Origin of the sequence: Agrococcus sp. SL85 (assembly GCF_026625845.1) — a bacterium.
Classification (GTDB): domain Bacteria; phylum Actinomycetota; class Actinomycetes; order Actinomycetales; family Microbacteriaceae; genus Agrococcus.
Window position 1 is genome coordinate 2347941 of sequence record NZ_CP113066.1, and the last position, 357423, is coordinate 2705363.

At 74.7% G+C, this 357423-nt stretch carries 328 protein-coding genes, 4 tRNA genes, 1 rRNA gene and 26 pseudogenes (1 of these 359 cut by a window edge); 155 read left to right on the plus strand and 204 right to left on the minus strand.

The genetic code is table 11. The annotated features are described in order from the left end of the window. Nucleotides 1–540, minus strand: partial view of a PAC2 family protein gene (locus OVA14_RS11660; protein ID WP_267504009.1) — the 5' portion only. Its footprint begins 489 nt before the window's first position; the window shows 540 of its 1029 coding nt (coding positions 1–540); it begins with the start codon at nucleotides 538–540; its stop codon lies beyond the left edge, outside the window. A gap of 83 nt (nucleotides 541–623) precedes the next feature. On the opposite strand from OVA14_RS11660, the gene OVA14_RS11665 reads away from it, so the two are divergent. The 12 genes and pseudogenes from OVA14_RS11665 (at nucleotide 624) to OVA14_RS11710 (ending at nucleotide 11407) form a co-directional block, all read left to right on the plus strand. Next, complete coding sequence (locus tag OVA14_RS11665) at nucleotides 624–1310, plus strand: HAD family hydrolase (RefSeq protein ID WP_267504010.1); 687 nt, start codon at nucleotides 624–626, stop codon at nucleotides 1308–1310. A 13-nt stretch (nucleotides 1311–1323) separates the two neighbouring features. After that, nucleotides 1324–2325 (plus strand): tRNA (adenine-N1)-methyltransferase, encoded by a 1002-nt coding sequence (locus tag OVA14_RS11670; protein WP_420710591.1) that lies wholly within the window; start codon nucleotides 1324–1326, stop codon nucleotides 2323–2325. Between the two features lie 33 nt (nucleotides 2326–2358). Next, on the plus strand, nucleotides 2359–3351 hold the full coding sequence (locus OVA14_RS11675) for an FKBP-type peptidyl-prolyl cis-trans isomerase (protein ID WP_267504011.1): 993 nt from the start codon (nucleotides 2359–2361) through the stop codon (nucleotides 3349–3351). A gap of 10 nt (nucleotides 3352–3361) precedes the next feature. Beyond that, entirely contained in the window at nucleotides 3362–4390 is a 1029-nt protein-coding gene (locus tag OVA14_RS11680) for a helix-turn-helix transcriptional regulator (RefSeq protein WP_267504012.1), read from the plus strand. Then, nucleotides 4387–4755, plus strand: a pseudogene (locus tag OVA14_RS13950) (WYL domain-containing protein); the annotation flags it as partial. The gene OVA14_RS11680 and the pseudogene OVA14_RS13950, both read left to right, overlap by 4 nt. A 79-nt stretch (nucleotides 4756–4834) precedes the next feature. After that, nucleotides 4835–5329, plus strand: a complete 495-nt coding sequence (locus OVA14_RS11685) for a WYL domain-containing protein (RefSeq protein WP_267504013.1) — start codon at nucleotides 4835–4837, stop codon at nucleotides 5327–5329. Nucleotides 5330–5427: 98 nt separating this feature from the next. Then, nucleotides 5428–5640: a twin-arginine translocase TatA/TatE family subunit gene (locus tag OVA14_RS11690; protein ID WP_267504014.1), complete on the plus strand. Its 213-nt coding sequence runs from the start codon at nucleotides 5428–5430 to the stop codon at nucleotides 5638–5640. Nucleotides 5641–5643: 3 nt separating this feature from the next. Further along, entirely contained in the window at nucleotides 5644–6435 is a 792-nt protein-coding gene (tatC, locus tag OVA14_RS11695) for a twin-arginine translocase subunit TatC (RefSeq protein WP_267504015.1), read from the plus strand. 56 nt (nucleotides 6436–6491) lie between these two features. Beyond that, nucleotides 6492–8876 (plus strand): DEAD/DEAH box helicase, encoded by a 2385-nt coding sequence (locus tag OVA14_RS11700; protein WP_267505586.1) that lies wholly within the window; start codon nucleotides 6492–6494, stop codon nucleotides 8874–8876. 251 nt (nucleotides 8877–9127) lie between these two features. Further along, a pseudogene (locus OVA14_RS13955) lies at nucleotides 9128–9631 on the plus strand (apolipoprotein N-acyltransferase); the annotation flags it as partial. Then, complete coding sequence (locus OVA14_RS11705) at nucleotides 9538–10686, plus strand: apolipoprotein N-acyltransferase (protein ID WP_267504016.1); 1149 nt, start codon at nucleotides 9538–9540, stop codon at nucleotides 10684–10686. The pseudogene OVA14_RS13955 and the gene OVA14_RS11705, both read left to right, overlap by 94 nt. Continuing rightward, nucleotides 10679–11407, plus strand: coding sequence for a glycosyltransferase (locus OVA14_RS11710; RefSeq protein WP_267504017.1), 729 nt, complete (start codon nucleotides 10679–10681; stop codon nucleotides 11405–11407). Before OVA14_RS11705 ends, OVA14_RS11710 begins: the two co-directional genes overlap by 8 nt. Nucleotides 11408–11458: 51 nt before the next feature. Here the strand turns inward: OVA14_RS11710 and OVA14_RS11715 are convergent, their stop codons facing one another. The 3 genes and pseudogenes from OVA14_RS11715 to OVA14_RS11725 all read right to left on the minus strand — a co-directional run bounded on the left by OVA14_RS11715 (nucleotide 11459) and on the right by OVA14_RS11725 (nucleotide 14048). Beyond that, a complete protein-coding gene (locus tag OVA14_RS11715; RefSeq protein ID WP_267504018.1) occupies nucleotides 11459–12208 on the minus strand; it encodes a glycerophosphodiester phosphodiesterase family protein in 750 nt (249 codons plus the stop codon). Nucleotides 12209–12543: 335 nt separating this feature from the next. Continuing rightward, nucleotides 12544–13479: pseudogene (locus tag OVA14_RS11720) on the minus strand (SPFH domain-containing protein); the annotation flags it as partial. Nucleotides 13480–13589: 110 nt separating this feature from the next. Next, nucleotides 13590–14048: an NfeD family protein gene (locus OVA14_RS11725; RefSeq protein WP_267504020.1), complete on the minus strand. Its 459-nt coding sequence runs from the start codon at nucleotides 14046–14048 to the stop codon at nucleotides 13590–13592. A gap of 99 nt (nucleotides 14049–14147) precedes the next feature. On the opposite strand from OVA14_RS11725, the gene OVA14_RS11730 reads away from it, so the two are divergent. From OVA14_RS11730 to OVA14_RS11745, 4 genes are read left to right on the plus strand one after another with little or no spacing between them, the layout of a single operon-like run. Further along, on the plus strand, nucleotides 14148–14936 hold the full coding sequence (locus OVA14_RS11730) for an SDR family oxidoreductase (RefSeq protein WP_267504021.1): 789 nt from the start codon (nucleotides 14148–14150) through the stop codon (nucleotides 14934–14936). Continuing rightward, the gene (locus tag OVA14_RS11735) at nucleotides 14936–16942 is read left to right on the plus strand and encodes an alpha/beta hydrolase family protein (RefSeq protein ID WP_267504022.1); all 2007 of its coding nucleotides are present in this window, start codon (nucleotides 14936–14938) and stop codon (nucleotides 16940–16942) included. The genes OVA14_RS11730 and OVA14_RS11735 overlap by 1 nt, the downstream gene beginning before the upstream one ends. Before the next feature lie 7 nt (nucleotides 16943–16949). Then, nucleotides 16950–17984: an NUDIX domain-containing protein gene (locus tag OVA14_RS11740; RefSeq protein WP_267504023.1), complete on the plus strand. Its 1035-nt coding sequence runs from the start codon at nucleotides 16950–16952 to the stop codon at nucleotides 17982–17984. Between the two features lie 26 nt (nucleotides 17985–18010). Then, nucleotides 18011–18412, plus strand: coding sequence for a VOC family protein (locus OVA14_RS11745; protein ID WP_267504024.1), 402 nt, complete (start codon nucleotides 18011–18013; stop codon nucleotides 18410–18412). On the opposite strand, the gene OVA14_RS11750 is transcribed toward OVA14_RS11745, so the two are convergent. The 3 genes from OVA14_RS11750 to OVA14_RS11760 form a co-directional block, all read right to left on the minus strand. Beyond that, nucleotides 18409–19530 carry a hypothetical protein gene (locus tag OVA14_RS11750; protein WP_267504025.1) on the minus strand — a complete coding sequence of 374 codons (1122 nt, stop codon included), beginning with the start codon at nucleotides 19528–19530 and terminating at the stop codon, nucleotides 18409–18411. The two genes, OVA14_RS11745 and OVA14_RS11750, sit on opposite strands and share 4 nt — an antisense overlap. A 36-nt stretch (nucleotides 19531–19566) precedes the next feature. Beyond that, nucleotides 19567–20508: a diacylglycerol/lipid kinase family protein gene (locus OVA14_RS11755; RefSeq protein ID WP_267504026.1), complete on the minus strand. Its 942-nt coding sequence runs from the start codon at nucleotides 20506–20508 to the stop codon at nucleotides 19567–19569. A 100-nt stretch (nucleotides 20509–20608) separates the two neighbouring features. Continuing rightward, nucleotides 20609–21718: a DNA glycosylase AlkZ-like family protein gene (locus OVA14_RS11760; RefSeq protein WP_267504027.1), complete on the minus strand. Its 1110-nt coding sequence runs from the start codon at nucleotides 21716–21718 to the stop codon at nucleotides 20609–20611. Nucleotides 21719–21806: 88 nt separating this feature from the next. Here OVA14_RS11760 and OVA14_RS11765 point away from each other — a divergent pair, with 88 nt between their 5' ends. Both OVA14_RS11765 and OVA14_RS11770 read left to right on the plus strand, forming a co-directional pair. Next, nucleotides 21807–22865, plus strand: a complete 1059-nt coding sequence (locus tag OVA14_RS11765) for a trans-sulfuration enzyme family protein (protein WP_267504028.1) — start codon at nucleotides 21807–21809, stop codon at nucleotides 22863–22865. A gap of 140 nt (nucleotides 22866–23005) precedes the next feature. Continuing rightward, nucleotides 23006–25378: an excinuclease ABC subunit UvrA gene (locus OVA14_RS11770; protein ID WP_267504029.1), complete on the plus strand. Its 2373-nt coding sequence runs from the start codon at nucleotides 23006–23008 to the stop codon at nucleotides 25376–25378. Between the two features lie 121 nt (nucleotides 25379–25499). On the opposite strand, the gene OVA14_RS11775 is transcribed toward OVA14_RS11770, so the two are convergent. Beyond that, nucleotides 25500–25754 carry a hypothetical protein gene (locus tag OVA14_RS11775; protein ID WP_267504030.1) on the minus strand — a complete coding sequence of 85 codons (255 nt, stop codon included), beginning with the start codon at nucleotides 25752–25754 and terminating at the stop codon, nucleotides 25500–25502. 101 nt (nucleotides 25755–25855) lie between these two features. Between OVA14_RS11775 and OVA14_RS11780 the strand changes: the two genes are divergently transcribed. After that, nucleotides 25856–26392 carry a MarR family winged helix-turn-helix transcriptional regulator gene (locus tag OVA14_RS11780; protein ID WP_267504031.1) on the plus strand — a complete coding sequence of 179 codons (537 nt, stop codon included), beginning with the start codon at nucleotides 25856–25858 and terminating at the stop codon, nucleotides 26390–26392. A 442-nt stretch (nucleotides 26393–26834) separates the two neighbouring features. On the opposite strand, the gene OVA14_RS11785 is transcribed toward OVA14_RS11780, so the two are convergent. Next, complete coding sequence (locus OVA14_RS11785) at nucleotides 26835–27749, minus strand: DMT family transporter (protein WP_267505587.1); 915 nt, start codon at nucleotides 27747–27749, stop codon at nucleotides 26835–26837. A 90-nt stretch (nucleotides 27750–27839) separates the two neighbouring features. Here OVA14_RS11785 and OVA14_RS11790 point away from each other — a divergent pair, with 90 nt between their 5' ends. From OVA14_RS11790 to OVA14_RS11800, 3 genes are all read left to right on the plus strand, one after another. Then, nucleotides 27840–28301 carry an Lrp/AsnC family transcriptional regulator gene (locus OVA14_RS11790; protein WP_267504032.1) on the plus strand — a complete coding sequence of 154 codons (462 nt, stop codon included), beginning with the start codon at nucleotides 27840–27842 and terminating at the stop codon, nucleotides 28299–28301. A gap of 167 nt (nucleotides 28302–28468) precedes the next feature. Next, a complete protein-coding gene (locus OVA14_RS11795) occupies nucleotides 28469–28933 on the plus strand; it encodes a cupredoxin domain-containing protein (RefSeq protein ID WP_267504033.1) in 465 nt (154 codons plus the stop codon). 29 nt (nucleotides 28934–28962) lie between these two features. Beyond that, nucleotides 28963–29112, plus strand: a complete 150-nt coding sequence (locus tag OVA14_RS11800; protein ID WP_267504034.1) for a hypothetical protein — start codon at nucleotides 28963–28965, stop codon at nucleotides 29110–29112. A gap of 65 nt (nucleotides 29113–29177) precedes the next feature. On the opposite strand, the gene OVA14_RS11805 is transcribed toward OVA14_RS11800, so the two are convergent. Next, nucleotides 29178–31148: a BCCT family transporter gene (locus OVA14_RS11805; RefSeq protein ID WP_267504035.1), complete on the minus strand. Its 1971-nt coding sequence runs from the start codon at nucleotides 31146–31148 to the stop codon at nucleotides 29178–29180. A 137-nt stretch (nucleotides 31149–31285) separates the two neighbouring features. Here OVA14_RS11805 and OVA14_RS11810 point away from each other — a divergent pair, with 137 nt between their 5' ends. The 3 genes and pseudogenes from OVA14_RS11810 to OVA14_RS11820 all read left to right on the plus strand — a co-directional run bounded on the left by OVA14_RS11810 (nucleotide 31286) and on the right by OVA14_RS11820 (nucleotide 33782). Next, the gene (locus OVA14_RS11810) at nucleotides 31286–32092 is read left to right on the plus strand and encodes a phosphatase PAP2 family protein (RefSeq protein WP_267504036.1); all 807 of its coding nucleotides are present in this window, start codon (nucleotides 31286–31288) and stop codon (nucleotides 32090–32092) included. 237 nt (nucleotides 32093–32329) lie between these two features. Then, a pseudogene (locus OVA14_RS13960) lies at nucleotides 32330–33025 on the plus strand (serine/threonine-protein kinase); the annotation flags it as partial. Nucleotides 33026–33266: 241 nt separating this feature from the next. Then, a complete protein-coding gene (locus OVA14_RS11820) occupies nucleotides 33267–33782 on the plus strand; it encodes a hypothetical protein (RefSeq protein ID WP_267504038.1) in 516 nt (171 codons plus the stop codon). A gap of 26 nt (nucleotides 33783–33808) precedes the next feature. Here the strand turns inward: OVA14_RS11820 and OVA14_RS11825 are convergent, their stop codons facing one another. Further along, a complete protein-coding gene (locus tag OVA14_RS11825; RefSeq protein WP_267504039.1) occupies nucleotides 33809–34576 on the minus strand; it encodes a DinB family protein in 768 nt (255 codons plus the stop codon). Then, complete coding sequence (locus OVA14_RS11830) at nucleotides 34573–34980, minus strand: nitroreductase/quinone reductase family protein (protein WP_267504040.1); 408 nt, start codon at nucleotides 34978–34980, stop codon at nucleotides 34573–34575. The genes OVA14_RS11825 and OVA14_RS11830 overlap by 4 nt, the downstream gene beginning before the upstream one ends. A gap of 73 nt (nucleotides 34981–35053) precedes the next feature. On the opposite strand from OVA14_RS11830, the gene OVA14_RS11835 reads away from it, so the two are divergent. The 6 genes from OVA14_RS11835 (at nucleotide 35054) to OVA14_RS11860 (ending at nucleotide 38148) form a co-directional block, all read left to right on the plus strand. Next, entirely contained in the window at nucleotides 35054–35338 is a 285-nt protein-coding gene (locus tag OVA14_RS11835; RefSeq protein ID WP_267504041.1) for an ArsR/SmtB family transcription factor, read from the plus strand. Next, nucleotides 35335–35733, plus strand: a complete 399-nt coding sequence (locus OVA14_RS11840; protein ID WP_267504042.1) for a VOC family protein — start codon at nucleotides 35335–35337, stop codon at nucleotides 35731–35733. The genes OVA14_RS11835 and OVA14_RS11840 overlap by 4 nt, the downstream gene beginning before the upstream one ends. Nucleotides 35734–35922: 189 nt before the next feature. Continuing rightward, nucleotides 35923–36288 (plus strand): glutaminase, encoded by a 366-nt coding sequence (locus OVA14_RS11845; RefSeq protein ID WP_267504043.1) that lies wholly within the window; start codon nucleotides 35923–35925, stop codon nucleotides 36286–36288. A gap of 65 nt (nucleotides 36289–36353) precedes the next feature. Further along, a complete protein-coding gene (locus OVA14_RS11850) occupies nucleotides 36354–36836 on the plus strand; it encodes a pyridoxamine 5'-phosphate oxidase family protein (RefSeq protein WP_267504044.1) in 483 nt (160 codons plus the stop codon). Beyond that, nucleotides 36833–37252: an SRPBCC family protein gene (locus OVA14_RS11855; protein ID WP_267505588.1), complete on the plus strand. Its 420-nt coding sequence runs from the start codon at nucleotides 36833–36835 to the stop codon at nucleotides 37250–37252. The genes OVA14_RS11850 and OVA14_RS11855 overlap by 4 nt, the downstream gene beginning before the upstream one ends. 77 nt (nucleotides 37253–37329) lie before the next feature. Next, on the plus strand, nucleotides 37330–38148 hold the full coding sequence (locus OVA14_RS11860) for a DUF4184 family protein (RefSeq protein WP_267504045.1): 819 nt from the start codon (nucleotides 37330–37332) through the stop codon (nucleotides 38146–38148). 849 nt (nucleotides 38149–38997) lie between these two features. On the opposite strand, the gene OVA14_RS11865 is transcribed toward OVA14_RS11860, so the two are convergent. After that, nucleotides 38998–39666: a DsbA family protein gene (locus OVA14_RS11865; RefSeq protein ID WP_267504046.1), complete on the minus strand. Its 669-nt coding sequence runs from the start codon at nucleotides 39664–39666 to the stop codon at nucleotides 38998–39000. A gap of 60 nt (nucleotides 39667–39726) precedes the next feature. Here OVA14_RS11865 and OVA14_RS11870 point away from each other — a divergent pair, with 60 nt between their 5' ends. Both OVA14_RS11870 and OVA14_RS11875 read left to right on the plus strand, forming a co-directional pair. Then, on the plus strand, nucleotides 39727–40011 hold the full coding sequence (locus OVA14_RS11870) for a DUF1905 domain-containing protein (protein WP_267504047.1): 285 nt from the start codon (nucleotides 39727–39729) through the stop codon (nucleotides 40009–40011). A 68-nt stretch (nucleotides 40012–40079) separates the two neighbouring features. Next, a complete protein-coding gene (locus tag OVA14_RS11875; protein WP_267504048.1) occupies nucleotides 40080–42278 on the plus strand; it encodes a protealysin inhibitor emfourin in 2199 nt (732 codons plus the stop codon). On the opposite strand, the gene OVA14_RS13555 is transcribed toward OVA14_RS11875, so the two are convergent. After that, on the minus strand, nucleotides 42275–43285 hold the full coding sequence (locus tag OVA14_RS13555) for a thiamine pyrophosphate-dependent enzyme (RefSeq protein WP_324288063.1): 1011 nt from the start codon (nucleotides 43283–43285) through the stop codon (nucleotides 42275–42277). The two genes, OVA14_RS11875 and OVA14_RS13555, sit on opposite strands and share 4 nt — an antisense overlap. Before the next feature lie 291 nt (nucleotides 43286–43576). Between OVA14_RS13555 and OVA14_RS13560 the strand changes: the two genes are divergently transcribed. Further along, nucleotides 43577–43735: a hypothetical protein gene (locus OVA14_RS13560; protein WP_324288067.1), complete on the plus strand. Its 159-nt coding sequence runs from the start codon at nucleotides 43577–43579 to the stop codon at nucleotides 43733–43735. Here OVA14_RS13560 and OVA14_RS13565 read toward each other — a convergent pair. Then, nucleotides 43696–43881 (minus strand): annotated as a pseudogene (locus OVA14_RS13565) (thiamine pyrophosphate-binding protein); the annotation flags it as partial. The gene OVA14_RS13560 and the pseudogene OVA14_RS13565 overlap by 40 nt on opposite strands. 227 nt (nucleotides 43882–44108) lie before the next feature. Further along, a complete protein-coding gene (locus tag OVA14_RS11885; protein ID WP_267504049.1) occupies nucleotides 44109–45263 on the minus strand; it encodes an ATP-binding protein in 1155 nt (384 codons plus the stop codon). Nucleotides 45264–45343: 80 nt separating this feature from the next. Between OVA14_RS11885 and OVA14_RS11890 the strand changes: the two genes are divergently transcribed. Together OVA14_RS11890 and OVA14_RS11895 are read left to right on the plus strand one after the other, a co-directional pair. Next, nucleotides 45344–46090: a lysoplasmalogenase family protein gene (locus tag OVA14_RS11890; protein ID WP_267504050.1), complete on the plus strand. Its 747-nt coding sequence runs from the start codon at nucleotides 45344–45346 to the stop codon at nucleotides 46088–46090. Nucleotides 46091–46179: 89 nt separating this feature from the next. Next, nucleotides 46180–47019: an aspartate/glutamate racemase family protein gene (locus tag OVA14_RS11895; protein WP_267504051.1), complete on the plus strand. Its 840-nt coding sequence runs from the start codon at nucleotides 46180–46182 to the stop codon at nucleotides 47017–47019. Here OVA14_RS11895 and OVA14_RS11900 read toward each other — a convergent pair. After that, nucleotides 46912–47808, minus strand: coding sequence for a LysR family transcriptional regulator (locus OVA14_RS11900; protein WP_267504052.1), 897 nt, complete (start codon nucleotides 47806–47808; stop codon nucleotides 46912–46914). The two genes, OVA14_RS11895 and OVA14_RS11900, sit on opposite strands and share 108 nt — an antisense overlap. Before the next feature lie 80 nt (nucleotides 47809–47888). Between OVA14_RS11900 and OVA14_RS11905 the strand changes: the two genes are divergently transcribed. Next, entirely contained in the window at nucleotides 47889–48182 is a 294-nt protein-coding gene (locus tag OVA14_RS11905; protein WP_267504053.1) for a GNAT family N-acetyltransferase, read from the plus strand. A gap of 10 nt (nucleotides 48183–48192) precedes the next feature. Here the strand turns inward: OVA14_RS11905 and dhaM are convergent, their stop codons facing one another. Genes dhaM through dhaK form a run of 3 tightly spaced genes read right to left on the minus strand, consistent with a single transcriptional unit; the run spans nucleotide 48193 to nucleotide 50503 of the window. Further along, the gene (gene dhaM / locus OVA14_RS11910) at nucleotides 48193–48867 is read right to left on the minus strand and encodes a dihydroxyacetone kinase phosphoryl donor subunit DhaM (protein WP_267504054.1); all 675 of its coding nucleotides are present in this window, start codon (nucleotides 48865–48867) and stop codon (nucleotides 48193–48195) included. Then, entirely contained in the window at nucleotides 48864–49502 is a 639-nt protein-coding gene (dhaL, locus tag OVA14_RS11915) for a dihydroxyacetone kinase subunit DhaL (protein ID WP_267504055.1), read from the minus strand. The genes dhaM and dhaL overlap by 4 nt, the downstream gene beginning before the upstream one ends. Continuing rightward, complete coding sequence (dhaK, locus tag OVA14_RS11920; protein ID WP_267505589.1) at nucleotides 49499–50503, minus strand: dihydroxyacetone kinase subunit DhaK; 1005 nt, start codon at nucleotides 50501–50503, stop codon at nucleotides 49499–49501. The genes dhaL and dhaK overlap by 4 nt, the downstream gene beginning before the upstream one ends. A 267-nt stretch (nucleotides 50504–50770) precedes the next feature. Here dhaK and OVA14_RS11925 point away from each other — a divergent pair, with 267 nt between their 5' ends. Beyond that, nucleotides 50771–51505, plus strand: coding sequence for an MIP/aquaporin family protein (locus OVA14_RS11925; RefSeq protein ID WP_420710662.1), 735 nt, complete (start codon nucleotides 50771–50773; stop codon nucleotides 51503–51505). A 126-nt stretch (nucleotides 51506–51631) separates the two neighbouring features. Further along, nucleotides 51632–53143 carry a glycerol kinase GlpK gene (gene glpK / locus OVA14_RS11930; protein WP_267504057.1) on the plus strand — a complete coding sequence of 504 codons (1512 nt, stop codon included), beginning with the start codon at nucleotides 51632–51634 and terminating at the stop codon, nucleotides 53141–53143. Nucleotides 53144–53202: 59 nt separating this feature from the next. Here glpK and OVA14_RS11935 read toward each other — a convergent pair whose 3' ends face one another. Together OVA14_RS11935 and trpD are read right to left on the minus strand one after the other, a co-directional pair. Further along, on the minus strand, nucleotides 53203–54210 hold the full coding sequence (locus OVA14_RS11935; RefSeq protein ID WP_267504058.1) for a hypothetical protein: 1008 nt from the start codon (nucleotides 54208–54210) through the stop codon (nucleotides 53203–53205). 8 nt (nucleotides 54211–54218) lie between these two features. Then, entirely contained in the window at nucleotides 54219–55271 is a 1053-nt protein-coding gene (gene trpD / locus OVA14_RS11940) for an anthranilate phosphoribosyltransferase (RefSeq protein ID WP_267504059.1), read from the minus strand. Nucleotides 55272–55340: 69 nt separating this feature from the next. Here trpD and OVA14_RS11945 point away from each other — a divergent pair, with 69 nt between their 5' ends. The 5 genes from OVA14_RS11945 (at nucleotide 55341) to OVA14_RS11965 (ending at nucleotide 60715) form a co-directional block, all read left to right on the plus strand. Beyond that, nucleotides 55341–55985 carry a cytochrome c oxidase subunit 3 gene (locus OVA14_RS11945; RefSeq protein WP_267504060.1) on the plus strand — a complete coding sequence of 215 codons (645 nt, stop codon included), beginning with the start codon at nucleotides 55341–55343 and terminating at the stop codon, nucleotides 55983–55985. Nucleotides 55986–55994: 9 nt separating this feature from the next. Then, complete coding sequence (locus OVA14_RS11950; RefSeq protein WP_420710663.1) at nucleotides 55995–56807, plus strand: c-type cytochrome; 813 nt, start codon at nucleotides 55995–55997, stop codon at nucleotides 56805–56807. A gap of 2 nt (nucleotides 56808–56809) precedes the next feature. Beyond that, nucleotides 56810–57940, plus strand: coding sequence for a Rieske 2Fe-2S domain-containing protein (locus OVA14_RS11955; protein ID WP_420710592.1), 1131 nt, complete (start codon nucleotides 56810–56812; stop codon nucleotides 57938–57940). Beyond that, nucleotides 57937–59529: a cytochrome b gene (locus OVA14_RS11960; RefSeq protein ID WP_267504062.1), complete on the plus strand. Its 1593-nt coding sequence runs from the start codon at nucleotides 57937–57939 to the stop codon at nucleotides 59527–59529. The genes OVA14_RS11955 and OVA14_RS11960 overlap by 4 nt, the downstream gene beginning before the upstream one ends. Nucleotides 59530–59671: 142 nt before the next feature. Further along, nucleotides 59672–60715, plus strand: a complete 1044-nt coding sequence (locus OVA14_RS11965; protein ID WP_267504063.1) for an LLM class flavin-dependent oxidoreductase — start codon at nucleotides 59672–59674, stop codon at nucleotides 60713–60715. Here OVA14_RS11965 and OVA14_RS11970 read toward each other — a convergent pair. Continuing rightward, nucleotides 60712–61905 (minus strand): phosphotransferase family protein, encoded by a 1194-nt coding sequence (locus tag OVA14_RS11970; RefSeq protein WP_267504064.1) that lies wholly within the window; start codon nucleotides 61903–61905, stop codon nucleotides 60712–60714. The two genes, OVA14_RS11965 and OVA14_RS11970, sit on opposite strands and share 4 nt — an antisense overlap. Before the next feature lie 72 nt (nucleotides 61906–61977). Here OVA14_RS11970 and OVA14_RS11975 point away from each other — a divergent pair, with 72 nt between their 5' ends. Continuing rightward, a complete protein-coding gene (locus tag OVA14_RS11975; protein WP_267504065.1) occupies nucleotides 61978–63042 on the plus strand; it encodes an FUSC family protein in 1065 nt (354 codons plus the stop codon). Here OVA14_RS11975 and OVA14_RS11980 read toward each other — a convergent pair. Then, nucleotides 63000–63515: a hypothetical protein gene (locus OVA14_RS11980; protein WP_267504066.1), complete on the minus strand. Its 516-nt coding sequence runs from the start codon at nucleotides 63513–63515 to the stop codon at nucleotides 63000–63002. The two genes, OVA14_RS11975 and OVA14_RS11980, sit on opposite strands and share 43 nt — an antisense overlap. 35 nt (nucleotides 63516–63550) lie before the next feature. Between OVA14_RS11980 and OVA14_RS11985 the strand changes: the two genes are divergently transcribed. Then, entirely contained in the window at nucleotides 63551–64015 is a 465-nt protein-coding gene (locus OVA14_RS11985) for a phosphohydrolase (protein ID WP_267504067.1), read from the plus strand. Between the two features lie 10 nt (nucleotides 64016–64025). Here the strand turns inward: OVA14_RS11985 and OVA14_RS11990 are convergent, their stop codons facing one another. From OVA14_RS11990 to OVA14_RS12000, 3 genes are read right to left on the minus strand one after another with little or no spacing between them, the layout of a single operon-like run. Continuing rightward, nucleotides 64026–65156, minus strand: coding sequence for a lipid II:glycine glycyltransferase FemX (locus OVA14_RS11990; protein ID WP_267504068.1), 1131 nt, complete (start codon nucleotides 65154–65156; stop codon nucleotides 64026–64028). A gap of 7 nt (nucleotides 65157–65163) precedes the next feature. Further along, entirely contained in the window at nucleotides 65164–66222 is a 1059-nt protein-coding gene (locus tag OVA14_RS11995) for a lipid II:glycine glycyltransferase FemX (RefSeq protein ID WP_267504069.1), read from the minus strand. Next, nucleotides 66219–68117 carry a peptidoglycan bridge formation glycyltransferase FemA/FemB family protein gene (locus tag OVA14_RS12000; protein ID WP_267504070.1) on the minus strand — a complete coding sequence of 633 codons (1899 nt, stop codon included), beginning with the start codon at nucleotides 68115–68117 and terminating at the stop codon, nucleotides 66219–66221. Before OVA14_RS12000 ends, OVA14_RS11995 begins: the two co-directional genes overlap by 4 nt. A 133-nt stretch (nucleotides 68118–68250) precedes the next feature. Here OVA14_RS12000 and OVA14_RS12005 point away from each other — a divergent pair, with 133 nt between their 5' ends. From OVA14_RS12005 to OVA14_RS12085, 18 genes are all read left to right on the plus strand, one after another. Then, a complete protein-coding gene (locus OVA14_RS12005) occupies nucleotides 68251–68712 on the plus strand; it encodes a hypothetical protein (protein WP_267504071.1) in 462 nt (153 codons plus the stop codon). A gap of 2 nt (nucleotides 68713–68714) precedes the next feature. Continuing rightward, entirely contained in the window at nucleotides 68715–68915 is a 201-nt protein-coding gene (locus OVA14_RS12010; protein WP_267504072.1) for a helix-turn-helix transcriptional regulator, read from the plus strand. Nucleotides 68916–68987: 72 nt separating this feature from the next. Continuing rightward, entirely contained in the window at nucleotides 68988–69917 is a 930-nt protein-coding gene (locus tag OVA14_RS12015) for a DMT family transporter (protein ID WP_267504073.1), read from the plus strand. An 87-nt stretch (nucleotides 69918–70004) separates the two neighbouring features. Continuing rightward, on the plus strand, nucleotides 70005–70898 hold the full coding sequence (locus OVA14_RS12020) for an SDR family oxidoreductase (RefSeq protein ID WP_267504074.1): 894 nt from the start codon (nucleotides 70005–70007) through the stop codon (nucleotides 70896–70898). Further along, nucleotides 70898–71155, plus strand: a complete 258-nt coding sequence (locus OVA14_RS12025; RefSeq protein WP_267504075.1) for a DUF7218 family protein — start codon at nucleotides 70898–70900, stop codon at nucleotides 71153–71155. Before OVA14_RS12020 ends, OVA14_RS12025 begins: the two co-directional genes overlap by 1 nt. 158 nt (nucleotides 71156–71313) lie before the next feature. Continuing rightward, the gene (locus OVA14_RS12030; RefSeq protein WP_267504076.1) at nucleotides 71314–72504 is read left to right on the plus strand and encodes a MalY/PatB family protein; all 1191 of its coding nucleotides are present in this window, start codon (nucleotides 71314–71316) and stop codon (nucleotides 72502–72504) included. After that, nucleotides 72501–73829, plus strand: coding sequence for an O-acetylhomoserine aminocarboxypropyltransferase/cysteine synthase family protein (locus OVA14_RS12035; protein WP_267504077.1), 1329 nt, complete (start codon nucleotides 72501–72503; stop codon nucleotides 73827–73829). The genes OVA14_RS12030 and OVA14_RS12035 overlap by 4 nt, the downstream gene beginning before the upstream one ends. Then, entirely contained in the window at nucleotides 73826–74734 is a 909-nt protein-coding gene (locus OVA14_RS12040) for a methylenetetrahydrofolate reductase (RefSeq protein ID WP_267504078.1), read from the plus strand. The genes OVA14_RS12035 and OVA14_RS12040 overlap by 4 nt, the downstream gene beginning before the upstream one ends. Before the next feature lie 24 nt (nucleotides 74735–74758). Next, nucleotides 74759–77038 carry a 5-methyltetrahydropteroyltriglutamate--homocysteine S-methyltransferase gene (gene metE / locus OVA14_RS12045; RefSeq protein WP_267504079.1) on the plus strand — a complete coding sequence of 760 codons (2280 nt, stop codon included), beginning with the start codon at nucleotides 74759–74761 and terminating at the stop codon, nucleotides 77036–77038. A gap of 216 nt (nucleotides 77039–77254) precedes the next feature. Next, nucleotides 77255–78925: a TIGR04028 family ABC transporter substrate-binding protein gene (locus tag OVA14_RS12050; RefSeq protein ID WP_267504080.1), complete on the plus strand. Its 1671-nt coding sequence runs from the start codon at nucleotides 77255–77257 to the stop codon at nucleotides 78923–78925. Nucleotides 78926–78933: 8 nt separating this feature from the next. Continuing rightward, on the plus strand, nucleotides 78934–79956 hold the full coding sequence (locus OVA14_RS12055; RefSeq protein WP_267504081.1) for an ABC transporter permease: 1023 nt from the start codon (nucleotides 78934–78936) through the stop codon (nucleotides 79954–79956). Then, nucleotides 79953–80801 carry an ABC transporter permease gene (locus OVA14_RS12060; RefSeq protein WP_267504082.1) on the plus strand — a complete coding sequence of 283 codons (849 nt, stop codon included), beginning with the start codon at nucleotides 79953–79955 and terminating at the stop codon, nucleotides 80799–80801. Before OVA14_RS12055 ends, OVA14_RS12060 begins: the two co-directional genes overlap by 4 nt. After that, nucleotides 80798–82165 (plus strand): ATP-binding cassette domain-containing protein, encoded by a 1368-nt coding sequence (locus tag OVA14_RS12065; protein ID WP_324288010.1) that lies wholly within the window; start codon nucleotides 80798–80800, stop codon nucleotides 82163–82165. Before OVA14_RS12060 ends, OVA14_RS12065 begins: the two co-directional genes overlap by 4 nt. After that, entirely contained in the window at nucleotides 82047–82523 is a 477-nt protein-coding gene (locus OVA14_RS13570) for an ABC transporter ATP-binding protein (protein WP_324288011.1), read from the plus strand. The genes OVA14_RS12065 and OVA14_RS13570 overlap by 119 nt, the downstream gene beginning before the upstream one ends. After that, nucleotides 82523–83554, plus strand: a complete 1032-nt coding sequence (locus OVA14_RS12070; RefSeq protein ID WP_267504083.1) for an LLM class flavin-dependent oxidoreductase — start codon at nucleotides 82523–82525, stop codon at nucleotides 83552–83554. Before OVA14_RS13570 ends, OVA14_RS12070 begins: the two co-directional genes overlap by 1 nt. Next, nucleotides 83544–84173, plus strand: coding sequence for a CMD domain protein (locus tag OVA14_RS12075; RefSeq protein ID WP_267504084.1), 630 nt, complete (start codon nucleotides 83544–83546; stop codon nucleotides 84171–84173). The genes OVA14_RS12070 and OVA14_RS12075 overlap by 11 nt, the downstream gene beginning before the upstream one ends. After that, entirely contained in the window at nucleotides 84170–84769 is a 600-nt protein-coding gene (locus OVA14_RS12080; protein WP_267504085.1) for an alkylhydroperoxidase domain protein, read from the plus strand. The genes OVA14_RS12075 and OVA14_RS12080 overlap by 4 nt, the downstream gene beginning before the upstream one ends. After that, on the plus strand, nucleotides 84766–85452 hold the full coding sequence (locus tag OVA14_RS12085; protein WP_267504086.1) for a VOC family protein: 687 nt from the start codon (nucleotides 84766–84768) through the stop codon (nucleotides 85450–85452). The genes OVA14_RS12080 and OVA14_RS12085 overlap by 4 nt, the downstream gene beginning before the upstream one ends. A gap of 95 nt (nucleotides 85453–85547) precedes the next feature. On the opposite strand, the gene OVA14_RS12090 is transcribed toward OVA14_RS12085, so the two are convergent. Next, nucleotides 85548–85934, minus strand: a complete 387-nt coding sequence (locus tag OVA14_RS12090; RefSeq protein ID WP_267504087.1) for an HNH endonuclease signature motif containing protein — start codon at nucleotides 85932–85934, stop codon at nucleotides 85548–85550. Nucleotides 85935–87178: 1244 nt separating this feature from the next. Here OVA14_RS12090 and OVA14_RS12095 point away from each other — a divergent pair. The 3 genes from OVA14_RS12095 to OVA14_RS12105 all read left to right on the plus strand — a co-directional run bounded on the left by OVA14_RS12095 (nucleotide 87179) and on the right by OVA14_RS12105 (nucleotide 89791). Further along, nucleotides 87179–88330 (plus strand): NAD(P)/FAD-dependent oxidoreductase, encoded by a 1152-nt coding sequence (locus OVA14_RS12095; protein WP_267504088.1) that lies wholly within the window; start codon nucleotides 87179–87181, stop codon nucleotides 88328–88330. 133 nt (nucleotides 88331–88463) lie between these two features. After that, nucleotides 88464–88970: a hypothetical protein gene (locus tag OVA14_RS12100; protein WP_267504089.1), complete on the plus strand. Its 507-nt coding sequence runs from the start codon at nucleotides 88464–88466 to the stop codon at nucleotides 88968–88970. A gap of 56 nt (nucleotides 88971–89026) precedes the next feature. Continuing rightward, on the plus strand, nucleotides 89027–89791 hold the full coding sequence (locus tag OVA14_RS12105; RefSeq protein WP_267504090.1) for a hypothetical protein: 765 nt from the start codon (nucleotides 89027–89029) through the stop codon (nucleotides 89789–89791). Between the two features lie 19 nt (nucleotides 89792–89810). Here the strand turns inward: OVA14_RS12105 and OVA14_RS12110 are convergent, their stop codons facing one another. The 3 genes from OVA14_RS12110 to OVA14_RS12120 are packed head-to-tail and all read right to left on the minus strand — an operon-like array spanning nucleotide 89811 to nucleotide 92617. Then, nucleotides 89811–90233: a VOC family protein gene (locus tag OVA14_RS12110; RefSeq protein WP_267504091.1), complete on the minus strand. Its 423-nt coding sequence runs from the start codon at nucleotides 90231–90233 to the stop codon at nucleotides 89811–89813. Between the two features lie 41 nt (nucleotides 90234–90274). Next, entirely contained in the window at nucleotides 90275–91963 is a 1689-nt protein-coding gene (locus tag OVA14_RS12115) for an ABC1 kinase family protein (protein ID WP_267504092.1), read from the minus strand. A gap of 51 nt (nucleotides 91964–92014) precedes the next feature. After that, nucleotides 92015–92617, minus strand: a complete 603-nt coding sequence (locus tag OVA14_RS12120; RefSeq protein ID WP_267504093.1) for a PadR family transcriptional regulator — start codon at nucleotides 92615–92617, stop codon at nucleotides 92015–92017. Nucleotides 92618–92789: 172 nt separating this feature from the next. Here OVA14_RS12120 and OVA14_RS12125 point away from each other — a divergent pair, with 172 nt between their 5' ends. Then, a complete protein-coding gene (locus tag OVA14_RS12125; RefSeq protein WP_267504094.1) occupies nucleotides 92790–93332 on the plus strand; it encodes a metallophosphoesterase family protein in 543 nt (180 codons plus the stop codon). On the opposite strand, the gene OVA14_RS12130 is transcribed toward OVA14_RS12125, so the two are convergent. Continuing rightward, on the minus strand, nucleotides 93329–94378 hold the full coding sequence (locus OVA14_RS12130; RefSeq protein ID WP_267504095.1) for a nitronate monooxygenase: 1050 nt from the start codon (nucleotides 94376–94378) through the stop codon (nucleotides 93329–93331). The two genes, OVA14_RS12125 and OVA14_RS12130, sit on opposite strands and share 4 nt — an antisense overlap. Nucleotides 94379–94589: 211 nt before the next feature. Here OVA14_RS12130 and OVA14_RS12135 point away from each other — a divergent pair, with 211 nt between their 5' ends. Next, nucleotides 94590–94919, plus strand: coding sequence for a hypothetical protein (locus tag OVA14_RS12135; RefSeq protein ID WP_267504096.1), 330 nt, complete (start codon nucleotides 94590–94592; stop codon nucleotides 94917–94919). A 38-nt stretch (nucleotides 94920–94957) separates the two neighbouring features. Here the strand turns inward: OVA14_RS12135 and OVA14_RS12140 are convergent, their stop codons facing one another. After that, entirely contained in the window at nucleotides 94958–95323 is a 366-nt protein-coding gene (locus OVA14_RS12140; RefSeq protein ID WP_267504097.1) for an ArsR/SmtB family transcription factor, read from the minus strand. A gap of 119 nt (nucleotides 95324–95442) precedes the next feature. Between OVA14_RS12140 and OVA14_RS12145 the strand changes: the two genes are divergently transcribed. From OVA14_RS12145 to OVA14_RS12165, 5 genes are read left to right on the plus strand one after another with little or no spacing between them, the layout of a single operon-like run. After that, on the plus strand, nucleotides 95443–96738 hold the full coding sequence (locus OVA14_RS12145; protein ID WP_267504098.1) for an NAD(P)-binding domain-containing protein: 1296 nt from the start codon (nucleotides 95443–95445) through the stop codon (nucleotides 96736–96738). Nucleotides 96739–96796: 58 nt separating this feature from the next. Beyond that, complete coding sequence (trxB, locus tag OVA14_RS12150) at nucleotides 96797–97777, plus strand: thioredoxin-disulfide reductase (protein WP_267504099.1); 981 nt, start codon at nucleotides 96797–96799, stop codon at nucleotides 97775–97777. Beyond that, nucleotides 97774–98859, plus strand: coding sequence for an ACR3 family arsenite efflux transporter (arsB, locus tag OVA14_RS12155; protein WP_267504100.1), 1086 nt, complete (start codon nucleotides 97774–97776; stop codon nucleotides 98857–98859). Before trxB ends, arsB begins: the two co-directional genes overlap by 4 nt. Continuing rightward, on the plus strand, nucleotides 98856–99824 hold the full coding sequence (locus tag OVA14_RS12160; protein ID WP_267504101.1) for a metalloregulator ArsR/SmtB family transcription factor: 969 nt from the start codon (nucleotides 98856–98858) through the stop codon (nucleotides 99822–99824). Before arsB ends, OVA14_RS12160 begins: the two co-directional genes overlap by 4 nt. A 25-nt stretch (nucleotides 99825–99849) precedes the next feature. Then, nucleotides 99850–100260 carry an arsenate reductase ArsC gene (locus OVA14_RS12165; protein ID WP_267504102.1) on the plus strand — a complete coding sequence of 137 codons (411 nt, stop codon included), beginning with the start codon at nucleotides 99850–99852 and terminating at the stop codon, nucleotides 100258–100260. Nucleotides 100261–100329: 69 nt separating this feature from the next. Here the strand turns inward: OVA14_RS12165 and OVA14_RS12170 are convergent, their stop codons facing one another. After that, nucleotides 100330–101850, minus strand: coding sequence for a SulP family inorganic anion transporter (locus OVA14_RS12170; RefSeq protein WP_267504103.1), 1521 nt, complete (start codon nucleotides 101848–101850; stop codon nucleotides 100330–100332). Nucleotides 101851–102015: 165 nt separating this feature from the next. Between OVA14_RS12170 and OVA14_RS12175 the strand changes: the two genes are divergently transcribed. Then, the gene (locus tag OVA14_RS12175; RefSeq protein WP_267504104.1) at nucleotides 102016–102387 is read left to right on the plus strand and encodes a MerR family transcriptional regulator; all 372 of its coding nucleotides are present in this window, start codon (nucleotides 102016–102018) and stop codon (nucleotides 102385–102387) included. Here OVA14_RS12175 and OVA14_RS12180 read toward each other — a convergent pair. Then, nucleotides 102384–103844 (minus strand): dihydrolipoyl dehydrogenase family protein, encoded by a 1461-nt coding sequence (locus OVA14_RS12180; RefSeq protein ID WP_267504105.1) that lies wholly within the window; start codon nucleotides 103842–103844, stop codon nucleotides 102384–102386. The genes OVA14_RS12175 and OVA14_RS12180 overlap by 4 nt on opposite strands. A gap of 149 nt (nucleotides 103845–103993) precedes the next feature. On the opposite strand from OVA14_RS12180, the gene OVA14_RS12185 reads away from it, so the two are divergent. The 5 genes from OVA14_RS12185 to OVA14_RS12205 are packed head-to-tail and all read left to right on the plus strand — an operon-like array spanning nucleotide 103994 to nucleotide 106721. Continuing rightward, complete coding sequence (locus OVA14_RS12185) at nucleotides 103994–104155, plus strand: hypothetical protein (protein ID WP_267504106.1); 162 nt, start codon at nucleotides 103994–103996, stop codon at nucleotides 104153–104155. Next, on the plus strand, nucleotides 104155–105813 hold the full coding sequence (locus OVA14_RS12190) for an FAD-dependent oxidoreductase (protein ID WP_267504107.1): 1659 nt from the start codon (nucleotides 104155–104157) through the stop codon (nucleotides 105811–105813). Before OVA14_RS12185 ends, OVA14_RS12190 begins: the two co-directional genes overlap by 1 nt. Then, a complete protein-coding gene (locus tag OVA14_RS12195; protein ID WP_267504108.1) occupies nucleotides 105810–106085 on the plus strand; it encodes a metal-sensitive transcriptional regulator in 276 nt (91 codons plus the stop codon). The genes OVA14_RS12190 and OVA14_RS12195 overlap by 4 nt, the downstream gene beginning before the upstream one ends. Nucleotides 106086–106095: 10 nt before the next feature. Then, entirely contained in the window at nucleotides 106096–106476 is a 381-nt protein-coding gene (locus OVA14_RS12200) for a rhodanese-like domain-containing protein (RefSeq protein WP_267504109.1), read from the plus strand. Beyond that, nucleotides 106473–106721 carry a YgaP-like transmembrane domain gene (locus OVA14_RS12205; RefSeq protein WP_267504110.1) on the plus strand — a complete coding sequence of 83 codons (249 nt, stop codon included), beginning with the start codon at nucleotides 106473–106475 and terminating at the stop codon, nucleotides 106719–106721. Before OVA14_RS12200 ends, OVA14_RS12205 begins: the two co-directional genes overlap by 4 nt. Before the next feature lie 36 nt (nucleotides 106722–106757). Here the strand turns inward: OVA14_RS12205 and OVA14_RS12210 are convergent, their stop codons facing one another. Further along, the gene (locus tag OVA14_RS12210) at nucleotides 106758–107429 is read right to left on the minus strand and encodes an HAD-IA family hydrolase (protein WP_267504111.1); all 672 of its coding nucleotides are present in this window, start codon (nucleotides 107427–107429) and stop codon (nucleotides 106758–106760) included. Between the two features lie 111 nt (nucleotides 107430–107540). Between OVA14_RS12210 and OVA14_RS12215 the strand changes: the two genes are divergently transcribed. Further along, complete coding sequence (locus OVA14_RS12215; protein ID WP_267504112.1) at nucleotides 107541–107921, plus strand: hypothetical protein; 381 nt, start codon at nucleotides 107541–107543, stop codon at nucleotides 107919–107921. A gap of 6 nt (nucleotides 107922–107927) precedes the next feature. On the opposite strand, the gene OVA14_RS12220 is transcribed toward OVA14_RS12215, so the two are convergent. Further along, entirely contained in the window at nucleotides 107928–108125 is a 198-nt protein-coding gene (locus OVA14_RS12220; protein WP_267504113.1) for a three-helix bundle dimerization domain-containing protein, read from the minus strand. A 163-nt stretch (nucleotides 108126–108288) separates the two neighbouring features. Between OVA14_RS12220 and OVA14_RS12225 the strand changes: the two are divergent. After that, nucleotides 108289–108876 (plus strand): annotated as a pseudogene (locus tag OVA14_RS12225) (haloacid dehalogenase-like hydrolase); the annotation flags it as partial. Between the two features lie 31 nt (nucleotides 108877–108907). On the opposite strand, the gene OVA14_RS12230 reads toward OVA14_RS12225, so the two are convergent. The 4 genes from OVA14_RS12230 to OVA14_RS12245 all read right to left on the minus strand — a co-directional run bounded on the left by OVA14_RS12230 (nucleotide 108908) and on the right by OVA14_RS12245 (nucleotide 113813). Beyond that, complete coding sequence (locus OVA14_RS12230) at nucleotides 108908–109903, minus strand: aminotransferase class V-fold PLP-dependent enzyme (RefSeq protein WP_324288012.1); 996 nt, start codon at nucleotides 109901–109903, stop codon at nucleotides 108908–108910. Between the two features lie 300 nt (nucleotides 109904–110203). After that, nucleotides 110204–110959, minus strand: a complete 756-nt coding sequence (locus OVA14_RS12235) for a gamma-glutamyl-gamma-aminobutyrate hydrolase family protein (protein WP_267504114.1) — start codon at nucleotides 110957–110959, stop codon at nucleotides 110204–110206. Between the two features lie 105 nt (nucleotides 110960–111064). Beyond that, nucleotides 111065–112156: a PQQ-dependent sugar dehydrogenase gene (locus OVA14_RS12240; RefSeq protein ID WP_267504115.1), complete on the minus strand. Its 1092-nt coding sequence runs from the start codon at nucleotides 112154–112156 to the stop codon at nucleotides 111065–111067. Nucleotides 112157–112280: 124 nt separating this feature from the next. Beyond that, nucleotides 112281–113813, minus strand: coding sequence for an amino acid permease (locus tag OVA14_RS12245; protein ID WP_267504116.1), 1533 nt, complete (start codon nucleotides 113811–113813; stop codon nucleotides 112281–112283). 229 nt (nucleotides 113814–114042) lie between these two features. On the opposite strand from OVA14_RS12245, the gene OVA14_RS12250 reads away from it, so the two are divergent. The 5 genes from OVA14_RS12250 to OVA14_RS12270 all read left to right on the plus strand — a co-directional run bounded on the left by OVA14_RS12250 (nucleotide 114043) and on the right by OVA14_RS12270 (nucleotide 119605). Beyond that, nucleotides 114043–114921 (plus strand): LysR family transcriptional regulator, encoded by an 879-nt coding sequence (locus OVA14_RS12250; protein WP_267504117.1) that lies wholly within the window; start codon nucleotides 114043–114045, stop codon nucleotides 114919–114921. A 143-nt stretch (nucleotides 114922–115064) separates the two neighbouring features. Beyond that, nucleotides 115065–116363, plus strand: coding sequence for an aspartate aminotransferase family protein (locus tag OVA14_RS12255; RefSeq protein WP_267504118.1), 1299 nt, complete (start codon nucleotides 115065–115067; stop codon nucleotides 116361–116363). Further along, entirely contained in the window at nucleotides 116360–117844 is a 1485-nt protein-coding gene (locus OVA14_RS12260) for an NAD-dependent succinate-semialdehyde dehydrogenase (RefSeq protein ID WP_267504119.1), read from the plus strand. The genes OVA14_RS12255 and OVA14_RS12260 overlap by 4 nt, the downstream gene beginning before the upstream one ends. A gap of 115 nt (nucleotides 117845–117959) precedes the next feature. Then, nucleotides 117960–118628, plus strand: coding sequence for a response regulator transcription factor (locus OVA14_RS12265; protein WP_267504120.1), 669 nt, complete (start codon nucleotides 117960–117962; stop codon nucleotides 118626–118628). Next, nucleotides 118625–119605, plus strand: coding sequence for a sensor histidine kinase (locus tag OVA14_RS12270; protein WP_267504121.1), 981 nt, complete (start codon nucleotides 118625–118627; stop codon nucleotides 119603–119605). The genes OVA14_RS12265 and OVA14_RS12270 overlap by 4 nt, the downstream gene beginning before the upstream one ends. On the opposite strand, the gene OVA14_RS12275 is transcribed toward OVA14_RS12270, so the two are convergent. The 3 genes from OVA14_RS12275 to OVA14_RS12285 are packed head-to-tail and all read right to left on the minus strand — an operon-like array spanning nucleotide 119602 to nucleotide 122454. Further along, nucleotides 119602–120456 (minus strand): FAD:protein FMN transferase, encoded by an 855-nt coding sequence (locus OVA14_RS12275; protein WP_267504122.1) that lies wholly within the window; start codon nucleotides 120454–120456, stop codon nucleotides 119602–119604. The genes OVA14_RS12270 and OVA14_RS12275 overlap by 4 nt on opposite strands. Further along, nucleotides 120453–120983: an FMN-binding protein gene (locus OVA14_RS12280; RefSeq protein WP_267504123.1), complete on the minus strand. Its 531-nt coding sequence runs from the start codon at nucleotides 120981–120983 to the stop codon at nucleotides 120453–120455. Before OVA14_RS12280 ends, OVA14_RS12275 begins: the two co-directional genes overlap by 4 nt. Before the next feature lie 16 nt (nucleotides 120984–120999). After that, entirely contained in the window at nucleotides 121000–122454 is a 1455-nt protein-coding gene (locus tag OVA14_RS12285) for a ferredoxin reductase family protein (protein WP_267504124.1), read from the minus strand. A 125-nt stretch (nucleotides 122455–122579) separates the two neighbouring features. On the opposite strand from OVA14_RS12285, the gene OVA14_RS12290 reads away from it, so the two are divergent. Further along, entirely contained in the window at nucleotides 122580–123296 is a 717-nt protein-coding gene (locus tag OVA14_RS12290; protein WP_267504125.1) for a VIT1/CCC1 transporter family protein, read from the plus strand. Here OVA14_RS12290 and OVA14_RS12295 read toward each other — a convergent pair. The 5 genes from OVA14_RS12295 to OVA14_RS12315 form a co-directional block, all read right to left on the minus strand. Further along, nucleotides 123293–124813: a sensor histidine kinase gene (locus tag OVA14_RS12295; protein WP_267504126.1), complete on the minus strand. Its 1521-nt coding sequence runs from the start codon at nucleotides 124811–124813 to the stop codon at nucleotides 123293–123295. The two genes, OVA14_RS12290 and OVA14_RS12295, sit on opposite strands and share 4 nt — an antisense overlap. Nucleotides 124814–124965: 152 nt before the next feature. After that, on the minus strand, nucleotides 124966–126039 hold the full coding sequence (locus OVA14_RS12300) for an ABC transporter ATP-binding protein (RefSeq protein ID WP_267504127.1): 1074 nt from the start codon (nucleotides 126037–126039) through the stop codon (nucleotides 124966–124968). 39 nt (nucleotides 126040–126078) lie between these two features. After that, entirely contained in the window at nucleotides 126079–127425 is a 1347-nt protein-coding gene (locus tag OVA14_RS12305) for an ABC transporter substrate-binding protein (RefSeq protein ID WP_267504128.1), read from the minus strand. A 65-nt stretch (nucleotides 127426–127490) separates the two neighbouring features. Then, a complete protein-coding gene (locus OVA14_RS12310) occupies nucleotides 127491–128360 on the minus strand; it encodes a carbohydrate ABC transporter permease (protein ID WP_267504129.1) in 870 nt (289 codons plus the stop codon). Next, nucleotides 128357–129256 carry a carbohydrate ABC transporter permease gene (locus tag OVA14_RS12315; RefSeq protein ID WP_267504130.1) on the minus strand — a complete coding sequence of 300 codons (900 nt, stop codon included), beginning with the start codon at nucleotides 129254–129256 and terminating at the stop codon, nucleotides 128357–128359. Before OVA14_RS12315 ends, OVA14_RS12310 begins: the two co-directional genes overlap by 4 nt. A gap of 224 nt (nucleotides 129257–129480) precedes the next feature. On the opposite strand from OVA14_RS12315, the pseudogene OVA14_RS12320 reads away from it, so the two are divergent. Then, nucleotides 129481–130900, plus strand: a pseudogene (locus OVA14_RS12320) (dihydrolipoyl dehydrogenase family protein). A 12-nt stretch (nucleotides 130901–130912) separates the two neighbouring features. On the opposite strand, the gene OVA14_RS12325 reads toward OVA14_RS12320, so the two are convergent. Beyond that, nucleotides 130913–131632, minus strand: coding sequence for a Type 1 glutamine amidotransferase-like domain-containing protein (locus tag OVA14_RS12325; protein ID WP_267504131.1), 720 nt, complete (start codon nucleotides 131630–131632; stop codon nucleotides 130913–130915). 65 nt (nucleotides 131633–131697) lie between these two features. Beyond that, on the minus strand, nucleotides 131698–132174 hold the full coding sequence (locus tag OVA14_RS12330) for a MarR family winged helix-turn-helix transcriptional regulator (RefSeq protein WP_267504132.1): 477 nt from the start codon (nucleotides 132172–132174) through the stop codon (nucleotides 131698–131700). Nucleotides 132175–132255: 81 nt separating this feature from the next. On the opposite strand from OVA14_RS12330, the pseudogene OVA14_RS12335 reads away from it, so the two are divergent. After that, nucleotides 132256–133287, plus strand: a pseudogene (locus tag OVA14_RS12335) (MMPL family transporter); the annotation flags it as partial. 20 nt (nucleotides 133288–133307) lie between these two features. Further along, nucleotides 133308–134405: an MMPL family transporter gene (locus OVA14_RS12340; protein WP_267504133.1), complete on the plus strand. Its 1098-nt coding sequence runs from the start codon at nucleotides 133308–133310 to the stop codon at nucleotides 134403–134405. Between the two features lie 845 nt (nucleotides 134406–135250). On the opposite strand, the pseudogene OVA14_RS13575 reads toward OVA14_RS12340, so the two are convergent. Next, nucleotides 135251–136273: pseudogene (locus tag OVA14_RS13575) on the minus strand (nucleotide disphospho-sugar-binding domain-containing protein); the annotation flags it as partial. Between the two features lie 230 nt (nucleotides 136274–136503). Between OVA14_RS13575 and OVA14_RS12345 the strand changes: the two are divergent. Continuing rightward, nucleotides 136504–137526, plus strand: coding sequence for a TerC family protein (locus OVA14_RS12345; protein WP_267504134.1), 1023 nt, complete (start codon nucleotides 136504–136506; stop codon nucleotides 137524–137526). Nucleotides 137527–137552: 26 nt separating this feature from the next. On the opposite strand, the gene OVA14_RS13580 is transcribed toward OVA14_RS12345, so the two are convergent. The 5 genes and pseudogenes from OVA14_RS13580 to OVA14_RS12365 form a co-directional block, all read right to left on the minus strand. Further along, nucleotides 137553–138020 carry a homocysteine S-methyltransferase family protein gene (locus OVA14_RS13580; RefSeq protein WP_324288064.1) on the minus strand — a complete coding sequence of 156 codons (468 nt, stop codon included), beginning with the start codon at nucleotides 138018–138020 and terminating at the stop codon, nucleotides 137553–137555. Nucleotides 138021–138081: 61 nt separating this feature from the next. Next, nucleotides 138082–138465, minus strand: a pseudogene (locus OVA14_RS13585) (homocysteine S-methyltransferase family protein); the annotation flags it as partial. A gap of 129 nt (nucleotides 138466–138594) precedes the next feature. Next, the gene (locus OVA14_RS12355; protein ID WP_267504135.1) at nucleotides 138595–139041 is read right to left on the minus strand and encodes a hypothetical protein; all 447 of its coding nucleotides are present in this window, start codon (nucleotides 139039–139041) and stop codon (nucleotides 138595–138597) included. A gap of 84 nt (nucleotides 139042–139125) precedes the next feature. Then, nucleotides 139126–139815 carry a class I SAM-dependent methyltransferase gene (locus tag OVA14_RS12360; RefSeq protein ID WP_267504136.1) on the minus strand — a complete coding sequence of 230 codons (690 nt, stop codon included), beginning with the start codon at nucleotides 139813–139815 and terminating at the stop codon, nucleotides 139126–139128. Continuing rightward, nucleotides 139812–141281 (minus strand): dihydrolipoyl dehydrogenase family protein, encoded by a 1470-nt coding sequence (locus OVA14_RS12365; protein WP_267504137.1) that lies wholly within the window; start codon nucleotides 141279–141281, stop codon nucleotides 139812–139814. The genes OVA14_RS12360 and OVA14_RS12365 overlap by 4 nt, the downstream gene beginning before the upstream one ends. A 296-nt stretch (nucleotides 141282–141577) precedes the next feature. Here OVA14_RS12365 and OVA14_RS12370 point away from each other — a divergent pair, with 296 nt between their 5' ends. Beyond that, complete coding sequence (locus tag OVA14_RS12370; protein WP_267504138.1) at nucleotides 141578–142255, plus strand: pentapeptide repeat-containing protein; 678 nt, start codon at nucleotides 141578–141580, stop codon at nucleotides 142253–142255. Between the two features lie 15 nt (nucleotides 142256–142270). Here the strand turns inward: OVA14_RS12370 and OVA14_RS12375 are convergent, their stop codons facing one another. The 3 genes from OVA14_RS12375 to OVA14_RS12385 form a co-directional block, all read right to left on the minus strand. Beyond that, a complete protein-coding gene (locus OVA14_RS12375; protein ID WP_267504139.1) occupies nucleotides 142271–142492 on the minus strand; it encodes a hypothetical protein in 222 nt (73 codons plus the stop codon). Nucleotides 142493–142573: 81 nt separating this feature from the next. After that, nucleotides 142574–142649: transfer RNA gene (locus OVA14_RS12380), tRNA-Ala, on the minus strand. 55 nt (nucleotides 142650–142704) lie between these two features. Next, entirely contained in the window at nucleotides 142705–144045 is a 1341-nt protein-coding gene (locus OVA14_RS12385) for a YibE/F family protein (protein WP_267504140.1), read from the minus strand. A gap of 157 nt (nucleotides 144046–144202) precedes the next feature. Here OVA14_RS12385 and OVA14_RS12390 point away from each other — a divergent pair, with 157 nt between their 5' ends. Both OVA14_RS12390 and OVA14_RS12395 read left to right on the plus strand, forming a co-directional pair. Continuing rightward, the gene (locus tag OVA14_RS12390; protein WP_267504141.1) at nucleotides 144203–145555 is read left to right on the plus strand and encodes a TrkH family potassium uptake protein; all 1353 of its coding nucleotides are present in this window, start codon (nucleotides 144203–144205) and stop codon (nucleotides 145553–145555) included. Beyond that, entirely contained in the window at nucleotides 145548–146255 is a 708-nt protein-coding gene (locus OVA14_RS12395; protein WP_267504142.1) for a potassium channel family protein, read from the plus strand. Before OVA14_RS12390 ends, OVA14_RS12395 begins: the two co-directional genes overlap by 8 nt. A 134-nt stretch (nucleotides 146256–146389) precedes the next feature. On the opposite strand, the gene OVA14_RS12400 is transcribed toward OVA14_RS12395, so the two are convergent. From OVA14_RS12400 to pdhA, 8 genes and pseudogenes are all read right to left on the minus strand, one after another. Beyond that, complete coding sequence (locus tag OVA14_RS12400) at nucleotides 146390–147559, minus strand: acyl-CoA dehydrogenase family protein (RefSeq protein WP_267505591.1); 1170 nt, start codon at nucleotides 147557–147559, stop codon at nucleotides 146390–146392. 59 nt (nucleotides 147560–147618) lie between these two features. Then, nucleotides 147619–148486 (minus strand): annotated as a pseudogene (locus tag OVA14_RS12405) (HpcH/HpaI aldolase/citrate lyase family protein). A gap of 23 nt (nucleotides 148487–148509) precedes the next feature. Continuing rightward, nucleotides 148510–149040, minus strand: a complete 531-nt coding sequence (locus tag OVA14_RS12410) for a MaoC family dehydratase (protein ID WP_267504143.1) — start codon at nucleotides 149038–149040, stop codon at nucleotides 148510–148512. After that, nucleotides 149037–151022 (minus strand): acetyl/propionyl/methylcrotonyl-CoA carboxylase subunit alpha, encoded by a 1986-nt coding sequence (locus tag OVA14_RS12415; protein WP_267504144.1) that lies wholly within the window; start codon nucleotides 151020–151022, stop codon nucleotides 149037–149039. The genes OVA14_RS12410 and OVA14_RS12415 overlap by 4 nt, the downstream gene beginning before the upstream one ends. Nucleotides 151023–151027: 5 nt before the next feature. Next, nucleotides 151028–152635: a carboxyl transferase domain-containing protein gene (locus OVA14_RS12420; protein WP_267505592.1), complete on the minus strand. Its 1608-nt coding sequence runs from the start codon at nucleotides 152633–152635 to the stop codon at nucleotides 151028–151030. Nucleotides 152636–152715: 80 nt separating this feature from the next. Then, nucleotides 152716–154014, minus strand: coding sequence for a dihydrolipoamide acetyltransferase family protein (locus tag OVA14_RS12425; protein ID WP_267504145.1), 1299 nt, complete (start codon nucleotides 154012–154014; stop codon nucleotides 152716–152718). Beyond that, entirely contained in the window at nucleotides 154011–155024 is a 1014-nt protein-coding gene (locus OVA14_RS12430) for an alpha-ketoacid dehydrogenase subunit beta (RefSeq protein WP_267504146.1), read from the minus strand. Before OVA14_RS12430 ends, OVA14_RS12425 begins: the two co-directional genes overlap by 4 nt. After that, complete coding sequence (gene pdhA, locus OVA14_RS12435) at nucleotides 155021–156133, minus strand: pyruvate dehydrogenase (acetyl-transferring) E1 component subunit alpha (RefSeq protein WP_420710664.1); 1113 nt, start codon at nucleotides 156131–156133, stop codon at nucleotides 155021–155023. The genes OVA14_RS12430 and pdhA overlap by 4 nt, the downstream gene beginning before the upstream one ends. 186 nt (nucleotides 156134–156319) lie before the next feature. Between pdhA and OVA14_RS12440 the strand changes: the two genes are divergently transcribed. After that, nucleotides 156320–156799, plus strand: coding sequence for an Lrp/AsnC family transcriptional regulator (locus OVA14_RS12440; RefSeq protein WP_267504148.1), 480 nt, complete (start codon nucleotides 156320–156322; stop codon nucleotides 156797–156799). A 19-nt stretch (nucleotides 156800–156818) separates the two neighbouring features. On the opposite strand, the gene OVA14_RS12445 is transcribed toward OVA14_RS12440, so the two are convergent. Further along, entirely contained in the window at nucleotides 156819–157724 is a 906-nt protein-coding gene (locus OVA14_RS12445) for a bifunctional methylenetetrahydrofolate dehydrogenase/methenyltetrahydrofolate cyclohydrolase (RefSeq protein WP_267504149.1), read from the minus strand. Next, entirely contained in the window at nucleotides 157721–158302 is a 582-nt protein-coding gene (locus tag OVA14_RS12450) for a cyclodeaminase/cyclohydrolase family protein (protein ID WP_267504150.1), read from the minus strand. Before OVA14_RS12450 ends, OVA14_RS12445 begins: the two co-directional genes overlap by 4 nt. Nucleotides 158303–158573: 271 nt before the next feature. On the opposite strand from OVA14_RS12450, the gene OVA14_RS12455 reads away from it, so the two are divergent. After that, complete coding sequence (locus tag OVA14_RS12455) at nucleotides 158574–159281, plus strand: VOC family protein (RefSeq protein ID WP_267504151.1); 708 nt, start codon at nucleotides 158574–158576, stop codon at nucleotides 159279–159281. Between the two features lie 24 nt (nucleotides 159282–159305). On the opposite strand, the gene rsfS is transcribed toward OVA14_RS12455, so the two are convergent. The 9 genes from rsfS to rplU all read right to left on the minus strand — a co-directional run bounded on the left by rsfS (nucleotide 159306) and on the right by rplU (nucleotide 165986). Then, nucleotides 159306–159692: a ribosome silencing factor gene (gene rsfS / locus OVA14_RS12460; RefSeq protein WP_267504152.1), complete on the minus strand. Its 387-nt coding sequence runs from the start codon at nucleotides 159690–159692 to the stop codon at nucleotides 159306–159308. A gap of 31 nt (nucleotides 159693–159723) precedes the next feature. Beyond that, nucleotides 159724–160896 (minus strand): hypothetical protein, encoded by a 1173-nt coding sequence (locus OVA14_RS12465; protein WP_267504153.1) that lies wholly within the window; start codon nucleotides 160894–160896, stop codon nucleotides 159724–159726. Then, complete coding sequence (gene nadD, locus OVA14_RS12470; RefSeq protein WP_420710593.1) at nucleotides 160893–161489, minus strand: nicotinate-nucleotide adenylyltransferase; 597 nt, start codon at nucleotides 161487–161489, stop codon at nucleotides 160893–160895. The genes OVA14_RS12465 and nadD overlap by 4 nt, the downstream gene beginning before the upstream one ends. Nucleotides 161490–161494: 5 nt before the next feature. Continuing rightward, nucleotides 161495–161677, minus strand: a complete 183-nt coding sequence (locus OVA14_RS12475) for a hypothetical protein (RefSeq protein WP_267505606.1) — start codon at nucleotides 161675–161677, stop codon at nucleotides 161495–161497. Between the two features lie 9 nt (nucleotides 161678–161686). Continuing rightward, nucleotides 161687–162961 (minus strand): glutamate-5-semialdehyde dehydrogenase, encoded by a 1275-nt coding sequence (locus OVA14_RS12480; RefSeq protein WP_267504154.1) that lies wholly within the window; start codon nucleotides 162959–162961, stop codon nucleotides 161687–161689. 55 nt (nucleotides 162962–163016) lie between these two features. Continuing rightward, nucleotides 163017–163796, minus strand: coding sequence for a glutamate 5-kinase (proB, locus tag OVA14_RS12485; protein ID WP_267504155.1), 780 nt, complete (start codon nucleotides 163794–163796; stop codon nucleotides 163017–163019). Further along, nucleotides 163793–165331 (minus strand): GTPase ObgE, encoded by a 1539-nt coding sequence (obgE, locus tag OVA14_RS12490; RefSeq protein ID WP_267504156.1) that lies wholly within the window; start codon nucleotides 165329–165331, stop codon nucleotides 163793–163795. Before obgE ends, proB begins: the two co-directional genes overlap by 4 nt. A gap of 77 nt (nucleotides 165332–165408) precedes the next feature. Beyond that, nucleotides 165409–165663: a 50S ribosomal protein L27 gene (rpmA, locus tag OVA14_RS12495; RefSeq protein WP_267504157.1), complete on the minus strand. Its 255-nt coding sequence runs from the start codon at nucleotides 165661–165663 to the stop codon at nucleotides 165409–165411. Nucleotides 165664–165677: 14 nt separating this feature from the next. Continuing rightward, nucleotides 165678–165986 (minus strand): 50S ribosomal protein L21, encoded by a 309-nt coding sequence (gene rplU, locus OVA14_RS12500; protein ID WP_188717795.1) that lies wholly within the window; start codon nucleotides 165984–165986, stop codon nucleotides 165678–165680. A gap of 155 nt (nucleotides 165987–166141) precedes the next feature. Between rplU and OVA14_RS12505 the strand changes: the two genes are divergently transcribed. Continuing rightward, complete coding sequence (locus OVA14_RS12505; RefSeq protein WP_267504158.1) at nucleotides 166142–166408, plus strand: DUF4031 domain-containing protein; 267 nt, start codon at nucleotides 166142–166144, stop codon at nucleotides 166406–166408. Nucleotides 166409–166442: 34 nt separating this feature from the next. On the opposite strand, the gene OVA14_RS12510 is transcribed toward OVA14_RS12505, so the two are convergent. Then, nucleotides 166443–169025 (minus strand): ribonuclease E/G, encoded by a 2583-nt coding sequence (locus OVA14_RS12510; RefSeq protein ID WP_267504159.1) that lies wholly within the window; start codon nucleotides 169023–169025, stop codon nucleotides 166443–166445. Nucleotides 169026–169279: 254 nt separating this feature from the next. Further along, a complete protein-coding gene (gene leuE / locus OVA14_RS12515; protein ID WP_267504160.1) occupies nucleotides 169280–169963 on the minus strand; it encodes a leucine efflux protein LeuE in 684 nt (227 codons plus the stop codon). Between the two features lie 102 nt (nucleotides 169964–170065). Here leuE and OVA14_RS12520 point away from each other — a divergent pair, with 102 nt between their 5' ends. Further along, nucleotides 170066–170734: a vitamin K epoxide reductase family protein gene (locus OVA14_RS12520; protein WP_267504161.1), complete on the plus strand. Its 669-nt coding sequence runs from the start codon at nucleotides 170066–170068 to the stop codon at nucleotides 170732–170734. Nucleotides 170735–170809: 75 nt separating this feature from the next. Here the strand turns inward: OVA14_RS12520 and ndk are convergent, their stop codons facing one another. The 7 genes from ndk to OVA14_RS12555 form a co-directional block, all read right to left on the minus strand. Further along, complete coding sequence (gene ndk, locus OVA14_RS12525) at nucleotides 170810–171220, minus strand: nucleoside-diphosphate kinase (protein ID WP_267504162.1); 411 nt, start codon at nucleotides 171218–171220, stop codon at nucleotides 170810–170812. A 71-nt stretch (nucleotides 171221–171291) separates the two neighbouring features. Then, on the minus strand, nucleotides 171292–171684 hold the full coding sequence (locus OVA14_RS12530) for a DUF4233 domain-containing protein (protein WP_267504163.1): 393 nt from the start codon (nucleotides 171682–171684) through the stop codon (nucleotides 171292–171294). Beyond that, nucleotides 171681–173156, minus strand: coding sequence for a bifunctional folylpolyglutamate synthase/dihydrofolate synthase (locus tag OVA14_RS12535; RefSeq protein WP_267504164.1), 1476 nt, complete (start codon nucleotides 173154–173156; stop codon nucleotides 171681–171683). The genes OVA14_RS12530 and OVA14_RS12535 overlap by 4 nt, the downstream gene beginning before the upstream one ends. Further along, entirely contained in the window at nucleotides 173153–176464 is a 3312-nt protein-coding gene (gene ileS / locus OVA14_RS12540) for an isoleucine--tRNA ligase (protein WP_420710594.1), read from the minus strand. The genes OVA14_RS12535 and ileS overlap by 4 nt, the downstream gene beginning before the upstream one ends. A 261-nt stretch (nucleotides 176465–176725) precedes the next feature. Continuing rightward, nucleotides 176726–177370 (minus strand): hypothetical protein, encoded by a 645-nt coding sequence (locus tag OVA14_RS12545; protein ID WP_267504166.1) that lies wholly within the window; start codon nucleotides 177368–177370, stop codon nucleotides 176726–176728. 189 nt (nucleotides 177371–177559) lie between these two features. After that, complete coding sequence (locus OVA14_RS12550; protein WP_267504167.1) at nucleotides 177560–178264, minus strand: LuxR C-terminal-related transcriptional regulator; 705 nt, start codon at nucleotides 178262–178264, stop codon at nucleotides 177560–177562. After that, nucleotides 178252–179598, minus strand: a complete 1347-nt coding sequence (locus OVA14_RS12555; protein ID WP_267504168.1) for a sensor histidine kinase — start codon at nucleotides 179596–179598, stop codon at nucleotides 178252–178254. The genes OVA14_RS12550 and OVA14_RS12555 overlap by 13 nt, the downstream gene beginning before the upstream one ends. A gap of 131 nt (nucleotides 179599–179729) precedes the next feature. Here OVA14_RS12555 and OVA14_RS12560 point away from each other — a divergent pair, with 131 nt between their 5' ends. Further along, nucleotides 179730–180209 (plus strand): hypothetical protein, encoded by a 480-nt coding sequence (locus tag OVA14_RS12560; RefSeq protein WP_267504169.1) that lies wholly within the window; start codon nucleotides 179730–179732, stop codon nucleotides 180207–180209. Next, nucleotides 180209–181048 (plus strand): aminotransferase class IV, encoded by an 840-nt coding sequence (locus OVA14_RS12565; protein ID WP_267504170.1) that lies wholly within the window; start codon nucleotides 180209–180211, stop codon nucleotides 181046–181048. The genes OVA14_RS12560 and OVA14_RS12565 overlap by 1 nt, the downstream gene beginning before the upstream one ends. Nucleotides 181049–181063: 15 nt before the next feature. Here the strand turns inward: OVA14_RS12565 and OVA14_RS12570 are convergent, their stop codons facing one another. After that, nucleotides 181064–181663, minus strand: a complete 600-nt coding sequence (locus OVA14_RS12570) for a TetR family transcriptional regulator (RefSeq protein ID WP_267504171.1) — start codon at nucleotides 181661–181663, stop codon at nucleotides 181064–181066. 81 nt (nucleotides 181664–181744) lie between these two features. On the opposite strand from OVA14_RS12570, the gene OVA14_RS12575 reads away from it, so the two are divergent. The 4 genes from OVA14_RS12575 (at nucleotide 181745) to OVA14_RS12590 (ending at nucleotide 186353) form a co-directional block, all read left to right on the plus strand. After that, a complete protein-coding gene (locus tag OVA14_RS12575; RefSeq protein ID WP_267504172.1) occupies nucleotides 181745–183088 on the plus strand; it encodes an MFS transporter in 1344 nt (447 codons plus the stop codon). 141 nt (nucleotides 183089–183229) lie between these two features. Then, nucleotides 183230–183568, plus strand: a complete 339-nt coding sequence (locus OVA14_RS12580) for a hypothetical protein (RefSeq protein WP_267504173.1) — start codon at nucleotides 183230–183232, stop codon at nucleotides 183566–183568. Further along, complete coding sequence (valS, locus tag OVA14_RS12585; protein WP_267504174.1) at nucleotides 183565–186123, plus strand: valine--tRNA ligase; 2559 nt, start codon at nucleotides 183565–183567, stop codon at nucleotides 186121–186123. Before OVA14_RS12580 ends, valS begins: the two co-directional genes overlap by 4 nt. Then, nucleotides 186123–186353: a hypothetical protein gene (locus OVA14_RS12590; RefSeq protein WP_267504175.1), complete on the plus strand. Its 231-nt coding sequence runs from the start codon at nucleotides 186123–186125 to the stop codon at nucleotides 186351–186353. Before valS ends, OVA14_RS12590 begins: the two co-directional genes overlap by 1 nt. Before the next feature lie 256 nt (nucleotides 186354–186609). On the opposite strand, the gene OVA14_RS12595 is transcribed toward OVA14_RS12590, so the two are convergent. Next, nucleotides 186610–187227: an ArsR/SmtB family transcription factor gene (locus tag OVA14_RS12595; protein WP_267504176.1), complete on the minus strand. Its 618-nt coding sequence runs from the start codon at nucleotides 187225–187227 to the stop codon at nucleotides 186610–186612. A 92-nt stretch (nucleotides 187228–187319) separates the two neighbouring features. Then, nucleotides 187320–188114 carry a methyltransferase domain-containing protein gene (locus OVA14_RS12600; RefSeq protein ID WP_267504177.1) on the minus strand — a complete coding sequence of 265 codons (795 nt, stop codon included), beginning with the start codon at nucleotides 188112–188114 and terminating at the stop codon, nucleotides 187320–187322. Nucleotides 188115–188199: 85 nt separating this feature from the next. Here OVA14_RS12600 and OVA14_RS12605 point away from each other — a divergent pair, with 85 nt between their 5' ends. Next, a complete protein-coding gene (locus OVA14_RS12605) occupies nucleotides 188200–190239 on the plus strand; it encodes a M3 family metallopeptidase (RefSeq protein WP_267504178.1) in 2040 nt (679 codons plus the stop codon). A gap of 48 nt (nucleotides 190240–190287) precedes the next feature. Here the strand turns inward: OVA14_RS12605 and OVA14_RS12610 are convergent, their stop codons facing one another. The 4 genes from OVA14_RS12610 to clpX form a co-directional block, all read right to left on the minus strand. Next, on the minus strand, nucleotides 190288–192318 hold the full coding sequence (locus tag OVA14_RS12610; RefSeq protein WP_267504179.1) for an iron ABC transporter permease: 2031 nt from the start codon (nucleotides 192316–192318) through the stop codon (nucleotides 190288–190290). Beyond that, nucleotides 192315–193304 (minus strand): iron-siderophore ABC transporter substrate-binding protein, encoded by a 990-nt coding sequence (locus OVA14_RS12615; protein WP_267504180.1) that lies wholly within the window; start codon nucleotides 193302–193304, stop codon nucleotides 192315–192317. Before OVA14_RS12615 ends, OVA14_RS12610 begins: the two co-directional genes overlap by 4 nt. Nucleotides 193305–193363: 59 nt before the next feature. Next, nucleotides 193364–194179, minus strand: coding sequence for an ABC transporter ATP-binding protein (locus OVA14_RS12620; protein ID WP_267504181.1), 816 nt, complete (start codon nucleotides 194177–194179; stop codon nucleotides 193364–193366). 69 nt (nucleotides 194180–194248) lie between these two features. Further along, nucleotides 194249–195526, minus strand: a complete 1278-nt coding sequence (gene clpX, locus OVA14_RS12625) for an ATP-dependent Clp protease ATP-binding subunit ClpX (RefSeq protein ID WP_267504182.1) — start codon at nucleotides 195524–195526, stop codon at nucleotides 194249–194251. A 119-nt stretch (nucleotides 195527–195645) separates the two neighbouring features. Here clpX and OVA14_RS12630 point away from each other — a divergent pair, with 119 nt between their 5' ends. Further along, nucleotides 195646–196269: a copper resistance CopC family protein gene (locus OVA14_RS12630; RefSeq protein ID WP_267504183.1), complete on the plus strand. Its 624-nt coding sequence runs from the start codon at nucleotides 195646–195648 to the stop codon at nucleotides 196267–196269. Between the two features lie 76 nt (nucleotides 196270–196345). Here OVA14_RS12630 and OVA14_RS12635 read toward each other — a convergent pair whose 3' ends face one another. From OVA14_RS12635 to tig, 3 genes are all read right to left on the minus strand, one after another. Continuing rightward, complete coding sequence (locus tag OVA14_RS12635; protein WP_267504184.1) at nucleotides 196346–197011, minus strand: ATP-dependent Clp protease proteolytic subunit; 666 nt, start codon at nucleotides 197009–197011, stop codon at nucleotides 196346–196348. Further along, nucleotides 197011–197622, minus strand: a complete 612-nt coding sequence (locus OVA14_RS12640) for an ATP-dependent Clp protease proteolytic subunit (RefSeq protein ID WP_267504185.1) — start codon at nucleotides 197620–197622, stop codon at nucleotides 197011–197013. The genes OVA14_RS12635 and OVA14_RS12640 overlap by 1 nt, the downstream gene beginning before the upstream one ends. Nucleotides 197623–197804: 182 nt before the next feature. Next, nucleotides 197805–199154 carry a trigger factor gene (gene tig, locus OVA14_RS12645; protein ID WP_267504186.1) on the minus strand — a complete coding sequence of 450 codons (1350 nt, stop codon included), beginning with the start codon at nucleotides 199152–199154 and terminating at the stop codon, nucleotides 197805–197807. A gap of 268 nt (nucleotides 199155–199422) precedes the next feature. Here tig and sigK point away from each other — a divergent pair, with 268 nt between their 5' ends. From sigK to OVA14_RS12660, 3 genes are all read left to right on the plus strand, one after another. Further along, nucleotides 199423–200016 carry an ECF RNA polymerase sigma factor SigK gene (gene sigK / locus OVA14_RS12650; RefSeq protein ID WP_420710595.1) on the plus strand — a complete coding sequence of 198 codons (594 nt, stop codon included), beginning with the start codon at nucleotides 199423–199425 and terminating at the stop codon, nucleotides 200014–200016. Continuing rightward, nucleotides 200013–200834: an anti-sigma factor gene (locus OVA14_RS12655; RefSeq protein ID WP_267504188.1), complete on the plus strand. Its 822-nt coding sequence runs from the start codon at nucleotides 200013–200015 to the stop codon at nucleotides 200832–200834. The genes sigK and OVA14_RS12655 overlap by 4 nt, the downstream gene beginning before the upstream one ends. Nucleotides 200835–200939: 105 nt before the next feature. Beyond that, on the plus strand, nucleotides 200940–201848 hold the full coding sequence (locus OVA14_RS12660) for a DMT family transporter (protein WP_267504189.1): 909 nt from the start codon (nucleotides 200940–200942) through the stop codon (nucleotides 201846–201848). On the opposite strand, the gene OVA14_RS12665 is transcribed toward OVA14_RS12660, so the two are convergent. Both OVA14_RS12665 and OVA14_RS12670 read right to left on the minus strand, forming a co-directional pair. Beyond that, nucleotides 201845–202855: an aldo/keto reductase gene (locus OVA14_RS12665; RefSeq protein ID WP_267505594.1), complete on the minus strand. Its 1011-nt coding sequence runs from the start codon at nucleotides 202853–202855 to the stop codon at nucleotides 201845–201847. The two genes, OVA14_RS12660 and OVA14_RS12665, sit on opposite strands and share 4 nt — an antisense overlap. A gap of 77 nt (nucleotides 202856–202932) precedes the next feature. Next, nucleotides 202933–203568, minus strand: a complete 636-nt coding sequence (locus tag OVA14_RS12670; RefSeq protein ID WP_267504190.1) for a TetR/AcrR family transcriptional regulator — start codon at nucleotides 203566–203568, stop codon at nucleotides 202933–202935. Nucleotides 203569–203754: 186 nt separating this feature from the next. On the opposite strand from OVA14_RS12670, the gene OVA14_RS12675 reads away from it, so the two are divergent. The 6 genes from OVA14_RS12675 to OVA14_RS12700 all read left to right on the plus strand — a co-directional run bounded on the left by OVA14_RS12675 (nucleotide 203755) and on the right by OVA14_RS12700 (nucleotide 211514). Beyond that, nucleotides 203755–205413 carry an ABC transporter substrate-binding protein gene (locus tag OVA14_RS12675; RefSeq protein WP_267504191.1) on the plus strand — a complete coding sequence of 553 codons (1659 nt, stop codon included), beginning with the start codon at nucleotides 203755–203757 and terminating at the stop codon, nucleotides 205411–205413. 104 nt (nucleotides 205414–205517) lie between these two features. After that, entirely contained in the window at nucleotides 205518–206342 is an 825-nt protein-coding gene (locus OVA14_RS12680; RefSeq protein WP_267504192.1) for an ABC transporter ATP-binding protein, read from the plus strand. Then, a complete protein-coding gene (locus OVA14_RS12685; protein WP_267504193.1) occupies nucleotides 206339–207145 on the plus strand; it encodes an ABC transporter ATP-binding protein in 807 nt (268 codons plus the stop codon). The genes OVA14_RS12680 and OVA14_RS12685 overlap by 4 nt, the downstream gene beginning before the upstream one ends. Further along, a complete protein-coding gene (locus OVA14_RS12690) occupies nucleotides 207142–208221 on the plus strand; it encodes an ABC transporter permease (protein ID WP_267504194.1) in 1080 nt (359 codons plus the stop codon). Before OVA14_RS12685 ends, OVA14_RS12690 begins: the two co-directional genes overlap by 4 nt. Before the next feature lie 3 nt (nucleotides 208222–208224). After that, complete coding sequence (locus OVA14_RS12695; protein ID WP_267504195.1) at nucleotides 208225–209262, plus strand: ABC transporter permease; 1038 nt, start codon at nucleotides 208225–208227, stop codon at nucleotides 209260–209262. Beyond that, nucleotides 209259–211514, plus strand: coding sequence for a glycoside hydrolase family 3 N-terminal domain-containing protein (locus OVA14_RS12700; RefSeq protein WP_267504196.1), 2256 nt, complete (start codon nucleotides 209259–209261; stop codon nucleotides 211512–211514). The genes OVA14_RS12695 and OVA14_RS12700 overlap by 4 nt, the downstream gene beginning before the upstream one ends. A 145-nt stretch (nucleotides 211515–211659) precedes the next feature. On the opposite strand, the gene OVA14_RS12705 is transcribed toward OVA14_RS12700, so the two are convergent. Both OVA14_RS12705 and OVA14_RS12710 read right to left on the minus strand, forming a co-directional pair. Further along, nucleotides 211660–211734 (minus strand) — tRNA-Pro (locus OVA14_RS12705). A gap of 345 nt (nucleotides 211735–212079) precedes the next feature. Further along, nucleotides 212080–213864 carry a cytochrome c biogenesis protein DipZ gene (locus tag OVA14_RS12710; protein WP_267504197.1) on the minus strand — a complete coding sequence of 595 codons (1785 nt, stop codon included), beginning with the start codon at nucleotides 213862–213864 and terminating at the stop codon, nucleotides 212080–212082. A gap of 227 nt (nucleotides 213865–214091) precedes the next feature. On the opposite strand from OVA14_RS12710, the gene OVA14_RS12715 reads away from it, so the two are divergent. The 4 genes from OVA14_RS12715 to OVA14_RS12730 all read left to right on the plus strand — a co-directional run bounded on the left by OVA14_RS12715 (nucleotide 214092) and on the right by OVA14_RS12730 (nucleotide 218700). Then, on the plus strand, nucleotides 214092–214769 hold the full coding sequence (locus OVA14_RS12715) for a fasciclin domain-containing protein (RefSeq protein WP_267504198.1): 678 nt from the start codon (nucleotides 214092–214094) through the stop codon (nucleotides 214767–214769). 200 nt (nucleotides 214770–214969) lie between these two features. Further along, complete coding sequence (locus tag OVA14_RS12720; protein ID WP_267505595.1) at nucleotides 214970–217441, plus strand: DUF222 domain-containing protein; 2472 nt, start codon at nucleotides 214970–214972, stop codon at nucleotides 217439–217441. Between the two features lie 423 nt (nucleotides 217442–217864). Further along, nucleotides 217865–218503, plus strand: a complete 639-nt coding sequence (locus tag OVA14_RS12725; protein ID WP_267504199.1) for a rolling circle replication-associated protein — start codon at nucleotides 217865–217867, stop codon at nucleotides 218501–218503. After that, nucleotides 218479–218700: a hypothetical protein gene (locus OVA14_RS12730; protein WP_267504200.1), complete on the plus strand. Its 222-nt coding sequence runs from the start codon at nucleotides 218479–218481 to the stop codon at nucleotides 218698–218700. Before OVA14_RS12725 ends, OVA14_RS12730 begins: the two co-directional genes overlap by 25 nt. On the opposite strand, the gene OVA14_RS12735 is transcribed toward OVA14_RS12730, so the two are convergent. Next, entirely contained in the window at nucleotides 218697–220100 is a 1404-nt protein-coding gene (locus tag OVA14_RS12735) for a recombinase family protein (protein WP_267504201.1), read from the minus strand. The genes OVA14_RS12730 and OVA14_RS12735 overlap by 4 nt on opposite strands. Before the next feature lie 26 nt (nucleotides 220101–220126). Here OVA14_RS12735 and OVA14_RS13965 point away from each other — a divergent pair. The 4 genes and pseudogenes from OVA14_RS13965 to OVA14_RS12755 form a co-directional block, all read left to right on the plus strand. Then, a pseudogene (locus OVA14_RS13965) lies at nucleotides 220127–220255 on the plus strand (HNH endonuclease); the annotation flags it as partial. 176 nt (nucleotides 220256–220431) lie between these two features. Beyond that, nucleotides 220432–221106: an SDR family oxidoreductase gene (locus OVA14_RS12745; RefSeq protein ID WP_267504202.1), complete on the plus strand. Its 675-nt coding sequence runs from the start codon at nucleotides 220432–220434 to the stop codon at nucleotides 221104–221106. Nucleotides 221107–221163: 57 nt separating this feature from the next. Continuing rightward, nucleotides 221164–221652 carry a hypothetical protein gene (locus OVA14_RS12750; RefSeq protein ID WP_267504203.1) on the plus strand — a complete coding sequence of 163 codons (489 nt, stop codon included), beginning with the start codon at nucleotides 221164–221166 and terminating at the stop codon, nucleotides 221650–221652. Next, a complete protein-coding gene (locus tag OVA14_RS12755) occupies nucleotides 221649–222335 on the plus strand; it encodes a TetR family transcriptional regulator (protein WP_267504204.1) in 687 nt (228 codons plus the stop codon). Before OVA14_RS12750 ends, OVA14_RS12755 begins: the two co-directional genes overlap by 4 nt. Here OVA14_RS12755 and OVA14_RS12760 read toward each other — a convergent pair. Together OVA14_RS12760 and OVA14_RS12765 are read right to left on the minus strand one after the other, a co-directional pair. Further along, the gene (locus OVA14_RS12760; RefSeq protein WP_267504205.1) at nucleotides 222332–223729 is read right to left on the minus strand and encodes a GH1 family beta-glucosidase; all 1398 of its coding nucleotides are present in this window, start codon (nucleotides 223727–223729) and stop codon (nucleotides 222332–222334) included. The two genes, OVA14_RS12755 and OVA14_RS12760, sit on opposite strands and share 4 nt — an antisense overlap. Before the next feature lie 38 nt (nucleotides 223730–223767). Then, nucleotides 223768–223841: transfer RNA gene (locus OVA14_RS12765), tRNA-Gly, on the minus strand. Between the two features lie 87 nt (nucleotides 223842–223928). Here OVA14_RS12765 and OVA14_RS12770 point away from each other — a divergent pair. Further along, a complete protein-coding gene (locus tag OVA14_RS12770) occupies nucleotides 223929–224591 on the plus strand; it encodes a hypothetical protein (protein WP_267504206.1) in 663 nt (220 codons plus the stop codon). A 16-nt stretch (nucleotides 224592–224607) separates the two neighbouring features. Here the strand turns inward: OVA14_RS12770 and OVA14_RS12775 are convergent, their stop codons facing one another. From OVA14_RS12775 to OVA14_RS12785, 3 genes are read right to left on the minus strand one after another with little or no spacing between them, the layout of a single operon-like run. Beyond that, complete coding sequence (locus tag OVA14_RS12775) at nucleotides 224608–225606, minus strand: Fpg/Nei family DNA glycosylase (protein WP_267504207.1); 999 nt, start codon at nucleotides 225604–225606, stop codon at nucleotides 224608–224610. Next, complete coding sequence (locus OVA14_RS12780; protein WP_267504208.1) at nucleotides 225606–226091, minus strand: ribose-5-phosphate isomerase; 486 nt, start codon at nucleotides 226089–226091, stop codon at nucleotides 225606–225608. Before OVA14_RS12780 ends, OVA14_RS12775 begins: the two co-directional genes overlap by 1 nt. After that, nucleotides 226091–226723: a DsbA family protein gene (locus tag OVA14_RS12785; RefSeq protein ID WP_267504209.1), complete on the minus strand. Its 633-nt coding sequence runs from the start codon at nucleotides 226721–226723 to the stop codon at nucleotides 226091–226093. Before OVA14_RS12785 ends, OVA14_RS12780 begins: the two co-directional genes overlap by 1 nt. Nucleotides 226724–226812: 89 nt before the next feature. Here OVA14_RS12785 and pepN point away from each other — a divergent pair, with 89 nt between their 5' ends. The 4 genes and pseudogenes from pepN to OVA14_RS12805 all read left to right on the plus strand — a co-directional run bounded on the left by pepN (nucleotide 226813) and on the right by OVA14_RS12805 (nucleotide 232378). After that, nucleotides 226813–229350 (plus strand): aminopeptidase N, encoded by a 2538-nt coding sequence (pepN, locus tag OVA14_RS12790; protein WP_267504210.1) that lies wholly within the window; start codon nucleotides 226813–226815, stop codon nucleotides 229348–229350. Nucleotides 229351–229361: 11 nt separating this feature from the next. After that, on the plus strand, nucleotides 229362–230309 hold the full coding sequence (locus OVA14_RS12795) for a mechanosensitive ion channel family protein (RefSeq protein ID WP_267504211.1): 948 nt from the start codon (nucleotides 229362–229364) through the stop codon (nucleotides 230307–230309). 20 nt (nucleotides 230310–230329) lie between these two features. Then, complete coding sequence (locus OVA14_RS12800) at nucleotides 230330–230692, plus strand: globin (protein ID WP_324288066.1); 363 nt, start codon at nucleotides 230330–230332, stop codon at nucleotides 230690–230692. Nucleotides 230693–230714: 22 nt separating this feature from the next. Beyond that, nucleotides 230715–232378: pseudogene (locus tag OVA14_RS12805) on the plus strand (FAD-binding dehydrogenase). 47 nt (nucleotides 232379–232425) lie between these two features. Here the strand turns inward: OVA14_RS12805 and OVA14_RS12810 are convergent. The 5 genes and pseudogenes from OVA14_RS12810 to OVA14_RS12830 form a co-directional block, all read right to left on the minus strand. Next, nucleotides 232426–232848: a cytochrome c oxidase subunit 4 gene (locus tag OVA14_RS12810; protein ID WP_267504213.1), complete on the minus strand. Its 423-nt coding sequence runs from the start codon at nucleotides 232846–232848 to the stop codon at nucleotides 232426–232428. A gap of 1 nt (nucleotide 232849) precedes the next feature. After that, nucleotides 232850–234575 (minus strand): annotated as a pseudogene (gene ctaD, locus OVA14_RS12815) (cytochrome c oxidase subunit I). Further along, complete coding sequence (gene coxB / locus OVA14_RS12820) at nucleotides 234575–235474, minus strand: cytochrome c oxidase subunit II (RefSeq protein WP_267504214.1); 900 nt, start codon at nucleotides 235472–235474, stop codon at nucleotides 234575–234577. The pseudogene ctaD and the gene coxB overlap by 1 nt, the downstream one beginning before the upstream one ends. Nucleotides 235475–235708: 234 nt before the next feature. After that, complete coding sequence (locus OVA14_RS12825) at nucleotides 235709–236050, minus strand: HesB/IscA family protein (protein ID WP_267504215.1); 342 nt, start codon at nucleotides 236048–236050, stop codon at nucleotides 235709–235711. A gap of 70 nt (nucleotides 236051–236120) precedes the next feature. Next, nucleotides 236121–237533: a M20/M25/M40 family metallo-hydrolase gene (locus OVA14_RS12830; protein ID WP_267504216.1), complete on the minus strand. Its 1413-nt coding sequence runs from the start codon at nucleotides 237531–237533 to the stop codon at nucleotides 236121–236123. Nucleotides 237534–237614: 81 nt separating this feature from the next. Here OVA14_RS12830 and OVA14_RS12835 point away from each other — a divergent pair, with 81 nt between their 5' ends. Further along, nucleotides 237615–238175: a DUF3043 domain-containing protein gene (locus tag OVA14_RS12835; RefSeq protein WP_267504217.1), complete on the plus strand. Its 561-nt coding sequence runs from the start codon at nucleotides 237615–237617 to the stop codon at nucleotides 238173–238175. Between the two features lie 33 nt (nucleotides 238176–238208). Here OVA14_RS12835 and OVA14_RS12840 read toward each other — a convergent pair whose 3' ends face one another. From OVA14_RS12840 to OVA14_RS12955, 24 genes and pseudogenes are all read right to left on the minus strand, one after another. Then, the gene (locus OVA14_RS12840) at nucleotides 238209–239231 is read right to left on the minus strand and encodes a quinone-dependent dihydroorotate dehydrogenase (protein ID WP_267504218.1); all 1023 of its coding nucleotides are present in this window, start codon (nucleotides 239229–239231) and stop codon (nucleotides 238209–238211) included. After that, nucleotides 239228–239695, minus strand: coding sequence for a transcriptional regulator NrdR (gene nrdR / locus OVA14_RS12845; protein ID WP_267504219.1), 468 nt, complete (start codon nucleotides 239693–239695; stop codon nucleotides 239228–239230). The genes OVA14_RS12840 and nrdR overlap by 4 nt, the downstream gene beginning before the upstream one ends. Continuing rightward, nucleotides 239695–241005 carry a histidinol dehydrogenase gene (gene hisD / locus OVA14_RS12850; protein WP_267504220.1) on the minus strand — a complete coding sequence of 437 codons (1311 nt, stop codon included), beginning with the start codon at nucleotides 241003–241005 and terminating at the stop codon, nucleotides 239695–239697. Before hisD ends, nrdR begins: the two co-directional genes overlap by 1 nt. Nucleotides 241006–241159: 154 nt before the next feature. Further along, nucleotides 241160–244669, minus strand: a complete 3510-nt coding sequence (gene dnaE, locus OVA14_RS12855; RefSeq protein WP_267504221.1) for a DNA polymerase III subunit alpha — start codon at nucleotides 244667–244669, stop codon at nucleotides 241160–241162. 67 nt (nucleotides 244670–244736) lie between these two features. Further along, a complete protein-coding gene (locus OVA14_RS12860) occupies nucleotides 244737–245657 on the minus strand; it encodes an RluA family pseudouridine synthase (RefSeq protein WP_267504222.1) in 921 nt (306 codons plus the stop codon). Between the two features lie 27 nt (nucleotides 245658–245684). Further along, complete coding sequence (lspA, locus tag OVA14_RS12865) at nucleotides 245685–246218, minus strand: signal peptidase II (RefSeq protein ID WP_267504223.1); 534 nt, start codon at nucleotides 246216–246218, stop codon at nucleotides 245685–245687. 142 nt (nucleotides 246219–246360) lie between these two features. Continuing rightward, nucleotides 246361–247032 (minus strand): DivIVA domain-containing protein, encoded by a 672-nt coding sequence (locus OVA14_RS13590; RefSeq protein WP_324288013.1) that lies wholly within the window; start codon nucleotides 247030–247032, stop codon nucleotides 246361–246363. Between the two features lie 143 nt (nucleotides 247033–247175). Continuing rightward, complete coding sequence (locus OVA14_RS12875) at nucleotides 247176–247487, minus strand: YggT family protein (RefSeq protein ID WP_267504224.1); 312 nt, start codon at nucleotides 247485–247487, stop codon at nucleotides 247176–247178. 5 nt (nucleotides 247488–247492) lie between these two features. Continuing rightward, complete coding sequence (locus OVA14_RS12880; RefSeq protein WP_267504225.1) at nucleotides 247493–247957, minus strand: cell division protein SepF; 465 nt, start codon at nucleotides 247955–247957, stop codon at nucleotides 247493–247495. Nucleotides 247958–247986: 29 nt separating this feature from the next. Then, nucleotides 247987–248661 carry a YggS family pyridoxal phosphate-dependent enzyme gene (locus tag OVA14_RS12885; RefSeq protein WP_267504226.1) on the minus strand — a complete coding sequence of 225 codons (675 nt, stop codon included), beginning with the start codon at nucleotides 248659–248661 and terminating at the stop codon, nucleotides 247987–247989. Nucleotides 248662–248682: 21 nt separating this feature from the next. Further along, nucleotides 248683–249852, minus strand: coding sequence for a cell division protein FtsZ (ftsZ, locus tag OVA14_RS12890; RefSeq protein WP_267504227.1), 1170 nt, complete (start codon nucleotides 249850–249852; stop codon nucleotides 248683–248685). 157 nt (nucleotides 249853–250009) lie between these two features. Next, a complete protein-coding gene (locus OVA14_RS12895) occupies nucleotides 250010–251185 on the minus strand; it encodes an FtsQ-type POTRA domain-containing protein (RefSeq protein WP_267504228.1) in 1176 nt (391 codons plus the stop codon). Continuing rightward, the gene (gene murC, locus OVA14_RS12900; protein ID WP_267504229.1) at nucleotides 251182–252582 is read right to left on the minus strand and encodes a UDP-N-acetylmuramate--L-alanine ligase; all 1401 of its coding nucleotides are present in this window, start codon (nucleotides 252580–252582) and stop codon (nucleotides 251182–251184) included. Before murC ends, OVA14_RS12895 begins: the two co-directional genes overlap by 4 nt. Further along, nucleotides 252579–253664: a UDP-N-acetylglucosamine--N-acetylmuramyl-(pentapeptide) pyrophosphoryl-undecaprenol N-acetylglucosamine transferase gene (locus OVA14_RS12905; RefSeq protein ID WP_267505596.1), complete on the minus strand. Its 1086-nt coding sequence runs from the start codon at nucleotides 253662–253664 to the stop codon at nucleotides 252579–252581. Before OVA14_RS12905 ends, murC begins: the two co-directional genes overlap by 4 nt. Further along, on the minus strand, nucleotides 253664–254920 hold the full coding sequence (gene ftsW, locus OVA14_RS12910) for a putative lipid II flippase FtsW (protein WP_267504230.1): 1257 nt from the start codon (nucleotides 254918–254920) through the stop codon (nucleotides 253664–253666). Before ftsW ends, OVA14_RS12905 begins: the two co-directional genes overlap by 1 nt. Beyond that, nucleotides 254889–256383 (minus strand): annotated as a pseudogene (gene murD, locus OVA14_RS12915) (UDP-N-acetylmuramoyl-L-alanine--D-glutamate ligase). The gene ftsW and the pseudogene murD overlap by 32 nt, the downstream one beginning before the upstream one ends. 10 nt (nucleotides 256384–256393) lie before the next feature. Continuing rightward, on the minus strand, nucleotides 256394–257482 hold the full coding sequence (gene mraY / locus OVA14_RS12920) for a phospho-N-acetylmuramoyl-pentapeptide-transferase (RefSeq protein WP_267504231.1): 1089 nt from the start codon (nucleotides 257480–257482) through the stop codon (nucleotides 256394–256396). A 204-nt stretch (nucleotides 257483–257686) separates the two neighbouring features. Then, nucleotides 257687–258886, minus strand: a pseudogene (locus OVA14_RS12925) (UDP-N-acetylmuramoyl-tripeptide--D-alanyl-D-alanine ligase); the annotation flags it as partial. Next, nucleotides 258886–260421, minus strand: coding sequence for a Mur ligase family protein (locus OVA14_RS12930; protein ID WP_267504232.1), 1536 nt, complete (start codon nucleotides 260419–260421; stop codon nucleotides 258886–258888). The gene OVA14_RS12930 and the pseudogene OVA14_RS12925, both read right to left, overlap by 1 nt. A gap of 19 nt (nucleotides 260422–260440) precedes the next feature. Further along, nucleotides 260441–262243 carry a peptidoglycan D,D-transpeptidase FtsI family protein gene (locus OVA14_RS12935; RefSeq protein ID WP_267504233.1) on the minus strand — a complete coding sequence of 601 codons (1803 nt, stop codon included), beginning with the start codon at nucleotides 262241–262243 and terminating at the stop codon, nucleotides 260441–260443. Nucleotides 262244–262339: 96 nt separating this feature from the next. Further along, nucleotides 262340–262981, minus strand: coding sequence for a hypothetical protein (locus tag OVA14_RS12940; protein WP_267504234.1), 642 nt, complete (start codon nucleotides 262979–262981; stop codon nucleotides 262340–262342). After that, on the minus strand, nucleotides 262978–263973 hold the full coding sequence (rsmH, locus tag OVA14_RS12945; protein ID WP_267504235.1) for a 16S rRNA (cytosine(1402)-N(4))-methyltransferase RsmH: 996 nt from the start codon (nucleotides 263971–263973) through the stop codon (nucleotides 262978–262980). The genes OVA14_RS12940 and rsmH overlap by 4 nt, the downstream gene beginning before the upstream one ends. A 96-nt stretch (nucleotides 263974–264069) precedes the next feature. Further along, nucleotides 264070–264501 carry a division/cell wall cluster transcriptional repressor MraZ gene (gene mraZ, locus OVA14_RS12950; protein WP_267504236.1) on the minus strand — a complete coding sequence of 144 codons (432 nt, stop codon included), beginning with the start codon at nucleotides 264499–264501 and terminating at the stop codon, nucleotides 264070–264072. Between the two features lie 443 nt (nucleotides 264502–264944). Further along, nucleotides 264945–265328: a DUF3040 domain-containing protein gene (locus OVA14_RS12955; protein WP_267504237.1), complete on the minus strand. Its 384-nt coding sequence runs from the start codon at nucleotides 265326–265328 to the stop codon at nucleotides 264945–264947. 73 nt (nucleotides 265329–265401) lie between these two features. Between OVA14_RS12955 and OVA14_RS12960 the strand changes: the two genes are divergently transcribed. After that, nucleotides 265402–266514 (plus strand): polyprenyl synthetase family protein, encoded by a 1113-nt coding sequence (locus OVA14_RS12960; RefSeq protein ID WP_267504238.1) that lies wholly within the window; start codon nucleotides 265402–265404, stop codon nucleotides 266512–266514. A gap of 26 nt (nucleotides 266515–266540) precedes the next feature. Here the strand turns inward: OVA14_RS12960 and OVA14_RS12965 are convergent, their stop codons facing one another. Next, the gene (locus tag OVA14_RS12965) at nucleotides 266541–266873 is read right to left on the minus strand and encodes an Rv2175c family DNA-binding protein (protein ID WP_267504239.1); all 333 of its coding nucleotides are present in this window, start codon (nucleotides 266871–266873) and stop codon (nucleotides 266541–266543) included. Nucleotides 266874–266970: 97 nt separating this feature from the next. On the opposite strand from OVA14_RS12965, the gene pknB reads away from it, so the two are divergent. Beyond that, nucleotides 266971–268905 (plus strand): Stk1 family PASTA domain-containing Ser/Thr kinase, encoded by a 1935-nt coding sequence (gene pknB / locus OVA14_RS12970; RefSeq protein WP_267504240.1) that lies wholly within the window; start codon nucleotides 266971–266973, stop codon nucleotides 268903–268905. 53 nt (nucleotides 268906–268958) lie between these two features. On the opposite strand, the pseudogene OVA14_RS12975 reads toward pknB, so the two are convergent. Both OVA14_RS12975 and OVA14_RS12980 read right to left on the minus strand, forming a co-directional pair. After that, nucleotides 268959–270319, minus strand: a pseudogene (locus OVA14_RS12975) (class II 3-deoxy-7-phosphoheptulonate synthase). Nucleotides 270320–270423: 104 nt separating this feature from the next. Beyond that, nucleotides 270424–271140 (minus strand): lysophospholipid acyltransferase family protein, encoded by a 717-nt coding sequence (locus OVA14_RS12980; RefSeq protein ID WP_267504241.1) that lies wholly within the window; start codon nucleotides 271138–271140, stop codon nucleotides 270424–270426. A 140-nt stretch (nucleotides 271141–271280) separates the two neighbouring features. Here OVA14_RS12980 and OVA14_RS12985 point away from each other — a divergent pair, with 140 nt between their 5' ends. Beyond that, the gene (locus OVA14_RS12985; protein WP_267504242.1) at nucleotides 271281–273116 is read left to right on the plus strand and encodes an AMP-dependent synthetase/ligase; all 1836 of its coding nucleotides are present in this window, start codon (nucleotides 271281–271283) and stop codon (nucleotides 273114–273116) included. A 33-nt stretch (nucleotides 273117–273149) separates the two neighbouring features. Continuing rightward, nucleotides 273150–273989 (plus strand): class I SAM-dependent methyltransferase, encoded by an 840-nt coding sequence (locus OVA14_RS12990; protein WP_267504243.1) that lies wholly within the window; start codon nucleotides 273150–273152, stop codon nucleotides 273987–273989. Between the two features lie 13 nt (nucleotides 273990–274002). Here the strand turns inward: OVA14_RS12990 and OVA14_RS12995 are convergent, their stop codons facing one another. After that, a complete protein-coding gene (locus OVA14_RS12995; protein WP_267504244.1) occupies nucleotides 274003–274494 on the minus strand; it encodes a peptide deformylase in 492 nt (163 codons plus the stop codon). After that, nucleotides 274491–277895, minus strand: a complete 3405-nt coding sequence (locus tag OVA14_RS13000; RefSeq protein WP_267504245.1) for a pyruvate carboxylase — start codon at nucleotides 277893–277895, stop codon at nucleotides 274491–274493. The genes OVA14_RS12995 and OVA14_RS13000 overlap by 4 nt, the downstream gene beginning before the upstream one ends. A gap of 63 nt (nucleotides 277896–277958) precedes the next feature. Here OVA14_RS13000 and OVA14_RS13005 point away from each other — a divergent pair, with 63 nt between their 5' ends. Continuing rightward, nucleotides 277959–278861, plus strand: a complete 903-nt coding sequence (locus OVA14_RS13005) for a ParA family protein (protein WP_267504246.1) — start codon at nucleotides 277959–277961, stop codon at nucleotides 278859–278861. Between the two features lie 78 nt (nucleotides 278862–278939). Here OVA14_RS13005 and OVA14_RS13010 read toward each other — a convergent pair whose 3' ends face one another. The 5 genes from OVA14_RS13010 to OVA14_RS13030 form a co-directional block, all read right to left on the minus strand. Then, nucleotides 278940–279515 carry a MerR family transcriptional regulator gene (locus OVA14_RS13010; protein WP_267504247.1) on the minus strand — a complete coding sequence of 192 codons (576 nt, stop codon included), beginning with the start codon at nucleotides 279513–279515 and terminating at the stop codon, nucleotides 278940–278942. Nucleotides 279516–279688: 173 nt separating this feature from the next. After that, a complete protein-coding gene (locus OVA14_RS13015) occupies nucleotides 279689–280372 on the minus strand; it encodes a MerR family transcriptional regulator (protein WP_267504248.1) in 684 nt (227 codons plus the stop codon). Then, nucleotides 280369–280818 carry an FHA domain-containing protein gene (locus OVA14_RS13020; RefSeq protein ID WP_267504249.1) on the minus strand — a complete coding sequence of 150 codons (450 nt, stop codon included), beginning with the start codon at nucleotides 280816–280818 and terminating at the stop codon, nucleotides 280369–280371. Before OVA14_RS13020 ends, OVA14_RS13015 begins: the two co-directional genes overlap by 4 nt. A gap of 144 nt (nucleotides 280819–280962) precedes the next feature. Further along, the gene (locus tag OVA14_RS13025; RefSeq protein ID WP_267504250.1) at nucleotides 280963–281277 is read right to left on the minus strand and encodes an AzlD domain-containing protein; all 315 of its coding nucleotides are present in this window, start codon (nucleotides 281275–281277) and stop codon (nucleotides 280963–280965) included. After that, a complete protein-coding gene (locus tag OVA14_RS13030) occupies nucleotides 281274–282029 on the minus strand; it encodes an AzlC family ABC transporter permease (RefSeq protein ID WP_267504251.1) in 756 nt (251 codons plus the stop codon). Before OVA14_RS13030 ends, OVA14_RS13025 begins: the two co-directional genes overlap by 4 nt. Nucleotides 282030–282110: 81 nt before the next feature. Between OVA14_RS13030 and OVA14_RS13035 the strand changes: the two genes are divergently transcribed. The 3 genes from OVA14_RS13035 to OVA14_RS13045 are packed head-to-tail and all read left to right on the plus strand — an operon-like array spanning nucleotide 282111 to nucleotide 284628. Then, the gene (locus OVA14_RS13035) at nucleotides 282111–282758 is read left to right on the plus strand and encodes a DNA-3-methyladenine glycosylase I (RefSeq protein WP_267504252.1); all 648 of its coding nucleotides are present in this window, start codon (nucleotides 282111–282113) and stop codon (nucleotides 282756–282758) included. 5 nt (nucleotides 282759–282763) lie between these two features. Next, nucleotides 282764–283489, plus strand: a complete 726-nt coding sequence (locus tag OVA14_RS13040) for a glutamine amidotransferase-related protein (protein ID WP_267505597.1) — start codon at nucleotides 282764–282766, stop codon at nucleotides 283487–283489. Continuing rightward, entirely contained in the window at nucleotides 283486–284628 is a 1143-nt protein-coding gene (locus OVA14_RS13045; RefSeq protein ID WP_267504253.1) for a glycerate kinase, read from the plus strand. Before OVA14_RS13040 ends, OVA14_RS13045 begins: the two co-directional genes overlap by 4 nt. A gap of 570 nt (nucleotides 284629–285198) precedes the next feature. Here OVA14_RS13045 and OVA14_RS13050 read toward each other — a convergent pair. Further along, nucleotides 285199–286203 carry an LLM class flavin-dependent oxidoreductase gene (locus tag OVA14_RS13050; protein ID WP_267504254.1) on the minus strand — a complete coding sequence of 335 codons (1005 nt, stop codon included), beginning with the start codon at nucleotides 286201–286203 and terminating at the stop codon, nucleotides 285199–285201. A gap of 61 nt (nucleotides 286204–286264) precedes the next feature. Beyond that, nucleotides 286265–287440 carry an acetyl-CoA C-acyltransferase gene (locus tag OVA14_RS13055; RefSeq protein WP_267504255.1) on the minus strand — a complete coding sequence of 392 codons (1176 nt, stop codon included), beginning with the start codon at nucleotides 287438–287440 and terminating at the stop codon, nucleotides 286265–286267. 182 nt (nucleotides 287441–287622) lie between these two features. Between OVA14_RS13055 and OVA14_RS13060 the strand changes: the two genes are divergently transcribed. Next, on the plus strand, nucleotides 287623–287754 hold the full coding sequence (locus OVA14_RS13060; protein ID WP_267504256.1) for a hypothetical protein: 132 nt from the start codon (nucleotides 287623–287625) through the stop codon (nucleotides 287752–287754). Nucleotides 287755–287821: 67 nt separating this feature from the next. Here the strand turns inward: OVA14_RS13060 and OVA14_RS13065 are convergent, their stop codons facing one another. Further along, nucleotides 287822–288400, minus strand: a complete 579-nt coding sequence (locus OVA14_RS13065; RefSeq protein WP_324288014.1) for a VOC family protein — start codon at nucleotides 288398–288400, stop codon at nucleotides 287822–287824. Between the two features lie 210 nt (nucleotides 288401–288610). On the opposite strand from OVA14_RS13065, the gene OVA14_RS13070 reads away from it, so the two are divergent. The 3 genes from OVA14_RS13070 (at nucleotide 288611) to OVA14_RS13080 (ending at nucleotide 291538) form a co-directional block, all read left to right on the plus strand. Then, complete coding sequence (locus OVA14_RS13070; RefSeq protein WP_267504257.1) at nucleotides 288611–289801, plus strand: hypothetical protein; 1191 nt, start codon at nucleotides 288611–288613, stop codon at nucleotides 289799–289801. 165 nt (nucleotides 289802–289966) lie between these two features. After that, the gene (locus OVA14_RS13075) at nucleotides 289967–291181 is read left to right on the plus strand and encodes a hypothetical protein (protein ID WP_267504258.1); all 1215 of its coding nucleotides are present in this window, start codon (nucleotides 289967–289969) and stop codon (nucleotides 291179–291181) included. Nucleotides 291182–291283: 102 nt separating this feature from the next. Beyond that, nucleotides 291284–291538 carry a glutaredoxin domain-containing protein gene (locus OVA14_RS13080; RefSeq protein ID WP_267504259.1) on the plus strand — a complete coding sequence of 85 codons (255 nt, stop codon included), beginning with the start codon at nucleotides 291284–291286 and terminating at the stop codon, nucleotides 291536–291538. A gap of 12 nt (nucleotides 291539–291550) precedes the next feature. On the opposite strand, the gene OVA14_RS13085 is transcribed toward OVA14_RS13080, so the two are convergent. From OVA14_RS13085 to OVA14_RS13090, 3 genes are read right to left on the minus strand one after another with little or no spacing between them, the layout of a single operon-like run. Continuing rightward, nucleotides 291551–292279: a hypothetical protein gene (locus tag OVA14_RS13085; RefSeq protein ID WP_267504260.1), complete on the minus strand. Its 729-nt coding sequence runs from the start codon at nucleotides 292277–292279 to the stop codon at nucleotides 291551–291553. Then, entirely contained in the window at nucleotides 292266–292415 is a 150-nt protein-coding gene (locus OVA14_RS13970) for a hypothetical protein (RefSeq protein ID WP_420710596.1), read from the minus strand. The genes OVA14_RS13085 and OVA14_RS13970 overlap by 14 nt, the downstream gene beginning before the upstream one ends. Beyond that, the gene (locus OVA14_RS13090) at nucleotides 292381–292788 is read right to left on the minus strand and encodes a sigma-70 family RNA polymerase sigma factor (RefSeq protein WP_267504261.1); all 408 of its coding nucleotides are present in this window, start codon (nucleotides 292786–292788) and stop codon (nucleotides 292381–292383) included. The genes OVA14_RS13970 and OVA14_RS13090 overlap by 35 nt, the downstream gene beginning before the upstream one ends. 214 nt (nucleotides 292789–293002) lie before the next feature. Here OVA14_RS13090 and OVA14_RS13095 point away from each other — a divergent pair, with 214 nt between their 5' ends. Then, nucleotides 293003–293878: a CHRD domain-containing protein gene (locus OVA14_RS13095; protein WP_267504262.1), complete on the plus strand. Its 876-nt coding sequence runs from the start codon at nucleotides 293003–293005 to the stop codon at nucleotides 293876–293878. On the opposite strand, the gene OVA14_RS13100 is transcribed toward OVA14_RS13095, so the two are convergent. Next, nucleotides 293766–295586, minus strand: a complete 1821-nt coding sequence (locus OVA14_RS13100; RefSeq protein WP_267504263.1) for an MMPL family transporter — start codon at nucleotides 295584–295586, stop codon at nucleotides 293766–293768. The two genes, OVA14_RS13095 and OVA14_RS13100, sit on opposite strands and share 113 nt — an antisense overlap. Before the next feature lie 842 nt (nucleotides 295587–296428). Here OVA14_RS13100 and OVA14_RS13105 point away from each other — a divergent pair. Continuing rightward, a complete protein-coding gene (locus OVA14_RS13105; RefSeq protein WP_267504264.1) occupies nucleotides 296429–297004 on the plus strand; it encodes a TetR/AcrR family transcriptional regulator in 576 nt (191 codons plus the stop codon). Nucleotides 297005–297038: 34 nt separating this feature from the next. Here the strand turns inward: OVA14_RS13105 and OVA14_RS13110 are convergent, their stop codons facing one another. After that, on the minus strand, nucleotides 297039–297920 hold the full coding sequence (locus OVA14_RS13110; RefSeq protein WP_267504265.1) for a sensor histidine kinase: 882 nt from the start codon (nucleotides 297918–297920) through the stop codon (nucleotides 297039–297041). Between the two features lie 1178 nt (nucleotides 297921–299098). Here OVA14_RS13110 and OVA14_RS13115 point away from each other — a divergent pair. Then, nucleotides 299099–300262, plus strand: a complete 1164-nt coding sequence (locus tag OVA14_RS13115; RefSeq protein ID WP_267504266.1) for an SLC13 family permease — start codon at nucleotides 299099–299101, stop codon at nucleotides 300260–300262. Nucleotides 300263–300281: 19 nt separating this feature from the next. Here OVA14_RS13115 and speB read toward each other — a convergent pair whose 3' ends face one another. From speB to OVA14_RS13135, 5 genes and pseudogenes are all read right to left on the minus strand, one after another. Next, nucleotides 300282–301256 carry an agmatinase gene (gene speB, locus OVA14_RS13120; protein WP_267504267.1) on the minus strand — a complete coding sequence of 325 codons (975 nt, stop codon included), beginning with the start codon at nucleotides 301254–301256 and terminating at the stop codon, nucleotides 300282–300284. Beyond that, nucleotides 301253–302077: a thiamine pyrophosphate-dependent enzyme gene (locus OVA14_RS13595; RefSeq protein ID WP_324288015.1), complete on the minus strand. Its 825-nt coding sequence runs from the start codon at nucleotides 302075–302077 to the stop codon at nucleotides 301253–301255. Before OVA14_RS13595 ends, speB begins: the two co-directional genes overlap by 4 nt. Nucleotides 302078–302637: 560 nt before the next feature. Further along, nucleotides 302638–302898 (minus strand): annotated as a pseudogene (locus OVA14_RS13600) (thiamine pyrophosphate-binding protein); the annotation flags it as partial. Further along, nucleotides 302895–304569: pseudogene (locus OVA14_RS13130) on the minus strand (amidohydrolase). The pseudogenes OVA14_RS13130 and OVA14_RS13600, both read right to left, overlap by 4 nt. Then, entirely contained in the window at nucleotides 304566–305891 is a 1326-nt protein-coding gene (locus OVA14_RS13135) for an MFS transporter (protein ID WP_267504268.1), read from the minus strand. The pseudogene OVA14_RS13130 and the gene OVA14_RS13135 overlap by 4 nt, the downstream one beginning before the upstream one ends. A gap of 218 nt (nucleotides 305892–306109) precedes the next feature. Here OVA14_RS13135 and OVA14_RS13140 point away from each other — a divergent pair, with 218 nt between their 5' ends. Further along, nucleotides 306110–307003 (plus strand): Lrp/AsnC family transcriptional regulator, encoded by an 894-nt coding sequence (locus tag OVA14_RS13140; RefSeq protein WP_267504269.1) that lies wholly within the window; start codon nucleotides 306110–306112, stop codon nucleotides 307001–307003. Between the two features lie 146 nt (nucleotides 307004–307149). Here OVA14_RS13140 and OVA14_RS13605 read toward each other — a convergent pair whose 3' ends face one another. From OVA14_RS13605 to OVA14_RS13175, 8 genes and pseudogenes are all read right to left on the minus strand, one after another. After that, entirely contained in the window at nucleotides 307150–307458 is a 309-nt protein-coding gene (locus OVA14_RS13605) for a zinc-binding dehydrogenase (protein WP_324288016.1), read from the minus strand. A gap of 398 nt (nucleotides 307459–307856) precedes the next feature. Next, a pseudogene (locus tag OVA14_RS13610) lies at nucleotides 307857–308129 on the minus strand (alcohol dehydrogenase catalytic domain-containing protein); the annotation flags it as partial. A 62-nt stretch (nucleotides 308130–308191) separates the two neighbouring features. Continuing rightward, complete coding sequence (locus tag OVA14_RS13150) at nucleotides 308192–308602, minus strand: hypothetical protein (RefSeq protein WP_267504270.1); 411 nt, start codon at nucleotides 308600–308602, stop codon at nucleotides 308192–308194. A gap of 31 nt (nucleotides 308603–308633) precedes the next feature. Next, a complete protein-coding gene (locus OVA14_RS13155) occupies nucleotides 308634–309056 on the minus strand; it encodes an organic hydroperoxide resistance protein (RefSeq protein WP_267504271.1) in 423 nt (140 codons plus the stop codon). Nucleotides 309057–309134: 78 nt separating this feature from the next. Continuing rightward, on the minus strand, nucleotides 309135–309281 hold the full coding sequence (locus OVA14_RS13160; protein WP_267504272.1) for a hypothetical protein: 147 nt from the start codon (nucleotides 309279–309281) through the stop codon (nucleotides 309135–309137). A gap of 85 nt (nucleotides 309282–309366) precedes the next feature. Beyond that, nucleotides 309367–309624, minus strand: a pseudogene (locus OVA14_RS13165) (MarR family winged helix-turn-helix transcriptional regulator); the annotation flags it as partial. Nucleotides 309625–309670: 46 nt separating this feature from the next. Beyond that, the gene (locus OVA14_RS13170; RefSeq protein ID WP_267504273.1) at nucleotides 309671–311119 is read right to left on the minus strand and encodes a cryptochrome/photolyase family protein; all 1449 of its coding nucleotides are present in this window, start codon (nucleotides 311117–311119) and stop codon (nucleotides 309671–309673) included. Beyond that, entirely contained in the window at nucleotides 311116–311298 is a 183-nt protein-coding gene (locus OVA14_RS13175) for a DUF2256 domain-containing protein (protein WP_267504274.1), read from the minus strand. Before OVA14_RS13175 ends, OVA14_RS13170 begins: the two co-directional genes overlap by 4 nt. 207 nt (nucleotides 311299–311505) lie before the next feature. Between OVA14_RS13175 and OVA14_RS13180 the strand changes: the two genes are divergently transcribed. Together OVA14_RS13180 and OVA14_RS13185 are read left to right on the plus strand one after the other, a co-directional pair. Then, nucleotides 311506–312012 (plus strand): hypothetical protein, encoded by a 507-nt coding sequence (locus OVA14_RS13180; RefSeq protein ID WP_267504275.1) that lies wholly within the window; start codon nucleotides 311506–311508, stop codon nucleotides 312010–312012. A gap of 272 nt (nucleotides 312013–312284) precedes the next feature. Further along, nucleotides 312285–312551: a hypothetical protein gene (locus OVA14_RS13185; protein ID WP_267504276.1), complete on the plus strand. Its 267-nt coding sequence runs from the start codon at nucleotides 312285–312287 to the stop codon at nucleotides 312549–312551. A gap of 62 nt (nucleotides 312552–312613) precedes the next feature. Here the strand turns inward: OVA14_RS13185 and OVA14_RS13190 are convergent. The 15 genes and pseudogenes from OVA14_RS13190 to OVA14_RS13260 form a co-directional block, all read right to left on the minus strand. Then, a tRNA-Pro gene (locus OVA14_RS13190) sits at nucleotides 312614–312690 on the minus strand. A 161-nt stretch (nucleotides 312691–312851) separates the two neighbouring features. Then, the gene (locus tag OVA14_RS13195) at nucleotides 312852–314342 is read right to left on the minus strand and encodes a S10 family peptidase (protein WP_267504277.1); all 1491 of its coding nucleotides are present in this window, start codon (nucleotides 314340–314342) and stop codon (nucleotides 312852–312854) included. 10 nt (nucleotides 314343–314352) lie between these two features. Then, complete coding sequence (locus OVA14_RS13200) at nucleotides 314353–315189, minus strand: 4'-phosphopantetheinyl transferase superfamily protein (protein WP_267504278.1); 837 nt, start codon at nucleotides 315187–315189, stop codon at nucleotides 314353–314355. Between the two features lie 8 nt (nucleotides 315190–315197). Then, the gene (locus tag OVA14_RS13205) at nucleotides 315198–315998 is read right to left on the minus strand and encodes an ABC transporter permease (RefSeq protein ID WP_267504279.1); all 801 of its coding nucleotides are present in this window, start codon (nucleotides 315996–315998) and stop codon (nucleotides 315198–315200) included. Further along, nucleotides 315995–316978 carry an ATP-binding cassette domain-containing protein gene (locus tag OVA14_RS13210; RefSeq protein ID WP_267504280.1) on the minus strand — a complete coding sequence of 328 codons (984 nt, stop codon included), beginning with the start codon at nucleotides 316976–316978 and terminating at the stop codon, nucleotides 315995–315997. The genes OVA14_RS13205 and OVA14_RS13210 overlap by 4 nt, the downstream gene beginning before the upstream one ends. Next, entirely contained in the window at nucleotides 316975–317184 is a 210-nt protein-coding gene (locus OVA14_RS13215; RefSeq protein ID WP_267504281.1) for an MbtH family protein, read from the minus strand. The genes OVA14_RS13210 and OVA14_RS13215 overlap by 4 nt, the downstream gene beginning before the upstream one ends. A gap of 73 nt (nucleotides 317185–317257) precedes the next feature. Beyond that, on the minus strand, nucleotides 317258–317644 hold the full coding sequence (locus tag OVA14_RS13220; protein WP_267505607.1) for a hypothetical protein: 387 nt from the start codon (nucleotides 317642–317644) through the stop codon (nucleotides 317258–317260). Between the two features lie 3 nt (nucleotides 317645–317647). Beyond that, nucleotides 317648–318310, minus strand: a pseudogene (locus OVA14_RS13225) (thioesterase domain-containing protein); the annotation flags it as partial. 91 nt (nucleotides 318311–318401) lie between these two features. Further along, nucleotides 318402–324620: pseudogene (locus OVA14_RS13230) on the minus strand (amino acid adenylation domain-containing protein); the annotation flags it as partial. 163 nt (nucleotides 324621–324783) lie between these two features. Then, nucleotides 324784–327615: pseudogene (locus OVA14_RS13235) on the minus strand (amino acid adenylation domain-containing protein); the annotation flags it as partial. Nucleotides 327616–327894: 279 nt separating this feature from the next. Beyond that, the gene (locus OVA14_RS13240) at nucleotides 327895–329091 is read right to left on the minus strand and encodes an acetyl-CoA C-acetyltransferase (RefSeq protein WP_267504282.1); all 1197 of its coding nucleotides are present in this window, start codon (nucleotides 329089–329091) and stop codon (nucleotides 327895–327897) included. A gap of 3 nt (nucleotides 329092–329094) precedes the next feature. Next, the gene (locus OVA14_RS13245; RefSeq protein ID WP_324288017.1) at nucleotides 329095–329976 is read right to left on the minus strand and encodes an amidohydrolase family protein; all 882 of its coding nucleotides are present in this window, start codon (nucleotides 329974–329976) and stop codon (nucleotides 329095–329097) included. Between the two features lie 375 nt (nucleotides 329977–330351). After that, entirely contained in the window at nucleotides 330352–330843 is a 492-nt protein-coding gene (locus OVA14_RS13250; protein WP_267504283.1) for an FBP domain-containing protein, read from the minus strand. Nucleotides 330844–331025: 182 nt separating this feature from the next. Next, entirely contained in the window at nucleotides 331026–332480 is a 1455-nt protein-coding gene (locus OVA14_RS13255) for a glyceraldehyde-3-phosphate dehydrogenase (protein WP_267504284.1), read from the minus strand. A gap of 127 nt (nucleotides 332481–332607) precedes the next feature. Beyond that, nucleotides 332608–333405, minus strand: coding sequence for a siderophore-interacting protein (locus OVA14_RS13260; protein ID WP_267504285.1), 798 nt, complete (start codon nucleotides 333403–333405; stop codon nucleotides 332608–332610). 207 nt (nucleotides 333406–333612) lie between these two features. On the opposite strand from OVA14_RS13260, the gene OVA14_RS13265 reads away from it, so the two are divergent. Next, on the plus strand, nucleotides 333613–334884 hold the full coding sequence (locus OVA14_RS13265) for an MFS transporter (RefSeq protein WP_267504286.1): 1272 nt from the start codon (nucleotides 333613–333615) through the stop codon (nucleotides 334882–334884). Here OVA14_RS13265 and OVA14_RS13270 read toward each other — a convergent pair. After that, nucleotides 334881–335195, minus strand: a complete 315-nt coding sequence (locus tag OVA14_RS13270) for a MarR family winged helix-turn-helix transcriptional regulator (RefSeq protein WP_267504287.1) — start codon at nucleotides 335193–335195, stop codon at nucleotides 334881–334883. The genes OVA14_RS13265 and OVA14_RS13270 overlap by 4 nt on opposite strands. Further along, nucleotides 335192–335632 (minus strand): hypothetical protein, encoded by a 441-nt coding sequence (locus tag OVA14_RS13275; RefSeq protein WP_267504288.1) that lies wholly within the window; start codon nucleotides 335630–335632, stop codon nucleotides 335192–335194. The genes OVA14_RS13270 and OVA14_RS13275 overlap by 4 nt, the downstream gene beginning before the upstream one ends. Before the next feature lie 76 nt (nucleotides 335633–335708). On the opposite strand from OVA14_RS13275, the gene OVA14_RS13280 reads away from it, so the two are divergent. The 3 genes from OVA14_RS13280 (at nucleotide 335709) to OVA14_RS13290 (ending at nucleotide 338310) form a co-directional block, all read left to right on the plus strand. Then, nucleotides 335709–336326, plus strand: coding sequence for a GyrI-like domain-containing protein (locus OVA14_RS13280; RefSeq protein ID WP_267504289.1), 618 nt, complete (start codon nucleotides 335709–335711; stop codon nucleotides 336324–336326). Between the two features lie 137 nt (nucleotides 336327–336463). Next, entirely contained in the window at nucleotides 336464–337315 is an 852-nt protein-coding gene (gene pdxY, locus OVA14_RS13285) for a pyridoxal kinase PdxY (protein ID WP_267504290.1), read from the plus strand. Between the two features lie 8 nt (nucleotides 337316–337323). Next, nucleotides 337324–338310, plus strand: coding sequence for a (p)ppGpp synthetase (locus tag OVA14_RS13290; protein WP_267504291.1), 987 nt, complete (start codon nucleotides 337324–337326; stop codon nucleotides 338308–338310). Between the two features lie 85 nt (nucleotides 338311–338395). Here OVA14_RS13290 and der read toward each other — a convergent pair whose 3' ends face one another. From der to OVA14_RS13325, 7 genes and pseudogenes are all read right to left on the minus strand, one after another. Further along, entirely contained in the window at nucleotides 338396–339940 is a 1545-nt protein-coding gene (gene der, locus OVA14_RS13295; protein ID WP_267504292.1) for a ribosome biogenesis GTPase Der, read from the minus strand. Then, the gene (gene cmk / locus OVA14_RS13300; RefSeq protein WP_267504293.1) at nucleotides 339933–340598 is read right to left on the minus strand and encodes a (d)CMP kinase; all 666 of its coding nucleotides are present in this window, start codon (nucleotides 340596–340598) and stop codon (nucleotides 339933–339935) included. The genes der and cmk overlap by 8 nt, the downstream gene beginning before the upstream one ends. Then, nucleotides 340595–341676 (minus strand): annotated as a pseudogene (locus OVA14_RS13305) (prephenate dehydrogenase). The gene cmk and the pseudogene OVA14_RS13305 overlap by 4 nt, the downstream one beginning before the upstream one ends. A gap of 35 nt (nucleotides 341677–341711) precedes the next feature. Beyond that, complete coding sequence (locus tag OVA14_RS13310; RefSeq protein WP_420710597.1) at nucleotides 341712–342464, minus strand: pseudouridine synthase; 753 nt, start codon at nucleotides 342462–342464, stop codon at nucleotides 341712–341714. A gap of 30 nt (nucleotides 342465–342494) precedes the next feature. Further along, nucleotides 342495–343103 (minus strand): SMC-Scp complex subunit ScpB, encoded by a 609-nt coding sequence (gene scpB / locus OVA14_RS13315; RefSeq protein ID WP_267504294.1) that lies wholly within the window; start codon nucleotides 343101–343103, stop codon nucleotides 342495–342497. Continuing rightward, nucleotides 343096–343989, minus strand: a complete 894-nt coding sequence (locus OVA14_RS13320) for a segregation and condensation protein A (protein WP_420710598.1) — start codon at nucleotides 343987–343989, stop codon at nucleotides 343096–343098. Before OVA14_RS13320 ends, scpB begins: the two co-directional genes overlap by 8 nt. Beyond that, the gene (locus tag OVA14_RS13325; protein WP_267505600.1) at nucleotides 343973–344821 is read right to left on the minus strand and encodes a ParA family protein; all 849 of its coding nucleotides are present in this window, start codon (nucleotides 344819–344821) and stop codon (nucleotides 343973–343975) included. The genes OVA14_RS13320 and OVA14_RS13325 overlap by 17 nt, the downstream gene beginning before the upstream one ends. Nucleotides 344822–344970: 149 nt before the next feature. On the opposite strand from OVA14_RS13325, the gene OVA14_RS13330 reads away from it, so the two are divergent. Beyond that, nucleotides 344971–345453: a GNAT family N-acetyltransferase gene (locus OVA14_RS13330; RefSeq protein WP_267504295.1), complete on the plus strand. Its 483-nt coding sequence runs from the start codon at nucleotides 344971–344973 to the stop codon at nucleotides 345451–345453. 14 nt (nucleotides 345454–345467) lie between these two features. On the opposite strand, the gene xerD is transcribed toward OVA14_RS13330, so the two are convergent. The 4 genes from xerD to OVA14_RS13615 all read right to left on the minus strand — a co-directional run bounded on the left by xerD (nucleotide 345468) and on the right by OVA14_RS13615 (nucleotide 349330). Next, on the minus strand, nucleotides 345468–346379 hold the full coding sequence (gene xerD, locus OVA14_RS13335; RefSeq protein WP_267504296.1) for a site-specific tyrosine recombinase XerD: 912 nt from the start codon (nucleotides 346377–346379) through the stop codon (nucleotides 345468–345470). Between the two features lie 58 nt (nucleotides 346380–346437). Then, entirely contained in the window at nucleotides 346438–347064 is a 627-nt protein-coding gene (locus OVA14_RS13340) for an NUDIX domain-containing protein (protein ID WP_267504297.1), read from the minus strand. Next, entirely contained in the window at nucleotides 347064–348701 is a 1638-nt protein-coding gene (locus tag OVA14_RS13345; protein ID WP_267505601.1) for a CTP synthase, read from the minus strand. The genes OVA14_RS13340 and OVA14_RS13345 overlap by 1 nt, the downstream gene beginning before the upstream one ends. A gap of 92 nt (nucleotides 348702–348793) precedes the next feature. Further along, nucleotides 348794–349330: a hypothetical protein gene (locus OVA14_RS13615; protein WP_324288018.1), complete on the minus strand. Its 537-nt coding sequence runs from the start codon at nucleotides 349328–349330 to the stop codon at nucleotides 348794–348796. A gap of 43 nt (nucleotides 349331–349373) precedes the next feature. Between OVA14_RS13615 and OVA14_RS13620 the strand changes: the two genes are divergently transcribed. Beyond that, nucleotides 349374–350225 carry a hypothetical protein gene (locus tag OVA14_RS13620; RefSeq protein WP_324288019.1) on the plus strand — a complete coding sequence of 284 codons (852 nt, stop codon included), beginning with the start codon at nucleotides 349374–349376 and terminating at the stop codon, nucleotides 350223–350225. 291 nt (nucleotides 350226–350516) lie between these two features. Here the strand turns inward: OVA14_RS13620 and OVA14_RS13355 are convergent, their stop codons facing one another. The 5 genes and pseudogenes from OVA14_RS13355 to OVA14_RS13370 form a co-directional block, all read right to left on the minus strand. After that, nucleotides 350517–351434 carry an NAD kinase gene (locus OVA14_RS13355; RefSeq protein WP_267504298.1) on the minus strand — a complete coding sequence of 306 codons (918 nt, stop codon included), beginning with the start codon at nucleotides 351432–351434 and terminating at the stop codon, nucleotides 350517–350519. Continuing rightward, on the minus strand, nucleotides 351431–352018 hold the full coding sequence (locus tag OVA14_RS13360; protein ID WP_420710666.1) for a TlyA family RNA methyltransferase: 588 nt from the start codon (nucleotides 352016–352018) through the stop codon (nucleotides 351431–351433). Before OVA14_RS13360 ends, OVA14_RS13355 begins: the two co-directional genes overlap by 4 nt. Nucleotides 352019–352130: 112 nt before the next feature. Further along, nucleotides 352131–352220, minus strand: a pseudogene (locus OVA14_RS13975) (S4 domain-containing protein); the annotation flags it as partial. Further along, on the minus strand, nucleotides 352213–352374 hold the full coding sequence (locus OVA14_RS13365) for a hypothetical protein (protein WP_267504299.1): 162 nt from the start codon (nucleotides 352372–352374) through the stop codon (nucleotides 352213–352215). The pseudogene OVA14_RS13975 and the gene OVA14_RS13365, both read right to left, overlap by 8 nt. After that, complete coding sequence (locus tag OVA14_RS13370; RefSeq protein WP_267504300.1) at nucleotides 352371–353360, minus strand: NAD-dependent epimerase/dehydratase family protein; 990 nt, start codon at nucleotides 353358–353360, stop codon at nucleotides 352371–352373. Before OVA14_RS13370 ends, OVA14_RS13365 begins: the two co-directional genes overlap by 4 nt. A 72-nt stretch (nucleotides 353361–353432) precedes the next feature. Between OVA14_RS13370 and OVA14_RS13375 the strand changes: the two genes are divergently transcribed. Continuing rightward, nucleotides 353433–354149, plus strand: a complete 717-nt coding sequence (locus OVA14_RS13375) for a phosphotransferase (protein WP_267504301.1) — start codon at nucleotides 353433–353435, stop codon at nucleotides 354147–354149. On the opposite strand, the gene OVA14_RS13380 is transcribed toward OVA14_RS13375, so the two are convergent. The 3 genes from OVA14_RS13380 to rrf form a co-directional block, all read right to left on the minus strand. Then, the gene (locus OVA14_RS13380; protein ID WP_267504302.1) at nucleotides 354146–355183 is read right to left on the minus strand and encodes an HAD-IIA family hydrolase; all 1038 of its coding nucleotides are present in this window, start codon (nucleotides 355181–355183) and stop codon (nucleotides 354146–354148) included. The two genes, OVA14_RS13375 and OVA14_RS13380, sit on opposite strands and share 4 nt — an antisense overlap. Further along, nucleotides 355183–357165 carry a primosomal protein gene (locus tag OVA14_RS13385; RefSeq protein WP_267504303.1) on the minus strand — a complete coding sequence of 661 codons (1983 nt, stop codon included), beginning with the start codon at nucleotides 357163–357165 and terminating at the stop codon, nucleotides 355183–355185. Before OVA14_RS13385 ends, OVA14_RS13380 begins: the two co-directional genes overlap by 1 nt. A gap of 127 nt (nucleotides 357166–357292) precedes the next feature. Beyond that, nucleotides 357293–357409: ribosomal RNA gene (gene rrf, locus OVA14_RS13390) — 5S ribosomal RNA — on the minus strand. Between the last annotated feature and the right edge of the window lie 14 nt (nucleotides 357410–357423).

Consider the following 357423-nt stretch of genomic DNA (forward strand, 5'->3'; position numbering starts at 1 on the left):
CATGATGCCCGTGGGGCCCTCGTACTCGCTCTGCAGCACGCCGAGGCGCGACTGCAGCTCGCGGGAGTCGCTCGTCATCGCGGTCGCGATGGGGCGCGTGTGCGGCACGTCGGCGAGCATCGCGCCGACGAACACGATCGCCTCGACCTCGCAGCCCTGCGCGATCTCGAGGAACTCCGCGGCGTACTGCGTCCAGTTGCGGCTGGGCTCGGCGCCGACGAGCGCGAAGAGCTCGCCCTCGTTGCCCGTGGAGACCTCGAGGCCCGCGTCGGCGGCGAGCGGCTGCCTCGCCGAGGGTCGGGTCGGCGCGTAGGCGACGGTCGTGGGCCACTGGAGGGCGCGCGTGCCGTCGTCGAGCGTGCGGATGACGGGACGGTGCGTGGCGAAGTCGACGTACTCGTCGGGCTCGATCTCGTCGAAGGGCTCGAGCCCGCACGCCTCGATGAGCCGCCGCACGGCGCCGCTCGCAGCGTCGCCCGCGTCGGTCCATCCCTCGAAGGCGACGACCATGATGCGTCCCTCGATGGGTCCTCGTGCCACGCGCGGCCCCTCCCTCTGCGTCGAACCGCCACTCTACGCGCCGGGGCCGCGGCGCCCGCGTCGCGCGCCGGTAGGCTGTCGCGGTGACCTCGCCTGCCGCCGTGCTCTTCGACCTCGACGGCACCCTCATCGACACCGAGCCGCTCTGGATGGCCGCCGAGGACCGCCTCGCCGCCGAGCACGGCATCGACTGGACCGCCGACGACCAGGCGGCGCTCGTCGGCGTCGACCTGTGGGACGGCGCGCGCACCTTCATCGCCAGGGGCGTGCCCATGGAGGCCGACGCGATCGTCGCGCGCCTCGTGGGCGAGGTGCTCGAGGGCCTCGGCGGCGACCTGCCCGCGCGGCCCGGGGCGATCGAGCTGCTCGCGAGCCTCCGCGCCGCCGGCGTGCCCGTCGCGCTCGTGACGATGTCGACGCGGGCGATCGTCGACCGCGTCGAGGCGACGCTCGCCGCGCGCCTGGGCATCGCGCCCTTCGACGCGACCGTCGCCGGCGACGACTGCGAGCGCGGGAAGCCCGACCCCGAGCCCTACGAGCGCGCGCTCGCGCTCCTGGGCGTGGAGGCCTCCCGCGCCGTCGCGGTCGAGGACTCCTTCACCGGCGCCCGCAGCGCGCTCGCAGCGGGCCTCACGACCATCGGCGTGCCGCACGCCGTCGACGTCTCGCAGCTGCCGGGCGTCGTCCACTGGCCGAGCCTCGCGGGGCGCACCCCCGCCGACCTTCAGGCCGCGATCGAGGAGCGAGACGCGTTGGGAGCACGAGCATGATGGGCCGAGACGCATGATGGGCAGGACCGGCCCCTTCCAGTGGGGCGACGTGGTGCAGCTCACCGGCCCGAAGCAGCGGATGCACACGATCGTGCTCACCGAGGGCAAGCAGTTCCACACGCAGCACGGCGCGCTCGCGCACGAGGCCTTCGTCGGCCTCGACGACGGCTCGATCGTGACCGTGGGGGAGCACCCCCACCTCGCGATCCGCCCGCTGCTGCACGACTACGTCATGTCGATGCCGCGCGGCGCCGCGATCATCTACCCGAAGGACGCCGCCCACATCGTCGGCTTCGCCGACATCCACCCCGACCTGACGGTCGTGGAGGCGGGCGTCGGCTCCGGCGCGCTGTCGCTCTGGCTCCTGCGCGCTCTGCACGGCACGGGCCGGCTGGTCTCGTTCGAGCGGCGCGAGGAGTTCCGCGACGTCGCCGAGGCGAACGTCACGGGCTTCTTCGGCGAGCGCCCGGGCAACTGGACGACGGTGCTCGGCGACCTCGTCGAGGAGCTGCCGCAGCACGTCGGCGCAGGCGAGGCCGACCGCGTGCTGCTCGACATGCTCGCGCCGTGGGAGTGCGTGGACGCGACGGCGGAGGCGCTGCGCCCCGGCGGCCTCGTGCTCTGCTACGTCGCCACCGTCACGCAGCTGAGCCGCGTCGTCGAGGCGATCCGCGCGGACGGCCGCTTCACGGCGCCGAAGTCGCAGGAGACGCTCGTGCGCGGCTGGCACGTGGAGGGCCTCGCCGTGCGCCCCGACCACCGGATGGTCGCGCACACGGGCTTCCTCATGACCGCGCGCCGCGTCGCCGACGGCGTCGACGTGCCGTCGTTCCGCCGCCGCGCCGCGAAGGCCGACTTCGCCGACGCCGACGTCGAGGCCTGGACCCCCGGCGCGCTCGGGGACCGCGCGACGAGCGACAAGCGCGCCCGCCGCGCCGCCCGCGACGCCCGCCGCCAGGCCGCCGCGATCACCGGCGCGGACGGCCGGGAGGCCGACGCCCCGCAGGTAGACTGACCGCCAGTCACCCCGACCCCGAAAGGCTCCGTCGTGCGCTCTCGCCACCTCTCGATCGCCGCGCTGCTCGTCGCAGCCGCGTCGCTCACCGCCTGTGCCCAGGGCACGCCCGCGCTCGACGGCACGATCGACGGGTGCACGCCGACGCTCGCGCCCGGCGCCGCGACGAGCCAGGTGACGGTCGAGCAGACGGAGGGCGCCCCGGGCGTCTCGTTCGAGACCCCGCTCGTGAGCGAGGGCTCGCAGGCGCGCGTCACGGGCGGCGAGGGCGACCGCGCGCGCGACGGCGACATCGTCGACGCCGACTACGTCGTCCACTCCGGCAAGACGGGCGAGCTCATCTCGTCCTCGTTCCAGGAGGCGGGCCAGACGCTCCCCGCCGCCAACGCGCTGCGGCTCACCGCGGGCGGCGAGTCGGTGCTCGGCGACGCAGCGTCCTGCGCAGCCCTTGGCGGCCAGGTGGTGCTGACGACGACGATCGCCGACCTCTTCGGCCCGACGGCGGCCTCCGAGGAGCTCGACATCGCACCGGCCGACACCGCGGTCGTCGTGCTCGAGATCACGGGCGTGCACCCGGGCCGGGCCGAGGGCACGCCCCAGCCGGGCGCCCAGGGCATGCCGGCGATCGCGCTCGCGCCCGACGGCCGCCCCGGCGTCACCTTCCCGGGCGGCGCCGCCCCGGAGGAGCTGCGCGTCGTGCAGAGCATCCAGGGCACGGGCGAGGACGTGCAGGAGGGCGACCGCCTGCTGCTGCACTACACCGGCATCGTGTGGGAGACCGAGGAGGTCTTCGACTCCTCGTGGGAGAACGGCGCCCCCGCCGAGTTCACGATCGACGACGCGAGCCTCATCCCGGGCTTCGTGGACGCGGTCGTGGGCCAGCCGATCGGCAGCCAGGTCGTGGTCTCGATCCCGCAGGAGCTCGGCTACGACGACCCGGCCTCGCGCCCCGCGTCGATCGGCGAGGGCCAGCACCTGCTGTTCGTCATCGACATCCTCGACCGGCTCGAGCCCGCCGCGGGCTGAGCGGGCGACCATGGCGAGGATCGAGGCGGAGGAGCGGCAGTTCTCGCTCCTGCTCGCCCTCGTCGACACCCGCACGGGGTTCACGAAGCAGGAGCTCTTCGAGCGCGTCGCGGGCTACCAGGGCCAGCGCCCGGGCGACGCCCTCGAGCGGATGTTCGAGCGCGACAAGGACGCCCTGCGCGAGCTGGGCATCGTCATCGACGTCACCGCGCCCGCGGGCGACGACTCCAACCACGACGCCCGCTACCGGGTGCTCGACGGCACCCTCGGCAGCCCCGCCGAGCTGCAGTTCGACGCCGAGGAGCGCGACCTGCTCGACCTCGCGCTGCGCGTGTGGCACGAGGGCGGCCTCACCGACGAGGCGCAGCGCGCGGCCCTGAAGCTGCGCGCCGACCCGGAGTTCCGCGGCGGCCTGCCGCTCGAGCGCATGCCGGGCCGCACCGCGGACCACGCGCCCACGGCGGCCCTCGTGCAGGCCCGCCAGCGGCCGCGCGAGGCGCCCTTCGCGGCGCTGAAGCGGGCGGCCGACCGGGGCCGCGAGGTCGTCTTCGACTACCTGAAGCCCGGTGAGCGCACGCCGCGCACCCGCACCGTGCAGCCCTGGGCGACGGTGCTCTTCCGCGGCCGCTGGATGCTCGTGGGCCACGACCTCGGCGCCGAGGACGCGCGCACCTTCCTCATGCAGCGCATCGTCTCGCCCGTGCGCGACCGCGCGGCCCGCACGCCCTTCGCGGTGCCCGCCGACGCGGCCTCGACCGCGCTCGCGAAGCTCGAGGAGATCTGGGCGGGCGCGACCGTCGCGCTCCGCGCCGTGCCGGGCTCGGACGCCGACATCCGCCTGCGGCACCGGCCCGGCACGATCGAGGAGGACGGCCTGCTCGTCATCCACCACGCCGACCGGCACGTCGTGGCCGACGAGCTCGCGGGCTTCGGCGCCGACGTGCACGTCGTGCGGCCGGAGGCCATGCAGGCGCTCGTGCGCTCGCGGCTCGAGCGCATCCGCGACGCCCACGCGCCCGCGGAGGAGGGGGCCGCATGAGCGCCCGCCGCGCCGAGGGCGGGCTGGGCCTGCTGCTCTCGCTCATCCAGTACGCCACGGCCTCCGGCTCGGTGCCGGTCTCCGAGGCGGCCGCGCACTTCGGGGTCGACGAGGGGCGCATCCGCGATGCGGTGCAGCGCATCTTCATGTCGGGCGTGCCCGACGGCGCGGGAGACTTCGTGCGCTTCGACATCGACGTCGACGCCTTCGAGGAGCAGGACCTCATCTCGGTCACGATGCGGCCCGCCTTCGAGGACGAGACGGTGCGGCTCTCGCCGCGCGAGGCGAGCGCGCTCATCGCGGGGCTCACGCTCGTCGCCGGCTACACCGATGCCGCGCCCGAGCGCGTCGAGGCGCTCCGCGCCAAGCTGCGCCGGGCCGCATCGCAGGGCGCCGACACCGTCGCCGTCGACGCGCCCGCCGCGCCGCGCGTCGCGCAGGCTCGTGCGCGACGCGATCCGCGGCAGCCAGGTGCTCGCGCTCGACTACCGGAAGCCCGGCGAGCCGAGCGCACGCAGGCTCGTCGCCCCCACCCGCCTCGAGCTGCGCGACGGCCAGGTCTTCCTCGAGGGGGTCGACCTCGGCCGCGGGGCGCTCCGCACCTACCGGCTCGACCGCATCGAGGCTGCGACCGCGACGACCGAGGCGTGGCCCGCGGCGCTGCCCGCGCGCGAGCGCACCGTCGCCGGCACCGCGCAGGTCGTCGCGACGCGCGCAGCCGCGGCGATGCTCGCCGACTACGCGACCTCGGAGCCCGTCTCGGTCGACGGCGAGCGCGTGCGGCTCGAGATCGAGGTGTGGAGCGAGGCGAGCGTGCTGCGCGCCGTGGCAGCCTGCGGCGGCGACGCCGAGGTCGTCGCGCCGGCGAGCCTGCGCGCGGCGATGCGCCGCTTCGCGCTCGACGCGCTCGGCGAGGGCGACGCGGCCGCCTCCGCCTGACCCGGGCGGCCGGCGAGCCTCGCGGCATCCGGTCGACGCGCGCGGCGCGGTACGATGGAGGCCGTTGACGACGGCTCGACGACTGGGGGAGAACGATCATGGGCGGTTTCTGGGCCAACGCGGGTGCGCACTGGTGGATCATCCTCATCATCGTGATCCTCGTCTTCGGCGCAGCGAAGCTCCCCGCGCTCGCGCGCAGCGTCGGCCAGTCGGTCAACATCCTCAAGCGCGAGGTCAAGAGCGGCAAGGACGGCGAGCCGACCGACACCGACGCCGACGGCACCACCACCTCCTCCACCGACCGGAAGTAGCGGATGGCCCGCGCAGGGCGCACCGCGAACCCCGAGGGCCGGATGGTCCTCACCGGCCATCTCCGCGAGTTCAAGCGCCGCTTCTACATCGCCGGCGCCGCCCTCGTGGTCGCCGCGATCGGCGGCTTCTTCCTCGCCGCCCCCGTGCTGCAGCTGCTGAGCTCGCCGCTCGACGAGCTGCGCGCGCAGGGCCTCGAGGTCGAGCTGAACATCACGAACGTCACGCAGTCGTTCGACATGCAGATGCGCATCGGCTTCATGCTCGGCATCATCATGTCGAGCCCCATCTGGATCTGGCAGCTGCTCGCGTTCGTCGTGCCGGCGCTCCGCACGGTCGAGCGCCGCTACGTCTTCGGCTTCATCGGCGCAGCCGCGCCGCTGTTCGTCATCGGCTGCGCGACCGGCTGGTTCGTGCTGCCCCGCATCATCCGCCTGTTCGTCGGCTTCGCGCCCGACGGCTTCACGGCCTTCCTCGGCGCCTCCGACTACTGGGACTTCTCGTTCAAGCTCGTCTTCGCCGTCGGCGTCGCCTACGTGCTGCCGGTCGTCGTCGTCTTCCTCGCCCTCGCGGGCATCGTGAGCGGGAAGCAGATCCTCGCGGGCTGGCGCTGGGCGGTGCTCACGGCGACGCTGTTCGGCGCGTTCGTGACGCCCGCGGGCGAGGTGCTCTCGATGTTCGTGATCGCCGTGCCGATGGTGGTGCTGTACTTCGCGGCCGCCGCGGTCGCGCTCGTCGTCGACCGGCGCAGGGCCAAGCGCGATGCGGCGCTCTCGGCCGAGGCGGCCGCCGCGTGAGCGAGGCGCGCGCGGGCGACGACGTCGGCATCGCGACCGAGGCCTTCGCCCGATCGATGCCGTTCGGCCTCGACCCCTTCCAGCGGCAGGCGTGCCTCGCGCTCGAGGACGGCTCGAGCGTGCTCGTCGCCGCGCCGACCGGAGCGGGGAAGACCGTGGTCGCCGAGTTCGCGATCAGCCTGACGATGCAGGCGCCCACGGGCCGCGTCTTCTACACGACGCCCATGAAGGCGCTCTCGAACCAGAAGCACCGCGAGCTCGTCGAGGCCTACGGCGCGGGCAGCGTCGGCCTCCTCACGGGCGACACGAGCCTCAACGGCGACGCCCGGATCGTCGTGATGACGACCGAGGTGCTGCGGAACATGCTCTACGAGGGCCGGCGCCTCGACGACCTCGAGTTCGTCGTGATGGACGAGGTGCACTACCTCGCCGACCGCTTCCGCGGGCCGGTGTGGGAGGAGGTCATCATCCACCTCCCGAAGCACGTGCGGCTCGTCGCGCTCTCGGCCACCGTCTCGAACGCCGAGGAGTTCGGCGCCTGGCTCGACGCCGTGCGCGGCGGCACGCGGGTCATCGTGAGCGAGCACCGGCCCGTGCCGCTCGACGCGCACGTGCTCATCCGCGGCCGCCTCGTGCCGCTCTTCGAGTCGCGCGCGGCCGAGGAGGCGCACCGCCCGAGCGCCGAGCTCGTCGACCTCGCGCGCGGCTCCGACCTCGCCGACTCCGCCTCCTACGGGCACCGCGACCGCGGCGGCCACAACCGCCATCGGGATCGCCGCCCGCATCGCGGCGGGCGGCGCCCGCAGCAGCCTCGCGGCGGCATGGGGCAGCGCACCGACCGCGCCGAGGTCATCCGGATGCTCGAGGACCGCTCGATGCTGCCGATGATCGGCTTCATCTTCAGCCGCAAGGGCTGCGACGACGCGGTGCGCCAGGTGGTGGCGAGCGGCATCAGCCTCACGACCGCGGAGGACCGCGCCGAGATCCGCGCGATCGTCGACGAGCGCTGCCGCCTGCTCGACGACGCCGACCTGGCCGTCCTCGGCTTCTTCGAGTGGCTCGCCGGCCTCGAGCGCGGCGTCGCGGCCCACCACGCGGGCCTCCTGCCGGTCTTCAAGGAGGTGGTGGAGGAGCTGTTCCGCGCCCGCCTGCTCAAGGTCGTCTTCGCGACCGAGACGCTCGCGCTCGGCATCAACATGCCCGCGCGCACGGTCGTGCTGGAGCAGCTCGAGAAGTTCAACGGCGAGGCGCGCGTGCGCATCACGCCGGGCGAGTACACGCAGCTCACCGGCCGCGCCGGTCGCCGCGGCATCGACACCGAGGGCCACGCGGTCGTCGTGTGGAGCGGCAAGCACCAGCCGCAGGAGGTCGCCTCGCTCGCCTCGCGCCGCACCTACCCGCTGCAGTCGGCGTTCCGCCCGACCTACAACATGGCCGTGAACCTCGTCGACCGGCTCGGCGTCGCAGGCACGCGCGAGGTGCTCGAGACCTCGTTCGCGCAGTTCCAGGCCGACCGCTCCGTCGTGCAGCTCGCCCGCCGCGTCGTCGACCAGCGCGCGAGCCTCGAGGGGTTCCAGGCCTCGATGACGTGCCACCTGGGCGACTTCGCCGAGTACGCGGCCTTCCGCCGCGAGGTGAGCGACCTCGAGCGCGACGCGCAGCGGCAGGGCCTCTCGCACGCCGACCGCGACCGCGTGCAGCGCGAGCTCGGCGGCGTCCGCGCCGCGATGCGCACGCACCCCTGCCACGCCTGCCCCGACCGCGAGGCCCACGCCCGCTGGGGAGAGCGCTACTGGCGGCTGCGGCGAGAGATCGAGAAGGCGGAGCGGCAGATCGACCGCCGCACGGGCCAGATCGCGCAGCAGTTCGACCGCATCGCCGGCGTGCTGCGCGAGCTCGGCTACCTCGAGGACGTCGACGGCCGCGCGCGCGTGACGCCCGCGGGCGAGGCGCTGCGCCGCATCTACGGCGAGCGCGACCTGCTCGTCGCCGAGTCGCTGCGCCAGGGCCTCTGGACCGGCCTCGACGCGCCCGCGCTCGCCGCGCTCGCGTGCGCGCTCGTGTTCGAGGGCCGCCGCGACGACGGCATGCTGCCCGAGCGCATGCTCCCGAAGGGCCCGTTCCTCGAGGCCCTCGACCGCACGCAGACGCTCTGGGCGACGCTCGACGACCTCGAGCAGGCGCACCGGATGCCCGGCACCGAGCCGCTGCAGACGGGCCTCACGCTCGCGATGCACCGCTGGGCGCGCGGCACCCCGCTCGACGGCGTGCTGCGCGACACCGGGCTGGCCGCCGGCGACTTCGTGCGCTGGGCGAAGCAGACGATCGACGTGCTCGACCAGATCTCGGCCGTCGCGCCCAAGCGGCTCGCGCGCACCGCCGACGAGGCGGTCGAGCGCATCCGCCGCGGCGTCGTCGAGGCCTCGGGATCCGCGCTGTGAGCGGCGTCGACGAGCGCGCCGACGAGCCGCGCCCCGACGCCGCGGTGCCGCATCCCGCCAACCCGGAGTCCCTCGCCGCCGAGCCCGCGCCCGAGGAGGACCCGGCGCTCGACGAGTCGGCGCCCTCGGTCGCGGAGCGCTCGGCCGCGGCGCCGCCGGCCCCGGCTGCGCCGTCCGAGCGGGTGGCGGCCGCCGCGCCCGCCGCCCGCCGCCGCGCCCCGCGGGTCCGCTCGCGCGGCCCGCTGCCGCTCGTGCTCTCGTGGGCGGCGGCGCTCGCCGGCGGCGCCCTGCTGCCGCTCGCCTTCCAGCCGCTCGACTGGTGGCCGCTGCTGTTCCCCGCGGTGGGCCTCGCCCTCGTCGCGCTCCGCGGCCGCACGCTGCCGCAGGCCTTCTGGCTCGGCCTGACCACGGGCGGCCTCTTCTTCGTGGTCCACATCCAGTGGATCACCGTCTACCTCGGCCCCGTCCCGCTCATCGCGCTCACCGCCTGGATGGCGGTGTGGTGGGGCCTCGGCGCGCTGCTGCTCGCCCTGGCCTGGCGGTGGGCCGATCCGCGGCTGCAGGGCTCGCTCGGCGCGTTCCTCGGCATGCCGCTGCTGCTCGGCGCGCTCTGGACGCTCCGCGAGTCGCTCTCGGCGGCCGTCCCCTGGGGCGGCTTCGCGTGGGGCAGGCTCGCGCACTCGCAGGCCTCGAGCCCCTTCGCCGACACGACGAGCTGGGTGGGCTTCGCGGGCCTCACCTTCCTGCTCGCGGCCGCCTCGGCGCTGCTCGTGCAGCTCGTGCTGCACCACCGCACGCTCGTGCGCCGGCGGATCACGATCGGCGGCGCCGCGCTCATCGCGCTCGTCGCGATCCCCGCGTTCCCCGTGGTCGAGGACGGCTCGCTCCGCGTCGGCGCGGTGCAGGGGGACAGCGAGGCCGGCCTCCTCGCCGCCTCCGAGCCGGGCGACATCCTGCGCGCGCACCTGGCCGCCACCGCGGCGCTCGAGGGCGAGGAGGCCTCGACGTGCTCGTGTGGCCAGAGAACGCGGCCGAGTGGTTCGCCGACGAGGATCCGGGCACGAGCGCCGTGCTCGAGCAGGTGGCGGACGCCTTCGGCGCGCCGCTCATTACCGGCACCGTCACGCGCGAGGGGGACGGCCCCGAGTACGACCGCGACGCCGACGACACGTACAACAGCCTCCTGCTCGTGGCCCCGGGGGAGGGGGCGGTCGCCGAGTACCGGAAGCGCCATCCTGTGCCCTTCGCCGAGTACCTGCCGGCGCGGCCCTTCTTCGCCCCGATCCTCGACGCCCTCGGCTTCCTCGACCTCATCCCGCGCGACTACTCGATCGACCCCACGAGCGCCAACGCCTTCGACCTCGCCGACGGCGGCGGCCCCGACGTCGTCGCGGGCCTCGCGATCTGCTTCGACATCATCGACGACCGGCTCGCGCGCGAGATGGTGCTCGACCACGGCGCCCGCATCATCCTCGCGCCCACGAACAACGCCGACTTCGGCGAGGGCTCGGCCGAGAACGTGCAGCAGCTCGCGATCGCACGGCTGCGCGCGGTCGAGGCGGGCCGAGCGCTCGTCAACGTCTCGACCGTCGGCACGAGCGCGATGGTGCTGCCGGACGGCTCGTTCGTCGAGCGCCTGCCGCAGTACGAGCCGGGCACGATGCTCGCCGACCTGCCGCTCTCGGCGACCGTCACCCCGGGCATCCGTGTGGGAGGCTGGATCGAGTGGGCGCTGTGCATCGGCGGCGTCCTGGGGCTCGCCGCCGCCGGCGCGCTCCGGATGCGGACGCGAAGGAGCGGGGATGCCTGACGTCATGATCGTCGTGCCCACGTACGACGAGATCGAGGGCCTCGAGCGCACGGTCGGTCGGCTGCGGCAGTCGGTGCCGCACGCGGAGCTCGTCATCGTCGACGACGGCAGCCCCGACGGCACGGGCGACCTGGCCGACCGGCTCGCGAAGGCCGACGCGGGCACCCTCGTGATCCACCGCACCGAGCGCGGCTACCGCTCGGCCGTCATCGAGGGCATGCGCTTCGCGATGGCGCGCGGCGCGACGCGCGTCGTCGTCACCGACGCCGACGGCTCCTACGACGCCGACGACCTGCCCGAGCTCCTCGAGGTCTCGGCGACCGGCGTCGACCTCATCATCGGCTCGCGCTTCGTCGAGGGCAGCGACGTGCGCAACATGGGCCCGAGGCGCAGCCTCTCCGCGCGCCTCGGCAACGCCTACGCCCGCGCGATGCTCGGCACCCAGGTGCACGACCTCACCTCGAGCCTGCGCGTCTACCGCACGCGCGTGCTCGAGCAGGTCGACCTCGACGCCATCCACGTCGACGCCTACGCCTTCCAGATCGCGATGGCCGTGCGCGTCGCGCAGGCGGGCGGCACGATCGCCGAGGTGCCCGTGCGCTTCGTCGAGCGGGCGGTGGGCGCCTCCAAGATGCGGGTGGGCGAGGAGCTCGGCACGCTCGCGGCGGTCACCCGCTGGGGCCTCCGCGGCGTCCGCGCCGTGCCGCGCGCGCCCCGCTGACCGGGCCTCGGGCGGCACCGCCGTCCTGCGCGGCGTCCTGCCGACGCGGCCTCAGCGGGCCGCGACGAGCGGCACGGCCACGTCGCAGCGGTCGGTCACCAGTCCGTCGACGCCCAGGTCGAGCAGCTCCCGCATCTCGGCCGCCTCGTTGACGGTCCACACGTGCACCTCCACGCCCGCCGCGTGGAGCGCGGCGACGCTGCGCGCGGTCACGAGCTCGACGCCCGCGGCGCGGCGCGGCACCTGCACGGCGACGACGTCCGAGAGCACCCGCGCGAGGAGCGCTCGCAGCCCCGCGCGCTGCGCCGCGAGCGCGCGCAGCACGATGCCCTGCGAGGCGCTCGTCGCCACCTCGGGCAGCAGCGCCCGCGCGCGCCGACGGCGGCGCTCCGAGAACGAGGTGAGCAGCACCCGGTCGACGGCCCTCGCCTCGACGATCGCGCGGACCGCGGGCACGACGGCCGCGTCCGACTTCAGGTCGATGTTCCAGCGCGCGTCGGGGAGCGCGAGGAGCGCCTCGCGGAGCTCCGGCACCGTCTCGCCGTGCCCGAGGTCGACGCCCAGGAGGTCCTTGCGCAGCGTCGTGCCGATGGCGACGTCGGTCCCCGCCACGCGGTCGAGCGTCGCGTCGTGCGCGAGCACGGCGACGCCGTCTGCCGTCGCGTGCACGTCGGTCTCGAGGTAGGTCGCGCCCGCGTCCATGGCGTGCACGAAGGCGAGCATCGAGTTCTCCGGCGCGGCGACGGCGAGCCCCCGGTGTGCGAGCACACGCGGGGGCCGGCCGGTCAGGTACTGCGTCACGCGTGCCGCGGTCCGCCCTGCTGGTCGTCCTGGCCGGGCTCCTGGCCCGGCTGCTGGGGCGGCAGCGGCGGCTCGACGTGCGGCGCCTCGGCGCGCGCCTCGCGGGCGGCGTCCAGCGCCTCGCCGAGGTCGGCGTCCGGCGTCTCGGCCGCGAGCGAGGTGGCGGACGACACCTGGTCGACCTGCCCGGCGCCCTGCGGGTCGATGCCGCTCGCCTCGAGCGTCTCGGCGATCGACGGCACCTCGACGTCCGAGACCGAGTCGGCCTGGAAGGTCTCGTCGAGGATCGACGGCTCGCTCTCGCGCTCCTTCTCCTTCGGCTTCCGGAACGGCACGTCGGCGCGGCCCTCGAAGAAGCCGCGACCCACGCCCTGCAGGGCGTCCGTGAGCTCCGAGGGGATGATCCAGAGCTTGTTCGCGTCGCCCTCGGCGAGCTTCGGCAGCGTCTGGAGGTACTGGTAGGCCAGCAGCTTGTCGTCGGCGTCGCCCTCGTGGATGGCGGCGAAGACGCGCTCGATGGCCTCCGACTCGCCCTTCGCGAGCAGCACCTGGGCCTCGGCGTCACCCTTGGCGCGCAGCACCTGGGCCTTCGCCTGGCCCTCGGCGCGCAGGATCTCCGACTGGCGGAGGCCCTCCGCCTCGAGGATCTGCGACTGCTTCGAGCCCTCCGCCGTGAGGATCGCCGCGCGGCGGTCGCGCTCGGCGCGCATCTGCTTCTCCATCGAGTCCTGGATGGAGTGGGGCGGGTCGATCGCCTTGAGCTCGACGCGGCCGACGCGCAGGCCCCACTTGCCCGTGGCCTGGTCGAGGACCGTGCGCAGCTGGCCGTTGATGTTGTCGCGGCTCGTCAGCGCCTCCTCGAGGTTCATGCCGCCGACGACGTTGCGGAGCGTCGTGGTGGTGAGCTGCTCGACGGCCGAGAGGTAGTCGGCGATCTCGTACGTCGCGGCGCGCGCGTCGGTCACCTGGAAGTAGACGACCGTGTCGATCGAGACGACGAGGTTGTCCTCGGTGATGACGGGCTGCGGCGGGAACGAGCGCACCTGCTCGCGCATGTCGACGTGGTACGCGACGCGGTCGATGAACGGCACGAGGAAGTTGAGGCCCGGCTGGAGCACCTTGTGGAAGCGTCCGAGCCGCTCGACGACGCCCGTGAAGCCCTGCTTGATGATCCGGATCGACCGGAACAGCGTGACGAGGACGAACAGGACGACGAGGGCGACGAGGACGAGCAGGAACGCTCCGAGGATGAATCCTCCGTCGATCGGCATGGGACACGGCTCCTTCGAGTCGGCGGGACGCCCGCCGCCGGCATCTTCGGCGAGGGCGGTGCTGGTGCTGCCACGCTAGCGGGCGAGCCTGGATGCCCGCCCGCGCGCCGTCAGCGCTCGGCCGGGACGATGACGGCCGTGGCGCCCTCGATCGCGGTGACGACGATCCGCTCGCCCACGTCGGGGTCGCGCGGGCGCACCGCGGGGGAGAGGCGGGCGGTCCAGACGTCGCCGTTCGAGAGCGTCACCTCGCCGGCGCCGCGCTCGAACATGCGCGTGACCTCGCCGGCCATGCCGATGAGCGCCTCGACGCCCTGCTTCGCGACCTCGCCGGACTGGTGGAGCCGCTGCAGCAGCTTCGGCCGCACGAGGAACAGCAGCAGCAGCGCGGCGGCCGCGGCGACGAGCACCTGCACCCACCACTCGAGGCCCGTGATGCTCGCGACGAGGCCGACGACGGAGGCCATGCCGATCATGAGGAACGTGAACTCCAGCGTCACCATCTCGATGATGAAGCACACGAGGGCCACGACGAGCCACACGACCCATGCGTACTGGAGGATGTCCACGGCCTCATCCTAGGCGGCGTCCCTGCGCGGGGGCCCGAGCGCCACGGGCTCGGCGCACGCGCGCCCGAGTAGGGTCGTGGCGACAGACAAGGAGACATCGTGTCGAACCCCGCCGCCGGCCCTCTCGAGCCCGGCTCCCTCACCGGCCGCACCGCCCTCGTGACGGGCTCCAGCCGCGGCATCGGCGCCGCGACGGCGCTCCTCCTCGCCCGCGCCGGCGCGGACGTCGTCATCAACTACCGGGCGAAGGCCCCGCGCGCCGACAAGGTCGTCGCGAGCGCGAAGGAGCTGGGCGTCGGTGCGATCGCCGTGCAGGCCGACCTCACGGACGCCGGCAGCGTCGCCGCGATGTTCGCCGCGGCCGAGGAGGCCTTCGGCTCGCTCGACCTGCTCGTCATGAACGCCTCCGGCGGCATGGAGTCCGGCATGGGCGAGGACTACGCGATGCGGCTGAACCGCGACGCGCAGGTGGGCCTGCTCGACGCGGCGCTGCCGCACCTCGCCGACGGCGCGCGCGTCGTCTTCGTCACGAGCCACCAGGCGCACTTCATCCGCTCGACGCCGACGATGCCGGAGTACGAGGCCGTCGCGCTCTCGAAGCGCGCCGGCGAGGACGCGCTCCGCGAGCGCATCCCCGCGCTCGAGGCGCGGGGCATCGAGCTCGTCGTCGTCTCGGGCGACATGATCGAGGGCACCATCACCGCGACCCTCCTCGAGCGCGCGAACCCCGGCGCGATCGCGAGCCGCCGCGAGGACGCCGGTCGCCTGTACGACGTCGAGGAGTTCGCCTCCGAGGTCGCGCTCGCGGCCGTCGAGCCCGTGCCCGCCGACCGCACGCGCCTCGTCGGCGACGTGAGCGGGTTCGGCGAGGCCGAGGGCGTCGCCTGATGCGCGCCGAGGACATCGAGCGCCTCGTCGCCCTCTCGCGCCCCGCCGTCCACCCCTCGGGCGCGTGGGCGATCGTGGCGACGAGCCGGCCGAGCCTCCGCGCCAACCGAACGGTGGGGCAGCTGTGGCGCGTCTCGCTCGACGACGGCACCCGCACGCGACTCACGGGCGGCGTCGCCGACCGCGACCCGCAGCTCACGCCCGACGGCAGCACCGTGGTCTTCCTGCGCGACGACGCGAAGGGCAGGGCGCAGGCCTGGGCCATGCGCGTCGACGGCGGCGAGCCCGTGCAGGCGACGGATGCGCCCGGCGGCGTGCGCGAGGTCGCGATCTCGCCCGAGGGCGACCGCATCGCGTTCACCGCCCGCGTCGTCGAGCCCGGGCGCTACGGCTCGGTCGAGGGCGTCGCGCCCGCGCAGGAGCCGGCGCGCCTCATCACGCGCAACCGCAACCTCGCGAACGGCGTCGGCAGCCTCGTGGGCCGCCGCACGCACCTGTTCGTCGCGCCCCTGCCGGCGCTCGACGCCGAGCCGCGCTACGACCGGGCCGCGCACCCGCACGACGGCGCGGGCGCCTCGGACGACGCGGCGCGCGCGCCCGAGGCCATCCAGCTGACGCACGGCGACTTCGACCACGGCGGGCCGGCGTTCACGCCCGACGGCCGCCGCGTCGTCGCGATCACGGCGCGCCACGACACGCGCGACGACGACCTCCGCAGCGCCGTCGTCGAGCTCGAGGCCGACGTCGCGGGCGGCGAGCCGCACATCGTGGTCTCCTCGCGCGCCGACCTCTCGATCGCCGAGGCGCGCCCCACGCCCGACGGCGGCTACGTGCTGCTCGCCCAGCAGGTGGGTCCGGACGGCCGCGACTTCGTCGCCCGCAACACGCAGCTGTTCGTCGTCGAGCACGCGGGCGCCCACCCCGAGGAGGTCACGGACGCGGAGTCCGTCGACCTCGGCGAGGTCGGCAGCCACACGACCGTCGTCGACGACGGCGTGCTCGTGCAGGAGCGCCGCCGCGGGCGCGTGCGCCTCGTACACGTCACGGGCGGCGGCTCGCGCGAGCTCATCGGCGGCGACCTCGAGGTCATCGGCCACGGCGTCGGCGAGGGCCGCACGGTCGCCTCGGTCGCGACGCCGACGTCCTTCGGCGAGCTCGCCGTGCTCGACGACCGCGGCCTCACGATCCTCACCGACTTCGGGGCGCCGCTCGCCGAGGCCGGCATCGTGCTGCCCGAGGAGCGCGAGGTCGTCGGCCGCGACGGCGCGAAGGTGCACGGCTGGGTGTGGCTGCCGGAGGGCGAGGGCCCGCACCCGGTGCTCCTCAACATCCACGGCGGCCCCTTCGCGCAGTACGGCGTGCACGTCTTCGACGAGGCGCAGGTGGCGGTCGCCGCCGGCTACGCGGTCGTGCAGTGCAACCCGCGCGGCTCGGCGGGCTACGGCCGCGCGCACGGCGTCGCGATCCGGCAGCGCATGGGCACCGTCGACATGCACGACGTGCTCGACTTCCTCGACGGCGCGCTCGACGCGCACCCCGAGCTCGACCGCGAGCGCCTCGGCATCATGGGCGGCTCGTACGGCGGCTACCTGACGGCGTGGACGATCGCGCACGACCACCGCTTCGCGGCGGCGCTCGTCGAGCGCGGCTTCCTCGACCCGGAGTCGTTCCAGGGCACGAGCGACATCGGCTGGTTCTTCGGCGGCGAGTACACGGGCACCGACCCCGAGCTCGTGCGCTCGCAGAGCCCCATGGCGCACGTGGGCCAGGTGACGACCCCGACCCTCGTCGTGCACTCCGAGCAGGACTGGCGCTGCCCGCCCGAGCAGGCGCAGCGGTACTGGGCGGCGCTGAAGCGCCAGGGCGTCGAGACGGCGCTGCTGCTCTTCCCGGGCGAGGACCACGAGCTGACCCGGTCCGGGCAGCCGCGGCACCGCGTCGAGCGCTTCGAGCACGTGCTGCGCTGGTGGGGGAAGCACCTGCCGACCGCGAAGAACCACGGCTGAGGCTCGCGTGAGCGACGACGCGCGCCCGGGCGGCATCCGCCGCTCGGCGCGCGTCGTCTGCGTCGACCCGGCCGGCGCGACGCTGCTGCTGCTCCACGAGTGGAGCGGCCGCGGCGCGCCCGCGCGGTGGCTGACCGTCGGCGGCGGCATCGACGCGGGCGAGACCGAGCGCGAGGCGGCCCTCCGCGAGCTGCGGGAGGAGACCGGGCGGGCACCCGATCCGTCCGAGCTGATCGGCCCCGTGCGGCACGTGCGGCAGCCGACGCCGCCCGGGCACCGCTACGACGCGCTCGACATGACCGCCTTCGTGTGGCGCACGCCCCGCTTCGCGGCCGACGCCTCCGGCCGCGAGCCCGGCGAGACCGCCTCGATCCGCGACGAGCGCTGGTGGACCGCGGACGAGATCGCCGCGAGCGCCGATCCCTTCGACGCCGAGGACGCGCTGGGCACCCTCGCGCTCGTCGCGGGCGGCGAGCCCGCGCAGGGCGAGCGGGTGCGCGTGCGCGCCTCGAAGTGGGACGGCACCCCGCACTGGACCTACGACGCGGTCGCCCTCGGCAGCGACGCGGAGGGCGTGTGGCTGGGCGTCGACGGGCCCACCACGCGCTTCTGGAAGCCCGGGGTCGACGCGTTCCTGGGCGACGAGCGCAAGGTCATGCTCGTGCCGCGGCGCCCGCTCGCGATGCTCGAGGGCACCTGGGCGCTCGTCCACTGGCTCGTGGGCGGCGAGCTGGCGCTGTACATCGACGTCTGCACGCCGCCGGAGCTCGTGCGGCGCCCCGAGGGCTGGGTGCTCGACTACTGCGACCTCGACCTCGACGTGGTGCGTCGCCCTCGCGGCGTGCCGTGGATCGACGACGAGGACGAGTTCGCCGAGCACGCGGCGCGGATGGCGTACCCGGCCTGGGTGCGCGAGCGCGTGCGCGCGACCGCCGACGCCCTGCTCGCGGGCGCGCAGATGCGCACGGCGCCCGGCGAGTACGCTCGCGAGCACTGGCACCGGCGCCTCGACGCGCTCGTGCCGCCCGCCGCCGGCGCCTGACCCCGGCCCGACGCCCGGAGGCCCCCATGCCCGTCGTCCAGATCGCGCAGCGCGCGACCGACCTCGACCGGGCGCAGGCGTTCTACGCGCGGCTCCTCGGCAGCGGGCCCGCCGCCCGGTTCGACCCGCCGGGGCTCCTCTTCTTCGACGTCGACGGCGTGCGCCTCCTCCTCGACGCCAACGCGCCGAGCGCCCTCGTGTACCTCGGCGTCGACGACCTCGACGCCCGCGTCGCCGAGCTCGAGGGGGAGGGCGTCACGATCACCACCCCGCCCCACACGATCTTCGAGCACCAGGACGCCACGCTCGGTCCTGCGGGCTCGGCCGAGCGCATGGCCTTCCTGCTCGACAGCGAGGGCAACACGATCGCGCTCGTCGAGCAGCGCCCCGGCGACCAGCTCGCGCCGGGCGCCGCCCGCGGGGCCTAGGCCTCCGCGGCCAGGGCCGCCTCGAGCCGCTCGCGGCCCGGACCGTGCGGGAGCGCGGCGACCGCGGCGCGCACCTCCCGGTCGATCGCCTCGGCCGCGGAGGCCTCGATGAGCCCGTCGGCCGCGAGCATCCGCGCCGCGCCCGCGTAGGTGCCGAAGGTCTCGACGCCCTGGCGCGCGAGCGCCGCGCGCTCGGCCTCCGGCAGGCCGACGACGTCGTGGATGAGCACGCGGGCCATGAAGCGCGGGTCGCGCTCCCGCATCGCCGCGCCCACCTGCGCGTCCGCCTGGCCGGAGTCGCCCAGGAAGACCTTCCGGCACTCCGGGAACAGCAGCCGCTCGCGCTCGAAGTTCTGCAGCTTGCGCGCGGCGATGCTCGCCTTCGTGAAGAGGTTGAGGAACGAGCCGCCCAGCACGGTGTGCTTCGGCATCCCGAGGTCCTCGAGGCCGTCGCGCGTGTACTGCTCGATGATGCCGCGCGGTCCGCCGGGCCTCGCGGTGACGAACGTGAGGTCGCCCGCGCGCCACGGGTCGCCGGAGCGGCCCCGGTCGAGCGCGTGGAGCAGCGCGACGACGCCGGGGTACACCGTGCCGCGCGGCCAGCGGTCGTCGTGGAGCATGGAGCGCACGGTGTCGTCGATGTCGCAGAGGATGCGCAGCTCGAGGTGCTCGGCGCGCTGGGCCTGCGCGCGGATGTGCTCGAGCACGGCGTCGCGGTCGGTCGGCAGCAGGTGCTCGAACACGATGTGCTCCAGGTCGTGCTGGTCGCCGGAGGCGTTCAGCAGGTACTTCAGGTCGCGGAACGCCTCGCCCGTGCGGGAGCGGAGCGCGTCGCGGATGGCGCGCGAGGCGCTCGGCGTCGGCGGCAGGCCCCGCATCGCGTGGAGGAGGCGCGCGACGGTCTCGGCGCGCAGCTCGTCGATGCGGTCGCGCGTGAGGAGGTCGAGCAGCGCGCGCCGCTGCCGGCGGCGCAGCGGCAGCGTGAGCCAGCGCCCGGCGATGCCGCGGACGAGCGCGTCGAGGTCGGCCTCGGCGAGCACGGCGTCGAGGTGGCCGCGGGGCACGCGGTGGAGCCGCTCGAGCGCCTCGTCGGCCGTGATGGGGGTGCGCTCGGGCACGCGGGGTCCTCTCGTCGGGGCGGTGGCGGGCCGCGGTCAGCGCGCCCCGACGATCCTGCCCGGCGCCCCTGGGCGGCCGCCGGGCAGCCGCACGAGCAGCGCACCCGGCACCGCAGCGGCGTCGATCGCGAGCGCGCGTCCCGCGGCGTCCCCGTCGATCTGCACGGGCAGCGGCTCGGTGCCCGCCGGGGCGAGCCGCGCGCGCAGCACCGCGCGGGCGCCGAGCGCGCCCGCCGCGCGCCCGATGCCGGCGCCGGAGGCCGCGATCCGCGCCCAGTCGAGGGCGCGCCTCGGCGCGACGGCCACGACGTGCAGCCGGCCGTCGGCGAGGCTCGTGCCCGGCACGACGCGGAGGCCCGCCGGCAGCCGCGCCGCGTTGTGGAGCAGCACGCTCCACGCCTCGGTGGTCGCGGCCGCGCCGTCGAGACGGGCGCGCACGCGGAACCCGGGCAGGGCGAGGCGGTGGAGGCCCGCCCCGACGTAGGCGGGCCAGCCCAGGCGCCGCTTCCGCCGCAGCGAGGCGGCCTCGATCGCGAGCGCGTCGTGGCCGACGCCCACGACGACCAGGAAGCGCTGCTCGTCGATGCGCCCGTCCGTGCGCGTGAGCCGCACGAGGCCGAGGTCGATGGGGGAGGGGCCGCCGCCGACGGCGACGGCCACCGCGGCCGAGGCGCCGAGCGGCAGCCCGAGGTTGCGGGCGAAGAGGTTCGCGGTGCCGCGCGGCACGATGCCGAGCGGCACGCCCGTGCCCGCGAGCGCCTCCGCGATCGCCCGCACCGTGCCGTCGCCGCCGATCGCGACGACGGCGTCGGTGCCGCCCTGCAGCGCCTCTCGGGCCTGCGCGCCGCCGGGCTGCGCGACGGTCGTGCGCACCACCTCGGCCTCGTCGCCCCGCGCCGCGACGGCGCGCAGCACCACATCGACGGCACCGTCGAAGCCCCGGGCGGTCGGGTTGCCGATGACGGTCACGCGGGCCACGGGGCCAGGCTAGCCGCGCACGCGGCGCGCTCCGCCCCCGCGGATCCCGTCGCGCTCGGGGCGTCGCGGCTCAGGGCGTCGCGGCTCAGGGCATCGCGGCTCAGGGCATCGCGAGCCGGAGGCCCTGGAAGGCGGCGAGCACGTCGAGCTCGTCGCGCACGGCGTCGACGAGCCGCGCATCCGCCTCGACGTCCCAGTGGAGCGCGGCGACCAGGAGCACGCCGCGGTCGCGCTCCGCCCTCGCGTCGACCTTGCCGACCAGCCGGTCGCCGTCGAGCACCGGGAGCGCGTGGATGCCCCAGCGCCGCTTCGCAGCGGGCGTGTACTGCTCGAGCGCGTACGCGTAGTCCCACAGGGCGGCCATCCGCCGCCGGTCGGCGATGAGCCGGTCGAGCGGCGAGAGCACGGCGACCCTGCCGGCGAAGCCCTCGGCGCTCGCCGCGGGGTCCAGCCGCCAGGTGCCGCTGAGGCCCTCGACCCGCGCGGGCACGCCGGCCTCGCCGAGGTGCGTGGGCCGGGCGAGGCCGCACGCGCGGAGCCAGCGCTCGCGCCACGTGCGGCGCGCGTCCTCGAGCGTCGCGGGCTCGACGTGCGGCAGCACGCGCTCGGCGAGGTCCCACACGCGCGCTTGGCCGAGCCGCTCGACGACGACGGCCTCGCCGCGGATCTGCAGCAGCTCCAGCAGCATCGCGACGTCGCGCCCGGTGTTCCAGCCGCTCGAGCGGTACGGCGCGTCGACGGTGTCGAGCACGTCGCCCTGCGGGAGCGGGCCGTCCTGCCGCAGCTGCTCGAGCACCCGCTGCCGGAAGCCCTCGTTGGCCTCAAGCCAGGCCGCGGTCGTGGGGTGGATGGCGTCGTCGGCGCGGCCGATGGGCAGCAGCCAGGGGAGATCGGCGGAGGCGCGCACCCCGATCGACCACGCCTCCATCGGGTGCCGGTGCGGCCCCAGGTGCTCGACGAGCGACTGCTCGACCTCCACGCCGCGTCGCACGTCGTCGGCGACGAGGCCGCGGATGCGCGTGAGCGCCACGTGCTCGGCGCTCGGGCAGACGATGTCGGTGGCGTTCAGCGGCAGGAGCGTGAGCGCGGCGACCACCTCGGGCAGGTCGCCCGCCTCCCGCTCGCCGTCGCCGGCGTCGAGCAGCTGGGCGCGCACGGCGATGCGGCGCGCCTCCTCGCGGCTGAGGGTGCGGACGGTCTCGCTCGGCATGCGGCCAGCGTAGGCGCGGCCGCCGTCGTGCGTCGGGGCGTGACGCGCCCGCGCCGGCCCGGCATCCCGCGCCTGGCAGGATCGCAGCATGGCCCACGCGCAGCACCTCCGCCCCGAGACGATCGCCGTGAGCGCGGGCCGGCCGCCGCGCGTCCCCGACGGCCCCATGAGCCAGCCGCCCGTGTTCGCCTCCGCCTTCGTCGGCGGCGGCGAGGTCGGCTACGCCCGCACCTCGAACCCCAGCTGGAGCGCGCTCGAGGAGGCGCTCGGCGCGCTCGACCAGGGCGAGGCGGTGGCGTTCGCGAGCGGCATGGCCGCGGTCGCCGCCGTGCTCTCGCTCGTGCCGCACGGCGGCGCGGTCGTCGTGCCCCGCCACGCCTACCAGGGCTCGCTCACGCTCCTGGACGCCGAGGCCGCGACGGGCCGCGTCGCGGTGCGACGCGTCGACGTCGAGGACACCGCTGCGGTCATCGCGGCCCTCGACGGCGCCGCGCTCGCATGGCTCGAGTCGCCCACGAACCCCGCGCTCGAGCGCGCCGACATCCCCGCGATCGTCGAGGCCGCGCGCTCCCAGGGCGTGCTCGTCGCGGTCGACAGCACCTTCGCGACGCCGCTGCGGCTGCAGCCGCTCGCGCTCGGCGCAGACCTCGCCGTGCACTCGGCCACGAAGCTCATCTCCGGACACTCCGACGTCATCCTCGGCGCCGTCGTCGCGCGCGATGCCGGGGTGCTGCAGCGCATCCGCACGCACCGCACCCTGCACGGCGCGATCCCGGGGCCCATGGAGGCGTTCCTCGTGCTCCGGGGCCTCCGCACCCTCGCCGTGCGCCTCGAGCGCGCCGAGTCGAACGCGCGCGAGCTCGCCCGCCGCCTCGCCGCGCACCCCGCGGTGCGCGAGGTGCGCGATCCCGGCTTCGGCACCGTGCTCGCGCTGGTGCTCGACGACGCGGCCGCCGCCGACGCGGCCGTCGCGAAGGTGGCGCTGTGGCTGCACGCGACGAGCCTCGGCGGCGTCGAGTCGACGCTCGAGCGCCGCCGCCGCTGGGCGACCGAGGCGCCGACCATCCCCGAGGGGCTCATCCGCCTCTCGGTCGGCATCGAGCACGTCGAGGACCTCGCCGACGACCTGCTGGCTGCGCTGGGCTGATCGCAGGCTGCGCGCTGGGCCGATCGCAGGCTCCGCGCCGGGCCGATCCGCCGCCGGCGCCGACGCCGGGGGAGGGGAGCGCCCGTCACCGGCGTGTGGTTGCATCGGATCCTCGCACCACGACGCCGGACGGAGACCGCATGAGCGCGACCGAGGACCACGCCGCCGACCGCCACGACCGCATCCGGGTGCAGGGCGCCCGCGAGCACAACCTCAAGGACATCTCGCTCGAGCTCCCGAAGCGCCGCCTGACGGTGTTCACGGGCGTCTCCGGCTCCGGCAAGTCCTCGCTCGTCTTCGGCACGATCGCCGCCGAGTCGCAGCGCATGATCAACGAGACCTACAGCACCTTCGTGCAGGGATTCATGCCGACGATGGCGCGTCCCGACGTCGACCTGCTCGAGGGGCTCACGACCGCGATCATCGTCGACCAGGAGCGCATGGGCGCGAACGCGCGCTCGACCGTCGGCACCGTCACCGACGCGAACGCGATGCTGCGCATGCTCTTCTCCCGCCTCGGCACGCCGCACGTCGGCTCTCCCAACGCCTACTCGTTCAACGTGCCGTCGGTCTCCGGCAAGGGCGCCGTGACGATGGAGCGGGGCGGCCGCACCACGAAGGAGCGCGCCGAGTTCAGCGTGCTCGGCGGCATGTGCCCGCGCTGCGAGGGCATGGGCGCCGTCACCGACATCGACCTCGCGCAGCTCGTCGACGAGTCGAAGAGCCTCGCGGAGGGCGCCATCACCGTGCCCGGGTACACGGCCGAGGGCTGGTACGTGCGGATCTTCGGCGCCGTCGTGCCGCTCGACGTGCCCGTGCGCGACTTCAGCGCGAAGCAGCGCGAGGACTTCCTGTACGGCGCCAGCCGCAAGGTGCGGCTCGAGAGCATCAGCATGACCTACGAGGGCCTCGTGCCCAAGGTGCAGAAGTCGATGCTGCAGAAGGACCGCGAGTCGATGCAGCCGCACATCCGCGCCTTCGTCGACCGCGCCGTCACGTTCCAGCGCTGCCCCGAGTGCGACGGCACCCGGCTGGCAGCGCACGCGCGCGAGTCGCGCATCGCCGGCATCTCGATCGCCGACGCCTGCCGCATGCAGATCGACGAGCTGGCCGCCTGGGTCGCCGGCCTCGACGAGCCCTCGGTCGCGCCGCTGCTGCAGGGGCTCCGGCACCTGCTCGACGCGTTCGTCTCGATCGGCCTCGGCTACCTCTCGCTCGAGCGGCCCTCCGGCACGCTCTCCGGCGGCGAGGCGCAGCGCACGAAGATGATCCGGCACCTCGGCTCCTCGCTCACCGACGTCACGTACGTCTTCGACGAGCCGACCGTCGGCCTCCACCCGCACGACATCCAGCGCATGAACCGCCTCCTCGAGCAGCTGCGCGACAAGGGCAACACCGTGCTCGTCGTCGAGCACAAGCCCGAGACGATCGCGATCGCCGACCACGTCGTCGACCTGGGACCGCGCGCCGGCACCGAGGGCGGCGAGATCTGCTTCGAGGGCACCGTCGAGGCGCTGCGCACGAGCGGCACCCTCACCGGGCAGCACCTCGACGACCGCGCGGGGCTCAAGGAGGCCGTGCGCGAGCCCTCCGGCTGGCTCGAGGTGCGCGGCGCCTCCGGCAACAACCTGCAGGACGTCGACGTCGACATCCCGCTGGGCGTGCTCTGCGTCGTCACGGGCGTCGCGGGCTCGGGCAAGAGCTCGCTCATCCACGGCGAGGTCGCGCCGCGCGAGGGCGTCGTCGCGATCGACCAGGGTGCGATCCGCGGCTCGCGCCGCTCGAACCCGGCCACCTACACGGGCCTGCTCGAGCCCATCCGCAAGGCCTTCGCGAAGGCGAACGGCGTGAAGCCGGCGCTCTTCAGCGCCAACTCCGAGGGCGCGTGCCCCGTCTGCAACGGCGCGGGCGTCATCGTCACCGACCTCGGCTTCATGGACACCGTCTCGACGCCCTGCGACGAGTGCGAGGGCAAGCGCTTCCAGGCCGCGGTGCTCGAGCACCACCTGGGCGGCAAGGACATCAGCCAGGTGCTCGACATGAGCGTGGCGCAGGCGGCGGGCTTCTTCGCCGAGGGCGAGGCGGCGCTGCCCGCGGCGCGCGCGATCCTCGACCGGATGGTCGACGTCGGCCTGGGGTACGTGACGCTCGGCCAGCCGCTCAACACGCTCTCCGGCGGCGAGCGGCAGCGCCTGAAGCTCGCGACGCACCTGGGGGAGCGCGGCGGCGTCTACGTGCTCGACGAGCCCACGACCGGGCTGCACCTCGCCGACGTCGCGAACCTGCTGGGGCTGCTCGACCGGCTCGTCGCCTCCGGCAAGTCGGTCATCGTCATCGAGCACCACCAGGCGGTCATGGCGCACGCCGACTGGATCGTCGACCTCGGCCCCGGCGCCGGCAACGACGGCGGCCACGTCGTCTTCACGGGCACGCCGCAGCAGCTGGTGGCCGAGCGAGGCACGCTCACCGGGGAGCACCTCGCCGCCTACGTGGGGGCGGAGGCCCGGCCCTAGATCCGGGGGAGCGGCGGCGCGAGCGAGATCACGTGCGCGCCGGCCTCGATCCAGGGGCGGGCGCGGCCGATTGCGGGGATGGGGATCCGTGCCGGAGCGCTCGCCGGCGCAGGGGCCGCGCTCACGCGCGGCGGAAGGCGGCGCGGGCCGCCTGCAGCGAGCCGTGGCGGCCGAGCGAGGCGCCCTCGCCGTCCACCGCGACGTACTCCTCGAAGGTGCGCTCGACGAAGCCGAGGAAGGCGGTGCCCTCGTCGGTGGTGCGGGTGGCGACCCAGAGGTCCTCGCCGGGCGTGGCCCAGACGATGTCGGCGACCGCGTCGGTGTCGACGGCGGCGTTCTCGATGGTGGTGGAGCTCGGGACCATCAGTTGCGTCATGGCAAGTCCCTTTCGACCGTGTTGATTAGTTCGACGATCGAAATGTACTACGACCTATCCACCTGTGGCAAACTGGGACGGTCGTCGTACAAGGAGCGGACATGACCACGGAGACGCAGGCGCGGGCATCGAGCGGGTACTGGTACCCGGAGCACGGCCAGCCCTCGAGCGTGGACGTGCTCAACCTGCTGCGCCGCTACCGCTCCTCGGAGGCCGCGATGCGCGCCAGGACGCGCTCGTCCATGGCGATGGGCGAGACCGACCTGCTGGCGCTGCGTCTGCTCATGCAGGCCCAGCGACGGGGCGAGGTCATGCGCCAGCGCGATCTCGCGACGGCGCTCGGCCTCGCGTCGCCCTCCGTGACGGCCCTCGTCGATCGGCTCGTCAAGAGCGGGCACGTGCGGCGCGAGCCGCACCCGGAGGATCGCCGAGCGACGATCGTCGTGCCGACGACCGACAGCGACCACGAGGTCCGGGCGACGCTCGGTGCGATGCACCGGCGCATGATCGACATCGTCGATCGACTGACCGACGACGAGCGCCGCGCCGTGGCGATCTTCCTCGAGCAGATGGCGGAGGCCGTCGACCGGATCGACGAGCACGACGAGCCCGCGACCGGGCCCATCCTCGTCGACTGAGCTCGACAGCCCGGCGCGGCATCGCGCCCTCCGGCTGCTCCGCAGTCCGCCGATAATGCGCATTATGTCGGTTCAAGGCTGCGCGCCACCTCCTCGGGCCCGGGAAGGCCCGTACCGACCAGAGGGTCAGCACGCTCCAGGCGCGGTCGGCGGCGATGCGCGCGAGCGCGTCGAGCTCCGCGTGCGCCAGCCCCGTGCGCTCGAGCGGATCCGTCCTGGTCGAGGCGTCGTCGGCGCGGTCGCGTCCCACCGCGACGACGTCGCTCCCGTCCGTCACGGCCGCGCAGCACGGCAGCCCGCGGCCCCCGACGCCCGATCGCTGCTCCTCGAACGCGGATCGTGCCTCTGCCGGCGGGAGCTCCCACGTCGTCTCGCGCGCGTCATCGCACCATCCCCCGCCGACCGTCGAGCGAGGCGGCGAGGTCGTGCACGCGCGGCCGGGTCATGGCCGAACGGTGCCCCCGTCCTCCGAGCGGCGTCCGAGCAGGCTGTAGGCGACGACGCCGCCGACGACGAGCGCCAGTGCGGCCACGGTCGCCGGCGTGATCGCCTCGCCGAAGACCGGGATCGCCACGAGCGTCGTGACCACGGGGCTCAGCGCGCCCCACGTCGCCGCCGTGCCGCCGAGCAGGCGCACCGCGGTCGCATAGGCGACGGTCGAGACGATCCCCGTGCCGATGCCCTGCAGGGCGCCGAAGAGCACGATGTCGTGGAGCGCCGCCTCCCCGCGCAGCAGGTTCGACGGCAGCGCGCCCGTCACGCCCAGCGCGAGCGCGACGAGCACCGAGGGCAGGCTGAGCACGAGGACGACGCTCGGCATGTCGAGCCGGGTGCCCCGCAGGCCCAGCGTGTAGATCGCCCAGAGCGCTCCACCGACGAGCAGCACGAGCACGCCCGCGCCCGCGGCGGCCGATCCCGTGAGCGCCGCGGTGCAGGCCGCGCCGACGCCGATGGTGGCGAGCGCGACCGCGCGACCCCGGCCGGGGCGCTCCCCGCGCCAGGCCAGGAGGATGATCGCGGCGAAGAGCGGCGCCGTGCCCGGCAGCAGGATGCCCACGAGCGCCGCCGAGGTGAGCTGCGCGCCGAGCGCCGAGACGAGGAAGTGCGGCAGCCCGCCCACGACGAGCAGCGCGAGCACCGCGCGAGGCTCGCGCCGGATGCCGTCGCGGAGCCGGCCGAGCATCGGCAGCAGGAGCAGCGCCGGCACGCCGAAGCGCAGCAGCGACGCGTCGACCATCGTGAGGCTCGATGCCCCGATCCCCCGCATCGTCAGCGCGAACGACGCCCACAGCGCCACCGTCGCAGCCATCGCGAGCACGCCGAGGAGCACGCGGCGGCGCGGCGGTGCGGCGATCATGAGGTCCACGCACGCAACGCTAGGGAGCATCGCGTGGCATCCGATTGCGATTCCTGCTCATCGAGCGGGATTCCTTGGCAGGATGTGCTCATGCAGCTCGACGCCATCGACCGCCGCATCCTGCTCGAGCTCCAGCAGGACGGCCGCATCAGCAACCAGGACCTCGCCGACCGCGTCGGCCTCTCCCCCTCGCCGTGCCTCCGCCGGGTGCGGGCGCTCGAGGCGGCCGGCATCATCGACCGCTACGCCGCGGTGCTCTCGGCCGAGGCCGTCGGCCTCCCCATCGTCGCGTTCGCGCGGCTCACCCTCGACTCCCACTCCCCCGCCGCGGTCGACGAGATCGAGGCGCGGCTGCGCGCGATCCCGGAGGTCACCGAGGCGTACCTGCTCGCGGGCGATGACGACTACCTCGTCAAGGTCGCGATCGCCTCCTTCACCGCCTACGAGGACCTGCTGCGCCGCGAGCTGCGCGCCATCCCGCACCTCTCATCGATCACGACCACCTTCGCGTTCGGCGTCACGAAGCGCCCCTCGCCGCTGCCGATCCCCTAGCCCGCGGCACTCGCGCGCCGCCTCCGCCCAGCGCCCCGGCCTGCGCGCAGGCCATCCGCGAGGCCGTCCGCCACGAACCCCTCCGGGACGCGCTCCCTGGTGCCTCGCACCCGCGCGGCGTAGCGTCCCAACCCGACGGCACCGACGCCGCACCCGAGGAGGTCACCATGGCTCGCATCACCACCACCGCGCTCGCGCTGGGCGCAGCGCTGCTGCTCACCGCCTGCAGCAGCGGCGCAGCACCCGACGCGTCGTCCCCCGCCGGCGAGGCGCCGCCCGCCGCGACGAGCGACGCGGGCACGGGCAGCGGCACGGAGGCCGAGGCGGGCGCGATGGCGCTCATGGCGGTCGTCGGCAGCGCCGACGACCCCGAGGCCTACGAGATCTCGATCACCGACGCCGACGGGCAGCCCGTCACCTCGGTGCCCGCGGGCGACTACGAGCTCACCTTCGTCGACGAGTCGACGATGCACAACTTCCACATCATGGGCCCGGGCGGCGTCGACATCGCCACCGACGTCGCCGGCAGCGACACCTCGACCGTGCAGGTGACGCTCGAGCCCGGCACCTACGACTACCTCTGCGACCCGCACCCGACGTCGATGGTGGGCACGCTCGAGGTCACCGGCTAGGCACAGCGAGGATCGCTACCGTGGGAGGCATGCACCGCATCGCCGCAGCCGCCGCAGACCACGCCGTCGCCCTCGACGAGCCCATGAACCTCGTCATCCTCGGCGCGACGGGCCTCGCGACCATCGCCTTCCTCGCGCTGGTCGGCGCCTTCGCCGCGTCGCTCCGCGACCGGGGCTGACCCGCACGACGTCAGCGGCCCCGGCACCCCTCGAGGGTGTCGGGGCCGCTGGCGTCTCGGCGCTCTCAGGCGCGCGGGCCCTGCTCGCCCTGACGCTCGTCGTCGCCACCGGCGAGCCGCTCGTCGCCGTCGGCCTGCTCCAGGTCGACGGCGGCCTGCGACGCCGCGAACTCCGGCGTGTCGAAGACCTCGCCCGCGATCGGATCCTGCGCGACCTGCTCCTCGTCGACCGTCGCGACGCCGTCCGGCCCGAGCTCCACGGCCCCCGCGGGCACCTCGTGCAGCGCGACGAGGAACTCGCCCGAGGGCACCGCTGCGGGCGCGGGCTGCTCACGGCGCGAGAGGCCTGCGAACGTCGTCGAGATCTCCCGGCGCCAGCCGCCCCGGCGACCGTCGGCCGCCGGCTCCGCGTCGGTCGCCGGCGCGGCCCCGCCGAGCGCGAGCGCGCCGTTCGAGGCGATGCGCGCGCGCATGTAGCGCGGCGCGCTCGCGACCTCGAAGTGGAACGCCCGCAGCAGCGAGATGCACGCGAGCGCCATGATGATCGAGAACGGCACCGCCGTCGCGATCGACGCGGTCTGCAGCGCCGTGAGCGCCTCCGAGCCGCCGACGATGAGCAGCACGCCCGCGGCACCCGCGGCGACGACGACCCAGAGAACGCGCGTGAGGCGCGGCGTCTCGGTCGCCCCGCCCGTGGCGAGGATGTCGACCACGAGCGCGCCGGAGTCGGCGGAGGTCACGAAGAAGAAGACGATGATGAGGATCGCGAGCACGCTCGTCACCGCGGCGGCCGGGTAGGTCTCGAGCAGGTGGAACAGCGAGGTGTTCGTGTCGACGGCGCCGTCCACGAGCATGTCGCCCTCGGTGAGCTGCCGCAGGATCGCGGCGTCGCCGAAGATCGAGAACCACAGGATGCCGATCACCGTGGGCGCGAGCAGCACGCCGAAGACGAACTGGCGGATCGTGCGGCCGCGCGAGATGCGCGCGATGAACATGCCGACGAAGGGCGCCCAGCTCATCCACCAGCCCCAGTAGAAGATGGTCCAGCCGCCGGCCCAGCCGTCGGTCGCGAGCGGCCACGTCTCGAGCGCGATGCCGGGCAGCGACGCGATGTAGGAGCCGGTGTTCGCCACGATCGACTGCAGGATCACGAGCGTCGGACCCAGCAGCAGCACGAAGAGCGCGAGGAGCCCCGCGAGCGACATGTTGATGTTCGAGAGCCACTTCAGGCCGCGGTCGAGGCCCGTGATGACCGACAGCGTCGCGAGGCCCGTGACGACCGCGATGAGGACGATCGCGAGCGTCGGGGTCTGCTCGAACCAGCCGAGGAAGTCGAGGCCCGCCATGATCTGCTGCACGCCGAGGCCGAGCGAGGTGGCGACGCCGAACATCGTGCCGACGATCGCGACGACGTCGACGACGTGCCCCATCCAGCCCTCGACGCGCTCGCGGCCGAGCATCGGCTCGAGCAGCCAGCGGATCGACAGCGGACGCCCGCGGCGGAAGGTCATGTAGGCGAGACCGAGGCCCACGACCACGTAGATCGCCCAGGCGTGCAGGCCCCAGTGGTAGAGCGTGAGGTCCATCGCGAGCCGCCCAGCGGCCGTCGTGCCCGGCTCGACCCCGGCGTTCTCGGGCGGCGTCGTCATGTGCGAGAGCGGCTCGGCCACCGAGTAGAAGACGAGGCCGATGCCCATGCCGGCCGAGAACAGCATCGTGAACCACGACACGGTCGAGAACTCCGGCTCCTCGTCGTCGCGGCCGAGGCGGATGCTGCCGATGCGCGAGAGCCCGACGTACAGGGCGAAGACGACGAAGGCGGAGGCCGCGAGCACGTACCACCAGCCGACGCCGTTCGTGATGGCCGTGTTCAGCACCGTGAACGCATCGCCCCCGGTCTGGGCGTACACGATCGCGAACGCCGTGAGCGCGACGATGAGCAGGATCGCGGGGATGAACACCGGCTTGCTCAGCTGCCGCCAGACCTCGGCGGGCGCCCAGTCGCGCTGGAGCTGGGATGGGGCGCGTTCGGACATGCGGGACCTCCGCGCGAGCGGCCCGGGCTCTCGCGCTGCTGCTGGTGCGGACGTTCGGGCCGCCCACCAGGCTAGGGCGGCGTGCTGGAAGGGCGCTGGCGGGGTACAGCGCAGCCGTCGCCGCCTACAGTGTCCCCATGCATCCCTCCGACGCGCGCTCCGAGCGGCCGGTGCCGACGGACCGGCCCGATGCACGCCGCGCGGGCCTCGCGCGGCGCCTGCTCGTCGAGGAGCGCGCGGTGCCGCGCGCCGAGCGACGCGCGCTGCTGGCCCTCGCCGCCACGAGCGCGCTGCTCGGCGCCGCCCTGTTCACCACGATGCTCGTGGGCGTCCGCACCGGCGGCGGCGCGGCGCTGCTCGACCAGCCGGTCATGGACTGGTTCCTCACCCTCCGCGACGCGCAGGAGACCTCCGCCATGGCGGTGCTCGCGTGGATCTTCGGCCCCGTGGGCATGCCGATCGTCGTGCTCGTCGCAGGCGTCGGCTGGGCGCTGCTCGCCACCCACCTCTGGCGGCCGCTGCTGCTGTGGTTCGGCATGGCGCTTGGCGTCGCCACCGCGCTCATCCTCGCCCCGATCGTGCAGCACCCTCGGCCTCCGGTCGAGGACATGCTGCTGCACGTCGACCGCACCTTCTCGTTCCCCTCGGGCCATGTGCTCGGCGCTGCCGACTTCCTGCTCATCTCGGCGTTCCTGCTGGCCTCGCGGCTGCGCTCGCCGTGGGCGCGGGCGGGCCTGTTCGCGCTCGCCGTCGTGGGCATCGTCGTGCAGATCTACAGCCGGCTCTACCTCGGCTACCACTGGCTCACCGACGTGCTGGGATCGGTGGGCATCTCGCTCATGATCCTGGGCCTCGTGATCGCGGTCGACACGTGGCGCACGGTGCGCGTCGAGGGCGAGCCGGTCACGGGGCCGCTCTCGATGCCGCAGCGCGACGGCACCTGAGGCGCAGCCCGCGGCCTGCGGCGGAGGACGTCAGGCGCACGGCTCCCAGTGCGCTCGCCGGGAGGCCTGCGAGGATGCGGGGGTTCGGGGATGCGAGGTCCGCCCTGCGACGCCGCGCGACCGGGCTCCGGCCGCGCCCAGCACCGGGAGGACGGCATGCACGCACACGGGGCCATCGGCCCGGGCACGATGCTCGCGGACCGCTACCGGATGGGCGAGGTCGTGGGCTCCGGCGGCATGGCGAGCGTCTACCGCGCCGTCGACGAGGTGCTCGGCCGCGAGGTCGCCGTCAAGGTGCTGGCCGGCGGCAGCGCCGACCCGGCCGCGGCCGAGCGTGAGCGGGCGGAGCTGCAGCTGCTGGCGACGCTCGACCACCGCGCGCTCGTGACGCTCTACGACGCCGTCGAGGCGCACGTCGAGGGCCGCCCCGTCACCTGCCTCGTCATGGAGCTCGTCGACGGCCCGTCGCTCGCGAGCCGGCTCGCCGCCGTCCCGGAGAGCAGCCCGCCCATCGCCGCGGAGGACGCGCGCTGGCTCGCGCGCGACCTCGCCGAGGCGCTCGCGGTCGTCCACGCCCGCGGCGTCGTGCACCGCGACGTCAAGCCCGCGAACATCCTGCTCGCCCCCTCCCCCGCCCCCGGGCGGGAGTTCGGCGCCAAGCTCGCCGACTTCGGCATCGCCGCGCTCGTCGACGGCACGCGGCTGACGGCGACCGGCACGGTGCTTGGCAGCGCCGGCTACCTGAGCCCGGAGCAGACGACGGGCGATCGCGTCGGGCCCGCCTCGGACGTCTACTCGCTGGGCCTCGTGGTGCTCGAGGCGCTCACCGGGCGGCAGGAGTACGGCGGGCCGCTCATGGAGGCCGTCTCGGCGCGCCTCGTGCGCGACCCGGTCATCCCCGTCTCGCTCGGCGCCCCCTGGACGACGCTGCTCGCGGCCATGACCGCGAGGGACCCCGCGGCGCGGCCCTCGGCGGCGGAGGTCGCCGCGAGCCTCGACGGAGCGACCGGACCGCTGCCCGGGGCGTCGGCGATCGCCGCGGGCCCGACCGAGGACGCGACGGCGCCGATCTCTGCGGGCGAGGCTCGCGGCGGCCGGCGCCGCAGCGGGTGCGCCGGCGCTCGGCGCGGCCGCGGCTCCCGAGCCCGAGCCCGCGACCGCGCGGCTCACTGCGGTGGACGACCCAGGCGCCGCCGCCGCCCCCGTCCCCGCGGACGCCGGTCGGCCCGCACCGCGCCGCCGCCGCGCGGCGCTCGTCGTCGCGGCCGTCGCGGTGGCCGCCGTCGCCGCGGGCGGCGCCGCGGTGGCGATGACGGGCATGGGCGCCCGGACGCCCGAGGCCGACGCCGAGCAGAGCCAGCAGGCCCCCGCGCCCACGGTGTCGCCGCCCGCGGCCGAGACCGGCGTCGCCGACGAGGGCACGACGGGCGTCGGCGCCGTGGTGACGACGCCCGAACCGGCATCGACCCCGACGCCCTCCGCCGATCCCTCCCCCACCGCGAGCACCGAGCCGGTCGAACCCGCCCCGACGGCGCCGGTCGAGCCGGCTCCCGTCGAGCCGGCACCCGAGGAGCCGGCGCCCGAGGAGCCGGCACCCGAGGAGCCGGCCCCGACCCAGCCCGCGCCGGAGCAGCCGGCCCCCGAGCCCGCCCCGACCCCGGGCACGGGCGGCGCGACCCCGGCACCGTAGCCGCGGCGCGGCGTGGCGCCCGCGCGCTAGTCCACGGAGCCCCGCTCGGGCCGGGCCTCGAGGACCGCGAGGTCGCGCTCGGCGTAGCGGTGGTGCTCCCACTCCTCCTCGAGGATCGTGTGGAGGCAGCTGCGCACGGTCTCCGGGTGCTCGGGCGCCCACGGATTCGCACGCGGCTCGTCGAGGAGCGCGGGCGTCGCCGTCGCGAGCAGCGCGTCGACCATCGCGACGCGGTCGGCGCGCACCTCGAGCACGCGCGCCCAGCTCGGCGCCGCCTCCGAGAAGACCCCGGTGTCGTTGCCGTCGGCGGCGTACTCCTCGTTGGGCTGCCCGATGGGGTGGAAGGGCGCGTCGACGCGCAGGATCCCGCGGCGCAGCCAGGTGTCGGTCGCCATGACGAGGTGGCGGATCGTCTGCGCGAGGGACCACTCGCCGTCGACCCGCTCGTCGACCGCACCCGCCGGCATCCGCTCGGCGCGCGCGATCGTCGCCGCCCACGTGCGCTGCGCGGCGGCCCAGCACGCCTGGAGGTCCTCGAGGTCGTGGGCCCTGCGGAGCCGGCGTCCCGGATAGCGGGCGTCGAGCGCGGCGTCGACGAGCGGCGCGACGTCGACGCCGTTGACGAGCAGCACGCTCTCGCCGTCGAGCAGCCAGGGCGCGTCGAGGTCGGCGCCTGCCAGCTCGACGCCGCGCATCACGACGTCGGAGAGGTCGGCGCGCACGAAGCGGGCGCCGCGCAGCGAGACGTCGACGAAGGCGTCGCCCGCGAGATCCTCGCCGCGGTGCTCGGTCACGACGGCCGCCGCTCGAGCGCGACGACGGGGATCGTGCGCGCGGTCCGTGCCTCGTAGCCCGCGAAGGCGGGGCTCGTGGCGAGGAACCGCGCCCACGCCGCATCGCGCTCGACCCCCGCGAGCACCCGCGCGCGCACCGGCACCTCCCCCGCGTCGGGCGTCTCGATCCGGGTGTCGGGGTTGGCTCGGAGGTTGTGGAACCAGGTGGGATGCTCGGGCGCGCCCGCCTTGGAGGCCGCGACGAGCCACGTGTCCTGGCCGTCGCGCAGGCCCATCGCGGGCGCGACGCGCTCGGCGCCGCTGCGCGCGCCGACGTGGTGCAGCAGCACGAGGCTGCGGCCGAAGCCGCGCACCTGCCCGCCGTTCGCCCGGAACTGCTCGATCACGTCCTCGTCGAAGCCCATGCGCCCTCCCGGCACCGACGCTAGTGGAGCGAGGCCCTTGACATGCAAGTGTTTGCTTGCCTATCGTCACGGCATGGCCGACGTGTACCGCGCGCTCGACGACGAGACGAGGCGCATGCTCCTCGACGAGCTCGCGGCGCGCGACGACCAGACCCTGTTCGAGCTCTGCGGCGCGCTCGCGATGCGCCACGGGCTCAGCAGCTCGCGCCAGGCGATCTCGCAGCACCTCGCGGTGCTCGAGGAGGCCGGGCTCGTCACCACCCGGCGGCACGGCCGCACCAAGCTCCACCGATTCGACCCCGGCCCGCTCGCGCAGATCGCCGAGCGGTGGCCCAGCCCCAGGAGGGACCGACCATGAGGATCCGGCTCACGAGCGTCTTCGTCGACGACCAGCGCGCGGCGCTCGCCTTCTACACCGAGGCCCTCGGCTTCCAGGTGCAGCACGACATCCCGCTCGGCGACGACGCGTGGCTCACGGTCGTGAGCCCCGAGGACCCCGAGGGGCCCGCGCTGCTGCTCGAGCCCTCGAGCCACCCGGCCGTCGGCCCCTACCGCGCGGCGCTCGCGCAGGACGGCATCCCCGCCGTCCAGTTCGAGGTCGCCGACCTGGCGGCCGAGCACGCGCGGCTCGCCGCGCGCGGCGTCGCCTTCACGCAGCCGCCGACGGACATCGGGATGGCGTGGGTCGCGGTGCTCGACGACACCTGCGGCAACCTCGTGCAGCTCCTGCAGCCGAAGGCCGTGCCCGCCTGAGCGAGTGAGCGCGGCAGCGCCCGTACGATGCCGTCGTGACCGATCCCGCCGACGCCGCCGCGATCGAGCGGGCCCGCGCCGCGCTCGTCGCCACGGCCGAGCGCCTCGCCGCCGCGGGCGCGCGGGAGGAGGCGCTCGCCGAGGCTCGTCGAGCCGCGGCCCGTGCTCGGCGTGCGGCGCGCCCCTCGGATGCGACGGCTGGGCAGCGCATGGCGCCTCGGCGCGCTGCTGCTCGACCGCGAGGGCCGGCCATGGCGCACGGGGCTCTCGACGCGCGTCGCCGAGCCCGGCAGGCCCCAGCACCTCTCGAGCTCTGCCGAGGAGCGTCGTGCCCTCCGGGCGGCGGCGCTGCGGGGCGGCTTCGCGATGGGCGAGACGGTGAACCACGGCGTCGCCCCCATCGCCGTCGACGGTTCGCTCGTCGGCGGCGACGGCCCGCTGCGCATCGTCGGCGGCGAGGCCAGGGTGCACTGGGGCACCGACGCCCCCGTGCCGCTCGAGCGCTACCTCGACGACCTGGGCGACCTGCTGCTGCACCCGCCGCAGGGCGCGTAGCGGGCCATCGGCGCCTGACAGCCGCCGCGCACCTCGCGGTCAGGCGGCGGTGCGAGCGTCGGGGCATGACCGATCACGACGACCAGCTCGAGACCATCGCCGACATCATGCGCGCGACCCGCATCGCCTCGCTCGCCTACCGCTCCCTCGAGGGCAGCCTCGTCTCCACGCCCATGGGCACCCAGGACTTCGAGGATCCGGGCACGGTCTGGTTCCTCACCGAGCGCTCGAGCGCGAAGGTCGACGCGATCGCGGCCGACCCGCGCGTCAACGTGCACTACGCGAGCAAGGAGGGCTGGGTCTCGCTCGCGGGCACCGCGCGCTTCAGCGACGACCGGGCGAAGCTGCACGAGCTGTGGGACGCCTCCGCGAGCGCATGGATGCCGGGCGGTCCCGACGACCCCGAGAGCGGGCTGCTCGAGGTGACCGGCACGAGCGCGGAGTACTGGGACTCCCCCGGCGCGGTCGCGGTCGCGATCCAGCTCGCGAAGGGCCTGCTCACCCGCGAGCAGCCGGAGCCCGGCGACAACGACGTGGTGCCCCTCTGAGGCGCGCGCCTCGACCCTCGGGGCGCGGGTCCCCCGGCGCGACCGCGCGCGCCCGGGGCCCGCGGCCTCCTGGGGACGCCTGGGAGCGCTTCGCGCGGCCCGCGCTCTGGCCGTCGTGGGCACCCCACATCGCGGCGGTGCGGTGCCGCGACGACCGGATCCGCGTCGGAGCGCATGGCCATGTGCGCGCGGTGGGCGGCCTCCTCGCGCGCTTCCGCGTGGACGCGGTCGACGAGCCCGCCATGCGCTGGAGCTGGACCGTGCGCGCGGCGGGCCTGCGCGTGCGGCTCGAGCATGGCGTCGACGCGGCGGGCGAGGGCAGCGAGGCGTGGGCGCGCATCCTGGCGCCCCGACCGCTCGCGCTGCTCTACGCGCCCATCGCGGCCCTCGCGCTCCGGCGGCTCGTCGCGACCTAGGCCATCCGGCCGGGTGCGGGCCCGCCATCGCGGGCTGCGGCAGGACAGCACGGCGCCTGGCACGGCAGGATGGCAGCGTGCCCTTCACGCTCGCCCACGCCGCCGCGGTGCTGCCGCTGCTCCGGCGCCCGTGGAGCGCTCCCGCGCTCGTCGCCGGCGCGATGGCGCCGGACATCCCCTATTCCCTCGCCGCGCTCGGCATCCCGGTGGGGGCGCAGTCCTGGTACGCGCCGCTCCTGAACGCGACGACGAGCCACAGCCCGCTCGGCGCGCTGGCCGTCTCGCTGCCGCTCGGCCTCGCCCTCGCCGCGCTCCTCATCGCGGCGGGCGCACCGCTCCGCGCGGCGCTGCCCGCCAGCACGTCACCGCTGCGCCTCCCGCGCCGGCGCCCGCTGTCCGCGCTCTCGTGGGTCGTGCTCTCCTGCGCCGTCGGCATCGCGACGCACCTGCTCTGGGACGGCCTCGCGCACGGCGACGGCTGGCTCGCCGAGCTCGCACCAGGCCTCCGCGAGCCGGCGATCGGCGACCTCAGCGGGTCGCGGCTGCTGCAGCACGCGAGCACGGCCCTCGGCCTCGGGGCCCTCGCCTGGTGGCTCCGGGCGCATCGCGATCGGCTGCCGCTCGCGCAGCACCCGCGCGAGGCGCGGCGCGCCGCCCTCGGGCTGGGCGCGCTCGTCGCGGTCGCGGGCGTCGGCGCCGTGGCCGCGGCGATCCCCGTCGTCGAGGCGGCGGACGGCATCGCGGGGCGCGATGCGCTCGAGACCGCCCTCGCCGCCGCTGCGAAGGGCGCGGGGATCGCCGCGCTGCTCGCGACCGCCACCGCCCTCGCCGCCTGGTGGGCCGGCCGGGCAGCCCGGGCCGTCCGTGCCGTCCGCCGCGTGCGTCGGCGACCCTAGGGCCCCTCGCCGAGCGCATCGCAGCGCGCCACCGCCCACGCGAGCAGCGCGTCGCGCTGCGGCTCGGGCGAGGGCAGGAGCAGGCTCGAGCGGCGTCCCCGCGAGGCTCGGCGCGGATCCGCAGCAGCGTGCCCTGCGTGTCCTCGGCGACGGCGTGGAGGTCGCAGCGCCCCGGCTCGGACGGCAGCTCGACGACCGTCGGCGCCGCGCCGCCTTCCAGGTCGAGCCCGATCGGCCGCCTCGCCGCTCGGCCGCCGTCCGGGCCGACCGGCGCGAGCAGCGTCGTGGCGCCGACGTCGAGCAGGCGACCGAGGCGGCCCTCGCCCGCGACGGGTGCCACCCCGAGGCGCAGCGTGGCCTCGCCCGCGCCCGCGGCAGGGATCTCGGGCTCCGACCACCGCACCGCGGCGACGCGGTCGGCGAACGCCCGCGCGTCGCACGCGGCGTCGTCGAGGCCCTCGAGCTGCGCGAGCGGATCCTCCGGGGCGCGCTCGACCCTGGTGCCGTCGGCGAGGTCGAGCACGGCGACGTGCTCGATCGGCGAGCGCTCGCACGTGGGCGCGAACAGCGCGAGCGCGGCCGCGACCGCCGTCGCGCCCCGCCGTCGTGCCCGCACGCGCCATCCTGGCACCGGCACGTGCCCGCCCTACTCGCTCGCGCCGCGTGGGCGCGATGGGGAGTTCTCCCCATCGCGGCGCACGGCCCTGGGTGCGTACGGTGAGATCGCTGGACGAGCGGCGTCGCGTACGCGCCGCTCGGGACTTCGCCCCCGGTGCCCGGACCTCCCCTCCGCGGCATCGGGGGCGTCCTCTTCCCCGCCGCGGACCGGTGCCGGCCGGGCCTCTCGCGCTACTGGCCGAGCGCGGCGGCGATCGCCGCCTCGAGGTCCTCGAGCCGCTGCAGCTCGACCTGCTCGCCGTCGACGTAGAAGGTCGGCGTGGACTGCACGCCGAGCGCGAGGCCGGCGTTCGCGTCGAGCGCGACGCGCTCGAGCGTCGCGTCGTCGGCCACGGCGGCGTCGTAGGCGACGAGGTCGAGGCCGAGCTCCGACGCGTAGCTGCGGAAGGCGGCAGTGGCGTCGGCACCGCCCGACCAGTCGGCCTGCCGCTCGAAGAGCAGGTCGTGCATCGGCGCGAACGCGCCCTGCTGGGCCGCGGCCTCCGCGGCGAGCGCGGCGGGCACGGCATCGGGGTGGCTCGGCAGCGGGAAGTGCCGCACGGCGAAGGTCACCCGGCCCTCGTAGCGCTCCATGAGGTCGTCGACCACGGGATGGAAGGAGCCGCACGCGGGGCACTCGTAGTCGAGGAACTCGACCACCACCGGCGCCTCCGGCCCCGCGTCCGCGAGCACGTGCGTCGAGGCGTCGACGAGCTCGGGCGCGGGGCCGCTCGTCGTCGCCGCGCTCGGCAGCGCGGGCGTCGCGGCCTCCCAGGGCCGCACCACCAGCAGCGCGACCGCGACGACGAGCACCGCCGCCCCGAGGACGGCGAGCAGGGAGCGGAGCGCGGAGCGAGGCATGCGGCAAGGCTATCGACGAGCGGACGGCGGACCGGGCGGCGCCGGAGCTAGGGTTGCGGCGTGGAGCTCGAGTTCGACGCCGTCGCCATCGAGTGGCGCGGCCCCGCGCCGTTCGTCTTCGTGCCGCTGCCGGAGGACGAGGCGCAGGTCGTCGCCGAGAGCGCGCGCGAGCTCACCTACGGCTGGGGCGTCATCCCGGTGAGCGCGCGCATCGGCGGCACCGAGTTCACGACCTCGCTGTTCCCCCGCGACGGCGGCTACCTCCTGCCCGTGAAGGTCGCCGTGCAACGGGCCGAGGGCGTCGGCGTCGGCGACGCCGTGCACGCGCTGCTGCGCCTCGGCTGAGGCCGGGGCCGGGCGGACCGTCGGCGGCCGCGGGTAGCATCGGCCACCCCTGGAGGACGGAGGCCGGCATGGGCGTGGGCATGGGGATGGGCGAGCGGATGGGTGACGTCGCCGCACGGGTGGCACGGACGGGCGAGCGCGCCCTGCACCGGCTCGCGAGGCCGGCGGCGTTCGCGCTCGCACCCGTGCTGCTGCGCCAGGCGCGGGGGCTGCGCTCGGGGCTCGTGTGGCTGCCGGAGCCGAAGGGCCCCCGGCACGGGCTCGTCGATCCGGTGGGCGTGGCCGAGGTCTCCGCGCCGCTGCGGCTGCTCGCGATCGGCGACTCCACCGCCACGGGCGTGGGCGTCGACCGCCTCGAGGACGGCCTCGTCGTGCAGACCGCCGCCCGGCTCGCCGACGCGCAGCGGCGTCCCGTGGCCTGGCGGATCGAGGGGCTCGAGGGCTCGACCGCCGCGCAGGTGCTCGAGCGGCACCTGCCCGCGGTCGACGGCGAGCACGACGCGATCCTCGTGCTCGTGGGCGCGAACGACGCCCTCCAGCTCGTGCCGCGCGGGCGCTTCGACCGCGCGGTCCGCGCGCTCGTCGCGGGCCTCCGCCCGCACCTCGCGCCCGGCGGCGTCATCGCGCTCGCCGGCGCGCCCCAGATCGACACGTTCGTCTGGCTGCCGGAGCCCATCCGCTCGCTCATGGGCGGGCACGCCCGCAGCCTCGACGACGCGCTGCAGCGCATCGCCTCCTCCGAGCCGGGCGTCCGGCACCTGCCGACGCCCGCGATCGTCGATCCCGAGCAGCACGCGGCCGACGGCTTCCACCCCTCCGCATCGGGCTACTCCGCCTGGTCGGGCGTCGTGGCGCCCCGGCTCTCGCAGTCGCTCGACCGCGCCGCCGCCGCGCTGCGCCACGGCATCGTGCCGCCGTTCCTGCTCGAGCGGATCGTCGCGGCCGACACGGGCGCGTCGGTCGTCGCGCAGCGCACCCTCGGGCTCGACCGCGACGTGCGGGCAGAGCGCTCGGCGCCGGGCCGCGCGGGCCTGCGCGCCGCGGCCCCCGCCCGCGTGCCGGGCGAGCCGCCCGCTCCCGACCGGGTCGTGAGCGACGCACGCGGCACGACCGCGCTGCCCGGCGAGGTCGTGCGGCGCGAGGGCGACGCCCCCACGGGCGACGACGCCGCGGACGCGGCCTTCGACGGCCTCGGCGCCTCCTGGCGCATGCTCTTCGAGGCGTTCGCGCGCGACTCGCTCGACGGCGCGGGCATGCCGCTGCTCGCGACCGTCCACTACGGGCAGCGCTACGACAACGCGTTCTGGGACGGCGAGCGGATGGTCTTCGGCGACGGCGACGGCGAGGTGTTCGCGGGCTTCACGCGCGCGATCGACGTGATCGGGCACGAGCTCGGCCACGGTCTGATCTCGTCGACCGCCGACCTCGTCTACCGCGATCAGCCCGGTGCGCTCAACGAGTCGATCGCCGATGTGCTCGGGGCGCTCGTCAAGCAGCACGCGCTGGGCCAGACCGCCGAGGAGGCCGACTGGCTCATCGGCGCCGGCGTCTTCACCGAGCGCGTGCAGGGGCGCGCGCTGCGGTCGATGGCCGAGCCCGGCAGCGCCTACGACGACCCCGTGCTCGGGCGCGACCCGCAGCCCGGCCACATGCGCGACCTCGTCGTGACCACCGACGACCTCGGCGGCGTGCACATCAACTCGGGCATCCCCAACCGCGCCTTCCACCTCGTCGCGACGACGATCGGCGGCGAGGCCTGGGGCGCACCCGGGCTGCTCTGGATGGACGCGCTCACGGGCGGCCTCTCCCCCACCGCCGACTTCGCGGCCTTCGCCGCCGCGACGACCGAGGCCGCGATCGCGCGCTACGGCGAGGGCTCGACCGAGGCGGCCGCCGTCGCGGAGGCCTGGGTCGCGGTCGGCGTCGTCGACGGAGCGGCGGCCGCGGCCGAGCCCGCCGAGACGGGCGACACGGTGCGCGTCGCGCGCTCGGGCGGCATGCTCGGCCGGACGCGCGCCGCAGTCCTCACGGCCCGGGCGATCCCCGGCGACGACCTCGAGCACCTCGACCGGCTCGTGCTCTCGGGCGAGCTCGAGGGGCTCGACGCCGAGGCGCCGGTGCCCGACGCGCCCCTCTGGCGCGTGACGGTCGAGACCCGCTGCGACGTCACGGTCGCCGAGCCGCTGCTGTCCGAGGAGGTGCTCGCGCTCTTCCGGCGGCTGCTGGAGCTGGGCGAGGCGCCGGCCGCCGAGGGGCCCGGCAGCTAGTCGATCGCGGCGGCGGCTGCGCGGATCGCGGCCTCCCGGATCTCGACGATGTAGGGCGCCACGACCTCGCGCGAGACCCTGCAGTCGGCGACGAAGACGCCCTCGGCGCCCGTCGCGAGCCACGCCTCGAGCAGCGCGAGGTCGTCGAGCCGCTCGATCACCGCGCCCTCCGCGCCGAGCGCGCGCCCGAGCGCGGCGAAGTCGGCCTGCTCGATGAGCATGGGCTCCTCCGCGACGCCGCGCACCGCGTACTGGTGCACCTCGGCGCCGTAGGCCGCGTCGTTGCACACCACGATCACGCCGCGCCGCACCGACCGCACGACGGTGTCGAGGTCGGCGAGGCCCATGAGCGCGCCGCCGTCGCCCGTGACGAGGACCGTCGTCGTCTCCGGCCGCGCGACGGCGGCGCCGACGGCGCTCGGCAGCCCGAGGCCGATCGTCTGGAACGCGGTGCCGACCATGACCAGCCGCTCGGGGTCGGCGACGGAGAGGTAGGTGGGCGCCCATCCGATGAAGTGCCCGCCGTCCTGCACGACGACGCGGTCCGCGGGCAGGACGCGCTCGAGCGCGCGGAAGAGGCTCCGCGGGTCGAGCCGGGCGTCGCCCGCCACGGCGTCGCCGTCGGGTCGCTCGTCGTGGATGCCGGTGACGTCGGCGAGGCCCGCCCCTGCCCACCCGGCGCCGGGCCGCGCCGGGCGCCGGGCGCCGAGCGACGCGAGCAGCGCCTCGGCCGCGAGGCGCGCATCGGCACGGAGGTGGGCGTCGACGCGCGGGTTCGTCGGCGCCGGCGCGACATCGACCTGGGCGACGTGCGCATCGTCGCCGAAGGCGTCGCCGAAGCGCGTCTGGAAGGCGTTGAGCCCCGCGCCGACGACGAGCACGACGTCGGCGCCCTCGATCGCCGCGGCGGCGCGGTCGGAGGCGAAGCCGCCGCAGATGCCGAGGTGGGCCGCGCGGTCGTCGAAGACGCCGGAGCCGAGGGCGCTCGATGCGGTGCGGGCGCCCAGCCTGCGCGGCGAGGCGACGGAGCGGCGCCGCGGCGCCCGCGAGGTGCGCGCCGCGGCCCGCGATGACGAGCGGGCGCTCGGCGGCCAGCAGGCGCGCGGCGAGCCTCGTCCACCGCGCTCGCCTCCGGGGCCTCGGGCTCCGGCAGCGCGACGGGCGCGGGCGTCGCCTCGGCGCCCGCCTCGGCGTGGGCGAGGTCGTACGGCAGCGCGAGCACGACGGGCGTGCGGTCGGCGAGCGCGGTGCGCACGGCCCGGGCTGCGTCGGCGGCCGGGTGCTCGGCCGAGACGACGATGGTGGGCGCTCCCGCGCCCGCGGCGATCGCCGCCTGGTCGACGTCGAAGGGCCGCATGCCCGTCGAGGGCCGGTCGCCCACCACGAGCACGAGCGGGATGCGCGCGATCGCGGCCTCGGCCAGCGGCGTCACCGCGTTCGTGAAGCCGGCACCGTAGGTGACGCTCGCGACGCCGAGGCGGCCGCTCGCGCGGTGGTAGGCGTCGGCCGCCGCGACGGCGCCCGCCTCGTGGCGGACCGCCGTGAGGCGCATGGCGCCGCGGCGCACGACGGCGTCGAGGAACCAGGCGTTGCCGTTGCCCATGAGGGCGAAGACGTCGTCGGCGTGGCGCTCGAGCTCGGCGGCGACGGCGGCGGAGACGGAGGTGGGGTGCAGCACGGCGGTGCCTCTCACGGATGGGGAGGCACGGCGGATCACGCGGAGCCTCGTCAGACGGGTCCATGTGTGTCCAGCGACGTGCGCGTCGGCCCCATTTGTCGAGGCCCGGCGCCGCCCTCGGCGCCTGACGAGGCGATGCTAGCGGACGCGCGTCACTCGCGGAACGTCTCGCGCGCCGCGGTCGGCAGCCCCAGCTGGGCGTCGTGCGGATGCGCGCGCAGGTGCTCGCGCATGCGCGGGATCGCGAAGTCGACGAGGCCGCGCGCCGGCGCGACGACGATGCCCGCGTCGAGCAGGCGCGCGCGCTGCCGACCGGCGACGCCGGGCTGCGCGCCCATCCGCTGCGCCACCCGTCCGGTGGCCGCCGGGCCGTCGTCCTCGGCCATGGCGGCGAGGTAGTCGCGGTCGCGGGCCGAGAGGCCCCGGAGGGCGGGCACGATCACGCTCTCCCCCATGGCCTCGTGCGCGATGGCGACGGCGGCCTCGACGGCGGCGAGGTCGATCGCCGGGGCCTGCGCGTCGTGCTCCCACGCGCGCGCGCCGATCGACTGCACGAGGAAGGGGTAGCCCTCGCTCGCCCGCGCGGCGCGCTCGAGCGCCGCGTCGTCGATCGTGCGGCCCCTCGAGCGGATGGGCTCGGCGAGCGCGGCGCGCGCCTCGGCGAGCGTCAGGGTGTCGAGCCGGACCTGCTGGGCGCGGCGGAAGAACGTGAGCCCCTCGGCGTCGAGCGCCGCGGCGACGGCGGCGGGCACGCCCGCGGCGACGATCGCGGTGCGGCGGTCCTCGCGCATGAGGTGCTGTACCGCGACGGCGATGCGCCGCAGCTCGTCGAGCGCCTCGCGCGAGACCTCGTCGAGCGAGACGAGGAGGCCCGCGCCCCGGGCCTCGGCGAGCTCGACGAGCCGGGCGAGCATGCTCTCGAGCCGCGGCTCGCGCGGGTAGCGCTGCACGACCTGCGTCGTGGCGCCGCCGAGCTGCGGCAGGGTGACGCCCGTGAGCTCGCGCCCCACGGCCTCAGGATCGGCCGCCTGGAGGAGCTCCGGGAGCCGATCGTGCTCGAGGGCGTCGACGAGCCCGGCGTGGAGCGTGCCGTGCACGACCGTCCAGCCGCGCTCGCGGGCCTCGTCCTCGACGGCGTTCAGCAGCACCGTCTTGCCGACGCCGCGCATGCCCGTCACGAGCGCCGCCCGGAAGGGCGACCATGCACCGAGCCCCAGCACCTCGCGCCACTCGTCGAGCAGCGCGTCGCGCCCGGCGAGCATCGGCGGCGAGATGCCGAAGCCGGGCCGGAAGGGGTTGTCGTGCACGGGCCCACTGTGCCAGCGGGCACCCACGCCGCGGCGAGGCGCGCCGCCGCCCGCCGCCGCCTCGGTGCAGGATGGAGCGCATGGCGACGATCCCGGCGACGACGACGAGGCTGCCCCGCGCGCTGCGCGTCGCGCTCCTCGTGGTCGCTGCCGCGCTCGCCGTCAACCTCGTGTGCGCGACGCTCGTCGCCCTCGACCTGGGCGATCCGGACGCGCTCGACCTCGCCCGTCGCGGCCTCATGTGGCTGCTCGTGCCGCCCATCGTCGTGGCCCTCGTGCTGCTCGGCGCCCTGCGTCACGCGGTCGGCCGGTGGCACGTGGCGGCAGCGGGCCTCTGCGCGCTCGGCGACGGCCTGGGCGCCGCCTCCGGCCAGACCGTCGTGCTCCTCGCGTGCTTCCTCGCCGGCCACGTCGCCTACGCGCTCGCGCTGTGGCCGACGCGCCGGCGCTCGCTCGCCTGGGGCCCGGGCTCGATCGCCTACGCGATCGTCGGGCTCATCGCCGCCGGCATCATCGCGGCGGGCGCCGGGCCCCTCGCGATCCCGGTGATCGCGTACGCGCTCGTGCTCGCAGGCGTCGCGGCGCTCGCCGCCATCGACACCGCGGGCTTCCTCGGCGGCCTGCTGTTCCTCGCGAGCGACCTCATCCTGGGGCTCGGCCTCTTCGTGCTCGAGATCCCGGATCCGCTGCGGTCGATCGCGGTGCTCGTGGCCTACGCGGGCGCGCAGGCGCTCCTCGCCGTGAGCCTCGTCCGGCGGCTGCGGCTGGGCGATCCGGCCGCCCCGATCCCGCAGCCCGCGCCGAGCCGCACGACCTCGACCTCCTGACCGCAGCACGCCGCGCCATAGGCAGTGTCTATGTGTTCGAATGCGAAGACAGGCTGGCGTGATGGCGCCTCCAATGCTTCGCTGGAGCCATGGACCTGCCTGACAGCCCTCCCGCGCCCGTCGTCGGCCTGCTCGGCGGCATGAGCTGGCACTCGACCGCGCACTACTACCGCGCCGTCAACGAGCGCGTCGCCGCCGCCCGCGGCGGCCACGCCTCCGCCCGGCTGCTGCTCGCGAGCCTCGACTTCGCCGAGGTGCGCGCCCTGCAGGTCGCGGGCGACTGGGCGGGGGCGGGCGCGCTGCTCGCGCGCGAGGCCGTCGCGCTCGAGCGGGCGGGCGCCGGCTGCGTCGCCATCGCGACGAACCTCATGCACAAGGTCGCGCCCGCCGTGGCCGCGGCGCTCGAGGTGCCCCTCGTGCACATCGCCGACGCGGTCGCCCACGAGGCGCGGCGAGCGCCGGCGCGCGCGGGCGGCGCGCGCACGCTCGGCATCGTCGGCACCCGCTGGGTGATGGCGGAGCCCTTCTACGCCGAGCGGCTCGCGGCCCACGGCATCCGGGCCGTCGCGCCGGACGCCGGCACGCAGCAGGAGCTCGACCGCATCGTCTTCGACGAGCTCACCCAGGGCGTGGTGACGGAGCGCTCCCGCGCGGCCTTCCGCGCTGCCTTCGCGGACCTCGTCGCCGCGGGCGCCGACGCGATCGTGCTCGCCTGCACCGAGATCATGCTGCTCGTCGACGAGGGCGACAGCGCGGTGCCGCTCATCGACTCGTGCGCCGCGCACGCCGACGCGCTCGCGCGCATCGCCCTCGGCGAGCGCTCAGGCGAAGCGCTCGCGCCAGGTGCCGCTGAGGGCCTCCAGCACGGCGGCGATCGCGGGGACGCGCTCGGCGCCCTGGCGGTGGCGCAGGGAGACCGCGCGGCCTGAGCCGTCGGCGAGCGGCGCCACCACGACGTCCTCGCGCGTGTGCACCCGCAGCGCCATCGCGGGCAGCAGGGTCACCGAGCCGGTCGCCGCCACGAAGGACTGCGCGGCCACGAAGTCGTCGGTCTCGAACTGGATGCTCGGCGCGAAGCCGGCCGCGCCCGCGAGCGACTCCAGGTGGGTGCGGCAGCGCACGCAGCCCGCGACCCAGTCCTCGTCGGCGAGCGCCTCGAGCGCGATGGGCCCGCCCGTCGCGAGCGCGTGGTCGTGCGGCAGGACGATGCTCGAGGGGTCGTCGCCCAGCAGGATGCGCGCGAGCTGCACCTCGTCGTGCAGCTCGTCGTACTCGAACGCGACCGCGACGTCCGCGTCGCCCGAGAGCACCGCGGCGATCGCCTCCGGAGGCTCGAGCTCGACGACGCGCGCGGTCATGCCCGGCACGGCGCGCCGCGCGGCGGCGATCGAGCGCGGCACGAAGTCGGCGAGCGCCGAGGGGAAGGCGGCGATCGTCACGCGGCCCGCGCCCTCGGCGAGCGAGGCGAGCTCGGCCTCGGCCGAGCCGATGAGCCCGGCGATCGCGTCGGCGTGCCGCAGGAGCCGCTCCCCTGCCTCGGTGAGCGTGACGCCGGTCGACGAGCGCAGCAGCAGCGCCTGCCCCACCTCGTCCTCCAGCAGGCGGATGTGCTGGCTCACGGCGGGCTGCGTCCAGCCGAGCGCGCGGGCGCCGCCCGAGACGGAGCCCTCGCGGGCGACCGTGCGGAAGATGAGGATGCGACGCGGGTCGAGCTGCATGGCATCCAGCATGCCGCACGGGATGCGAGAAGCCCACGCTATGGCCAGCGCGCTCAGCCGGCGGGGCTAGCCTTGCGCCCATGACCGAGCAGCAGAGCGAGCAGATCCGGATCGTCGACGCCCCGGCGGCGCAGCGCTTCGAGGCGCGCGTCGACGGCGCCCTCGCGGGCTTCGCCGACTACCGCGACGCCGACGGCGTCCGCACCTTCCCGCACACCGAGATCGACCCCGCGTTCGGCGGCCGCGGCATCGGCTCGCAGCTGGTCGACGAGGCGCTCCGCACGACGGTCGCAGCGGGCCTGCGGATCCGACCGCTGTGCTCGTTCGTGCGCGCGCGCGTCGACGCCGACGAGTTCGCCCCGCACGTCGTCTGAGGCGAGCGGCTCAGACGCCTTCGCCGAAGCCCTCCCGCGCGAGCGCGTCGATCGCAGCGATCGCCTCCGCGGCCTGCGGTCCCGTCGAGGCGAAGCTCGCGGTGGCCCCCTGCTCGAGGCCGAGCGCGAGCACGCGCAGCATGCTCGTGGCGTCGACGCCGTTCACGGTCGTCGCGGCGTCGAACGCGGCAGCCGTGCGCACGAGCTCGGCCGCGGGCCGCGCATGGAGGCCGTGGGGGTTCTCGAGCCGCACGTCGAGCCGCACCGCGCCGTCGGCCGCGCCCGCCGCTGCCTCGGGCACCTCGGCCTCCGGCCTGCCCGCGGCCTCCGCCGCCGCGAGCACCGCCTGCAGGTCGCGCCCGAGCTCGGCCGCGACGGCGGCCGCGACCGCGCCCTCCGCGATCGGCGCGTCGGCGATCCGCACCCGGTCCGGGTGCTCGGCGAGGTCGAGCGCGGTCTCGGCCGTCATGACCGCGGAGCCCAGGTCGCACAGCACGACGACGCCGTCGCCGGAGTCCGCCTCGGCGAGCCCCGCGACCACGAGGTCGAAGCTCGTGCCGATGCCGCCGTCGTCGGTGCCGCCCGCCGTCGCGATCGTGACGCCGTGCGCCATCTGGCCGGCCAGCTCGGCGACGCCGTCGGCGAGCAGCCGCGAGTGCGAGACGACGAGCAGCCCGACGGTCACGCGGCGACCGCCGCGGCGCGCAGGATGAGCGCGGTCGACTCGCTGCCGGGGTCGCGATGGCCCTGCGCGCGCTCGCCGAGGTAGGAGGCGCGGCCCTTGTGGGCGATGAGCGGCTCGGTGGCGGCGGCGCCGGCCTCCGCGGCGCTCGCCGCGGCGTCGAGCACGACCTCCACGTCCTCCCCCGCGGCGGCCGCGGCGGTCACGGCCGGGGTCCAGGCATCGACCATCGTCTTGTCGCCCGGCTCCGCCTTGCCGCGCGCGACGATCCCGTCGCGCGCGGCCGTGAGCACCTCGACGAGCGCGGCGGCGTCGAGCGAGGCCCGGTCGCCCGCCGCCATCGAGGCCTTGAGGAAGGCGGTGCCGTAGAGCGGCCCGGCCGCTCCGCCGACGGTCGAGATGAGCGTCGTGGCGACGAGCTTCAGCACCGCGCCCGGCGTCGCGTCGGCGTCGAGGCCGTCGAGCTTGCCGAGCACGGCCTGGAAGCCGCGATCGAGGTTCTCGCCGTGGTCGCCGTCGCCGATCGCGCGGTCGAGCGCGGTGAGCTCGGCCTTCCGTGCTGCGACGCCCTCCGCGACGGCCTCGATCCAGCGTCGCGCCCAGCCCCCGTCGAGGCCGCCGCCCGACCCGCCGCTCATCGCCCCCACCGCAGGGCAGCGGTCTGCACGGGCTCGTCGTAGAGGCCGAGCAGCTCGTCGTCCACCTGCAGCAGCGTGAGCGAGACGCCCTGCATCTCGAGGCTCGTCACGTAGGAGCCGACCAGCGAGCGCGCCACCTCGATGCCGTGCTCGCCGAGCACCTCGGCCGCGCGGCGGTAGACGATGTAGAGCTCCGACTGCGGCGTGCCGCCCATGCCGTTCACGAGCAGCACCACGCGGTCGCCGCGCTGGAACGGCAGGTCCTCGAGGATGGGCTGGATGAGGCGGTCGACGATGCGGTCGGCAGGCTCGAGCGCGATGCGCTCGCGGCCGGGCTCGCCGTGGATGCCGATGCCGATCTCGACCTCGTCGTCGCCGAGCACGAAGCTCGGCTCGCCCGCGTGGGGCACGGTGCACGGCGAGAGCGCCATGCCCATCGAGCGCACGCGCGCGTTGACGGTGCGCGCGACCTCGGCGACGCGGTCGAGCGAGTCGCCGCGCTGCGCGGCGGCGCCCGCGAGCTTCTCGACGAGCAGCGTGCCGGCCACGCCGCGGCGGCCCGCGGTGTAGAGCGAGTCCTTCACCGCGACGTCGTCGTCGACCACGACGGTCTGCACCTCGATGCCCTCCGCGAGGGCGAGGTCGGCGGCGGTCTCGAAGTTCAGCACGTCGCCCGTGTAGTTCTTCACGATGTGGAGGACGCCCGCCCCGCCGTCGACCTGCTTCGTCGCCTCGAGGATCGGGTCGGGCGTCGGCGAGGTGAACATGGCCCCGGGCACCGCGGCGTCGAGCATGCCGAAGCCGACGTAGCCCGCGTGGAGCGGCTCGTGGCCCGAGCCGCCGCCGGAGACGAGGCCGACCTTGCCGGAGACCGGCGCGTCCTTGCGCACGACGACGAACGGCGGGTCGACGACCACGCGGACCAGGTCGGCGTGCGCGGCGGCGAAGCCCGCGACGCCTTCGTCGACGGTCTTCGCGGGGTCGTTGATGAGCTTCTTCACGGTGCGCCTCTCCATCGATCGGTCCGGCGCCCGCGGCGCCGGTACGGGGGTGGTCCGTGGGCCTCACGCTACGCCCGCCGACCTGGACGCACCACGCCCGGGAATCGGTTTTCGAGCGATCCGTCACCTTGTGCGCCGCCGATGACTATCGTGAGCGCTACCTGCCCGAGCGGGCAGTACGGGCGACGGTGCCCGTGGACGAGAAAGCAGGGACCTGTGGACAAGGACCTCGGTCTGATTTTCCTGTCGGAGACGGTCGGCACGGCCATGCTCGTGCTGCTCGGCTGCGGCGTGGTCGCGAACGTCGTGCTCAAGGGCAACAAGGGCTTCGGCGGCGGCTTCCTGATGATCAACTTCGGCTGGGGCCTCGCGGTCTTCGCGGGCGTCATCGTGTCCGCCTACTCGGGCGCGCACCTGAACCCCGCCGTGACCTTCGGCCTCATGGCCAACGCGCTCAGCTCGGGCGCCGAGTACGACTGGGCAGCGCTGCCCGTCTACCTCGGCGCGCAGTTCATCGGCGCCTTCCTCGGCGCCGTGCTCTGCTGGCTGGCCTACAAGCAGCACTTCGACATCGAGGAGGACCCGGGCGCGAAGCTCGGCACCTTCTCGACGGGCCCCGGCATCCGCTCGACCGGCTGGAACCTCGTGACGGAGATCATCGGCACCTTCGTGCTCGTGTTCGTCGTCATCGGCTTCGGCGTGCAGAACGGCGACGCCGAGGCCACCATCCCGGCGGGCCTCGCCTCGCTCGGTGCGCTGCCCGTCGCCCTCCTCGTCGTCGGCATCGGCGCCTCGCTCGGCGGGCCCACCGGCTACGCCATCAACCCGGCCCGCGACCTCGGCCCCCGCATCGCGCACGCGCTGCTGCCCATCAAGGGCAAGGGCTCGAGCGACTGGTCGTACGCCTGGATCCCGGTCGCGGGCCCCATCATCGGCGGCGTGCTCGCGGGCCTGCTGGCCCCGGTGCTCATCGCCGGCGTCAGCGGCTTCGCCGCGGTCTGATGCACAGGAGGGGGTCCCGCGGGGCCCCCTCCGCCGCGTCCGACGGGCGCGCACGCCGCGCACAGGTGCGCGCGCCACACTCTCCCCACACCTCCAGCCACTGCACACCGACACGAAGGAGTTCCGGTGACCGACTACGTCATCGCCATCGACCAGGGCACGACCTCCACGCGAGCGATCCTGTTCGACCACTCGGGCAGCATCGTCTCGACCGGCCAGCTCGAGCACGAGCAGATCTTCCCCCAGGCGGGCTGGGTCGAGCACGACCCCAAGGAGATCTGGAACAACACGCGCGAGGTCATCGGCCAGGCGCTCTCGAAGGCCAACGTCACCCGCCACAACGTGCAGGCCATCGGCATCACGAACCAGCGCGAGACCGCGGTGGTCTGGAACAAGCGGACGGGCGAGCCCGTCTACAACGCCATCGTCTGGCAGGACACCCGCACCCAGAAGATCGTCGACCGCCTCGCGGACGGCGACGTCGAGCGCTACAAGGCCAAGGTCGGCCTGCCGCTCGCGACCTACTTCTCGGGCACGAAGATCGTCTGGATCCTCGAGAACGTCGAGGGCGCGCGCGAGGCCGCGGAGGCCGGCGACCTGCTCTTCGGCACGACCGACTGCTGGGTGCTGTGGAACCTCACGGGCGGCGTCAACGGCGGCGTGCACGCCACCGACGTCACGAACGCCTCGCGCACCCTCTTCATGGACCTCGAGTCGCTCGAGTGGGACGACGCGATCCTCGCCGACTTCGGCGTGCCGCGCTCGATGCTGCCCGAGATCAAGGCCTCCTCGGGCGAGTTCGGCGTGGCCTCCTCCGAGTCGCTGCTGCGCGAGACCCCCATCACCGGCATCCTCGGCGACCAGCAGGCCGCGACCTTCGGCCAGGCCGCGTTCGACGCCGGCGAGGCCAAGAACACCTACGGCACGGGCAACTTCCTCATCTTCAACACGGGCGAGGAGATCGTCCACTCGAAGAACGGCCTGCTCACGACCGTCGGCTACAAGATCGGCGACGAGCCCACCCACTACGCGCTCGAGGGATCGATCGCCGTGACGGGCTCGCTCATCCAGTGGCTGCGCGACAACCTCGGGCTCATCCCCGACGCGCCCTCGGTGGAGCAGCTGGCGAAGAGCGTCGACGACAACGGCGGCGCGTACTTCGTGCCCGCGTTCTCGGGCCTCTTCGCGCCGTACTGGCGCCCCGACGCCCGCGGCGCGCTCGTCGGCCTCACGCGCTACGTCAACAAGGGCCACATCGCCCGCGCCGCGCTCGAGGCGACCGCGTTCCAGACGGCCGAGGTCGTCGACGCGGTCAACGCCGACTCCGGGGTCGACCTCACGGAGCTCAAGGTCGACGGCGGCATGATCGCCAACGACACGCTCATGCAGTTCCAGGCGGACATCCTGCAGGTGCCCGTGGTGCGCCCGGTCGTCGCCGAGACGACGGCGCTCGGGGCCGCCTACGCCGCGGGCCTCGCCGTCGGCTTCTGGGGCTCGCTCGACGAGCTGCGCCAGCAGTGGCAGGAGGATCGCCGCTGGGAGCCGCAGATGGAGCACGACGCGCGCGACCGGACGTACCGCAACTGGAAGAAGGCGGTGCAGAAGACCCTCGATTGGGTGGACGACGACGTCGACTGATCGTCGGACGACGACGACGACGGGGGCGGCCGGCCGGCCGCCCCCGTCGTCGCGCCGGCTCAGAGCGAGGCGCGGAACTCGCCGTTCTGCACCCAGATGAGGGCGGCGGTGAGCGCGACGAGCACGAGCGTGAGCCGGGCGGTCGCGATCGCGAGCACGATCGACGCCCACCAGTCGTCGTCGGACGAGATCCGGCCGTGCGCCGTCGGCTGCTTCGCGGCGATCGCGAGCACGATCGCGAAGGGATCGAGGCCGAGCAGCACGGTCACGACCGCGTAGCGCAGCCGCTGCCGGTCGCCCTCGCGGCCCGGGCGCTCGGAGACCGCGTCGTCCGGTCCTGGGCCGTCGGACGCCGGCGGCTCGGCCACGTTCGCGACCGGCAGCAGGGCGCGCATCCAGCCGTCGAGCCACCAGGCCAGCAGGACGAGCCCGAGCGCGAGGGCGATGAGCACCCAGCGCGTGAGCGCCTCGTCGGTCGCCGAGCCCTGCTCCGCCCAGGCGTCGACCGCGAGCTGCTCGCGCAGCTGCGGCAGGAGGCGCGAGAAGAAGGCGGCCCCGGCCATGGCGTAGCCGACGACCACGACGAGGATCGTGAGCGGATGCCGCATCCGCACGAGCAGCCACGCCACGAGCAGGGCGCCGAACGTCGCGAACTCGACGGCGTCGAGCATCCCGTAGGTCGTGGGGCCGACGAGCGGCGTCGCGACCATGAGCACCATCGCGGCCGTGCCCACCGCGTGGAGCACGACGCAGTAGGCGGCGCCGAGCCGGTAGGAGCGCGAGGCCGGTGCGACGAACGCCGCGAGCAGCAGCAGCGCGACGCCGATGGCGCGCAGGGTGATGCCGGGGCCGAGCGCAGGCGGCCGGTGCAGCAGCAGCGGCAGCAGGTAGGCCGCCGCGAGCCCGCCGATCCCGAGCGCTGCGAGCAGCAGCGAGCGCGCGGTGCGGTCGGCCCAGCGCAGCGGCCAGGTGTGCCACACCTCGTCGCCCGACCAGGTGGTGCGGCGCTCGACGCGCGGCAGCCGCGGCGCGTCGAGCGCGCGCGCCCGGTCTGCCTCGGCGCCCATGGTCGGACTCAGCGCGCCGCGGCGCGCCACGCCTCGAGCGTCCGGGCCGCGGCGCCGGAGTCGATCGCCTCGGTCGCGGTCGCGAGGCCCTCCGCCAGCCGCTCGACGAGCGGGCGGTCCTGCTGGCGCGGGTCGGCGTCGAGCCGCCACGCCACCAGCGCGGCCGCGGCGTTCAGCAGCACGATGTCGCGCACCGGCCCCGCCTCGCCGTCGAGCGTGCGGCGCAGCACCTCCGCGTTGTGCTGGGCGGAGCCGCCTCGGAGGTCCTCGAGGCGCGCCCGGGGGATGCCGAGCTCGCGCGGGTCGATGTCGTGCTCGACGACGTCGCCGCGCGCGACCTCCCACAGCTCCGAGTGGCCCGTGGTGGTCAGCTCGTCGAGCCCGTCCTCGCCGCGCACGACGACCGCGGTGCCGCCGCGCGTCGCGACGACGCCGACGAACTGCTCGACGACGCGCTTGTCGGCGACGCCCATGAGCGACACCTCGGGGCGCGCGGGGTTCACGAGCGGGCCCAGGTGGTTGAAGACCGTCGGCACGCCGAGCTGCTGGCGCACCGGCCCCGCGTGCCGGAAGCCGGGGTGGAAGCGCAGCGCCCAGGCGAAGGCGATGCCCGCCTCCTCCAGCACGCGGCGGACGCGCGCGGGATCCTCGTCCTCGGACACGACGCCGAGCACCGAGAGCACGTCCGACGCGCCCGAGCTCGACGACACGGCACGATTGCCGTGCTTCAGCACCGGCACGCCCGTCGAGGCCACGACGATGCTCGCGGTCGTCGAGATGTTGACCGTGTGCTGGCGGTCGCCGCCCGTGCCGACGATGTCGAGCACCTGCGTGTCGCCGGGCAGCGGCACCGCGGCGTCGAGGATCGCGTCGCGGAAGCCGATGAGCTCCTCGACCGCGGTGCCCTTGGCGCGCAGCGCCATCAGGAAGCCGCCGATCTGCGCCTCCGTGGCGCGCCCCGCGACGATCTCGGCCATCGCCCAGTCGGCCTGGCGGATGGCGAGATCGGTGCCCTCGAGCAGCGTCTCGAGCACGACAGGCCAGGTCAGGAGGCGATCCATGGCTCCAGCCTATCTTCGGCCGCCACGCTGGCCCGTACGGTCCTCCCGGGCGCCTCGATTGTCACTAGGATGGGAGTCGTGTCCACTACTGCGCTCCCCACGACGTCGTCGGCGCCGATGATCCGACGACCGAACACCGTCGCCGTCGGCACCATCGTCTGGCTCGGCAGCGAGGTGATGTTCTTCGCGGGCCTCTTCGCGATCTACTTCACCCTCCGCTCCATGTCGGGCGACCTCTTCGCGACGGAGGCGGAGCGCCTGAACGTGCTCTTCGCCACGGTCAACACGATCATCCTCGTCGCCTCGAGCTTCACGTGCCAGGCGGGCGCGAACGCCGCCGAGCACCTGCAGGCCTTCCGCACGGGCGGCCGGCTCCAGGTGGCCAAGTGGGGCATGGTCGAGTGGTTCTACCTGACGTACGCGATGGGCGCGGTCTTCGTCACCCTCCAGGTCTTCGAGTACGTCGTGCTCGTGCAGGAGGGCGTCACCCTCTCGTCGAACTCGTACGGCTCGGCGTTCTACATGACGACCGGCTTCCACGGCCTGCACGTGACGGGCGGCCTCTTCGCCTTCCTGTTCGTGATCGGCCGCGCGTACGCGGTGAAGCGGTTCGGGCACAAGGAGGCGACGAGCGCGCACGTCATCTCCTACTACTGGCACTTCGTCGACGTGGTCTGGATCGGCCTGTACCTCGTCATCTACTGGCTCAAGTAAGCGTTGGGACTGAGGAACTTGGCATCTCGCAAGAAGACCGGTCGCAGGCACCCGCTCGCGAGCGCGGCCCTGCTCATCATCGGACTCGTCGCCGCAGGCGGCGCGTCCGTCGCGGTGGGCTCGGTGGCGAACGCGGAGCCGGCGCCCGCGGCGCAGACCCAGGTGAGCACGCAGGAGGGCGCTGAGCTCTTCCGCGCGAACTGCGCCTCGTGCCACGGCGTCGACGCCGAGGGCACCGAGAACGGCGTCAGCCTCATCGGCGTCGGCGCGGCCTCCGTCGACTTCCAGGTCATGACGGGCCGCATGCCCATGGCCTACTCGGGCCCGCAGGCGCTGCAGCGCGAGCCGATGTTCACGCAGGAGCAGTCGGACGCCATGGGCGCCTACATCGCCTCGCTCGCCCCCGGCCCGGCCGTGCCGACCGAGGAGCAGCTCGACACCTCCCTCGTCGACGAGGAGGGCGTCGCGACCGGCGCCGAGCTCTTCCGCATCAACTGCGCCATGTGCCACAACGTGGCCGGCGCCGGCGGTGCGCTCACCGAGGGCAAGTTCGCGCCCCACCTGCGGAACATCGACGCCGCGCACATCTACGAGGCGATGCTGACGGGCCCGCAGAACATGCCCGTCTTCAACGACCAGAACATCTCCCCCGACGAGAAGCGCGAGATCATCGCGTACCTCCACTACCTCGACGAGAACCCCTCGGTCGGCGGATTCGACCTGGGCTCGCTCGGCCCCGTGTCGGAGGGCCTGTTCATCTGGATCTTCGGCCTCGGCGGCATCGTCGCGGTCACGGTCTGGCTCACCTCGAAGCCCAACTGAGCATGACGGACAACGAGAGGAACGGCATGTCGGCCGAAGGACAGTCGGCTCCGCAGGAGTCGCACGAGGTCGTGCTCGCGGACCGCGGCGCCGCGATCGTGCAGCGGGACGCGTTCGAGAACCCGGGCCTGCCGCCGCACCGCCCGCGCCAGACCGACCTGCACCCCGAGAAGGCGGACCGCGCCGAGCGCACGGTCGTCTGGTGGTTCATCGGCTCGATGGTCGGCGCCGTCGTCGCGATCGCGGCGTACATCATGGTGCCGATCGTGCCGGGCGACATGGCCTCGGTGCGCTTCAACAACCTCTTCCTCGGCCTCGGCATCGCGCTGTCGCTGCTCGGCATCGGCTTCGGCGCGATGCACTGGGCGCGTCAGCTCATGAGCGACCACGAGCTCGTCGAGGAGCGCCACCTCACCCGCGGCTCGGAGCAGAGCCGCGCCCGCGCAGTCGAGATCTTCAAGCTCGGCGACGAGGAGTCGGGCTTCACGCGCCGCTCCATGATCCGCAACACGCTCATCGGCGCGGTGGCGCTCATGCCGCTGCCCGCAGTCGTGCTCTTCCGCGACCTCGCCCCGGCGCAGGACGCGGTGGAGGCCATCGCCCACACGTCGTGGCGCCCCGGCACCCGCCTGGCGCTCGACCCGACGGGCACGCCCATCAAGGCCGACGACGTCACGATCGGCTCGGCCTTCCACGTGATCCCCGAGACGCTCGAGCACGGCGAGGACTACCTCAACCAGAAGGCCCTCGCCTCCGTCCTGCTCGTACGCCTCCCGCTCGACCGCCTCAACGAGCAGCCCGACCGTGCCGGATGGTCGTACGACGGCATCGTCGCCTACTCGAAGATCTGCACGCACGTCGGCTGCCCCGTGGCGCTGTACGAGCAGCAGACCCACCACCTCCTGTGCCCCTGCCACCAGTCGACGTTCGACGTGACCAACCACGCGAAGGTCGTGTTCGGACCCGCGAAGCGGCCCCTGCCGCAGCTGCCGATCGCGGTGGACGACGAGGGCTACCTGATCGCGCAGCGCGACTTCACGGAGCCGATCGGCGCGTCGTTCATGGAGCGACTGCACCACATCGACCCCGACCACGTCCCGCTGTCGTCCGCTGAGACGGAGAACCGCGCATGACCGCCGCAGACACGCAGCGTCCGTCCTTCACCTCGAAGGCATCGAACTACCTCGACGAGCGCACGAGCCTCTCGACCATGGTGTCGACGCTCGGCCGGAAGATCTTCCCCGACCACTGGTCGTTCATGCTCGGCGAGGTCGCCCTCTACTCGTTCGTCGTGATCCTGCTCTCGGGCACGTTCCTGACGTTCTTCTTCGACCCGTCGATGACGGAGGTCCACTACGAGGGCTCGTACGTGCCCCTCAAGGGCATCCAGATGTCGGTCGCGTACCACTCGGCGCTCGACATCTCGTTCGACATCCGCGGCGGCCTGCTCATGCGCCAGATCCACCACTGGGCGGCGCTGCTGTTCGTGGCCGCGATCGGCCTGCACATGCTGCGCGTCTTCTTCACGGGCGCGTTCCGCAAGCCGCGCGAGCTCAACTGGGTCATCGGCTTCCTGCTCTTCATCCTCGCGATGGCCGAGGGCTTCACGGGCTACTCGCTCCCCGACGACCTGCTCTCGGGCAACGGCCTCGCGATCATCAACGGCATGATCAAGGGCATCCCGGTCATCGGCACCTGGACCTCGTACCTGCTCTTCGGCGGCCTCTTCCCGGGCCACGAGATCATCCCGAGGCTCTTCGTGCTGCACATCATGCTGCTGCCCGCGATCCTCATCGTGCTGCTGGGCCTGCACATGGTGCTCATGGTCGTGAACAAGCACACGCAGTTCGCCGGCCCCGGCCGCACGAACGACAACGTCGTGGGCGTCCCGGTCATGCCGGCGTTCGCGGCGAAGGCGGGCTCGTTCTTCTTCATCGTGTTCGGCGTGATCGCGCTCATCGCGGCGACCTTCACGATCAACCCGATCTGGAACTACGGCCCCTACGACCCGTCCCCGGTCTCGGCCGGCACGCAGCCCGACTGGTACATCGGCTTCGCCGACGGCGCCCTGCGCCTCGCGCCGGGCCTCGAGTCGGAGATCCTCGGCATCACGCTGTCGTGGAACATCCTCCTGCCGATGGCGGTGCTGGGCCTGTTCATCGTGCTCGTCATGTTCTACCCCTTCATCGAGGCGTGGATCACGGGCGACAAGCGCGAGCACCACATCGCCGAGCGCCCGCGCAACAACCCGACGCGCACGGCGATCGGTGCGGCCGGCGTGACCTTCTACGCGGTCATGTGGGCGGCGGCGTCGACCGACCTCATCGCGACGCACTTCCACCTCAACATGTTCCAGGTGCTGTGGTCGCTGCAGGCGCTCCTCATCATCGGCCCGTTCATCGCCTACTGGCTCACGAAGCGCATCGCCATCGGCCTGCAGAAGAAGGACCGCGAGATCCTGCTGCACGGCTACGAGTCGGGCAACATCCGCCGGCTCCCGGGCGGCGCGTACATCGAGGTGCACGAGCCCCTCGGCGAGTACGAGTCGTGGCGCCTGAAGTCGTTCGAGGCCTACGAGCCGGTGATGGTCCGCCCCAACCAGGACGGCAAGATCACCGCGGGCGTCCGCGCCCGCGCCGCGCTCACGCGCTGGTTCTTCGAGGACCGCGTGCAGCCGGTCACGAAGGGCGAGCTGGAGGCCTCGCACAGCGAGCACCACTGATCGTCCGCGATCGACGCAGGGCCCGGGGACTCCCCCGGGCCCTGCTCGCGTCCCGGGGCGCTGGGTGCCGGGGCGCGCCTCCGCCCGGTGCGGAATGCCGGGCGCCCGACCGCGGTTGAGGCAGGCGGAGAGGAACCCACCCATGAGCCAGCTCGCCTTCGGCGTCCACACGTTCGCCTCGGTGCCTGAGGCCGACGGCCGCCCGCTGCCCCACGCGCAGGTGCTGCGCGACGTCGTCGCGGAGGGCGTCGCCGCCGACGCCGCCGGGCTCGCGTTCTTCGGCGTGGGCGAGCACCACCGCGAGGACTTCGCGGCGAGCGCGCCCGAGATCGTGCTCGGCGGGCTCGCGACGGCGACCGAGCGCATCCGGCTCGGCACGGCCGTGACGGTGCTCTCGTCGAACGACCCCGTGCGCGTGTTCGAGCAGTCCTCGACGCTCGACGGCATCTCGGGGGGCCGCGCGGAGCTCATCGTGGGCCGCGGCTCGTTCGTGGAGTCGTTCCCGCTCTTCGGCTACCGGCTCGAGGACTACGAGGCGCTCTTCGACGAGCGCCTCGAGCTGCTCGCCGCGCTCGTGCGCGAGGAGCCCGTGACGTGGTCGGGCCGCCTCCGCAGCCCCCTGCAGGACCAGGCGGTCCACCCGCGCTCGCACGCGGCCGAGCACGGCGGCCGCATGCCCGTGTGGGTGGGCGTGGGCGGCACGCCGGCCTCGGTGCTGCGCACCGCGACCCACGGCTTCGACCTCATGCTCGCGATCATCGGCGGCAGCCCCGCGCAGTTCGCGCCGTTCGCGGGCCTCTACCGGCAGGCGATGGCCGAGCTGCACCCCGGCACGACCGGCCGCGTGGGCATGCACTCCCCCGGCCTCGTCGCCGAGACCGACGCCGAGGCGCGGGCGCTGCTGGAGCCGCACTGGATGCGCTTCCGCAACCGCATCGGCCGGGAGCGCGGCTGGGGCGACGCGACCGCGCGCGAGTTCGAGGCCGCTGCGGCTGAGCACGGCGCGATCTTCGTCGGCAGCCCCGACACGGTCGCGCAGAAGGTCGTGTGGGCCGTCGAGACGCTGGGCATCGAGCGCTTCGACCTCAAGTACGACTCCGGCACGTCGCACGAGGACAACCTCCGCTCGATCCGCCTCTTCGGCGAGGAGGTCGTGCCGCGCGTGCGCGCGCTCCTGGGCCGCTAGCGAGCCCGCGCGACCGGTGCGCCGCTCAGGCGAGCACCGCGGCGGCGCGCTCGAGGAGCCGCTGCGCGACCGCCGCGCCCCGCTCGTCGCCGCGGCCCGCGCTCGCGAGCGCGTGCCCGAGCAGGTGCGTCGCGGCGATCGCGGCCGTGCGCCCGTCGCCCCGCCAGGCCGCCTGCAGGCTCGTCGGCGAAGGCGGCGAGCGCTGCCGCCGCGGCCTCCGAGCCGGAGCGCTCGGCCGCCGAGACGACCACGTGCCCGAAGAGCGCGCCCGCGTCGTCGGCGGGATCGCCGCGGCCCGCGGTGTCGATGTCGAGGATGCCCGTGATGCGGGAGGGGTCGGCCGCGTCGACGAAGATCTGCCCGAGGTGGAGGTCGCCGTGGATCGTGACGGGACCCGGCACCGCGGTGGCCGCGTAGCGGCGCCGCACGACCTCGGCGAGCCTCGCCGTCTCGCGCGCGAACAGCGGCGAGGTCTCCTCCATGCGCTCCGCGTACCACTCGACGCGGCGCGCGAGCGACTCGCGGGCCGCGACCTGCACGGGCACGCTCGCGATGTGCCGCGCGAGCTCCTCGAGGCCCTGCGCGAAGCGGGGGCGGTCGATGCGGTCGAAGACGTCGATCGCGGGCACGCCCGGCAGCTCCTCGAGCAGCACGAGCCCGGCGTCCGAGAACCCGAGCGAGCGGGGCACCGGCACGCCCGCGGCGCGGAAGCGCTCGTGCAGGTCGTGGATCGTGGCGGCGAGCGTCGGGTGCACGACCTTCGCGAACCAGCTGCGCTCGCCCGTGTCGACCCGCAGCACCGCGCGCTTGCCCGGTCGGTATGCCTCCATGCGCAGGCGGGCGCCCTCGGCCTCGATGCCGAACTTGCCCAGCACGACGCCCGCGGCCTCCGGGTAGGAGACGGCCGGCAGCGAGGGCAGCGCCGGGTCCTGCGGGTACGCCCACGCCGTCAGCCGACGGCCGGAGGCGTCGACGAGCTCGACGGTGTGCTCGTCGACGGGCGCGCTCGGCGAGGTGTTCACGTAGATCGTCACGCGCTCGACGTCGCCCTCGGCCGTGCGGACGCTGCACGCGTAGCCGACGATGAAGCCCTCGTTGACGGGCTCGGCGTCCTTCTGCGCGAAGTCGACGAGCTCCCGCCCGCTCTCGGCGACGAGCCGCATGAGCACGGCGGCGGCGTTGTCCAGCACGGTCACATCATGCACGCTCGCGGCTGGGAGCGGCAGCGGCGCGCGAGCGCGTGCGCGGCATAGGCTGACCGCATGCGATGGCTGGGCCTGCTCCTCACCGAGCAGCAGGTGTCGTGGCTGCAGGTGCTGAAGACCTCCGTCGCGATCGTCGTCGCCTGGTTCGCCTCGCAGCTGCTGCTGGGCGTGCCCATGCCGATCTTCGCCGCGATCGCCGCGCTGCTGGTCGTCGCGCCGAGCGTCAACCAGTCGCTCGGCAAGGGCCTCGAGCGCTCCGCCGGCGTGCTGGGCGGCGTCGTGCTCGCATGGATCGCAGGCCTCGTCGAGGCGCCCCTCGGGCTCCAGGGCGGCGAGCTCGTCGTGCTCGTCGTCGTCGTCGCCGCCGTCGTGCTCGCGCGCCTGCTGCGGCTCGCGCCGATGGCCGCGAACCAGGTGCCCATCAGCGCCATGATCATGCTCGCGCTCGGCGCGGGCAGCGGCCCGGAGTACGGCCTCGAGCGCATCGTCGAGACCCTCATCGGCGCCGTGTGCGCCCTCGTCGTCAACGTCGCGATCGTGCCGCCCGTGCAGCACGAGCCCGCGGAGCGCTCGCTGCGCGACCTCGCGCACGCGATCGCCGACGCCTTCGACCGCGTCGCCGGCGCGCTCACCGGCCGGCCCGAGGACAGCACGCGGCTGCTCGCCGACGCCCGCGGGCTGCGGACCCGCATCCAGGCGGCGCGGGCGTCGATGGACGCGCTCGAGGACTCCCTGCGGCTCAACCCCCGCGGCCGATCGCTCGTCGCGCGCATCGAGCGCGACGAGCGCCTGCTGCTGGCGCTCTCGGTGCTCTCGAACCGCGTCATCGGCATGTCGCGCTCGATCGCCGATCACCCCGACCTCGACCTCGCCGGCGAGCCGACCGTCGAGCGCATCGGCGAGGAGTCGCGGCGCATCGCGCACGAGGTGCGCGCGCTCGTCGACCGCCACGCGCACGCCGACGGCCGCACCTCGACGATGCCGACGCTCGACGGCCCGATGCTCACGAGCCCCATCGTCGTGCCCGCGCCGCACCCCGAGCACTGGGTGCTCATCGGGGCGCTGCTCGAGGACCTGCGTCAGGCGAGGGAGTCGCTCGAGGCGGGCGACGGCGGCGAGTAGGGCGCGAGCCACTGCAGCTGCCAGAACTCGTCGGCCGAGAGCTCGAACGAGTGGGTGTCCTTCGAGACGGCGCGCCGCACCTCGTCGGGGTCGAGCGCGGGGCGCGCGAGGATCGTGACGGCGCTCTGGCGCAGCAGCGCGGAGCGGCCGAAGTGGATCGCGATGATGTCGGGCGTCGCGGGCGTGTCGGAGACGACGTAGGCGCTCGCGAGGAGCCGCGAGCGGCCGTGCATGCGCCACGAGAAGTGCCGCCCCGCCCAGGCCGCCTCGGCCTCGACCTCGCGATCGCCCTTGTCGGGCCGGTGGTACTCGTAGACCTCGCGGAGCTGCAGCGGCGAGGGCTGCACGAGCTCGAACGTGACGCGCGGGTTCTTGCGCTCCGCGCTCATCCAGTACGGGAAGGTCGTCGCGCGGATCGCCCAGGTGCCGCGCAGCAGCCGGGCGAGCTCGGCGGGATCGGCGACGCGTGACATGGGCCAAGGATAGCCACCCCGGCTACGCTCGCGTCATGGCGCACGACGACCTCGAGCGGGCGATCGTGCTCGCAGCCCGCGCGTACGACGGTCGCGTCGACCGCCAGGGCGACCCCTACGTCGCCCACGCGATCCGCGTCATGCACGCCGTCGAGGGCGACGACGCCAAGGCCGTCGCGATCCTGCACGACGTCTTCGAGTGGGGGCGCATCTCGCTGCGCGAGTTCACGGGCGCGAAGCTGCCGAAGCGCGTCGTCGACGCGGTCGACGCGCTGACGAAGCGCGAGGGCGAGACGCTCGCGGAGCACGCCGAGCGCGTCCGCGCGAGCGAGCTCGCCGTGCGCGTCAAGCGCGCCGACCTCGTCGACAACGCGCTCGAGAGCAGGCTCGACCGGCTGCCCTCGAAGGGCCAGCGGGAGCGCCTCGTGGGGATGTACCGCGAGACGGCCGAGCTGCTCGGCTGGAGCCTCGACGAGCTCTGCGGCCGCGAGGTGCGCTGAGCGCGGCGCGCTACCAGATGCCCCACGGCCGGCGGCGGACGCGGCGCTCGATCGGCAGCAGCAGGCGCAGGAAGAGCGCGTAGCGACGCTCGTCGAGCACGAGGTCGTGGCTCGGCAGGTGGTCGACGATGGGGCCGAACAGCCGCTTGAAGATGCCCGGGCCGTGCATGCGGTGCGTCTCGTCGTCGGCGCGCCACGAGGGCGGCGTCGCGTAGGTGTCGTACACCTCGCGGCCCTCGTGCTCCTTGAACCACTGCATCGCCGTCCAGCGGATGAGGTGCGCGCCGCCGCGGATGGCCCGGTCGGGCACCGAGCCGCCGTCCTTCGCGAGCGCGTAGCGGCCGAAGCCGATCATGAAGGCGGAGGCCTGCGGGCCCTCGTGGGCGCCGTCGTAGCCGAACCAGAAGTGGCCCTGGCCGCGCTCGCACAGCTCCGACCAGAGCTGGTGGTAGTAGGCGTAGGGCTTCATGGTGTCGACGCCCTTGCCGCCCGCGACGGTCTGCATGAGCGCGTACATCTGCTCGTACGTCGCCTCCGAGTGCTCGACCTTCTCGACCCGGTAGCCGTGCTTCTCGGCGTTGCGGATGTGGTTGCGCAGCTTCTTGTTGAAGCCCGCGAAGATCTCCTCGACCGTGGGCGTCAGGTCGACGAGCACGGTGTGGACGTTCTGCTGGATCGTGTTGGCCGCGCGGAACCCGGCCTCGGCGAGCGCGGCGCGGCCCTCCTCGGTGTCGAGCACGTAGGGCTCGACCTTCACGGCGTAGACGCCGCGCGCCTCGGTGCCGCGCGCGCGGCGGATGGCGTCGGCGATGCCGGCCAGGTCGTCGAGGGCAGCGCCGGGGCCGAGCGGCAGGTACCAGAAGCGGCCGGCGAGGCTGCGGTGCTCGAGCGCGAGCACGAAGACGCGCTCGACGGGCTCGTCGGGCTCCGGCTCGCCCTCGGGCGGGTCCTCGACGCCGCGCTCGAGGACGAGGAAGCGCGGGATGAGCCGCTCGGTGGCCTTGAGGCGCGCGTAGGCGACGCCCTGCGTCCACTGCCCGCCGTCGGGGTTGTGCTGCACGAGGTCGTCCCACTCGGCGAGCTCGTGCTGCGCGGCGCGTCGGAGGCTCCAGGGGCGATCCGCGGTCGTCTGCTCGGTCATGGCTCCCCTAGCGCAGCGCGTCGGTGCCGGGCTTCAGGCGCCACTCGATGCGGCGGACGAGCCGCTCCCACAGCCGGTGGCGCACGGGGCGCAGCACGATGTCGAACGAGGGCAGGTAGCTCACGACCGGCCCGAACTTCTTCTTGAACTGGCCGACGCCGTGGTACCAGTGCGTCGTGTCGTCCATGAGCTCCGGCCTAGGCGTGCCGCACAGGTCGAAGGCCGCCTTGCCGTCGGCGGCGGCGTCCTGCATCGCGCGCCACAGCAGCAGCGCGGCGCCGCCGGCGATCGAGCGCACGGGGCGCGAGCCGCCGTCCTTGTAGACGGCGGTGCGGCCCGCGAGGGTGACGAAGATCGCGGCCTGCGCGTCGGCCGAGTCGTCGTCGTAGCCGAAGTAGAAGCGGCCGTTGCCGGTCTTGGCGAACTCCGTCCAGAACAGCCGGTAGTAGGCGTACTCGCGCATCGCGGCGACGCCCTTGCCGCCGTTGATCGTCTTCAGCAGCTCGTAGAAGCGCACCATGTCGGCCTCGGTGGCGTCGGCCGCCTCGATCCGCTCGACCCGGTAGCCCTTGTTCTCGGCACCCCGGATCGACGAGCGGAGCTTCTTCTGGAAGTCCATGATGAGGTCGTCGCCGCGCGTGAGGTCGAGCACGACCGTGTGCGTCAGCAGCTGCATGTCGCGGCTGCGCACGGCGCCCGTCGCCTCCATGCGCGCGACGAGCTCGGGGCTCCGCAGCAGGTGCGGCTCGACCTTGATGGCGAGGAGGCCCTCCTGCGCGAGGCCGAAGGCGCGGATCGCCGCGACCATGCCCTCGAGGTCGTCGCAGGTCGGGCCGAGCGGCACGTACCAGTAGCGGCCGAGCCAGACCGTGCCCTCGTGGGCGAGCGCGTAGACGGTCTCGGCGCCCTCGACGACGAGGAAGCGCGGCTCGAGCCGGTCGTAGCGCTTGATGGCGGCCATCGCGCGCGCGCCGGTCATGATGCCGCCGTCGGGGTTCGTCTCGATGAGCTCGTCCCAGCGGGCGATCTCGTCGTCGGTCGCGAAGCGGACGCTCGTGGCGGTCATCGGAGGGTGTCCGGTCCCTTGCGGATGCGCCACTCGACGCGGCGCACGAGGCCCTCCCACACGCGGTGGCGCAGGGGCCGCAGCACGAGGTCGAACGACGGCAGGAAGTCGGTGATCGGGCCGAAGCGCAGCTTGAACTGCGCGAGGCCGTGGAAGGGGTGCGTCTCGTCGTCGGCGCGGTCCTTCGGAGGCGTGCCGGCGAGGTCGAAGGCGAGCTTGCCCTCGGCGATCGCGTCCTGCATCGCCGTCCACAGCAGCAGCGCGGAGCCGCCGTTGATCTGCCGGTCGGGGCGCGAGCCGCCGTCCTTGTAGACGACGGTGCGGCCCGCGGTCGTGACGAAGATGCCCGCCTGCGGACGGCCGGTGTCGTCGTCGTAGCCGAAGTAGAAGCGGCCCGTGCCGGCCTCGGCGAACGCGCCCCAGAAGGCGTCGTAGTAGGCGCGCTCGCGCATGCCCGCCATGCCCTTGCCGCCCGCGACGGTGAGCATCATCGCGTGCATCGCGTCGAAGGTCTCCTGCGTGGGCTCCGGGCGCTCGACCCGGTAGCCCTTCTTCAGCGCCCCGCGCACCTGGCGGCGGATCATCTGCGAGAACGAGGCGAAGAGCGCCTCCTCCCCCTGCTCGAGGTCGAGCACGACCGTGTGCGTCATGACCTGCATGTCGCGGCTGCGCTCGAGGCCCAGCGCGACGAGCTCGTCGATGCGCTCGGGGCTCGACTCGAGGTGCGGCTCGACCTTCACGACGAGCACGTCGCGCTCGGCCGCGGCGAAGGCGCGGAGGCCCTCGACGACCGCTGCCATGTCGGTCGCGGTCGGGCCCATGGGCGCGTACCAGTAGCGCCCCATCGAGACCCGGCCCTCGAGCAGGAGCACGTGGATGCGCTCGGCGCCCTCGGCGGCCGGCGCGTCGATGACGAGGAAGACGGGCTCCAGCCCGTCGAAGCGCTTCGTCGCGGCGAAGGCGCTCGACTGCACCATGTGCCCGCCGTCGGGGTTCGACTCGATGAGCGCGTCCCAGCGCGCGATCTCGTCGGGCGTGGCACGGCGCACCTGGGCTGCGTGGGGCATGGGACCTCTCGGCGGGGCGGTTCGGCGGGCGGCTGCGGAGCGCGACCAGCCTACGACGCGGCCTGCGGGGGCGCCGTCGCCTCGCCGCGGAGGTCGCGCACGAGGAGCGTCGCCCCGACGATCGCGGCGGGGGTCGCGACGACGGCGAGGCCCGGCACGAGCAGCAGCAGGTAGGCCGCGACCCCGAAGCCGAGCGAGCGCCACGGCCGCGAGCGCAGCAGCGCCCGGCGCTCCGCGAGCGTCAGGCCGCGCGCGTCGCCCGCGAGCCCCGTGAGGCTCGCGGGCGAGCGCACGGCCGCCGAGCGTCGCGCCGACGACGAGGCCGAGCGCGGCGCCGACGAGGGGCACGAGGCCCGCGACGAAGACCACGAGCGCGGTGCCGAGCGCCATCCCGAGCAGGACCACGGCATCCCGCAGGCCCGCGCCGAGCCCTGCCCAGAAGCCGCGGTCCGCGCCCGCGGGCGCGGCGCCGAGCCGCTCGTCGACGCGCGCGCGGATGCGCTCGTAGAAGGGCTCGCCGACGGCGAGCGTGATCGCGGCGAAGGTGAGCACGCACAGCACGACCGTGCCGACGAGGATGCCGAGGCCGATCGCGAAGCGGACGGCGCCCGACCAGAGCGCGTCCCAGCCGCTCGCCCACGGGCTGAGCGCCGTCGCCCAGCCGTCGACGTTGAGCGCGACCACGACGACGAGGGCGAGCATCGCGGCTCCCACGATGAGCGCCGGCACGGCGCCGAGCGCCATGAGGCCGGGATCGCGCGCCCAGGTGCCGAAGCCGCGCAGCAGCAGGCGGGCGCCGGCGACGAGCTCGGAGAGGCGTTCGCGCATGCGGCCATGCTGGCACCCGCCGCTGGACGGGCGCCGCGGCGGGCTTGCGCCGCCCCGCCGAGATGTGTCAAGGTCGCTTGACATGTCAAGCACGCTTGACGCAGTTCCCACGACGACGGGCACGGAGGACGAGATGGGCGCAGCGACGACGGACCGCCGGACGCGATGGGGCCGCGTGCGCGGCACGGCCGGCATGCCCGCCCTGGCGATCGCGATCCCCGTGGGGCTGCTGCTGGGCGCCGCCGGTGGCGCGGTCGCCGCCGCCATGATCGACGCGCCCTCCCCGATGCTCGTCGGGCTCGCCGTCGGCGCATCGATGGGGGTCCCGTTCGTCGCCCTCGTGTGGGCGCTGCTCGTCGACCGCGAGAGCCTGCGCGGCGTCGTCGACCGCCCGGAGGAGTCCGTCGAGGGCGCCTGGTACGACCGCGCGGCGCAGGGCGCGTTCTCCGACACGATCCTCGTCGTCGGCCTCGCCACCGCGGCGCTCGCCGTCACCGGGCTCCGCATCGACGTCGTCGTCGCGCTCGTGGGGGTGCTGCTGGTCGCCATGGCCAGCTGCGGCATCCGCTACCTCGTCGCGCGCCGGCGGGGCTGAGCGTGGAGAACGCGCTGCCCTCGCTCCGCCGGGAGCGCGGCTGGTCGCAGCAGCGGCTCGCGGACGAGCTCGGCGTCTCGCGCCAGACCGTCATCTCGATCGAGCGCGGCCGCTTCGACCCGAGCCTGCCGCTCGCGTTCCGGATCGCGCGGGCCTTCGGCACCTCGATCGAGGCCGTCTTCGTGCCGGACGACGCGAGCTGACGACGCGGGCCGACGACGCGACCGGACCGGCGACCCCGTGCCGGCATCGCGGCGCGACCTAGGATCGGAGGCGTGCCGCACGTCGCCTCCGCCGCCGGCACCGCCGCGCGCCCGAGGCACGCGATCGCGGTGCTCCTGGCCGCGGTGCTGTGGGGCACCACCGGCACCGTCGCCCACTTCGCGCCCGAGGGCTCCTCGCCGCTCGCGATCGGCCTCGCCACCTTCGGCGTCGGCGGCGTCGTGCTCGCGGCGCTCTCGGCGCGGCGCGTGCTCGCGGTGCTGCGCCGCCGCGACCAGCTCGGCTGGGTGCTCGCGGGCGCCGTCGGCGTCGTGCTCTACCCCGCGTGCTACTACCCGTCGATGGCGCTCGCCGGCGTCGCGGTGGGCAACGTCGTGGCGCTCGGGTCCGGGCCGATCTTCGCCGCGCTCCTCGAGTGGGCCGTGGAGCGGCGCCGCCCGGGGCGCCGCTGGTCGATCGCGACCGCCGTCGCCGTCGTCGGCATCGCGCTGCTCGCGGCGGGCGGCCACGGCGGCGCCGCCGAGGATCCGGGAGCGGCGCCCCTCGGGGTCCTGCTCGCGCTCGTCGCGGGCTTCGGCTACGCGCTCTACTCGTTCGCCGGCGCCCGCCTGATCCGCGGCGGCTCGACCGCGAGCGGCTCGATGGGCGCGCTCTTCCTCGTCGGCGGCGTCGCGTGCCTCGTCGGCCTCGCGACCGTCGGGCTCGGGCCGCTCGCCTCCCCCGCCGGCGCGCTGACGATCGCCTACCTCGGCCTCGTGCCCATGGCGCTCTCGTACGTGCTCTTCGGCTACGCGCTGCGCGCCCTCGCCTCGACGACCGCGACGACGATCGCCCTCGCGGAGCCCGTCGTCGCGACGCTCCTGGCGGTCGCCATCGTCGGCGAGCGGCCGAACGCGGTCGGCTGGCTGGGCCTCGTCGTGGTCGCGGTCGGCATCGGCCTGCTCGCGATCCGGCGACGCGCGCGCCCCGCCCCGGCGGCCTGAGCCCCGTCGCGCCCCGACGTACCGGCTCCCAGGGTCCGGGCGTAGCGTCCGTGGGGTACAGATCGACGACCTGAGGAGCGGACCCCGATGACGCACCACGACCGGACGCACGATCCCGCCGGCGCACCCCCGAGCGGCCCCTTCCCCGCGCAGCAGCAGCCCGCGCAGCCCGGCCTCACCGCCCCGATGGACCCGCGGCCCGACCACGGCGAATCGAGCTGGCGGGGCTCCGGCCGGCTCGTCGGCCGCCGCGCCCTCATCACGGGCGGCGACAGCGGCATCGGCCGTGCCGTCGCGGTGGCCTACGCGCGAGAGGGCGCCGACGTCGCGATCGTCCACCTGCCCGAGGAGGCGGAGGACGCCGCCGAGGTGCGGAGGCTCGTCGAGGCCGAGGGGCGCGCCTTCCACGCGATGGCGATCGACCTGCAGGACGAGCAGGGCTGCGTCGACGCGGTCGCGGGCGCCATCGACGCGCTCGGCGGCCTCGACGTCGTCGTCAGCAACGCGGCGTACCAGCGGCAGCGCGGCGGCATCGAGACCTTCGAGGTGGCGGAGGTGGAGCGCGTGCTGCGCACGAACCTCATCGCCGCCATCGTGCTCGCGCGCGAGGCCGTGCCGCACCTCGCCCCCGGCTCGTCGTTCATCACGACGACGTCGATCCAGGCGCAGGATCCCGCCCCGGGCCTCCTCGACTACGCGATGACGAAGGCGGCGCAGGTCGCCTTCACCGAGGCGCTCGCGAAGGAGCTGGGGCCCAAGGGCATCCGCGTGAACGCCGTCGCCCCGGGCCCCATCTGGACCCCGCTGATCCCCGCGACCGGCTTCCCGGACGAGAAGGTCGCCGAGTTCGGCCAGGACACCCCGCTCGGCAGGGCCGGCCAGCCGGCCGAGCTCGCGGGCGCCTACGTCTACCTCGCGAGCGAGGAGGCCTCGTACGTCTCGGGCGCGGTCGTGCCCGTCACCGGAGGGAGGGGGTTCTGATGCCGAACCCGAGCATCAAGGACGAGGAGCTCTACCGGAAGCTCCGCGAGGAGGGGAGCTCGGCGGAGAAGGCGGCCCGCATCGCCAACGCGGCCGCGCGCGACGGCCGGAAGGCCGTGGGCGAGCGCGGCGGCGACGCCGAGCCCTACGAGGACCGCACCGTCGCGCAGCTCAGGGCACGGGCGAAGGAGCTCGGCATGACGGGGTACTCGGACCTGCGCAAGGACGAGCTCATCGATCGCCTCAGGAACCACTGAGCTGGGCCCTGCGGGGCCGAGCACGCGCTCGGCGCGGAGGCTCGGCAGCCCTGACGCCGCAGCGTTGCGAAGTGTGAAGCGGGCGGCTGTCGCTCGCCCTCGGCGCGCTGTCATCCTTGCCCGACCCGAGCCGACCGGCCCGGGCCGAGGGGAGACGCATGGCCGACCGATGTCGCGAGCAGCACGCGTTCGACGCGATCCGGCGGGACGACCTCGAGCGGCCGTCGAGCCGCAAGTGGAGCCTGCACCCCGGCACGATCGGGGCGTGGGTGGCCGAGATGGACTTCGGCACGGCACCCGCCGTGCGCGAGGCCCTGCAGCGCGCGGTCGTCGACGACGTGCTCGGCTACCTCTCCCCCGCGACCGCCGCCGACCTCGCCGAGGCGACCGCGCTCCACCAGGCGCGCGAGCACGGCTGGGCGATCGACCCCGAGCGCGTGCACGCGGTCTCGGACGTCATGGCAGCGCTCGGCGTCGCCGTCGAGGAGTACACGCCCGAGGGCTCGGCCGTCATCGTGCCGACCCCGGCCTACATGCCCTTCCTCACCTACCTCGAGCGGCTCGGCCGCCCCGTGGTGCAGGTGCCCGGCGTCGTCGTCGGCGGCCGCTGGCAGCACGACCTCGACGGGATCGACCGCGCCTTCGCCGCCGGCGCCCGCACGCTCGTGCTCTGCAACCCCCACAACCCCACGGGCACCGTGCTGCCGCGCGAGGAGCTGCGCGCGATCAGCGAGATCGTCGAGCGCCACGGCGGCCGCGTCTTCGCCGACGAGATCCACGCGGCCATCCGCTACGACGGCCGCGCGCACGTGCCCTACGCCTCCGTCTCGGCGGCCGCCGCGGGCCACGCGATCACGGGAACGAGCGCCTCGAAGGCCTGGAACATCCCGGGCCTGAAGGCCGCGCAGCTCATCACCTCGAACGAGGCCGACGAGGCCGTGTACCGGCGCTTCGGCTTCGCCGTCGTCCACGGCGCCTCGACGCTCGGCGTCATCGCCTCGGCCGCCGCCTACCGCGACGGCGGCCACTGGCTCGCGGGCACCGTGCGCTACCTGCAGGGCAACCGCGACCTGCTCGCGAGCCTCCTCGCAGCGCGCCTGCCGCAGGTCGCGTGGCGCCCGCCGGAGGCCACCTACCTCGCCTGGCTCGACCTCGCCGCGCTCGGCATCGACGGCAGCCCGGCCGAGCTCCTGCGCGAGCGCGCGGGCGTCACCCTCACCGACGGCGCGCTCTGCGGCGCCGGCTCCGAGCGGCACGTGCGGCTCGTGTTCGCGACCCCCGCGCCCGTGCTCGCGGAGGCCGTCGACCGGCTCGCCGACGCGCTCGCCCCGGCGGGAGCCGCGCGGTGACCGCCGTCGGGACCGTGGCCCCCGCCCGGACGCTCGGCTTCGAGACCCGCCAGGTGCACGCCGGCGCGATCCTCGACGCCGAGGCCGGCGCGCGCGTCACGCCCATCTACCAGAGCGCCGGCTACGTCTTCGACTCCTTCGACGACGGCGCCCTCCGCTTCGCCGGGCGCTCGGCGCAGCGCGCCTACTCGCGCAACGACAACCCCACGAACGTCGTCGCCGCGCGCCGCATCGCCGACCTCGAGGGCGGCCTCGACGGCGTGCTCGTGGCGAGCGGCCAGGCCGCCATCGCAGCCGCGCTCGGCGGGCTCGCCCAGGCGGGCGACCGCATCCTCGCCGCCGACCGGCTCTACGAGGGCACGCGCGAGATGGTGCGCGGGCTGCTGCGCCGCCAGGGCCTCGCCTTCGACACCCTCCCGATCGACAGCGACGAGGAGGCGTGGGTCGCCGCAGTGCGGCCCGAGACGCGCGCGATCTACGCGGAGTCGATCGCCAACCCGCTCGGCGAGGTCGCCGACCTCGACCTGCTCGGCCGCGTCTCTGCTCGCACGGGCGTGCCGCTCGTCGTCGACAACACCGTCGCCACCCCCTACCTGAACCGGCCGATCGAGCACGGCGCCGCCGTCGTCATCCACTCCACCTCGAAGTGGCTCGGCGGCCACGGCTCCGTCATCGGCGGCGCGATCGTCGACGGCGGCTTCGACTGGGACGCCGAGCGGTTCCCGCACCTGCACGCGCCCCGGCCGCACGGCGCACCCAGCTGGGTCGAGGCGTTCGGCCGCGGCGCCTACGGCGCGTACCTGCGCTCGGTCGTCGTGCTCGAGCAGGGCCCGACGATGCCGCCGACGAGCACCTTCCTGCTGCTGCACGGCATCGAGACGCTCTCGCTCCGCATGGAGCGGCACGTCGCCAACGCGCACGCCGTCATCGACGCGCTCGCCGGCCACCCCGCCATCGCGCGCATCCACCACCCCTCGCTCGACGCGGCGAGGGCGGAGGTCGTGGCACGGCTGCTGCCCGACGGCGCCGGCAGCGTCGTCTCCCTCGACCTCGCGGGGGGCCGCGACGCCGCCCGCGCCTTCCTCGACCGGCTGGAGCTCGTGAGCCAGATGACCCACATCGGCGACGTCCGCACGCTCGCGATCCACACCGGGAGCACCATCCACGGCAAGCTCGACGAGGAGGAGCGGCTCGCGCTCGGCGTCACGCCCGGCCTCGTGCGGCTCTCGATCGGCATCGAGCGGGCCGACGACATCGTCGCCGACCTGCTGCAGGCGCTCGACGCCCTGTCCGCAGGCACGCCGGGGACGGAGGCCGCAGCATGAGCATCCGCTACTCCTTCGAGCTCTTCCCGCCCCGCGACGAGGCCTCGGCCGCGCGCGTGCAGGCGGCGGTCGACGCCTTCGTCGGCCTCGCCCCCGAGTTCGTCTCCGTCACCTTCGGCGCAGGCGGCTCGTCGACGCACCACTCGCTCGCGGTGCTGCAGCGCCTCCTCGACGGCGGCCAGAGCCCCATGGCGCACCTGACGTGCGTGGGCCTCGAGGTGCACGAGACGGCCCGGCTCGTGCGGCAGTTCCTCGACGCCGGCATCACGAAGTTCCTGGCCCTCCGCGGCGACGAGCCCAAGGACCCCGCGCACCGGCCCCGCACGACGCTGTCGTCCGCGGCCGAGCTCGTGCAGCTCATCGAGCGCGTCGAGAAGGAGCGCGTGCCCTACGCCGAGGTGCCGCTGCCGGGCCTGCGCTCGGTGGCGCTCGCGGAGCGCCGCGCCGCGGTCGAGATCGCGGTCGCCGCGTTCCCCAACGGCCACCCGGGCTCGGGCATCCACCGCAGCGACGTCGACGCCCTGCTCGCCAAGCAGGCGGCCGGCGCGACGATGGCGATCACGCAGCTGTTCTTCGACCCGTACGACTACGTGCGCTTCGTCGAGCTCGCCCGCACGAAGGGCGTCACGATCCCGATCGTGCCGGGCATCGTGATCCCCACGTCGCTCCGCCGCCTCGTCCGCTCGGCCGAGCTCGCGGGCGAGGGCCTCCCGCAGGTGCTCGCCGACCGGCTCGAGCAGGCGAGCCCCGCGGATGCCGTGCGCATCGGCGTCGACGCGGCCGTCGCGCAGATCGCCGCGCTCGAGGAGGCCGAGGCCCCCTCGGTGCACCTCTACACCTTCAACGACCACCGCCCCGCCGTCGAGGTCCTCACGCGGCTCGGCGCCCTCACCCCCGCCGCCTGAGCGCGGACGACCCCAAGGAGCAGCATGTCCACCACCGGTTCCCACCCGGCCGGCCCCTTCCCGGGCGGCACGATCCTCGGCTATCCGCGCATCGGGCGGCGACGCGAGCTGAAGCGCGCCCTCGAGGCGCACTGGCGCGGCGCGATCGACGACGCCGGCTTCCACGAGGCCGCGCGCGCCAACCGCGTCGCCGACCTGCAGCGCCTCGTCGCGCTCGGCCTCGACGCGACCGACGCCTCGATCCCCGTCGAGGCCGCGCACTACGACCACGTGCTCGACGCGACGATCACCTTCGGCGCCGTGCCGCCGCGCCTCCGCGGCCGCGTGCCCGCGGGCCTCGCGGGCGAGTGGCTGCTCGCGCGCGGCGCAGGCGACGACGCCCCGCTCGAGATGACCAAGTGGCTCGACTCGAACTACCACTACCTCGTGCCGGAGCTCGACGCCGAGACCGCCTTCTCGCTCGCCGACACCCGCATCGTCGACCGCTTCGTCGAGGCGGGCGAGGCCGGCGTGCACGGCCGCCCCGTCGTCGTGGGCCCCGCGACCTACCTCGCGCTGTCGAAGGCCACCGGCGTCCGCCCGATCGAGCTCGCCGACCGGCTCGTGCCCGCCTACGCCGCGCTCGGGGAGGCGCTCGCGGCCGCGGGTGCCACCTGGGTGCAGGTCGACGAGCCCGCACTCGTTGCCGACCTCGAGGACGTGACGCTCGCGGAGCTGCAGGCCGTCGCGCGCCGCGGCGCCGAGGCGCTCCGGGCCGCGGGCCTGCGGGTGCTGCTGCACGTGGGCCACGGCGACAGCGCCGGGCGCGTCGAGCCGCTCGCCGAGGTCGTCGACGCGATCGCCGTCGACCTCGTGCGCGGCTCCGCCCCCGCGGGCGACGGCGCGCTCGTCGCCGGCGTCGTGCACGGCCGCAACGTCTGGCGCACCGACCTCGACGCCGCGCTCGACACGCTGCGCTGGCTCGCCGAGCGCCGCCCCGTCTCGGTCGGCACCTCCACGAGCCTCCAGCACGTGCCGCACGACCTCGCCGCCGAGACCTCGCTCGAGCCCCGTCTCGTCTCCTGGCTCGCCTTCGCCGACCAGAAGGTCGAGGAGGTCGTCGCCCTGGCCGCCGCGCTCCGAGGCTCGGTCGACGAGGCGCGCTTCGCCGACTCCCGCGCCGCGCTCGCCGACCGCGCCTCGGCGCCGGGCGTGCGCGACGGCGCCGTGCGCGACCGCCTCGCGGCGCTGCCCGAGGACGCTCGCGAGCGCGCCCCCTACGCCGAGCGCGACGCGCAGCAGCGCGCCTCGCTCGAGCTGCCGCCGCTGCCGACCACGACGATCGGCTCGTTCCCGCAGACGGGCGACATCCGCGTCGCCCGCGCCCGCCACGCGCGCGGCGAGCTCGACGACGCCGGCTACCGCGAGGTGCTGCGCGCCGAGGTGCGCCGCGTCGTCGTGCTGCAGGAGGAGCTGGGCCTCGACGTGCTCGTGCACGGCGAGCCCGAGCGCAACGACATGGTGCAGTACTTCGCCGAGCACTTCGACGGCTTCGCCGCCACCGAGCACGGGTGGGTGCAGTCCTATGGCTCGCGCGCCACGCGCCCCTCGATCCTCTGGGGCGACGTGTCGCGGCCGGAGGCCTTCACGGTCGAGTGGATCGCATACGCGCAGTCGCTCACCGACAAGGTCGTGAAGGGCATGCTCACGGGCCCCGTGACGATCCTCGCCTGGTCGTTCGTGCGCGACGACCAGCCGCTCGACCGCACGGCCGACCAGGTGGCGCTCGCGCTCGCCGACGAGATCGCCGACCTGGAGGCCGCGGGCATCCGCATCGTGCAGGTCGACGAGCCGGCGCTGCGCGAGCTGCTGCCGCTGCGCCGCGAGGCGCGCCCGGCGTACCTCGAGTGGTCGGTGGGCGCGTTCCGCCTCGCGACCGCGGGCGCGGCGCCGGCCACGCAGATCCACACGCACCTCTGCTACTCGGAGTTCAACACCGTCGTCGCCGCGATCGACGGCCTCGACGCCGACGTGACGAGCATCGAGGCCGCGCGCTCGAAGATGGAGATCGTCGAGGCGCTGCAGGCGCACGCCTACGGCCGCGGCATCGGCCCGGGCGTCTACGACATCCACTCGCCCCGCGTGCCGGGCGCCGAGGAGCTCGACGAGCTGCTCGCCACGGCGACGGCCGGCATCCCCGAGCCGCTGCTGTGGGTGAACCCCGACTGCGGGCTCAAGACGCGCGGCTACGACGAGACGGTCGAGAGCCTCCGGAACCTCGTGGAGGCGGCGGAGCGCGCGCGGGCGGCGGTCGCCGTGCGCTGACGCGCGATCCCGGGCGGCGCCCGTCGACTGCGGTCGGCGGGCGCCGCTCGCGTCCCGGGGGTCTCGAGACGCGAGCCGCCTCCGGCGGCGCGCTCCTCGACCAGCGGGAGGGGCGGCGAGCGTCGTGTGTGACGCAGCGTTGCGGCGCGGTGTGCGGGCCGAGCGGCGATCGGCTTTGCTTGTGGCAGCACCAAGCATCGCTTATGGAGGTCCCGCATGGTCCACATCCCCTCGCCCGCGGAGCGACGCGGCCGCCGCACCGCGCTCGTCGGCGCCGTCGTCACCGCCCTCGCGCTCTCGGCCTGCTCCGCGGGCAACGCCGCGGCTCCGCAGGCCTCCGGCGACGGCCCCGTCACCGGCGGCACGCTCACCTACCTCGAGCACCAGGCATACACCTCGCTGTACCCGCCGAGCGCGGGCTTCTACCCGAACGGCGCGCTCGTCAACAACCTCACCGCGCGCCTGCTCCACCAGGACCCGGAGACGCTCGAGCTCGAGCCCTGGATCGCGACCGCGCTGCCCGAGGTCAACGAGGACGCCACCGAGTACACCTTCGACATCCGCACCGACGTGACCTACTCCGACGGCACCCCGCTGACCGCCGAGAACGTCGTCGCCAACCTCGACCTCTTCGGGCAGGGCGACACCGACCGCGCCCTCATCGTCTCCGAGGCCATCAACAGCTACGAGGGCGGCGAGGTCGTCGACGACGACACCGTGCGCTTCACCTTCAGCGCCCCCTCGCCCGGCTTCGCGCAGGCGGTCTCGACCATCAACTCGGGCCTCCTCGCCGACGCGAGCCTCGAGCTCGACGCCGAGGGCTTCGGGCCGGGCAACGCGACCGAGGTCATCGGCGCGGGCCCGTTCGTCGTCGAGTCGGAGGAGGTGGGCACCTCGATCCGCCTCGCCGCCCGCGAGGACTACGCGTGGGCGCCCGCCTCGGTCCCCAACCAGGGCCGCCCCTACGTCGACGCCGTCGACATCGTCATCGCTCCCGAGGACAGCGTGCGGATCGGTGCGCTCACCGCCGGCCAGGCCGACATCGCGCGCCAGGTCGAGCCGCAGAACGAGCAGGAGGTCGCGGCCGCCGGCCTCGAGATCGTCTCGGCGCAGACGAACGGCGTGAACAACGGCCTGAGCCTCCGCTTCGACCACCCGCTGCTGCAGGACATCCGCGTGCGCGAGGCGCTCATCGCGGGGATCGACCGCGAGGCGATCGTCTCGTCGATCTTCTCCGACCACTACCCGCTCGCCACCTCGTCGCTGTCGCGGACCGCGCTCGGCTACGTCGACCAGGGCGACGCCTACCGGTACGACCCGGAGGCCGCGAACGCCCTGCTCGACGAGGCCGGCTGGGAGCTCGGCGGCGACGGCATCCGCACCCGCGACGGCGAGCGCCTGCACCTCGTCGTCAACGAGGCGCTCCCGCAGCCCCGCTCCCGCGACGTCATCACGCTCGTCGCGCAGCAGCTGCGCGAGATCGGCGTCGAGCTCGAGCTCTTCCAGGGCGACCAGGCCGCGCAGACCGCCGCGAGCGCCGACGTCGACCAGATCCAGATCTACCACTCGATGGTCGGCCGGGCGGACTTCGACGTGATCAAGAGCCAGTTCTCGATCCAGAACCGCAACACGCTCCGCAACGTCGACGACGCGGGCGCGCCGATCGACGCGCAGCTCGAGGACCTGCTGCAGGCCGTCGCCTCCGAGCCGACGACCGAGGGCAGGCAGGAGGCCTCCGCCGCCGTGCAGGCCCACCTGACCGAGCAGGCCTACGTGCTGCCGTTCTTCGAGGAGCCGCAGGTCTACGGCGTGCAGCCGCGCGTGCACGGCTTCCTCACCGAGTCGGTGGGCCGCCCCTCGCTCGCGGCCGTCTGGCTCGAGGGCTGAGGCGGGAGGTGAGCATGCGCACCGCGATCCGACCTGCGCAGGGCGCCGCGTCGCAGCCCGCAGCGCCCCGCCGACGCCCCGCCGCGCCCGCGGCCGCCCGGTACGCGCTCCGTCGCGTCGGGCAGGCCCTCCTCGTGGTCGCCGCGACGTTCGTGCTCGCCTTCCTCCTGCTGCACGCGCTGCCGGGCGACGCCATCGTCGCCCGGTACGCGAGCCCGGAGCTCGGGCTGAGCGCCGAGCAGCTCGACGCCCTCCGCGTCGCCTACGGCGCCGACCAGCCCTGGTGGGTGCAGCTGGCCATCTCGGCCCGCGGCTTCCTCACGGGCGACCTCGGCACCTCGCTGCAGAGCGGCGCGGAGGTCTCGACCCTCATCGCCGCCTCGCTGCCGCCGACGCTCGCGCTCGCCGGCCTCGGCTTCGTGCTCGCGGCGCTGCTCGCCGTCGGCATCGCGGCAGCGGCGACCTTCGCGGGTGCCGAGTGGGTGCGGCGGGCGTTCCGCTCGCTGCCGCCGCTGTTCGTCTCGATCCCGGTGTTCTGGATCGGCATCGTGCTGCTGCAGGTGGTCTCGTTCCGGCTGGGGCTCATCCCGGTGATCGGCGCGACCCCCGCCGAGGCCCTCGTGCTGCCGGTCGTCACCATCGCGATCCCGATCGCCGCGCCGCTCGCACAGGTGCTCGTCCGCGCGATCGACGACACGCTCGCCGAGCCCTTCGTGGCCGTCGCCCGTGCCCGCGGAGCCTCCCCCTCGTGGCTGCTGACGCGCGAGGTGGCCCGCAACGCGCTGCTGCCCACGCTCACGATCGCGGGCGTGCTCTTCGGCGAGCTCATCGCCGGCGCCGTCGTGACCGAGACGGTCTTCGCCCGCTCCGGGCTCGGCCGCCTCACCGCCGAGGCCGTCGCGGCGCGCGACATCCCCGTCCTCCAGGCCGTGGTCGTCATCTCGGCCGTCGCCTTCGTCGTCATCAACCTCGCGGTCGACCTCCTCGCCCCGGCGATCGATCCGCGCCTGCGGAAGGAGGTGCGGGCATGAGCGCCGTCACGAGCCTCCTGCTCCCCCGTCGCGCGGAGGCCGCAGCACGGCCGAGGCCGCGCGCGACCCTCGTCGTCTCGATCCTCGTGCTCGCCGTCGCGCTGGCGTGGGCGTTCCTGCCGTGGCTCTTCACGGCGCAGGACCCGCTCGCGGGCATCGCCGCCGAGGCGCTGCAGGCGCCGAGCGCCGCGCATCCCTTCGGCACCGACGCCACGGGCCGCGACCTGCTCGCCCGCGTCATCTTCGGCGCCGGCAACTCGCTCGCGGGCACCGCGATCGCCGTGCTCGTGGGCCTCGTCGTCGGCACCGCCGTCGGCGTGCTCGCCGGCTCCACGGGCGGCGTCGTCGAGGAGGCGCTCATGCGCGTCGTCGACGTGCTGCTCGCCATCCCGGGCCTCCTGCTCGCGCTCTCGGTGATCGTGCTGCTGGGCTTCGGCGTCACGAACGCCGCGATCGCCGTGGGCGTCACGTCGATCGCCGTCTTCGCGCGCCTCGCGCGCTCGCAGGTGGTGCGCGTGCGCCGGAGCGCCTACGTGGAGGCCGCGTTCAGCTCGGGCGGCACCTTCCTCGCGGTGCTCGGCCGCCACGTGCTGCCGAACTCGCTCGGCGCCGTGCTCGCCCTCGCCGCGCTGCAGTTCGGCAGCGCGATCCTCGCCATCTCGACCCTCGGCTTCCTCGGCTACGGCGCGCCGCCGCCCACGCCGGCGTGGGGCCTGCTCATCGCCGAGAGCCGCGACTACGTGGGCTCGGCCTGGTGGCTGACGACCTTGCCGGGCCTCGTCGTCGCCGCCGTCGTCCTCGCCGCGAACCGCGTCGCGGCCGCCATCAGGGAGGCAACCGCATGACCGCTCCGCTGCTCCGCGTCGACGGCCTCGCCGTCTCGTACGCCGCAGGCCGCCGCCTGGCCGCCCGCCGCACCGCCGTCGAGGGCGTCTCGCTCGAGCTCGACCGCGGCGAGGTGCTCGCGCTCGTCGGCGAGTCGGGCTCCGGCAAGACCACGATCGGCCAGTCGATCATCGGCCTGCTCCCCGAGGGCGGCCGCGTCGACGCCGGCGCCATCGAGCTGCAGGTCGCCGGCAAGCCGCTCGACCTCACGAGGCTGCCCGCGCGCGCCGTGCAGGAGCTGCGCGGCCGGCGCATCGCGCTCGTGCCGCAGGATCCCGGCACCTCGCTCAACCCCGTGCAGACGATCGGGGCGTCGGTCGCCGCCCCGCTCAGGATCCACCGCTGGGGCACACAGGAGGCCATCCGCCGCCGCGTGATCGAGCTGCTCGACCGCGTCGGCCTCGACGACCCCGAGCGCCGCGCCCGCCAGCACCCGCACGAGCTCTCGGGCGGCATGCGGCAGCGCGCGCTCATCGCCGCCGCGATCGCGCTCGAGCCCGACCTCATCGTCGCCGACGAGCCCACGAGCGCCCTCGACGTCACCGTGCAGCGTCGCATCCTCGACCTGCTCGACGAGCTGCGCGCGGAACTGGGCTCCAGCGTCCTGCTCATCACGCACGATCTCGCCGTCGCGGCCGAGCGCGCCGATCGCATCGCGGTGCTGCGCCAGGGCGCGCTCGAGGAGGCCGGTCCCGCCCGCGAAGTGCTGCGCACCCCCGCCGCCGCGTACACGCGCGAGCTGCTCGCCGACGCGCCCGCGCTGCAGGACGTCGCGCCGCGGCCAGCGCGGCCGGAGGCAGCGCCGCTCGTCGTCGTCGACGGCCTCGTGCACGAGTACGGCCGCGGCCGCACGGCCTTCCGCGCCGTGGACGAGGTCGGATTCCGGATCGAGGCGGGCACGACGCACGCGCTCGTGGGCGAGTCGGGCTCCGGCAAGACCACGATCGGCCGCGCCGTCGCGGCGCTCCACGCGCCCGCCGCGGGCACGATCCGGATCGGTGGGCGCGACGTGCTCGCCGCGGGGCGGGACCGCAGCATCCGCCGCGTCGTGCAGCTCGTCTCGCAGGACCCCTACGCCTCGCTCGACCCGCGCCGCACGATCGCGCAGACGATCGGCGAGCCGCTGCGCAACTGGCGACCCTCGGAGGGCGGCGTGCGGGACCGCCGCGAGGCTCGCCCGCCGCGTCGGCGTCGCGCTCGACCAGGTGGCGCTGCCCGCCGAGCTCGCCGACCGGCTCCCCTGCGAGCTCTCGGGCGGCCAGCGGCAGCGCGTCGCCATCGCCCGGGCGCTCATCATCGAGCCGCAGGTGGTGGTGCTCGATGAGGCCGTCTCGGCGCTCGACGTCACCGTGCAGTCGCAGATCCTCGACCTGCTCGAGTCGCTGCAGCGCGACCTCGGCCTCACCTACCTCTTCATCACCCACGACCTCGCGGTCGTACGACGAATCGCCGACGCCGTCACGGTGCTCCGCCGCGGCGAGGCCGTGGAGTCCGGCTCGGCCGAGCAGGTGCTCACGGCGCCCACCCACCCCTACACCCGCGCGCTGCTCGACGCCGTGCCCGCGCCGCAGTGGCTCCGGGAGGCCCTCGACCGGCCGGAGGCCCTGCGCCAGCCGGATCCCCCACGACCCGCCCGCCCCCTCGACCTGCCCATCCGTCCCGCGAACCTGGAGGTGGCCTGATGGCCCCCACGATCGGCTTCTTCACACGCCTGCTCGACGACGCCTCGGCGCCCGAGCGCTACCGCGCGGCACTCGACCACATCGCGCTCGCCGAGCGGCTCGGCTTCCGCTCCGCGTGGGTCGCGCAGCATCACCTCGACGGCCGCGAGGGCGGTCTGCCCTCGCCGTTCGTGCTGCTCGCCGCCGCCGCGGCCCGCACGAGCAGCATCCGCCTCGGCACCGCCATCCTCACGCTCGCGCACGAGCAGGCGGCCAGGGCGGCGGAGGACGCGGCGGTGCTCGACGCGATCGCCGGCGGCCGGGTGGAGCTCGGCCTCGGCACCGGCGGCAGCCCGCGCACGCTGAGCGCGTTCGGCGAGGACCCGGGCCAGCGCCGCGCGATCTACGACGCGAAGCTGCACCGCCTCCGCACGCTCCTCGACGGCTCGGCCGACGAGGTGCTCTACCCGCCCGCGACGGGGCTCGCCGACCGGCTCTGGCAGGCGACGTTCTCGCCCGAGGGCGCCGGTCTCATCGGCGCCGCGGGCGACGGCCTCATGCTCTCGCGCATCCAGCCGCCGTTCCCGGCGCTCGCCGAGGGCGAGCGGCCGCGGCGCGTGTGGGAGGTGCAGCGGGCGCTCGTCGACGAGTACCGGGCGGCGCTGCCCGAGGGGGTCGCGCCGCGCATCCTCGCCTCCCGCACCGTGGTCGTCGTCGACGACGAGGCCACCGCGCGGCGCGTGGCCGCCGCGGCGGCCCACGCCCTCGAGGCACAGGTCGCGGGCCTCGGGATCGCCCTGCCCGAGGAGCTGCCGCTCGAGCGGCTCCTGGAGCTCGCCGAGACCGTCGTCGGCACGCCCAGCCAGGTGATCGCCGCCCTCGAGCGCGATCGCGTCGCCCACGAGGCGAGCGAGGTCAGCATCCAGGCGCACTCCATCGACCCGCCCGCCCACGTCGTGGCGCGATCGCTCGAGCTCTTCGCGACCGAGGTCGCGCCCGCGCTCGGCTGGCGCGTCGAGCGCGCCGACGAGGAGGCCCGCCGTGCCGCGTGACGTCATCGACCACCTCGCGGGCGTCGAGCCCGGCGCGGCGCTCGACCGTGCACGCAGGGCACGCTCGGATGCGCGGGAGCACGCCCAGCAGAGCTTCCTGGCGCTGCTCGAGCCCGCCGAGCCCGGTGGGCTGGCGCTCGCCGACCGGTACGCCGTCGCGGCCTACGTCGCGCTGCTGCACGACGAGGAGGGCGCGCCGTCGCGTGCCGCCGCGTTCTACGTCGAGCTGCTGGAGGACGAGGCCGAGGCGCCGCTCGTCGCCGCGGTGCGGGAGTCCGCGGAGGCCGGCCGCGCCCGCGGGCCGTACGGCACCTACCGCGAGCCGCTGCTCGCCGCCGAGTCGGAGCCGGGGCCCGTGGCGCGCATCGAGCGCGGCGTCATCCCCGAGCGCCTCGCCGCGGCGCTCGAGCATGCCCACCTGCTCGTGCTGCACCCGCGCGACGCGCGGCCCGAGTCGCTCCGCGCGCTCGTCGACGCGGGCTGGGAGGCCGACGCGATCGTCTCGCTCAGCCAGCTCGTGGCCTTCCTCGCCTTCCAGCTGCGGCTCGTGCACGGGCTGCGCGTGCTGGGGGCGACACCCGCCGCATCCGATGCCGAGCTCGAGGAGGCCCGAGCATGACCGCGATCACCGACCACCCGCACCTCCGCCGCCCCGAGGCGTTCACGCAGGAGGGCCTCGGCTGGGTGCCCTGGGTGCCGCCGGTGCCGGAGGCCGAGCTCACGGACGTGCAGCGCGAGGCGCTCGTGGAGCCCGCGCGCGCCGCGAACCCCTACTTCCGGCTGCTCGCGCGCGACCCGGAGGCGCTGCGCGCCCGCACGCGCACCGACCTCGACATCTTCGGCAACGAGGACGGCGGCCTGCCGCGCTGGGAGCGCGAGCTCGCGGCCGCGGCGTCGTCGCGCCGCACGGGCTGCGTGTTCTGCGCCTCGGTGCACGCCCGTGCCGCATCGCGGCTCTCGGGTCGGCGGGGCGATGTGCAGCGGCTGCTCGACGAGGGCGTCGGCGCGCGCGTCGACGAGCGCTTCGACGCGATCGTCGACGCCTCGGCCGCTCTGGCCGAGGCTCCCGCAGCCTTCACGGCGGAGCACGTGGTGCGGCTGCGCACCGCGGGGCTCGACGACGCCGCGATCCTCGACGCGATCAGCGGTGCCGCGTTCTTCACCTGGGCCAACCGCCTCATGCTCTCGCTCGGCGAGCCGGAGGTCGTGCGATGAGCGTCGAGGTGCCGCTGCGGTCGACGGTCGTCTCGGGCCTCGACCACGTGGTCCTCGCGGGGCCCGACCTCGCGGCCGCGATCGACCACGTGGAGGCGCTCACGGGCGTGCGGGCCGCTCCCGGCGGCCGCCACCCGCGGGGCACGGCGAACGCGCTCATCGCGTTCACGCGCGGCGGCCGTCGCGTGCGGCAGTACCTCGAGGTCATCGGGCCGGATGCGGAGGCGGGCTGGACCGCCGACCGCGTCGACACGTTCGGCATCGACCGTCTTGAGGGCCCGCGCGTCGTGACCTTCTCGGCGCGGCCGACCGACATCGAGGCCGCCGTCGCGGCGGCGCGTGCCGCGGGCGTGCCGTTCCAAGACGTCGAGCCGCTCTCGCGCCGGACGCCCGACGGGCGCGAGCTCGCCTGGCGGCTCGCGCGGCCGGAGGACGGCGAGACGCATCCGCCGTTCCTCATCGACTGGGGCGCGACGCCGCATCCGGGCCTCGAGCGCCTGCCGACGCTCGAGCTCGTGTCCCTGCGCCGCCTCGTGCCGGACGTCGAGGCCGAGTCCGCGCGGCTGCGCGCGCTCGGCGTGGCGGTGGGCACAGGCGACGAGGCCGTGGAGGTCGTCGCGGCCGAGGAAGCCGGCTTCGAGCTCGACGTGCGGGTGGGCGACTGCCGGATCCGCCTGCGCTGAGCCGCGCGGCGCGCGCTCTGTCGCCGGACGCGGCCGCGCCGCGGCGAATCGACCTCCGTCGGCCACGCCACGAGCGCGGCGCGCGGCGGCAGCGCTCACACCGCGAGCGGCTCGCGCGCCAGATGCCGTCGAGGTGGTGGCGCGAGGGCACGGTGCACGCGCCAGCCGCTCCCCTGCCGACTGACCCGCAATCGTCCGCTGTGGACCTCGTGATGGCAGCGGGTGCAGAGCAGCAGGCCGTTCGCCACGTCGGTCGCACCGCCTGCCTGCCACGACTGCACGTGGTGCGCCTCGCACCAGGCGGGCGGCGCCGAGCATCCGGGACCGCGGCAGGCGCCGTCGCGCAGGGCGATCGCGCGCCGCTGAGCGGCGGAGAACAGCCGCGCGGCGCGGCCGAGCTCGAGCACGTGGCCGTCGGGATCGAGCGCCGCGACCTGCACGTGGCCGTCGCAGAGGATGCGGGCGGCGACGGCGGCGGGCACCACGTCGCCGGTGCCCTCGAGCCGCGCCCAGGCTCCGGGATCGCCCGCGGCGGCGCGCTCCAGCCTGCGCGGCGGGCACGGTGATGACAAGGGTGGGCGCGGCGCCGCCGATGCGGGGCGCGTCGCCGGAGCGGGCGTGGGCCTCGACGATGGCGAGCAGCACGTCGGCCTGCACCTGGACGCGCGTGCGGTCGTCGCTCTCGTCCGGATCGTCGGGGTCGTGCGCGAAGGAGGGCGTGCGGGGCGCGGTGTGGGCATCGAGCACGGCCTGCAGCGCGGCGCCCTGCTCGGGCGTGCAGACGAGGCGGCCGATCGCCATGCCGTCGGCGCGGCGGCCGAGCCGGAACGAGCGCTCGGCCCGCTGCTCCTCGTGGCGGGGCTCCACTCCATCGGGGTCGAGCGCCGCGAGCCACGCACGTGCCTGCACGCCGAGCTCCTCGGGCGGGAGCGGCGGGGCGTCCTCGGCAGCGACACCGACCTCCGGATCGACGCCCGTCGCCGCGTCGACGAGATGGCGCTCGGCGGCCGCGCGCCCCTCAGGCGCGACGCGGTCGCCGCCCTGCTCGAGCGGCACGGCGATGGCGCGCGCCTGCGCGAGCGAGACGAGCGCGCCGTCGAGCGCGGCGCCCAGCATCGGCAGCCGAGCGGGCACCGGTGCACCGCTCAGCGCGACGCGCCCTCGCGTGGCCTCCGACACCGCGAGCAGGTCGCGCGCCTGGCGCGCGGTGACGCCGAGCTCGTGCCGCAGCGCCTCAGCGGTGGAGCGGTAGCCGATCGAGCGCGCGAGCGAGGTGCCCGCTGCACGCGGCGGCGTGGCCTCGAGCGCTCCCGCCACGCGGATGGCGGCCGCATCCGCCGCTCGCACGAGCTCGCCCACGGCCGCGACCGCGGCCCAGCGCTCCGCATCCGCAGCGCTGCCGAAGCCTTCGAGCAGCGCATCGACCGCCTCGCGCACGGCGCCGATCCGGTCGCGCAGCACGGAGGCCGAGCCGCTGGTAGGAGGGGCCGATGCGGCGGGCATCACGGACGTGCGCGCGGCATCCTCCGCCGCTCCCACCACCTGCGTCCCGACCACTCGATCCCCCTTCGGATGCCCCGAACCTATGCCCGGCCACTGACATCGAAGACGCGCTCCGAAGTCCGCTCCACAGCACCGATCCAGCGCAGTCGGCGCGCCCGATCCGGTGCGCGCCGCATGCCACGACGGAGCACGGATCGTGGTCGGAGCGGGAGCGGAGCGCAGCATGCCGGAGTCGGACGTCGTCATCGTCCGAGGCGGCCTGCACGGCGCCGCGCTCGCCTTCGAGCTCGCGAGCAGCGGGCGGGCCGTGACGCTCCTCGCGCGCCGCGAGCTGGCCTCCGGCGCCTCCGGCGGCCTCGGCCTCCGCGGCGTGCGGACCACCGACCGCGACGTGCGCGAGCTGCCGCTCATGCGCCTCGCCCACGACATCTGGCCCACGCTCGACGCGGTGCTCGGCGCGCCCGGCAGCCCCGTCGACGCAGGCTTCCGCCGCACGGGCAGCGTCTGCCTCTTCGACCGCGACGAGGCCGCCGACCCGCGCACGATGGCGCGCATCCGGACGATGGCCGCGGTGCAGACCGCCCACAGCATCCCCGCCGAGGTCATCGACGCCGAGGCGCTGCGCGCGATCGAACCGGGCCTCGCCGACGTCGTGGCCGGCGCCATCGCCACGCCGCTCGACGACACCGGCGACCACACCCGCGCCACCCTCGCCTACGCTGCGGCCGCCCGCCGCGCGGGCGCGACGATCCTCGAGGGCACCGAGGTCACCTCCCTCGCCGACCGCGCCGCCACCACGTCCGACGAGGTGGTGCACCGCGCCCGCATCGCGGTCGTCGTGCTCGCCAACGCCTATGCACCCGCGCTGCTCGAGGCCGCGTTCGGCCTCCGCCTGCCGGTGTGGCGCATCTACCCGCAGATGACGCCGGTGCGCGCCGCCGACGGCTTCGCGTTCCGCGGCCTCGTCAACCACGTGAGCCGCATCTTCTCGGCCAAGACCATCGACGGCGGCCTCGTGATGCTGAGCGGCGGCCGCTCCGGCGAGTGGGACGAGGCTGCGGATGCCGGCACCGCCCCGGCCTCGGTGGCTGCCGCGAGCGTGGCCGGCGCGGCCGAGCTCGCGCCCTCGCTGCATGGGGCGGAGGCCGTGGTGACGGATGCGAGCCGCCCGGAGTCGGTGTCGGTCGACGGCATCCCGATCATCGACCGCGTGCTCGGCACCGAGGGCGTGCTCTTCGCCACCGGCTGGTCCGGGCACGGCTTCGCGATCACCCCGGCCGTGGCGCGGCTGCTCGCCGAGTGGGTGCGCTCGAGCGCGCGCCCGCCGCTCCTCGCGCCGTTCGCGCTCGCGCGGCTGAGTGCGCCAGCGGGCTGAGCGTGCTCGCCGCGCTCGGCATCGTCCAGAGCAGCGGGATCACCCGTGTACGGTCATGCCACTGGATGGGTGCTGGCGATCGATCTCGCTCAGATCGAGAGCCTGCCGAGTCGCCAGAACGAAGAAGAGGGGCATGCTCGGTACGCAAACGTTCGATGGCCGAGAATGGTTCGAGATCCCGGGCTCGCGTCTTCAGTCGTCCAATTGGACGCAGGTCTTCATGGTGATGCCGATCGCATTGCTGAGCGTCCTCGCCGTGGTCTTCACGATGGGGTCGGGCTCCTGGTTGCCCTTCCTGGCGATCATGTCGGTCGTCACGCCCGCGGCCATCGTGATGCTCGTCCTGAACTGGCGATGCAGGCTGCTCGCGCGCAGCGACGCGCTGTTGGTGGTGGGCCGCCTGCGCAGCTTCGTGGTGGAGCGGGAGGAGATCCAGCGGTTCGCGGCGCATCGCGGCTTGGATTGGCCCAATCTGCTGTTCGCAGGCGCCTGGATGGGATGGGCTCCGACCTTCACGTCGCTCTCCGTCGAGCTGAAGTCTGGCGACGTCATCCGGTTGCGCTCGCATGCGGGGCTGGCCAGGCCCGCTACTCGACTCGTCGAGAACTTGAACGACTGGCTCAGCGCGCCCGCGCCTTGACTCGGCAGCTCGCACGGCACGAGCCCGCTCCCAGCCGTCGGCCGCACACTGAGCGCATGCCCCGCTTCCGCACAGCCGCCCTCGCCGCCGCGGCGCTCCTGCTGAGCGGATGCGCAGCAGCCTCCGGAGGCTCGATCTCGGCCGCGTGCGCGGCACCGATCCTCCACCTGACGAGCGAGGAGCCGCCGCTCGTCGTGGCGGGCGATGCCGTCGCGCTGCGCATCGACAACCTCTCGACCGAGTGCCGCGACACGGGCACGTACGGCGTCACGCCCGCCCCCGCGCCGACGCGCGTCGAGCCGGTGCGCTGGCTCCAGGACGACATCGACGTCGAGATCGGCGGCGTCGAGACGAACGACCACGGGGCACCGATCGCCTTCGACGTGGTCGTGCCGGCCGAGGCGCGCCCCGGGTTCGCCACGATCGACCTCGACCACGCGCAGGTGGCCGTGATCGTCGGCGACCCGCAGACGGGCTGGGACCGCTCGTTCTGGCCCGAGCCCTCGATCTCGCTCGCCTCTCCGCACCTGGAGGAGCCGATGATCCCGGGGGTCACGGTCGACTTCCTCGTCCACCACCTGCCCGTGCACGCGCCCGACGATTCGGTGCCCTGGGACCCCATGGACCCACCCCTGGTGCTCGCCGAGCCGGTCCCGATCCTGTGGATGCAGGACGGCGTCGAGGTGCCGCTGCGAGACGTGCCGCCGTGGCCTGAGCCGGACAGCTGGTGGACCGTCGCCGTGCCGCCCGAGGCGATCCCCGGCGAGGCCCGCATCGTCCTCGGTGACAGCGAGATCCGGATCGTCGTCGACGAGCCATGACCGCTCGACGCCGCGCGCCTCACCCCAGCCGCTGCGCGAGCTCGACGAGGATCCCGCCCGGCCCGCGCACGTAGCAGAGCCGCCACACATCCTCGTGCTGCCGCACCTCGCCGTGCAGCGCTCCGACGGCGGCGAGCGTCTCGTCGAGGTCGTCGACGACGAGCGCGAGGTGCCGGATGCCGCGCTCGGTCGCCGGAAGGCCCTCCGCCGAGCCGGTCGCGTCGGGCGCGAGGTACCGGCTCAGCTCCACCTGGCTGCCGTCGGGCGCGGCGAGCATCGCGATCTCGGCGCGCATGCCCGGCACCGCGATCACCGAGGAGGCCCACTCCCCCTCGACCTCCTGCCTGCCGACGAGCTCGAGGCCGACCGCTTCGAAGAACGCGATGCCCGCGTCGAGGTCGTCGAGGACGATGCCGGTGCGGTCGATCCGCTGCACTCCCATGCGGCCAGCAGGCTCGCCCCGCCGGCGGATCGGTACCCCGGTCAGCGCCCGCGCGGCCCGAGCAGCCCTGCGAGCACCGCGTGCGCGAGCGGCAGCGCCGAGGCCGCGAGCAGCCAGCCGCCGAGCACGGGATCGGTGCCGCGCAGCACGGCGCCCGCCACGAGCAGCCCCGCGAAGAGCACGGCCGACACGACGCGGCCCGATGCTCGCTCGAGCCGCGCGACGCGACGCTCGAGCGCGGGGCTCTGCACCTGCAGCCGCCCCTGCTCGAGGCGGGTGAGCGCCGAGTCGAGCCGGCGCGGCAGCCGCGCGAGCACGCTCGCGGTCGCGACGACCTCGTCGACGGCGGCGCGCGCGATGCCGCTGCGCTCGTCGCGCAGCAGGCGCCCCGCGTAGGGCTCCACCGCATCCCACAGGTTGAACTGCGGATCGAGCGCGCTGCACACGCCCGAGGTGAGGCTCATCGCCCGGATGACGAGCAGGAAGTCCTCGGGCAGCTGGAACGGCATCGAGCGCATGAGGTCGCCGAACTCGGACGCGAACTGTCGGAACTCGCGCGGGTCGACCTCGCGCAGCTCGGCGAAGCCCATGCCGCCGAAGCGCGCGAAGGCCTGCGTCATGGCCCGCTCGAGCTCGGTCGTGTCGGCCGTGGGCAGCAGCGCGCCCACCTCCTGGATGGCGGCGACGAGCCCCGAGCCGTCGCGCGCCGCAGCCGCGACGAGCAGCGAGCGCAGGCCCGAGCGGGTGCTCGGCGGCACGTCGCCCATCATCCCGAAGTCGATGAAGGTCAGCCGCCACGGGCGCTCGTCGCCCGTCTCGGAGGGCGTCACGAAGAGGTTGCCGGGGTGCGGATCGGCGTGGAACGTGCCGTGCACGAAGACCTGGTCGAACATGACGGCCGCGAAGGCGTGGGCGACCTCGGAGGGATCGATGCCCGCTGCGCGCAGGGCCTCGAGGTCGGTGATCTTGATGGCCGCGACGTCCGCGAGCGTCAGCACGCGGCGCGTCGTGCGCTCCCACACCACTTCGGGCGCGAGCACGCGGTCGTCGCGCGCGAAGTCGGCGGCGAAGCGCTCGGCGCTCGCGGCCTCGTGCAGGTAGTCGATCTCCTCGAGGCTCGTCGCCGCGAACTCCTCGACGAGGGCGGGCGCGTCGACGCGGTCGGCGACGAGGCGCACGCGGCGCAGCCAGCCGCCCACGCGGCGGAGCGCCGCGAGGTCGACGGCGACGATGCGGTCGATGCCGGGCCGCTGCACCTTCACGACGGCATCGGCGATGCCCGTCTCGGCCGCGTCGCGCTCCAGCAGGCGGGCCCGATGCGCCTGCCCCAGCGAGGCCGCAGCGATGGGCTCCTCCTCGATCCACGCGTAGGCGCGCTCGAGCGGCATGCCGAGCTCGGCCTCGGCGAGCGCGCGCACCTGGTCGAACGGCACGGGCGGCACCTCGTCCTGCAAGCCTTCGAGCTCCTTGGTGATCTCCGGCGGCAGCACGTCGAGCCGCGAGGAGAGGAACTGCCCCACCTTGATCATGAGGCCGCCGAGGTCGGCGGCGAGCGCATGGAAGCGGCGGGCCAGGCGCGTGAGCCTCGCGCTGCGGCCCCGCGCCCCGAGGGCGGCGAGGCCGAGGCGCGGCAGCGCGACCTCGAACCACCAGAGCACCGCGAGGTGCCGCGCGGCGAAGCGGATAATGCGTCGGTAGCGGGCGCGGTCGAGCCGCTCGTGCTCGTTCATGCCCACCACCTCCGCCTCCGCCGCGCGGCGGCGGGCGTCGGCGGCACCCGGTCAGTCCTGCGCGAGGATCGCGTAGAGCCTACGGCGCGCGGCTTCGAGCACCTCGACCGCCTCCTGCACCTGCGCCTGGGTGCCGGTGCGGCCCACCTGCGCGGCCGCCTGGGCGAGGTCGATGCCGGCCTTGGGCAGCGCGCCCAGGGGCGACGGACGGCGCTGCTCGCCCTGCGAGAGCCACGGCGCGTGCCGGTCGGCGGCATCGGCCGCCTCGGCGCGGCCGCCCTCGGTGAGCGCGTAGGTCTTGCGGCCGTCGGCCTCGCTCGCGGTGATGAGCCCCTCGTCGGCGAGCAGCTGGAGCGTGGGGTAGACCGAGCCGGGGCTCGGCTTCCAGGCGCCGCCGCTGCGCTCCTCGATCTGCTGGATGATCTGGTAGCCGTGCATGGGACGCTCGGCGAGGAGCGCAAGCACCGCGGCGCGCACGTCGCCGCGCCCCATGCGGCCGCCGCCGCGGCGCTGGTCGGAGCGCGGGTCGAAGGCGGAGCGGAGGTGCTCCATCGCCTCCCACATGTGGCCGCCGGGGCCGCCCGGCCCGCCGAAGCCGCGACCGAAGTCGCCGCCGAAGCCGTTCCCCGTCTCGTGCCCGGTGCTGCCCTGCATGATCGACCTCCTCGTTCGCCGACTGTCGGCGATGCTCGACGATATATCGCCCACCCTCGGCGCGACAGCGGTGCGGGCTGTGGATCCGCCGAGCGTCGGTCGCGTCGCCGCGTCCCGGGCCGGTGCGCGGCGATGCTCGGGCGTCGGCCGGCCAGGGCGCCCGCCCGGCAGGATGGAGCCCGTGCCCACCCGACTGCTGCTGCTCAGCGACACCCACCTGCCCGTGCGCGCGAAGGCGCTCCAGGAGCAGGTCTGGCGGCTCGTCGACGAGGCGGACGTCGTGGTCCACGCGGGCGACTGGGTCGACGAGGCCACCCTCGACGCGCTCGAGGCGCGCGCGGCCCGGCTCGTGGGCGTCGCCGGCAACAACGACGGCCCGGCCCTGCACGCGCGCCTCGGCGACGTCGCGCGCGTCGAGCTCGAGGGCCTGCGGATCGCGGTCGTGCACGAGACCGGCGCCGCCGCGGGCCGCGAGGGGCGCTGCGACGCGCGCTTCGGGCCCGGCGCCGCGGCGCCCGTCGACGTGCTCGTCTTCGGCCACTCCCACATCCCGTGGGACTCGACGACGCCGCAGGGCCTCCGGCTGCTGAACCCGGGCTCCCCCACCGACCGGCGCCGCCAGCCGGTCGGCACGGTCATGACCGCCCTGGTCGACGACGAGACGCTGCGCGACGTGGCGCTCGTGCCGACGCCGCGGGACGCCGCGCGGCGCTAGTCGCGGGCGCCCGGCTCGTCGCCGTCGGGCGCGAGCGCGGCGAGGATCGCGGCGACCGGGGCGGCGCGCGACTCGCGCCAGCCCTCCCCCGCCCACAGGTGCAGGCGCTCGAGGTCGCCGGCCGCGGCGGCGGCCTGCCGCATCGGCCGCGTGAGGTGATGGAGCGCCGGGTAGCCCGAGGGCGCGGCGGCGTCGTGGCGGGCCACGAAGCCGTTCACGAGGGCGCGCGCCGGCCTGCCCGTGAACGCGCGCGTGAGCGCCGTGCGGTCGAAGGAGGGGTCGACGAGCGCGGCGCGGTGGGCTGCGGCCGTGCCCGCCTCGTCGGCGAGCAGCACCGCCGTGCCCACCTGCACCGCCTCGGCGCCCGCCGCGAGCAGCGCCCGCACCTGCTCGCGGCGCACGACGCCGCCGGCGGCGACGATCGGCAGCCGCGTCGCCGCGCGCACCTCGGCCACGAGCTCGCCGAGCGGCACCGCGGGCGGCAGCGCGCCCTGCGCCCAGACGCCCGAGTGGCCGCCCGCCGCCGCGCCCTGCACGACGAGCGCGTCGACGCCCGCCGCCTCGGCAACGATCGCCTCGTCGACCCCGGTGACGGTCTGCAGCACCGCGATGCCCGCACCGCGCAGCAGCCCGAGGTCGTGCGGATCGGGCAGCCCGAAGGTGCAGGACACCACGGGCACCTGCTCCGCGACGACGAGCGCGAGCTTGTCGTCCCACGCGTCGTCGTCCTCGCGCAGCGGCGGCGGCGCGGCATCGGTCGCGGCGCGCGCATCGTCGGCGATGCGCGCCGCGTAGGCGTCGTAGGCCGCTCGCGAGATCGGATGCGGCTGCGGCACGAACAGGTTGACGCCGAACGCTCGAGCGCCCTCGGCGCGCACCGCGGCGATCTGCCGGGCGAGCGCCTCCGGCGCCAGGTACCCGCCTGCGAGCTGCGCGAAGGCGCCCGCGCGGGCGGCGCCGGCCACGAGGCGCGGCGTCGAGGGGCCGCCCGCCATCGGTGCGACGAGCACGGGGCCCAGCCGGTCGAGCGGTGCGGGCAGCGCCACGGAGATCCCTCCTGCGCCCGGGCAGGGCCGAGCGTCCTCCGCCACGCTAGCCGCGGCGCGACCTCCCCGACCCCGCTCAGGGATCCTCCGGATGCTCATGGTCGGGCGTCCGTGCAGACTGGGCCCGAGGCCCGCAGCACCGGGGCTCCGGAGTCCGCGGATCCGGCCGACGCGGCATCCAGCACCGTGAGGCCGACCGGAGGACCTCATGGTGGACTGCCTCGACACGCTCGGCAGCTCGCTGCTCACCCAGGCTCAGCGCGCGCCCGGCCCCACGCACACCGTCGTGCGCGGCGGCGGCGAGCGCAGCCTGCAGCAGTCGGTCGTCGCGCTCGCGGACGGCCAGTCGATGTCGTGCGACCGCGCCGTCTGCGAGGCGACGCTCGTCGTGCTGCGCGGCGCCGTGGAGCTGCGCGGCGCGGATCGGATGTGGGACGCCGGCGAGGGCGACCTCGTCGACCTGCCCGGCGAGGGCTGGCGCGCGACCGCCTGCACCGACTCCGTCGTGCTCGTCACCTGGCTCGAGGCCACGGCCGCCTGAAGGCGGTCGGACGTTCCAGCGCCGAGAGCTCGGGAGCGTCAGAGCGCGCGCAGCGATGCTGCGGCGGCATCGAGCGCGGGGCGGACGACCGAGTAGTAGGCCCAGCGGCCGCGCTGCTCGCGCTCGACGAGGCCCGCCTCGGCGAGGATGCGCATGTGGTGCGAGACCGTGCCCTGGCTGAGGCCCACGGGTCCGGTGAGGTCGCAGACGCACGCCTCGCCGCCCTCGCCCGCGGCGATGAGCGAGAGCAGGCGCACGCGGGTCGCGTCGCCGAGCGCCTTCCAGGTGCGCGCGAGGGCCTCCGCGGCCTCGGCGGGGAGGCCCTCGGCCTGGCCGCTCGTGCAGCACGCGCCAGCAGGATCAGCGCACGCGGCCGCGGCGAGGGAAGCGGTGGCGGTCTCCATGCTGCCAGTCTGCCAGACGCATTGACAGATGTCGATGCATCGAACATGATCGATGCATCGAGCGCCGTCGATGCATCGGGGCGCCGATGCATCCGACCCTCCCACCGCCAGGAGCATCCGTGACCGCTCTCCCCGTCATCGTCATCGGCGCAGGCCCGCAGGGGCTCGCCGCGGCAGCCCACCTGCTCGAGCGCGGCATCGAGCCGCTCGTGCTGGAGCGCGGTGCCGCCGCGGGCGCTGCCGTGGCCGAGTGGGGCCACGTGCGGCTGTTCTCGGCCTGGGACGAGCTCGTCGACCCCGCGAGCCGGCGCCTGCTGGCGGCCGCGGGCGTCGCGGTGCCGACCTCCGGCTACCCGAAGGGCGCCGCCTGGGTGCGCGACTACCTCGAGCCGCTCGCCGCAGCGCTCGGCGACCGGGTGCGCCTGCGCCACGAGGCGATCGCGGTGACGCGCGCCGGCCGCGACAAGGTCGTCGACGCCGGCAGGGCCGAGGCGCCCTTCGTCGTCCACGCCGTCGACGGGGAGGGCCGCGAGCACCGCCTGCTCGCGCGCGCAGTGCTCGACGCCTCCGGCACGTGGGCGCAGCCCGGCCCCGCGGGCGCCGACGGCGCGCCCGCGCTCGGCGAGCGCGCCGCCGCCGCCGCAGGGCTCGTGGGCTGCCGCATCCCCGCCGACGTCGAGCACCTCGCGGGCCGCCACGTGGCCGTCGTGGGCGCCGGCCACTCCGCGGTGCACGCGGTGCTGCGCCTCGCCGAGCTCGCGGAGCGCGCGCCGGGCACCCGCGTCTCGTGGCTCCTGCGTCGCGCCTCGGCCGAGGGCGCGCTCGGCGGGGGCGAGGCAGATGCTCTGCCGCAGCGCGCCGCGCTCGGCACCCGCACGCGCCGCGCGATCGAGCGGGGGCTCGTCGAGGTCGTCACCGGCTTCCGCACCGCCGAAGTCGCGATCGTCGGCGACCAGGCGGAGGTCGTCGCCGACGACGGCCGCCGGATCGGGCCCGTCGCCCACGTGCTGGCCCTCACGGGCTTCCGCCCCGACACGGCGCTGCTCGCCGGCGTCCGCGTGGCGCTCGACCCCTCGCTCGACGCGGTCGCGGGCCTCGCGGCCGAGATCGACCCGAACGTGCACTCCTGCGGCACCGTCGCCGCGACGGGCGTCGCCGAGCTCGCGCTCCCCGAGCCCGATCTCTTCGTGCTCGGCGCCAAGAGCTACGGCCGCGCGCCGACCTTCCTGGCGCTCACCGGCTACGAGCAGGTGCGGAGCGTCGTCGCGCATCTCGCGGGCGACCACGAGGCCGCCGCCCGGAACGAGCTCGTGCTGCCGGAGACGGGCGTCTGCGGCGGCGCGGGCGACTTCGGCGGCGGCTGCTGCGCGGCGCCCGCGGGCGCGCCGCAGGCGACGGCGACCGCCGCGCCGTAGCCCTCGGTCACCCGCGCACCGGCTTGGCCATTGCATCGACTTCTGTCAATATAGATACATGTCGAAGCAGAGCGAGCAGCTCCTCATCCTCGGTTCCGGCCCCGCCGGCTGGACCGCGGCGATCTACGCGGCGCGCGCGGGCCTCAGCCCCATCGTGATCGCCGGTTCGGTCACCGCGGGCGGATCCCTCATGACGACCACGGAGGTCGAGAACTTCCCCGGCTTCGTCGACGGCGTGCAGGGCCCCGAGCTCATGGCGTCCATGCGCGCGCAGGCCGAGCGCTTCGGCGCGCAGATCCTCCTCGACGACGCGGTCGAGGTCGCCCTCGCCGAGCACGTGAAGCGCGTCCGCACGGGGAACGGCCTCGAGCTCGAGGCTCCCGCGGTGATCCTCGCCACCGGCTCCGCCTATCGTCGCCTCGGCGCGCCCGGGGAGGAGCGGCTGAGCGGCCACGGCGTCTCCTGGTGCGCCACGTGCGATGGCTTCTTCTTCCGCGAGCGCGAGGTCGTGGTCGTGGGCGGCGGCGACTCCGCCATGGAGGAGGCGCTCTTCCTGACGCGCTTCGCTTCGAAGGTGACGGTGGTGCACCGCCGCGACGAGTTCCGCGCCTCCCGCATCATGGCGCAGCGCGTGCTGGAGCACCCCTCGATCGAGGTGGTGTGGAGCAGCGAGGTCCTGGAGTTCGTGGGCGAGGCGAAGCTCCGAGCAGTGCGGGTGCGCGACACGACGAACGGCGACGAGCGGGAGATCCCCGCCGACGGGGCGTTCATCGCCATCGGCCACGACCCTCGGTCGGAGCTCGTCCGCGGACAGGTGGCGCTCGATGCCGAGGGCTACGTGCTCGTCGAGCACCCGTCAACCCGCACGAGCCTGCCCGGCGTCTTCGCGGCGGGCGACCTGGTCGATCGCACCTATCGGCAGGCCATCACCGCGGCGGGCACCGGATGCGCCGCCGCGCAGGACGCCCAGCACCACCTCGCGAGCCTGCCCGAGCGCAGCGTCGAGCACCGCGCCGAGCCGGTCGGAGCGGCGGCATGAGCGCCGATCCGGCACGCCTGTCGGCGCTCGATCGATGGCTGCCGCTGTCGATCGCCGCAGCGATGGCCGCGGGCCTCGCGCTCGGCGCCCTCGTGCCCGCGCTCGGACCGCTGCTCACCGGCCTCGAGGTCGGCGGCATCTCGCTGCCCATCGCCGTGGGCCTCCTGGTGATGATGTACCCCGTGCTCGCGAAGGTGCGCTACGACCGCGTCGCGGCCGTCGCAGGCGACCGCAGGCTGCTGCTGGCCTCGCTGGTGCTGAACTGGGTCGTGGGCCCCGCGCTCATGTTCGCGCTCGCCTGGCTGCTGCTGCCCGACCTGCCCGAGTACCGCACGGGCCTCATCGTCGTCGGACTCGCGCGCTGCATCGCGATGGTCGTGATCTGGAACGACCTCGCCTGCGGCGACCGCGAGGCCGCAGCCGTGCTCGTCGCGCTCAACTCCGCGTTCCAGGTCGTCGCGTTCGCGCTGCTGGGGTGGTTCTACCTCGCGGTGCTGCCGGGCTGGCTGGGGCTCGCGGAGCAGTCGCTCGACGTGTCGATGGGCGAGATCGCGGGCAACGTGCTCGTCTTCCTCGGCATCCCGCTCGTTGCGGGCCTCGCCTCGCGCTGGGTCGGGGAACGTGCTCGCGGGCGCGAGTGGTACGAGTCGCGCTTCCTGCCCGCCGTCGGCCCATGGGCGCTGTACGGTCTGCTCGCCACCATCGTGCTGCTCTTCGCGCTGCAGGGCGAGCGCGTGCTCGCCCAGCCGCTCGACGTCGCCCGCATCGCGCTGCCGCTGCTCCTCTACTTCGCCATCATGTGGCTCGCGGGGCTCGCGCTCGGGCGCTGGCTCCGCATGGGCTACGCCCGCTCGGCGACCCTCGCCTTCACGGCGGCGGGCAACAACTTCGAGCTCGCGATCGCAGTCGCCATCGGCACGTTCGGCGTCGCCTCCGGCGAGGCGCTCGCGGGCGTCGTGGGCCCGCTCATCGAGGTGCCCGTGCTCGTCGGCCTGGTCTGGGTCTCGCTGCGGCTCGGCCGCGCCTGGTTCGCGGACGCGCCGCCGACCGCCGCGCGCGAGCTCCGGGGGGCGGATCGATGAGCGTCGAGCCCGAGGCCTGCGCCCCGACCGCATCGCACGCGATCGGCGAGCGCGCCGCGACCGCGATCGCCGCCACCCTCAAGGCGCTCGCCGATCCGCTGCGGCTGCGGATGCTCTCGGCGATCGCGACCGATCCTCGTGGTGAATCGTGCGTGTGCGACCTGGCGGCGCTCGCCGAGGTCTCGCAGCCCACCGTCTCGCACCACCTGAAGGTGCTGCGCTCCGCCGGGGTGCTGGATGCCGAGCGTCGCGGGACCTGGGTCTGGTACTCCGTCGCCCCGGCCCTCCTCCCGGCCGTCCGCACGCTGCTCGAATCCTTCGGCCCCGCCGCCGCGGCCCCTCGGGCGCGCGCCTACGGCGGCCTCGAGGACGTCGACGGCGCCCTCACGCAGCTCGCCGATGCCCTCGCGCTCCGGAACCCGGCCCTGCGGCCGGAGCTCGTCGCCTCGATCGTCCGGGAGTCGTATGCCGGGCTCGCGCGAGGGGCCCGCGTCACCGCGCACCTGGTGCCGCTCACGGAGCGCTTCGCGCGCCAGCGGCTCGCCGACCTGCAGCGCGAGCGCAGCGGTGCCCGCCCGCAGGTGCTCTTCGTCTGCGTCGCGAACGCCGGGCGCTCCCAGCTCGCCGCCGCGCTCGTGCAGCAGCGCTCGGGAGGCCGGATCGTCGCGCGCTCCGCGGGCTCGAACCCTGGCGACGCCGTGCACGAGGGCGTCCTGCCCCTGCTGGAGGCGATCGATTCCGACGCAGCTGCCGCCGCGTACCCGAAGCCGATCACCGACGACGCCGTGCGCGCTGCCGACGTCGTCGTCACGATGGGGTGCGGCGACGTCTGCCCCGTGCTCCCCGGCGTCCGCTACGAGGACTGGGCGGTCGGCGACCCGGCCCTGGCCTCCCCGGAGGGCCTCGCAGCGATCCGCGACGACATCGAGGCGCGCGTCGAGCGACTCGTCGCCTCCCTCACCTGACCCCTCCACACGATCGGAGCCCACCATGCCCACCACCCCCACCGTCCTGTTCGTCTGCGTGCACAACGCGGGCCGCTCGCAGATGGCCGCCGGCTTCGCCCAGGCGCTCTCGGGCGGCGCCGTCGAGGTGCTCTCGGCGGGCAGCGCCCCCAAGGACGCCATCAACCCCGTCGCGATCGAGGCGATGGCGGAGCTCGGCATCGACATCGCCGGCAACCAGCCCAAGGTGCTCACGGTCGAGGCCGTGCGCGAGTCGGATGCGGTCATCACCATGGGCTGCGGCGACGCGTGCCCGATCTTCCCCGGCAAGCGCTACGAGGACTGGGAGCTCGAGGACCCGGCCGGCAAGGACATCGAGACCGTGCGCCGCGTGCGCGACGAGATCAAGGGCCGCGTCGAGGCGCTGCTCGCCGAGCTGCTGCCGGAGCGCGGCTAGGCACGGCGGAGGGCGGGCGGCCGGTCGGTCGCCCGCCCTCGTGCGTGCGGCGCGTCGTGGATCGCGGCGTCAGTGCCCCGCGCCGAGGTTGCCGGCGAGGCGCTCGCGCATGCGCACGCTCGCGTCGTTGAGGCCGCGCAGCTCGACCCGCGTGCCGAGGCGGGCGTACTTCGTCTCGATGGCGTCGAGCGCCGCCACGGTCGACGCGTCCCAGATGTGCGAGCGGCCGAGGTCGATCACGACGCGGTCGGGGTCGTCGGCGTACGCGAACTGCGTCGTGAGGTCGTTCGACGAGGCGAAGAAGAGCTCGCCCTCCACGGTGTAGCGGGCGGTCGCGGCGCCGTCCTCCTCGACCAGCTCGCGGGCGACGGTCGCGAAGCGCGCGACGCGGCGCGCGAAGAGCACCATCGCGGTCACGACCCCGACGCCCACGCCGATCGCGAGGTTGTGGGTCGCGACGACCACGACGACGGTGACGACCATGACGACCGTCTCGCCGAGCGGCATGCGACGGAGCGTCGCGGGCGCGACGCTGTGCCAGTCGAAGGTGCCGACCGAGACCATGATCATGACCGCCACGAGCGCAGCCATGGGGATGAGGGCCACGACGTCGCCGAGCACGACGACGAGCAGCAGCAGGCAGACGCCCGCGAGGAAGGTCGAGACGCGCGATCGTGCGCCCGAGGCCTTCACGTTGATCATCGTCTGGCCGATCATGGCGCAGCCGCCCATGCCCCCGAAGAGGCCCGAGAGCACGTTGGCGACGCCCTGCCCCCACGACTCGCGGGTCTTGCTGGAGCGCGTGTCGGTGACGTCGTCGACGAGCTTCGCGGTCATGAGCGACTCGAGGAGGCCCACGAGCGCCATGGCGAGCGCCGTGGGGCCGATGATGCCGAGCGTCTCGAGCGTGAGCGGCACGGCCGGCACGAAGAGCTCGGGGAGGCTGCGGGGCAGCTCGCCCTCGTCGCCGACGTTCGGCACGGCGGCGAGGCCGAACGCGAGCACCACGCCCGTGAGCACGACGATGGCGACGAGCGGAGCCGGCACGACGCGGGTGAGGCGCGGGAGCAGCACGAGGATCGCGAGCCCCGCAGCGACGAGCGGGTAGACGAGCCAGGGCACGCCCAGGAGGTGCGGCACCTGCGCCATGAAGATGAGGATCGCGAGCGCGTTCACGAAGCCGACCATGACGCTGCGCGGGATGAAGCGCATGAGCTTGGCCACGCCGAGCAGGCCGAGCACCACCTGCAGCACGCCCGCGAGCAGGACGGTGGCGATGAAGTAGTCGAAGCCGTGGTCGCGCATGACGGGCGCGATCACGAGCGCGACGGCGCCCGTCGCGGCGGAGATCATGGCGGGGCGGCCGCCCAGGAACGCGATCGAGACGGCCATGACGAACGACGAGAAGAGGCCGACGCGCGGGTCGACCCCGGCGATGATCGAGAACGAGATGGCCTCGGGGATGAGCGCGAGCGCGACGACGAGCCCGGCGAGGGCCTCGCGCGTGAGCAGCCGCGGGCTGCGCAGGACGGCGCGCACCGAGGACTCGTCGATCGTGCGCCGCACGGGCGCGGCGGTGTGCTGGGACATGGGTCTCCTGTCGGGAGGGCGGGCCGCGCGGACGCACCGAGGCGGCAGAGGAGGCGAGCGCGTCGTCGCGCGGGGTCGGTCGCGCCTCGGCCAGGATGGTCGGCGGGCGCGAGCCCGATGCAGCGATACTACCCTGACGTGAGGGGAGAGTTGACGAGGATGGCCATGACCGACCGCACGATGCACATCGGCGAGCTCGCCGAACGGGTGGGGCTCTCGCTGCGGAGCCTGCGCCACTGGGACGAGGTGGGCCTCGTGCCGCCCTCCGGCCGCACCGACGGCGGCTTCCGCCTCTACACGGAGGCCGACGAGGCGCGCGTGCGCGTGCTCATGCGGATGAAGCCGCTGCGCTTCACCCTCGAGGAGATGAGCGAGCTCGCGCGGGCGCTCGACGCCTCCCCCGCCGATCCCCTCGCGGCGATGCCCGCCGATCGCGCCGCCTGGTTCCGCGTCGAGGCGCTCGCGCGTCGCGAGCGCGTGGCCCGCGACCTCGCCGACGCGGATGCGACCGTCGCGCTCCTCGGGGGCGGCTCCTAGCGGAGCACGGCCGGCTCGTCGCGCTCGGCGAGCGCCGCCCGCGCCGCGAGCCCCACGATCGCGGTGTAGCTGGGGTAGGCGAAGCGCACCCGCGCGAGCGTCGCGACGTCGATGCCCGCCGCCATGGCGGTCGTGACCGACTGGATCACCTCGATCGCGTTCTCCCCCACCGCGTGGGCGCCGAGGACGAGCGCGCGCCTGCCGTCGACGACAAGCTTCAGGAAGCCGCGCGCGCGGTCGTCGATGACGGCGCGGTCGAGCTGCGCGTAGTCGACGGTCGCGACGACGCAGCGCGGGTCGCGCTCGCGCGCCTCGGCCTCGGTGAGCCCGACGCCCGCGTAGTCGGGGTCGGTGAAGCCGCCCGCGGGCAGCAGCAGGTGGCCGGTGCGGCGCGCCTGGCCGAGCACCGCGTGCTCCGCCGCCGCCTCGCCCTCCGACTGCGCCGCCTGCACGAGCATGTCGCGGCCGTTCGCGTCGCCGACCGCGTAGATGTGCGGCACGGCGCTGCGGAGGTCGCCATCGACCGGGATCGCAGAGCGCTCGAGCGCGATGCCCGCGCGGTCGAGGCCCAGGTCGACGACGTCCGGCGGCCAGCCGGTCGCCATGATGACGGCATCGAAGCGCTCGGCGACGGGCGCGCCGCCGGCGTCCCGCCACGCGAGCTCGATGCCGTCGCCCGCGCGCTCGAGGCGGTCGACGCCCGCGATCCCCGTGCGCACCGTCACGCCGGCGTCGCGGAACGCGGCCGTCACGGCCTCCGAGATCGCGGCGTCGGAGGGCATGAGGATGCGCGGCGCGACGTCGAGCAGCGTGACGCGGGAGCCGAACGCGTCGAGCACCGTCGCGAGCTGCGCGCCCGTGTTGCCGCCGCCGATGATGGCCGCGCGCGCGGGCAGGGACGGCAGGTGCAGCACCTCGTCGGGCATGGTGGCGAGCTCGGCGCCCGGCACCGGCAGGCGCCTGGCCCGCCCACCCACGCAGACGAGGATCGCCTCGGCGCGGATGCGCCGGCCGCTGTCGAGCACGAGCGTGCGCGCGTCCTCGAAGCGCGCCCTGCCCTCCTCGACGAGCGCGACGCCCGCCGCGGCGAAGCGCTCCGCCTCCCGCTTCACGGCCCGCACCCGGTCGACCCGGCCGTGCACGCGCTCGACGACCGTCGGCCAGTCGACCGCGACGCCCTCGACGGCCACGCCGTGCTCGCCCGCGGTGCGCGCGTCGCGCACGAGGCGCGCGGCCTTCGCGAGCACGCGCGTGGGCACGCAGCCGCTGTTGACGCACGTGCCGCCGAGGTGCGCGGCCTCGAGCACCACGACCGAGGCGCCGAGCTCCGCGGCGCGGAGCGCCGCGGCCGTGCCCGCGGGCCCCGCGCCGATCACGGCGACGTCGAAGGCCTCGGGCTCCGCGGACGCGTCCGGCGCCCGCCCGCCGCGGCCTCCTCCAGCATCCGTCGCGTCCACGATCGCTCCTGCCCGCGACCGCGCCTCGGCCGCCCTGGTCGCATCGAACACGGCGGAGGTCGGCGGCGGCTCGGAGGCGGCTGAGGGCTCACTTGCGCGCGGATACCCCCGGGGGTATCTTGAAGGCTTACGACGAGAGGATCCCCACCATGTGCCGTGCCGTCCGCTGCTCCACCTGCGGCAAGACCACCTGGGCCGGCTGCGGCCAGCACGTCGCCGACGTGCGGCGCACCGTGCCCGCGGGTCAGTGGTGCTCGGGCCACGAGGCGGAGCCCAAGCAGGGCTTCCTCGCGCGCCTCCTGGGCCGCTGATGCGCGTCGTCATCGTGGGCGGCGTCGCCGCCGGCATGTCGGCCGCCACGCGCCTGCGGCGCCTCGACGAGCGCGCCGAGATCGTCGTGGTCGAGCGGGGCGAGCACGTCTCCTTCGCCAACTGCGGGCTGCCGTACCACCTGGGCGGCGTGATCGAGCACCGCGACGCACTGCTGCTGCAGACGCCGGAGTCGCTCGCGGCGCGCTTCCGCATCGACGTGCGCGTGCGCACGGAGGCCGTGGCCATCGACCGGGAGGCCCGCGCGCTCGCCGTCGTCGACCTCGCCACGGGCGAGCGCTCCTGGCTCCCCTACGACCGGCTCGTGCTCGCCACGGGCGCCGACGCCATGCCCCCGCTCCCGGGCGGCGGCACCCCCGTGCACCAGCTGCGCACGATCGCCGACATGGACGCCGTCCTCGCGGTGCTCGAGGCGGCGCCCGAGGGCGCGCCCGTGCTCGTGGTCGGCGCCGGCTTCATCGGCCTCGAGGCGGTCGAGAACCTCGTGGCCCGCGGCCAGCGGGTGACCCTCGTCTCGCGCGGCGACCGGCCGCTCTCTCGCCTCGACCTCGCGCTCTCCGAGGCCGTCTCGGACGCCCTCGAGCGCCACGGCGTCGAGCTGCTGCTCGGCACCGTCGTCGACGAGGTCGTCGCGGGCGGCGCCCGGCTGTCCGACGGCCGCACCCTCGACGCGGCGCTCGTGCTCGACGCCCGGGGCGTGCGCCCCGCCGCGCGGCTCGCCGCGGACGCCGGTCTCGCGCTGGGGCCTCGCGGCGGCATCGCGGTGGACGCCTCCCATGCCACGAGCGACCCCGCGATCCTCGCGGTCGGCGACGCCGTCGAGCAGCGCGACGCCGTCGACGGCGCACCCGCGCTCGTCGCGATGGCGGGCCTCGCCAACCGGGGCGGCCGCGAGGCGGCCGACGCCATCGCGGGCCTGCCCGTGGCGGCGGCGCCCGCGCTCGGCACCGCGATCGTGCAGGTCTTCGACCGCACGGTCGCCATGACGGGCTGGAGCCCCGAGCACGCTGCCGCCCAGGGCCGCCCGCACCGCGTCGTGCGCACCCACCCCGCGCACCACGCCGGCTACTACCCGGGCGCCGAGCAGATGTCGATCGTGCTCGTCGTCGACGAGGCCGACGACCGCATCCTCGGCGCGCAGATCGTCGGCGGCGCGGGCGTCGACCGTCGCATCGACGTGCTCGCGGTCGCGATGCGCGCCGGCCTCACCGCCTCGTCGCTCGTCGACCTCGAGCTCGCCTACGCGCCGCAGTTCGGCTCGGCGAAGGATCCCGTGAACCTGCTCGGCATGGTCGCGCAGAACCGCGCCTCCGGCGTCGCCGCGGCGATCGCCTGGCACGACGTCGAGGCCGCCGTCGCGGCGGGCGCCGTCGTCGTCGACGTGCGCACCGAGGCGGAGCACGACCGGGGCGCGATCCCCGGCTCCACGAGCATCCCCGTCGACGCGCTGCGCGAGCGGCTCGACGAGCTGCGGGGCCGCGAGGTGATCGTCCACTGCCAGGTGGGCCAGCGCGCCCACGTGGCGCAGCGCATCCTCGCCCAGCACGGCGTGGCGGCGCGGAACCTCGACGGCGGCTGGCTCACCTGGCGGGCCGGCGACCGCGCGCGCAGGCGCGCCCGAGCACTGGAGCACGCATGATCCCCACCGCCGCCACCCCGGATGCGCAGCGGCGCATCGCCAACCGCCTGAAGCGCGCCCGCGGGCAGCTCGACGCCGTGATCGCCGCCGTGGAGGCGGGCGGCGAGTGCCGCGACGTCGTCACGCAGCTCGCGGCGACGTCCAAGGCGCTCGACCGGGCGGGGTTCGCGATCGTCGCGAGCGCGATGGAGCACTGCGTCGCCGACGACGACGAGCGCACCCGCGACGAGCAGCTCGCCGAGCTCGAGAAGCTCTTCCTCTCCCTCAGCTAGGAGCATCCCCATGCATGCACGCGCCCGATCCCGCGCCGCCCTCGTCCGCCTCGCCGCCGTCGCGGTGCTCGCACTCGCCCTCGCGGGCTGCACGAGCGCGCCGGAGCCCGTGGAGGTGCCCGCCGACGCCGTCGTCATCGACGTCCGGACCGCCGCCGAGCACGCGCAGGGCCACCTGGCAGGCGCGACGCTGCTCGACGTCTCGAACGGCGACCTCGAGGCGGCCATCCCGAGCCTCGACCCCGACGCTGCGACCTTCGTCTACTGCCGCTCCGGCAGCCGCTCGGCCAGCGCCGCAGCGATGCTGCGCGAGGCCGGCTTCACCGACGTGACCGACCTCGGCTCCCTCGACGAGGCCGCCGCCGCGACCGGCATCGCGATCGAGCGATGACGGATCCCGTCGTCGGGAGCGGCCATCGCAGGCACCGGCCCCGGATCCGCTGCGCGGCGGGCACGGGCGAGCGGATCGCGCAGGCGGCCGTAGGCGTGCTCGTCGCGGCGTTCGCCCTCAGCCCCTCCACGGCTCCGACTGCGGCCGTCGTCGCAGGCATCGCGGCCGCCGTGCTGCTCGTCGGCGCCTGGCGGGGCTGGTGCCCCGGCTCGCTCGCGGCGCGCTGGGCGGGCCGAGCGCGCTGATCGTGCTGCCTGACCCGACGGCCTGACCGGACGGCCTCAGCCCAGGCGCACGCGGAGGCCCCCGTCGTCCGGCAGGGCGCGGAGCCCGCGGAGGTCCGGGAGCACCGCGTGGGCGCGGCCGAGCGCCTCCGCGGGGTGCGAGGTGGCCACCCCGAGCGTCGTCGCGCCCGCCGCGAGGCCCGCGTCGACACCGGCGGGCGCGTCCTCCACGACGAGGCACCGCGCGGCGTCCACGCCGAGCCTCGCCGCCGCCAGCAGGTAGCCCTGCGGATCGGGCTTGCCGCGGTCGACGTCCTCCGCCGCTACCAGGACGCGCGGCACCGGCAGGCCCGCCGCCGCGAGCCGCGCCTCCATGACCGCGCGTCGCCCGGAGGTCACGGCCGCCCACGCGTCCTCAGGCAGGCCGTGGAGCAGCGCGGCGACGCCGGGGAGCGCCGCAGCGTCGCCCGCCTCGGCGTCCTCGATCGCCTCGACGTCGCGGAGCGCCGCCCCGCGCCGCTCCGGGGGCACGAGCTCGGCGATCGTGTCGTCGCTGCGGCGGCCGTGCGAGACCGCGAGGATGCTGGCGGGGTCGATCCCCCACTGCCCGCCCCAGGCGCGCCAGATGCGCTCCACGGCCGCCGTCGAGTCGACGAGCGTGCCGTCGATGTCGAACAGGATCGCCGCGACCTCGATCGTGCCCGTGCCGTGCTCCGTGCGCTCCGCCATGGCACCACCGTGGCACAGGGCGAATCGTGCGCGCAGCGCGCGGCGCGGATCGTGCGCGCAGCGCAGAGCGTGGACCCGGAGCGCGTCAGCGGTCGCTCCTACGGTGGCCGCATGACGATCCGCCCCGCCGAGTGGGATGTGCTGCACCCGCTCGACGGGCACCGCATCGCGATCGTCCGCCTCGTCGCGCTCGGTCCGCGGCGCGAGCCCTACTACCGCGCCGTGACGCCCGAGGCCGACCGGGCCGAGCGTCGGCTCATCGGGTACTGGGCGAGCGTCGACCACGCGCACGACGGCGTGCTCGCGCTCTACGAGCGCGCGTCGGGCCGCTCGACCTCCGGGGGCGGCCGTGCCCCCGCGCGCCCGCTCGTGCCGCAGAAGCCCCCGCCGTGCGCGGGCCCGGCCGTCGCCCAGCGACCGACAGGGGCAGCCCCGCCCGAGCAGCGGCACGGCTACGCCGCACGGCCGCTGCGGCACGCCGCGCGGGCGTGAGCGCCCTCAGCCGCGCTTCAGGCGACGCTTCGTCGCGCGCTCGGTGAGCACGAGCAGGAAGTCCTGCACGGGGCTCTCGGCGATCGCCGCGAGCTCCTCGCGCGCGATCCGCTCCACCTCGGCCGGCGATGCCTCGGGCTTCGCGGCCGTCAGCTTCGCGACCACCTGCGACACGATCTCCTCGTGGTCCGCGATGCCGCTCATGGCGCGATCATCGCACGCCATCGCCCCGACGCGCCCACGGGCGTCCGGCGCCAAGCCGCGCGCCGTGCTCGCGCCGCGCGTCCGGCGCGCCAGGCTGGGCCCGTGATGGACGCGGTGCTCGACCTCGACGGCGTGCTCTCGACGCGCGACACGGTCGCGACCCTCCTGGTGGAGGCCGCGCGCCGGCAGCCGCGGCGGGCGACCGGCAGCCTGCCGCAGGCTCGTGCGCTGGGTGCTCGCGGGCGGCGACGTCGCGCGGCACGCTGCGGCCTCCCGCGCGGTCGCCGCGGCGATGCTGCGCGGCATGTCCGAGGCGGAGTACGAGGCGCTCGCACGCGAGGTCGGCACCCGGATGGGGCGCACGGCGGCGCGCGCATCGATGGTGAAGATCGCGCGGGAGCTCGCGGCCGAGGGCGCCCACGTCGTGGTCGCGACGGGGTCCGAGCACCGGCTCGCCCGCGCGTTCCTCGACTCGGCGGGCGTGCCCCGCGACCTGCTGCTCGCCTCCACGCTCGCGTGGGGTCCCGGCGGCCCCGCCTTCGACCGCCACATCCGCGGCGCGAGCAAGCTCGAGGCGCTGGTGCGGGCCGGGATCGACGTGGGCGCGCGCCGCTTCTGGACGGACTCCGCCGACGACCTGCCCACGGCCGGAGCGGCGGCCGGGCTGGTGCTCGTCGCCCCCTCGCGCCGCTCCGAGGCGGCCTACCTCGCCGCCGGCCTGCCCCACGAGCTCCTCGAGGGCCGAGGCTGACCGCGCGGCCCCGCCAGGCGCGTGGCGCCGCTCAGAGCACCGCGTCGAGCCCGGCCAGGAGGCGGTCGACCTCGGCGTCGTCGGTGTAGGCGGCGAGGCCGATGCGCAGACCGCCCGGCGCGCCCGTGGCGAGCGCCCGGAAGGGCTCCTGCGCGTAGAACGAGCCGGCCGGCACGAGCAGGTCGTGCGCGAGGAGCGCCCGGTAGGCGTCCGCGGCGTCGACGCGGGTCGGCGTGAGGAACAGGGTGGGCGTGCGCCTGGCGGCGATCGAGTGCAGCACGAGGCGGTCGCCCAGTGCGCGGAGGCCCTCCTCGACGCGGCCGCGGAGTCGCAGCTCGTGCGCGTGGATGCGCGCGTGCGCGTCGAGGATGCGCTCGCGCCGCGAGCCTCCCCGCGCGCCGAGCCCCGCGAGGAAGTCGACCGCCGCGGTGACGCCCGCGAGCAGCTCGTACGGCAGCGTGCCGAGCTCGAAGCGCTCCGGCACCGCGTCGGTGGAGGGCGCGAGCTTGTCGGGGCGGATCGTCTCGAGCAGGGCCGGGTCGGCGACGAGCGCGGCGCAGTGCGGGCCGAAGAGCTTGTACGGCGAGAGCACGAGGAGGTCGGCGCCGAGCGCCGCGAGGTCGATCGCGGCGTGCGCGGCCAGGTGCACGGCGTCGACGTGGACGAGCGCCCCCACCGCGTGCGCGCGGGCCGCGATGCGCGCGACGTCCGGCATCGTGCCCAGCAGGTTCGATGCGCCCGCGACCGCCACGAGCCGCGTGCGCTCGGTGACGACGTCGTCGAGCGCCGTCAGGTCGAGGTCGGCGGTCGCCGGGTCGAGCCGGAGCCAGCGCACCGTCGCCCCCGAGGCCTCGGCCGCCTGGATCCACGGCCGCACGTTGGCGTCGTGGTCGAGCTCGGTGACGACGACCTCGTCGCCCGGCCCCCAGGGCCGGCCGCCCGTGCCCTTCGCGAGCGCCCGCGAGAGGTCGTAGGTGAGCTGCGTGGCCGAGCGGCCGTGCACGACGCCCCGCGGATCGCCGCCCACGAGGTCGGCGACGGCGGCCCGGTAGGCCGCGACCGCCTCGTCGGCGTTCCGCTCGCTGCGCGCCCCGTGCCGCGGTTCGAGAGCGGGGCGGTGAGCGTGCGGGCGATCGCCTCGGCGACGACCGCGGGCGTCTGCGTGCCGCCCGGGCCGTCGAAGTGCGCGATGCCGGAGGCGAGCGAGGGGAAGGCCGCGCGGACGGCGGCGACGTCGTAGGCGGCGGTCGCGTGGGCGGCGCTCTCGGGGGCGGCGGTGTCGTGGGGCATGGGGGTCCTCTCGGCTCGCGGGCGGGCTCTCCGGACGCTACTGCGCTGCGCGCCGCTCCGCGATCGCGGCGCGCAGCAGGGCGAAGGGCGCGGCCCGGCGCGCGTCGCGACCGTCGTCGGCGCTCGCGGGGCGGGAGACCTCCGGGTGCCACTGCACGCCCAGCAGCCAGCCGCCGCGCTCGGCGCGCACGGCCTCCACGAGCCCGTCGTCGCCGGTCGCGACGGGCACGAGGCCCTCGGCGAGGTCGCGGATGCCCTGGTGGTGGGCGGAGGCGACCACGGGCCGACCGGTGCCGTACGCGTCGGCGAGCGCGTCGCCCTCGGCGACCGCGACCTCGTGCCAGGAGAAGAGGCCCTCCTCCCCCGCGTCGTCGCCCGGAGCACGCTTGTGGGCGACCTCGGTGGGCGCGAGGTCCTCGTGCAGCGTGCCGCCGAGGCCGACGTTGACGACCTGCAGGCCGCGGCACACCGCGAGCAGGGGCGTCGCCGTCGCGCGGGCGTGCTCGAGCACCCGGAGGTCGAGGTCGTCCTGCTCGGGGTTCACGTCGTAGACGGGCGCCGCGGCGTCGCCGCCGTAGCGCGCGGGATCGACGTCGCCGCCGCCGGGCAGCACGAAGCCGTCGAAGCGACCGAGGTCGGCGTCGTCGGCGCCGATGACCTCGACCCGCACGCCGGGCGCCTCGGTGAGCGCGACGATCGCCTGCAGCAGGCCGTCCGCGAGCGCGACGCGGGGATCGGCGCCCTCGAGCGGCGAGAGGCGGGCGGGGATGCCGATGACGGCGTGCTGCTGCATGGTGCTCCTCGGTGACGGCGGACGCGGCGACCGCGCTCCGAGCATCCCGCATCGCGCGCGTCGCGCGGCGCACGCGCCGGCGCGGCGAGGACCGGCGTCGGCGGCCTACGGCAGCGGCACCCGAAGGATGCGGTCGTCGCCCTCGCGCGGCTGCCCGCGGCCGTCGGTGTTGTTCGTGAGCGCCCAGAGCGCGCCGTCGGGGGCGACGACGACGTCGCGCATCCGCCCCTGCCCCGTCAGCAGGTCGGAGGCGGCGCCCAGGTCGGCGAGCGGCACCGACCGCAATCGCGCGCCGCGCAGGTTGGCGATGACGACCGCGTCGCCCGCGACCGCGATGCCGCTGGGGCTCGCCTCCGCGGGCGACCACTGCTGCACGGGGTCGACGAAGCCCTCCTCGCCGGCGATCCCCTCGACGACCGGCCAGCCGTAGTTCGCGCCCGGCTCGATGACGTTGAGCTCGTCCCAGGTGTCCTGCCCGAACTCGCTCGCGAGCATCGTGCCGTCCGCCGTCCACGCGATGCCCTGGGGGTTCCGGTGGCCGAGGCTCCACACGGGCGAGCCTGCGAACGGGTTGTCGGCGGGCACCGAGCCGTCGGGCGCGATGCGGAGGATCTTGCCCGCGAGCGAGGCCGGATCCTGCGCGAGCGCCGGGTCGGCGGCGTCGCCCGTGGTCGCGTAGAGCATGCCGTCCGGCCCGATGGCGATGCGGCCGCCGTCATGGTTGCCGGCGGCGGGGATGCCGTCGAGGATCGTCGTCGCGCCGCCGAGCGCGAGGCCGCCCGTCGAGCCCTCGAGCGCGTAGCGGTCGATGCGGTTGCCGGCGTCGGTCGTGAGGTAGGCCAGCAGCGCGCCGTCGGCGACCGCGATGCCGAGGAGGCCGCCCTCGCCCCGCGCGGCGACGTCGGCGACGACGCCGACCTCGCGGATCGCGCCGTCGTCGGCCACCTCGAGGATCCGCGCCGAGTCGCGCTCGCTCACGAGCGCGACGCCGTCGACGAAGGCGATCGACCAGGGGGCGTCGAGGCCCTCGGCGATCGTCGCGACCGCCTCCGGTCCGTCGCCGGGCGTCGCCGCGGCCGTCTGGCGGGCCGGGGGCGGCGCGGAGGGGGTGCCCGCCGAGCAGCCGACGAGCAGCGCGGCGGTGGCGAGCGACGCGACGAGCGGCGCCGCGACGGCGGGAGGGCGACGGGAGGGCATGTGCCGAGCATCCCAGTGCCTGCCGAGCGGCGGCCGAGCGCGCGGCCGAACCGCCCCCGAGCGCGGCCGAGCGCGCGGGAGGGCGCGGAGCCGCAGCCCCGCGCCCTCCCGCGCGCCCCGCCGGCTACTGGTGCTCGGCGCGTCCGGCCGCGCCGGCCCCCTCCTCGGCGCGCGCCGGATCGGCGGCGTCGCCGCCCCGGATGCCTGCGGCGGCGAGGTTGCGGCGCACGATGGGCCAGAACAGCACGAGCGCGCCCGCGGCGATGCAGCTCGTGAGCACCTGCGTGCGGCCGCTCTCGGTCGTGAGCATGATGCCGACGATGCCGATCGCGCCGAGGATCACGACGATGTTGAGCCACGGGAAGAGCCACACCTTCAGCGTGAGCGCCTCGCGCTCCTCGGGGGTCATGCGCAGGCGCAGGCGCCACTGGGTCACGGCGATGAACACGTAGACGAACAGCGCCACGAGGCCCGTGGAGTTCATGATGAACTCGTAGATGCCCGAGCCCGGCGCCAGGAAGTTCACGACGGTGGCGACGAGGCCGCCGACGGTGGAGGCGACGACCGCGAGCACGGGCACGCCGCGGCTGCTGCGCTTCGCGACCGCCCTGGGGGCGAGCCGCTGCTCGGCGAGCGCCGCGAACATGCGCGAGGCCGAGTACGTGCCCGAGTTCAGCACCGAGATGACCGCGGTGAAGATGACGAGCGACATGATCGTCTCGGCGCCAGGCACGCCGAAGAGGTCGAAGACGTAGCTGAAGGGCGCGATAACGTCCGGCGAGGGCAGCTCGTCCCACGGCACGATCGTCACGATGATGAGCACCGCGCCGACGTAGAAGAGCATGACGCGCCAGATGACGGTGTGCGCCGCCTGCTTGACGCCCTTGGCGGGGTCCTCCGACTCGGCCGCGGCCATGACGGCGATCTCGGTGCCGAAGTAGGAGAAGAGCACGAGCGCGACGCTCGAGAGGACGACGCCGAAGCCGTTCGGCATGAAGCCGCCGTGCGACCAGAGGTTGTCGACCGAGAGCGTCGCGTCGGGCCACAGGCCCAGCACGAAGAGCACGCCGGCGGCGAGGAAGACGACGATCGCGACGACCTTGATGCTCGCGAGCCAGAACTCCGTCTCGCCGAACGAGCGCAGCGAGATGAGGTTCGTGGTGACGAAGATGGCGAGCAGGATGAGCGAACCCGCCCAGGCGGGCAGCGCCGGGAACCAGCTGTTCAGCATCCCGCCGCCGACGACCGCCTCGTAGGCGATGACGCCCACCCAGAAGTACCAGTAGAGCCAGCCGACGACGTACGCGGCCCAGTTGCCGAGGCCGACGCGGGCGTACTCCATGAACGAGCCCACGGCGGGGCGCGCAGCCGCCATCTCGCCCAGCATGCGCATGGCGAGGAAGACCAGCAGGCCGCCGATGAGGTACGAGAGCGTCGCCGCGGGGCCCGTCGTCGCGATGATGTTGGCCGAGCCGACGAAGAGGCTCGCGCCGATGATGCCGCCGAGCGTGATCATCGTCACGTGGCGGGAGCGCAGCTTCTTGCCCGCGCCCGCCTCGGCGGCTGCGCCCTCGGCGGCCGCCCCCTGGGGCGGCTCGGTCGTGGCGGGGCGGTCGGCGCGGGCGCGGCGCCCGCCGATGCCGGGGATGCGTGCCATGGCAGCGCTCCTTCGTCCGTGGGTGCTGCCGCGCGGGCGTCGCGCGACGCCTGCCGACACTACGCGCCGGGCCATGCGCCCGCGCGCGGCGCCCGGGCGGCGCCCGCGACCGGTGGTCGTCGGGGATCGTGACGGATCGCGCCCCCGCCTACTGTGGTGCTGACGGATCCGCGCGGCCGCCGCGCCGCGCGTCAGGGCGCAGCCCGGATGGCCACGAGACGGAGGCGCGATGCTCGACCTGCACCGGCTGACGCTGCTGCGCGAGGTGTGGCTGCACGGCGGCATCACGGCCGCGGCGCGTGCGCTCTCCTACAGCCACTCGGCCATCTCGCAGCAGCTCGCGCAGCTCGAGCGCGAGACCGGCACGCAGCTGCTCGAGCGCGTCGGGCGCACCGCGCGCCTCACGCCCGTCGGGGTCGAGCTCGTGCGCAACACCGAGGCGATCCTCGCCGCGGTCGAGCGGGCGGAGGCCGACCTCGCGACCGCGCACGAGCGCGCGCAGGGCGTCGTGACGCTCGCGGCCTTCGCGTCGATCAGCCGCATCGCCCTGCCGGGGGTGCTCGCGCGCCTGCGCGAGGAGTACCCGGGCCTCGACGTGCGCATCCGCCTGTCGACGCCCGAGGAGGCCGCGGCGCAGCTCGTGAGCCACCAGGTCGACGCGGTGCTCACCGACGCCTTCCCCGGCACCGCCGACAGCCTGGGCTCGGGGGTGCGGTCGTGGCTGCTCGCCCGCGACCCCATCCGCTGCTACCTGCCCGAGGGCGTCGACCCGGGCGACCTCGAGCAGCTGCGCGCGGTGCCGTGGGTCATGGAGCCCGCCTCGGCCGCGTCGACCCAGTGGGCGCTGCGCGTGTGCCGCGAGCTGGGCGTCGAGCCGCGGATCGCGCACGAGTCGTCGGACGTGCTGTTCCACCTGCGGATGGTCGAGGGCGGCCTCGCCGCCGCCTTCCTGCCGGACACCGTCGTGCGGGAGGCCGGCGCCTCGCTGCGGCCGAGCGACGTGCTGCCCGCCGATCAGCACCGCAGCATCCTGTTCGTCGCGCGGGCGGGCGCCCATCGGCACCCCGCGCTCGAGGCGCTGCGGCACGCGGTGGAGCGCGAGCTCTAGCGTCAGGGAGCCTCCCGCTGATGCGTCAGCAGAAGCGACGAGCAACGGTCAGGAAGCGTCGCTTCCTCTGACGCGACGCGCGGCCTAGCGTGGCAGCCAGCGGTGCCTGGGCACCGCGACGCATCGTCACGAAGGAGTCTCCGATGACCGTCACCGACGCCACGCGCGCCGCCGCCCCCGGCCGCCTGCTCGACGCGCCCGCCCTGTGGCCCGCGCAGGCGCACACCCCGACGGTCATCGGCCGCCAGCTCGTCATCGAGCGCGGCGAGGGCGCCTACGTCGTCACCGCCGACGGCCGCCGCCTCTTCGACGGCACCGCGGGCCTCTGGCACGCCAACGTCGGCCACGCGCACCCCGAGCTCGCGCGCGCCGCGTTCGAGCAGATGCAGCGGCTCGAGACCTACCACCAGTTCGCGCGCTACACGAACGATCGCGCCCTCGCGCTCGGCGAGCGCCTCGCGGGCATCTCGCCCATCGCGCGGCCCAAGGTGCTGCTGAGCTCGGGCGGCTCGGACGCCGTCGACCTCGCGTGCAAGATCGCGCGCCGCCACTGGCAGCGCGAGGGACGCTCCGAGAAGACCGTCATCCTCAGCCGCGAGTTCTCGTACCACGGCCTCCACGCCTACGGCACGAGCATCGCCGGCCTCGACTTCAACCGCGAGGGCTACGGCACCGACTCCCTCGTGCCCGAGACCGCGCGCGTGCCGCTGCACGACCTCGACGCGCTCGAGGCGACGATCGCCGAGATCGGCGCCGAGCGCATCGCCGCCTTCGTCACCGAGCCCGTGCAGGGCACGGGCGGCGTCAACCCGCCGCGACCGGGCTACTTCGAGCGCCTCCAGCGCATCCTCCGCGAGCACGACATCCTGCTCGTGCTCGACGAGGTCATCACGGGCTTCGGCCGCACCGGCACGATGTTCGCCGCCGAGCGCTACGGCATCGAGCCCGACCTGCTCACCTTCGCGAAGGGCGTCACCTCCGGCTACGCGCCGCTCGGCGGCGTGCTCGCCGCGCCCCGCATCTGGGAGCCCTTCTTCATCGACGCGGCCGAGACGCCCGTGCTGCGCTGGGGCGCCACGTACTCCGGGCACGCGACGGCCTCGGCGGTCGCGCTCGCGCACCTCGACATCCTCGAGCGCGACGCGCTCGTGCCGCGCGTCGCCGCGCTCGAGCGCGTGCTCGAGCTCGAGCTCGCGGGCCTCGCCGCGCGCCGCCCCGAGGTCGTGGAGGTGCGCTCGGCCGGGCTCCTCGGCGGCGTCTCGCTCGTCGACGGGCTGCCCGCCGAGCGCGTGACCGACGCGCTCGTCGAGCTGGGCTTCATCTCGCGGCCGCTGCGAGGCAACACGCTGCAGCTCAGCCCGCCCTTCATCGTCGACGACGCCGAGATCGTCTCGTTCGTCGCCGCCATCGAGCACGCGATCGCCGAGGAGGCCGCACGATGACCACGACCGCCCCGCAGCAGGCGCTCGTCGCCGCCGATCCCGAGCGCGTCGCGAACGCCGATCGCACGATCGCACGCATGGCGCTCCCCGCCGAGGGCCTCGCCGTCGAGGACCCCTCGACGGGCGAGCGGATCGCGACGATCGTCGACGTCGACGTCGACGGAGCGCTCGAGGCCGTCGCCGTCGCCGACGCCGCTGGCCGCGCCTGGGCCCGCACGACCCCGCGGCAGCGCGCCGACGTGCTCCACGCCTGGTACGCGATGCTCATCGACCGCGCCGACGAGCTCGCGCACCTCATCGTGCGCGAGATGGGCAAGCCGCTCGCCGAGGCGCGCGCCGAGGTGCAGTACGCCGCCGACTTCGTGCGCTGGTACGCCGAGGAGGCCGTGCGGCCCCGGGGCGACTACCGCGACGCCCCCGGCGGCGGCGCCCAGATCGTGACCCGCCGCTCCCCCGTCGGCCTCTCGGTGCTCATCACGCCCTGGAACTTCCCGCTCGCGATGGCCACGCGCAAGATCGCCCCGGCGATCGCGGCCGGCAACGCCGCGATCGTGAAGCCCGCGACGCTGACGCCGCTCACGACGCTGCTCGCGGTCGAGCTCGGCCGCCGCGCAGGCATCCCGGAGGAGCTCGTGCACGTCGTCACGACCTCCCGCTCCTCCGCCTTCAGCGAGGCGGTGCTGCGGGATCCGCGCGTGCGCAAGGTGTCGTTCACGGGCTCGACGCCCGTGGGCCGCACGCTGCTCGCGCTCGCCTCCGAGCAGGTGCTGCGCGCCTCGATGGAGCTGGGCGGCAACGCGCCGCTGCTCGTCTTCGACGACGCCGACCTCGAGCGCGCCGTCGAGGGCACGCTCGCGGCGAAGCTGCGCAACGGCGGCCAGTCGTGCGTGGGCGCCAACCGCATCTACGTGCAGGACGGGATCGCCGACGCCTTCGTCGAAGCGCTCGCCGAGCGGCTCGCCGGCATCCGCGTGGGCTCCGGCTTCGGGGAGGGCGTGCAGCTCGGACCGCTCATCGACGACCGCGCCGTGCGCTCGATGGCGGCGCTCACCGAGGACGCCGTCGCGCGCGGCGCCGAGCTGCGCACGGGCGGCTCGGCGATCGCCGGCGCGGGCCACTGGTTCCAGCCGACGCTGCTCGACCGCGTGCCGTCGGACTCGCGGATCGCGCAGACCGAGATCTTCGGCCCCATCGCGGCGGTGCAGCGCTTCTCGACCCAGGCCGAGGCGATCGCCCGCGCGAACGACACCGAGCTCGGGCTCGCGGGCTACGTCTTCACCGAGTCGCTCGACCGCGCGCTCGACGTCGCCGACCGCCTCGAGACCGGCATCGTCGGCATCAACCAGGGTGTGCCCTCGAACGCCGCGGCGCCCTTCGGCGGCATCAAGGCCTCCGGCATGGGCCGTGAGGGCGGCGCCGAGGGGCTCGAGGAGTACGAGAGCATCCGCTACTACAGCATCGCCCGCCGCCGCACGCGCTGAGGACGGCGTCGCTCGGGTCGCGCGTCCGGCGCGCGCCCGGCGACGTCTCGGGCGCGCCCTGCGCGCGCCCGGCCCGCGCGCGCCACAATCGGAGCATGCACCCGGGAGCCGCACCGTGACGAGCCCCTCGCGCGCGCCGAGACTGCTCTACGTCGAGGACGACGCCGAGATCGCGGCGATGACCTGCGAGGTGCTCGGCGAGCACTACGCGGTCGACCACGTGGTCGACGTGCGCGGCGCGCGCGAGCGGATCGCCGCCGACCGCTACGACCTCGTGCTCGCCGACCGCCGGCTGCCCGACGGCGACGGCCTCGACGTCGTCGCCGCGCTCCGGCGCGCCCGCATCACGACGCCGGTGCTGCTGCTCACGGCGCTCGACGCCGTGCGCGACCGCGTCGCGGGCCTCGACGCCGGCGCGAACGACTACCTCGCCAAGCCCTTCGACTTCGACGAGCTGCTCGCGCGGCTGCGCGCGCTGCGGCGCGGGTTCGCCGCGGGCGCCGAGCGCCGCGAGCTCGGCAGCTGGACCTTCGTGGCCGACCCCGCGGCGCTCTACGGCCCCGACGGCAGCCGGGTGCCGCTCACGGCGACCGAGGCCGCGCTGCTCTCGCTGCTCGCCGAGAGCCCCGACCACGTCTTCTCGCGCGACGAGATCCTCGCCTCGGTGCTGCGCGGCCAGTCGACCGGCTCGGTCGACGCGCTCGTGCACTACGTGCGGCGGAAGGCCGATCCCGGCATCGTCGACACCGTGCGCGGCCGCGGCTACCGGATCGGGGCGCCGTGAGCGCCGCGCCCGACCCCGACGAGCGTCGCGTGCGGCAGGCGGCGCTGCGCGTCGGCCTCTGGATCGCCGCGGCCTCCGCGGCCGCGATCGCCGTCGGCGTCGCCGTGCTGCTCGCCGCGGTGCTGGGGCGCTCGCGGCCCGAGCGGCACGAGGGCGGGCCCGTGCCCGACGGCGACCGCGTCGTCGTCGACGTCGACGACCTCGTGCCCGTCGTGCTGCTGCTGGCGCTCGCGGGCGTCGTCCTGCTCGCAGGCATCGCGGTGCTCGCCGCGCGGCGCGCCGTGCGCCCGCTCGCGGAGGCGCTGCGAGGGCAGCGCGCGTTCGTCTCCGATGCGAGCCACGAGCTGCGCACGCCGCTCACCGCGCTCTCGAGCCGCATCCAGATCGTCGAGCGCCGGCACGCGCGCGGCGAGCCGATCGACGAGCCGCTCGGGCGGCTGCGGCACGACGCCGCCGTCATGGACGACGTGCTCACCGACCTGCTGCTCGCGGCCGAGGGCGCCGGGGCTGCCGAGCGCAGCGCGGCCGTCGGCGCGGCGATGCGGGAGGCCGCGGCGCTGCTCGAGCCGCTCGGCGAGCCGCGCGGCGTCGCGATCGCGCTGCGCGACGAGGCCGGCGGGGCCGAGGTGCCGCTCGCGCCCGCGACCCTCTCGCGCGTGCTCGTCGCGCTCCTCGACAACGCCATCCAGCACGCACCCGACGGCTCGACCGTGACGCTCGCGGCGGCGATCGAGCACGACGGGATCGTGCTCCGCGTCGTCGATCGCGGCCGGGGGATCCCCGAGGCCGACCGGGAGCGGATCTTCGAGCGCTTCGCGCGCAGCGGCGAGCACGGCCGACGGCGCGGCTTCGGCATCGGGCTCGCGCTCGTGCGCCAGGCCGTGGAGCGCGCGGGCGGCGACGTGCGCGTCGAGGCGAGCTCGGCGGACGGCACGACCTTCCGCGTCGTCCTGCCCGCGGCGCACGCGCGCCGCTAGGCCGCCGCGGCCCCGACGACCTCGGCGGGCCCGCTCCACCGCCGCACGCGGCCCTCGGGCGCGACGACCAGGCCGCAGCGCGTGCTCGCCTCGGCGATCCAGCCCAGGTCGTCGGCACCCGCGACGACGGCCGCGGTCGCCCAGGCGTCCGCCTCGGTCAGCCCGTCGGCGACGACCGTCGCGGCGAGCGCTCCCCGGGCTGCCAGGCCCGTGCGGGGATCGATGATGTGCGCGCCGCGCTCGGCGGTGCCCGAGGTCGCGACGGCGCCGTCGACGACGTCGACGACGGCGAGGAGGCCGGCCCCGGCAGGTGCGCCGCCGCCCTGCCCCTCGGGGCGCCGCGGGTCGGCGATCCCGATGCGCCACGACCAGTCGGCCCCGGCCGCGGTCGCGAGCTGCAGGTCGCCGCCCGCGCCCATCCCCGCGGCGATCGCGCCGGGCGCCTCCAGCAGCGGCACGAGGCGCTCGCGCACGGCGCGCTCCACGGCCCAGCCCTTCGCGATGCCGGTCGGGTCGAAGGCGAGCGGATCACCGGGGCCGCGCCAGCCGGCGCTCACGAGGCCGCCCGTCGCGCGCTCGAGGGCGGCGCTCCGGGTCGCGAGCTCCCTCACGAGCGGGTGCGCGTCCTCGAGCCGCAGGCGACCGTCCGCGATCCGCCGCACCTCGGAGTCGTCGCGGTAGGTCGACGCGAGCCGGTCGATGAGGCGCATCTCCTCGACGGCGGCGTCGATCGCGCGCTCGACCGCGGGCACGAGCCGCGGCGCGGCCTCGGGCTCGAGGTGCACGTGGACGCTCAGCACCGTGCCCATCACCTGCTCGACGCGCACCACCCGGTGCGTCGGCAGGGTCATGCCCGGGCCTCGTCGAGCGCGCTCTGGAGCGACTGCTCGTAGCCGCGGCTCGTGAAGGTGGCGCCCGAGACCATCTGGACGTCGTCGCCCTGCGCCTCGAGCGTCGCGGCGACGAGCCGCGGCACCGCGAACTCGTTGATCTGACGATCGCGCGAGTTCGCGTCGGGGTAGGTCGGCACGTCGACGGCCGTGATGGTGCCGCCGCAGACGGTGATCGCCACCTGCACGGGGCCGTAGCGCGTCTGCACCGCGTCGCCCGTGTAGGTGCCGTCGGCGAGGCCTGATCCGGCTGCCGCGCCCGACGCGTCGCTCGAGGGTGCCGCCTGGCCTGTGCCGTCCTGGGCGGTGCCGGAGGCCGAGCCGGAGCCCGTGCCCGAGCTCGTGCCGGTGCCCGACGACGCGCTCGCGTCCGCCGCGCCGCCCTGGTCTGCGAGCACCTGCACCGCCTCGCCGGTGGAGGTGCGGTACCCCAGCAGCAGGACGAGCCCGGTCGCGGTGGCCAGCAGGCTGTAGATGATGCGCTTCATGGCGTGCTCCTCGGTCTCAGCTCGTGAAGGACTCGGCGTGGATGCGGGCGGGCGCGGCGCCCGCGCGCAGCAGGTCGGCGCGCAGTGCCGCGGACCAGTCGTCGGGGCCGCAGAGGAAGACGTCGACGTCGGCGAGGTCGCCCGCGATCGCGCGCAGCAGCGCCGCGCCGTCCCAGGCGCCCCAGTCGCTCGCGACCCACGACGAGCCGGCGCGGCTGCGCGGCCCGTCGAGCGGCACGTGGCGGAGGCCCCGGCGCTCGACGAGCTCGCGCACGTGCTCGGCGCCCACGGCCTCCTCGGGCGTGCGATCGCGCGTGACGAGCACCGCCTCGCCGGGCTCGAAGGCCTCGTCGTCGAGGATCGAGAGCAGCGGCGCGACGCCCGCACCCGCCCCGACCAGCAGCATGCGGCGGCCCTGCCGCGCATCCCCCGTCATGCGGCCCATCGGACCCTCGACGAGCACGCGCGTGCCGGGGCGGAGCGAGCGCAGCCGGCGGCTGCCGTCGCCCACGACGCGCGCGGCGATGACGAGCTCGCCCCTGCGGGGCGAGACCGCGAGCGAATAGGGGTTGCCGCGGGTCCATCCCGGGCCGTCGAGGAAGCGCCACACCAGGAACTGGCCCGCCCGCGCCCCGAGCCGCTCGATGGCGCGGCCGCCGATGCGCACGCGCACGCCGCGAGCGCCGTCGTCCTCGACCGCGACGACGCGCAGGTCGTGGCGCAGCGAGCGCCCGATGGGCAGCGCGATCCGCCACACGAGCACCGCGGCTGCGGTCGCGAGCCACAGCGCCCACCAGTAGCCGGCGGCGAGCGGCGTCGCGAGGTCGGTGCCCGTCCAGAGCATGTGCGGGATGGCGAGGGCCACGCCGAGGTAGCCGTAGAGGTGCAGCAGGTGCCAGGACTCGTAGCGCAGCCGCCGCCGGGCGCGGCGGGCCGAGGTCACCATGACGAGCACGAGCAGCAGCGTGCCCGCGGTCGCGAGCAGCATGCCGGGGTAGCCCCACACGAGCTCCCACAGCTGCACGAGGGGCTGGAGGCCGCTGTCGGCGGCGTAGCCGAGCACGAGGAGCACGATGTGCGCGACGAGCAGCCAGAACGACCACATGCCGACGACGCGGTGCATCCGCACCATGCCGGCGTGGCCGAGGCCGCGCTCGAAGAGCGGCACCCGCGCCATGAGGAGCACCTGGAGCAGCAGCAGGTTGGCCGAGACCAGTCCCGTGAGCCGACCGAGCGAGTCGAGGGTGCCCGCGGGGGCGCGCAGCAGCTCCTGCACGCCGCCGCCCGCGGACCAGAGCGTGGCGACGAGCGTGCTCGTGACCCAGATGACCGCGATCGCCGCGAGCCGCCACGCCTCGCGACGGCGGTCGGGGGCGGTGCGGACGACGGGGGCGGGCGCCGCGGTCGGGGCCGCGCCGACGGCGCCGACGGCGGGCGCCGGGCCCGTGCGCTGCTGGCTGAGGATGTCCATGCCGCCGAGGCTCGGGCATCGCCGCCAAGACGATCCCAAGATTCCGGATGCCTGGGCGAGCGCTTGGCAGACGCATAGGCGCGCACCGCTCGCCCGGCTGACGGGCCGCGTGCTTGGATCGCCCCATGGACGCTCCCACCCAGGCGATGGAGCCGCACGACGGCGCGGTGCTCGGCAGGCTCAACTGGCTGCGGGCGGGGGTGCTCGGCGCCAACGACGGCATCGTCTCGGTGGCGGCGGTGCTCGTGGGCGTCGCGGGCGTCACGGTCGAGACGGGGCCGCTGCTGACGGCCGGCGCGGCGGCGCTCGCGGGCGGCGCGATCTCGATGGCGCTCGGCGAGTACGTCTCGGTGAGCTCGCAGCGCGACAGCGAGCGCGCGCTCATCGCGCTCGAGCGTCGCGAGCTCGAGGAGGATCCGGAGGGCGAGCTCGCGGAGCTCGAGGGACTATGGCGCGAGCGCGGCCTCGACGCCGACGCGGCCGCGCTCGTGGCCCGTCAGATGACGGAGCACGATGCGCTCGCCGCGCACCTCTCGCTCGAGCTCGGCATCGACGAGCAGACGGTCACGAGCCCCTGGCAGGCGGCGTGGGCCTCGTTCCTCGCGTTCCTGACGGGCGGCGCCCTGCCGTTCGCGACCATCCTGCTGAGCCCGCACGACCTCCGCGTGGTCGTCGGCGTCGCGGTCGTGCTGCTCGCGCTCGCGCTCACGGGTGCGCTCGGGGCGCGGCTGGGCCGGGCGCCGTGGCGCAGGCCCACGGTGCGGGTCGTCATCGGCGGCGCCATCGCCCTCGCCGTCACCTACGGGCTGGGCGCCGCGCTCGGCGTCTCGGGGCTCGGCTAGCCCGCCGCGTCCGGCTCGTCGCCCGCGGGCAGCAGCACGGTCGCGGCCGTGCCGATGTCGACCTCCGACGTCAGCTCGATCGAGCCGCCGTGCGCGCGCGCCGCCGCGAGCGCCACCGAGAGACCCAGCCCGAGGCCCTCGATCTCCTGCCGGCGCGCGTTCGAGGCCCGGTAGGCCCGCTCGAAGACGAGCTCGAGCTCGTCGGCGGGGATGCCCATGCCCTGGTCCTCCACCCGCAGCACCGCCGCGGCCTCGTCGGCGCACGCCGAGACGCGGACGGGGGCCACGCCGCTGCACGCGAGCGCGTTGCGCAGCAGCGCCTCGAGGATCCTGGTGGCGAGCCGCGGGTCGAGGTCGGCCTCCGCGCCCTCGTGCACCGCGACGCGCACGCGCTCCTCGGCGCGCAGCCGCGCGGGCAGCCGCTCGACCGCGCCGGCCACCACGGCCCGGAGCCGCACGCGCTCGCGCCGCGCCTCCGGCACAGGGCCGGCCGCGGCGAGGAAGCGCTCGGCGAGGTCCTCGAGCCGCTCGCCGCTGCGGGTCATCGCACCGAGAGCGCGCTCGACGGCCGGCGGCAGCGCCTCGTCCTGCAGCAGCTCGAGGTTGCCGATGAGCGCCGTGAGCGGCGTCCGCAGCTCGTGGCTGAGCGTCGTGAGGGAGGCCTCGCGCGCACGGGCCTCGCGCACCAGCTCGGTCACGTCGTGGCCGACGAGCAGCGCGCCGAGCGGCTCGCCGTCGTCGTCGTGCACGGGCCTGCCGTTCGTGAGGATCGCCCGCCGCTCCCCCGGCGGGCCGATCCAGACGAGCGCGTCGCGCACGGCCTCGCCCGCCACGACGCGGAAGAGGGGCTGCTCGGACTGCGGCAGCGGCCGGAGGTCGGGATCCCGGAACAGCTCCGCAGATGCCTCTGGCCCGCCCTGCAGGCGGGCGATCGCAGCCTGCTCGAGCGCGGCGGCGTTGGTGACGATGGGGCGCAGCTCGTCGTCGACGAGCGCGATGGCGCTCGGCGCCTCCTCGACGATGGAGCGCAGGATGGTGGCGGTGCGGCGCCCCTCTCGCCCGGCGGCCGCCACGGCGGCCTCGGCGGCGCGCAGCCGTCGCTCGCGGAGCGCGAGCATCCCCACACCGCCGACGAGCACGGCGGAGACGGCCACGAGGTCGACCCACGCACCGAGCGTCGCGGGCATGCGGTCGAGCAGCGCCGGCGGCAGCCAGAGCGTGAGGAGGCCGCCCGCCGCCGCGGCGACGGCGCCGACGGGGCCGAGTCGCAGCACGAGCATCGCCGCCGGGAAGACGAGCAGCGCGAGCGCGGCGGTGATCCCGCCGTCGTGCACGAGCACGCCCGCGGCGGCGAGGTCGAGGGCGCCGATCGCGACGACCCACAGCGGGTGGATGCGGCGCCAGGGCAGCAGCGCGGCGCCGAGCAGCGCCGCGACGGCCAGGCCCCCGCCCAGATCGCCCCGGCGTCGAGGCCGCCGTCGACGAGCGCGATCGCCACGACGACGAGCGCGGCGCACAGCATGAAGGGCCCCTGCCAGGCGAGCACGCCGATGCGCTGCACGCGCGCGTCGGCCAGCGGATCCACGTTCCACACGCTAGCGGCGCGGCCGCGGATCGCGGCGAGGCCACAGCGGCTTCCCGGAAACCGCGCACCCAGCGGCGCGGGCAGCTAGCGCACGCGCCGCCCGGACTCCGGGTCGAAGGCGATGACCGAACCGGGCCGGATCGCGAAGGCGAGCGCGTCGCCGCGCGCCGGGCGGGCGCCCTTGGGCAGGCGCGCGGTCCAGCGGCCGCCGGGGCCGGGCCCGTAGACGTAGGTGTCGGAGCCCAGCTCCTCCACGAGCTCGACCTCGATGCGCACGAGGTGCGGATCCTCGGGGGCTCCGGGCACGACGTCGAGGTCCTCGGGGCGCACGCCGAAGGTGAGGCGCTCCCCCTCGTGGCCCTCGGCGCGGAACGGCAGCAGCACCTCCGCCGCCCTCGCGCCCTCGGCGTCCGACCAGGTGCCCTCGACGAGGTTCATCTGCGGGGAGCCGATGAAGCCGGCGACGAAGAGCGTCTCGGGCTCGTCGTAGAGCTCGCGCGGCGTGCCCACCTGCTCGATGCGGCCCTGGTGCATGACGACCACGCGGTCGCCCATCGTCATCGCCTCCGTCTGGTCGTGCGTGACGTAGACGGTCGTGACGTCGAGCTGACGCTGCAGCGCCGCGATCTGGCCGCGGGTCTGCACCCGGAGCTTCGCGTCGAGGTTCGAGAGCGGCTCGTCCATGAGGAAGACCGAGGGGCGGCGCACGATCGCGCGCCCCATGGCCACGCGCTGGCGCTGGCCGCCGGAGAGCTCGCGGGGCTTCCGGTCGAGGAGGCCGTCGAGCTCGAGCAGCTCGGCGGCCTCCGCGACGCGACGCCGCCGCTCCGGGGCCGGCACCTTCGCGTTCCGCAGCGAGAACTCGATGTTGCCGGCCACCGTCATGTGCGGGTACAGCGCGTAGGACTGGAACACCATGGCCACGTCGCGCTCGCCGCCGTCGACGCCGGTCACGTCGCGGCCGCCGAACTCGATCGTCCCGGACTCTGGGAACTCGAGGCCCGCGAGCGCGCGCAGCGTCGTCGACTTGCCGCACCCGGAGGGCCCGACGAGCACGAGCAGCTCGCCGTGGCGGATCTCGAGGTCGATCGCGTCGATCGACGGCTTCGAGGCCCCGGGGTAGGTGAGCGTGACGCCCTGGAGTGCGACGTCGACCATGGTCGTCCTGCTTCCTGCTTCGGTGGTGTCGGGTCCGGATCAGCCCTCGAGCTGTGCGCGGAGCCCGTTCTCGTAGAGGCCCTCGAGCTCGGTCTGGAGCTCGGCGAGCGCGGCGGGCACGTCGGCATCCGTCGTGAGGATGCGCTGGAGCGCCGTGGCGAGGGCGAGGTCGCCGCCGGGGAGGAAGACGCGCATCCAGTCCTGCGTGCGCGTGCGGGTCTCGAGCTGCTCGACCGCGACCTGGAAGTTCGCGTCCTCGGCGTAGAGCGCCGACGCATCGGCGTCGGAGCGCACCGGCATGTAGCCGGTCTGCGACGAGAAGGTCACCGTGCTCTCGGCGCTCGTGAGGAAGTCGGCGAGCATGGCCGCGGCGAGCTGCTCCTCGGGGCTCGACGTGGCCGAGATGGCGACGCCGGCGCCGCCCGTGGGCACGACGAGCTCCTGCTCGACCGGGCCGCCGGGCAGCATCGCGACGCCCACCTCGAAGCCGGCCGTCTCGGTGATGCCGCCGAGCGAGCCGGTGGAGCCGATGAACTGGCTCGTGGCGCCCGCGGCGAAGTCGTCGGCGGGCGAGCCGCTCGAGACGTTCGCCCAGCCCTCCTGCACGGCGTCCTGCGCGAACTGCACGGCCGCGACGGTCTCGTCGCTCGTCACCGCGCTCGCGTCCCACTCGTCCGACCAGCCGCCGCCGTAGCCCCAGACGAGGTTGTTGAGCACCCACGCCGGGTAGTCCTCGGCGGGCGGGAACGAGAACGCGGTGTCGGTGACGCCCGCGTCGATGAGCGCCTGCGAGCTCGCCGCGACCTCCGCCCACGTGGTCGGCGCCTCCGTGATGCCTGCCTCGGCGTACTGGTCGGCGTTGTAGTAGAAGATCGTCGTCGAGCGCGCGTACGGCACGGCGTAGTGGGCGTCCTCGTACAGGTAGTCGTCGAAGAGCGTCGCGTTGTAGGTCGAGGCGTCGCCGCCCGCGGCCGCGAAGGCCTCGTCGAGCGGCAGCAGCGAGCCGTTCACGTGGTTCGTGAACCACGTGGCGTCCGACATGACGACGAGGTCGCCCACGTCGCCGGAGGTCTGCGCGGTCTGGAAGCGCTGCGAGACCTCCTCGTAGTTGGCACCCGCGGTCACGATCTCGACCTCGATGCCGGTCTCGGCGGTGAACGCGTCGACGAGCTCCTGCTCGATCTCCTGCGAGCCGCCGGGGTGGTTCGTCCAGAAGGTGATCGACTCGGCCGGCTCGACGGCGGCCCAGTCGGTCTCGGCGGCGGCCTCGGGGCCGGAGGCGCCGACGGCCGGGCCGCAGGCCGTCAGGCCGAGCGCGACCGCGCCGAGCGCGGCGAGGGTGGTCGTGGCGCGCGTGGTGCGCGCGCCGGCGGTGGGCTGGGACATGGTGCTCCTCGAGGGTGCGGGGTGGGTGGACGTGCGGGTCGGTGGGTCTGCGGAGGGCGCGGCCGTCACTTGACAGCGCCCTGGGTGAGGCCGCTCACGATGAAGCGCTGCAGCGCGGCGAACACGATGAGCACGGGCAGGATCACGAGCACGGCGCCGGCCATGAGGTAGCCGTAGCTGCCGGTCTGGCCCTCGATCGACTGCAGCAGGTTGAGGCCCACGGGGAGCGTCATCGTCTCGACGGAGTCGGTGATGATGAGCGGCCACATGAAGCTGTTCCACTCCCCCACGATCGTCACGAGCGCGACGGTCGCGATCGTCGGCGCCGAGACCGGCACGACGATCCGCCAGAGCCGCTTCGCGTGCCCGGCGTGGTCGAGCGCGGCGGCCTCGAGCAGGTCCTTCGGCAGCGTCTTGAACTGCTGCCGCAGCAGGAACGTGCCGAAGGCCGTGCCGAGGCCCGGGAGGATGATCCCCCAGAGCGTGTTGCGGCCTCCGAGCGCCGAGATCGTCAGGTAGTTCGGCAGCAGCGCGGCCTCCGGCGGCACCATGAGCGCCACGAGGATCGCGAGGAACACGACGTGCTTGCCGCGGAAGTCGACGAAGACGAGCGCGTACGCGGTGGTGATCGCGAGCGCGACCTTGATGGCCGAGGCCACGATCGTGACGATGAGGCTGTTGCGCAGCACGGTGAGCAGGGGCACGGTGTCGGCGACCTGCGCGTAGTTGTCGGTCGTGGGCGCCTGCGGCAGCAGCGTGGGCGTCATCGTGATGATCTCGCCCGGCGGCTTGAACGACGCGATCGCCATCCAGACGAGCGGCAGCACGATGATCGCCGTCGCGAGGAGGATCGGCAGGTAGCCGCCGAGGACCGTGGCGAGGAGGTTGCGACGGCTGAAGGCCTGCCGCCACTCGGAGACGTGGGTCGCGCTCATGCGTAGTGCACCCGCTTCTCGACGTACCGCATCTGGAACGCGGTGATGGCGAAGAGCACGACGAAGAGCACGACCGAGATCGCGGCGGCGTAGCCGGCGTCCTGGTACGGCCCGAAGCCCTGCAGGTACAGCTCGAACACGATCGTGTTCGTGCCGTTCCCCGACGGCGTCATGATCTTGAGGATGTCGAAGGCCTGCATCGAGCTGAGGATCGTCGTGACGGTGAGGAAGAACACCGTGGGCGACAGCAGCGGCAGGGTCAGCCGGAAGAAGCGCGTGAGCGTGCCGGCGCGGTCGATGCGCGCCGCCTCGATGAGGTCGCTCGGGATCGACTGGAGGCCCGCGAGGAAGACGACGGCGCAGAAGCCGAGGTGCTTCCAGACGTAGACCACGATCACCATGACGAGCGCGAGGTCGGCATCGAGGTACCACTCGGGCGAGCGCGCGCCGAGCGCGCGGAGCACGTGGCCGAGCACGCCCAGCTGCGGGTCGAAGATGAAGTTCCACACCATCCCGACCCCGACGCCCGAGAGCACGTAGGGCGCGAAGATCGCCGTGCGGCCGGCGGTGACCCCGGGGATGCGGTGGTTGAGCGCGAGCGCCACCAGGAGGCCCAGCACCATCGAGGCGACGACCGTGATGACGGTGAACGTGATCGTCACGCGCCACATCTCGGCACCCTGCGGCGAGGTGAACAGCCGCGCGTAGTTGTCGATGCCGGCGCTCGTGGCGGTCGTCGCCCCCATGCGCCAGTCGAGCGTCGAGTAGAAGGCGTTGCTCAGCAGCGGGTAGTAGACGAACGCGGCGATGAGCAGGAGGTTCGGCCCCGCGAAGGCGAGGAAGACCAGCGCGTCGCGGCGCAGCGTGCGTCGTCGGTGCGGGTTGGCGGTGGGCACCCGCCGAGGCTGTCGGGCCGGCCTGAACCGGACTTGGCCCCTCGGGGGCACCGGGGTGTGCGGGAGGTGAACCGGAGGTGCTCGGGTGGGCCAGGGGGCGCTCGGGCGCGATCAGGCACGGTGTCCTCACCCGTCGAGATCGGCGCTCGATCCTCATCCATCGCCTCGGCGGAGCGGGGCGCGCGCTCGGGCGACGTCCCGGTCGGATGGACGATGATGGCGGCATGAGCGCGACCGAGCAGGACCAGCACGACTTCGACCTCATCGTCATCGGCGGCGGCGCCGTGGGCGAGAACGTGGCCGACTACGCGACGAAGCGCGGCCTCCGCGTCGCGATCGTCGAGGAGGCGCTCGTCGGCGGCGAGTGCTCGTACTGGGCGTGCATGCCGTCGAAGGCGCTGCTGCGCTCCGGCCACGCGCTGCGCGCCGCGCAGCGGCTCCCCGGCGCGCGCGAGGCGATCACCGGCTCCCTCGACGCCACCGCCGTGCTCCGGCGCCGCGACGGCTTCACGAGCAGCTGGGACGACAGCGGCCAGGTCGAGTGGGTGCGCTCCGCGGGCATCGAGCTCATCCGCGGCCGCGCGCGCATCGTCGGCCGCGGCCGCGTGGAGGTCGACGGCCGCACGTGGACGGCGCGCGCCGTCGCGATCGCCACGGGCTCCGTGCCGCAGCCTGCCCGACGTGCCGGGGCTCGCGGATGCCTCGCCGTGGGGCACGCGCGAGGCGACCGCCGCCGAGGAGGTGCCGGCGCGCCTCGTCGTGCTCGGCGGCGGCGTCGCGGGTGTCGAGCTCGCCACCGCCTACGCCTCGCTCGGCGCGCAGGTGACGCTGCTGGCCCGCAGCGGCCTGCTCGGCCGCGAGGAGGCCTTCGCGGGCGAGCTAGTCGCCGCGGCCCTCGCCGACGAGGGCGTCGACGTGCGCCTCGGCACCTCCCCCGCCCGCGTCGACCGCGGCGACGACGGCATCGTCTCGGTCGAGCTCGAGGACGGCTCGCGCATCGAGGCCGAGGAGCTGCTCGTCGCCGCCGGCCGCACGCCCGCGCTCCACGACCTCGGGCTCGAGACCGTCGACCTCGACCCCGACGCGCTCGAGGTCGACGACACCATGCTCGTCGCCGGCACCGACTGGCTCTCCGCCGTCGGCGACGCGAGCGGGCGCATCCAGCTCACCCACCAGGGCAAGTACCAGGCGCGCGCGGCGGGCGAGGCGATCGCCGCGCGGCTCCAGGGGCTGCCCGTGCGCGACGAGCCGTGGGGCGACCACGTGGCGACCGCCGACCACGGAGCCGTGCCGCGCGTGGTGTTCACGGACCCGGAGGTCGCGGCCGTCGGCCGCACGGAGGCGGAGGCGCGGAAGGCCGGCCTCGCCGTGCGCACCGTCGAGCACGACCTCGGCGCCGTGGCGGGCTCGAGCCTGCAGGCCGACGGCTACGAGGGCCGCGCGAAGCTCGTCGTCGACGAGGCGCGCGGCGTGCTCGTGGGCGCGACCTTCGTCGGCCAGGACGTCGCCGAGCTCGTGCACGCCGCGACGATCGCGATCGTCGGCGAGGTGGCGATCGCCCGCCTGTGGCACGCGGTGCCCGCCTACCCGACGATGAGCGAGGTCTGGCTGCGCCTGCTCGAGGCGTACGGCCGCCCCGACTGAGCCGCGGCCCGGCTACGCGCCCGTCGCCTCCCGCTCCCCGCGTGCCTCGACCCCGCCGTCCGGGCCGAAGCGCAGCCAGCGGCCGGCCGAGACGACGACCGGCTCGGCATCGGGATCCCGGATCACGAGCGCCGACGCGTCGTCGAGGAACCACGTCGTGGCGCCACTGCGCGCCGCGCCGCGCGCCGCCCGCTCCTCGGCGCCCTCCGGCATCCAGTCGGCGCCGAGGTGCCCGAGGAAGACCCAGTCGAACAGCGGCGCCGCCGGCTCGACCGGATCGAGGCCGAACATGTCGAGCTCCTCCTGGTCGTCGAAGCTCTCGCCCCAGCCGGGCAGGGCGCGCGTGAAGATCATCGAGCCGGCGCTCCAGCCCACGTAGACCTTCTCGTCGAGCAGCTCCTGCAGGAGCGGCGCGAGGCCGGTCGCCGCCCAGGCGTGCGCGAGCCACACGTTGCTGCCGCCGTAGCCGAGGATCACGTCGGCCGAGCGCAGCCGCGACGCGACGAGCTCCTGCGGTCCGGCGTAGAGCGATGCGACGTCGAACTCGGCCCAGCCGAGCGCGCGCAGCGACTCGAGGTGCTCGACGAGCGTCGAGCTGTCGCCGGGGAACCCGAGGATCGCGTCGATCACCACGACGATGCGGGATTCGGCGATCGGCCGGCCGAGGAGGTCGACGAGGGCGTCCAGCACGACCGGCTCCGACAGGCCGTTCGAGGTCAGGAGCATCCGCATGCGCGCAGGCTAGCGGCAGCGCTCGTGGCACGCCCTCGACCGCGCGGCTGCAGCGGGCTGGACCGCTAGTCGTCGGCGAGGTGCCGGTCGTAGGTGCGCAGCACCGCGCGGAGGTAGCGCGCGATCGCGGCGCGCTCCCCCGGCTCGAAGTCGTCGAGCGCGCGGTCGATCTCGAGCACGAGCGGCATGAGCTTGCTCGCGGCGCGTGCGATCGAGGCGGGCGCGGCCACCACGAGCACGCTGCGCCGATCGCGCGGGTTGGGCTCGCGGTGCGCGTGCCCGGCGTCGACGAGCCGGTCGATCACGACGGTCGTCGACGCGGTCGAGATCGCGAGCCGCCGGCTCAGCTCGCCCGGCGGCAGCGGCCCGTCGGCGATGAGGTGCTCCATGGCCGCGAGGTCGGTGGCGTTGACGCCCAGCTCGGCGCGCATCGCGTGCTCGAAGGCGGTGCCCGACTGCAGCAGCTCGCGCAGCAGCCGGGTCGGCTCGGCGACCGCGTCGGCGACGTCGAAGCCGCCCGCGTGGTCCCCCGATCCGTCCATGCCGCCACCCTACCGCGCGAAGTGTCGACTGTGTAGTATCTCGTCTATCTAGTTACTTGGCCATCGAGCAGAGGAGTCGCGATGCGCGCGATCATCGGATGGATCACCGGGGCCCGCACCTCCTGGACGGTGCTCGTCGCCTTCGTCCTCGCCGCTGGCGCGCTCTTCGCGCTCGGCTCGGGCAGCGAGACCGAGTCGGCCCCCGCGGCGGGACTGCCCGCGAGCGCGGAGTCGGAGCAGGTGGCGGCGCTGCTCGACGAGTTCCCGGACGCCGACGCCACCTCGGCGCTCCTCGTCTTCGACCGCGAGGGCGCCGAGCTCAGCGAGGCCGACCTCGCCACCATCCAGGCCAACGCCTTCGGCCCGCTCGCCGAGCTCTCGCGCGACGGCCAGGTGCCGCCGCCCCAGGTCTCCGAGGACGGCACCGTGGCGCTCGTCGTCGTGCCGCTGGACCCCGAGCCCGACGTCGAGGCGCAGTCGGCGCGCGCCGAGGAGCTGCGCGAGGCCGCGCGCACCGACCTCGACGGCGTGCGCGCCTCCCTCACGGGCCCCGAGGGCTTCGAGACCGACATCGCCGCGGTCTTCGAGGGCGCCGACGTCTCGCTGCTGCTGACGACCGTCGCGGTCGTCGCGGTGCTGCTGCTCATCACCTACCGCAGCCCGTTCCTGTGGCTCGTGCCCCTCGTCGTCATCGGCGTCGCCGACGCGCTCGCGGGCATCGTCGCGCGCCGCGTGGCCGAGGCGGCGGGCGTCGTGCTCGACGCCTCCGTCACGGGCATCCTCTCGGTGCTGGTCTTCGGCGCCGGCACCAACTACGCGCTGCTGCTCATCGCCCGCTACCGCGACGAGCTGCGGGTGCACGAGGACCGCAGGGAGGCGATGCGCGTCGCGCTGCGCGGCTCCGGCCCCGCGATCATCGCCAGCGGCTCGACCGTCGCGCTCGCCCTCGCCACGCTGCTGCTCGCCGAGCTCGGCGGCAACCGCGCGCTCGGCCTCGCCTGCGCCGTCGGCGTCGTGCTCGCCATGGTCATCGCGCTCACGGTGCTGCCCGCGGCGCTCCTGCTGTTCGGCCGCGGGCTCTTCTGGCCCTACGTGCCGAAGGTGGGCAGCGAGGGCACCGTGCAGCGCAGCGCGTGGGGCAGGCTCGGCCGCGCCGTCGCGCGCCGCCCCTCGTGGTGGTCGGCGCGGGCGTGCTCGCGCTCGCGGCCATGGCGAGCGGCGCGCTCTTCCTGCAGACGGGCCTCTCGCAGAACGACCGCTTCCTCGAGAAGCCGGAGGCCGTGGTGGGCCAGGAGGTGCTCGCCGAGGCCTTCTCCGCCGGCGCCACCTCGCCCACGACCGTCGTCGTCCCCGCCGACGAGGCGCAGGAGGCGGCGGAGGCGATCGCCGACGTCGAGGGCGTCGACGCCGTGCAGCCCGGGCCCACCACCGACGACCTCGCCCAGCTGCAGGTCACGCTCGACGCCGAGGCCGAGAGCAGCGCCGCGTTCACGACCATCGAGCGGCTGCGCGCTGCGCTCGACGACGTCGGCTCCGGCGAGGGGCTCGTGGGCGGGCTCGACGCCCGCTCGCTCGACACCGCGCAGGCGCAGGCGCGCGACCAGGCGCTCATCATCCCGCTCATCCTCGTGCTCGTGCTGCTCGTGCTCGTCGTGCTGCTGCGGGCGATCGTGGCACCGCTGCTGCTGCTCGTGGCGGTCGTGGCGAGCTTCTTCTCGGCGATCGGTGCGAGCTGGTGGCTCTTCCAGACGCCGTGGTTCGACTTTCCGGCGATCGACACGAACGTGCTGCTGTTCAGCTTCCTGTTCCTCGTCGCGCTCGGCGTCGACTACTCGATCTTCCTCGTGACGCGGGCGAACGAGGAGTCGGCAGCGCACGGCACGCGCGAGGGCATGGTGCGCGCGCTCTCGGCCACGGGCGCCGTGATCACGAGCGCCGGCATCCTGCTCGCCGCGGTCTTCGCGGTGCTCGGCGTGCTCCCGCTCATCACGCTCACCCAGATCGGCATCATCGTCTGCGTCGGCGTCCTCATCGACACGCTGCTCGTGCGCACCGTGATCGTGCCGGCCTCGGCCTTCCTCACCGGCGACGCGTTCTGGTGGCCGCGGCGCCTGCCCGCCCGCGGCGACGCGGCGGACGGCGGATCGGGCGAGCACGATGGCGGAGCCGAGGAGGCGCCGGCCGTCGCGACGACGCGGCGCCAGCTGCGCGCCGCGCGACGATCCGGCTAGGCGATCGGCGGCGAGGGTCGCGACGGCGGCCCTCGCCGCGCCTCACAGCAGCGGCGAGCGCATGGCGCTGAGCGCGGCGAGCGGGCGGGCGGCGCCGCGCGCCGCCGCCTCGTGCTCTGCGAGCCTGCAGGGCCGAGGCCATCGCGGCGATGCCCGCGGCGGCGGCCGCGGCTCGCTCCCCCAGCGCGGGCTCCGCGCGTCGCAGCCGGCGCTCGACGAGTGCGGCGACGTCGGCGACGAGCGGCTCGAGCCTCGCCCGGGCGGCGGCGGCGAGCGCGGGGTCGTCCGCCGCGATCCGCCGCCGGCGTGCGGCGAGCGCCTCCGCCGTCGGGTCGAGGGCAGGCATCGAGACCAGCGCGAGCACGGCGGGCAGCAGGGGCTCATGGCCCTCGACGAGGCGCTGCGCAGCGTCGGCGTCGAGGCTCGGCAGCGCGCTGCCGAGCAGCGCCTCGTCGCGCCCGCGAAAGTGGTGGAAGAAGGTGCGACGACTCACGCCCGCGCACTCGCAGACGGCGGCGACCGTGACCGCGGCGGCGCCGCGCTCCTCGGCGAGCCTCGAGGGCCGCGACCTCGAGCGCCGCGCGCGTCGCCCGACCGCGGGCGTTCGGGGCCGGTCGGCGGTCGGAGGCCGAGGGCGCGCTCACTGCGCGCCCTCGAGGCGACGCTCGAGCCAGCGCGCGGCCGCGCCCGTGCCGTCCTCCGCCCGGATGCGACGGCCGAGCGCCGCGGCGCGCTCGCGCATCCCCACGTCGCGCAGCGCTGCCGCCATGGCCTCCCCGAGGCCCTCGGCGGTGAGCGCAGACGCCCGCGGCGCGGGCGGGGCCACGCCGAGGCTCGCTCGCCCGCCTCGCCCAGAACGGCTGCTCGGCGCCGAAGGGCACGATGACCGCCGGCACCCCGGCCGCGAGCGCCGCGGCCGTCGTGCCCGCGCCGCCGTGGTGCACGGAGGCCGCGGCCCGCGGCAGCACGAGGCCGTGTGGCGCCGCGTCGACGGCGAGCACCGCCCGGCCGTCGCCGGGCTCGTGCGCCGTGGCCGGGTCGATGAGCAGCAGCCGCGCGCCAGCCGCCGCGGCGGCCCGCTCCACCGTGCGCCGCAGCGCCCAGGGATCGCCGGCGGCCATGCTGCCGAAGCCGGCGACGACGGTCGGGCCCTCGTCGAGGAACGCGGCGACCGGCTCGGGCAGGGAGCCCTCGGGCTCCGGCAGGAACCAGTAGCCGGTCGCGACGCGCTCACCGCCGGCGCCCGAGCGCAGCGGCACGACGTGCGGGCTGAGGCCGTAGAGCGCGCCGCGATCGGCCGGCGCGACCCTCCGCACCCCGAGCGCCCGCATCGCCGCCGCGCGCGGGGCGCGCAGGAGCGCGGCGATCGCGACGTCGCCGATGGCCCCGCCGACCAGGTTCAGGACGCCGCCCGGCCCTGCGGGCAGCGCGGCGAGCAGCGGTGCCGGGTAGGCGCGGGAGGGCGCGGCGATCGGCTGCAGCTCGGCGGCGATCCAGGGCACGCCGAGGGCGGTCGCGACGGGCCGGCCGATCGAGGAGCCCCCGATGCCGCCGAGCACCGCGTCGACGCCCGCGAGGTGCTGCCGCGCCTGCGCCGCCCAGCCGGGCACGCGCTCCAGCACGGCCCGGCCCGCCTCGCGGAGGCCACCCATCCGCGCCCCCTGCGCCTCGAGCGCGATGGCGCGCACGGTCGCCGCATCCGGGCCGGCGAGCGGCAGCGTCGCCGCGCCGACGCGTTCGAAGAGCCACGCGAGGTCATGCGGCGCGACGGCCCGCACCTCGTGGCCGCGGGCGATGAGCGCCGAGGCGAGCGCGGCGTAGGGCTGCACCCCGCCCCGGGTGTCCTGGGTGACCATGCCGAGCCGCATCCGGATCCTCTCTTTGCACTGTGTGCAATATCGTACCGCGGGACGTCGCGCCGCTCCCCCGTGTCGTTGACGAGCGGCGGCGGCGTTCCGTACCCTGGATGCAAGGAGGGGAGTAGTCCCCCGGCATCCGTCGTCACTCCGTGCCCGCCATCGGGCTCCGGCGGGTGCGGGACCGCCACGGCGGCCCCCGGTCGAGACCTCCAGTTGCAGCAGCCGACTGGAGGCTTCCCATGGACGTACCCGTCTACGCCTGGCTCGCGGTGCTCGCCGTCATCGTGGCGATGCTCGCGATCGATCTCTTCGCCCACCGCAGGGCGCACGTCATCGGCGTGCGCGAGGCCCTCGTGTGGTCGATCGTCTGGGTGCTCTCGGGCATCAGCTTCGGCCTCGTCGTCTGGTCGACGTGGGGCGCCGAGGCGGGCCAGCAGTACTTCGCCGGCTACGTCATCGAGAAGTCGCTCGCGGTCGACAACGTGTTCGTCTGGGCCATCATCTTCGCGGCCTTCGCGGTGCCCCGCGAGTACCAGCACCGCGTGCTCTTCCTCGGCGTGCTGGGCGCGCTCGTGTTCCGCGGCATCTTCATCGCGGCGGGCGCGGCGCTCATCGAGAGCTACTCGTGGATCCTCTACGTCTTCGCCGCGTTCCTCATCCTCACGGGCATCCAGATGCTGCGCACGAGGAACGAGCACGCGCACCCCGAGCGCTCGCGCGTGCTGCGCCTGTTCAAGCGCTTCGTGCCCATGACGGACGCCTACTTCGGGCAGCGCTTCCTCGTGCGGCGGGCGGGCGTCGTCCTGGCGACGCCGCTGCTCGCGGTGCTCGTGCTCGTCGAGGTGACCGACATCGTCTTCGCGGTCGACTCGATCCCGGCGATCTTCGCGGTCACGTCGGAGCCGTTCCTCGTGTTCACGGCCAACGCGTTCGCGATCCTGGGCCTGCGCGCGATGTACTTCCTGCTCGCCGACCTCATCCACCGCTTCGTCTACCTGAAGGTGGGGCTCGCGATCGTGCTCGTGTGGGTGGGCGTGAAGATGGCCCTGCTCGACGTGCTCTACATCCCCACGCTCGTCTCGCTCGCGGTGGTCGCGACGGTCATCGCGGCCTCGATCGCCGCCTCCCTCCTCCGCACCCGCGGCCAGGGGCGGCGCGAGGTGGTCGCGGAGCCGGCGGGCGCCTACCGCGTGGCATCCGACGAGGAGGTGGCTGAGCTCGAGCCGCTCCTGCGGCGCGGGCGGGCGCTCGCGCGGCGCTGACGGCCGTCTCTCGGCCGCCGGGCGCCTCAGCCGGCGGCGCCCTCGAGCGACCGGGCGATGCGTCGGATGGCGTCCGGGCCCACGCGGCAGCAGCCGCCCACGAAGCGCGCCCCGGCCGCGACCCACGCGGCCGGGAGCGCCTCGTCGAACCCGGGCGCGCCCACCCAGCGGCGCGCCCGGGCGTCCCACGCCTCACCGGCGTTGGGGTACGCGACGGCGGGCGCGCCGCTCGCGGCGACGACGGCGCGCACGGCCGGCAGCGCATCCGCGGGCGCGCAGCAGTTCACGCCCGTCGCGACGATGGCGCGGGAGCCTGCCGCGAGCGCGAACGCCTCGGCGGCGGGCCGGCCGTCGCGCAGCCGGTCGCCGTCGACGGTGCACGAGAGCCAGGCGGGGAGGCCGAGCTCCTCGGCCAGGTCCACGAGCACCGCCGCCTCGTCGAGGTCGGGGATCGTCTCGATCGCGAGGAGGTCGGGCCCCGCGGAGGCGAGCAGGCTCCATGCGCGGGCCGTGGAAGTCGCGCAGCGCTCCCCTGCTGAGGCCGTACCGGCCGCGGTACTCGGCGCCGTCGGCGAGCACTGCGCCGTAGGGGCCGACCGAGGCGGCGACGAGGCGCGGCACGGGCTCGCGCTCGGCGGCCGCGAGCTCGTCGCGCACCTCGCGCGCGAGCGCGACGCTGCGGCGGATGAGCCGCTCGGCCTCGGCTCGGGCCATGCCCGCGCGCGCGAAGCCCTCGACGCTCGCCTGGTAGCTCGCGGCCGTGGCGACGTGCGCGCCCGCCGCGAAGTAGGCGCGGTGCACCGCGGCGATCTCGTCGGGCGCATCGCGGAGCAGCCGCGCCGTCCAGAGCGCATCGGTGAGGGCGTGGCCGCGGTCGGCGAGGGCGTTCGAGAGCCCGCCGTCGAGCACGACGACCTGCGACTTCCCGGGAGGCAGCATCCGCCCATCCTCGCGGATCCGGCATGGCGGCAGCGGCGAGCGCGCGCCGACCGCGCGGTGCTCGCGCGAGGCGCGGTGCGCTCCCGGTGCGCGGCGCCACCGCGAAGCGCGGCTCGCGGCGCCGCCGCGTCAGGGCGCGGGCGCGACGATCGCGCCCTGGCAGCTCCGCCGCACCTCGGCGGCCGCGGCCCGGCTCGGGCTCCCCCACTCCTCCACGCGGGCATCCCAGTACTCGTCGTAGGCGGCGACCTCGAGGGTGTACGACTGCGGCAGCTCGCCCACGAGCTCGAGGTGCTCGAGCGCGATGGCGACGGAGGCGTCGTCGTCGCTGCGGCCGAGGAAGTGGTACCAGCTGCACTGCCAGGACTGCAGCGCGAGCGCATCCGGGTAGGACGACTCGAACATGCCGGCGGGCTCGGCGACGTGCGCGGCCGGCACCTCGGGCGGACAGGCGTAGCCGACGGGCAGCGGATCGGGGATGCCCTCGACGGCGATCGGGAAGTACGCCTGCAGCTCTGCCGCCGTGATCGCGCGCGGCAGGGCCTCGCCGCGGGCGGCGAGCACCGATCCTGGCATCGCGGGCCTCCGCCGTCAACGAAGCGGAACGCCCTTCAGCGTCACGCTGCTCGGCTGCTGGGGCGCGCGGCTCCGCCGCCCGCGTCAGCGCACGCTGCCTGCGACGACCACGATGTGGCTGCCGCGCAGCTCGCGCCGCCGCACGTCGACGGCATCCCGCTCGAGCAGCCGCCAGGGGCGGGCGGCGAGGTCGGCGCCGCCGATCGCGCACGCGAGGCGCGCGAGCGGCGAGAGCAGCCGCGCGGCGCCCGTCGGCGGCTGCATGTCGACGATGCACGCGCGGGCGCCGGGGCGCAGCACCGCGCACGCCGCGCGCCACGCCGCGTCCGGATCGTCGACGACGCTCATGGCGTAGGTCGCGATGACCGCGTCGAAGCCTCGCTCCTCCGGTGCCGAGGCGGCCGAGTCCCCGCCGTGCGCAGCCCGGTCCGCAGCAGGCGCGAGCGCGCGGGCGTCGAGGGCCGTGACGTCGGCCTGCACGAGCGTCACCGAGCGCCAGCCGTGGCGCGCGACGCGGCGCCGCGCGACCGCGAGCATGCTCGCGCTGCGGTCGACGGCCACGACCCGGCCGGTCGGCCCCACGCGCTCGACGAGCCCCGGCAGGTTGAGCCCGGTGCCGCAGCCGAGGTCGAGCACGGCGTCGCCCTCGCGCAGCCCGAGCATGTCGATGCCCGCCTCGCGTCCCGCGCGGTAGACGGGCTCGCCCGAGACCGCGTCGTACCAGGCGGCGCCCCACCCGTAGATGCCGCCGCGCGGCCGGGCGCGCCCGCTCATCGGCCGCGTCGGGCGGCGAGCCCGCGCAGCATCCGGATCGCCGCGGCCGGCGCGCCGCGGCCGAGGCGGTGGCGCACGTCGTCGATCGCCGCGTTCCACAGCGCATCGCTGTAGGTGGGGTAGGGATGCGTCGCGGCCGTGAGATCGCCGGTCGTGAGGCCCGCCTGCACCGCGAGCGCGAGCTCGCCCATCGTCTCCCCCGCCCGGGGCCCCACGATCGTGCCGCCGAGGATGCGCCCGCGGCGGTCGACGACGATGCGCGTGCTGCCGCTCGTCTCCCCGTCGGCGATCGCGCGGTCGGTGTCGGCGTGCAGCTGCTCGAGCACCCGATGGCGCCGCGGGTCGACGCCCTCGGGCTGCACGCCGATCGATGCGACCTCGGGGGCGGTGAACGTGACGCGCGGGGTGCGCGCGGCGTCGAACGCGCGCCGCAGGCCGAGCACCGCGTTCGTGGCGGCGACGCTGCCGCTGACGCCCGCGGTGTGCGTGTAGCGCGGCAGCCCGGCCACCTCGCCGGCCGCCCAGATGCCGGGCGCGCTCGTGCGCAGGGACGCGTCGACGACGATCGAGCCGGCGGCGTCCGTGCGCACGCCCGCCGCCTCGAGCGCGAGGGCGGCGGGCCGCGACGCCCGGCCGACGGCGGCGAGCAGCACGTCGAAGGGCACGGCCTCGCCGTCGTCGAGCACGAGCTCGCCCGCGGTGCCGTCGTGCGATCGCACCGCGGTCGCTGCGCGGCCGAGCCGGAGGTCGACGCCGTCGGCGCGGAGCGCGTCGGCCACGATGCCGCTCGCGACGGCGTCCTCCTTGGGCAGCAGCCGCTCGCCGCGGTGCACGATCGTCACCTGCGCGCCGAGCCGCGCCATCGCCTGGCCGAGCTCGCACCCCACCGGTCCCCCGCCGACGATCACGAGCCGCTCGGGCAGGCGCTCGAGCTCCCACAGGTCGTCGCTCGTGCGGATCCGCACGTCGTCGGCACCGTCGATCCGGAGCGGCGCGGGCGAGGCGCCGGTGGCGACGATCGCCCGGCGGAACCGCACCTCCTGGCCGCCGACGTCGAGGCTGCGGGCCGAGGTGAAGCGCGCCTCGCCCATGCGCACGGCCACGCCGGAGCGCTCGAGCGTCGGCGCCGCGTCGTGCGGCTCGATCGCGGCGATCGCGGCGCGCACCGCGGTCATCGCCGCGGCGAAGCGCGCGTCGCGTGACACCGCGCCCGACGCCGGATCGGCGGCATCGTGGGCCGCTGGCCGGTCCGCCGCCCGGCCGGCCGCGTCGTGCGCGCGCTCGCGCCGCGCGGCCGCGATGAGGGCCTTCGAGGGCACGCAGCCCGTCCACAGGCAGTCGCCGCCCAGCCGGTGCCGCTCCACGAGCAGCACGCTCGCGCCGAGCCCCGCCGCCGTCGTGGCGGCGATGAGCCCTGCGCTGCCGCCGCCGATCACGACGAGGTCCCACGTCTTCGGTGCGGACATCTGCGACTCCTCACGCCCCTGCAATGCTCGTCAGCCAGCGGCGGATGCGAGTGCCCCACGGGCCCGCGGCGCGCGCCGCGCGACGAGTGCGTCCAGCGTAGGCGGGGCATCCATGGGAACCGCCTCCGCGCGCGGTGCTCTCCGCCGAGGCCGACCTCCTCCTGCAGCGCCTCGGAGGCCGATGCGGCGGTCGTCGAGCTGGCGGTCGTGCGCGGAGAGGCCTTCCGGCGAGGTCCATCGCAGGGCACGAGCGATCGCCGCCCATGCCGCGCCGGATCGCCTGACAGGCTGGGCGCATGGCGAGGGATCGGGCGGCGAAGGATCGGGGCGTCGCGGCGCCCGTCATCGACGAGCTGCGCCTCGTCGACCTGACCGACCACGACGGCAGCCCGCTCGAGGCGCACGGCTTCCACGAGGCGCTGCGCTTCCGCGACCTCGACTCGACCGGCGCCGACCTCGCGGGCCTCGTGCTCAGCGAGTGCGAGGTGCGCGGCTGGCGCGCGCACGAGGCCGTGCTGCGCGGCGCGCGGCTCCAGGAGACGATCCTCGAGCGCGTCGACGCGCCCGCGCTCTCGGCGCCCCGCAGCACGTGGCGCGACGTGCGCGTGACCGGCTCGCGGTTCGGCTCGGCCGAGCTCTACGACGCCGACCTCGCGGAGGTCGTCGTGGCCGACAGCCGGCTCGGCTGGGTCAACCTGCGCGCCGCGCGGCTCGGCGACGTGCTCGTGCGCGACTGCACGATCGAGGAGCTCGACCTCACGGGCGCCGCGCTCGAGCGCGTGCGCTTCGAGGGCACGACCGTCGAGACGCTCACGGTGACGGATGCGCGCCTGCAGGACGTCGATCTGCGGGGCCTCGAGGTGCGCCGCATCGACGGGCTCGACGGCCTCCGCGGCGCCACCGTCGACGACCACCAGGTGACGCTGCTCGCGCCGCTGCTCGCGGCGCACCTGGGCTTGCGGATCGAGCAGTAGGCGCGGGTCGGGGCCTCAGCGGTCCGTGCGCTCGGCATCCTCCGCGAGCGCGGTCGCATCGGCCTCCGTCCGCGGGTGGCCCGGACGCAGCGAGAGGATCGCTGCAGCGATCGCCAGCAGCGCGAGCACCGGCATGATCGCGGTGGTTCGCTCGGATGCGCCGAGGTTCGTGTCGAGCAGGGTCGCGACGGCGAGGATGGCAGCGACGCCGCCGAGGACGAAGGCAAGGGAGCGCATGATTGAACGCTATCGGAATCGCGCTCCGGGAACCGGCTCCGAGAACGGCAGAAGCCCCGTCCTCTCGGACGGGGCTTCTCGTGGTGGATCTGGGGGGACTCGAACCCCCGACCCCCTGCATGCCATGCAGGTGCGCTACCAGCTGCGCCACAGACCCTTGCTCGTGCTCCTCGGAGCAACCTGAACAGCATACGACATCCCGCGGCCGGTTGTCACATCGAGCGCGCCGCGGCCTCCGGCTCGGGCTCCTCGGCCCCCTCGGGCCCCGGCACGACGAGCGCCGCGATCGCCGTGGTGGCGGGGATCGCGAGCACGAGGCCGACGGAGCCGACCAGCGTGCGCACGATCTCCTCCACCACCTCGCCGGTCGTCAGCTGGATGCCGAGCGGCGCATCCGTGAGCGAGAGCACCATGAGCAGCGGCAGCGCCGCGCCCACGTACGCGAAGGCGATCGTGTAGACGGTGGAGGCGATGTGGTCGCGGCCGATGCGCATCGCGCGCGCGAAGAGCTCGCGGCGCGTCGCGGCCGGCGCGACGGCGCGCAGCTCCCACACGGCCGAGGCCTGCGTGATCGTGACGTCGTTGAGCACGCCCATGCCCGCGAGCACGAGGCCGCAGATGAAGAGGTCCGAGAGGTCGACGCCCGTCTGCGACAGCAGCAGCCGCGACTCCTCCCCCGCCGTGCCGAGGATGCGCGCGCCGTCGGTCGCGACGACCGCGAGCGCCGCCGTGAGCGCGAGGCCGATGAGCGTGCCGAGGAGCGCCGTCGTGGTGCGGGCCGTGAGCCCGTGCGCCACGTAGAGCACGACGAACATGATGATCGAGGCGGTCACGAGCGCCACGGGGAGCGCCGGGCGCCCCGAGAGGATCGCCGGCAGCGCGAAGCCCCAGATCGTCGCGAAGGCGCCGGCGAGGCCCACGATCGCCGCGAGGCCGCGCCAGCGCGCCACGAGCAGCACTGCCAGCACGAAGCCCGCCGCGAGGAGGCCGAGCGGCAGCTCGCGCGCGAAGTCGACGAACACGTACGACGAGCCGTAGCCGGCGGCCTCGGGCACGTCGAACACCTGCAGGCGGTCGCCCGCGCCCACCTCCGCCAGCGCCTCGGGCGGGATGACGACCTCGACGAGGCTGCCGTCGTCGAGCGTCGCGGCCGCGAGGCCCGAGGCCTCGTCGGCGGGGCCGATCGCGGTGGCCTGCAGCACGCTCGCGCCCTCGCCGAGGAACGGCAGCCGATCCGGCATCGAGCCAGCCTGCGGCCACAGCGCCACGAGCCCGCCGAGCGTCGCGAGGAGCAGCGGCGCGAGCACGAACCAGAGGATGCGCCGGGTGCGGGCGCTCGCCCGCCCGTCGGCGACGACGCCGCCGGCGCCGTGCGCGTGCCCGCGCAGGTGCGCATGGGCCCGCCGCCGCCCGGGCGCGTGCGCGGGCCCGGGCCCGAGCGCGAGCTCGTCGTCGGAAGCCGCGGCGTCCCACGGCTCCACCTCGCGGGGCCGCCAGAGCCTGCGGCTCTCGCCTGCCTCGAGCGGCTCGTCGTCGTCGCTGTGGCGTGCCACGTGCTCCCCCGTCGCGTGCGGATCCGCGCCCCGGGCGGGCGCGGCGCGGCCAGGCTATCCGCGCCCCGGAGCAGCGCCGCGCGCCCCCGCCGCGGGTCGCGCGAGCCCGGGCAGGCGCTCCCGCCGCGGCGGCGTATGCTCGACGCTCGTGCAGGCGATGCGACGGCCCCGGGGCGACCTCCTCGCGCTCCTGCGGCGGCAGCATCCCGCGCGCCGCATCTTCGCGGGCTTCGTCGTGCTCAACCTCGTCGGCTGGGGCCTGCTCATGCTGCCGATCTCGCGCGTGGGCGAGGGCGCCGCCACCTGGATCGAGGCGCTCTTCACCGCCGTCTCGGCCGCGTGCGTGACCGGGCTCACGGTCGTCGACACCGAGACCTACTGGACGCCCTTCGGCCACGTCGTCATCGCCGGCCTCATCCAGCTCGGCGGCCTCGGCGTCATGGTCTTCGCGAGCCTCATCGGCCTGCTCGTGCTGCGGCGGCTCTCGGTGGGCGCGCGCATCGGCGCCGCGCAGGAGGCCCACACGGGCCTCGGCGACGTGCGCGTGGTCGTGCGCTCCATCCTCCGCATCGCCCTCATCGTCGAGGGCATCGTGGCCCTCGCGCTGACGCTGCGCTTCCTCGCCCGCGGCGAGGAGCTCGGCCACGCCCTCTGGCTCGGCGCGTTCCACGCGATCTCCAGCTACAACAACGCCGGCTTCGCGCTCTTCAGCGACAACATGATGGGCTTCGTCGACGACCCGTTCATCCTGCTGCCGCTCGCCTTCGCGACGATCGTCGGCGGCCTGGGCCTGCCCGTGATCGTGCAGCTGCTGCGCCACTGGCGCACGCCGCGGCGCTGGACGATGCACGTGTGGATCGTGCTCGTCGGCACGGGGCTGCTGCTCGTGGGCGGCACGCTCGCCATCGCGGTGCTCGAGTGGGCGAACCCCGGCACGCTCGGCCCGCAGTCCACGGGCACGCGCGTGCTCGAGGCCTTCTTCCACTCGGTGCAGACCCGCACCGCGGGCTTCAACGCGCTCGACATCGGGCAGATGCGGCCCGAGACGTGGCTCGTGATGGATGCGCTCATGCTCATCGGCGGCGGCCCCGCCGGCACCGCGGGCGGCATCAAGATCACGACCTTCGCGGTGCTCGGCGCCATCATCCTCGCGGAGGTGCGCGGCGACCCGACGGTCACGATGTTCGGCAAGCGCCTCTCGCGCGCCGTGCACCGCGAGGCGATCACCGTCTCGCTGCTCGCGGTGGGCGTCGTCGCGGTCGCGACGTTCTCGATCATGCTGCTCACGGAGCTCGACCTCGACCGGGTCGTCTTCGAGGTCGTCTCGGCCTTCGGCACCGTCGGGCTCTCCACCGGCATCACCGCGACCATCGGCACCCCGAGCCAGCTGATCCTCGTGGCGCTCATGTTCCTCGGCCGCGTCGGCACCGTCACGGTCGCCACCACGCTCGCCCTCCGCCCCCGCACGCTCGCGTACGAGCTGCCGAAGGAAAGGCCCATCATTGGCTAGGCTGCGCAACCCCTTCGACCCGGCCTCGCTCGCCGGCTCCGCCCGCTCCGTCGCCGTCATCGGCCTCGGCCGCTTCGGCACCTCGCTCGCGGTCGAGCTCATGGCCTACGGCACCGAGGTGCTCGGCATCGACGGCGAGGAGCGCGCGCAGGAGCTCAACGGGCAGCTCACGCACGTCGTCGCGGGCGATGCGACGCGGCCCGAGCTGCTCGAGCAGCTCGGCATCGGCGACTTCGACCGCGTCGTCGTGGCGATCGGCAGCGACGTGACGGCGAGCATCCTCGTCACGAGCCAGCTGCTGCGGCTGGGCGTGCGCGACATCTGGGCGAAGGCCGTCAGCGAGCAGCACGCGACGATCCTCGACCAGCTGGGCGTGCAGCACGTCGTGCGCCCGGAGGCCGACATGGGCCGCCGCGTCGCCCACATGGTGCAGGGCTCGCTCGAGGACTACATCGAGATCGAGACCGGCTACGCCGCGATGAAGATCCCCGCCCCGCTCGACCTGCTCGCCGTGCCGCTGCGCGAGCTCGGCATCCACCGCTACGGCGTCTCGATCGTCGCGATCAAGCGCGGCGGCGACTGGATCCAGGCCAACCAGGAGACCCGATTCGAGCGCGGCGACATCGTGCTCGTCGCGGGCCCCACGACGAAGCTCGAGGCGTTCGCCGCGCGCAAGGCCGCGAAGCAGCCGGAGGCCTAGCCGCCCGGGCCGCCGGGCGCACGGATCGGCCGCGACGATCCGTGCCCCGAGAGGCCGGCCCAGCAGGGCCGTCCCAGCAGGGCAGTCCCAGGAGGGCCGTCCGGATCGTCGCGGCCGATGCGCCGCGCGGTGCGCTACGCGCCGAACGACTTCTCGAAGCCGAGGCTGCGCGCGATGATCGCGAGCTGCACCTCGGTCGACCCCTCGCCGAGCGTGAGGATGCGGCAGTCGCGCAGGTGGCGCGCGACGACGTTCTCGTTCATGAAGCCGGCCCCGCCCCAGATCTGGGTGGCGTCGTTCGCGTTCGCGACCGCGGCCTCCGAGCCGATGAGCTTCGCGAGCGAGGCCTGCTCGGTGAACGGCATGCCGGCGTCGATGCGGCGGGCCGCGTCGTGCATGACGGCGCGGGCGGCGGCCACGCGCGAGCGCATGCGGGCGATCGTGAAGGCGATGTGCTGGTTGTCGCCGATCGGACGGCCGAAGACGACGCGCTCCTTGGCGCGCAGGATCGCCTGCTCGAGGCAGCCCTGCGCGGCGCCGACGCACAGCGCCGCGAACGCGACGCGACCCTCGTCGAGCACCGACAGGAAGTTCGAGAAGCCCTTGCCCCGCGCGCCGAGGAGGTTGCCCTCGGGCACCCGCACGCCGTCGAGCACGAGCGGGTGCGTGTCGGAGGTGTGCCAGCCGATCTTGTCGTAGGCGGGCAGCACCGTGAAGCCCTCGATGGGCGTCGGGACGATGATCGTCGACAGCTCGGGCTTCGTCGTGCCGTCGCGGCCCTCCTTGTGGCCCGTGACCGCCGTGACGGTGACGAGCGACGTGATGGGCGTGCCGGAGTTGGTGATGTACTGCTTCGTGCCGTCGATGCGCCACCAGCCGTCCTCGAGCACGGCGCGCGTCTGCGTCGCGCCCGCGTCGGAGCCGGCCTGCGCCTCGGTGAGGCCGAAGCCTGCGAGGGCCTCGCCGCGCGCGAGCGCCGGGAGGTAGGTGCGCTTCTGCTCCTCGGTGCCGAAGCGGAGGATCGGCATCGCGCCGAGTCCGAGGCCGGCCTCGAGCGTCACGGCGATCGACTGGTCGACGCGAGCGAGCTGCTCGACGGCGACGCACAGCGCCATGTAGTCCTTGCCCTGGCCGCCGTACTCGGTGGGGATCGGCAGGCCGAACAGGCCCATGCGGCCCATCTCGGCGATGATCTCCATCGGCAGCCGGCGCGCGGTGTCGTACTCGTAGCTCGCGGGCGCGACGACCTCGTCGGCGAAGCGGCGCACGGTGCGGGCGAGCTCCTGGTGCTCGGCGCTGAGCATCTCGGTGCCGTCGACGATGTCGTCGGCGCGCTCGGTGACGGGGGTGACCTCGGTGGCGGTCATGCGGTGCTCCCATTCGTGGTGGTGGCTTCGGTGGTGGCCGCCTCGTGGGCGGCGGTGCCGGGGGCGGCGCTCGCGACGACGCTCCTGGCGTGCCGGAGGATCGGTTCGTCGACCATGCGTCCCTCGAACGAGAAGACGCCGGGGGTCGCCTCGGCGGCGGCGAGGATGCGCCGCGCCTCGTCGAGCTGCGCCGCGGTGGGCGCGAACGCGCGCCGGTAGGGCGCGACGTGGCTGGGGTGGATGGCGGCCTTCGCGCCGAAGCCGCTCGCGGCCGCGTCGGCTGCCTCGGCCTCCGCGCCCTCGAGGTCGGCGATGTCGGCGCGGATCGCGTCGATCGCCGTGCGGTCGAAGGCGCCGGCGGCGAGCAGCACGCGGCTGCGGGCGTGCATCGCGACATCGCGGTAGGCGCCCGTCGCGTCCCGGCTCGCGGTGCCGCCGAGCGAGGCCACGAGGTCCTCGGCGCCCCACATGAGGCCGACGACGGCCGGATGCGCGGCGAGGGACTCCGCGGCGAGCACGCCGCGGGCGGTCTCGACGAGCGCGACGACCCGTGCACCGCGCACGGCCTGCGCGACCGCATCGACCTGCTCGGCCGACTCGGCCTTCGCGAGCATGACGGTGCGGAAGGGCGAGCGCGCGACCGCCTCGAGGTCGGCCTCGAAGTGCGCCGTGCCCGCGGCGTTCACGCGCACGATCGTGCGGGCGGGCGCGAGGCTCGGCGGCGGCGACCGCCTCGCGGGCGGCCTGCTTCGCGCCCTCGCCGACGGCGTCCTCGAGATCGAGGATCACGGCGTCGGCGCGGTCGGCGGCCTTGCCGAAGCGGTCGGGCCGGTCGCCGGGGCAGAACAGCAGGGCGGGGCCCATGCCGAGCGCCTCGCGGCCGGCGCTCATGCCCCGGCCTCCGACGCCTGCTCCGCGGCCGTCTCCGGGTTCGCGCGCATGAGCACCTGCCGCACGGCCTTCGCCACGACCTCGCCGTGCTGGTTGCGGGCGAGGTGCTCGAAGGTCGCGATGCCCTGGCCGGGCCGCGAGCGCGAGGCGCGCGCCTCGACGACGCGCGTCTCGGCGTAGATCGTGTCGCCGTGGCGCACGGGCGCGGGGAACGCCACCTCGCTGAAGCCGAGGTTCGCGACGATCGTGCCGAGCGTGAGCTGCGAGACCGAGAGCCCGATGAGGGTCGAGAGCGTGTGCATCGAGTTCACGAGCGGCTCGCCGAACTCGGTCGTCTCGCTCCAGGCGCGGTCGAGGTGCAGCGGCTGCGTGTTCATCGTGAGCGTCGTGAACAGCACGTTGTCGGCCTCGGTCATCGTGCGGCCCGGGCGGTGGTCGTAGACGACGCCCGTCTCGAGCTCGTCGAACCACAGGCCGCGCTGCACGATGCGCCGCTCGGCGCCTGCCGGACCCTGCGCGTCGCTCATGCCGCCTCCTCGGTCGGGGTCACCGTCGCGAGCTCCTGCCCGCGCTGCACCTGCTCGCCGGCGCCCGCGCGCACGTGCACGACGCCCGCGACGGGCGCGCGCAGCACGTGCTCCATCTTCATCGCCTCGACGCTCACGATCGCCTGGCCCTCGGCGACCTCCGCGCCGTCCTCGACGTGGAGGGCGACGACGGTGCCGGGCATCGGCGAGGCGAGGGTGGGCTCGGCGGGCCCGCGTCCGCGGCGCGCGCGGGCGGGCGGCTCGACGAGCACGTCGCCGTCGCGCGTCCACACCCACGTGCCCTCGAGGGCGACGAGCAGGGGGCGCTCGAGCTGGAGGCGCTCCCAGCGCTGCACCGCGCCGTCGGCGCGGCGCACCTCGATGTCGACGTCCTGGGCCTCGGCGTGCCGGTCGACCGGCGCGCCCGCGGCGCGCACCCGCACCGAGGCGACGCCGTCGCCGTCGGCGAAGCGCGCGACCCGGCCCACCGCGCCGCCGATCCGCCAGCCGTCGTCGTGCCACGGGCCGAGGCGCATCGGCAGGCGCCGCTGCGGCGCCGAGGCGGCGACGGCGAGCGCCTCGCCCATCGCGCCCGCGCCGCTGGCAGCGATGCGCGCGCCCTCGCGGTCGATGAAGCCCGTGTCGAGCTCGCCCACCCGCACCGTCGGCTCGGCGAGCAGCGCGCGCAGGAAGCCGCGATTCGTGGTGACGCCGAACAGGTGCGCGTCGCGGAGCGCGGCGCGCAGGCGGTCGATGGCCTGCTCGCGCGTCGCGCCGTGCGCGATGACCTTCGCGATCATGGGGTCGTAGCTGGAGCCGACGACCGTGCCCACCTCGACGCCCGCGTCGATGCGGACGCCCTCGCCCCAGCCCCAGCCGAGGTCGAGCACCGTGCCGCCCGTGGGCAGGAAGCCCGCGGCGGGGTCCTCGGCGTAGAGCCGCGCCTCGACCGCGTGGCCCGAGAGCACGACGTCCTCCTGCGCGATGGCGAGCGGCTCCCCCGCCGCGATGCGCAGCTGCTCGGCCACGAGGTCGACGCCCGTGACCATCTCGGTCACCGGGTGCTCCACCTGCAGGCGCGTGTTCATCTCCATGAAGAAGGGCTCGTCGGGGCGGTCGCCCGCGACGATGAACTCCACCGTGCCGGCGCCCACGTAGCCCACGGAGCGGGCGGTCTCGACGGCCGCCTGCCCGATCGCGGCGCGCTGCGCCTCGGTGAGCAGCGGACTCGGCGCCTCCTCGATGACCTTCTGGTGGCGGCGCTGCAGCGAGCACTCGCGCTCGCCCAGGTGGATGACGTGCCCGTGCGCGTCGGCGAGCACCTGCACCTCGATGTGGCGCGGGCTCGTGACGAAGCGCTCGATGAAGAGGGTGTCGTCGCCGAAGGCCGCGGCGGCCTCGCGGCGGGCCGCGGCGAGCGCGGCGGGCAGCTCGGCGGCGTCGTCGACGCGGTGCATGCCCTTGCCGCCGCCACCCGCGGCGGGCTTGATGAGCACGGGGAAGCCGACGCGCTCGGCGCCCGCGATGAGCGCCGCGTCGTCGAGGCCGGGCTCCGCGATGCCGGGCACGGTCGCGACGCCGCGCGACTCGACCGCGTGGCGGGCCGAGATCTTGTCGCCCATCGTCTCGATCGCGCTCGCGGGCGGGCCGACGAAGGCGATGCCGGCCTCCTCGCAGGCGCGCGCGAACGCGGCGTTCTCGCTGAGGAAGCCGTAGCCGGGGTGGATCGCCTCCGCGCCGGTCTCGCGGGCCGCGGCGATGATGCGCTCGATCGACAGGTAGGTGTCGCGGAGCGGCCCGGCGCCGAGGTCGACGACCTCGTCGCAGTGCGCGGGGTGCGGCGAGGGGTCGTCGGCGGCGCGCACGCCGACGACGCCGATGCCGAGCTCGCGCAGCGTCTGCGCGATCCGTATCGCGATCTCGCCGCGGTTGGCGATGAGCACCCGCGAGAAGGGGCGGGCGGGGGCGAGGGGCTCGTGCACGGCGCTCACATCCGGAAGACGCCGAGGCGCGGCTCGGGCATCGGCACGGCGGTGACGACGTCGAGCGCCATGCCGAGGATGCGCCGGGTGTCGGCGGGGTCGATGATGCCGTCGTCCCAGAGTCGGGCCGAGGCGTAGTAGGGGTTGCCCTTGCGCTCGTACTGCTCGCGCACGGGCGCCTCGAAGGCGTCCTGCTCCTCGGCCGACCAGGAGCGCCCCGCGGCCTCGAGCTGCTCGCGCTTCACGGTCGAGAGCACGGAGGCCGCCTGCGGCCCGCCCATGACGCTCACGCGCGCGTTGGGCCACAGCCACAGGAAGCGGGGGTCGTAGGCGCGCCCGCACATCGAGTAGGTGCCTGCGCCGAAGGAGCCGCCGACGACGACGGTGAGCTTGGGCACGCGCGTCGTGGCGACGGCCGTGACCATCTTCGCGCCGTGTTTGGCGATGCCGCCGCGCTCGGCCTCCGAGCCCACCATGAAGCCCGTGATGTTCTGCAGGAAGACGAGCGGCACGCCGCGCTGGTCGCACAGCTCGATGAAGTGCGCGCCCTTCATGGCCGACTCCGAGAAGAGCACGCCGTTGTTCGCGACGATGCCGACCGTGTGGCCGTGGATCTCGGCGAAGCCCGTGACGAGCGTGTCGCCGTAGCCGGCCTTGAACTCGTGGAAGCGGCTGCCGTCGACGACGCGGGCGATGATCTCGCGGGCGTCGTAGGGGGTCTGGAGGTCGGGCGGGATCGCGTCGTACAGCGTGCCGGGGTCGACGGCGGGCGCGCGCTCGTCGGCGGCCGGGTCCAGCAGCGGTGCGTACGCCGTCCAGCCGAAGGTGCCGAGCGCGACGGGCGCTGCCGCGACCCCGGGCTCGGGAGGCAGCGAGGCGACCATGTCGCGCACGATCTCGAGCGCGTGCGCGTCGTCGTCGGCCAGGTGGTCGACGACGCCCGAGACCTCGGCGTGGAGGGCCCCGCCGCCGAGCGACTCGGCGTCGATCACCTCGCCCGTGGCGGCCTTCACGAGCGGCGGGCCGCCGAGGAAGATGGTGCCCTGCTCGCGCACGATGACGGTCTCGTCGCTCATCGCCGGCACGTACGCGCCGCCCGCGGTCGACGAGCCCATGACGGCCGCGAGCTGCGGGATGCCGAGCGCCGACATCTGCGCCTGGTTGAAGAAGATGCGGCCGAAGTGCTCGCGGTCGGGGAAGACCTCGTCCTGCATCGGCAGGAACGCGCCACCCGAGTCGACGAGCGCGATGCAGGGCAGGCGGTTCTCGCGCGCCACCTGCTGCGCGCGCAGGTGCTTCTTGACCGTGAGCGGGTAGTAGGTGCCGCCCTTCACGGTCGCGTCGTTCGCGATGACGCACACGGGCCGGCCGTGGACGAGCCCGATGCCGGCGACGACGCCGGCGCTCGGCGCATCCTGGCCGTCGTCGCCGTAGACGCCCCACGCGGCGAGCGGCGCGAGCTCCAGGAACGGGCTCCCGGCGTCGAGCAGCGCATCGATGCGGTCGCGGGCGAGCAGTTTGCCGCGAGCGACGTGCCGTTCGCGGGCGGCCTCGGGCCCGCCGAGCGCGACGTGCGCGAGGCGATCCCGCAGCTCGCCGACGAGCGCCTCCATCGCCGCGCGGTTGGTGCGCGCCTGCTCGGAGGCCGGCTCGACGGCCGTGGTGAGGGTGTGGGAGGGCAGCGCCATGCGTCCTACCGCGCCAGGGCGAGGGACGGGCGCTCGAGCACGGCGGCGATGTCGGCGAGGAAGCCCGCCGCCTCGCGGCCGTCGAGCACGCGGTGGTCGAACGACACCGTGACGGTGCACACGTCGCGGAGCGCGATCTGCCCCTCGTGCTCCCACGGGAGGCGACGGATGGCGCCGAGCGCGATGATCGCCGACTCCCCCGGGTTCAGGATCGGGATGCCGCCGTCGACGCCGAAGACGCCCACGTTCGAGATCGTGATGTTCGAGGAGGTGAGCTCCGCCATCGACAGCGAGCCCTCGCGGGCGCGCACGGCGCGGTCGCGGATCTCGGCCGTGAGGCGCACGGCGTCCATCGTCTCCGCCTCGTCGATCGACGCGACGACGAGGCCGCGGTCGGTCGAGACGGCGATGCCGAGGTTGACGTGCGCGAAGCGCTCGAGCTCGTTCGTGTCGGCGTGGAAGGCTGCCGTGACGTCGGGCCAGCGCTTCGCGGCCAGCAGGATCGCACGGCTCGCGAGGGCGAGGAACGAGGCGTCGCCCGACTTCGCGAGCGCGAGCGTCTCGGTCACGTCGACCTGGTGGAAGGTGGCGGCGTGCGGCACGGTGAGCGCCGACTGCGTCATCGCGGCAGCCGTGTGCTTGCGGAGGCCCGTGACCTTCTCGCGCGTCGACGCGGGTGCGGCGGCCGGCGCGGCGGCGCCGTGGCCGTCGAGGTCCGCGCGCGTGACGAGGCCGCCGTCGCCGGAGGCGCGCACGGACTGCAGGTCGATGCCGCGGTCCTTCGCGAGCTTCCGCACCGGCGGCATCGCGCGGTTGGGGCCGCGGCGCTCTGCGCGCACGAAGGGCTCGACGTCCCAGCTGCGCGCGGCGCGCTGGGGCTTGCCGCCGTGCACCGTGATCGAGCCGACGAGCACCTGCACCTTCTCGGGCTCGGCCTCGGCGGGCGCAGGCTCGGCGGGCGCCTCGGGTGCGGGGGCCACCTCGTTCGCCTCCGGCGTCGCGACGGGCCCGGCCTCGGGCGAGGGCGCGGGCTCGTCGGCGGGCGCAGGCGAGGGCGCCGCACCCGCGCCGTCGACGTCGAACTCGATGAGCGGGGCGCCGACTGCGACGGTCTCGCCCTCGCCCGCGTGCAGCTTCGAGATGACGCCCGCGTAGGGGCTCGGCAGCTCGACGACGGCCTTCGCCGTCTCGATGTCGGCGAGCGGCTGGTTGAGCTCGACGGTGTCGCCCTCGGCGACGCGCCAGGCGACGACCTCGCTCTCGGTGAGGCCCTCGCCGAGGTCCGGCAGCAGGAACGTCTTCATCGTGCGCCCTCCAGGACGAGGCCGGTGCGCGAGCTCCGGCGGCCGAGCGTGCGGTCGACGGCGTCGAGCAGCCGGTCGAGGCTCGGCAGGTAGTCGTGCTCCACGGCCGACGGCGGGTAGGGGGTGTCGTAGCCCGTGACGCGCTCGGGCGCGGCCTCGAGGCTCGAGAAGGCGCGCTCGGCGACCGAGGCGATGAGCTCGGAGGAGACCGAGACCTCGCCGGGCGCCTCGTGCGCGACGACCAGGCGGCCCGTGCGGCGGACCGACTCGACGACGGTGTCGACGTCGAGCGGCGAGATCGAGCGCAGGTCGATGACCTCCACCTCGATGCCCTCGTCGGCGGCGGCGATCGCGGCGCGCATCGCGGTCTCGACCGTGGGGCCGTAGGCGGCGATCGTCACGTCGCGGCCCTGCGCCACGATGCTCGCGGTCTCGAGGTCGCGCACGATCGTGCGGTCGACCTCGCCCTTCGTGTAGTACTTGCCCTTCGGCTCGAAGAACAGCACGGGGTCGTCGCTCGCGATCGCGGCGCGGAGCGTCGAGTACGCCTCCTGCGGCGTCGAGGCGGTGACGACGCGGAGGCCGGCCGTGTGCGCGAAGTACGCCTCGGGCGACTCGGAGTGGTGCTCGACCGAGCCGATCGCGCCGCCGTAGGGCACGCGGATCGTGAGCGGCACCGAGACGCGGCCCTGCGAGCGGTAGCGCAGCTTGGCGACCTGCGCGACGATCTGGTCGAACGCGGGGTAGATGAAGCCGTCGAACTGGATCTCGGCGACCACCCGGAAGCCGCGGTAGCTCATGCCCACGGCCGTGCCGATGATGGCCGACTCTGCGAGCGGGGCGTCGATGACGCGCTGCGTGCCGAAGCGGTCCTGCAGGCCGTCGGTGACGCGGAAGACGCCGCCGAGCTGGCCGATGTCCTCGCCCATCAGCAGCACGCGGTCGTCGCCCTCGAGGGCGTCGGCGAGCGCGGCGTTGACGGCCTTCGCGAGCGTGAGGGTCTCGGTCATCGGTGGCCCTCCTGGGCGATGCTCGCGACGAACGCGGCGTGCTCGGCGCGCTGGCGCTCCACCCGCTTCGTCGGCTCGGCGTAGACGTGGTCGAAGATGCTGTCTGCGGTCGGCGGCTCGGCGTGCTCCGCCGCGTGGCGCAGCGCCTTCGCGAGCTCGTCGGCGCGGATCTTCGCCTCGGCGCGCACGGCCTCCATGTTGGCGCCCATGCGCTCGAGCGCGCGCTCGACGCGGTCGATCGGGTCCTTGGCGATCCACGCCTCGACCTCGGCCTCGTCGCGGTAGCGCTTGGGGTCGTCGGTCGTCGTGTGCGGGCCGCGGCGGTAGGTGACGGCCTCGATGAAGGTGGGGCCGCCGCCCGAGCGGGCGCGGTCGAAGGCGATGCGGGCGGCGGCGTGCATCGCGAGCACGTCGTTGCCGTCGACGCGCATCGAGGGGATGCCGAAGCCGGTGGGGCGCAGCGCCAGCGGCGTGCCCGACTGCACGGCGACGGGCTCCGAGATGGCGTACTGGTTGTTCTGGCAGAGGAAGACGACGGGCGCCTGGAAGGCCGCGGCCCACACGAGCGCCTCGTTCACGTCGCCCTCGCTCGTCGCGCCGTCGCCGAAGCAGGCGAGCGCCACGTCGTCCGAGCCGTCGAGCTTCGAGGCCATGGCGAAGCCCGTCGCGTGCAGCGACTGCGCGCCGATGATGATCTGGGCGGGCGCCATACGCATCGCCTGCGGGTCCCAGCCCGCGTGCGCGTAGGCCTTCCAGACCCGCGCGAACTCGGCGAGGTCGGCGCCCTTCAGCAGCGCGAAGCCGTGCTCGCGGTACGAGCCGAAGACCCAGTCGTCGTCGCGGAGCGCGCGGGCGGTGCCGACCTGCGCGGCCTCCTGGCCGAGCAGCGGCGGCCAGAGCACGAGGTGGCCCTGGCGCGTGAGGGCGAAGGCCTCGGTGTCGAGGCGGCGCACGCGCACCATGTCGACATAGAGGTTCGTGAGGGCCGTCTCGTCGACGTCGCCGAGGTGCGGGTCGAGGACCTCGCTGGTCAGCCTGGAGCCGTCCAGGTCGAGCACGCGCAGCGGCTCGTCGAGCCCCAGCGCGAGCTGCGGGTCGGGTGCGGGCATCGTGAGCGACACGGTCGAACCTCCTCGTTCGAAGCGCCTCGTGGGCGCCGGCCTGACCTCGGGCGCGGTCGCCCCCGGGGTCGTGGTGCGACGCTACCCCCGGTTCGCACCTCGCGCAATCTGCGACACTCCGGCTGAGCGGCGCGCGCATTCCCCACCGCCGCCACCTGCGCTAGATTGCGCAGCATGCGCATCGTCGATGACACCGACCGTCGGATCCTGCTCGACCTCACCGAGCGCCCGCGCGCGACCAACGCCGCGATCGCCGAGCGGCTCGGGCTCGCGCGCAACACGGTGCAGAACCGCGTCGCGGCGCTCGAGGCCTCGGAGGCCCTGCAGGGCTTCGACCGCCGCTTCCACGCGGCGGCGCTCGGCTACCCGCTCACGGTCTTCATGGCCACGCACGTCGACCAGCCGCGCATCGACCACGTCGTCGAGCAGCTGAAGCAGATCCCGGAGGTCGTGCAGGCCTTCGGCCTCTCCGGCCAGGCCGACGTGCTCGTGCGCGCCGTGTGCCGCGACGCCGAGGACCTCTACCGCATCAACAAGCTCGTGCTCGCGTGCGACGGCGTCGAGCGCACCGAGACCTGGCTCTCGATGGGCGAGCTCATCCCGTTCCGGCTCGCGCCCGTGCTCGAGCGCGACCTCGCCGAGAAGGGCCGCTAGCGGATCGCCGGCGGCCGCGCTAGGCCTCGCGGGTGGCCGCGAGCCGCACGAGGTTGCGCATCGCCATCGCGATCGTCAGCGGGCCGACGCGCGGCACGTAGACCGACGCGCGCTCGAGGATCGACTCGTCGAAGTTCTCGACCTCGGCGACGTTGACGCAGATCGCACCCTCGCGGATCTCATCCGCCCGCACCAGCTCGAAGCTGCTCGAGGGCACGCCCGTGATGACGACGTCCGCCTGCGCGAGCGCCTCCGCGCGCGTGACGCCGCTCTCGCGCACGTCGTGCGCGCGGCGGCCGATCGCGGGCTCGAAGACCACGGATCCCGTGAGGTCGAGCGAGTGCACGCGCGCGCCGTCGTTCGCGAGCATCGCCGAGAGCGGCCGGCCCACGATGTCGGAGCGGTTGATGACGCACGCGGTGACGCCCTGCAGGGGCGCCTCCTCCCCCGTGCCGCGCATGCCCGCCTCGTGGAGCAGCTTCAGGATCGCGAGGGGCGTGCACGGCAGGATCGCGCGCTGCGTCTGCTCGTCGTCGACGTAGCGCCGGTTCTCGTAGAGCAGGCGGCTCCAGTAGGAGTGCATGCCCTCGACGTCCTTCCGCGGGTCGACGAGCTCGCGCAGCCAGCGGTCCTCGGCGCGCGAGGCGAGCGGGTAGTAAAGGAAGATGCCGTCGACCTCGGGGTCGAGGTTGGCCTGCGCGATCGCCGCGACGACCTCGGCGGGCGCGACCTGCCGCACCGCCATGTCGATGCCCATGGCGCTCGCGCCGCGGGTCGCGTAGTGCGCATAGGTGGCGGCGGGGCCCTCCTCCTGGCTCAGCAGGCCCACCACCCGCGGGGCGCGGCCGCGCGCCTCGACGCTCGCGCGCACCTCCGCGCGGTACTGCTTCGCCACGGTCGACGGGTCGAGCACGGTCGCGGTCACGCTGCCTCCTCCAGTGCGGCGACGAGCGCGTCCCTGCGCGCCCGGAGCCCGGCGGCCGCCGGGGCGTCGCCGCGCTCGAGCGCGACGAGGTTGATGTCGGCGGTGCGCACCGCTGCGCGGGCGGCGCCCGCGACGAGGTCGGCGCCCGCGTGCACGTCGCTCACGATCGAGCGCTTCACGAGCGGCTCGACCTCGGCGGCGAGGCGCAGCGCGTCGACGAGCGCCTCGACGAGCGCGAGCGGTGTGCCCGTGGCGTCGACCGAGGCCGCCTGGATGGCCGCGGTGCGCGCAGCGCGCTCGGCCTCGTCGCCCCGCGGCAGCCCGTAGGCGGCCATGACGGCCCGGAAGTCGACGACGTCGGCGTCGGCGGCGGGCACGACGCGCTCGAGGATCGCCTCGCCGCGAGCTCGATGCGCGTCGAGCGCGGCGTCGTCGGTGACCGCGATCGCCATGAGCACGAGGCCCACGCCGAAGGCACCGGAGATGGCGGCGACGGAGCCGCCGCCGGGGGTCGGCGCCGCCGAGGCGGTGCGGCGCAGCAGCTCGTCGGCCGGGGCCGTCCACAGACTCTCGCTCACGTGATCCGATCCTACCGGCGGGCCGCGCCGCGGCAGGGCCTGCGGCGGAATGCGCCTGCGCCGCGCGCGTTGCACCGCGTGGAGGCACCCATGCACACGATCGACCAGCTGCCCGACGCGACCGCGATGGGTCCCGTCATGCTCCGCACGGCCGCGCTCTCGCGGCTCGTCCCCTGGTACACCGCGGGCGTGGGCCTCGAGGTCGTCGCCGAGCGCGGCGACGGCGGCCGGCGCCTCGTGGAGCCTCGGGGTCGGCGGCCGGGCGCTCGTCGTGCTCGAGGAGGCGCCGGAGCTCCGCGGCCCGGACCCGTCCCAGGCAGGCCTGTTCCACACCGCGATCCTCTACCCCACGCAGGCCGCGCTCGCCGCGGCGATCGTGCGGATGTCGCAGCAGCCGGGCCTGCGCTTCGCCGGCACGGGCGACCACGCCGTCTCGGAGGCCTTCTACTTCGCCGATCCCGACGGCAACGGCGTCGAGCTCTACGCCGACCGGCCGCGCGAGACCTGGACCTGGGCGGACGGCCACGTGCACATGACCACCGAGCACATCGACCCCAACGCCTTCGTGCAGCGACACCTCGAGCGCGGCGCCTTCGGCGTGCCGCAGACCGCGCCCGTCGGCGCGACCGTGGGCCACGTGCACCTCCAGGTGGGCGACGTCGCCACCGCCCGCGACTTCTACGTCGACGCGCTCGGCTTCGCCGAGACCGCGAGCCTCGGCGGCTCGGCGCTCTTCGTGAGCGCGGGCGGCTACCACCACCACATGGCGATGAACGTGTGGAACTCGCGCGGCGCGGGCCGCCGGGTCGACTCGCTCGGCCTCGGCCGCGTCGAGATCGCCGTGCCGGACGCCGAGGCGCTGGGCTCGGCGCGCGAGCGGCTCACCGCGCGCGGCGTCACCGTCGCGGACGACGGCAGGGCGCTGCGCTTCGAGGACCCTTGGGCGAACGTCATCACGCTCACACCCGCGATCGCGTAGGGCGCCGCGCGAGCACGCTGCCGCTCAGGCCTCCGCGGCCTCCTGGCCGTGCTCGGGCACCTGCAGGTCGACGACCGGCGCGTCGCGCCAGAGGCGCTCGAGCGAGTAGTACGTGCGCTCCTCCTCGTGGAAGACGTGCACGACGATGTCGCTGAAGTCGAGCAGCACCCAGCGGCCGTCGGCGCGGCCCTCGCGGCGCAGCGGCTTCGCGCCGTCGAGGATCAGCTGGTCCTCGATCTCGCGCGCGATCGCGCTCACCTGGCGCTCGTTGCGCCCCGTGGCGAGCACGAAGACGTCGGTCAGCGGCAGCTGGCCGGAGACGTCGAGGCCGACGAGCTCGGTGGCGAGCGCCTTGTCGGCGGCTCGGGCTGCGGCGCGCGCGAGCGCGATGGACCTCTCGTCGGCGCTCATGGGCCGACCTCCTTGGTGCTGGGCACGTGGATCAGAGCCAGCCCTGGGTCAGGGCGAGGGCGAGGAAGCCGCCCACGGCTGCGACGAAGGCGCCGGCGCCGACGCCGATGGCGATCGGCCAGGCGTTCGTGGAGCGCTTCGTCGGGGCGATCTGCACGCGTGCGTTGGCGTACGAGGACACCGCGCGCGATGCGCGCACGGGGGCGTTCTCGGAGCTGGCGACCTCGCCGTCGGCGACCTCGCCGTCGACGTCGTTGCCGTCGATCGTCGCGCGGCCGCGTCCGGAGGTCGCGAAGCCCTCGGGCACGTCGATCGAGCCGGTCACGAGCACGCCGTCGTCGCCCTCGAGCGCGAACTCGGGCGCGTCGGCGCCCGCGGGCAGCACGAGCGCGTTCGCGGTGAAGGCACCCGTCGAGGAGCCGCCGGAGCCGGCGACGCCCTGCTCGCGCAGGTCGGCGATGTGGTGCTCGGAGGTGTCGGGCACGACGTTGACGATGACGGGGAGGCGCTGCGACTGGCCGCGCGAGGGGCCCGTCGGCGTCGGCTCCTCGGCCGGCTCGGCCTCGGCCGCGCGGCGGTCCTCGAGCTGGGCGGGCGTCGACTCCGCGACGCGGAGCGCGGAGACGCGGGGACCCGCGACCTGGACCTCGTCGATCTCGAGGCTGTCGATCTCGAGGTCGTCGACGGTGTCGAGCCCCTGGACGTCGTCGATGGGGACGCTCGAGCGGCGGGCCGACGAGGGCGCGGGCACCGAGCGCTCGGGCTGCAGCTCGGCCTCGATGACCTCGACGCCGGCCGCGGGGGTGTCGTCGCTCGCGGACTCGAGCTCGACGGCGTCGATCGCCACGGTCTCCTCGACCGGCGCAGCGGGGGCGGCGGGCTCGGCGGCGCGGCCGCGGCGGCCGAAGAAGCGGCCGGCGGGCTTGGGCGCGGGAGGCTCCTCGACGACCGGCTCGGCCGCGGGCTCGGCGGCCGCCGCCGGCGCCTCGGGGGCGGTGTCGATCGCCTCGAGCAGCTCGGCCTCGGCCGCGGGCACGCTCGGGGTGGAGTGGCGGCCCTCGCGGGCGGGCTCGTCGGACAGCCGTCGCTGCGCCTCCTCGTCCGGGACGGGCGGCGTGCCGCCGGTCTGGGCGAGCTCGGCAGCGCGCTCGAGCTCACGGAGCTGCCGTCGCGTGAGCGGGCGGCCCTCGTTCGCATCGGTCATGCTGTCTGTCTCCGGTAGAGGTCGTGCTTGCTGATGTACTGCACCACGCCGTCGGGCACCAGGTACCAGACCGGGTAGCCCGCGCTGACGCGCGTTCGGCAATCGGTCGAGGATATCGCAAGTGCGGGGATCTCGAGGAGCGAGACGCGGTCCGAAGGGAACCCTGAGGCGGAGAGCTGGTGGCCAGGCCGCGTCACCGCGACGAAGTGCGCGAGGCTCCAGAGCTCGTCGGCGTCCTTCCACTCGACGATCGACGCGAAGGCGTCGGCGCCCGTGATGAAGAAGAGCTCCGCGTCGGGATGCGCGGCGCGCATGTCGCGGAGCGTGTCGATCGTGTAGGTCGGGCCGTCGCGCTCGACGTCGGCGCGACTCACGCGGAACCGCGGGTTCGAGGCGGTCGCGATCACCGTCATGAGGTAGCGGTGCTCGCTCGGCGAGGCGTCGCGCTTCTGGTACGGCTGGCCCGTCGGCACGAAGACGACCTCGTCGAGGCCGAAGTGCTGCGCGACCTCGCTGGCGGCCACGAGGTGGCCGTGGTGGATCGGGTCGAAGGTGCCGCCCATGATGCCCAGGCGGCGGGGGCGCTGCGCCACGCGCGTCAGACGTTGTCCGTGGAGCCCGTCTGGCCCCCGGCGCCGCGGTTGCTGACGTCGCGGTAGGCCCGCAGGACGATGGCCGAGACCAGGAACACGGCCACGGCGATGCCGCCGGCGATGAACGGCGCGGGGCCCGTCTCGTGGTGGCCAGCCTCGGCGGCGGCGAGGAGCAGCGTGAGCGTCATGGGTCCAGCCTATCGCGGCGCCGAGGGCGAGGGCCGCACCTGGCCCGTGCCGCGCACGATCCACTTCGTGCTCGTGAGCTCGGGCAGACCCATGGGGCCGCGCGCGTGCGCCTTCTGGGTCGAGATGCCCACCTCGGCGCCGAAGCCGAACTCGCCGCCGTCGGTGAAGCGGGTGGAGGCGTTGTGCATGACGACCGCGGAGTCGACCTCGGCGAGGAAGCGCTCGGCGGCGGCCGCGTCGCCCGTGATGATCGTGTCGGTGTGGTGGGTGCCGAAGCGGTTGATGTGCTCGATCGCCGCATCGAGGTCGTCGACGACGCCGATCGCCACGTCCATCGAGAGGTGCTCGGTCGACCACCCGGCCTCGCCGAGCGGCTCGGCGCGCTCGACGCCCGGCAGCGGTGCGTCGGCGTGGATCGTGACGCCCGCCGCCGCGAGCGCGCCCGCGAGCGCCGGCACGGCCTCCGCGGCGACGTCGCGGTGCACGAGGAGCGTCTCGAGCGAGTTGCACACGCTCGTGCGCTGCGTCTTGGCGTTGAGCGCGATCTCGACCGCCATCGCGAGGTCGGCGGCGCGGTCGACGAAGGCGTGGACGACGCCCGCGCCCGTCTCGATCACCGGCACCGTCGACTCCGTCACGACGCGGTCGATGAGCGCCGCGCTCCCCCGCGGCACGAGGAGGTCGACGAGGCCGCGGGCGCGCATGAGCCGGCCGGCGCCGTCGCGCCCGAAGGGGTCGATCGTCTGCACCGCGAGGCGCGGCAGGCCCGCGCCCTCCATCGCGTCCTGCATGGCGGCGACGAGCACGGCGTTCGTGCGCTCGGCCGCCGAGCCGCCGCGGAGCACCGCGGCGTTGCCGGAGCCGAGCGCGATGCACGCGAGGTCGACCGTGACGTTGGGGCGCGCCTCGTAGATGACGCCGATGACGCCGAAGGGCACGCGCACCTCGGTGAGCTCGAGGCCGTTGGGCAGCGTGCGCTCGCGCAGCACCTCGCCGATCGGGTCGGGCAGCGCCGCGAGGTCGCGGGCGGCTGCGGCGAGGCCCGCGATGCGGTCGCGGTCGAGCAGCAGGCGGTCGAGGAGGCCGCTCGCGAGGCCCGCCGCGCGGCCGCGCTCGAGGTCCTCGGCGTTCGCGGCGAGGATCGCGTCGGCCGCGCCCTCGATCGCCGTCGCGATGGCCTCGATCGCCGCGTGGCGCTGCGGCGCCGGGACCGTGCCGAGGGCGCGGGATGCGCGCTGCGCGTCGTGCAGGAGGTCGTCGAGGCGGTCACGGGCTTCGGCCATGCTCCGATCCTAGGCGCGCGCATGTGCACCGACCGCGACGCGGCGGCCCGTGCGGCTACCTGCCGGCGGTCGGGTTCGGCTCGAACTCGGTGCCGAGGCGCTCCCCCGCGAGCAGCCTGCCGAGCAGCGGGGTGGCCGTGAGCGTCACGCGCACGCCGGCGTCGGCCGCGAGGCGCGCGGCGTCGACCTTCGTCGCGGCGCCGCCCGAGCCCACGTGCGAGCCGGAGGCGCCCAGCCGCACCCCGTCGAGCGGGTCGCCGAACGCGACGCGCTCGATGGGCGCCGAGCCCGGCTCGTCCGGCGGCGCCGTGCGCAGCGAGGCGATGTCCGAGAGCAGGATCAGGCGATCGGCGCCCACGAGGCGCGCGACGAGCGCCGCGAGCCGGTCGTTGTCGCCGAAGCGGATCTCGTGGGTCGCGACCGTGTCGTTCTCGTTGACGATGGGCAGCATCCGCAGCTCGAGCAGCCGCTCGATCGCGTTGCGCGCGTTCGCGCGGTGCGCGTCCATCTCCATGTCGGAGGCGGTGAGCAGGATCTGCGCCGCGACCACCTCGTGCCGCGTGAGGCTGCGCTGGTAGCGGTTCATGAGGACGTTCTGCCCCACGGCAGCCGCCGCCTGCTGCAGCGGCAGATCGACCGGGCGCTCGTCGAGGCCGAGGAACGGCATGCCGGTCGCGATCGCGCCCGAGGAGACGAGGATGACCTGGCCGTGCGCGTGCAGGCGCGCCAGCGCGTCGACCAGGGGCTCGATCTGCGCGCGACGCTCGCCGGAGATCGACGAGGAGCCGACCTTGACGACGATCCGCTCGCCCGCCGCAGGGTCGACCGCGCTCACGAGGGCTGGCCCTCCTCGTAGCGCTGCACCTCGAAGCCCTCGTCGTCGGTCCACAGGCCCGCGTCGCGCTCGCTGCCGAGCTCGTCGCGCGCGGCCTGCTTCGCATCCATGCGCTCGTGGTACTGCTCGCGGCGCTCCGCGGTCGTGCGGCGCACGTTGCGGTCCAGGCGCGGGTCGGTGCCGCGGTTGCCGACGAGCTCGGCCGCCGAGGCGATGGTGGGCTCCCAGTCGAAGACGATGCCCGCGCCCGGGCCGATCACGACGGTCGCGCCCGCGACGGCGCCGGCCTTGAGCAGCGCCTCCTCGGTGCCGAGCTTCGCGAGGCGGTCGGCGAGGTAGCCGACGGCCTCGTCGTTGCGGAAGTCGGTCTGCGCCACCCAGCGCTCGGGCTTCGCGCCGAGGATGCGGTAGACGGGACCCTCGTGGCTGCCCTCGACCTTGACGGTGAAGCCGGCGTCGTCGATCGCGCGCGGTCGCAGCACGATGCGCTCGGGCTCGGCCTCGACGGCCTTCGCCGCGCGGTCCCGCTCGACGATGTCGGCGAGCGCGAAGGAGAGCTCCCGCAGGCCCCGGTGCGCGATCGTCGAGATCTCGAAGACGCGGAAGCCCATGCCCTCGATCTCCTCGCGCACGAACTCCGCGAGCTCGAGCGCCTCCGGCACGTCGACCTTGTTGAGCGCGACGAGCTGCTGGCGCTCGAGCAGCGGCGTCTGGCCCTCGGGCACGGGGTAGGCGGCGAGCTCGGCGAGGATGACCCTGAGGTCCGAGACCGGGTCGCGGTTCGGCTCGAGCGTCGCGCAGTCGATGACGTGCAGGAGCGCCGAGCACCGCTCGACGTGGCGCAGGAACTCGAGGCCGAGGCCCTTGCCCTCGCTCGCGCCCTCGATGAGGCCGGGCACGTCGGCGATCGTGTAGCGGGTCTGGCCCGACTCGACGACGCCGAGGTTGGGGTGGAGGGTCGTGAAGGGGTAGTCGGCGATCTTCGGCCGCGCGGCGCTCATCGCCGCGACGAGGCTCGACTTGCCGGCGCTCGGGAAGCCCACGAGCGCGACGTCGGCGACGGTCTTCAGCTCGAGCGTGACGTCGCCCTCGAAGCCGGGCGTGCCGAGCAGCGCGAAGCCGGGCGCGCGGCGCTTCTGGTTCGACAGCGCCGCGTTGCCGAGCCCGCCCTGGCCGCCCTCGGCGACCACGAGCCGCATGCCCGCGTGCGCGAGGTCGGCGAGCACCTCGCCGTCGGCCGCGGTCACGACCGTGCCGACCGGCACGGGCAGCTCGAGCGCGGCGCCCGTCGTGCCCGAGCGGTGGTCGCCCATGCCCGGCTGCCCGTTCTCGCTCGCGCGGTGCGGTGCGCGGTGGTAGCCGAGCAGCGTCGTGACCTGCGGGTCGGCGACGAGCACGATGTCGCCGCCGTCGCCGCCGTTGCCGCCGTCGGGGCCCGCCAGGGGCTTGAACTTCTCGCGGCGCACGGAGACGCAGCCGTGGCCGCCGTGCCCTGCGCGCAGGTGCAGGGTGACGCGGTCGACGAAGGTTGCCACGGATGTCTCCTCAGGGAATGCGAGAGCGGGGCGAGCCGAAGCCCGCCCCGCTCATCGGAAGTGCTGGATCGCCAGGCCTACTGGGCCGCGACGATGTTGACGACCTTGCGGCCGCCCTTCTGGCCGAACTCCACGGCGCCCGCCTCGAGGGCGAACAGCGTGTCGTCGCCGCCACGGCCGACGCCGGCGCCGGGGTGGAAGTGCGTGCCGCGCTGGCGGACGAGGATCTCGCCGGCCTTGACGACCTGGCCGCCGAAGCGCTTCACGCCGAGGCGCTGCGCGTTCGAGTCACGGCCGTTGCGGGTGGACGATGCGCCCTTCTTGTGTGCCATGTCTGGTCAGCCCCTTACTTGATCTCGGTGACCTTGAGGCGCGTGAGCTCCGAGCGGTGGCCCATGCGGCGCTTGTAGCCGGTCTTGTTGCGGTAGTGCTGGATGCGGATCTTCGGGCCGCGGAGGTCGGTCACGACCTCGGCGGTCACGGTCACCTTGGCGAGCGCGTCGGCGTCCGAGGTCACCTTGTCGCCGTCGACGAGCAGCACGGGGGCGAGCTCGACGTTGCCCTTGTCATCAGCTGCGATGCGGTCGACGACGAGCACCGAGCCGACCTCGACCTTCTCCTGCCGGCCGCCGGCGCGCACGATTGCGTACACCACGTCTGGATCCTCACTGTTGGAACGACTCCCGACCGAGGCCGGGACGAAGCTTGTGGCGCGCGCGGAATCGCGACTGGCGCCAACCGACAACATTACATGCGCCGCGCGCTCCCGGTCAACACGGCGCGTGCCGTGTCGCGGGTAGCGTCGGGGGCATGGCGATCCTCGTCGACGACCCCCTCTGGCCGAACCACGGCACGATGTGGGCGCACCTCGTGAGCGACGCCTCCCTCGCCGAGCTGCACGCCTTCGCGCGCCGCGCGGGCATCCCCGAGCGCGGCTTCGACCACGACCACTACGACGTGCCCGAGGCGCGCATCGACGAGCTCGTCGCCCTCGGGGCCGAGCGCGTGCCGCCGAAGGACCTCGTGCGACGGCTCATCGCGAGCGGACTGCGCGTGAAGGAGCGGGACCGGCCGTAGCCGATCCCGCTCCCCCGCTGCGGACGGACGGCGCCTAGGCCTCGTCGGGCTTGGCGGTGATGACGCCGGACGACGCGCGGCGCGAGCGGCGCGCGGCGCGGCCCGTGCCGGCCTCGGGAGCCTTGAGGGCGTCGAGCGCGCCGCCGAGCAGCCCGTCGAGCTCCTCGGGGGTGGCGCGGCGGTCCTCGGTCTCGCCGGAGGCGGCCACCGGGATGTCGAGGATCGTCACGACCGGCTCGGCCTTCGCCTCCTCGACCACCGCCTCGACGGCGGCGGGGCGCGGCTCCACGATGCCCGAGACGGGCGCAGGCTCGGCGCCCGCGTGGTCGGCCGCGGCGTGCTCGCCGTGCTCATCGGGAGCCTTGCCGCGACCCGCCGAGGCGATCTGCGACAGGCCCTTGCGCATGTCGTCGGTGATCGCGTGCGTGCCGCCGTGGCTCTGCTGCTGGTGGCTCTGCGCCTGCTGGCCGCCCTGCTGGCCCTGCTGCGCCTGCTGCTGCTGGTCGCCGCCCTTGCCGCGACCGCGGCGCCGGCCGCCGCCCGATCCCTGCTCGCCCTGCTGCTGCCGCTGCGGCTTCGAGATCGGCTCGTGGTGCACGATGATGCCGCGGCCCGCGCAGACCTCGCACGCCTCCGAGTACGACTCGAGGAGCCCAAGGCCCAGCTTCTTGCGGGTCATCTGCACGAGGCCGAGGCTCGTGACCTCCGCCACCTGGTGCTTCGTGCGGTCGCGCGAGAGGCACTCGACGAGGCGGCGCAGCACGAGGTCGCGGTTCGACTCGAGCACCATGTCGATGAAGTCGATGACGATGATGCCGCCGATGTCGCGCAGGCGCAGCTGCCGCACGATCTCCTCGGCCGCCTCGAGGTTGTTCTTGGTGACGGTCTCCTCGAGGTTGCCGCCGGCGCCGACGAAGCGGCCCGTGTTGACGTCGACGACCGTCATCGCCTCGGTGCGGTCGATGATGAGCGAGCCGCCGGAGGGCAGCCACACCTTGCGGTCGAGCGCCTTGTCGATCTGCTCCGCGATGCGGAAGTGCGAGAAGGGGTCGTCGGTGCCCTCGTAGGCCTCGACGCGGTCGAGCAGGTCGGGCGCGATGGCCTCGAGGTACTCGCGGATCGTCGTGAGGGCCTCGGAGCCCTGGATGACGAGCTTGTGGAAGTCCTCGTTGAAGACGTCGCGGACGATCTTCACGAGCAGGTCGGGCTCGGCGTGCAGGCGCTGCGGGGCGCTGCCCGACTGCCGCTGCTGCTGGATGCGCTCCCACTGGCGGGTGAGGCGCTCGACGTCGCGCGTGAGCTGCTCCTCGGTGGCGCCCTCGGCCGCGGTGCGCACGATGACGCCCACGCCCTCCGGCAGCACCTGCTTGAGGATCTTCTTCAGGCGCGCGCGCTCGGTGTCGGGGAGCTTGCGCGAGATGCCGTTCATCGAGCCGCCGGGCACCGACACGAGGTAGCGGCCGGGCAGCGAGATCTGGCTCGTGAGGCGCGCGCCCTTGTGGCCCACCGGGTCCTTCGTGACCTGCACGAGCACGGTGTCGCCGGGCTTCAGCGCGAGCTCGATCTTGCGGGGCTGGCCCTCGAGCTCGGCGGCGTCCCAGTCGACCTCGCCCGAGTAGAGCACCGCGTTGCGGCCCTTGCCGATGTCGACGAACGCCGCCTCCATGCTGGGCAGCACGTTCTGCACGCGGCCGAGGTAGACGTTGCCGATGAGGCTCGACTCCGACGACTTCGCGACGTAGTGCTCGACGAGCACGCCGTCCTCGAGCACGGCGAGCTGCACGCGGTCGTGCTTCGAGCGCACGATCATCTGGCGCTCGACGGCCTCGCGGCGGGCGAGGAACTCGGTCTCGGTGACGACGGTGCGACGGCGTCCGGCGTCGCGGCCCTCGCGGCGGCGCTGGCGCTTCGCCTCGAGGCGCGTGGAGCCCTTGATGCGCTGCGGCTCGGTGATGAGCGGCTTCTCGTCCTCGGCCTCGCGGCCGCGGCCCGTGCGCGAGGATCGCGAGCGCGAGCGGCGCGAGCGCCGGTTCGAGGGCTCGTCGTCCTCCTCCTCGTCCTCGTCGTCGCCGTCGATCGCGGGGAGCGACGGGAGCACCGAGAGGTCGGGCGCGTGGAAGAGCAGGCCGAAGGGGCCCGCGGGCGCCTCGGGCATGGCGAGCGCCGCCTGCAGCGCGGCGTCCGCGTCGGAGCGCGGCTCGGCGCCGGCGTCCTGGGGCTCGGCCTCGGTGGCGGACGCGGCGTCGGCGTGGCCGGGGTCGACGAGGCCGGGCTCGTGGCCCGGCTCGGCGTCGCCCGCGGGCAGCGCGGCCTCGCGCTCGGCCGGCCGCGCCTCGGCGGCCGCGTCGGCGACGGGCTGCGGCGCTGCTGCCGCCCCGTCCACGGCCAGCGGCGCGGCGGCCGCCTCGCCCGTCTCGCGCTGGGCGGGCTGCGCGTCGCCGGGGGCCTCGGAGGCCCGCCGGCGCGAGGCAGTGGCTCGCTTGCGGCGCGGCTTCGCGGGTGCCCCCGCCCCGGCGTCGTCGGCCGCGTCGGTCGTCGTCGCCTCGAGCTGGAGGTCCAGCTGGTCGGCCTGGTCTGCTGCGGTGCCCTCGGGGAGGGTCGAGTCGTTGTCCACCATCGCTGGCGTGCTCCTGTCGCGACCGGCGCCGCCGGTCGGAATCTCTCGTCGCGGCCCGGGACGCGCCCGGCGCGAAGCTTCCTGTCATCCCCTCTCGGGGATGGCCCGGGCGAGGCGTTCGCCGCCCGGAAAAACCTGTGCGTGCGCCCGTCGGGCGCGCTAGCGGGGAGTCTACCCCACGGGCGCTCCGTGCGCGCAGGAACGGACGCGGAGTCCGGGAGCGGGCACGCGCCGCGCACCGCTCGGGCCTGCGCTCAGGGGAGCACGACGCGCACGGCGAGCGCGACGAAGGCCGCCGCGGCGAGGAGCGTGCCCGCGATCGCGAGCCTGCCGTGCGGCTGCACCCGCCGCCCGATGCGCGAGCCGACGAGCACGAGGAGCGTGAGGTAGGCGGCCGAGACGACCTCGAGGATCAGCATGAGGGTCACGAGGTCGCCGAGCGGCGTCGGCGAGGCGGGGTCGATGAACTGCACGAAGAACGAGGCGAGGAACAGGATCGCCTTCGGGTTCAGGAGGCTCGTGACGAGCGCCGTGCGGTAGGGCGAGAGCCGCGGGCTCGCGATGATCGGGTTCGGCGTCGTCGGCGGCTGCAGCGGGCTCTCGGTCGGATCCGGCTCGGCGCGGCGGTCGCGCCGGGCGCGGATGCGCGCGAGCGCGCTGCGCACGAGCCCGAGCGCGAGCCACAGCAGGTAGAGCGCGCCCGCCGAGACGAGGACCGTGTAGACGACGGGGTTGGCCGCGAGCGCCTGCGCCGAGAGCACGGCGAGCACCATGAGCACGGCGTCGCCCGTGAAGACGCCGAGCATCGCGCGGAAGCCCGCCCGGGTGCCGGCGCGGAGCGCCGTCGTCGCCACGTACAGGCTGTTGGCCCCGGGCAGCAGCACGATCACGACGACCCCGGCGGTGAAGGCGGCGAGCGTCGCGAGGTCGAAGCTCATCGCCGTCCCCTCGGTCGTGCCCGGCGCGGCTCATGGCAGATCCAGGGCGCGCGCGCCCGTGCCCGCCGCCGGGCGCCTGGCAGGATGTGCGCAGGAGGTCCCATGAGCACCCGCACCGCATCCCGCGCCGACGCCCCGGCCGCACCTGAGCGCCCCGACCCCGCGGCGGCGCACATCGCAGCGCCGCGCTGGCTCGGCGCGGTGCTCGTCGTCACGGGCATCATCGGCCTCATCGGCGCCTTCGCGCTCTCGGTCGAGCGCATCCACCTGCTGCAGTTCCCGGAGGAGCAGCTCTCCTGCGACGTCAACCCGTTCCTCTCGTGCTCGGGCGCGATGGAGTCGGAGCAGGGCCGCATCTTCGGCTTCCCCAACCCGTTCATCGGCCTCATGGCCTTCCCTGCCTCCATCATCATGGGTGCGCTCGCCCTCGGCGGCACGCGCCTGCCGCGCTGGGTGTGGACGGCCTTCTCGGTCGGCGTGCTCGGCGGCATGGTGCTCGTGCTGTGGCTCTTCGCGCAGTCGGTCTTCGTGCTCGGCTTCGTGTGCCCGTGGTGCTTCCTCGTCTGGATGACGATGTACGCGATGTCGTTCCCGCTGTGGACCTGGGCGATCGGCGCAGGCGCGATCCCGGCGCCGGCCGGTCTGCGGCGCGCGGCGGCGCGGCTCTCGTCGTGGGGCTGGGTGCTCTCGCTCGGGCTCGCGGTCGCCGTGGTGCTGACGATCATGCTCGCGCTGCCGGGCATCCCCCGCTTCCTGCTCGGCGGGCTCTAGCCCCGAGCACGACGACGCCCCGGGCCGCTCGGCCCGGGGCGTCGTGCATGCGGTCGCGGCGGGCGCGACCCGGGATCAGGCGAACCAGAGCGCGAGCTCGCGCGCGGCGGACTCCTCGGAGTCGGAGCCGTGCACGAGGTTCTGCTGCACGGGCAGGCCCCAGTCGCGGCCGAGGTCGCCGCGGATCGTGCCGGGCGCCGCGGTCGTCGGGTCGGTGGTGCCGGCGAGCGAGCGGAAGCCCTCGATGACGCGGTCGCCCTCGAGGCGGATCGCGACGGAGGGCCCCGAGAGCATGAACTCGACGAGCGGCTCGAAGAAGGGCTTGCCGCGGTGCTCGGCGTAGTGCTCCTCGAGCAGCGCCCGCTCGGGCGTCACGAGCCGCAGGTCGGCGATCGCGTAGCCCTTGGCCTCGATGCGGGCGAGGATCTGGCCGGTCAGCTGGCGGCGGACGCCGTCGGGCTTGATGAGGACGAGGGTGCTCTGCATGGCTCCCAGCCTACCGACGGGCGAGGCCCCCGCCGTGCCCCGCGAGGGCTGGCGGGGGCCTCGTGCGGAGGTCACTCCCCCGGGGCTCCGCGGGGGTCGAGGCCGGCGGCGCGGCGCTGGCGCTCGATCTGCCGCGCCTTCGAGAAGCAGTAGATCCAGAGCGCGACGAGCGCGGCGGCGACGACGCCCCAGACGGGCTCGAAGACCGTGAGCGCCGCGACGAGCACCTGCACGCCGAGGCTCGGGATCCAGCCCCACGGGCGCGAGAGCAGGGGCATCGTGCCGATGAGCAGCACCATGACCGCGAGGAAGGCGACGGGAGCGGGCCAGTCGCGCGTCACGCCCCAGGTGGCGAGCGCGCCGAAGGCGAGCCCCGCGGCCTGGAGGCCGTGGGTGATGCGCAGCAGCGCCTCCATGGCGCCGCGCTTCGGACGCGCGCGGCGCGGGCGCGGAGCCTCGGTCATCGCTCCTCCTCGTCGGTGATGCGGATGGTGGCCGCCTGGCGGCGCGCGTCGGGCCGCTGCAGCCAGCCGGCCTCGCGCGCATGGGCGAGCACGTCGCCGAGCAGCGTGATGGAGCCCGTGACGACCACGGCGCCGCCGCGGTCGGAGGCCGCGTCGCGCGCCGCCTCGACGGCCGTGCCGAGGTCGGGCTCGACGAGCACGCGCTCGGCGCCCAGCACCTCGACGGCGACCGCCGCGAGCTCGTCGGCGTCGACGGCGCGCTCCGACGTCGACTGGGTCACGACGACCTCGTCGACGACGGGCTCGAGCGCGCGGAGCACGCCCGCGGCGTCCTTGCCCGCGAGCACGCCGAGCACGAGCGTCACGCGCTCGAGCCCGAAGAACTCGCCGAGCGCGACGCGCAGCGCCTCGGCTCCGTGCGGGTTGTGGGCGGCGTCGACGACGACGAGCGGGTGCGCGCCGATCGCCTCGAGGCGGCCGGGCGAGGTGGCCGCGCCGAGGCCCGCGGCGAGCACCTCGCCGGTCATCGGCTGGCGGCCGCCGCCGAGGAAGGCCTCGACGGCGACCATCGCGAGCGCGGCGTTCCTGCCCTGGTGGGCGCCCATGAGCGGCACGAGCTGGTCGATGTACTCGGCGGCGAGGCCGTGGACCGTCACCAGCTGGCCGCCGACGGCGACCGCGTGCGACTCCAGCGCGAAGTCGCGGCCCTCGACGAGCAGCGTCGCGCCGACCTCGTTGGCGCGCGCCTCGAGCACCGCGAGCGCCTCGGGGGCCTGCGCGGCGGAGACCGCGATCGCCTCGGGCTTGATGATGCCCGCCTTCTCGCGCGCGATCGCCTCGACGGTCGAGCCGAGGCGGTTCGTGTGGTCGAGCGCGATCGGCGTGATGACGGCGACGTCGCCGTCGGCGACGTTCGTGGAGTCCCAGGTGCCCCCCATGCCCACCTCGAGCACGGCCACGTCGACGGGGGCGTCCGCCATGACGGCGAGCGCGAGCACCGTGAAGGCCTCGAAGAACGTCAGCCGCCGCTCCCCCGCCGCCTCGAGCTCGGCGTCGACCATCGCGAGGAACGGCTCGATGTCCTCGTAGCCGCGAGCGAAGGCCTCGTCGGTCACGGGCTCGCCGTCGATCATGATGCGCTCGGTGACGCGCTCGAGGTGCGGGCTCGTCAGCAGGCCCGTGCGCAGGCCGTGGGCGCGCAGCAGCGCGTCGACCATGCGGGCCGTGGAGCCCTTGCCGTTCGTGCCCGTGAGGTGCACGACGCGGAACGAGCGCTGCGGGTCGCCGAGCAGCTCGACGGCGCGGCGCGTCGCGGCGATGCGCGGCTCGACGGCCTGCTCGCCCGCGCGCTCGAGCAGCGCCTCGTAGGCGGCCTGCGCGGCCTCGCGGTCCTCGAGCGAGTCGAGGATGCGGTCGTCGACGTCGCGCCCGGCGTCCTCGGGCAGCGCCGGGGGCAGCTGGTCGTCGCTCATGCCTGCACCTCCTCGGCCACGGCGCGCTCGAGGCGGATCGACAGCGGCGAGCCGTCGCCGACGCGGTGCGCGGTGCCGGCGTCGGCGAGCTCGCCCGCCGCGTCGTCCACCCGCTCCACCTGCACGTCGAGCGCGAGCGTCTCGCCGGCGACGAGCGCGGCGTTCGCCTCGATGGCGGCGACGCCGTGGGCGTCGGAGCCGAGCACGAGGCGGATGCGGTCGCTCACGTCGAGCCCCGCGTCCTTGCGCGCGGCCTGCACGGCGCGCACGACGTCGCGCGCGAGGCCCTCGGCCTCGAGCTCGGGCGTCGTGGCGGTGTCGAGCACCACGAACCCGCCGCCGGGCAGGAAGCCCACGGCCGCGGCCTCGTCGGCGACCTCGAGCGCGAGCTCGTACTCGCCGGGCTCGAGCGCGATGCCGCCTGCCACGACGACGTCGCCGTCGATCGACCAGTCGCCCGCGCGGGCGGCCTGGATGGCCGTCTGCACGCCCTTGCCGATGCGCGGGCCCGCGGCACGGGCGTTGACCTGCAGGCGCCGGCTGATGCCGTAGCGCTCGAGCGCGTCGGGCCCCGCGGCCTCGAGCACGGCCTCGCGCACGTTCAGCTCGTCCTGGAGCACGCCCGCGAAGGGTGCGACGTCGACCTCGCCGACGACCGTGAGGCGCGGCAGCGGCAGGCGCACGCGCTTGCGCGCCTGCTTGCGGAGCGCGTTGCCGACGCTCGCGATGGCGCGCACCGCGTCCATCTGCGCGACGAGCGCGGGGTCCTCCGGCAGCGCCGCGGCCTCGGGCCAGTCGGTGAGGTGCACCGAGCGCTCGCCCGTGAGGCCCTTCCACACCTCCTCGGCGACGAGCGGCGAGAGCGGCGCGGCGATGCGCGTCAGCGTCTCGAGCACCGTCCAGAGGGTGTCGAAGGCCTCGGAGCCGCTGCCGTCCTCGGCCACGCCCTCCCAGAAGCGGTCGCGCGAGCGGCGCACGTACCAGTTCGTGAGCACGTCGAGGAACTCGCGCACGGCGAGCGTCGCGCCCGTCGCGTCGAGGCGCTCGAGGCTCGCCCCGGCGGTCTCGACCGTGTCGCGGAGCTTCGCGAGGATGTAGCGGTCGAGCACGTCGGTCGACGCCGTCGAGCGCTTCGCGAGGTACGGCTGGCCGCCCTGCGCGCGGTTGGCGTAGGTGGCGAAGAAGTACCAGGTCGACCACAGCGGCAGGTGGAACTGGCGCAGCGCCTCGCGGATGCCCTCCTCCGAGACGACGAAGTTGCCGCCCCGCAGGATCGAGCCCTGCAGCAGGTTCCAGCGCACCGCATCCGAGCCGTAGGCGTCGAACGACTCGTTGACGTCGGGGTAGTTGCGGCGCGACTTGGAGGCCTTGAAGCCGTCGTCGCCCAGGATGATGCCGTGGCTGATGACGTTCCGGAACGCCGGGCGGCCGAAGAGCGCCACCGAGAGCACGTGCAGCACGTAGAACCAGCCGCGCGTCTGCCCGATGTACTCGACGATGTAGTCGGCGGGGCTGTGGGTCTCGAACCAGCGGGTCGCCTCGAACGGGTAGTGCACCTGCGCGAAGGGCATCGAGCCGGAGTCGAACCACACGTCGAGCACGTCGGGGATGCGGCGCATGGTGCTGCGCCCCGACGGGTCGTCGGGGTTCGGGCGGGTCAGCTCGTCGATCGCCGGCCGGTGCAGGTCGGTGGGGCGCACGCCGAAGTCGCGCTCGAGCTCGTCGAGCGAGCCGTACACGTCGGTGCGCGGGAACTCCGGGTCGTCCGAGACCCACACGGGGATGGGGCTGCCCCAGTAGCGGTTGCGGCTGATCGACCAGTCGCGCGCGCCCTCGAGCCACTTGCCGAACTGGCCGTGCTTGACGTTCTCGGGCACCCAGGTGATCTGCTCGTTCGCGGCGAGCAGGTCGTCCTTGATGGCGGTGACGCGCACGAACCAGCTCGAGACCGCCTTGTAGATGAGCGGGTTCCGGCAGCGCCAGCAGTGCGGGTAGGAGTGCACGTAGCTGGCCTGGCGGAGCACGCGGCCCGCCTCCTTGAGCATGCGCGAGAGCGGCTTGTTCGCCTCGAAGACCTGCTGGCCCGCGACGGGCGGCACCGAGGAGAGGAAGCGGCCGCCGTCGTCGACGGAGAGGATCGTGGGGATGCCCGCGGCGCTCGTGATGCGCTGGTCGTCCTCGCCGTAGGCGGGCGCCTGGTGCACGATGCCCGTGCCGTCGCCCGTGGAGACGTAGTCGTCGACGAGGATGCGGAAGGCGCGCTCGGTGCCCCACTGCTCCGCGTCGGCGAAGAAGTCGAAGATCGGCTCGTACTCGACGTCGGCGAGCTCGGCGCCGACGACCGTGCGCTCGATCGCCGCGGTCGCGGCCGCGGCGTCCTCGTAGCCGAGGTCCTTCGCGTGGGCGCCGACGAGCGGCTCGGCGAGCAGGAACGCGCCCTCGCCCGCGGTGGTGCCGGCGGGGCCGGCGGGCACGACCGCGTAGGGGATCTCGGACCCGACCGCGAGCGCCAGGTTCGTCGGCAGCGTCCAGGGCGTCGTCGTCCAGGCGAGCGCCTCGACGCCGACGAGCCCGAGCGCCTCCGCGCGCTCGCCGCGCATCGGGAAGGTGACGGTGAGCGTCGTGTCCTGGCGATCCTGGTAGACGTCGTCGTCCATGCGCAGCTCGTGGTTCGAGAGCGGCGTCTCGTCGCGCCAGCAGTACGGCAGCACGCGGTGGCCCTCGTAGGCGAGGCCCTTGTCGTGGAGCGTCTTGAACGCCCACATCACCGACTCCATGTAGTCGAGGTCGAGGGTCTTGTAGCCGCCCTCGAAGTCGACCCAGCGGGCCTGGCGGGTGACGTAGGCCTCCCACTCGTCCATGTAGCGCAGCACCGACTCGCGCGCCTTGCCGTTGAAGACGTCGACGCCCATGGCCTCGATCTCGGCCTTCTCGGTGATGCCGAGCTGCTGCATTGCCTCGAGCTCGGCGGGCAGGCCGTGGGTGTCCCAGCCGAACACGCGGGGCACCTGCTTGCCGCGCATGGTCTGGAAGCGCGGGAAGACGTCCTTGGCGTAGCCGGTGAGGAGGTGGCCGTAGTGCGGCAGGCCGTTGGCGAAGGGCGGGCCGTCGTAGAAGACCCACTCCTGGCAGCCCTCGCGGCGCTCGAGCGAGGCGCGGAAGGTGTCGTCGCCCTTCCAGAAGGCGAGGATGCCGCGCTCGATCGCGGGCAGGTCGGGGCTCGCGACGACGGGGGCGTCGCTCGAGAGGGGGTAGCGCCGGGGGGAATCGACGCTGCGCTGCTGGTCGGTCACGCGGGTCTCCTGCATCCATCTGCCTGCCCAGGGGCCTGGGCGTCTCGGATGCGGGGACGCTCTCGCGCGGTACCACCCCGCTTGCGTCCGCCCCGTCGGGGCGGACGCCGCTTCGTGCTCGGGCGATGACGGGCCTGAACCGTTCGGATCTAGTGAGCCGCAGCCCTCGCGGTGCTGCTGCCGTTCTGCCGACCGCTCCCCGGTGATGGCCGGATCGATGCGTGTGCCTCGATGCTACCGCGCCGGGCGGGCCCGGATCGAGCCCGCCCGGAAGGCTCAGCGACCGCGGAGCACGACGCTGCCCGCGCTCGCCTCGACGTCGATCGTCGAGGCGGCGGCGGGGTCCTCGTCGACGAGGATGCGGGCGCTCCCCGCCGAGACGTCCTCCGTGACCGCGTAGTCGCCGTCGGGCACGTCGAGCTCGATGCTGCCCGCGCTCGCGCTCGCGCGGATCGATGCGGGCTGCGCGCCGACGAGGGCGCCCGTCGTGCGGCCCGCGCTCACGTCGACGACCACGGCGCCCGCCACCTCGAGGTCCAGGCGCGCCTCGCCCGCCGCGACCGCGAGGTCGAGCGACGCGGCGGAGCCGGCGATGTCGAGCTGGCCGCCGTGCAGGTCGAGGGCCACGTCGCCCCAGGCGCCGTCGACGTCGAGGCTGCCGGCCCGCACCTCCGCCGCGAGGGCGGGCTGCGAGCGCTCGAGCGACGCGGGGAGCGTGAGCACCGCCTGCTGCTGCGCCGAGCGGCGCTCCCAGTCGCCCCAGCCCCAGCCGCGGCCGCCGAGCCCGAGGTCGCCGCCGAGCCAGCCGTCGCGCTCGTCCTCGACCACCAGGGCGGCGCCGTCGCGCTCGAGGCGCCACGGGGCGAGCGGCCCGCCGGAGCTCGTGACCTCCAGGGTCGCCTCGTCGACGTCGCCGAACACGACCTCGACGTCGGCGGCCGAGCCTCGCGATGCGCACCTCGTCGACGCCGTCGGCGCCCGCGCTCCACGAGCCGGCGGTCGAGCCGTGCGCGGCGATGCCGCGGAGCGCCCCGCCGCCGACGGCGAGCACGGCGCCGATCGCGCCGAGGACGATGAGCAGGATGCTGATCCAGCGTCCGGGTCGTGCGGTCATCGGATGCCTCCGTCGGTGCGCGGCGCCGGGGGCGCCGGGGGGTGGCTGCTGCGCGCGTCGGGCGCGTCGAGGTGGGCGAGCACGGCGAGCACGCGGCGGTTGCCGGCCTCGGGCTCGAGCTCGAGCTTCTGGAACACCGCCGAGATGTGCTTCTCGACGCTGCCCTCGCTGATGAAGAGCCGGCCCGCGATCGCCTGGTTGGCGGCGCCCTCGGCCATGAGCGCGAGCACCTGGCGCTCGCGGGGCGTCAGCCGCTCCATGCGGCCGTCGCGGCGGCGGCGCGTCAGCAGCTGGCTGACGACCTCCGGGTCGAGCACCGTGCCGCCCTCGGCGACCTGCCGCACCGCCTGCAGGAAGTCGGCGACGTCGGCCACGCGATCCTTGAGGAGGTAGCCGAAGCCGGCCGGTCCGCTCGCGATGAGGTCGGCGGCATAGCGCTCCTCGACGTACTGCGAGAGCACGAGCACGCGGGGGCGCTCGCCCCGCGCGCGGATGCCGATGGCGGCGAGGATGCCCTCGTCGGTGCGGGTGGGCGGCATGCGCACGTCGAGCACCGCGAGGTCGGGGTCGTGGGCGGCGATCGCGGCCTCGAGCGCCGTCGCGTCGGGCAGCTGGGCGACGACCTCGTGGCCGGCGTCGGCGAGCAGCCGCGCGAGCCCCTCGCGCAGCAGCACGGAGTCCTCGCAGATCAGGATGCGCACGGCAGCTCCACCTCGATCGCGGTCGGTCCCCCGGCGGGGCTCGTGAGGGTCAGCGTGCCGCCGGCGCCCGCGACGCGGTGCGCGAGGCCGTCGATGCCGCCGCCGCCCTGCCGGACGGCGCCGCCGATGCCGTCGTCCTCGACGCGCGCCCAGAGGACGGCGCGGCCGTCGGGGCCGGTGCGCGTGCGGATGGCGACGCGGATGCGCGAGGCGCGCGCGTGCTTCTGCGCGTTCGTGATCGACTCGGCGATCGCGAAGTAGGCGGCCGTCTCGGCCTCGCGGGCGCAGCGGCGGTCGATGCGGGCGTCGACCTCCACGGGCACGGTGCTGCGCGCGGCGAGCGCCGAGACGGCGGCGTCGAGGCCGCGGTCGTCGAGCACCGCGACGTGGATGCCGCGCGCGAGCTGGCGGAGCTCGGTGACGGCCGACTTCGAGGAGGCGTGGGCCTCGTCGATGAGGGCGCGCGCCGCGGCCGGGTCGGAGTCGATCTTGTCGCGCGCCATGCCCAGCTGCATCGCGATCGACACGAGCCGCGGCTGCACGCCGTCGTGGAGGTCGCGCTCGATGCGCGTGCGGTCGAGGTCCGCGGCGCGCACGGCGCCCTCGCGCTGCTCGCGGCTCTCGCGCGCCTCGCGCTCGAGGCGCTCGCGCTTGTCGGGCACGAGGAGCGAGGTGGTGATGCCGCGATGCGCGTAGGCGAGGCCGATGGTGCCGCCGACGCCGCCGAGCAGCGCGAGCGCGCCCACGAGCGGAGCCCACTCGACGGGCACCGAGAGGCCCACCCACGGCACGGCGATCGTGTCGGCCGCGCCGAGCGCCGCGAGGGCGAGCGGGCCGCCGAGGCCTGCGAGCCCGAGGAGCGAGAGCACGAAGGAGCCGAGCAGGCTCGCGAGCGCGAAGCTCAGCACGGCGCGCCAGTGCTGGCCGTCGGCGACGACGCGCAGCAGCGTGTGGGGCACGCGCAGCCAGTCGGTGCGCGGCGAGCGCCGCAGCACCGCCGGCGGCACGGGCTCGCCGTAGAGGCCCGCGACGCGCTCGCGCTCGAACCAGGCCACCGCGAAGACGCCGAGCACGGCGAGCCCGAGCAGCACGAGCCCGACGAGCACGACGAGGGTCCCGACGCCCGCCGCGACGAGCACCGCGAGGCCGATGAGGATCGGCAGGCCGACCGCGCCGAGCACGGCGAGGTGGGCGATCGTCGCCGCGATCGGGGCGAAGGAGCGGCGGCCGCGGGCGGCGGGCGGTGCCGCGACGGGCGGCGACGAGGCCGGCGCCGAGGACGCCTGCGCCGAGGGTGCGTGCGCCGCCGGGGGCCGCGCCGTGGAGGAGGTCATGCCTCCACGGTAGGCGCGCTGCGGCGCCCCGGCCCCGAGGGTCTCCGGAAGGCCTCCGGGGGCTATCCCCCACCGGCGCGGCCCGCGTCGGCGCCGGGCCCCGCCATAGGCGCCGGCGGTACCCTCCCGGCATGACCGACACGCGACTCCGCACCGCCGCCGCCGGCCTCGCCCTGGCCCTCGGGCTCACGCTCTCGGGCTGCGGCCTCCTCCCGCAGCCCGCCCCCGCCCCGACCGCCTCCGAGGCCGCGCCCGCCGAGTCCGGCGCGCCCGGCACGCAGGCCGAGCAGTGCGCGCGCGTGCTGGCGCAGGTGCAGGCGATCGGCGACGACGTCGGCCGCCTCGGCGAGATGGTCACGACCGACCCCCTCGGCGCGCTCGGCCTGCTCTCGAGCATCTCGGAGCGCGTCGGCGGCCTGCAGGCGCAGGTCACCGACCCGGCGCTGCTCGAGCGCATCGGCGAGATCCAGAGCGGCTGGGACGCCCTCGTCGCCGACGCGCAGGAGTCGCTCGGCTCCGGCGACACGGGCGGCCTCCAGCGGGCCGCCGACCAGGTGACGGCGCTCGGCCAGCAGATCGCCGACCTCCAGCAGTTCTGCGCGGGCTCGTGATGCCCGCTCCGCTCCTGGCGCTCCTCGACGGCACGCTCGCCGACATCGCGAGCCCCCTCGTGCGCGCCGACGACCTCGGCATCGTGCGCGGCGACGGCGTCTTCGATGCGACGCTCGTGCGCCGCGGCGTCGTCCGCGACCGCGAGGCGCACCTCGACCGCCTCGAGCGCTCCGCCGAGATCCTGCAGCTGCCCGCGCCCGACCGCGCGGGCTTCGGGCGGGCGATCGATGCGCTCGTCGCCGCGTGGGACTTCGGCGCGGCGCCGGAGGCGCTCATCCGCCTCGTGCTCACGCGCGGCCCCGAGGGCGGCGGCGAGCCGACGGCCTTCGCGATGATGCTGCCGCTCGCCGCCTCCGCGGTGCGCGAGCGCGAGACGGGCGTCGCGGTGACGCTGCTCGGGCGCGGGCACGACGGCGACGAGGTCGCCTCGATGCCGTGGCTGCTGCCGGGCGCGAAGAGCCTGTCGTACTCGATCAACATGGCGGCGAAGCGCCACGCGGTCGCGCACGGCTTCGACGACGTGGTGTTCGTCGCGCCGTCCGGCCAGCTGCTCGAGGGCCCCACGTCGACGCTCGTCGTCGATCGCGGCGGCCGGCTCGCGACGCCGCCGCAGGACGGCATCCTCGCCTCCATCACGCTCGACCACCTCATGCGCGAGGCTCCCGCGGCGGGCCTCGAGGTGGCGTTCGAGCCCATGGTGCCCGCCGACCTCCGCGCCGCCGACGGCGCGTGGCTGCTCTCGTCGGGGCGCCTCCTCGCCGCCGTCACCTCGGTCGACGGGGCGCCGCTGCCGCGCTCGCCGCTCGACGCCGCGCTGCGCCGCGTGCTCGACGTCTAGGCGGCCGACGGCCGGTCAGGCCGCCGCGAAGGGCCCGAGGGCGGCGCGCACCGCATCGTCGGCGAGCCCGCGATCCGGCGCGGCGGCCCAGGCGACGACCGCGGCGGCCGCGGCGGCCACGAGCGCCACGGGCGCCACGGCCGCGCCCGCCGACTCCGGCAGCGCGTCGCGCTCGAGCGCGAGCCGCAGCGCCGCGCGCGCGACGAGCGGCTGGAGCCTCGCGGGCGCCGCATCGCGGAGCGCCTCGGCGGCGCCCATCGCGACCGCGTCGCGCAGCGCGGCGGGCGGGGCGGCGCCCCAGGGCGCGACCGCGTCCGCGAGCGCCGCGGCGAGCGCGCGGACGGCGTCGCCGGGCGCCGCGTCGAGCGCCTCGCCCGCGCGCGCGATGGCCGCGTCGAGCTCGGCCCACAGCGCGTCGGCCTTCGAGCCGCAGTAGGCGAAGAAGGTGCCGCGCGAGACGCCGGCGCGGCGGGCGATCTCGTCGACGCTCACGGCCTCGAAGCCGCGCTCGAGGAAGAGCTCGAGGGCCGCCTCGTGGATCGTCGCGGCGCTCGACGCGCGCGGCCTGCCCGGCCCGCGGGCTCCCGCGGCCCTCGGGGCGCTCGACGATGCCATGGGAATCCTTCCTGCGGGGCTATTGTTGCACCCGGTATCGCAAACCCGGCCGCCGTGGGCGGCCCACTCCAGGAGCCTCCCGTGACCACCACCATGCCCGCGCAGCCGCGCACGAGCACCCGACGCGTCGCGGCAGCCGCCACCGTCGGCACCGCGCTCGAATCGTACGACTTCTACACGTACTCCTACTTCGCCGCGTTCTTCGCCGGCCCGTTCTTCTTCAGCGCCCTGGGCGAGACGGGCGCGCTCCTCGCGTCCTTCGCGACCATCGGCATCGCCTTCGTCGTGCGCCCTATCGGCGCCGTGCTCTTCGGCCACCTCGGCGACCGCATCGGCCGCCGCCGCACGCTCCTCATCACGATCGCGCTCATGGGCGTCGCGACAGGGCTCGTGGGCCTGCTGCCGACGGGCCAGGAGTGGGTCGCGCTCAGCGCCGTCGTGCTCGTGCTGCTGCGCATCGCGCAGGGCCTCTCGCTCGGCGGCGAGTGGGGCGGCGCCGTGCTGCTCGCGACCGAGCACGCCGACGCGCGCCGCCGGCCGTTCTTCGCCTCGCTGCCGCAGCTGGGCTCCCCCATCGGCTCGGTCGCCGCGGGCGGCCTGATGCTCGCGATGTTCTTCGGCCTCGGCCCGGAGGCGATGGCCGCGTGGGGCTGGCGCGTGCCGTTCCTGCTCGCCATCCCGCTCATCGCGGTCTCGCTGTACCTGCGCTGGTCGATCGACGAGACGCCCGTGTTCCGGGAGATCGCCGCCAAGGGCGAGCGCTCGCGCATGCCCGTGCTCGACGCGATCCGCTCGCAGCCGACCGCGTTCGGCGTGGCGATCCTCGTCGCGCTGCTCGGCATCGGCTCCTACTCGCTCATGAACACCTACACGATGGGCTACGGCGTCACGCGGCTCGGCTTCGACGAGATGCAGCTGCTCACCGCCGCCACGATCGGCGGCCTGCTGCAGTTCGTCGCCGTGCCCGCGTTCGGCTGGCTCGCCACGCGCATCGGCTCGGCGCGGGTCGTCGCGCTCGGCGCCGTCGGCACGCTGCTCATCGCGTTCCCCATCTACTGGCTGCTCGGCTCGGCGACCTTCGCGGTGCTCGTGGCGCTCATGGTCGTCGGAGGCATCCTGCCGACCGCGTCGTGGGCGGCGCTCGGCGGCACGATGCAGGAGCTCTTCCGCGGACGCCACGCCTACTCGGCGCTCTCGGTCGCGTACGCGATCGCCGCGGTCGTCTCGGGCTTCATCCCGACGGTCACCGAGGCGCTCGGCACCGCGACCGACGGCGCCTGGTGGCACCCCGGCCTCGTGCTCGCCGTGCTCTCGGCGCTCACCCTCGTGGGCGCGATCGCCGCGGGCCGGATGCGCCGCCTCGGCGACGAGGACGCCGACGCCGCACAGGCGGCCGAGCCCGAGACGGTCCCCCAGCCCGCCTGACCCCACCCTCCTCGTCTCCTGCATCGCAGGCTCAGCGGCGAGCGGGCGCGATGGTCGCGCCTGCTCGCCGCTGAGCCTGCGAAGGGGGAACGGGGTGCCGGGTTCGGTCGGGGGCCGGGCGCGGCAGGTACCGTGAGCGGCATGGCGCGACGACCGAACCCCATGCCGATCTGGCTGCCCGTCGTGGCGGCGCTCTGCTTCGGCGCCGCCGCGCTGCTGCAGGAGGACGCGCTCAGCCGCACGCTGCTCGGCATCGCCGCGGCGCTCTTCCTCGTCACCGCGGCGCTGCAGGCTCGCGATGCGCCGCTCGCGCGGCTCGCGCCGCTGACCGCGCGCGCGGCGGCGCCCGGCGGCGGCGCCCGAGCCCGTCGGGCCGGCGCCGATCGGCCTAGACTGGCCTGCACGACAACCAGGCATCAGCCGGACGGACCGGCGCAGACACGATGCCGCGCACACGGAGCAGGGAGCGAGACGCCATGAGCGCCATGCCGGAGAAGCCCGCCCTCGAGGGGCTCGAGGAGAAGTGGGGCACCCGCTGGGAGGAGACCGGCACCTACCGGTTCGACGCCGCAGGGCGCACCCGCGACGAGATCTACTCGATCGACACCCCGCCGCCCACCGCCTCCGGCTCCCTCCACGTCGGCCACGTGTTCTCCTACACGCACACCGACGTCGTCGCGCGCTTCCAGCGCATGCGCGGCAAGCACGTCTTCTACCCGATGGGCTGGGACGACAACGGCCTCCCCACCGAGCGCCGCGTGCAGAACTACTACGGCGTGCGCGTCGACCCGACGCTGCCCTACGACCCGGCCTTCACGCCCCCGCAGGAGGGCGGCGACGGCAAGAGCGCGAAGGCGGCCGACCAGCTGCCCATCTCGCGCCGCAACTTCATCGAGCTCTGCGAGCGCCTCACCGAGGAGGACGAGGAGAAGTTCGAGCACCTGTGGCGCACGCTCGGCCTCTCGGTCGACTGGTCGCAGACCTACCGCACGATCTCGGACGACGCGCGCCGCACCTCGCAGCTCGCGTTCCTGCGCAACCTCGAGCGCGGCGAGGCCTACCAGGCCGATGCCCCCACGCTCTGGGACGTCACCTTCCGCACCGCCGTCGCCCAGGCGGAGCTCGAGGACCGCGAGCAGCCGGGCGCCTACAGCACCCTGCTCTTCTCGAGCCAGGACGGCGACCTGCGCATCGACACGACGCGCCCGGAGCTCCTGCCCTCATGCGTCGCCGTGGTCGCGCACCCCGACGACGAGCGCTACCGCCACCTGTTCGGCACGACCGTGACGACGCCGGTCTTCGGCGTCGAGGTGCCCTTCGTGGCGCACGAGCTCGCCCAGCCCGACAAGGGCACGGGCGTCGCGATGATCTGCACCTTCGGCGACGTCACCGACGTCACCTGGTGGCGCGAGCTCGACCTGCCGAACCGCTCGGTGATCGGCTTCGACGGCCGCTTCCAGGCGGAGGCCCCCGAGGCGCTCGCGAGCGAGGCCGCGCAGGCCGCCTACGCCGAGCTCGCCGGCAAGACGGTGTTCAGCGCCAAGAAGGCCATGCTCGAGCTCCTGGAGGCCGCCGGACGCCTCGTGGGCGAGCAGCGCGCCATCACGCACCCCGTGAAGTTCTTCGAGAAGGGCGACAAGCCGCTCGAGATCGTCTCGACCCGCCAGTGGTACGTCCGCAACGGCGGCCGCGACCAGGCGCTCCGCGAGCGGCTCGTCGCGCTCGGCCGGCAGGTGGAGTGGCACCCCGAGCACATGCGCACGCGCTACGAGAACTGGGTGAACGGCCTCAACGGCGACTGGCTCATCTCACGCCAGCGCTTCTTCGGCGTGCCGATCCCCGTCTGGTACGCGCTCGACGAGGAGGGCCTGCCCGACCACTCCCGCGTGCTGCTGCCGCGCCACGAGCAGCTGCCGCTCGACCCCTCGAGCGACGTGCCCGACGGCTACGACGAGTCGCAGCGCGGCGCGCCGGGCGGCTTCGCGGGCGAGGTCGACGTCATGGACACCTGGGCGACCTCGTCGCTCACCCCGCAGCTGGCGGGCCGGTGGGCCGACGGCCAGGACCTGTGGTCGCTGCTGACGCCCTTCGACCTGCGCCCCCAGGGCCAGGACATCATCCGCACCTGGCTCTTCTCGACGATGCTGCGCTCGGCCTTCGAGGACGACCGCGCGCCGTGGGCGCACGCGGGCATCTCGGGCTGGATCCTCGACCCCGACCGCAAGAAGATGTCGAAGTCGAAGGGCAACGTCGTCACGCCGCAGGGCATGCTCGACGAGCACGGCTCGGACGGCGTGCGGTACTGGGCGGCCTCCTCGCGCCTCGGCGTCGATGCCACGCTCGACCCGCAGAACCCGAAGATGATCAAGATCGGGCGCCGCCTCGCGATGAAGGTGCTGAACGCAGCCCGCTTCGTGCTCTCGATGGAGGGCGCGCCGGGCGCGGTCACGCAGCGGCTCGACCAGGAGATGCTCGCCGAGCTCGCCGACGTCGTGCGCGTCGCGACCCGCTCCTTCGAGGCCTACGACCACGCGAAGGCGCTCGAGGCCACCGAGAGCTTCTTCTGGACCTTCTGCGACGACTACCTCGAGCTCGTCAAGGAGCGCGCCTACTCGGGCGAGCCCGAGGCGCGCGGCTCTGCGATCGCGGCGCTCCGCACGGCGATCGACGTGCAGCTGCGCCTGCTCGCGCCCTTCCTGCCGTTCGCCACGGAGGAGGTGTGGTCGTGGTCGCACGAGGGCTCGATCCACGTGGCTCCGTGGCCGACGGCCGACGAGCTGGGCGCCGAGCACGGCGCCACGGGCATGCTCGGCGCGGTGGGCCAGGCGCTCATCGGCATCCGCCGCGCGAAGACCGACGCGAAGGCGAGCCAGAAGACGCCCGTGGCATCCGCGGTCGTCGGCGTGCCCGCGGCGCTCCGCGAGCACCTCGAGGCCGCCTCCGACGACCTGCGCGCCGTCGGCCGCATCGCGAGCCTCCGCATCGAGGAGGCCGACGAGCTCGTGGTCCGCGACATCGTGCTCGCGGAGGCCTGATGCGGATCGGCACGCGCTGGCCCGTCGGCGGCGAGGCGCCCGCCTCGCTGCCGGTGGACATGCGGGCCGCCGTCGACGACGAGGAGCGCACGCTCGTCGAGCTCGGCGCCGACACCTCGGCGTGGCGCTGGACGCTCACGTGGCTCGAGGGGCTCCCGGTGGTCGAGCTCGACGACGGCACGACTATCCGGCTCGACGGCGACGACGTCGTCGTCACGCGCGAGGGCTGAGCCCGGACGACATGAGGCCCCCAGGCGCGATGCCTGGGGGCCTGCCTCCTTGCACAGAGGGGTCTGGGGGTCTCGTGACGGGTGCGGCTGCGCCGCGCCCTCCTCGAGCGACGAGCGTCAGCGCATCGAGCGCATGAGCAGCTGCGCCTCGGCGTACGTGTCGCGCACGACGGCGATGGGCATGGTCACGGGGTGCTCGGTCTTCGGCATGGGGTCCTCCTGGGTCGTGCCGGCGGGGCCGGCGGTCTGCGCCCGATCAGTCGATCGGGAAGGCGTGGAACTGGATCTGGATGCGGTGGGCGGTGGCGCCCTCCGCGGCGGGCGCCGCCTCCGCCTCGGCGAGCCGCTCGCGGATGAGCGCCTCGACGTCGCGGGTCAGGGTCCGCAGCTGCGCGGGGGTCAGGGATGCCGAGCGGGACGAGACGCGCGCCGCGTCGAGCGTGGGCTCGTCGTAGCGGTCCTCGCCGCCGACCACGAAGGCCGTGAGGAGCGCGCTGTCGTGCGCCGTCCACGCGCCGAGCACCGTCGCCGATGCCGCGCGGCCCTCGGGAGCCTCGGCGAGCTCCTTCGTCCACACCTCGACCTCGTCGATCGAGCGGCGCCACCAGCGCTCCCGCGCGGTGCCGCGGTCGACGTCCTCGGCGATGTAGCCCTTCGCCTCCAGCTGCCGCAGGTGGTAGCTGGTGGATCCCGTCGACTCCCCCAGCGCCGCCGCGAGCGAGGACGCGGTCTGCGGCCCACGGGTCGTGAGCACGTGCAGGATCCGCACCCGCAGCGGGTGCGCGAGGGCCTTGAGTGATTCGAGGTCGACGCTCGTCGGGAGCGGACCTGTGCTGGCCGCGCCGTCGGAGACGTCGACGGCGGCGTCGAGCATGCGTCCAGCATACTCTTTGCAAAGATCCCTTTGCAAGGCTTCTGCGCGTCGGAGACGGACCCCTCGCTGCGGCGTCGCGGCGAGGAGGCGGCTCAGCCGCGCGCGAGGATCCAGCCGTGCAGCATCGCCATCCAGCCGTCCTCGTCGTCGCGCCACGCGGCCCACGCGTCCGAGATCGCCTGGCGCTCGGCCGCGTCGGCGAGCCCGTGGCGCTCGGTGCCGTCGACGAAGGCCGAGCGCAGCGCGCGCTCCACCCACTGCCCGCCCCAGAACGCGCGGCCTGCCGCCGACTCGAAGCACCAGGTCTCGACGTCGGACTCGACGCTCGCGAAGCCCGCGGCGCGCGCCCACGCCTTCAGCCTCGCCCCGGCGTCGCCGTCGCCGCCGTTCGCCGCCTGCAGCGCCACCATGATCGAGCGCCAGCGCGCGAGCGGCGGCGTGAGCGGATGGATGGTCGTCGCCGAGTAGACGACGTCGCGCGCCGCGACGAGGTCGCCGATCCCGCGCCAGGCCGCGAGCGCCGCGACCGGGTCGCCCAGGTGCTGCAGCACCTGGTGCGCGTGCACGACGTCCCACCGCTCCCCCGGCGTCGGCGCGTACGCGTCGCCCACGCGGAACGACACGTTCCCGACGCCCGCGTGCGCCGCGGCGGCACGCGCCGCCTCCACCACCTCGGCGCTCGCGTCGATGCCGACGACGACGCCTGCGTCGCCGACGCGCCGCGCGAGGTCGATCGTGATCGAGCCGGGGCCGCAGCCGACGTCGAGGATCCGCATGCCCGGCGACAGGAGCGGCGAGAGGTAGGCGGCCGAGTTCGCGACGGTGCGGGCCGCATGCGCGGCGACGACGCTCGCGTGGTGGCCGTGGGAGTAGGTGGCCCCGGTCATGCGCGCAGTCTACGGCGGCGCGCGGTGCGCTCCCCGCGCGCCCTCGCGCCCAGGTGCGCCTCGGGCCGCGGCCTAGGGTGGTGCCATGACCAACCCCTTCCTCGCGCCGAGCGCGCTCCCGTACCAGCTCCCGCCCTTCGCCGACATCCGCGACGAGCACTACGAGGAGGCCCTCGAGGCCGGCTTCGCGGAGCAGGCCGAGGAGCTGCGCGCCATCGTCGAGCAGGAGGCAGCGCCGACGTTCGAGAACACGATCGAGCCGCTCGAGCGCAGCGGGCAGACGCTCTCGCGCGTCGCGCACGTCTTCTTCAGCATGACCTCCACCGACTCGACGCCCTTCCTCGAGGAGCTCGAGGAGCGCTACGCGCCGCGGTTCGCCGCGCACGAGGACTCGATCGTGCTCGACCCGCGGCTCTACGCGCGCGTCGCCGCGCTCCACGGCGCGCCCGAGGCCGCCTGGACCGACGAGCAGCGCTACCTCGTCGAGCGCCGGCACACCGAGATGACGGTCGCCGGCGCGGGCCTCGACGACGAGGCGCGCGAGCGGCTGAAGGCGCTCAACCAGCAGATCGCCACCCTCACGACCCGCTTCGACAAGCAGCTGCAGGCCGACACCAACGACCTCGCGGTCGTCGTCGACGACGTCGCCGAGCTCGACGGCCTCTCGGCGGGCGAGGTCGCGGCGGCCGAGCAGGCCGCCGCCGACCGCGGGCTCGAGGGCAAGCACCTCGTCACGCTGCCGCTGTTCTCGGGCCACCCGTGGCTCGCCTCGCTCACGAACCGCGACCTCCGCCGACGCATCATGGAGGCATCGCTCGCGCGCGGCACGCGCGGCAACGCGCACGACAACCGCGCGACGGTGCTCGAGCTCACGGCGCTGCGCGCCGAGCGCGCCGCGCTGCTCGGCTTCGCCACCCACGCGCACGCGATCACCGCCGATGAGACGGCCGGCGACCCCGAGCGCGTCATGGCGATGCTCACGCGCCTCGCGAAGCCCGCGGCGGCGAACGCTGCAGCGGAGGCCGCGGCGCTCCAGGCGCAGATCGACGCCGCGGGCGGCGGCTACGAGCTCGCCGCGTGGGACTGGGACTACTGGACCGAGAAGGAGCGCACCGCGCGCTACGACGTCGACACGGCGGCCCTCCGCCCCTACTTCGAGGCCGAGCGCGTGCTGCAGGACGGCGTCTTCCACGCCGCCACGCAGGTCTACGGCATCACCTTCGCCGAGCGCACGGACCTCGTCGGCTACCACCCGGACGTGCGCGTGTTCGAGGTGCGCGACGAGGACGGCTCGGAGGTGGGGCTCTACCTGCTCGACCTCTACACGCGCGACTCGAAGCGCGGCGGCGCGTGGATGAACCCGCTCATCCAGCAGAACCGCCTGCTCGGCCACCCCACGGTCGTCATGAACAACCTCAACGTGCCGAAGCCGCCCGCGGGTACCCCGACGCTGCTGACGTTCGACGAGACGAACACGCTGTTCCACGAGTTCGGCCACGCGCTCCACGGCCTGTTCGCGCAGGTGACGTACCCCTCGCTCGGCGGCACGAACGTGTTCCGCGACTTCGTCGAGTTCCCGAGCCAGGTGAACGAGATGTGGATGCTGTGGCCCGGCATCGTCGAGCACTACGCGCGCCACATCGAGACGGGCGAGCCGCTGCCCGCCGACGTCATCGAGCGCCTCCAGGCCTCCGAGTCGTTCAACCAGGGCCACGACACGAGCGAGTACCTCGCCGCGGCGCTGCTCGACCAGGCCTGGCACGCGCGCACGGCGGGCGACGAGGTCGCCGACGTCGCCGCCTTCGAGCGCGAGGCGCTCGAGCGCGTGGGCCTGCTGCTCGAGACGGTGCCGACGCGCTACTCGACGGGCTACTTCCAGCACGTCTTCTCGGGCGGCTACTCCGCCGGCTACTACTCCTACATCTGGTCGGAGGTCATGGACGCCGACACGGTCGAGTGGTTCAAGCAGCAGCCCTCGATCCGCGAGGCGGGCCAGCGCTTCCGGGAGCGCCTGCTCGGGGTCGGCGGCTCGAAGGACCCGCTGGCGGCGTACCGCGACTTCCGCGGCCAGGACGCCGAGCTCCAGCCGCTGCTCGAGCGCCGCGGCCTCGCCGACGCACGGTAGGCGACGGTCGTTCGAGGGCCCCGGGGCGCTGCCCCGGGGCCCTCGTCGTCAGCGGGCGCGGCCCGCCTGCCGCACGAGCCAGATGAAGTACGGGATGCCGACGAGCGCCGTCATGATGCCCGCGGGCAGCTGTGCCGGCGCGATGAGCGTGCGGCCCAGCGTGTCGGCGAGCAGCGTGAGCGTGCCGCCGAGCATCGCGGCGAGCGGCAGCAGCACCCGGTGCCGCGCGCCGACGATCGCGCGCGCCGCGTGCGGCGCGACGAGCCCCACGAAGGCGACCACGCCGATCGCGGCGACCGCGGTCGAGGTCAGCACGATCGCCAGCACGAGCGTCACCGCCTGCACCGGCTGCAGCCGGACCCCGAGCAGCCGCGGCGTCGACTCGTCGAGCTGCACGAGGTCGAGGTCGCGGTGCATCCAGACGAGCATCACGATCGCGACCGCGATGGCGATCGCGACCGGGATCGTGTCGTCGAGGTTCCGCCCGTAGGTGGAGCCCGCGAGCCACACGATCGCCTTCGCGCCGTTCCAGGGGTCAGTGACGACGATGAGCAGGCTCGTGATCGCGGCGGTCGCGGCCGAGAGCGCGAGGCCCGTGAGCACGAGCCGCAGCGTGCCGAGCCGGCGCACCCCGACGAGCAGGAGCACGGCGGCGCCGACGACCGCGCCGCCGAGCAGCGCGCCCGAGGCGATCGCCCAGGAGCCCGCCGCGCTCGCGATCGTGATGACGCTCACGGCGCCGACGCCCGCGCCGCCCGCGACGCCGAGCAGGTACGGCTCGGCGAGCGCGTTGCGCGCCACCGCCTGCACGAGCGCGCCCGCGAGCGCGAGCGCGATGCCCGCGAGCACGGCCGCGACCACCCGGGGCGTCCGGGTGTCGAGCGTCACCCGCACCGCATCGCCCGCCCGGCCCGCGAGCCAGTTGGCGACGTCGCCGAGCAGCAGCATCCGGTCGCCCAGCAGCACCGCCCCGATCGTGAGCGCCACGAGCACGACCGCCGCGATGGCGATCGGCGGCCAGCTGCGGCGCGCGAGCGTGCGCTCCCCGAGCACCGTCATGGTCTCGGTCTCGTCCGCGCCCGCGAGCGTGCGGGCGAGGACGACGATGCAGGCCGCGCCGATGAGGCTCGTGACGACGCCGGTCGGCACGTCGAGCGCGCCGATGCCGCCGAGCACCGCGCGCAGCAGCACGTCGGAGCCGACGACGAGCACGGCGCCCGTGAGCGCTGCGAGCGGGATCGCCGCGACGTGCCGCGTCGTGCCCCGCATGCGCGCGGTGATGAGCCGCACGACGATGGGTGCGGCGAGGCCCACGAAGCCGATCGGGCCGGCGATCGCGACCGCCGAGGCCGCGAGGGCGACGGAGGCGACGAGCGTGCCGACCCGGAGCCTGCCGACGGCGACGCCGAGCGCGGTCGCGGTGTCCTCGCCGAGCGCGAGCACGTCGAGCCTGCGGCCGAGCAGCAGCAGCGCCACGAGGCCGAGCAGCACGATCGGCGCGACCTGCGCGACCGTCTGCATGCCGTTCTGCGAGAGGCGTCCCACGCCCCACGCGAAGAGGCCGGAGGTCTCCTCCTGGTTGAGGATGATCGTGACAGTGACGACCGACTGCAGCGCGAGCGCGAGCGCCGTGCCGACGAGCACCATCTGCGTCGTCGAGCCGCGGCCGCGTCCGATCGCGACGACGACGAGCGCGGCCGCGAGGCCGCCGACGAACGCGAGGCCCGCGCCGCCGATGCCGGGCAGCGAGATGCCGAGCACGGCCGCGAGCGCGACCGCGAGGCCCGCGCCGCCGTTCACCGCGAGCGTGTCGGGCGAGGCGAGCGGGTTGCCCGTCAGGGTCTGCATCGCGTAGCCGGCCGCGCCGAGCGCGAGCCCGACCACGAGGGCCGCGGCGATGCGCGGCAGCCGCGAGTCGAGGATGATCGCCTCGTCGCCGCCGTGCCCGCCGAGCCAGGCGAGCAGCTCCTGCACCCCGAGCTGCGTCGTGCCCTGCGTGACGTGCCACGCCGAGAGCCCGACCAGCACGACGAGGAGGGCCGCGCCGAGCGCGAGCCCTCCCTGTCGCACCGAGGTCACGGCGTGGGCGCGAGCGCGTCCACGACGGCGTCGGCGTACGCCGCCATCGACTGGACGCCGCCGAACAGCCAGATGCCGTCGGGCAGGCGGTGCACGCGGCCGGCCTCGACCGCGGGCAGGCCGGTCCAGATCGCGTTGTCGGCGAGCTCCTGCGTGAAGACGTCGCGGTCGCCGACCGTCATGTAGACGATGTGCGCGTCGTCGGGCAGCGCCGTGAGGCCCTCGACGTCGGTCTGGCCGAGGCCGTACTGCGGGTCGCCCTCGCCCGACCAGGCGTTCTCGAAGCCGATCTCCTCGAAGATCGCGGGCAGCAGCGCGCCGTCGGCGTAGGGGCGGATCTCGACCTGGCCGCCGTTCTCGTAGCCGTCCATCTGCGCGAGCATCGTGCCGGTGAGGCCCGCATCCTCGACGCGCGCCGCGACCTCGTCGAGGTGCGCGCGGAAGTCGGTGATCGCCGTCTCGGCGGCGTCGGCGCGGCCCGTGGCCTCGCCGACCATGCGGAGGTCGCCCTCCATGGTGTCGATCGGGGCGCTCGCGTCGGCGGCGGCGAGCGCCATCACGGGCGCGATCGACTCGAGGTCGGCGAGGGCCTCCTCGCCGAAGCCCGCCACGCCGATGATGAGGTCGGGCGCGAGCGCCGCGATCGCGTCGACCGAGGGCTCGCCGCGGAGGCCCACGTCGGTGGGCTCGCCCTCGAGCGGCGCGCCGGTGCCCGACCAGTCGGCGTAGCCGGCGACGTCGGCGACGCCCACGGGCTCGATGCCGACGGTCTGGAGGTGCTCGACCACGACCCACTCGAGCGCGACGACGTCCTCGACGCCGGCGGGGATCTCGACCTCGACGCCGCGGGCGTCGGTGATCGTGACGGCCTCGCCCGCGGGCGCCGCGGACTCGGACTCGGCGGGCGCCTCGGTCGTGCCGCAGGCCGCGAGCGCGAGCGCGGTGACGACCGCGGCTCCGGCGAGCAGGGTTCGCTTGGTGGGCATGGGGGTTCCTTCCTGGGGCGTCCGGGCGCGACGGAGCGCTCGGACCTCGGAGCTGCGCGTCAGGCGACGCGCGAGACGACGGGCTCGCGGCGCCGCGTGCGCCGGGGCCGGATGCGGAGGCCGTCGGCCGCGGGCTCGACGACGACGTCGACCTCGTAGGCCTGGCTGAGCCGCTCGGGCGTGAGGACCTCCTCGGGGGTGCCGTCCGCGACGATGCGGCCGCCGACGAGGAGCACGACGCGGTCGGCGACCTCGGCCGCCTGCTCGAGGTCGTGGAGCACGATGCCCACGGCGACGCCCTGCGCGGCGAGGTCGTGCACGATCTCGAGGATCTCGAGCTGGTAGCGGAGGTCGAGGTAGGTCGTGGGCTCGTCGAGCAGCACGACGCCGGTCTCCTGCGCGAGGCAGGTCGCGAGCCACACGCGCTGGCGCTGGCCGCCGGAGAGCTGCGACACCGCGCGGTCGGCGAGCCCGTCGACGCCCGTCGCGGCCATGGCCCGGTCGATGGCGGCCTCGCCCTCGGCGTCGGCCGCGCGGAAGCGGCCGCGGTGCGCGAAGCGCCCGTAGGCGACGACCTCGCGCACGGTGACGCCCGAGGGGTCGGGGTGGGACTGCGACAGCAGCGCGATGCGGCGGGCGAGCTCGCGCTCGCCGAGCCCCGCGGTCTCGGCGCCGTCGGCGAAGACGACCCGGCCGGAGGCGGGGCGGTGCAGCGCCGTCAGGCCCCGCAGCAGCGTCGACTTGCCCGAGCCGTTCGGCCCCACGAGGGCCGTGACCGAGCCCGGGGCCAGCGCGATCGACGCGCCGTGCACGACGCGCGTGCGGCCGTGGTCGAGGCTCACGTCGGTCGCGTGCAGCGCGAGGGTGGAGGTCACAGAGGTAAGGCTAGCCTTACCTACCTCCTCCGCGCAATCCGGGCGGACCGCCGCCCGACGGGGCGCAGCTCAGGCGGAGAGCTCCTGGATGTCGTCGGCGGTGAGGATGACGGGCGACTCGGCACCCGAGACCGACTCCTTCGTCACGATGACCCGCTCGACGCCCTCGCGCGAGGGCACCTCGAACATGACGGGCGCGAGCACCGTCTCGAGGATCGCGCGCAGGCCGCGAGCGCCGGTCTTCCGCTCGACCGCGAGGTCGGCGATCGCCTCGAGCGCCTCGTGCTCGAAGTCGAGCTTGACGCCGTCGATCTCGAAGATGCGCTGGTACTGCTTCACGAGCGCGTTGCGCGGCTCGGAGAGGATCTCGACGAGCGCGGGGCGATCGAGCGGCGAGACCGTGGCGATGACCGGCAGGCGGCCGATGAACTCGGGGATGAGGCCGAACTTGTGGAGGTCCTCGGGCAGCACGTCCTCGAAGACGTCGAGGTCGGGCTTCAGCGAGGCGATCGGGGCGCCGAAGCCGATGCCGCGCTTGCCCGCGCGGTTGGCCACGATGTCCTCGAGGCCCGCGAAGGCCCCGGCGACGATGAAGAGCACGTTCGAGGTGTCGATCTGGATGAACTCGGAGTTCGGGTGCTTGCGCCCGCCCTGGGGCGGCACCGACGCGACCGTGCCCTCGAGGATCTTCAGCAGCGCCTGCTGCACGCCCTCGCCCGAGACGTCGCGCGTGATCGAGGGGTTCTCGGCCTTCCGCGCGACCTTGTCGATCTCGTCGATGAAGATGATGCCGGTCTCGGCGCGCTTGACGTCGTAGTCGGCCGCCTGGATGAGCTTGAGGAGGATGTTCTCGACGTCCTCGCCCACGTAGCCGGCCTCCGTGAGGGCGGTCGCGTCGGCGACGGCGAAGGGCACGTTGAGCTGCTTCGCGAGGGTCGAGGCGAGGTACGACTTGCCGCAGCCCGTGGGCCCCACCATGAGGATGTTCGACTTCTGGATCTCGACGCCGTCGGCGGCGCGGTCGGCGGGCTCGAGCTGCTGGGCGGCCGCGATGCGCTTGTAGTGGTTGTACACGGCGACGGCGAGCGAGCGCTTGGCGCTCTCCTGCCCCACGACGTACTCCTCGAGGAAGTCGAAGATCTCGCGCGGCTTGGGCAGCGTGAAGCCCTCCTGCGGCGCGGCCTCGCCGGCCTCGGCCATCCGCTCCTCGATGATCTCGTTGCAGAGTTCGACGCACTCGTCGCAGATGTAGACCGCGGGACCCGCGATCAGCTGCTGCACCTGCTTCTGGCTCTTGCCGCAGAAGGAGCACTTGAGCAGGTCGCCGCTCTCCCCCAGTCGTGCCATGGCAGCCCTCCAGACCTCGAGGACGCGGGGTCGCGCCCGTGCGAAGAAGCCTAGACCGAGCCGCCGACAGGACGGGCGGGCACGCCGCGAGCCACAGGATCGCTCGATAGCCTGGCCTCATGCAGCTCGCCGTCGCGGCGGCCCTCGTCGCCGTCCTCCTCCCCGCCCACGCCTCCGTCATCGGCTCGACGCCCGCCGAGGGCGACGCGCTCGCCGCGCAGCCCGGCACCGTCAGCGTCACGATGAACGAGGAGATCCTCGACGTGCCCGGCGGCGGCTCGAACGCGCTCCAGGTCACCGACGCCTCCGGCGCCTTCTACGGCGACGGCTGCGCGAGCGTCGAGGGCGACACCGTCTCGATGCCGGTCGAGCTCGGCGCCCCGGGCGAGTACGAGCTCACCTACCAGGTCGTCTCGGCCGACGGGCACCCCGTCTCCGACACCATCGCCTTCACCTACGAGGGCGAGGCCGGGCCTGCGGGCCTCGCCGAGGCGCCCGTGTGCGGCGAGGCCGCGGCCACCGAGCCGGCGGAGGCGACCGAGACCGAGGCGGCGGCCGAGCCCGCTCCCCCGGGCGCGACCTCCGACGACGCGCCCGCGGCGACCGACGCCGCCGACCCCGCAGCGCAGGGCGCCGACGAGGGCGGCGCCTTCCCCTTCATCGCCGTCGGCGTGCTCGCGATGCTCGCGGTGCTCGCCCTCATCGCCTACACCGTCAACAAGGGCCGCCGCCGCGAGCGCTGAGCGCCCGCCCGCGCCCCGCGCGCACGACGGAGGCCCGCACCCCCGAGGGGATGCGGGCCTCCGTCGTCGTCGCGGCTCAGCCGAGCAGCTGCGGCGCCGACTTGCGGCTCGAGAGCACCTGGTCGATGAGGCCGTAGTCGAGGGCCTCCTGCGCCGAGAGGAAGGTGTCGCGCTCGATGTCCTTCGACACCTGCTCGACCCCCTTCTTCGAGTGGTTCGACAGCGTCTGCTCGAGCCACTCGCGCATCCGCAGCACCTCGCGCGCCTGGATCTCGATGTCCGAGGCCTGGCCGCGCGCGGCGTCCGAGGTCGCCGGCTGGTGGATGAGGATGCGCGCGTTCGGCAGCGCGAGGCGCTTGCCGGGCTCGCCCGCCGCGAGCAGCACCGCAGCGGCCGAGGCCGCCTGGCCGAGGCACACGGTCTGCACCGCGGGACGGATGTACTGCATCGTGTCGTAGATCGCCGTCATGGCCGTGAACGAGCCGCCGGGCGAGTTGATGTACATGACGATGTCGCGGTCCGGATCCTGGCTCTCGAGCACGAGGAGCTGGGCCATGATGTCGTCCGCCGAGGCGTCGTCCACCTGCACGCCGAGGAAGATGATGCGGTCCTCGAAGAGCTTCGCGTACGGGTCCTGGCGCTTGAAGCCGTAGGCCGTGCGCTCCTCGAAGCTCGGCAGGATGTAGCGCGAGCCGGGCATCTGCAGGGCGCTGCCGCCCGCCTGGAACGTGGGGGTCTCCATCAGTGCTGCTCCTCGCCTGCCGTGCCGTCCTGGTCCGTGCCGCCGCCGCCCGTCACGTCGGTCGCCGACTCGCGGACGTGGTCGACGAAGCCGTACTCGAGCGCCTCCTGCGCCGTGAACCAGCGGTCGCGGTCGCCGTCGGCGTTCACCTGCTCGACCGACTTGCCGGTGCGGGAGGCCGTGATCTCGGCGAGGCGCTTCTTCATGTCGAGGATGAGCTGCGCCTGCGTCTGGATGTCGCTCGACGTGCCGCCGAAGCCGCCGTGGGGCTGGTGCAGCAGCACGCGCGCGTTCGGCGTGATGTAGCGCTTGCCCTCGGTGCCCGCGGTCAGCAGGAGCTGGCCCATCGAGGCCGCCATGCCGATGCCGACGGTGACGATGTCGTTCGGCACGAACTGCATCGTGTCATAGATCGCCATGCCGGCCGTGATCGAGCCGCCGGGCGAGTTGATGTAGAGGTAGATGTCCTTGTTCGGGTCCTCGGCGGCGAGCAGGAGGATCTTGGCGCAGATCTCGTTCGCGTTCTCGTCGCGGACCTCCTCGCCGAGCCAGATGATGCGATCGCGCAGGAGCCGGTCGAAGACCGACGGCGCGAAGACGGGTTCAGCCACTGGTGGCCTCCTTCTCTCGGTTCGTCCCGAGCCTATGCGAGCGCGAGGGCCGCCCGCGGCGCTGTTCGCCGCAGGCGGAGGCCCGCGTCGCGGTCGCCCCGCGGGCCCTGCGCGGGCTCGCGCGGCGGGCGTGCGGAAGGGGGCCGGGCGCGATGCCCGACCCCCTCAGCGCGATGCGACGATCAGTCCTGCTGCTGCGCGGCGAGCTTCGCCTCGGCGTCGCGGACGGCGGCCTCGATGTCGTCCTCGTCGGCCTCGTCCTTCGGGAGGAAGTCGCTCAGGTCGACCGCCTCGCCCTTGTCGTCGACGACCGTGACCCGGCCGAGCAGCGTCGAGAGCGTCTTGCCGCGGAGGATGTCGGCGAGCAGCTGCGGGAGCTGGCCGTTGGCCTCGAGCGCGTTGACGAGCTCCTGCGGCGCCATGCCGTACTGCGCGGCCTGCTGCACGATGATCTGCGTCAGCTCCTGCTGCGTGACCTCGAGGCCCTCCTCCTCCGCGAAGCGGTCGAAGAGCATCTGCTGCTTGAGGAGCTTCTGCGTCTCCTCGCGGACCTCGGCGCCGTGCTCCTCGTCGCCCGCGCGGTTCTCGGCCTCGAGGTGCCGGGTGACCTCGTCCTCGACGACGCCCGAGGGCACCTCGATCTCGGCGGCCTCGATGAGCTCGTCCTGCAGCTTCTGGCGGGCCTGCTCGGCCTGGCCGAGGCGGCCGGAGCGCGCGACGGACTCGGCGAGGTCGGCCTTCAGCTCGTCGATCGTGTCGAACTGGCTGGCCATCTGCGCGAAGTCGTCGTCGGCCTCGGGGAGCTCGCGCTCCTTGACCGACTGCACGACGACCGTGACCTCGGCGTCCTTGCCGGCGTGGTCGCCGCCGACGAGCGTCGAGGTGAAGGTGGTCTCCTCGCCCGCGGTGAGCGACTCGACGGCCTCGTCGATGCCGTCGATGAGCTCGCCCGAGCCGACCTCGTAGGAGATGCCGTTCGCGGTGTCGACGGGCTCGCCGTCGATCGCGGCCGTGAGGTCGAGCTGCACGAAGTCGCCCTTCGCGGCGGGGCGCTCGACGGTGACGAGCGTGCCGAAGCGCGCGCGGAGCTCGTCGAGCTCCTTGGCGACGGCCTCGTCGTCGACCGCGATCGCGTCGACGGTGATGGTGCGGCCCTCGACCGAGGGGAGCTCGAAGTCGGGGCGCACGTCGACCTCGATCTCGAGGACGAGGTCGCCGGACCAGTCCTTGATCTCGGGCCACGCGGTGACGTCGGCCGTCGGACGGCCGAGCGGGCGGATGCCGGACTCGGCGACGCCCTGGCGGTAGAAGTCGTCGATGCGCGACGAGACGGCCTGGTTGAGGATCTCCTCGCGGCCGACGCGCTGGTCGATGATCGCCGCGGGGACCTTGCCCTTGCGGAAGCCGGGGACGCTGATCTGCTCGGCGACCGCCTTGTACGCCTCGTCCAGCGCGGGACGCAGCTCCTCGGGCTCGACCGCGATGGTGAGCTTCGTGCGCGTGTTCTCGATCTTGTCGACCGTGGTCTTCACGGGATGGTCTCCTGGATTCGTCGATGTGCGGGGCAGAGCCCTCGCGCGCCTCGGACGGCGCACGGCCGGCGCGCGGGCGCGCGGCATCCGCCGTCAGAGGGCGGACCACCGCCCGAGTCTACCGGCTCGCCGCTCCGACGCCCCAATCCGCGCTCCAGGACGACCCGACCCCGCCTCCTGGGACGGCTCGCGTGCGCGGACGCGGCGCTCGCGCGGCGCGATCGCCTCCTCGACCAATCCGTCGGGGCGAAGGTGCCGAACCACCGGCATGACCTCCGCAGCCCTGCTCCGCGGGCCTGCGATACTCAGGACCGTGGACGTCGACATCGAGCAGTGCCTCACGCGCGCTGCGCAGGGCGACCAGCGTGCCTTCGCGGAGCTCTACGACGCGACCTCGTCGCGCGTGTTCGGCCTCGTGCTGCGCATCCTGGTGGATCGCGCGCAGGCCGAGGAGGTCGCCCAGGAGGTCTTCTTGGAGGCCTGGCGCAACGCGCGTCGCTTCGACCCGGAGCGCGGCGCGGCCATGAGCTGGCTGCTGCAGATCGCGCACGCCCGTGCCGTCGACCGCGTCCGCGCCTCGCAGGCGCAGCGCGATCGCGACCAGCGCATCGGCGAGCGCGACCTCGCGGTGCCCGTGGACGACGTGTCCGAGCGCGCGGAGATCTCGCTCGACGCGGCCCGCGCCCGGCAGGCGCTCGAGGCGCTGCCCGCCGCGCAGCGGCAGGCGATCGAGCTCGCCTACTTCGGCGGGTTGACGCAGACGGAGATCGCCGAGCGACTCGGGGCGCCGCTCGGCACGGTGAAGACGAGGCTGCGGGACGGGATGATCCGTCTCCGCGGGATCCTGGGGGTGACGGCATGAGCAACGACGACCAGCAGTCGATCGACGACCTCGCCGCGGCCTACGCGCTCGACGCGCTCGACGCGGCAGACCGCATCCGGTTCGAGGCCCAGGCCTCGCCGGAGGCGCGCGCCGAGGCCGAGGCGCTGCGCGAGACTGCGTCGCGGCTCGCGAGCGACGAGGCCACGCCCTCGCCGTTCCTGCGCGCGAGCGTGCTCGACGCGATCCAGCGCACCCCGCAGCTGCCCGCCGAGGACGCCCGGGTCACGGCGCTGCACCCCGGCGGCTCGCCGCTCGAGGACGACGAGCGCCACGAGCGCGCGGTCGGCGGCGCTCCCGACGAGGTCGAGGTGCCCGCGGTCGCGAGCGTCGGCCCCGCCGAGCGCCGCGCCCGCGCGCGCTGGAGCCCGATCCGCACCGTGGTCGCGGTGGCGGCCGCGGCGGTCGTGATCGCCGGCGGCGTGGCCGTCGGCACCTCGCTCGGCCGCGACGACGAGGCCGCCGCCGTGCAGGCGATCGAGGCCGCGCCCGACGCGGAGCGGGCCGAGGTGGCGATGGCCGACGGCACCGTCGCGACGGTCGTGTGGGCGGCGAGCGAAGGCCGCTCGGCCGTGCTCTTCGAGGGACTCGGCGACGCGCCCGAGGGCAGCGTCTACCAGGCCTGGTACATCGACGGCGCCGGCCCGCACAGCGCCGGCACCTTCTCGGCCGAGGGCGCGAGCACGGCGTTCGTGCTCGAGGGCGAGCTCGACCAGGGTGCCGTCGTGGGCATCACGGTGGAGCCGGCGGGCGGCTCGGAGCAGCCGACGACCGAGCCCATCCTCGCCGTCGAGACCTGAACCCCGACCAGCGCCTCCGCGCGAGGCCCGGACCGCAGGCACCGCCAGGGGCCGGCGCGCGACGCGTGCCGGCCCCTGGCACGTCGCCTGCCATGATCGGAGCCGATGCCTGACGCCTCCGCCGCCCGCCTCGGCCCTGCCGCGATCGCGGTCGCCTCGGTCGGGCTCGTGATCACCTGGAGCTCGGGCTTCGTCGGCGCCGAGCTCGCGCACCGGGCGGACGGCGAGCCCATCACGGTGCTCGCATGGCGCTTCGTCGTGCTCGCCGGCATCCTCGTCGCCGCCATGCTCGTGCTCCGGCGGCCCTGGCCCGGCCGCGCGAGCTGGCTGCGCCAGGGTGCCATCGGCCTCCTGAGCCAGGCCTGCTACCTGCTCGCGGTCTTCGAGGGCGTGCGGCTCGGGGTCGACGGCGGCACGGCCGCGCTCATCGCGGCCCTGCAGCCGCTGCTCGTCGCCACGGTCGCCGGACGGCTGCTCGGCGAGCGCGCGTCGCGGTGGACCTGGCTGGGCATGGCGCTCGGGCTCGCGGGCGTGGCCCTCGTCGTCTCGAGCCGGCTCGGCACGAGCGCGGCGCCGTGGTGGGCGTACCTCGTGCCCTTCGCGGGCGTGCTGTGCCTGGGCACCGGTACGGTGCTGCAGCGCCGCTGGGCCGCGCAGGACGACCTGCTCCAGACCGTGACCGTGCAATCGCTCGTCGCCGGCGCCGCGCTCATGCTCGTCGCCCTCCTGCGCGGGCACGCCGCTCCCCCGGCGACGCCCGAGCAGTGGGGTGCCGTGCTGTGGCTCGTGGTGCTCGCGAGCATCGGCGGCTACGGGCTCTACGTCACCGTCACGCGCTCGCACGGCGCGACCTTCGTCTCGACGCTGCTCTACCTCACCCCGCCGACGACGATGCTCTGGGTGCTGCTCGTCTTCGGCGTGCCGCTGCCGCCGCTCGGGCTCGCGGGCCTCGCGGTGGCGGGGCTCGGCGTGGCGATCGTGCTGCTCGCCAGGCGCGCGCGCCCGAGCGCCTAGGCCCGCGCGAGCGCGGCGTCGATCGCGTCGAGCTCGCCCTGCTCGAGCGGGCCGGCCGCGAGCGCCGCGACGTTCGCCTCCAGCTGCTCGACGCTGCTCGCTCCGACGATCGCCGAGGTGACGCGCTCGTCGCGCAGCACCCACGCGAGCGCGAGCTGCGCGAGGCTCTGCCCGCGGCCCTTCGCGATCGCGTCGAGGTCGCGCGCGATCGCCACCGTCGCCTCCGTCACGTCGCCCTCGGAGAGGTACCGCGAGTGCGTCGCGCGGGACCCCTCGGGCACGCCGTCGAGGTAGCGGTCGGTCAGGAGGCCCTGCGCGAGCGGCGAGAAGACGACCATGCCCATCCCCAGCCGGCCGACGGTGTGGAGCAGCCCGTGCTCGACGTGGCGGTCGAGCATCGAGTAGCGCGGCTGGTGCAGCAGCAGGCTGCCGCCCGCGTCGGCGATCGCGGCCGCCGCCGCGTCGGTCTGCTCGGCCGAGTAGTTGGAGATCGCGGCGTAGCGGGCGCGGCCGGAGCGCACGATGTCGGCGAGCGCCCCCATCGTCTCCTCGATGGGCGTCTCGGGGTCGGGCCGGTGGTGGTAGAAGACGTCGACGTGGTCGAGGCCCATGCGGGCGAGGCTCCGGTCGAGCGACGAGAACAGGTACTTGCGCGAGCCGCCGTCGCCGTAGGGGCCCGGCCACATGTCGTAGCCGGCCTTCGACGAGATCACCAGCTCGTCGCGGTAGCGGCCGAGGTCGCGCGCGAGGTGCTCGCCGAAGCACTCCTCGGCGGCGCCGTAGGGCGGGCCGTAGTTGTTGGCGAGGTCGAAGTGCGTGATGCCGAGGTCGAAGGCGCGGCGCAGGATGCCGCGCTGGCGATCCATCGTCGTCGTCTGCCCGAAGTTCTGCCACAGCCCCAGCGACAGCGCCGGCAGCCGGATGCCGCTGCGGCCCGCGCGGCGGTAGACGGCGCCTGCGGCGTCGTAGCGGCCGGCGTCGGCGACGTAGCGCTCCTCGATCACGATCCCCTCGATCCCGGGCGCGTCCGCGCGCCCGACCGCGAACCTACCGCGATCCGGTCGCGGCCCGGGCAGGGTCGACGTCAGCCCGCGAGGGCCGAGGGCCGGGGCGCGAGCACCGCGGCGACGATCGCCTCGATCGCGAACTCGGTGGCGCCCGCGAGGTCGACGTCGCGGGGCGAGAGCAGCCACTGCACCTGGAGGCCGTCCATGACGGCGAGGATCGCGGCCGCTGCGTGGTCGACGGCGCCGGGCTGCTCGACCCCCCGCTCGGCGCACACGCGGCGGAAGGCCGCGTCGATCTCGAGGCGCAGGGTGCGGTAGCGCCCCTCGAAGTACTCGCGCCCCGGGTTGTCGTCGGTCACCGACTCGGCGGAGAGCACCGCGTAGGCCTGCACGATGCCCGCGCGATCGGCGTTCGCGATCGCGGTCGAGACGAGGTGGCGGAAGAGCTCGATGCCGTCGGGCATGTGCTGCCCCTCGAAGTCGGCGACGTCGGTGCGGTCGCGGTGCTCGAGCACCGCGAGCAGCAGCTGGTCCTTCGAGCCGAAGTGGTGCAGGATCCCCGCGTGCGTCATGCCGACCTGGTCGGCGATGTCCTGCAGGGTGCCGCCCGAGAACCCCTTGGCGCCGAAGATGTCGACGGCCGCGTCGAGGATCTCGCGGCGGCGCACGAGGGTCGCCGCCCTCGGCCTCGGCTGTCGCCGCTCGTCGTCCATCGCTCCTCCTCGGGGTGCCACGCGAGTCTATGCACCCGGCGGCGGTGATGCCCCTGGTCTCGCAGCGTCGCGTTGCAAAACTTACTTACTTGATAGTAAGTTACACCGCGACCCACCCTCGACGACGAGACTGCGACGCCACGCGACGCTCCTCCCCTCGCTGAGGACCATCACGAAGGAGAAGCAATGACGCTCAGGTCCTCCCTCGCCGCGGCAGGCCTCGCCGCGGCACTGGTGCTCACCGGCTGCGCAGCCGGCTCGGGCGCCGAGCCGGGCGCGCAGGCGTCGGGCGCCGCGCTCACGATCGCGAAGCCCGACGGCGCCATCACGACCGAGTCGCACAACCCGTACCTGGGCGACTCGTCGGCCTCGAAGTACGGCTACGCCAAGGTGATCTTCGAGCCGCTCGCGCTCGTCAACCCCACGGGCGACCTCGAGACGACGCCGTGGCTCGCGGAGTCGGTCGAGTGGAACGCCGACTACACGGCCGTGACCGTCGTGCCGCGCGCCGACGTCCTGTGGAGCGACGGCACGCCCTTCACGGGCGACGACATCGTCTACACCTTCGGCCAGTTCCTCGACGGCCGCCTGGCCGATGCGGGCGGGCTCAACTACGAGGGCGCCACGGTCGACGGCGACGCGGTCACGCTGACCTTCGCCGACTCGAAGTTCACCTCGCAGGCGCGCGTCCTGCACACGCCGATCGTCCCGAAGCACATCTGGGAGGGCATCGAGGACCCGAACACCGACCCGCTCACGGGCGAGGGCCTCGCGGTCGGCACCGGCCCCTACGTGCTCGACACCTGGACCACCGAGTCCGTCACGCTGACGGCCAACCCCGACTACTGGGGCGGCGAGCTCGCGGTGCCGCAGCTCAACTACGTCTCCTACGGCGACAACGCCGCGCTGACGACCGCGCTCGTCTCCGGCGAGGCCGACTGGGCGCAGGCCTTCATCCCGCAGATCGAGGCGAGCTACCTCGCGGCCGACGAGCACAACCAGTACCTCGTCTCCCCCACCGCGGGCGCCGGCACGCTCTTCATGAACCTCCAGTCGGAGCCCTTCGACGACATCGCGCTGCGCCAGGCGCTCGCGTGGACGATCGACCGCCAGGCCTACGTCGACATCGCCCGCGAGGGCTCCAGCAGCCCCGTCTGGAGCGCCACGGGCCTCGGCGAGGTGCTCGAGGGCGAGATCCTGCCCCAGCATCAGGACGACGTCTACGCCGTCGACGTCGAGCGGGCCCGCGGCATCCTCGAGGACGCCGGCTACACCTGGGAGGCCGAGCGCCTCATGGACCCCGAGGGCGAGCCCGTCTCGTTCACGCTCTCGGTGCCCGCCGGCTGGAGCGACTGGAACACCGCCCAGGCGCTCATCGCGGAGGAGCTCGACGAGGCCCTCGGCATCGAGGTCCGCGTCGACCAGCCCGACTGGGGCGGCTGGGACGCCGCCCGCCAGGAGGGCTCGTTCCAGGCGATCATCCACTGGCTCGAGGACACCGGCAACGCGTACGGCATGTACACCTCCACGATGGACCCGAAGTGGATCGTCGACGACCTCGCGCAGTTCAACTTCGGCCGCTTCGAGGACCCCGCGGTCACCGACGCGCTGAACGCCTACGCGGGCGCCGCGTCCGACGACGAGCGCCAGGAGGCCCTCGCCGTCATGCAGGACGCGTTCGTCGAGAACGTCCCGGCGATCCCGCTCGGCTCGCACCCGCTGCTCGGCGAGTTCAACACGCGCAACTACGTCGGCTGGCCCTCGGAGGAGGACCAGTACGCCTCCGGCGACCCGACGCAGCCGGGGATCGTGCAGATCCTCACGCAGCTGACCCCCGCCCAGTGACCGACGACCAGTGATCGACGACCAGTGATCGACGTCCGCGGGGCGGGCGCGGGCCATCCGCGCCCGCCCCGCGGGCACCCCTCCGCGAGAGCGAGCGCACCACGATGCACGACCCCCTGCTGACCGTCGAGGACTTCTCGGTGGCCTACGACGTCGACCCGCCCGTCCGGGCGGTGCGGAACGTCTCCTTCGAGCTCGGCCGCGGCGAGATCCTCGGCCTCGCCGGCGAGAGCGGCTGCGGCAAGACGACCCTCGCCTACGGCATCCAGCGGCTCCTCGCCGCGCCCGCCGTCATCACCGGAGGCTCCGCGCGCTTCCACGACGCCGACGGCACGACCGTCGACCTCGGCGCGCTCGAGCCCGAGCAGCTGCGCCGCTTCCGCTGGGATAAGGCGTCGATGGTGTTCCAGGGCGCGATGAACGCGCTCAACCCCGTCGCCACGATCGGCGCGCAGCTCGAGGACGTCTTCGAGGTGCACCGCCCCGGCATGCGCCGCGCGCAGCGTCGCGCCGAAGCCGCCGAGCTGCTCGAGATCGTGAAGGTCGGCGCCCACCGCAGCCGCTCGTACCCGCACGAGCTCTCCGGCGGCATGCGCCAGCGCGTGATGATCGCGATGGCCCTCGCGCTGCGCCCGCAGCTCATGGTCATGGACGAGCCGACCACGGCGCTCGACGTGCTCGTGCAGCGCGAGATCCTGCGCCAGATCTCGCACCTGCGCCACGAGTTCGGCTTCTCCGTCATCTTCATCACCCACGACCTGCCGCTGCTGCTCGAGATCAGCGACCGCATCGCCATCATGCGCGCCGGCGAGATCGTGGAGCTCGGCACGGCCGAGCAGATCTGGACCGCGCCGCAGGACCAGTACACGCGCACGCTGCTGTCGTCGTTCCCCCGGTTGACGGGCGAGCGAGGGGTGGTGCGGCGATGAGCGTGCTCGAGCTCGACCGCGTGTCGAAGGTGTACTCCGTGCGCGGCGCCGGCCAGCTGCGCGCCCTCGACGAGGTGAGCTTCACCCTCGAGTCCGGCCAGACGATCGGCCTCGTCGGCCAGTCCGGCAGCGGCAAGTCGACGATCGCCCGCATCCTCACGCAGCTCGAGACCCCCACGAGCGGCGAGGTGCGCCTCGACGGCGCACCCGTACCGCGCCGGGGCAAGGGCCTGCGCGCCTACCGGCAGCAGCTGCGCATGGTCTTCCAGGACCCCTTCGCCTCGCTGAACCCCTACCACTCCATCCGACACCACGTGGAGCGCCCGCTGCGGCTCGACCGCGTCGTGCCCGCCGCGGAGCTCGACGCCGAGGTGCGGCGCCTGCTCGAGCGCGTGCGCCTCGATCCGGACGCGGTCATCGACCGCCGCCCGCACGAGCTCTCCGGCGGCCAGCGGCAGCGCGTCGCGATCGCCCGGGCGCTCGCCTCGCGGCCGCGCCTGCTCGTCGCCGACGAGCCCGTCTCGATGCTCGACGTCTCGATCCGCCTGGGCGTGCTGCACCTGCTCGCCGAGCTGCAGCGCGAGGAGGGCCTCGGGGTGCTCTACATCACGCACGACCTCGCGACCGCGCGGCACTTCAGCGACGAGATCATCGTGCTCAACCAGGGCCGCATCGTGGAGCGCGGGACGGCGGACGACGTCATCCTGCGCCCCCAGCATCCCTACACGCAGGAGCTGCGCGCGGCCTCCCCCGACCCCGAGCGCCACTTCGCAGGAACCGGAACCCAGGGAGGCGCACGATGACCGCCGTCGAACCGCAGGAGCGCCCGCTCGCGGCGTCCGACCCCATCGCCGCAGGCACCGCCGGCGCCGCCACCCAGCGCGGCGCGCGCATCCCGTGGCGCTTCCTCGGCGGCCGCGCGCTCTTCTACCTCGTGACGCTGTGGGCCGCGATCACGATCAACTTCTTCCTGCCGCGGCTCATGAAGGGCGACGCCGTCGACCAGTACCTCGCGCGCAACCGGGATGTGAGCCCCGAGGCCGCCGAGGCGCTGCGCGTGCTGCTCGGGCTCGACTCCGACCGCAGCCTGCTCGAGCAGTACGGCGACTACTGGGGCCTGCTGCTGCAGGGCGACCTGGGCATCTCGCTGCTCCACGGCCTTCGCCCCGTCACCGAGGTCATCGCGCAGGCGCTGCCGTGGACGGTGGGGCTCGTGGGCCTCGCGACGCTGCTGTCGTTCGCCATCGGCACCGTCGGCGGCGCGATCGTCGGCTGGCGCCGCGGCAGCCGGCTCGAGGCGCTCGTGCCCATCACGACCTTCCTCGGCACGATCCCCTACTTCTGGATCGGCCTCCTCGCGATCGCGCTGTTCTCGGTGCAGCTCGGCTGGTTCCCCATCGGCAAGGCCTACGGCGTGGGCGTCGCCCCCGAGTGGTCGGCCGAGTTCATCGGCCAGGTGATCCACCACGGCACCCTGCCCGCGGCGACCATCGTCATCGCCTCGCTCGGCGGCTGGATGCTGGGCATGCGCAACATGATGCTCACGGTGCTCGACGAGGACTACATCACCGTCGCGCGCGCCAAGGGGCTCCCCGACCGCCGCGTGCTGTGGCGCTACGCGGCCCGCAACGCCGTGCTGCCGCAGATCCAGAGCTTCGCGCTCTCGATCGGCTTCATCGTCGGCGGCACGATCGTCATGGAGATGGTCTTCAGCTACCCGGGCCTCGGCAAGCTGCTGCTCGACGCCACCAACGCGAAGGACTACGCGCTCATGCAGGGCGTCTTCCTCATCATCACCCTGTCGGTGCTCATCGCCAACGTGCTGGCCGATGTCGCCTACGCGTTCCTCGACCCGCGCACGCGGCAGACGGAGGCTTGAGCCATGGACGACGCGATGCCCACCACCGCCACCACCGCGACCGCCGAGCACCCGCCCGCGGCACCGCCGGAGCGCGCGAGCCTCGGCGCCCGCATCTCGGCCGCCTTCGCGATGTTCCGCACCCCGAAGTCGATCGCGGGCCTCGTGATCCTCGGCGCCTTCGTGCTCGTCGCGCTCCTCGCCGACGTGCTCGCGCCCTACTCCCCCACGCAGCTCGACGCGACGGCCCGGCTGCAGCCGCCCTCGCCCGAGCACTGGCTCGGCACGACCCACATCGGCGAGGACGTCCTCAGCCAGGTGATCCACGGCACCCGCGGCGTCATCGTCGTCGGCTTCCTCGCCGCCGGCATCGCCACGCTCATCTCGGTCGTCGTCGGCGTCGTCTCCGGCTACCTCACGGGCTGGCGCAGCGAGGCGCTCTCGGCGCTCACGAACGTCTTCCTCGTGATCCCGGGCCTGCCGCTCATCATCATCGTCGCGGCCGCCGTCGAGGAGCCGCCGCTCATCCTCATCGCGGGCGTCCTGGGCCTCATCGGCTGGGCGTGGGGCGCGCGAGTGCTGCGCGCGCAGACGATGTCGCTCCGCAACCGCGACTTCGTGCTCGCGGCCAAGGCCAACGGCGAGCCGCTGCGGAGGATCATCGCCGTCGAGATGCTGCCGAACCTCATGGCGCTCATCGCCGCGAGCTTCGTCGGCACCGTGACCGCCGCGATCCTCGGCCTCACGACGCTCTCGTTCATCGGCGTCATCCCCGTCGACACCTACAACTGGGGCACGATCCTCAACTGGGCGAACGCGCAGGGCGCCTTCCGCCAGGGCCAGTGGTGGTGGTACCTGCCGCCGGGCCTGTGCATCGCCGCGATCGGCGTCGCGCTCTCGCTCATCAACTTCGGCATCGACGAGTACGTCAACCCGAGGCTGCGCTCCGCCGGCGAGCGGGCGCGCGCGATGCGCCGCAAGGGCCTCGACGCCCGCTCCGCCGTCACCGCGGTGCGCCAGCTCGTCACGACCGACACGACCCGACAGGACCGCTCCGCATGACGACGATCGACCTCACCACCGCGCCCTACCTCGACGCGAGCCGCCCCGTCGAGGAGCGCGTCGCCGACCTGCTCGGCCGCATGACGCTCGACGAGAAGATCGGGCAGATGCTGCAGCTCGACGCGCGCGAGGACCTCGACGACATCGTGCTCGCGAAGCACGCGGGCTCGATCCTGCACGCCTCGCCCGCGAAGGTGCGCCGGGCGGCCGAGCTGACCGCCTCGACGCGCCTGGGCATCCCGCTGCTCGTGGCGGAGGACTGCATCCACGGCCACTCCTTCTGGGAGGGCGCGACCATCTTCCCGACGCAGCTCGGCATGGCGGCGACGTGGGACGCGCCGCTCCTCGAGCGCGTCGCGCGCGCGACGGCCGCCGAGGTCGCGGCCACCGGCATCCACTGGACCTTCTCGCCCGTGCTGTGCATCGCCCGCGACCTGCGCTGGGGCCGCGTCGGCGAGACCTTCGGCGAGGACCCGCACCTCATCGGCGAGCTCGCCTCGGCGATGGTGCGCGGCTACCAGGGCGACGGCCTGCACGACCGCGACGCGATCCTCGCGACCGCGAAGCACTTCGCCGGCTACTCCGAGACCCAGGGCGGCCGCGACGCGAGCGAGGCCGACATCTCGCGACGGAAGCTGCGCTCCTGGTTCCTGCCGCCCTTCGAGCGCGTCGCGCGCGAGGGCTGCCGCACCTTCATGCTCGGCTACCAGACGACCGACGGCGTGCCGATCACGGTGAACGACTGGCTGCTCAGCGAGGTGCTGCGCGGCGAGTGGGGCTACACCGGCACCCTCGTGACCGACTGGGACAACGTGGGCCGCATGGTCTGGGAGCAGCAGGTGCAGCCCGACCACGCGCACGCGGCCGCCGCGGCCGTCAAGGCCGGCAACGACGTCATCATGACGACGCCCGGCTTCTTCGAGGGCGCGCACGAGGCGATCGAGCGCGGCATGCTCGACGAGGCCGACGTCGACCGCGCCGTGGCCCGCATCCTCAGCCTCAAGCTGCGCTTCGGCCTCTTCGAGGACCCGCGCCTGCCGGACGACGAGCGCATCGCCGCCGTCATCGGCGCGCCCGCCCACGAGGCCCTGAACCTCGAGGTCGCGCGGCGCTCGCTCGTGCTGCTGCGCAACGACGGCAGCCTGCCGCTCGCCGAGGCGGGCGCGGCGAAGCGGATCGCGGTCGTCGGCCCGCTCGCGGACGACGCGCAGACGCAGCTGGGCGACTGGGCCGGCTCCTCCGGGCAGGTCGACTGGATGCCCGACGGCCACCCGCGCGAGCGGATCACGACGGTGCTCGACGGGCTCCGCGAGCTCGTGCCCGCCGGCTGGGACGTGGAGCACGCCCTCGGCGCCGAGATCCTCGACCTCGTCGAGGACCCGCGCGGCCCGGTCCTGCCGGACGGCCAGCCGCGGCCGCAGATCGTGCTGCCGAAGGAGCCCGACGAGGCGCAGATCGCCGCAGCCGTCGCCGCCGCGGAGCGCGCCGACCTCGTCGTCGCCGTCGTCGGCGACCGGATCGAGCTCGTCGGCGAGGGCCGGTCGACGGCCACGCTCGAGCTGCTCGGCGGGCAGCGGGCGATGCTCGAGGCGCTCGCCGCCACCGGCACGCCCATGGTCGTCGTGCTCCTGGCCTCGAAGCCGCTCGTGCTGCCGGAGGCCGTCGAGGGCGCCTCGCTCGTCTGGGCCGCGAGCCCCGGCATGCAAGGCGGCCGCGCGATCGCCGAGCTGCTGCTGGGCCGCATCGAGCCCGCGGGCCGGCTGCCGATCTCGTTCGCGCGCCACGTCGGCCAGCAGCCGACGTACTACAACCAGATCCGCGGCCAGCACGGCGACCGCTACGCCGACCTCACGCAGAGCCCCGCGTTCGCCTTCGGCGAGGGCCTGTCGTACACGACGGTCGAGTACCGCGACGCCGAGATCCTCACGGGCATCGTGCCCGTCGACGGCGAGGTGCGCGCCCGCGTGCGCCTGCGCAACACGGGCGAGCGGCCGGCCCACGAGGTCGTGCAGGCCTACGTGCGCGATCGCGTCACCTCGGTGAGCTGGGCCGACCGCGAGCTGCAGGCGTTCCGCCGCGTCGTCGTGCAGCCCGGCGAGGAGGTCGTGGTCGAGCTCGCGGTGCCCGCCTCGGCGTGCTCGATCGTCGACGCCGCGGGGCGCCGCGTGGTCGAGCCGGGCGAGTTCGAGCTGCTGCTCGGCCCGTCGTCGCGCGAGGAGGCGCTGCTGCCGGTGCCGTTCCGCATCGCCTGAGCCGGATGCTCGACGCCCGGACGCCAGCGCGGGTCCGGGCGTCGCTGTGCGCCGGCCGACGGACGTCGGGGCGACAGGATTCGAACCCGCGACGCACCGCGTCGCGCGCGGCGACACCGCGGTGGCGCGTGACGCAGGCAGGGCGTCGGGGCGACAGGATTCGAACCTGCGACCTCCCGCTCCCAAAGCGGGCGCTCTAGCCAAGCTGAGCTACGCCCCGGGAGGATCGCTCCGCCCGAGGGCCCAGCCTAGCGTCGCGCCGACTGGTCGGGATCCGGCCGCCCACCGCCTCCCCGTCCGCGGACGACGGGATGCGGGGCCGCGACCAGGTGCGCGAGCCCCGCATCCCTGGATCCCCCAGGTGCGCCCGGTGTCCCTGACGCACCTGCGCATCGAGGGTTCGGCGCGGCGCCCCCATCGGATGGGACGCGGCGTGCCGCGGCCGCGGCCCCGACACGCCCGGGCCGAGCCGACCGATCCAGCGCGCTGACCGCATCGAAGCACGAGTGGAGGGCCGTGCTGTCAGGGGCACGGCCCTCCACTCGTGTCTGCGGCTGGTCGCCGATCACCCGAAGGTGAACGAGTACGCCTCCACGCCCTGCGGCACGGTCACCTCGATGGTGCCCTCCTGGTTGCCGTCGGCGAGCAGCAGCTGGTAGCTGCGCGGCGTGCCGGAGACGTCGAGCTCGACGCGCTCGCCATCGACCTCCGCCACCACCGTGCCCTCGCCGGCGAGCACCATGCGCACCTCCTGGCCGCTGTACTCGAGGCGGATGCGCGCCTCGCCCTCGCGGGGCGTCACGAACTGCGTCTCGAGCTGCCAGGCGCCGTCGAGCGCGAAGGTGTCGCGCGCGAGCTCAGCCGGGAACGAGAACTGCTCGGTCTGCGTCGAGTACCGCTCCTCGCCGCCGAAGTTCTGCACCTTCGTCGTGCCGAGGTACGACTCGGGCGTGATGTCGGCGTTCGAGGGCGTGTCGTCGGAGGTCTCGGTCACGGGCGGCAGCTGCACGTCGGGGTTCGCCTGCTGCAGCAGCTCGCGCAGCATGCGCTCGCCCTCCTGGTACTGCCCCTCGCCGAAGTGCACGTTGCGCACGGTGCCGTCGGCGTCGATGAGGTAGCGGGCCGGCCAGTAGGCGTTGCGGTAGTTCGTCCAGGTGGAGAGGTTGTTGTCGATCGCCACCGGGTACTCGATGCCCAGCGCCTCGGCGCCGTCGATGACGTTCTGGCGCTCCTTCTCGAAGGCGTACTCGGGGCTGTGCACGCCGATCACCTCGAGCCCCGCGTCCTGGTACGCGTCGTACCAGGCGTTGATGTGGGGCGCGGAGCGCTGGCAGTTGATGCACGAGTAGGCCCAGAAGTCGACGAGCACGACCTGGCCGCGGAGGTCCGCGAGGTCGATGGGCTGGTCGCCCTCGGTGTTGAACCACGACTCGATGCCGCGGATCGAGGGCGCCGTGCCGCACTCCTGCAGCTCCGTGGCACCGGGGTCGCAGAGGTCGAGGTCGCGGTTCTCGTCGTTCTCGAGCCCGCCGATCTGGATGGCCGACTGCACGTCCTCGTTGTCGGCGATCGCGTTCTGGATGGCCGAGGTGTAGTCGGGCACGAGGCGCTGCAGGCGGGCGGGGAGGTCGAAGACGAGGCCGAGCGCGAGCAGGATCATGAGCGCGCCGGAGACGATGCGGATGACGCCCTGGCGCTTGCGGAACGCGGCGATGCGCTCGGCGAGGCCGCGGCCGGCGAGCGCGAAGAAGAGCAGCGGCAGTGCGGCGCCGATCGCGAACGAGACGGTGAGCACGACGGTGTCGACGCCGATCTGGCCGGTGGCGCCCGCGACGGTGATCGCGGCGAGCACCGGGCCGGCGCACGGCACGTAGACGGCGCCGAGCGCGAGGCCGAGCGGGAAGCCCTGCAGCTTCGAGGTCTGCATCTGCGGGAAGCGCTGGAAGGGCTTCTCGAGCAGGTGCTGCACCTGCGGCACCATGAGCCCGATGCCGATGAGGGTCAGCACGATGATGCCGGCCCAGCGCAGCACGTCCTGCGGGAGGCCGAGGAGGCTGAGCACGAGGCTGCCCGCGAGGGTCATGAGCGTGAAGCTGACCACGATGCCCGAGATGACGAAGTAGGGGCGCCAGCGCGAGACCGGCTTCGCGGCCTTCCGCTCGGCCCTGGTCGCGACGGCGACGCCGCCCGCGCCCGATCCTGCCTGGTCCGCCGTCTCCGCCGCGTCGGTCGCCTTCGGTGCCCGCGCGGACTGCATGCCGCCGGAGAAGAGGATGACGGGGAGCACGGGGATGATGCACGGCGAGATGCCGGTGATGAAGCCGCCGAGCAATCCGATGAGCGCGAGCATGCTGCCTCCTTGATGTTGCCGGGGGTTCGGCGCGGAACGCGGGGCGGATGGGTGGTGCGCGCCCGACACCCGCAGCTCGGACTCGATCGGACTCGGACGCGGCGCTCCGGTTTCCTGGGAATGCGCTGAGTTTCGAAGATCGCACCCATCCGACCCCTGAGGGGCTCCGAAGCCTCGATGACACCGGCTCGCACAGGCCGGATCCGAACCAGGGAAGGAGAGCAGCGATGCTCACCAAGAAGAACCCGGCGATGGCCGGCCTCGTGCTCGCAGGAGCGGCGACGCTCATCCTCGCGGGCTGCTCGATGGGCGGCTCGACGGAGGAGACCATGGAGCCCTCGGGCGAGTCGATGGAGACCACGGCGCCCGAGACCGAGGCGGCCATGGACCCGGCCTACGACAACCTCGTCGGCGCCGGCTGCTCGATGTACGACGAGGAGGTGCCCGACGGCGCCGGCTCGATCGTCGGCATGTCGCAGGACCCGGTGGCGGTCGCCGCCTCGAACAACCCGCTCCTCACGCAGCTCGTCGCCGCGGTGTCGGGCCAGCTGAACCCCGAGGTCGACCTCGTCGACACGCTGAACGGCTCGGAGTTCACGGTCTTCGCGCCGGTCGACGACGCCTTCGCCGCGCTGCCCGCCGAGACGGTGGAGACGCTCCAGACGCCTGAGGGCGCCGAGACGCTCTCGACCGTGCTGACGTACCACGTCGTCCCCGGCCAGATCGCGCCCGACGCGATCGCCGGCATGCACACCACCGTGCAGGGCGAGGACCTCGAGGTCACGGGCGAGGGCGACTCGCTCATGGTCAACGACGCGACCGTCATCTGCGGCGGCGTCCAGACCGCGAACGCCACGGTCTACCTGATCGACACGGTGCTCATGCCGCCGTCGCTCCAGGGCTGATCCAGCAGCACACGAACCGCGGAGGGCCGACCTGTCAGGGGGTCGGCCCTCCGTCTTGTCGTGGGGCGGCGTCGGCGGCCGCGGGAGTCACGACGCGTCGTCACCCGCCGGTCGAGGAGCGCGCCGGCGCAGCCGGCACGCGTCACGGGACCCGCCCAGATGTCAGCGGCCGATGCTCGACTGCCCGCAGGACGACGGCGATCGCGGCACCCGGGGCATCCCCCGCCGAGCCCGCCAGCGCCTCCACCGCGGCCGTCGCCGAGCACGCGCTCGAGGCCGTCGTCCGCATCGGCGAGGCGATCGCCTCGCTGCAGGCGATGCGCGCGCACCTGCTCGCCGCCCGCGAGCGCCGCGCCGACCGCACGGTCGAGGCGGAGGTCGGCGACGCGATGGTCGAGACCGCCGCCTGGCCCGCGACGCTCCGCGCCCTCGGCGAGGCCCGCATCCATCGCGGCCACCTGCGCGTCATGGCCGAGATCGGGCTGCCGCTGCAGGCGCAGGAGGCCCGCGACGCCTTCGAGGCGGCGCTGCTGCCGCCCGCCGAGCGGACGACGCCGGGCCGCCTCCGCGCGATCGCGCGCCGCGAGCTCGCCCTGCTCCTCGAGCGGCCGCTCGAGGAGCGCCACCGCGCTGCCCGTGCGCGCCGCGGCGTCTCGGTCACCGATCTCGACGACGGCATGTCGATCCTCCGGGCGACGGTGCCGACGCTGCTGGCGCACGGCGTCGTCGATCGCCTCACCCGCATCGCGCGCACCGCGAGCGCCGAGGATCCGCGGACCATCGACCAGCGCCCGGCCGACGCCCTCTGCGACCTGCTGCTCACGGGCGACGCCACGGGTGTCGCGACCGACGGCATCCGGGCCGAGGTCGCCGTCGTCATCCCCGCGACGACGCTCGCCGGCATCGACGACGAGCCCTCGGCGGCGAGGCGCGGCTCCTCGCCGGCACGCCCGTCGACGCCGCGACCGCGCGGCGCCTCGCCGCCGAGGCGCCGAGCTGGTCGCGGCTCTGCACCGATCCCGTGCGCGGCACCGTCGTCGCCACCGACAGCTACCAGCCCACCGCGTCGACGCGGCGGTTGCTGCGGCATCGCGACCAGACCTGCCGGTTCCCCGGCTGCGGCGCGAGCGCGCACCGCACCGACCTCGACCACACCGTCGCTTGGGCCGACGGCGGCACGACGGCGATCTCGAACCTCGCCAGTTCGTAAACCGACCCCCGAAGCGATCTGTAATACTCGCCCTATGTCACAGGTCGCGAGCCGCCAAGAACTCTACGTTCCTGACCGTTTCGAGCAGCTTCGCGAAGTCGGCACGGGTCAACTGCGGACGGTGATCAACCCGGTCGTTCCGATGCTGGACGAGTTTGCAGCGCGCTTCGCCGACATGAGGGGCGCAGGCCGCGGGGGGTTCTGGGTGCTGCGAGGCGCCGCCGGATCTGGCAAGTCCACATTCCTCGACACGATCGGTCTCTTCAAGTCCCCCGTCTCCACCGAGCGGGTGCCTTTCGACGCGGACATCGCAGTTGCTCTCGGAGCGCTTCCCAAGGTCGACGCTGCGCGCGTCGTAGTCATCGAGGGAAGGGAGGCGCTGCTTGACGTGAGCGAGGCCGCTCTGGAGTCGTCAATGCACGCGATCAACCAATTCGTGAGGTCGCCCAAGGGTGCCAACACCCTGGTCGTCTGGCCGACGAACACGGATGAGCTGGCGGCAGCGCTCGTGGCACTCGGCGATCGGCTCGGCGGTCTCGCTCTGCTGTCGCCAAAACCGATTATCCACTTCTCCGGCCCACCGAAAACTGACTACGTTCAAATCGCCGAGAAGACGGTCGCCGCGCTGAACGAGGGCGCGTCGCTAACCGCGCTGGGGGTCTCGGACGAGGCTGCCGCCGCGCTGGTCGACGAGGCGCTTACGGTCGGGGACTACCTGACCCTGCTTCGCGCGAAATTGATCCAGAACGGCGCTCACGTGCGCGAGTTGCTGACGAACGAGCAGCCCCGGGTGTGGACGATTGTCATCGCGTCCAACGATCCGGAGGGCGATGTTGCGGCACTCACACGTGGCGGTTTGGCCTATGCCGACGTCGATCGACTGCTGACTGCGACGAACGCCAACGTAGTCAGCGAGTTGAGGGAGCAGCCCGACACGATCGGCATCCTCGGGACGGTGCTTGACGCGAAGATCCTGCACGTCGAGATTCTCGCCGTGCTGGCTATTGCACGCGCGTTCGCGGACGAGCCACTCAGGCAGGCGATGGTTGCAGCCGGGTTGTCCACTAACCGCGACAAGTCGGCGATCTCGCGAATCCAGACGAGTCAGCTCGGCCTCATTCTCAGTGGGAAGTCCTTGGGGCCGAGGCGTCGCGGCGGTCGTCCGGGCGGAAGCACGCTGAACGCGTACCGCGGACTGGCGACTATCGCTCAGAAGCAGGACGGCTTGCTCAATCGCGCGTTGGCCGAGGCCGTTGTGGCTGCGGGGCTGGCTGACAGTTACGAGCTCGAGGTAGTCATCGGCACTGACTACACGTATACGAGCGACATACTGCTCGTTCGTGGCGATGAGCGGATCCGACTCGAGGTGATGTGGCGCACCGAGACAGGACAGGCAGCGATCGCCAACTACGTCCTTCTGAAGCTCCGGAACTACGCGAAAGCAATCGGCCTGCTTGTTTAGCGGCGCGCAGCGCCGCGCTTCACTTGAATCTGCAACGTAACTCGGGAGCCGGTCGGCGAGCGATGGCAAGGGCTCGCCGACCGGCGAGCCTGCGGCAGACCTTGCGATGCGTGTGCCGCCTGGGGTTTGATGAGCATACGTCGACGCGCGTAGGGCGACTCTCAGACCCCGCTACGCGTCGGATGGAACTGTAGAGGAGCCCCGGTCTGAGGGGGCTGCGCAACTCAACCGGCCTGGGCCCTTTGCGCGAAACGAACCGTTCATGCGGCCGTCTGTTTTGTCGACGCCTCCGGACGGTTCCCTCTCTTGTCGCACTGCTCTTCTTCCCTTGTTGCTCTCGCGCGCCCCGACGCTGGCTGGTCGTTCACGCTCTGCCCTGAAGCGGGTGAAGGTGGCGGCTCATTTCGGCGCAGCGTCCGCACCGTGCCTGAGTACGTCGCACGGGGCGAGGCCCGCGATCCTGAGCGTGCCGCCGCCGAGGCCGGTCGTCGCGCGCGCTCGAAGCTGCGCCGCTACTGCGCCGCGAATCGACTGAATCGACTCGGGACGCTCACCTATCGGGGTGCTGGCAATCACGATCCTGCGCTGCTGCGCGAGCACCTTGGCGACTTCTTCCGAGCGCTGCGCGCCGGTCTCGACGGCAAGCCCTTGCCGTATGCGTGGGTGCCTGAGTGGCACAAGAGCGGCCACGGCCTGCACGCGCACTTCGCAGTGGGCCGGTACATCAAGCGCAGCGTCATCGCAGATGCATGGGGTCATGGCTTCGTCCACATCAAGCTGATCGGCGACCTGCCGGTCGGATCGACTGCGCTGACGGAGGCCCGCACAGCTGCGGGCTATCTCTCGAAGTACGTCGCGAAGACTTTCGATGACGCGCAGGCGCGGGAACTGGGCTTGCACCGGTATGACGTCGCACAGGGCTTCCAGCCGGAAACGATCCGCCTGTCGGCCGTCTCTGCGCACTCGGTGCTGTCGGAGGCGTCGGAGCTGATGGGTGGCGCTCCAGCGACGCAGTGGTCGTTGTTGGAGAGTCCCGGGTGGCAGGGCGCTCCGGCGATCTGAGCGCAGTGGGGCCGGTGATGGGCGAGCCGGATCTGGAGGCGGTGCGCCAATGGCTCGTTGCCTCATGCGAAGCGCAGGGCGTGCCCGTGCAGATCACCGATGCGGTGCTCGTGGCCAAGTTGGGCGTGCTCCTCGGCGCGTCCGGGGAGGCGGCGCGCGGCACCGCAGGTGCGGCGCCGCCTGCCCGGAGCGCCTAGGACACCCAGATCGGCACGATCCGGGCGGGATCGAGCTTCTGCGCCCCTGCCTTGCCTGGCTGAATCGTCGCGCTCTCCATGACGGCGCGGACGATCGCATGCTGTCGGTCGAGGTTGAGGCTCCCCCACTGCTCCCTGAGCGCTCCGCCATTGCCGACCAGACCGTGCAACGCGTGCGCGCCGCTGATCTGGTCGAGCTGCCGCTGCGCCGCGATGATCCGCGCCTCGGCGGGCTTGCGCCCAGCGAGCAATTCAGGGCGAGTGATCTCACCTGCCCCGAACATCTCAGCAAACTCGCGCATCGCGGTCTGCGCGCTCTCGATCTCGCCGACAAGCTGCGCGTGGCGCTCGTCCTTCGCGGCCCGGCCCGCGAGCACATCGCGCATCACTTCGGTGTCGAGCCGCATCAGCACCGCGGCTGCGATCCACTGCTCGACCGGCGCGGCCACGATGGTCATGCGCCCGCAGCCGCCGTGGTCGGGGCCCTTGGAGCACACGTAGCGTCGCGTGTCCTGGCGCGCGGCACTGTAGAGGCGGCTGCCGCACCTGCCGCACGTGAGCAGACCACTGAGCAGATAGCGACGCGGCGCACGTCTGCCTTGCCGCTGCTTCGACCGCTGCAGCGCCAGGATCTGCTCGTGCTGGCTGAGCGTGATGATCGCCGGCCACACCGCCGTGCCGGCCGGCTTGCCCTTGTGGTCACGGAGGCCGGCGATGCGACCGCGCGTGAGGATCGTTCGAAGCGTCGCGGTGCGCCACACCTCGGCCTTGCCGGTCGTGGGGATCTGCTGATCGTTCATCCAGTTCGCGAGCGACCGCATCGACTCGCCCGCGAGGTAGCGGGCCGCGAGCTCGCGGATCACCTGCGCCTCCGACTCGCGCACGGTCACGCGGTCGGGCTCGAAGCCGAACGGGCGCGTTGATCCGCCGTGCGGCAGGCCCGCTTCGACGTTCTGCTGCATCTTGCGCTTCACCCGCTCCGACTTCCGTGCCGACTCGTTCGCCGCGACTGCTGCCGTGATCCGCGCGATCAACATGCCGTTGTCGTTGCCGAAGTCGATGTCGGACGTGACGGTCGCGAGCTGATCGACGCCGGAGCGGTCGCACAGCTCCACGAACTGCTCCCACTCCATCGGCCTGCGCGTCAGCCGATCCTGGTGGTACGCGATCACCGCATCGATCCGGCCCGCTTCGATGTCTTCCAGCATTCTCGCGTACTGCGGGCGATGCTTGCTCCGGTAGGCCGAGATGTCGTTGTCGACGTAGACCTCCGCCACCTGCCACCCTTTGCTCTCGGCGAGCTTGTGACAGTCCTCGAGCTGCCGCTGCACGCCGAGCCCTTGCCCGGTCTGGTCGCTCGAGATGCGGGCGCAGATCGCAGCGGCATGGGCTCGTCTCATGGGGTCATGATTAACGCGCAGCCGTCAACCTCGCGCACCTCTGCCGACGCCACCACACGCTCAAGCACGCCACCCGCTGGCGGCTGCGGCAGCCCTCGCCCGGAGTGCTCGAGTGGACCTCGCCTGCCGGGCGCACCGACGTCGACCAGCCGGCCGCGATCGGTCCGCGCTTCGCCGAGCGCGAGCGGCTCCGCGCCGCGGGTGCACGGCCGCCCGCCGCTGAGCCCGCACCGTGGCACGGCTCACCGCCGCCGCCCGGCGCTCCCCCGCCGCCGTTCTGACGCCGTCGTCCTGGCGCCGCCGTCCGGGCGCCGCTCGCTATCGTGCGAGCATGCCCCTCGCTCTCATCACCGGTGCCGCGCGCCCGAACAGCCTCGCCGTCGGCATCGCCGAACGCCTCCGCGCCGAGGGCTGGACGGTCGTGACCTCCGATGCGCCAGGCGTCGGCACCACCGATCTGCCCGCCGACCTCGCCGACCCCGCAGCGCCGGACGCGCTGGTCGCCGCCGCGCGCGACGCCCACGGGCCGCTCGACGCGCTCGTGCTGAGCCACGCGCACGGCGTCGAGTCGGGCATCCTCGACACCACGTCGGAGGCCTTCGACCGCCACGTCGCCGTGAACGCACGGGCAAGCCTCCTGCTCATCGCCGCCTTCGCGCGGCAGACGCCGGAGGGCGGCGGGGCCGTCGTGGCGCTCACGAGCGACCACACGACCGGCAACCTGCCGTACGGCGCGTCGAAGGGCGCGCTCGACCGCATCGTCATCTCGGCGGCGCGCGAACTCGGCCCGCGCGGCATCTCGGCCAACGTCGTGAACCCCGGACCCATCGACACCGGCTGGATGGACGACGAGCTGCGCTCGTCGCTGCCCGAGCATGTGCCCCTCGGCAGGCTGGGCACGCCTGCCGACGCGGCGGGCGTCGTGGCGTTCCTGGTCTCCCCCGCCGGTCGCTGGGTCTCGGGGCAGCTGCTCCACGCCGACGGCGGGCTCTCCAGCCGCTACTGACGGCTCGTGCCCGACGCACGCGTCGCCGTTATGAACGCGTTCAGTTATGCTCGTGCCATGGTGAGCACCTCAACCGCGGACGTCTCGGGACCCGCAGCGACGCCGTGGCGCGACCCGCGCCGCCACGAGTGGAGGGGCGGCGACATCGCGTGCGGCTGGGTCGTGGGCGCGGTGACGCTCGCGGTGCTCTCGATCGTCCTCGGCGTGCTCGGCGGCGCTGCCGGCGCAGCGATCGGCGCGGTCGCGATGATGACGGGCCTCGTGGCGCTCAGCCTCTACGGCGTGCCGGTGGCGATCGGCGCCGCCACGCTCCTGCGAGTCGTGCGCTGGGAGTGGTTGCACCTGCTCGCGTTCGCCGCCCTGGGCGCGCTCGGCGGCGCCCTGGCGCTCTCCGCCACGACGTGGACGATGCACGACCCCGGCACGTACGCCCTCCCGGCGGGCTGCGGCGCGATCACCGCCGTCGTCGCGCGCGGCGTCTCGCGCCGCCGCGCCATCCGCACCAGGGGCATCCGCCCGCCCGAGCCCGAGGATGCCACCGCATGACCGGCACGAAGCGCGAGCGCACGGCCGCCCGCATCCGGGAGGTCGCCTTCGAGGCGCTCCGCACCGACGGCTGGCGCGACACCACGATGCGCGGCATCGCCGAGCGCGCGGGCGTCGCACCCGGCACGATCTACACCTCGATGCCGTCGAAGGAGCACCTGCTCGTCGCGCTCTACGACGAGGCCGTCGCCCGCATCGACGAGCGCGCCACGCCCTTGCTCGAGGGCGTACGGCCCTTCGCCGCGCGGATGCGCGTGGTGCTGGGCGCGATGCTCGACGAGATCGGGCCCTACCACCGCGTCGCCACCGAGACGCTCGGGCAGGCGATCTCGATCGACGCCCCCACGAGCCCCTTCGGGCCCGCCTCGGCGCCGGCGCGCGAGCGCATGACCGCCCTGCTCACCCGCGTCGTCGAGGACTCCGACCTCGTCGCCGACCGGCAGCTGCGCGCGGCGCTCCCCGAGCTCCTCTGGACGCTCGTCATGGCGGGGATGCTCGCGTGGGCGAGCGACCGCAGCACCGACCAGCGACGCTCGCGCGCGCTCGTCGACCAGGCGGTGCCGATGCTCGACCGGGCGCTCCGGATCACGGCCGTGCCGCTGCTGCGCTCGCAGGTGCGCGACCTGCTCGCGCTCGCCGAGGCGGCGCGAGAGCTCGCCGACCCCGACGAGGAGCGCCCCTAGAGCGTCCGCTCGCGGATCATGCGCGCGAGCTCGAGGCCCGAGTCCTTCACCGTGCGCTCCTGCGTCTCGTAGTCGACCCGCACGATGCCGAAGCGCTTGTGGTAGCCCCACGCCCACTCGTAGTTGTCCATGAGCGACCAGTAGAAGTAGCCCTCGACGGGCACGCCCTGCTCGATCGCGTCGATGACGGCGCCCACGTGCGCGCGCAGGAACGCGGTGCGATCCCGGTCGTGCACCGCGCCGTCGTCCGCGACCGCGTCGTCGTAGGCGGCGCCGTTCTCGGTCACCCAGAGGGCCGTGCCCGCGGGCTCGGCGTACTCCTCGTGCACCTGCCGCAGCAGCCGCGTGAGGCCCTCGGGCTGCACCTCCCAGCCCATCGACGTCGTCGGGAGGCCGCGCGGGTGCACGTGCACGCCCTCGGCCGCCGGGTAGGGGCTGCCGACGGGGCGCTCGGTCGGCGCGTCCTGCAGCGGCGCGTGCGCCGGCGGCACGGCCGAGACCGCATCGCCGTGGTAGTAGTTCACGCCCAGCACGTCGATCGGCGCGGCGATCGTCGCGAGGTCGCCGTCCTGCACGACCGCGTCGAGGCCGAGGTGCCCGACGTCGGCGAGGAGCGAGTCGCGGTAGTGCCCGCGGAAGATCGGGTCGAGGAAGAAGCGGTTGAACTGCTCGTCGATGCGGCGCGCGGCATCGACGTCGGCGGCCGACGTGGGGTCCACCGGATCGGCGACCGTGAGGTTGAGCGTGATGCCCAGCTGCTCGGCGCCCGCGTCCCGCAGCGCCCGCACGGCCATGCCGTGCGCGAGGAGCAGGTGGTGCCCCGCGGCGAGGCCGTCGGCGACGCTCTGCCGGCCCGGCGCGTGCGCGCCAGCGGTGTACGAGAGGAACGACGAGCACCACGGCTCGTTCATGGTCGTCCACGCGCGCACGCGGTCACCGAGGGCGTCGTGCACCGCGAGCGCGTAGTCGACGAAGCGGTGGGCGGTGTCGCGCGCGGGCCAGCCGCCCGCCTCCTCGAGCGTCTGCGGCATGTCCCAGTGGTGCAGCGTGAGCCAGGGCATGATGCCCGCCTCGAGCAGCTCATCGACGAGGCGCGAGTAGAAGTCGATGCCCGTCGGGTTCACGGGGCCGCCGTCGGGGCACACGCGCGACCAGCTGGTCGAGAAGCGGTACGCCTGCAAGCCCAGCTCGCGCATGAGCGCGACGTCCTGGGGCATGCGGTGGTAGTGGTCGCACGCGACGTCGCCCGTGTGGCCATCGATGACGGCGCCGGGCACGCGCGAGAACGCGTCCCAGATGCTCGGGGTCCTGCCGCCCTCATGGGCGGCGCCCTCGATCTGGTAGGCGGCGGTCGCGCCGCCGAGGATCAGGTCTGCGGGGATGCTGCGCTGCACATCGTGAGCGTAGCGGGATGCGGTGCGGTGCGGTGCGGTGGAGCGGGCGACGGGAATCGAACCCGCGTAATCAGTTTGGAAGACTGAGGCTCTACCATTGAGCTACGCCCGCGCGCCCCTCGCGGGACTGGTCGAATCTACCGCATCCGCGGCGCCGGTCCACCAGCGGAGCGCCAGCCGCGAGCGATACCGTGGCCGCGTGCCGGGCCACCTCTCCACGCGCCCGCGCCGCCGCGGCTCGTCCCGGTTGGGCGCGGCGCTCGTCGTCGCCGCCTCGCTCGGGCTCGTCGCCTGCGTGGCGATGCCGCCGTCGGTGCCCGCGGATCCCGACATCCCGCAGTCGCAGGGCCCGCTCCCCACCATGACCGACATCGCACCGCCACCGGTCACGAACGGCCCGACCGACCCGCCCGTGCCCACCACGGCGCCCGGCGACTTCGGCTACGGCCAGACGGTGACGATCCACTCCCAGCGCGGCTCCACGTGGGAGATCACGCCGCTCGGCTCGATCGACCCCGCCGACAGCATCGCCACCGAGGGGTGCGGCGGCACCGGCCCCGCTGCCACGCCGCGCAGCGGCAGCCGCTTCGTGGTGCTCGAGCTCGAGATCGCGAACGTCGGCGTCATCACCACGCACCCGATGCACGACCTCACCTTCGGCTACCAGCCCGACGGCGGCCCCGTGGCAGACCAGAACTCCGCCTCGACCGCGGCATCGCCCAACGACCTCGGCTGCATCTGGGAGTTCGCGCCCGGCGACCGCGAGCGGGTGCAGGTGATCGTCTCGGTGCGCGCCGACGACCCCACGGGCACGTGGGTGATCACGGGCGACGACTTCGCGACGACCTACCGCTTCGGCTGAGGCCGCGCGGCGCCCGCTACACCTGGCAGCCGGGACACCAGTAGAGCTTCCGCCCCTGCATGACCTCGAGCGCGATCGGCGTGCCGCAGCGCCGGCAGGGCATCCCCTCGCGCTTGTAGACCCAGTGCCGGTCGGCGCGGTTCGCGAGCGCCGCCGCCCGCCGCTCGCCGCGGAGCCCGTCGATCGTGAGCATCTGCCCGGTCTCGACGCCGATCCGCAGGAGCTTCGTCCAGTCGCGCCACAGCGCCCGCAGCTCGTCCTCCGGCACCGCGCTGCCGGGCCGGTGCGGCGCCATGCGGGCCCGGAACAGCAGCTCGGCGCGGTAGACGTTGCCGATGCCGGCGACGACCGACTGGTCCATGAGCAGCTGCCCGATGGCCTGGCCTGAGCGCGAAGCGCGTGCCACGAAGCGATCCTCCGCCGAGCGGCGCGACTCGGTGAGCGCCTGCGGATCGGGCCCCAGGCGCTCCGCGAGCGCGCGCACCTGGTCGTCGTCGAGCACCTCGCACACCGTCGGCCCGCGGAGGTCGGCGACCGAGACGGGCGTGAGGATGCGCACGCGCACCTGCCCGACCGGCTCCGGCGGGAACGCCGCCAGCTCGTCGGCGCGCTCCCGCTCCCCCGCGCGGAGCCTCGCGAGCCGCGGCGCGCCGATCGATGCGATCGAGTCCTCGTGCTCGCCGTCGGCGCCGGCGGCACCGCGCATCCCCGTCTGCCCCATTCGGCCGTCCGCGGCGGCGATCGTCGGATCGACCGAGATCGCGCCCGCGAAGTCCCAGGCGCCGTAGATCCCCAGGTGCACGTGCAGGAAGGCCGCGTCGCTCGCGCCGCCCTCGTCGTCGAAGCCGAGCAGCAGGTGCTTGCCGATCGCGCGGCTGGACGTCATCGTGCGTCCGTCGAGCTCGGCCGCCCCCACCTGGAAGCGCCCCTGCGGGCTCGAGACCGCCGCGGCGCGGCCGACGAAGTTCGCCCCGAACTGCCGGGCGATGCGGTGGACGGAGTGGCCCTCCGGCATCAGTCGATCTCGTGGCCGGCGATCGCGCCCGTCGTCTCGTACTCCCCCAGCTGCGCGATGCGCCGCGCGTGCCGCTCGGCGCCCGAGAACGGCGTCGCGAGGAAGCGGTCGATGATCGCGAGCATCTCGACCTCCGAGTGCTGGCGCGCGCCGACCGCGACGACGTTCGCGTCGTTGTGCTCGCGGGCGAGCTCGGCGGTCGCGAGGCTCCAGGCGAGCGCCGCGCGCACGCCCTCCACCTTGTTGGCCGCCATCTGCTCGCCGTTGCCCGAGCCGCCGAAGACGACGCCGAGCGCCTCGACGCCCGCGCGCCGGTCGCGCACCACGGCGCGCGCGGCGGCGATGCAGAACGAGGGGTAGTCGTCCTCGGCGTCGTAGGCGGCGGGGCCGTGGTCGACCGCCTCGTGGCCGGCGGCCTCGAGGTGGGCGACGAGCCGCTTCGAGATCTCGAAGCCGGCGTGGTCGGTGGCGACGTGGACGCGCATCAGGACTCCTCGGCGGTCGGTGCGAACTGCGGGCCGCGGGTGCGCGAGCGCTTCAGCTCGAAGAACCCGTCGACCGAGGCTGCCGCCACGATGCCGTCGAAGAGGCGCAGCGCCTCCTCGCCGGTGGGCGCGGGGCTGACGACGGGGCCGAAGAAGGCGACGTCGCCCACGGCGATGACGGGCGTGCCGACGTCGTCGCCGACGAGCTCGATCGCCGCGCTGTGGCTCGCGCGGAGCGCCTCGTCGTGCGCCTCGGTCTCCTCGGCGAGGGAGGCGGGGAGGCCGGCCTCGGCGAGCGCCTCGGCGACGATCGCGTCGTCGTCCTTCCGCGCCCCCGGGTGGATGCGCGTGCCGAGCGCGTCGTAGAGCGGCTTCACGACCGCGTCGCCGCCCTCCGCGCGCGCCGCGGTGACGAGGCGCGTGAGGCGCATCGAGCGCGGCATGCGCGCGGCGTAGGCCTCCGGCAGGTCGCGCCCCTCGTTGAGCACGGCGAGGCTCATCACCTGCCAGTCGACGGCGAGCCCGCGGGCCTCGGCGACCTCGCCGAGCCACCGGGAGGTCATCCACGCCCAGGGGCAGGTCGGGTCGAACCACATGCGGACGGTCGGCTTGGCAGCCTGCTCGGCACTCATGCCTCGATGCTATCCGCGCCTGCGAGTCCGCCCACGACCCCGCGACTACGCTGGTGCCACGCATCACACCATGACGCAAGGAGTCCAGCGTGCCCGGAGAGAACCTCACCCGCGCAGAAGCCCAGGAGCGGGCGGCGATCGTCCAGGTCGACGCCTACGACATCGAGCTCGACCTCACCCGGGGCGACGAGGTGTTCGGCTCCACGACGACCGTCCGCTTCCGCGCGACCGAGGGTGCGTCGACGTTCATCGACCACATCTCGAAGCAGGTCCACTCGGTCACGCTCAACGGCGTCGAGCTCGACGTGGCCGCGGTCGACGACTCCGTTCGCATCCGGCTCGAGGGCCTGCAGGCCGAGAACGAGCTGCGCGTCGTCTCCGACGCCCTCTACGTCAACACCGGCGAGGGCCTCCACCGCTTCGTCGACCCCGTCGACGGCGAGGTGTACCTCTACTCGCAGTTCGAGGTGCCCGACTCCCGCCGCGTCTTCGCCGTGTTCGAGCAGCCCGACCTCAAGGCCGAGTTCGCGTTCACCGTCACCGCTCCCGCCCGCTGGCAGGTCGTCTCGAACCAGCCGACGCCGGAGCCCGTCGTCGACGGCGAGGTGGCCACGTGGTCGTTCGCGCCCACGCCGCGCATCTCGAGCTACATCACCGCGCTCGTCGCCGGCCCCTACGACATCGTCCGCTCGGAGCTCACGTCGTCCGACGGCCGCGTCATCCCGCTCGGCATCTTCTGCCGCGCCTCGCTCGCCGAGCACATGGACGCCGACTACATCTTCGAGAAGACCCGCCAGGGCTTCGCCTACTTCGAGTCGCAGTTCGGCGTGCCGTACCCGTTCGAGAAGTACGACCAGCTCTTCGTGCCCGAGTTCAACGCGGGCGCCATGGAGAACGCAGGCGCCGTGACCTTCACCGAGGTCTACGTGTTCCGCGCGCAGGTCACCGACGCGATCCGCGAGCGGCGCGTGGTCACGATCCTCCACGAGCTGGCCCACATGTGGTTCGGCGACCTCGTCACCATGCGCTGGTGGAACGACCTGTGGCTCAACGAGTCGTTCGCCGAGTGGGCGTCGACGATCGCCACCGCCGAGGCCACGGAGTGGACGGGCGCGTGGACGACGTTCCAGGCGATGGAGAAGACCTGGGCCTACAAGCAGGACCAGCTGCCCTCGACCCACCCGATCGTCGCGGAGATCCGCGACCTCGAGGACGTGCAGGTCAACTTCGACGGCATCACCTACGCGAAGGGCGGCTCGGTCCTGAAGCAGCTCGTCGCCTGGGTGGGCCTCAAGGCCTTCATGACGGGCGTCGGCAACTACTTCCGCAAGCACGCGTGGGGCAACACCGAGCTGCGCGACCTGCTCGTGGAGCTCGAGGCCGCGAGCGGCCGCGAGCTCGGCGAGTGGAGCCGCCTCTGGCTCGAGACCGCGGGCGTCAACACGCTGCGCCCCGCCATCGAGACGACGGCGGACGGCATCATCACGTCGTTCGCGATCGAGCAGACGGCGCCCGCGTCGCACCCGACGCTGCGCCCGCACCGCCTCGCGGTGGGCTTCTACGACGAGGAGGACGGCGCCATGCGCCGCGTGCACCGCGTCGAGCTCGACGTCGACGGCGAGCGCACCGAGGTGCCCTCGCTCGTCGGCCACGTGCGCCCCGCGCTCATCCTCGTGAACGACGACGACCTCGCCTACGCGAAGATCCGCCTCGACGAGGCCTCGATGCGCGCCGCGCTCGCGCAGCTCGGCGACATCGCCGACCCGCTCGCGCGGGCGCTCGTGTGGGGCGCCGCGTGGGACGCGACGCGCGACGCCGAGACGCCGGCCTCCGACTACGTCGACCTCGTGCTCGAGCACATCGGCGCCGAGACCGAGTCGACCACCATCCGCCTCTCGCTGCTGCAGCTCGCGCAGACGGCCCGCACGCTCGTGCACCCCGCGAAGCGGGCCGCGACGATCGAGCGGGTCGGCGACCGGCTGTGGGAGCTCGCGAAGGACGCGGAGGCGGGCTCGGACGCGCAGTTCCAGTTCGTCGGCGCCTTCGCGGGCCTCGCGAGCACCGAGGCGCACGCCGCGGCGCTCCGCAGCCTGCTCGACGGCACGGAGGCGCTCGAGGGCCTCGCGATCGACAGCGACCTGCGCTGGCAGCTGCTCGACGGCCTCGTGCTCACGGGCGCCGCGGGCACCGTCGAGATCGACGCGGAGCTCGCGGCCGACGACACCGCCACGGGCCGCCAGTTCGCCGCCAGGGCGCGCGCGACCGTGCCGACGCCCGAGGCGAAGGAGGCCGCGTTCGCGTCGGTCGCCGACGAGATCGGCGCCTCGAACATGATCGTGCGCTACACGGGCAACGGCATCGCCCACGTCAACGACCCCGCGTCGCTGCAGGGCCTCGTCGCCCGCTACCACGACGCGATCGAGGGCATCTGGGCCTCGCGCAGCTACCACGTGGCCGAGGGGCTCCTCACGGGCCTCTACCCCGCGCCGCTCGCGAGCGAGGAGCTGGCCGAGGCCACGCGCGGCTGGCTCGCCTCGCACGAGCCCGTGCCGGCGCTGCGCCGCATCATCATCGAGCACCTGGCCGGCGTCGAGCGCGCGCTCGCGGCCCAGGAGCGCGACGCCTGATCGGAGGAGACATGCTGGGTCGGACCGGCGGCGACGCCGCGGGCGAGGGGATCTCCTGGGCGGCGTTCGCCGACTGGTGGTCGGAGTGGGGCCAGGGCTTCTCGATCGTGCTGATCGTGCTCGGCGCGATCATCGGCTACTACGTCGTCAAGGCGATCATCGGCCGCGTCGTCCACGAGGTGGTCACTGGCGTCAAGCGCCGGGCCGACGCCGCCGACACCGAGGCGCTCTCCCACTCCCCGCTCGCGCAGGTGCGCATCGTGCAGCGCACCCGCGCGATCGGGAGCGTGCTGAACACGATCGTCGCCTGGGTGATCGCGGTCCTCGCCCTCATCCTCATCCTGAGCATCCTGGGCGTGAACGGCGGCTCGCTCGTCGCGATGGCCGGCTTCCTGGGCGCCGCCGCGGGCATCGGCGCGCAGGGCGTCATCCGCGACTTCCTGAACGGCCTGTTCATGGTCTTCGAGGACCAGCTCGGCATCGGCGACGTCGTCGACCTCGGCGAGGCGACGGGCGTCGTCGAGTCGGTCGGCATCCGCGTCACGCAGGTGCGCGACGTGCAGGGCACGCTCTGGTACGTGCGCAACGGCGAGATCCTGCGGGTCGGCAACAAGTCGCAGGGCTGGGCGCGCGTGCTGCTCGACCAGGCCGTGCCCTACGACGTCGACGTCGACGCGGTCGAGCAGCGCCTGCTCGACGTCGCGACCGCGATGAGCGAGGACGTCGCGTGGGAGTCCCGCATCATCGAGAAGCCCGAGACCTGGGGCATCGAGTCGGTGTCGGCCGAGGCCGTCGTCATCCGCCTCGTCGTCAAGACCCGCGCGAGCGCGAAGGACGACGTGGCGCGCGAGCTGCGCCGCCGCGTGAAGGACGGCCTCGACGACCTCGGCGTCACGCTCCCGTCGCTGCAGAAGGTCGTCGTGCAGGGCCTCGAGGGCCCGCAGAAGGGCACGGCGTGAGCCAGTCGCTGCACGAGGCGATGGGCGGCACGCCGTTCTTCGCGGCGCTCGTGCACGGCTTCTACGACCGCGTCTGGGAGGACGAGGTGCTGCGGCCCATGTACCCGCAGGACGACCGCGCGGGCGCCGAGGAGCGCCTCCGGCTCTTCCTCGAGCAGTTCTTCGGCGGCCCCACCACCTACAGCGACACCCGCGGCCACCCGCGCCTGCGCATGCGCCACGCGCCGTTCCCCATCGACCTCGAGGCGCGCGACCGCTGGCTCGCGGCGATGACGGCCTCGGTCGACGCGCTCGACCCCGCCCCGCTGCACCGCGCGGAGCTCATGGACTACTTCGAGCGCGCCGCGACGGCGATGCTCAACCGGAACCCGCTCTTCCGCTAGCGCGACCACCCAGGAGGCGACGATGCCCGACACGACCACCGACACCGACGTGCTCGTGATCGGCGCGGGCCTCGCCGGCCTCGTCGCCGCGTGCGGCGCCCTCGACCGGGGCCGCACGGTGTGGATCGTCGAGCAGGAGGGCCGCCGCTCGATCGGCGGGCAGGCCTGGTGGTCGTTCGGGGGGCTGCTGCTCGTCGACTCCCCCGAGCAGCGCCGGCTCGGCATCCGCGACTCCGTCGACCTCGCGCGCGAGGACTGGCTGCGCAGCGCCGGCTTCGACGCCGACGGCGACGAGCACGGCCGCGCGTGGATGGAGGCGTACCTCGCGTTCGCGCACGAGGAGCTGCGGCCCTGGCTGCGCGAGCTCGGCGTCGGGCTCTTCCCCGTCGTCGGCCACGCCGAGCGCGGCGCGCGCACGCCCGGCGGCCACGGCAACAGCGTGCCGCGCTTCCACATCGTCTGGGGCACGGGGCCGGGCCTCGTCGCGCCCTTCACGCGGCAGCTGCGGGAGGCCGTCGCCGAGGGCCGGGCGCAGCTCTCGTTCCGGCATCGCGCGACGCGGCTGCTGGTCGAGGAGGGCCGGGTCGTGGGCGCCGAGGGCGAGCGCCTCGCCGAGGACGTCGCGGTGCGCGGCGAGCCCTCGAGCCGAGAGGTCGTCGGCGGCTGGGCGGCGCGCGCCGAGAGCATCGTCGTCGCGACCGGCGGCATCGGCGGCGAGAGCTCGCGCGCGTGCACGAGCTCTGGCCCGCGCGGCTCGGCACCCCGCCCGCCGCGCCGCTGCGCGGCGTGCCCGCGCACGTCGACGGCTCGGGCCTCGACCTCGCGCGCGACGCCGGCGCACGGCTCGTGCATGGCGACCGCATGTGGCACTACACCGAGGGCATCGCCAACTGGGATCCCGTGTGGCCCGGCCACGGCATCCGCATCCTGCCGGGGCCGTCGAGCCTGTGGCTCGACCACCGCGGGCAGCGGCTGCCAGCGCCCTGCTACCCCGGCTTCGACACCCTCGAGACGCTCGCGCACCTGCGCTCGGTCGGCGCCGAGCACTCGTGGTTCGTGCTCACGCAGTCGATCGTCGAGAAGGAGTTCACGCTCTCGGGCTCCGAGCAGAACCCCGACCTCACCGGGCGCTCGCTGCGCCGCCTCGCGCAGCGCGTGCTGCCGGGCGCGCCCGCGCCCGTGCAGGCGTTCCTCGACCACGGTGAGGACTTCGTCGTCGCCTCGAGCCTCACCGAGCTCCTCGACGGCATGGAGCGGCTCAGCGCCGACTCCCTCGGCGGCGGGCAGCTCGACCGCGCCGCCGTCGTCGCCGCGATCGAGGCGCGCGACGATGCCGTCGCCGATCCGGCCTCCGACGACCCGCAGGCGGTCGAGATCCGCCGCGCGCGCGAGTACGTGGGCGACCGCCTCGTGCGCACCGCCGCGCCCCACCGCATCCTCGACGAGCGGCACTGGCCGCTCATCGCCGTGCGCCTGCGCACCCTCACGCGGAAGACGCTCGGCGGCATCGAGACCGACCTCGACGCGCGGGCGCTCGGCACCGACGGCACGCCCGTGCCGGGGCTCCTCGCCGTCGGCGAGGCCGCGGGCTTCGGCGGGGGCGGCGTGCACGGCGCCCGCGCGCTCGAGGGCACGTTCCTCGGCGGCTGCCTGCACACGGGCCGGCGCGCCGGCCGCATCGCCTAGACGCGACGGAGCCCCCGTCCGAGGACGGGGGCTCCGAGCCGATCGCGTCAGCGGCTGAAGTTGCCGCGGTAGTACTCGTACACCCAGCCCACCAGCATGATGAGGATCAGCGCGGCGGCGATGGGGATGAGGAACGTCGGGCCCGCGAGCGAGACGAACATGAGCGCCAGCGCACCGCCGAGCGAGATGGGCCACCAGCTCCAGGGCGAGAAGTGGCCCTGCTCGGGGTCGCCGTCGTCGATCTCGGCGTCGAGGCGGTCCTCCGGCAGCTCCACGCCGTTCTGGTTGCGGTACAGCAGCCAGAGGTAGAAGCCGATGAGCACCGAGAGCATGCCGGTCAGCGCCATGCCGACCGTGCCCGTCCACTCGACCTCGCCGCCGTAGGCGAGCATGTGCCAGAGCGTGTACACCGCGGCCGCGGCGAAGAAGAACGTCGCCAGGACGCCCAGCAGGATCAGGTTCGCGCGCATGTCAGCGGTCTCCGGTCTTCGTCACGTCGATCACGTCGTCGCGCTGCGGCTTGTCCTCGAGGGGGCCCGCGCCGACGCCGAACTGCGGCCCCGCGTTCGGGTGGTGCAGGTCGAAGGCGGGCGACTCCGAGCGGATGCGCGGGATCGACGTGAAGTTGTGGCGCGGCGGCGGGCAGCTCGTGGCCCACTCGAGCGAGCGGCCGGTGCCCCACGGGTCGTCGACCGTGACCTTCGGCGCCGTGCGGGCCGTGATCCACACGTTCCAGAGGAAGGGCACCATCGACAGCGCCAGGATCATCGCACCCACGGTGGAGATCTGGTTCATCCAGGTGAAGCCCTCCTCGGGCAGGTACGTGTAGTACCGGCGCGGCATGCCGATGACGCCCAGCCAGTGCTGGATGAGGAACGTCATGTGGAAGCCGATGAAGAGCAGCCAGAAGTGGATGTGGCCCAGGCGGTCGTTGAGCATCTTGCCCGTCCACTTCGGCCACCAGAAGTAGAAGCCGGAGAACATGGCGAACACGACCGTGCCGAAGACGACGTAGTGGAAGTGCGCCACCACGAAGTAGCCGTCGGAGAGGTGGAAGTCGAGCGGCGGCGAGGCGAGGATCACGCCCGTGAGGCCGCCGAAGGTGAACGTCACGAGGAAGCCGAGCGCCCACACCATGGGCGACTCCCACGTGATCGAGCCGCGCCACATCGTGCCGATCCAGTTGAAGATCTTCACGCCGGTCGGCACCGCGATGAGCATCGTCATGAGCGCGAACCACGGCAGCAGCACCGTGCCCGTCACGTACATGTGGTGCGCCCACACCGTCACCGACAGGGCGGCGATCGCGATCGTCGCGCCGACGAGGGTGTTGTAGCCGAAGATCGGCTTCCGCGAGAAGACCGGGATGACCTCGGAGATGATGCCGAAGAACGGCAGGGCGATGATGTACACCTCGGGGTGGCCGAAGAACCAGAACAGGTGCTGCCACAGCACGACGCCGCCGTTTGCGGGGTCGAAGATGTGGGCACCGAAGATGCGGTCGGCCGCGAGGCCGAACATCGCGGCCGCGAGCACCGGGAACGCGATGATCACGAGGATCGACGTGATGAGGATGTTCCAGGTGAAGATCGACATGCGGAACATCGTCATGCCGGGCGCGCGCATCGTGAGGATCGTCGTGATGAAGTTCACGCCACCGAGGATCGTGCCGAAGCCCGAGAGCGCGAGGCCGAGCACCCAGAGGTGGCCGCCGATGCCGGGCGAGTACGCGACGTCGCTGAGCGGCGTGTACGCGGTCCAGCCGAACGACGCGGCACCCTGCGGGGTGAGGAAGCCGGCGACGGCGATGAACGAGCCGAAGCCTGTAGAGCCAGTAGGCGAGCGCGTTGAGTCGCGGGAAGGCGACGTCGGGCGCGCCGATCTGCAGCGGCATGAGCACGTTGGCGAAGCCCGCGAAGAGCGGCGTCGCGAACATGAGCAGCATGATCGTGCCGTGCATGGTGAAGAGCTGGTTGTACTGCTCCTCCGTCGGCACGACCTCGAGGCCCGGCGCGAACAGCTGCGCACGGATCAGGAGCGCCATCACGCCGCCGATGCAGAAGTACAGGAACGACGTGATCAGGTACATGTACCCGATCGTCTTGTGGTCGGTGGAGGTGATCCACTTGACCAGGACGTTGCCCTTCGACTCTGCGCTGCGGCTGATGCCGGGCGCGGGCGCCGTCTGCGTGGACATCAGTTGCCCTCTTCCTGGTTCGTGTTGTCGACGTTCTCGTCGCTCTCGGGGTCGATGCCCTGGTCGCCCGAGAAGGGGTTGATCGACTCGTCGAGCGGACCGACGTTGCCCTCGGCCTCGAGGCTCTCGAGGTAGGCGTCGTACTCGGCGGGGCTGACGAGCTCGACGTTGAAGAGCATCGCCGAGTGGTACTCGCCGCAGAGCTCCGCGCACTTGCCGCGGAAGACGCCCTCCTGCGAGCCCGTCTCGAAGTACATGTGGTTCGTGACGCCCGGGAGCATGTCCTTCTTGTAGAGGAACTCGACGATCCAGAACGAGTGCGCGACGTCGCGCGCCTCGAGCGTGATCTCGATCGACGAGTCGGTCGGGAGCACGAGCGTGGGCAGCTCGCCCTCCGCGTACTGGCCGTCGGCGTCGCGCTGCGCCTGGATGCCCTGGAAGTAGACCTGCTCCTGGCCCTCGCGCTCGTAGACGAAGTCCCACGACCAGCGCTTGCCGTAGACGGTGATCGAGTAGTCGGGGTCGGCGTTCGGCTCCTCGATGATCGCCTGGTCGCGCGCGGTGAACGCGAAGAAGCCGGCGACGAGGATCACGGGCACGATGGTGAAGAAGATCTCCATCGGCATGTGGTAGCGGAGCTGCACCGGCAGGCCGACCTGGCCCTTGCGGCGGCGGTAGGCGACCGCGGCGAAGATCATGAGGCCCCACGTGATGACGCCCACGGCGAGCAGCACGATCCAGGAGGTCGTCCACAGGCCCATGATGCGGTCGACGTGGTTCGTCAGGCCCGGCTGCGACGGCATGTACCCCTGGAGCTGCTCCTGGGTGCATCCGGCGAGCGCGAGCGCCACCACCACGGCGAGCGGGGCCGCGATCCAACGAGATCGACGATTGCGCAAGGTCTTCCTCCGACTCGGGTGAACGTCGGTATCGATCCTAGTACCCACAGCGCACGCCCAGACCCCCGCGACCCTCCTCAGAGGGCCGGATGCGAGGGCCCGCCAGGATGCGCGAACGCCGCCGGCCCGGAGGCCGACGGCGTGTCGCGCGAAGTGGCGCGGAGGCTCAGTGGAAGGAGTCGCCGCTCGCGCAGGAGCCCCGCGACGCACCGCGCTGCGCTCGCGGGGTCGCTGCTAGTGGAAGGAGTCGCCGCACGCGCAGGAGCCCTGCGCGTTCGGGTTGTCCATCGTGAAGCCCTGCTTCTGGATCGTGTCCTCGAAGTCGATGGTCGAGCCGTCGAGGTACGGCACGCTCATGCGGTCGACGATGACCTCGACCCCGTCGAAGTCGCGGACGACATCGCCGTCGAGCCTGCGCTCGTCGAAGTACAGCTGGTAGATGAGGCCCGAGCACCCGCCCGGCTGCACGGCGACGCGCAGCCGCAGGTCGTCGCGGCCCTCCTGGTCGAGCAGCCGGCGCACCTTGTCGGCGGCGGTGTCGGTGAGCGTGACGCCGTGCGTCGCGATGTCCGTCATCTGCGTGCTCCTCCCGTGGTTCCTCGGGTGCAGCGCACCCGGCCTCCAGTGTATTCCCGCTCCGGCCCGATCAGGCGGAGCGATCGCCCGCGCGGGCGAGCAGCAGCGCCTCGGCGCCGATCGCCCGGCGCAGCACGCCCAGGTGCTGCGACTCGTTGGGGCTGTGCGCCATCGTCGCGGGGTCCTCGACGCCCGTCACGAGGATCTGCGACTCGGGGAACTGCGCCACGAGGTCGGCGATGAACGGGATCGAGCCGCCGATGCCCGCCTCGACGGGGGCCGTGCCCCACGCATCCGCCATCGCCTGCTTGGCCTCCTGCGCGCCCCAGCCGCTCGCGTCGACGAGGAAGGGGTCGCCGAGGTCGATCGAGTCGTACGCGACGTGGGCGCCGAAGGGCGCGTGCGCGCGGATGTGCGCGTCGAGCGCCGCGAAGGCGCTCTCGGCCGACTGCCCCGGCGCGATGCGCGTCGAGATGCGGAAGCGCACCGTCGGCAGGATCGTGTTCGAGGCGTCGGCGACGCTCGGCGCGTCGATGCCCGTGAGCGTCACCGAGGGCTTCGCCCAGACGCGGCTGAGCAGCGGGCCCGTGCCGATGAGCGAGACGCCCTCGAGCACGTCGGCCTCGTGGCGCACGGCCTCCTCGCTCTGCTCGGGCACGTCGAGGTCGGCCTCCGTGAGCCCCTCGACCGCGACCGAGCCGTCCTCGCGCCAGAACGACGCGGCGAGCTTCGCGAAGGCGAGCATCGCGTCGGGCACGATGCCGCCGACCATGCCGGAGTGGCTCGCGTGCCCGAGCGTCGAGACGCGCACGTTGAAGGCGACGTTGCCGCGGAGCGCGACCGTGAGCGAGGGCGTGTCGACGTCCCAGTTGTCGGAGTCGGCGACGACGATGACGTCGGCCCGGAGCGTGTCGGCGTGCAGCTCGAGGAAGCGCGAGAACGAGCGGGAGCCGTGCTCCTCCTCCCCCTCGATGAAGAGGGCGATGCCGAGCTCGGGGTCGGCGACCTCGGCGAGCGCGCGGACCGCGGCGATGTGGGCGATGACGCCCGCCTTGTCGTCGGAGGCGCCGCGGCCGTAGAGGCGGCCGTCGACCTCGGTGGGCTCGAAGGGCGGCGTGCGCCACAGCGACTCGTCGCCCCAGGGCTGCACGTCGTGGTGCGCGTAGAGCAGGATCGAGGGCTTGCCCGCCTTCGGCGCGCGCACCGCGAGCACCGCGGGCTGGCCGAGCTCGTCGGTGTCGCCGATGGGCGCGCGCTCGATCGTGACGCGCTCGAAGACGCCCGTGCCCTCGGCGAGCGCGGCGACGGCCTCGGCGCTCGCCTGCACGTGCGCGGGGTCGTAGGCGTCCCACGAGACGCTCGGGATCCGCACGAGCGCCCGCAGGTCCTCCACGGTGCGCTCGAAGCCGGCGTCGACGGCGGCGAGGATCGCGCGATCGCGGTCGGTGAGGGTGGCTGCGGGCTGCGTCTCTGGAGTCGTCATGCGCACGATCCTAGGCGGCGATCGGCACGCGCTCCGGCGGTACGATGGGAGCCCGACGACCCCGCGACGCAAGGACCCGACGTGCCCCTCTTCAGCCGCTCCGACGCCAGCAAGGCTCAGCCCGAGCCGCAGCCGGAGGGCCGCCGCACGCCGAAGCAGTCCGAGCAGGTCGCGCGCAACCGCCGCCCCCTGGTCCCCGAGGACCGCAAGGAGGCGCGTCGCCAGATGCAGGACAAGATGCGGGCGGAGCGCGAGAAGGCGCGGCTCGGCTTCGAGCGCGGCGACGAGAAGTACCTGCCCGCGCGCGACAAGGGCCCCGTGCGCCGCTTCGTGCGCGACTGGGTCGACGCCCGCCTCTCGCTCGGCACGCTCGCCATGCCGATGATGATCGTCGTCCTCGTGCTCACGTTCATCAACGACCCGCAGTGGCGCCTCGTGGCGAACATCGTGCTGTGGTCGTTCGTGCTGCTCGTCGTGCTCGACTCGGTCTTCATGGCGTGGCAGCTCCGCCGCGCGGTGCGCGCGCGCTTCGGTGCGAAGGAGGCGAAGGGCAACGGCTGGTACGCCACGATGCGCGCCGTGCAGATGCCCTTCATGCGCATGCCGAAGCCGCAGACGAAGCTCTTCCGCTACCCGGAGTAGCCCCGGGCGGGCGCGCCGGCCGGTCGGCCGACGCTAGCGGGCCGCGAGGCCGCGGTTGATCTCGCGCGCCCAGCCGGGCCCGCGGTAGATGAACGCGGTGTAGCCCTGCACGAGGCTCGCGCCCGCCGCGAGGCGCTCGCGCACGTCGGCAGCGGTCTCGACGCCGCCGACCGAGACGACGTCGATCGCCTCGGGCAGCGCGGCGCGCAGGCGGCGCAGGACCTGGAGCGAGCGGGCGGCGACCGGGGGCCCCGAGAGGCCGCCCGCGCCGGCGGCCGCGACGACCGCGGGGTCGGACGCGAGGGCGTCGCGCGCGATCGTGGTGTTCGTGGCGATCACGCCGGCGAGCCCGAGCCGCGCCGCGAGCGCCGCGATGCCCTCGACCTGCTCGTCGTCGAGGTCGGGCGCGATCTTCACGAGCACGGGCGAGTCACCTGCGGCGCCGCGGATCGCGGCGAGGAGCGGCTCGAGCACGGCCTCGTCCTGCAGGCCGCGCAGCCCGGGGGTGTTCGGCGAGGAGACGTTGACCGCGAGGTAGTCGGCGACCGGCGCGAGGAGCCGCGTCGAGGCGAGGTAGTCGGCCTCGACCGCGGCGCGGTCGTCGGCGTCGACGACGCGGCTCTTGCCGATGTTCACGCCGATCACGGGGCGGGAGCGCGCCTCGCGGGCGGCGGCGATGCGCTCGGCGGCGGCCGCGGCTCCCCCGTTGTTGAAGCCCATCCGGTTGATGAGCGCCCGGTCGTCGACGAGGCGGAAGAGCCGCGGCCGATCGTTGCCGGGCTGCGGCCGCGCCGTGAGCGTGCCGACCTCCACGTGGCCGAAGCCGAGGGCGCCGAGGCCGGCGATCATCGTCGCGTCCTTGTCGAAGCCCGCGGCGATGCCGAAGGGGGTCGGGAAGTCGCGGCCGAGCGCGCGGGTCGCGAGCGCGGCGTCGGTGCGCACGCCCGGGCGCGCGAGGCCCGCAGCGCGGATCGCGGCGGCGCCGAGGTGGTGGGCGCGCTCCGGGTCGACGTGCCGGAAGCCGTGCCGGAAGAGCAGCTCGTAGGGGGTGGTCACGCCTCGGGCTCCTCGGTGCGCCGGTCCTCGCGGAGGCCCGCGATCGCGGTCTCGAAGTCGTCGAGCGACTCGAAGGCCTGGTAGACGCTCGCGAAGCGCAGGTAGGCGACCTCGTCGAGGGCGCGGAGCGGCGGCAGCACCGCGAGGCCGATGTCGTTCGCGTCGATCTGGCTCGCGCCGGTGGCGCGGATGGTCTCCTCGACGGCCTGGGCCACCTGCGCGAGGTCGGCGTCCGAGACGGGGCGGCCGCGGGCGGCCTTCCGCACGCCCTCGACGACCTTGTCGCGCGAGAAGGGCACGAGCACGCCGTTGCGCTTCACGACCGAGAGGCTCGCGGTCTCGGTCGTCGTGAAGCGGCGCCCGCACTCGGTGCACTGGCGGCGGCGGCGGATCGAGAGCCCGTCGTCGCTCGTGCGGGAGTCGACGACGCGCGAGTCGGGGTTGCGGCAGAAGGGGCAGTGCATCAGCGATCCCCCTCGAAGCGCGCCTCGATCGCCTCGCCGTGCGCGGGCAGCCGCTCGGCGGCCGCGAGCGCGACGACGTCGTCGCGCACGAGCGCGAGCGCGGCGCGGTCGTAGCGCACCACCTGCTGCGGCCGCAGGAAGGTCGCGGCGCCGAGGCCTGCGACGCGGCGGGCCTGGCCGCCCGTCGGGAGCACGTGGTTGGAGCCGGCGGCGTAGTCGCCGAGGCTCACGGGCGCGTGCGCGCCGAGGAAGATCGCGCCGGCGTGGCGGATGCGGGCGAGCACGGCGTCGTCGTCGGCGGTCTGGATGGCGAGGTGCTCGGGCGCGTAGGCGTCGCTGACGCGCGCGGCGTCGTCGAGGTCGCGCACGAGCACGATCGCCGACTGCTCCCCCGCGAGCGAGGCCGCGACGCGCTCGGCGGCGGGGGTCGTGGCCGCGCGGCGCGCGACGGCGGCGTCGACGCGGTCGGCGAGCGTCGCGTCGTCGGTGACGAGCACCGCGCTCGCAAGCTCGTCATGCTCGGCCTGGCTCACGAGGTCGGCGGCGACGAGCTCAGGGTCGGCGCTCGCGTCGGCGATCACGAGGATCTCGGTCGGGCCCGCCTCCGAGTCGACCCGCACGGCGCCGGAGACGGCGCGCTTGGCGGCCGCGACGAAGACGTTGCCGGGGCCCGTGACCACGTCGACGGGCGCGAGGCCGATGCCGGGCACGCCGTGCGCGAAGGCGCCGATCGCGCCCGCGCCGCCCATGGCGTAGACCTCGTCGACGCCGAGCAGCGCGCACGCGCCGAGGATCGTGGGGTGCGGGAGGCCGTCGTGGTCGGCCTGCGCGGGGCTCGCGACCGCGATCGAGCGCACGCCGGCCGCCTGCGCGGCGACGACGTTCATGACGACGCTCGACGGGTAGACGGCCTTGCCGCCGGGCACGTACAGGCCCACGCGGTCGACGGGCTGCCAGCGCAGCTCGACGACGGCGCCCTCGGCGACCTCGGCCCGGGTCGGCGGCGGCACCTGCGCGGCCGAGCCGATGCGCACGCGCGCGATGGCCGTCTCGAGCGCCGCGCGGACGGCGGGCTCGAGGGCGTCGCGCGCCTCGGCGATCGCCGGGGCGGGCACGCGGAGCGCCTGCGGGCGCACGCGGTCGAAGCGCTCGGCCTGCTCGAGCAGCGCCTCGGCGCCGCGCTCGCGCACGTCGTGCACGAGGCCGGCGGCGGCCGGCAGCGCCGCCTCCACGTCGATCGCGGGCCGCGGCAGCAGCGCGCGGAGCGCCTGCTCGTCGGGCAGGTCGGTGAGATCGAGTCGTCGGAGCACGGGCTCCATCGTATTCGCCCGACGACGGGCGCTATGCGATCGGAGCGGGTCCCAGCAGCGACGTGATCTCGCCGCACGCTGGAGCTGGACGCGGAGATCCTTTCGGATCTCCGCCCCGACGCCAGCGCCGACGCCCGTCTCGGGCGTCGGACGGCTATGCGATCGAAGCGGGTCCCAGCAGCGACTTGATCTCGCCGAAGAGGTCGCTCGACACCTTCACCTGCTGCGGCAGCGCGAACACGCGCTCCACCTCGGGCCGCTCGAGCGCGAGCCGCACGTCGGTGGGCCCCGAGTGGCGCTCGAGCAGCGAGCGCAGGTCGCGCATCGCCTGCATCGAGGCGCGGCGCTCGGGGATCCGCAGCTCGAGCGGCCGCGTCTCGTCGACGGGCTGCACGTCGGGGGTGTCGATCATGTTGGCGTGCAGCGTGAAGGCGTCGTCGCGCGTGCGCACGCGCCCCTTCACGACCACGACCTGGTCGGCGACGAGCGCCGGCCGGAACTCGAGGTACGACTTGCCGAGCACCATGATCTCGATCTCGCCGCCGAAGTCCTGCACGGCGATGATCCCGTAGGGGTTGCCGGAGTTGCGGGCGACGCGGTGCTGCACCGTCGTCACCAGGCCTGCGATCGTCACGGTGTCGCCGTCCTCGACGGTCTCCGCGAGCTCCTGGATCTGGTGGGTCGAGTGCTTCGCGAGCTCGAGCTCGAGGCCCGAGAGCGGGTGGTCGGAGACGTAGAGGCCGAGCATCTCGCGCTCGAACGCGAGCTTGTCGCGCTTGCCCCACTCCGGGCGCTCGGGCACGCGGTCGGCGACGGTGTCGAGGTCGTCGAAGATGTCGCCGAAGAGGTCGACCTGGCCGTTGGCCTCGTTGCGCTTCGTCTTCACGGCCGCCTCGACCGCGTCCTCGTGGATCTCGAGCATCGCGCGGCGCGTCGCCCCCATCGAGTCGAAGGCGCCCGACTTGATGAGCGACTCCACGACGCGCTTCGAGGCGACGCCGAGCGGCACCTTCTTCAGGAAGTCGTGGAACGCCGCGTAGCCACCCTCGCGCTCGCGCGCCGCGATGATGCCCTCGACGACGCCCTCGCCGACGTTCCGCACCGCGCCGAGCCCGAAGCGGATGTCGTCGCCGACGGCGGTGAAGTAGAGCGATGACTCGTTGACGTCCGGCGGCAGCACCGTGATGCCCATGCGGCGGCACTCGGAGAGATAGATCGCCATCTTGTCCTTGGAGTCGCCGACGCTCGTGAGGAGCGCGGCCATGTACTCCGCCGGGTAGTGCGCCTTGAGGTACGCGGTCCAGTACGAGATGACGCCGTAGGCGGCCGAGTGCGCCTTGTTGAACGCGTAGTCCGAGAAGGGCAGCAGGATGTCCCAGAGCGCCTTCACCGCGGCGGCCGAGTAGCCGCGCTCGAGCATGCCGCCCTCGAAGGTCGCGAACTGCTTGTCGAGCTCCGCCTTCTTCTTCTTGCCCATCGCGCGCCGCAGGATGTCGGCCTCGCCGAGCGAGTACCCGGCCACCTTCTGCGCGACGGCCATCACCTGCTCCTGGTAGATGATGAGGCCGTACGACTCGTTGAGGATCTCGGCGAGCGGCTCCTCAAGCTCCGGGTGGATGGGCGTGATCTCCTGCAGCCCGTTCTTGCGCAGCGCGTAGTTCGTGTGCGAGTCCGCGCCCATGGGGCCCGGTCGGTACAGCGCGATGACGGCCGAGATGTCCTCGAAGGAGTCGGGCCGCATGAGGCGCAGGAGCGAGCGCAGCGGCCCGCCGTCGAGCTGGAAGACGCCCAGCGTGTCGCCGCGCTGCAGCAGCTCGTAGGCGCCGCGGTCGTCGAGCTCGAGCGTCTCGAGGTCGAGCTCGATGCCCCGGTTGGCGCGGATGTTGTCGAGGGCGTCCGAGACGATCGTGAGGTTGCGGAGCCCCAGGAAGTCCATCTTGATGAGGCCGAGCGACTCGCACGCCGGGTAGTCGAACTGCGTGATGATCGCGCCGTCCTGCTCGCGCTTCATCACGGGGATGATGTCGATGAGCGGGTCGGACGACATGATGACGCCGGCCGCGTGCACGCCCCACTGGCGCTTCAGGTTCTCGAGGCCGCGCGCCGTCTCGAAGACGGTCTTCGCCTCCGGGTCGGTCTCGATGAGGGCCCGGATGTCGCCGGCCTCCTTGTAGCGCTCGTGCGAGGGGTCGAAGATGCCCGAGAGCGGGATGTCCTTGCCCATGACGGCGGGCGGCATCGCCTTCGTGAGCTTCTCGCCCATGCCGAAGGGGAAGCCGAGCACGCGCGAGGAGTCCTTGAGCGCCTGCTTCGACTTGATCGTGCCGTAGGTGACGATCTGCGCGACGCGCTCGGTGCCGTACTTCTCGGTCACGTACTTGATGACCTCGCCGCGGCGCCGGTCGTCGAAGTCGATGTCGAAGTCAGGCATCGAGACGCGGTCGGGGTTGAGGAAGCGCTCGAAGATGAGGCCGTGGTGGAGCGGGTCGAGGTCGGTGATGCGCATCGCGTACGCGGCCATCGAGCCCGCGCCGGAGCCGCGGCCCGGACCCACGCGGATGCCGTGGTCCTTCGCCCAGTTGATGAAGTCGGCGACGACGAGGAAGTAGCCGGGGAAGCCCATCTGCGAGATGACGCCCATCTCGTACTCGGCCTGCTGCCGCACGGCGTCGGGCACGCCCGCCGGGTAGCGGCGCTCGAGGCCCGCGGCCACCTCGGCGCGGAACCAGGACTCCTCCGTGTGGCCCTCGGGCACGGGGAAGCGCGGCATGTAGTTGGCCGACTCGTCGAACTCGACGTCGCAGCGCTCGGCGATGAGGAGCGTGTTGTCGCACGCCTCGGGCATGTCGCGGAAGAGGTGGCGCATCTCGGCCGCCGACTTCACGTAGTAGCCGCCGCCGTCGAGCTTGAAGCGGTTCGGGTCGTCCATCGTCGCGCCCGACTGCACGCACAGCAGCGCCTCGTGGCTCTTCGCGTCGTCGGCCGTCGTGTAGTGGAGGTCGTTCGTGGCTAGCAGCGGCAGGCCGAGGTCCTTGCCGAGCCGCAGCAGGTCGTCGCGGACGCGGCGCTCGATCTCGAGCCCGTGGTCCATGAGCTCGAGGAAGTAGCTCTCGGCGCCGAAGATGTCGCGGTAGCGCGCCGCCGCGGCGACGGCCTGGTCGTACTGGCCCAGGCGCAGTCGCGTCTGCACCTCGCCCGAGGGGCAGCCCGTCGTGGCGATGAGGCCCGCCGCGTGGCGCGCGAGCAGCTCGTCGTCCATGCGGGGCTTGAAGTAGTAGCCCTCCATCGAGGCGTAGGAGGAGAGCCGGAAGAGGTTGGAGAGGCCCTCGTTCGACTCGGCCAGGAGCGTCATGTGGGTGTACGCGCCGCCGCCGGACACGTCGTCGCCCGGCTGGGCGTCCTGCCCGCCCCACTTCACGCGCGTGCGCTCGGAGCGGTGGGTGCCCGGCGTGATGTACGCCTCGGTGCCGATGATCGGCTTCACGCCCTTCGCGCGCGCCGCCTTCCAGAACTCGTAGGCGCCGAAGACGTTGCCGTGGTCGGTCATCGCGACCGCCGGCATGCCGTGCTGCTCGACCGCCGTCATGAGCTCGCCGATGCGCGCGGCGCCGTCGAGCATGGAGTACTCGGTGTGGACGTGGAGGTGCGCGAAGGAGTCTGCCATGGCCCCTCGATCCTACGTCCGGGCACCGACGCGGCATGCCGTCGCCACGGCCCGGCTCGCGCTCCGGTCAGTCGTGACGGAGCAGCTCGAGCGCGTGCGCGAGGTCGGCGGGGTACTCGCTCGAGAACACCGCCTGCTCCCCCGTCGCCGGGTGCCGGAAGCCGAGCCGCTTCGCGTGCAGCCACTGCCGCTCGAGGCCGAGCCTCGCGCTCAGCGTCGGGTCGGCGCCGTACATCGCGTCGCCGAGGCACGGGTGGCGCCTCGCTGCCATGTGCACGCGGATCTGGTGCGTGCGGCCGGTCTCGAGGTGCACCTCGAGGAGGCTCCCGGTGCGGTGCGCCTCGAGCGTCTCGTAGTGCGTGATCGCGTGCTTGCCGCTCGAGACGACCGCGAAGCGCCACTCGTGGCTCGGGTGCCGGCCGACGGGCGCGTCGATCGTGCCCGCGAGGGGGTCCGGATGGCCCTGGACGGCAGCGTGGTAGACCTTCTCGACCTCGCGGTCGTGGAACGCGGCCTTCAGGCGCGCGTAGGCGAGCTCGCTCTTCGCGACGACCATCAGGCCGCTCGTGCCGGCGTCGAGCCGGTGCACGACGCCCTGGCGCTCCGCGGCGCCCGAGGTCGCGACCGAGACCCCCGCGGCGGCGAGCGCGCCGACCACGGTCGGGCCCTGCCAGCCCATGCTGGGGTGCGCGGCGACGCCCGCGGGCTTGTCGACGACGACGATGTCGGCGTCCTCGTGCACGATGCCGAGCTCCGGCACGGGCGTCGCGACGATCCGCGGCTCCTCGCGCGGCGCCCACGTGAGGTCGAGCCACGCATCGCCGACGAGGCGGTCGGACTTGCCCATCGTGCGGCCGTCCTGCACGGCGCCGCCCGCCTCGAGCATCGTCACGACCGCGGTGCGCGAGAGGCCCAGCAGCTTGGCGATGCCGGCGTCGGCGCGCACGCCGTCGAGGCCAGGGGGCACCTGGAGGAAGCGCGACTCCATCAGCGGCGGACCATCAGCGGCGGACCATCAGCGGTCGGGCTGCGTGGTCTCGTCGGCGGGGCCCGCGGCCTCCGCCTCGGGCTCGTCGGTGCGGCGCACGCCGTCGAGGCCGACGTTCGCGAGCACGAGCAGCACGATCGCGATCATCGACGAGACGATGAAGATGTCGGCGACGTTGAAGATCGCCGGGAAGCCCCAGACCTGGATGAAGTCGACGACGTGGCCGACGAACAGCCCGGGCTCCCGCACGATGCGGTCGGTGAGGTTGCCGAGGGTGCCGCCCAGCACGCCGCCGAGCGCGAGCGCCCAGCGGACCGAGCCGATGCGGCGCAGCTGCGAGACGATGAACACTGCGACGGCCGCGGCGAGGATCGTGAAGATCCAGGTGGATCCCGCCGCGAGCGAGAACGCCGCGCCCGGGTTCCGCACGAAGTGCCACTGCAGCAGCTCGCCGAGCACCTGCGTGACGTCGCCCTCGCGCATCGTCGCGAGGACCCATTCCTTCGTCGCGAGGTCGAGGCCGTACGCGACGGCGGCGGTCCCGAGGACGATCGCCAGCATCCGCCAGCCGATCGACCTCGGGACCGCCGTCGTGGAGCCAGTCACCGAGCGGGTGCTCAGCTGTTGCTGCCCTGCCCGCCGAAGGCGAGCGAGGAGGAGCGGTCGAGGTCGCGCAGCTGGCTCTCGATGTAGCCGCGGAGCTTCAGGCGGTAGTCGCGCTCGAAGCTCTTGAGCTCGTCGATCTTCGCCTCGAGGCCCGTCTTCTGCTCATCGAGCTTCGCCTTCTGGTCGGCGTAGTCCTGCTCGAGCTCGGCCTTGCGCTCGGCGGCCTGGTCCTCGATCTCCTTGGCCGTCGCCTCGGCGGCGGCGATGAGCTCGTCGCGCTTGGCCTCGCCCGCGGCGATGTGCTCGTCGTGGACGCGCTCGGCGAGCGCGATGAGGGCGCTCGCGTCGGACGCGCCGGTCGAGACCGGTGCGGCGGGCGCCGCCTCGACGACCTCGGGCGCCTCTGCGGCGGGCGCCTCCTCGGCGACCGGCTCGGCCTCGGCGACCGGAGCGGCCTCCGCAGCGGGCTGCGGCTCCGCGGCCAGGGCCTCTGCCGCCTTGGCCTCGGCGGCCTGGGCGGCCTCCTGGGCGGCGGCGAGCCTGCTGCTGCAGGCTCGGCGTTCTCGGCGCGCAGCGCGTCGAGCGCGGCGGTGTCCGCCTCGGGGGCGGGCGCGACACCGGCGCGCAGCTGCTCGTTCTCGTCGGTGAGGCGACGCAGCTCCGCGACGACCTCGTCGAGGAAGTCGTCGACCTCGTCCTGGTCGTAGCCGTCCCGGAAGCGCGTCGTCTCGAAGCGCTTCTGGAGGACGTCGTCAGGAGTCAGAGCCATGGCAAGCCTTTCTTGGTCGGCCGCCGGCCCGGCGGGGTCGGCGGCGCAGGTTCACTGTACCCGTCCCGGACGGCGTGCCCTCGATCCTAGCCCGGGCCGCGGCCGCGCACCTGCCGGGCGCCTGGGCGACGGGGCGCAGCGGATCAGGCCGCGCCGACCATCCGGAAGGGGCCGATGACGGTCATGAGGATGAGGAGCGCGAGCAGCAGCACGAGCATCGCGAGGTCGAGCATCGCGCCGCCGATCCGCAGCGGCTTCACGAAGCGCCGCACGAACCGCAGCGGCGGATCGGTGAGCCGGAAGATCCACATCGACAGCAGGAGCATGAAGCCCTTGGGCTTCCAGTCCCGCCGCAGCTGCATGACGAAGTCGAGGATGATCCGCGCCCAGAGGACGTAGAACGCCAGCAGCGCGGCGGTGTGGACGATCCAGGCGAGGATCGCGACGATCGACACCTGGGTCAGTGGGCGAAGACGCCCGAGTCGGCGTCCTCGTCGACCGAGCGGCCGCCGGAGACGGCGATGTGCTCGGGGCTCAGCAGGTAGACCTTCGTCGTGACGCGCTCGATGCGGCCCTCGAGGCCCTGCGTGAGGCCCGCCGAGAAGTCGATCAGGCGACGCGCGTCGCCGTCGGTCATCTGCGAGAGGTTGATGATGACCGGCGTGCCGGCGCGGAACGCCTCGGCGATGGCCTTGGCATCCTTGTACTGGCGCGGGTGCACCGTGAGGATCTCGCTCATGTCGCTCACCTTCTGCGCTGCGCGGAGCTTCGTGACGGGGGCGCGGCGCGGCTCCTCGACGCGCTCGCGGGGCTGCGGGGCGCGCTCGTGCTCATCCGTGCGCTCGACGGGGCGGACCTCCTGGGTCAGCTCGTCCTCCTCGGCGAAGCCGAAGTAGATCGCCGCCTTCTTCAGTGCGTTGCTCATGGGGATCCTCCTCGTGGACTGGCTCAACGCTAACCGGCGGCGGGGCGATCGCCCGTGATTGCCGTGCCGATCCGCAGGTGTGTCGCGCCGTGCTCGAGCGCCTCGCGCCAGTCGGCGCTCATGCCCGCGGAGATCCAGTCGGCGGCGGGGTCGATGCGGCGCACGCGCTCGGCGAGCATGGCGAGGCGCTCGAAGGCGCGGCCGGGCTCCTCGTCGAGCGGCGCGACCGCCATGAGGCCGCGCAGGCGCAGGGCCTCGGACGCCGCGACGCGCTCCGCGAGGGCGTCGAGGGCCTCGGGCGCCACGCCGCCGCGGCCGGGGTCGTCGGTGAGGTTCACCTGCACGAGCGCGTCGCGCGCGGGCCGCTCGTCGCCCGGCTCGCCGCCCTCGAGGGCGTCGACGAGCGAGGCGGAGTCGATCGAGTGCAGCACGTCGGCGTAGCGCGCGACCTGCCGCGCCTTGTTGCGCTGCAGCTGGCCGACGAAGTGCCAGGTGAGGCCGAGGCCCGCGGTCTCGGCCGCCTTGTCGCGCGACTCCGGGTGGCGGTTCTCGCCGAAGTCGCGGTGGCCCGCGGCCGCGAGCTCGCGCACGAGGGATGCGGGGTGCCGCTTGGTGATGACCACCAGCGTGACGGGACGCGCCCGGCGCGCGTCCTCGAGCTGCTCGAGGAACGCGGCCAGGCGCGTCGCGGGGGCGTCCGTCATGCGTGCGTCAGCGTGCTCGCGTCAGCGCAGGAAGTCGGGGAGGAACTCGTCCTCGTCCTCGTCGACCTGCGTGAGGGGCTGCACGGGGCCCGTGAGGTGGTCGGCGACCGGCGGGGCGGGCACCGGGCGGCGGTCCTCGCCCTCGGGGCCGGGCGCGCTGCGGCGCTCCTCCCCGCGCGGGCGCAGGCCGATGTCGCCGCGGGCGGCGGTGCGGATGACCGAGTCGTCCTCCTTCTGCACCGGGCCGGCGCCGTCGAAGCCCGCCGCGATGACGGTGACGCGCACCTCGTCGCCGAGGGTGTCGTCGATGACCGTGCCGAAGATGATGTTCGCCTCGGGGTGCACGGCCTCCTGCACGAGCTTCGCGGCGTCGTAGGTCTCGTGGATGCCGAGGTTGCTGCCCGCCTGGATCGAGAGCAGCACGCCGTGCGCGCCGTCGATCTTCGCCTCGAGCAGCGGGCTCGCGACCGCGAGCTCCGCGGCCTTGATCGCGCGGTCGGCGCCCCGCGAGGAGCCGATGCCCATGAGCGCGGAGCCCGCGCCCTGCATGACCGACTTCACGTCGGCGAAGTCGACGTTGATGAGGCCCGGGGTCGTGATGAGGTCGGTGATGCCCTGGACGCCCGCGAGGAGCACCTGGTCGGCCGTCTCGAAGGCCTCGACCATCGAGATGCCCATGTCGGAGATCTCGAGCAGGCGGTCGTTCGGGACGACGATGAGGGTGTCGACCTCGTTCTTCAGCGCCTCGACGCCGGCCTCGGCCTGCGCCTGGCGGCGCCTGCCCTCGAACGAGAACGGCTTCGTCACGACGCCGACCGTGAGCGCGCCGAGGCTCTTGGCGATCCGCGCGACGACGGGCGCGCCACCCGTGCCGGTGCCACCGCCCTCGCCCGCGGTGACGAAGACCATGTCGGCGCCCGCGAGGGCCTCCTCGATCTCCTCCGCGTGGTCCTCGGCGGCGCGCCGGCCCACCTCGGGGTCGGCGCCTGCGCCGAGGCCCTTGGTGAGCTCGCGGCCCACGTCGAGCTTGACGTCGGCGTCGCTCAGGAGCAGCGCCTGCGCGTCGGTGTTGATCGCGATGAACTCGACGCCGCGCAGCCCGAGGTCGATCATGCGGTTCACGGCGTTCACGCCGCCACCGCCCACGCCGACCACCTTGATGACGGCGAGGTAGTTGTTGTTGGAAGTCACGCTCGGCCCCTCGTTGCCCCTGAAACCCTCAACCTCTACTTGAGGTTTAGAGAATTCCTCACTTCATTGCTGACGAGATCGACGGTAGGGCCGCCGGGGGCGGCGCGCCGGGAGCGACGCGGAGTGTCGCGCGCGGCGCGCGCAAACAAATGATTCGTCAGGTTCCGGGCTCGACGTCGCCGCGCACGACGGGGTGCTCCGGCGCCCGCACGTCGAGCACGAGCGCGGTCGCCGGGTCCTGCGTGGCGATGAGCGCGGCCACGACGTCGGCCTTCAGCCGGCTCTCGTCGGCACCGCCCCACTGCACGGTCTGGCCGCTCGCGAGCGCGAGCCGGATGTCGGAGGGCGAGGGCGCCTGGATGCGCTCGGTCACCTCGAGCACCGAGGCCGGGACCGAGACGAGCACCGTCGCGACCGCCTCGAACTCCGGCGTGCCGAGCTCGACCCCGTCGAGCCGCGGCAGCGCCGCGGTGTCGGCGTCGACGCCGCCCAGCGCGACACCTGCGGCGTCGATGACGACCTCGCCGCCGTCGCCCGGCACGATCGCGACGGGGCGGCGCTCCACGACGCGCACCACGACGCTCGAGGGCGGCACGACGTCGACGCGGAACGACTCGATCTGCGGGATCGCCTGCAGCTGCGCCGCGACGCCCTCCTCGGTGACCGTCGCCATCGGCTGGCCCATCGAGCCCGCGAGCGCGCCCTCGACGACGGACGGGTCGAGGCGGTCGACGCCCTCGACGCGGATCTCGCGCACCGCCATGAGCGGCGACCACACGAGCCCGACGAGCAGCAGCAGCGCGAGCCCGAGCCCGCCCGCGGCGAGCAGCGCGACGCGCGCGCGGCGACGCGCGACGGCCGTGAACCGTCGCACCTCGGCGCGCTCGCGGCGCTTGCGATCCTTCGTCGCGGCCCTGGCGGCGCGCCGCGCCTCGCGCGCATCCTCGCGGTCGGCCCGACGCTGCGCCTGCTCCGCCTCCCGCCACGCGCGGTCGACGCGCTGCGCGTGCGAGCCGCGCGTCGGGCGCGGGCCGTCGACGTCCTCCTCGGGCGGCTCGGCGGCCGACGGTTGCTCCTCGTCGAGCTCGGCGTAGGCGGCGAGCGCCCAGCGCCGCGGCGCGCCACCGGCCTCGGCCTCGGGGCTCGACGCGGCGCGGCGGCGACTCGCCCGGAGCGGTGCGTCGTCCGAGCCGCCCTCCAGCCGGAACAGGTCGACCTGCGGCTCCCAGCGCCGCGCGCGGGGCACCGCGTCGCCCTCGGTGCGCGCGCGACCCGATCGATGCTCGACCGCCGGCTCCTCCGGCCGGTCGTCGAAGCCCTCGGGTCGCCTCACGCCTCTGCGCCCTCGAGCGCCTCGAGCACCTGCGGGATGATGCGGTAGACGTCGCCGCACGAGAGCGTGACGATGATGTCGCCCTCGCGCGCGATCGCCGCGGCGCGCTCCGCCGCCTGCTGCCAGTCGGGCAGGAAGTCGACGTCGGCCGGGTCCTGGAAGCGCTCGGCGACGAGCGCGCCCGTGACCCCGGGGATCGGATCCTCGCGGGCGCCGTAGACGTCGAGCACGACCGTGTGGTCGGCGACCCGCTCGTAGACGGCGGCGAACTCCCCCGCCATGTCGCGCGTGCGGGTGAACAGGTGCGGCTGGTGGATCGCGATGATGCGCCCGTCGCCGATCACGGAGCGCGCCGCCGTGAGCGCGGCGTCGACCTCCGCCGGGTGGTGCGCGTAGTCGTCGAACACGCGCACGCCGCGGCGCTCCCCGTGCAGCTCGAAGCGGCGGCCCGTGCCGCTGAAGGCCGCGAGCGCGCGCGCGGCCTCGGCGGGCGCGTGGCCGAGCGCGACGAGCGTCGCGAGCGAGCCGACGGCGTTGACGGCGTTGTGGCGGCCGGGCACGCCGACGCCCACCTCGAGCCGCTCCCCCGCGACCTCGACCTCCGCGACCACCGCGGGGCCGAGGCGGATGCCGAGGATGCGCACGTCGGCGTCCTCGGCCTCGCCGAAGGTGACGACGTTCGGGTGCGAGACGAGCGCGCGCACGCGGCGCGCGCCCTCGTCGTCGGCCGAGATCACGACCGCCTCGGATGCCGCGTCGGCGAAGCGCGCGAAGGCGGCATCGAAGGCCTCGGGGCTCCCGTAGTGGTCGAGGTGGTCGGTGTCGATGTTCGTGATGAGCGCGACCGCGACGTCGTAGAGCAGGAACGAGCCGTCCGACTCGTCGGCCTCGAGCACGAACACGTCGCTCGTGCCGTGGCCGCTCGAGGCGTCGAGGCCCGCGATGACGCCGCCGTTCACGAAGCCGGCGTCGATGCCGAGCCCGTGGAGGCCGAGCACGACCATGCCGGTCGAGGTGGTCTTGCCGTGGGCGCCGGCGACGGCGACGACGCGCTTGCCGCGCGCGAGCACGTGCAGCGCCTGCGATCGGTGCAGCACGGGCACGCCGCGCTCGCGGGCGGCGAGCAGCTCGGGGTTGTCGGGCCAGAGCGCGCTCGTGACGACGACCGCGTCGGTGCCGACGGGCAGGTTCGCCGCGTCGTGGCCGATCGCGACGTGCGCGCCGCGCTCGACGAGCCGGTCGACGGTCGCCGATCCGGAGCGGTCGGAGCCCGTGACGGCGAGGCCCGCGTCGAGCATCATGTGGGCGATGCCCGACATGCCGGAGCCGCCGATGCCGATGAGGTGCACGCGCTCGATGCGCTCCGGGATGGGCTGGGTGAGGTCGGGTTCGATCATCGCTGCCTCCTGCTCGCTGCCGCCCGCTCGACGAGGTCGCCCATGCGGTCCGCGCCATCGGTGACGCCCGCGCCCGCGCTCGCCGACGCCATCGCGGCGATCCGCTCGGGATCGCGCAGCAGCGGCACGAGCCGGTCGCGCACCCATCCTGCCGTGAACGCGGCGTCGTCGACGAGGAGCGCGCCGCCGCCCGCGACCTGGTCGGCCGCGTTGCGGCCCTGCTCGCCGTTGCCGTAGGGCAGCGGCACGTACACGGCGGGCAGGCCCACGGCCATGAGCTCCGAGACGGTGAGGCTGCCGGCGCGGCAGACCACGAGGTCGGCGGCGGCGAGGGCGAGGTGCATGCGGTCGAGGTACTCGATCGCCACGTAGTGCGGCACCTCGGCGGGCTCGAAGTCGGTCTGCCTGCCGCCGGAGAGGTGCAGGATCTGCCAGCCGGCGTCCACGACGTCGCCCGCCGCGGCGACGATCGCGCGATTGAGGGAGCGCGCGCCCTGGGAGCCGCCGGTCACGAGCAGCGTCGGGCGATCGGCGTCGAGCCCGAGCTCGGCGCGGGCGGCGGCGCGCAGGCCCGCCCGGTCGAGGCCCGTGATCTCGAAGCGCAGCGGCATGCCCACGAACGAGCCGCGCATGCGCGTCGTGCGGTACGAGAGGCCCACGTGCTCGCTCCAGCGGGCGCCGAGCAGGTTCGCCATGCCGGGCTTCGCGTTGGACTCGTGGATGGCGATCGGCACGCCCTCGAGGTGCGCGGCGCGGTAGGCGGGCGCCGCCGCGTAGCCGCCGAAGCCGACGACGACGTCGATGCGGCGCTCGCGCAGCAGCGCCCGGACCTCGCGGACGACGCGGCGCCAGCGCGCGGGGAAGCGTAGCGCCGCCGCGTCCGGGCGCCGCGGGAACGGCAGCTTCTCGATCGTCACGAGCTCGAGGCCCGCGCGCGGCACGAGCTCCCGCTCGAGGCCCTCGGCGGTGCCGAGCACGACTAGCTCCGCGTCGGGGTGCCGCTCGCGGAGCCGCGCCGCGGTCGCGAGCAGGGGGTTCACGTGGCCGGCGGTGCCGCCGCCGGCGAGGAGGATGCGCACGATCAGGCCTTCGCGGCCGCGGACGGCGCCTCGGGGACGCCGCGGCCCCGGAGCTCGCCGCGCGCGGCGGGGTTGTCGACGCGCTCGAGCGAGAGCACGACGCCGATGACGACGAGGGTCGCGATGAGCTGCGAGCCTCCGGACGAGATGAGCGGGAGCGGCACGCCGAGCACGGGCAGGAGGCCCAGCACGACGGCGATGTTCACGAGCGCCTGGCCGATGACCCAGACCATCGCTGCGCCGGCGACGACGCGCGTCATCTGCCGCTCGGCCTGCTGCACGATGCGCAGCATCGTCCAGGCGAGCAGCGCGAAGAGCGCGAGCACGACGATCGCGCCGAGCAGCCCGAGCTCCTCGCCGATGATCGCGAAGATGTAGTCGTTGTCGGCCGCGGGCAGCCAGTTCCACTTGGCGCGGGAGTTGCCGACGCCGACGCCGAAGAGGCCGCCGGCCGAGAGCGCCCAGGTGCCGTGCAGCTGCTGCCAGCAGCCCGAGTAGTAGTCGGCGTCGGTGCAGCCCTCGACGAAGGCGGTGATGCGGCGCACGCGCGAGGCGCTCGAGAGGATGACGGGCACGGCGAGCATCGCGAGGACGCCCACGGGGAGGGCCAGGTGCCACCAGCGGACGCCCGCGAACCACAGCGCGCCGAAGACGACGAGCGCCATGATCGAGACGGTGCCGAAGTCGTGGCCGAGGAGCACGAGGCCGATGGCGAGGCCCGCGACGGGCGCCACCGGGATCCACGCCTGCCAGAAGCTGCCGATGACCTTCTGCTTGCGCGTGAGCACCATGCCCATCCACACGATGAGCGCGAGCTTCAGGAACTCGGAGGGCTGCAGGCTGAAGCCGCCGACCGAGATCCAGTTGCGGTTGCCGCCGATCGCGACGCCGAGGCCGGGGACGAAGACGAGCGCCTGCAGGGCGACGCCGCCGCCCACGGCGATCCAGGCGATCCGCGGCCAGAATCCCGCGGGGATGCGCGAGGCGATGAGCATGAGCGCCAGCCCGACCGCGGCGAACGCGGCCTGCCGCACGAAGGCCGAGAAGAACGACGCGCTCGCCGTGTAGCTCTCGACCGAGGAGGACGAGAGCACCATCACGAGGCCGAAGGCCACGAGGAAGAGCGTCGTGCCGAGCAGCAGCGAGGCGTTCAGCGAAGGCGCGCCGAAGACGGTGCGCACGCGCACGAGCGCGCGCTTCGCGGTGCGCTCGAGCCTGCCGGAGCCCTCAGCCGGGAAAGGAGCCGCCGTCGATGCCATGGGCGCCCCTCTCCCGCACGGCCTCGGCGAAGCGATCGCCGCGATCCGCGTAGCTCTCGAACTGGTCCATCGATGCCGCCGCCGGCGCCAGGAGGACCGTCGTGCCCGGCGCGGCGTGCGCTGCGGCCGCCTCGACGGCGAGCCGCATCACCGCACCAGTGTCCGCCGTGTCGACCTCGACGAGCGGGATGCCGGGCGCGTGTCGCGCGAACGCCGCCACCACGGGCGCGCGGTCGACGCCGATCGCGACCGCCGCGACGATGCGGCCCGCGTGGCGCTCGACGAGCGGCGCGACGTCTGCGCCCTTGAAGAGGCCGCCGAGGATCCACACGACCGCGTCGAAGGCGCTGAGCGACCCCTCCGCCGCGTGCGGGTTGGTGGCCTTCGAGTCGTCGACGTAGCGCACGCCGCCGATCTCGGCGACGAGCTCGGTGCGGTGCCGATCGAGCCGGAAGGAGCGGATCGCCGCGCGCACCTGCGCGGGCTCGACGCCGAAGGCGCGGGCGAGGGCGGCGGCCGCGAGCACGTTGCGCGCCATGTGCGGCGAGCGCAGCCCCGCCGGCTCGAGGTCGCCGAGGTCGGCGAGCTCGAGCGCCGAGCGGTGCCGCTCGGCGAGGAAGGCGCGATCGACGAGGATGCCGTCGACGACGCCCAGGTCGGAGGGCCCTGGCACGCCGAGCGAGAAGCCGATGGCGCGGCAGCCCTCGACGACCTCGGCCTCCTCGACCATCCGCATCGTCGCGCCGTCCTCGACGTTGTAGACGGCGGCGACGCGCGCGCCCTCGTAGACCTTCGCCTTCGCCGCGCGGTACGCCTCGGCGCCGCCGTGCCAGTCGAGGTGGTCGTCGTCGAGGTTGAGGCAGACGGCGGAGTGCGGCGAGAGCGCGCCGGCGCCGGAGGCCGGCAGGGCGTGCAGCTGGAAGCTCGAGAGCTCGACGACGAGCGCGTCGAAGCCCTCGGGGTCGCGCACGGCGTCGAGCACGGGCGTGCCGATGTTGCCGACGGGCGCGACGCGCACGCCGCCCTCGCGCAGCATGTGCGCCGCGAGCTGCGTCGTCGTGGTCTTGCCGTTCGTGCCCGTCACGAGGATCCACTCGGCCGCGCGCACCTTGTCGCGCACGCGCCACGCGAGCTCGATGTCGCCCCACACGGGGATGCCGCGCTCCGCCGCCGCGCGCAGCCACGGGTGGTCGGGCCGCAGCCCCGGCGAGGCGACGACGAGCCTCGGCGCCCGCGAGGGCCTCCGGCAGGTCGTCGCGGCCCGCGTCGACGATCGGCACGCCCAGGACGCCGAGGATCGTGCGGCGCTCGTCGTCGACGCGCTCCGCGATCGCCGTCACCTGCGCGCCGAGCTCGGCGAGCGTGTCGACGGCCGCGAAGCCCGTGACGCCGAGGCCCAGCACGGCGACGCGGAGCCCGCTCCAGTCGTCGTGCCAGGAGGCGAGGTGGTCGGTCCTGCGCATCGTGCTCCCGTCAGAGCCCCTGCAGGGCCCACTCGAAGTAGAAGAGGCCGATGCCGGCGGCGACGAAGAGGCCGCCGACGATCCAGAAGCGCACGACGATCGTGACCTCGGCCCAGCCCTTCAGCTCGAAGTGGTGGTGCAGCGGCGTCATGAGGAAGACGCGCTTGCCGCCGGTCGCCTTGAAGTAGGCGCGCTGGACGATGACGGAGCCCGTGACGATGATCGGCAGGCCGGCGATGAGCAGCAGCAGCAGGTGCGTGTCGGTCATGATCGCGAAGCCGGCGAGCGCGCCGCCGAGCGAGAGCGACCCGACGTCGCCCATGAAGATCTGCGCGGGGCTCGTGTTCCACCACAGGAAGCCGATGAGCGCGCCGACGACCGTCGCGGCGAGCGTCGCGACGTCGAGCGGCTGCGCGACGTCGTAGCAGCCGGCGGTCGCGCTGTCGCTGAAGCACGACTGGTTGAACTGCCAGAAGGCGATGAACGCGTAGCCGCCCGTCGCGAGGATCGCGGCGCCCGTCGCGAGGCCGTCGAGGCCGTCGGTCACGTTGACGGCGTTCGACGCCGAGACGTTCATGACGAGGATCCAGAGCACGAAGGCGATGCCGCCGAGGGCACCCCACTGCGTGAGGTCGAGCCACGGGATGTCGCGGACGCCCGAGATCACGGCGTCGACGACCGGCTGGCCGCCCGGGCCCGGCACGAGGATCGCGAGCACGCCGAAGAGCACCGAGACGACGACCTGGCCCGCGACCTTCGCCCAGCCTCCGAGGCCGAGCGAGCGCTGGTTCGAGATCTTGAGGAAGTCGTCGACGAAGCCGACCGCGCCCATCCCGACCATGAGCAGCAGCACGAGCAGCGCGGGGAGCGTCGGCGGGTCCTGGCCGAGCAGTTTGCCGCCGAAGTAGCCGGCGAGGGTCGCGACGATGAAGACGAGGCCGCCCATCGTGGGCGTGCCGCGCTTCACGTGGTGCGACTGCGGGCCGTCGTCGCGGATGAACTGGCCCCAGCCGATCCGCGAGAAGCCGCGGATGAAGAGCGGCGTCGCGAGCAGCGAGACGAGCAGCGCGATGGCCGCTGAGGCGAGCAGCACGAGCATCAGGCGGCTCCGATCCGCTCGGCGAGGGCCATGAGCCCCGAGACGTTCGACGACTTCAGCAGCACGACGTCGCCCGCGACGAGCTCGGCGCGCAGCAGCGCCTCGGCCTCCTCGGCGGTCTCGACGAAGGTCGTCTCCTGGCCGAAGGCTCGACTCGAGCTCGGCGGCGTCGTGGATGGGCTTGGCGCCGGCGCCGACGACCACGAGCCGCTCGATGCGCAGGCGCGTGACGAGGCGGCCGAGGCGGTCGTGCTCCTCGACGGCGTGCGGGCCGAGCTCGGCCATCTCGCCGAGCACGGCGACCGAGCGCCTCCCCGCCTGGCGGGTCATGTGGGCGAGCGCGCGGAGCGCGGCAGCGGTCGAGTCGGGGCTCGCGTTGTAGGCGTCGTTGATGACGGTGATGCCGCCGCCGGGCTCGAGCACCTCCATGCGTCCGCGCTCGGCGCGGGGCATGCCGGCGACGTCCTCGATCGCCAGCGCGACGTCGAGGCCGAGCGCGTCGACGACGGTGAGCGCCGCGAGCGCGTTCATGACGTGGTGCTCGCCGAGGATGCGCATGCGCAGCGGCCACGACTCCTCGCCGCGGCGGATGGTCGCGACCGTGCCCTCGAGCGTCGAGTCGATGCCGTCGGCCCAGAGGCGCGTGGGCGCGTCGGCGGGGCCGGGCTCGGTGCCGAACCAGGCGACCGCGGCCTCGGTCGCGCCGGCCATCGCGCGCACGCGCTCGTCGTCGCGGTTGAGGATCGCGACGTGCTCGGGCGCGAGGTCGCGCACCATCTCGGTCTTCGCGCGCTGCGTCGTCTCGATGCCGCCGAACTCGCCCGCGTGGGCGAGGCCGACCTTGAGCACCACGCCGATGTCGGGGTGCGAGAGGGCCGTGAGGCGCGCGATGTCGCCCTCGTAGCTCGCCCCCATCTCGAGCACGAGGTAGCGCGTGCCGTCGTCGATGCGGAGCATCGTCATGGGCGCGCCGACCTCGTTGTTGAACGACTTCACGGGGCTCACGGTGGCGCCGTGGCGCTCGAGGGCCGCCTGCAGCATGTTCTTGGTGGTCGTCTTGCCGTTCGAGCCCGTGATGCCGATGACGGTGAGCTCGCCCGCGGCGCGGACGCGGCGGATGACCTCGGCGGCGAGCGCCTGCAGCGCCGCGACGCCCGAGGGCACCAGGATGTGCGGCGCCTGCTGGTCGATGGCGCGCTCGGCGATCACGAGCGCGGCGCCGCGCTCGAGCGCCGCGCCGATGAAGCGGTGGCCGTCGGTCATCTCGCCTGGCATCGCGACGAAGAGCCCGCCGGGCTCGACGAGCCGGGAGTCGGTCTCGACCGAGCCGGTGACGGTCACGTCGTCGCCGTGCAGCGTGCCGCCGATCGCCTCCGCGATCTCCGAGGCGGTGAGTCGCAGCATCAGAGCCACCCCGCCTCGTGCAGCGCGAGGCGGGCCTCGTCGCGGGCCACGAAGGGCTCGCGGACGCCGGCGACGTCGCGGTAGTCGGCGTCGCCGGGGCCCGCCCACAGCACGGTGTCGCCGGCCCCCGCGAGGGCGATCGCCTCGCGGATGGCCGCCTCCTCGGGGCTCGCCTCGAGCACGGGCTTCTCGCCTGCCGCGGCGCGCGCCCCCTCGAGCACCTGCGCGCGGATGGCGGCGGCGTCCTCGCTGCGCGGGTTGAAGTCGGTGACCACCACGGCGTCGGCGAGCTCGGCGGCGATGCGGCCCATGTCGGCGCGCTTCGTGGCGTCGCGGTCGCCGTCGGCGCCGAAGACCATGATGAGGCGGCCCTCCGTGACGCGGCGCAGCGCCTCGAGCGTCTGCGCGAAGGCGTCCGGGCTGTGGCCGTAGTCGACGAAGATCGCGGGCCCCTCGTCGCCGGACACCCGCTCGATCCGGCCGGGGAGGGTCGGGCGCATGCCGCGGTCGATCGACTCGGTGATCGCGTCGATCTCGAAGCCGTCCTCGACGAGCATGAGGATCGCGATGGCGGCGTCGACCGCCATGTGGCGGCCGATGAACGGGATCGACACCTCGATCGCCCGCCCGTCGATGCCCGTGAGGGTGAAGGAGGTCGACGCGGGCGTCTCCTCCCAGATGTCGACGTGCCAGTCGGCGGCGCGGCCGGGCTCGCTCGTGAGCGTCGTGACGGGGATGCGGCTGCGCTCGGCGATCCGCTGCCCCCACTCGCCGTCGACGCACACGACGCCTCGGTGCGCGCGGTCGGGGGTGAAGAGCTCGGCCTTGACGTCGAAGTACGCCTCCATGGAGCCGTAGTCGTCGAGGTGGTCGTGGCTGAGGTTCGTGAAGGCGACGACGTCGAAGACGACGCCGTCGATGCGGTGCCGCTCGATCGCCTGCGCGCTCACCTCGAGCACGGCGGCGCGGACGCCGGCCTCGCGCATGCGGGCGAGCAGCGCGTGCAGCTCGCTCGCCTCGGGCGTCGTGAGCTTCGAGGTGACGACGAGGTCGCCGACGTGGCGCTCGGCCGTGGTCGACAGGCCCGTCACGAAGCCGAGGTCGGCGAGCAGGCCCTCGAGCATGAACGAGGTCGAGGTCTTGCCGTTCGTGCCGGTGATGCCGAAGAGCTTCGGCGGCGCCTCGGCGGTGCGGTAGACCCACGCGGCGATCTCGCCGAGCGCGGCGCGCGGCTCGTCGACGACGATGACGGGCACGTCGACGCCCGCCTCCGCGGCGCCCGCGGGGTCGGTGACGACCGCGACGGCGCCCCGCTCCACGGCCGCGGCCGCGAAGGCCGCGCCGTGCCGGCGCGCGCCCGGCAGCGCCGCGAAGATGTCGCCCGGCTGCACGTCCGACGAGTCGTTCGTGATGCCGGTCACCTCCACGCCGTCGAGATCGGCGTCGACGTCCAGCGCGAAGGCCTCGGCGAGGCCGGCGAGGGGCCTGGGTGCGGGGTGCTCCGGTCGCAGGATCCTCGGGGTCACACCCGCCACGGACTTCCTCTCCTCAGCATCAGGGCTGATCCGCGGTCCACTCGAGCGGGACCTCAGGGGCCGGGACGGTGCTCGGAGGGACGTCGTAGTGGCGGATCAGGAGGTTCACCATATCGTGGAACGCGGGGATGGCCCCGGCGCTGGTGCGCAGCGTCTGCGGGCTGTCGTAGAGCGTCACGACGACGAACTGGGGGTCGTCGACGGGGAACACCCCGGCGACGGAGATCATCATGCGGTCCGGGTCGTAGCCCGAGCCGTCCTCGTAGGCCATCTGGGCCGTGCCGGTCTTCGCGGCGATCCGGTAGCCCTCGATCGGGAAGGTCTCGTAGCCGTAGTCGGTGACGACGTTCTCGAGCGCCTCGAGCGTGCGCTGCGCCGTCTCCTCGCCCACGACACGCTCGCCCTCGCCCGGCTGCGCGGCCGTCACCTCGCCCTCGGGCGAGGTGCAGTCCTCGATCATCCGCGCCGGCATGTGCACGCCGCCGTTCGCGAGCGCCTGGTAGGCGGAGGCGAGCTGGATGGGCGTCGCGGCGATGCCCTGGCCGAAGAGCACGTTGAGGTTCGTCTGCGGGTCGAGGGCCGAGGCGTCGCGCAGCGGCGCCGCCTGCTCGCCCGCGAAGCCCACGCCCGTGCGCTCGCCGAAGCCGAAGCGGTCGAGGTAGTCGAAGTAGTCGGCGCGGTCCATGTCGTGCGCGAGCCGCACCATGCCGGAGTTCGACGAGTTCACGAGGATGCCCGCGCTCGTCCACTGCTCGACGGGGTGCGAGTGCGCGTCGCGCACGCGCACGCCCGGCGCCGTGTACGTCCACGGCACGCTCAGCTCCTCGTCGTTCGTCGTGAGGCCGAGGTCGAGCATCGCGGCGTAGGCGAAGGTCTTGAAGATCGAGCCCGGCTCGTAGGCGGCGGTGAAGGCGCGCGAGCCGCGGTCCTGCTGCGAGGAGGCGGTGGGGTCGTTGGGGTCGACGGTCGGCGTCTCGGCGACGGCGACGATCGAGCCGTCGGTGCGCATGACGATCGTCGTGCCGGTGCGCGCACGGAGCTGCGAGGTGTACTGCGCCGTGAGCTGCTGCATCTGGTACTGCACGTCGGCGTCGATCGTGAGCCGCACCGTGCCGCCGTCCTCGGGCTCGTCGGTGACGACGGAGCCCGGGATCGGGGTGCCGTCGGCGCCGCGGTCGAAGGTGCGGCTCCCCTCACCGGCCGCGAGGCAGGCGTCCTCGCTGCGCTCGACGCCCGCGAGCGGCTCGGTGACGCCCGTGAAACCGACGAGGTTCCCCCCGACCGAGCCGGCCGGGTAGACGCGCTGCGGGTTGAGCCGCAGGTAGACGTAGGGCAGGCGCAGGTCGCGCACCGCCTCGAACTGGCGCGCGGTGAGCCCCGTGGTCAGCACGAGGTAGTCGGAGTCGGCGTTGCGCTCGAGCTCTGCGTAGATCTTCGCCTGCAGCGACTCGGGGTCGTCGGCCGTGATCGCGGCGATGCGCTGCAGGGCCTGCCCGCCCGTCATGGGCTCGTCGAAGCCGTCGGCGGGGCCGAGGTCGCGGAAGTAGCGCGGCGAGACCGTGAGGTCCCAGCGGTCGACGCTCTCGGCGAGCACGGTGCCGCCCGCGTCGACGATCTCGCCGCGCGTGCCGGCGAGCGTCTGCGAGACGCCCCTGCGGCCGTCCGCCTCGGCGTTGAGGGCCTGCGCGCGCACGACCTGGATGTCGGCGAGCCGCACGATGAAGACCGCGAGGAGCGCGAACGTCAGCAGCGCGACGATCGTGGTGCGGATGCGGCTGGGGCGGCGGCGCTCGGTCGTCGCTCGGCTGCTGGCTCGGCCCACGGTCACCTCCGGTCCAGGGGGCCGCCGCTCGCGCGGCGGTCATCGGGTCGCGAGCACGCTAGCGGCCGGCTCGCCGCGGCTGCGGTCGCCACGCCCTCACTCCCCCGCAGTCGCGGGGAGCAGGGTGCCGGGCTGCGGCTGCTCGGCGCCGGCGGGGCTCGCGGGGGCCGCGGGCGCCGAGCCCTCGACCGAGGCCTCGCCCGCGGGCAGCAGCGAGCCCGGCGCGGTGCGCGCGGCCTCGACCTGCGCCTCCTGCACGACGACGGCGGCCTCCGGCTGCTCCGCGAGCAGCGCGTTGGGCACGTACATGCCGAAGCGGTCGACGGCGGGCACCTGCATGTGCAGCGCGTCGGGGCCGCCCGCGGTCGCCTCGCCCGAGAGCGTGAGGAACTGCGAGGGCTGGCCGGCGAGCATCCCGAGCCCGTCTGCCGAGACGGCGACGTTCTGCGGCGACGACAGCACGGCGACGTCCTCGGCGAGCGTCTGCTCGCTGCGGGCGAGGGTCGACGACTCCACCTGCAGCGCGCTCAGCCGGTACGCGCCCTCGCTGATCGCGACGGAGAGGCCGAGCTGGGCGACGACGATGCCCGCGAGCCCCGCGAGCGCGACGACGCCGTGCACGAGCCTCGGCGCGCGGCGCGCCGCCGGGCTCGGCAGCGCGCGCAGGTGGCGCTCGCGCTCCTCGGCGGGGCGCTGCGCCGGCAGCGCGAGGAGGTCGACGATCGCTGCGTTGGTCATGCGTGCTCCCCCGTGGTGCGTGCGGTCGACGTCGGGCGGATCCGCTCCGCCGCCCGGAGGCGGACGGGCGCGGAGCGCGGGTTGGCGGCTCGTTCGTCGTCGTCGGCGAGCTCGGCGCCGCGCACGAGCAGCCGCAGGTGCGGCTGGTGCTCGGGCAGCTCGACGGGCAGGCCGGCGGGCGCCGTGGAGGCGGCCGCGGCGGCGAGCGCGCGCTTGACGATGCGGTCCTCGAGCGACTGGTAGGCCAGCACGACGAGGCGGCCTCCCACGGCGAGCGCGTCGATCGCGGCGGGCATCGTGGCCTCGAGGATCGCGAGCTCCTGGTTCACCTCGATGCGCAGCGCCTGGAAGACGCGCTTGGCGGGGTGGCCCTGGTTGGCGAGCGCCCGGGGCGTCGCGGCCTGCAGGATGTCGACGAGCCTGCCCGAGGTCTCGACGGGCGCCTCCTGGCGGGCGGCCACGATGGCGCGGGCGTAGCGGCCCGCGAGCTTCTCGTCGCCGTACACCTGGAAGAGCCGCGCGAGCTCGCGCTCGCTGCGCTCGGCGAGCACGGTCGCTGCGGTCACGTCGCCCGCCTGGCCCATGCGCATGTCGAGCGGCGCATCCTTCGCGTAGGCGAAGCCGCGCTCGGCGGCGTCGAGCTGCAGGCTCGAGACGCCGAGGTCGAGAAGGATGCCGTCGGCGGCGCCGACGCCTGCGGCCTCGAGCGCGAGGTCGATGCGGTCGTAGGTCGCGGGCACCGGCCGGAAGCGGTCGCCGAAGCGGGCGAGCCGCTCCCCCGCGAGCCGGATGGCGTCGGGGTCGCGGTCGATGCCGGCGACGACGAGCGTCGGGTGCGCCGCGAGCATCGCCTCGGTGTGGCCGCCCATGCCGAGCGTGCCGTCGACGACGACGGGCGCGCGGCCGGCGGCGGCCGCGGCCTCGATGGCGGGGGCGAGCAGCTCGAGGGTGCGCTCGAGCATCACGGGCGTGTGCAGCTGGGATGCGTCCATGGGGTTCCTGGCCCTGTCCCGATCCCTGATCCCCATCCGTACGACGCGCCGCCGGGGAAGTGCGGCGCGGCGGACAGCTGGGGGTCACGGGCCGGGTCAGAAGATGCCGGGGATCACCTCCTCGGTGGTGCTCGCGAAGTCGGCCTCCTTGGCCGCGTAGTACTCCTCCCAGGCCGCCGTGTCCCAGATCTCTGCGCGCGTGCCCGCACCGATCACGGTGAGCTCGCGGCCGAGGCCGGCGTACTGGCGGAGGTTGGTGGGCACGGTGATGCGGTGCTGGCTGTCCGGCTGCTCGCTCGACGCCCCCGAGAGGAACAGGCGCAGGAAGTCGCGCGCACCGGCCGAGGTGAGCGGCGCCTGCCGGATCTGCTCGTGCACGCGCTCGAACTCGCGCACCGAGAAGACGTAGATGCAGCGCTCCTGGCCGCGCGTGAGGACCACGCCGCCCTCGAGCTCCGGGCGGAACTTGGCGGGGAGGATCACGCGGCCCTTGTCGTCGAGCTTGGGCGTGTGCGTGCCGAGGAACACGGTCGCCCCCTCTCGTCCGGCCTGCGAGCGATTGCACCGACCTGGTCGGTTGCTCCACTGTACTCCACTTCCCCCCACAAATCTCGGGAAGCGGCGAGAATCTGCGGCGTGTTCTCAGTGCTGGAGCGGGAGATCGCAGTGGAGGGTTTCGGAGATCGTGTGCGGCGGGCATCGCGCGGCCGGGCGCGCGTGGCGCCCGCGGAGCGCGGCGCGCCCGCGGCAGGCTCTCGCGCGAGCGCCGCGGCGTCGCCTCCCGACGGGGCGACGGAGGGTGCCGTGGAGCGGGGTGGAGGGTGCCGTGGAGCGGGGTGGAGGAGGCCCGTGGAGCGCGGTGGAGGAGGCGCAGACCGGCGCGCCCCGGACGCGGCCGAGCACGACGACGGGGCCGGCTCTCGCGAGCCGGCCCCGTGGGTCAGGTGGGGGCGATCAGCCCCGGTGGCGCGTCAGTCGCGCCGGTTGCGGTCGTCCCACTCCTGGGAGAGGCGATCCATGAGCGAACCGCCGGAGCGCGAGGCGCCGACGGGGCCCGAGCCGCGACGGCCGGGGCGCTGGGCGTCCTCGGCGGTGGCGGGGCGCGAGGCCGCGAGCGCCCACAGGGCGCCGGCGACGGCGATGCCGAAGCCCGCGACCCCGATCAGGGCCAGCTTCATGGTGACGCCGACCACGACGAGCACGAGGCCCACCGCGATGCCGAGCACGCCGACGGCGACCTTCGTGTAGTCGACGGTGCGCGGTCCGCCCGTCGTGTTGACGATGTCGGCCTCGTGCTTGTAGAGGTTGCGCTCCATCTCGTCGAGCAGCCGCTGCTCGTGCTCGGACAGCCCCATGCCGCGCCCCCTTCGGTCTCGCCGTTGCAGGGGATCAGTCTACGCAGGATCGCTGTCAATAGCATGTGGAGTTGTGTCGGCACAGCAGCGCTTCGCCCGGGCCGTCGACGGCTCGCTCCAGCAGTTCCTCGACGAGCGCGAGGAGGTGCTCTCGGCGATCTCCCCGGACGCGGCCGCGCTCGTGGCGCAGGTGCGCTCCCTCGTCTCCGGCGGCAAGCGCGTGCGGAGCGCCTTCGTGCTGTGGGGCTGGCACGCGGTGACGGCCGCCCGCCCGGAGGCCACCAGGACCGCGGGCACCGAGGAGGACGCCGAGTGGGAGCTCGCGGTGGGCGTCGCGGTGGCGATGGAGCTCTTCCACGCGGCCGCGCTCGTGCACGACGACATCATCGACGGCTCCGACACCCGGCGCGGGCGCCCCTCGATGCACCGCGCGCTCGAGGGCGTGCATCGCGACGCGGAGTGGGCGGGCGACGCCGCCGCGTGGGGCCGCAGCGCGGCCGTGCTCGTCGGCGACCTGCTGCTCAACTGGGCCGACGACCGCATGATCGAGACCTGCCGCGCGAGCGCCCACGGCGACGCCGTGCACGACGAGTACCGCCGCATGCGCGAGGAGGTGACCTTCGGCCAGTACCTCGACGTGCTCGAGGAGGTCGCGTGGATCCGCCAGGACCCGTCGACGCTGCTCGACCGCGCGCACACCGTCGCGATCCACAAGTCGGCCCGCTACTCGGTGGAGCGGCCGCTCGCGCTCGGCGCGCTCCTCGCAGGCGCCGACGCGGCGCAGCTCGACGCGCTCTCGGGCTACGGCCTGCCCGTCGGGCTCGCCTTCCAGATGCGCGACGACCTGCTGGGGGTCTTCGGCGATCCGGAGGTCACGGGCAAGCCCGCGGGCGACGACCTGCGCGAGGGCAAGCGCACCGTGCTCGTCGAGATCGCGCGGCAGCGGCTCTCGCCCGGCGTGCGCACGATGCTCGACGAGCTGCTCGGCGACCCCGAGCTCGACGAGCGCCAGATCGTGATCCTGCAGGACGCGATCCAGGGCTCGGAGGCCCCCGCGCGGCTCGAGGCGCTCATCGACCGCGCCGTGGGCCAGGCGCTCGAGCGCCTCCACGAGGGCGAGCTCTCGCGCGCCGCGGTGCTCGAGCTCGAGCGGCTCGCCGACACGCTCGCGCGCCGCGACCGCTAGCGCCGCCAGCGCCAGCGTCGGGGACGTCAGCCGAGCAGCTGCGCCGCGCGGCGCACGGCCGCCTTCTGGCCCGCGCGCATCGCGTCGAGCGGCGTCATCCCGAGCGCGTCGTCCTCGGCGATCAGCCAGTCGACCGCCTCGTCCTCGGTGAGGCCGAGGTCGAGCAGCACCAGCAGCGTGCCGCGCAGGTCGGGCAGCGGCTCGCCGTCGCGCACCGCGAGCGCGGGCACGCGCAGCGCGCCGTCGCGGCGGGTCGCCGGCAGCCGGTGCTCCTCGATGAGGCGGTGGATGCGGCCGACGGGCAGGTCGAGCAGCTCCACGAGGTCGGGCACGGCGAGCCAGGTGCTGTCGTTCGTCACGCCTCCATCGTGCCAGAGGCGGGCCCTCGGGCCCCTCGCTCGCGCGCGGTCGGCGTGGAGGCGCGGGATCGCGCCGCGCCTCTCCTATCGTGGGGCCGTGCCCGTCGACCCCCGCGACCCCGTCATCGGACGGCTGCTCGATCGACGGTACGAGGTGGGCCAGCGCATCGCGCGCGGCGGCATGGCGAGCGTCTACGAGGGCTTCGACCTGCGCCTCGAGCGGAAGATCGCCGTGAAGGTCATGCACCCGCACCTCGGCGACGACGAGCAGTTCCGCGAGCGCTTCATCCAGGAGGCGCGCGCCGCGGCCCGCCTCGCGCACCCGAACGTCGTCAACACCTACGACCAGGGCGAGGAGGACGGCTTCGCGTGGCTCGTCATGGAGCTCGTGCCCTCCATCACGCTCCGCGACCTGCTCGCGGAGCGCGGCAGGGTCACCCCCGGCCAGGCGCTCGACGTGCTCGAGGCGATCCTCGCGGGCCTCGCTGCCGCGCACCGCGCGGGCATCGTGCACCGCGACCTGAAGCCCGAGAACATCCTGCTCGCGCACGACGGCCGCATCAAGATCGGCGACTTCGGCCTCGCGCGCGCCGCGACGGCCAACACCGCGACGGGCAAGGCGCTGCTCGGCACGATCGCCTACCTCTCCCCCGAGCTCGTCACGCGCGGCACCGCCGACACGCGCAGCGACCTCTACGCCGTGGGCATCATGCTCTTCGAGATGCTCACCGGCAGGCAGCCCTTCACGGGCGACGAGCCGATGCAGATCGCGTTCCAGCATGCGAACGAGCAGGTGCCGCTGCCCTCGAGCGTCGCCGACGGCGTGCCCGAGTCGCTCGACTCGCTCGTGCACTGGGCGACGCAGCGCGATCCGAACCTGCGGCCCGCCGACGCGGGCGAGCTGCTCGCCGAGGTGCACGCGCTCCGCGAGCGCGGGCTCGGCCGGACCGCGACGCGCGTGCTCCAGCCCGTCTCGGAGGACGACCGCTCCACCACCGTCATCCAGCGCCCCTCGACCGGGCGTCGCCGGCCGCTCGCCGCGGCCGTCGCGGCCCCCGCGACCGTCGAGGACGCGGGCGACGGCGCCGCCACGACCGCCCTCGCCCGGCGCGCGACCGTGCGCCGGCGCCGCGGCGTGCTGTGGCTCGCGCTCGTGCTCGTCGGCGCGCTCCTGGCGGCGGGCATCGGCTGGTGGTTCAACCTCGGCCCAGGGGGCCGCTCGACCGTGCCCGACGTGCGGGGCGAGACGGAGGCGAGCGCGATCGCGATCCTCCAGGAGCGCGGGATCGAGGTCTCGGAGGCCGTGAGCGAGCCGGACTACGACATCGCCGCGGGCAGCGCCCTGCGGACGGTGCCGGGGGCCGGTGCCGAGATCGGCAACGGCGACGCCGTGCAGCTCGTGCTCTCGGCCGGGCGCCGCTCCCTGCCGGTGCCGCCGCTCGCGGGGCTGCCGCGCGACCAGGCCGAGGCGGCGATCGTCGAGGCGGGCTTCGCCGTCGCCCACGGCGACCCGGACGCGATCTTCTCGGGCGACGTCGAGGCCGGCACGGTGATCGCGGCCACCGCGCCCGACGGCACCTCGCTCGCCGAGCTGCAGACGCTCGAGGAGCGCTCCCCCGTCGCGCTCCTCCTCTCGCTCGGCCCCGTCCCGGCCGCCGCGGGCCAGACGGCGGAGGCCGCGCGCGCCGCGCTCGCCGAGGTCGGCCTCGAGGCCGACTTCTCGGCCGAGGAGCACTCGCTCGAGGTGCCTGCGGGCACCCTCATCTCGGTCGCCGTCCCCGAGGGGCAGGTGCGCCCCGGCGCCGTCATCGGCGGCGTGGTCTCGCTCGGACCCCGCATGCTCGACGTGCCCGACGTCGTCGGCCGCCCCATCACCGAGGCCGTCGAGACCATCCGCGCCGCGGGCTTCGACCCGCAGCTGACGACGAACGTGCCCGACTTCCTGCAGCCGACGCTCCAGATCGTGTCGCAGGACCCCCAGGGCGGCCAGCTCGCCGAGGGCTCCCCCGTCGCGCTCGACGCGACCTACTGAACGACGACGGCCGCCGCCCCCTCGGGGACGACGGCCGTCGTGGCTCGGCGCGGTCAGCGCTGGCGCAGCTCCTCGGCGACGAGGAAGGCCAGCTCGAGCGACTGCATGTGGTTGAGGCGCGGGTCGCACAGCGACTCGTAGCGCGTCTCGAGCGCGAGCTCGTCGATGTGCTCGGCGCCGCCCAGGCACTCCGTGACGTCGTCGCCCGTGAGCTCGACGTGGATGCCGCCCGGGTAGGTGCCGACGGCGCGGTGCGCCTCGAAGAAGCCGCGCACCTCGTCGACCACGTCGTCGAAGCGGCGCGACTTGTAGCCGTTCTTCGTCGTGATGCCGTTGCCGTGCATGGGATCGGTGACCCACAGCGGCGTCGAGCCGAGCGACTTCGAGGCCTCGAGCAGCGGCGGCAGCGCCTCGCGGATGCGGCCCGCGCCCATGCGCGTGATGAACGTGAGGCGGCCGGGCTCGCGCTCCGGGTCGAGCCGGTCGACGAGCGCCTCCATGTCGGCGGCCGTCGTCGACGGGCCGAGCTTCACGCCGATCGGGTTCCGCACGCGCGAGAAGAAGTCGACGTGCGCGCCGTCGATCTCGCGGGTGCGCTCGCCGATCCACTGGAAGTGGCTCGAGGTGTTGTAGGCGAGGCCCGTGCGCGAGTCGATGCGCGTCATCGGGCGCTCGTAGTCCATGAGCAGACCCTCGTGGCCCGTGAAGAACTCCACGCCGCGCAGCTCGTCGAAGTTGGCGCCCGCCGCCTCCATGAAGCGCACGGCGCGGTCGATCTCGCCCGCGAGCGCCTCGTAGCGCGCGAACGAGGGGTTCTGCGCGAAGCCCTTGTTCCAGGAGTGCACCTGGCGGAGGTCGGCGAAGCCGCCCTGCGTGAAGGCGCGCACGAGGTTCAGCGTCGACGCGGCCATGTGGTAGCCGCGCAGGATCCGCTCGGGGTCGGCCGCGCGCGACTCGGGCGTGAAGTCGTAGCCGTTCACGATGTCGCCGCGGTAGGCCGGCAGCGTGAGGTCGCCGCGCGTCTCGGAGTCGCTCGAGCGGGGCTTGGCGAACTGGCCCGCCATGCGGCCCATCTTGATGACGGGCATGGCGGCGCCGTAGGTGAGCACGACCGCCATCTGCAGGATCGTCTTCACGCGGCCCTGGATGTTGTCGGCCGTCGCGCCCGCGAAGGTCTCGGCGCAGTCGCCGCCCTGCAGGAGGAAGGCCTCGCCGCGCGCCGCGGCGGCGAGCCGCTCGCGCAGCCTGGTCGACCTCGCCCGCGAAGACGAGCGGCGGGGCGCTGCGCAGGCTCGCGGCGCACGCGCTCGAGCGCCGCCGCGTCGGGCCACGCGGGCTGCTGCCGGATCGGGAGCGAGCGATACGCGTCGAGCCCATGCTCGATGGAGCCCGGGATCGCGATCGTGTCCGTCATCTCACTGCCCTTCGCGGCGCGCGCGCCGCCGTCGTGGTCGGCGCGCTCCGCGCCGCCCTCCAGCCTACCGACCGGGCGCGTGCGCCACGGGCGCGCGGCGGGCCTCAGCGGGCGGCACGACCGGCCGCGAGCGCCTTCCGCTCGGCCTCGACCCGCGACTTCACGCTCGAGGCGTAGATGTCGACGTACTCCTGGTCGGAGAGGCGGTTCAGCGCCACCATGATCTCGTCGGTGATCGAGCGCAGCACGAAGCGGTCGCCCTCGAGGTTGTAGTAGCGCGAGAAGTCGAGCGGTTCGCCGAACCGGATGCCGACACGGCCCACCCTCGGCAGCGTGCGGCCGATGGGCATGACCTTCTCGGTGTCGACCATGACGCACGGCACGACCGGCACGCGCGCGTCGAGCACCATGCGGGCGACGCCCGTGCGGCCGCGGTAGAGCTTGCCGTCGGGGCTGCGCGTGCCCTCGGGGTAGATGCCGATGAGCTGGCCCTCGGCGAGCTTGTCGAGCGCGGCCGAGAGGCTCTGCGAGCTCGCGGCGCCGCCCGAGCGGTCCATGGGCAGCTGGCCGACGCCGAGGAAGAACCAGCGGATCAGGCGGCCCTTGAGGCCCTTGCCGGTGAAGTAGTCGGACTTCGCGAGGAAGTAGATGCGGCGCTGCAGCACGAGCGGCATGAGGAACGAGTCGATGACCGAGAGGTGGTTGCCCGCGATGATCGCGCCGCCGGTCTCGGGGATGTTGTCGAGCCCGACGACCCAGGGGCGGAACACCCGATTCATGTACGGGCCGACGACCCAGTGCCGCAGCAGCCAGTAGAACATGCGCACCTCCCGGAGACCGCAAGCCTAGGGCAGGCGGCGAGCGCTCCTCAGCATCCCCCGCGCCTCGCCGCGCGATCCCCGGATCCTCGCCCCGCGGAACCGTAGGATGGGCGGAACGCACGACAGCCGAAGGAGTCCCCGTGCCCGAGATCACCGCCCCCGACGGCGTCACGCCGGCGATCGTCCCCGCGGACCCCACGGCCAACGTCACCGACCTGCTCGAGGACACCCTGCGCCGCGACCCCGACGCCGCCCTCTTCGCGATCCCGGAGGGCGAGGGCTGGCGCGACGTCTCCACCCGCGAGTTCCACCGGCAGGTCGTCGCCCTCGCGAAGGGCTTCGTCGCCGCGGGCCTCCAGCCCGGCGACGCCGTGGGCTTCATGTGCCGCGTGCGCTACGAGTTCTCGCTCGTCGACTTCGCCCTCTGGTACGCCGGCGCCCGCATGGTGCCCGTGTACGAGACGAGCGCGCCCTCGCAGATCGAGTGGATCCTCTCCGACGGCGGCGCGACGCGCATGATCCTCGAGGACGCCGAGCTCGTGAGCCGCTTCGACGAGGCGCACGGAGAGCTGCCCGCGATCACCGACGTGTGGCGCATCGACCGCGGCGACCTCGACCGCCTCGTCGAGGCCGGGAAGGACGTGCCGGACGACGAGATCGAGCGCCGCCGCACGCTCGCGAACGGCGACGACCTCGCGACCCTCATCTACACCTCCGGCTCGACGGGCCGCCCCAAGGGCACGATGCTCACGCACGCGAACTTCGTCGAGCTGAGCCGCAACGCCAAGGAGTCGCTCGCCGAGGTCGTTGCGCCCGGCGCCTCGACGCTGCTGTTCGTCACGCAGGCGCACGTCTTCGCCCGCTTCATCTCGGTGCTCGCGATCGCCGCCGGCGTCAAGGTCGGCCACCAGGCCGACACGAAGCAGCTCGTCGCCTCGATGGGCTCCTTCAAGCCCACGTTCTTCCTCGCGGTGCCGCGCGTGTTCGAGAAGGTCTACAACGCGAGCGAGCAGAAGGCGGAGGCCGGCGGCAAGGGCAAGATCTTCCGCAGGGCCGCGCAGGTGGCCGTCGCGCACTCGAAGGCGCTCGACGCGGGCCACGTGCCGCTCGGCCTCAAGCTGCAGTTCGCGCTCTTCGACCGCCTCGTGCTGTCGAAGCTGAAGACGGCGCTCGGCGGCCGCATGGTCTACGCCGTCTCGGGCTCCGCGCCGCTGTCGACCTTCCTCGCGCACTTCTACCGCTCGCTCGGCATCCGCATCCTCGAGGGCTACGGCCTCACCGAGACCACGGCGCCCGCGACGGTCAACGTGCCCGACGACTTCCGCATCGGCACGGTCGGCAAGGCGCTCCCGGGCGTCGGCGTGCGCATCGCCGACGACGGCGAGATCCTCATCAAGGGCATCTGCGTCTTCGCCGGCTACTGGCACAACGAGGAGGCCACGAGGGAGGCCTTCACGGCCGACGGCTGGTTCCACTCGGGCGACGTCGGCACGCTCGACGCCGACGGCTACCTCACCATCACCGGCCGCAAGAAGGAGCTCATCGTCACGGCCGGCGGCAAGAACGTGGCCCCGAACGCGCTCGAGGACCCGATCCGCTCGAACACGATCATCGGCCAGCCGGTCGTCGTCGGCGACCAGCGGCCCTACATCGGCGCGCTCATCACGCTCGACTCCGAGATGCTGCCGACCTGGCTCGAGAACAACGGCCACGACAAGGGCATGTCGCTCGCCGACGCCGCGAAGCACCCCGCGGTCGTCGAGGAGGTGCGGCAGCAGATCGTGCGCGCCAACCAGGGCGTCTCGCGCGCCGAGTCGGTGCGGCGCTTCGCGATCCTGCCCACCGAGTTCGTCGAGGCGAACGGCCACCTGACGCCGAAGATGTCGATCAAGCGCCACAACATCCTCAAGGACTTCGCGGCCGACGTCGAGGGCCTCTACACCCCGGGCGCGCACGCGCACGACGTCGGCGAGTAGCGGCCGGGGCGGCGGACCGGAGGCGGTGGACGGATGATCGTGCCGGACGCCGGCCAGGACGCCGCCGCCGTGGCCGACCACTACGACGAGCTCGACCTCGTCTACCGCCGCATCTGGGGCGAGCACGTGCACCACGGGCTCTGGACGACGGGCCGCGAGTCGCCGGCGCAGGCGGTCGAGGCGCTCGTCGACGCGGTCGCCGAGCGCCTGCGGCTCGCGCCCGGGCAGCGCGGCGTCGACATCGGCTGCGGCTACGGCGGCACGGCGCGGCGGCTCGCCGCGACGCGCGGCATCCGGGTCACCGGCCTCACGCTCTCGGCCGAGCAGGCGGCCTTCGCCGCCGCGCGGGGCGGCGACGGGGTCGAGGTGCGCGTCGCAGACTGGCTCGACAGCGGCCTGCCCTCCGCCTCGGCCGACGCCGCCTGGTCGATCGAGTCGAGCGAGCACATGGTCGACAAGCCCGCGTTCTTCGCCGAGGCGCACCGCGTGCTCTCCCCGGGCGGGCGCATGGTCGTGTGCGCGTGGCTCTCGCGCGAGGCGCCGAGCCGCTGGCAGGTGCGGCACCTGCTCGAGCCCATCTGCCGCGAGGGCAGGCTGCCGTCGATGGGCACGCGGCAGGAGTACGAGGCGATGGCTCGCGAGGCGGGCTTCGCGGTCGTCGGCTTCGAGGACGTGAGCAGCAGGGTCGCGCGCACCTGGACGATCTGCGCCCGCCGCCTCGCGCGGGCGCTCGTCGTCGACCGCGAGGTGCGCGACATGGGGCTGCGCGCGCGGAACCGCGTCTTCGCGCTCTCGATCCCCCGCCTGATCCTCGCCTACCGGACGGGCGCCATGCGCTACGGCATCCTGACGCTCGAGCGGCGCGGCGGCTGAGCCGCCCGCACGATCAGTACCAGGGGGCGTTCCGCACGGCCTCCATCGCGACCGCGCGCGTGCCGCGCTCGAGCGCCTGCAGGTAGAGCTTGCCGTCGAGGTGGGCCATCTCGTGCTGGAGCATCTGCGCCATGAGGCCCTCGCCCTCGAGCACGAGCTCCGCGCCGTCGAGGTCGACGCCGATCACGCGGCACCAGGGGTGGCGGGGCGTCGGGAAGCCGAGGTCGGGCACCGAGAGGCAGCCTTCGTCGACGAGCTCGGGCTCGCCGCGCACCTCGTCGATGCGTGGGTTCAGCACGTAGCCGAGGCGGCCGTCGACGAGGAACGAGAACGCCGCCTGCGCCGTGCCGATCTGACAGGCGGCGACGCCCGCGCGGCCCGGCACCTGCACGGTGTCGAGGAGGTCCTGCACGAGCGCCGCCGTCGCGGGCGACGCCGGGTCGACCGGGTCGGCCTTCGTGCGCAGCACGGGATCGCCGAAGACCCGGATCTCGCGGACCGTCATGCCGGGCGCACCACGACGATGAGGTCGCCCGCCTCGACCGGCGTCGTGCCCGTGAGCGCGAGGCGCTCCACGGTGCCGGCGACGGGCGTCGTGATCGCCGCCTCCATCTTCATCGCCTCGATCGTCGCGACCGCGTCGCCCGCGGCGACCTGGTCGCCCTCGGCGACCTTGACCGTGACGGCGCCCGCGAAGGGCGCGGCGACCTGGCCGGGCGTGCCGGCGTCGGCCTTCTCGGCCTGCGGCTTGTCGACCTGCACCGAGCGGTCGCGCACGTACACGGGGCGCAGCTGGCCGTTCAGCACCGTCATGACGGTGACGATCCCGTCGTCGTCGGGCGTGCCGACCGCCTCGAGCTCGACGTTGAGGGTGACGCCGCGGCCGATGCCGACCTGGTGCTCCTCCCCCGCCTGCATGCCGTAGAGGTAGTCGATCGTGTCGACGACCGAGAGGTCGCCGTACTGCTCGCGGGTCTCCTTGTAGGCCTTCGTCGGGCCCGCGAAGAGCAGCTCGTTGAGCGCGTCCTGCCGGTCGGCGCCGGGCGTCTGCAGGCGCTCGGCGAACTCGTCCGAGATGGGCTTCACCGAGATGTCGACCGTGCGACCCTCGAGCACCTTCGAGCGGAAGGGCTCGGGCCAGCCGCCCGGCAGGTCGCCGAGCTCGCCCGCCATGAAGCCGATGACGGAGTCGGGGATGTCGTACTTGCGCGGGTTCGCCTCGAAGTCGGCCGGGTCGACGCCCTGCGCGACGAGCTGCAGCGCGAGGTCGCCGACGACCTTCGACGAGGGCGTCACCTTGGTCGGGCGGCCGAGGATGCGCGAGGCCTCCGCGTACCAGTCCTCGATCTTCTCGAAGTCGTCGGCGAGGCCGAGCGCGATCGCCTGCTGGCGCAGGTTCGACAGCTGACCGCCCGGGATCTCGTGGCGGTAGACGCGGCCCGTGGGGCCCGGCAGGCCCGACTCGAAGGGCTTGTAGAGGCGGCGCACCGCCTCCCAGTACGGCTCGAGGTCGCTCACGGCCTGCAGCGAGAGGCCCGTGTCGCGCTCGGTGTGCGCGACGGCCGCGACGAGCGCCGAGAGCGAGGGCTGGCTCGTCGTGCCCGCCATGGCCGCGCTCGCGACGTCGACCGCGTCGACGCCCGCCGCCGAGGCGGCGAGGAGCGTCGCGAGCTGCCCGCCCGCGGTGTCGTGGGTGTGCAGGTGCACCGGCAGGTCGAAGCGCTCGCGGAGCGCCGTGACGAGCTTCGAGGCGGCGCCGGCGCGCAGGAGGCCCGCCATGTCCTTGATCGCGAGCACGTGGGCACCCGCGTCGACGATGCGCTCGGCGAGGCCGAGGTAGTAGTCGAGCGTGTAGAGGTCCTCGGCCGGGTCGAGCAGGTCGCCCGAGTAGCAGAGCGCCACCTCGGCGACGCCCGTGCCGGTCGCGCGCACCGCGTCGATGGCGGGGCGCATCTGGTCGACGTCGTTGAGCGCGTCGAAGATGCGGAAGACGTCGACGCCCGTGCGCGCCGCCTCGTCGACGAAGGCGCTCGTCACCTCGGTCGGGTACGGCGTGTAGCCGACGGTGTTCCGGCCGCGCAGCAGCATCTGCAGCGGGATGTTCGGCATCGCCTCGCGCAGTCGCGCGAGGCGCTCCCACGGGTCCTCGCCGAGGAAGCGCAGCGCGACGTCGTAGGTCGCGCCGCCCCACGCCTCCATCGAGAGCAGCTGCGGCGTGAGCCGCGCGACGTGCGGCGCGACGGCGACGAGGTCGGCCGTGCGCACGCGCGTGGCGAGCAGCGACTGGTGCGCGTCGCGGAACGTCGTCTCGGTGACGGCGAGCGAGGTGCGCTCGCGGAGGGCCGTCGCCCAGCCCTCGGGGCCGAGCTCCTGCAGGCGCTGGCGCTCGCCCGCGGGCGCGGCGGCCTCGAGGTCGACGGCCGGCAGCTTGATCGCCGGGTTGATGACGCCCTCCGCCCGGCCGTTGGGCTGGTTCACCGTCACGTCGGCGAGCCAGGCCAGCACCTTCGAGGCGCGGTCCTTCGGCGGGCTGATGCGCGTGAGCTCGGGGTGCTCGTCGATGAAGCGCGTCGAGACGTCGCCCGCCTGGAACTCGGGGTGCTCGAGCAGGTTGAGGAGGAAGGGGATGTTCGAGGCGACGCCGCGGATGCGGAACTCGCTCACCGCGCGGTGCGCGCGGGCGATCGCCGTCGCGAGGTCGCGGCCGCGGCAGGTCACCTTCGCGAGCATCGAGTCGAAGTGCGGGCTGACCTCGGTGCCCGGGTTGATCGTGCCGCCGTCGAGGCGCACGCCCGCGCCGCCCGGCGAGCGGTAGGCGGTGATGCGACCGGTGTCGGGGCGGAAGCCGTCGGCCGGGTTCTCGGTCGTGACGCGGCACTGCAGGGCGACGCCGTGCATCCGGATCTCGTCCTGGGTCAGGCCGAGCTCGGCGAGCGTCGCACCCGCCGCGATGCGGATCTGGCTCGCGACGAGGTCGACGTCGGTGATCTCCTCGGTGACGGTGTGCTCGACCTGGATGCGCGGGTTCATCTCGATGAACACGTGCGTGCCGGCGCGCTCGCCGGCGGTCTCGAGCAGGAACTCGACCGTGCCCGCGTTCTCGTAGTCGATCGAGCGCGCGAAGGCGACCGCGTCGCGGTGGAGGGCCGCGCGGGTCTCCTCGTCGAGGTTCGGGGCCGGCGCGAGCTCGACCACCTTCTGGTGGCGGCGCTGCACCGAGCAGTCGCGCTCGAACAGGTGCACGGTGTCGCCCGCGGCGTCGGCGAGGATCTGCACCTCGATGTGGCGCGGGCGGACGACCGCCTGCTCGATGAACATCGTCGGGTCGCCGAAGGCGCTGTCGGCCTCGCGCATCGCGGCCTCGAGGGCCGCGCGGAGGTCCTCGCGCCGCTCGACGAGGCGCATGCCGCGGCCGCCGCCGCCCGCGACGGCCTTGCAGAAGACGGGGAAGCCGATCTCGTCGGCGCCGTCGAGCAGCTCCTGGAGGTCCTTCGTGGCGGGCGTCGAGGCGAGCACGGGCACGCCCGCGCTGATCGCGTGCTCCTTGGCCGTCACCTTGTTGCCCGCCATCGCGAGCACGCGCGGCGGCGGGCCGACGAAGGCGATGCCGGCCTCGGCGGCGGCCGTCGCGAGCTCGGGGTTCTCGGAGAGGAAGCCGTAGCCGGGGTAGATGGCGTCGGCGCCGGCCTCCTTGGCGACGCGCACGATCTCGCTCACCGTGAGGTAGGCGCGCACCGGTCGGCCGGGCTCGCCGATCTGGTACGCCTCGTCGGCCTTCTGGCAGTGGAGGGAGTTGCGGTCCTCGTGGGCGTAGACGGCCACGGTGCGGATGCCCAGCTCGTTGGCGGCGCGGAACGCGCGGATGGCGATCTCGCCACGGTTGGCGACGAGGAGCTTCTGGAACATGCGTGACCCTCCAGGGTGCGGCGGCGCGGGCTCCTCAATCTATCTGGCGTAGGCTTGACCGCCGTGCACGTACTCTCCATCAGCTCGCTCAAGGGCGGCGTCGGCAAGACCACCGTCACGCTCGGCCTGGCCTCCGCGGCGTTCGCCAAGGGGCTCCGCACGCTCGTCGTCGACCTCGACCCGCAGTCCGACGCGTCGACCGGCATGGACATCGAGATCGAGGGCCGCCTCAACGTCGCGGACGTGCTCTCGAACCCGAAGGACCGCGTGGTGCAGCAGGCCATCTCGCCCTCCGGCTGGACCCAGGGCCACGGCGGCACGATCGACGTGCTCATCGGCAGCCCCTCGGCGATCAACTTCGACGGCCCGCACCCGACCATCAAGGACATCTGGAAGCTCGAGACGGCACTCACGACCGTCGAGAACGACTACGACCTCGTCCTCATCGACTGCGCGCCGAGCCTCAACGCGCTCACCCGCACCGCCTGGGCGGCCTCCGACCGCGTGCTCGTCGTGACGGAGCCGGGCCTGTTCTCGGTCGCGGCCGCCGACCGCGCGCTGCGCGCGATCGAGGAGATCCGGCGCGGCCTCAGCCCCCGCCTCCAGCCGCTCGGCATCGTCGTGAACCGCTCGCGGCCGCAGTCGCTCGAGCACCAGTACCGCATCCAGGAGCTCAAGGACATGTTCGGGCCGCTCGTGCTCGAGACCGTGCTGCCCGAGCGCACCTCGATGCAGCAGGCGCAGGGCGCCGCCCGCCCGCTGCACGTGTGGCCGGGCGAGGGCGCGCAGGAGATGGCGCTGCAGTTCGACGAGCTGCTGCAGACCGTGCTGACGGCCTCGGGCCGCGGCGGCGGCGAGGCCGCCTCCGGCCGCAAGGTGCCCGCCCCGACCGCGGGCGGCGACGCCGATGCGGCCGCGGAGCTCGAGGCGGCGGAGACCGCCGAGGGCGACGCGAAGCAGCCGTAGCCGCGAGACGACGAGCGAAGGGCGCCTCCCGAGGGAGGCGCCCTTCGCCGTGCTGGTGGTGCGGGTCCTGGGGCGGCCTCAGGCCGTGCGGCTGCGGCGCGCGCGGCGCGCGGCGAGCTCGTCGACCGGCTGCTCCTCGACGGGCGTGACGTCGAGCTCGATGAGCTGCGTCTCGACCTCGCGGAGGACCTTGCCGACGGCGATGCCGAAGACGCCCTGGCCGCGGCCGAGGAGGTCGATGACCTCGTCGGCGGAGGTGCAGAGGTAGACGCTCGCGCCGTCGGACATGAGCGTGATCTGGGTGAGGTCGCGCACGCCGTGCTCGTGGAGCTGCTGGATGGCGACGCGGATCTGCTGCAGCGAGATGCCGGTGTCGAGCAGCCGCTTGACGAGCTTGAGCACGAGGATGTCGCGGAAGGCGTAGAGGCGCTGGCTGCCGGAGCCGTGGGCCGTGCGCACCGTGGGCTCGACGAGGCCCGTGCGGGCCCAGTAGTCGAGCTGGCGGTAGGTGATGCCGGCCGCCTCCGCGGCGATCGCTCCGCGGTAGCCGACCGCGTCGGCTTCCTCGGGCAGCCCGTCGGTGAAGAGCAGGTCGAGGCGCGAGGCGTCCTCCCTCGGCGCGTCGAGCTGGTCACCGTCACGGCCGTCGTGCATCGCCGATCCCTTCGCTGTGCTGTAGCCCAACCTTCAAGGTGCGGTTGAGTGTTGAGCCAACCGTACCGACCCGTCGGCCTCGCGCCGCGGAACCCGCGCACGACCCGGCGTGTCGGGCCGATCCTACGCCCGGGCACCCACGCGCGGCCAGCGCCGCGATGGCGCGCCGCGCCTCAGGCGCCCAGCGCCTCGCGCGTGAGGATGTCGCGCACCGACTGGATGTGCCCGGCGAGATCGCGCGCGGCCTCGGCCGCGCGCGCCTGGCTGCCGGTCTCGCGGCGGCCGAGCATGGGCTTCAGCGCCGACTCGATGAGCGCGGCCTCACGCTGCGCCGACTGCCGCATGCCGCGCAGGTGGCGGGGCTCGATGCCGAAGCGCTGCAGCTCGACGAGCGCGCGCAGCGACTGCAGCGCCTCCTCCGAGAACGGCTCCGCGCCCGGCAGCAGCTGTGCAGAGATCGCGTCGGCGAGGAGCTGCTTGGAGGCGCCCGCCTCGGACTGCAGCTCGCCGCGCGAGAGCCGCCGCTCGGCGCCCAGGATCGAGGGGGCGTCGACGCGCACGTTCGCGCCGGGCAGCTGCGGCGTGCGTCCCGCGTCGATGTCCTCGAGGTGGCCGAGGATCACCTTGAGCGGCAGGTAGTGGTCGCGCTGCAGCGTGAGGATGTAGCGGAGGCGCTCGAGGTCGGCGCCGTCGAACTTGCGGTAGCCGGAGGGCGTGCGCTGCGGCGAGATGAGGCCCTGGTCCTCGAGGAAGCGCAGCTTCGAGGGCGAGAGGTCCGGGAACTCGGGCCCGAGCTTGGCCAGCACCTGGCCGATGGAGAGGAGGCCCGCGGGCTTCCGCGCGGACTGTGCGCTCACGCCCGGGGCTCGAGGTCGAGCCGGGAGCGGTAGAAGGTGAGCCGGAACTTGCCGACCTGCACCTCCGCCCCGTCGCGCAGGACCGCGCCATCGACGCGCTCCCCGTTGTGGTAGGTGCCGTTGAGCGAGCCGAGGTCCTTGAGTTCGAACTGCGTGCCCGAGCGGACGAACTCCGCGTGCCGGCGCGAGACCGTGACGTCGTCGAGGAAGATGTCGGCGTCCGGGTGGCGGCCGGCGATCGTGGAGTCCTGGTCGAGCAGGAAGCGCGCGCCCACGTTGGGCCCGCGGCGCACCACGAGGATCGCCGAGCCCGACGGCAGCGATGCCACCGCCTCGCGGTCCTCGGCGGTGGTGCCCGAGAGCATCGACGCGAGCTGGGCGCGGTAGTCGTCGCCCCAGGACTGGGTGCTCTCGCCCTCGCGGCCCGTGCCGTCGTGCTCGGTCATGCGCTTCCTCCACGCGTTCCTGCCGGCGGCGCCGGCGAAGTGACGTTCAGCATACTGATCCCGGGCTGTGCGGCGACCACGCGGCGCACGCTCGAACCCACGACACTAGCGAACCGCGGTGGCGGGACGCGCCGGGCCGTGCCCTCAGGCCGCCCAGCCGAGCGCGCGGAGCCCCGCCGCGACGACCGCGGCCGCCGCGACCGCGACGATGAACGGCGCCCGCACCGCGAACAGGCCCGCGGCGACGACGACCGCGGGCACGCGCGCGTCGACCGCCACGCCCTCCCCCTGGCCGAGCGCCTGCACGGCGACGAGGCCCGCGAGCAGCGACACCGTGAGCAGCTCGAGCGTGCGGCGCGGGCGGGGGCGGTCGAAGACGGCGGGCGGCACCGCGTAGCCGAGCAGCTTGATCGCGAGCACAGCGATGCTCGCGAGGAGGATGAGGTGCCACAGGCTCATGGCCGCTCCTCCCCCGGCCCGTCCTCGCGCTCGGCGTGCCGGCCGAGCTCGTGCGTCGCCCTGCCCGGGTCGCCGGCGGCGGACTCGTGACGCGGGCCCAGCCAGTTCGTGAGCCCGACGACCACGCCGACGATCGCGGCGACGACGACCGGCAGCCCCGCGGGCAGCGCCGGCAGCAGCGCGGCCGCGACGACCGCGCTCGCCGCGGCGACCGCGACCGCCTGCCGGCTCGCGAGGCGCGGCCAGAGCAGCCCGACGAAGGCCGCGGCGGCCGCGGCGTCGAGGCCCCACTGCCGCGGGTCGCCCAGCAGGTCGCCGAGCAGCGCGCCGCCGAGGGTCGCGAGGTTCCAGCCGATCCAGATGCCGACGCCCGTGACCCAGAACCCCGTGCGCTGCGCGCGGGGCGCGTCCTGCGCGAGCGCCACGGCAGTCGACTCGTCGATCGTCACGTGCGCCGCGACCGGCAGCAGCGCGCCGCGCGGGTCGACGACGCGGCGCATGCTCATGCCGTAGAGCGCGTTCCGGAGGCCCAGCATCGCCGCGCTCGCGACGCCCGCGACCCCGCCGCCGGCCGCGACGACGCCGATGAACGCGAACTGCGAGCCTCCGGAGAACATGAGCATCGAGAGCACGCACGCCTGCCAGGCGTCGAGCCCGCTCGCGACCGCGAGCGCGCCGAACGAGAGGCCGTAGGCGCTCGTGGCGACGACGACCGAGACGCCCTCGCGCCATGCGCGCCGCACCGGATCCATGCCGCCAGGCTAGGCGCGCGGCGCGCGCCGTCGGGCCATGCGCCCGCAGGCGGCCGCGGCGCTCGCCGGTAGCGTGGAGGCATGCATCTCATCGTCGGCGAGGACGGCCTCGCGCGGCCGCCGTGGGCGGCGACCGACCCGCTGCTGCAGGCCTACTACGACGAGGAGTGGGGCATGCCCGTGACCGACGAGCGCGGCCTCTTCGAGCGGCTCTCGCTCGAGGCCTTCCAGTCCGGGCTCTCGTGGGCGACGATCCTGCGGAAGCGCCCCGCGTTCCGCGAGGCCTTCGCGGGCTTCGACCCGGAGGCCGTGGCCGCCTTCGACGAGGAGGACGCGCAGCGCCTCATGGCCGACGCCGGCATCGTGCGCAACCGCCGCAAGATCGACGCGACGATCGGCAACGCCCGCGCGACCGTGGCGCTGCGCGCCGAGGGCGGGCTCCCCGCGCTCCTGTGGGGCGCCGCACCCGCGACCACGCCCGCTCCCGCCTCGCTCGCCGAGGTGCCGACGCGGTCGCCCGAGTCCGTCGCGCTCGCGACGGCGCTCCGCGCGCGCGGCTTCGGCCACGTCGGACCCACGACGATGCACGCGCTCATGGAGGCCGTCGGCATCGTCGACACCCACCTCGTCGGCTCGCACCGTCGCGGCTCGAGCGGCGTGTGGCGGCCCGACGGCACGCCCTCGCCCGCGTTCCGCTCCCCCGCCGCTGCCTCGGCGGTGCGCGCGTGAGCGGCATGCGCGGCATCGTCGTCGTGCAGTCGCGGCCCGAGGACGACGTCGCCGACGCGGAGCTCGAGGCCATGGTGCGCTTCGGCCGGCTCGACGCAGCGCGCATCCACCGCATCCGCCTCGACCGCGAGGCGCCGCCCGCGATCGACCTCTCGGCGGTCGACGGCGTCCTCGTCGGCGGCGGCCCCGCGAACTTCACCGACCCGCCCGGCGTCGCGCCTGCCGCGCAGGCCGTCGTCGTGCCCTGGCTCACCGACCTCGCGACCGCGGTCATCCGCGCCGACCTCCCCTACCTCGGCGCGTGCCTCGGGCTCGGCGCCGTCGTGCACGCGCTCGGCGGGCGGATGCGCAAGGGCGTCGCCGAGTCGGTCGCGCCCGTGGAGCTGACGCTCGTCGGCCAGGACTGGCTGACCGACGGGCTGCCCCGCGCCTTCACGGCCTTCGGCGGCCACAAGGAGGGCATCGTCGAGGCTCCGGCGGGCACCGCGCTCCTGGCCGTCTCGGCCGTGTGCGCGCACATGCTGCGCGTGGGCGAGCACGTCGTCGCGACGCAGTTCCACCCGGAGCTCGACGGCCCGGGCCTCGCGCAGCGCATCGTCGCGTACCGCGACCACGGCTACTTCTCGCCCGCCGAGGTCGACGACCTCGTCGCCGCGGGGCACGCCGCCCACGTCGAGCACCCGCAGGAGATCCTGCGCCGCTTCGCCGCGCGCCACGGGCTCGCGACATGAGCGCGTCGATCCAGAGGCCCCGCGTCGTCGTCGCCTTCGACGCGTTCAAGGGCTCGCTCACGGCCGAGGAGGCGTGCGCGGCCGCGGCGCAGGGCGTGCGCTCGGTGCTCGCGCACGCCGAGGTCGTCGCCGTGCCGATGGCCGACGGCGGCGAGGGCAGCCTCGACGCGCTGCTCGCGCGGGGCGGCGAGGCGCGCACGACCGCCACGACCGATGCGATCGAGCGCCCCGCGACGGCGACCTGGATCCTCGACGGGCGCGACGCGATCGTCGAGCTCGCGCAGGCCGCGGGCCTGCCGCAGGTCGAGGACGCGCCGCTGCGCCCGCTCGAGGCGACGACGCGCGGCCTCGGCGCCGTCGTGCTCGACGCGCTCGACGCCGGGGCGACCTCCATCACCCTGCTGCTGGGCGGCTCGGCCACCACGGACGGCGGCGCGGGGCTGCTGGAGGCGCTCGGCGCTCGGCTCCTCGACGCCTCTGGCGCGCCGGTCGGCCCGGGCGGGGGCGGCCTCGCGGGCCTCGCCTCGATCGACCTCGCGGGCCTCGACCCGCGCGTGCGCGCATCCGTCTGGCGGTTCGTGACCGACGTGGACGCGCCCCTCACGGGCCCGCGCGGCGCCGCCGCGGTCTTCGGGCCGCAGAAGGGCGCCGACGCCGACGACGTCGCCGCGCTCGACGCGGCGCTGGGCCGCTTCGCCGCCGTCGGCGCCGAGGCGCTCGGCGTGCCCGTCTCGTCGTTCGCCGACGCGCCGGGCGCGGGCGCGGCCGGCGGCGTCGCCACGGTGCTGCGCGCGCTCACGGACGGCGAGGTCGTGCCGGGCGGCGCCTGGTTCGCGGAGCTCGTCTCCCTCGACTCGGCCGTCGCGGGCGCCGACCTCGTGCTGACGGGCGAGGGGCGCTTCGACGCGCAGTCCGCGGGCGGCAAGGTGGTCTCGGTCGTGCACGCCGCGGCATCGGCCGCGGGCGCGCCGCTGTGCGTGCTCGCGGGCGCCGTCGACGCGGAGGCCGCCGCCGCGATGGGCGTGCCCGCCTTCTCGCTCGCGGCCGGGCCCGCCGACCTCCCCGCGCTGCAGCGCGACGCGGCCCGCCTGCTCGAGGCGGCGGCAGCCTCCGCGACCCGCCTCGCGCTGCGCGCCTAGCCCGGCGCGCCTCGCCCTGCGCGCCCAGTCCGAACAGCCTCGCGGTGCGCGCCCGGACCGGCGCGAGCAGCGGCCGCCGCTCGCAGCGCTGGCCACGACCCCCTCGGGCGGCGACGCTGATGCGTGGCGGCTTCCGCCTTCGAGTGGCGCCTTCTTGTCTCGAGTGGCGCCTTCTTGTCTCGAGTGGCGACTTCTGGTCTCAAGTGGCGACGTCTGGCTTCGAGTGGCGCTGAACGGCTGGTATTCGGCGCCACTGTCGACGGATCGCCGCCACTCGACGCCGAACGTCGCCACTCGATGCCGAACGCCGCCACTCGACGCTGCACGTCGCCACTCAGCACGGAACGTCGCGACTCGGGGACGGCCGTGGACGTTCGGCGGGCGCACCGTCTCGCGGGCGGGCCGGCCGGGCGCGCGACGCGGGCGGGCCGGGCGGGCCGGCCGGGCGCGCGACGCGGCGGGCCGGCGGGGCGCGCGACGCGCGGGCCGACCGGGCGCTCGACGCGGGTGAGTCGGGAGGGCCCCGCCGGGCGCGCGACGCGGGCGGACGGGCGGGGGCGCGGAAGCGGGTCAGGCGGGGACGGGCGCGTCCTGCAGGGCGCCGGCCGCCTCGAGCAGCTCGAGGCCGCGCACCCGCTCGGGCGTCGAGCCGTGCACGGCGAGGATGAGCTCGTCGGCGTCCGCCTCCACCTGGAAGCGACGCAGCTGCTCGGCCGCCTGCTCGCCCGCGCCGAGGGCCGTGTGCTGCGCCATCGCGCGGATGCCCGCGGCGTGCGGGCTCGCGGCGAGCGCGTCGAGCTCGTCGTCGCCGATCGTCTGGCCGATCGGGTTGCCGCGCAGCAGGATGCCCTTCACGCGCGAGCGCAGCACCTGCTGCTGCATCGTGCGGGCCTCCTCGAGCGTCGGCGCCACGACGGCGTTGATGCCCGCGATGACGTGCGGGGCCGAGAGCTGCTCGCTCGGCCGGAACGCCTCGCGGTAGACGGCCACGGCCTGCTGCAGCGCATCCGGGGCGAAGTGCGAGGCGAAGGCGTACGGCAGGCCCAGCTGCGCCGCGAGCTGCGCACCGAACAGCGACGAGCCGAGGATGTGCAGCGGCACGCGCGTGCCCTCGCCCGGGATCGCGCGGATGCCGGGCACGACCGAGGCGCCGGCCAGGTAGCCCTGCAGCTCCACCACGTCCTCGGGGAAGCGGTCGGATGCCCGGATGTCGCGGCGCAGCGCCGCCCACGTGCGCTGGTCGGTGCCCGGCGCACGGCCGAGGCCCAGGTCGATGCGGCCCGGGTGCAGCTCGGCGAGCGTGCCGAACTGCTCGGCGATCACGAGCGGCGAGTGGTTCGGCAGCATCACGCCGCCCGAGCCGAGCCGGATCGTCCGCGTGTGCGCGGCGACGTGCGCGATGAGCACGCTCGTGGCGCTCGAGGCGATCGTCGGCATGTTGTGGTGCTCGGCGTACCAGACGCGCTCGAAGCCGAGCCGCTCCGCCGCCTGGGCGAGCTCGACGGAGCTCAGCAGGCTCTCCCGCACGGACTCGGTGGGGGCGACGGGGGCGAGGTCGAGGATCGAGAGGCGCATGCCCGTGCCAACGACGGAGCCCGCCGGGATGTTCCCGGCGGGCTCCGTCGTCCGGCGGGGCCTAGAGGGCCTCGAGCACGATCGCCGATCCCTGGCCGCCGCCGCCGCAGATGCCGGCGGCGCCGAGCGAGCCCGAGCCCGCCTGCGCGAGGCGGCGCGCGAGGTGGCCGACGATGCGGGTGCCGCTCGCGCCGATCGGGTGGCCGAGCGCGATGGCGCCGCCGTTGGCGTTCACGATCTCGGGCTCGACGCCCAGCTGGCGCGTGGAGACGAGCCCGACGGCCGCGAAGGCCTCGTTGATCTCGACCGCCCGCAGCTCCGAGGCCTCGCGGCCCGCGCGGCCGAGCGCCTGCTCGATCGCGTCGGCGGGCTGCGAGTGGAGCGAGACGTCGGCGCCGGCGACGAAGCCCGTCGCGACGACGCGCGCGATGCCGGCGACGCCGTGCTCGGCGGCCCAGGCGTCGGAGACGAGCACGACGGCGGCGGCGCCGTCGGTGATCTGCGAGGCGTTGCCCGCGGTGATCGTGCCGTCGCCGACGAAGGCGGGGCGGAGGCCCGCGAGCGACTCGGCCGTGGTGTCGGCGCGCACGCCGTCGTCGGTCGCGACGGTCACGCTGCGGCGGCCGCCGGTCTCGAACGGCACGATCTCGTCGTCGAGCGCGCCGGCCTCCTGCGCGGCGACGAGGCGCCGGTGCGACTCGGCCGCGAAGGCGTCCTGCTGGTCGCGCGTGACCTCGTAGCGCGCGTTGAAGCCGTCGGTCGACTCCCCCATCGGCACACGGTCGAAGGCGTCGGTGAGGCCGTCGAACTGCATCGTGTCGATGAGCTCTGCGGCGCCGAACTTCGCGCCGGCGCGCAGAGGCGCGGCGTGCGGCGCGAGCGTCATCGACTCCTGCCCCACGGCGACGACGACATCGGCCTCGCCCAGCTGGATCATGCGGTGCCCCGTGACGATCGCCTCCGTGCCGGAGAGGCACACGGCGTTGACGCCGAGCGCGGGGGTCGTCATGGGGATGCCGGCGCCGACGGCCGTCTGGCGCGGCGGGTTCTGGCCGGCCGTCGCGGGCAGCACCTGGCCGACGACCACCGCGTCGACGTCGGCCGCGGCGACGCCGGCCTTCTCGAGCGCGTGCTTCGCGGCGTGCGCGCCCAGGGTCGTCGCGGGCACCTGGGCGAGCTGCCCGAGGAACTTCGCGAACGGGGTCCTGGCGTAGCCGGCGATCAGGGTCTGAGGCATGGCGTGTCTGCTCCTTCGCAGCTCGGGTCGTCGCGCAGGTCGTGCGCCACGCCAGCCTACGCGCGGCCAGCGACCGGCGCGTGGGCGACGCGTCGGTCGCTCCCAGCCGGCCGGGGTACAACAGCGGGGCGCCCGCAGGATGTCGGCGACCGCCGGCGACGAGGGCGCGGAAGGAGGCCGACATGGCCGGACGCGAGCCGGAGCCCGGCACCGACCAGGACCGCGACGACCGCGAGGCGCAGGAGCGCGTCGACGAGCGCGCGGGCCACGACGCCGAGACCGAGGAGGACACCGCCTCGGGCGGACCCGCCTGACGCGGCGTGGGCGGGCGCCCGCTGTTGCCCGCCCACGCCGTCGCGGGTGCACGGCGGATCAGCGCGCTCAGCCGCGCGGCGGCTCCTCGCCGGCGCTCCACTGCTCGGCGGTGTCCTCGTGCCCGGGCGCCGCGGGGCGCCCGCCGCCCTCGTACCACTGCTCGGCCGTGTCCTGGTGGCCGCCGTCGGTCGCGGCGCCCGCGTCGGGCAGGTCGGCGCCCGAGGCGGGGTCGTGGCTCGACGGCGCGGCGATGTTGACCATCCAGAGGATGCCGAAGCGGTCGACGAGCATGCCGAACAGGTCGCCCCACGGCGAGGGCACGAGCGGCTCGACGATGGTCGCCCCCTCGGCGAGGCCCTCCCACCAGCGCGTGAGCGTCGCCTCGTCGTCGCCCGAGAGCGAGACCTGCTGGGTGCCGCCGCGCTGCTCCATGCCCGGGGGCGTGTCGCTCGCCATGAGCGTGTGCCCGGCCGCGGTGGTGAGCTGGCCGTGCATCACGAGGTCGGCGTGCGCCGGGTCGTCGGTCATGCCCGACTGCCCGAAGGTCGTGGTCGTCAGATCGCCCCCGAGCACGCCGTGGTAGAAGTTCAGCGCCTCGCGAGCCTCGCGCGAGAACGACAGGTAGGGGTTCAGCAGGGTCGCCATCGTCGTCTCCATCCGGCGTCCGCTCGGCCGCCACGAGGCAAGCGTGGCCCGTGACGGGCCGCCGCGCCAGGGGGCTCGGCCGCGAGCGCCGGGATCGCCGTCGCGCCACCGCGGAACCGGCGTCCGCCTCTCTGGCCGATCGGACCTCCGCGCCGTACGATGGGCGGGTCACGACCGGAGCGCCCACGGCGCGAGAGCCGAGGGGCGGCCATGGACCAGCAGCAGGCGAGCACGCCCGCCGTCGACGAGGCGCGCCGCCGCGGCGAGGTGCTCGCGATGCTCGCGGGCCGCCGACGCCGGCGACGGGTGCTCACCGGGCTCGCCGTGGGTGCGGCCGCGGCGCTCGTCGCCACCGGCTCGGTCGCCGCCTGGTCGAGCCAGGACGCAGCCGCCGCGACCGCGGCCCAGATCGGCGCGTGGCACGACGACCGCGACCTCGCGGTGTGCGACGCCGAGGCGCGCGCGGTCGCGGCGGTCGCCCTCGCCGAGCGAGCCGAGGGCGTGCTGCGCGCGGCCGACCACGTGCGCGATGCCGAGCAGCTGCTGGGCGCCCCCGAGCGGGCGGCCTTCGAGGAGGCGCGCGGCAGCGTGCTGAGATCGATCGACGACGGCGCCTTCACGACCCAGGAGGACCGCTCGACGGCCGCTCGCTGGGCCTCGCTCGCCGCCGCCTCGGGCGATGCCGCGGGCTTCGACGTGCGCGACGCCTGCCTCGCGGAGGCGGCGCAGGCCCGCGAGCCCGTCGAGGGCGTCACCGCGGAGCGCGCGGCGGCCCTGCAGGAGGAGCTGCGGCAGCTCGGCGAGGCGGACGCGGTGAGCACCGAGCGCTTCGACCGGCTCGACGCCGCGATCGGCGCTGTCGCGCCCACCGTCCTCGCGCTCGCCGACAGCCGCGCCACGATCGCGACGCTCCGCGAAGCCTTCGCGCTCGCCCCCGCGGACGCCCTCGCGTCGCTCGAGGAGGACGACCGCCAGGTGGCCGATCTCGCGGCGGCCGTGCGCAGCTCCGGCACCGCCGACGCGGCGCTCGACCTCGTGGAGCGCCTCTCGCTGCAGGTCGCCTCGACCTGGATGGCCGAGTCGTTCCAGCTCGAGGCCGTCGGCCTCGCCGAGGAGGCCGCCGCTCGCGCGGCCGCGGCGCGCGGGGCGCAGGCCGCCGTCGCCGAGGTGCGGCCCGCGCCGACGACGCCGGCTCCGGCCGAGCCCGCCGACCCTGCCCCGGCACCTGCGCCGGCTCCGAGCACCCCGGCGCAGCCCTCCGCCCCGCCCGCGCCGTCGCCCACCGTGGCTCCGGAGCCGCCCGTCGTCGAGCCGAGCGAGCCCGCGGAGCCCTCGCCGCCCGTCGAGCCCGCACCCACGGCGCCGCCCGAGCTGCTGCCGGACCTCCCGGGCCTCCCCTAGCCCACCGACCCGGCGCAGCGAACGGGCTCGGAGATCGGAACTCTGATCCGGCACGCCGCGGCGCATGGTGCTGCAGCGCGCGCATCGCCCTAGCATGAGCGGGAGCAGGGGTCGTCCCGCCGGCGGCACCCGAGCTCCATGCCCACGATCGATGCGAGGACCGCCGTGGACCAGCCGACGGATGCGCAGCGCCCCGAGCGCGCCGCCGGCCCGGCCAGCCCGCGCAGGGTCCGGCCGCGGGTCGTGGTCGTCGTGGCACTCGGCGTCGCCGTCGCGCTCGCCGTCGGCAGCGCCGCGCTCGCCTGGAGCGCCGACGCGCGCGCCGCCTCGCTCGCGGCGCAGATCGACGGCTGGCACGACGCGCACGAGCTGGCCGGCTGCGAGCTGACGGTGCGCATCGTGCGCGCCGTCGCGCTCGAGGACCGCTCGTCCGACGTGCTGGAGGCCGCCGCCGACGTGGAGCGCGCCGAGGCGCTGCTCGGCGAGCGCCAGCGCGCGGGCTTCTCGGTCGCCCGCGCCGAGCTGCTCGGCTCGCTCAGGCACTCGGCCTTCGTCACCGACGACGATCGCGAGCTCGCGGCGCGCTGGACCGCGGCCGCTCGCTCCCACGCCGACTTCGACCTGCTCGGCGCCTGCACCGGCGCCGCGATCCTCGAGCGGCCGGAGCGCCCCCTCGCGCGCGCCGACAGCATCGCCGAGCTCGAGCGCGAGCTGCGCTCGCTCGGCGATCCGCGCGACTTCGACGACGCGCGCATCGACGGCCTCGAGGCCGCGATCGGCAGGCTCGGCCCTGCCGCGATCGCGCTCGCCGAGAGCCGCACGGCCTCCGCCGACCTCGATGCCGCCTACGTGGGGCTCCCCGCGGACCTCCGCGATCCGCTCGACGATTCCGAGGCTCGCGTGGCGGCGCTCCTCGGGGCGCTCGACGGCGGCCGCTCCACCGCGGCCGTGCTCGACCTCGTCGAGGGCCTGACGCTCCACGTCGCAGCGGCCTGGGCCGCCGACGCCTGGCAGCTGCAGGCCGAGGGCGAGCGCCGCGAGGCGGCCGCCCGCGCCGACGCCGCGGAGCGCGCGCGGGACGCGATCCGCGACGCCGCGCCCCGGCCCATCACCGATCCTCCGGGCTCGCTCGGCGGCCTCGGCGGGATCGAGGAGCCGCCGGTCGACGAGTCGGGAACGCCGACGCCGACGCCGACGCCGACCCCGACCCCGACCTCGCCCGCTGCGCCCACGCCGACGCCGAGCCCGACGCCGTCGCCGACGCCGCCGTCGGAGCTCGTGCCGCCGACCCCCTCCCCGTCGCCGACGCCCGGCTTCTCGTTCGCCCCCGGGCCGACGCCGATCCCGATCCCCACGCCGCCGCCGACGCCGACGCCCTGAGCGCCGCGCGCCGCGGCCCGCGGAGCCAGTCGCTGCGGAGCCGGGCGCTGCAGACCCAGGTGGTGCAGATCCAGGCCCCGCGCCGTCGCCTACGCTGGAGCCATGAGCGACTCCACGATCCGCATGTACGGCGCCGACTGGTGCAGCGACTGCCGGCGCACGAAGCGCCAGCTCGACGGCCTGGGCATCGCGTACGAGTCGATCGACGTCGCGGCCGACGACGAGGCCGCCGCCGAGGCGCAGCGCATCGCGGGCCGCCAGAGCATCCCCGTGGTCGTCTACCCCGACGGCTCGCACCACGTCGAGCCCTCGAACGCCGACGTCGAGGCGAAGCTCCGCGAGCTCTCGCTCCTCTGAGCGGCGCCGGCCTCAGGGCCGCGGCAGCTCGGCGGAGGCCACGACCCGCTCCTCTGCGTCGCGGATCTCGAGCCGCGCGACCTCGGGGCGGAGCACCGCGGCGTTCACGCTGCACCGGATCTCGACCGCCGAGCCGAGCATCGCGCCGGCGGAATGGGCCACCCCGTCGACCCCGACCATGACGATCGCGTAGGAGGCGCCCTCGCGCAGGCCGCTGGCCTCGAGGATCGCCTCGGTGCCCCACGTGTGGGCGACGATCCGCGCGTCGATCTCGGCCTCGGGCAGTGCGTCCTGCACCGCGACCTCCTCGATGGCGCCGAGCGTGCCCGGAGGTCCGGAGGGCGTCGCGTCGAGCAGCGCGGGCAGCGCTGCGCCCGCGCCCGCGCCGATCGCCAGGCATGCCGCGGCGAGCAGCGGGACGGCCCAGCGCGCCCGACGGCGCGGCAGCGGGATGGGCGGGGCGAGCGGCTGCGGCGCGCCCACGGCATCCTCGGGCACCGCGCCCGTCTCGGCGAGCGCGCCGAGCACGCGCGCCCGCAGCGCGGCCTCGACGGGAGCCTCGGTCCACGACGGCACCGCCGCGCGCGCCTCTGCCGCCGTCGCGCGGAGCGCCGCGATCTCGGCGTCGATCGACGGATCCTCGACGCGCGCGGCGTCGAGCTCGCGCGCCTCGCCCTCGTGCAGCGCGTCCGCCGCGGCTGCCGCGATGAGCGCGGCGCGTCGGTCCTCAGCGATCGCCACGGGGGTCCTCCTTCCCGTCGAGGTGTCCGCGCAGTGCGCGGAGGGCATGGTACGCGCGGGTCCGGAGCGTCGCGACCGGGGTGCCCGTCGCCGCTGCGAGCTCACCGTAGCTGTGGCCGCGCAGGTGCACAGCCACGATGACCTCGCGATGCGGCTCGCTGAGCCGCGCGAGGCCCTCCGCGACCCGCAGCCGCTCGAGCGGGTCGACGACCTCCGCGGGCTCGGCCTCGAGGCTCGCCCTCGTCGGCGCGCACCGAGCGCCCCCGGCCGCGCAGCGCGTCGGCGACGACGTTGCGGGCGATGGCGAAGAGCCAGGTGCGCTCGGAGGCGCGCGCCGGGTCGAACCGGTCGCGGGCGCGCCACGCGCGCAGGAAGGTCTCCTGCAGGCAGTCCTCCGCGAGCGCGCGGTCGCGCAGCGCGTTCACCGCGAATCCCAGCAGCGCGGCGGCGTGCAGGTCGAAAGCGCGCGCCGCGTCGAAGCCCGCCGCGGGCGCGTCGCCGTGCTCCATGACGCTCCCTCCGCGCAGGCCCGCTGCTCTCGTCGGCACACGGCTCCTCCCAGCGTAGGCGGCGAGCCCTGGAGGGCCCGCTCACCTGGGGATACTCGGCGCGGCCCGCACGCGTTCATCGCGCGCGGATCCGATCCGCGATGAACGCGCGGCCGCCCGACGGCGTATCCCCTGCACAGAGGCGCACCGGGCGCCCGAGTCGAAGGAGACCCCCATGCCGAAGCACCCCACCGCCCGCACCGTCACGATCGGAGCGGCAGCGGCCGCCGCAGCGTGCATGTTCGCGGTCGCGGCGCCCGCGAACGCCGCGACCGAGGTCGCGGAGCCCGACGAGTTCACGAGCGCCTTCATGGTCGAGGCGACGCCCGACCAGGTCGTCGACGCCGAGGGCGCAGCCGCGCCGGGCCAGGAGGGCGCCACCGGCTCGTTCATGTTCCGCATCAACTCGGAGCTCGACATCATCTGCTACGACATCACCCTCGAGGGCGTCTCGGGCGACTACCAGAGCCCGGCCATGACGGCCACGCACATCCACGAGGCGGCCGCGGGCCAGCCCGGCCCGCCGCGCATCGCCTTCCCCAACCCCGAGCCCATCGGCGAGGGCCCCCGCACGAGCGAGGGCTGCCTGCAGGGCCCGTTCACGACCGGCGTCGAGAACGACGGCGTCGACACGGGCGAGGGCTTCACGCTCGCCCAGATCGAGGCGAACCCGAGCGGCTTCACCGGCGACTCGCACACGGTCGACTACGCGGCCGGCGTCGTGCGCGGCCAGCTCATGCCCGTGCCGCTCGGCGGCGTCGACACCGGCGTCGGCGGCGCGAGGCTCCGAGGTCGACGGCGGCGCGCTCGCGCTCGGCGGCGCCGCGGCCCTCGCGGTGCTCGGCTCCGCGGCAGCGGTGCTCGTGCGCCGTCGCGCAGCGCGCGCCTGACGCACAGCACCACGACGGCCCCGCCAGCAGGCGGGGCCGTCGTCGTGCTCAGGCGTGCGGGTGGCGCCGCTCGAGCCGGGCGCCCTCGACGTCGACGTCGGGCAGGATGCGGTCGAGCCAGCGCGGCAACCACCACGCGCCCCGCCCCACGAGGTGCATGATCGCGGGCACGAGCAGCATGCGCACGAGGAACGCGTCGAGCAGCACGCCGAGCGAGAGGCCGAGGCCCATCGCCTTGATGATCACGGAGTCGGAGGCGATGAAGCCCGCGAACACCGCGATCATGATGAGCGCGGCCGCGATGACGACCGAGCGGCCCGCGCGGAAGCCCTGGGCGACGGCGAGCCTCGCCGGCGCGCCGTGCACGTAGGCCTCGCGCATCCCCGTGGCGAGGAAGAGCTGGTAGTCCATCGCGAGCCCGAAGAGGATGCCGACGAGGATGACCGGCAGGAAGCTGAGGATCGGCCCCGGCTGCGGCACGCCCAGCAGCTCGCCGAACCAGCCCCACTGGAAGACCGCGGTCACCGCGCCGTAGGTGGCGAGGAGCGAGAGCACGAAGCCGCCGGTCGCGATCAGCGGCACGAGCAGCGAGCGGAACACCATCACCATGATGATGAACGACAGGCCGACGACCACCGCGAGGTAGGTCGGGAGGATGTCGGCGAGGCCCTCGGAGATGTCGATGTTGCTCGCCGCCTGCCCCGCGACCCCGAGCCGGACGTCGCCGTCGATGGGCGGCAGCGCGCGCAGCTCGCGCACGAGCGCCTCGGTCGACTCGCTGTTGGGGCCCTCGGCGGGCAGCACCTGGAAGGCGGCGAGCCGGCGGTCGTCGGAGACCGCGATGGGCGCGACGGCGACGACGTCGTCCTGCGCGGCGAGCTCGCGGCCCACGACGAGCTGCTGCTCGACGACGGCGTCCTCGTCGAGGCCCTCCGGGAGGGCGGCCGTGACGAGCAGCGGGCCGTTGGCGCCAGCGCCGAAGGCGTCCTCGGTGAGGGTGAAGGCCCGGTAGGCGGTGGAGTCGGCGGCCTCGGAGCCGCCGTCGGGCAGGCCCAGCCGCATCGAGAGCGAGGGGATGGCGATCGTGCCGAGCACCGCGACCGCGAGGAGCGCGGAGAGCACGGCGCGGGGCGTCGACATCGGCCGCACGGCGGGCGCGGTGGCGGCAGCGGCCGGCGCGGCGGCTGCCCGCGCGAGGGCGCGGCGGCCGACGATGCGGCGACCTGCCAGGCCGAGGAGCGCCGGGATCGCCGTGACGGCGATGAGCACGGCGACGGCGACGCTCACGGCGCCCGCGACGCCCATGAGGCCGAGGAACGGGATGCCCGTGATGCCGAGCGCGAGCAGCGCGACGACGACGGTCGTGCCCGCGAAGACGACGGCGTTGCCCGCGGTGCCGTTCGCGAGGCCGATGGAGTCGATCGGCTCCATGCCGCGCAGCAGCTGCTTGCGGTGGCGGTAGATGATGAAGAGCGCGTAGTCGATGCCGACGGCGAGGCCGAGCATCACGCCGAGGATGGGCGTCACGGACGCCATCTGCACGAGGCCCGAGAACGAGAGCATCGCCATCGCGCCGATCGCGACGCCGAGGAGCGCCGTGACGATCGGGAGCGCCGCGGCGAGCAGCGAGCCCAGGACGACCACGAGCACGACGGCCGCGAGCGCGACGCCGACGGCCTCGCCGACGCCGAGGATCTCCGGCACGCCCTGCGAGATGTCGGTCGAGAAGGCGACCTCGACGCCGTCGATCGGCGTGGCCTCGACGTGCGCGATGACGGCGTCCTTCGACTCCTGCGGCAGCTCGAGCCGCGTGAGGTCGAAGGAGATCGTCGCGAGGGCGGTCGCGCCGTCCTCCGAGACGAGGCGCACGCCGTCGGCGAGGCCCAGGAGCGCCTCGCCCTGCTCGAGCTGCGCGGCGCTCGCGTCGAGCTCGGCCTGGCCGTCCGCGAGCCTGCTGCTCGGCGGCCTCGAGCCTGGTCCCGGCCCGCGTCGAGCCTGCGCCTGCTGCGCGTCGAGCCTGCGCCTGCTGCGCGGCGAGCCTGCGCGGGCGGCAGGCCGGCGGCCTCGAGCCTGCGCACGACCGGCGTCGAGCCTGCGCCTGCCCGGCCTCGAGCTGCGCGCGCTGCGGCGCCGCCTGGTCGCGGCCCGCGTCGAGCCTGCGCCTGCCCGGCCTCGAGCTGTGCGCGGCCGTCGGCGAGCTGCTGCGCCTGGTCGGCGCGCTCCGCCTCGGTCGCGAAGGGGTCGTTCGTGCCGGCGACGCCCGGCAGGTCCTCGGCACCGGCCACGACCTCGGCGATGGCCGCCTGCTGGTCGGCGTCGATCGCCTGCCCGTCGGTGCGGTGGAAGACGACGGTGCCCGTGGCGCCCGCGATGTCGGGCAGCTCCTGCTCGAGCTCCGCGATGACCTCGCCCGACGCGGTGCCGGGGATGTCGAAGGTCGACGAGAGGCCCTTGAATCCCACGAGGAAGCCGCCGGCCGCGATGGCCAGCACGACGATCCAGGCGACGAGGACGGTCCACGCGCGCCGCGCGGCGAACGTCCCGATCCGGTGCAGCAGCTCGGCCAAGGGGGATCCCTCCAGGTCTCGAGCGCGCCGAGACGAGCGCGCTCCCGTCGTCGACGAACGTGGCTAAGATAACACGCACCGTCTCGTCTCGACGCGCTCGCCGCCTGCCGCGCCGGGCGCCCCCGATCCGGCCCAGGAGGCCCCATGCCGCTCCCCCGCACCGGGCCCGTGCGCTCGGAGGCGGCCCGCGTCGCGATCCTCGAGGCGACGGCCGCGCTCGTCGCGGCGCGCGGCTACGAGCAGCTCACCATCGAGGGCGTCGCCGAGCGCGCGGGCGTCGGCAAGCAGACCATCTACCGGTGGTGGCGCTCGAAGGGCGCGCTCGTCGCCGAGTGCCTCATGGACGGCCGGCTCTTCGACGACCGCCTCGCGCTGCCCGACTCGGGCGACGTGCGCGCAGACATGCGCGCGTGGCTCCTGGCCGTCTTCGAGGTCATGGCGGCGGAGCCGGCGCTCGTGCGCTCGCTCGTCGCCGCGGCGGCCGAGCACCAGGAGGTGGGCGCGCGGCTGCGCGAGAGCCTCGCCGGCTCGGCCTCGGTCTCCGGCAGGCTCGACGCCGCGATCGGCACGACCGCGAACCTCCGCCCCGGCACGAGCACCGAGCAGCTCGCCGAGGCGCTCATCGGCGCCGTGGTGCTCCGCGCGCTCTCGCGGGAGCCTGCGGGCCCCGCCGACGCCGAGCTGCTCGTCGACGCGCTGCTGGGCCCTGCGACCGCCTGACGCCCGGAGGCCGATCCGCCGAGCTGGCCTCGGCCTAGGACGCCGCGATCGGCGTCCTCGCCTCGGCGAGGCGCAGCTCGGCGGTCAGCCCGCCCGCCTCGTTGCGGCGCACGCTCGCGGAGCCGCCGTTGCGGCGCACGAGCTCGGCGACGATCGCGAGGCCGAGCCCCGTGCCGGGGATGCTGTCGCGCTCGGCCTCCGGCGCACGGTAGAAGCGCTCGAACGCGTGCGGCAGGGCATCGTCGGACATCCCCGGGCCGGTGTCGGCGACCGTCAGCACGACCGTGCCCGCCTCGACGTGCGAGGACACGGCGATGCTGCCGCCGGGCGGCGTGAACTTCACCGCGTTGGCGAGCAGGTTGACGACGGCGCGCGCGAGGTCGTGGCGCACCGCGAGCACCTCCTCGTCGCCCGCGCTGACGTCGATCCGCTGCGCCTTGCGCTCGGCGAGCACCTGCACGCCCGCGACGGCCTCGTCGAGCAGCTCGCGGCACGGCAGCTGCTGCTGGCGCTTGCGCACGCGATCCTCCGTCGCGGCGCTCGAGAGCGTGAGGAGGTCCTCGACGAGCTCCGAGAGCCGCAGCGCGTTGCGCTGGATCGCGTCGAGCCAGGAGCGCTCGGTGTCGGAGACCGAGGCGGTGTCGGCCAGCAGCTCCGTGTAGCCGACGATGCTCGTGATGGGCGTGCGCAGCTCGTGGCTCGTCGTGGCGAGGAAGTCGTCGCGCTGCCGCTCGAGCTCCACGCGCGTGCTGCGCGCGGCCTCGTGCTCGATCTCGGCCTCGATCTGCGCCTGCTGGGCGCGCACGGCCTGCACGACGTGCGTCACGTCGACGAGCTGGATCGCGAGCGCGCCGGGCTCCTCGAAGATCGCGTTCGCGCCGACCGCGATCGTGCGCCCGTCGAGCTCGAGCGTCACCTGGTCGTCGGCGTCGGCGGCCCCGAGGGCGGCCTCGAGGAGCGGCCCGCGCCACTGCGTGCCCTCGAGGCTCGTCGACGAGCAGCGCCCGACCGCGGTCGTTCGCCCACGAGAGCGCGGCGGCGCCCTGCCCGATCTGGGCGATCGCGAGCCCCACCTGCGCGTCCATGAGCCTGCCCGAGAGCAGGCGGCTGGAGGCCTCGAGCCTGCGCGCCGTGTGCCGCAGCTCGTACTGCGCGCTGCCGAGCACGATGGCGAGGCCGCTGAAGGTGAACAGCAGCGTCTCGACGAGCGAGCCCTGCTCGGCGATCGAGAGATCGGGCCGCACGAAGGGCCCGCCGCCGGCGATCGTGAGCAGCAGCATCGCGAGCGACGCGGCGAACGACTCCGCGAGCACGATGCGGATGGGGAACCGCAGCGCCGCCCAGGCGAGGAACGGGTAGACCGTGAAGGCGAGCGGCAGGCTGTTGCCCGGCGCGAAGACGACCGCGACGAGCAGGGCCATCGCGAGCGCCTGCACGACGACCTCGAGCCGGCCGACGCGCAGCGGCACCCGCGGCGGCAGCGCGGCGAGCGGGGCGATCATCGCGACCGCGGCGGCGTGCGAGGCGGCGATCGTGCTCGCCGTCGGCCACCACTCGAGGCCCCGCTGCAGCACCTGCACGAGGCCGATGAGGGCGCCCGCGACGACCGCGGCGAGGAAGAGCGCGACGATGAGGCGCACGCCCTGCTGCAGGGTGTCGAGCGCGAAGCGCCGGCGGTGGAGGCCGAGCACGAGCACGAGCACGAGCGTCTCGGCGGCGTTCGCGACGCCCAGGCCGATCGCGACGGTCACCGGGCTGCCGATGAGGAGGTTGGCGAGCGCGGTGCCGACGAGCACGAGGCCGACGGCGCCGAAAGCGCCCCGCCGGCCCATGAGCATCGCCACCGCGGCGCCGACGCCCGCGGCGGGCCACCAGAGCGCGAGGGTCGCGCCCTCGGGGATGAAGAGCCTGCCGATGAGGCCCGAGCCCACGACCGCGACGGCGGCGAGCAGCCACCACCACAGCGGCCGGGTGCGGTCGTCCTGCGATGCGGGGCCGAGGTCGGGTGCCCCGCCAGCTGCGCTCATGCTCCGCATCGTAGGCGACGCGGCCGCGCGCGACGGGCGACGCCCCGGGCTCGCCTATCGTTGCTCCGTGCGACTCGCGCTCGTCGGCCTCGGCCTGCTGCTCGTCGGCGGCGTCGCGGTGCTCGCGGGCGTCCTCCCGACGGCCGACGTCGCCGCGCTCGCCGAGCGGGTCCTGCCGATCCTCGCCTACGTCGTCGCGGTCACGGTGGTCGCCGAGCTCGCCGCCGAGGCGGGGCTCTTCCGCACGATCGCGGCACGGCTCGGCGGCCTCGCGCGGGGCCGCGCCATCGTGCTGTGGCTGCTCGTCGCGGCCCTCGCGGTCGTCGCGACCGCCTTCCTCTCGCTCGACACCACCGCGGTGCTGCTCACGCCCGTCGTCGTGCTGCTGGCGGCGCACGCGGGCCTGCGCCCGCACCCCTTCGCGCTCGCGACCGTGTGGCTCGCGAACGCCGCCTCGCTCTGGCTGCCGGTGTCGAACCTCACGAACCTGCTCGCCGCGCACCGCCTCGGCGTCGACGGCCCCGCCGACTTCCTCGCGCTCCTGTGGGCGCCGGCGCTCGTCGCGACGCTCGTGCCGATCGCGATCATGCTCGTGCTCTTCCGGCGCGAGCTCGCGGCGCGGTTCGTGCCGGAGGCGCCGGAGCGCGCCGAGGACCCTGTGCTGCTGCGGATCGCCGCGGCCGTCGTCGCGCTGCTGCTGCCGCTGCTCGTGACGGGCGTGGAGCCCTGGATCCCCGCGACCGGCGCGGCGCTCGTGCTCGTCGTCGCCGTCGCCGTGCGCCGTCGCGCGGCGCTCGGCATCGGGCTCGTGCCCGTGCCGCTGCTGCTGTTCGCGGCCGGGCTCTTCCTCGTGGTGGAGGCCGCGCACGCGCTCGGCATGACCGCCGCGCTCGCCGTCGTCGCGGGCGAGGGCGAGGGCCTCGACGCGCTGCTGCGGCTCTCGCTCGGCGGGGCGCTCGCCGCGAACGTCGTCGACAACCTGCCCGCGTACCTCGCGCTCGAGCCCGTCGCCGACTCCCCCGCGCGACTCGCGGCGCTCCTCGTCGGCGTGAACGCCGGCCCGCTCATCACGCCGTGGGCGTCGCTCGCGACGCTCCTGTGGCACGCGCGCCTGACGAGCCTCGGGGTCGAGATCTCGTGGCGCCGCTACGTGCTGCTGGGGCTCGTCGCGGCGCCGCTCACGGTCGCCGCCGCGACGCTCGCGCTGTGGCTCGCGCAGGGCATGCCCTGACGCGACGGACGAGTCGTGCTCAGCCGCGCTCGGCCGCCGCGCGCGCCGCGAGCAGCGAGACGAGCTCGTAGACGACGTGGCTCGCCGCGATGCCCGTCAGCTGCGCGTGGTCGTAGGCGGGCGAGACCTCCACGACGTCGGCGCCGACGACGTCGAGGTCGGCGAGCGCGCGCAGCATCCGCAGCAGCTCGCGGCTCGTGAGCCCTCCGGCCTCCGGCGTGCCCGTGCCGGGCGCGTGCGCGGGGTCGAGCACGTCGATGTCGACCGAGACGTAGACGGGGCGGTCGCCCAGCCGCCGCCGGATCGCCTCGATCGCCGCTGCGACGCCCTGCTCCTCGACCATCTCGCTCGACACGACCCGGAAGCCGAGCCGCTCGTCGTCGACGAGGTCCTGCTTCGAGTACAGCGGGCCGCGCGTGCCCACGTGGCAGCTCGCGGTGAGGTCGATGAGGCCCTCCTCGCTCGCGCGGCGGAACGGCGTGCCGTGCGTGACGGGCGCGCCGAAGTAGGTGTCCCAGGTGTCGAGGTGCGCGTCGAAGTGCAGCACGGCCACGGGGCCGCGCCGCTTCGCGACCGAGCGCAGCAGCGGCAGCGCGATCGTGTGGTCGCCGCCGATCGTCACGATGCGCGGGGCGCGCGCCGCGAGCTCGTCGGCGGCGCGCTCGACCTCGGCGACCGCCTCGTCGATGTCGAAGGGGTTCACGGGGATGTCGCCCGCGTCGACCACCTGCGCGACCGCGAACGGCGACACGTCCTGCGCCGGGTTGTAGGGACGCAGGAGGCGCGACGACTCGCGCACGTGCGAGGGCCCGAAGCGGGTGCCGGGCCGGTAGCTCACGCCCGTGTCGAAGGGCACGCCGACGATCGCGACGTCGGCGCTCGGCACGTCCTCGATGCGGGGCAGGCGCGCGAAGGTCGCGAGCCCCGCGTAGCGCGGCACCCGGGATGCGTCGATCGGTCCGACCGGCGCCTGGGCGCCCTCGTGCTCGGTCATGCTGTCTCCTCCGTGTCGATGCTCGTGGTGGCGGGGTCGGCCAGGGCGCCCTGAGGCACGTGCACGAGCTGCACGCCGCCCTCGGCGATCGCGGCGCGGATCGCGGCCGCGACCTCCTCGTGGCTCGCGGCGCGCCGGGCGACGGCGCCGTAGGCCTCGGCGAGCCGCACCCAGTCGGGCTGCACGAGGTCGACGCCCACGGGCTCGATGCCGCGGTCGAGCTCGTTCTGGCGGATCTCGGCGTAGCCGCCGTTGTCGACGCAGACGATCGTGAGATCGAGCCGCTGCTCGAGCGCGGTCGCGAGCTCGTTGACGCAGAACTGCAGCGCGCCGTCGCCGAGCACGGCCACGACGGGCCGCGCCCGCTGGGCGACGCGCGCGCCGATCGCCGCGGGGAGGCCGTAGCCGAGCGTCGCGTACGTGGGCGTGTAGAGCAGCGAGTGCGGCAGCGGCTGCCGGAGCACGTTCGCGAGCGCGAGGTAGACGATCTGCGAGGAGTCGCCCGCGACGATCGCGTCCTCCGGCAGCGCCCCGGCGATCGTCTCGGCGAGCGCGACGGTGCCCGGCAGGGTCTCGTGCAGCTCGGCCGCGATGGCCGCGCTCGGCGCCGCGAGGTCCGGAGCGGGCGCAGGAGGACCCTCGAGCCGTTCGAGCAGCGCGTCGAGCACGGCCGCGGCGTCGCCGAGGATGCCGACCTCGGCCGCGAGGTTCTTCTGCAGCTGCGGCGCCGCCACGTCGATGCGGACGACGCGCCCGCGGGCCTCGAGCCGCGGCGCCCAGAGCTCGGCCTCGCCGAGCTTCGAGCCGACGACGAGCAGCACGTCGGCCTCCTCGGCGACGCGCCGCGCGGCCGCGAGGCGCAGGTTGGCGCCGAGCGAGGCTCGGGTGCCGCTCGTCGAGGGCGCCCTTGCCGTTCAGGGTCGTGAGCACGGGCGCGCCGAGGCGCTCGGCGAGCCGGCGCAGGCTGCGCGCCGGCGCGCGTCGCGCCGCCGCCGGCGACGATCGCGGGGCGCGCCGCGGCCGCGAGCAGCGCCGCCGCCTCGCCCACGGCCTCCGGCTCGCCTGCCGCGGGCGCGGGCGCGGGGCGCGGGGCGCGCGCGGCGGCATCGACGTCGGCGGGCGCCTCGAGCACGTCCAGTGGGATCTCGATGTGCACGGGGCGGGGCCTGCCGGCACGGAAGAGCGCGAAGGCGTCGTGCACGGCCTCCACGGCCTCGGCGGCCGAGCGCACGCGGCGCGACCACTCGGCGACCGCGCCGACCATCGCCGAGGCGTCCTTGGTCTCGTGCAGGGTGCCGACATCGGCGAACTCCGCGCCGAGCGCGACGCCGGGCGAGAGCACGATGAGCGGGCGCGACTCGCAGAACGCGGTGCCCACGGCGCTCATGGCGTTCTGGAGGCCGGGCCCCGAGGTCGTGATGACGACGCCGGGCAGGCCCGTCTGCTGCGCCCAGCCGTCGGCGCCGTAGCCCGAGCCCTGCTCGTGCCGGTTCGTGACGGCGCGCATGCCGAGCTCGGCGAGCGGGCGGTACAGCTCGAGGCTGTGGGTGCCCGGGATCCCGAAGACGGCGTCGACGCCGTAGCCGCGGATGGTCTCGAGCACCGCGCGGCCCGCGGTGTCGGCGAAGGCGGCCGCGCTCACGGCGCCGCCTCGAAGCGCCGCTCGCCCGCGACCCAGGTCTCGAGCACGCGGATGGCCGCGATGGCCTCCGGCTCGACCTCGAGCGGGTCGCCGTCGAGCACGACGAAGTCGGCGCACTTGCCGGCCTCGAGCGAGCCCAGGTCGTCCTCGCGGCCGAGCGTCCTCGCGCCCTCGATCGTGTGCGCGCGGAGGGCCGCGAGCGCGGGGATGCGCAGCCCGTCGTCGCCGAGGCGGTGGCCGCGGAGCGTCAGGCGCGTGACCGCCGTCTCGATCGCCTCGAGCGGGATCGGGTCGGCGACGGGCGCGTCGGACGAGATCGTGATGGGCACGCCGGCCGCGGCGAACTCGCCGAGCGGGTTGAAGCGCTCCCCCGGCGTGCCGATCGCCTGCTCGACGCCCTCGCCCCAGCTGCGGTAGTGCTGCGGCTGGTTCACGGGCCGGATGCCCGCGGCGGCCATGCGCGCGATCTGCTCGGGGCTCGGGAGCCCGCAGTGCTCGATGCGGTGCCGGGCGTCGGGGTCGGGCCGCTCCGCGAGCGCCGCCTCGAGCGCGTCGACCACCATGCCGATCGCGGTCGGCGACTGCGCGTGCGTCGCCGTCTGCAGCCCCGCGGCGTGCGCGCGGGAGATGAGCGCCGCGTACTCCGCGGGCTCGTGGTACAGCTGCCCCGTGCGGCACGGGTCGCCCACGTAGCCGTCGGGAAAGTACGCCGTCCAGCCGCCGAGCGTGCCGTCGGCATAGAGCTTGATGCCCGCGAACGAGAGGAAGGCGTTGCCGAAGGCGCCCATGAGGCCCATCGCGAGCGCCTCGTCGAGCAGGTGCGAGAGCAGGTACATCGAGACCCGCAGGCGCAGGCCGCCGGCCTCGGCGAGCCGCAGGTACATGTCGAGCTCGCGGCGCGAGACCTGCGCGTCGCCGACGGTCGTGACGCCGCCCGCGAGGAACCGCGCCGTCGCGGCGGCGAGCTGGCGCAGGTGCTCCTCGGGCTCGTCGGCCAGGTGGAAGTTGGGCCCGTGGTGGCCCACCTTCACGCCGTGCACGCCCGTGAGGATGTTGCACGCGGCATCCGAGAGGCTCGCCCGTGAGCTCGCCCTCGGCGTCGCGGAAGAAGGTGCCGCCCTCGGGATCCGGGGTGTCGCGGTCGACGCCGCCCGCGGCGAGCGCGAAGGAGTTGACGACCCCGCCGTGGCCGGAGGCGTGCATGAGGTACACCTCGCGGTCGGCCGCGACCTCGTCGAGCTCGAAGCGCGTCGGGTGGCGCCGCTCGGCGAGGTTGCGCTGCTCGTAGCCGTAGCCCCGCACGGGCCGGCCCGCGGGCAGCGCCTCGGCCGCCGCGCGCAGCAGCGCGACGACCTCGGGGATGCTGCCCGCGCGCTCGGGCCCGCAGTCGACCCAGGTCATCATCTGGCCGAGCATGAGCGGGTGCGCGTGCGCGTCGACGAACCCGGGCACGACGACCCGGTCGCCGAGGTCGAGCCGCTCGGGCGCGAGCCCCGCGGCCTCGGCCGCGGCCGCGCACGCCGCCTCCTCCCCGATCGCCGCGATCCGGCCGTCGTCGACGAGCATCGCGCGGGCGACCCGGTCCTCGGCGTCGGCGGTGTGCACGGCGCGCGCGACGACGAGCAGCGGCGCGGCCTGGGCGGGGCGGTCGAAGGGCGTGAGCTTCCTCATCGGACGGTGTGCTCCGTGGTGTCGGTGCGGGCGGCGAACGACTCGGTGACGGGCGCCTCGTCGGAGTGCTGCGGCGCGAGGCGCGTGCAGATGCCGGCGATGATCGCCATGCCCACGAACATCGCGATGACCGACCAGACGCTGCCCGTCCAGGCGATGAGCTGCGTGGCGAACCAGGGCGAGAAGCCCGCCCAGATCGCCGCGCCGACGCCGTAGCTGAGCGCGATGGAGGTGTAGCGCGCCTGCGGCCGGAACATCTGCGCGAGGATCGCGGCGATCGGCGCGTAGGTGCCGCTCATCGCGATGCGCACGAGCGAGGCGAGCAGGAACACGAGCGGCTCGACCCGGCCGGGCATGACCAGCAGGAACGGCGCGAAGGTGAGCACCGAGGTGACGAGGCCGATGTACATGACGTTCTTGCGGCCCCAGCGGTCGCCGAGCCACGCGATGGGCAGCGTGACGAGGAACTCGACGAGCGAGGCGACGGTCATCGCGTCGAGGATCAGCTGCTCGCTGAGCCCCACGCCCTCGCCGGTGGCGTAGGCGGTGGCGAAGGTCGTCGCGAGGTAGTAGCCGCCCGTCGAGATCGGCAGCAGGCCGATGCCCAGCAGAATCGGCAGCCAGTTGGCGCGCAGCGCGAAGGCGAGCGGCATCGACTGCTTGCGGCCCTCGACCTTCTGCTCGAACACCGGCGACTCCTCGACCCGGTACCGAACCCACAGGCCCACGCCGATCAGCACGATCGAGAGCAGGAAGGGGATGCGCCAGCCGCCGTCGATGATGAAGTCGTCGCCCGCGCGGGTCATGAGCGCGAAGACGCCGGAGGCGAGGAGGGCACCGGCGGGGTTGCCGAGCTGCGTGAAGCCGCCGTAGAACGTCTTCGACTTCGCCGGGGCGTGCTCGACGCTCATGAGCACGGCGCCGCCCCACTCGCCGCCGACCGCGAGGCCCTGCAGCGCGCGGAGCGCGATGAGCAGCACGGGCGCCATGAAGCCGATGTCGGCGTAGGTGGGCAGGAGGCCCACGAGCACGGTGGAGACGCCCATGAGCAGCAGCGTGAGCACGAGCGAGCGCCGGCGGCCGAGCTTGTCGCCGATGTGGCCGAACAGGATGCCGCCGAGGGGCCGCACGAGGAAGGCGACGGCGAAGGTGGCGAAGGCGGAGGCGGTCTCGGCGAGCGGATCCTCGCTCGGGAAGAAGAGCGGGCCGAACACGAGCGCCGCGGCGGTCGCGTAGACGTAGAAGTCGTACCACTCGATGGTGGTCCCGACGAATGCTGCGAGCCCGGCGCGCCGGGCCCTGCTGGTCGTTGCGGTCATCATCCGCTCCTTCGCGGCTCTGGGGACTGTGCGGGATCGTACGCGCGATCCGGGGTCGCACAAAGCGCAGAAGTCCAGGGCTCGGCGGCAGGCGCCGGAGTTCTGATCACGATCATCAGCGATTCACCCCTCGCCGTCCTGCGCGAACGGCCCTACGCTGGAGCATCGAGCGGGCCGCGGCGCGCTTCCCGGTTTCTCGCCCGCATCCAGGGAGGACTGCCATGGACCTCGACGCCGAGCTCGTGCGCGCGCTGCAGGAGGACGGCCGGGCGAGCGTGCACGCGCTCGCCGAGCGGCTCGGCCACCCCCGGGCCGCGGTGTCCGCCCGGCTCCGCGGCATGCTCGCCGAGGGCGCGGTGCGCGTCGTCGCGGCGGTCGACCCGGCGTTCCTCGGGCAGCACGTGCTCGCGCACGTCGCCGTGCGCGTCGACGGCGCCGTCGAGCCGGTCGCGCAGCGCCTCCGCGGCATGCAGGAGACGGTGCTCGTCTCGGCGGTCGGCGGCGCGCACGACCTCGTCACCGAGGTGCGCGTCGGCTCCACGGCGCAGCTGCAGGAGCTGCTCGCGACGCTGCGCGCGGCCCCCGGCGTCGCCGACATCTCGACCCTCATCTACACGACCGTCGTCAAGGGCTTCTTCGTCTCCGACTACGCGGGCGAGATCGTGATCGACGACATCGACACCGCGCTCATCGAGCTGCTGCAGCAGGACGGGCGGATGCGCTACCGCGCCCTCGCCGAGGCCGTGCGGCTCTCGCCCTCGGCCGTCACGACGCGCGTGCAGCGGCTCATCGCGGCCGGCGTCATCACGATCTCCGCCGTCGAGGCGCGCGGCCTCACCCACCGGCAGCTCTCGATGGGCGTGGGCCTCGTGCTCGCCGACGACGACGAGGCCGTGCTCGCGGCGCTCCGCGGATGGCGCGGCGTCGACTTCGCCGCACGCACCCTCGGCCGCTTCGACGCGGTCGCGACGCTCGTCGAGCCCTCGGCCGGGGCGCTCTTCGCGAGCCTCGAGCGCATCCGCTCGCTCGCGGGCGTGCGCCGGGTCGAAGCCTGGCTGCACCTCGCGGTCGTGAAGGAGGACTACGCGCGCACCCTGCGGCCCGCGACCGCGTGATCCGCGCACGCCGGGCGAGCGCATGCGCGACGGAGGGCCGGGCGCATCGCGCGCCCGGCCCTCCGCATCCCGTCGCCCCGGCCAGGGCGACGCGGCTCCGCCCTCCGGGCGCAGCTGCACCGATCCATTGGCGCAGCCGCTCCGCCCTACGGGCGCAGCTGCACCTTGCCCACGCGGCCCGCGGTGAGGCTCGCGCGCACGGCGTCGGCGACGTCCTCGAACGCGTGCGTGCTCGAGACGGGGAGCGTCAGCACGCCCTCGCCGATGCGCTCCGAGAGCTCGCCGAAGAGGCGGCCGCGGGTCTCGGCGTCGAGGGCGCGGCTGACCTTCGCACCCCAGAAGCCGCGCACCGTCGCCTGCTTGAAGATGATGTCGCCCGACGAGAGCTCGAGCGTCGGCTGCGCCATCGCGCCGAAGACGACGAGCTCGCCGCCCTCCGCGAGCACGGCGAGCACGTCGCCCGCCGCGCGCCCGCCGACCGAGTCGACGCCCGCGACGATGGGCGCGTCGCCCGCGAGGCTCGCGCACGCGGTCGGCCCAGCCCTCCTCGTCGGTGGCGACGATGTCGCCGATGCCGGCGTCGGCGAGGCTCCTGCACGGCCTCGGCGCGGCGCACGAGGCCGATCACGCGGATGCCGCGCCCGGGGGCGAGCTGCGCGACCATGCGGCCGACGGCGCCGTTCGCGGCGTTCTGCACGAGCACCTGGCCGGGCTCGAGGCCCAGCTGGTCGATGAGGCTGATGGCGCTGAAGGGCATGGCGACGAGCTGCGCGGCTGCCTCGTCGGGCAGGCCCTCGGGTGCGGGCATGAGCGCGGCGGCGTCGGCGACGAACGCCTCGGCCCACACGCCGAAGATGCCGCCGGCGATGACGCGGTCGCCGACCGCGAGTGCGTCGACGCCCTCGCCGAGCGCCTCGACAACACCCACAGCCTCCGTGCCGGACGCGGCGGGCAGCTCGGGCTTGAAGCCGTAGGTGCCGCGCACGGTCCAGAGGTCGTGGTTGTGGATGGTGGCGAGCGTCGTGCGCACCCGCACCTGGCCGGGGCCGGGCTCGGGGGTGGGGCGCTCGGCGACGTGGAGGACGTCCTCCGGCTCGCCGAAGGTGTCGTGGACGATGGCACGCATGGGTGCTCCTCTCGGTTTCGTGGCCCTCGTGGGGCCGGATCCGGTGGTGGGTGGCCGCGCGGTCAGCGGCGGCGCTCGCGCCAGCGGCGGCGCAGCGCGCCCCAGGCGCCCGTCGACCACAGCGCGGCGGCGACGAGCAGGGGCTGGAACAGCAGCCGCACGAAGCGCGCGGCGTCGGTGTCGAGGCCGAAGGCGTCGCGTCCCTCGGTCCACTGGGCGATGTTGCCGGGCAGCACCGCCACGAAGAACGCGGCGGCGACGAGCCCGACGAGCGCCCGGCGGCGGCGCAGCAGCAGCAGCGCGGCGCCGAGCAGCAGCTCGACGACGCCCGAGGCGACGACCACGAGGTCGGCGTCGAGCGGCAGCCACGGCGGCACCTGCGCCTGGAACTCGGCGCGCGCGAAGCTCAGGTGCGCGGCGCCGGCGAACAGCAGGAAGGCGCCGAGCAGCACCCGCACGACGGCGCGCGCCACGCGGCCGACCCGACCCTCCCGCGCAGCCACGTCAGTCGTCCGAGACGCGGACGTCGACCTCGATGTTGCCGCGCGTCGCGTTCGAGTACGGGCAGACCTCGTGCGCGGCGTCGGCGAGCGACTGCGCCGTCTCGGGCTCGACGCCCGGCAGCACGACCTCGAGCAGCGCGGCGAGCTGGAAGCCGCCCTCGCCGTTCGGGAGGATCTGCACGCGGGCGCCGACGCTCGAGCCCTCGATGGGCTCCTTGCGCTGGCGGGCGACGGCCTGCAGCGCCGAGTGGAAGCACGCGGCGTAGCCGGCGGCGAAGAGCAGCTCGGGGTTCGCGCCGTCGCCCGAGCCGCCCATCTCCTGCGGCACGGCCATCTGCAGGTCGAGGCGGCCGTCGCTCGTGGCGACGCGGCCGTCGCGGCCGGCGCCGGTCGACAGGGCCTCTGCGGTGTAGAGCACGCTCATGGTGGTTCCTCTCCTCGTGGGGTCGGTGGTCAGCGGTCGGTGGTCGGTGTGCGGCGTTCGGGGCGGCGCGGGGCGCCGTCAGCCCGCGGTGGTGGATGCGGATGCGGTCGCCGGCTCGTCGGCCAGCGCCTGCATGGAGGCTGCGAGGCGGTGGAGCGCCTGCAGCAGCGCCTCGCCGTCGGCCTCGTCGTCGATGCCCATGCCCGCGGCGATCGCGGCGGGCACGTGGCGCAGGCTCGTCGCGCAGCGCCAGCCCGCGCTCGGTGGCGTGCACGGTCACGACCCGGGCGTCCGCGCCGCCGCGCTCGCGGCGCACGAGCCCCCCGGCCTCCATGCGGGTCAGGAGGGGCGAGAGCGTGCCGCTGTCGAGCTGCATGCCCTCGCCGAGCGCGCGCACGGTGCGCGGGCCCTCCACCCAGAGCGTCGCGAGCACGAGGTACTGCGGGTAGGTGAGGCCCCAGGGCTCGAGCAGCGCGCGGTACGCCTGCGTCGTGGCGCGCGCGGCCGCGTAGAGCCCGAAGCAGACCATGCGGTCGGTGACGCGGTCGGTCGGCTCGGGAGTGGGCATGCATCGATGGTTGCACACAATCGAGTTGTGCACAACTGATGTGCGGTCAGTCCTGGTCGGGCTCGCGCCGCGACCGCATCTGCGCGAGCGGCCGCGCGAGCCGGTGGTTGCCCTCGAGCACCGCCTCGTGGCGCTGCAGGAAGTCCCAGTAGCCCTCGGTGAAGGCCGACTCCTTCGCCACCTTCGGGCCCGACCACCAGCGACCCATCCGCTGCAGGTAGGCGCCGCCGGAGACGTAGGGCTTCGTGGCGACCATGCCGCCGTCGGCGTACTGGCTCATGCCGAAGACGTTCGGCACCATCACCCACTCGTAGGCGTCAACGAAGAGCGAGAGGAACCAGCGGTTGACGCTCGCCGGCGCGTAGCCCTGCTGCAGGAACCAGTTGCCCAGCACCATGAGCCGCTCGATGTGGTGCGCGTAGCCGTGCTGCACCACGCGCGCGAGCACGGTGCGCACGGGGATCGGCAGGTCGTCGGGCAGCCCCTCCCCCGTGTACCACCAGTCCTCGAGCTCGCGCTCGAGCCCGAGCGCGTTCGCCCCCTGCAGCTCGGGATGCGCCCGGTACATGCCGCGCATGTACTCCCGCCAGCCGATCACCTGCCGCACGAAGCCCTCGAGCGACGGCAGCGGCACATCGCCCGTGGCCTCGAGCACCGCGTCGACCACGTCCTGCGGCGTCAGCAGCCCGATGTTGAGCATGGGCGTGAGCACCGAGTGGAAGAGGAACGGCTCCTCGGCCGCCATCGCGTCCTCGTAGCGGCCGAAGTCGTGGAGGCGCTCGTCGACGAACGCGCGGAGCCACGCCAGCGAGTCCTCGTGGGTGACGGGCAGCCAGAAGTCGCGCGCATCGCCCGGGTGGTCGGGCCAGCGCTCGCGCACCTCCGCGATCACCTGCCGCGTGAGCTCGTCGGGCTCGACGCGCGGCAGGGGCGGGATGTCGATGCCGCCCTTCGGCAGCGGCTCGCGGTTGTCGTGGTCGTAGTTCCACTGCCCGCCCGCGGGCCCCTCGCCTTCCATGAGGATGCCGGTGCGCTGCCGCTGCCAGCGGTAGAAGTCCTCCATGCGCGACTTCGGGTGGTCGCGGAACCAGGCGTCGAGCTCGGGCTCGGGCGTCAGGAAGGCGCGGTCGGCGTAGCGCTTCGTGCGGATGCCGGCGCGCTCTGCTGTGCGGCCGATGCGGCGGTCGACGCCGCGGTCGGCCGCGCGCATCCAGGCGAGGCCGTCGATGCCGTGCAGCTCGACGAGGTGCGCAACGCCGTCGGCGAAGCCTCGGCCCTCGGCGTGCGGGAGGTGGTGGACGGTGCGGCCTGCGGCCTCCTGCTCGGCCGCCCAGTGCCGCATGGCCGAAAGCACGAGCACGATCTTGTGCTGGTGGTACGGCAGGCGGTCGAACAGCGCCGCGGACTCGACGAGCAGCAGCGCTTCGACGTCGTCGTCCTCGAGCGCCGGGTGCCGCGCGAGCAGCTGCGTGCCGAGCACGAGCGCGGCCCTCATGCCTGCTTCCGCTCGCGACGGCGCTCCGCGGCTGCGGCCGAGCGGCAGGCGCGCGAGCAGTAGCGCACCTCGTCCCACTGGTCGCGGCCGGCCCAGCGCTTGCGGTCCTGGAACGGCCGCCCGCAGTGCTCGCAGGGCTTCTGCTCGCGGGTCGCCTGATGCCCAGTACCGCGCGCCATGCGCTCCAGTGTGCGCGGGGCGGCTGACAGGAGGTTGGGCGCCCGACCGCTCCCCCGAGCCTGCACCGCATCCGGGCCTCTGGGCCTACGGGTCAGCATCGGTCGCTCCCGCGTGCGAGGGACGAGTCGCCCGGCTCGCGACCCGTGAGACGCGAGGCCACCGCGTGCCACGCGAAGCGCCGGACCTCACGCGCACCGACCATCGCCGTGACCCCGCGTGCGGCGCAGCCTGCAGATCCCCACGATGTCCAGGCCCTGCAGGGACCGGCACGCGACGAGCAGGTGCGGTTCGCGCCGATCTGCGGGTGCGCGTGGGCCGTCACGCGCAGATCGGTACCCGCATCGAAGCGCGCGGCTGCCTCAGCGCTTGTCGACCGGCACCATCATGTGGCCGAGCGAGTCGCGCTTGCTCGCTCGCGCTCTCCGCGCATCCGCGCCATCGATCGCGCCTGCTTGCTCGCGCGGGTCGATCGCGGCCATCCGATCGGCGCGAGCCGCATGACGCGCCGGCACGTCAGCACGAGCGCCGCGCCGCTGACCACGAGGGCGACGAAGATCGCCCAGCCCCACATGCCTGCTCCGCCATCCGTCGTGGGGGCCGCCGTCGTCGCGGGACGGCGCGCCCTCGATGCGCCACCGGTCGGGCGGCTCGACCTCGACGGTGCGGGCTGCGCGCTCGGGGTGGCGATGCTGGAGAGGACGAGTTCGCGCTGATCCGCGAGCCGGATCGTGCGACGCCCGTCGGGACAGGCTGAGCGTCGTTCCGTTTCGGCATTGCCCTCGGGGAGGGCATCGGTGAGGATGACCTCATGACGAGCGCCCAAGAGCCCGGTCGCGCCATGCGGGCGAGACGGCCCCGAGCGCAAACCGCTCCGCGCTCGTCCCGTCTTGGCCTGCTCGCCGGTGGTTTGCTCGCATGCTGGCTGCTCAGCGGCGCGAAGGGCAGCGCAGGCCGGAGCGATGGCGAGGAGGGCGGCTTCACCGCCGTGGTCATCGTCATGCCGGAGGTGCAGATCGCGGTGCTGCTGCTCGTGCTGCTCGGCTGGGCGACGGCTGTCTGGCACCACGAGCGACGCCTGGGCGACCGCCTCTCGTCGATCGTCCTCTCGGTGGCGTGGTGCACCGTGATCGCCTCGTTCGTCATCGCGCACGCCTCGCTCGGCATCGGTCTGTTCGCGCTCATGGGCGACGACCTGCGCGACATGCCGCCACAGGTCTTCTTCCCGCTCGAACTCCAGATCACCGAGTGGTGAAGGGGCCGGCGACGCGAAGACGGCCTCCGCTCCCACCGAAGTGCGGAGCGGAGACCGTCTCATGGTCGGGCTGACAGGATTTGAACCTGCGACCCCTTGACCCCCAGTCAAGTGCGCTACCAAGCTGCGCCACAGCCCGTCGACCTCGCGGTCGAGCTGCCCGGAGGCAACTAGAAGAGACTAGCGCATCCTGTGAGTGGATCGGGCCGCGTGGGGGGTCTCGTGACGCGTGCCGCCTGCGGCGGCGCGCTCCTCGACCAGCGGGGTGAGCGACCAATGGGTGACTGACGGCCGGAGCGGCTAGGAGCGACGACGGACGAAGTCGGCCAGGTCGGCCGACTGCGCGAGCCGCGAGGCCTCGTGCACGTACATCATGTGGCCGGCCTCGTAGTAGCGGTGCTCGAGGTTGTCGCGCAGCGACTGCGGGATCCGGAGGTGCGCCACCGAGTCCTCGGCGGCCGAGAACGGCGTCGCGCCGTCGAACCAGCCGTAGGCGAGGTGCACGGCCAGGTGCTCGTTCTGCCGCATCGCGCGCGAGAGCTTGTCGATGACGTAGACGGGCGCGTTCTCGAACTCCTTGTACGACCAGCCCTCGTTGACGCCCTTGCCGAACACGTGGAAGGGCCCCGTGTCGCGCACGCCGAGGTCGTGGTGGAGGTAGTGCTGGTACGCCGCCGAGTACGGCCCGAGGATGGCGTCCATCGACGGGTCCGCGTCCATGTGCTCGGCGATGCCGCTCGCCGCCGGCCCCGTGAAGCGCGAGTCGAGGCGGCCCACGGTGAGCCCGCGGTCGCGCAGCAGCTCGCCGAAGTAGCGCCAGTGCTCGATGCGGAGGTCGGCCCGGGCCACGTAGTCCTCCGACAGGCCGGAGAGCCGGGCCACGGTCGACACCGCCGACGCCCGCTCCTCGGCCGTGAGCCGCGCGCCGCGCGAGAGCACGTAGGGGTAGTCGCGCGCGGCGTAGGCCCGCGCCTCGTCGACGACCTCCGAGAGCGTGCGGCCCTCGTGGAAGCCGTGCCGCCAGGCGGTCGCCGCGTAGAACGGCAGGTACATCGCGTGCGCGCGGTCGCCGCCCTGCTCGAAGTGCGCGGTCGAGAAGTCGAGCACGCTCGAGATGAGCAGCAAGCCGTTGAGGTACATGCCCAGCTCGTCCTGCAGGTGCTGCGCGAGGCCCGCGGCGCGCGTCGTGCCGTACGACTCCCCCGCCAGGAACTTCGGGCTCAGCCACCGCCCCTCGGCGGTCGTCCACTGGCGGATGATCTCGGCCACCGACTCGATGTCGGCGGTGAAGCCGTGGAAGTCCTTCGCCTTCGCGCCCTCCACGGGGCGGGAACGGCCGGTCGAGACGGGGTCGATGAAGACGAGGTCGGAGACCGCGAGTAGCGACTCCGGGTTGTCGGCCACCGCGTACGGCGGCTTTGCCAGCTCGCCCGCGTCGCCCATGAGCACGCGCTTGGGGCCGAGCACGCCCATGTGCAGCCAGACGGAGGCGGAGCCGGGGCCGCCGTTGAAGGCGAACGTCACGGGGCGGGTCGTGGGGTCTGCGCCGTCGAGCGTGTACGCCGTGATCGCCACCTGTGCGCGGGGCTTCCTGCCGCGGAAGACGTCGTCCTCCACGCGCTCCTCCCACAGCACCACGCGGCCGGCGCGCGCCGTGTAGGCGAGCTCGCCCGCCGGCGTCGTGAGCGTGTGGTGGGTGGTGACGAGCTCGTCGGCCACGAGGGCCTCCGGGGTGGTCTCGGGGCTCGTCGTCGGCTTCTGGCTGTCGTCGCTGCGCTGCGTCTCCGTCACCCGATCGAGACTAGCCAACCGGTCTGGGCGGCGCGTGGCAGCGCCGCCTCAGGCGACGCGCGGCCGCGCGCCCAGCGGCGCCTCGAGCCGCAGCAGGCTCCGGCACCGTGCGCCGGCGCACCGGCAGCGGCGTCGCGGCCGCGAGCGCCGCCCTCGCCTCGCCCGGCACGGCCACAGGCGTCGACCACAGGCCCTCGACCCGCGGATCCGACCACGCCTCGAGCGCCCGCCAGCGCGCGCCGGCGCGCGCCGCCTGCCAGCGTCGGGCCTCGCCGAGCCCGCCGAGCAGCAGCCGCGAGGGGGCGATGCCGAGGCCGACGCCCGCGGCCTTCAGCAGCGCCTCCTTCTCGGTCCACACGCCGAGGCGGTCGAGGGCCGTCGTCGGCGCCCCCGGCCGGTCGTCGCGCTCGCGCGGGTGGAGGGCGTAGGCGTCGAAGCCCTCCCACAGCGCCCTGGCCGCCTCCACGTCGACCCCGACCGACGCCTCGGGCGCCGCCGATGCGACGGCGACGAGGCCGCCGGAGGTCGAGCTCGAGAGCGACTGGCCGTGGAGCGTGGGCCGGCCATGCTGCGCGCCGCACCGGGCGCAGGTGCGGTCGATGGGGAGCGCCGCGAGCTCGGGCAGCGTCGCGGCCGCACCCGCGCCCGCGAGGAGCCGCAGCGCCACCCGGCCCGCGAGCGTGCGCCGGGCGTCCTCCTCGCGGTGGCGCGCATCGACGGCCGCGAGGTCGTCGTCGCTCACGAGCGCCCGCGCCCCGCGCACGCTGCCCGCGGCGCGGTCCGTCAGGTCGAGCAGCTCGTCGACGCCCGTCACGAGCAGGTCGAGCAGCGGGGTCCCCTCGCGCATGGCCGGCCTCAGCGCCTGCTGATCCGCCGGTACTGCAGCACGGCGATGGGCGCGAAGATCGCGATGATCGCGACGCAGCAGAGGGTCGCGTAGAGCAGCGCGTGCTCGGCGGGCCAGCCGCCCGCCGTCGCGAAGCCGACAGGCGCCTCGTTGCCGAACAGCTGGCGCACGGCCGTCGCGACCGCCGTCACCGGGTTCCACTCCGCGATCGCGCGCAGCGGCCCGGGCAGCATGTCGGCCGAGACGAACGCGCCCGAGATGAACGAGACGGGGAACAGCCACAGCAGGCCCAGGCTCTGCGCCACCTCGACGCTGCGCGCCGAGAGCGCGATGAAGGCGCCGATCCAGGAGGTCGCGAAGGCGAACAGCAGCAGCAGCCCGAAGGCGAGCAGCACCTGGCCGACGTCGGTGTGCACGCGCCAGCCGATCGCGAGCCCGCAGAGCAGGATGACCGCGACCGAGATCGCGCTCGTCACGAGGTCGGAGGTCGTGCGGCCCAGGATCACGCCCACGCGCGACATCGGCAGCGCCCGGAAGCGGTCGATGAGCCCCGTCTGGAGGTCCTTCGCGAGGTACACGGCCGTGAACGAGGAGTTGAAGGTGAGCGTCTGCGCGAGGATGCCGCCGATGAGGAACTCGCGGTAGGCGTCGCCGCCGAGCGCGCTGCCGAAGACGAACGCGAGGATGAGCACGAAGATGATCGGCTGCGCGACGCCCGTCACGAGCGCCCCCGGGGTGCGGCGCACGCCGATGACGTTGCGGCGGGCGACGACGCCGCCGTCGCGGAACGCCTGCACGAGCGCGGTCATGCCGCCACCTCCTGCTCCTCGCGCGCGGCGTCGTCCGCCGTCGGCAGCTGCTGGGCGTCGGAGCCCGTGAGGCGCAGGAAGACGTCGTCGAGCGTCGGCTGCCGCACCGCGGCCTCCACCACCTCGATGCCCTCGAGGTCGAGCCGGTCGAGCGCGGCGCGCAGCCCGGCGGAGCCGTCGGCGGCGCTCGCGAGCAGCCGGCTGCCGCGCTCGTCGATCGTGGCGTCGGGCGCGATCGCCCGCACGGCGCCGAGCGCGGCGGTCGCGTCGGCGCCCTCCGCGAGGACGATGTCGAGGCGCGCGCCGCCCGCCTGGGCCTTGAGCGAGGTCGCGGTGCCCTCGGCGATGATGCGACCGGCGTCGATCACGGCGATGGAGTCGGCGAGCTGGTCGGCCTCCTCGAGGTACTGGGTCGTGAGCAGCACGGTCGTGCCGCCGCGCGTGAGCGCGGCGACGGCGTCCCAGGTGTCGCGGCGGCCGCGCGGGTCGAGGCCAGTCGTCGGCTCGTCGAGGATCACCACGGGCGGCCGGGCGACGATCGCGCCCGCGAGGTCGAGCCTGCGCCGCATGCCGCCCGAGTAGGCGCCGGCGCGCTTGCCCTCGGCGACGTCGTCGAGCCGGAACTCCCGCAGCAGCTCGCGGGCGCGCGCCTTGGCGTCGCGCCGGCGCATGCCGTAGAGCTCGCCCACCATCGTGAGGTTCTCGAAGCCGGTCAGGCGCTCATCGACCGCGGCGTACTGGCCCGAGAGCCCGAGGCGCTCGCGCACCGCGTGGCCCTCGCGGCGCACGGAGCGGCCCGCCACGATCGCGTCGCCCTCATCGGGCTCCAGCAGGGTGCTCAGCACCCGCACCGTCGTGGTCTTGCCGGCGCCGTTCGGCCCCAGCAGCCCCTGCACGGTGCCCGCGGGCACCTCGAGCTCGACGCCGTCGAGCGCCTGGTGGTCGCCGAAGCGCTTCCGGATCCCCTGGATCGAGATCACGAGGCGATGCGCACGCGCTCGGGCGCCGGCGTGATGTCCTGCCAGTGCTCGGTCACGTACTCGAGGCAGGCCTGCTTGCCCGCCGGTCCGAAGACTGCCACCCAGCCGCGCGGGACGTCGGCGAACTCCGGCCACAGCGAGTGCTGGTCGAGGTCGTTCACCAGCACCCGGAAGGTGCCGTCCTGGTCGTCGAAGGGGTTGGTCATCGTCGCGTCCTCCACTGCGTGTCGCGTATCTGATCTCTCTGGGGTGCTTCGGAGCGGAGCCCGCTCCGGTTGGTCACGACGCGCCGTCGAGGAGCGCGTCGAGCACCGGCGCGATGTCGTCCATGCCGCGCTCGCCGAGCACGTCCTGGTGGCGCGCCGCCACGGGGCTGGAGGTGACGGCGCCGCGCACGTGCGGCTGCCAGGCCTCCGGGCCGGGACGACCCGCGGGCACCTCCACGGTCGAGGCGAACACGTGCAGGTCGCCGTCGACGACCGGCGTCGCGGCTGCGTCGAGCAGCGCGCCGAGCTCGCGGAAGCGCCGCACCATGCGCTCGATCGACACCTCCGGCACGTCCGCGAGCGGGCTCGAGGCCTCACCGAGCGCCGCGCGCACGCGCGCGACGTCGAGCGGGCCCTCGGGCGGCCGCACGCCGTTCGCGTCGAGGAAGCCGCGCCACATCGCCTGCTCGTCCTCCACGCCCGAGAGCGCGGGGCCCGCGCCGGGGTAGGCGTCGAGGATCGCGAGCAGCGAGACCTCCTCGCCCGCCGCCTGGAGGCGCGCGGCGAGGTGGTGGGCGATGCGCCCGCCGAAGGAGTAGCCCGCGAGCGTGTACGGCCCGTGCGGCTGCGCCGCGCGGATCGCGTCGAGGTACGCGTCGAGCAGCTCGTCGAGCGAGCCGGCCGGCTCGCGGTCGGGCTCGTCGGGCGCGATGCCCGGCATCTGCACGCCGAGGATCGGGCGGCCTGTCGCGAGGCGCGTCACGAAGGTCGTGAACTTCCACGCGACGCCGCTCGCGGGGTGCACTGCGAAGACCGGGCGGCCCTCGCCCTCGCCGCGGAGCGGCAGCACCGTGCGGAGGCTCTCGGCGACGTCTGCGCCGCCGGAGCCGACGAGCGTCGCGAGGCCCGCGACCGTGGGCGCCTGGAAGAGCGCCTGCACGGGCAGCTGGCTGCCGAGCGCCTCGTTGATGGCGCGGATCGCCGGCTGCGCCACGAAGGAGTGGCCGCCGAGCGCGAAGAACGAGTCGTCGGCCCGCACGTCGTCGACGCCGAGCACCGTCGCGAACGCCGCCGCGACGGCAGCCTCCGCGCCCGCCGCCGGCAGCCGGCCCTCGCCGCCGCCCACCCGCAGGCTCGGGCAGCGCGCGCACGTCGGCCTTGCCGTTCGGCGTCAGCGGCACCGCCTCGATCGGCTGCACCGCCGCGGGCACCATGTAGTCGGGCACGCGATCCCGCAGCGCGCCGAGCAGGTCGTCGACGGCCCTGTCCCCGGCGCCCTCGCCCAGCACCACCCAGGCGCCGAGCGCAGTGCCGCGGCTCGTCTCGACGGGCCGCACGACCGCCTGTGCGACGCCGTCGAGGCCGCGCAGCAGCGCCTCCACCTCGCCCGGCTCGACGCGGTGGCCGCGGATCTTCACCTGGTCGTCGCCGCGGCCGAGCGAGACGACGGCCGGACGGCGGCCGGGCTCGGCGTCGCGCACGACGACGAGGTCGCCCGTGCGGTACATGCGGCTGCCGTCGGCCGCGAAGGGGTCGGCGACGAAGCGCTCGGCCGTCGCACCCGGCCGGGAGGCGTAGCCGTGCGCCAGCTGCGGCCCCGCGAGCCACAGCTCGCCGACGCTGCCGACGGGCACGGGTCGCAGCGCGGCGTCGAGCACGTAGCCGCGGCCCTCCGCCGTCGTCGCGCCGAGCACGGGCTCCGGCTCGTCGGCCACGCGGGCCACGAGCGAGTCGACGCCCACCTCGGTGGGGCCGTAGAGGTTCCACGCCTCGACCGCGGGGCGCTCCCGCAGCCAGCGCCACAGGCCCGCGTCGAGCGCCTCGCCGCCCAGCAGCATCGCGAAGGGGTCGTCGGCGGGCCGCGCGTCGAGCACCTCGCCCAGGCGGGTCTGGCCGACGAGCGCGGCGACGTAGCTCGGGGTCGTCTCCCACGCGTCGATGCGCTCGCGCTCCAGGAGCCCCACGAGGGCCTCCGGATCGCGACGCGTCGCGTCGTCCACGACGTGGATCTCGTGCCCCGCGGCGAGCCACAGCACCGGGTCCATCGCGGCGTCGAAGCCGACGCCCGTCGTGTGCGCCATGCGCAGGCGCCGCTCGGCCGGATCCGGCATGAGGGTGCCGCGGTGGCTCGCGAGCAGCGCCGCGAGCGCGCGGTGCGGCACCTGCACGGCCTTCGGCTCGCCGGTGGTGCCGGAGGTGAAGATCAGGTAGGCGGGCGCGTCGGGGCCCGGGAGCCCGGCCGGCGGCAGCGGGTCGGCCGCCGCGACGGGCGCCGCGTCGAGCAGCGCACCGATCGGCACGACCCGGTCGGGGGCGAGCCCCGCCTCGGCCGCGGCGGCCGCCGCGAGGTCCTCCTCGGCGCCGTCGGCGTGCACGACGAGGCGCGGGGCCGCCGTGCGCAGCATCGTCGCGACGCGCTCGAGCGGCAGCTCGGCGTCGACGGGCGCCACGACCGCGCCCGCGCGCCAGACGGCGAGCAGGGCGGCGAGGGTGTCGGCGGATCGCGGCAGGCGCAGCGCGACCACCTCGCCGGCGCGCACGCCGAGCGCCGAGAGCCCCGCGGCGAGCGCGTCGATGCGCGCGTCGAGCGCAGCGCCGTCGAGCGCGACCTCGCCGGCGCGCAGCGCGGTCGCGTCGGGCCGCGCGGCGAGCGAGGCCGCGAGGGCCTCGAGCACCGGCACCTGCTCGTGCACGGCCTCGCGGCCGGGCAGGAGGCGCACGCTCGGCTCGAGCGGCAGCGCCCGCATGGGCTGCTGCGGCGCGTCGACCGCCGTCGCGAGGAACGACAGCCAGCGCTCCACGAGCCCGCGCGCGGCGCGCTCCGAGACCAGCGTCGCGTCGTGCTCGAGCACGCCCTCGACGGTGCCGTCGGCCTGGGGCCGGAGGGTGAAGGAGAGGTCGAGCTTCGCGGCCCCCGTGCCCTCGGGCTCGAGGCGCGCCACGCGCACGCCCGCGAGGTCGAGCTCGAGCCCGGCGGGCTCCTCGACCGAGAGCATGGTCTGGAACAGCGGGTGCCGGCCGAGGCGCCGCTCGGGCGCGATCGCCTCGACGATGCGCTCGAAGGGCACGGCCTCGTGCTCGATCGCCCGCAGGGTCGTGGCGCGGGCGCGATCGATCGCCTCGGCGAGCGAGGGCGCGTCCTCGAGCCGCAGGCGCAGCGGCAGCGTGTTGACGAAGAAGCCGACGAGCTCGGCGAGGTCGGGGTCGGCGCGCCCCGCCGAGGGCGAGCCGATCACGACGTCGTCGCCCGCGCCGACGCGCTGCAGGAAGCCCGCGAGGCCCGCGAGCCAGCCGTGGAAGCCGCTGGCGCCGCGGCCGGTGGCGGTGCGCTGCACGGCGGCGCCGACCTCGGCCGGCACCGTGAAGCGCACCTGTCCGGCGCGCCGCGAGGCCGACTCGGGCCTGCGGCCGTCGACCGGCAGGGCGAGCTCGTCGGGGATGCCCTCGAGCTCCTGGAGCCAGGCCGCGAGCGCCGCCTCCTGCGCGGCCGCCTCGTCGTGCTCGAGCGCGCGCTGCATCCGCGCCCAGTCGGCGTACTGGGCCTCGAGCGGGCGCTGCAGCATCGCCGCGCCGCCGGCGCGCGCGCCGTAGGCGGTCGCCAGGTCGCGAGCGAGCGGGGCGAGCGAGGCGCCGTCGGTGGCGATGTGGTGGATCACCAGGTCGAGCCGCCAGGCACCCGCACCGGTCGCGACGAGCGCGGCGCGCAGCGGCAGCTCGGTCGTCAGGTCGAAGCCGCGCGCGAGGTCGACGGGCGCGTCGCCCACGATCCCCGTGGGTGCCTCGTGCACGCGCTGCACGGGCTGGCCGTCCACCTCGGGGTAGGTGGTGCGGAGCACCTCGTGGCGCGCCACGAGGTCGTCGACCGCGCCGCGCAGGGCGTCCGCGTCGAGGTCGCCCTCGAGCGCGGCCTGCAGCACGACGGAGTACTCGGCCGAGGCGGGGTCGAGGCGGTTGAGGAACCACAGGCGGGCCTGGTTGCGCGACAGCGGCAGCGCCTCCCCCGGCACCCTCGGGTGCTCGGCGGTCCAGGCGCGGAGCGCCGGCGCGGACGTCGCCTCGGCAGCCTCCGGCGCGCGCTCGGCGCGGCCCATGGCGGCCAGCAGGCCGGCCGGCGTCGGCGCCTCGAAGACGGTGCGCAGCGGCAGGGCCGAGCCCAGCTCGTCGCGCAGGCGGCCCATGAGCGTCACCGCGAGCAGCGAGTGCCCGCCGAGGGCGAAGAAGTCGTCGTCGAGCCCGACCTCGTCGGCGCCGAGCACCTCGGCGACGATGCGGCAGACCGCGCGCTCCGCGTCCGTGGAGGGCGCGCGGGAGCCCGCGGAGGCCGTGGGCTCCGGCAGCGCGGCCACGTCGACCTTGCCGTTGGGCGTCAGCGGCACCGCGTCGATCGCGGCGATCGCCGTCGGCACCATGTACTCCGGCAGCCGCGCCGCGGCCGCGCGGCGCACGGCATCCACGTCGGCCGCACCCACGATCCAGGCGACGAGCCGCGCGGTCTCGGGGCCGCCCGGGGCGACGACGCGCACGACGGCCGAGGAGACGCCCGGCGCCGACTCGAGCGCGCGCTCGACGTCGCCGAGCTCGATGCGGTAGCCGCGCAGCTTGACCTGGTCGTCGTCGCGCCGCAGGAACTCGAGCCGGCCGTCGGCGAGGCGCCGCACGATGTCGCCCGTGCGGTACATGCGGGTGCCGTCGCCGCGCGGATCCGCGACGAAGCGCCCGGCCGTCTCAGGCGCGCGCCCGCGGTAGCCGTGGGCGAGCGAGTCGCCCGAGAGGTACAGCTCGCCCTCGACGCCCGGGGGCACGGGCTGCAGGAAGCGGTCGAGCACGCGGGCCGCGGTGTTGGCGACGGGCTCGCCGATGACGACCCGGCCGGGCACCTCGATGCGCGCCACGACGGCGTCGACCGTGCTCTCGCTCGGGCCGTACAGGTTCCAGGCGTCGATGCCCGGCGCCGCCGCGAGGCGGTCCCACAGCGACTGCGGCACGGCCTCGCCGCCGAGCGCGAGGGTGAGGTCGCGGCCGCGCTCGGCGACGGCCTCCAGGAGGCCGACCGCCACGAGCTGCTGCGCGTAGGAGGGCGTGGTCTCCACGACGTCGATGCGCCGGTCGACGATCGCGCGCACGACGGCCTCGCCGTCCACGCGCGTCGCCTCGTCGGCCATCTCGAGCGCGGTGCCCGCGACGAGCCAGAGGATCGGGTCCCACGCGGCGTCGAAGCCGAGGCCCGAGAGGTGGAGCATGCGCGGCGCGCCGCCGGAGCGCTCGCGCACCGCGGCGATCATCGCGTCCTCGTGCTGGGCGAGCACGTTCGCGAGCGCCGCGTGCGGCACCTGCACGCCCTTGGGCGCGCCCGTGGTGCCGGAGGTGTAGACGAGGTAGGCGGGCTCGTGCGGCTCGGGGGCCGCCGGCAGCGGCGCGCCCGCCGACGGCAGGGCGTCGGGGGCCACCACGGGCGCGGCGACGCCGGCCTCGGCAGCGATCGACGCGAGGCGCTGCTCGTCGACGCCCACGATGAGCGCGGGCGCCGCGCCCTCGAGGATCTGGGCGATGCGCGCATCCGGGTAGGCGACGTCGACGGGCACGGCGACCGTGCCCGCGCGGAGCGCGGCCAGCACGACGGCGACGGCGTCGGCGGAGCGCGGCAGCGCGATGGCGACGCGGTCGCCGCGCTCGGCGCCGCGGGCCGCGATGCCCGCGGCGAGCGCGTCGACGCGCTCGACGAGCGCGACGCGGTCGAGCGCGCCGGTGCCGTCGACGAGCGCGTCGGCGCGCGGCGCGCGCTCGGCGCTCGCCCGGAGCGCGTCGAGCACGGTGCCCTCGACGGGCAGCGCGCGGCCGATCGCGGCGCGCTCGAGGCCCGCAGCGGTCTCGGGGTCGACCGAGGGGATGTCCGACACGCGGCGGTGCGGCGCCTCGACGAGCGCGCGCAGCACGCGGTCGAGCGCGTCGCGCATGCGCTCCGCCGTGGCGGCGTCGAAGAGCGCGCGGTCGTAGCCGAGGCTCGCGACGAGCTCGCCGTCGGCGCCCGCGGGCGTCGCGACGTCGATCAGCAGGTCGGCCTTCACGCCGACGCTCGTCGTCTGCGCCGGCACGGTGACCCGCACGTCGCCCAGGTCGAGCGCTGCGGGCTCGGTGCTCTGCAGGGTCAGCAGCACCTGGAACACCGGGTGCCGGTCGGCGACGCGGCTGGGGCGCAGCGCGTCGACCACGGCGTCGAAGGGCACGTCCTGGTGCGCGTAGGCCTCGGTGTTGCTCGTGCGCACGCGCTCGAGCAGCTCCTCGAGGCTCGGGTCGCCCGCGATCGAGGTGCGGAGCGCGACGGTGTTGACGAAGAAGCCCACGAGCTCGTCGAGCTGCGGGTCGGTGCGGCCCGCCACGGGCGTGCCGACCACGATGTCCTCCCCCGCGCCCTGCTGCTCGAGCATCGCCGCGACGGCGGCGTGCAGCACGATGAACAGGCTCGTGCGGTGCTCGGCGGCGAGCGCGCGGAGCGCGGCGTGGCGCTCGGGCGAGAGCGCGAGCCGCACCTCGCCCACGCCCTGCTGGGCGGGGTCGTCGGCGTCGGCCGCGCCGCGCGCGCGGTCGCGCGGCAGCACGATCTCCTCGGGGGCGCCCGCGAGCGCCTCGCGCCAGAAGGCGAGCTGGGCGGCGAGCTCGCTGCCGGCGTCGTCCGGGAGGCCCAGGTGCTCGCGCTGCCACAGCGCGAAGTCGGCGTAGTCCACGGGCAGCGGCGCGAGCTCCGGGGCCCGGCCCTCGGCGCGGGCGCGGTAGGCGACGCCCAGGTCGCGCGCGAAGGGCGCGAGCGACCATCCGTCGGTCGCGATGTGGTGCATGGTCACGACGAGCACGCGGCGGTCCGCGGCGACGCGCAGCAGCACGGCGCGCATCGGTGGCTCGACGGCGATGTCGAAGGGGCGGGCGGCCTCGTCGCGCACGACGGCCTCCACCCGAGCCTCGGGCACGTCCACGGCCAGCAGCCGCGGCAGGCCATCGTCGCCGAGCACCTGCTGCACGGGCTCGCCGTCGACGAGCGGCACGATCGTCCGCAGCGGCTCATGCCGTCGCGCGACGTCGTGCAGCGCGGCCTCGAGCGCGGCCTCGTCGAGCGCGCCCTCGAGCTCGAGCACCACGGGCACGTTGTAGGCCGCGGAGGCCGGGTCGAGCCGCTGCAGGAACCACAGGCGGCGCTGCGCGAGCGAGACGGGCAGCGGCTCGGGGCGGGGCGAGCGCGCGAGCCGGGGCCCGCGGTCGCCGCCCTCGAGCCCGGCGACGCGGGCGGCGAGGCCCGCCGCCGTCGGCTCCTCGAAGACGTCGCGCACGGCCACCGCCGCGTCGAGGCGCTCCGAGAGCAGCGCGGCCAGCCGGGTCGCGAGCAGCGAGTGGCCGCCGGCCGCGAAGAAGTCCTCGTCGACGCCGACGCCGTCGACGCCGAGCACCTCCGCGATCGCCTCGACGATGACGCGCTCGGCGCGCGTGCGCGGCTGCTGCGCGGGGTCGGCGGCGCTGCGCTCGGGCGCGGGCAGGGCGCGGCGGTCGAGCCTTCCCGTTGGGCGTCATGGGCATGTCGTCGAGCGCCATGACCGTCGAGGGCACCATGTAGTCGGGCAGGTCGCCGCGCAGGGCGTCGCGCACCGAGGCGCCCGAGGCGCCGGTCACGTAGCCGACGAGGCGCGCGGCCGCGCCCTCGCCCTGGACGACGACGGCGGCGCGCTCGACGCCGGGCGCGCGGCGCATCGCCGCCTCGACCTCGGCGAGCTCGACGCGGTAGCCGCGGATCTTCACCTGGTCGTCGATGCGGCCGACGAACCGCAGCGAGCCGTCGCGGCGGCGGCGCACGACGTCGCCCGTGCGGTACATGCGGGAGCCGTCGTCGGCGAAGGGGTCGGCGACGAAGCGCTCGGCGCTGAGCCCCGGCTGGCCGATGTAGCCGCGGGCCACGTTCGTGCCCGCGAGGTAGAGCTCGCCCACCGCGCGCGGCGGCACGGGCGTGAGGCTCGCGTCGAGGATGTAGTGGCGGCTGTTGCGCACCGAGCCGCCGATGTGCGGCTGCTCGCCCGCCACGATCTCGGCGACGAGGCTGTCGACGGTCGTCTCGGTCGGTCCGTAGAGGTTCACCGCCCGCACGTCCTCGCGCGCGGCGAGGGCGTCCCACAGCGCGGGGCCGACGGCCTCGCCGCCGAGGGCGATCTCGGTCGGGTGCTGCTCGGCCTCGAGCATGCCTGCAGCCAGGAGCGCCTCGGCGAACGAGGGGGTCGTCTCGATCGCGTCGATCCGCTCGGCGGCCAGGTGGGCCACGAGGCGCTGCGGGTCGCGACGCGTGTCGTCGTCGATCATGTGCAGCTCGTGGCCCGCGAAGAGCCACAGCAGCGGGTCCCACGCGGCGTCGAAGGAGAGCCCGGCCGTGTGGGCGACCCGCAGCGGGCGGCCGAGCCGCTCGACGGCGGGCGCGAAGAGCGCGTCGCGGTGGTGCTGGAAGAGGTTCCGCAGCGCGATGCCGTCGACGCCGACGCCCTTGGGCCGCCCGGTGCTGCCGGAGGTGAAGACGACGTACGCGAGGTCGTCGGGCGCCCGCGGCGGCAGGCCCGCGGCGCTGCCGGGGGCGCGCTGCCACCCGCTCGTGTCGCTGTCGACGACGACGGTCGGCACGGTCCACTCGGCGCCGAGCGCCCGGTCGCGCTCGAGCTGGCCGCAGCTCGTGAGCAGCAGCAGCGGCTCGGCGTCCTCGAGCATGCCGCGCACGCGGTCGATCGGGTACTCGGGGTCGAGCGGCACGTAGGCCCCGCCCGCGCGCAGCACCGCGAGCACGAGCAGCGGCAGCATGCGGCTGCGCTCGATGCGCACGGCCACGCGCGTGCCGGCGCCCACGCCCTGCGCGCGCAGGTGGTGCGCGAGCCTCGCGGAGCCCTCGTCGAGCTCGGCGAAGGTCAGGGCGCCGTCGGCGGCGACGACCGCGCGGTCGTCCGAGCGCATCGCGGCGGCCACGGCGAAGGCGTCGAGGATCGTCTCCTCGGCGAGCGGCACCTGCGCGCCCTCGCCGAGCCGGAGCATCGCCGCCGCCTCCGCGTCGTCGACGATCCGTGCCTCGACGACGGCCGAGGAGCCGTCCTCGAGGGCCTCGTCGATGAGGGCGAGCATGCGCCCGAGGTGCTCGCGGAGCGTCGCCTCGGTGTGCGCCGCGGCGTCGCCCTCGAGCTGCAGCGTGGCGTCGGCGGCCTCGCCGCGGAGGCCCGCGAGCACGATCGAGAGGTCGTGGACGGGGCCCGTGGAGAGGATCTCGACCTCGCCGACCGCGTCGCCGAAGCGGATCTCGTCGATGACCGGCAGCAGGTTGACGGAGGGGCCCGCGTGCGCGGGCGCGCCCTCGATCGTCTCCACCCGGAAGCGCTGGGCGCGCACGGCGCCGCGGACCACGTCGCCCGCGTGGCCGACGACGTCGTCGAGGCTCGCGGCGGGGTCGACGTCGATCCGCAGCGGCAGGATGCTCGAGAGCATCGAGGGCGTCATCTTCGCGACGCGCCCCCGGCGTGCCGTGACGGGCAGCCCGAGCGAGACGCGGCGCTCGCCCGTGACCTTCGAGAGGTAGACGGCGACGAGGCCGACGACCGTCTTCGGCAGGTCGCGGCCGAGGTCGGCGAGCCGGGCGGCGCGCTCGGCGCCGATGGGTGCCGAGACCCGCACGACGCTGCGGGCGACGCCCGTGGTGGGCCCCTCGAGCCCCACGACCGGCGCCTCGTCGGCGAGCGCGCTGCGCCAGTGCTCGGCGTCCTGCTCGTGCTCGGGCGAGGCCTCGTAGGCGGCGAGCGCCGCGTGCAGCTCGTCGAGGGAGGGCAGCGGCGACGCCGAGCGGGCGGCGAGCCGCGCCGCGGGGCCGGCGACGAGCCGCTGCAGCGCGCGCGGCACGTGCGCGGCGAGCCGCGAGTGCACGCCCGCGAGGTAGCGCAGGGCGATGACGGCCGAGTAGCCGTCGAGCACGATGTGGTGCACGCGCTGGAAGAGGATCGAGCGGTCGCCCGTGAGGCGGAAGAGGATCGCGTGGAAGAGCTCGTCGCCCTGCAGGTCGCGGGCCGTGCCCATCTCGGCGTCGACGCGCTCGCGCGCGACCTCCCGCGCGGTGCCCTCGTCGAGGTGGCGCAGGTCGACGACCTCCAGCAGGTCCGCGTCCGGCGCGGGCCGGCGCAGCACCGCGTAGGGGCCGTCGGCGTCCTCGCGGAAGCGCAGGCTGAGGGCGTCGAGGTCCGCGATCGTCTTCGTGAGCGCGACCCGCAGGAGCGCCGGCTCGAGCGGCCCGCGCAGCTGCAGCTGCTGCCCGATCTGGTAGGTCGGGTTGGCGGGGTCGATCTGCTGGGCGTACCAGATGCCGCGCTGGGCGTCGGTGAGCGCGATGCGCTCCCCCGCCGTCGTCAGGGCATGCTGCTGCTGGTCGGTCGTCACGTGCTCGCTCCTCCGTGGAGGAGCCCCGCCTGCGGCGGGGCTCCCGGGTCCTGCTGGATGGTGGTCGGGGTCCCCTACTGGAACTGGCCGATCTGCAGGAAGTTCAGGACGCCGCCGAGGTCGACGAGCGGTCCTTCCAGGAGCGGTCCCTGGATGAGCGTGGTGTCGTGCGAACCGGTGTGCGTGAGCATGTCGTTCCCTCCAGAGCGTCGTGGAGCCCGGTCGGGCCCAGGTGGTGCTTCGGGGCCCCCGAGGGGGAGGGATTGGATCGCGTCGGGCTCAGACGCGCTCGAGCACCATCGCCGAGGCCATGCCGCCGCCCACGCACAGCGTGACGAGCGCGTACCGCCCGCCGCGCTCCTCGAGCGCGTCGAGCGCGGTGCCGACGAGCATCGCGCCCGTGGCGCCGAGCGGGTGCCCGAGCGCGATCGCCCCGCCGTGCACGTTCGTGCGCGCGGGGTCCGCCCCCGTCTCGCGCAGCCAGTGCAGCACGACGGAGGCGAAGGCCTCGTTCACCTCGACGACGTCGATGTCCGCGAGCGCCAGGCCCGCGCGCGCGAGCACGCGCTCGGTCGCGGCGACGGGTCCGGTGAGCATGAGCACGGGGTCGGATCCGACCGTGGTCGCGGCCACCACGCGGGCGCGCGGCGCGAGCCCCAGAGCGACGGCGGCCTCGGCGGAGCCGACCACCACGAGCCCCGCGCCGTCGACGATGCCGGACGAGTTCCCGGCGGTGTGCACGTGCTCGATGCGGCCGAGGTTCGGATGACGGCGCAGCACCTCCGCGTCGAAGCCGGCCTCGCCGAGCGCGGCGAAGGCGGGCTTCAGGCCCATGAGCGCCTCCAGCGTCGTGCCGGGGCGCAGGTGCTCGTCGCGCGCCAGCAGCACCGCGCCGCCTTCGTCGCGCACCGGCACGATCGAGCGGTCGAAGGCGCCCGCCTCCCACGCCGCCGCCGCACGACGCTGCGACTCGACCGCGTACGCGTCGACGTCGCGGCCCGTGAGCCCGTGCAGCGTCGCGATCGCGTCGGCGCTCACGCCCTGGGGGATGAGGCTCCACGGCTCGAGCGCGCCGGGGTCGGTGGCGTAGGGCCCGCCGTCGGCGCCGAGCGGCACGCGCGACATCGACTCCGCGCCGCCGGCGACCACGAGCCCGTCGAAGCCCGCCGCGACGCGCGCCGCGGCGGTCGTCACGGCGTCGAGCCCGGAGGCGCAGTAGCGGTTCACCTGCATGCCCGGCACGGCGTCCGGCAGGCCCGCGGCCTGCGCGGCCGCGCGCGCGAGCACGCCGCCCTGCTCCCCCACGGCCGAGACCGTGCCGAGCACGACGTCGTCGATCCGGCCCGGATCCACGCCGCGCGCCGGCAGCGCGGCCAGCAGGCCCGCCGCGAGCCGCACGGGGTGCACGCCGGCGAGCGAGCCGCCCCGGCGCCCGCGCGGCGTCCTGAGCGCGTCGAGCACGAAGGCCTCGCCCACGGCTCAGCCCTCCGCGCCGGAGGCCACGTGCACCAGCCGCCCGCCGCCCACGACGGCGCGGCGGGGCGGCACGCGCACGAGCGCGTCCATCGCGTGCTCCGCCTCGACGAGCACGAGGTCGGCGCGCGCGCCGGGCACGAGGTCGTGCGCCTCGCGCCCCACGAAGCGCGCCGCCGAGCGCGTCGCGAGCTCGACCACGCGGTGCAGGTCCTCGTCGCGCACGAGCGACGAGGCGCGCGCGTACTGCCACGCGATGCCGAGCGTGTCACCCGTGCCGTAGGGGCTCCACAGGTCACGGATGCCGTCGGTGCCGAACGCGAACGCGACGCCCGCCGCGTCGAGCTCGTGCAGGGGCAGCTGCGGCAGCCGCAGGGGCGCGACGGTCGTCATCGTGATGCCGAGCTCGCCGAAGTCCTCCAGGAGCGCCCGGCGCCGCGCCTCCGGCAGCTGCGCAACCGCGAAGCCGTGCGCGATGTTCACGCGGCCGTGGAGGCCGAGGTGGCGCGTGCGCTCGACGACGAGCTCGAGCTGGAACGCCCCGAGCTCGGCGGGGTCGTGGAGGTGGATGTCGATGCCGACGCCGCGGCGCTCGGCGATCGCGAAGAGGCCGTCGAGCTGCCCCACGGGGTCGCGGTCGATCGAGGCGGGGTCGAGGCCGCCGATGTGGTCGGCGCCCGCGGCGGCCGCCTGGTCGAGGAGGTCGAGCACGCCCGGCCGGCGCAGCACGCCGTCCTGCGGGAAGGCGACGATCGTCGCCTCCACCGCGCCGCCGTAGGCCGCCACGGCCTCCCGCACGGCCTCGATGCCCGTGAGGCCCACGCCCAGGTCGACGTCGACGTGCGTGCGCAGCGCCGTCGTGCCGTGGCGAACGTGCGCGTCGAGCACGGCCGCGGTGCGCTCGACGCTCGGGATGCCGAGGCTCGTCGCGGCGCGCGCGCTCGTGCCGGATGCGGCCGTCGGTGCCGCCCTCGCCGCCGTAGGGCTGCCACGGCAGGCCCAGCCACGACTTGTCGACGTGCGCGTGGGCGTTCACGATCGAGGGCAGCGCGAGCATCCCCCGCCCGTCGAGCGCGCGCCCGGCCGCCGGCTCCTCGAGCGCGGGCGCCCCGCCCGCCTCGTGCGGCACGACCGCGACGATGCGGTCGCCCTCGATCAGCAGGTCGCTGGGCTCCCCGCCCCACGGCCGCACGTCCCGGATCCTCGAGAGCTGCTCCATGCCCCCATCCTGCCCCCACCGCGCGGGGACGGGCCGCGCGGCGCTCAGGCCGCGGGCGCGTCGCGCGCGATGCGGTCGGTGAAGCGCGTCACCCGCTGCTCGAGCCCCTCGGCGCGCCACGCGACGCGCTCGCGCGAGACGAGGTGCGGCGGGCCGGAGCGGATGATGTGCGAGCACGCGAGGTCCTCGCAGATGTACGTGCCCACGGTCGAGCCCGCCTCGCCCTGCGGGCCCGCGAGCCGGGCGCTGAACATCCGCACCTGCGTCGCCGGCTGCGTCGAGTGGCACCGGGCGCACATCGCCGCGATCCCCGGGCGCATGCCGCCGGGCGCGGCGCGCACCACGATGCCGACGAGCCGATCGCCCTGCCAGTGCACGAGGTAGCCGAGCCGCGCCGAGCGGGCGTCGCGCCAGCCCAGGTACTCGCGCTCCTCCCAGATGGTCTCGTGGAGGCCGGGGATCGGCAGCTGCGCGAGCTCGCGGTCGGTCGCGTTCACGAAGCAGCCCCGCAGCTCGTCCTCGGTCACCTGGCGCATGCCGCTCCCCTCGTCCGTCCGACCGAGGCTATCGGAGGCGTCCCGCGGGCGCAGAGGTGCGCCGCGGCCGGGCCTCCACCCAGGAGAGTCCCGACCGCGGCGAGCGGTGGTCCGGCCTGCGCCGGACGGGGATCTGCCGCCGTCGGGCCTCCACCCAGGAGAGTCCCGACGGCGGCAAGCTTCTAGACGGGCTGCAGCTGGCGCTGCGCCGCGAGCTGGTCGGCCATGTGCTCGAGCACGCGCACCACCTGCGAGCTGTAGCCGTACTCGTTGTCGTACCAGACGTAGAGCACGAGGTGGCGGCCGCTCGCGATGGTCGCGAGGCCGTCGACGACGCCCGCGCGGTTGTTGCCGACGAAGTCGGTCGAGACGACCTCGGCGGAGTCGGTGAAGTCGATCTGCGCGCGCAGCTCGCCCGTGAGCGAGGTGCGGCGCAGCAGCTCGTTCACCTCGTCGCGGTCGACGGCGCGGTCGAGCGTGAGGTTGAGGATCGCCATCGAGACGTTGGGCGTGGGCACGCGGATCGCATTGCCCGTGAGGCGGCCCTCGAGCTCGGGCAGCGCCTTGGCGACGGCCTTCGCTGCACCGGTCTCGGTCAGCACCATGTTGAGCGCCGCCGAGCGGCCCCGGCGCTCGCCCTTGTGGAAGTTGTCGATGAGGTTCTGGTCGTTCGTGTACGAGTGCACCGTCTCGACGTGGCCGTGCTCGATGCCGTAGGCGTCCTGCACGACCTTCAGCACGGGGGTGATGGCGTTCGTCGTGCACGACGCGGCGGTGACGATGCGGTCGTCGGCGGCGATGGTGTCGTGGTTGACCCCGAAGACGACGTTCTTCAGCGGCCCCTTGCCGGGCGCGGTGAGCACGACGCGGGCGACGCCGGGGCAGCGCAGGTGCTGCGCGAGGCCGTCCTCGTCGCGCCAGCGGCCGGTGTTGTCGACGACGATCGCGCGGTCGATGCCGTGGGCCGTGTAGTCGACGGAGGCGGGGTCGTCCGAGTAGATGACCTGCACGAGCGTGCCGTTGGCGAGGAGCGTCTCGGCCTCGCGGTCGATCTCGATCGTGCCCTGGAAGGCGCCGTGCACCGAGTCGCGGCGCAGCAGGCTCGCGCGCTTCTCGAGGTCGTCCTCGCCGCCGCGGCGCACGACGATGGCCCGCAGGCGCAGGCCGAGGCCGGAGCCGGCGTGGCCGATGAGGATGCGGGCGAGGAGGCGGCCGATGCGGCCGAAGCCGTAGAGCACGACGTCGGTCGGCTCGTCGCGCTCCCAGGACGGGAGCTGCGCCACGTGCTCGCGCGCCCACGCCTCGAGCCCGGCCTCGGGGGCGGCCGCCTGGGCGTCGCCGAGGATGCGGCCGAGGTCGAGCGAGATGCCGCGGACGCCGAGCGCGTCGACGACGCGCAGCACCTGGATCGATTCCTCGATGCGCAGCGGCTGCTCGCCCACGCGGCGGGCCCACCGGTGGGCCTTGAGGATCTCGATCGGCGACTGGTTCACGAGCTTCTTGCCGTGCACGTGCGTCACCACGTTCCGCTCGCGGTACAGGCGCCCGATGATCGGCACGGCGGACTCGGCGAGGGCGACGCGGTCGAGCCAGGCCTGGTGGGCGCTCTCGACGGCGGGAGACGATGCGTTGGGCACGTCTTCACCGTAGGCAGGTTCCTGCGGCTGGAGAGGCCGATCGGGGCGTCAGGAAGCGCGTGGCATCACGCTCGGGAAACTTCGCGGCTTCTTTCGGGGGCTGCGCCGGCCGCCGCCGGGGCGCGCCTCAGGAGACGTAGGCCTTGCCGAGCTTCCAGTAGCCGGTGAAGGTGATGCGGCGCTTGTCGATGCCGCGGTCGCGCACCAGGTGGCGGCGCGCGCCCGTGGCGAGCGACTGCTCGCCGGCGTTGTAGGCGTAGCCGAGCGTCTCGGGCAGCGCGAGCCCGCGCAGCTCCTCGAGCGCCGCATGGCCCTCGCGCGCGGTGCCCCGCTCGACCCAGCGCACGTCGATGCCCGCCGGGCGCGCGATCTCCTGGACGTCGTCGCGGTGGCCCACCTCGATGACGGCGACGCCGCGAGCGTGCTCGTCGAGCGAGCCGCAGACGCCCGCGATGGCGGGGATGACCGACTCGTCGCCGACCATGAGCACGTCGCCCTCGAGGCCGTCGTCGTTGTAGAGCAGGCCCTCGTCGAGCAGCACGGCGCGCTCGCCGCGCTCGGCGCGGAGCGCCCAGGCGGCGCCAGGGCCCGGGTCCTCGTGGCACACGAAGTCGATGTCGAGCTGGCCGTCGGCGGTGCGGAAGTCGCGCACGGTGTAGTTGCGGATCCACGGCCGCTGGCTCTCGCGCATCGCGAGGTACTGCGGGAACCACGTCGCAGGGCTCGCGGGCACGCGCAGCGCGTCCTGGCCCTCGCGGCGCATGAAGAAGCGGAACCACTGGTCGTAGCCCTGCGGGGTCATGCCCACGACGTCCTCGCCGCCGAGCGTGACGCGGCGGATGTGCGGCGAGACCTGCTGGTTGTCCAGCACCTCGAGCTCGACGAACCGCGGGGCGACCGCCGCGACGCGCTCGGGTCCTGCCATGGTTCGCTCCTCGGGATGCCGGTGGTGTGCCATCGGGATGGCCGGCGGCCCCGCGCGCCGGCGGAGCGACGCTCCGGGCAGGTGAGGCAAGCCTTACCTCACGAGCGTAGCAACCCGCGCGCCGCGGCGCGACCTCGGCTCCGCTCGGGCCTCCAGGCCCGGACGGGCCTGGCTCCGCCTCATCTGTACCGGTATTGTCTGACAGCGATGCAGCACCTCTCCCCCGCGCGGCGCACGCTCGCCCTCTTCACGCTCGCCCTCGGCGGCTTCGGCATCGGCACCACCGAGTTCGCCACCATGGGCATCCTCCCGCTCGCCGCCGCCGACCTCGTGCCCGCCTACGGCGCCGACCCGGCCGTCGGCATCGCGCAGGCCGGCCACCTCATCACCGCCTACGCCCTCGGCGTCGTCGTCGGCGCACCCACGGTGGCCGCGCTCGCCGCCCGGATGTCGCAGCGCACGCTCGTGCTGCTGCTCGTCGCCGCCTTCGCCGTCGCGAACCTCGCCTCCGGGCTCATGCCCAGCTTCGAGCTCACCGTCGCCGCGCGCTTCCTCGCCGCGCTCCCCCACGGCGCCTACTTCGGCGTCGCCTCGCTGCTCGCCGCCCGCATCATGGGCCCGGGCCGCCAGGGCGCGGGCGTCGCGCTCGCGCTCTCTGGCCTCACGATCGCGAACGTCATCGGCGTGCCGCTCGGCACCTGGCTCGGCCAGGTCGCCGGCTGGCGCTGGACCTACGCGGGCGTCGCCGCGATCTTCCTCGTCACGCTCGTGCTCGCGTGGCGCGTGCTGCCCCACGTGCCGGGCGACCCCAGCCGCAGCGCCGCGAAGGAGCTGCGCGCCTTCCGCAGCCCGCGGCTGTGGCTCATGATCGCGGTCGCGTGCATCGGCTTCGGCGGCTTCTTCGCCGTCTACTCCTACGCGGCCGAGCTCGTCACGCGCGCCGCGCAGCTGCCCGAGGGCGCGATCGCCTGGCTCCTCGCGACGATCGGCGTCGGCATGACCATCGGCAACGTCATCGGCGGCTGGGCCGCCGACCGCAGCCTCCGCCGCACGATCGTCGCGGGCTTCTCGGGCTTCCTCGTCGTGCTCGTGCTCTTCGCGCTGCTCGCGACCGACCCGGTCGCGCTCTTCGTGCTCGCCTTCCTCCTCGGCCTCACGAGCTCCGTGCTCATCCCCACGATCCAGGCGCGCATCATCGGCATCGCGGGCGACGCCGAGCTGCTCGGCGCGGCCACGAACCACGCCGCGTTCAACGTGGGGAACGCGCTGGGCGCCGCGCTCGGCGGCGCGGTCATCGCGGGCGGCCTCGGCTACCTCGCGCCCGCGTGGGTGGGGGCCGCGATGGCCGCGGTCGGCTTCGCGCTCGCGCTGTGGTCGATCGCGACCGATCGCCGCGGCGCGCCGGACACGGCCTCCGTGCCGGTCGTGGCGACCGTCGCGGGCCCGACGACGGCGGGCATCCGCGTCGTCGAGCGCTAGGCCCGCCGAGCCTCGGGCGCGAGCGGGCGATCCGCGGCCGCGACGATCTCGCGCAGCGCCGCGACGTGCGCGGCGAACGCGGCGCGCCCCGCGGGCGTCAGCGAGAGCCAGTGACGCCGCGAGTCGAGCGCCCCGCGCTCCTGCAGCACATAGCCGGCGTCGACGAGCGCCGAGACCTGCTTGCTGAGCGCCGAGGGGCTGAGGCCCAGGTGCTCGCGCACGAGCGCGAGCTCCACGCTGCCGCCCGCCGCGAGCATCGCGCACAGCTGCAGCCGATGCGCAGGATGGATGACGGCGTCGAGGCCCGTCACCGCGCGCCCCGCCGCTGGAGCCCCATCGCGACCGCCGCCACGAGCGTGGTCGCGGCGGCCCCCGCGAAGACCGGCCACGCGGGCCCCAGCGCGAGCGCGAGGAGCATCGTGCCGAGGGAGAGGGTCCAGGCGACGGCGAACGCGACCCGGAACCCACGGCTCGAGGGCACCGCCCAGGGGGCGCCGAGGCGCATGCCGACCAGGACGTTGGCGGCGGCGATCGCGCCGCCGACGAGGAACGGCGCGAGCGCGCCGGGGGCATCGCCCGAGGCCGCGAGGGGCGAGAGCCCGAGCAGCCCGAGCCCGAGCGCGTTGACGACGAGCAGCCAGGCCGGCCACGGGAGGTCCTGCACGGCGCGGCGCGCGCCGGCGGCGCCCTCGAGCGCCGTCCTGGCCTCGGCCGGCGAGGGGCGGGGCGCGAGCTCGTTCGTTGCCATGATGGAAACCATATCGGATGCTTTCCGCCATGGCAACGATCGACCGATCCTCGGCCCGCGGTGGCACGATCGCCGCGTGGCGACGACAGACCTGAAGCGAGCGCATCCCGGCTACCGCGCGCGCCAGGACCGCTTCGACCTCCTCGAGCTGCCGCCGCAGCGAGTCGTCGCGATCGACGGCGAGGGCGACCCCAACGCGTCGCCCTCGTACCGGGACGCGCTCGCGACGCTCTTCCCGCTCGCGTACGCCCTGAAGGCGATCGGCCGGCGCGACCTCGGCGTCGACCACGTCGTGATGCCGCTCGAGGGCCTCTGGGACGCAGACGACCTCGCCTCCTTCACGACGCGGCGGGACAAGGCCGCGTGGCGCTGGACCATGCTCATCGCCCAGCCCGACTGGGTCGACGAGGAGCAGCTCGAGCGTGCGCGCGCCGAGGTCGCGGCGAGGGGTCGCGGACCGGCGTCGGCGCTCGCCCGGCTCGCGGTGCTCGACGAGGGGCGGTGCGTGCAGACGCTGCACGTGGGCCCCTACGACGACGAGGGGCCGGTGCTCGCCGAGCTCCACGAGCGCGTGCTGCCCTCCCTCGGCCTCCGACCCGACGGGCGCCACCACGAGGTCTACCTCGGCGACGCGCGCCGCGCGGCCCCCGAGCGGCTGCGGACGATCCTGCGGCAGCCGGTCGCGCTCGCGTGACCCCCCTGCGAGGACGGCGAGCGGCGCCACGCGTGCCGAGGCTCTCGGGGACGGCCTGCGGTGCGCCGATGCCGTGCAGGACGCCGCATCCGCAGGGCCGGGCCCGAGCCGGCGCGCGCCAGTGGGATGATCGGGACATGAGGTTCCTGTCGATCCAGTCGCACGTCGCCTACGGCCACGTCGGCAACTCCGCCGCCGTCTTCCCGCTGCAGCGCATCGGGCACGAGGTGTGGCCGGTGCTCACCGTCAACTTCTCGAACCACACGGGCTACGGCTCGTGGGGCGGCCCGCTCATCCCCGCCGACGACGTGCGCGCGGTCGTGGCGGGCATCGAGGAGCGCGGGGTGCTCGGCACCGTCGACGGCGTGCTCTCGGGCTACCTGGGCGGCGAGGAGCTCGTCGACGTCGTGGTCGACGCGGTCGCGCGCGTGAAGGCCGCGAACCCGGAGGCCACCTACACGTGCGATCCGGTGATGGGCAACGCGAAGTCGGGCTGCTTCGTGGCGCCCGCGATCCCGCCGCTCATCAAGGAGCGCGCGCTCCCCCACGCCGACATCCTGACGCCCAACCAGTTCGAGCTGGGCTTCATGACCGACACCGAGCCCGACACCGTCGCCTCGACGCTCGAGTCCGCCGACCGCGTCCGCGACCTCGGGCCCCGCACCGTGCTCGTCACGAGCGTGCTGCGCCCCGACCGCGAGGACGGCACCATCGAGATGCTCGCCGTCGACGACGAGGGCGCGTGGATCGTGCAGACGCCGCACCTGCCGTTCAAGGCGAACGGCTCGGGCGATGTCACGAGCGCCGTCTTCACCGCGCACTACCGCGAGACCGGCTCGGCGGCCACGGCGCTCGAGCGCACCGCGTCGAGCGTCTTCGACCTGCTCGAGGCGACCCTCGACTCCGGCGAGCGCGAGCTGCGGCTCGTGCAGGCGCAGGACGCCTTCGCCCACCCCCGCCTGCAGTTCCAGGCCCGACAGGTGCGGTAGCGGGGCCGATGGGCGTGGAGCAGGTCGAGGTCGCCGAGCTCGAGGCGGCCGTGCGGCACGCCTACCGTGCGCGCCGGCCGCTGTGGCACGAGGCGCAGCGCGCCGTCGAGGCGTGGCTGCGCGCACTCTGCGCCGACGCCCTGCTCGGCCGCGACGAGTCGCGCCTCGACGTCGCGCCCGGGCGCATCAAGGAGCAGGACCGCACGGTCGCGAAGCTGCGGCGCCTGCTCGCGGCCGGCGAGCCCTGGCCCGCGGCGGACGCCGACGACGACCTCGCGGTCGAGCGCGTCGTGCGCGACGTCGTGGGCGTCAAGGTGCTCTGCAAGTCGGAGCGCGACCAGATGCTCTTCGACCGCCACCTCGAGGCCCAGGGCCCCGGGGCGGGGATCGCAGTGCTCGCGAAGAAGGACTACGTGGCCGTGCCGAAGCCGAGCGGCTACCGAGCGCTGCACTACGAACTCGAGGTGGCCGTGGCCGACGGCGCCGAGCCCGTCATCGTGGAGGTGCAGGTGAAGACGCGCCTGCAGGACGCCTGGAGCGAGCTCACCCACGAGGACCTCTACAAGCCCGGCGGCGCGCTCCGCGCGGGCGAGTTCCACCAGTCGATCGCTGAGACGATGGCCAACCTGCTGCGCGAGGTCGACCGGCTCGCCGGCACGCTCGCGAGCGAGATCGAGTCGACGCTCGAGGCGCCCGCGACCCCTGCGGCGCCCGCCGCGACGAGCGGATCCGTCGCGTGGCAGCGACCGACGACCGTGCAGGTCGTCTCGACCGGGCCGCGCTTCGCGCTCGCCGTCGACGAGACCGGCCAGCGCGGCCTCATCCGCGGGCAGAACGTCCGCTCGAGCGCCGGCGCCGAGGGCTACGTCTCGGTGCAGGACTACCTGGAGGTCGGCATGACGCTGCGCGTGCAGGCCATCGAGGAGCCCGCGGGGGTCTTCTTCGTGCCCGCGGAGTCGCTCGCGCGGCTCGACGAGCGCGCCGCGGAGGACTAGCGCCGCTGCCGCTGCTCCCGCCCTCGGCCGAGACGGCCTCGGCGTGCGCGGGCAGGAGGTCCGAAAGGACCTCCTGCGGCAGCGGCTACCGCCGCTGCCGCTTCTCCCGCACACGCATGTTGACCACGATGGGCGAGCCCTCGAAGCCGTAGTCCTCGCGCAGGCGGCGCTGGATGAAGCGGCGGTACTGCGGGTCGAGGAAGCCCGTCGTGAAGAGCACGAAGGTCGGCGGCCGCGTGCCCGCCTGCGTCGCGAACAGGATGCGCGGCTGCTTGCCCGAGCGCAGCGGGTGCGGGTGGGCGGCGACGATGTCGGCGATGAAGGCGTTGAGCTTGCCCGTGGGGATGCGCGTGTCCCACGACTCGAGCGCGAGCTCGAGCGCCGGCACGAGCTTCTCGAGGTGACGGCCCGTGCGTGCCGAGATGTTGACGCGCGGCGCCCAGTCGACGTGCGCGAGGTCCTGCTCGATCTCGCGCTCGAGGTATCGGCGGCGCTCGTCGTCGAGCTGGTCCCACTTGTTGAAGGCGAGCACGAGCGCGCGGCCCGACTCGAGCACGAGATCGACGATGCGCACGTCCTGCTCCGAGATCGGCGCCGTCACGTCGATGAGCACGACCGCGACCTCCGCCTTCTCGAGCGCCGCCTGCGTGCGCAGCGTCGCGTAGAAGTCGGCGCCCTGCTGCAGGTGCACGCGGCGGCGGATGCCGGCGGTGTCGACGAAGCGCCAGATGCGCCCCGCGAGCTCGATCTGCTCGTCGACCGGGTCGCGCGTCGTGCCCGCGAGCTCGTTGACGACCACGCGCTCCTCGCCCGCCGCCTTGTTCAGCAGGCTCGACTTGCCGACGTTCGGACGGCCGAGGATCGCGACGCGGCGGGGGCCGCCGATCTCCTCCTTGGCGACCTTCGAGACCTCCGGCAGCACCTCCATCGCGGCGTCGAGCAGGTCGGCGACGCCGCGGCCGTGCAGCGCCGAGACGGGGCGCGGCTCGCCGAGGCCCAGGCTCCACAGCGCCGCGGCCTCGAGGTCGTGGCGGGCGTCGTCGGACTTGTTCGCGACGAGGATCACCGGGCGGTCCGACTGGCGGAGCATGCGCACGACGTGCTCGTCGGTCGAGGTCGGACCCACGTTGACGTCGACGACGAAGAGCACGGCGTCGGCGAGCTCGACGGCGATCTCCGCCTGCTGCGCGACCGAGCGGTCGATGCCGCGCGCGTCCGGCTCCCAGCCGCCCGTGTCGACGAGCGTGAAGCGGCGGTCGAGCCACTCGGCCTTGTACGACACGCGGTCGCGCGTGACGCCCGGCGTGTCCTCGACGACCGCCTCGCGGCGGCCGAGGATGCGGTTGACGAGCGCCGACTTGCCGACGTTCGGGCGCCCGACGATCGCGAGCACGGGCAGCGCCGGCAGCACCTGGTAGCCGTCGTCGTCGCCCTCGAGCGACTCGAGGAGCGCCGCATCCTCGTCGTCGAGCTCGTAGTCGGCGAGGCCGGCGCGGAGCGCGGAGGTGCGGGCGAGGTCGGTGTCGTCGTCCTCGAGCCGCTCGCGCGGCTCGGCGGGCAGCGCCTCGGCGGCGTCGAGCTCGTCGACGGCGTCCGCCTCGGTCTCGGGGCGGTCGTTGGTGTCAGTCATGGTCCCTCGCTTCGGTGACGAGGCGCACGATGGCCTCGACCGTCTCGTCGAACGTCAGGTCGGTCGAGTCGACGACCGTCACGCCCTCGGCGGCGCTGAGGAAGTCGACGACCTTCGAGTCTGCCGCATCCCGGGCCGACAGGCGTGCGCCCACGGCCCCCTCGTCGCCGCCGACGTCGCCGAAGCGGCGCCGGATGCGCACCTCCTCGGCCGCGGTGAGCAGCACGCGCACGTCGGCGTCGGGCGCGACGACGGTCGTGATGTCGCGGCCCTCGGCCACGATGCCGGGCTCGGCGGCGCGGATGATCTCGCGGAAGCGCACGTTCACGGCCTCCCGCACGGCGGCGACGCGCGCCACGCCGGAGACGGCGGCCGAGACGGCCTCGGTGCGGATCGCCTCGGTGACGTCGTGGCCGTCGATCGCCACCCGCTCGCCGCTCGCGTCGATCGTGAGCTCGAGCGTGCCGAGCGCGTCGAGCGCCGCGACCACGGTCGCCTCGTCGTCGGTCGAGCCGCCGCGCTCGCCCACGAGCCACGCGATCGCGCGGTAGGCGGCGCCGGTGTCGAGGAAGCGGAAGCCCACGGCGCGCGCGACGGCGCGCGCGACGGACGACTTGCCGGAGCCCGCGGGCCCGTCGATCGCGACGACGGTGCTCATGCGACCACCTGCCAGCCGCGCGCCTCGAGCGCCTCGTGCAGCGGGCGAACGGCCTCCGGCAGCACCGTGATCTCGGCGACGCCGAACTGCGCGCCCTCCGCGTGGTCGAGCCGCACGTCCTCGAGGTTGACCTCGGCCTCGCCGATGTCGACGAGCAGGCGCGCGAGCTCGCCGGGCCGGTCGTCGACGCGGATCTGCACGGGCACGTAGCGGGCGTGCGAGCCGTGCTTGCCGGGCAGGCGGGCGACGCCCTCGTTGCCCGCGACGAGCGCGTCGGCGAGCGCGCGGCGGCTGCCGGCCGCGTCGACGTCCTGCAGCGCGTCGACCACGGCGGCGAGGTCGGCCTGCAGGGCGCGCAGGCCTGCTCGACGACGGCGGGCGCGTTGGCGCCGAGGATCTGGATCCAGAGCGCGGGGTCGGAGCCGGCGACGCGCGTGACGTCGCGCACGCCGCCGCCCGCGAGCCGCAGCGCCTCGTCGGGCGCGTCGGCGAGCCGCGCGCCCATGAGCGTCGAGACGAGCTGCGGCACGTGGCTGACGATCGCGACGGCGCGGTCGTGGTCCTCGGGCGTCGACTCGATGGGCACGGCGCCGAGGTCGAGGACGAGGTCGTCGACCAGGCTGCCGCGCGCGTAGGAGATCGCGTCGTGCCCGGCGATGACCCACGGGCGGCCCACGAAGAGGTCGCCGGAGCCCGCGAGGGCGCCGGAGCGCTCGCGGCCCGCCATGGGGTGCGAGCCGAGGTAGCGCGAGACGTCGGCGCCGAGCGCGCGCAGCTGCTCGAGCGGCACGGCCTTGACGGAGGCCACGTCGGTGACGACGGCATCCGGGAAGTCGGCGAGCTCGCGCGCGACGACCTCCGCCGTCACGTCCGGCGGCACGGCCACGACGATGAGCTCCGGCCGGTCGCCGGGCTGCGCCGGACGGCCCGCGCCGTAGTCGGCGGCGAGCCGCATCGCGGTGGGGCTCGCGTCGGCCAGCTGCACCTCGACGCCGCGGCGGGCGAGGCCGAGGCCGATCGACGTGCCGAGGAGCCCGGTGCCGACGATGCGGACGGGACCGCGGAGTCGGTGGGTCACAGCGGTCTCCTCACCTGCTCAGCCTGTCGGCGTGCCTACCGTGCCGACCTCGCGAGCGTGAGGAGGGCACCGCGCTCCATCGTAGTGAGTTCGCGCATCGACCCCGACCGCAGGGTGCCGAGGTGGAGCGGGCCGAAGCTGCGCCGCACGAGCTCGGCGACGGGGTGGCCGACGTGGTCGAGCATGCGTCGCACGATGCGGTTGCGGCCGGAGTGCAGGGTGAGCTCGACCATCGAGTGCCCCTGCGACGGCCGCCCGACGACGCGCGCGGCGTCGGCGCGGATCTCGCCGTCCTCGAGCTCGACCCCGTCGAGGAGGCGGCGGATCGTGCGCTGGTCGACCGCGCCGCGCACCTTCGCGACGTACGTCTTCTCGACCCCGAAGGACGGGTGCGCGAGCACGTGCGCGAGCTCGCCGTCGTTCGTGAGCACGAGGAGGCCCGAGGTCTCGGCGTCGAGCCTGCCGACGTTGTACACCCGCTCCTCGATCTCGTCCGTGAAGCGGCGGAGGTCGGGCCTCCCCTGCTCGTCGGCCATCGTCGAGACGACGCCCGTGGGCTTGTTCAGCATGAGGTAGCGCTTCGTGGTGTCGAGCTGCACCGCGGTGCCGTCGACGCGCACGCGCGCCTCGGGCAGGATGCGCGTGCCGAGCTCGGTCACGATGCGGCCGTCGACCTCGATGCGGCCCTCGACGATCATCTGCTCGACGACGCGACGGCTGGCGACGCCGGCGGCGGCGAGCACCTTCTGGAGGCGCTCGCCCTCGGATGCGGGATCGGCGATGTTCACAGGCGGGTCTCCGTCACAGGGTCGTCTCCGTCACAGGCTCGTCTCCTCCTCGCCGTCGGGCAGCAGCGGCGAGATCGGCGGCAGCTCCTCGAGCGAGTTCAGACCGAGCTGCGTCAGCAGCAGCTCGGTGGTCTCGTAGTGGATGGCGCCGGTCTCGGCGTCGGCGAAGGCCTCGCGCACGAGCCCGCGACCGAGCAGCGTGCGCACGACCGAGTCGACGTTCACGGCGCGGATCGCGGCGACCGCGCCGCGCGTGATCGGCTGCTTGTAGGCGATGACGGCGAGCGTCTCGAGCGCCGCCTGCGAGAGGCGCGTGGGCGTCTGCGTGAGGACGAAGTCGGCCGCGTCGGCGTCGTAGGCCTCGCGCACGTAGATGCGCCAGCCGCCGCCGACCTCCCGCAGCTCGAAGCCGCGCTCCGGTCCGGGCGCTCGGTCGCCGACGGCCTCGCCGTCGTAGTCGGCGCGGAGGGCCTCGATGGCGGCCTTCACGGCCGTGACGGGAGCTCGCAGCGACGTCGCGAGGTGCACGGCGCCCTGCGGCTCGTCGGCGACCATGAGGATCGCCTCGATGCGCCGCTCGAGCGGGAGGTGCGAGCGGTCAGCGACCGCCTGCTCCCCCGCCTCGGCCGTCTCATGCATGGTCATAGTCTGCCCCCAAGCTCACGAGGTCCTCGTCGCGGAAGTCGTGGCCCGTCCAGGTGATCGAGAGCTCGCCGAGCGGCTCGACCTGCTCGAAGGCGATGGCGGCGTGGCGGTAGAGCTCGAGCACGGCGAGGAAGCGCGCCACGACCACCCCGCGCGTCGCCTCCCCCGCGATGAGCTCGCGGAAGGTGGTGGTGCCGGCCGAGCGCAGCGTCGCGACGATGTGCGCGGCCTGCTCCCGGATCGACACGAGCGGGGCGTGCAGGTGGCCGAGCCCCACGGTCGGGATCTCGCGCGGCGTGAGCGCGAGCAGCGCGAGCGCCGCGAAGTCGTCGGCCGAGAGCGTCCACCGCAGCTCCGGGGTGCGCTGCCGGAAGCGCTCCTCGAGCCGCACCGAGCGGGCGTGCCTGCCGGACTCGGCGCCGATCCGGTCCGCCATCCAGGCCGCTGCCTGCTTGAACGCGCGGTACTGCAGCAGGCGCGCGAAGAGCAGGTCGCGCGCCTCGAGCAGCGCGACGTCCTCGCTGTCGACCACGTCGCCCGCGGGCAGCAGCGAGGCGATCTTCAGGTCGAGCAGCGTCGCCGCGACGACGATGAACTCGCTCGCCTGCTCCAGCTCCTCCTGCGTGTCGAGCGTGCGCACGTAGGCGATGAACTCGTTCGTGACGCGCCCGAGCGCGATCTCGGTCACGTCCATCGACCGGTTGCCGATGAGGGTCAGCAGCAGGTCGAAGGGGCCGTCGAAGTTGTCGAGCGCGAGCCGGAAGCCTCGGCGCTCCTCGGCGCCGGTCGCGTCGGCCTCGCCCCCGGCGGCGATGCCCGCCTCGGCCTCCGGCGCCTCGACGGCGGCGGAGGCCTCCCCGACGTCAGGCGATGGCGCCACGGGCGATGAGCTCGCGCGCGAGCTGGCGATAGGTGTCGGAGGCCGCGTGGTCGGGCGCGAACTGCGTCACGGGCACCCCGGCGACGGAGGCGTCGGGGAACTTCACCGTGCGGCGCACCACCGTGTCGAGCACCGTCTCGCCGAAGGCGTCGACGACGCGGTCCATCACCTCGCGCGCATGCAGGGTGCGCGCGTCGTACATCGTCACGAGGATGCCGTCGAGGTGCAGCGCCGGGTTCAGGCGGTCCTGCACCTTGTCGATCGTCTCCTTGAGCAGCGCGACGCCGCGCAGCGCGAAGAACTCGCTCTCGAGCGGGATGAGCACGCCGTGCGCGGCCGTGAGCGCGTTGACGGTGAGGAGCCCCAGCGAGGGCTGGCAGTCGATGAGGATGAGGTCGTAGTCGTCGGCGACCTTCCGCAGCACGCGCGAGAGGATCTGCTCGCGCGCGACCTCGTTGACGAGGTGCACCTCGGCGGCCGAGAGGTCGATGTTCGCGGGGATGACGTCGAGGCCCTCGACCGAGCTCTGCTGGATCGCCTCGCGCGGGTCGAGGCGCGGGTTCAGCAGCAGGTCGTAGATCGTCGTCGCGTCGTGGTTGTCGATGCCGAGGCCCGCCGAGAGCGCGCCCTGCGGGTCGAAGTCGACCGCGAGGACGCGGCGGCCGTACTCGGCCACGGCCGCGCCGAGGTTGATGGAGGTCGTCGTCTTGCCGACGCCGCCCTTCTGGTTGCACATCGTGATGATGCGCGCCGGCCCGTGGCTGCGCAGCGGCGCGGGCACCGCGAAGTCGCGGCTCGGCCGACCGGTCGGCCCGAGCGCGGGCGCCTCCATGCCTGCCAGGGTGTCGTCGCGGTTCACGTCCCCGAGTCTAGGAAGCCGCTCCCCCGGCGGGCCGCAGGCCGGAGCGGCGTGTATCTCAACCTCAGGTTGAGGCTCAATGCGCTCGCGATGGCGTCCGGGCGCCGTGCGACCATGGCCGCATGGGCGCGGTCGAGGTGCGACGGGCGAGGGATGCGGAGCTCGAGGCGGTCGCGCTGCTGCGCTGGCGCATGGCCCACGAGCACGGCGGCGACGTCGAAGCCGCCTCGGAGGCCGCGGCCGCCTACGCCGCCGAGGCCGCGGCCTGGTCGCGCGCGCATGCCGACTCGCACGTGCCGATGGTCGCGGTGGCCGACGGCGCCGTCATCGGCTGCGCCTGGCTCGCGATCACGGCGCGCGTGCCGACGCCCGGCGCGCTCGAGCGCCGCTCGGGCGACCTCCAGAGCTGCTTCGTCGTGCCCGAGCGCCGCGGCGCGGGCATCGGCCGGCGGCTCGCGGAGGCGGTGCTCGCCGAGGCGCGCGAGCGCGGCCTCGAGCACGTCACCGTGCACGCGAGCCCCGCCTCGATCCCCGTCTACGAGCGCGCGGGCTTCCGCGCGAACCCGCGCTCGCTGCACGCCGACGCCGCGATCCCCGAGCGCTGAGGCGCGACGGGGCGTCAGCGGGCGCGCGGGTGCGCGCTCGTGTACATGTCGCGGAGAGTGTCGGCCGTGACGTGCGTGTAGATCTGCGTCGTCGCGACGGAGGCGTGCCCGAGCAGCTCCTGCACCACGCGCACGTCGGCGCCGCCCTCGAGCAGGTGCGTCGCGAACGAGTGGCGGAACGAGTGCGGCGAGACCCTCGGCACGTCCGCCGCCTCGGCGACGCGCTGCACGACGTCCCAGGCCGCCTGCCGCGAGAGGCGGCCGCCGCGCGCGCCCAGCAGCAGGGCGGGCCCGCCCCGGCCCTTCGCCGCGATCGCCGGGCGCCCGCGCACGAGCCACGCGTCGAGCGCCGCCCGCGCGTAGGAGCCGACGGGCACGAGCCGCTGCTTCGCGCCCTTGCCGGTGACGCGCACGAGGCCGACCGCGTCGTCGGCCGCCGGCACGTCGTCGACGTCGAGCGCCACGAGCTCCGAGATGCGCGCGCCCGTCGCGTAGAGCAGCTCGAGCAGCGCGCGGTCGCGCAGCCCCTGCGGGTCGTCGCCGCCCGCGCGCTCGAGCATCGCCGTCACCTGCGCGACCGAGAGCGCCTTGGGCAGCCGCATCGCCTGCTTCGGCGGCCGCTGGTCGCGCGCCACGTCCTCGACCGCGATCCGCTCCTCGACGAGCCAGCGGTGGAGCGCCTTCGCGGCCGAGAGGTGCCGGGCGACGGAGGATGCGGCGAGCCCGCGATCCGCGAGCGCCGCGCGGTAGGCCGCGACGTCGGCGGCCGAGATCGCGGCGGCGTCCTCGACGCCGCGCGCCTCGAGCACGGCGATGTAGCCGGCGAGGTCCCGGCGATAGGCGGCGACGGTGTGCGCCGAGAGCCCGCGCTCGATCGCGAGCTCGCGCAGGAGCCGCTCGACGGCGCGCGCGGGCGCGAGCGCCACGGTCAGCGCCGAGCCCTCGGCGAGGTCCCGACGGCGCCGGCGCGGCGGCGCTGCCCCATCAGCGGCCGGCCGCGTGCCAGTCGAACGGCACGTCGGCGGGATGGGCGGCGCGGCCGGCGTCGCGGAGCGCCCGGAGCGCGAGCGCGGCGGCGAGGAGCGTGGCGTTGTGGAGCCGCAGCGAGAGCGCGGCGTCGACGACCTCGTCGAGCGGCACCCAGCGCCGCTCCATCTCGGCCTCCTCGTCGGTGCGCGCGAACGCCTCCGGCGCCTCGCGCACGCCCTCGGCGAGGTAGACGCGGATGATCTCGGTCGAGCCGCCGCCGGTGGTCGAGAGGTCGAGCAGCACCTGCCAGCGGTCGGCGACGAGGTCGACCTCCTCGGCCAGCTCGCGCTGCGCCGCCGCGAGCGGCCCCTCGCCGTCGATGTCGAGCAGGCCCGCGGGCAGCTCCCACAGCGTGCCGCCCGCGGGGTGGCGGTACTGGTGCACGAGGCAGAGCCGGTCGTGCTCGTCGACCGCCACGACCGCGACGGCGCCGGGGTGCACGAGCACCTCGCGGCGGATGCGGCCGCCGCCGAGCTCGAACTCCTGCGCCTCGACGTCGAAGATGCGGCCCGCGAACAGCTGCTCGCGCGCGAGCACGGGCCTGCGGCCGAGCTCGTCGCCGATCCCGGCCGCGGCGGCCATCAGTCCTCGTCGGTCTCGTCGAAGAGCTTCGACGCGCGCTGGCGCTCGAGCGAGGCCTCGACGAGGCCGCGGAAGAGCGGGTGCGCGCGGTTCGGCCGGCTGCGCAGCTCCGGGTGCGCCTGCGTCGCGATGTAGAACGGGTGGCCGGGCAGCTCGACGTACTCGACGAGGTTCCCGTCGGGCGAGAGGCCGCTGAAGGCGAGGCCCGCGGCGGCGATCTGCTCGCGGTACTCGTTGTTCACCTCGTAGCGGTGGCGGTGGCGCTCGAACGAGACCGGCTCGCCGTAGAGGCGCGCGGCGAGCGAGCCCTCCGCGAGCGTCGCCTCGTAGAGGCCCAGGCGCATCGTGCCGCCGAGGTCGCCGCCGTGGATGTGCTGCATCTGCTCGGCCATCGTCGCGATGACGGGCGCGGGCGTGCCCTCGTCGAACTCGGTGGAGGAGGCGCCCTCGATGCCGGCGAGGTTGCGCGCGGCCTCGATGACCATGCACTGGAGGCCGAGGCAGATGCCGAGCGTCGGGATCTCGTTCTCGCGCGTGAACCGCAGCGCGCCGAGCTTGCCCTCGATGCCTCGGATGCCGAAGCCGCCGGGCACGATGATGCCGTCGAGGTCGCCGAGCGCCTGCGCGGCGCCCTCGGGCGTCAGGCAGTCGTCGCTCGGCACCCAGCGGATCTCGACCTTGGTCTGGTTCGCGAAGCCGCCGGCCTTCAGCGCCTCCGTGACCGAGAGGTAGGCGTCGGGCAGGTCGATGTACTTGCCGACCAGGCCGATCGTGACCGTGTGCCTGGGGTGGTGCACCGCGTCGAGCACGGGCTGCCAGCGCGTCCAGTCGACGTCGCCCGCGTCGAGCTGCAGCTGGCCGATGATGACGTCGTCGAGGCCCTGGCGGGTCAGCATCGAGGGGATGTCGTAGATCGAGGGCACGTCGATCGCGTTGACGACCGCGCGCTCCTCGACGTCGCACATGAGCGCGATCTTGCGGCGGTTCGACTCCGAGACGGGGCGGTCGGAGCGCAGCACGAGCGCGTCGGGCTGGATGCCGATGGAGCGGAGCGTCGCGACGGAGTGCTGCGTCGGCTTCGTCTTCTGCTCGCCCGAGGCGCCGAGGAACGGCACGAGCGAGACGTGCACGAAGAAGACGTTGCCGCGGCCGAGCTCGTGGCGCACCTGGCGGGCTGCCTCGATGAAGGGCTGCGACTCGATGTCGCCGACGGTGCCGCCGATCTCGGTGATGATGACGTCGGGCTGGGGGTCGGCCTCGGCCTGCAGGCGCATGCGGCGCTTGATCTCGTCCGAGATGTGCGGGATGACCTGCACGGTGTCGCCGAGGTACTCGCCGCGCCGCTCGCGCTCGATGACGCGCGAGTAGATCTGGCCCGTGGTGACGTTGGCGGCCTGCGAGAGGTTCACATCGAGGAAGCGCTCGTAGTGGCCGATGTCGAGGTCCGTCTCGGCGCCGTCGTCGGTCACGAAGACCTCGCCGTGCTGGAACGGGTTCATCGTGCCCGGGTCGACGTTGAGGTACGGGTCGAGCTTCTGCATGACCACGTGCAGGCCGCGCGCCGTGAGCAGGTTGCCGAGCGAGGCGGCGGTGAGGCCCTTGCCGAGCGAGGAGACCACGCCGCCGGTGACGAAGATCTGCTTCGTGACCTTGGCGGGGGTCGCGGGCTGCGGGGCCGAGGGGGCCGTGGACGGGGCGTCGGGCGCAACGTGGTTCACGGGCTTCGAGCCTATCCCACGCCCGGCCCGTTGTCTGCGACCGCCCGCGTGCCGCGCGCGTCGTCGAGCAGCTCCCGCGCGTGGGCGAGGGCGGTCTCGGAGGCGGTGCCCGAGAGCATGCGGGCCAGCTCGGCGAGGCGGTCGTCGCCCTCGACGGGCGCGACCTGCGAGGCGGTGATGCGGCCGTCGGTGCCCTTCTCGACCCGCACCTGGCTCTCGGCGAAGGCCGCGACCTGCGCGAGGTGCGTGACGACGATCACCTGGCACCGCTCGGCGAGCCGCGCGAGCCGGCGGCCGATCTCGATGGCGGCGGCGCCGCCGACGCCCGCGTCGACCTCGTCGAAGACCATCGTGGGCACGCTGTCGTCCGCGAGCGCCACCTCGATCGCGAGCATGATGCGGCTCAGCTCGCCGCCGGAGGCGCCCTTCTGGATGGGCCGCGGCTCTGCGCCCGGGTGCGGCGCGAGGAGCATCGTGACGCGGTCGCGGCCCGAGGCCCCGAGCCCCTCGGCCCGCGCGACCTCGACCACGAGCCGCGCGCTCGGCATCGCGAGGGCGCGCAGCTCCTCGCCGACGGCCGCCTCGAGGCGCGTGGCGGCCTCGGCGCGCAGCGCGCTCAGCCGGTCGGCGACGGCGACGGCCGCGGCGAGCCGCGCCTCGGCGTCTGCGTCGAGCCGCGCGAGCTCGGCGTCGTCGCCCTCCAGGCTCGACGAGCCGCAGCGCCTCCTGCGGCGCGGCCTCGAGCGCCTCGTCGAGCGGGCGTGCGAGGCGGCGCTCGAGGGCGGCGAGCGCCGCGCGGCGCTCCTGGACCTCGTCGAGGCTCCGCTCGGGGCGCTCGAGGTCGTCGAGCGCCTTCACGATCGAGGAGGACGCCTCCTGCAGCAGCGCGTCCGCCTGCACGAGCAGGTCGAGGGTCTCGGCGAGCGCCGCGTCGTCGCCCGCCGCTCGCTCGACGAGCCTGCGGGCGTGGCCGGCGAGCGTCACGGCATCGGGCGCGTCGTCGTCGTTCGCGAGCGCGCCGTGCGCCTCGGCGAGCTGCTGGCGCAGGCCCTCCGCGTGCTCGAGCCGGTGCGCGAGCGCGGCGAGCGCGTCCTGCTCCCCCGGTGCCGGATCCGCGGCCTCGAGCGCCTCGAGCCGCTCGCGGATCTCGACGGCTTCGGCTGCCCGCGCCTCGTGCGCCGCGCGCAGCCCGCGGGCGGCCTCGTCGGCCGCGCGCCACGCCTCGTGCTCGCGCCGGTACTCGGCGAGCGCCTCGGCGAGCGGCGCGCCCGCGGCGCGGTCGAGCGCGTCGGCCTGCGCCTCGGCCGAGCGCAGCCGCTGCTGGTCGGCCTGGCCGTGCACGGCGACGAGGCGGTCGGCGAGCCTCGCGCAGCAGCCCCGCGGGCACCGCGGCCCCGCCCGCCTGCGCGCGCGAGCGCGCGGCGCCCTCGGGGGTTCGGCTGAGCGCGCGGCCCAGGATGAGCTCGCCCTCCTCGATCGTGCCGCCGGCGTCCTCGACGACCTCGGTCGCGGCCTCGTCGTCGACGAGCCACACTCCCTGCACCGCGGCGCGGTCGGCGCCCGCGCGGATGACCCCCGCGTCGGCGCGCTCGCCGCGCAGCAGTGCGAGCGCCTGCACGACCATCGTCTTGCCCGCTCCGGTCTCGCCGGTGATGGCGGTGAAGCCGGCGCCGATCGGCACGCGCGCGTCGTCGATGACGCCGAGCGAGCGGATCGTCAGCTCATCGAGGCGGGTCACGGGCGCGGCCTCCGGAAGCCCTCGACCGGCAGGTGGAACTTCGCCACGAGCCGGTCGGCGAACGGCGCGCGAGAGAGCCGCGCGAGGCGCAGCGGCGTCGCGTCGCGGGTCGCCTCGACGCGCGAGCCCTGCGGGAGCGGGAACGACCGGCGCGAGTCGCACCACAGCGTCGCCTCGCTCGTGGAGTCCTGGGCGATCTCGACCGCGAGGGTCGAGGTGGGGGCCACGACGAGCGGGCGCGTGAAGAGCGCGTGCGCGCCGAGCGGCACGAGCAGCATCGCCTCCGCGGTCGGCCAGACGATGGGCCCGCCTGCCGAGAACGAGTACGCCGTGGAGCCCGTGGGCGTCGCGAGGATCACGGCATCGGTGCCGAAGGAGGAGATGGGGCGGCCGTCGATCTCGAGCAGGGTCGAGATCATGCGGCCGGAGCCCGACTTCTCGATCGCCGCCTCGTTGACGGCCCAGGTCTCGTGCACGAGCTCGCCGCCCACGAGCACGCGGATCCGGAGCGTGAGCCGCTCCTCCACCTCGTAGTCGCCGTGCAGCGCGCGCTCGACGACCTCGGCGGTGTCGGCGACCTCGGCCTCGGCGAGGAAGCCGACGTGGCCGAGGTTGATGCCGAGCAGCGGCGCCCCCGTGGCGCGCTGGAGCTCGGCGCTGCGGAGGATGGTGCCGTCGCCGCCGAGGGTCATGACGAGCTCGATCGCCCCGGCGTCGGCCGCGGCCGGCGCCTCGGCCGCGTAGGGCTCGACGGCGTCGAGCCCCGCCCGCGCCGCGAGCAGCACGTCGCGGTCCTCCGCGAGCACGACGGGCGTCACCTGCGCGTCGAGGAGGCGCGCGGCGATGCTCGCGGCCGTCTGGACCGCCTCCGCGCGGCCGGGGTGGAACGCGAGCAGGAACCTGCGTGCGCTCATCGTGCCCCCTCCGCCAGCCTGGCCGCCTCGTCCCGCCATTCTGTCGGATTCGCGCCCCGGGCCGCCGAGAGGTGCGCGAGGTACTCGACGTTGCCCCGCGCGCCCGCGATGGGGCTGCCGATGAGCCCAGCCGTGCCGAGGCCCGCGTCCCACGCGGCCCACAGGACGCGGTCGATCGCCTGCGCGCGCAGCGCAGGATCGGTGACGATGCCCTCGCGCACGCCCGTGCGGCCCACCTCGAACTGCGGCTTGATGAGCACGATCCAGTCGGCGCCGTCGGCCGCGACGCCCGCGAGCGGCGGGATCGCGAGCTCGAGGGAGATGAACGAGAGGTCGGCGGTGACGACGGTCGGCGCGGGGTCGAGCCAGCCGGGCGCGAGGTCGCGGACGTTCGCGCCCTCGACGAGCGTCACCGGCAGCGCGGCCGCGTCGAGCTGGAACTGCCCGTGGCCGACGTCGAGCGCGGTCACGTGCGCCGCACCGCGCGCGAGCAGCACCTGCGTGAAGCCGCCCGTGCTCGCCCCGGCGTCCAGCGCGACGCGGCCTGCGGGGTCGACGCGGAAGGCATCGAGCGCCGCGAGCAGCCTTGTGGGCGGCGCGCGAGACCCACGCGTCGTCGCCGGCGACCGCGACCGTCGCCGATCCCGGCACCCGGGCGCTCGCCTTGAGCGCCGGGCGGCCGTCGACGGTCACGAGGCCCTCGGCGATCCGCTGCTGCGCCTGGCTGCGGCTGCGGGCGAGCCCCCGCTCGACGAGCGCCTGGTCGAGGCGCGGCGCGTCAGCCACGCACCGCGCCGAGCGCTGCCTGGAGCCGGTCGTGCACGCGCGCGAGGTGCTCGGCGCGCTCCTCGAGCGGCTGCTGCTCGATGAGGTCGAGCTCGTCGACGAGGCCGTCGACGGCGTCGAGGCGCTCGGGGGCGCTGGCGGTCGGGTCGGTCATGCCCCCGAGGCTAGCGAAGCGACCGCCCGCAGCTCGGCGGCTCGCGAGGGGCCTGTGCGCCGTTCGCGGTCGAGTCCGCGTGCCCGCTCGTCCTCGAGCGCGTCGCGGAGCATCCCGTCGAGCGATCGGTGCTCGCCGCCGGCGGCGAGGTAGCGGGCCGCGGAGCGCTGCGCGTGGGTCTCGAGCTCCTCGGGCAGGCGCAGCCCCATGCCCTCCGGCCCCGCCCAGTGCCCGATCCCGGCGGCGTCGAGCGCCGCGTCGTCCGCGAGCACGACGGGCCCCGCGTGGCCCGCGACGGCGCGCGCTGCCTCGACGAGCGCGTGGAGGCCGACGACGGGCCCGAAGGCGTTCACGAGGTCGCTGCGGCCCGGCGCGACCTCGACGAGGAAGCGCACGAGGTCGCGGACGTCGATCGTCTGCGTGGGCTGGTCGCGCGACGGCACGAGGAGCGGACCGTGCCCCGCGATCGCGGCGCGCGCGACCCAGGAGCCGAAGCGGTCGCTCTCGTCGCCCGGCCCGCCCACGAGCCCCGGGCGCACGATCGCGAGGCGCTCCCCGAGCCGCTCGCGCAGCACCCGCTCGATCCACGCCTTCGCGCCGCCGTAGTCCTCGCCCGAGGGGTCCTCGGGCACGAGGTCGTCGTCCTCGTCGGCGCCGACGGGCGCTCCCTCGAGCCGCTGGGCGGAGACCGAGGAGACGAAGGTCCAGTGCCGGGCGCGGTCGGCGAGCGCGTCGAGCGCGGAGGCCGCGTGGGCCGGAACGCGCGTGACGTCGACCACCTCGTCGAAGGCCGCCTCGTCGACGAGCCCGGCGTAGCCGTCCGCCGCGTCTCGGTCGCCGGCGACGAGCCGCGTGCCCGGCGCGAGGTCGCCGCCCTCGCCGCGGGCGAGGCACACGACCTCGGCGCCCCGGGCGGCGTGCGCGGCTGCGACCGCTCGCCCGATCCACCGTGTGCCGCCGAGGACGAGGACGCGCTGCGCTGCCATGCCGCCATGCAAGCGCCCCGGCCGCCTCTCGTCCAGCCGGTTCGCCGTGGGCGGAGCCGCTAGCGTCGTCGGGTGCCCTCGCCCTCCGACCTCGCCGCGCCCCCGCCCGCGGGCACGCCCGTGCCGCCCGCGATCGCGCGGCTCGCGGGCCACGACCCCGTCGAGCTCGTGTGGCGGAACGCCGCAGGCGGCCTCACGGCGCGCATCGACCGCGCGGGCGGCGCCGTCTACGCCAAGTGGAACCCGGCCGGCAGCGGCGAGTCGCTCGCCGAGGAGGCGCTGCGGCTGGGCTGGCTCGCGGGCCGCCTCCCCGCCCCGCTCGTGCTCGAGTCGCGGAGCGAGCGCGGTGGCGAGCTCCTCGTGACCGCGGCCATCGACGCCGCCTCCGTCGTCTCGGCCGCGGGGCTGCGCGATCCGGGCGCCGGGGCCGCCGCGCTCGGCGAGGGGCTCCGCCGCCTCCACGCGCTGGCCGTGGAGGCGTGCCCGTTCGCCGCGCCCGACTGGACGCGCGGCGCCGGTGCGCCCGAGGATCCCGTCGTCTGCCATGGCGACCCGTGCGCGCCGAACACGCTCATCGCCGACGGCGCCTTCGCGGGCCTCGTCGACATGGCGCGGCTCGGCGTGGGCGAGCGCTGGTCCGATCTCGCGGTCGCCAGCTGGTCGCTGCACTGGAACGGCCTGGGCGACGGCGAGCCGGCGTTCTGGCGCGCGTACGGCAGCGCGCCCGACGCGCAGCGGATCGCGGCGTGGCGGGCGCGCTGGGATGCGCCGGGGGCGGACGCGGTCTAGAGCGCGAGGAGCGCGTCGTCGATCCGGAGGCCCAGCACCGGCCGGTCGGCGGTCCACACGGCCGCGCAGGCGGCGCGGATGGTGTCGACGGGCCGCTCGCCCTCGCGCACGAGGGCGATGTCGATGCCGGATCGGCGCACGGCGGCGCGCCCGACCTCGAAGTACGTGTCGCCCGTGGAGCGCTCGAAGGTCTCGCGGAGCGGCGCGATCGGCTGCTGCAGGTCGCGGAGGTCCTGCACGATGTGGTCGGGCCGCATCGATTCGTCGGCGCCGATGGCGCTCGCGCCGCGGTCGATGCCCGTGAGCACGAGGATCGTGCGGATGCCGGCACGGCGGCCGCCGAGGATGTCGGTGTCGAGGCGGTCGCCGATCATGGCCGCGGCGCTCGGCGCGTAGCGCTCGCGAGCCACGTCGTAGATGGGGGTCTCGGGCTTGCCCGCGACCTCCGCGAGGCGGCCGACGGCGGTGTGCACGGCCGAGACGAGCGTGCCGTTGCCGGGGGCGATGCCGCCGGCGACGGGGATCGTCCAGTCGGTGTTCGTCGCGATCCAGGGGATCTCGGACCTTCCGGGCGTGGCGCGCAGCGCGAACGCGGCCTCCGCGAGGTCCTTCCAGCCCACCGAGGGGTGGAAGCCCTGCACGACCGCCTTGGGCTGCTCGGCCGCGGAACGCACCACGCGCCAGCCGCGCGCCTCGATCTCGGCCACGATGCCCTGGCCGCCCACGACCATGACGGCGTCGCCGGGCGCGAGGTGGGGCGCGAGCAGCCGCATGGCCGCCTGGGGGCTCGTCACGACGTCCTCGGGCTGCACAGGCAGCCCGAACGAGGCCAGGTGCTCGGCGACCTCCACGTCGGTGCGCGAGGCGTTGTTCGTGATGTACGAGGCCGGCAGGCCCGTGGCGAGGATGCTCTCGACCGCGTGCGGGATGGCGTCGGGCCCCTGGTAGACGACCCCGTCGAGGTCGAGGTAGAGGCGATCGATGCCGTCGAGCGGCGTCGGCTGCGCAGGCGCCGTCTTCGAGAACAGCCCCATCAGCGACGGCCCTCGTCGGCGTCGTGGCCCTCGATGAGCTCGTCGCCGAAGAGCGCGTCCGCGTCGGCGGAGGTCACGGTGCCGTCGGTCGGGTGCAGCTCGGGCTCCGCGGCCTCGGCCGCCGGGGCCGCCTCTGCCGCTGCCGCTGCCTCGACCTCTGCCTCGACCACGGGCAGGTCGCCGGGCTCCGCAGCGACCTCGGGATCGGGAGCCGCCTCGCCCTCGGGGCCCGCCTCGTCCGCCGTGGCCGACACCGGCGCGTCGTCCTCGGCGAGCAGCTCCTCGACCTCGTCCTCGATCGAGATGCCCTCCTCGACCGCCGCCTCGGCATCCTCGGGCTGCTCGATGCGCTCGCTCGTGATCTGCATCGACTCGAGCTCGCCCGGCGCCATGGCCGCCTCGAGCGCGTCGATCGCACGGTCGGCGAGCGCGTACCACTCGGCTGCCTCGGCATCGCGACCGAGCTCCTCGAGCACGCCCGCGAAGCTCGCGAAGAGCGCCGGGCTGTACTCGAACGCCTTGTCCTTGCGCAGCTCCGGGATGCGCAGCTCCTCGAGCGCCGCCTCCGTCTGCCCGAGGTCGAGCCGCGCGCCCGACTTCACGATCGCGAGCTCGACGCGCACGCCCGTCTCGAGCGTCGAGGGATCGACGGAGCGCGCCAGCTCGAGCGCACGCTCGGGCCGGCCCATGCCGCGCTCGCAGTCGGCCATGAGCGGCAGCTGGTCGTCGCGGCCGGTGATGCGACGGTAGGTGCGCAGCTCGCGGAGCGCGAGCGCGAAGTCGCCCAGCTGATAGGCCGTGATCGCGAGCGTCTCGCGCACCACGCCGATGCGGCCGCCGCGACGCGACGCGGCGAGCGCGTGCTCGTGCGCGAGCTGCGGCTCGTCGTCGATGAGCCGGGAGGCCATCGCCATGTGCTTCGCGACGTACTCCGCGTTCTCCTTCGTCAGCGTCTTCAGCTGCGCGCGGGCACCGATGTCGAGGTCCTCGGGCGCGACGTCCTCGGGCAGCGCCGGGGCGCCGTCGTCCTCGTCGCGCACCTGCTTGAAGCTCTCCCCCGAGCCCGTGCCGCGCTTGTCGAAGTCGCGTCCGGGCCGGGCGGCGTCGCGCTGCGGGCCCTGGTTGCGCTCGCGCTGCGAGTCGCGGCGATCCTGGTCGCCACGGCGGGGGCGATCGCCGTCGCGCTGCGGACGGTCGCCGTACGGACGGCGCTCCCCGTCGCGCTGCGGACGGTCGCCGTAGGAGCGACGCTCACCATCGCGCTGCGGACGGTCGCCGTAGGAGCGACGCTCCCCGTCACGCTGCGGCCGGTCGCCGTAGGAGCGACGCTCCCCGTCACGCTGCGGACGGTCGCCGTAGGAGCGACGCTCACCATCGCGCTGCGGACGGTCGCCGTAGGAGCGACGCTCACCATCGCGCTGCGGACGGTCGCCGTACGGACGGCGCTCACCATCGCGCTGCGGACGGTCGCCGTACGGACGGCGCTCACCATCGCGCTGCGGCCGGTCGCCGTAGGAGCGGCGCTCACCATCGCGCTGCGGCCGGTCGCCGTAGGAGCGGCGCTCGCCGTCGCGCTGCGGCCGGTCGCCGTAGGAGCGGCGCTCACCATCGCGCTGCGGACGGTCGCCGTACGGACGGCGCTCCCCGTCACGCTGCGGACGGTCGCCGTACGGACGGCGCTCACCATCGCGCTGCGGACGGTCACCGTAGGAGCGGCGCTCCCCGTCACGCTGAGGCCGGTCGCCGTACGGACGGCGCTCGCCGTCGCGCTGGTCGCCGCCGGGGCGGTAGCCGCGGTCGCCGGGGCGCAGGGGCTTCCGATCGCGCTGGGGCCGGTCGGCCTGGCCTCGCTCGCCGAAGGGCCTGCCGCCGTCGCGGCGGGGCCGGTCGTCGCGGCGGGGGCGGTCGTCGCGGTCGGGCCGGCGATCGCCGTCTCGGGGTGCACGGCGATCGTCGTCGCCTCGTCCTGCGCGCTCGTTCACGGTGCCCATGCTCCCATCGCGCGCGGTCGCGCGCAGCCCTGTATGACCGGCGCGAAGGCCGATGCGATTCGTCCCAGAAATGACGAAAGGGGCCCCAGATCGTTCTGGGGCCCCTTCCTCAAAGAAAGTCCGGCGGTGTCCTACTCTCCCACAGGGTCCCCCCTGCAGTACCATCGGCGCTGAGAGCCTTAGCTTCCGGGTTCGGAATGTGACCGGGCGTTTCCCTCTCGCTATGGCCGCCGAAACACTATCGATGCT

What these genes read in the sequence shown, in the direction of transcription:
- OVA14_RS11670 (WP_420710591.1), top strand. Translation starts at nt 1,324, where the DNA reads ATGATGGGCAGGACCGGCCCCTTCCAGTGGGGCGACGTGGTGCAGCTC.
- OVA14_RS11680 (WP_267504012.1), top strand. Translation starts at nt 3,362, where the DNA reads ATGGCGAGGATCGAGGCGGAGGAGCGGCAGTTCTCGCTCCTGCTCGCC.
- OVA14_RS11690 (WP_267504014.1), top strand. Translation starts at nt 5,428, where the DNA reads ATGGGCGGTTTCTGGGCCAACGCGGGTGCGCACTGGTGGATCATCCTC.
- tatC (WP_267504015.1), top strand. Translation starts at nt 5,644, where the DNA reads ATGGCCCGCGCAGGGCGCACCGCGAACCCCGAGGGCCGGATGGTCCTC.
- OVA14_RS11700 (WP_267505586.1), top strand. Translation starts at nt 6,492, where the DNA reads ATGCCGTTCGGCCTCGACCCCTTCCAGCGGCAGGCGTGCCTCGCGCTC.
- OVA14_RS11710 (WP_267504017.1), top strand. Translation starts at nt 10,679, where the DNA reads ATGCCTGACGTCATGATCGTCGTGCCCACGTACGACGAGATCGAGGGC.
- OVA14_RS11735 (WP_267504022.1), top strand. Translation starts at nt 14,936, where the DNA reads ATGCGCGCCGAGGACATCGAGCGCCTCGTCGCCCTCTCGCGCCCCGCC.
- OVA14_RS11745 (WP_267504024.1), top strand. Translation starts at nt 18,011, where the DNA reads ATGCCCGTCGTCCAGATCGCGCAGCGCGCGACCGACCTCGACCGGGCG.
- OVA14_RS11760 (WP_267504027.1), bottom strand. Translation starts at nt 21,718, where the DNA reads ATGCCGAGCGAGACCGTCCGCACCCTCAGCCGCGAGGAGGCGCGCCGC.
- OVA14_RS11765 (WP_267504028.1), top strand. Translation starts at nt 21,807, where the DNA reads ATGGCCCACGCGCAGCACCTCCGCCCCGAGACGATCGCCGTGAGCGCG.
- OVA14_RS11770 (WP_267504029.1), top strand. Translation starts at nt 23,006, where the DNA reads ATGAGCGCGACCGAGGACCACGCCGCCGACCGCCACGACCGCATCCGG.
- OVA14_RS11775 (WP_267504030.1), bottom strand. Translation starts at nt 25,754, where the DNA reads ATGACGCAACTGATGGTCCCGAGCTCCACCACCATCGAGAACGCCGCC.
- OVA14_RS11780 (WP_267504031.1), top strand. Translation starts at nt 25,856, where the DNA reads ATGACCACGGAGACGCAGGCGCGGGCATCGAGCGGGTACTGGTACCCG.
- OVA14_RS11785 (WP_267505587.1), bottom strand. Translation starts at nt 27,749, where the DNA reads ATGATCGCCGCACCGCCGCGCCGCCGCGTGCTCCTCGGCGTGCTCGCG.
- OVA14_RS11790 (WP_267504032.1), top strand. Translation starts at nt 27,840, where the DNA reads ATGCAGCTCGACGCCATCGACCGCCGCATCCTGCTCGAGCTCCAGCAG.
- OVA14_RS11795 (WP_267504033.1), top strand. Translation starts at nt 28,469, where the DNA reads ATGGCTCGCATCACCACCACCGCGCTCGCGCTGGGCGCAGCGCTGCTG.
- OVA14_RS11800 (WP_267504034.1), top strand. Translation starts at nt 28,963, where the DNA reads ATGCACCGCATCGCCGCAGCCGCCGCAGACCACGCCGTCGCCCTCGAC.
- OVA14_RS11805 (WP_267504035.1), bottom strand. Translation starts at nt 31,148, where the DNA reads ATGTCCGAACGCGCCCCATCCCAGCTCCAGCGCGACTGGGCGCCCGCC.
- OVA14_RS11810 (WP_267504036.1), top strand. Translation starts at nt 31,286, where the DNA reads ATGCATCCCTCCGACGCGCGCTCCGAGCGGCCGGTGCCGACGGACCGG.
- OVA14_RS11830 (WP_267504040.1), bottom strand. Translation starts at nt 34,980, where the DNA reads ATGGGCTTCGACGAGGACGTGATCGAGCAGTTCCGGGCGAACGGCGGG.
- OVA14_RS11835 (WP_267504041.1), top strand. Translation starts at nt 35,054, where the DNA reads ATGGCCGACGTGTACCGCGCGCTCGACGACGAGACGAGGCGCATGCTC.
- OVA14_RS11840 (WP_267504042.1), top strand. Translation starts at nt 35,335, where the DNA reads ATGAGGATCCGGCTCACGAGCGTCTTCGTCGACGACCAGCGCGCGGCG.
- OVA14_RS11845 (WP_267504043.1), top strand. Translation starts at nt 35,923, where the DNA reads ATGCGACGGCTGGGCAGCGCATGGCGCCTCGGCGCGCTGCTGCTCGAC.
- OVA14_RS11850 (WP_267504044.1), top strand. Translation starts at nt 36,354, where the DNA reads ATGACCGATCACGACGACCAGCTCGAGACCATCGCCGACATCATGCGC.
- OVA14_RS11865 (WP_267504046.1), bottom strand. Translation starts at nt 39,666, where the DNA reads ATGCCTCGCTCCGCGCTCCGCTCCCTGCTCGCCGTCCTCGGGGCGGCG.
- OVA14_RS11875 (WP_267504048.1), top strand. Translation starts at nt 40,080, where the DNA reads ATGGGCGTGGGCATGGGGATGGGCGAGCGGATGGGTGACGTCGCCGCA.
- OVA14_RS13560 (WP_324288067.1), top strand. Translation starts at nt 43,577, where the DNA reads ATGGTGGGCGCTCCCGCGCCCGCGGCGATCGCCGCCTGGTCGACGTCG.
- OVA14_RS11890 (WP_267504050.1), top strand. Translation starts at nt 45,344, where the DNA reads ATGGCGACGATCCCGGCGACGACGACGAGGCTGCCCCGCGCGCTGCGC.
- OVA14_RS11895 (WP_267504051.1), top strand. Translation starts at nt 46,180, where the DNA reads ATGGACCTGCCTGACAGCCCTCCCGCGCCCGTCGTCGGCCTGCTCGGC.
- OVA14_RS11900 (WP_267504052.1), bottom strand. Translation starts at nt 47,808, where the DNA reads ATGCAGCTCGACCCGCGTCGCATCCTCATCTTCCGCACGGTCGCCCGC.
- OVA14_RS11905 (WP_267504053.1), top strand. Translation starts at nt 47,889, where the DNA reads ATGACCGAGCAGCAGAGCGAGCAGATCCGGATCGTCGACGCCCCGGCG.
- dhaL (WP_267504055.1), bottom strand. Translation starts at nt 49,502, where the DNA reads ATGAGCGGCGGGTCGGGCGGCGGCCTCGACGGGGGCTGGGCGCGACGC.
- OVA14_RS11925 (WP_420710662.1), top strand. Translation starts at nt 50,771, where the DNA reads ATGCTCGTGCTGCTCGGCTGCGGCGTGGTCGCGAACGTCGTGCTCAAG.
- OVA14_RS11935 (WP_267504058.1), bottom strand. Translation starts at nt 54,210, where the DNA reads ATGGGCGCCGAGGCAGACCGGGCGCGCGCGCTCGACGCGCCGCGGCTG.
- trpD (WP_267504059.1), bottom strand. Translation starts at nt 55,271, where the DNA reads ATGGATCGCCTCCTGACCTGGCCTGTCGTGCTCGAGACGCTGCTCGAG.
- OVA14_RS11945 (WP_267504060.1), top strand. Translation starts at nt 55,341, where the DNA reads ATGGGAGTCGTGTCCACTACTGCGCTCCCCACGACGTCGTCGGCGCCG.
- OVA14_RS11955 (WP_420710592.1), top strand. Translation starts at nt 56,810, where the DNA reads ATGACGGACAACGAGAGGAACGGCATGTCGGCCGAAGGACAGTCGGCT.
- OVA14_RS11960 (WP_267504062.1), top strand. Translation starts at nt 57,937, where the DNA reads ATGACCGCCGCAGACACGCAGCGTCCGTCCTTCACCTCGAAGGCATCG.
- OVA14_RS11965 (WP_267504063.1), top strand. Translation starts at nt 59,672, where the DNA reads ATGAGCCAGCTCGCCTTCGGCGTCCACACGTTCGCCTCGGTGCCTGAG.
- OVA14_RS11975 (WP_267504065.1), top strand. Translation starts at nt 61,978, where the DNA reads ATGCGATGGCTGGGCCTGCTCCTCACCGAGCAGCAGGTGTCGTGGCTG.
- OVA14_RS11980 (WP_267504066.1), bottom strand. Translation starts at nt 63,515, where the DNA reads ATGTCACGCGTCGCCGATCCCGCCGAGCTCGCCCGGCTGCTGCGCGGC.
- OVA14_RS11985 (WP_267504067.1), top strand. Translation starts at nt 63,551, where the DNA reads ATGGCGCACGACGACCTCGAGCGGGCGATCGTGCTCGCAGCCCGCGCG.
- OVA14_RS11990 (WP_267504068.1), bottom strand. Translation starts at nt 65,156, where the DNA reads ATGACCGAGCAGACGACCGCGGATCGCCCCTGGAGCCTCCGACGCGCC.
- OVA14_RS11995 (WP_267504069.1), bottom strand. Translation starts at nt 66,222, where the DNA reads ATGACCGCCACGAGCGTCCGCTTCGCGACCGACGACGAGATCGCCCGC.
- OVA14_RS12000 (WP_267504070.1), bottom strand. Translation starts at nt 68,117, where the DNA reads ATGCGCGAACGCCTCTCCGAGCTCGTCGCCGGCGCCCGCCTGCTGCTG.
- OVA14_RS12005 (WP_267504071.1), top strand. Translation starts at nt 68,251, where the DNA reads ATGGGCGCAGCGACGACGGACCGCCGGACGCGATGGGGCCGCGTGCGC.
- OVA14_RS12020 (WP_267504074.1), top strand. Translation starts at nt 70,005, where the DNA reads ATGACGCACCACGACCGGACGCACGATCCCGCCGGCGCACCCCCGAGC.
- OVA14_RS12025 (WP_267504075.1), top strand. Translation starts at nt 70,898, where the DNA reads ATGCCGAACCCGAGCATCAAGGACGAGGAGCTCTACCGGAAGCTCCGC.
- OVA14_RS12030 (WP_267504076.1), top strand. Translation starts at nt 71,314, where the DNA reads ATGGCCGACCGATGTCGCGAGCAGCACGCGTTCGACGCGATCCGGCGG.
- OVA14_RS12040 (WP_267504078.1), top strand. Translation starts at nt 73,826, where the DNA reads ATGAGCATCCGCTACTCCTTCGAGCTCTTCCCGCCCCGCGACGAGGCC.
- metE (WP_267504079.1), top strand. Translation starts at nt 74,759, where the DNA reads ATGTCCACCACCGGTTCCCACCCGGCCGGCCCCTTCCCGGGCGGCACG.
- OVA14_RS12050 (WP_267504080.1), top strand. Translation starts at nt 77,255, where the DNA reads ATGGTCCACATCCCCTCGCCCGCGGAGCGACGCGGCCGCCGCACCGCG.
- OVA14_RS12060 (WP_267504082.1), top strand. Translation starts at nt 79,953, where the DNA reads ATGAGCGCCGTCACGAGCCTCCTGCTCCCCCGTCGCGCGGAGGCCGCA.
- OVA14_RS12065 (WP_324288010.1), top strand. Translation starts at nt 80,798, where the DNA reads ATGACCGCTCCGCTGCTCCGCGTCGACGGCCTCGCCGTCTCGTACGCC.
- OVA14_RS12070 (WP_267504083.1), top strand. Translation starts at nt 82,523, where the DNA reads ATGGCCCCCACGATCGGCTTCTTCACACGCCTGCTCGACGACGCCTCG.
- OVA14_RS12080 (WP_267504085.1), top strand. Translation starts at nt 84,170, where the DNA reads ATGACCGCGATCACCGACCACCCGCACCTCCGCCGCCCCGAGGCGTTC.
- OVA14_RS12085 (WP_267504086.1), top strand. Translation starts at nt 84,766, where the DNA reads ATGAGCGTCGAGGTGCCGCTGCGGTCGACGGTCGTCTCGGGCCTCGAC.
- OVA14_RS12095 (WP_267504088.1), top strand. Translation starts at nt 87,179, where the DNA reads ATGCCGGAGTCGGACGTCGTCATCGTCCGAGGCGGCCTGCACGGCGCC.
- OVA14_RS12100 (WP_267504089.1), top strand. Translation starts at nt 88,464, where the DNA reads ATGCTCGGTACGCAAACGTTCGATGGCCGAGAATGGTTCGAGATCCCG.
- OVA14_RS12105 (WP_267504090.1), top strand. Translation starts at nt 89,027, where the DNA reads ATGCCCCGCTTCCGCACAGCCGCCCTCGCCGCCGCGGCGCTCCTGCTG.
- OVA14_RS12110 (WP_267504091.1), bottom strand. Translation starts at nt 90,233, where the DNA reads ATGGGAGTGCAGCGGATCGACCGCACCGGCATCGTCCTCGACGACCTC.
- OVA14_RS12115 (WP_267504092.1), bottom strand. Translation starts at nt 91,963, where the DNA reads ATGAACGAGCACGAGCGGCTCGACCGCGCCCGCTACCGACGCATTATC.
- OVA14_RS12120 (WP_267504093.1), bottom strand. Translation starts at nt 92,617, where the DNA reads ATGCAGGGCAGCACCGGGCACGAGACGGGGAACGGCTTCGGCGGCGAC.
- OVA14_RS12125 (WP_267504094.1), top strand. Translation starts at nt 92,790, where the DNA reads ATGGAGCCCGTGCCCACCCGACTGCTGCTGCTCAGCGACACCCACCTG.
- OVA14_RS12140 (WP_267504097.1), bottom strand. Translation starts at nt 95,323, where the DNA reads ATGGAGACCGCCACCGCTTCCCTCGCCGCGGCCGCGTGCGCTGATCCT.
- trxB (WP_267504099.1), top strand. Translation starts at nt 96,797, where the DNA reads ATGTCGAAGCAGAGCGAGCAGCTCCTCATCCTCGGTTCCGGCCCCGCC.
- arsB (WP_267504100.1), top strand. Translation starts at nt 97,774, where the DNA reads ATGAGCGCCGATCCGGCACGCCTGTCGGCGCTCGATCGATGGCTGCCG.
- OVA14_RS12160 (WP_267504101.1), top strand. Translation starts at nt 98,856, where the DNA reads ATGAGCGTCGAGCCCGAGGCCTGCGCCCCGACCGCATCGCACGCGATC.
- OVA14_RS12165 (WP_267504102.1), top strand. Translation starts at nt 99,850, where the DNA reads ATGCCCACCACCCCCACCGTCCTGTTCGTCTGCGTGCACAACGCGGGC.
- OVA14_RS12170 (WP_267504103.1), bottom strand. Translation starts at nt 101,850, where the DNA reads ATGTCCCAGCACACCGCCGCGCCCGTGCGGCGCACGATCGACGAGTCC.
- OVA14_RS12175 (WP_267504104.1), top strand. Translation starts at nt 102,016, where the DNA reads ATGACCGACCGCACGATGCACATCGGCGAGCTCGCCGAACGGGTGGGG.
- OVA14_RS12185 (WP_267504106.1), top strand. Translation starts at nt 103,994, where the DNA reads ATGTGCCGTGCCGTCCGCTGCTCCACCTGCGGCAAGACCACCTGGGCC.
- OVA14_RS12190 (WP_267504107.1), top strand. Translation starts at nt 104,155, where the DNA reads ATGCGCGTCGTCATCGTGGGCGGCGTCGCCGCCGGCATGTCGGCCGCC.
- OVA14_RS12195 (WP_267504108.1), top strand. Translation starts at nt 105,810, where the DNA reads ATGATCCCCACCGCCGCCACCCCGGATGCGCAGCGGCGCATCGCCAAC.
- OVA14_RS12200 (WP_267504109.1), top strand. Translation starts at nt 106,096, where the DNA reads ATGCATGCACGCGCCCGATCCCGCGCCGCCCTCGTCCGCCTCGCCGCC.
- OVA14_RS12205 (WP_267504110.1), top strand. Translation starts at nt 106,473, where the DNA reads ATGACGGATCCCGTCGTCGGGAGCGGCCATCGCAGGCACCGGCCCCGG.
- OVA14_RS12210 (WP_267504111.1), bottom strand. Translation starts at nt 107,429, where the DNA reads ATGGCGGAGCGCACGGAGCACGGCACGGGCACGATCGAGGTCGCGGCG.
- OVA14_RS12215 (WP_267504112.1), top strand. Translation starts at nt 107,541, where the DNA reads ATGACGATCCGCCCCGCCGAGTGGGATGTGCTGCACCCGCTCGACGGG.
- OVA14_RS12220 (WP_267504113.1), bottom strand. Translation starts at nt 108,125, where the DNA reads ATGAGCGGCATCGCGGACCACGAGGAGATCGTGTCGCAGGTGGTCGCG.
- OVA14_RS12235 (WP_267504114.1), bottom strand. Translation starts at nt 110,959, where the DNA reads ATGCAGCAGCACGCCGTCATCGGCATCCCCGCCCGCCTCTCGCCGCTC.
- OVA14_RS12240 (WP_267504115.1), bottom strand. Translation starts at nt 112,156, where the DNA reads ATGCCCTCCCGTCGCCCTCCCGCCGTCGCGGCGCCGCTCGTCGCGTCG.
- OVA14_RS12245 (WP_267504116.1), bottom strand. Translation starts at nt 113,813, where the DNA reads ATGGCACGCATCCCCGGCATCGGCGGGCGCCGCGCCCGCGCCGACCGC.
- OVA14_RS12250 (WP_267504117.1), top strand. Translation starts at nt 114,043, where the DNA reads ATGCTCGACCTGCACCGGCTGACGCTGCTGCGCGAGGTGTGGCTGCAC.
- OVA14_RS12255 (WP_267504118.1), top strand. Translation starts at nt 115,065, where the DNA reads ATGACCGTCACCGACGCCACGCGCGCCGCCGCCCCCGGCCGCCTGCTC.
- OVA14_RS12260 (WP_267504119.1), top strand. Translation starts at nt 116,360, where the DNA reads ATGACCACGACCGCCCCGCAGCAGGCGCTCGTCGCCGCCGATCCCGAG.
- OVA14_RS12275 (WP_267504122.1), bottom strand. Translation starts at nt 120,456, where the DNA reads ATGACCCTGCCGACGCACCGGGTGGTGCGCGTCGAGCAGGTGATGGGC.
- OVA14_RS12280 (WP_267504123.1), bottom strand. Translation starts at nt 120,983, where the DNA reads ATGAAGCGCATCATCTACAGCCTGCTGGCCACCGCGACCGGGCTCGTC.
- OVA14_RS12285 (WP_267504124.1), bottom strand. Translation starts at nt 122,454, where the DNA reads ATGGACATCCTCAGCCAGCAGCGCACGGGCCCGGCGCCCGCCGTCGGC.
- OVA14_RS12290 (WP_267504125.1), top strand. Translation starts at nt 122,580, where the DNA reads ATGGACGCTCCCACCCAGGCGATGGAGCCGCACGACGGCGCGGTGCTC.
- OVA14_RS12300 (WP_267504127.1), bottom strand. Translation starts at nt 126,039, where the DNA reads ATGGTCGACGTCGCACTCCAGGGCGTCACGCTCACCTACCCCGGGGCC.
- OVA14_RS12305 (WP_267504128.1), bottom strand. Translation starts at nt 127,425, where the DNA reads ATGTCCCAGCCCACCGCCGGCGCGCGCACCACGCGCGCCACGACCACC.
- OVA14_RS12310 (WP_267504129.1), bottom strand. Translation starts at nt 128,360, where the DNA reads ATGAGCGCGACCCACGTCTCCGAGTGGCGGCAGGCCTTCAGCCGTCGC.
- OVA14_RS12325 (WP_267504131.1), bottom strand. Translation starts at nt 131,632, where the DNA reads ATGCGGATGCTCCTGACCTCGAACGGCCTGTCGGAGCCGGTCGTGCTG.
- OVA14_RS12330 (WP_267504132.1), bottom strand. Translation starts at nt 132,174, where the DNA reads ATGGACGGATCGGGGGACCACGCGGGCGGCTTCGACGTCGCCGACGCG.
- OVA14_RS12345 (WP_267504134.1), top strand. Translation starts at nt 136,504, where the DNA reads ATGGACGTACCCGTCTACGCCTGGCTCGCGGTGCTCGCCGTCATCGTG.
- OVA14_RS12355 (WP_267504135.1), bottom strand. Translation starts at nt 139,041, where the DNA reads ATGCCAGGATCGGTGCTCGCCGCCCGCGGCGAGGCCCTGCCGCGCGCG.
- OVA14_RS12360 (WP_267504136.1), bottom strand. Translation starts at nt 139,815, where the DNA reads ATGAGCGGGCGCGCCCGGCCGCGCGGCGGCATCTACGGGTGGGGCGCC.
- OVA14_RS12365 (WP_267504137.1), bottom strand. Translation starts at nt 141,281, where the DNA reads ATGTCCGCACCGAAGACGTGGGACCTCGTCGTGATCGGCGGCGGCAGC.
- OVA14_RS12370 (WP_267504138.1), top strand. Translation starts at nt 141,578, where the DNA reads ATGGCGAGGGATCGGGCGGCGAAGGATCGGGGCGTCGCGGCGCCCGTC.
- OVA14_RS12375 (WP_267504139.1), bottom strand. Translation starts at nt 142,492, where the DNA reads ATGCGCTCCCTTGCCTTCGTCCTCGGCGGCGTCGCTGCCATCCTCGCC.
- OVA14_RS12390 (WP_267504141.1), top strand. Translation starts at nt 144,203, where the DNA reads ATGCGACGGCCCCGGGGCGACCTCCTCGCGCTCCTGCGGCGGCAGCAT.
- OVA14_RS12400 (WP_267505591.1), bottom strand. Translation starts at nt 147,559, where the DNA reads ATGCTCAGCGCCGAGCACCAGGAGCTCGCCCGCACCGTGCGCCGCTTC.
- OVA14_RS12410 (WP_267504143.1), bottom strand. Translation starts at nt 149,040, where the DNA reads ATGAGCGACGCGCAGGGTCCGGCAGGCGCCGAGCGGCGCATCGTGCAG.
- OVA14_RS12420 (WP_267505592.1), bottom strand. Translation starts at nt 152,635, where the DNA reads ATGGAGGCGCTCGTCGGCGAGCTGCGGGATCGCCTCGCGCACGTCGCG.
- OVA14_RS12425 (WP_267504145.1), bottom strand. Translation starts at nt 154,014, where the DNA reads ATGAAGACGTTCCTGCTGCCGGACCTCGGCGAGGGCCTCACCGAGAGC.
- OVA14_RS12430 (WP_267504146.1), bottom strand. Translation starts at nt 155,024, where the DNA reads ATGACCGAGACCCTCACGCTCGCGAAGGCCGTCAACGCCGCGCTCGCC.
- pdhA (WP_420710664.1), bottom strand. Translation starts at nt 156,133, where the DNA reads ATGCCCGCACCCGACCCGCAGCTCGCGCTGGGGCTCGACGAGCCGCTG.
- OVA14_RS12440 (WP_267504148.1), top strand. Translation starts at nt 156,320, where the DNA reads ATGCGCATCGTCGATGACACCGACCGTCGGATCCTGCTCGACCTCACC.
- rsfS (WP_267504152.1), bottom strand. Translation starts at nt 159,692, where the DNA reads ATGAGCGCCGACGAGAGGTCCATCGCGCTCGCGCGCGCCGCAGCCCGA.
- OVA14_RS12465 (WP_267504153.1), bottom strand. Translation starts at nt 160,896, where the DNA reads ATGACCGATGCGAACGAGGGCCGCCCGCTCACGCGACGGCAGCTCCGT.
- OVA14_RS12475 (WP_267505606.1), bottom strand. Translation starts at nt 161,677, where the DNA reads ATGACGCTCACGCTGCTCCTCGCCGCCGCCGAGGCTGGCCACCACGAG.
- OVA14_RS12480 (WP_267504154.1), bottom strand. Translation starts at nt 162,961, where the DNA reads ATGGCCGAAGCCCGTGACCGCCTCGACGACCTCCTGCACGACGCGCAG.
- rpmA (WP_267504157.1), bottom strand. Translation starts at nt 165,663, where the DNA reads ATGGCACACAAGAAGGGCGCATCGTCCACCCGCAACGGCCGTGACTCG.
- OVA14_RS12505 (WP_267504158.1), top strand. Translation starts at nt 166,142, where the DNA reads ATGGCGATCCTCGTCGACGACCCCCTCTGGCCGAACCACGGCACGATG.
- OVA14_RS12510 (WP_267504159.1), bottom strand. Translation starts at nt 169,025, where the DNA reads ATGGTGGACAACGACTCGACCCTCCCCGAGGGCACCGCAGCAGACCAG.
- leuE (WP_267504160.1), bottom strand. Translation starts at nt 169,963, where the DNA reads ATGAGCTTCGACCTCGCGACGCTCGCCGCCTTCACCGCCGGGGTCGTC.
- OVA14_RS12520 (WP_267504161.1), top strand. Translation starts at nt 170,066, where the DNA reads ATGAGCACCCGCACCGCATCCCGCGCCGACGCCCCGGCCGCACCTGAG.
- ndk (WP_267504162.1), bottom strand. Translation starts at nt 171,220, where the DNA reads ATGCAGAGCACCCTCGTCCTCATCAAGCCCGACGGCGTCCGCCGCCAG.
- OVA14_RS12530 (WP_267504163.1), bottom strand. Translation starts at nt 171,684, where the DNA reads ATGACCGAGGCTCCGCGCCCGCGCCGCGCGCGTCCGAAGCGCGGCGCC.
- OVA14_RS12535 (WP_267504164.1), bottom strand. Translation starts at nt 173,156, where the DNA reads ATGAGCGACGACCAGCTGCCCCCGGCGCTGCCCGAGGACGCCGGGCGC.
- ileS (WP_420710594.1), bottom strand. Translation starts at nt 176,464, where the DNA reads ATGCAGGAGACCCGCGTGACCGACCAGCAGCGCAGCGTCGATTCCCCC.
- OVA14_RS12555 (WP_267504168.1), bottom strand. Translation starts at nt 179,598, where the DNA reads ATGACCTCCTCCACGGCGCGGCCCCCGGCGGCGCACGCACCCTCGGCG.
- OVA14_RS12560 (WP_267504169.1), top strand. Translation starts at nt 179,730, where the DNA reads ATGACCGACACGCGACTCCGCACCGCCGCCGCCGGCCTCGCCCTGGCC.
- OVA14_RS12565 (WP_267504170.1), top strand. Translation starts at nt 180,209, where the DNA reads ATGCCCGCTCCGCTCCTGGCGCTCCTCGACGGCACGCTCGCCGACATC.
- OVA14_RS12570 (WP_267504171.1), bottom strand. Translation starts at nt 181,663, where the DNA reads ATGGCATCGTCGAGCGCCCCGAGGGCCGCGGGAGCCCGCGGGCCGGGC.
- OVA14_RS12580 (WP_267504173.1), top strand. Translation starts at nt 183,230, where the DNA reads ATGGCGCGACGACCGAACCCCATGCCGATCTGGCTGCCCGTCGTGGCG.
- valS (WP_267504174.1), top strand. Translation starts at nt 183,565, where the DNA reads ATGAGCGCCATGCCGGAGAAGCCCGCCCTCGAGGGGCTCGAGGAGAAG.
- OVA14_RS12590 (WP_267504175.1), top strand. Translation starts at nt 186,123, where the DNA reads ATGCGGATCGGCACGCGCTGGCCCGTCGGCGGCGAGGCGCCCGCCTCG.
- OVA14_RS12595 (WP_267504176.1), bottom strand. Translation starts at nt 187,227, where the DNA reads ATGCTCGACGCCGCCGTCGACGTCTCCGACGGCGCGGCCAGCACAGGT.
- OVA14_RS12600 (WP_267504177.1), bottom strand. Translation starts at nt 188,114, where the DNA reads ATGACCGGGGCCACCTACTCCCACGGCCACCACGCGAGCGTCGTCGCC.
- OVA14_RS12605 (WP_267504178.1), top strand. Translation starts at nt 188,200, where the DNA reads ATGACCAACCCCTTCCTCGCGCCGAGCGCGCTCCCGTACCAGCTCCCG.
- OVA14_RS12615 (WP_267504180.1), bottom strand. Translation starts at nt 193,304, where the DNA reads ATGCCCACCAAGCGAACCCTGCTCGCCGGAGCCGCGGTCGTCACCGCG.
- clpX (WP_267504182.1), bottom strand. Translation starts at nt 195,526, where the DNA reads ATGGCACGACTGGGGGAGAGCGGCGACCTGCTCAAGTGCTCCTTCTGC.
- OVA14_RS12630 (WP_267504183.1), top strand. Translation starts at nt 195,646, where the DNA reads ATGCAGCTCGCCGTCGCGGCGGCCCTCGTCGCCGTCCTCCTCCCCGCC.
- OVA14_RS12635 (WP_267504184.1), bottom strand. Translation starts at nt 197,011, where the DNA reads ATGGAGACCCCCACGTTCCAGGCGGGCGGCAGCGCCCTGCAGATGCCC.
- sigK (WP_420710595.1), top strand. Translation starts at nt 199,423, where the DNA reads ATGACCTCCGCAGCCCTGCTCCGCGGGCCTGCGATACTCAGGACCGTG.
- OVA14_RS12655 (WP_267504188.1), top strand. Translation starts at nt 200,013, where the DNA reads ATGAGCAACGACGACCAGCAGTCGATCGACGACCTCGCCGCGGCCTAC.
- OVA14_RS12660 (WP_267504189.1), top strand. Translation starts at nt 200,940, where the DNA reads ATGCCTGACGCCTCCGCCGCCCGCCTCGGCCCTGCCGCGATCGCGGTC.
- OVA14_RS12670 (WP_267504190.1), bottom strand. Translation starts at nt 203,568, where the DNA reads ATGGACGACGAGCGGCGACAGCCGAGGCCGAGGGCGGCGACCCTCGTG.
- OVA14_RS12675 (WP_267504191.1), top strand. Translation starts at nt 203,755, where the DNA reads ATGACGCTCAGGTCCTCCCTCGCCGCGGCAGGCCTCGCCGCGGCACTG.
- OVA14_RS12680 (WP_267504192.1), top strand. Translation starts at nt 205,518, where the DNA reads ATGCACGACCCCCTGCTGACCGTCGAGGACTTCTCGGTGGCCTACGAC.
- OVA14_RS12685 (WP_267504193.1), top strand. Translation starts at nt 206,339, where the DNA reads ATGAGCGTGCTCGAGCTCGACCGCGTGTCGAAGGTGTACTCCGTGCGC.
- OVA14_RS12690 (WP_267504194.1), top strand. Translation starts at nt 207,142, where the DNA reads ATGACCGCCGTCGAACCGCAGGAGCGCCCGCTCGCGGCGTCCGACCCC.
- OVA14_RS12695 (WP_267504195.1), top strand. Translation starts at nt 208,225, where the DNA reads ATGGACGACGCGATGCCCACCACCGCCACCACCGCGACCGCCGAGCAC.
- OVA14_RS12700 (WP_267504196.1), top strand. Translation starts at nt 209,259, where the DNA reads ATGACGACGATCGACCTCACCACCGCGCCCTACCTCGACGCGAGCCGC.
- OVA14_RS12710 (WP_267504197.1), bottom strand. Translation starts at nt 213,864, where the DNA reads ATGCTCGCGCTCATCGGATTGCTCGGCGGCTTCATCACCGGCATCTCG.
- OVA14_RS12715 (WP_267504198.1), top strand. Translation starts at nt 214,092, where the DNA reads ATGCTCACCAAGAAGAACCCGGCGATGGCCGGCCTCGTGCTCGCAGGA.
- OVA14_RS12735 (WP_267504201.1), bottom strand. Translation starts at nt 220,100, where the DNA reads ATGAGACGAGCCCATGCCGCTGCGATCTGCGCCCGCATCTCGAGCGAC.
- OVA14_RS12745 (WP_267504202.1), top strand. Translation starts at nt 220,432, where the DNA reads ATGCCCCTCGCTCTCATCACCGGTGCCGCGCGCCCGAACAGCCTCGCC.
- OVA14_RS12750 (WP_267504203.1), top strand. Translation starts at nt 221,164, where the DNA reads ATGGTGAGCACCTCAACCGCGGACGTCTCGGGACCCGCAGCGACGCCG.
- OVA14_RS12755 (WP_267504204.1), top strand. Translation starts at nt 221,649, where the DNA reads ATGACCGGCACGAAGCGCGAGCGCACGGCCGCCCGCATCCGGGAGGTC.
- OVA14_RS12775 (WP_267504207.1), bottom strand. Translation starts at nt 225,606, where the DNA reads ATGCCGGAGGGCCACTCCGTCCACCGCATCGCCCGGCAGTTCGGGGCG.
- OVA14_RS12780 (WP_267504208.1), bottom strand. Translation starts at nt 226,091, where the DNA reads ATGCGCGTCCACGTCGCCACCGACCACGCCGGCTTCGAGATCTCGAAG.
- OVA14_RS12785 (WP_267504209.1), bottom strand. Translation starts at nt 226,723, where the DNA reads ATGAGTGCCGAGCAGGCTGCCAAGCCGACCGTCCGCATGTGGTTCGAC.
- OVA14_RS12795 (WP_267504211.1), top strand. Translation starts at nt 229,362, where the DNA reads ATGCTGGGTCGGACCGGCGGCGACGCCGCGGGCGAGGGGATCTCCTGG.
- OVA14_RS12800 (WP_324288066.1), top strand. Translation starts at nt 230,330, where the DNA reads ATGGGCGGCACGCCGTTCTTCGCGGCGCTCGTGCACGGCTTCTACGAC.
- OVA14_RS12810 (WP_267504213.1), bottom strand. Translation starts at nt 232,848, where the DNA reads ATGCGCGCGAACCTGATCCTGCTGGGCGTCCTGGCGACGTTCTTCTTC.
- OVA14_RS12825 (WP_267504215.1), bottom strand. Translation starts at nt 236,050, where the DNA reads ATGACGGACATCGCGACGCACGGCGTCACGCTCACCGACACCGCCGCC.
- OVA14_RS12830 (WP_267504216.1), bottom strand. Translation starts at nt 237,533, where the DNA reads ATGACGACTCCAGAGACGCAGCCCGCAGCCACCCTCACCGACCGCGAT.
- nrdR (WP_267504219.1), bottom strand. Translation starts at nt 239,695, where the DNA reads ATGCACTGCCCCTTCTGCCGCAACCCCGACTCGCGCGTCGTCGACTCC.
- dnaE (WP_267504221.1), bottom strand. Translation starts at nt 244,669, where the DNA reads ATGGCAGACTCCTTCGCGCACCTCCACGTCCACACCGAGTACTCCATG.
- OVA14_RS12860 (WP_267504222.1), bottom strand. Translation starts at nt 245,657, where the DNA reads ATGGAGTCGCGCTTCCTCCAGGTGCCCCCTGGCCTCGACGGCGTGCGC.
- lspA (WP_267504223.1), bottom strand. Translation starts at nt 246,218, where the DNA reads ATGCTGGCGATCGTCCTCGGGACCGCCGCCGTCGCGTACGGCCTCGAC.
- OVA14_RS13590 (WP_324288013.1), bottom strand. Translation starts at nt 247,032, where the DNA reads ATGGCTCTGACTCCTGACGACGTCCTCCAGAAGCGCTTCGAGACGACG.
- OVA14_RS12880 (WP_267504225.1), bottom strand. Translation starts at nt 247,957, where the DNA reads ATGAGCAACGCACTGAAGAAGGCGGCGATCTACTTCGGCTTCGCCGAG.
- OVA14_RS12885 (WP_267504226.1), bottom strand. Translation starts at nt 248,661, where the DNA reads ATGACGGACGCCCCCGCGACGCGCCTGGCCGCGTTCCTCGAGCAGCTC.
- murC (WP_267504229.1), bottom strand. Translation starts at nt 252,582, where the DNA reads ATGATCGAACCCGACCTCACCCAGCCCATCCCGGAGCGCATCGAGCGC.
- ftsW (WP_267504230.1), bottom strand. Translation starts at nt 254,920, where the DNA reads ATGGCATCGACGGCGGCTCCTTTCCCGGCTGAGGGCTCCGGCAGGCTC.
- mraY (WP_267504231.1), bottom strand. Translation starts at nt 257,482, where the DNA reads ATGCTCGTGCTGCTCGCCTCAGCGGCCATCGCGCTGCTCGTCTCGCTG.
- OVA14_RS12940 (WP_267504234.1), bottom strand. Translation starts at nt 262,981, where the DNA reads ATGACCAACGCAGCGATCGTCGACCTCCTCGCGCTGCCGGCGCAGCGC.
- rsmH (WP_267504235.1), bottom strand. Translation starts at nt 263,973, where the DNA reads ATGGACGCATCCCAGCTGCACACGCCCGTGATGCTCGAGCGCACCCTC.
- OVA14_RS12955 (WP_267504237.1), bottom strand. Translation starts at nt 265,328, where the DNA reads ATGGGGCTGTCCGAGCACGAGCAGCGGCTGCTCGACGAGATGGAGCGC.
- OVA14_RS12980 (WP_267504241.1), bottom strand. Translation starts at nt 271,140, where the DNA reads ATGTTCTACTGGCTGCTGCGGCACTGGGTCGTCGGCCCGTACATGAAT.
- OVA14_RS12990 (WP_267504243.1), top strand. Translation starts at nt 273,150, where the DNA reads ATGATCGTGCCGGACGCCGGCCAGGACGCCGCCGCCGTGGCCGACCAC.
- OVA14_RS12995 (WP_267504244.1), bottom strand. Translation starts at nt 274,494, where the DNA reads ATGACGGTCCGCGAGATCCGGGTCTTCGGCGATCCCGTGCTGCGCACG.
- OVA14_RS13000 (WP_267504245.1), bottom strand. Translation starts at nt 277,895, where the DNA reads ATGTTCCAGAAGCTCCTCGTCGCCAACCGTGGCGAGATCGCCATCCGC.
- OVA14_RS13010 (WP_267504247.1), bottom strand. Translation starts at nt 279,515, where the DNA reads ATGCACGACGGCCGTGACGGTGACCAGCTCGACGCGCCGAGGGAGGAC.
- OVA14_RS13020 (WP_267504249.1), bottom strand. Translation starts at nt 280,818, where the DNA reads ATGACCGAGCACGACGGCACGGGCCGCGAGGGCGAGAGCACCCAGTCC.
- OVA14_RS13025 (WP_267504250.1), bottom strand. Translation starts at nt 281,277, where the DNA reads ATGAGCCTGTGGCACCTCATCCTCCTCGCGAGCATCGCTGTGCTCGCG.
- OVA14_RS13030 (WP_267504251.1), bottom strand. Translation starts at nt 282,029, where the DNA reads ATGGATCCGGTGCGGCGCGCATGGCGCGAGGGCGTCTCGGTCGTCGTC.
- OVA14_RS13035 (WP_267504252.1), top strand. Translation starts at nt 282,111, where the DNA reads ATGCATCTCATCGTCGGCGAGGACGGCCTCGCGCGGCCGCCGTGGGCG.
- OVA14_RS13040 (WP_267505597.1), top strand. Translation starts at nt 282,764, where the DNA reads ATGCGCGGCATCGTCGTCGTGCAGTCGCGGCCCGAGGACGACGTCGCC.
- OVA14_RS13045 (WP_267504253.1), top strand. Translation starts at nt 283,486, where the DNA reads ATGAGCGCGTCGATCCAGAGGCCCCGCGTCGTCGTCGCCTTCGACGCG.
- OVA14_RS13050 (WP_267504254.1), bottom strand. Translation starts at nt 286,203, where the DNA reads ATGCGCCTCTCGATCCTCGACCTCGCCCCCGTCGCCCCCACCGAGTCC.
- OVA14_RS13055 (WP_267504255.1), bottom strand. Translation starts at nt 287,440, where the DNA reads ATGCCTCAGACCCTGATCGCCGGCTACGCCAGGACCCCGTTCGCGAAG.
- OVA14_RS13060 (WP_267504256.1), top strand. Translation starts at nt 287,623, where the DNA reads ATGGCCGGACGCGAGCCGGAGCCCGGCACCGACCAGGACCGCGACGAC.
- OVA14_RS13065 (WP_324288014.1), bottom strand. Translation starts at nt 288,400, where the DNA reads ATGGCGACCCTGCTGAACCCCTACCTGTCGTTCTCGCGCGAGGCTCGC.
- OVA14_RS13070 (WP_267504257.1), top strand. Translation starts at nt 288,611, where the DNA reads ATGGACCAGCAGCAGGCGAGCACGCCCGCCGTCGACGAGGCGCGCCGC.
- OVA14_RS13080 (WP_267504259.1), top strand. Translation starts at nt 291,284, where the DNA reads ATGAGCGACTCCACGATCCGCATGTACGGCGCCGACTGGTGCAGCGAC.
- OVA14_RS13090 (WP_267504261.1), bottom strand. Translation starts at nt 292,788, where the DNA reads ATGGAGCACGGCGACGCGCCCGCGGCGGGCTTCGACGCGGCGCGCGCT.
- OVA14_RS13095 (WP_267504262.1), top strand. Translation starts at nt 293,003, where the DNA reads ATGCCGAAGCACCCCACCGCCCGCACCGTCACGATCGGAGCGGCAGCG.
- OVA14_RS13105 (WP_267504264.1), top strand. Translation starts at nt 296,429, where the DNA reads ATGCCGCTCCCCCGCACCGGGCCCGTGCGCTCGGAGGCGGCCCGCGTC.
- speB (WP_267504267.1), bottom strand. Translation starts at nt 301,256, where the DNA reads ATGACCGAGCACGAGGGCGCCCAGGCGCCGGTCGGACCGATCGACGCA.
- OVA14_RS13135 (WP_267504268.1), bottom strand. Translation starts at nt 305,891, where the DNA reads ATGATGACCGCAACGACCAGCAGGGCCCGGCGCGCCGGGCTCGCAGCA.
- OVA14_RS13140 (WP_267504269.1), top strand. Translation starts at nt 306,110, where the DNA reads ATGGACCTCGACGCCGAGCTCGTGCGCGCGCTGCAGGAGGACGGCCGG.
- OVA14_RS13155 (WP_267504271.1), bottom strand. Translation starts at nt 309,056, where the DNA reads ATGAGCGTGCTCTACACCGCAGAGGCCCTGTCGACCGGCGCCGGCCGC.
- OVA14_RS13170 (WP_267504273.1), bottom strand. Translation starts at nt 311,119, where the DNA reads ATGAGGGCCGCGCTCGTGCTCGGCACGCAGCTGCTCGCGCGGCACCCG.
- OVA14_RS13175 (WP_267504274.1), bottom strand. Translation starts at nt 311,298, where the DNA reads ATGGCGCGCGGTACTGGGCATCAGGCGACCCGCGAGCAGAAGCCCTGC.
- OVA14_RS13200 (WP_267504278.1), bottom strand. Translation starts at nt 315,189, where the DNA reads ATGCGCGAGGGGACCCCGCTGCTCGACCTGCTCGTGACGGGCGTCGAC.
- OVA14_RS13205 (WP_267504279.1), bottom strand. Translation starts at nt 315,998, where the DNA reads ATGACCGCGCTCGTGCAGGCGTTCCGCGACGGCGGCGTCGTCGCCCGC.
- OVA14_RS13215 (WP_267504281.1), bottom strand. Translation starts at nt 317,184, where the DNA reads ATGACCAACCCCTTCGACGACCAGGACGGCACCTTCCGGGTGCTGGTG.
- OVA14_RS13220 (WP_267505607.1), bottom strand. Translation starts at nt 317,644, where the DNA reads ATGTGGCGCGGCTTCCTCGACGCGAACGGCGTGCGGCCGCCCGAGGGC.
- OVA14_RS13250 (WP_267504283.1), bottom strand. Translation starts at nt 330,843, where the DNA reads ATGCGCCAGGTGACCGAGGACGAGCTGCGGGGCTGCTTCGTGAACGCG.
- OVA14_RS13260 (WP_267504285.1), bottom strand. Translation starts at nt 333,405, where the DNA reads ATGGCAGGACCCGAGCGCGTCGCGGCGGTCGCCCCGCGGTTCGTCGAG.
- OVA14_RS13265 (WP_267504286.1), top strand. Translation starts at nt 333,613, where the DNA reads ATGCAGCACCTCTCCCCCGCGCGGCGCACGCTCGCCCTCTTCACGCTC.
- OVA14_RS13275 (WP_267504288.1), bottom strand. Translation starts at nt 335,632, where the DNA reads ATGGCAACGAACGAGCTCGCGCCCCGCCCCTCGCCGGCCGAGGCCAGG.
- pdxY (WP_267504290.1), top strand. Translation starts at nt 336,464, where the DNA reads ATGAGGTTCCTGTCGATCCAGTCGCACGTCGCCTACGGCCACGTCGGC.
- OVA14_RS13290 (WP_267504291.1), top strand. Translation starts at nt 337,324, where the DNA reads ATGGGCGTGGAGCAGGTCGAGGTCGCCGAGCTCGAGGCGGCCGTGCGG.
- der (WP_267504292.1), bottom strand. Translation starts at nt 339,940, where the DNA reads ATGACTGACACCAACGACCGCCCCGAGACCGAGGCGGACGCCGTCGAC.
- cmk (WP_267504293.1), bottom strand. Translation starts at nt 340,598, where the DNA reads ATGAGCACCGTCGTCGCGATCGACGGGCCCGCGGGCTCCGGCAAGTCG.
- scpB (WP_267504294.1), bottom strand. Translation starts at nt 343,103, where the DNA reads ATGCATGAGACGGCCGAGGCGGGGGAGCAGGCGGTCGCTGACCGCTCG.
- OVA14_RS13325 (WP_267505600.1), bottom strand. Translation starts at nt 344,821, where the DNA reads ATGGAGGCGCCCGCGCTCGGGCCGACCGGTCGGCCGAGCCGCGACTTC.
- OVA14_RS13330 (WP_267504295.1), top strand. Translation starts at nt 344,971, where the DNA reads ATGGGCGCGGTCGAGGTGCGACGGGCGAGGGATGCGGAGCTCGAGGCG.
- OVA14_RS13340 (WP_267504297.1), bottom strand. Translation starts at nt 347,064, where the DNA reads ATGGCCGCCGCGGCCGGGATCGGCGACGAGCTCGGCCGCAGGCCCGTG.
- OVA14_RS13615 (WP_324288018.1), bottom strand. Translation starts at nt 349,330, where the DNA reads ATGCCGAGCGCGCGGCTCGTGGTCGAGGTCGCGCGGGCCGAGGGGCTC.
- OVA14_RS13355 (WP_267504298.1), bottom strand. Translation starts at nt 351,434, where the DNA reads ATGAGCGCACGCAGGTTCCTGCTCGCGTTCCACCCCGGCCGCGCGGAG.
- OVA14_RS13365 (WP_267504299.1), bottom strand. Translation starts at nt 352,374, where the DNA reads ATGACCGACCCGACCGCCAGCGCCCCCGAGCGCCTCGACGCCGTCGAC.
- OVA14_RS13370 (WP_267504300.1), bottom strand. Translation starts at nt 353,360, where the DNA reads ATGGCAGCGCAGCGCGTCCTCGTCCTCGGCGGCACACGGTGGATCGGG.
- OVA14_RS13380 (WP_267504302.1), bottom strand. Translation starts at nt 355,183, where the DNA reads ATGGGGCTGTTCTCGAAGACGGCGCCTGCGCAGCCGACGCCGCTCGAC.